415 protein-coding genes, 2 tRNA genes, 3 pseudogenes and 1 riboswitch (2 of these 421 running past the window's edge) are annotated in these 461,373 nt (G+C 54.2%); of the genes and pseudogenes, 184 read left to right on the top strand and 236 right to left on the bottom strand.

What is annotated here, in order from left to right; genetic code table 11:
* The 5 genes from ACFFLD_RS08615 to ACFFLD_RS08595 all read right to left on the bottom strand — a co-directional run.
* On the bottom strand, window positions 1-700 hold the 5' portion of the coding sequence (locus ACFFLD_RS08615; protein WP_386039155.1) for a quinone-dependent dihydroorotate dehydrogenase. 332 nt of this gene lie to the left of the window's left edge; 700 of the gene's 1,032 nt are visible here — the first part of the coding sequence; its start codon is at window positions 698-700; its stop codon lies beyond the left edge, outside the window.
* A 220-nt stretch (window positions 701-920) separates the two neighbouring features.
* Window positions 921-5,744 (bottom strand): NAD-glutamate dehydrogenase, encoded by a 4,824-nt coding sequence (locus ACFFLD_RS08610; RefSeq protein ID WP_386039153.1) that lies wholly within the window; start codon window positions 5,742-5,744, stop codon window positions 921-923.
* A gap of 165 nt (window positions 5,745-5,909) precedes the next feature.
* A complete protein-coding gene (gene trmA, locus ACFFLD_RS08605; protein ID WP_386039151.1) occupies window positions 5,910-7,043 on the bottom strand; it encodes a tRNA (uridine(54)-C5)-methyltransferase TrmA in 1,134 nt (377 codons plus the stop codon).
* Window positions 7,044-7,172: 129 nt separating this feature from the next.
* Entirely contained in the window at window positions 7,173-7,976 is an 804-nt protein-coding gene (gene murI / locus ACFFLD_RS08600) for a glutamate racemase (protein WP_386039149.1), read from the bottom strand.
* A gap of 164 nt (window positions 7,977-8,140) precedes the next feature.
* Window positions 8,141-8,686, bottom strand: a complete 546-nt coding sequence (locus tag ACFFLD_RS08595) for a hemerythrin domain-containing protein (RefSeq protein WP_386039147.1) — start codon at window positions 8,684-8,686, stop codon at window positions 8,141-8,143.
* Window positions 8,687-9,009: 323 nt separating this feature from the next.
* On the opposite strand from ACFFLD_RS08595, the gene ACFFLD_RS08590 reads away from it, so the two are divergent.
* Window positions 9,010-10,344, top strand: coding sequence for a replication-associated recombination protein A (locus ACFFLD_RS08590; protein WP_386039145.1), 1,335 nt, complete (start codon window positions 9,010-9,012; stop codon window positions 10,342-10,344).
* Between the two features lie 29 nt (window positions 10,345-10,373).
* On the opposite strand, the gene lolA is transcribed toward ACFFLD_RS08590, so the two are convergent.
* Together lolA and ACFFLD_RS08580 are read right to left on the bottom strand one after the other, a co-directional pair.
* Window positions 10,374-11,024, bottom strand: a complete 651-nt coding sequence (lolA, locus tag ACFFLD_RS08585) for an outer membrane lipoprotein chaperone LolA (protein ID WP_386039143.1) — start codon at window positions 11,022-11,024, stop codon at window positions 10,374-10,376.
* Window positions 11,025-11,198: 174 nt separating this feature from the next.
* Window positions 11,199-14,534, bottom strand: a complete 3,336-nt coding sequence (locus ACFFLD_RS08580) for a DNA translocase FtsK (protein ID WP_386039141.1) — start codon at window positions 14,532-14,534, stop codon at window positions 11,199-11,201.
* A 145-nt stretch (window positions 14,535-14,679) separates the two neighbouring features.
* Between ACFFLD_RS08580 and aat the strand changes: the two genes are divergently transcribed.
* The 3 genes from aat (at window position 14,680) to infA (ending at window position 16,547) form a co-directional block, all read left to right on the top strand.
* Window positions 14,680-15,429 carry a leucyl/phenylalanyl-tRNA--protein transferase gene (gene aat, locus ACFFLD_RS08575; protein ID WP_386039139.1) on the top strand — a complete coding sequence of 250 codons (750 nt, stop codon included), beginning with the start codon at window positions 14,680-14,682 and terminating at the stop codon, window positions 15,427-15,429.
* 33 nt (window positions 15,430-15,462) lie between these two features.
* Window positions 15,463-16,197, top strand: coding sequence for an arginyltransferase (locus tag ACFFLD_RS08570; RefSeq protein ID WP_386039137.1), 735 nt, complete (start codon window positions 15,463-15,465; stop codon window positions 16,195-16,197).
* A 131-nt stretch (window positions 16,198-16,328) separates the two neighbouring features.
* Window positions 16,329-16,547 (top strand): translation initiation factor IF-1, encoded by a 219-nt coding sequence (gene infA / locus ACFFLD_RS08565; RefSeq protein ID WP_007111068.1) that lies wholly within the window; start codon window positions 16,329-16,331, stop codon window positions 16,545-16,547.
* Between the two features lie 125 nt (window positions 16,548-16,672).
* On the opposite strand, the gene clpA is transcribed toward infA, so the two are convergent.
* The 3 genes from clpA to ACFFLD_RS08550 form a co-directional block, all read right to left on the bottom strand.
* On the bottom strand, window positions 16,673-18,946 hold the full coding sequence (clpA, locus tag ACFFLD_RS08560) for an ATP-dependent Clp protease ATP-binding subunit ClpA (RefSeq protein ID WP_386039132.1): 2,274 nt from the start codon (window positions 18,944-18,946) through the stop codon (window positions 16,673-16,675).
* 139 nt (window positions 18,947-19,085) lie between these two features.
* Complete coding sequence (gene clpS / locus ACFFLD_RS08555; RefSeq protein WP_386040415.1) at window positions 19,086-19,394, bottom strand: ATP-dependent Clp protease adapter ClpS; 309 nt, start codon at window positions 19,392-19,394, stop codon at window positions 19,086-19,088.
* Between the two features lie 270 nt (window positions 19,395-19,664).
* A complete protein-coding gene (locus ACFFLD_RS08550; protein ID WP_386039131.1) occupies window positions 19,665-21,899 on the bottom strand; it encodes an NADP-dependent isocitrate dehydrogenase in 2,235 nt (744 codons plus the stop codon).
* A gap of 220 nt (window positions 21,900-22,119) precedes the next feature.
* On the opposite strand from ACFFLD_RS08550, the gene ACFFLD_RS08545 reads away from it, so the two are divergent.
* From ACFFLD_RS08545 to ACFFLD_RS08510, 8 genes are all read left to right on the top strand, one after another.
* A complete protein-coding gene (locus tag ACFFLD_RS08545) occupies window positions 22,120-22,731 on the top strand; it encodes a pseudouridine synthase (RefSeq protein WP_386039129.1) in 612 nt (203 codons plus the stop codon).
* Entirely contained in the window at window positions 22,728-23,168 is a 441-nt protein-coding gene (locus ACFFLD_RS08540; RefSeq protein WP_386039127.1) for an NUDIX hydrolase, read from the top strand. Before ACFFLD_RS08545 ends, ACFFLD_RS08540 begins: the two co-directional genes overlap by 4 nt.
* Window positions 23,169-23,252: 84 nt before the next feature.
* Window positions 23,253-24,398: a tRNA 2-thiouridine(34) synthase MnmA gene (gene mnmA / locus ACFFLD_RS08535; protein ID WP_386039125.1), complete on the top strand. Its 1,146-nt coding sequence runs from the start codon at window positions 23,253-23,255 to the stop codon at window positions 24,396-24,398.
* Window positions 24,395-25,036, top strand: a complete 642-nt coding sequence (gene hflD / locus ACFFLD_RS08530; protein WP_386039123.1) for a high frequency lysogenization protein HflD — start codon at window positions 24,395-24,397, stop codon at window positions 25,034-25,036. Before mnmA ends, hflD begins: the two co-directional genes overlap by 4 nt.
* Window positions 25,037-25,115: 79 nt before the next feature.
* On the top strand, window positions 25,116-26,501 hold the full coding sequence (purB, locus tag ACFFLD_RS08525; RefSeq protein ID WP_386039121.1) for an adenylosuccinate lyase: 1,386 nt from the start codon (window positions 25,116-25,118) through the stop codon (window positions 26,499-26,501).
* A 50-nt stretch (window positions 26,502-26,551) separates the two neighbouring features.
* Entirely contained in the window at window positions 26,552-27,742 is a 1,191-nt protein-coding gene (locus tag ACFFLD_RS08520; RefSeq protein ID WP_386039119.1) for a JmjC domain-containing protein, read from the top strand.
* A 472-nt stretch (window positions 27,743-28,214) separates the two neighbouring features.
* Window positions 28,215-29,813 carry an isocitrate lyase gene (locus ACFFLD_RS08515; protein ID WP_386039117.1) on the top strand — a complete coding sequence of 533 codons (1,599 nt, stop codon included), beginning with the start codon at window positions 28,215-28,217 and terminating at the stop codon, window positions 29,811-29,813.
* Window positions 29,814-30,142: 329 nt separating this feature from the next.
* Window positions 30,143-30,613, top strand: coding sequence for a glycine zipper 2TM domain-containing protein (locus tag ACFFLD_RS08510; protein WP_386039115.1), 471 nt, complete (start codon window positions 30,143-30,145; stop codon window positions 30,611-30,613).
* 85 nt (window positions 30,614-30,698) lie between these two features.
* Here the strand turns inward: ACFFLD_RS08510 and ACFFLD_RS08505 are convergent, their stop codons facing one another.
* Window positions 30,699-30,980 carry a hypothetical protein gene (locus ACFFLD_RS08505; protein WP_386039113.1) on the bottom strand — a complete coding sequence of 94 codons (282 nt, stop codon included), beginning with the start codon at window positions 30,978-30,980 and terminating at the stop codon, window positions 30,699-30,701.
* 177 nt (window positions 30,981-31,157) lie between these two features.
* Here ACFFLD_RS08505 and ACFFLD_RS08500 point away from each other — a divergent pair, with 177 nt between their 5' ends.
* Window positions 31,158-31,640: an FKBP-type peptidyl-prolyl cis-trans isomerase gene (locus ACFFLD_RS08500; protein ID WP_071695751.1), complete on the top strand. Its 483-nt coding sequence runs from the start codon at window positions 31,158-31,160 to the stop codon at window positions 31,638-31,640.
* A gap of 69 nt (window positions 31,641-31,709) precedes the next feature.
* Here the strand turns inward: ACFFLD_RS08500 and nikR are convergent, their stop codons facing one another.
* Complete coding sequence (gene nikR, locus ACFFLD_RS08495) at window positions 31,710-32,120, bottom strand: nickel-responsive transcriptional regulator NikR (protein ID WP_386039111.1); 411 nt, start codon at window positions 32,118-32,120, stop codon at window positions 31,710-31,712.
* A gap of 111 nt (window positions 32,121-32,231) precedes the next feature.
* Here nikR and ACFFLD_RS08490 point away from each other — a divergent pair, with 111 nt between their 5' ends.
* From ACFFLD_RS08490 to ACFFLD_RS08470, 5 genes are read left to right on the top strand one after another with little or no spacing between them, the layout of a single operon-like run.
* Window positions 32,232-33,821, top strand: a complete 1,590-nt coding sequence (locus ACFFLD_RS08490) for an ABC transporter substrate-binding protein (RefSeq protein ID WP_386039109.1) — start codon at window positions 32,232-32,234, stop codon at window positions 33,819-33,821.
* Window positions 33,812-34,792, top strand: a complete 981-nt coding sequence (locus tag ACFFLD_RS08485; RefSeq protein ID WP_386039107.1) for an ABC transporter permease — start codon at window positions 33,812-33,814, stop codon at window positions 34,790-34,792. The genes ACFFLD_RS08490 and ACFFLD_RS08485 overlap by 10 nt, the downstream gene beginning before the upstream one ends.
* A complete protein-coding gene (locus ACFFLD_RS08480) occupies window positions 34,789-35,589 on the top strand; it encodes an ABC transporter permease (RefSeq protein ID WP_386039105.1) in 801 nt (266 codons plus the stop codon). Before ACFFLD_RS08485 ends, ACFFLD_RS08480 begins: the two co-directional genes overlap by 4 nt.
* A gap of 32 nt (window positions 35,590-35,621) precedes the next feature.
* A complete protein-coding gene (locus ACFFLD_RS08475; protein ID WP_386039103.1) occupies window positions 35,622-36,458 on the top strand; it encodes an ATP-binding cassette domain-containing protein in 837 nt (278 codons plus the stop codon).
* A complete protein-coding gene (locus ACFFLD_RS08470; RefSeq protein ID WP_386039101.1) occupies window positions 36,451-37,068 on the top strand; it encodes an ABC transporter ATP-binding protein in 618 nt (205 codons plus the stop codon). Before ACFFLD_RS08475 ends, ACFFLD_RS08470 begins: the two co-directional genes overlap by 8 nt.
* On the opposite strand, the gene ACFFLD_RS08465 is transcribed toward ACFFLD_RS08470, so the two are convergent.
* The 4 genes from ACFFLD_RS08465 to ACFFLD_RS08450 form a co-directional block, all read right to left on the bottom strand.
* Window positions 37,061-38,251 carry an MFS transporter gene (locus ACFFLD_RS08465; RefSeq protein WP_386039099.1) on the bottom strand — a complete coding sequence of 397 codons (1,191 nt, stop codon included), beginning with the start codon at window positions 38,249-38,251 and terminating at the stop codon, window positions 37,061-37,063. The genes ACFFLD_RS08470 and ACFFLD_RS08465 overlap by 8 nt on opposite strands.
* A gap of 46 nt (window positions 38,252-38,297) precedes the next feature.
* Window positions 38,298-38,927 (bottom strand): C40 family peptidase, encoded by a 630-nt coding sequence (locus tag ACFFLD_RS08460; protein WP_386039097.1) that lies wholly within the window; start codon window positions 38,925-38,927, stop codon window positions 38,298-38,300.
* Window positions 38,928-39,021: 94 nt separating this feature from the next.
* Window positions 39,022-41,487 (bottom strand): DUF1266 domain-containing protein, encoded by a 2,466-nt coding sequence (locus ACFFLD_RS08455; protein ID WP_386039095.1) that lies wholly within the window; start codon window positions 41,485-41,487, stop codon window positions 39,022-39,024.
* 186 nt (window positions 41,488-41,673) lie between these two features.
* A complete protein-coding gene (locus ACFFLD_RS08450; RefSeq protein WP_007111094.1) occupies window positions 41,674-41,916 on the bottom strand; it encodes a GlsB/YeaQ/YmgE family stress response membrane protein in 243 nt (80 codons plus the stop codon).
* A gap of 192 nt (window positions 41,917-42,108) precedes the next feature.
* On the opposite strand from ACFFLD_RS08450, the gene ACFFLD_RS08445 reads away from it, so the two are divergent.
* From ACFFLD_RS08445 to ACFFLD_RS08425, 5 genes are all read left to right on the top strand, one after another.
* Window positions 42,109-42,978, top strand: coding sequence for a D-hexose-6-phosphate mutarotase (locus ACFFLD_RS08445; RefSeq protein WP_386039093.1), 870 nt, complete (start codon window positions 42,109-42,111; stop codon window positions 42,976-42,978).
* Between the two features lie 59 nt (window positions 42,979-43,037).
* Window positions 43,038-43,229 (top strand): hypothetical protein, encoded by a 192-nt coding sequence (locus ACFFLD_RS08440; protein ID WP_386039091.1) that lies wholly within the window; start codon window positions 43,038-43,040, stop codon window positions 43,227-43,229.
* A gap of 75 nt (window positions 43,230-43,304) precedes the next feature.
* The gene (locus tag ACFFLD_RS08435; RefSeq protein ID WP_386039089.1) at window positions 43,305-44,693 is read left to right on the top strand and encodes a YcjX family protein; all 1,389 of its coding nucleotides are present in this window, start codon (window positions 43,305-43,307) and stop codon (window positions 44,691-44,693) included.
* Window positions 44,690-45,736: a YcjF family protein gene (locus ACFFLD_RS08430; protein ID WP_386039087.1), complete on the top strand. Its 1,047-nt coding sequence runs from the start codon at window positions 44,690-44,692 to the stop codon at window positions 45,734-45,736. The genes ACFFLD_RS08435 and ACFFLD_RS08430 overlap by 4 nt, the downstream gene beginning before the upstream one ends.
* Window positions 45,737-45,865: 129 nt before the next feature.
* Complete coding sequence (locus ACFFLD_RS08425; RefSeq protein WP_386039085.1) at window positions 45,866-47,506, top strand: BCCT family transporter; 1,641 nt, start codon at window positions 45,866-45,868, stop codon at window positions 47,504-47,506.
* A 65-nt stretch (window positions 47,507-47,571) separates the two neighbouring features.
* Here ACFFLD_RS08425 and ACFFLD_RS08420 read toward each other — a convergent pair whose 3' ends face one another.
* The 7 genes from ACFFLD_RS08420 to ACFFLD_RS08390 all read right to left on the bottom strand — a co-directional run bounded on the left by ACFFLD_RS08420 (window position 47,572) and on the right by ACFFLD_RS08390 (window position 55,189).
* Window positions 47,572-48,693, bottom strand: coding sequence for an ABC transporter ATP-binding protein (locus ACFFLD_RS08420; RefSeq protein WP_386039083.1), 1,122 nt, complete (start codon window positions 48,691-48,693; stop codon window positions 47,572-47,574).
* A gap of 19 nt (window positions 48,694-48,712) precedes the next feature.
* Entirely contained in the window at window positions 48,713-49,591 is an 879-nt protein-coding gene (locus ACFFLD_RS08415) for a carbohydrate ABC transporter permease (protein WP_386039081.1), read from the bottom strand.
* Window positions 49,584-50,510, bottom strand: a complete 927-nt coding sequence (locus ACFFLD_RS08410; protein WP_386039079.1) for a carbohydrate ABC transporter permease — start codon at window positions 50,508-50,510, stop codon at window positions 49,584-49,586. Before ACFFLD_RS08410 ends, ACFFLD_RS08415 begins: the two co-directional genes overlap by 8 nt.
* Window positions 50,511-50,658: 148 nt before the next feature.
* On the bottom strand, window positions 50,659-51,918 hold the full coding sequence (locus ACFFLD_RS08405) for an ABC transporter substrate-binding protein (RefSeq protein WP_386039077.1): 1,260 nt from the start codon (window positions 51,916-51,918) through the stop codon (window positions 50,659-50,661).
* Window positions 51,919-52,028: 110 nt separating this feature from the next.
* On the bottom strand, window positions 52,029-53,444 hold the full coding sequence (locus ACFFLD_RS08400) for an ATP-binding protein (RefSeq protein WP_386040413.1): 1,416 nt from the start codon (window positions 53,442-53,444) through the stop codon (window positions 52,029-52,031).
* Between the two features lie 106 nt (window positions 53,445-53,550).
* On the bottom strand, window positions 53,551-54,276 hold the full coding sequence (locus tag ACFFLD_RS08395) for a response regulator (protein WP_386039075.1): 726 nt from the start codon (window positions 54,274-54,276) through the stop codon (window positions 53,551-53,553).
* Between the two features lie 115 nt (window positions 54,277-54,391).
* Entirely contained in the window at window positions 54,392-55,189 is a 798-nt protein-coding gene (locus tag ACFFLD_RS08390; RefSeq protein WP_386039073.1) for an HAD family hydrolase, read from the bottom strand.
* A 161-nt stretch (window positions 55,190-55,350) separates the two neighbouring features.
* Here ACFFLD_RS08390 and ACFFLD_RS08385 point away from each other — a divergent pair, with 161 nt between their 5' ends.
* Entirely contained in the window at window positions 55,351-57,291 is a 1,941-nt protein-coding gene (locus tag ACFFLD_RS08385; RefSeq protein ID WP_386039071.1) for an exoribonuclease II, read from the top strand.
* Window positions 57,292-57,406: 115 nt separating this feature from the next.
* On the opposite strand, the gene ACFFLD_RS08380 is transcribed toward ACFFLD_RS08385, so the two are convergent.
* From ACFFLD_RS08380 to ACFFLD_RS08370, 3 genes are all read right to left on the bottom strand, one after another.
* Window positions 57,407-59,032 carry a methyl-accepting chemotaxis protein gene (locus ACFFLD_RS08380; RefSeq protein ID WP_386039069.1) on the bottom strand — a complete coding sequence of 542 codons (1,626 nt, stop codon included), beginning with the start codon at window positions 59,030-59,032 and terminating at the stop codon, window positions 57,407-57,409.
* A 188-nt stretch (window positions 59,033-59,220) separates the two neighbouring features.
* The gene (locus ACFFLD_RS08375) at window positions 59,221-60,441 is read right to left on the bottom strand and encodes an extracellular catalytic domain type 1 short-chain-length polyhydroxyalkanoate depolymerase (protein WP_386039067.1); all 1,221 of its coding nucleotides are present in this window, start codon (window positions 60,439-60,441) and stop codon (window positions 59,221-59,223) included.
* Between the two features lie 38 nt (window positions 60,442-60,479).
* Complete coding sequence (locus ACFFLD_RS08370; RefSeq protein ID WP_386039065.1) at window positions 60,480-60,896, bottom strand: CopG family transcriptional regulator; 417 nt, start codon at window positions 60,894-60,896, stop codon at window positions 60,480-60,482.
* A gap of 328 nt (window positions 60,897-61,224) precedes the next feature.
* Here ACFFLD_RS08370 and ACFFLD_RS08365 point away from each other — a divergent pair, with 328 nt between their 5' ends.
* Together ACFFLD_RS08365 and ACFFLD_RS08360 are read left to right on the top strand one after the other, a co-directional pair.
* Complete coding sequence (locus ACFFLD_RS08365; protein ID WP_386039063.1) at window positions 61,225-62,343, top strand: glycosyltransferase family 4 protein; 1,119 nt, start codon at window positions 61,225-61,227, stop codon at window positions 62,341-62,343.
* Complete coding sequence (locus ACFFLD_RS08360; protein ID WP_386039061.1) at window positions 62,321-63,346, top strand: lysylphosphatidylglycerol synthase transmembrane domain-containing protein; 1,026 nt, start codon at window positions 62,321-62,323, stop codon at window positions 63,344-63,346. Before ACFFLD_RS08365 ends, ACFFLD_RS08360 begins: the two co-directional genes overlap by 23 nt.
* 95 nt (window positions 63,347-63,441) lie before the next feature.
* On the opposite strand, the gene sucD is transcribed toward ACFFLD_RS08360, so the two are convergent.
* The 9 genes from sucD to sdhC form a co-directional block, all read right to left on the bottom strand.
* Window positions 63,442-64,314 (bottom strand): succinate--CoA ligase subunit alpha, encoded by an 873-nt coding sequence (sucD, locus tag ACFFLD_RS08355; protein ID WP_386039059.1) that lies wholly within the window; start codon window positions 64,312-64,314, stop codon window positions 63,442-63,444.
* Window positions 64,314-65,480 carry an ADP-forming succinate--CoA ligase subunit beta gene (sucC, locus tag ACFFLD_RS08350; RefSeq protein WP_386039057.1) on the bottom strand — a complete coding sequence of 389 codons (1,167 nt, stop codon included), beginning with the start codon at window positions 65,478-65,480 and terminating at the stop codon, window positions 64,314-64,316. The genes sucD and sucC overlap by 1 nt, the downstream gene beginning before the upstream one ends.
* A gap of 161 nt (window positions 65,481-65,641) precedes the next feature.
* Window positions 65,642-67,081: a dihydrolipoyl dehydrogenase gene (gene lpdA, locus ACFFLD_RS08345; protein WP_386039055.1), complete on the bottom strand. Its 1,440-nt coding sequence runs from the start codon at window positions 67,079-67,081 to the stop codon at window positions 65,642-65,644.
* Window positions 67,082-67,203: 122 nt separating this feature from the next.
* Window positions 67,204-68,808: a 2-oxoglutarate dehydrogenase complex dihydrolipoyllysine-residue succinyltransferase gene (gene odhB, locus ACFFLD_RS08340; RefSeq protein ID WP_386039053.1), complete on the bottom strand. Its 1,605-nt coding sequence runs from the start codon at window positions 68,806-68,808 to the stop codon at window positions 67,204-67,206.
* A gap of 38 nt (window positions 68,809-68,846) precedes the next feature.
* The gene (locus ACFFLD_RS08335) at window positions 68,847-71,681 is read right to left on the bottom strand and encodes a 2-oxoglutarate dehydrogenase E1 component (RefSeq protein ID WP_386040411.1); all 2,835 of its coding nucleotides are present in this window, start codon (window positions 71,679-71,681) and stop codon (window positions 68,847-68,849) included.
* Between the two features lie 396 nt (window positions 71,682-72,077).
* Window positions 72,078-72,788: a succinate dehydrogenase iron-sulfur subunit gene (locus ACFFLD_RS08330; protein WP_240716121.1), complete on the bottom strand. Its 711-nt coding sequence runs from the start codon at window positions 72,786-72,788 to the stop codon at window positions 72,078-72,080.
* A 27-nt stretch (window positions 72,789-72,815) separates the two neighbouring features.
* The gene (gene sdhA, locus ACFFLD_RS08325) at window positions 72,816-74,588 is read right to left on the bottom strand and encodes a succinate dehydrogenase flavoprotein subunit (RefSeq protein ID WP_386039051.1); all 1,773 of its coding nucleotides are present in this window, start codon (window positions 74,586-74,588) and stop codon (window positions 72,816-72,818) included.
* Window positions 74,589-74,592: 4 nt separating this feature from the next.
* Window positions 74,593-74,940, bottom strand: a complete 348-nt coding sequence (gene sdhD / locus ACFFLD_RS08320) for a succinate dehydrogenase, hydrophobic membrane anchor protein (RefSeq protein WP_386039049.1) — start codon at window positions 74,938-74,940, stop codon at window positions 74,593-74,595.
* Entirely contained in the window at window positions 74,934-75,311 is a 378-nt protein-coding gene (gene sdhC / locus ACFFLD_RS08315) for a succinate dehydrogenase, cytochrome b556 subunit (protein ID WP_386039047.1), read from the bottom strand. Before sdhC ends, sdhD begins: the two co-directional genes overlap by 7 nt.
* Before the next feature lie 516 nt (window positions 75,312-75,827).
* Here sdhC and gltA point away from each other — a divergent pair.
* On the top strand, window positions 75,828-77,114 hold the full coding sequence (gltA, locus tag ACFFLD_RS08310) for a citrate synthase (protein WP_386039045.1): 1,287 nt from the start codon (window positions 75,828-75,830) through the stop codon (window positions 77,112-77,114).
* An 863-nt stretch (window positions 77,115-77,977) separates the two neighbouring features.
* Here gltA and ACFFLD_RS08305 read toward each other — a convergent pair.
* From ACFFLD_RS08305 to gltX, 3 genes are all read right to left on the bottom strand, one after another.
* Window positions 77,978-78,053 (bottom strand) — tRNA-Glu (locus ACFFLD_RS08305).
* A gap of 67 nt (window positions 78,054-78,120) precedes the next feature.
* Window positions 78,121-78,196, bottom strand: a tRNA-Ala gene (locus ACFFLD_RS08300).
* Window positions 78,197-78,331: 135 nt separating this feature from the next.
* Complete coding sequence (gene gltX, locus ACFFLD_RS08295; protein ID WP_386039043.1) at window positions 78,332-79,813, bottom strand: glutamate--tRNA ligase; 1,482 nt, start codon at window positions 79,811-79,813, stop codon at window positions 78,332-78,334.
* Window positions 79,814-80,092: 279 nt separating this feature from the next.
* On the opposite strand from gltX, the gene ACFFLD_RS08290 reads away from it, so the two are divergent.
* Window positions 80,093-80,617, top strand: coding sequence for a helix-turn-helix domain-containing protein (locus tag ACFFLD_RS08290; RefSeq protein WP_386039041.1), 525 nt, complete (start codon window positions 80,093-80,095; stop codon window positions 80,615-80,617).
* On the opposite strand, the gene ACFFLD_RS08285 is transcribed toward ACFFLD_RS08290, so the two are convergent.
* On the bottom strand, window positions 80,614-81,225 hold the full coding sequence (locus tag ACFFLD_RS08285) for a hypothetical protein (RefSeq protein ID WP_386039040.1): 612 nt from the start codon (window positions 81,223-81,225) through the stop codon (window positions 80,614-80,616). The two genes, ACFFLD_RS08290 and ACFFLD_RS08285, sit on opposite strands and share 4 nt — an antisense overlap.
* Window positions 81,226-81,369: 144 nt before the next feature.
* Here ACFFLD_RS08285 and ACFFLD_RS08280 point away from each other — a divergent pair, with 144 nt between their 5' ends.
* From ACFFLD_RS08280 to ACFFLD_RS08270, 3 genes are all read left to right on the top strand, one after another.
* The gene (locus ACFFLD_RS08280; RefSeq protein ID WP_386039038.1) at window positions 81,370-82,176 is read left to right on the top strand and encodes a sulfite exporter TauE/SafE family protein; all 807 of its coding nucleotides are present in this window, start codon (window positions 81,370-81,372) and stop codon (window positions 82,174-82,176) included.
* A gap of 302 nt (window positions 82,177-82,478) precedes the next feature.
* Window positions 82,479-82,856 (top strand): hypothetical protein, encoded by a 378-nt coding sequence (locus tag ACFFLD_RS08275; RefSeq protein WP_386039036.1) that lies wholly within the window; start codon window positions 82,479-82,481, stop codon window positions 82,854-82,856.
* Window positions 82,853-83,053 (top strand): helix-turn-helix transcriptional regulator, encoded by a 201-nt coding sequence (locus ACFFLD_RS08270; protein WP_386039034.1) that lies wholly within the window; start codon window positions 82,853-82,855, stop codon window positions 83,051-83,053. Before ACFFLD_RS08275 ends, ACFFLD_RS08270 begins: the two co-directional genes overlap by 4 nt.
* Window positions 83,054-83,255: 202 nt before the next feature.
* Here the strand turns inward: ACFFLD_RS08270 and ACFFLD_RS08265 are convergent, their stop codons facing one another.
* Together ACFFLD_RS08265 and ACFFLD_RS08260 are read right to left on the bottom strand one after the other, a co-directional pair.
* A complete protein-coding gene (locus tag ACFFLD_RS08265; RefSeq protein ID WP_386039032.1) occupies window positions 83,256-83,525 on the bottom strand; it encodes a hypothetical protein in 270 nt (89 codons plus the stop codon).
* Between the two features lie 234 nt (window positions 83,526-83,759).
* Window positions 83,760-84,548 (bottom strand): hypothetical protein, encoded by a 789-nt coding sequence (locus tag ACFFLD_RS08260; protein WP_386039030.1) that lies wholly within the window; start codon window positions 84,546-84,548, stop codon window positions 83,760-83,762.
* Between the two features lie 388 nt (window positions 84,549-84,936).
* Between ACFFLD_RS08260 and ACFFLD_RS08255 the strand changes: the two genes are divergently transcribed.
* Together ACFFLD_RS08255 and ACFFLD_RS08250 are read left to right on the top strand one after the other, a co-directional pair.
* A complete protein-coding gene (locus ACFFLD_RS08255; protein ID WP_386039028.1) occupies window positions 84,937-85,161 on the top strand; it encodes a pyocin activator PrtN family protein in 225 nt (74 codons plus the stop codon).
* A gap of 143 nt (window positions 85,162-85,304) precedes the next feature.
* Window positions 85,305-86,135 carry a hypothetical protein gene (locus tag ACFFLD_RS08250; RefSeq protein WP_386039026.1) on the top strand — a complete coding sequence of 277 codons (831 nt, stop codon included), beginning with the start codon at window positions 85,305-85,307 and terminating at the stop codon, window positions 86,133-86,135.
* Window positions 86,136-86,327: 192 nt separating this feature from the next.
* Here ACFFLD_RS08250 and ACFFLD_RS08245 read toward each other — a convergent pair whose 3' ends face one another.
* Window positions 86,328-86,783, bottom strand: a complete 456-nt coding sequence (locus ACFFLD_RS08245; RefSeq protein ID WP_386039024.1) for a tyrosine-type recombinase/integrase — start codon at window positions 86,781-86,783, stop codon at window positions 86,328-86,330.
* 686 nt (window positions 86,784-87,469) lie between these two features.
* On the opposite strand from ACFFLD_RS08245, the gene dusA reads away from it, so the two are divergent.
* A complete protein-coding gene (dusA, locus tag ACFFLD_RS08240; protein ID WP_386039022.1) occupies window positions 87,470-88,483 on the top strand; it encodes a tRNA dihydrouridine(20/20a) synthase DusA in 1,014 nt (337 codons plus the stop codon).
* Between the two features lie 64 nt (window positions 88,484-88,547).
* On the opposite strand, the gene ACFFLD_RS08235 is transcribed toward dusA, so the two are convergent.
* Both ACFFLD_RS08235 and ACFFLD_RS08230 read right to left on the bottom strand, forming a co-directional pair.
* On the bottom strand, window positions 88,548-90,020 hold the full coding sequence (locus ACFFLD_RS08235; RefSeq protein WP_386039020.1) for a catalase: 1,473 nt from the start codon (window positions 90,018-90,020) through the stop codon (window positions 88,548-88,550).
* A gap of 206 nt (window positions 90,021-90,226) precedes the next feature.
* A complete protein-coding gene (locus ACFFLD_RS08230) occupies window positions 90,227-91,258 on the bottom strand; it encodes a succinylglutamate desuccinylase/aspartoacylase family protein (RefSeq protein WP_386039018.1) in 1,032 nt (343 codons plus the stop codon).
* Window positions 91,259-91,473: 215 nt separating this feature from the next.
* On the opposite strand from ACFFLD_RS08230, the gene ACFFLD_RS08225 reads away from it, so the two are divergent.
* Window positions 91,474-92,085 carry a TetR family transcriptional regulator gene (locus ACFFLD_RS08225; protein WP_386039016.1) on the top strand — a complete coding sequence of 204 codons (612 nt, stop codon included), beginning with the start codon at window positions 91,474-91,476 and terminating at the stop codon, window positions 92,083-92,085.
* A gap of 67 nt (window positions 92,086-92,152) precedes the next feature.
* Window positions 92,153-93,088 (top strand): alpha/beta fold hydrolase, encoded by a 936-nt coding sequence (locus tag ACFFLD_RS08220; protein ID WP_386039014.1) that lies wholly within the window; start codon window positions 92,153-92,155, stop codon window positions 93,086-93,088.
* Between the two features lie 64 nt (window positions 93,089-93,152).
* On the opposite strand, the gene ACFFLD_RS08215 is transcribed toward ACFFLD_RS08220, so the two are convergent.
* The 5 genes from ACFFLD_RS08215 to ACFFLD_RS08195 form a co-directional block, all read right to left on the bottom strand.
* The gene (locus tag ACFFLD_RS08215; protein WP_386039012.1) at window positions 93,153-93,839 is read right to left on the bottom strand and encodes a hypothetical protein; all 687 of its coding nucleotides are present in this window, start codon (window positions 93,837-93,839) and stop codon (window positions 93,153-93,155) included.
* A gap of 167 nt (window positions 93,840-94,006) precedes the next feature.
* Entirely contained in the window at window positions 94,007-97,195 is a 3,189-nt protein-coding gene (locus tag ACFFLD_RS08210) for an efflux RND transporter permease subunit (RefSeq protein ID WP_386039010.1), read from the bottom strand.
* A complete protein-coding gene (locus ACFFLD_RS08205) occupies window positions 97,195-98,463 on the bottom strand; it encodes an efflux RND transporter periplasmic adaptor subunit (protein WP_386039008.1) in 1,269 nt (422 codons plus the stop codon). The genes ACFFLD_RS08210 and ACFFLD_RS08205 overlap by 1 nt, the downstream gene beginning before the upstream one ends.
* A 49-nt stretch (window positions 98,464-98,512) precedes the next feature.
* Window positions 98,513-100,060 (bottom strand): TolC family outer membrane protein, encoded by a 1,548-nt coding sequence (locus tag ACFFLD_RS08200; RefSeq protein WP_386039006.1) that lies wholly within the window; start codon window positions 100,058-100,060, stop codon window positions 98,513-98,515.
* A 176-nt stretch (window positions 100,061-100,236) separates the two neighbouring features.
* Window positions 100,237-102,165, bottom strand: coding sequence for a sigma 54-interacting transcriptional regulator (locus ACFFLD_RS08195; RefSeq protein WP_386039004.1), 1,929 nt, complete (start codon window positions 102,163-102,165; stop codon window positions 100,237-100,239).
* A gap of 430 nt (window positions 102,166-102,595) precedes the next feature.
* On the opposite strand from ACFFLD_RS08195, the gene ACFFLD_RS08190 reads away from it, so the two are divergent.
* Window positions 102,596-103,408, top strand: a complete 813-nt coding sequence (locus tag ACFFLD_RS08190; protein WP_386039002.1) for a formate/nitrite transporter family protein — start codon at window positions 102,596-102,598, stop codon at window positions 103,406-103,408.
* Between the two features lie 58 nt (window positions 103,409-103,466).
* Entirely contained in the window at window positions 103,467-103,907 is a 441-nt protein-coding gene (cynS, locus tag ACFFLD_RS08185; protein ID WP_386039000.1) for a cyanase, read from the top strand.
* Window positions 103,908-103,911: 4 nt separating this feature from the next.
* Here cynS and ACFFLD_RS08180 read toward each other — a convergent pair whose 3' ends face one another.
* The 12 genes from ACFFLD_RS08180 to ACFFLD_RS08125 form a co-directional block, all read right to left on the bottom strand.
* The gene (locus ACFFLD_RS08180; protein ID WP_386038998.1) at window positions 103,912-104,754 is read right to left on the bottom strand and encodes a fructosamine kinase family protein; all 843 of its coding nucleotides are present in this window, start codon (window positions 104,752-104,754) and stop codon (window positions 103,912-103,914) included.
* Window positions 104,755-104,921: 167 nt separating this feature from the next.
* On the bottom strand, window positions 104,922-105,875 hold the full coding sequence (gene tal / locus ACFFLD_RS08175) for a transaldolase (RefSeq protein ID WP_386038996.1): 954 nt from the start codon (window positions 105,873-105,875) through the stop codon (window positions 104,922-104,924).
* A 51-nt stretch (window positions 105,876-105,926) separates the two neighbouring features.
* Window positions 105,927-107,414, bottom strand: coding sequence for a xylulokinase (gene xylB, locus ACFFLD_RS08170; protein WP_386038994.1), 1,488 nt, complete (start codon window positions 107,412-107,414; stop codon window positions 105,927-105,929).
* Window positions 107,414-108,901, bottom strand: a complete 1,488-nt coding sequence (locus tag ACFFLD_RS08165) for a mannitol dehydrogenase family protein (RefSeq protein WP_386038993.1) — start codon at window positions 108,899-108,901, stop codon at window positions 107,414-107,416. The genes xylB and ACFFLD_RS08165 overlap by 1 nt, the downstream gene beginning before the upstream one ends.
* A gap of 69 nt (window positions 108,902-108,970) precedes the next feature.
* On the bottom strand, window positions 108,971-109,591 hold the full coding sequence (locus tag ACFFLD_RS08160) for a nucleoside/nucleotide kinase family protein (protein ID WP_386038991.1): 621 nt from the start codon (window positions 109,589-109,591) through the stop codon (window positions 108,971-108,973).
* A gap of 7 nt (window positions 109,592-109,598) precedes the next feature.
* Window positions 109,599-110,384, bottom strand: coding sequence for an L-iditol 2-dehydrogenase (locus tag ACFFLD_RS08155; RefSeq protein WP_386038989.1), 786 nt, complete (start codon window positions 110,382-110,384; stop codon window positions 109,599-109,601).
* Window positions 110,385-110,499: 115 nt separating this feature from the next.
* Window positions 110,500-111,171: an HAD family hydrolase gene (locus tag ACFFLD_RS08150; protein ID WP_386038987.1), complete on the bottom strand. Its 672-nt coding sequence runs from the start codon at window positions 111,169-111,171 to the stop codon at window positions 110,500-110,502.
* Window positions 111,168-112,316 (bottom strand): ABC transporter ATP-binding protein, encoded by a 1,149-nt coding sequence (locus tag ACFFLD_RS08145; protein WP_386038985.1) that lies wholly within the window; start codon window positions 112,314-112,316, stop codon window positions 111,168-111,170. Before ACFFLD_RS08145 ends, ACFFLD_RS08150 begins: the two co-directional genes overlap by 4 nt.
* A 12-nt stretch (window positions 112,317-112,328) precedes the next feature.
* The gene (locus tag ACFFLD_RS08140; RefSeq protein ID WP_386038983.1) at window positions 112,329-113,195 is read right to left on the bottom strand and encodes a carbohydrate ABC transporter permease; all 867 of its coding nucleotides are present in this window, start codon (window positions 113,193-113,195) and stop codon (window positions 112,329-112,331) included.
* A gap of 29 nt (window positions 113,196-113,224) precedes the next feature.
* Entirely contained in the window at window positions 113,225-114,115 is an 891-nt protein-coding gene (locus tag ACFFLD_RS08135; protein WP_386038981.1) for a carbohydrate ABC transporter permease, read from the bottom strand.
* Window positions 114,116-114,207: 92 nt separating this feature from the next.
* The gene (locus ACFFLD_RS08130) at window positions 114,208-115,530 is read right to left on the bottom strand and encodes an ABC transporter substrate-binding protein (RefSeq protein ID WP_386038979.1); all 1,323 of its coding nucleotides are present in this window, start codon (window positions 115,528-115,530) and stop codon (window positions 114,208-114,210) included.
* Window positions 115,531-115,782: 252 nt separating this feature from the next.
* Entirely contained in the window at window positions 115,783-116,739 is a 957-nt protein-coding gene (locus ACFFLD_RS08125; protein WP_386038977.1) for a sugar-binding transcriptional regulator, read from the bottom strand.
* A 230-nt stretch (window positions 116,740-116,969) separates the two neighbouring features.
* On the opposite strand from ACFFLD_RS08125, the gene ACFFLD_RS08120 reads away from it, so the two are divergent.
* Window positions 116,970-117,281, top strand: a complete 312-nt coding sequence (locus tag ACFFLD_RS08120; RefSeq protein ID WP_386038975.1) for an NGG1p interacting factor NIF3 — start codon at window positions 116,970-116,972, stop codon at window positions 117,279-117,281.
* Between the two features lie 27 nt (window positions 117,282-117,308).
* On the opposite strand, the gene ACFFLD_RS08115 is transcribed toward ACFFLD_RS08120, so the two are convergent.
* Entirely contained in the window at window positions 117,309-117,866 is a 558-nt protein-coding gene (locus tag ACFFLD_RS08115; RefSeq protein ID WP_386038973.1) for an NUDIX hydrolase, read from the bottom strand.
* A 94-nt stretch (window positions 117,867-117,960) separates the two neighbouring features.
* Here ACFFLD_RS08115 and ACFFLD_RS08110 point away from each other — a divergent pair, with 94 nt between their 5' ends.
* From ACFFLD_RS08110 to ACFFLD_RS08100, 3 genes are all read left to right on the top strand, one after another.
* The gene (locus ACFFLD_RS08110; protein WP_386038971.1) at window positions 117,961-118,626 is read left to right on the top strand and encodes a CoA pyrophosphatase; all 666 of its coding nucleotides are present in this window, start codon (window positions 117,961-117,963) and stop codon (window positions 118,624-118,626) included.
* The gene (locus ACFFLD_RS08105) at window positions 118,623-119,291 is read left to right on the top strand and encodes a 2OG-Fe(II) oxygenase (protein ID WP_386038969.1); all 669 of its coding nucleotides are present in this window, start codon (window positions 118,623-118,625) and stop codon (window positions 119,289-119,291) included. The genes ACFFLD_RS08110 and ACFFLD_RS08105 overlap by 4 nt, the downstream gene beginning before the upstream one ends.
* A 421-nt stretch (window positions 119,292-119,712) precedes the next feature.
* Window positions 119,713-120,126: a PRC-barrel domain-containing protein gene (locus ACFFLD_RS08100; protein WP_386038967.1), complete on the top strand. Its 414-nt coding sequence runs from the start codon at window positions 119,713-119,715 to the stop codon at window positions 120,124-120,126.
* A gap of 238 nt (window positions 120,127-120,364) precedes the next feature.
* On the opposite strand, the gene ACFFLD_RS08095 is transcribed toward ACFFLD_RS08100, so the two are convergent.
* Complete coding sequence (locus tag ACFFLD_RS08095) at window positions 120,365-120,787, bottom strand: OsmC family protein (protein WP_386038965.1); 423 nt, start codon at window positions 120,785-120,787, stop codon at window positions 120,365-120,367.
* A gap of 202 nt (window positions 120,788-120,989) precedes the next feature.
* Here ACFFLD_RS08095 and ACFFLD_RS08090 point away from each other — a divergent pair, with 202 nt between their 5' ends.
* Window positions 120,990-121,895 carry a DMT family transporter gene (locus tag ACFFLD_RS08090; protein ID WP_386038963.1) on the top strand — a complete coding sequence of 302 codons (906 nt, stop codon included), beginning with the start codon at window positions 120,990-120,992 and terminating at the stop codon, window positions 121,893-121,895.
* Here ACFFLD_RS08090 and ACFFLD_RS08085 read toward each other — a convergent pair.
* From ACFFLD_RS08085 to ACFFLD_RS08060, 6 genes are all read right to left on the bottom strand, one after another.
* On the bottom strand, window positions 121,849-122,697 hold the full coding sequence (locus ACFFLD_RS08085; RefSeq protein ID WP_386038962.1) for an MOSC domain-containing protein: 849 nt from the start codon (window positions 122,695-122,697) through the stop codon (window positions 121,849-121,851). The genes ACFFLD_RS08090 and ACFFLD_RS08085 overlap by 47 nt on opposite strands.
* A 98-nt stretch (window positions 122,698-122,795) precedes the next feature.
* Entirely contained in the window at window positions 122,796-123,791 is a 996-nt protein-coding gene (gene gntR / locus ACFFLD_RS08080; protein WP_386038960.1) for a gluconate operon transcriptional repressor GntR, read from the bottom strand.
* Between the two features lie 85 nt (window positions 123,792-123,876).
* On the bottom strand, window positions 123,877-124,404 hold the full coding sequence (locus tag ACFFLD_RS08075) for a gluconokinase (protein ID WP_386038958.1): 528 nt from the start codon (window positions 124,402-124,404) through the stop codon (window positions 123,877-123,879).
* 29 nt (window positions 124,405-124,433) lie between these two features.
* Entirely contained in the window at window positions 124,434-125,714 is a 1,281-nt protein-coding gene (locus ACFFLD_RS08070) for a TRAP transporter large permease (RefSeq protein ID WP_386038956.1), read from the bottom strand.
* Window positions 125,715-125,716: 2 nt separating this feature from the next.
* A complete protein-coding gene (locus ACFFLD_RS08065) occupies window positions 125,717-126,271 on the bottom strand; it encodes a TRAP transporter small permease (RefSeq protein ID WP_386040410.1) in 555 nt (184 codons plus the stop codon).
* 126 nt (window positions 126,272-126,397) lie between these two features.
* Window positions 126,398-127,471 carry a TRAP transporter substrate-binding protein gene (locus ACFFLD_RS08060; RefSeq protein WP_386038954.1) on the bottom strand — a complete coding sequence of 358 codons (1,074 nt, stop codon included), beginning with the start codon at window positions 127,469-127,471 and terminating at the stop codon, window positions 126,398-126,400.
* Between the two features lie 206 nt (window positions 127,472-127,677).
* Here ACFFLD_RS08060 and ACFFLD_RS08055 point away from each other — a divergent pair, with 206 nt between their 5' ends.
* Together ACFFLD_RS08055 and ACFFLD_RS08050 are read left to right on the top strand one after the other, a co-directional pair.
* Window positions 127,678-128,121, top strand: coding sequence for a MarR family winged helix-turn-helix transcriptional regulator (locus tag ACFFLD_RS08055; protein ID WP_386038952.1), 444 nt, complete (start codon window positions 127,678-127,680; stop codon window positions 128,119-128,121).
* A 118-nt stretch (window positions 128,122-128,239) separates the two neighbouring features.
* Window positions 128,240-128,674 carry an organic hydroperoxide resistance protein gene (locus tag ACFFLD_RS08050; RefSeq protein ID WP_386038950.1) on the top strand — a complete coding sequence of 145 codons (435 nt, stop codon included), beginning with the start codon at window positions 128,240-128,242 and terminating at the stop codon, window positions 128,672-128,674.
* On the opposite strand, the gene ACFFLD_RS08045 is transcribed toward ACFFLD_RS08050, so the two are convergent.
* Window positions 128,655-129,374 (bottom strand): aspartate/glutamate racemase family protein, encoded by a 720-nt coding sequence (locus ACFFLD_RS08045; protein WP_386038948.1) that lies wholly within the window; start codon window positions 129,372-129,374, stop codon window positions 128,655-128,657. The two genes, ACFFLD_RS08050 and ACFFLD_RS08045, sit on opposite strands and share 20 nt — an antisense overlap.
* Before the next feature lie 158 nt (window positions 129,375-129,532).
* On the opposite strand from ACFFLD_RS08045, the gene yghU reads away from it, so the two are divergent.
* Window positions 129,533-130,405 carry a glutathione-dependent disulfide-bond oxidoreductase gene (gene yghU, locus ACFFLD_RS08040; protein ID WP_386038946.1) on the top strand — a complete coding sequence of 291 codons (873 nt, stop codon included), beginning with the start codon at window positions 129,533-129,535 and terminating at the stop codon, window positions 130,403-130,405.
* A gap of 130 nt (window positions 130,406-130,535) precedes the next feature.
* Here the strand turns inward: yghU and ACFFLD_RS08035 are convergent, their stop codons facing one another.
* From ACFFLD_RS08035 to ACFFLD_RS07975, 13 genes are all read right to left on the bottom strand, one after another.
* On the bottom strand, window positions 130,536-132,644 hold the full coding sequence (locus ACFFLD_RS08035) for a TonB-dependent siderophore receptor (RefSeq protein ID WP_386038944.1): 2,109 nt from the start codon (window positions 132,642-132,644) through the stop codon (window positions 130,536-130,538).
* 104 nt (window positions 132,645-132,748) lie between these two features.
* Complete coding sequence (locus ACFFLD_RS08030; RefSeq protein WP_386038942.1) at window positions 132,749-133,279, bottom strand: DUF421 domain-containing protein; 531 nt, start codon at window positions 133,277-133,279, stop codon at window positions 132,749-132,751.
* A gap of 97 nt (window positions 133,280-133,376) precedes the next feature.
* Window positions 133,377-133,697, bottom strand: coding sequence for a hypothetical protein (locus ACFFLD_RS08025; protein ID WP_386038940.1), 321 nt, complete (start codon window positions 133,695-133,697; stop codon window positions 133,377-133,379).
* A gap of 97 nt (window positions 133,698-133,794) precedes the next feature.
* Window positions 133,795-134,784 carry a lipid A deacylase LpxR family protein gene (locus ACFFLD_RS08020; RefSeq protein ID WP_386038938.1) on the bottom strand — a complete coding sequence of 330 codons (990 nt, stop codon included), beginning with the start codon at window positions 134,782-134,784 and terminating at the stop codon, window positions 133,795-133,797.
* A 211-nt stretch (window positions 134,785-134,995) separates the two neighbouring features.
* Window positions 134,996-135,535 carry a YaeQ family protein gene (locus ACFFLD_RS08015; protein WP_386038936.1) on the bottom strand — a complete coding sequence of 180 codons (540 nt, stop codon included), beginning with the start codon at window positions 135,533-135,535 and terminating at the stop codon, window positions 134,996-134,998.
* An 88-nt stretch (window positions 135,536-135,623) separates the two neighbouring features.
* The gene (locus ACFFLD_RS08010) at window positions 135,624-136,325 is read right to left on the bottom strand and encodes a glutathione S-transferase family protein (protein ID WP_386038934.1); all 702 of its coding nucleotides are present in this window, start codon (window positions 136,323-136,325) and stop codon (window positions 135,624-135,626) included.
* Between the two features lie 75 nt (window positions 136,326-136,400).
* The gene (locus ACFFLD_RS08005) at window positions 136,401-137,018 is read right to left on the bottom strand and encodes a LysE family translocator (protein ID WP_386038932.1); all 618 of its coding nucleotides are present in this window, start codon (window positions 137,016-137,018) and stop codon (window positions 136,401-136,403) included.
* 147 nt (window positions 137,019-137,165) lie between these two features.
* On the bottom strand, window positions 137,166-137,939 hold the full coding sequence (locus ACFFLD_RS08000) for an enoyl-CoA hydratase-related protein (protein ID WP_386038930.1): 774 nt from the start codon (window positions 137,937-137,939) through the stop codon (window positions 137,166-137,168).
* A gap of 118 nt (window positions 137,940-138,057) precedes the next feature.
* Window positions 138,058-138,906 (bottom strand): 3-hydroxybutyryl-CoA dehydrogenase, encoded by an 849-nt coding sequence (locus ACFFLD_RS07995; protein WP_386038928.1) that lies wholly within the window; start codon window positions 138,904-138,906, stop codon window positions 138,058-138,060.
* A gap of 33 nt (window positions 138,907-138,939) precedes the next feature.
* Window positions 138,940-140,568: an acyl-CoA synthetase gene (locus ACFFLD_RS07990; protein WP_386038926.1), complete on the bottom strand. Its 1,629-nt coding sequence runs from the start codon at window positions 140,566-140,568 to the stop codon at window positions 138,940-138,942.
* Window positions 140,569-140,682: 114 nt separating this feature from the next.
* A complete protein-coding gene (locus tag ACFFLD_RS07985; protein ID WP_386038924.1) occupies window positions 140,683-142,470 on the bottom strand; it encodes an acyl-CoA dehydrogenase in 1,788 nt (595 codons plus the stop codon).
* Window positions 142,471-142,596: 126 nt separating this feature from the next.
* Complete coding sequence (locus ACFFLD_RS07980) at window positions 142,597-143,970, bottom strand: MFS transporter (RefSeq protein WP_386038922.1); 1,374 nt, start codon at window positions 143,968-143,970, stop codon at window positions 142,597-142,599.
* Between the two features lie 217 nt (window positions 143,971-144,187).
* Window positions 144,188-144,832, bottom strand: coding sequence for a class I SAM-dependent methyltransferase (locus ACFFLD_RS07975; protein ID WP_386040408.1), 645 nt, complete (start codon window positions 144,830-144,832; stop codon window positions 144,188-144,190).
* Window positions 144,833-144,872: 40 nt separating this feature from the next.
* On the opposite strand from ACFFLD_RS07975, the gene ACFFLD_RS07970 reads away from it, so the two are divergent.
* The 4 genes from ACFFLD_RS07970 to ACFFLD_RS07955 all read left to right on the top strand — a co-directional run bounded on the left by ACFFLD_RS07970 (window position 144,873) and on the right by ACFFLD_RS07955 (window position 147,073).
* Window positions 144,873-145,256, top strand: a complete 384-nt coding sequence (locus tag ACFFLD_RS07970; RefSeq protein ID WP_386038920.1) for a VOC family protein — start codon at window positions 144,873-144,875, stop codon at window positions 145,254-145,256.
* Window positions 145,257-145,382: 126 nt separating this feature from the next.
* Entirely contained in the window at window positions 145,383-145,772 is a 390-nt protein-coding gene (locus ACFFLD_RS07965) for a DUF4870 family protein (RefSeq protein WP_386038919.1), read from the top strand.
* 2 nt (window positions 145,773-145,774) lie between these two features.
* A complete protein-coding gene (locus tag ACFFLD_RS07960; protein WP_386038917.1) occupies window positions 145,775-146,710 on the top strand; it encodes a lysophospholipid acyltransferase family protein in 936 nt (311 codons plus the stop codon).
* A 12-nt stretch (window positions 146,711-146,722) separates the two neighbouring features.
* Window positions 146,723-147,073: a DUF4870 family protein gene (locus ACFFLD_RS07955; protein ID WP_386038915.1), complete on the top strand. Its 351-nt coding sequence runs from the start codon at window positions 146,723-146,725 to the stop codon at window positions 147,071-147,073.
* 7 nt (window positions 147,074-147,080) lie between these two features.
* On the opposite strand, the gene ACFFLD_RS07950 is transcribed toward ACFFLD_RS07955, so the two are convergent.
* Both ACFFLD_RS07950 and ACFFLD_RS07945 read right to left on the bottom strand, forming a co-directional pair.
* The gene (locus ACFFLD_RS07950) at window positions 147,081-148,490 is read right to left on the bottom strand and encodes a mannose-1-phosphate guanylyltransferase/mannose-6-phosphate isomerase (protein WP_386038913.1); all 1,410 of its coding nucleotides are present in this window, start codon (window positions 148,488-148,490) and stop codon (window positions 147,081-147,083) included.
* A complete protein-coding gene (locus tag ACFFLD_RS07945; RefSeq protein ID WP_386038911.1) occupies window positions 148,487-150,115 on the bottom strand; it encodes an alkaline phosphatase in 1,629 nt (542 codons plus the stop codon). Before ACFFLD_RS07945 ends, ACFFLD_RS07950 begins: the two co-directional genes overlap by 4 nt.
* A 209-nt stretch (window positions 150,116-150,324) precedes the next feature.
* Between ACFFLD_RS07945 and ACFFLD_RS07940 the strand changes: the two genes are divergently transcribed.
* Genes ACFFLD_RS07940 through ACFFLD_RS07925 form a run of 4 tightly spaced genes read left to right on the top strand, consistent with a single transcriptional unit; the run spans window position 150,325 to window position 155,447 of the window.
* Complete coding sequence (locus ACFFLD_RS07940) at window positions 150,325-151,854, top strand: glucan biosynthesis protein (RefSeq protein WP_386038909.1); 1,530 nt, start codon at window positions 150,325-150,327, stop codon at window positions 151,852-151,854.
* Window positions 151,847-153,835, top strand: a complete 1,989-nt coding sequence (gene mdoH / locus ACFFLD_RS07935; protein ID WP_386038907.1) for a glucans biosynthesis glucosyltransferase MdoH — start codon at window positions 151,847-151,849, stop codon at window positions 153,833-153,835. Before ACFFLD_RS07940 ends, mdoH begins: the two co-directional genes overlap by 8 nt.
* Window positions 153,835-154,614 carry an FkbM family methyltransferase gene (locus ACFFLD_RS07930; RefSeq protein ID WP_386038905.1) on the top strand — a complete coding sequence of 260 codons (780 nt, stop codon included), beginning with the start codon at window positions 153,835-153,837 and terminating at the stop codon, window positions 154,612-154,614. Before mdoH ends, ACFFLD_RS07930 begins: the two co-directional genes overlap by 1 nt.
* A gap of 41 nt (window positions 154,615-154,655) precedes the next feature.
* Window positions 154,656-155,447, top strand: coding sequence for a creatininase family protein (locus ACFFLD_RS07925; protein WP_386038903.1), 792 nt, complete (start codon window positions 154,656-154,658; stop codon window positions 155,445-155,447).
* 6 nt (window positions 155,448-155,453) lie between these two features.
* Here ACFFLD_RS07925 and ribA read toward each other — a convergent pair whose 3' ends face one another.
* A complete protein-coding gene (ribA, locus tag ACFFLD_RS07920) occupies window positions 155,454-156,557 on the bottom strand; it encodes a GTP cyclohydrolase II RibA (protein ID WP_386038901.1) in 1,104 nt (367 codons plus the stop codon).
* A 97-nt stretch (window positions 156,558-156,654) separates the two neighbouring features.
* Here ribA and ACFFLD_RS07915 point away from each other — a divergent pair, with 97 nt between their 5' ends.
* The gene (locus tag ACFFLD_RS07915; protein ID WP_386040406.1) at window positions 156,655-157,524 is read left to right on the top strand and encodes a RibD family protein; all 870 of its coding nucleotides are present in this window, start codon (window positions 156,655-156,657) and stop codon (window positions 157,522-157,524) included.
* A 66-nt stretch (window positions 157,525-157,590) separates the two neighbouring features.
* Here ACFFLD_RS07915 and ACFFLD_RS07910 read toward each other — a convergent pair.
* The 4 genes and pseudogenes from ACFFLD_RS07910 to ACFFLD_RS07895 all read right to left on the bottom strand — a co-directional run.
* A pseudogene (locus tag ACFFLD_RS07910) lies at window positions 157,591-158,502 on the bottom strand (lysylphosphatidylglycerol synthase transmembrane domain-containing protein); the annotation flags it as partial.
* A 4-nt stretch (window positions 158,503-158,506) separates the two neighbouring features.
* On the bottom strand, window positions 158,507-160,456 hold the full coding sequence (locus ACFFLD_RS07905; protein WP_386038899.1) for a glycosyltransferase: 1,950 nt from the start codon (window positions 160,454-160,456) through the stop codon (window positions 158,507-158,509).
* Complete coding sequence (locus ACFFLD_RS07900) at window positions 160,453-160,851, bottom strand: 6-pyruvoyl trahydropterin synthase family protein (protein WP_386038897.1); 399 nt, start codon at window positions 160,849-160,851, stop codon at window positions 160,453-160,455. The genes ACFFLD_RS07905 and ACFFLD_RS07900 overlap by 4 nt, the downstream gene beginning before the upstream one ends.
* Before the next feature lie 32 nt (window positions 160,852-160,883).
* Window positions 160,884-161,867: a zinc-dependent alcohol dehydrogenase gene (locus ACFFLD_RS07895; RefSeq protein WP_386038895.1), complete on the bottom strand. Its 984-nt coding sequence runs from the start codon at window positions 161,865-161,867 to the stop codon at window positions 160,884-160,886.
* Window positions 161,868-162,204: 337 nt separating this feature from the next.
* Between ACFFLD_RS07895 and ACFFLD_RS07890 the strand changes: the two genes are divergently transcribed.
* From ACFFLD_RS07890 to modC, 5 genes are all read left to right on the top strand, one after another.
* Complete coding sequence (locus ACFFLD_RS07890; protein WP_386038893.1) at window positions 162,205-162,951, top strand: CDP-alcohol phosphatidyltransferase family protein; 747 nt, start codon at window positions 162,205-162,207, stop codon at window positions 162,949-162,951.
* Window positions 162,952-163,016: 65 nt separating this feature from the next.
* A complete protein-coding gene (locus ACFFLD_RS07885; protein ID WP_386038891.1) occupies window positions 163,017-163,388 on the top strand; it encodes a winged helix-turn-helix domain-containing protein in 372 nt (123 codons plus the stop codon).
* Window positions 163,389-163,587: 199 nt separating this feature from the next.
* A complete protein-coding gene (gene modA / locus ACFFLD_RS07880; RefSeq protein WP_386038889.1) occupies window positions 163,588-164,376 on the top strand; it encodes a molybdate ABC transporter substrate-binding protein in 789 nt (262 codons plus the stop codon).
* A complete protein-coding gene (gene modB / locus ACFFLD_RS07875) occupies window positions 164,373-165,071 on the top strand; it encodes a molybdate ABC transporter permease subunit (RefSeq protein ID WP_386038887.1) in 699 nt (232 codons plus the stop codon). Before modA ends, modB begins: the two co-directional genes overlap by 4 nt.
* Window positions 165,064-166,173, top strand: coding sequence for a molybdenum ABC transporter ATP-binding protein (gene modC, locus ACFFLD_RS07870; protein ID WP_386038885.1), 1,110 nt, complete (start codon window positions 165,064-165,066; stop codon window positions 166,171-166,173). The genes modB and modC overlap by 8 nt, the downstream gene beginning before the upstream one ends.
* Before the next feature lie 82 nt (window positions 166,174-166,255).
* Here the strand turns inward: modC and ACFFLD_RS07865 are convergent, their stop codons facing one another.
* Both ACFFLD_RS07865 and ACFFLD_RS07860 read right to left on the bottom strand, forming a co-directional pair.
* The gene (locus tag ACFFLD_RS07865; protein WP_386038883.1) at window positions 166,256-166,585 is read right to left on the bottom strand and encodes a four-helix bundle copper-binding protein; all 330 of its coding nucleotides are present in this window, start codon (window positions 166,583-166,585) and stop codon (window positions 166,256-166,258) included.
* 164 nt (window positions 166,586-166,749) lie between these two features.
* Window positions 166,750-167,220, bottom strand: coding sequence for a GFA family protein (locus ACFFLD_RS07860; protein ID WP_386038881.1), 471 nt, complete (start codon window positions 167,218-167,220; stop codon window positions 166,750-166,752).
* A gap of 704 nt (window positions 167,221-167,924) precedes the next feature.
* On the opposite strand from ACFFLD_RS07860, the gene ACFFLD_RS07855 reads away from it, so the two are divergent.
* A complete protein-coding gene (locus tag ACFFLD_RS07855; protein WP_386038879.1) occupies window positions 167,925-168,488 on the top strand; it encodes a manganese efflux pump MntP in 564 nt (187 codons plus the stop codon).
* Window positions 168,489-168,521: 33 nt separating this feature from the next.
* Here the strand turns inward: ACFFLD_RS07855 and ACFFLD_RS07850 are convergent, their stop codons facing one another.
* Together ACFFLD_RS07850 and ACFFLD_RS07845 are read right to left on the bottom strand one after the other, a co-directional pair.
* Entirely contained in the window at window positions 168,522-168,962 is a 441-nt protein-coding gene (locus tag ACFFLD_RS07850) for an acetyltransferase (protein WP_386038877.1), read from the bottom strand.
* Between the two features lie 130 nt (window positions 168,963-169,092).
* A complete protein-coding gene (locus ACFFLD_RS07845; protein WP_386038875.1) occupies window positions 169,093-170,052 on the bottom strand; it encodes a LysR family transcriptional regulator in 960 nt (319 codons plus the stop codon).
* A 120-nt stretch (window positions 170,053-170,172) separates the two neighbouring features.
* Here ACFFLD_RS07845 and ACFFLD_RS07840 point away from each other — a divergent pair, with 120 nt between their 5' ends.
* Together ACFFLD_RS07840 and ACFFLD_RS07835 are read left to right on the top strand one after the other, a co-directional pair.
* Entirely contained in the window at window positions 170,173-171,132 is a 960-nt protein-coding gene (locus tag ACFFLD_RS07840) for a sodium-dependent bicarbonate transport family permease (protein ID WP_386038873.1), read from the top strand.
* Window positions 171,133-171,270: 138 nt separating this feature from the next.
* The gene (locus ACFFLD_RS07835; RefSeq protein WP_386038871.1) at window positions 171,271-173,082 is read left to right on the top strand and encodes a DUF4153 domain-containing protein; all 1,812 of its coding nucleotides are present in this window, start codon (window positions 171,271-171,273) and stop codon (window positions 173,080-173,082) included.
* 117 nt (window positions 173,083-173,199) lie between these two features.
* Here ACFFLD_RS07835 and ACFFLD_RS07830 read toward each other — a convergent pair whose 3' ends face one another.
* Window positions 173,200-176,376 carry an efflux RND transporter permease subunit gene (locus tag ACFFLD_RS07830; protein ID WP_386038869.1) on the bottom strand — a complete coding sequence of 1,059 codons (3,177 nt, stop codon included), beginning with the start codon at window positions 176,374-176,376 and terminating at the stop codon, window positions 173,200-173,202.
* Between the two features lie 6 nt (window positions 176,377-176,382).
* Complete coding sequence (locus tag ACFFLD_RS07825; protein WP_386038867.1) at window positions 176,383-177,567, bottom strand: efflux RND transporter periplasmic adaptor subunit; 1,185 nt, start codon at window positions 177,565-177,567, stop codon at window positions 176,383-176,385.
* Between the two features lie 472 nt (window positions 177,568-178,039).
* Between ACFFLD_RS07825 and ACFFLD_RS07820 the strand changes: the two genes are divergently transcribed.
* The gene (locus ACFFLD_RS07820; protein WP_386038865.1) at window positions 178,040-178,999 is read left to right on the top strand and encodes an AraC family transcriptional regulator; all 960 of its coding nucleotides are present in this window, start codon (window positions 178,040-178,042) and stop codon (window positions 178,997-178,999) included.
* A 157-nt stretch (window positions 179,000-179,156) separates the two neighbouring features.
* Here the strand turns inward: ACFFLD_RS07820 and katG are convergent, their stop codons facing one another.
* Window positions 179,157-181,358 (bottom strand): catalase/peroxidase HPI, encoded by a 2,202-nt coding sequence (gene katG, locus ACFFLD_RS07815; RefSeq protein ID WP_386038863.1) that lies wholly within the window; start codon window positions 181,356-181,358, stop codon window positions 179,157-179,159.
* 725 nt (window positions 181,359-182,083) lie between these two features.
* Between katG and ACFFLD_RS07810 the strand changes: the two genes are divergently transcribed.
* Window positions 182,084-183,370 (top strand): MFS transporter, encoded by a 1,287-nt coding sequence (locus tag ACFFLD_RS07810; protein WP_386038861.1) that lies wholly within the window; start codon window positions 182,084-182,086, stop codon window positions 183,368-183,370.
* A gap of 82 nt (window positions 183,371-183,452) precedes the next feature.
* Here ACFFLD_RS07810 and ACFFLD_RS07805 read toward each other — a convergent pair whose 3' ends face one another.
* Both ACFFLD_RS07805 and ACFFLD_RS07800 read right to left on the bottom strand, forming a co-directional pair.
* A complete protein-coding gene (locus ACFFLD_RS07805; RefSeq protein WP_386038859.1) occupies window positions 183,453-183,878 on the bottom strand; it encodes a GNAT family N-acetyltransferase in 426 nt (141 codons plus the stop codon).
* Window positions 183,879-184,105: 227 nt separating this feature from the next.
* A complete protein-coding gene (locus tag ACFFLD_RS07800; RefSeq protein ID WP_386038857.1) occupies window positions 184,106-185,170 on the bottom strand; it encodes an alpha/beta fold hydrolase in 1,065 nt (354 codons plus the stop codon).
* A 208-nt stretch (window positions 185,171-185,378) separates the two neighbouring features.
* Between ACFFLD_RS07800 and ACFFLD_RS07795 the strand changes: the two genes are divergently transcribed.
* From ACFFLD_RS07795 to ACFFLD_RS07770, 6 genes are all read left to right on the top strand, one after another.
* On the top strand, window positions 185,379-185,867 hold the full coding sequence (locus tag ACFFLD_RS07795; RefSeq protein WP_386038855.1) for a TspO/MBR family protein: 489 nt from the start codon (window positions 185,379-185,381) through the stop codon (window positions 185,865-185,867).
* A gap of 148 nt (window positions 185,868-186,015) precedes the next feature.
* Window positions 186,016-187,251, top strand: coding sequence for a permease (locus tag ACFFLD_RS07790; RefSeq protein WP_386038853.1), 1,236 nt, complete (start codon window positions 186,016-186,018; stop codon window positions 187,249-187,251).
* Window positions 187,252-187,371: 120 nt separating this feature from the next.
* Window positions 187,372-188,193, top strand: coding sequence for an aldo/keto reductase (locus ACFFLD_RS07785; RefSeq protein WP_386038851.1), 822 nt, complete (start codon window positions 187,372-187,374; stop codon window positions 188,191-188,193).
* A 38-nt stretch (window positions 188,194-188,231) separates the two neighbouring features.
* A complete protein-coding gene (locus tag ACFFLD_RS07780) occupies window positions 188,232-188,645 on the top strand; it encodes a hypothetical protein (RefSeq protein ID WP_386038849.1) in 414 nt (137 codons plus the stop codon).
* Window positions 188,642-189,589 (top strand): aldo/keto reductase, encoded by a 948-nt coding sequence (locus ACFFLD_RS07775; protein ID WP_386038847.1) that lies wholly within the window; start codon window positions 188,642-188,644, stop codon window positions 189,587-189,589. Before ACFFLD_RS07780 ends, ACFFLD_RS07775 begins: the two co-directional genes overlap by 4 nt.
* Window positions 189,586-190,257, top strand: coding sequence for a DUF6064 family protein (locus ACFFLD_RS07770; protein ID WP_386038845.1), 672 nt, complete (start codon window positions 189,586-189,588; stop codon window positions 190,255-190,257). The genes ACFFLD_RS07775 and ACFFLD_RS07770 overlap by 4 nt, the downstream gene beginning before the upstream one ends.
* Before the next feature lie 83 nt (window positions 190,258-190,340).
* Here ACFFLD_RS07770 and ACFFLD_RS07765 read toward each other — a convergent pair whose 3' ends face one another.
* From ACFFLD_RS07765 to ACFFLD_RS07745, 5 genes and pseudogenes are all read right to left on the bottom strand, one after another.
* Window positions 190,341-190,916: an alpha/beta fold hydrolase gene (locus ACFFLD_RS07765; RefSeq protein WP_386038843.1), complete on the bottom strand. Its 576-nt coding sequence runs from the start codon at window positions 190,914-190,916 to the stop codon at window positions 190,341-190,343.
* A gap of 482 nt (window positions 190,917-191,398) precedes the next feature.
* Entirely contained in the window at window positions 191,399-191,926 is a 528-nt protein-coding gene (locus tag ACFFLD_RS07760; RefSeq protein ID WP_386038841.1) for a GNAT family N-acetyltransferase, read from the bottom strand.
* Between the two features lie 88 nt (window positions 191,927-192,014).
* Window positions 192,015-192,277, bottom strand: a pseudogene (locus tag ACFFLD_RS07755) (Txe/YoeB family addiction module toxin).
* Entirely contained in the window at window positions 192,274-192,516 is a 243-nt protein-coding gene (locus ACFFLD_RS07750; protein ID WP_386038839.1) for a type II toxin-antitoxin system Phd/YefM family antitoxin, read from the bottom strand. The pseudogene ACFFLD_RS07755 and the gene ACFFLD_RS07750 overlap by 4 nt, the downstream one beginning before the upstream one ends.
* Window positions 192,517-192,725: 209 nt before the next feature.
* On the bottom strand, window positions 192,726-193,331 hold the full coding sequence (locus ACFFLD_RS07745; RefSeq protein WP_386038838.1) for an outer membrane beta-barrel protein: 606 nt from the start codon (window positions 193,329-193,331) through the stop codon (window positions 192,726-192,728).
* Window positions 193,332-193,581: 250 nt separating this feature from the next.
* Here ACFFLD_RS07745 and ACFFLD_RS07740 point away from each other — a divergent pair, with 250 nt between their 5' ends.
* On the top strand, window positions 193,582-193,692 hold the full coding sequence (locus tag ACFFLD_RS07740) for a type II toxin-antitoxin system YoeB family toxin (protein WP_386038836.1): 111 nt from the start codon (window positions 193,582-193,584) through the stop codon (window positions 193,690-193,692).
* 93 nt (window positions 193,693-193,785) lie between these two features.
* On the opposite strand, the gene ACFFLD_RS07735 is transcribed toward ACFFLD_RS07740, so the two are convergent.
* The 6 genes from ACFFLD_RS07735 to ACFFLD_RS07710 form a co-directional block, all read right to left on the bottom strand.
* On the bottom strand, window positions 193,786-194,544 hold the full coding sequence (locus tag ACFFLD_RS07735) for a hypothetical protein (RefSeq protein WP_386038834.1): 759 nt from the start codon (window positions 194,542-194,544) through the stop codon (window positions 193,786-193,788).
* A gap of 161 nt (window positions 194,545-194,705) precedes the next feature.
* Window positions 194,706-195,098: a VOC family protein gene (locus ACFFLD_RS07730; protein WP_386038832.1), complete on the bottom strand. Its 393-nt coding sequence runs from the start codon at window positions 195,096-195,098 to the stop codon at window positions 194,706-194,708.
* Between the two features lie 307 nt (window positions 195,099-195,405).
* The gene (locus ACFFLD_RS07725; RefSeq protein WP_386038830.1) at window positions 195,406-195,804 is read right to left on the bottom strand and encodes a hypothetical protein; all 399 of its coding nucleotides are present in this window, start codon (window positions 195,802-195,804) and stop codon (window positions 195,406-195,408) included.
* 287 nt (window positions 195,805-196,091) lie between these two features.
* Entirely contained in the window at window positions 196,092-196,376 is a 285-nt protein-coding gene (locus ACFFLD_RS07720) for a hypothetical protein (protein WP_386038828.1), read from the bottom strand.
* A 237-nt stretch (window positions 196,377-196,613) separates the two neighbouring features.
* Window positions 196,614-197,279: a hypothetical protein gene (locus ACFFLD_RS07715; RefSeq protein WP_386038826.1), complete on the bottom strand. Its 666-nt coding sequence runs from the start codon at window positions 197,277-197,279 to the stop codon at window positions 196,614-196,616.
* Between the two features lie 119 nt (window positions 197,280-197,398).
* Complete coding sequence (locus ACFFLD_RS07710) at window positions 197,399-198,019, bottom strand: hypothetical protein (protein ID WP_386038824.1); 621 nt, start codon at window positions 198,017-198,019, stop codon at window positions 197,399-197,401.
* Window positions 198,020-198,249: 230 nt separating this feature from the next.
* Here ACFFLD_RS07710 and ACFFLD_RS07705 point away from each other — a divergent pair, with 230 nt between their 5' ends.
* Window positions 198,250-198,459 (top strand): phage integrase N-terminal SAM-like domain-containing protein, encoded by a 210-nt coding sequence (locus tag ACFFLD_RS07705; RefSeq protein WP_386038822.1) that lies wholly within the window; start codon window positions 198,250-198,252, stop codon window positions 198,457-198,459.
* On the opposite strand, the gene ACFFLD_RS07700 is transcribed toward ACFFLD_RS07705, so the two are convergent.
* Window positions 198,394-198,903: a hypothetical protein gene (locus tag ACFFLD_RS07700; RefSeq protein WP_386038820.1), complete on the bottom strand. Its 510-nt coding sequence runs from the start codon at window positions 198,901-198,903 to the stop codon at window positions 198,394-198,396. The two genes, ACFFLD_RS07705 and ACFFLD_RS07700, sit on opposite strands and share 66 nt — an antisense overlap.
* A 189-nt stretch (window positions 198,904-199,092) precedes the next feature.
* A riboswitch (TPP riboswitch) is annotated at window positions 199,093-199,248 on the top strand.
* Window positions 199,249-199,336: 88 nt separating this feature from the next.
* On the opposite strand from ACFFLD_RS07700, the gene tenA reads away from it, so the two are divergent.
* Window positions 199,337-200,020 (top strand): thiaminase II, encoded by a 684-nt coding sequence (gene tenA, locus ACFFLD_RS07695; protein ID WP_386038818.1) that lies wholly within the window; start codon window positions 199,337-199,339, stop codon window positions 200,018-200,020.
* A gap of 28 nt (window positions 200,021-200,048) precedes the next feature.
* Complete coding sequence (gene thiC / locus ACFFLD_RS07690; RefSeq protein ID WP_386038816.1) at window positions 200,049-201,974, top strand: phosphomethylpyrimidine synthase ThiC; 1,926 nt, start codon at window positions 200,049-200,051, stop codon at window positions 201,972-201,974.
* Between the two features lie 82 nt (window positions 201,975-202,056).
* Here the strand turns inward: thiC and ACFFLD_RS07685 are convergent, their stop codons facing one another.
* A complete protein-coding gene (locus tag ACFFLD_RS07685; protein ID WP_386038814.1) occupies window positions 202,057-202,239 on the bottom strand; it encodes a CsbD family protein in 183 nt (60 codons plus the stop codon).
* 429 nt (window positions 202,240-202,668) lie between these two features.
* Between ACFFLD_RS07685 and ACFFLD_RS07680 the strand changes: the two genes are divergently transcribed.
* Window positions 202,669-204,135, top strand: coding sequence for a DASS family sodium-coupled anion symporter (locus tag ACFFLD_RS07680; protein WP_386038812.1), 1,467 nt, complete (start codon window positions 202,669-202,671; stop codon window positions 204,133-204,135).
* Window positions 204,136-204,266: 131 nt separating this feature from the next.
* Here the strand turns inward: ACFFLD_RS07680 and ACFFLD_RS07675 are convergent, their stop codons facing one another.
* The 5 genes from ACFFLD_RS07675 to ACFFLD_RS07655 form a co-directional block, all read right to left on the bottom strand.
* Window positions 204,267-204,446 carry a CsbD family protein gene (locus tag ACFFLD_RS07675; protein WP_386038810.1) on the bottom strand — a complete coding sequence of 60 codons (180 nt, stop codon included), beginning with the start codon at window positions 204,444-204,446 and terminating at the stop codon, window positions 204,267-204,269.
* Between the two features lie 109 nt (window positions 204,447-204,555).
* Window positions 204,556-205,686: a DUF2955 domain-containing protein gene (locus ACFFLD_RS07670; protein WP_386038808.1), complete on the bottom strand. Its 1,131-nt coding sequence runs from the start codon at window positions 205,684-205,686 to the stop codon at window positions 204,556-204,558.
* Window positions 205,687-205,711: 25 nt separating this feature from the next.
* Window positions 205,712-206,773: an HlyD family secretion protein gene (locus ACFFLD_RS07665; RefSeq protein ID WP_386038806.1), complete on the bottom strand. Its 1,062-nt coding sequence runs from the start codon at window positions 206,771-206,773 to the stop codon at window positions 205,712-205,714.
* Between the two features lie 226 nt (window positions 206,774-206,999).
* Window positions 207,000-207,509, bottom strand: coding sequence for a porin family protein (locus tag ACFFLD_RS07660; protein WP_386038804.1), 510 nt, complete (start codon window positions 207,507-207,509; stop codon window positions 207,000-207,002).
* A 77-nt stretch (window positions 207,510-207,586) separates the two neighbouring features.
* On the bottom strand, window positions 207,587-208,507 hold the full coding sequence (locus ACFFLD_RS07655) for an EamA family transporter (protein WP_386038802.1): 921 nt from the start codon (window positions 208,505-208,507) through the stop codon (window positions 207,587-207,589).
* Window positions 208,508-208,786: 279 nt separating this feature from the next.
* Between ACFFLD_RS07655 and ACFFLD_RS07650 the strand changes: the two genes are divergently transcribed.
* Complete coding sequence (locus tag ACFFLD_RS07650) at window positions 208,787-209,968, top strand: acetate/propionate family kinase (protein WP_386038800.1); 1,182 nt, start codon at window positions 208,787-208,789, stop codon at window positions 209,966-209,968.
* Window positions 209,965-212,175 carry a phosphate acetyltransferase gene (gene pta, locus ACFFLD_RS07645; protein ID WP_386038798.1) on the top strand — a complete coding sequence of 737 codons (2,211 nt, stop codon included), beginning with the start codon at window positions 209,965-209,967 and terminating at the stop codon, window positions 212,173-212,175. Before ACFFLD_RS07650 ends, pta begins: the two co-directional genes overlap by 4 nt.
* Window positions 212,176-212,243: 68 nt before the next feature.
* Here pta and cyoE read toward each other — a convergent pair whose 3' ends face one another.
* From cyoE to ACFFLD_RS07615, 6 genes are all read right to left on the bottom strand, one after another.
* Window positions 212,244-213,167, bottom strand: coding sequence for a heme o synthase (gene cyoE / locus ACFFLD_RS07640; protein ID WP_386038796.1), 924 nt, complete (start codon window positions 213,165-213,167; stop codon window positions 212,244-212,246).
* Entirely contained in the window at window positions 213,125-213,445 is a 321-nt protein-coding gene (cyoD, locus tag ACFFLD_RS07635) for a cytochrome o ubiquinol oxidase subunit IV (RefSeq protein ID WP_386038794.1), read from the bottom strand. The genes cyoE and cyoD overlap by 43 nt, the downstream gene beginning before the upstream one ends.
* Window position 213,446: 1 nt before the next feature.
* Window positions 213,447-214,067, bottom strand: coding sequence for a cytochrome o ubiquinol oxidase subunit III (gene cyoC, locus ACFFLD_RS07630; protein WP_386038792.1), 621 nt, complete (start codon window positions 214,065-214,067; stop codon window positions 213,447-213,449).
* Window positions 214,067-216,043, bottom strand: coding sequence for a cytochrome o ubiquinol oxidase subunit I (gene cyoB, locus ACFFLD_RS07625; RefSeq protein ID WP_386038790.1), 1,977 nt, complete (start codon window positions 216,041-216,043; stop codon window positions 214,067-214,069). The genes cyoC and cyoB overlap by 1 nt, the downstream gene beginning before the upstream one ends.
* A 3-nt stretch (window positions 216,044-216,046) precedes the next feature.
* Complete coding sequence (gene cyoA, locus ACFFLD_RS07620; protein ID WP_386038788.1) at window positions 216,047-216,988, bottom strand: ubiquinol oxidase subunit II; 942 nt, start codon at window positions 216,986-216,988, stop codon at window positions 216,047-216,049.
* A 267-nt stretch (window positions 216,989-217,255) separates the two neighbouring features.
* Complete coding sequence (locus ACFFLD_RS07615; RefSeq protein ID WP_386040404.1) at window positions 217,256-218,023, bottom strand: DeoR/GlpR family DNA-binding transcription regulator; 768 nt, start codon at window positions 218,021-218,023, stop codon at window positions 217,256-217,258.
* A gap of 242 nt (window positions 218,024-218,265) precedes the next feature.
* Between ACFFLD_RS07615 and ACFFLD_RS07610 the strand changes: the two genes are divergently transcribed.
* The 8 genes from ACFFLD_RS07610 (at window position 218,266) to ACFFLD_RS07575 (ending at window position 226,384) form a co-directional block, all read left to right on the top strand.
* On the top strand, window positions 218,266-219,111 hold the full coding sequence (locus ACFFLD_RS07610) for an outer membrane protein OmpK (RefSeq protein ID WP_386038786.1): 846 nt from the start codon (window positions 218,266-218,268) through the stop codon (window positions 219,109-219,111).
* 36 nt (window positions 219,112-219,147) lie between these two features.
* Window positions 219,148-220,431 carry a NupC/NupG family nucleoside CNT transporter gene (locus tag ACFFLD_RS07605; RefSeq protein WP_386038784.1) on the top strand — a complete coding sequence of 428 codons (1,284 nt, stop codon included), beginning with the start codon at window positions 219,148-219,150 and terminating at the stop codon, window positions 220,429-220,431.
* 83 nt (window positions 220,432-220,514) lie between these two features.
* Window positions 220,515-221,309 carry a deoxyribose-phosphate aldolase gene (gene deoC, locus ACFFLD_RS07600; RefSeq protein ID WP_386038782.1) on the top strand — a complete coding sequence of 265 codons (795 nt, stop codon included), beginning with the start codon at window positions 220,515-220,517 and terminating at the stop codon, window positions 221,307-221,309.
* On the top strand, window positions 221,309-222,664 hold the full coding sequence (gene deoA / locus ACFFLD_RS07595; protein ID WP_386038780.1) for a thymidine phosphorylase: 1,356 nt from the start codon (window positions 221,309-221,311) through the stop codon (window positions 222,662-222,664). Before deoC ends, deoA begins: the two co-directional genes overlap by 1 nt.
* Entirely contained in the window at window positions 222,661-223,920 is a 1,260-nt protein-coding gene (locus ACFFLD_RS07590; RefSeq protein WP_386038778.1) for a phosphopentomutase, read from the top strand. The genes deoA and ACFFLD_RS07590 overlap by 4 nt, the downstream gene beginning before the upstream one ends.
* A 30-nt stretch (window positions 223,921-223,950) precedes the next feature.
* Entirely contained in the window at window positions 223,951-224,676 is a 726-nt protein-coding gene (gene deoD / locus ACFFLD_RS07585; RefSeq protein ID WP_386038776.1) for a purine-nucleoside phosphorylase, read from the top strand.
* Between the two features lie 41 nt (window positions 224,677-224,717).
* Window positions 224,718-225,125, top strand: a complete 408-nt coding sequence (gene cdd / locus ACFFLD_RS07580; protein WP_386038774.1) for a cytidine deaminase — start codon at window positions 224,718-224,720, stop codon at window positions 225,123-225,125.
* Between the two features lie 134 nt (window positions 225,126-225,259).
* Window positions 225,260-226,384 (top strand): aminotransferase class V-fold PLP-dependent enzyme, encoded by a 1,125-nt coding sequence (locus ACFFLD_RS07575; RefSeq protein ID WP_386038773.1) that lies wholly within the window; start codon window positions 225,260-225,262, stop codon window positions 226,382-226,384.
* Between the two features lie 58 nt (window positions 226,385-226,442).
* Here ACFFLD_RS07575 and ACFFLD_RS07570 read toward each other — a convergent pair whose 3' ends face one another.
* Together ACFFLD_RS07570 and ACFFLD_RS07565 are read right to left on the bottom strand one after the other, a co-directional pair.
* Window positions 226,443-227,132, bottom strand: coding sequence for a CBS domain-containing protein (locus tag ACFFLD_RS07570; protein ID WP_386038771.1), 690 nt, complete (start codon window positions 227,130-227,132; stop codon window positions 226,443-226,445).
* Between the two features lie 213 nt (window positions 227,133-227,345).
* Window positions 227,346-228,779 carry a hypothetical protein gene (locus ACFFLD_RS07565; protein WP_386038769.1) on the bottom strand — a complete coding sequence of 478 codons (1,434 nt, stop codon included), beginning with the start codon at window positions 228,777-228,779 and terminating at the stop codon, window positions 227,346-227,348.
* 115 nt (window positions 228,780-228,894) lie between these two features.
* Between ACFFLD_RS07565 and ACFFLD_RS07560 the strand changes: the two genes are divergently transcribed.
* Window positions 228,895-229,965 (top strand): J domain-containing protein, encoded by a 1,071-nt coding sequence (locus tag ACFFLD_RS07560; protein ID WP_386038767.1) that lies wholly within the window; start codon window positions 228,895-228,897, stop codon window positions 229,963-229,965.
* Between the two features lie 149 nt (window positions 229,966-230,114).
* Entirely contained in the window at window positions 230,115-230,546 is a 432-nt protein-coding gene (locus ACFFLD_RS07555; protein ID WP_386038765.1) for a hypothetical protein, read from the top strand.
* Here ACFFLD_RS07555 and ACFFLD_RS07550 read toward each other — a convergent pair.
* Window positions 230,463-232,967, bottom strand: coding sequence for a mechanosensitive ion channel domain-containing protein (locus tag ACFFLD_RS07550; RefSeq protein ID WP_386038763.1), 2,505 nt, complete (start codon window positions 232,965-232,967; stop codon window positions 230,463-230,465). The two genes, ACFFLD_RS07555 and ACFFLD_RS07550, sit on opposite strands and share 84 nt — an antisense overlap.
* A 124-nt stretch (window positions 232,968-233,091) precedes the next feature.
* Between ACFFLD_RS07550 and ACFFLD_RS07545 the strand changes: the two genes are divergently transcribed.
* The gene (locus tag ACFFLD_RS07545; RefSeq protein WP_386038761.1) at window positions 233,092-234,123 is read left to right on the top strand and encodes an amidoligase family protein; all 1,032 of its coding nucleotides are present in this window, start codon (window positions 233,092-233,094) and stop codon (window positions 234,121-234,123) included.
* A 40-nt stretch (window positions 234,124-234,163) separates the two neighbouring features.
* Complete coding sequence (locus tag ACFFLD_RS07540) at window positions 234,164-234,844, top strand: gamma-glutamyl-gamma-aminobutyrate hydrolase family protein (RefSeq protein WP_386038759.1); 681 nt, start codon at window positions 234,164-234,166, stop codon at window positions 234,842-234,844.
* A 7-nt stretch (window positions 234,845-234,851) separates the two neighbouring features.
* Here the strand turns inward: ACFFLD_RS07540 and tpx are convergent, their stop codons facing one another.
* On the bottom strand, window positions 234,852-235,352 hold the full coding sequence (gene tpx, locus ACFFLD_RS07535; RefSeq protein WP_386038757.1) for a thiol peroxidase: 501 nt from the start codon (window positions 235,350-235,352) through the stop codon (window positions 234,852-234,854).
* Window positions 235,353-235,597: 245 nt separating this feature from the next.
* Between tpx and ACFFLD_RS07530 the strand changes: the two genes are divergently transcribed.
* Window positions 235,598-236,314, top strand: a complete 717-nt coding sequence (locus tag ACFFLD_RS07530) for a glutamine amidotransferase (RefSeq protein WP_386038755.1) — start codon at window positions 235,598-235,600, stop codon at window positions 236,312-236,314.
* A gap of 33 nt (window positions 236,315-236,347) precedes the next feature.
* Here ACFFLD_RS07530 and nfi read toward each other — a convergent pair whose 3' ends face one another.
* The 3 genes from nfi to ACFFLD_RS07515 all read right to left on the bottom strand — a co-directional run bounded on the left by nfi (window position 236,348) and on the right by ACFFLD_RS07515 (window position 239,198).
* Window positions 236,348-237,034 (bottom strand): deoxyribonuclease V, encoded by a 687-nt coding sequence (nfi, locus tag ACFFLD_RS07525; protein ID WP_386038753.1) that lies wholly within the window; start codon window positions 237,032-237,034, stop codon window positions 236,348-236,350.
* 170 nt (window positions 237,035-237,204) lie between these two features.
* Entirely contained in the window at window positions 237,205-238,917 is a 1,713-nt protein-coding gene (locus ACFFLD_RS07520) for a DEAD/DEAH box helicase (protein ID WP_386038751.1), read from the bottom strand.
* A 92-nt stretch (window positions 238,918-239,009) separates the two neighbouring features.
* Window positions 239,010-239,198 (bottom strand): hypothetical protein, encoded by a 189-nt coding sequence (locus ACFFLD_RS07515; protein WP_386038749.1) that lies wholly within the window; start codon window positions 239,196-239,198, stop codon window positions 239,010-239,012.
* Window positions 239,199-239,450: 252 nt separating this feature from the next.
* On the opposite strand from ACFFLD_RS07515, the gene ACFFLD_RS07510 reads away from it, so the two are divergent.
* Together ACFFLD_RS07510 and ACFFLD_RS07505 are read left to right on the top strand one after the other, a co-directional pair.
* Entirely contained in the window at window positions 239,451-239,648 is a 198-nt protein-coding gene (locus ACFFLD_RS07510) for a CsbD family protein (protein WP_386038747.1), read from the top strand.
* Between the two features lie 199 nt (window positions 239,649-239,847).
* Complete coding sequence (locus ACFFLD_RS07505; RefSeq protein WP_386038745.1) at window positions 239,848-240,339, top strand: PRC-barrel domain-containing protein; 492 nt, start codon at window positions 239,848-239,850, stop codon at window positions 240,337-240,339.
* Between the two features lie 91 nt (window positions 240,340-240,430).
* Here ACFFLD_RS07505 and ACFFLD_RS07500 read toward each other — a convergent pair whose 3' ends face one another.
* Together ACFFLD_RS07500 and ACFFLD_RS07495 are read right to left on the bottom strand one after the other, a co-directional pair.
* A complete protein-coding gene (locus ACFFLD_RS07500; RefSeq protein WP_386038743.1) occupies window positions 240,431-241,423 on the bottom strand; it encodes a glutathione S-transferase family protein in 993 nt (330 codons plus the stop codon).
* A 90-nt stretch (window positions 241,424-241,513) separates the two neighbouring features.
* Entirely contained in the window at window positions 241,514-242,431 is a 918-nt protein-coding gene (locus ACFFLD_RS07495; RefSeq protein ID WP_386038741.1) for a LysR family transcriptional regulator, read from the bottom strand.
* 436 nt (window positions 242,432-242,867) lie between these two features.
* On the opposite strand from ACFFLD_RS07495, the gene ACFFLD_RS07490 reads away from it, so the two are divergent.
* On the top strand, window positions 242,868-244,595 hold the full coding sequence (locus tag ACFFLD_RS07490) for a peptidoglycan DD-metalloendopeptidase family protein (RefSeq protein WP_386038739.1): 1,728 nt from the start codon (window positions 242,868-242,870) through the stop codon (window positions 244,593-244,595).
* A 90-nt stretch (window positions 244,596-244,685) separates the two neighbouring features.
* On the opposite strand, the gene ACFFLD_RS07485 is transcribed toward ACFFLD_RS07490, so the two are convergent.
* A complete protein-coding gene (locus ACFFLD_RS07485; protein WP_386038737.1) occupies window positions 244,686-246,320 on the bottom strand; it encodes a L,D-transpeptidase family protein in 1,635 nt (544 codons plus the stop codon).
* Window positions 246,321-246,442: 122 nt separating this feature from the next.
* Here ACFFLD_RS07485 and ACFFLD_RS07480 point away from each other — a divergent pair, with 122 nt between their 5' ends.
* From ACFFLD_RS07480 to ACFFLD_RS07445, 8 genes are all read left to right on the top strand, one after another.
* Entirely contained in the window at window positions 246,443-247,165 is a 723-nt protein-coding gene (locus ACFFLD_RS07480; protein WP_386038735.1) for a murein L,D-transpeptidase catalytic domain family protein, read from the top strand.
* Window positions 247,166-247,336: 171 nt separating this feature from the next.
* Complete coding sequence (locus ACFFLD_RS07475) at window positions 247,337-248,464, top strand: CZB domain-containing protein (RefSeq protein WP_386038733.1); 1,128 nt, start codon at window positions 247,337-247,339, stop codon at window positions 248,462-248,464.
* Window positions 248,465-248,644: 180 nt separating this feature from the next.
* On the top strand, window positions 248,645-249,664 hold the full coding sequence (locus ACFFLD_RS07470; RefSeq protein ID WP_386038731.1) for a patatin-like phospholipase family protein: 1,020 nt from the start codon (window positions 248,645-248,647) through the stop codon (window positions 249,662-249,664).
* A gap of 354 nt (window positions 249,665-250,018) precedes the next feature.
* Window positions 250,019-251,371, top strand: coding sequence for an MFS transporter (locus tag ACFFLD_RS07465; protein WP_386038729.1), 1,353 nt, complete (start codon window positions 250,019-250,021; stop codon window positions 251,369-251,371).
* Window positions 251,372-251,509: 138 nt separating this feature from the next.
* Entirely contained in the window at window positions 251,510-252,793 is a 1,284-nt protein-coding gene (locus tag ACFFLD_RS07460; RefSeq protein WP_386038727.1) for a nitrate- and nitrite sensing domain-containing protein, read from the top strand.
* A 112-nt stretch (window positions 252,794-252,905) separates the two neighbouring features.
* Window positions 252,906-253,592 (top strand): SDR family oxidoreductase, encoded by a 687-nt coding sequence (locus ACFFLD_RS07455; RefSeq protein WP_386038725.1) that lies wholly within the window; start codon window positions 252,906-252,908, stop codon window positions 253,590-253,592.
* Between the two features lie 174 nt (window positions 253,593-253,766).
* Complete coding sequence (locus tag ACFFLD_RS07450) at window positions 253,767-254,759, top strand: LLM class flavin-dependent oxidoreductase (protein ID WP_386038723.1); 993 nt, start codon at window positions 253,767-253,769, stop codon at window positions 254,757-254,759.
* A 360-nt stretch (window positions 254,760-255,119) separates the two neighbouring features.
* Complete coding sequence (locus ACFFLD_RS07445) at window positions 255,120-256,775, top strand: sensor domain-containing diguanylate cyclase (protein WP_386038721.1); 1,656 nt, start codon at window positions 255,120-255,122, stop codon at window positions 256,773-256,775.
* On the opposite strand, the gene ACFFLD_RS07440 is transcribed toward ACFFLD_RS07445, so the two are convergent.
* Window positions 256,772-257,326, bottom strand: coding sequence for a DUF1415 domain-containing protein (locus ACFFLD_RS07440; protein WP_386038719.1), 555 nt, complete (start codon window positions 257,324-257,326; stop codon window positions 256,772-256,774). The genes ACFFLD_RS07445 and ACFFLD_RS07440 overlap by 4 nt on opposite strands.
* 98 nt (window positions 257,327-257,424) lie before the next feature.
* Complete coding sequence (locus tag ACFFLD_RS07435) at window positions 257,425-258,093, bottom strand: GntR family transcriptional regulator (protein ID WP_386038717.1); 669 nt, start codon at window positions 258,091-258,093, stop codon at window positions 257,425-257,427.
* Window positions 258,094-258,272: 179 nt separating this feature from the next.
* Between ACFFLD_RS07435 and ACFFLD_RS07430 the strand changes: the two genes are divergently transcribed.
* The 6 genes from ACFFLD_RS07430 to ACFFLD_RS07405 all read left to right on the top strand — a co-directional run bounded on the left by ACFFLD_RS07430 (window position 258,273) and on the right by ACFFLD_RS07405 (window position 266,119).
* Entirely contained in the window at window positions 258,273-258,842 is a 570-nt protein-coding gene (locus tag ACFFLD_RS07430) for a chromate transporter (protein WP_386038715.1), read from the top strand.
* Window positions 258,839-259,369, top strand: a complete 531-nt coding sequence (locus tag ACFFLD_RS07425; RefSeq protein ID WP_386038713.1) for a chromate transporter — start codon at window positions 258,839-258,841, stop codon at window positions 259,367-259,369. The genes ACFFLD_RS07430 and ACFFLD_RS07425 overlap by 4 nt, the downstream gene beginning before the upstream one ends.
* Window positions 259,370-259,393: 24 nt before the next feature.
* Complete coding sequence (locus ACFFLD_RS07420; RefSeq protein WP_386038711.1) at window positions 259,394-261,001, top strand: gamma-glutamyltransferase family protein; 1,608 nt, start codon at window positions 259,394-259,396, stop codon at window positions 260,999-261,001.
* Between the two features lie 107 nt (window positions 261,002-261,108).
* Window positions 261,109-262,962, top strand: coding sequence for an ABC transporter ATP-binding protein (locus tag ACFFLD_RS07415; RefSeq protein ID WP_386038709.1), 1,854 nt, complete (start codon window positions 261,109-261,111; stop codon window positions 262,960-262,962).
* Window positions 262,963-263,119: 157 nt separating this feature from the next.
* Window positions 263,120-264,799: a methyl-accepting chemotaxis protein gene (locus ACFFLD_RS07410; RefSeq protein ID WP_386038707.1), complete on the top strand. Its 1,680-nt coding sequence runs from the start codon at window positions 263,120-263,122 to the stop codon at window positions 264,797-264,799.
* Window positions 264,800-264,958: 159 nt separating this feature from the next.
* Window positions 264,959-266,119 (top strand): EAL domain-containing protein, encoded by a 1,161-nt coding sequence (locus tag ACFFLD_RS07405; protein ID WP_386038705.1) that lies wholly within the window; start codon window positions 264,959-264,961, stop codon window positions 266,117-266,119.
* A 19-nt stretch (window positions 266,120-266,138) separates the two neighbouring features.
* Here ACFFLD_RS07405 and ACFFLD_RS07400 read toward each other — a convergent pair whose 3' ends face one another.
* Window positions 266,139-268,418: an ATP-binding protein gene (locus tag ACFFLD_RS07400; RefSeq protein WP_386038703.1), complete on the bottom strand. Its 2,280-nt coding sequence runs from the start codon at window positions 268,416-268,418 to the stop codon at window positions 266,139-266,141.
* Complete coding sequence (locus ACFFLD_RS07395) at window positions 268,405-268,923, bottom strand: molybdopterin-dependent oxidoreductase (RefSeq protein ID WP_386038701.1); 519 nt, start codon at window positions 268,921-268,923, stop codon at window positions 268,405-268,407. Before ACFFLD_RS07395 ends, ACFFLD_RS07400 begins: the two co-directional genes overlap by 14 nt.
* Before the next feature lie 165 nt (window positions 268,924-269,088).
* On the opposite strand from ACFFLD_RS07395, the gene ACFFLD_RS07390 reads away from it, so the two are divergent.
* Together ACFFLD_RS07390 and ACFFLD_RS07385 are read left to right on the top strand one after the other, a co-directional pair.
* Window positions 269,089-269,802, top strand: a complete 714-nt coding sequence (locus ACFFLD_RS07390; RefSeq protein WP_386038699.1) for a response regulator transcription factor — start codon at window positions 269,089-269,091, stop codon at window positions 269,800-269,802.
* A 284-nt stretch (window positions 269,803-270,086) separates the two neighbouring features.
* Window positions 270,087-270,335, top strand: coding sequence for a hypothetical protein (locus ACFFLD_RS07385; RefSeq protein ID WP_386038697.1), 249 nt, complete (start codon window positions 270,087-270,089; stop codon window positions 270,333-270,335).
* A 106-nt stretch (window positions 270,336-270,441) separates the two neighbouring features.
* Here ACFFLD_RS07385 and arfA read toward each other — a convergent pair whose 3' ends face one another.
* Window positions 270,442-270,609, bottom strand: a complete 168-nt coding sequence (gene arfA, locus ACFFLD_RS07380; RefSeq protein ID WP_386038695.1) for an alternative ribosome rescue factor ArfA — start codon at window positions 270,607-270,609, stop codon at window positions 270,442-270,444.
* A gap of 141 nt (window positions 270,610-270,750) precedes the next feature.
* On the bottom strand, window positions 270,751-271,569 hold the full coding sequence (gene dkgB / locus ACFFLD_RS07375; RefSeq protein ID WP_386038693.1) for a 2,5-didehydrogluconate reductase DkgB: 819 nt from the start codon (window positions 271,567-271,569) through the stop codon (window positions 270,751-270,753).
* A 93-nt stretch (window positions 271,570-271,662) separates the two neighbouring features.
* Here dkgB and ACFFLD_RS07370 point away from each other — a divergent pair, with 93 nt between their 5' ends.
* Window positions 271,663-272,946 (top strand): MFS transporter, encoded by a 1,284-nt coding sequence (locus ACFFLD_RS07370; RefSeq protein WP_386038691.1) that lies wholly within the window; start codon window positions 271,663-271,665, stop codon window positions 272,944-272,946.
* Window positions 272,947-272,979: 33 nt separating this feature from the next.
* Here ACFFLD_RS07370 and ACFFLD_RS07365 read toward each other — a convergent pair whose 3' ends face one another.
* From ACFFLD_RS07365 to ACFFLD_RS07355, 3 genes are all read right to left on the bottom strand, one after another.
* Window positions 272,980-274,731 carry a protein kinase domain-containing protein gene (locus ACFFLD_RS07365; RefSeq protein WP_386038689.1) on the bottom strand — a complete coding sequence of 584 codons (1,752 nt, stop codon included), beginning with the start codon at window positions 274,729-274,731 and terminating at the stop codon, window positions 272,980-272,982.
* Window positions 274,732-274,792: 61 nt separating this feature from the next.
* Complete coding sequence (gene cobA / locus ACFFLD_RS07360; RefSeq protein WP_386038687.1) at window positions 274,793-275,677, bottom strand: uroporphyrinogen-III C-methyltransferase; 885 nt, start codon at window positions 275,675-275,677, stop codon at window positions 274,793-274,795.
* The gene (locus ACFFLD_RS07355) at window positions 275,637-278,357 is read right to left on the bottom strand and encodes a nitrate reductase (protein ID WP_386038685.1); all 2,721 of its coding nucleotides are present in this window, start codon (window positions 278,355-278,357) and stop codon (window positions 275,637-275,639) included. The genes cobA and ACFFLD_RS07355 overlap by 41 nt, the downstream gene beginning before the upstream one ends.
* Window positions 278,358-279,190: 833 nt before the next feature.
* On the opposite strand from ACFFLD_RS07355, the gene ACFFLD_RS07350 reads away from it, so the two are divergent.
* From ACFFLD_RS07350 to nirD, 3 genes are read left to right on the top strand one after another with little or no spacing between them, the layout of a single operon-like run.
* A complete protein-coding gene (locus tag ACFFLD_RS07350; RefSeq protein WP_386038684.1) occupies window positions 279,191-280,486 on the top strand; it encodes an NAD(P)/FAD-dependent oxidoreductase in 1,296 nt (431 codons plus the stop codon).
* A 2-nt stretch (window positions 280,487-280,488) separates the two neighbouring features.
* The gene (gene nirB / locus ACFFLD_RS07345; protein WP_386038682.1) at window positions 280,489-283,023 is read left to right on the top strand and encodes a nitrite reductase large subunit NirB; all 2,535 of its coding nucleotides are present in this window, start codon (window positions 280,489-280,491) and stop codon (window positions 283,021-283,023) included.
* Window positions 283,024-283,069: 46 nt separating this feature from the next.
* Window positions 283,070-283,474 carry a nitrite reductase small subunit NirD gene (gene nirD, locus ACFFLD_RS07340; protein WP_386038680.1) on the top strand — a complete coding sequence of 135 codons (405 nt, stop codon included), beginning with the start codon at window positions 283,070-283,072 and terminating at the stop codon, window positions 283,472-283,474.
* 127 nt (window positions 283,475-283,601) lie between these two features.
* Here nirD and ACFFLD_RS07335 read toward each other — a convergent pair whose 3' ends face one another.
* Complete coding sequence (locus ACFFLD_RS07335) at window positions 283,602-284,438, bottom strand: alpha/beta fold hydrolase (protein ID WP_386038678.1); 837 nt, start codon at window positions 284,436-284,438, stop codon at window positions 283,602-283,604.
* A 219-nt stretch (window positions 284,439-284,657) separates the two neighbouring features.
* Between ACFFLD_RS07335 and ACFFLD_RS07330 the strand changes: the two genes are divergently transcribed.
* The gene (locus ACFFLD_RS07330; RefSeq protein ID WP_386038676.1) at window positions 284,658-285,593 is read left to right on the top strand and encodes a cation diffusion facilitator family transporter; all 936 of its coding nucleotides are present in this window, start codon (window positions 284,658-284,660) and stop codon (window positions 285,591-285,593) included.
* A gap of 12 nt (window positions 285,594-285,605) precedes the next feature.
* On the opposite strand, the gene ACFFLD_RS07325 is transcribed toward ACFFLD_RS07330, so the two are convergent.
* Window positions 285,606-286,763, bottom strand: coding sequence for an MFS transporter (locus ACFFLD_RS07325; protein ID WP_386038674.1), 1,158 nt, complete (start codon window positions 286,761-286,763; stop codon window positions 285,606-285,608).
* A gap of 254 nt (window positions 286,764-287,017) precedes the next feature.
* Between ACFFLD_RS07325 and ACFFLD_RS07320 the strand changes: the two genes are divergently transcribed.
* On the top strand, window positions 287,018-288,406 hold the full coding sequence (locus ACFFLD_RS07320) for an aminotransferase-like domain-containing protein (RefSeq protein ID WP_386038672.1): 1,389 nt from the start codon (window positions 287,018-287,020) through the stop codon (window positions 288,404-288,406).
* A gap of 40 nt (window positions 288,407-288,446) precedes the next feature.
* On the opposite strand, the gene ACFFLD_RS07315 is transcribed toward ACFFLD_RS07320, so the two are convergent.
* The 12 genes from ACFFLD_RS07315 to kdgD (ACFFLD_RS07260) all read right to left on the bottom strand — a co-directional run bounded on the left by ACFFLD_RS07315 (window position 288,447) and on the right by kdgD (ACFFLD_RS07260) (window position 301,664).
* The gene (locus ACFFLD_RS07315) at window positions 288,447-289,952 is read right to left on the bottom strand and encodes an alanine/glycine:cation symporter family protein (RefSeq protein ID WP_386038670.1); all 1,506 of its coding nucleotides are present in this window, start codon (window positions 289,950-289,952) and stop codon (window positions 288,447-288,449) included.
* Between the two features lie 149 nt (window positions 289,953-290,101).
* On the bottom strand, window positions 290,102-291,049 hold the full coding sequence (locus ACFFLD_RS07310) for an AEC family transporter (RefSeq protein ID WP_386038668.1): 948 nt from the start codon (window positions 291,047-291,049) through the stop codon (window positions 290,102-290,104).
* A gap of 216 nt (window positions 291,050-291,265) precedes the next feature.
* On the bottom strand, window positions 291,266-292,285 hold the full coding sequence (locus ACFFLD_RS07305) for an Ldh family oxidoreductase (RefSeq protein ID WP_386038666.1): 1,020 nt from the start codon (window positions 292,283-292,285) through the stop codon (window positions 291,266-291,268).
* A 156-nt stretch (window positions 292,286-292,441) separates the two neighbouring features.
* On the bottom strand, window positions 292,442-294,019 hold the full coding sequence (locus tag ACFFLD_RS07300; RefSeq protein WP_386038664.1) for an aldehyde dehydrogenase (NADP(+)): 1,578 nt from the start codon (window positions 294,017-294,019) through the stop codon (window positions 292,442-292,444).
* 58 nt (window positions 294,020-294,077) lie between these two features.
* Complete coding sequence (locus ACFFLD_RS07295) at window positions 294,078-294,833, bottom strand: FadR/GntR family transcriptional regulator (RefSeq protein WP_386038662.1); 756 nt, start codon at window positions 294,831-294,833, stop codon at window positions 294,078-294,080.
* 65 nt (window positions 294,834-294,898) lie between these two features.
* A complete protein-coding gene (locus ACFFLD_RS07290) occupies window positions 294,899-295,699 on the bottom strand; it encodes an NAD-dependent epimerase/dehydratase family protein (protein WP_386038660.1) in 801 nt (266 codons plus the stop codon).
* Window positions 295,700-295,744: 45 nt separating this feature from the next.
* On the bottom strand, window positions 295,745-296,608 hold the full coding sequence (locus ACFFLD_RS07285; RefSeq protein ID WP_386040402.1) for an amidohydrolase family protein: 864 nt from the start codon (window positions 296,606-296,608) through the stop codon (window positions 295,745-295,747).
* Entirely contained in the window at window positions 296,608-297,744 is a 1,137-nt protein-coding gene (locus tag ACFFLD_RS07280; protein ID WP_386038658.1) for a mandelate racemase/muconate lactonizing enzyme family protein, read from the bottom strand. Before ACFFLD_RS07280 ends, ACFFLD_RS07285 begins: the two co-directional genes overlap by 1 nt.
* 39 nt (window positions 297,745-297,783) lie before the next feature.
* A complete protein-coding gene (locus ACFFLD_RS07275; protein WP_386038656.1) occupies window positions 297,784-299,064 on the bottom strand; it encodes a TRAP transporter large permease in 1,281 nt (426 codons plus the stop codon).
* Window positions 299,064-299,603 (bottom strand): TRAP transporter small permease, encoded by a 540-nt coding sequence (locus tag ACFFLD_RS07270; RefSeq protein WP_386038654.1) that lies wholly within the window; start codon window positions 299,601-299,603, stop codon window positions 299,064-299,066. The genes ACFFLD_RS07275 and ACFFLD_RS07270 overlap by 1 nt, the downstream gene beginning before the upstream one ends.
* A gap of 60 nt (window positions 299,604-299,663) precedes the next feature.
* Entirely contained in the window at window positions 299,664-300,653 is a 990-nt protein-coding gene (locus ACFFLD_RS07265; RefSeq protein ID WP_386040400.1) for a TRAP transporter substrate-binding protein, read from the bottom strand.
* Window positions 300,654-300,746: 93 nt separating this feature from the next.
* Window positions 300,747-301,664, bottom strand: a complete 918-nt coding sequence (gene kdgD, locus ACFFLD_RS07260) for a 5-dehydro-4-deoxyglucarate dehydratase (protein WP_386038652.1) — start codon at window positions 301,662-301,664, stop codon at window positions 300,747-300,749.
* A gap of 559 nt (window positions 301,665-302,223) precedes the next feature.
* Between kdgD (ACFFLD_RS07260) and ACFFLD_RS07255 the strand changes: the two genes are divergently transcribed.
* A complete protein-coding gene (locus tag ACFFLD_RS07255) occupies window positions 302,224-302,541 on the top strand; it encodes an NIPSNAP family protein (RefSeq protein ID WP_386038650.1) in 318 nt (105 codons plus the stop codon).
* 8 nt (window positions 302,542-302,549) lie between these two features.
* Here ACFFLD_RS07255 and ACFFLD_RS07250 read toward each other — a convergent pair whose 3' ends face one another.
* From ACFFLD_RS07250 to ACFFLD_RS07175, 16 genes are all read right to left on the bottom strand, one after another.
* Entirely contained in the window at window positions 302,550-304,232 is a 1,683-nt protein-coding gene (locus tag ACFFLD_RS07250; protein WP_386038648.1) for a thiamine pyrophosphate-binding protein, read from the bottom strand.
* An 86-nt stretch (window positions 304,233-304,318) separates the two neighbouring features.
* On the bottom strand, window positions 304,319-305,836 hold the full coding sequence (locus ACFFLD_RS07245; RefSeq protein ID WP_386038646.1) for a tripartite tricarboxylate transporter permease: 1,518 nt from the start codon (window positions 305,834-305,836) through the stop codon (window positions 304,319-304,321).
* The gene (locus ACFFLD_RS07240; protein ID WP_386038644.1) at window positions 305,836-306,306 is read right to left on the bottom strand and encodes a tripartite tricarboxylate transporter TctB family protein; all 471 of its coding nucleotides are present in this window, start codon (window positions 306,304-306,306) and stop codon (window positions 305,836-305,838) included. The genes ACFFLD_RS07245 and ACFFLD_RS07240 overlap by 1 nt, the downstream gene beginning before the upstream one ends.
* Before the next feature lie 69 nt (window positions 306,307-306,375).
* A complete protein-coding gene (locus ACFFLD_RS07235; protein ID WP_386038642.1) occupies window positions 306,376-307,359 on the bottom strand; it encodes a Bug family tripartite tricarboxylate transporter substrate binding protein in 984 nt (327 codons plus the stop codon).
* A 276-nt stretch (window positions 307,360-307,635) separates the two neighbouring features.
* Complete coding sequence (locus ACFFLD_RS07230) at window positions 307,636-308,961, bottom strand: enolase C-terminal domain-like protein (RefSeq protein ID WP_386038640.1); 1,326 nt, start codon at window positions 308,959-308,961, stop codon at window positions 307,636-307,638.
* A 38-nt stretch (window positions 308,962-308,999) separates the two neighbouring features.
* Complete coding sequence (gene garD, locus ACFFLD_RS07225; RefSeq protein ID WP_386038638.1) at window positions 309,000-310,568, bottom strand: galactarate dehydratase; 1,569 nt, start codon at window positions 310,566-310,568, stop codon at window positions 309,000-309,002.
* Complete coding sequence (locus tag ACFFLD_RS07220) at window positions 310,549-312,111, bottom strand: tripartite tricarboxylate transporter permease (RefSeq protein ID WP_386038636.1); 1,563 nt, start codon at window positions 312,109-312,111, stop codon at window positions 310,549-310,551. The genes garD and ACFFLD_RS07220 overlap by 20 nt, the downstream gene beginning before the upstream one ends.
* A 17-nt stretch (window positions 312,112-312,128) precedes the next feature.
* Entirely contained in the window at window positions 312,129-312,572 is a 444-nt protein-coding gene (locus ACFFLD_RS07215) for a tripartite tricarboxylate transporter TctB family protein (protein WP_386038634.1), read from the bottom strand.
* A gap of 106 nt (window positions 312,573-312,678) precedes the next feature.
* On the bottom strand, window positions 312,679-313,734 hold the full coding sequence (locus tag ACFFLD_RS07210; protein WP_386038633.1) for an ABC transporter substrate-binding protein: 1,056 nt from the start codon (window positions 313,732-313,734) through the stop codon (window positions 312,679-312,681).
* A gap of 72 nt (window positions 313,735-313,806) precedes the next feature.
* Window positions 313,807-314,721 (bottom strand): 5-dehydro-4-deoxyglucarate dehydratase, encoded by a 915-nt coding sequence (gene kdgD, locus ACFFLD_RS07205; RefSeq protein WP_386038631.1) that lies wholly within the window; start codon window positions 314,719-314,721, stop codon window positions 313,807-313,809.
* A 193-nt stretch (window positions 314,722-314,914) separates the two neighbouring features.
* A complete protein-coding gene (gene yiaK / locus ACFFLD_RS07200; RefSeq protein WP_386038629.1) occupies window positions 314,915-315,925 on the bottom strand; it encodes a 3-dehydro-L-gulonate 2-dehydrogenase in 1,011 nt (336 codons plus the stop codon).
* A 78-nt stretch (window positions 315,926-316,003) separates the two neighbouring features.
* Window positions 316,004-317,512 carry a tripartite tricarboxylate transporter permease gene (locus ACFFLD_RS07195; RefSeq protein ID WP_386038627.1) on the bottom strand — a complete coding sequence of 503 codons (1,509 nt, stop codon included), beginning with the start codon at window positions 317,510-317,512 and terminating at the stop codon, window positions 316,004-316,006.
* Between the two features lie 15 nt (window positions 317,513-317,527).
* Entirely contained in the window at window positions 317,528-318,043 is a 516-nt protein-coding gene (locus ACFFLD_RS07190) for a tripartite tricarboxylate transporter TctB family protein (RefSeq protein ID WP_386038625.1), read from the bottom strand.
* 19 nt (window positions 318,044-318,062) lie between these two features.
* Complete coding sequence (locus ACFFLD_RS07185; protein WP_386038623.1) at window positions 318,063-319,007, bottom strand: Bug family tripartite tricarboxylate transporter substrate binding protein; 945 nt, start codon at window positions 319,005-319,007, stop codon at window positions 318,063-318,065.
* Between the two features lie 36 nt (window positions 319,008-319,043).
* Window positions 319,044-320,384, bottom strand: coding sequence for an enolase C-terminal domain-like protein (locus ACFFLD_RS07180; protein ID WP_386038621.1), 1,341 nt, complete (start codon window positions 320,382-320,384; stop codon window positions 319,044-319,046).
* Between the two features lie 357 nt (window positions 320,385-320,741).
* Complete coding sequence (locus ACFFLD_RS07175; protein WP_386038619.1) at window positions 320,742-321,503, bottom strand: metallophosphoesterase; 762 nt, start codon at window positions 321,501-321,503, stop codon at window positions 320,742-320,744.
* Between the two features lie 249 nt (window positions 321,504-321,752).
* On the opposite strand from ACFFLD_RS07175, the gene ACFFLD_RS07170 reads away from it, so the two are divergent.
* Window positions 321,753-321,890 (top strand): hypothetical protein, encoded by a 138-nt coding sequence (locus ACFFLD_RS07170; protein WP_386038617.1) that lies wholly within the window; start codon window positions 321,753-321,755, stop codon window positions 321,888-321,890.
* A gap of 498 nt (window positions 321,891-322,388) precedes the next feature.
* Here ACFFLD_RS07170 and speG read toward each other — a convergent pair whose 3' ends face one another.
* Both speG and ACFFLD_RS07160 read right to left on the bottom strand, forming a co-directional pair.
* Window positions 322,389-322,940 carry a spermidine N1-acetyltransferase gene (speG, locus tag ACFFLD_RS07165; RefSeq protein ID WP_386038615.1) on the bottom strand — a complete coding sequence of 184 codons (552 nt, stop codon included), beginning with the start codon at window positions 322,938-322,940 and terminating at the stop codon, window positions 322,389-322,391.
* 107 nt (window positions 322,941-323,047) lie between these two features.
* A complete protein-coding gene (locus tag ACFFLD_RS07160) occupies window positions 323,048-324,268 on the bottom strand; it encodes an NAD(P)/FAD-dependent oxidoreductase (RefSeq protein ID WP_386038613.1) in 1,221 nt (406 codons plus the stop codon).
* A 116-nt stretch (window positions 324,269-324,384) separates the two neighbouring features.
* On the opposite strand from ACFFLD_RS07160, the gene ltaE reads away from it, so the two are divergent.
* Complete coding sequence (gene ltaE / locus ACFFLD_RS07155) at window positions 324,385-325,392, top strand: low-specificity L-threonine aldolase (protein WP_386038611.1); 1,008 nt, start codon at window positions 324,385-324,387, stop codon at window positions 325,390-325,392.
* Here the strand turns inward: ltaE and ACFFLD_RS07150 are convergent.
* Window positions 325,379-325,984, bottom strand: a complete 606-nt coding sequence (locus ACFFLD_RS07150) for a LysE/ArgO family amino acid transporter (RefSeq protein ID WP_386038609.1) — start codon at window positions 325,982-325,984, stop codon at window positions 325,379-325,381. The genes ltaE and ACFFLD_RS07150 overlap by 14 nt on opposite strands.
* A gap of 103 nt (window positions 325,985-326,087) precedes the next feature.
* Window positions 326,088-328,088, bottom strand: coding sequence for a Fe(3+)-hydroxamate ABC transporter permease FhuB (gene fhuB / locus ACFFLD_RS07145; RefSeq protein WP_386038607.1), 2,001 nt, complete (start codon window positions 328,086-328,088; stop codon window positions 326,088-326,090).
* Between the two features lie 174 nt (window positions 328,089-328,262).
* Here fhuB and ACFFLD_RS07140 point away from each other — a divergent pair, with 174 nt between their 5' ends.
* The 3 genes from ACFFLD_RS07140 to fhuF all read left to right on the top strand — a co-directional run bounded on the left by ACFFLD_RS07140 (window position 328,263) and on the right by fhuF (window position 331,081).
* The gene (locus ACFFLD_RS07140) at window positions 328,263-329,207 is read left to right on the top strand and encodes a siderophore-interacting protein (RefSeq protein ID WP_386038605.1); all 945 of its coding nucleotides are present in this window, start codon (window positions 328,263-328,265) and stop codon (window positions 329,205-329,207) included.
* Window positions 329,208-329,403: 196 nt separating this feature from the next.
* Complete coding sequence (locus ACFFLD_RS07135; RefSeq protein WP_386038603.1) at window positions 329,404-330,171, top strand: ABC transporter ATP-binding protein; 768 nt, start codon at window positions 329,404-329,406, stop codon at window positions 330,169-330,171.
* Between the two features lie 121 nt (window positions 330,172-330,292).
* Window positions 330,293-331,081, top strand: a complete 789-nt coding sequence (gene fhuF, locus ACFFLD_RS07130) for a siderophore-iron reductase FhuF (protein ID WP_386038601.1) — start codon at window positions 330,293-330,295, stop codon at window positions 331,079-331,081.
* 5 nt (window positions 331,082-331,086) lie between these two features.
* Here the strand turns inward: fhuF and ACFFLD_RS07125 are convergent, their stop codons facing one another.
* The 5 genes from ACFFLD_RS07125 to ACFFLD_RS07105 all read right to left on the bottom strand — a co-directional run bounded on the left by ACFFLD_RS07125 (window position 331,087) and on the right by ACFFLD_RS07105 (window position 337,937).
* Window positions 331,087-332,739: a multidrug ABC transporter permease/ATP-binding protein gene (locus tag ACFFLD_RS07125; RefSeq protein ID WP_386038599.1), complete on the bottom strand. Its 1,653-nt coding sequence runs from the start codon at window positions 332,737-332,739 to the stop codon at window positions 331,087-331,089.
* 139 nt (window positions 332,740-332,878) lie between these two features.
* Complete coding sequence (locus tag ACFFLD_RS07120) at window positions 332,879-333,967, bottom strand: DUF1513 domain-containing protein (protein WP_386038597.1); 1,089 nt, start codon at window positions 333,965-333,967, stop codon at window positions 332,879-332,881.
* A 3-nt stretch (window positions 333,968-333,970) separates the two neighbouring features.
* Entirely contained in the window at window positions 333,971-335,008 is a 1,038-nt protein-coding gene (locus ACFFLD_RS07115; RefSeq protein WP_386038595.1) for an imelysin family protein, read from the bottom strand.
* 101 nt (window positions 335,009-335,109) lie between these two features.
* Window positions 335,110-336,549 carry a di-heme oxidoreductase family protein gene (locus tag ACFFLD_RS07110; protein WP_386038593.1) on the bottom strand — a complete coding sequence of 480 codons (1,440 nt, stop codon included), beginning with the start codon at window positions 336,547-336,549 and terminating at the stop codon, window positions 335,110-335,112.
* 92 nt (window positions 336,550-336,641) lie between these two features.
* Window positions 336,642-337,937, bottom strand: coding sequence for an imelysin family protein (locus ACFFLD_RS07105; protein ID WP_386038591.1), 1,296 nt, complete (start codon window positions 337,935-337,937; stop codon window positions 336,642-336,644).
* A gap of 214 nt (window positions 337,938-338,151) precedes the next feature.
* Between ACFFLD_RS07105 and ACFFLD_RS07100 the strand changes: the two genes are divergently transcribed.
* On the top strand, window positions 338,152-339,042 hold the full coding sequence (locus ACFFLD_RS07100) for a LysR family transcriptional regulator ArgP (protein ID WP_386038589.1): 891 nt from the start codon (window positions 338,152-338,154) through the stop codon (window positions 339,040-339,042).
* A gap of 283 nt (window positions 339,043-339,325) precedes the next feature.
* Window positions 339,326-341,047: a diguanylate cyclase gene (locus tag ACFFLD_RS07095; protein ID WP_386038587.1), complete on the top strand. Its 1,722-nt coding sequence runs from the start codon at window positions 339,326-339,328 to the stop codon at window positions 341,045-341,047.
* Between the two features lie 2 nt (window positions 341,048-341,049).
* Here the strand turns inward: ACFFLD_RS07095 and ACFFLD_RS07090 are convergent, their stop codons facing one another.
* Together ACFFLD_RS07090 and ACFFLD_RS07085 are read right to left on the bottom strand one after the other, a co-directional pair.
* On the bottom strand, window positions 341,050-341,607 hold the full coding sequence (locus ACFFLD_RS07090; RefSeq protein WP_386038585.1) for a cytochrome b: 558 nt from the start codon (window positions 341,605-341,607) through the stop codon (window positions 341,050-341,052).
* A 232-nt stretch (window positions 341,608-341,839) separates the two neighbouring features.
* Window positions 341,840-342,712 carry a LysR substrate-binding domain-containing protein gene (locus ACFFLD_RS07085; RefSeq protein WP_386038583.1) on the bottom strand — a complete coding sequence of 291 codons (873 nt, stop codon included), beginning with the start codon at window positions 342,710-342,712 and terminating at the stop codon, window positions 341,840-341,842.
* Between the two features lie 101 nt (window positions 342,713-342,813).
* Between ACFFLD_RS07085 and ACFFLD_RS07080 the strand changes: the two genes are divergently transcribed.
* Entirely contained in the window at window positions 342,814-343,692 is an 879-nt protein-coding gene (locus ACFFLD_RS07080; RefSeq protein ID WP_386038581.1) for a DMT family transporter, read from the top strand.
* A gap of 93 nt (window positions 343,693-343,785) precedes the next feature.
* On the opposite strand, the gene ACFFLD_RS07075 is transcribed toward ACFFLD_RS07080, so the two are convergent.
* Window positions 343,786-345,228 carry a hypothetical protein gene (locus ACFFLD_RS07075; RefSeq protein ID WP_386038579.1) on the bottom strand — a complete coding sequence of 481 codons (1,443 nt, stop codon included), beginning with the start codon at window positions 345,226-345,228 and terminating at the stop codon, window positions 343,786-343,788.
* Between the two features lie 320 nt (window positions 345,229-345,548).
* Here ACFFLD_RS07075 and ACFFLD_RS07070 point away from each other — a divergent pair, with 320 nt between their 5' ends.
* From ACFFLD_RS07070 to ACFFLD_RS07060, 3 genes are all read left to right on the top strand, one after another.
* Window positions 345,549-345,944: a septal ring lytic transglycosylase RlpA family protein gene (locus tag ACFFLD_RS07070; RefSeq protein WP_386038577.1), complete on the top strand. Its 396-nt coding sequence runs from the start codon at window positions 345,549-345,551 to the stop codon at window positions 345,942-345,944.
* Window positions 345,945-346,193: 249 nt separating this feature from the next.
* Window positions 346,194-347,192 carry an NADP-dependent oxidoreductase gene (locus ACFFLD_RS07065; protein WP_386038575.1) on the top strand — a complete coding sequence of 333 codons (999 nt, stop codon included), beginning with the start codon at window positions 346,194-346,196 and terminating at the stop codon, window positions 347,190-347,192.
* 210 nt (window positions 347,193-347,402) lie between these two features.
* Complete coding sequence (locus ACFFLD_RS07060) at window positions 347,403-349,940, top strand: glucose/quinate/shikimate family membrane-bound PQQ-dependent dehydrogenase (protein ID WP_386038573.1); 2,538 nt, start codon at window positions 347,403-347,405, stop codon at window positions 349,938-349,940.
* 90 nt (window positions 349,941-350,030) lie between these two features.
* On the opposite strand, the gene ACFFLD_RS07055 is transcribed toward ACFFLD_RS07060, so the two are convergent.
* On the bottom strand, window positions 350,031-352,100 hold the full coding sequence (locus ACFFLD_RS07055) for a TonB-dependent receptor family protein (RefSeq protein WP_386038571.1): 2,070 nt from the start codon (window positions 352,098-352,100) through the stop codon (window positions 350,031-350,033).
* A 172-nt stretch (window positions 352,101-352,272) separates the two neighbouring features.
* On the opposite strand from ACFFLD_RS07055, the gene ACFFLD_RS07050 reads away from it, so the two are divergent.
* On the top strand, window positions 352,273-352,446 hold the full coding sequence (locus tag ACFFLD_RS07050; protein ID WP_035538925.1) for a YqaE/Pmp3 family membrane protein: 174 nt from the start codon (window positions 352,273-352,275) through the stop codon (window positions 352,444-352,446).
* A gap of 152 nt (window positions 352,447-352,598) precedes the next feature.
* On the opposite strand, the gene ACFFLD_RS07045 is transcribed toward ACFFLD_RS07050, so the two are convergent.
* The 3 genes from ACFFLD_RS07045 to ACFFLD_RS07035 all read right to left on the bottom strand — a co-directional run bounded on the left by ACFFLD_RS07045 (window position 352,599) and on the right by ACFFLD_RS07035 (window position 355,442).
* Window positions 352,599-353,075 carry a nucleoside deaminase gene (locus ACFFLD_RS07045; protein ID WP_386038569.1) on the bottom strand — a complete coding sequence of 159 codons (477 nt, stop codon included), beginning with the start codon at window positions 353,073-353,075 and terminating at the stop codon, window positions 352,599-352,601.
* A gap of 56 nt (window positions 353,076-353,131) precedes the next feature.
* Complete coding sequence (locus tag ACFFLD_RS07040) at window positions 353,132-354,397, bottom strand: dicarboxylate/amino acid:cation symporter (RefSeq protein ID WP_386038567.1); 1,266 nt, start codon at window positions 354,395-354,397, stop codon at window positions 353,132-353,134.
* A gap of 139 nt (window positions 354,398-354,536) precedes the next feature.
* Window positions 354,537-355,442 (bottom strand): NAD(P)/FAD-dependent oxidoreductase, encoded by a 906-nt coding sequence (locus ACFFLD_RS07035; RefSeq protein ID WP_386038565.1) that lies wholly within the window; start codon window positions 355,440-355,442, stop codon window positions 354,537-354,539.
* 640 nt (window positions 355,443-356,082) lie between these two features.
* Between ACFFLD_RS07035 and ACFFLD_RS07030 the strand changes: the two genes are divergently transcribed.
* Window positions 356,083-356,289, top strand: coding sequence for a cold-shock protein (locus ACFFLD_RS07030; RefSeq protein ID WP_007111402.1), 207 nt, complete (start codon window positions 356,083-356,085; stop codon window positions 356,287-356,289).
* A 107-nt stretch (window positions 356,290-356,396) separates the two neighbouring features.
* Here the strand turns inward: ACFFLD_RS07030 and ACFFLD_RS07025 are convergent, their stop codons facing one another.
* Together ACFFLD_RS07025 and ACFFLD_RS07020 are read right to left on the bottom strand one after the other, a co-directional pair.
* Window positions 356,397-357,260: a putative RNA methyltransferase gene (locus ACFFLD_RS07025; protein ID WP_386038562.1), complete on the bottom strand. Its 864-nt coding sequence runs from the start codon at window positions 357,258-357,260 to the stop codon at window positions 356,397-356,399.
* Window positions 357,261-357,300: 40 nt separating this feature from the next.
* Window positions 357,301-358,230 carry a DMT family transporter gene (locus ACFFLD_RS07020; protein WP_386038560.1) on the bottom strand — a complete coding sequence of 310 codons (930 nt, stop codon included), beginning with the start codon at window positions 358,228-358,230 and terminating at the stop codon, window positions 357,301-357,303.
* A 96-nt stretch (window positions 358,231-358,326) separates the two neighbouring features.
* Between ACFFLD_RS07020 and ACFFLD_RS07015 the strand changes: the two genes are divergently transcribed.
* Entirely contained in the window at window positions 358,327-359,262 is a 936-nt protein-coding gene (locus ACFFLD_RS07015; RefSeq protein WP_386038558.1) for a LysR substrate-binding domain-containing protein, read from the top strand.
* Between the two features lie 18 nt (window positions 359,263-359,280).
* On the opposite strand, the gene ACFFLD_RS07010 is transcribed toward ACFFLD_RS07015, so the two are convergent.
* A complete protein-coding gene (locus ACFFLD_RS07010) occupies window positions 359,281-360,018 on the bottom strand; it encodes a helix-turn-helix domain-containing protein (protein ID WP_386038556.1) in 738 nt (245 codons plus the stop codon).
* A gap of 137 nt (window positions 360,019-360,155) precedes the next feature.
* Between ACFFLD_RS07010 and ACFFLD_RS07005 the strand changes: the two genes are divergently transcribed.
* The gene (locus ACFFLD_RS07005; RefSeq protein ID WP_386038554.1) at window positions 360,156-363,617 is read left to right on the top strand and encodes an acyl-[ACP]--phospholipid O-acyltransferase; all 3,462 of its coding nucleotides are present in this window, start codon (window positions 360,156-360,158) and stop codon (window positions 363,615-363,617) included.
* A gap of 207 nt (window positions 363,618-363,824) precedes the next feature.
* Window positions 363,825-364,610: a glutamate racemase gene (locus ACFFLD_RS07000; RefSeq protein ID WP_386038553.1), complete on the top strand. Its 786-nt coding sequence runs from the start codon at window positions 363,825-363,827 to the stop codon at window positions 364,608-364,610.
* A gap of 34 nt (window positions 364,611-364,644) precedes the next feature.
* Here ACFFLD_RS07000 and ACFFLD_RS06995 read toward each other — a convergent pair whose 3' ends face one another.
* Window positions 364,645-366,447: a mechanosensitive ion channel family protein gene (locus ACFFLD_RS06995; protein ID WP_386038551.1), complete on the bottom strand. Its 1,803-nt coding sequence runs from the start codon at window positions 366,445-366,447 to the stop codon at window positions 364,645-364,647.
* A gap of 411 nt (window positions 366,448-366,858) precedes the next feature.
* On the opposite strand from ACFFLD_RS06995, the gene msrP reads away from it, so the two are divergent.
* The 3 genes from msrP (at window position 366,859) to ACFFLD_RS06980 (ending at window position 370,369) form a co-directional block, all read left to right on the top strand.
* Window positions 366,859-367,875 (top strand): protein-methionine-sulfoxide reductase catalytic subunit MsrP, encoded by a 1,017-nt coding sequence (gene msrP / locus ACFFLD_RS06990; RefSeq protein WP_386038549.1) that lies wholly within the window; start codon window positions 366,859-366,861, stop codon window positions 367,873-367,875.
* Window positions 367,875-368,492: a protein-methionine-sulfoxide reductase heme-binding subunit MsrQ gene (gene msrQ / locus ACFFLD_RS06985; RefSeq protein ID WP_386038547.1), complete on the top strand. Its 618-nt coding sequence runs from the start codon at window positions 367,875-367,877 to the stop codon at window positions 368,490-368,492. Before msrP ends, msrQ begins: the two co-directional genes overlap by 1 nt.
* A gap of 101 nt (window positions 368,493-368,593) precedes the next feature.
* Window positions 368,594-370,369: a S8/S53 family peptidase gene (locus ACFFLD_RS06980; protein WP_386038545.1), complete on the top strand. Its 1,776-nt coding sequence runs from the start codon at window positions 368,594-368,596 to the stop codon at window positions 370,367-370,369.
* A gap of 71 nt (window positions 370,370-370,440) precedes the next feature.
* Here the strand turns inward: ACFFLD_RS06980 and ACFFLD_RS06975 are convergent, their stop codons facing one another.
* On the bottom strand, window positions 370,441-371,019 hold the full coding sequence (locus tag ACFFLD_RS06975; RefSeq protein WP_386038543.1) for an NAD(P)H-dependent oxidoreductase: 579 nt from the start codon (window positions 371,017-371,019) through the stop codon (window positions 370,441-370,443).
* 214 nt (window positions 371,020-371,233) lie between these two features.
* Between ACFFLD_RS06975 and ACFFLD_RS06970 the strand changes: the two genes are divergently transcribed.
* Window positions 371,234-372,136 (top strand): LysR substrate-binding domain-containing protein, encoded by a 903-nt coding sequence (locus ACFFLD_RS06970; protein WP_386038541.1) that lies wholly within the window; start codon window positions 371,234-371,236, stop codon window positions 372,134-372,136.
* Window positions 372,137-372,228: 92 nt separating this feature from the next.
* On the opposite strand, the gene ACFFLD_RS06965 is transcribed toward ACFFLD_RS06970, so the two are convergent.
* A complete protein-coding gene (locus tag ACFFLD_RS06965) occupies window positions 372,229-373,068 on the bottom strand; it encodes a helix-turn-helix transcriptional regulator (RefSeq protein ID WP_386038539.1) in 840 nt (279 codons plus the stop codon).
* Window positions 373,069-373,209: 141 nt separating this feature from the next.
* On the opposite strand from ACFFLD_RS06965, the gene ACFFLD_RS06960 reads away from it, so the two are divergent.
* Window positions 373,210-374,376 carry an MFS transporter gene (locus tag ACFFLD_RS06960; protein WP_386038537.1) on the top strand — a complete coding sequence of 389 codons (1,167 nt, stop codon included), beginning with the start codon at window positions 373,210-373,212 and terminating at the stop codon, window positions 374,374-374,376.
* 56 nt (window positions 374,377-374,432) lie between these two features.
* Here ACFFLD_RS06960 and ACFFLD_RS06955 read toward each other — a convergent pair whose 3' ends face one another.
* Both ACFFLD_RS06955 and ACFFLD_RS06950 read right to left on the bottom strand, forming a co-directional pair.
* Window positions 374,433-375,338, bottom strand: a complete 906-nt coding sequence (locus ACFFLD_RS06955; RefSeq protein WP_386038535.1) for an NAD(P)/FAD-dependent oxidoreductase — start codon at window positions 375,336-375,338, stop codon at window positions 374,433-374,435.
* Between the two features lie 148 nt (window positions 375,339-375,486).
* Entirely contained in the window at window positions 375,487-375,936 is a 450-nt protein-coding gene (locus ACFFLD_RS06950) for an Rrf2 family transcriptional regulator (RefSeq protein WP_386038534.1), read from the bottom strand.
* Window positions 375,937-376,194: 258 nt separating this feature from the next.
* On the opposite strand from ACFFLD_RS06950, the gene ACFFLD_RS06945 reads away from it, so the two are divergent.
* The 3 genes from ACFFLD_RS06945 to ACFFLD_RS06935 are packed head-to-tail and all read left to right on the top strand — an operon-like array spanning window position 376,195 to window position 379,340.
* Window positions 376,195-376,413, top strand: a complete 219-nt coding sequence (locus ACFFLD_RS06945) for a DUF1656 domain-containing protein (RefSeq protein WP_386038532.1) — start codon at window positions 376,195-376,197, stop codon at window positions 376,411-376,413.
* The gene (locus tag ACFFLD_RS06940; RefSeq protein ID WP_386038530.1) at window positions 376,413-377,309 is read left to right on the top strand and encodes an efflux RND transporter periplasmic adaptor subunit; all 897 of its coding nucleotides are present in this window, start codon (window positions 376,413-376,415) and stop codon (window positions 377,307-377,309) included. Before ACFFLD_RS06945 ends, ACFFLD_RS06940 begins: the two co-directional genes overlap by 1 nt.
* 3 nt (window positions 377,310-377,312) lie before the next feature.
* Window positions 377,313-379,340, top strand: a complete 2,028-nt coding sequence (locus tag ACFFLD_RS06935; protein ID WP_386038528.1) for an FUSC family protein — start codon at window positions 377,313-377,315, stop codon at window positions 379,338-379,340.
* On the opposite strand, the gene ACFFLD_RS06930 is transcribed toward ACFFLD_RS06935, so the two are convergent.
* Window positions 379,321-380,241, bottom strand: coding sequence for a LysR family transcriptional regulator (locus ACFFLD_RS06930; protein ID WP_386038526.1), 921 nt, complete (start codon window positions 380,239-380,241; stop codon window positions 379,321-379,323). The genes ACFFLD_RS06935 and ACFFLD_RS06930 overlap by 20 nt on opposite strands.
* 141 nt (window positions 380,242-380,382) lie before the next feature.
* Between ACFFLD_RS06930 and ACFFLD_RS06925 the strand changes: the two genes are divergently transcribed.
* Entirely contained in the window at window positions 380,383-380,775 is a 393-nt protein-coding gene (locus ACFFLD_RS06925; protein WP_386038524.1) for a RidA family protein, read from the top strand.
* Window positions 380,776-380,833: 58 nt separating this feature from the next.
* Here the strand turns inward: ACFFLD_RS06925 and ACFFLD_RS06920 are convergent, their stop codons facing one another.
* Genes ACFFLD_RS06920 through ACFFLD_RS06910 form a run of 3 tightly spaced genes read right to left on the bottom strand, consistent with a single transcriptional unit; the run spans window position 380,834 to window position 385,623 of the window.
* Window positions 380,834-381,391 carry a sugar O-acetyltransferase gene (locus ACFFLD_RS06920; RefSeq protein ID WP_386038522.1) on the bottom strand — a complete coding sequence of 186 codons (558 nt, stop codon included), beginning with the start codon at window positions 381,389-381,391 and terminating at the stop codon, window positions 380,834-380,836.
* Between the two features lie 54 nt (window positions 381,392-381,445).
* On the bottom strand, window positions 381,446-384,505 hold the full coding sequence (locus ACFFLD_RS06915) for an efflux RND transporter permease subunit (RefSeq protein WP_386038520.1): 3,060 nt from the start codon (window positions 384,503-384,505) through the stop codon (window positions 381,446-381,448).
* Window positions 384,502-385,623, bottom strand: coding sequence for an efflux RND transporter periplasmic adaptor subunit (locus ACFFLD_RS06910; protein ID WP_386038518.1), 1,122 nt, complete (start codon window positions 385,621-385,623; stop codon window positions 384,502-384,504). The genes ACFFLD_RS06915 and ACFFLD_RS06910 overlap by 4 nt, the downstream gene beginning before the upstream one ends.
* Window positions 385,624-385,852: 229 nt before the next feature.
* Between ACFFLD_RS06910 and ACFFLD_RS06905 the strand changes: the two genes are divergently transcribed.
* From ACFFLD_RS06905 to ACFFLD_RS06865, 9 genes are all read left to right on the top strand, one after another.
* Window positions 385,853-386,668 (top strand): MipA/OmpV family protein, encoded by an 816-nt coding sequence (locus ACFFLD_RS06905; RefSeq protein ID WP_386038516.1) that lies wholly within the window; start codon window positions 385,853-385,855, stop codon window positions 386,666-386,668.
* Complete coding sequence (locus ACFFLD_RS06900) at window positions 386,668-387,354, top strand: response regulator transcription factor (RefSeq protein ID WP_386038514.1); 687 nt, start codon at window positions 386,668-386,670, stop codon at window positions 387,352-387,354. Before ACFFLD_RS06905 ends, ACFFLD_RS06900 begins: the two co-directional genes overlap by 1 nt.
* On the top strand, window positions 387,323-388,756 hold the full coding sequence (locus tag ACFFLD_RS06895; RefSeq protein WP_386038512.1) for an ATP-binding protein: 1,434 nt from the start codon (window positions 387,323-387,325) through the stop codon (window positions 388,754-388,756). Before ACFFLD_RS06900 ends, ACFFLD_RS06895 begins: the two co-directional genes overlap by 32 nt.
* 101 nt (window positions 388,757-388,857) lie before the next feature.
* Complete coding sequence (locus tag ACFFLD_RS06890; RefSeq protein WP_386038510.1) at window positions 388,858-389,283, top strand: Rid family hydrolase; 426 nt, start codon at window positions 388,858-388,860, stop codon at window positions 389,281-389,283.
* Between the two features lie 61 nt (window positions 389,284-389,344).
* A complete protein-coding gene (locus ACFFLD_RS06885) occupies window positions 389,345-389,872 on the top strand; it encodes a TetR/AcrR family transcriptional regulator (protein WP_386038508.1) in 528 nt (175 codons plus the stop codon).
* The gene (locus ACFFLD_RS06880) at window positions 389,869-391,008 is read left to right on the top strand and encodes an MFS transporter (RefSeq protein ID WP_386038506.1); all 1,140 of its coding nucleotides are present in this window, start codon (window positions 389,869-389,871) and stop codon (window positions 391,006-391,008) included. Before ACFFLD_RS06885 ends, ACFFLD_RS06880 begins: the two co-directional genes overlap by 4 nt.
* Before the next feature lie 266 nt (window positions 391,009-391,274).
* Complete coding sequence (locus ACFFLD_RS06875; protein ID WP_386038504.1) at window positions 391,275-391,703, top strand: DUF2231 domain-containing protein; 429 nt, start codon at window positions 391,275-391,277, stop codon at window positions 391,701-391,703.
* On the top strand, window positions 391,700-392,998 hold the full coding sequence (locus ACFFLD_RS06870) for a PQQ-dependent sugar dehydrogenase (protein WP_386038502.1): 1,299 nt from the start codon (window positions 391,700-391,702) through the stop codon (window positions 392,996-392,998). The genes ACFFLD_RS06875 and ACFFLD_RS06870 overlap by 4 nt, the downstream gene beginning before the upstream one ends.
* A gap of 70 nt (window positions 392,999-393,068) precedes the next feature.
* On the top strand, window positions 393,069-393,599 hold the full coding sequence (locus tag ACFFLD_RS06865; RefSeq protein ID WP_386038500.1) for a hypothetical protein: 531 nt from the start codon (window positions 393,069-393,071) through the stop codon (window positions 393,597-393,599).
* A 241-nt stretch (window positions 393,600-393,840) separates the two neighbouring features.
* On the opposite strand, the gene ACFFLD_RS06860 is transcribed toward ACFFLD_RS06865, so the two are convergent.
* On the bottom strand, window positions 393,841-395,967 hold the full coding sequence (locus ACFFLD_RS06860; RefSeq protein ID WP_386038498.1) for a TonB-dependent siderophore receptor: 2,127 nt from the start codon (window positions 395,965-395,967) through the stop codon (window positions 393,841-393,843).
* A 218-nt stretch (window positions 395,968-396,185) separates the two neighbouring features.
* Between ACFFLD_RS06860 and ACFFLD_RS06855 the strand changes: the two genes are divergently transcribed.
* Genes ACFFLD_RS06855 through ACFFLD_RS06840 form a run of 4 tightly spaced genes read left to right on the top strand, consistent with a single transcriptional unit; the run spans window position 396,186 to window position 400,105 of the window.
* Window positions 396,186-397,169 carry an iron-siderophore ABC transporter substrate-binding protein gene (locus ACFFLD_RS06855; protein WP_386038496.1) on the top strand — a complete coding sequence of 328 codons (984 nt, stop codon included), beginning with the start codon at window positions 396,186-396,188 and terminating at the stop codon, window positions 397,167-397,169.
* A complete protein-coding gene (locus ACFFLD_RS06850; protein ID WP_386038494.1) occupies window positions 397,126-398,202 on the top strand; it encodes a FecCD family ABC transporter permease in 1,077 nt (358 codons plus the stop codon). Before ACFFLD_RS06855 ends, ACFFLD_RS06850 begins: the two co-directional genes overlap by 44 nt.
* Window positions 398,199-399,239 (top strand): FecCD family ABC transporter permease, encoded by a 1,041-nt coding sequence (locus ACFFLD_RS06845; protein ID WP_386038492.1) that lies wholly within the window; start codon window positions 398,199-398,201, stop codon window positions 399,237-399,239. The genes ACFFLD_RS06850 and ACFFLD_RS06845 overlap by 4 nt, the downstream gene beginning before the upstream one ends.
* A complete protein-coding gene (locus ACFFLD_RS06840; protein WP_386038490.1) occupies window positions 399,236-400,105 on the top strand; it encodes an ABC transporter ATP-binding protein in 870 nt (289 codons plus the stop codon). The genes ACFFLD_RS06845 and ACFFLD_RS06840 overlap by 4 nt, the downstream gene beginning before the upstream one ends.
* A gap of 12 nt (window positions 400,106-400,117) precedes the next feature.
* Here the strand turns inward: ACFFLD_RS06840 and ACFFLD_RS06835 are convergent, their stop codons facing one another.
* On the bottom strand, window positions 400,118-401,317 hold the full coding sequence (locus ACFFLD_RS06835) for a Bcr/CflA family efflux MFS transporter (RefSeq protein WP_386038488.1): 1,200 nt from the start codon (window positions 401,315-401,317) through the stop codon (window positions 400,118-400,120).
* Between the two features lie 128 nt (window positions 401,318-401,445).
* Window positions 401,446-402,231, bottom strand: a complete 786-nt coding sequence (locus ACFFLD_RS06830) for a PhzF family phenazine biosynthesis protein (RefSeq protein ID WP_386038486.1) — start codon at window positions 402,229-402,231, stop codon at window positions 401,446-401,448.
* 177 nt (window positions 402,232-402,408) lie between these two features.
* Here ACFFLD_RS06830 and ACFFLD_RS06825 point away from each other — a divergent pair, with 177 nt between their 5' ends.
* Genes ACFFLD_RS06825 through ACFFLD_RS06810 form a run of 4 tightly spaced genes read left to right on the top strand, consistent with a single transcriptional unit; the run spans window position 402,409 to window position 404,608 of the window.
* On the top strand, window positions 402,409-402,921 hold the full coding sequence (locus ACFFLD_RS06825; RefSeq protein WP_386038484.1) for a cupin: 513 nt from the start codon (window positions 402,409-402,411) through the stop codon (window positions 402,919-402,921).
* 50 nt (window positions 402,922-402,971) lie between these two features.
* Window positions 402,972-403,616: a TetR/AcrR family transcriptional regulator gene (locus ACFFLD_RS06820; protein WP_386038482.1), complete on the top strand. Its 645-nt coding sequence runs from the start codon at window positions 402,972-402,974 to the stop codon at window positions 403,614-403,616.
* On the top strand, window positions 403,613-404,290 hold the full coding sequence (locus tag ACFFLD_RS06815; RefSeq protein WP_386038480.1) for a type 1 glutamine amidotransferase domain-containing protein: 678 nt from the start codon (window positions 403,613-403,615) through the stop codon (window positions 404,288-404,290). The genes ACFFLD_RS06820 and ACFFLD_RS06815 overlap by 4 nt, the downstream gene beginning before the upstream one ends.
* A gap of 21 nt (window positions 404,291-404,311) precedes the next feature.
* Window positions 404,312-404,608, top strand: a complete 297-nt coding sequence (locus ACFFLD_RS06810) for a DUF1330 domain-containing protein (protein WP_386038478.1) — start codon at window positions 404,312-404,314, stop codon at window positions 404,606-404,608.
* A gap of 39 nt (window positions 404,609-404,647) precedes the next feature.
* On the opposite strand, the gene ACFFLD_RS06805 is transcribed toward ACFFLD_RS06810, so the two are convergent.
* The 6 genes and pseudogenes from ACFFLD_RS06805 to ACFFLD_RS06780 form a co-directional block, all read right to left on the bottom strand.
* Window positions 404,648-404,806: a hypothetical protein gene (locus ACFFLD_RS06805; protein ID WP_386038477.1), complete on the bottom strand. Its 159-nt coding sequence runs from the start codon at window positions 404,804-404,806 to the stop codon at window positions 404,648-404,650.
* A complete protein-coding gene (locus tag ACFFLD_RS06800; protein ID WP_386038475.1) occupies window positions 404,755-404,865 on the bottom strand; it encodes a hypothetical protein in 111 nt (36 codons plus the stop codon). The genes ACFFLD_RS06805 and ACFFLD_RS06800 overlap by 52 nt, the downstream gene beginning before the upstream one ends.
* A gap of 188 nt (window positions 404,866-405,053) precedes the next feature.
* A pseudogene (locus ACFFLD_RS06795) lies at window positions 405,054-405,131 on the bottom strand (hypothetical protein); the annotation flags it as partial.
* 681 nt (window positions 405,132-405,812) lie between these two features.
* Complete coding sequence (locus tag ACFFLD_RS06790) at window positions 405,813-406,973, bottom strand: GGDEF domain-containing protein (RefSeq protein WP_386038473.1); 1,161 nt, start codon at window positions 406,971-406,973, stop codon at window positions 405,813-405,815.
* 263 nt (window positions 406,974-407,236) lie between these two features.
* On the bottom strand, window positions 407,237-408,397 hold the full coding sequence (locus ACFFLD_RS06785; RefSeq protein WP_386038471.1) for a GGDEF domain-containing protein: 1,161 nt from the start codon (window positions 408,395-408,397) through the stop codon (window positions 407,237-407,239).
* Window positions 408,398-408,862: 465 nt separating this feature from the next.
* Window positions 408,863-409,750, bottom strand: a complete 888-nt coding sequence (locus ACFFLD_RS06780; protein ID WP_386038469.1) for a LysR family transcriptional regulator — start codon at window positions 409,748-409,750, stop codon at window positions 408,863-408,865.
* A gap of 109 nt (window positions 409,751-409,859) precedes the next feature.
* Between ACFFLD_RS06780 and ACFFLD_RS06775 the strand changes: the two genes are divergently transcribed.
* Window positions 409,860-410,696, top strand: coding sequence for an SDR family oxidoreductase (locus tag ACFFLD_RS06775; protein WP_386038467.1), 837 nt, complete (start codon window positions 409,860-409,862; stop codon window positions 410,694-410,696).
* Between the two features lie 99 nt (window positions 410,697-410,795).
* Here ACFFLD_RS06775 and ACFFLD_RS06770 read toward each other — a convergent pair whose 3' ends face one another.
* From ACFFLD_RS06770 to ACFFLD_RS06730, 9 genes are all read right to left on the bottom strand, one after another.
* The gene (locus ACFFLD_RS06770) at window positions 410,796-412,919 is read right to left on the bottom strand and encodes a pyrroloquinoline quinone-dependent dehydrogenase (protein WP_386038465.1); all 2,124 of its coding nucleotides are present in this window, start codon (window positions 412,917-412,919) and stop codon (window positions 410,796-410,798) included.
* 11 nt (window positions 412,920-412,930) lie between these two features.
* Window positions 412,931-413,266: a glucose dehydrogenase gene (locus tag ACFFLD_RS06765; RefSeq protein WP_386038463.1), complete on the bottom strand. Its 336-nt coding sequence runs from the start codon at window positions 413,264-413,266 to the stop codon at window positions 412,931-412,933.
* A gap of 602 nt (window positions 413,267-413,868) precedes the next feature.
* A complete protein-coding gene (locus tag ACFFLD_RS06760) occupies window positions 413,869-414,819 on the bottom strand; it encodes a DUF808 domain-containing protein (protein ID WP_386038460.1) in 951 nt (316 codons plus the stop codon).
* A gap of 91 nt (window positions 414,820-414,910) precedes the next feature.
* Window positions 414,911-415,327: a type II toxin-antitoxin system VapC family toxin gene (locus tag ACFFLD_RS06755; RefSeq protein ID WP_386038457.1), complete on the bottom strand. Its 417-nt coding sequence runs from the start codon at window positions 415,325-415,327 to the stop codon at window positions 414,911-414,913.
* On the bottom strand, window positions 415,324-415,578 hold the full coding sequence (locus tag ACFFLD_RS06750) for a FitA-like ribbon-helix-helix domain-containing protein (RefSeq protein WP_386038454.1): 255 nt from the start codon (window positions 415,576-415,578) through the stop codon (window positions 415,324-415,326). The genes ACFFLD_RS06755 and ACFFLD_RS06750 overlap by 4 nt, the downstream gene beginning before the upstream one ends.
* Before the next feature lie 505 nt (window positions 415,579-416,083).
* A complete protein-coding gene (locus ACFFLD_RS06745; RefSeq protein ID WP_035563869.1) occupies window positions 416,084-416,266 on the bottom strand; it encodes a hypothetical protein in 183 nt (60 codons plus the stop codon).
* 181 nt (window positions 416,267-416,447) lie between these two features.
* On the bottom strand, window positions 416,448-417,383 hold the full coding sequence (locus ACFFLD_RS06740; protein WP_386038450.1) for a nucleotidyl transferase AbiEii/AbiGii toxin family protein: 936 nt from the start codon (window positions 417,381-417,383) through the stop codon (window positions 416,448-416,450).
* Window positions 417,367-418,197 carry a type IV toxin-antitoxin system AbiEi family antitoxin domain-containing protein gene (locus ACFFLD_RS06735; protein WP_386038447.1) on the bottom strand — a complete coding sequence of 277 codons (831 nt, stop codon included), beginning with the start codon at window positions 418,195-418,197 and terminating at the stop codon, window positions 417,367-417,369. The genes ACFFLD_RS06740 and ACFFLD_RS06735 overlap by 17 nt, the downstream gene beginning before the upstream one ends.
* A gap of 604 nt (window positions 418,198-418,801) precedes the next feature.
* On the bottom strand, window positions 418,802-420,022 hold the full coding sequence (locus ACFFLD_RS06730; RefSeq protein WP_386038444.1) for an MFS transporter: 1,221 nt from the start codon (window positions 420,020-420,022) through the stop codon (window positions 418,802-418,804).
* A 173-nt stretch (window positions 420,023-420,195) separates the two neighbouring features.
* On the opposite strand from ACFFLD_RS06730, the gene ACFFLD_RS06725 reads away from it, so the two are divergent.
* A complete protein-coding gene (locus ACFFLD_RS06725; protein WP_386038441.1) occupies window positions 420,196-420,825 on the top strand; it encodes a TetR/AcrR family transcriptional regulator in 630 nt (209 codons plus the stop codon).
* A 122-nt stretch (window positions 420,826-420,947) separates the two neighbouring features.
* Window positions 420,948-421,256: a hypothetical protein gene (locus tag ACFFLD_RS06720; protein ID WP_386038438.1), complete on the top strand. Its 309-nt coding sequence runs from the start codon at window positions 420,948-420,950 to the stop codon at window positions 421,254-421,256.
* Between the two features lie 516 nt (window positions 421,257-421,772).
* Here the strand turns inward: ACFFLD_RS06720 and ACFFLD_RS06715 are convergent.
* The 3 genes from ACFFLD_RS06715 to ACFFLD_RS06705 form a co-directional block, all read right to left on the bottom strand.
* Entirely contained in the window at window positions 421,773-422,558 is a 786-nt protein-coding gene (locus tag ACFFLD_RS06715) for a nucleotidyl transferase AbiEii/AbiGii toxin family protein (RefSeq protein ID WP_386038435.1), read from the bottom strand.
* Window positions 422,542-423,363, bottom strand: a complete 822-nt coding sequence (locus tag ACFFLD_RS06710; RefSeq protein ID WP_386040398.1) for a type IV toxin-antitoxin system AbiEi family antitoxin domain-containing protein — start codon at window positions 423,361-423,363, stop codon at window positions 422,542-422,544. The genes ACFFLD_RS06715 and ACFFLD_RS06710 overlap by 17 nt, the downstream gene beginning before the upstream one ends.
* Before the next feature lie 258 nt (window positions 423,364-423,621).
* On the bottom strand, window positions 423,622-424,356 hold the full coding sequence (locus ACFFLD_RS06705; RefSeq protein ID WP_386038432.1) for an SDR family oxidoreductase: 735 nt from the start codon (window positions 424,354-424,356) through the stop codon (window positions 423,622-423,624).
* Window positions 424,357-424,555: 199 nt separating this feature from the next.
* Here ACFFLD_RS06705 and ACFFLD_RS06700 point away from each other — a divergent pair, with 199 nt between their 5' ends.
* Window positions 424,556-425,458, top strand: a complete 903-nt coding sequence (locus tag ACFFLD_RS06700; protein ID WP_386038429.1) for an AraC family transcriptional regulator — start codon at window positions 424,556-424,558, stop codon at window positions 425,456-425,458.
* Window positions 425,459-425,531: 73 nt separating this feature from the next.
* Here ACFFLD_RS06700 and ACFFLD_RS06695 read toward each other — a convergent pair whose 3' ends face one another.
* On the bottom strand, window positions 425,532-426,440 hold the full coding sequence (locus ACFFLD_RS06695) for a LysR substrate-binding domain-containing protein (RefSeq protein ID WP_386038426.1): 909 nt from the start codon (window positions 426,438-426,440) through the stop codon (window positions 425,532-425,534).
* Window positions 426,441-426,533: 93 nt separating this feature from the next.
* On the opposite strand from ACFFLD_RS06695, the gene ACFFLD_RS06690 reads away from it, so the two are divergent.
* On the top strand, window positions 426,534-427,454 hold the full coding sequence (locus tag ACFFLD_RS06690) for a DMT family transporter (RefSeq protein WP_386038423.1): 921 nt from the start codon (window positions 426,534-426,536) through the stop codon (window positions 427,452-427,454).
* Between the two features lie 44 nt (window positions 427,455-427,498).
* On the opposite strand, the gene ACFFLD_RS06685 is transcribed toward ACFFLD_RS06690, so the two are convergent.
* On the bottom strand, window positions 427,499-427,714 hold the full coding sequence (locus ACFFLD_RS06685) for a DeoR family transcriptional regulator (protein ID WP_386072439.1): 216 nt from the start codon (window positions 427,712-427,714) through the stop codon (window positions 427,499-427,501).
* Between the two features lie 278 nt (window positions 427,715-427,992).
* On the opposite strand from ACFFLD_RS06685, the gene ACFFLD_RS06680 reads away from it, so the two are divergent.
* The 9 genes from ACFFLD_RS06680 (at window position 427,993) to ACFFLD_RS06640 (ending at window position 436,549) form a co-directional block, all read left to right on the top strand.
* A complete protein-coding gene (locus ACFFLD_RS06680; protein WP_386038417.1) occupies window positions 427,993-428,301 on the top strand; it encodes a hypothetical protein in 309 nt (102 codons plus the stop codon).
* Window positions 428,302-428,574: 273 nt separating this feature from the next.
* Window positions 428,575-428,832 carry a helix-turn-helix transcriptional regulator gene (locus ACFFLD_RS06675; protein WP_386038414.1) on the top strand — a complete coding sequence of 86 codons (258 nt, stop codon included), beginning with the start codon at window positions 428,575-428,577 and terminating at the stop codon, window positions 428,830-428,832.
* A complete protein-coding gene (locus ACFFLD_RS06670; protein ID WP_386038411.1) occupies window positions 428,822-428,971 on the top strand; it encodes a hypothetical protein in 150 nt (49 codons plus the stop codon). Before ACFFLD_RS06675 ends, ACFFLD_RS06670 begins: the two co-directional genes overlap by 11 nt.
* Window positions 428,972-429,013: 42 nt before the next feature.
* Entirely contained in the window at window positions 429,014-429,904 is an 891-nt protein-coding gene (locus tag ACFFLD_RS06665) for a pseudouridine synthase (protein WP_386072436.1), read from the top strand.
* Between the two features lie 102 nt (window positions 429,905-430,006).
* Complete coding sequence (locus ACFFLD_RS06660; protein WP_386038405.1) at window positions 430,007-430,261, top strand: HipA domain-containing protein; 255 nt, start codon at window positions 430,007-430,009, stop codon at window positions 430,259-430,261.
* 303 nt (window positions 430,262-430,564) lie between these two features.
* A complete protein-coding gene (locus ACFFLD_RS06655) occupies window positions 430,565-432,439 on the top strand; it encodes a KAP family P-loop NTPase fold protein (RefSeq protein WP_386038402.1) in 1,875 nt (624 codons plus the stop codon).
* Window positions 432,420-433,298, top strand: coding sequence for a Qat anti-phage system associated protein QatB (qatB, locus tag ACFFLD_RS06650; protein WP_386038399.1), 879 nt, complete (start codon window positions 432,420-432,422; stop codon window positions 433,296-433,298). Before ACFFLD_RS06655 ends, qatB begins: the two co-directional genes overlap by 20 nt.
* Window positions 433,299-433,327: 29 nt before the next feature.
* Window positions 433,328-434,563, top strand: a complete 1,236-nt coding sequence (gene qatC / locus ACFFLD_RS06645; RefSeq protein ID WP_386038396.1) for a Qat anti-phage system QueC-like protein QatC — start codon at window positions 433,328-433,330, stop codon at window positions 434,561-434,563.
* Window positions 434,564-434,830: 267 nt separating this feature from the next.
* Window positions 434,831-436,549, top strand: a complete 1,719-nt coding sequence (locus tag ACFFLD_RS06640) for a retron Ec67 family RNA-directed DNA polymerase/endonuclease (RefSeq protein ID WP_386038393.1) — start codon at window positions 434,831-434,833, stop codon at window positions 436,547-436,549.
* A 45-nt stretch (window positions 436,550-436,594) separates the two neighbouring features.
* Here ACFFLD_RS06640 and guaA read toward each other — a convergent pair whose 3' ends face one another.
* On the bottom strand, window positions 436,595-438,172 hold the full coding sequence (gene guaA, locus ACFFLD_RS06635; protein ID WP_386038391.1) for a glutamine-hydrolyzing GMP synthase: 1,578 nt from the start codon (window positions 438,170-438,172) through the stop codon (window positions 436,595-436,597).
* Window positions 438,173-438,268: 96 nt separating this feature from the next.
* On the bottom strand, window positions 438,269-439,738 hold the full coding sequence (gene guaB / locus ACFFLD_RS06630) for an IMP dehydrogenase (RefSeq protein WP_386038388.1): 1,470 nt from the start codon (window positions 439,736-439,738) through the stop codon (window positions 438,269-438,271).
* 171 nt (window positions 439,739-439,909) lie between these two features.
* Here guaB and ACFFLD_RS06625 point away from each other — a divergent pair, with 171 nt between their 5' ends.
* A complete protein-coding gene (locus ACFFLD_RS06625; RefSeq protein ID WP_386038385.1) occupies window positions 439,910-440,500 on the top strand; it encodes a DsbA family oxidoreductase in 591 nt (196 codons plus the stop codon).
* A gap of 61 nt (window positions 440,501-440,561) precedes the next feature.
* Here the strand turns inward: ACFFLD_RS06625 and ACFFLD_RS06620 are convergent, their stop codons facing one another.
* A complete protein-coding gene (locus ACFFLD_RS06620) occupies window positions 440,562-441,338 on the bottom strand; it encodes a DeoR/GlpR family DNA-binding transcription regulator (protein ID WP_386038382.1) in 777 nt (258 codons plus the stop codon).
* 110 nt (window positions 441,339-441,448) lie between these two features.
* Here ACFFLD_RS06620 and ACFFLD_RS06615 point away from each other — a divergent pair, with 110 nt between their 5' ends.
* The 6 genes from ACFFLD_RS06615 to xseA all read left to right on the top strand — a co-directional run bounded on the left by ACFFLD_RS06615 (window position 441,449) and on the right by xseA (window position 447,338).
* On the top strand, window positions 441,449-442,090 hold the full coding sequence (locus tag ACFFLD_RS06615; RefSeq protein WP_386038379.1) for a TIGR00725 family protein: 642 nt from the start codon (window positions 441,449-441,451) through the stop codon (window positions 442,088-442,090).
* 74 nt (window positions 442,091-442,164) lie between these two features.
* The gene (locus tag ACFFLD_RS06610) at window positions 442,165-442,956 is read left to right on the top strand and encodes an ABC transporter permease (RefSeq protein WP_386038376.1); all 792 of its coding nucleotides are present in this window, start codon (window positions 442,165-442,167) and stop codon (window positions 442,954-442,956) included.
* Window positions 442,953-443,981, top strand: coding sequence for an ABC transporter ATP-binding protein (locus ACFFLD_RS06605; protein ID WP_386038373.1), 1,029 nt, complete (start codon window positions 442,953-442,955; stop codon window positions 443,979-443,981). The genes ACFFLD_RS06610 and ACFFLD_RS06605 overlap by 4 nt, the downstream gene beginning before the upstream one ends.
* Before the next feature lie 9 nt (window positions 443,982-443,990).
* Window positions 443,991-445,055, top strand: a complete 1,065-nt coding sequence (locus ACFFLD_RS06600; protein ID WP_386038370.1) for an extracellular solute-binding protein — start codon at window positions 443,991-443,993, stop codon at window positions 445,053-445,055.
* A 9-nt stretch (window positions 445,056-445,064) separates the two neighbouring features.
* Entirely contained in the window at window positions 445,065-445,889 is an 825-nt protein-coding gene (locus tag ACFFLD_RS06595) for an ABC transporter permease (RefSeq protein WP_386038367.1), read from the top strand.
* 108 nt (window positions 445,890-445,997) lie between these two features.
* Window positions 445,998-447,338, top strand: coding sequence for an exodeoxyribonuclease VII large subunit (xseA, locus tag ACFFLD_RS06590; protein ID WP_386038364.1), 1,341 nt, complete (start codon window positions 445,998-446,000; stop codon window positions 447,336-447,338).
* 174 nt (window positions 447,339-447,512) lie between these two features.
* Here the strand turns inward: xseA and ACFFLD_RS06585 are convergent, their stop codons facing one another.
* Entirely contained in the window at window positions 447,513-448,079 is a 567-nt protein-coding gene (locus tag ACFFLD_RS06585; RefSeq protein WP_386038361.1) for a carboxymuconolactone decarboxylase family protein, read from the bottom strand.
* A 41-nt stretch (window positions 448,080-448,120) separates the two neighbouring features.
* Window positions 448,121-449,446 carry an aspartate aminotransferase family protein gene (locus ACFFLD_RS06580; RefSeq protein WP_386038358.1) on the bottom strand — a complete coding sequence of 442 codons (1,326 nt, stop codon included), beginning with the start codon at window positions 449,444-449,446 and terminating at the stop codon, window positions 448,121-448,123.
* A gap of 212 nt (window positions 449,447-449,658) precedes the next feature.
* On the opposite strand from ACFFLD_RS06580, the gene ACFFLD_RS06575 reads away from it, so the two are divergent.
* On the top strand, window positions 449,659-450,603 hold the full coding sequence (locus ACFFLD_RS06575; protein WP_386038355.1) for a MurR/RpiR family transcriptional regulator: 945 nt from the start codon (window positions 449,659-449,661) through the stop codon (window positions 450,601-450,603).
* 30 nt (window positions 450,604-450,633) lie between these two features.
* Here ACFFLD_RS06575 and ACFFLD_RS06570 read toward each other — a convergent pair whose 3' ends face one another.
* Window positions 450,634-451,275 (bottom strand): TetR/AcrR family transcriptional regulator, encoded by a 642-nt coding sequence (locus ACFFLD_RS06570; protein WP_386038352.1) that lies wholly within the window; start codon window positions 451,273-451,275, stop codon window positions 450,634-450,636.
* Window positions 451,276-451,365: 90 nt separating this feature from the next.
* Between ACFFLD_RS06570 and fabF the strand changes: the two genes are divergently transcribed.
* Window positions 451,366-452,637, top strand: coding sequence for a beta-ketoacyl-ACP synthase II (fabF, locus tag ACFFLD_RS06565; RefSeq protein ID WP_386038349.1), 1,272 nt, complete (start codon window positions 451,366-451,368; stop codon window positions 452,635-452,637).
* 170 nt (window positions 452,638-452,807) lie between these two features.
* On the top strand, window positions 452,808-453,827 hold the full coding sequence (locus ACFFLD_RS06560) for a hypothetical protein (RefSeq protein ID WP_386038346.1): 1,020 nt from the start codon (window positions 452,808-452,810) through the stop codon (window positions 453,825-453,827).
* 89 nt (window positions 453,828-453,916) lie between these two features.
* Here ACFFLD_RS06560 and ACFFLD_RS06555 read toward each other — a convergent pair whose 3' ends face one another.
* The 4 genes from ACFFLD_RS06555 to ACFFLD_RS06540 all read right to left on the bottom strand — a co-directional run bounded on the left by ACFFLD_RS06555 (window position 453,917) and on the right by ACFFLD_RS06540 (window position 456,746).
* Window positions 453,917-454,054 (bottom strand): hypothetical protein, encoded by a 138-nt coding sequence (locus ACFFLD_RS06555; RefSeq protein WP_386038343.1) that lies wholly within the window; start codon window positions 454,052-454,054, stop codon window positions 453,917-453,919.
* A 416-nt stretch (window positions 454,055-454,470) separates the two neighbouring features.
* Window positions 454,471-455,637: a DUF3618 domain-containing protein gene (locus tag ACFFLD_RS06550; protein WP_386038340.1), complete on the bottom strand. Its 1,167-nt coding sequence runs from the start codon at window positions 455,635-455,637 to the stop codon at window positions 454,471-454,473.
* A complete protein-coding gene (locus tag ACFFLD_RS06545) occupies window positions 455,634-456,071 on the bottom strand; it encodes a phage holin family protein (protein ID WP_386038337.1) in 438 nt (145 codons plus the stop codon). Before ACFFLD_RS06545 ends, ACFFLD_RS06550 begins: the two co-directional genes overlap by 4 nt.
* A 24-nt stretch (window positions 456,072-456,095) precedes the next feature.
* The gene (locus ACFFLD_RS06540) at window positions 456,096-456,746 is read right to left on the bottom strand and encodes a hypothetical protein (protein ID WP_386038334.1); all 651 of its coding nucleotides are present in this window, start codon (window positions 456,744-456,746) and stop codon (window positions 456,096-456,098) included.
* Between the two features lie 488 nt (window positions 456,747-457,234).
* Here ACFFLD_RS06540 and ACFFLD_RS06535 point away from each other — a divergent pair, with 488 nt between their 5' ends.
* Window positions 457,235-458,089 (top strand): SDR family oxidoreductase, encoded by an 855-nt coding sequence (locus ACFFLD_RS06535; protein WP_386038331.1) that lies wholly within the window; start codon window positions 457,235-457,237, stop codon window positions 458,087-458,089.
* Window positions 458,090-458,298: 209 nt separating this feature from the next.
* On the opposite strand, the gene argA is transcribed toward ACFFLD_RS06535, so the two are convergent.
* The 3 genes from argA to ACFFLD_RS06520 form a co-directional block, all read right to left on the bottom strand.
* The gene (gene argA / locus ACFFLD_RS06530; RefSeq protein WP_386040396.1) at window positions 458,299-459,615 is read right to left on the bottom strand and encodes an amino-acid N-acetyltransferase; all 1,317 of its coding nucleotides are present in this window, start codon (window positions 459,613-459,615) and stop codon (window positions 458,299-458,301) included.
* Between the two features lie 186 nt (window positions 459,616-459,801).
* On the bottom strand, window positions 459,802-461,067 hold the full coding sequence (locus ACFFLD_RS06525; protein ID WP_386038328.1) for an inorganic phosphate transporter: 1,266 nt from the start codon (window positions 461,065-461,067) through the stop codon (window positions 459,802-459,804).
* 10 nt (window positions 461,068-461,077) lie between these two features.
* Window positions 461,078-461,373, bottom strand: partial view of a TIGR00153 family protein gene (locus ACFFLD_RS06520; protein ID WP_386040394.1) — the final stretch only. It continues 385 nt past the right edge of the window; only the last 296 of its 681 coding nucleotides appear in the window; its start codon lies off the right edge, out of view; the stop codon is at window positions 461,078-461,080.

The raw sequence follows: 461,373 nt of genomic DNA, 5'->3' as shown, positions 1-461,373 counted from the left end.
GTTCAATACTGGCAGCCATCAACGCGACTTCCTCAGCGCTCATGTCCGGGGCAATTTTGATCAGCAGGGGGACATGACGATCGGCTATGTTCAACTCATTGGTACGCGCTCGAATGGGGCCCAGTAGCGCATCCAATTGCTCGCCAAACTGTAACGTGCGCAGCCCGGGCGTATTTGGCGAAGAGACATTGACCGTAATGTAATCAGCAACCGGATGTACCGCCTCTAAACAGAGCAGATAGTCATCCAGGGCATTCTCGACGGCGGTGGTCAGGTTTTTACCGATATTAATGCCGACGATACCGCGGTAATGACGCTTTTTAACCTGCTGAACCAGATGCTCAACCCCTTTGTTGTTAAACCCAAAACGATTAATGATCGCCTCGTGCTGGGCCAAACGAAAAAGCCGGGGCTTGGGATTTCCCGGCTGAGCGTTGGGCGTCACCGTGCCTACCTCAACAAACCCAAACCCAAGCGCCCCCAACGCATCCAGGTGGTCTGCGTTCTTGTCCAGCCCAGCGGCCAGGCCAACCCGGTTGGCGAACGTGAGCCCCATCAGCTCAATAGGGTCCTTGACCGGCTGGCCAAACAGCCGCGCCACCCCACCCACGCTATGCAATGTTTCCAGCGCGTTCAGCGCTATGCCATGCGAAACTTCTGGATCAACGCGAAAAAAAAGTGAGCGGGCGAGGTTGTACATGAGAAACGTCTCTCCAGGGCAACAAGGCAGGTGGCTTAGCGAGCGGCGCACAGTATAGCGCAAACCCTGCTTCAATCGCAGAGAGCAATCGCAGAGAGCAATCGCAGAGAGCAATCGCAGAGTGCACGCAGAGAGCATTGGCGCAGAACGCTTCGCCACAGACAAAAACACCGCGCCCCATGGGGCGCGGTGGTCGTTTACCGGATGGAAAGATCGACGGTTACGCTTCGCTATCGCTCTCAGCGAGGTCAACCAACTCGCGTACCGCGACGGCGAAGAGTGCAAAGCCCCCTTCACTTCCGCCCCGCACCTCTTCAATAAGACGGCACCAGCGGCGATGAAGATCGGCGTGCTGATCCAACCACTGCGCTACCCGCTCCTGGGTATCGCGACTCCCCGCCTCAAGCTTCAGCACGCTGGTGGTCAGGGCAAGCTGCTGGCGCTCAATGTCGTCGCGGAATGTTTCGCGCGCTTGCGCCTGCCAGGCGTCACGCACTTCGAGCTGCGTTACCTGTTGAATCATCCACGGTAGTTCCAGGCGACTGCCAATTTCGTATAGCACTTCCGCCACCCGCTGCGGTTTCTCGTTGGTCAAGCGTGCTGCCTGGATAATGCCTAGCCCCGCATAGAGGCTTGACGCCGCCGCTACGGTGGAGGCCAATGCGTCGGGAACGCCAGCCTCTAACAGCTCGTCACGACGGGCGCTCCAGGCGCTAAGCTCTTCTCCCCGGAGTAGCTCACCAATGCCTTCTTGCAACTGCGCTAGGCGCGGGGCGAAATACTCAACCGTATCCTGAGTCGAGAGGCCCAAGTGCTGGCGCAGGAACCAGCGTGAGGCACGCCGAATCAGGCGCATCAGATCGAGCATCATGGAGTACTGAATGCGGTTCGGCACTTGATTATCAAGGGCTTCAATCTGCGCCCATAGACCCGGCAGATCGAAGCTATCACGTGCCACGATATAAGCACGTGCAATATCGGCGCGCCCTGCCCCGGTTGAGTCCATCAAGCGGCGGACAAACACGATCCCCATGTGGTCTACCAGGTCGTTGGCAACCTGGGTAGCCACAATTTCACGTTTTAGCCGGTGCTCGTACATTTCGTTTTTGAAACGTTCCACCAACACGGAGGGGAATAGCCGCTCCAGGTGGCGGTGAATATACTGATCATCCGGGACGTCAGAGGTAATCAGGTCACCTTTCAGGGTACTCTTGGCGTAGGAGATCAGCACCGACAGTTCAGGCAGTCGCATTCCCTGTTCGTTGCTGGCACGCTCTTTAAGCGTCTCATCGGTGGGGAGGAACTCCAGCTCGCGATCGATCTGCCCCACAGCTTCCAGTTCGCTAATAAAGCGACGATAAGGCCCCATCGCCTGATCCGAGAGGATAGCCGATAGATCCAGCGCCTGGCTTTGACGATAGTTATCCAGAATAACCAGATCCGCTACTTCATCGGTCATTTCCGCTAACAGCTGGTTGCGCTGCTTATCGGTCATATCGCCGCGCTTGACCACTTCATCAATCAATATCTTGATATTGACCTCATGGTCAGAGCAGTTAACGCCGCCCGCATTGTCAATGAAGTCGGTATAAACGCGCACGCCTTTCGCAGCGGCTTCCATACGTCCGCGCTGGGTCAAACCGAGGTTGCCGCCCTCACCGACCACGCGACAGTTCAGGTCGTTGCCGTTGATGCGTAGCGTGTCGTTGGCTTTATCGCCCACATCGGTGTCGGTTTCGTCGGAGCCCTTCACATACGTACCGATACCGCCGTTCCAGATTAGATCGACCCTGGATTTCAGCATGGCGCGAATCAGCTCATTCGGCGACAGGCGATGCTCGGTAATGCCGAACACCTGCTGCATTTCCGGGGTAATCGTAATCGACTTGGCGCTGCGGCTGAAGATACCGCCACCGGCGGAGATCAATTCCTGACTGTAGTCTTCCCAGCTTGAGCGAGGCAGTGCAAACAGCCGGTGTCGCTCGGCAAACGAGGCTTCAGTGTCCGGATTGGGGTCGACAAAGATATGCAGGTGGTTAAATGCCCCTACCAACTGAATCTTGTCAGATAGCAGCATGCCATTACCGAAGACATCCCCCGCCATATCGCCGATCCCTACCACGCTGAACGGGTCGCGCTGGGTATCAAGGTCGAGATTTTTGAAGTGACGCTTGACCGACTCCCAGGCACCGCGTGCGGTAATGCCCATTTTCTTATGGTCATAGCCGTTAGCGCCGCCAGAGGCAAACGCATCGCCCAGCCAATGGCCGTATTCCAGCGATATCTGGTTGGCAATATCCGAGAAGGTAGCAGTGCCTTTATCGGCAGCCACCACCAGGTAAGCGTCGTCCTCATCGTGACGAACCACATTCTCTGGAGGTACCACGTCGCTACCCACCAGGTTATCGGTCACATCCAACAACGCGCGGATAAAGATTTGGTAGCAGGCGATACCCTCTTGCTGGGTGACTTCACGGCTGGCGTTTTCCGGCATGCGCTTGCAGACAAAACCGCCCTTGGCACCCACCGGGACGATAACAGCGTTCTTCACCTGCTGTGCTTTTACCAGCCCCAGCACTTCGGTACGGTAATCTTCAAACCGGTCCGACCAGCGCAAGCCACCGCGGGCGACTTTACCGCCGCGCAGGTGGACACCTTCGACCCTCGGCGAGCAGACAAAAATCTCATACAAAGGGCGCGGCTTGGGCATACCGGTCACTTTGGACGGTTCAAGCTTATAGGCAATATAGTCTTTAAAGCGGCCGCCCTCGGCAAGCTGGTAATAGTTGGTACGCAGCGTGGCGAGGATCAACTCCATGAAGCGACGGAGCAGCTGGTCATCATTAAGACTGGCCACGCCTTCCAGGCGCTCATTCAAGCGGGCGATGCACTCATCCGTCGCGTGGTTCTGCTGCTCGGGATCAAAGCGCAGCCGGAACAGCTCGACTAACTCGCGAGTAATCTCGGGGTAGTTGGCAAGCGTGGCGGCAATATAGTCCTGTGACATGCCAAAGCGGATCTGCTTCAGATAGCGGGCATAGCCACGCAGCATGGCCACTTCACGCCAATCCAACTGCGCACCAATAATCAGTCTATTGTAGGCGTCGTTTTCAGCTTCGCCGGACCAGATACGCTTAAAGGCTTCGGTAAACACGTCGCGCATATCGCCAAGGCTGACATCCGCCCCGCTATGCTCAAGCTCAAAATCGTGAATCCAGTAGCGCTGTTCAGGGGCATTGATATCGTAGGGACGCTCGCCAATCACCCGCAGGCCGAGGTTTTCCATCATCGGCAACACGTCGGAAAGCGGGATCTGTGATTCGCGGTGGAACAGTTTCAGATTAACGCCACCGCCCTGCTCTTCCAGCGGGCGATAGAGCGACAGTGATAAATCATCGCCATTATTAAGTGTTAGCAGATGCTGAACATCAAAGACCGCCGTGCGGGCGGAGAAGTCTTCCCGGTAGCTGGCGGAAAACGCCTCGCGGAATCGATCCATCTGGTGATTCGCTTGCTCTTCACCAAAGCCTTCAATCATGGCGCTGTGTAGTTCATCGCGCCAGCTGCGCGCCAGTTGCGCCACTTTGTTCTCAAGACGCTTGAGATCATAGTCGCTGGGGGAGTCGCCGTTAAAGCGCAGTATCAACTGAATACGCGCCAGCACCGACTCTGACAAATAGGTATTGAAGTCGCCAAAGTGAGCATCTAGATCGTCACACAACACGTTTTGAATGCGCTGACGAAGGTCCGTGGAGAATACGTCACGCGGCACGAACACCAGGCAGGAATAAAACTTACCGCTGATATCGGCACGAATAAACAGCCGAACCTGGCGACGCTCACGAATATTGAGAATGCCCAGCGATGTGCTGGCCAACGCCTCGGTTTCAATCTGGAAAAGATCATCCCGCGGGTAGACCTCCAGCACCTGCAATAGCTGCTTGCCGTTGTGCCCTTGCGGGTTAAAACCGGCAATATCCATCACGGCTTTCAGTTTACGACGCAGCAGCGGTATATTGCGCGGCGACTCGTTATAAACCGTCGAGGTAAACAACCCGAAGAAGCGGCGCTCGCCAATGACATTGCCGTCGTCATCGTAGCGATCAACGGTAATATAGTCGGGATAGGTGGGGCGATGAACCCGGGAGTGATGGGCGCTTTTGGCAAACGAGAGCAGTTGAGGTACCAATACGTAGTCGTTGTGCTCATCAACGCCTTCTTCGGTACGAATACGTTCGCAGTAGCGTGGTTGATCCAGCCGGAAAACACCCAGCACACTATCGCTATCGCGCTGTAACTCGCCGCTTTCCAGATGGTACTCATCGTAGCCCAGGAAGGTAAAGTTATCCTTGAGCAGCCACTCTAGAAACGCAATGGCCTCTTCGTGGTCGTCGGGATCAATTTGCGGTGGGCAGTTTTTTTCAAGCTCTTGAATCGAAGCGGTAATTTGCGAGCACATGGCATCGTAATCATTCACAGCCGTACGCACGTCTCGGAGTACTTCGTGCAGGTTGCGTTCGATTTTCTCAAGCATCGTCACGTCGGTATGACGGTCCACTTCAATGACGATCAGTGACTCGCGCGACTCGGGAGCATTCTCTTCCCGCGGCGAGGTCAGCGCTTGTAGTTGGTGGTTTTGATCGCGACCGACGGCCAGCACGGCATTTTGAATCGCGTGAACGGTCAGCCCATGACGGTTGAGTTCAATACGTACCGAATCGACCAGAAACGGCATATCTTCATGCAAAACAGCCACAAAGGTATGCGTCGACTGCCAGCCGTGCTCTTCAAAATCGGGGTTAAACACCCGTACCTTGGGGCTTTTCGGATCGTGGTGCTGTAAAAACTGCCAGATGGACAGCGTTGCGCCATACAGGTCGTCGAGACGACGATCCACTAGGTCCTCCACCGGCACGGTGGCATAAAAGTGTCGAGCAAAGGCGTCTACAGTGGCGGCACGAGCTGGCTCTAACCGCGCATATAACCGTTCCTGCAACTGCTTTAAAAGATCTTGCCGACTCTCTTCAATCGCAACGTAGTGCATCCATCACCTCGACTGCCTAGGCCATTAACAGGCCAAAAAACGAAGGACAATAGGCCTTTAGGCCAGTATAGCGTCTAGCTTACGCTACCTATTGTCGTGTCCCTAATCACCTAACGTGTTAATCATGACGCATACCGCTTTCGCATCACGCCTGTCGCAAAAACGCTAGCCATCGCGCCGCTTTAATAACACCCCACACTCACAGTGATCGGTAAACGGAAACTGGTCAAACAATGCAAAGCGCTCAATACGATGAGTCTGAGTCAGTATGGCCATGTTGTCAGCCAATGTGGCCGGATTGCATGAAATATAGACGATATGAGCGTATTCGCTTAGCTGATGACAACTTTCATCATCTAACCCTGCGCGGGGCGGGTCTACCAGCACGGTGGAGAAGGCATAGTTTTCCAGCGCCATTTCCGCTACCCGACGCCCCTGTTTCTCGCCCTTCAGCGCCTGCGCGAACTCTTCCGCTGACATGCGGGCAACATACGCGTTGGTGACACTATTAGCGTCCAGGTTGACGTTGGCACTAGCGACCGAGGTGCGTGAAATTTCCGTCGCCAGGACGCGGCGGAAGTTCTCGGCCAGCGCAATAGTGAAATTGCCGTTTCCGCAGTAAAGCTCGACCAGGTCCTCATTGCGGTCTTTAGGCAAGCCCTCTTGCTGACCGCTGCCCGTCACTTCCCGAGCCCAGGAGAGCATTGTCTGGCAAATATGCGCATTCGGCTGGGTAAAACTGTTTTCGACCTGCTGATAATGCAAGGTGCGGCCATCGACCTCAAGTCGCTCCCACACGTGGTCGCGGGTCAGCACATGACGCTGCTTACGCGAGCGGCCAATGATCATGATGCCGAGCTTGGCTTCCAGCTCTCGCGCCTCGCGCTCCCACTCATCGCCTAAGGGGCGATGATAAATCAGCGTCACTAACGCCTCACCGGATAAGGTCGTTAAGAACTCCACCTGGAACAGCCGCCGACGCAGCTCGTCAGATTGAAGACATGCCTCACGCAGCTGCGGCATTAACTGATTAATACGCTCGCTAGCCACGGCGTACTGATCGAGTCGAATGACACGCTTGTTTTTAGGATTTTCCGGATCCACTTCGAACATGGCGTAGTAAAGATCGTCATCTTCGTGCCATATACGAAACTCGCAACGCTGGCGGTAATAACCCGGCGGAGATTCATACACCTCTAACGCTGGCGGCTTAAACGAGGCAAAAGTACGCTCAAGATAGTCGCGTTTAACGCTCAATTGTTCGGCATAACGCTCGGGGTCTACAACGGGAATTGCCAAGGCGGCTCCTGTTAAATTCAATCAGTACACATTCAGTCAGTACAAATTTAGTCAGTACGAATTCACTCAGCACGAATCCAGTCAGTACAAGACAGCTCATTGCCAACATGAGTACGGCATCTAGCAACGCTAGACACCCACACGCAGCAGTTGGGGCGCGGCAAAGCCATAATGCGCAAAGCCAGCGATTAACCTGTCAGCAGGTGCGGTGGTAAAGCATCGCCCATCCCCCTGCCCACTGCCCACGTCAGCGGTTACCTGGGCCACACGGCGGGCAATGGCATCACCCGAATCGACCCACTGCAGGGGCGCTGGGGCAAGCTGCATCAGCCACGGCTTCAACAACGGAAAGTGGGTACAGCCCAACACCACGGTATCCAACGCCGGTACCGCTGACGTTGAGGGCATCACAGCGTGCCACAGCGGTGCGAGTGCAGCCTGCATGTGCTCACTATTGGGCGCACCGCCGGCCACATACGTTTCTGCTTCAATCACCAGGGCATCAGCAGCAACGGGGGTAATAACACAATCGCTGGCAAAACTATCAATCAAACGTTGCGTATAAGGCCGGCCTACCGTGGCTTTCGTGGCGAGCAAGCCGATATGGCGTGTCTGACTCATCAATGCCGCAGGCTTGATCGCGGGCACCGTGCCCACCACCGGCACCGTCAACTGCGCACGTAATAGCTCTAGTGCCAGCGTGCTTGCCGTGTTGCAAGCCACCACCAGTACACTGGGCTGGCAGGCCTCAACGGCAGCTCGACAGACCGCGACGATGCGACCAGCCAACACGGCGTCGTCGCGTAAGCCATAAGGTAACCAGGCATTATCACAGGCGTAGCACATGGCGGCATCAGGATAGTGCTGACGCAATGACTGCGCGACCGACAGGCCACCCACGCCGGAATCAAAAATCAATACGGGGCCTTTCATGACTCTTTCTGCATCACAGTCCTTGCTGTATCAATCAACCTCAGGATGAACGGTGCATAATCCGCTACCCATGGCCACACCCTAAAAAACGGGGCAGCCAGTTTAGCATGCCCCGCTTTGGTTTTAATTGATTGCCGTGCGTCTGGTAAGAGCGATCGAGCGTGCTATACAGCCGGCACGTCAGCCCCACGTAGCTCGGCATAGAGCTCAGGGTAGGCTTCCTGCAGACGCTCTAGCTCATCTTCAGCCCCCTCAGGTAAGGATTGGCGCAACTCCTCCATGTCTTGCTCGCTAAAGTGCTCATCAATCAGCGGGAAAAGACCCTCACGTTCATGGCGAAGATAGCTCCGGTGCGCCTCCAGGTACGCTTTCAAGTCTTCAGCAAAGCGATCCATCGGCATGACATTATCCATCAAAATCATATCGATATCGCTGGATAAGCGCTGAAGACGCGGCTTCAACTCACGATACTCAATTGCCATCTGTTCGGCCAGCGCCTTATGTTCGGGCGCCTGTGTCTGCAGTCGCTCCACACAAACACGTTCCAGGGGCGTCGCAAAACCGTCCATATAGGACAAAATGTAATCGACCACTTCACGCATCAGCTGGAAGTTGGGCCGCTCACCTTGAGCGAGGGTTTTCTGCTTTAGCTGTAGCACATGCAGTAATCTCGCCATGTTGGCATGATCTAGGCGCAGTTGGTTTAACATCGAACCGTCTCCTTTATTGGGTCATGCCTGCCATTGAGCCTATCGGTCAACGACATGCGATCATCAGCGCGTGGTAATCAACACATCGTGTCGCTAACGTCTATCTTAACCTGAAGGTAGCGACACTAACGGGGGTTATTATTCACGGTTATCAACAACGTTTATCATTACCTGCATGCAACAACAATGCCTCTTATGGCGCTATGCTAGCAAGCATACCTTTCTGATAGGTTACGCCCAAGGTAGTTCGCCAGGGCGTGATTTACCACTGTCTCTTGTGGCTACTTTGCTGCTCAACGTCCCGATTTACAACGGAAGTACACATGGATCTTTTTGATAGTGCCCAATCAGTTCCGGCTGATGACGCCCCATTAGCCTACCGTATGCGCCCTCGTCATTTAGACGATTATGTGGGCCAACAGGCGCTGGTAGGGCTGGAAAAACCGCTACGTCGCATGACGGAATCCGGCGTGGTGCGCTCGATGATTTTATGGGGGCCGCCAGGCGTTGGCAAAACCACCCTGGCAGAGCTTTTGGCCCGTGCCTCCGACGCTCACCTGGAGCACCTCAGTGCGGTGATGGCAGGAGTAAAGGAGATTCGTGCCGTCGTGGAGCGCGCCCAACAGATGTCATCAACGGTTATTCTCTTTTTAGATGAGATTCACCGTCTTAACAAGAGTCAGCAGGATGCGCTGTTACCCCATGTGGAATCGGGATTGCTGACGCTGATTGGGGCCACCACGGAAAACCCTTCGTTTGAAGTCAACTCGGCACTGCTTTCCCGGGCGCGCGTTTACGTACTCAAAGCCTTGAGCCAAGAGGAGTTGATGACCGTCATGCGTCAAGCGCTCAACGATGCTGAACGCGGCCTGGGCAAGCGTGACATTAGCGTTAATGATGACGTACTAAGCGCTCTGGCTCACGCCAGTGCAGGCGACGCTCGCCGGGCGCTGGGACTGTTGGAAACCGCCTGCGATTTTACCGTTCAGGAGGCAGACCGAGAGGTGTTGTCCAAGGACGTGCTTGCCGATGTAATCGGCCATCAAGCCAGCGCCTTTGATAAACAGGGTGATGCCTATTACGACCTGCTGTCGGCGATCCATAAATCGATACGCTCATCACGGCCCAATGCGGCGTTGCTTTATATGGCGCGCTTCATTCAGGGCGGGGGCGACCCACTGGACGTCGTGCGCAGATTAACCGCCATCGCCTCTGAGGATGTCGGTAACGCCGATCCTCGTGCGCTACCGCTGGTGATTGCCGCCTGGGACGCCTACCTGCGACTTGGCGACTACGAAGGCCAGCGAGCCATTGCTCATGCGGCGATTCATTTGGCAGTGGCACCCAAAAGTAACCGTATAGACCGCGCCTGGAGTGCAGCCAAGCAGTATGTCAGCAAGCAACCTCAGGTGGAGGTGCCGACCTACCTACGCAACGCGCCCACCAAGTTAATGGAGCAGTTGGGCCATGGTGAAGGTTATCGCTATGCACACAACGAACCCGACGGCTATCCCGCGGGGAGTGCCCACGACTGCTGGCCTGAAGAACTCCCTAAGGCCGACTTTTTCAAGCCAAGCGCTATCGGCCAGGAGAAACGCTTTGGGGAAATCATGGCGTGGCGGGAAAATCGTGACCAGGAAGCAGATCAGGCGCCCTAAGGCGCCTGATCATCTATGCTCTCGATGCTTTACAGCTCTTCGCGGATAACATCGGTTCCTTCGGGGATATCAAAGTCGAAGATGGTCGGGTCGATACGGCCATTACTGGTAATGTTACTGAACCTTATTGCCGTGCGCTGACCAGTGCTGTCCATCATCCACAGTTCCGTCAGTGTCTCCGCTTCGAATACCAAGCTTAACTCTTCAAACAGGGTGTCGGCAGAAATAGGCACCAGGGTAAACATATCGCCTGCGTCACTCTGCTCGTAGAAGACCTCATAGCTGCTGGCTAAATCGTCTACGCTGCCTGACAGCAACAGTGCTGGGGTATGGGTAACCCGGTCATCCATAGCTTGAACAGTAACCTGCTCAAGATCGGGGTCATACATATACACATCGTCGCCGTCGGAAACCACCGTTTGCGAATACGGCGCTTCCACTTCCCAACGCAACATCCCTGGGCGCGACAGCCACATTTCGCCACGCGCACTTTGCAGACGCTCGCCACTACCATCCAGAATCTGCTGCTGAAAGTCGGCTTGATAGTTTTCAAGCGGCTCCAGCCGTTCGGTCAAACGTTCCGCGGCGTCATCCGCCCATGCCGGGGCACCAAAGGTTAGCCCCAAGGCGCTTGCTGCAAATACCAGGGGTGAAGGTCGTTGGGTTTGCTTATCGCGCATGTGATCTCCCTAGGCAGCGTTGCCAGATAATAATGCTAAAGGTCGGCGTAACCGTCCATGTGATAATCAGACGTGAAAAACGCCGCGAGGTTTCACTCGCGGCGCGACTTTCACGCTTATTGCATATTTGTGTTTCTACGTCTTGGCGCGTGAAGCCAACGACCGGGTCGAGCGTTAGCTGCCCACCGGAGGCGGCGCCAGCACTTCACGTGCGCCGTTAGTGCCCATCGAGGTGACCACGCCCGCGCCCTCCATGGCTTCTACCAAGCGCGCGGCTCGGTTATAGCCAATTTTGAAGCGCCGCTGTACCGCAGAAATCGACGCCTTGCGCGTTTCGGTAACGAACTGAACGGCCTCGTCGTATAGCGCGTCCTGCTCGGCATCATCACCATCGCCCCCTTCCGCCTCAAGGCCGGTGAGCGCATCGGCGGACACCCCTCCAGACAGTATCTCTTCGATATATTCAGGCGTACCCCGGCGCTTCCAGTCGTCAACGACGCGGTGAACTTCGTCATCATCCACAAACGCACCATGAATACGGTTAGGCGGCCCCGACCCTGCAGGCAGGTAGAGCATATCACCGTGTCCCAGCAGGCTTTCAGCACCGCCTTGATCGAGAATGGTGCGCGAATCAATACGTGATGACACCTGAAACGCCATTCGCGACGGTATGTTGGCTTTAATCAAGCCGGTCACGACATCCACTGACGGGCGCTGGGTAGCCAGAATCAAATGGATACCGGCAGCACGGGCCTTTTGTGCCAGACGTGCAATGAGCTCTTCGACTTTCTTGCCGACGATCATAAACATATCGGCAAACTCATCGATGACCACGACGATATAGGGCAGTTTTTCCAACACCGGGTGCGGCTGGTGGATCTCCCACGGCTGCGGCTCCCAAAGCGGATCTGCCACCTGGGCACCGGCACGCTCAGCTTCATCCAGGCGACCGTTAAAGCCTGCAATATTGCGCACACCCATGGCAGCCATGAGCTTGTAGCGTCGTTCCATTTCAGCCACACACCAGCGCAGGCTGTTAGCGGCTTCTTTCATGTCCGTTACCACCGGCGCCAGAAGATGCGGAATACCGTCATATACCGACAGCTCCAACATTTTCGGGTCAACCATGATGAGTTTGAGCTCACTCGGCTTTGCTTTCAGCAGCATCGAGATCAACATGGCGTTGACCCCAACCGATTTGCCCGACCCGGTGGTACCGGCCACTAATAAGTGCGGCATTTTACCCAAGTTGGCCACCACGGGGCTGCCGCCGATATCCTGACCCAGCGCCATGGTGAGTGGCGACGTTTCCTGCTGGTAGCGGTCGGAGTCGATGACTTCACGTAGCCGGATCATGGCGCGATTAGGGTTGGGGATTTCAATCCCCACCGTGGGGCGCCCCGGTATCACTTCCACCACGCGCACACTCTTCACCATCAGTGAACGCGCCAGATCTTTGGCAAGGTTGCTAATTTTAGAAACCTTGACGCCGGCGGCAGGCTTGATCTCAAAACGGGTGATGACCGGGCCAGGCCAGGTATCCACCACTTCCGCTTTCACGCCGTACTCACGCAATCGCACTTCCAGCAACTCGGCCATATCGGCCAACTGCTCGTCGGTGTAGTTAGGCTGGTGCGGCTCCGCCGGGGTTAACAATTGCAGGCTCGGCACCTCGCCCTCAGGCTCGTCCAGGGTTTCAAACGCTGGACGCTGGCTCTGCAGGTGCTCGACGGTCCAAAGCGCGGGCCCTTCATCGCTCTCTGGTACGCTTTCTTGCGACGCAAACGTAGGCTCGTAACGCGCGGCAGGGGCTGGCGTCGGTTGCGCAGGAATGGAATGCGCTTCGTCGCTAGCCTCGTCGTCCATCTCCTCATCATCCCACACCGGCTCGGGGACGACCTCTGCTACACGCTCAGGCGCGCGGGGGGGCGTGTGTGCAGCGCCAGGCGCGGGGTCGCTGCCATCGTTGTGTTCAGGCCTATACGCCGTTGCGCCAGGCTCGCGGCTAACTGGCTCACTGACAGCCGGTTCGCTAACTGGCGTTTCGCTAATAGGCGTTTCAACGGCAGCCGGTTCATTGAACGCTGGTTCGCCAATAGGCGTTTTAGGCATTTCACTGGCAACCGGCTCACTGAACGCTGGTTCACTGACATCTGGTTCACGCAGCGTTGGCTCACGCTCACGGCCATATAACGCGGTGTCGTAGCTGCTGCTGGGCTCGGCGCTGAACGATGGTTCACGCCTGCTATTAGCAGATGCCTTCTCGACAGGCGGCACTTCTTGCGTCGCCTCGTCATTAATAAACATGCCAGCCGGTGCTGCTGGTTCATCTTGACGCGATGCGCGCAGCGGAAAGTCGCGAGCTGGCTCTGACTCTCCAGGTTGCTCCACAGGTGCCGTTTCGGCAGGCGGCTCGTCAGCGGTAACAAAAGCATTTTCACGCGGCGTTTTCTCGCTCGGCACGTGTTGCTGCGGCTCTTCTGCGGTATCAGTGACAGGTTGAGCCGTGGTGGTCGGCGTCCTTGTCGATGCAGGCGCTTCAAGCTGGGCGGTTGAGGAAGCGGCTTTGTCAGGCACGTGCTTATTGCTTGAAAACGCCGCGGCTTCCCACGGAATCGAAGTATCGCCAGCGTCACTCTCCGCCACAGAAAAGCCGGGCTCACGCCGCTCGCGGCCAGTACTGCTTTTCGCTACTGGCTCAGGGTTGCTCTCAACGCCAGTGTTTTGCTCGGGCTTAGCCGAAGGTGTCGCGGTCGGGGCTGGTTTTTTGGCGGCTTTCATCACCTTACGCTGCGCTGCGCGCTCACGGCGGGCTTGCCGGCGAGCCGAAAACCAGCCTCCCAAGCGACATGAGCGCTTACCCAGCTCATCCGCCACCTGCAGCCATGACATGCCGCTAAACAGCGGAAAACCGCTTAGTATCAAGGCAGCGGCGATCAACCCTACCCCACCACTGCTGACCAGTGGCCTAAGCGCGCCCACCAGACCTTCTCCCAAAATACCGCCAGAGGCGTAGGGCAGTATGCTGTCAGGATGATAAAAATGCAGTGCTCCCAACATAGTGGTGCCGAACATCAGCAGCACTAACCCACCGGCATGCACGGCAATAGCGATGGGATCGAGTTCAAAACGCACCTGACGCGAACGTATCAACCACCAGGCCGCGAAGCCAAACATGCCCGGCCACCATAACGCACTGGCGCCGAGTAATGAGTAAAGCACATCGGCTAACCAAGCACCTACTTGGCCCATCCAGTTACGCACCTCCGTTTCCGGCCCCTGATAGGACCAGCCAGGATCGGATGGGTGGTAACTAAATAGCGCTAGCAGTAAGAAAACACATAGCGCCAGCATTACCACCACTACGCCTTCCCGCACAGAACCTTGTAAACGCAGGCCAAAACGACGAGCCTTATCCTTCGCGGCGTTCACACGCGCTGAAGAAGCCGATGATGGTGTTTTACGCCCGCTATGCTGCGTTCGCTTGTTTACCGCTTTATTCACTTTCAAGCGACTCTCCCCTTGCACCTCAATGGCGTCTTTAAATCCACTTGCGAGTTTGTATGATACCGAGCATCCTTCCGTCGTCACAGAGCGGCTCATTAAGTGGCCTAGCACCATGTGTCGTACAAGAACGTCGTAACAGGAGCAAGTAATGCTACCTTGGCTTTCATCGCCACATCCTACTTTTCCACCAACTGCTACCGCCCTGGATCAGCCTAACGGACTACTGGCGGCAGGAGGCGAGCTCACCCCCGCCTGGCTGGTAAACGCCTACCGTCACGGGATATTCCCATGGTTCAGCGACGAAGACCCTATCTTGTGGTGGAGCCCTGACCCGCGCATGATACTCCTACCTGAGCAATTTAAGCAGCGTCGTAGTCTAACCAAACGCTTACGCCATGGTGGCTTTCATCTCACCGTGGATCAACACTTCGATCAGGTTATTCAGGCCTGTGCCGCTCCCCGTGACGAAGAGGCAGGCACCTGGATCACAGCCGAGATGCGTGATGCTTACAACCGCCTACATAGCCTGGGCATTGCCCATAGCATAGAAGTCCATCAACACGGCCAATTGGTTGGCGGTCTGTATGGCCTTGCCATGGGGCCGGTGTTTTTTGGCGAGTCGATGTTTTCACGCGCACCGGATGCCTCAAAAGTAGCACTAGCCCAATTAGCCAGAGCCATGCGCGAGCATGGCGGAAAGCTTATCGACTGTCAGATGCACACTCCACACCTGGCAAGTCTGGGCGCTATTACAGTCGCTCGCGAGTCATTCATCAACTATCTTAAACACTGGTTACCCGACAATCTGTTTTCGTGTCACTCATCCTCGGCTGAGGCACCAACGGTTCCAGCGTCGCGTTGGCTTAACGCCATTACCGACGAGGGAAGCGCATGGTGACGAAATGAGCCCATTTTATACAGGAGGCAAGCCTTGAGCAGTAATACGCCGCGTCGCCCGGTGCGGGATTTGCGCTTCTTCCTTACGGTGCCTCATGCGTGCAGCTACCTGCCCGGCAAAGAAGCAACGACGCTGTTTCTCGACCCTCAAGAATCCCCGGTGCCGGGTGTTTACGATTCGCTGGCGCTGCTAGGCTTTCGCCGCAGTGGGCGCCACCTTTATCGACCTCATTGTGAAGGATGTAATGCGTGCTGCTCGGTGCGCATTCCGGTTGAGCAATTTTCAGCCAACCGCACTCAGCGCAAAGTGTGGCGCCGTAATGCCGATATTAGCATTCGCGTCGTGCCGGCTCATTTTTCAGCGCAGCACTACTCGCTTTATGCTGATTATATTCGTCAACGTCATCCAGATGGCGATATGTTCCCACCCAGCCGCGAACAGTATCGTACGTTTCTTACCCTTGATGAACCCTACGCTCATCTAATGGAAATGTATCTTGAGGACGAGCTGGTGGGGGTGGCTGCTTTTGATCAGCTAGAACATGGCCTATCGGCCATTTATACCTTTTTTGCAGTTAACGAGAGCCTGGATAAGCGTTCACTGGGAACCTTTGCTATTCTACAGCTCATTGAGCTGAGCCGAAAAAAAGCGCTCCCGCATCTATATTTAGGGTATTGGATCGAAGAGTGCCGTAAAATGCGCTACAAGCAGGCTTTCACGCCGCTGGAAGTTCTCGACGGGCGTCACTGGCGGCCGTTAATTCGTTAAACATGTCAGCTTTTTTGCCTTGCTGGCAGGCTTACGGCACAATATAGCGCTGATTCTTGAGCGCCCACCTTGCGGCACTCAAAGTTTGACTGATAGATACATTACTAACTCATAAGTGAGGAAATGCCTATATGGCACGCGAAGATCATATTGAAATGGAGGGCGTTATCGTCGATACCCTTCCGAACACCATGTTTCGTGTTGAGCTGGAAAACGGTCATGTGGTTACCGCTCACATTTCTGGCAAGATGCGCAAAAACTACATTCGCATACTGACCGGTGACAAGGTAAAAGTAGAGCTGACGCCTTACGATCTTTCCAAAGGCCGTATCGTTTATCGTTCGCGCTAAAGACTAACGCTCGCGCTAAACGCAGTGCTCGCTAGAAACAACAACGCCCCGTCGATGACAGGGCGCTGATGTAGCGACTAACACCACCTGCAGCAGGTGGTTAAAAAGCGGTCTTAGCGCGCTTTTCAGGGCGCATCGGCCATTTCAGCCTCGGTAGAAAGATGCAGTTCGCCTTCTTCCAGGCTGACATGCACAATACCGCCGCCATCTGCCAACTCGCCAAACAGTATCATCTCGGCTAATGGCTTCTTCAGCTTCTCTTGAATGAGACGCGCCATCGGGCGTGCGCCCATATCAGGATCGTAGCCTTTATCAGCCAGCCAGTCCCTCGCCATATCGTCCACATCCAGCTGAACACGCTTCTCATCCAATTGTGCCTGTAGTTCGACCAGGAACTTGTCGACCACATTGCGCACCACCGAGACAGGCAGCGCGTGGAACTGAATGATGCCATCCAGGCGGTTACGGAACTCGGGCGAGAACGTCCGACGAATGACTTCCATCGCGTCGGTTGAATGATCCTGATGCTGGAAACCAATTGAGCGGCGCGATGCCTGCTCAGCCCCTGCGTTCGAGGTCATGATCACGATAACGTGGCGGAAGTCCGCCTCACGACCGTTGTTATCGGTCAGGCGACCGTGATCCATCACCTGCAGCAGCAGGTTGAAGACTTCAGGATGCGCTTTCTCGATTTCATCCAAGAGCAATACGCAGTGAGGCTGCTTGGTAACCGCTTCGGTCAATAAGCCGCCCTGGTCATAACCCACATAACCGGGGGGAGCACCGATCAAACGCGATACGGTGTGTCGCTCCATATACTCAGACATATCAAAGCGAACCAGCTCAATGCCCATGATATGCGCCAATTGCTTAGCAACCTCGGTTTTACCAACCCCTGTTGGACCTGCAAACAGGAAGCTACCAACCGGCTTGTCTGGCGACTTAAGCCCAGCACGAGACAGCTTGATGGCCGCAGACAGACCATCAATCGCTTCATCCTGGCCGAACACCAGCATCTTCAGGTCACGATCGAGCTTTTCAAGCAGCTTACGATCAGAGCTGGACACGCTCTTCGGCGGAATGCGCGCGATCGATGCCACCACGGCTTCCACTTGCTCAACATCGATGGTGGTTGCGCGCACTTCCGGCGGCAATAGACGCTGGTGGGCGCCTGCCTCATCAATGACGTCGATTGCCTTGTCGGGCAAGAAACGATCATTAATGTAGCGATCCGCCAACCGTGCTGCGCTTTCAAGCGCTCCGTCGGTATATTTCAACTCGTGGTGCTCTTCAAAGCGAGAACGCAGGCCTTTGAGTATCTTGATGGTGTCGTCAACAGAAGGCGCCATTACATCCACTTTCTGGAAGCGCCGCGCTAACGCACGATCTTTCTCGAAGATACCGCGGAATTCCTGGAACGTGGTAGACCCAATGCAGCGCAACTCACCCGAAGAGAGCAACGGCTTGAGCAGATTGGATGCATCCATCACGCCACCAGACGCGGCGCCGGCACCAATCACGGTGTGAATTTCATCAATGAACAACACCGCATTGGGCTGCTTACGAAGTTCACTCAGCAGGCCTTTGAGGCGCTTTTCAAAATCGCCGCGATATTTAGTGCCTGCCAGTAGCGCGCCCATGTCCAGCGAATAAACCACCGCATCGGCGATAACATCGGGTACGTCTTCTTCGACAATACGTTTTGCCAAGCCTTCGGCAACTGCGGTTTTACCCACGCCAGCCTCGCCGACTAACAACGGGTTATTTTTACGCCGACGCGCCAGTATCTGGACGACGCGCTCAAGCTCATGATCGCGCCCAATTAGCGGATCAATCTTGCCCAGCCGGGCCTGTTCATTCAGGTTGGTGGCATAACCGGTAAGCGGGTGAGCGCCACCTTCGCTACTGCCCTCTTCCACGTCTTCACTTTCTGAGGAGGGCGAAGGAGATGGGCCGTGGCCTGCCACTTTGGAAATACCGTGAGCGATATAGTTGACCGCGTCGACGCGCGCGACGTTTTGCTGCTTGAGGAAATATACCGCCTGGCTTTCCTGCTCAGAAAAGATCGCTACCAATACGTTGGCGCCGGAAACTTCACTTTTACCAGATGACTGTACGTGGAAAACCGCACGCTGTAACACACGTTGAAAACCGAGCGTGGGCTGTGTTTCTCGGTCTCCCTGACCTTCAGGGATCAGCGGAGTCGTCGAGTTAATAAAATCCTGCAAATCGGACCGCAGCTTGTCGAGGTTAGCCCCGCATGCTTTCAGTACGTCTACTGCTGAGGCATTATCCAGCAACGCTAGCAGCAGGTGCTCAACGGTCATAAACTCATGACGCTTGGAGCGCGCCACAGTAAAGGCCGTGTTCAGGGTCATTTCAAGTTCTTTGCTCAGCATGGCAGTCCCCTTTTCGCTACTACCTAGGGCGTATCGCCACCTAGGGCTTGCGTCGGATCAGTTTAATCGACCGGCACTCTCAACATCGGGTACAAATGGCACTGTTGCAAGCCTCACCACCAACTTTTTTATCAACGATTTAATCAGCGGCCTCAATATCACTTATCAACGGGTGCTCACATTCCCGGGCATACTCATTTACCTGATAGCTTTTTGTCTCGGCAATATCGCGCGTAAAAATGCCACAGGTGCCCTTTCCTTGGGTATGTACCGCAAGCATGACCTGTACGGCCTTCTCGCTTTCCATGTTGAAAAAACCTTGCAGTACTTCAATGACGAATTCCATTGGCGTGTAATCGTCGTTATGAAGTACCACCTTATAAAGTGGCGGCTGCGCCAGCGCTGGTTCCGCTGACTGCACCGCTAAATCACCATCATCATTGGGCATCGTTGGCTGCGTCATTCCCACTATCGTGGGCAAGGCAGTCACGTATGAACTCTCTAAGTTGGACATAAGCAGCACGGTTGGTTGTCTCAAGACTGACCGGTGGTGGCGTCAAGTGTCGCGATGACTAGTTAATTACTAGCTAAGACGCTGCCGATCAGCAAGGGTTCATGGAAAATCTAAAATATCACAAGGTATCGAGGCGGGTGCAATACAGAAATACCCCATCCGCTTCGCGGATGGGGGTTAATGGCCACGCATCACTAGGCGTGATTAGCCTTTGGCCACCATTGATAAAGCACTATTGAAGGTCTTGCTTGGACGCATCGCTTGGCTCGTTAGCGCATGGTCAGGGTGGAAGTAGCCTTTGATATCCACTGCCTGCCCTTGCACGCTATTCAGCTCGTCGACGATCGTCGCTTCCTGGTCTTTAAGCGTTTCGGCCAAACGACCAAATAGCGCTTTCATATCGGCATCTTCACCCTGTTCGGCCAAGGCCTCTGCCCAGTATAGCGCCAAATAGAAATGGCTACCGCGATTATCAAGCTCACCCACTTTGCGTGACGGCGACTTGTTGCTGTCGAGGAATTTGCCGTTGGCTTGATCAAGCGCCTTGGCCAGCATGGTTGCCCGAGCGTTATTGAAGGTGCTGCCCAGATGCTCAAGGGAGGCTGCCAGCGCCAGGAATTCACCCAGCGAATCCCAACGCAGGTGGTTCTCTTCAATTAACTGTTGAACGTGCTTGGGCGCAGAACCACCCGCTCCCGTTTCAAACAGGCCGCCGCCATTCATGAGCGGTACAATCGAGAGCATCTTGGCGCTGGTGCCCAGTTCCATAATGGGGAACAGGTCCGTCAGATAGTCACGCAGCACATTACCGGTAACGGAAATGGTATCTTCGCCCTTGCGGATACGCTCAAGCGAGAAGCGCATGGCGTCTTCCGGGGTCATGATACGAATATCCAGACCAGCGGTGTCGTGCTCTTGCAGATAGCGTTCTACTTTCTTGATCAGTTGAGCATCGTGGGCGCGCTGCGCATCCAGCCAGAAAATCGCGGGTGTGCCGCTGTCACGAGCACGATTGACCGCCAGCTTGACCCAATCACGCACCGGCGCATCCTTGGTCTGGCACATACGCCAGATGTCACCCTGTTCAACACTGTGCTCAAGCACCACGTTGCCATTGGCATCGGTGACGCGCACGGTACCGTCGCTCGGGATCTGGAACGTCTTGTCGTGAGAGCCATACTCTTCAGCTTTCTGCGCCATCAGGCCCACATTGGGCACGCTACCCATGGTAGTTGGGTCAAACGCACCGTGCTGTTTGCAGTCTTCGATCACCGTTTGATAGATACCGGCGTAGCAGCGATCGGGAATAACGGCCTTTACGTCGTGCAGTTGGTCATCGGCACCCCACATCTTGCCGGAGTCACGGATCATTGCAGGCATGGAGGCATCAATGATCACGTCGCTGGGCACGTGCAGGTTGGTGATGCCTTTATGAGAATTCACCATCGCCAGGCGCGGACGCTCGGCATAAAGTGCCTGGATCTCATCTTCGATCTGGGTTTGACGCTCTGCGGATAACGATTTAACCGCTGAGTAGAGATCACCAATGCCGTTATTGGGATCAAAGCCTGCCTGCTTCAGCTCATCGGCATGCTTGCTCAATACGTCCTGATAAAACTCGCTGACCACCATGCCGAACATGATCGGGTCGGAGACCTTCATCATGGTCGCTTTCAAGTGCAGCGAGAACAGCACATCCTTTGCTTTCGCGTCAGCAATTTCGTCAGCCACGAAACGACGCAGCGCGTTACGGCTCATCACCGCACCATCGACCACTTCGCCTTCCAGCACGGACGTTTTCTGCTTGAGCACGCGCGTGCTGCCGTCTTGAGCTACCAGCTCAATTTTAAGATCAGTAGCGCTTTCGATCAGCGCAGATTTCTCGCTGCCGTAAAAGTCACCTTCGCTCATGTGAGCTACGTGTGATTTGGAGTCGCTGCTCCACTCGCCCATGCGGTGCGGGTATTTACGGGCGTAATTCTTAACCGACAGCGGTGCACGACGATCAGAGTTGCCTTCACGCAGTACCGGGTTAACCGCACTGCCTTTGGTTTTATCGTAGCGCGCCTGAACATCCTTCTCTTCATCGCTCTGGGGCGATTCTGGGTAATCAGGCAGCTTGTAACCTTGCTGCTGCAGCTCTTTAATCACCGCCTTTAACTGGGGTAGCGAGGCGCTGATATTGGGTAACTTGATGATGTTGGCTTCGGGCGTCTTGGTGAGCTCACCAAGTTCCGCCAGGTGATCGCCGATCCGCTGCTCTTCGCTTAAATAGTCGGGAAACTGAGCGATAATCCGAGCGGCCAGAGAAATGTCGCGTGTCTCTACCTGAATACCCGCAGAATCGGTAAACGCATCGATAATCGGCAGCAGGGAGTGCGTCGCGAGCGCTGGCGCTTCGTCGGTGAGCGTATAGATGATCTTCGGCGTTTTGGTCATTTTTGCGTTAACCTCTCTCTTTTCGCTGCGATGGCAAGAAATCTTGAGCGGAGCGCTGACTCAACGATGGGCGCCCCATCAGGTAGGCAGGAGTATACCAGCGCTGCCCGCCGTGCGCATTGTCGACATGTTGAGCTCATTGCGCCCTTAGCAATAAAAGCCAGCCAGTAAAGACAGTAACGTCAGAACGTAACGTCAGTGACCAGAGTAACGAGATGCCATGAGCAACCTCTATCTACTGCATAAGCCTTTTCAGGTACTTAGTCAGTTCAGCGACCGAGAGGGGCGCCAAACGCTGGCGCACTATATTGACGTCAAGGACGTATACCCGGCGGGGAGGCTTGATTATGACTCGGAAGGCCTACTGCTGCTCAGCGATGACGGCGAGCTAATTCATCGCATTTCGCACCCGCGCCACAAACAGCCAAAAACCTATTGGGCTCAGGTCGAAGGGCAAATCAGCGACAGCGCACTAAAAGCGCTTCGCCAAGGCATTACGCTGAAAGACGGGGCGACCCAGCCAGCCAAGGCCCGCCGAATAGAGCCGCCGACCACCGCCCCCCGCCAGCCGGCCATCGACCCCAAGCGACATCCGTCCACCAGTTGGCTGGAACTAACGATCAGCGAAGGCCGCAACCGCCAGGTACGCCGTATGACCGCGCATGTGGGTTTTCCCACGCTGCGCTTGATTCGCACCGCCATTGGCCCCTGGCGGCTGGACGACCTGGCCCCCGGCGAGTGGCGCAAAGAGACCCTACACGCCCCCAAACCTTCAACCACGCCAACGCGTCGGCGCACGCGGCCCGGTGCACAGCGTAAGAAGCCTTTATGACTTCGATACACAGCACTGCAGCCTGCGTCATTAAGCGGGATGATCGCTATTTAATGGTCGAAGAGCAGCGAGGTGGACCGCACACGGTGTTCAATCAACCCGCTGGGCATGTCGAACCAGGCGAAGGGCCGGTCGCGGCCATCTTGCGGGAAGTCAAAGAAGAGACGGCTTGGCGCGTATCGCTAACCGGGTATCTAGGGCTCTATGTATTTCACACCGAGGCTGGGCAAACCTTTCATAGCCATGGTTTTATAGGCGAGCCTCTCGATCAGCTCGATCTCGCTCTCGACCCCGACATCATGGCAACGCACTGGCTCACGCTTGAGCAAATACGTGCCCTGGATCATGAGGGGCGCCTGCGCAGCCCGCTGGTGCTGAGGCGAATTGAGGATGCGCTTGGCGGTCCTTGTTACCCGCTGGCGGTGATTCGCGAGTGAAGTACTCAAAGCCATCCTCCATCGTGTATAATTGCCGCCCAATTGCATACCTTTATGCACACTCCTTTCTTACTGAGGATGCCTATGTCATTCAAAACCGGGTCATCCACTGCTGAACCCCTCGCTAGCGGCAAAGTCATCGTCGGTATGTCCGGCGGCGTCGACTCGTCTGTTTCTGCCCTTCTTCTCATGCAGCAAGGGTATGAAGTGGAAGGCCTGTTTATGAAAAACTGGGACGAAGACGACGGCACCGAGTACTGCACCGCTAAAGAGGATCTCGCTGACGCCGAGGCAGTGTGCGACAAGCTTGGCATTAAACTGCACACTGCCAATTTTGCGGCAGAGTACTGGGATAACGTGTTCGAGCATTTTTTAGCCGAATATAAAGCCGGACGCACGCCCAATCCTGACATCCTGTGCAATCGAGAAATTAAATTTAAAGTATTTCTTGAGTACGCGGAAATGCTGGGAGCCGAGAAAATCGCCACCGGCCACTATGTTCGTCAAGGGCTGCGTAACGGCCAACCGCGCTTATTAAAAGGCCTGGATGGCAATAAAGACCAAAGCTACTTCCTGCACGCGGTGCCGGAGGCTGCCATTGCTCGCACGCTGTTCCCGGTCGGCGAGCTGGAAAAACCGGCGGTACGTGCATTAGCTGAACAGCACGACTTGATCACTGCCAAGAAAAAAGACTCCACCGGGATCTGCTTTATCGGCGAGCGGCGCTTTCGCGACTTTCTGCAGCAGTATCTTCCTGCGCAACCCGGCAAAATCGAAACCCCAGAAGGCGATGTCATTGGTGACCATATGGGGCTGATGTACTACACCCTGGGCCAACGTCAGGGCTTGGGTATTGGTGGGCTTGCCAATTACTCGGAAGACCCCTGGTACGTGGCGGCTAAAGATCTTGATCGCAATGTACTGATCGCCGTGCAGGGTAAGCATCACCCCCTGCTTTACTCCGACACCCTGGCGACAGAAGCGATGGACTGGGTAGCTGGCGAGCCGCCGGTACAACAGGGACGGTTTACCGCCAAGACCCGTTACCGGCAAAGCGACTGCGGCTGTGAAGTGCGTGTACTGCCGGATGGTGGCGTCGAGGTCACCTTTGATGACCCTCAATGGGCGGTCACTCCCGGTCAATCGCTGGTGCTTTACGATGGTGACATTTGCCTGGGTGGCGGTGTTATTCGTGCTACCTGGAAGAAAGCCGCGGAGGCTGCTGCATGAATCCTACCACTCCGATTCATCGCGCCCCGGATTCTCCGGCCGCCCGGCAAGCGTTGGCCTTGGCTGGCGTGTTTCAAGCCGCAAGCTTGGTGGATGAACTTGCCCGCACCGGTCAGGTCGACCCGCGCGCCTGGGAAACGCTGATCGAGGCGACCGTGGATACCAACCCGGAAAGCTTTGAAGCCATTTATGGCGGCCACCCCAATAACCTTCGCCGCGGCCTGGATACGTTAGAAGCCTTGGTGGGCCGCAAGCAGGCCAACCCCGTGGTGCTGCGTTACGGCTTCTCACTGCTCCTGCTGATGAACAAGCTGCGCACCGATAACGCCATGATGGACTCTCTAGGGCAAAAGCTAACCCGCATCCAAGGCCAGGCTGAACACTTTGGCACTACCCATGAGAACGTGGTTTCAAGCCTGGGTGAAGCGTATCAGGAAACGATCTCCACCTTTAAAACACGCATCGTGGTGCAGGGTGATCCGTCGCTGTTACAAAGCCGCATGATGCCCGAACGTGTGCGCGCCTGCCTGATGGCGGGAATACGTTTTGGGCTACTCTGGCACCAACAGGGCGGACGTCGCTGGAAGCTGGTATTTCAACGAAAATCGCTGCGCCGGGCGCTCGACTCGCTTAGCTAATTAGCCTGGGTTTGACCACCCTATTCTGAATTAATCTGTTCCCGATCAATCTGTTCTCGAACCACCTGGAAACGATGCCATGCAACTCTCCGCTTTGACCGCTCTCTCTCCCGTTGACGGCCGCTACGCCTCAAAAGCCGCCGCCTTGCGTGAACATTTCAGTGAATTCGGCCTGATTCGCGCCCGCGTGATTGTGGAAGTTCGCTGGCTACAGCGCTTGGCTGGGCACACACAAATTGTCGAAGTTCCTCCCCTTTCCGCTGAGGCAACCGCGTTTCTTGTGCAGCTGATTCGTGACTTTTCAGTCACCGACGCTGAACGGATCAAAGAGATCGAGCGTACCACCAATCACGACGTCAAAGCGGTGGAGTACTTCCTTAAAGAGAAGATCGCCCCCCAAGCCGAACTTCACGCCGTCACCGAGTTCATTCACTTTGCCTGCACCTCTGAGGACATCAACAACCTCTCTTACGGCGTGATGCTCAGCGATGGCCTTAACGCCATGCTGCCCACCATGCATGAGGTGGCTGATGAGATTGCCAAACTGGCCATCGCCCATGCGGGCCAACCCATGCTGTCTCGCACCCATGGGCAAACCGCCACCCCGACTACCTTGGGCAAAGAGATGGCCAACGTGGCGTATCGGCTAAAGCGCCAGCTCAAACAGATTGAGGCGGTAGAGGTGCTAGGCAAGATCAATGGCGCCGTGGGCAACTATAACGCCCACCTGACGACCTATCCGGAAATCGATTGGGAAGCCAACGCGCGCACCTTTGTGGAAGGCCTGGGGTTAACGTTCAACCCCTACACTACCCAGATCGAACCCCACGATTATGTTGCTGAGCTGTTTGACGCTATTTGTCGCTTCAATACCATCCTGATCGACTTTGATCGCGACGTGTGGGGCTATATCTCGCTGGGCTACTTCAAGCAGCGGACGGTAGAGGGCGAAATCGGCTCCTCCACCATGCCGCACAAGGTCAATCCGATTGATTTTGAAAACTCCGAAGGCAACCTGGGCCTCGCCAATGCGGTGCTTGGCCACCTGGCCCAGAAACTACCGATTTCACGCTGGCAGCGCGACCTGACCGACTCCACGGTACTGCGTAACCTCGGCGTCGGCTTGGCGTATGGCCTGATCGCTTACCACGCCAGCCTGAAAGGCATCAGCAAGCTCGAGGCCAACCCCGAGCGCCTAGAGGCCGACCTGGACAATAGCTGGGAAGTACTCGCCGAGCCTATTCAAACGGTGATGCGCCGCTATGGCATCGAAAAACCCTACGAAAAGCTGAAACAGTTGACTCGTGGCAAGCGCATTGACCAAGCTGGTTTTGCCGCGTTTATTGATACTCTTGAACTGCCAAATGACGTAAAAACCGAGCTGAAGGCGCTCTCACCGGCCAACTATATCGGTAATGCTCACGCGCAAGCTAACGCGCTGACACAACGCCTGAACGCTCTATAACCCTATTAGCGGCGAGCCGCTTTGCTGTGCCTACAACATCAGGATACGCCATGAGCCATTACGATAAGCCGCTAACCCTGCTGGGCGACCTTACCGCCGCAGATTTTTTAGCCAATTATTGGCAGCAAAAGCCGCTGTTGATCCGTGGTGCGATGCCGGACTTCATCAGCCCGATTGAAGCGGATGAACTGGCAGGACTCGCCTGCGAGCCTGGTGTCGAAGCACGCCTGGTCGAGGAAGAGGGTCCAGAGGGCCCTTGGCAGGTTTCCCACGGCCCCTTCGATGAGGCGACCTTTGAGCGCCTGCCCGAGAAAAACTGGAGCCTGCTGGTTCAAGCGGTTGACCACTACGTTCCCTCGGTAGCCGCGCTTCTGGATGAGTTCGACTTCCTGCCGCGCTGGCGCCTCGACGACGTGATGATCAGCTACGCGCCTCCTGGCGGCAATGTCGGTGCCCATATTGATCAGTATGACGTATTTTTGCTTCAAGCCAGCGGCCATCGCCGCTGGCAGTTGGGCGGCAAACTGACCGATGAAGCGCCCATTATCCAAGGCATTGACCTGCGCATACTCAAGGAATTTAGCGTAGAGCCGGACTCCGACTGGGTGCTTGAACCAGGCGACATGCTCTATTTGCCACCGGGCTGGGCACACCACGGCGTTAGCCAGAGCGATAACTGCATGACCATATCGGTGGGTTTTCGCGCGCCGTCAGCCGACGAGGCTATCACCTCCTATGCCGACTACCTGGGCGAGCAGCTTCCTGCCTCGCAGCGTTATAGCGATGCCGGTATGGCGCCTGCCCAACAGACGGGTGAGCTGGACGATGCTGCGGTAGAACGCATGCGTCAATTGATCATTTCGACGCTGGATAATCCCACCCAGGTCGCTCAGTGGTTTGGCCGGGTAATGACTCAGCCAAAATATGTCGATCAAGTGGTGCCTCTTGAAACGCCGATGACAGAAACGGCGCTTGTAGCGCAACTACAAGATGATGAACCGCTGTATCACATGCCCGGCTCACGCTTCGCCTGGCGCAGCGATGCCCGCGGCACCACGCTGTTTGTCGATGGTGATGGTCACCCGTGTAATGCAGAATTAGCCAAACGCCTGGCGGACCCCACCCCGCTCTACGCAGAAGACCTGGAACTCGATGGCGCCGCGACTCTGTTCACGCTGCTGGTCAATACCGGCAGTCTGGGCTTTATGAGCGACGAAGGTGACGACGATGAGGAGTACTAAGCAATAGACTTATTCCAGCGTTCAACACGTCATAACGCCCCACAAGCACTGCCCCGGCAGTGCTTTTTTGTACCCTCCTGACGAAAAATGACTACATAAATCAGCCTTCTGGTTACCTCGCTGTCGTCGGGTTACAACGCCCTGTGCCCCCAAGTGTCAATTGTTGAATGCTCGCTGCTCATGGATAGTTATTGCATTGCAGCGTTACGGCTAGCGAGCCAATTTTCGCCTCCCGCCACGCTGTTCAAAGGGTCTCTAGCCCCCATGTTTCCAAGCACCCTACGTTTGATTGAGAGACCGTTGACTCAACGACGCCGGACTTAGAGACGATTGACTTAGAGACGATTGGCCTAGAGACGATTGGCCTAGAGACAAAACAGCGCCATTCAACAATGCTCAATTCAGCTTCGCAGGTGCAGCATAAGATAACGCTGATTTGCGAAACACCATGATGACCAAAGAGGGTAAGCTCATGTCAGGACTGCTTAACGATATCAAAGCCATGGCCCAGCTACGTGAAGCGCAAGGCGGCAAATGGGAAGCGATTAAACCTGAGTACGCCGCCCGGATGCGCGCGCAAAATCGCTTTCACACCGGCCTGGATATTGCCCGCTATACAGCCAAGATCATGCGTGAAGACATGGCCGCTTACGACGCTGATACCGCAAAGTACACTCAGTCACTAGGCTGCTGGCACGGCTTTATTGGCCAACAAAAGCTTATATCGATCAAAAAGCACTTTGGCACCACCAAGCGCAGCTACCTCTACCTGTCTGGCTGGATGGTCGCAGCGCTGCGCTCAGAGTTCGGCCCCCTGCCCGATCAGTCGATGCACGAAAAAACCTCCGTCGCCAACTTGATCGAAGAGCTCTACACCTTCTTGAAGCAAGCGGATGCCTGGGAGCTTAACCATCTATTCCGCGCGCTAGATGACGCCAAAGAAGCGGGCGATAGTGGCAAAGAGCAGGAATTAATCAGCAAAATCGACAACCATGAAACCCATGTTGTGCCTATCATTGCCGATATCGATGCAGGCTTTGGTAATGCAGAAGCCACCTACCTGCTAGCCAAGAAATTTATTCAGGCTGGCGCCTGCTGCATCCAGTTGGAAAATCAGGTATCTGACGAAAAGCAGTGCGGACACCAGGACGGTAAAGTAACCGTCCCGCATGAAGATTTTCTGGCTAAAATCAACGCCGTTCGCTATGCCTTCCTAGAACTGGGCATCGACGATGGCGTTATCGTGGCGCGTACCGACTCTCTTGGCGCCGGGTTGACGCAAAAAATCGCCGTTACCAACGAGCCAGGCGATTTAGGCGATCTGTACAACAGCTTCCTGGATGGCGATGTGATCGAGAACGCCGCCGATATCAATAACGGCGACGTGGTCATCAAGCAAAATGGTCAATTGGTTAAACCCAAGCGCTTAGCCTCGGGCCTGTACCAGTTCAAGCCAGGTACTGGTGAAGACCGCGTGATTCTTGACTGCATTACCAGCCTGCAAAACGGCGCCGACCTGCTGTGGATCGAAACGGAAAAACCCCATGTGGGCCAAATCGCCAGCATGGTTAACCGCATCCGTGACGTAGTGCCTGATGCCAAACTGGTCTACAACAACTCGCCATCGTTCAACTGGACGCTCAACTTCCGTCAGCAGGTATTCGATGCCTGGCAGGAAGAAGGCAAAGACGTGTCTGCCTACCAGCGCGATAAGTTGATGAGTTCTGAATACGACGAGACAGAGTTAGGCCAATTGGCCGATGAGTGGACGCGTAACTTCCAACGTGACTCGTCACGCGAAGCGGGTATCTTCCACCACCTGATCACCCTGCCGACTTACCATACTGCCGCGCTGTCTACCGACAATCTGGCAAAAGGCTACTTCGGCGACGAAGGAATGCTGGCATACGTCAAAGGCGTACAGCGTCAGGAGATTCGTCAGGGCATCGCCACGGTCAAGCACCAGGACATGGCCGGTTCCAATATCGGTGACGACCACAAGGAGTTTTTCCACGGCGATGCCGCCCTGAAAGCCGGCGGTAAAGATAACACCATGAACCAGTTTGGCTAACACTCACGCTGGCGTTAATTTTCTCTTCTTGAAGGAGGCCATTCGGCCTCCTTTTTTAATGGCTCAGTCTATCGTCTATTTGCACACTGTTTACCTAATACGCTGTTACACTCTCACATAACCTATTGTTAAGCTATCCTGCTGACTCGGACTGATCTTTTCAGACCACGCTAGCCAAAACAATGGGCATCAGGTATCTTTAACGAACACTGTTCTATTACTGTAAGCGATCCTTTGACTGTCCATGATCTACAAGTCCTGTGATCGACAGCTATACGGACAACCGTGATATAAATCGTTATATAAATAGACATGCTTTGGAGGTTGTAATGAAACGTCTTCTTGTACCCGTTGCCGCATTAAGCATTCTCACGTTGGCGGGTTGTGCCAATACGTCCGGTTACTCTGGCGATGTCTATCGTGGCAGCCAAGCACAAACGGGCCAGAGTGTTAGCTACGGCACTATCGTGGCGGTTCGTCCGGTACAGATTCAAGCTGAAAGCCGTGCTGGCGGCCTGTTGGGCAGTGGCGGCGGCGCCGTTATTGGTGGTCTTTTAGGTAGCCAAGTAGGTGGTGGCTCAGGCCGTCAGCTAGCCACCGTGGCGGGCGCCCTGGGTGGTGCGGTGGCAGGCACAGCAACAGAAGATGCCGCTAACCGCGTTAATGCGTTGGAAATGGAAATTCGCCGTGACGATGGTACTGACGTGGTGGTTGTACAACGTGCAGACCGTCAATTCCAGGCAGGCCAGCGTGTCCGCCTGATCGGAAACGGCGCCAACATGAGCGTTGCACCTTATTGATACGCCCGATTAACAGCTAACGCTACCGCGTTAACGCAAAAAGCCCGGCCATGTTTAACATGGCCGGGCTTTTATTTTACTGGTCTTAATGGGGCGTCTTGTTGCCTACCCAGTTGACCAGCGCCATCACCATCAAGCCAATGACCGCCAACAGCAGCACGACGAGCAGCATATCCACTGGGTTTACCAGCGCCGTGGCGCCCAATACGGCCAGCGCAATCACCCATAGATACCGGTTGTCACCATGGCTCTTTAAAAAACCGGGCAATATTTTGTCTAATTTCTGGCTAACGCCGTTATTCCAGCCTTGATGTACAAAAAAAGCAATCAGGCAAAACGCGATGAGCCAAATAATCAAGATCGTCATTGCATGCTCCAAACATAGTAGGGCAAAGGAAAAAGGGATGGCCGTAGGGTATCCCTGGTCACTCTACGGCGCAATACTGTCGAAACCCTTGAGAAGGAAAAAGCGCCTTTACCCCCTGACAAGCCACTCCACACGCGTTACCATAAGTAGAACATGCACTCACCGAAAGGTTATTCCATGCAAATTGCGCAAAACTCAGTTGTCGCATTTCACTACACTCTGACCAACGATGCAGGTGAAGTGCTCGACAGTTCAGAAGGCCGTGAGCCGCTTACTTATCTTCACGGCGCTGGCAACATCATTCCAGGCCTTGAGAAAGAGCTGGAAGGTCGTGCGGCGGGCGAAAAATTGAACGTTAGCGTCTCTCCTGAAGAGGGCTATGGCGAGCTGCAAGAGCAGCTGATGCAAGAAGTACCGCGTGATGCGTTCCAAGGCGTTGAAAGCATTGAGCCGGGCATGCAGTTCCAGGCCCAGACTCAAGGCGGCCCACTGATGGTGACCGTCAAGAAAGTCGAAGGCGATACCGTGGTCGTGGATGGCAACCATCCGCTGGCAGGTCAGCAGCTCAACTTTGATGTTGAAATTGCTGAAGTACGTGAAGCAAGTGCTGAAGAAGTAGAGCACGGCCACGTACACGGTGAAGGCGGCGTTGAGCACTAATAAGCTCGCTCGAGCTGTTTAGAAAGGTGGCCTACGGGCCACCTTTTTTGTGCCTGAACGCTACGTCACTTATGCATCGGGCGCATCGGGGATCAACACTAGCTGCCCATGGCGAACGCTACGCGAGGACGTTACCTCGTCAGCAAACTGTTTAAGCGCCCGCCCCTGGCCTTTCAGCAGCGCCACTTCCAGACAGCTGTCATGGTTAATATGCACATGCAGTGTCGACAGCGTAAGCTCATGATGCTCATGAGAGTGACGCGTCAAGCGCTTGGACAATTCGCGCGCGGCGTGATCGTAAACATACACCAAGGCTCCCATGCACGGCGCCTCCGGGGCGGCTTCTTCCCTTACCTGCTTTAATCCACTACGGGTCAAATCGCGAATCGCCTCTGAACGGTTTTGGTAGCCGCGTTCACGCATCAACGCGTCTACCTCGGCCAGCAGCTCCTCATCAAGCGTTACCGTTATACGCTGCATTCTCCCCCCCCTATATTGAACAACCTGCTGAGCAACTTCTCATGGCCAGCGTCTCGCGTTAGTATGATGTTATTGTAAAAACATCATACTAACAGCGTTAAGGATAAAGCGATGGCTAAACCAACTCATCCCATCTTACTGGGTATTGCGTTAAGTTGTTTAGCCATCTCCGGTACCGTTCAAGCGAAAGAGCAGCTAGTTCTGGCCATTGGCGGCGAACCCGAGCAAGGTTTCGATCCACTGCTTGGCTGGGGACAATATGGCGATCCGCTGTTTCAGTCGACGCTACTCTCACGCGGCAACGATTTTTCGCCCCAGCCAGCACTGGCAACCGCGTGGGAACTCTCTGACGACCGGCTTACCTGGAAACTGACGCTGCGCGAGGATGCCCGCTTTGCCGACGGCTCTCCGCTGACCGCCCAGGATGTGGCGTACACCTTCAATGCCGCTGCCCAGGCAGGCGGCCGTGCCGATCTTAGCGCCCTGGATAACGCGGTGGCGGTTGACGATGCCACCGTGACACTCCACCTTCACTCGCCACGTATCACCTTTATCAATCAACTGATGACCCTTGGCATTGTCCCCAACGCCGAGCGCGACAATGGCTATGGCCCAGGTTACGGCAGATACCCACTCGGCTCCGGCCCTTACCAGCTAGTGGAGTGGCAAGAGGGCGAACAACTGATCGTGGAACGTAACCCTTACTTCTACGGCCCAGTGCCCGAGTTTGAGCGGCTCGTCTTTCTATTCACCGGTGAAGACGCAACGCTAAGTGCCGCCCATGCTGGGCAAGTCGATGTGGCTTCTGTTCCGCCCGCCCTGGCGGAGCAGGTACCTGCGCACATGCAGCGGGTAGTGATGAAGAGTGTCGATAACCGGGGCATTCTTTTCCCGATGCAGCCCGCCAACGGTGACCATGCGGCCTCAGGCGCCCCAATCGGCAATGACGTCACGGCGGACCTTGCCATCCGCCAAGCGATTAATCTAGCCATTGATCGCGAAACGCTGGTCGATGTCGCGCTTAACGGGTTTGGTCGCCCCGCGTTTGGCCCGGCGGACGGGCTCCCCTGGAGCGATCCGGCAGAGCGAATAGAGGCGCCCAATCATGCCCAGGCAGCCGCTCTGCTCGATGCCGCTGGCTGGTTAATGCAAGATGATGGCGTGCGCTATAAACAAGGGCTGCCTGCCCACTTTCGAATCACCTACCCCGCGGGTGACACTACCCGACAGCTGCTCGCGGAAGTCAGTGCCGCCATGCTACGACCTCTGGGTATCGTGATGGAACCTACCGGACGCCATTGGGATGATATCCAGCGTCACGCGTTGCATCAGGACGCTATCATGTTTGGTTTTGGCAGCCACAGTCCTCAAGAGATTTTCTATCTCTACCACAGCCAGCATGCAGGCAACGGTTTCTACAACAGTGGCTTTTACGCCAACCCAGACGTGGACGCTCATCTTGATGAAGCCCAGGCTGCCTCGAGCCTTGAACAAGCCAACCACTTTTGGCAAGCAGCACAGTGGGATGGTAGCACCGGCTATGGCGTGCGCGGCGACAACAGCTGGGCCTGGCTGGTTAACCTGGAACATGTCTATTTTACTGATACCTGCCTAGACGTTGGCGAGTTGGGTGTCGCCCCCCATGGTCACGGCTGGCCCATTACTGCCAACCTGGCTGAGTGGCGCTGGACATGCGATTGATAGTGCGGACCGCCAAGCGACTGGCTCGCGTGCTGCTGGTCATGCTGTGCGTTGCGCTAGGATCGTTTGCGCTGATGATGATCTCCCCTGTCGATCCCATTGATGCCTACTTAGGCCCGCAGATGGCCCAGGTAAGTCCAGAGCAACGTGCATTGATTGCCCAGCGCTGGGGGTTTGATGCACCACCAATGGTGCAATTTACCCACTGGCTGCGTCATTTGGTCAGTGGCGATTTAGGCTGGAGCCATGTGTATAACCAGCCGGTCAGCGAGGTGATCAGCCAGCGCTTTCAGCGCTCCATAGGGCTATTAGCCGCCGCCTGGGTGCTTTCTACCTTGGTTGGGTTTAGCCTGGGTGTGTTGGCTGGTGCCAACGAGGGATCAATACTAGACAACACCGTCAGCACCTACGCCTACATCACCGCCTCAACGCCTGCCTTTTGGCTGGCGATACTCGCCGTTCTGCTATTTTCGGTCACCCTAGGCTGGACCCCCACCTGCTGTGCTGGCCCTGTCGGGGCCCTGAATCAGGACGTCTCTATCATCACGCGTCTGCACCATTTGCTGCTGCCGGTTGCTACCCTGACGCTACTGGGCATTGCCACGATCACGCTGCATACCCGTGACCGTATGCTGGTATTCATGCGCTCGGAGGTCGCCACTCACGCGTTTGCCCAGGGCGCCAGCCGAACTGACGTCGCTTGGCGGCATGGCCTTCGGCATGCCAGCTTACCGGCTATTACACTGGCCTTTGCTTCACTGGGAGAGCTGTTCGGCGGCGCGGTGATCATCGAACAGGTATTTGCTTACCCCGGCTTAGGCCAAGCGACGGTAGCGGCCGGTCTACGCAGCGATGTTCCATTGCTGCTGGGCATTGCGCTATTTACTGCGCTGTTTGTCAGCGTCGGCAATATGATTGCCGATACGCTCTATGGCGTTGTGGACCCCCGTATTAAGCCGAGTCGCTTATGAGCCCTAGCCAGCCGCGCCTGCGAGCCATGCTCAGTCTCGCCGCCATGGCAATACTCATCATCGCCCTTATTTCCAGTCCTTGGTTAATCGGCGATTTAGCTCAACAGATGCAGTTTGATGCCCGCCTGGCCCCACCAAGCCTTGACCACTGGTTCGGTACTGATGCCCTAGGACGCGACCTATCGGCGCGTACCATAGCGGGATTAGCACTAAGTTTTTGGGTAGGCTGCTTGGCCGCGCTATTAAGCACCTTGATCGCCCTGAGTCTGGCGGCGTTCGCCACGCTATCAGCGCGTCTGGATACGCTGGTGAGTTTGCTGATTGATACGCTGCTCAGCGTGCCGCATTTGATTTTACTGGTGCTGATTGCGTTTGCGCTGGGAGGTGGTACCCAGGCGGTGATTATTGCCGTCGCGGTGACCCACTGGCCCAACCTGGCACGCGTACTGCGCGCCGAGCTCTGGCAGCTGCGCCAAGCACCTTATGTGCGCATGTCGCGAGCACTGGGGAAGTCGCGCTGGTTTGTACTCCATGGTCACTTGCTGCCCCACTTGCTTCCCCAGTGCCTGATCGGCGCCCTACTGCTGTTCCCCCACGCCATATTGCACGAGGCGGCCTTGACCTTTTTAGGCTTTGGCTTAAGCCCAAGCCAGCCCGCCATTGGGGTGTTGTTGGCTGACGCTATGCGTTACCTAAGCGGCGGCTACTGGTGGTTGGGTGTTTTTCCCGGGTTAGCGTTATTGCTGATGGTGCTGGGATTTGAGCGTCTGTCCACTCAGTTACGCCGAGCGCTTTAGCGTGGTTAGGAAACAAACAATGAAGGCTTGCCATGTTAACCATTGAGCACTTATCACTACAGTTGCCTTACTACCTCACCTGGTGGAAACGTGAGTGGGCGACCTGCCTGGACAATCTAACACTACGCTTTCAGCCATGCGGCGTGCATGCGGTGGTGGGGGCGTCGGGCGCCGGCAAGAGCCTCCTGGCGTATGCCATCATGGGCCTGCTGCCTTCGTCCTCACGGTTAAGCGGCCAGCTTGGCTATCAAGGCAAACCGCTGGATGCGTCACGCCAACGCCTGCTCCGTGGCCAGGCGTTGGCGCTGATCCCGCAGTCGCTTAACGCGCTAGACCCGCTGATACGTACCCACCGACAGGTGACATGGGCGGCACAACGCGCCGGGCACACATCTGCCAACGCCGGTCACGCCGCCCAACACGCGTTGGATCATTACCAGTTGGACGCCCGTGCCCAACACGCCTTTGCCCATCAGCTTTCCGGCGGCATGGCTCGCCGAGTACTCACCGCGATGGCGCATGTTAGCCAAGCCCAACTGGTCATTGCAGATGAGCCCACCGTTGGCCTGGACCCGCAGCAGCGTCAGCGTGTGCTGAATGCGCTACGCGAACTGGCCGAACAAGGCAAAACGGTCATACTGATTACCCACGATTTGCGCCACGCCCTGCCGATTGCCGACCACGTCACGATTATGCGCGATGGCAAGCTGGTCGAAACCGCGCGCGCCTGCGCCTTTCAAGGGGCAGGCAGCGCGCTGACCCAGCCCTATTCGCAAGCTCTATGGCGGGCGCTGCCTGATAATGGCTTTAACGCTGCCCCCGCAGACTTACTCGCTTATCAAGAGGCAAAGGGGCGCTACATTGCTTGAAGCACGCCAGCTGAGCTTTCATTTTTCGCCCAGCGCCCCGCTCCTGCAGGATGTCTCACTAACGTTGAAGGCGGGCCAGTGGCTTGGGCTAAGCGGTGATTCGGGGTCAGGAAAATCGACACTGGGCAAACTGCTGGCAGGCTACTTAACGCCTCAAACGGGGAACGTTAGATTGGACGGCACGGCACTACCCGTACGCGGCGTGCACCCCGTGCAGTGGCTGCCGCAATCACCGGAGCTCGCGGTTAACCCGCGCTGGCGGGTCGGCAGGATCCTGAAAGAAGCCTGGACGCCCTCTGCCGCTCAGTGTCAAGCATTTGGTGTACAACCCCGCTGGCTGACGCGTTTTCCGCAATCGCTATCGGGAGGAGAGTTACAGCGGATATGCGTGCTGCGTGCGCTCGCGCCACCTGTTCGTTTTCTGATCGCCGATGAGATCTCGACGATGCTCGACCCCATCACACAGCTTGAGCTCTGGCAGGCGTTAAAGCAGGAGGCCCAAACGCGCCAGTTGGGCGTGCTGGTCATTAGCCACGACACCGCCCTACTGGAACAGCTATGCCCACAGCGCTATCACTTAAAGGATGGAAAATTGCTAACGGTTAGCTAATGACGTGGCGCCGTTCAAAACGCCATAGGTTAAAGGCAATTATCAGCGTCACACTGAGCACCAGCCATGATCCCACGGTGACGCCCGTCCAGCCTGACCATTGCCAGAACGGCTCCAGCCAAAAACCGCCCAGACTGGCACCGACATAATAAAACACCAAATAGAGCGCTGACGCACTACCCCTGGCCCCCTGGGCATAACGGCCGACCCAACTGGAGGCCAGCGAATGGGCCAGAAAAAAACCGAACGCATTAATGCTTAAACCAATGATAATCACCACCAGCGAATCGGCCAAGGTGATCGCCGTGCCCAACATCAAAATCATCACTCCTGCCATCATGCACGCGGCGGGAGAAAATCGCTCGGCCAAGCGCCCCGATATGGTTGAGCCGAAGGTACCGCCGAGATAGGTCAAGAAAATCAGCCCCAGCCCGCTGGCGGCCAACTGATACGGCGTCGCCGCCAAACGAAACGTGATATAGCTATATTGATTAATGAAAATTAAAAAATTGAGGCCGCCCAGACAGTAGGCGGCAAGCAATACCGGACGGCGCAAATGCCCCAGCAGATCAACGACGGCTTTGCGCAACCCGAAGGGTTGAGGAACAAAGGCACGGCTATTGGGCAATAAACGCCAGAACACCACGCAGCCGACCAGGGTCATAGCACCAACGGCTAAAAAAGCCGCCGTGGGCCCGCCCACTTCAGCAGCGGCGCCACCGACAATACGCCCGCTAATCCCCCCGAGCGAATTAGCGCCAATATAAAGCCCTACGGCACTCAGCAGCGCTTGTTTTTCAAACTCATCGCCCATCCAGGCGATCGCGACCGCCGGAAGCCCGCCCAATACAAACCCCTGCACCAGACGAAGTAACAGCAAGCTTTCAAAGGTAGGCGCGAAGGCCAGCGCGAGAGAACAGCCCCCTGCCAACAGCAAGGTGAAACGCATAATGGCTTCGCGCCCAATCGCATCCGAAAGAGGGCCGAATACCAGTAGTGCCAAGGCTAAAGAGAGGGTGGATACCGACATGAGCAGGCTGACGCTCAAGGTCGAGACCTGATAGGTTTCTTTTAAACTGGGTAACAGCGGCTGGGGCGCATACAGATTAATGAAAACCAGAAATGAGCCGAGGCAAAGCGCCAAGGTGGCGCGCCACCAGGCGCGCGTTTTGGCTTCAATCATGCCATTCCTATGGTTAAAACCTATCGGGTATACCTAACCGTGAGCATTAGTAGGCGTTAGCGCTTAGCTGAGCCATATGGGTCGGCTCCAGCGCACGCCGCGCCTGCCAGTAGTAACGCCGCCAGTAGCTATTATCCAGGCTAGAGATGATTACCCCTTTTGAGGTCGAGGCGTGTAGAAAATAGCCCTCTCCCACGTAGATCCCCACATGGTTATAGCGACCCGGCGGATCGAAGAACACCAGATCGCCCGCCTGAAGCTCTTGGCGGTCGATCGGGCGTCCCTCATGTACCTGACCACGGGTGGAACGCGGAAGATCTATATTAAAGGTGTCACGATAAACGTTTCGAACCAGGGCAGAGCAGTCAATGCCAATCTCTGATGTGCCCCCCAGTCGGTAAGGGGTGCCTGCCCATCGCTGGTGCTGTGCCATCAGCGCTTCGCGAACCACTGTTGGTGGCGGTGCTTGTAAATGACGTAACTGAGCATTGATGGGGTCAATCGGCGACATTAACGGGCTGTTGCCCATTCCCGGTAACGACATCGAGAAATAGTTATCGGGGGCCTGCATGTTGCTCTGTCGAGAAGAGCCTGCGCAGCCAGCAACCAAGGTAACCAATAAACAAACACTGACAACACGGACAGCGGTCGCAGCGGGGCGTGGCAACGCAACCATGCGATTAACCTCGTGATATTAAAAAGAGGGTGTAATGATCGAACCTATTTTTCCACGCACGACTATAAGCTAGTTATCATGTGTTTGGCGAGTCTCAATGTAACGTTCTCTGATCGCCCGGTAATGTATCAATATGTAAGGGTGCAAAGTGGCGTGGTTTATTACCCGGAAAGTCCAAACTAACCCACGGACCAGCCAGCACCGGCGCGCCACACACCCAGGCAACCAAGGCTTGGCGAAAGCCGGCTAAAAAGCTTTCACGCTCAGGGGTTTCGCCCATAAAAAACGAGAACCCTGCGTACATTCCCATGGCGTACTCCTGCCACCCGGCATAGTGATCCGCCGCTAGCTGATAGGCATTATCCAGCACGCCAGCAAAAGCAGTACTATCGAGCCAGCCCAACTGACGAGCAGCTATCGCCAGATCGACCAGTTGCGCAATGTCCCAGGCTGCCATATCCACGTCATTACAACCATCTTCATTATCTCGTACGCGGCGTAAACGCAGCAGATGGTGGCGCTCGTCTTCAGCACAGTCACCGGACTCGAGAATGGCAATTTCGGCGGCTAGTCGATCAGGATTTAGCGTATAGGGAGCATAGTTGATCTGGTACTCCTGGCGGTCTCCGGCGTCGAGCATATAGGTTAAAAACTCCTGCATATCCTCGGCACTGCTTAAATGGTAGTGGCTATCCACCCATTCGCGGATCTCACTGCACTCCCGCGCACTCTCAGGCTGGGGCTCGCTCCACACGGCACTGTTCAGCGGCCCGACCAGCGACATGGCGGTAAAGTGGTTCAAGGTGGGGCGACTGCCCGGCTCACGCCAGGCATCGTGGCGCCAATCAAGCCAATGAAAAAGGCTACCTGGATCCTCAATGTGCCAAATGATTTCATTGATCAGCGAGGCGTGCTCAGGTTCGGGCAAACAGCTTTCCCAAGCAAACCAGGCCTCTAACAGGCGCTTGGCATTAGGATAAAAACGACACAGACAGCTACGCAGCGCATTGGCATAGTCAAGGAGCGGCTCACGATCCAGCAATCCGCTGTCCAGTGACATATGCAAATAGAAGGCGAATTTTTCGGCCATGTGAATCGTCGCCGCATGACGACTGACGCCCTTTACCGCGTTGCGCTGTTTAAGCTCTTCCGGGGTTGGCTGGCCAAACCAGCTTTGCGACGGTGGTAAAACACCGTGTACCGCATCAGCGGCCAGTTGATTTAGATGATGGGCCTGGGCGGGCAACCAGTAGCGCGCTAACGCATGAGAGCCTTCGTCTGCATGCAGGCCCAGCGAGTCTTGCAAATACATCGCTGCGTCGGCGCGCTGGGCCTCCGACAAGGGAGTAGAAGGATCAATCTGGCGCAGCATTGCATCGGGTTCCCGAACACTAGCCAATGCCAGCAGCCAATGATGGGCGGTATTACGCCACTGCCGAATGCGTGCTTGGGAAGCCTGACGCGTTGGCTCATCCAATAACGCTCCAGGCGGGCATTTCCAAGGGCTATAAGCGCTATGAAGCAGTAGTTGATGGCGTTCACTGGGGGTTTTCCCCCGCCGATCAATGCCATCGAAAAGACTTTGTCCACGCCCATAGGCATTCAGAACAGCGTACCAGTCATGGTAGCGACGGCTGATTAAATCAGCGGCGTGCCCCGCCAAGTCGTCGGCCTCTTGCTGATTTAACCAACCGCAGCAGGCACCCGCCCAAGCAAGCTCGACCATACGCAGCCAATCCCAAGCCGCCCACTCCAGTGGTTCGCCTTGGGTAACAAACTTGTTGAGTACCGGCGCATAGGGGGAGTCTTGCACTACGCTTCGCTGCCACTCCATACGTTGCGCATTGTCCATACCCAGCAGCTCTCGGGCCTCGATATCCCAGCGCTGACGCTCGCCTTGGGCTCCCAGCCAGAGTATCGCCCCTAGTAGCGCATCGCGGTCATGCACATCCCATACATGGGCCAGCCAGTCGGTGGCCTCCGGCCAATCAGTGTGGTGAGCGGGATAGACAATCACCGGGCGAAACATCGCCCCTAGCCGCCAGCTTTGAGCCTGGGGGAGTTGCGGCCATAACGGCGCCGGGGTGGGAAGATCAGTCAGAACATTTTCGAGCGCGGTCCAGGTAATACCGTCGCCGTCACTTTCAAGGTCGGCTAGCGCTTGGCAGGCATCAATAAAGCGGTCGTCAGCGCCTACTTCCCAGCCACGGGCACCTAACGCTCGCCGCAAATCAGCCAGCCATGCGCGTAAATCACTGTAATCGGAAGCAATACGGCGAATCAGATGATGCGCCCATGTGCGTGCTTGATCGGCCTCTAACCAGCCAGCAGCGCCCGCTAGCGCCGCCCACTCCAACGCACCCAGCAAGCGATCCGCGCTACCTGCAGGCGCATCAAGCCCATGGAGCAGTTGGTCGGCCAGCTCTCCCCGGTTGGTAATCCCCAATTGCAATAGACGCTGTTCAGCGGCGCCTGCATCAACCGCCAACGGATGAGGAGTAAACGCCCAATCACACAGCACCAGCTGTTGGGCCCACCAGGCATTTAACGCGTCGATCAAGAGGCACCTCGAAAAAACACAATGTCATCACCAGCAAGCGCCGGAATAAAGCTGCCTAGTGTAACGGAAAGTGACGCGAACACCGATAGCCACCCTATTAACAAGCGTTAATACGTCGGTTAAAAACGACACCGCCCGGCTCAAGGCCGGGCGGTCATCATGCAGGTAACGGCGTACGCTACATGGCTATGCTTTTTTAACCTTACTAATGACCCACAAGAGCACCACAGCACCTACCGTTGCAGTGACCAGGGAGCCGATAAATCCACCGGACGTTAGCCCCAATAAACTAAACAAGAAGCCGCCAACGACCGCACCGACGATACCCACACCAATATTACCCAGGATACCGAAACCGCCGCCGCGCATGATGTTGCCAGCAATCCAACCAGCCAAACCACCAATGATTAACCATGCAATAAAGCCCATATAGTCTCCTTACTATTTTAGTTGCGGGTATCAGCTATACATATTCGCCAAGCTTGTTTATTCGCCAAGCCTATTGGCCAGCATGATATCAACGTGTTTTACCTTCAAGTCATGCTTGTTCTACCATAGCACACAGCATTACGGTTCGGCGCCTATTGATGCCGATGCGTGGACACTCTTAAAGGAAAATTCATGATCCCCGAGTCACTGAAACAATTACTTCAACACACCTCAGGTCAGCAAACGGCCCAGTGGGAGGGTCGCGAGGTAGTGCTTTTTAATATGCCTTGGGGTGAATTGGTGATCAGCCTGCAGGGCGCTCAAGTGCTCCATTTTTGCCCTCATGGAGACAGCAACTGGCTTTGGTTGACCCCCACACCGCAAACGTTGCCAGGCGCCATACGGGGCGGCATCCCCCTTTGCTGGCCGTGGTTTGCCGACGAGCGGTATGCTGATGAAAGCCCCAACCACGACGGCCCTTTTCACGGCCTCGCCCGCCATGCCTATTGGCGCCTGGAGGCGGTGGACGAGCATGCCGAAGGGATTGAACTACACCTCTCCCCTGAACACTCGCTGCATTCTCAGCTCACCGCCCGCGTGGTCGTGCAAGCCAACGCCCAGCGGCTCAACGTTGAGTTGATCAGTGAAAACATAGGTGAAACACCGGTTAAAATCAGCGCCGCCCTGCACACTTATCTCGCGGTGGCGGATATTCACCAGTGCCGCTTGGAAGGTCTTTCCGGCGCACGTTATCTCGACAAACTCCGCGACTTTGCCGAAAGCGAACAGCAAGGCACGCTGGCGGTAAGCGGCGCTGTCGACCGTATCTATCATACCAATGAAGCGGTACTGCTCAACGACGGCGAGCGCTTAATGCGCATCGGCAAGCAATCGAGCGATTCCACGGTGGTATGGCATCCTGATAATGTCCTTCCTAGCGACACCCCCGCTGAGGCAGCGCGCCACTTTATCTGTGTCGAAGCGGCCAATACGCGCCTGGACCCTGTATGGCTAGTGCCCGGCGCGCAGCACTTACTGGGCACCAACCTCAGCCGCGGTTAACCTTCGGTTCATTAACGCCCTGTTAATATGTGCCCTAACGTTGGCGCCTAGGAGACTCGATGAATCCACAGCTATGGCTTGAGGCAGCCACCCTGTCCTTTAATCTAATCGGTATGGTGGTGTGTTTAGCTGGCCTAACAATGGCGCAGAAAATGGCCCGACGCTGGCCAGGCTACGTGCTGGCGGGTGTTGGGTTTTTGATTGCCACGCTGCCGATGCTGTCACAATTGATATTACCGATGCTTGAGTAATGGGCACTCTGCCCGTCTTACGTTGTATAAACGTGGTTGCGTCACGAAGAGTAGAACCACAAAGGGATCGATAGGATGCGCCAACCGTTAAGCCGCGAATTGAGTAACCTGTTAGAGCGAGGGCGGGATCGCCAGTTGCGCTTAGCGGTCACTGGCCTCTCGCAGGCGGGTAAAACCGCTTTTTTGACCTCTTTGGTTAACCAGCTGCGCCATGCGGGCGTTGAAGCACAGCTCGATTTACTGCCTGCCGCCCGGGAAGGCCGTTTGCTAGGCGCCCAGCGGTTGAACCAACCGGACCTCGGCGTACCGCGCTTTCCCTATGACCCCGGCATGGCCGCGTTACGCGACACACCTCCGCGCTGGCCCGACCCTACGCGCGGTATCAGCGAGTTACGCTTGCAGCTGCGCTACCGCCCTGCCCAAAGTGGCTGGCTAAGGCCTGAAATCACCCACCTCACGCTGGATCTATTCGATTATCCAGGGGAGTGGCTGCTCGACTTACCGTTGTTGCAACATGATTTTTACAGCTGGAGCCAGGCACAGGCACTGCATGAAGGCGAGCAGCGTCGTAGCCTGTTTAGCGATTGGTTAGCGTCGGTAGAATCACTCGATCCCGCGAGCGAAGCGGATGAAGCAAAGCTCGCCGCCCTGGCCGAGGAGTATGCCCAAGGGTTACGAAGAGCCAAGCAGGCCGGTTTTTCCGATTTACAGCCAGGGCGCTTTTTACTGCCGGGCGAATTAGAGGGCGCGCCGGTCCTGCAGTTCTTTCCACTGCCAAACCTCGATGCGTCCCGAGAGACACTAGAGGCCTTGCCCGCTAATAGCCTTTACGCCACCCTGGCCGCACGCTTTCGTTATTATCAGCAGCAGGTGGTCAAGCCGTTCTACCGCGACCACTTCCGGCGCTTTGACCGCCAAATTGTGCTGGTGGATGTGCTCGGCGCGCTCAATGCCGGGCCCGAACGCTTTGAAGATCTCTCCAGCGCGCTGCGCCAGCTAATGAAGAGTTTCGACTATGGCAAACGCAGCCTGCTAACCCGTCTGTTCACGCCCAAAATTGATCGTCTGGCAATAGCGGCCACCAAGGCCGATCACGTTACCCCCGACCAGCACGGCCATGTAGTTCAACTGCTGGAAGCGCTGCTGGCAGAACCACTCAAGGACCTGCGCTTTGCCAATGTCCCCGTCAAAGCGCTTTCGCTAGCCTCGATTCGGGCCACTGAAGCGCGAGAGGTAACCCATGAAGGTAAGCGCTCACCTGCGCTACGCGGCACTACTTTAGAGGGCGAAGAGGTATTGGTTTACCCTGGCGATGTGCCTGCCCGCTTACCGGCTCAGAACTTTTGGCACCAGCAGGGCTTCGACTTCCCAGGCTTTCGTCCTATGCAAACGACCTCAGAAGCGCTGGACCATATCCGCATGGATGCTGCCATCGACTGGCTGATTGGAGATAAACTAACATGACCACCCCACAGCCACGCCGCCACTTTACGCTGGATGACGCACCGGAAGAGCTCGCTGATGAGGCCCCATCACTACGCCAACGCGAAGCCTTTACGGGCACCAGCGAGCATCACCCGCTAGCCCCGACCGCAGAAGAGAAAGCGCTGCCTGCAGCCAGCTTGGGCGCGCCCCGCAAGCGCCGGTGGGGGCTTTTATTTACCCTGGCAGGCGGCGCGGCGTTAGGCACGGCGGAGCTGGTTACCGGCATTCCGGACGCCCTGGGGGAGTCTCAATGGCTCACCATGGCCTGGCAACTGTTTGGCATCAGTCTGATTGGTTTAGGCGGCCTTTCGCTGCTCAAGGAGCTGGGCCGTTTGCGCCGGCTCAAGCGTCACGACAAACTACGCGGCAACCTTGCTGAACTGCCCTTGCGTTCGCCACGCCAGGCTCGCGCCATGGCCGATCAGCTGCGTCGCCAGCTCAAACTGGCGGACGATGATCCTCACTGGCTGGCGTTTCAACGCGCCAGCCAACCGCACCACAGCGGAGAAGAGATCCAAACACTGCTGCGTTATCACCTGCTGGCCCCTCGCGACCGCGAAGCCCAACGTTTGATTACCCGCATGTCGGGTGAAACCGCCATTATGGTCGCCGTCAGCCCGCTAACGCTGGTGGACATGGCGCTGGTGGCTTGGCGAAGCTTGGCCATGGTAGATCGGCTATGTCGGCTATACGGGCTTGAGCTGGGGTATGCCAGCCGCCTGCGTCTGTTTCGTAATGTGTTGCACAACATGGCCTTTGCCGGCGCCAGTGAACTGGCTACCGACGCCAGCATGGATATGCTCTCCCTTGATTTGGCCGGGCGCCTTTCTGCCCGAGCCGGACAAGGCCTCGCCACTGGTTTATTGAGCGCTCGCCTTGGCCTTCGCGCTCAGCGTCTGTGTCGTCCAGTGCCTTTCGCCATCGATGAACAGCCCAAAATGGCCGACCTGCGCCAAGATCTATGGCGACAGATCAAGCGACTCGATAAAGAAACGGTCTCCCAAGATCGCCACCAACGCTAATAAAACGTTTTACTGCCTCTCTTCAACACGTCAACGCCACGCTACTTTGTGCAAAGCGCTGGGATTAAACGTTAATGACCAGCATGATGGTCCATTGACATGGCAACCCTCTAACGAGAGAGGTAGTTTATGAGCTCCCCCAGCCAACCCGAGTCACCCTCCACGAGTGACGATATGCAGACCGACTACGTGGTCGGGCAAGACAACATCACAGGCAAGTTCGGCCCCTTTGGCTTTGATATCCACAACCGCGTGTTTGTGGTCTCCGCCTTGGCATCAGTCATCTTCATTATTTTCACGCTGGCGTTTCCTGAGCGGGCAGCCAGCGTGTTCCAGTCCATTGTGGCTTTCTCGACGGGTACACTGGACTGGTACTTCATGATACTGGTCGATTTCTTCATTGTGTTCTGTCTGGCCCTGGTGGTTCTACCCTACGGATCGGTTCGACTAGGCGGGCCTGATGCTCGCCCAGAGCATAGCTACCTGTCGTGGTTCGCGTTGCTGTTCACTGCCGGAATAGGCATTGGCTTACTGTTTTTCGGCGTGCTGGAGCCGGTCTATCACGCCAATGTTTCCCTTCCCCTGGGCGTCGCTTCACCGTTTGGCGCCGACGGCGAACTGAACCCCGAGGCGATCGCTGATGCGTCTGCCTTGGGCCTGGCGGGCACTTATCTCCACTGGGGTATTCATGGCTGGGCGGTTTATGTCGTGATGGCCTTGGCACTCAGTTTATTCACTTATAACAAAGGGCTGCCCTTCTCGATTCGTTCGGCTTTCTTCCCTATCCTGGGTGAGCGTGTGTGGGGCTGGTGGGGGCATGTGATCGATATTCTGGCGGTGTTTTCGACCCTGTTTGGGCTGGCAACCTCGCTCGGGCTTGGCGCGCAACAAGCCAACGCTGGCATGAACTTTGTCTTTGGCTTGGAGGTAAGCACGACCACCCAGGTCATCGTCATCGTGTTAGTGACCGCAGTGGCGTTAGTATCGGTCTGGCGCGGTCTTGAGGGCGGGGTGAAAAAGCTTTCTGAAATCAATATGGTGCTGGCTGTCCTGTTCTTCTTTTTCGTATTGTTCGCGGGCCCTACGCTGGTAGCCCTGACGGGATTTTGGAATGGTCTCTCGACCTATGTGACTGAGTTTATTCCCTTATCGGCCCCCTTTGGTCGTGAGGACGACGCCTATCGGCAAGACTGGACCATTTTCTACTGGGCGTGGTGGGTAAGCTGGGCACCGTTTGTCGGCATGTTTATCGCCAGGGTATCGCGGGGCCGCACGGTACGTGAATTCGTCATCTGCGTGCTGCTAGTACCCAGTATGTTTATCTTTATCTGGATGGGCGTATTTGGTTCAACGGCGCTTGACCAGCTCTACGCCGATCCTGCCGGCAGCCTGGTTAAAGAGTATGTCATCGACAATTACAGGCCCGAGCTATCGCTGTTTGGGATGCTAAACGAGTTACCGCTAACCGGCCTTATGTCGACCTTGGGCATCGTGCTGGCATTAATCTTCTTTGTCACCTCCTCGGACTCGGGGTCGCTGGTCATTGATACCATTACCGCCGGTGGCAAGATTGACGCGCCCCGCCCCCAACGCATGTTTTGGGCGATCGTAGAGGGCCTTATCGCCATTGTACTGCTCATTGGCGGCGGCCTAACCGCTTTGCAGGCGGGGGTAACGGCGACGGCGATTCCTTTCTCCATCGTAATGCTGCTGATGTGCTATTCGATTATCAAGGCGCTCAATGGTGAGCTTCGCCAATTGCGCTCCTGAAACGACAGGAGCCCCGCTGATACCAGCGGGGCTCCTTTTAGTTTTAACCTAGACGTCTGACGCGTTTAAGCGATGCGCTGTTCGGTCTTGGCATCAAACAGAATCGCCCGATCCATATCCACCCTTAGTGCGAGTCGATCCCCGGCCTTCACATTACATTTAGGGCCAACACGGGCGGTAATCTCATGTTCGCCCAGCGGTAAGCGCAGCAAGATATCAGCCCCGGTGGGCTCCACCACGGCCACGCTGGTGTTCAGCAATGTTCCCTCAGCCTGTGACGTCAAACGCTCATCTTCTTCGCTGAAATGCTCGGGTCTCAGGCCCAGAATCACGGGCTTACCGACCCGGCCAGCAAGCTCCTCTGCATAGCGCGATTCAGGCCAGGGTAGGAGCAAGTCGTCTTCGCCCTGGGTAGTAATGCGCAATTGATATCCCCCGTTCGGCTCTTCCAGGGTAGCGTCGATAAAATTCATCGACGGCGACCCCATAAAGCCCGCCACGAACATATCCACCGGGTTGTTGTAGACCTCGTCTGGCGAGCCTAACTGCAGAATTCGACCATCGCGCATCACCGCGATACAGTCTGCCAGGGTCATTGCCTCGACCTGATCATGGGTCACATAAACAATCGTGGTGCCCAGCCGCTGATGCAGCTTTTTGATCTCGGTCCGCATATCCACGCGCAGCTTGGCATCCAGGTTGGAAAGCGGCTCATCGAACAAATACACCTTGGGCTCACGAGCCAATGCCCGCCCCATGGCGACCCGCTGGCGTTGCCCACCCGAAAGCTGGGCTGGCTTACGCTCCAGCAGATGGGTAATTTGCAGCAAATCTGCTACCCGCTCCACCGCCTGTTCGCGCTCGGCTTTGGGTACTTTGCGCATTTCCAGACCAAAGCTGATGTTCTGGCGCACGGTCATGCTCGGGTAGAGTGCGTAAGATTGAAACACCATGGCGATATCGCGTTCCGCGGGAGTTCGCCAGGTGACATCTTCACCATCGATATAAATATTGCCAGAGGTAACCGGCTCAAGCCCCGCAATGGCGTTCATTAACGTGGACTTACCACAGCCCGATGGCCCCACCAATATCAGAAAATCGCCGGAATCGATCGAGATACTGACGTCTTTGAGTACCCGCTCGCTGCCGAACTCTTTAATCACGTTGTGAATTTCTAGCGCTGCCATTGTAAAAATCCTGTTGTTCTTAGCCTTTGACGGAACCGGCGGTCAGCCCGCGCACGAAATATTTGCCTGCCAGCACGTACACCACCAGCGTCGGTAGCGCGGCAATCATGGCCGCTGCCATATCAACGTTGTATTCGCGCACGCCGGTGGAGGTATTGACCAGATTGTTAAGCGCCACGGTAACCGGCTGGGTGTTATGAGCCGAAAACGCCACACCGAACAAGAAGTCGTTCCATATCTGGGTGAACTGCCAGATGACCGACACCACAATGATGGGGGCCGAAACAGGCAGCAAGATACGCCAGAAAATGCGAAAGAAGCCTGCCCCGTCCAGTTTCGCGGCTGACACAAGCTCATTAGGAATACCCACATAAAAGTTACGGAAAAATAGCGTGGTAAACGCAATACCGAACACCACATGCACCAGGATCAGACCGGCGCGGGAGCTGGAGATGCCCAACCAGCCCAGGGTTTGCGCCATTGGCAACAGCACCACCTGGAAAGGGATAAAGCAGCCAAACAGCATCAGCGCAAAGACTAATTCAGACCCTTTAAAACGCCATTTGGTCAGCGCGTAGCCGTTGAGGGCACCGATGCTGGTAGAGATCAGTACTGCTGGAATCACGATCGCAAAGGAGTTCCAGAAGTAGCCTCCCACCCCCTCGCAGCGCATCCCCGTGCAGGCTTCGCCCCACGCTTTTGTCCACGGTGCCAGGGTGGGGTTTTGCGGCAGCGACAACAACGTCCCTGCACTGATTTCGCTCAGCGGCTTTACCGATGTCATCAGCATCACCACCAGCGGCAAAATGTAAAACAGCGCGGCGAGTATCAGTACGCCATACAGCAGGCCGCGGCCCAGCCGCGCAGCGGGCGTTTGACGGCGAATCACATTAGCCATGCTTGCGGCTCCTTAATTCGGAATAGAGATAAGGAATCAAAATTGCCAATACGCCGCCCAGCATCAACATGGCACTGGCAGAGCCCAAACCAATCTGGGCGCGGGTAAAGGCGTGGGCATACATAAAGGTGGCAGGCAAATCGGTGGCGTATCCTGGCCCGCCGCCGGTCAGCGCCACGACCAGGTCAAAACTCTTGATGGCGATATGAGCCAAAATCATCACCGCGCTGAACACCACCGGGCGTAGGCACGGCATTACCACGCGCCAATAAATCCGCGGCAGGCTCGCACCATCCAACTGTGCGGCCTTGACGATACTGTCGTCGATGCCCCGCAACCCGGCTAAAAAGAGCGCCATGACAAACCCGGAGGCCTGCCAGACCGCCGCGATGACGAGGGTATAAATGGCCATATCGGGGTCAGTGATCCAATCAAAGCGAAAGGACTCAAATCCCCAGCTCTGCACCATTGCCTGAATACCTAGCTGAGGGTTCAGCAGCCACTTCCACACCACACCGGTCACGATGAACGACAGCGCCATGGGGTAAAGATAAATGGTTCGTAATGCGCCCTCTTGGCGAATCTTTTGATCCAATAAAATCGCTAACAGCGACCCGATCACCAGGCAGGTAACGACGAACAGCACGCCGAAAATCATCAAATTAGTAGAGGCAACCCACCAGCGCTCATTAGCCATCAGGCGCGCATATTGGCCAAAGCCCACAAAGTCGTAGCTGGGCAGCATGCGTGAGCTGGTGAGCGATAGAATAAAGGTCCACAACATGAAGCCGTAAACAAAGAACAGTGAAATGGCCACCGATGGCGCTAACACCAGACGCGGCAGCCACGCCTGTAAACCACCGGATGGCGTCGACCGCTTAGCAGCAGGCTCTAAGCGGGCCGCAGGGGTATTTTTCATGGGGACATATCTCTCATGAAGAAGGGTTCTTGCCAGGCGAGTAGGCGCCGCCGTTGCGGCGGCACCTGGGAACGTTGCCCTGGAAAACGTTAACCTAGGGACAACCTAGCTTGGAAAACGCAAGCGGGAAAACGTTAACGCTAAGCGCCTAAAACGAGGCTGTTTGGGCAGCACTCACCATACGCTCGGCCGCTTCTTCGGCGCTCATGTCGGCGTCGTTAAAGTAGTTCGTGACCACGTCGAAAATGGCGCCTTGAACATCGGCCCGAACCGCCATGCCGTGAGCCATACTCGGCACCAGACCGCCCTCTTCAGCGGTGCGCTGGAAATCAGCCAACGACTGCTGGGCACAGCTATCAAACTCACTCATGTCGAGGTCAGGACGCGCGGGAATGGAGCCTTTCGCCAAGTTAAACGCTTCTTGGAAAGTGGGTTCAAGCACCAAACGGGCCAACGCCTGTTGAGCTTCACGCTCGCCTTCGTCAGATACCCGGAACATGGCCAGACTATCAATGTTAAACGTGAAGGCATCTTGTGAGCCCGGCGCTGCAGCACACAGGTAATCTTCCCCAGCGGTCAGACCGGCAGCGGTGAACTCGCCTTTCGCCCAGTCCCCCATCATTTGCATACCTGCCTCACCCTCAATCACCATGGCCGTGGCGATGTTCCAGTCGCGCCCCGGCATGCCCTCGTCCATTAGCTCTCGGGTACGTTTGAAATCTTCAAGGGCATCAATCATCTGCTCGCCGCCCAAGGCTTCAGGATCTAGCTCTACCAATGCTTTCTGATAAAACTCGCTGCCCTGACCACCTAACAGTACGCTTTCGAAGACGGTCGCGTCCTGCCACGCTTGTCCACCATGGGCCAATGGCACGTAACCCGCGTCGCGAATAGCCTCGCCTGCTTCGAAAAACTCATCCAGTGTGGTAGGCATTTCAACCCCCGCGGCTTCCAGCACGTCCGGGTTGGCCCACAGCCAATTGACACGGTGTACGTTAACAGGCACCGCGACGTACTGGCCGTCATAGCGCATGATATTGGCTACTACCTCGGGCAGCAGTTCGTCCCAGCCCTCGGCCTCAGCAACGTCATTCAAGTCGCCCAGCAAGCCAAGCTCACCCCACTCCTGAATTTCGGGCCCTTTGATCTGGGCAGCCGATGGCGGGTTGCCGGACATGGCGCGGGATTTAAGCACCGTCATAGCGGTTTCACCGCCGCCGCCAGCGACCGCAAAGTCCTGCCAGCCGTAGCCTTCAGCTTCCATCAGCTCTTTAAGCACGTTAGCGGCGCGGGCTTCACCACCGGAGGTCCACCAGTGCAGCACTTCCACTTCGTTAGCCTGGGCGGTGGTTGCGAGCGTGGCGCCTGCCAAGGCAAGCGCAAGGGTGGTTTTTTTCAACGTCAACATGGAGTCACTCCTGATATTGTTATTGTCCTCTCGGACGTTTGCCACTAGGAGACTACTCCAAGGCAAGCCGTAACGGGAGTTACCGATTAATGCATAGTGTTAGAGCTTTATTACAAACCTGTAATAGTTTCCTGCCGAGGTAGCGTCAGCGTCACTATCAGCCCTTTTACCGCATGGTTGGAAAGCACGATATCGCCGCCATGAGCACGGGCAATATGTCGGGCGATGCCTAACCCAAGCCCGCTGCCACCGGTATATCGGCTGCGTGAAGGTTCAAGGCGCACGAAGGGTGAAAATACCCGCCCTAACTGATCCTCGGCGATGCCGGGGCCGTAATCACGAATACGTAGGATGACGACGTCTCGTTGGTCGAGTAGCTGAACCTCGGCCCGATGACCGTAGAAGATGGCGTTTTCAAGCAGATTAGCCAGACAGCGTTTCAGCGCTAACGGTTTGGCGATAAGCGGAGCAACCGGATGGCTGACGCTTTGTTCGATCTGGACGCTGCCGCCCTGCAGTCGAAGCGCTTCAGCCAGCTCCTCCAACAGCGCCAATAGGTCGATAGGCTCGGGTTCCTCATGTAAGTCCAGACCTTTTACCGAAGCCAGCGCGCCTTTTACCAAGCTGTCCAACTCATCCAAAGAGGCGCAAAACCGCTCACGCTGATAGTCGTCATCGAGCATCTCGGCGCGCAGGCGCATCCGCGTCAAGGGCGTTTTTAAATCATGGGAAATGGCGGAGAACAGCCGCTCGCGCTCCTCGATCTGCTCGCGGATGCGCCGCTGCATGCGGTTGAACGCAGCGGCAGTGGCGGCAACCTCCTTAGGGCCACTTTCTCTTAAAGGCGGCATATCCAGATCATCGCCGAGCTGATTGGCAGCCCTTGAAAGCCGCGCCAGGGGGCGGGTCACGCTGGTAATGCCCAACAGTGACAGCGCCAGCACGCTCAACAACACTAAGAACCCTACCAGCAGCCGCTCTTCGGATAGCCAGCGATAACCGCTGAAAATATCCGGCACCCCAAGCAGGGTGGCCACGTATAGCCAGGTATTGGGGGCAAGCTCCAGTTGAACAACTAAAATCGGTGGCGAGAGCGGTTCCATCAGCAGGCTATGCTGGCCCCAGCGAGGCGGCAGGTCGTAAAGAAGTACTTCGTTATTGAACACACGCAGGTCTTCCGGGCGAGAAAACTCGACAATCACATCGTCAATGTTGAGCTGCTGGGTAAGCACCGACCGTACATTGTTCACGACCACGTCTTTTTCCGGGCCCGAGCCGATGTCTTCAACACTCAACCTGCGCTCATTAACACTCACGAAAAAGCGCGTGCCCCCCATATTGCGCAACTGATCCAACACGATGTGGCGATAATCGACAGGTAGCGAGCGGAAAAACTTCATGGTGGAGGCGATGCTAAACGCCATATTGACCGACAGTTCGTCCAACTGCGCCAAGTGGCTGGAGCGAACCTGGGACGTCCAAATCGCATAGCTGGCACCCTGAGCAGCCAGCACTCCGGCGATCATGATGATGACGAAGCGACCACGCAGCGAGGCCGGCAGCCAACGAGCGAGGCGTTTGACTAAGCGGCGTCGTGTCGTTACCCACCTCTCCCTGTTCACGTGAGCGTATTCACGTCAGTGCATCTACCTGAGCGGTCAGCACGTAGCCTGCTCCGCGAACGGTGCGAATGAGTTGAGAATGCTGGGCATCTTCCCCCAGCCGCTGGCGCAGGCGGCACACATGAACATCGATGGAGCGATCCAGCGGCGGCGCATCCCGCCCACGGGTAAGAGTGTAGAGATCATCGCGGGTCAATATCGTTGCGGGATGGTCTAAGAATACCTGGAGCAACTGAAAGTCAGCGCCGGAAAGCGCGGCGCGCTCCCCTTTTAGGTCGATCAGTTCGCGAGTCATACGGTCAAGCTGCCAATTGCCGAAACTGACCCAACGCGCCTGCCCAGCGGGCAGCACGGGAGAAGTATGTCGGGTACGGCGCAGCACCGCTTTGATACGTGCCAGCAGTTCGCGGGGATTAAACGGTTTGCCTAAATAGTCATCAGCCCCCAACTCCAAACCAAGAATACGGTCGGTCTCATCGGCGCTGGCGGTCAGCATGATAATCGGTACTTCGCTATGCTTGCGAACATCGCGGCAGATGGTGAAGCCGTCGTCACCAGGCAGCATCAGATCGACAATCAATAGATCAGGGGTATGTTCAGCGCGCAGAGTGTGTAATGCCTGCGCACCGTCTGCCGTGAAAACCCGGTAGCCGTGCCGCCCCAGGTAGTCCGCAAGCAGTTCACAAATTTCCGGGTCATCATCGACCACAATCAAAGTAGCAGGGGGTATCGTCATCGCCGCGGGTTCAGCCCTACGCTGTTGTCGTTTTGGGCCTTGATGATGGTGGAGGTGCCAAGGAGTAGCAATACCGCTACGACCAAGGTTGCATTAGCACGATAACCTATCGTGCTTATAGCCCAAACCGCTCGCGCAACAGCACCGCGACGGCCGCTTCACCGTGATGACCGATCTGGCGTGCGGTCTTCAGATGCCCGGCCATTTCCGGATGCGAGTTCAGCATGAAGTGCGGCTCCCCCACCAGGCTCAGCATCTCGACATCGTTGAGGTTATCGCCAAAGGCCAGGCAGTCTTCAGGCGCAATCGAGAGTCGTTTGAGCAGCGCCGATAGCGCCACTCCCTTATTGACGCCCCCTGCCATGATCTCCAGTGAATCGCTGGTTGAGTAAGTCACGTGCAGCATGCCGTCGCTGATCTCGCGTATCGCTGTCTCGATCTTAAACAGCGCATCAGGAGGCCCGCCATAAAGAATCTTGCCGATTCCCTCGGTAGGCATCTTTGCAGGCGGCACGACCTGATAAGTAAAGCCTGTGGCAGCGTGCATGTTCAGATAGCTTGGCATCTCGGCATCGATATACCAGGCGTCATCCATATACAGGCTCAAGCGCACGCCGTCCGGACGTGGCAGTCGAATCAGTGCCGCGGCCTGGCGAGGGTCAACGTGGTTGGCATTCAGCAACTGATCGTCCGGGTCGTGGGTGTAGGCGCCGTTACTGCTGATCAGATGTATAGGCACGTCGAGCTGGTCCCTGAACACCCGCATGTCGGCGTAATGACGGCCCGAGGCGAGCACTAACTGGTGCCCGTGGCTCACCAGGGTTCTCAGCACCTCAATGGTGTCTGCGTGTAATCGATGATCGCTGCCCAGCAGCGTGCCATCCAGGTCAGAAACAATCAGGCGGGGTGTCATAGCGCGCTCCGTCGGCATGGGCATTTAGCTTAACCGATTCTTTTGAGCGCATGTAAGCCTTTGACGCGCCGTTACCAGCGTCAACTTAACATGGCGACAATTGGCGCGGCCTGCGGGAATCCGTATAGTGGCAGCCTAACTCTCGCCAACTGATTGAGCTCATGCTTCAGAATAACGCCATGCTTGCCCAGCTCAAGCAACAGATTCGTCAAACCACCCCCCGCGCTGAAGGGGTGATCAAAGCCACCGAAAAAGGGTTCGGGTTTCTCGAAACCGACGACGGTGAATCCTACTTCGTACCGCCGCCCGCCATGAAGCAAGTCCTTCACGGTGACCGCGTGGAAGCGGTGATCCACGAGAACGGTGACAAAAAATCCGTCGAACCCGAAAAGCTGATTGAAGCGGGGCTGGACCGGTTTGTGGCGCGCGTGCAAAAACGCGAAGGTCGCTTGGCCGTGGTGCCCGACCACCCGTCGATCAAGAATGTGCTCAAATCGCGTATCAAGCGCAGCCTGGATGAAGACACCATTGCGGATGGTGACTGGGTCGTTGCACGCCTGGTACGTCACCCGCTCAAAGCCGACGACCGGGCCTTCTTTGCCCAGATCGATGAATTGGTTGCCAAAAGTGACGACCCGGCAGTGCCGTGGCGCGTTACCCTGGCCCGCCATGCGTTAGAGCAGGAGTGCCCCGATGCAGGTAGCGATTGGCCGCTATTAGATGAAGGGCTTACCCGCGAAGATTTAACCGCGATGCCTTTCTTCACTATCGACGGTGAAAAGACCCGCGATATGGATGATGCCCTGCATGTCGCCACCCGCGCCGAAGGCGGCTGGCGGTTGAGCGTGGCGATTGCCGACCCCACCGCTTACGTGGAAGAGGGCCATGCGGCTGATCTAGAAGCACGCACACGTGCCTTTACCGTTTACCTACCGGGCCAGAATGTCACCATGCTGCCAGAGCAGTTGGCCGACGACCTCTGTTCGCTGTGGGAAAATCAGGAACGTCCGGCGCTAGCGTGTACGCTTGATATTAACGCTGATGGCAGCCAGGGCGAGTATCGTTTCTTTGCGGCGAACGTGAAATCCCATGCCAAGCTCGTTTATGACAACGTCTCCGACTGGATTGAAGGTCAAGGCGATTGGGCTCCCGCGGATGAGATTGCCGAGCAGCTCACCGCGCTGCGTGATTTAACCGAGGCACGTACCGCATGGCGTAACGAACATGCATTGGTATTTAAAGATCGCCCCGATTACGTGTTTGATCTGGACGCCGCCGGTAACGTGCTGGCGGTGCGCACCGAAGAGCGCCGCATTGCCAACCGCATGATCGAAGAGTCGATGATTGTGGCCAACGCCTGCTGTGCGGACTTCCTGGCAAGCCATATCGGTCACGGCATCTTTAATGTGCATCGCGCCTTTGAGCCCGAAAAAGCCGAGGCTGCCCAGGAGTTCCTGGCCGGTCAGGAGATTGTGGTCGAGCGTGAAGCGCTGACGGAACTTGCCCGCTACACCGAGCTTAAGCGTGCGCTGGAAAGCCGCGATGATGCGTGGCTGGACGCGCGCCTGCGCCGCTTCCAGGGCTTTACCATGATGTCGGCCCAACCCGGCCCGCACTTTGGCCTGGGCTTAGCAGCGTACGCGACCTGGACCTCGCCGATTCGTAAATATGGCGATATGGTCAACCACCGCCTGATCAAGCGCGTACTGAAAGGCGAGCAGGCGCCCGCCGAGGCTACCCAGCAGCTCACCGAGCAGTTGACCGAGCGTCGTCGCTTGAACCGTATGGCCGAGCGCGATGTGAAAGATTGGCTCTATGTGCGTTATCTAACGCCTGCGGCGCAAAATCAGGACACGTTTGAGGCCGAAGTTATGGCTATCAATCGTGGTGGTATGCGTGTGCGGTTAGTGGAAAATGGCGCGACGGCCTTTGTACCTGCCCCGTTGATGCACAGCGACCGCAGCAAGGTCGTGATTGACGACAAAGAGGGGCGTATACAGATCGAAGACGTAGAGCGTTACAAGCTGGGCGATTCGCTTCGTGTCGCATTGACCGAAGCGCGCGAAGAGACTCGTTCGCTAGTGGCAAAGCCCGTTGAGTAAAGCCCGTTGAGTAAAGCCTGCTGGTAAACTGAATCAGCCGGCGGCATCAATACCGCCTGTCGATCAACAACAACGGCGCCCTGGAGGCGCCGTTGTTGTATCTGTCAGTCGCTGATTAAAACGCCGCCTGTACGGCTCTCGAAGGTAAGGCCATGGCGGGCTTGTGTACCGCTAGCTGGTTTAGCTTCGCGTCATCAATTTGAAATGCCGCCACCAGCTCGCGAAGACGCCCAGCCTGCTCCTCGAGAGAAAATGCAGCCGTCGTCGATTGTTGAACCAACGCACTATTCTGCTGAGTCGTTGAGTCCATTTCAGTAATCGCGGTATTAATCTGCTCGATGCCACTGCTTTGCTCGCGAGTAGCTGAAGACACTTCGGCCATCAGCAGGGCGAGGCGCTGGATCATCGTTTCCGTTGCGCCGATCGTGGTTGCCCCCCGCTCCGCTTGATCAGAACACAGCTTTATTTTGCTGCGCGTATCATCCAGCATGTTGCGAATCTCGTTAGCTGACGTGGCACTGCGGCTTGCCAGCGAACGTACTTCAGTTGCCACCACCGCAAACCCACGGCCCTTCTCACCCGCACGCGCCGCTTCCACGGAGGCGTTCAGGGCCAGAATATTGGTCTGAAAAGCGATCGCATCGATGGCTTCAACAATCTTGTTCATACTGAGTGAGGCCGCCGTCACTTCACGCATCAAATCCACGCTTCGCGACACTTCTTCACCGCCACTGTGCATCTGCTGTGACGCATTATGGGCCAGCGTATCGGCCTCTTTGGTTGAGTCACTGTTCTGGCGGACCGTGGCCGTCATCTCCTCCATGCTGGAAGCCGTTTCCTGCAAGGCGGCTGCCTGCTGCTCAGTACGGGAAGCAAGCTCCTGTCCGCCCTGGGCAATCTCATTAGCACCGTGCAAGACATTTTCGCTTGAGTCACGTAGTGAGGCGACCAGCGTCGTCAGCTCCTGGCTCATATGCGCCATAGAGCTTAAGAGCTGTGCGGTTTCATCACGTCCGGTGAAGACAATATCGTGGCGTAAATCACCTTCTGCTACACGCTGGGCGACCTCAACGGCTCTGCGTAATGGCAGTACGATACTGCGGGTAATGGCAATGGCCAACGCCACCGCCATTAACAACGCCACCCCTGCAAAGATACACAGCTGCCAAAGGGTCGCTCTGTACTCCGCATTTATCGTCTCATTGGCGTTTTTAACACCCGCATCCGCCACTAGACTGATTTCGTCCGCCAAGTCTGCCAGCCGATAGATACTTTCTTTATAGTCACCAAGCGCCAGGTTGGCCTGGGAAGTATCGGTGATACTGCCACTCTCAATCTGACGGTAAACGGTCATGAAGCCATCAACGTAGCCTTGCAGAACTTCCTGGGCTTGTTGATACAAAGACGCCAGACTATTGCGTTCGGAAAGCTCTCCTCCCGCCTCAAAGGTCGTCTGGATTTCCTCGATAGTGGTAACCCAACGTTGCTGATAGTCCGCGACCCGCTCAGGACTATCGATATTAATGAAGATATCCTTTTCAAAGCGTCGCGCTTGCAGCGAAAGGCGTTGGATTTCCGCTGCATTGCTCGCTAACGCTACATCCGTGTCCAAGGTTCTCTGGGCGGTATTTTTAGTAACGGTGATGCCCACCACCCCTGCTATTAAGGTCCCGAGGAGAAATAGCGAAACCAAACCAAACGCCAACGCCAAGCGTGTGCCGATCTTGAACCGTGAAAGCATGGAAACGTCCTAAGAAGTAAGAGAGATAGGATTGTCGGCACAAAAAACGTAAACTTTAGTTCTATCTATATACAATTTATTACTAATATTTATGTTAAATCATTTGGTCAAATTTCACTGAAACTACCATGCAATGCCAAGTCTCACTGACAGTTCAATAGGCTTTCTGCTGAGTATATTGAGTGACGTTAAGACCCAGCCAAGCGGTGCTGTAAGAAAAAGCGCAGCATTTCCTGACTGGCATCGGGGCCTTTGGGGTCGGTATAGCTTCCCGCGGCGCTGCCGCCTGACCAAGCGTGCCCTGCCCCGTGGATACGCCACTGCTCCAGGCGTGGTTGGCCCTCAGCATTGTGATACGTGGTTCGCGTATAGCCATGACCATTAACCACCTTGCCTTGCTCCACCTTGACGCTTTCGTTCCCCGCTGATGGCGTTGCCGATGCCTTTGCTTGACCTGAAGCGACGTACTGAGCGGCAACACGCTCCGCATTGCTAGGGTGCACGGTGGTGTCGCGGTCCCCATGAAAGATAATCGCCGGCACATTCGATGCCCACGTGCCATTGGCGGCTTTGTTACCGTCACCCAGTGGTCCCGTGCCACCCTGCATGGCTCCCAGCGCATCGGGAAGGCTCTTCGCCACGCCGTGAGGCAGCCCGGAATGCACCCCCACTGCGGCAAAGAGGTCTGGATAGGTCATTGCCAGTGTAGTCGCCATGGCAGCGCCTGCCGATAGCCCCGCGACATAGACACGCGAAGCATCAAGCCCATGAGTGTTAATAATCTGGCGTGTCATGCCTGCCAGAATGGCGGGCTCACCGCTCTCGCGCTGTTGATCTGCCGCGTTAAACCAGTTCCAGCATTTTGAGTGGTTGGCACTCGCCGGCTGGGCTGGATAGAGTACGCAGCAGCGCTGCTCTTCGGCCAACCGATTCATGCTGGTTCCCGCGGCAAAGTCATCAGGGTTCTGTGTACAGCCATGCAGCATCACCAGTAGCGGCAATCCCTGACCCTGATAGCCACTGGGGATATACAGCTTGTAGTCACGTGTGCCGGCATGATTGCTGAAACGGCCGGTCGTGAAAGTACCGGCCCTTGCTTGGTGGTTACTGCCAGACGCATTAGCTCCTGGCGATGTCTTAGCCCTTGGCGATGCTTTAGGCCTTGGCGATTCATTAAATCTTGGCGATTCATTAGATCTTGGTACTGTCTCTTCGTCATTGACGGCCTGGCAGGTCCCTTCGAAGGTATCGCCGCCCTGATAAGCCTCTGGATAAACGTCATGAGACGTATGCGTCTCTTTTGCGCTGGGTGCGCCACCCTGGAGAAGCGCCATGGCTTCGTTAAGTTTGCCCGCGCGAGTAAGGCGTGTGGCTTCTTCCATTCGTTTCGACATTGTCGTGTCAATCATGGTCAACATCCCTATCAAGTGAACTAGTGTTAATCGTGTTAGTGGATTCGATCTTTCAAAGCGGATTTGACCGCTGCGCTAGCATGCAGGGCGCCTAGCACCGTTACCGATTCGATAGTCGCAAGGGCAAGCGCTGGCGTGACATCGTCGGCAATGCTGGCCATGCCCAGAACCTGAATCTGCAACATTTCACCTGCTGATTGCAGCGCTTCCAGGTCCTCGCGACGATAGTGTTCAAGTCCCAGCACAAAGGACTTGCGAGTAACGGTTTCCTTGACGACCTCGGCATGGATAGACAACTGGTTACGAATAGCCGTCCGAATCAGGTCGGTCCGGTTGGAATAAAATCCCTCTTGAACCAGCAGATCGATCTGGCCTAGATCCACCACCCCCAAATTAATGGTGATCTTCTCGCTTGTGTCGCCGCTCTTGCGGCGCAATTCATGCACGCTCATAGGTTTATTCCTTATCGCCCTGGGTAGCAAAACAGCCCAACTTCTTTATATCATCTCAATAACGTCGCCCCACCATCCATACAAACTCCATGAACCATCTCATAACCATCCATATGGATGGCTTAATCATAGCTGTCGCTCGAAAATAGTCCAGCTCAGTTATCGATAACGTATAAAAAAACTAAAACGCTGCATTACTGCTAGGCTGCCTAGGAGGGGGTCAGGGAGGGGAAAAACGCAGAGAATGAAAAGGCAGCTCACTGTCTCTGAACTGACTTATTTCTCCTTTATGGTGAAACGATGACAGTTTCGATAGTTGGAGGTTAGCTTGCACATCGCAGATGTGACGATGTTTTACGCGCCCGCCAGCGGTGGAGTGCGCACCTATCTTCATGCCAAACACCGTGTTTTCTCGCATCTGCCAGAGGTACGTACCAGCCTGCTGGTACCGGGAGCGGAGCGGGACAGTTTGGGCAATCACCACACCTTACCGGCGTTACGCTTACCGCTCGGTCAAGGCTACCGCTTTCCAATGCGTGGCGCGGCGTGGCGGGACACGTTGATCGACTTGAAGCCTGACTTGATAGAGGCTGGCGACCCGTATGTAACCGCGTGGTCAGCGCTTGAGGCAGGCCAGCGGCTCGGGGTACCGGTGGTGGGGTTTTATCATTCAGACCTTCCCCGCTTGATGGGCGACCGCTTTGGACGCTACGTGGAAAGACGCCTCAATCGCTATGTGGCAGATCTTTATAGCCAGTTTGATAGCGTGCTGGCGCCCTGTAATGCGATGGCTAATCGATTGCGAGGCTGGGGCGTTGACAATGTTCGCGTACAGCCGTTGGGGGTCGATTTAACCCAGTTTAACCCACAGCAGCGTGACCCTACTTTCCGCCTGAGCATGGGCATACCTGCCGATAAGAAACTGCTGATCTTCGTGGGTCGTAACTCGCGCGAGAAAAATATCGATATCCTGCTCGCGACCATGCGCCAACTAGGCAGTGATTATCACCTGCTGTTGATGGGCCCTGGCATGCCCCACCATGTACCCAGCAATGTCACCATCGTCGATCGCTGCTGTGGTGCCCATGAAGTTGCCAAGGCACTTGCCAGTAGCGATGCGCTTCTTCATGCGGGCACCCGCGAGACCTTTGGCCTGGTTGCCCAGGAAGCCATGGCGAGCGGCACGCCAATCGTGGCAGCACGCGCGGGGGCACTCGCCGAAAACGTGCCACTGGGGGCGGGAATTCTGTGTCGCCCGCTTGATCCTGTCGCCATGGCTGATGCTTGCGCAGCACTATTCAGTAACGATGTCGCTGCCAGCGGTCGCTATGCCCGTCGCTATGTGGAACGCCACTTTAACTGGGATGGCGTTATGCATTCACTTTTCGAACACTATCAGTCTTTGTGTCATAGCAGCCAACCGCATGCTGTCTCCCAACACCCATAACCGTCGACGGTTGTTACAGTGGCGTCCTGTTCATGGGGCGATGATAGTGTTGGCCCTCATGGCACCGCTAGTACTCACCGCCTGGCTGGGAGGGGCTGATGCGCTTCAGCGCGTCAAACACTTTCCGCTTGGTCTACTGCTCTTAATGTTGGTGATAACCGTTGTATGCTGGAACCTCAATGCGGCGCGGCTGCGTTTGATGCTGGGGGGGCGTGCGGGCAGGCTTGGCCAACGTGGCGCATTGGGCATTGAAATGGCGGCTAAATTTGCTCTATGCGCTACTCCGGGCGGGAGTGGCGGCCCTGCTACCCTGCTACTGCTATTGGCGCGTCGCGGATTCCCACCGGCCAAGGGCGCCGCGGTATTTCTCATCGATCAAGGCTGTGATTTATTATTCTTTCTTACCATGCTGAGTGGGCTGGTCATATTTTCCCTGCTAAGCGATACCCAATGGCCTCATCAATCATTAATAGAGTGGGCAATGCTCGGCTTAGCGTGCCTGGCGATGCTGGTGGGAGTGGTCATGTACCGCTTGCCCCGGCTACTTCGCACGCGGCGCTTTACCACGTCCTGGCCAAACGGCTACCAACGCCGTTGGCTGGCACGCCGCCTGTTACGTTGTCGCCATGCATTGAAAGTGACCCTCTCTCTGCCACCGTCCACGCTCGTGGCCATGATGTCGCTTACCGCCATTCATTGGCTGCTGCGCTATAGCTTGCTCTATTTAGCGGTGCTCGGCGTCGGCGGACAGGCCGATTGGATGTGGACATTTTTAACCCAAATGCTGGCAATGGCAGCCAGCCAACTGAGCTTCCTACCCGGTGGCGCGGGGGCTGCTGAAATCGGGGTGGGCAGTTTGCTACTGCCGCTAATGGAACGTGAACAAGCCGCGGCAGCAGTACTGGTGTGGCGACTAATTAGCTACCATCTCTATTTGGCGGCAGGCGCACCGCTGTTCATTCTTTATAGCTATCGGATACTACGCCGCTCTCCGACGCCATAAATGGTCTCAATAAAACGAACTCAACAGTTTTAAGGTAGCAAACAATAAGGGCGCCCCGAGGGGCGCCCTTAAACGTACAGCTAATCGTCAATAGCTTACCAGCCAGTGACTTCTTTCAGCGCGTCGCCGATTTCAGCCAGCGAGCGTACGGTTTTAACACCCGCATCTTCCAGGGCAGCAAACTTCTCATCAGCGGTACCTTTACCGCCAGAGATGATCGCGCCCGCGTGGCCCATACGCTTGCCAGGAGGAGCGGTAACACCGGCAATGTAAGACACCACAGGCTTGGAAATATTAGCTTTGATATAAGCCGCCGCTTCTTCTTCAGCCGTACCACCGATTTCACCGATCATGACGATGGCTTCGGTTTTCGGGTCTTTTTCGAACATCTCAAGGATGTCGATGAAGTTAGAACCAGGGATCGGATCGCCGCCGATGCCGACACAGGTAGACTGACCAAAACCGTGATCAGTCGTCTGCTTAACGGCTTCGTAGGTCAGTGTGCCTGAGCGCGATACGATACCAACACGGCCTGGCTGGTGAATGTGGCCCGGCATGATGCCGATTTTACATTCACCCGGCGTGATAACGCCTGGGCAGTTCGGGCCAATCAGGCGAACGCCTAGCTCGTCACACTTCACTTTCGCTTCGAGCATATCCAGTGTAGCGATACCTTCGGTAATGCACACAATCAGCTTGATACCGGCGAACGCCGCTTCAAGGATTGAGTCTTTACAGAAAGGTGCCGGTACGTAAATCACGCTGGCTTCCGCGCCAGTTTTCTCTACCGCTTCTTTAACAGTATTGAAAACGGGCAGGCCGAGGTGCTCCTGGCCGCCTTTACCCGGTGTAACACCACCGACCATTTGCGTACCGTAGGCAATCGCCTGTTCGGAGTGGAACGTGCCCTGGCCACCGGTGAAGCCCTGGCAGATGACCTTGGTGTTCTTATCGATCAGGATACTCATTACTTGCCCTCCGCCGCTTTAACGACCTGCTGAGCCGCGTCGGTCAGACTGGTTGCCGCGATGATGTTCAGACCGCTAGACGCTAATTTCTCAGTGCCCAGCTCGGCATTGTTACCTTCTAGACGTACGACTACCGGTACGTTGACGCCCACTTGCTCAACGGCACCGATAATGCCTTCAGCAATCATGTCGCAACGTACGATACCGCCGAAAATGTTAACCAATACGGCTTTAACATTGTCGTCAGAAAGGATGATTTTGAACGCTTCTGCCACGCGCTCCTTGGTGGCGCCGCCGCCCACATCCAAGAAGTTAGCAGGCTTGCCGCCGCTCAGATTGACGATGTCCATGGTACCCATGGCCAAACCGGCGCCATTCACCATGCAGCCGATGTTGCCATCAAGCGCTACATAGTTAAGTTCCCACTTCGCTGCATCGGCTTCACGCTGGTCTTCTTGAGACGGGTCGCGCATTGCCTGCAGGTCAGGGTGACGATAAAGCGCATTGCTATCCAGACCCAGCTTGGCGTCCAGGCAGTGCAGATTGCCTTCTTCAGTCACGACCAGCGGGTTGATTTCCAACAGTGCCAGGTCTTTGTCGTGGAACAATTGAGACAGGCCCAGGAAAATCTTGGTGAACTGCTTGATCTGGTCGCCTTTCAGGCCCAGAGCAAACGCCAGTTCACGCGCCTGGTAGGGCTGTGCGCCTACTAGCGGATCGATTTCGGCTTTCAGGATTTTTTCCGGCGTCTCTTCTGCTACCGTTTCAATCTCGACACCGCCTTCGGTAGAGGCCATGAAGACCACGCGACGGGTAGTACGGTCGACAACGGCACCGAGATACAGCTCATCGGCGATGTCGGTGCAGGTTTCTACCAGGATCTTGGCAACCGGCTGACCTTTTTCGTCAGTCTGGAAGGTCACCAGGTTCTTGCCTAGCCACTGCTCAGCAAAGGTCTTGGCCTCTGCCGGGTCTTTAATTAGCTTAACGCCACCCGCTTTACCACGGCCACCAGCGTGCACCTGGGCTTTTACCACCCACATGTTGCCGCCGATTTTTTTGCAAGCCTCTTCCGCTTCTTGGGGAGTGTCGACTGCAAAGCCTTTAGACACTGGTAAACCATAGTCGGCAAACAGCTGTTTACCTTGATACTCGTGAAGATTCATCGATTCATGCCATTGGTTGCATGTGACTCGAACGATGACCAGTGTGCTTATAAGAACGAGCTTACAAGAACTGGTCATCCCCGTTCTTTCGATCTTTGTGTGTTATGACAAAGCCGAAAGGATTGCGCCACCTAGTGGTGGCGCTTCGTTGTTTAACTAAATTATTTACGTTTTTTGCGGTTGGCCATATGAATCGCATGGCCTTCAACCGCAAGCGCCGCTTCGTGAACGGCTTCCGACATGGTCGGGTGTGCATAGCAGGACAATGCCAGGTCTTCGGCACTAGAGCCAAACTCCATGGCAATGACGCCCTGAGCGATCATTTCACCCGCGTGCTGACCGACGATGTGCATACCAAGGATACGATCAGTTTCCGCATCGGCAATGATCTTGGCGCTACCTTCGGTGGCATTGTTGGCCATTGCGCGACCGCTGGCCGCGAACGGGAAGGTACCGGTTTTGACTTCGATGCCTTTCGCCTTGGCGTCTTGCTCGGTCATGCCGACCCATGCCACTTCCGGATAGGTATAGATAACGCTGGGAATAGCATCGTAGTTCATTTCAGCTTTATGGCCAGCGATAATGTCCGCCACCATAATGCCTTCTTCAGAGGCTTTATGTGCCAACATCGGGCCACGGACGCAGTCACCGATCGCATAAACACCGGGCACATTGGTACGGCACTGGTCATCGACAAAGATGAAGCCGCGCTCGTCAAGCTCGATGCTGACACCGTCGGCAATGACACCTTTGGTGTACGGACGACGGCCAACACAAACGATGAGCTTGTCGAAGGTCATTTCCTGTTCGCCGTTGGCATCGGTGTACTTAACAACGACTTCATCGCCGTTGGTTTCCGAGCCGGTTACACGGGCGCCCAGCTTAATGTCCAAGCCTTGCTTCTTGAGCAATTTCTGGGTTTCTTTAGCGACAGTGGTATCCACCATCGGCAGAAAGGAGTCCATGGCTTCGAGGACGGTGACTTCAGAACCCAGGCGATTCCATACGCTGCCCAGTTCAAGACCGATGATACCCGCACCAATGACACCCAGACGCTTCGGCGTTTCGGTGAATTCCAACGCGCCGGTAGAATCAACCACCAGACCTTCGGTCAACGGCGTCGGCGGAATTTCAACCGGCACAGAACCCGCAGCGATGACGATGTTATCGGCATCATAGGTAGTGGTATTGCCGTCAGTATCGGTCACTTCCACTTGCTTGCCCGAGACAACTTTACCGGTACCTTCAATCGCCGTTACGCCGTTAGCCTTGAACAGGCCAGAGATGCCGCCGGTCAAGTTCTTAACGATCTTGTCCTTGCGTGCCATCATCTTGGTAACGTCCATGGAGACGTCGCCGGCCTGGATACCCATATCGTCGAAATCGTGCTTGGCTTCAACAAACTTATGCGACGCCTCAAGCAACGCTTTAGACGGGATACAGCCTACGTTCAAGCATGTGCCGCCGTGGACAACATTGCCTTCTTTACCAATCCATTTTTCAACACAGGCTGCTTTTAAGCCCATCTGTGCAGCACGAATAGCGGCAACGTAACCGCCAGGGCCCGCACCAATAACGATCACATCAAACTTATCAGCCATGTTGGCTCCTTTAGCTTGCTGGCCTCCCCCCATTTTAACGTAAACCGGGCAGGAGGCTGTGTGCGATTGCAGATAAATCCTGGTTAAGCAGTAGCGTACTTACTTAATATGACGCTTATGCTTTAGACGTCCAGCAGCAAACGTGCCGGGTCTTCCAGCAATTCTTTTAGGGTAACCAAGAATTGAACGGCGTCTTTGCCGTCGATCATACGGTGATCATAGGATAGCGCCAGATACATCATCGGACGAATCTCGACCTTGCCGTTAACTGCCATCGGACGGTCCTGGATTTTGTGCATACCCAGAATAGCGGTTTGTGGCGGATTGATAATGGGCGTCGACATCAACGAACCAAAGGTGCCGCCATTGGTGATGGTGAAGGTACCGCCAATCATGTCGTCCATGCCCAGCTTGCCATCACGACCACGCTTACCGAAGTCGACGATTTTGCGCTCTACATCGGCAATTTTCATGCTATCGGTATCGCGCAGTACCGGCACGACCAGACCACGGTCGGTTGATACCGCCACACCGATATCCTGGTAACCGTGATACACGATGTCGGTGCCATCGATGGAGGCGTTGACGTCCGGGAAGCGTTTCAGCGCTTCTGAAGCCGCTTTTACAAAGAAGCCCATAAAGCCCAATTTAATATCGTGAGCTTTCAAGAACGTTTCTTTATATTGCGCACGAAGAGCCATGATTTCAGTCATGTCCACTTCGTTGTAGGTCGTCAGCATTGCCGCGGTTTGCTGTGCCTGTACCAAACGCTTGGCGATGGTCTGGCGCAAACGGCTCATCGGGACGCGTTTTTCAACACGCTCGCCTTCTGCAACCGGAGTAGCAGCAGGTGCAGCGGCCGACTTAGATGCGGTAGAAGAGGACGCTTTTTTGGCAGAGCCATCTTTAACGGCTTTCTGCACGTCTTCTTTCAAGATACGGCCACCTTTGCCGGTGCCCTCGATCTTGGCAACATCCAGATCGTGCTCGGCCACCATCTTGCGTGCCGCAGGAGCAAGAATCTTGTCGCCGACTTTTTCGTCTGCGCCGTCGTCACCCGCGTCGTTGCTGCTACTAGAAGCGCCGCTTGAAGAAGGTGCGCTTGTCTGATCGCTACCACCGCCTTCAACGAAAGTCGCCAGTACCGCTTCAGACTCCACCTGGCTACCTTCTTCGGCCTGGATAGCTTCCAGAGCGCCGTCAGCCGGTGCAACCACTTCCAGCACTACTTTGTCAGTTTCGATGTCGGCCAGCACTTCATCACGCTTGACCGCTTCGCCTACTTTCTTGTGCCAAGTGGCTACGATGCCTTCCTGAATGGATTCAGGGAAGCTAGGGGCTTTCACCTCATGCTTCTTGCCACCACCGCTGGCTTTTTTCTCTTCTGGCTTGTCGTCAGCCTTCTCGGCTTTCTTGTCGTCAGCTGTCTCTTCAGACTTGCCAGCGCTGTCATCATCCGAAGATGACTGCTCTTTGCTGCCCGACGCGCTGCCTTCGCCAATCTTGCCTAACACTTGCTCTGACTCAACGACATCGCCTTCTTCGGCCATCACGTCAGTCAATGTACCCGCTTCCGGTGCGACGACTTCAAGCACCACTTTGTCGGTTTCAATCTCAACAATCAGCTCGTCACGCTCAACGCTGTCACCCGGTTTTTTATGCCACGCCGCCACTGTGCCTTCGGCAACGGATTCCGGAAAGGTTGGCGCTTTGATCTCAGTAGCCATGTCGTTTCCCTTATATGTTCTCTAAATCCGGTGGCCGCTTATAAATTAAAAGCGTCTTCCACCAGCTGGCGTTGCTGCTCAATATGGACGGACATATAGCCAGCTGCTGGAGCAGCAGAGGCCGGGCGTCCTGCAAATTTCAAATCACGTCCGAGGCCATCTTTCAGCATGTCGGCCACTGCGCGCATATTATGCTGACTGGAGTACCAGGCACCTTGGTTCAAGGGCTCTTCCTGACACCACACAATATCTTCAATATTGGTGTAGCTCTGCAGCGCTTCCAGAAGCTCTTCTTTCGGGAAGGGGTAAAGCTGCTCCATACGCACAATAGCGGTGTCATCGCGCTCATTTTCAGCACGCCAGCTAGCCAGATCGTAATAAACCTTGCCAGCACACAACACGACGCGCGTCACTTTCTCGGGCGCTTGATCTCCCTGATCAGCCAGTACCATATGGAACTTGCCATGGGCGAGATCTTCAAGGCTCGATACCGCTTCTTTATGACGTAACAGCGATTTTGGCGTCATCACCACTAAAGGCTTACGCAGCGGACGAATCACCTGACGACGCAGCAGATGATAAATTTGCCCAGGCGTCGTCGGTACGCAGACCTGCATATTGTGTTCAGCACACATTTGCAGGAAACGCTCCAGGCGCGCAGACGAGTGCTCAGGGCCTTGGCCTTCGTAACCATGGGGTAGCAGCATGGTTAAGCCGCACACACGCCCCCACTTCGACTCACCCGAGGAGATAAACTGATCCACCACCACCTGGGCACCGTTGAAGAAGTCACCAAACTGGGCTTCCCAAATGACCAGATCATTGGGTGCAGTGGTTGAATAACCATACTCAAACGCCAGCACGGCTTCTTCCGAGAGGATCGAGTCGTGAATAGTGAAGCGTGGCTGACCATCGGACATGTTCTGTAGCGGAACATAGGTGCTGCCATCTTTCTGGTTATGCACGACCGCATGACGGTGGGAGAACGTACCGCGTCCCACGTCTTGACCAGTGATCCTGATCGGATGCCCCTGATCCAGCAGCGTGGCGTAGGCCAGTGTTTCAGCAAAGCCCCAGTTAAGCGCCAATCCACCCGCCTGCATCTTGCGGCGATCTTCGTAGATCTTGGCTACCTGGCGCTGCACGTCGACGCCATCAGGCACTTCACACATGCGAGCAGCCAATTGCTGCAGACGCTTCATGTCAATCGTCGTGTCGGCATCGCCGGACCACTCGTGGCCAAGATAAGGCGTCCAGTCAACGAATAGAGACGTATTAGGCTCTTGCACCAAGGCGTTGGCGACGTGGTTACCCGCCACCAAGTCGTCGCGATAGGTTTCTACCATCGCCTTGGCGTCTTCTTCCGAGAGCACACCTTGCTCAACCAGACGCTGCGCATAAAGCGTACGCGCTGATGGATGATCTTTGATCTTGGCATACATCATCGGCTGCGTGCCTGACGGCTCGTCAGCTTCGTTGTGACCACGACGACGGTAGCAGACAAGATCGATCACCACGTCTTTCTTGAACTGATGGCGATAATCGAGCGCCACCTGGGTGGCGTGCAGTACCGCGTCCGGGTCATCGGCATTGACATGGAAGATAGGTGCTTGAACCATCTTGGCAATATCAGTGCAGTATTCGGTAGAGCGCGCGTCCTGCGGATGCGAGGTGGTAAAGCCCACTTGGTTGTTGATCACAATGTGGACCGTACCGCCGGTTTTATAAGCACGGGTCTGAGACATCTGGAATGTCTCCATCACCACGCCTTGACCGGCAAACGCAGCATCACCGTGGACGTTGATCGGCAATACTTTACTGCCATCTACGTCGTTACGGCGATCCTGGCGCGCACGCACCGAACCTTCCACTACCGGCGCAACGATTTCCAGGTGCGAAGGGTTAAACGACATCGCCAAGTGGACTTCGCCGCCAGGGGACATGACGTTAGAACTGAAGCCCTGGTGGTACTTCACATCGCCTGAGCCGCGCTCAATAACCTTCTTGCCATCGAACTCGTCGATCAAGTCAGCGGGGTTTTTACCCAGGATATTGACCAGCAGGTTCAAACGTCCACGGTGCGCCATGCCGATGATGACTTCCTTGGTGCCATACCCGCCGGCACGCTGGATCAGTTCATCCATCATGGGGACAAACGTTTCACCGCCTTCAAGACCAAAACGTTTGGTACCTGGATATTTCGAGGCCAGGTAATTTTCCAAACCTTCGGCGGCCGTCAAACGCTCCAGCACGTGCTTACGCACATCGGCACTAAAGTCCGGCGCGCTGCGTACCGACTCGAAACGCCGCTGCAACCAACGCTTCTCTTCCGTATCGACGATATGCATGATTTCGCAGCCGATGGAGCGGCAGTAAGTGCGCTCCAATGCATCCACGATGTCACGCAATGGCGCTTTATCGATACCTAGAAAGAAAGAACCGGTTTGAAACTCGGTGTCTAGATCAGCTTTTGAGAGCTGATGGAAAGACAGATCGAGGTCTGGGACGGGGGTGGGATTACGCAGTCCTAGCGGGTCAATATTGGCCTTCTGATGGCCACGAAAGCGATAAGCGTTAATCAGCTGCAGGACTTTCACCTGCTTCTTATTTTCACCGCTATCGGCAGCGGCGAGTACACGGCCCGGGCGACTTTCTCGCCCCAGCTGATAGAACTGATCACGAACTGGGCTTAGTGGAACATCGTGGGAGGCACTGCCCTCCGGACGCGGCAACTGGTCAAAATAGCTGCGCCATTCGTCAGGGACAGACTCAGGATCGGCGAGGTACTGCTCGTAAAGCGCTTCCACGTAGTGAACATTACCGCCACTAACGTGTGAGGAACGCCACATCAACTCCATTATGCCTTGTTGCATCTCTCGGTCACCCTGCACTGATGGGGTGGTATCGGTATCGTCGCAAACATGCGGCGACATCGCTATTGCCCTGCCGGCGGGGCGGGACATTTGCCGGCGGCGCCGGCCAACGGCCGGAAACCCTGTTCATTTAGCTGTTCACATCTAACGGTCATGCAATCTATCTAATTCGGTCTTTCTAATACAGCTTTTCTAAAGGTCATGCAGTCTTTCATTTTCAGTTCATGCTCGAAAGCCGGTACCCAAGGCACCGGCTTTCAAACCTGTCTGAGCCGTGGTGCGACGCGACGCCGCACCACGTGACAAACCCTATGATAACAAGCGAAGCGCCATGATTTAAGAGGCTTTATCAACCAACTTAAGCGGCCCGCACTTTTTTACTAATATCTCATAGGCTTAGGTTGCATCGGCAAGCAACATTTCACGAATTTTACCAATTGCCCGAGTGGGGTTAAGCCCTTTTGGACACACCGCGACGCAGTTCATGATGCCACGGCAGCGGAACACAGAGAACGGATCTTCCAGATCACTCAACCGCTCGCGAGTAGCGGTGTCACGAGAATCCGCCAGGAAGCGGTAAGACTGCAGAAGACCTGCAGGTCCTACAAATTTCTCTGGGTTCCACCAAAATGACGGGCAAGACGTTGAGCAACACGCGCACAAAATACACTCATACAAGCCATCCAGCTTGTCGCGCTCTTCCGGCGACTGCAGGCGCTCGATGGCGGGCGCTGGGGTATCGTTCTGCAGGTACGGCTGAATGCGCTCGTACTGCTTATAGAACAGCCCCATATCGACCACCATATCGCGGATGACCGGTAGGCCTGGCAGCGGGCGTAGTGTTAGCTTGTTGTTTTTCACAACGTCTGACAGCGGCGTGATACACGCCAAGCCGTTTTTGCCGTTCATGTTCATGCCGTCTGAACCGCAGACGCCTTCACGGCAGCTGCGGCGAAACGCCAAACCGCTGTCTTGTTCTTTCATCATATGAAGAACATCCAGCACCATCACATCGCGGCCTTTGGTATCGACCTGAAACTCCTGCATGTAAGGTGCGGAGTCGGTTTCCGGATTGTAGCGATATACGGATACCTGAAGATTGGACATGGTGACTCCCTCTCGTCAATGCGGAGTTTAGTAGGTACGAACCTTGGGTTCGAACGTATCAACGGTTTTCGGCTTGAAGTTAACGTCACGCTTCCTCAGCTCTTTAGTCGCCGGGAAGAACAGTGAGTGCTTAAGCCAGTTGACATCATCACGGTCTGGATAGTCATAGCGCGAGTGAGCGCCGCGACTCTCTTTACGTTCCAGGGCAGCGATCGCCGTCGCTTCTGCCACTTCCATCAAGTTATCAAGTTCCAGCGCTTCTACACGGGCAGTGTTGAAGGCGTTGGACTTGTCAGGCAGGTGGGCATTGTTGATACGCTCACGCAATTGCGCCAGCTGCTCTACCCCTTCCACCATATTTTTTTCTTCACGGAAGACGCCGAAGGAGTTCTGCATGATGTCCTGCAGCTCCGCTTTCAGTGCAGGGATGCTTTCGCCACCTTCGGACTCGTTCCAGCGCGTAATACGCTTCATGGCCGATTCGATATCAGACTCGGACGCATCCAGGTACTCGATACCTTCGTTAAGCGCGCCTTCGATAAACATGCCAGCGGCACGTCCAAAGACCACCAGATCAAGCAACGAGTTACCACCCAGGCGGTTTGCACCGTGAACGGAGACACACGCGGCTTCACCACAGGCAAACAGGCCATTGACGATATGATCGTTGCCGCTATCGTCCTGGGTGATTGCCTGACCATGAATATTGGTAGGAATACCGCCCATCATGTAATGGCAGGTTGGCACGACCGGAATCGGGTCTTTGGCGGGGTCAACGTGAGCGAACGTTTTGGACAGCTCAACAATCCCTGGCAAACGCTTGCCGAGGACTTCTTCACCCAAGTGATCAAGCTTCAAGAAAACGTGGTCACCCTTTTCGCCGCAACCGCGCCCTTCCAGAATCTCCATGACCATGGAGCGCGCGACAACGTCACGACCCGCCAAGTCTTTGGCGTTCGGCGCATAACGCTCCATGAAGCGCTCACCGTCTTTATTGATCAGGTAGCCACCTTCACCGCGGCAACCTTCAGTGACCAGCGTGCCCGCACCGTAAATGCCGGTTGGGTGGAACTGCCACATTTCCATATCCTGCATGGGGAAGCCAGCACGTAGCGCCATGCCGATACCGTCACCGGTATTGATCAGCGCGTTGGTGGTAGAGGCATAAATACGCCCTGCACCACCGGTAGCGAGAACCGTCGCCTTGGATTTAACGTGAACCACTTCGCCGGTTTCGATGCACATGGCGATACAGCCCACCACGTCACCACTGGCATTTTTGACCAAATCCACCGCGTACCACTCATTGAGGAACACGGTGTTGTTCTTCAGGTTGTTCTGGTAAAGCGTGTGCAGCAGTGCGTGACCGGTACGGTCAGCCGCCGCACAGGTACGTGCCGCCTGGCCACCTTCGCCAAAGTTCTTCGATTGACCACCAAAGGGACGCTGGTAAATACGGCCATTATCTAAACGCGAGAAAGGCAGGCCCATGTGCTCAAGCTCAAAGACCGCTTTAGGGCCTTCAGAACACATGTACTCGGCTGCATCCTGGTCAGCAATATAGTCGCCACCTTTAACGGTGTCGTACATATGCCAGCGCCAGTCATCATTCGGGTCATCAGAGGCAATCGCACAGGTAATACCACCCTGGGCCGAAACGGTATGCGAGCGAGTCGGGAAGACTTTCGATAACACGGCCGTTTTTTTACCAGACTGAGCCAGCTCTAAAGCGGCTCGCAGGCCAGAGCCACCGCCACCAATGATAATGGCGTCAAACGTCAGGCTACGCAGATTAGACATGTAATCAAGCTCCCCACAAAATTTGAATGCCCCACACCAAGTACACGAAAATGCCCAGGATGATGACAGCTTGGGCACCCACGCGCAGGCGAGTGGACTTGAGATAGTCAGTGGTGACAGTCCACAGACCGATCCAGGCGTGCGCCGCTATGGCAATGAAGGCCAATAGCGAGAAAATCCGCATCCACGTCTGGTTAAACAGGCCGCTCCACGCGTAGTAATCAAGGTTCGGATTAAATAGCAGGAAGGCAACAATAAATACCGTATAAAGGGCCAGAATAACCGCGGATACGCGCTGCATCAGCCAGTCAGAAAGCCCACTACGGCCAAAACTTGTAATATTGGTTACCATACCCAAACTCCTGCCAAAATAATCAGAACGGCACTGACCACCACAGTGATCTGCGCTTTTTTCACGCTACCTTCAAGGGTCACCCCAATATCGGCATCCATCAGCAGATGTTTAATACCTGCCACAAAATGGAATGCCAAAGCGGACAAAAGACCCCAAGCGATTAATTTAGCCAAAAAATTATGGGCTAACGCATCGCTAACGGCATCAAATCCAGCTGGTGATGACAAGGATTTACCCAGCGCCCAAAAAGCGAAAATCAGGCCAACGAACAGAATGACACCCGTGATGCGGTGTGTAATCGACGTTAGTGCCGGCAGTGGGAAATGTATCGTAGAAAGATCTAGGTTTACGGGTCGTTTGCTATTCACGGCTTTGTACACACTCTCTTGGCCCGCTCTGCGACAGGTCGGGCATGGCCCGAGCGGGCGGTGGTTGCTGGAAGGGGCTCGGCCGTTGCCAAGTCGGGCACGACCACCTACCTGCCGGTCGCGCGCCGTGGATTATAAGAACCTTCGCCCTCGCTTACAAACCGAACTCAGGTTTAACTCGACTATGGTGCAATAAAATTAGAGTCTTCAAGAGTCGATTTTGCGCTGCAGCATGGTTATAGTGACAGTAGTTCGGCAATTTGATAAGCCTGTTAACATAATATGGTAGCCTATCGCACGACTTTTGGCGCTATGCCATCACGCAACACAGACATTATATAGTCACTGAAAAATTATACAAAAACTATTCACAGTGATAATTTTTGCACAATAAAAGCTAGCGTTTAGGCTAATTGACAAAATGTCGCACGCTTCTATAGTAGGCAAGCCTTTTCGCCGGCGCGGTATGCGCAGCAACGACTTTACGTCCCAACCCGAATTCGAAAGGAGGCCAGCATGGCTGACAGGAAAGCAACATTGACGGTAGACGGTCTTGATAAACCGATCGAGCTACCCATGTATTCCGGCACACTCGGCCCCGACGTGATCGACGTCCGCGGCCTAGGTGCTGAAGGCCTGTTCACCTACGACCCCGGCTTTATGGCCACCTCTTCCTGCCAGTCTGCTATCACTTATATTGATGGCGGCAAGGGTGTATTGCTGCACCGCGGCTACCCCATTGATCAGCTGGCCAAAGAGTCAAACTTCGTTGAGGTGTGTTACACCCTGCTATTTGGCGAACTACCCAACGACGAGCAGTATGCGGATTTTGAAACGCGCATTCGTAACCACACCATGGTTCACGATCAAATCAATAACTTCTTCAAAGGGTTCCGTCGCGACGCGCACCCCATGTCTATCCTATGTGGTGTCGTGGGTGGCCTGGCGGCCTTCTACCATGACCACATGGATATTACCCAACAAGAAGATCGCGAGATCAGCGCCATTCGCCTGATTGCCAAAATGCCGACGCTTGCTGCCATGTCGCATAAGTACAATGTTGGCCAGCCATTCAACTATCCGCGCAACGACCTGAGCTATGCAGAGAACTTCCTCTACATGATGTTCAGCAACCCGTGCGAAGAGTACAAAATCAACCCGGTATACGCGAAAGCCATGGATCGCATCTTTATGCTGCATGCCGACCATGAGCAAAATGCCTCTACCTCGACCGTACGCCTGGCAGGCTCCACTGGCGCCAACCCCTTCGCTTGTATTAGCGCCGGTATCGCCGCACTTTGGGGCCCAGCACATGGTGGCGCCAACGAAGCTGTCCTGGCGATGCTCGATGAAATTGGCGAAGAGTCTGAAGAGAATATCCAGCGCTTTGTCGATAAGGCCAAGGACAAAGATGACCCGTTCAAGCTGATGGGCTTTGGTCACCGCGTTTATCGCAACTTTGATCCCCGCGCCAAAGTTATGAAAGAGACCTGCGATGAAGTTCTTGCAGAACTCGGCATGGCTGACGATCCGCAGCTCAAAATCGCTAAACGCCTGGAGCAGATCGCTCTCGAAGACGAGTACTTCATTGAGCGCAAGCTGTACCCGAACGTTGATTTCTACTCGGGCATCATCCTGAAAGCGATGGGCATTCCTACCAATATGTTTACCGTGATTTTCGCGGTTTCACGCACCATTGGCTGGATATCCCATTGGAACGAAATGCTCAGCGAAAGCTATAAAATCGGCCGTCCGCGTCAGCTTTATATTGGCCACGACCAGCGCGATTACCCGAAGAAATAATATCGAGCGTCATGCGCTTGATAGTAATGTTAAAGGCCACCTTAGGGTGGCCTTTAACGTATGCAGGAAGCACTATTCTTCAGGGCTATTGTTCAGGGCTACTGGTCAACGCTATTGACCAGCACTGTTGACCAACCCTGGTGACCAACTGTCCAACCCTGGTGACCAACAGGGCTGCCAGACACGCAGAGCTACCCTTCTTTACTTACCTTGCTATTTCCCCGCGCCGTTGGTGAGCGCCCTCTCTATTCTAACAAGCTATGCCAACACGCTATGCCACCATGCTATGCCAACCCTCTACTCAAGAAAACTTCCGCACAAGCCCTGCAAGCAGCTCCCGCCCAAGACTCCACCTTGCACACTCAACGACGACATACATTAGCCCAGGGACGCGTTGCGAGAGCTCAAGGCACCTTCCTTTGCCATGCAGCCGCGGTCTTACAACAACGTCATCAAAAAGCCTGAGAAATGCCTAATAGCGCTTGACTTTTTTGCTTCCCGGGCTGGATTAAGGTTTTCCACACTATCTGTGGATAACCCTGTTCACAACCACTTTAAAACGTCCCGCAATCGCCATGGGTAGTGGGTCAGCCTTAAATTGGTCATTTTTTAACCTAACGTAACTTGTTGTTTTTTATATATTTAATTTATGATCATGTTTTTTGTGGTAACAACAAGGGGTTGTGCACAACCTCAAAACCAGATTAGCAAAAGTGGACAAGTCAAGTATAAAATCGCCCTAAAAACGCCAAATGGACGCTTTTTTTGTGAGCGTTTGTTTAAACGACAGAGACGCAAAAAACTAGCAAATGAGCAGATCTCATTGCCAGAAAATTCACTATTAGGAAGGACTTTCGAAGCGGTGGCGTCCCATAGGGGGTTCGAACCCCTGTTACCGCCGTGAAAGGGCGGTGTCCTAGACCACTAGACGAATGGGACTTATCACATGAACTACGTATTCGCGAGCTGCTATCGCCAAATCAAGATTTTTCGAAGATCTGAAAATTGGTGGAGCCTAGCGGGATCGAACCGCTGACCTCAACACTGCCAGTGTTGCGCTCTCCCAGCTGAGCTAAGGCCCCACATGTCGCGAAGACGGAGCGTATAATACTGATTACACTTACCTTCGTCAATAGGGAAAGCGCCTATTTACCATGCCAAACACTCATAGTCACCATAGGCGCTCCCGCCAATGCCTTTACTACACCCTCTAGCTGTTAAGCGATGTCACGAAACTCTTTTTCAAAGCGCTTCGCCTGCTTTTTGGAAACGCCGCCCAGCACTTCTATCGCATTGCGCAACCGCGCCCGAGTAACGTCTGATCCTAGAATCGCCATGGCGTCCATCACCGAGGTACTGGACGTGCTGCCGGTTATCGCAATAAACACCGGCGCCAGGAATACCTTCATTTTTAAATCAAAGTGGTCAGCCAGCAGTTTTACTTCGTTCAATAGTGTTTCTTTATTCCAAGCGGGCACCCCCTCAAACCGCCAAACGAGGAATTGAAGCAGTTTTACCAGCTCCTCTTCTTCAAGCCGTACGCTTTCAAACGACGCTTTTGACAGCGCTGGCAAACCAGAGAAGAAGTGCCCCGCCAACGGCATGACCTGAGAAAGCGTCTCTACCCTGGGCCGAACCTGCGGGAGTATTTGCTTCACGTAAGCGTCGTTAAAGGCCCATTCACGTAAGGCGCTTAACAAGGCTTCATCATCCAGGTCTTCGCGGATATACACACCGTTTAGCCACGTCAGCTTTTCCAGATCAAATACCGGCCCACCTAGCGAGACGCGATGCACGTCAAATTCCGCCATCATTTCTGACAGGCTGAATTTTTCACGCTCATCGGGCATCGACCAGCCCATCCGACCCAAATAGTTAGTCACGGCCTGAGGCAAAAAGCCCATTCGACGATAATAGTTGATCGACGTCGGGTTCTTGCGTTTGGAAAGTTTGGATTTATCGGGGTTACGCAACAGCGGCATGTGACAAAGTTGCGGCATTTCCCAACCAAAATACTCATACAGCAACTGGTGCTTTGGTGCGGAATTAATCCACTCTTCCCCACGTAATACATGGGTAATCGCCATCAAATGATCGTCAACGACGTTGGCCAAGTGGTAGGTAGGCATGCCATCTGATTTTAGCAGGATCTGCGCATCCACCTGCGCCCACTCCACTTCAATCGTGCCGCGCAGCATGTCGTTAACACGACAGACACCTTCCACAGGCACATTCATGCGCACGACGTAAGACCAGCCCTCTTGCTCACGGCGGGCTTGCTCTTGCTCATCCAGCGCCAGATCAGCGGGCTTCAACGCCAAGTGTAGACCTGCAGCCTTGCGCGTTTCACGCAACTCGTCCAACTCTTCACTGGTGCGGTAACATTTAAAAGCATGCCCCACGTCCAGCAACTGCTGCACGTATTGAGCGTAAATATCGCCGCGCTCGCTTTGCCGGTAGGGACCGTGCGGGCCACCAACGTCCGGGCCTTCATCCCACTCAAGGCCAAGCCATTTTAGTGAATCCAAGATCATCTGTTCTGACTCAGGCGTGGAACGCACCTGGTCGGTGTCTTCAATACGTAAAATAAATTGACCGCCATGCTGGCGCGCAAAACAAAGGTTAAACAGCGCGATATAAGCCGTGCCAACGTGGGGGTCGCCGGTCGGAGAAGGGGCGATACGAGTACGTACGGTCATCAAAACGTCCTATTGGCAAAAATGCATGGCGATATTATACGCACCTTATGCGTAACCAACACCGCCGCGTAGGGAACAACGACAGTAAGAAAGCGTCAGAGAAATTAACTCAACGTTATTTGTCCACTAATGCGTGTTACAGCACAATCGCTTAGTATGGCACTGCAGCAATACCTTGGGTACATACCCCAAGCGCGAGATAAAAATGTATGTTCAAAGCGCCACTATCAATGTGGAATCATTCAACTAGCTTGTTTAGCTCAGCAACAGGAAAACGAAATGGAATCGTTAGGCTCACGGATTAAGCAACTGCGGCTTAGGGCCAAGCTCAACAAGGCTGCCCTTGCGCGTAAGGTTGGCGTCTCGGATGTCACCATTTCCTATTGGGAATCCGGCGCAATCAAACAAATCGGTCATGAGCGGCTTGTATCGCTCGCTGATGCGCTTGATTGCTCGTTGGCAACCTTACTGGAAGGTGAAAGCGCGCCCGAGCTGTTAACGTTGACTCATACTGGCCCCCTCCCCTGGGAGCAGGTACAGGCAACGACGCTAAAAGTGCCCAGTCATCTACCGCTTAACATCGACTGGAAAGCACCCTGTGTGATGGCAACGCCAAGTAAAGGGACAGATTTTTCGCCCGTTAAGGCTGGCGACTTAATGTTACTTGGGCCGACCCATGTGTTTCATAAAGCGGGCCACTACGTAGTGCAACGCGACGATAAATTCGTTCTTGAGCACTTCGCCAAAGCCCCCAGCGATATCGCTATTCACGCTGTACTCCTAGCCCATTGGCATCCTGCCTAAAGCGTCTGTATCCCCGGACTCTCTTGAACCTCCACCTGGTCACGCGTCTGTCTTGGCTCACTCCCCACCAAGAAGCGTTGTGAGTAGGTGGCGATTTGGCCCAGCCCATGGCGGGATTGGCTGACAAGCTTCCCCGCCAGGTGCTGGCCCTGGCTGCCAATCCGAGCCTGCACGGCTTCGGGTTGGACGCTGGCTTCATCCACTTCCACACGCACAATGTAGCCGCCATCTGGCAAACCGCTACCGGATCCATAGGGTCCAGCGGAAAAGTGCCCTTTTTCGATTTCGGTTCGTGCCTGCCAGCGCACTCGGCTTATCTCACGCTCGACAATCACTCTTATCTGCGTACGATCCGGCAAATTGCTCTCGCCTTCCACCATTAGGCGGCGATCACTGCGCAACGTCACATGCGTCGATATTTCCACGACCAGCGGCTCGACGTCTTGAGTCTCGGTTACCGCGCTCTCAGGCTCATTTTCAACGACCGACGCTTGATCAGATGAGGAAGCTGAAGCGGGGTCACTTGATGGCTCGTCCATATCGCTGCAGCCTGCCAGTAACGTAATGAATATCATCAACGTACCGACGTTTTTCATAACATTGTGCATATAAACTCCCAACTATTACTTATCCTGCAGCTTACCACTGCATCACCCCATCACAGTGGAATACTTTTTTGTCCCCGCTGCCTACCCAGCTTCCGGTACAATATTCTTAACGTGCTAACAAGACACTATTAAGGAGCAGCGGATTTGGACATTATCTGGTGGTTGGCCTATGTAGCGCTGGGCGGATTTGTGGGCCTGATGGCAGGACTATTAGGCATTGGCGGCGGCGGCATTATGGTGCCGATTTTAACGTCCCTTTTTGTCGCTCAAGGCGTGCCCCATGAACATCTTGCCCACTTGGCATTAGGCACTGCCATGGCGGCTATCGTTCCCGCCTCGACCGCCAGTCTGTTTTCGCACCATCGGCATGGAGCGGTTAATTGGGATATCGTACGCTTTATTACCCCCGGCATTTTAATCGGCACCTTTTTAACAACGTTTGTTGCCGCTCTCATCCCCACGCTGGGCCTGGCCATTTTCTTCGCCTGCTTCATGATTCTAATGTCGCTCCAAATGCTCGCCAATATTAAACCAAAGCCGAACCGTGGCTTGCCTGGCCCGCTTGGCATTAGTGGTGTCGGCCTGGGTATCGGCGGCATTTCAGCGCTGGTGGCGATAGGTGGCGGCTCGTTAACGGTGCCTTTTCTGACCTGGTGTAACGTCAAACTTCCCCGTGCCATTGGCACCTCGGCAGCCGTTGGCCTCCCTATCGCGATCGCTGGAGCCATTGGCTATGTGATTAACGGTTGGTCTATCCAAGGCTTGCCCAATGCAGCGCTAGGCTACGTTTACCTTCCCGCCCTACTGCTCATGGCGCCGTTCAGTATTCTTACCGCACCACTAGGCGCGAAACTCGCCCACAAATTACCCGTGAAACTGCTCAAACGGGTATTCGCTTTTATGTTGATGGGTCTGGCTCTGCAGATGGTCTACACGGTGGTAACGGCTTGAAGAATAGCGTAAACGCACTTTAAGCCCTTTGGAATTAGCGGCCGCCAATGACGTTGAAGAATTCAGGTGAGGTTGCTTAACTCAGCATCCAGCACTTGAGATACACCGAAGCACTCAAGAGCAAGGCTTTTGGCTGCTTCTCTTTCGAGCTATGTCCTTGGCGACCCCCACTTCGTGGGCGGTAAGGGCTTGATCATGATGCCCAGCCCAAAAATATCAAATTAGCCATCTTCAAATGTAAAGGGTGCTTGACATATTTTTTTAACCGTCTAATGTAAAGCTTCCTTTACACGGCTTAATAGATGATAAAAACGATGCGCTATCGATATTTGCTAGAATTAAGCGCGAGCTTAATGGCCTATCTTCTTGTTTTACTATATTCCTTAACGCTACTTAACAACCAAGTGGCATGGCCTATTTTTGTTTCTCTCATGCCTATGGTGCCAGCATTAGGTGTCTGCTGGGTTATTGTTCGAGGCGTCAGGAGAATGGATGAACTTCAGCGAAAAATACATTTTGAAGCGATGGTGATCGCATTTGCTGCGGTAGCATTGCTTACCTTCAGCTATGGATTTCTTGAGAATGTAGGTTTTCCAAAAATGACCATGTTTGTTGTCTGGCCATTGATGGCTACCTTCTGGGTCATTGGAACCATCATAGGCAGTCTGCGTTATCGATGAAAAATAAAGTAAAGATATTGCGCATAGCACGGGGCTGGTCTCAAGCCGAGTTAGCAAGCCGACTGGGAGTATCTCGCCAAACCGTTAACTCTATAGAAAATAACAAATACGACCCCAGCCTACCTCTTGCTTTTGTGATCGCGCGAGTGCTTGAGTCCAGCATAGAAAGTATTTTTGAAGAAGAACCGAAAGTTTAAGCCATTTAAACTACTTATTAGCATCACGCATATGGCGGTTTTGGCATTTTCAGGTGATGGTGGCGATACCTAACAGCGGGTACCTCACCGGAGCAAAACCTGTGTGCCTCATGGCCCAAACAAAATGCCCCGACCATATTTCATGGCCGGGGCATTTTTATCTCTCAAGCACTCGTGTTAAGCGCTGCTTGCGAGCAGTCGCTTATAGATGTTGATCAAGCCACTTCTTCACATCCAGCTGCTTGCGTGTATCACTTGGCAGCTCGTCGCGGATGAGCTCTTCGCCCTTGTGAAGCGCCGTAATAGGGGCTGAAGCGGACAGCACCATGTTCAGCATATAAAGCACTTCATAGCCTTGCTGGCGATTAAAAAGAGTGCTGTCCGGCTCACCGGTCACGCGTGGATCATCGCTAGGTGCTGCGTCCCAATCGTAATGATCCAGGCTCATGTTCGTTTGAGTAAAATTAGCCATTTAGCACCTCGTTCATCCAATGAAATTGCCTCTGAAACCTTAGAGGCCGTTGCCGCATCCTTCTGGCGAATCGTTGTCAGACCCGCATACTTTTAAGCGACACCCACCAGCGTAGCAAAGAATTTAATTTATGCTTACTTCAAGCGCGGCTACAAGGAAGCGGGCGTGATGCTGGTCGACCTCATCGGCGGGAAACGCCAAAAGCTAAGGTGCCATTGGTAAAATTGTATACGCTTAAACACCACGTAGACGCTCTTCCATTACAATTACTACACCGGGAAAAACCCTTCCGGTATAAACATTAAGGTTCTTAAAGCCATCTGCTGGAAAGTAGTAGGCATACTGAACAGACTTACCCCGCTGCCTTTGGAACGCTTCCACCTCTTCAAGCCAATCTTCAATCCTTGTTCTAACTTCCAGACCATCGACTGTGTCTAGTTCGTTATTCCAAACTTGTGAACAAGGAAAATGAGGTACGATGAAAGTGACTGCAAATCGTCGATCAGCTTCGTAGGAATGAAGGTAGCCAGCATCGTCCCAGGCCGCAGTCAATTGATCTTGAAAGCTCTTCCTGTCATTGCGGTGATTCCCCAGTCCTTGCCATGCCTGCTTGGCCTCTATCGCAAGAGATACTTTTCTATTACACAGATAAAGATCACATCGACCTATTCGATCGCCGCGTTCTTCGGACTCGACTGTATGGCCACGCTTGGTTGTACCAAATTCTTCTAAAGCTACCCATCCAGACTTCCATGCAGCGCCCGCCAATAAGCTGATTGATGCACGTTCATTATGCCACCAGCCGTTCTCAACCATTTCAAAACTAGAATGCAGTGCTGAATATTCATGCTGAGCCTCTATCCAAGCACGCATAAGCGCATGTAACTCATGATCACCCAGTGACTCTATTTTTTCGAGATTTTCTTCGTGAGAAAAAGACATAATGATTTCAGCTAGTTTATGAAAAATATTAGATTGTAAGCAGTGATTATTGCATGAATCCACAAGATGAAATGGTTTCATAAGATCGCCCGTCCAATCACCTGTGGCGGGGCATTAGCTCCAGCGACGTCACCCCATCTTCAGCAGCATGACTGTATAAAACCATTGCATTTAGCGCGCATGCGGGGGAATGGATGGCGCGCCGACATATACAAAGGCACTAAGCCGCAATGCATTGCCAAGATAAAGCGCTTCGTCTTTATCTAGATCTCCGCCCAGGGTATAAGCATCAGTTGAACGAAAGTCAAATGCACTACGGCATCGAAAACGCACGCCACTAGGTGTGTGCTGCCTGCAAAATCAACAACCGCGCCGAGCTGGATAGCAACCCAGCCGCGTGCGAAACGTTTCGCATGATCAGCAACCGCTTTAACCGCTGGCAGGCGCGTCAGAAGGGAGTTAACCAATAATGAAAACCGAGTTCATGCTGCTGGCGTGCTATGAAAAACCGCTGATACCGCTGGAAACCTTTTGTGCTGACATCATGGGCGTGTCACTGCAAACCGCCCGTAACCGGATAGCCCAAGGCACGTTTCCGGTACCGCTAACGCGTGCCGCCAGCCAGCCAATGGTGCATATTGCCGATGCTGCCAAGTATATTGATGGTCAGCGCGATCTGGCGGCAGGGGGATGATCAAGTGCAAATATTGCAAAACGCTACCAACTGAGGCTGCATGCATATATATCTTAGGGTATAAATATAAAGTTCCTATCAACAAGGGGCTTTAACAATAGATTTACACTTCATTTTACATTCAACTAAAAGCGGGAAGAAAAATGAGCGACAAAAAAGGGAATAAAGCAAAACCCCCCCTCCATCACAGATACATCATGGGTATTCTTGCAGGCGTAGTAGTTTTGCTACTTGCTATAAACTGGTCGCAAGTAAGCGGACTACCAGAAATGCTCAACATGGCTCTTGCTCTTTCCTCCCTAATACTAGCAGGATTAGCGATAGTTTATTCATTTCATACCAGCGGGTCTTTGAACAATACCCTAGATAAAATTGAAAGATCTTCATCATCAATTCAATCTGTTTCTGATGAGATAAAAAAATCGAATTACGAGTTAGCAGAAAAAATAGACAATATTCCAGATGACTTAACAGAGATAAAATATAAAGTAGACTCTTCTATCGAAACCCTAGTCGGTATACCAAGCTTGATAAACCAGCTATCTAGAACACTCCCCGAAGATTCACAAATATCAGATGAAGAAACTAATATTACTGGATTATTGTCGCGCAAGATGATTCACCAGGGTGGCTCTTATACGCTTATAGGGCTAATGATGTTAAAGATTGCATATGAAGAAAGGTGGGGGATAATTATAGAGGGCTCTAATCTAAATGAAAAAATCAGTGTGACGAGGACAACTTTATTTAGCTCACTTGAGTTAGCAATGGTTTTAGATCTAATTGATATAGACCTTCACGATAGCGAAGAAGAGCACAAACTAGTCGAAATAGTAGGCATAAACCAAGAAATATTAGATAATATTGAGAAAGCATTGATAGCATTATTTGAAAACAATGAAGAAAAAGCTAAAAATAGAAAAAACAAACTTAAGAGCGCATTAAAAAAAGAATACACAATGCCTTTAAAATAAAAACTTATTGACTCAAGTCTTTCCCGTTTAACAAAGTCAACGGGATTGAGGTTCGCATACCTCTTTCAGTCTCGGAGGCCAAATACGATTGGCATTTCCTGAATTTGCCCCCCTGCTTGAACAACCTGCTAATGCCTTCATGTCTCAAGTCGTGGAAGTAAAGGCTCTTGATCCCCTAAGTGAGCGCGTGGCCTAACGCGCCCTATCCCGCTTCGCAAGGTCACCAGGCTTGAGGTTGACGTAACGCTTCAAGCTCTTCCAATCTCGATGGCCTGATACCATCGCCACTTCCTGAATTTGATACCCCCGCTCGAAAAGCCTGCTAATACCCCCATGCCGAAAGTCGTGAAAAAGCAAATTCACGATACCCAGGTGGTCACAAATCCGCCTAAAGCCGTTGGATACAGATTCGTTGTGGAAAGGGAATATCTTTTCATTAGTGCGTGGCTGAGCGGCGATAATGGCTTGGCAATTACCCATTAACAGCACTACTTGATCTGTTTTTTGCGTGGGGTGCTTTCGTAGCCTGACAATGAAGGTGCCGTTTTTCGCGTCATAGTCCGACCAGCGAAGGTTACAAATCTCATCAAGCCGCATACACGATTCAATGGCAAACCGTATGACGTCGTTATATCGGATAGTTCTCAAAGCACGGTTATGCTATGTGTGCGTAAGTAGCAACTCGATCTCTGCGTCGGTTGGCCTGCGCTCACGATCTTCCGGCCTACCAATTAAGCCCCTGTGTTTTAGGCCAGAGAGCCAGCTGCTAACCTTCGCTTTATAGTCAGCATGCAAGCGGCCTTCAACCATGGCCGTAGTGATCGAGCCGGAAAGAAAAAGCACATCGAGTAAAGTGGTGGATGGCTTGACGCCATCAACTCTAATACGGGTTTCGCAATAAACCTGCAGCTTTAGATAATTAAGCTCAGTGATAAGTGTCTCTTTGCCCAAGCCCTTTTTCATATTATTGGTGGCGGTGAGGTTTTTACGGCCCCGGTCAGAAGTTTTATCTAAATGGGCTAGGTGCCAGCCAAATAAGTATTCTAAGGTGGGTATCGCCCCCTCGCCCCCGCTTCGATAAGATCCTCAACCTGTCGCGCCCACTTTTGCGCCCGCACTTTCTTGGTGAATGTTTTACTCTGTGAGGGATGAGCTTTCTTACGTACAATGGCGCGCATTCATACGTCACTTTTGAGAATTCCTCCACGGTGTACCCAGTTTTTTGAGCGATCAGCCAATCTCGCTGCTTGGTACACTGTGGGTATATCAAGTGCGTTAATTACGGTATTAAGAGGCAATTTGGCTGCATTCATTGCAGCCAACAGTGTTATTAAATGACTAATTTAATTAAAGAAAATAGTGCAGATCGGGGTCGGCTTTTCTCCGTTGCGCCCATGATGGACTGGACGACCCGCGATTACAGAGCGTTTGCGCGTACCTTAACCAAGCGGGCACTGCTGTACACCGAGATGGTCACCACCGGTGCTATTTTGCACGGAACGCCCCGTGAGCGCTTTTTAGGCTATAACGAGGTGGAGCATCCACTGGCGCTGCAGTTAGGCGGTAGCGATGCCGGTGAGCTTGCCGAGTGCGCCGCGATTGCCGAGGCGTGGGGTTATGATGAGGTGAACCTGAACGTGGGCTGCCCCAGCGATCGGGTACAGAACAATTTGATTGGCGCGTGCTTGATGGGCTATCCCGAAAAAGTCGCCGAGGCCGTGCGCGCCATGCAGGCAGCGGTGTCTATTCCGGTGACGGTGAAGTGCCGTATCGGTATTGATGATCAGGACGAGGACGCCGATCTTGAACGCTTTATCGCCATAGTGGCCGATGCTGGCTGCGAGGTGTTTACGGTTCACGCGCGCAAAGCGTGGCTACAAGGCTTGTCTCCTAAACAGAATCGCGATGTGCCGCCACTTAATTACCCTCGTGTTCATCGCTTGAAGCAGAGTCGTCCTGAACTGCATATCGGCATTAACGGCGGGATTAAAACGCTCGCAGAGTGCCAGGAACAGCTGACCCATGTGGATAGCGTGATGGTGGGGCGTGAAGCGTATCAAAACCCGTGGCTGCTGGCCGGTGTCGATGCTCAGCTGTTTGGAGAGCAAGGACCGGCTGTCAGTCGTATGGACGCCGCGACCGCGTTTCGGCCCTATATTCAGCAGCGTTTGGATGAAGGGGCGAAACTGAATCACATTACCCGTCATTTGCTAGGTCTGTTCCAAGGTTGCTCAGGCGGCAGGCGCTTTCGCCGCCATTTATCAGAACACGCCCATAAAGAAGGCGCAGGATTGCGCCTATTTGATGACGCGCTTAGCTTGGTGAACGAACCCGAGTGCGTTGTATAAGTGCGTCGCATAAAAAAACCCGCTACACGCAGTGTAGCGGGTTCGTTTTCTTAACAGCGCAAGCTTACTGAGCGTTTTCCCGGCGGTTCGCCATTACGCCCTGCTCGACACGTTCGCCGATGGTCTGGTCGACGTTTTTCCAATACTCAAATACCCGCGAAAGCACCGGCTCTTCAACACCGTCGGACACGTGGCCCACAATGTTGTTGACCAAGCGATCTCGTGCGGCATCATCCATTACCTTATTGACCAGGTCATTGGCCTGGTTAAAGTCGCCATCGCCTGGGCGCAAGGTGTAGGCGGCGCGAACCAGCTCACCGTCAGTCTCCCATACCGCATCCTCTGGGGCCCTTTCCGGGTTGGCGTGCGCGCCACCTTTGCTGTTAGGCGCATACACCGGGTCGGTGGAGTGGTTAATACGCATCCGACCGCCTTGGCTGTAGCTGTTAACCGGGGTCTTGGGCGCGTTAACGGGGATATGTTGGTAGTTCACCCCTAAACGCGCGCGGTGCGCATCGGCGTAGGAGATTACCCGCGCCAACAGCATTTTATCCGGCGAGAAGCCGGTACCCGGTACTGAGTTGCTGGGCTGAAACGCGGCCTGTTCGATTTGGCTGTGGAAATCGACAGGGTTGCGATCCAGCGTCATTTTACCTACTTCATGCAGCGGGTAGTCATCGTGCGGCCACACCTTGGTCAAATCGAAGGGGTTGATGTGGTAGGTCTTGGCGTCTTCAAACGGCATGATCTGAACTTTCAGTGTCCAGGTGGGATGATCGCCGCGTTTAATGGCATCGAACAGGTCACGGCGATGGTAGTCGGCATCCGCCCCCGCCATCTTATCGGCCTGTTCCTGGGTCATGCACTTGATGCCCTGGTCCGTCTTGAAGTGGTATTTCACCCAAAAGCGCTCGCCTTCAGCGTTAACCCACATGTACGTATGGCTTGAATAGCCGTTCATATGGCGCCAGCTGGCGGGGATACCACGATCGCCCATTAACCAGGTGACCTGGTGGGCAGATTGCGGAGAAAGCGTCCAGAAGTCCCATTGCATATCGTGATCACGCAACCCATTATCCGCTCGACGCTTTTGTGAGTGGATAAAGTGCTGGAACTTGAGCGGATCGCGAACGAAGAACACAGGGGTATTATTACCCACCATGTCGAAGTTGCCTTCTTCGGTGTAGAACTTCAGCGAGAAGCCACGGGGATCGCGCCAGGTGTCCGGGCTACCCGATTCACCGGCCACCGTCGAGAAACGAGCCAACATCTCGGTTTTCTTACCCGGCTGGAGAAAATCTGCCTTGGTGTACTGGCTGACGTCGTGAGTTACTTGGAAGTGACCAAAGGCGCCGCTCCCTTTTGCGTGGGGCTGACGATCCGGAATCATTTCCCGGTTAAAAGCCGCCATCTGCTCCATCAAGTAATGATCGTGCAGCACGATCGGCCCGTCTGGGCCTACCGAAAGTGAATGCTCATCACTATTGACCGGTATGCCTGCATCCGTTGTCGTATGCTTGGGGGTATCGCTCGTCATCGTTTTTCCTCCGTGTCACGGTAGACATGGCATTTTTAACGCCACTCGTTTGAGCACGATGAAAGCTTGCTATCTTTTTATTTTTTTTCATTTAGTTAGCTGCTAACAAAGCCCACCCATAGGTATAGCCAAATAGCCCTTAATTTTCCATTTATTAAGACTATCAATTGTCTATCAAGCTGATAGCTTGTCGTTATGAGCATTGATTAATAGAAAGAGTCAGGAGGCGGCACCAAACTTGAGTTAAAACTTTCAACCGCGGTTTCAGCCTCCTCGATTTCGTCAAAACGGGCAATGTGAAACAGCGCTTCGCCTTCGTTGGCTAGCGGCAAGCGGCTCATGCCAATCACAATTCCGTCTGCCACAGAGCGCACTTCGCCTTCATCATTGCCAAAGGGGTCGGCCACCTTGCCCAATACTTCGCCTTTTGCAACGCGTGCCCCCAGGCGAACCTTGGGACGCAAGATGCCGTCGATAGGCGCACGTGCCCAACTTGAACCATTGGCCAATTCGGCAGGCGCGGGTGTACGGCGTCGCTGCTCGCCAGACAACATATTTAAGCGCCGCATTACCCGCAGTATACCCCGTACTCCAGGGGCAATTGCCCACTCGTCAAAGCGCAAGGCTTCGCCTGCTTCATAGGTGAGTACCGGAATACCACGGCTCTGAGCATAGTGGCGTAAGCTGCCTTCCCGCAGTTCTGCATTAAGCACCACGGGGGCACCAAAGGCATCCGCCATGCGCTCAGTTTCACTGCCGGGGCGTAATTGGGCACGAATCTGCGGCAGGTTGGTGCGGTGAATAGCGCCGGTGTGCAGGTCAATAATATGTGTCGCGTAATCGACAATTTGCTCACGCAGCAGCGCCGCAACTCGCCCTCCTAATGAGCCTGACTCATTGCCTGGAAAGCAGCGATTAAGATCGCGCCGATCGGGCAAATAACGGGTTTGCTGTAAAAAACCAAACACGTTCACCACCGGCACAGCGATCAATGTACCCCGGATGCTGTTAATCGCTTTCGCGCGCAGCAAACGGCGAACAATCTCCACACCGTTGATTTCATCGCCGTGAATGCCACCACACACCAATAATACCGGCCCGTCCTTTCGGCCATGGACGACTTCGACAGGAATATGGAGCGGCGTATGGGTATATAAACGTGCGACCGGCACATCAATTTGTAAACGCTGACCGGGCATCACCGTATGCCCACTCAGTTGAAATGGAGCTCGTGCCATACTTTCTATCCTATTTTTTTCATTCTTTATGCTCACCACGTTAGTGCGTGGGCAAACTTATCTTTAACCCGTTTATACGCTTTCTATCACTAAATGACGAATTCCTTAACCCACGCTATTGAGCGCGTCATTTAACCATACAGTTTTGAATGTAAATGTGGTCAAGCTTAGGTTAAAATGTACGTATATTGTGTCGATAACGAGGTTCTGTCTCCATGGCTAGAAAGACCAAAGCTGAAGCTGCTGCTACTAGGGAAGCACTGCTTGAAGCCGCAGAAGAGGTGTTTTTTGCCAAAGGCGTGGCACGTACGTCGCTTGAGCAAATTGCTCGCCATGCTGGTCTTACCCGTGGTGCCGTTTATTGGCATTTCAAAAATAAAGGCGACCTGTTCATGGCGCTGGTTGAACGGGTGCGAATGCCGTTTCAATCATTAATGGACGAGGTCGATAAGGCCGACAAACAGCTATCACCGCTAGAGTCTATACGACTCGCCTGCCATGCTGGCTTGATACGCTTAGAACAACCCTCGTATCAACGCGTTCTCTCGATCTTATTACACCGCTGTGAGTTCTTTAGCGACATCAATCCGCTTGAAATGCAGGACAAGATTGGCACCGAGTGTTTTGAAGAAATGCTCGCCGTGTTTCAACTGGCTGAACAGCAGCAGTTACTGCGCGCAGATATCAGCCCTATCGTCGCGACACGATTGATGCAATCGATGCTGGGCGGACTCTTCCACGACTGGCTGCGCAATCCAGAAGCGTATTCAATACGCGAGCGTGGAGGTGAAATGATCAACCACATGATCTTGATGATGCACCGTTAGCCCGCATTTGCTGCAGTGCAATAAATCTAGTCTATACTGGCTCTATCGTTTAACCGTGTGAGCCTTTATGGATGCCCTAGAGTTTATTCGCGTACGTGAACTAGAGATTGCTGTACGCATCTGGAACCCAACTGCCCCTCGCACGCTGATAGCTTGGCATGGTCTTGCTCGTCACGGCGGCGACTTTAGCGCATTGGCGCGGGAGCTAGGCAGCGAATGGCGGATTTTGGCCCCGGACACCCCCGGTCGCGGGCTATCCAGTTGGTCGTTATATCCTGCCCATGACTATCTCTACAGCCATTACCTGACGATTGCCATCGCGCTGCTGGATCACTTTACACTCGAACGCGTGGACTGGTTAGGTACCTCAATGGGAGGGCTGCTAGGCATGTTAATCGCTGCAGACCCGCAGCACAGCAGGCGTATTTCTCGGCTAGTCTTAAATGATGTCGGTCCTGAACTAAACAAACAGGGGCTGATCGAGCTCGCAAGTTACTTTGGCGTTACCCACCATTTCGCTACTTTCAGTGAACTTCAGCAAGAACTCACCACGCACTACAAGAGTTTTGGCATTACCTCCGACGCCGCTTGGCGAGCGTTAGCGCTTAACAGTGCACGCAGGCTTCCAGACGGTCGCTGGACCTACCATTTTGATCCCCGCATTGGGGAGCAGTTTATTCATGATACCCCCAGGGATACATGGGCCGACTGGGCGAGCATCCGCTGCCCGGTGATGGTCATTCGCGGCGAGGATTCGACGCTACTAGATGCAGCGACCCTGCCCCGCATGGCAGACGCCCAGCCAACTCTTTTTACTCTCACCGTGCCACACTGCGGTCATGCCCCCATGCTGGATAAGCCGGAGCAAGTAGTCCCTATCCAGCAATTTTTAAACCTGCCTTCAGTCATGAAGGAAGCCCCAGGCACCCAGACACAGCGCAGCACTGGAAAACCCTCTTTTATCAAACAATTGATACGGCGATGGCGTCGATGGTGGCAATAAAAAGGCGGGACGGTTGCGGCCCGAACGGGCCGCAATCGTGAGTAGAGCAAGTGGGATTAGAATATCAATGAGCGCTGGAATAAGACGCGCTATGGTCGCCCTTTTGGCTTAGCCTTAGTTTATTAAGGTGCACACGCGTTTCCAGATACGTCTTCTCGGAGACGCTGCGATAGGCCCCCTCGTTGGCTAAATACTTCACCAATACACGGCGTTCGTTTTGTATCGGCAACGCCTCTTGTTTGCTTAACAGTTTCACGGTGCTATTGGGTTCATTCTCAATTTCTGCGAACGCCTGCTCTCCGTTACCCTGGCAATTTGTCACCACCACTGTTTGGCCCAGTAGGCAGCGGCGGGTAAACGGACGGTAGCGATGTAAGCCCCGATGCAATCGTTTGCAAATGACCGCCGCTACGGGAGACGCAATCGCGAGCGTCGCCCATAGCACCAGCACGCCTACCGGAATACGAATCAAGCCAAGCGGCAACCAACGTAGCACCAGCAATTCAATGGCTAACGTGAGCGTCGCCGCAATCGCCACAATAACCGTTAATGCCAGCGTCGCAGGCACGCCCGCGAACCCTAATGAGACCAAGGCACTGGCAAGATGGTCCTCTTTTAAGCTGTCTCGCTCAAACAGTTCTAACGGCATTAGGCGAATAGCGACCAATAGCCAGTAAAGCGCCAATAGCCCCAGCAGTAGCGTAAAAACAATACCCGGAAATTGTGTAGCGGCATGCATTAAATCATTCATGGCGTTTCCTCCCCCGATACTTAGTCGGCGATGTCTTATTGACTAAGCGTAGCTAAGGGTAGCGTTTCTACGCCACTTTTCCCTTGATCAAGATCATAGGGATAAAAAAACGGGCGCCACCCAAAGGTGGCACCCGTCTGTTTTCACTGACGATTATTCGCTAACGACTAGGACTTGTCATGCTCCAGCGCAGGCTGGGAATCGTCATGTTGCTTGCCCTTCATTTTACGTCCCAGCCAGTCAGACGCCGTGGCGATCATGGCGTAGAAGCTAGGAATAAACAGACTACCCAGCGTAGCTACCGAGAACATGCCCATCGCTACCGTGGTACCGATGTGATGACTGCTCACATCGCTGGCGCCGGTCGCCAAGGCAAGCGGCAGGGTACCGAAGATAAACGCCAGAGAAGTCATGACAATCGGACGAAAGCGCAATTCTGCGGCGGTAATAGCCGCTTCACGAATCGTCTTACCTTGCTCTTTACGCTGCAGTTCAGCGAATTCGACAATCAGGATAGCGTTTTTCGCTGCCAGCCCGACCACCACCAGCATACCGATTTGAACATAGACACTGGTGTCGAGCCCGCGCAGCACGATCCCGCCAATACCCCCCAAAAATGCAAAAGGCGTTGCGGTGAGAACCGCCAGCGGTAACGACCAGCTTTCATATTGAGCGGCCAGAATCAAGAAGACCATCAACAACCCGAACACGATAGCCAGTGTCGCGGCACTACCCATGTTGGCCTCTTGATACGCGGTACCGGTCCACCCCATGCCCCAGTTGGAGCCCAAGGTCTCCTGAACCACCTCTTCCATCGCTTCAATCGCCTGCGCTGAGCTATAGCCTTCAGCAGGATTACCCTGGAACTGGGCGCCTGCGTAAACACCGAAGCGCGATACGACCGATGCTCCCGTTTGACGCTCAAGCTCGACAAATTCCGACAGCGGTATCCGATTACCATTTCCCCCGCGGACATAAACACTGCTTAGATCTTCCGGTGTTTTACGGAATTCATCCTCGTTTTGCAGGTACACCTGGAAGTTTCGGTTTTGATAACTGAAGTAGTTCACAAAACCATTACCAAAGGTATTACCCAGGGCTGAATTGATATTATCCAGCTCCACCCCGTAGCTGAGCGCCTTCTGCTGGTCGATGTTGGCCCGGTAGGAGGGGACATTGACGTTGAAGGTGGTGAACACACGGTTCAACGCAGGGTGCTGATTGGCCTTCTGCATGATTTGCAGCGAGGCTTCATAGAGCTCGCGGGTCGAGGCGCCATCAAACGACTGCAGGTAACCGGTAAAGCCCCCGGTGGTTGAAAGCCCCATGATAGGCGGCACGTTAAAGGCCATCGCGGAGCCACCATCGATACTGGCCCCCAGCCCCATGATACGTCCCACTAACTCATCAGCGGTCAGCTCACGTTCAGCCCAGGGAAGCATGTTGACGAATATGATCCCCCGAGCGGTATTCACGGCACTCGACAGAATGTCATACCCCGCCACCGCCGAGGAGTACTCAACCCCCGGAATATCTTCAATGGCTGAGCTGAGCTCGTTCATATAGTCCTGGGTACGCGCAAGCGAGGCGGCATCCGGCAGCGAAACGCTCACCAGCACGATACCCTGGTCGGTTTCCGGCACCAGCGTTGAAGGCGTGGTGGAATACAGCCAGTAGGAGCCAGCACCTGTCGCGATCGTCAACGCCAGGGCCAGCAGCCAAAAACGCACCAGACCTTTTACCAGCCACATGTAAGCAGCGGTAATACCGGCAAAGAATCGGTCGAATAGACGCAGCGGGGTGTTCAGAGCGCGACTAACCTTGGACTGACCAGCGCCTGCCACCTTGTGCTTGATAAAGATCGCGGACAGCGCAGGTGTAAAGGTCAAGGCCATCAGCGCCGAGATCGCCACCGAGATCGCGACGGTGATCGCAAACTGCTGATAAATTTGCCCGGTAAAACCACCCAGGAAGGCCACAGGGATAAACACGGCCGCCATGATAAGCGACGTCGCGATGACTGGCCCTCCGACCTCTTTCATTGCCCGAATGGTCGCATCCCGAACGCTGATATCCTCTTCTTCACTCAGCACGCGCTCAACGTTTTCTACCACCAGAATCGCATCATCCACCACGATCCCGATCGATAACACCAGCGCAAATAGCGTCAAGAGGTTGATTGAAAAGCCAAGCGCATAGAACCCCGCAAAGGTACCCACCACCGCGACAGGCACGACGGACATGGCAATGACGGTGAACCGCCAGTTCTGAAGAAAGATAAACAGAATGACGATTACGATCAGAAAGGCTTCAATGAACGTATGAAGAACCGTTTCTACTGAGGCATCGATGAAGAGAGTGGTGTCATAAGGCGCAACATACTCTAGCCCCGGAGGGAAACGGCTGGAGAGCTCTTCCATCGTTTCCCGCACGCCATCAGCCGTTTGCAACGCGTTGGCGCCGGGCTGCTGATTGATAATAATGGGCGTCATGGTCGAGCCGTTTAGACGCGCGTTAACCCCGTAAAAGGATGCACCCAGTTCAATACGCGCCACATCTTCCAAACGTAACGATGAACCATCACTATTGGTACGCAGATAAATATTGCGGAAGTCGTCGACATTGTTCAGACGACCACCTGCGGTAATGGTATACGTATACGCACGCGGATCACTCTGCGGCGTCGATGCCAAACTACCCGCCGGCACTTCGGTATTTTGCGTTCTAATCGCGCTGGCTACTTCACTCGGCGTTAGATCGTATTCGGCTAACTTGTCCGGATCCATCCAGATGCGCATGGCGAACTCGCCACCGCCCAGTACTTCTGCATTACCCACCCCAGGCACCTGGCGCAGCTCATCCAGAATATTAAGCGTGGCGTAGTTCTGCATGTAGATATTGTTGTAGTCGCCATTGGGCGAGGTCAACGCAATAAACATCAAGATAGAGTCAGAGCGCAGCTCAACGGTAACGCCCTGCGACTGCACCGCTTCCGGTAGCTGAGACAGCGCCCCCTGAACACGGTTGTTAACGTTAATGGTATTGATATCGCCATCGGTGCCGATATTGAACGCCACGCTCAAACTCATGCTGCCGTTATCAGCGCTGTTTGAGGTCATGTAGAGCATGTCCTCAACGCCGTTAATGGCTTCAGCGATAGGGGCCGCCACCGTTTGCGCCACGGTTTCAGCATCCGCACCGGGGAACTGCGCCTGTACAGACACCGTTGGAGGCACGACGCTGGGATACTGTTCGATAGGCAGTATCCGCATCGACATTACGCCCACCAGCGTCACGATAATTGCCAATACCGTGGCAAAGATCGGACGGCTGATGAAGAAGTTAGAGAAATTCATTATTGCGCACCCTCTTCCCCTTCAGCGGACGGGCCTTCGGCCGCCCCTTCCAGCGATTGCGCCTGCTCAGCCTGCTCTTCGGCCTTTTCTTGCTCAATCCTGTTCATTATCGCCTCGGCATTACCGCTAAACGGCTGAGGGTCAATCGACCTACCCGCTTCTAACCCAGCAGGATCGCCGACCACTACCCGATCACCTGGCTCCAGGCCTTCTCGGATGATCAACCATGGGCCCGCTAATTCGCCCAACGAGACCGTACGCTCGCGCGCTTTATTCTCGTCATCCAGTACATACACTTGCGGTCCCATGAGACCTTGCGTCACGGCAATTTCAGGCACTGCCATCACGTCAAAGCGCTTCAAGCCTTCAATGCGCACACGTACGAACTGACCGGGCAGCACCGTCGCCTCCGGGTTTTCAAATGTCGCGGCGGCCTGAACAGTACTGGTGCCCCGGTCAATGCTTGACCCCAGATAATCCAAGTGCCCTTCCAGCTCAGAATCACTACCACCGCTGATGCCTGGAACACTTAGAAAGGCACGGATATCCGATGCCTCAATGCCTTGGCTCAGTTGGCGGCGCAGCTCAAAGGCATCCCGCTGGGGTAGTTGAAAACGCACTTCTAAAGGATCAAGCGGCGTGATCGTCGCCAGCTCCGTACCGGATGTAACAAAATTACCAACGTTGATTTCGCTCAAGCTGATCATGCCCGACACCGGCGCAGTCACTTGGGAGTAGCCTAAATCCAGGTTAGCGCTGGTCAGCGCTGCTTCTGCCTGAGCAACGTTCGCTTGAGCGACTCGCTGGTCAGCCAAGGCCTGGTCATACTGTTGACGACTGACCGAGTTTTGGCTGAGCAGCTGCTCAAAACGCTGAGCATCGCGCTGGGCGCGGGAAAGCTGAGCACGGGCGCTTTGCAGATCAGCTTCACGTTGATTAACGGTTGCCTGGTAAAGGTCAGGCTCAATGGTATAAAGGCGGTCGCCCTTTTCCACCATCTGACCTGGCTCGAAATGACGCGCTTCCAGTGCACCGCTGACGCGTGCCACCAAGGTGACTTCATCATCACTGCGCAGCAGTGAAGGGTACGACTTATCCAGCGGTATATTTTGACGCTCCATTTCGGCGACAGCGATTTCATGGGGTGGGCGCTCTTGCTGAGCGCCCTGCTGCGGTGATTCTGCCGACTCTTGGCCGCAGGCCGCCAATGCCAGCGCCGCGATCAGCGATACCAAGCTTGCGCGGCGTGAGCGCATCATCTTCTTCATACGTTGTGTTCCCTGAATCTTTTAAAAGTCGACTGTTGGCCGCGAGCTATTACATACCAGGTTGGGACATTCCGGGCTGAGTTAGACCAGGCTGAGATACACCAGGCTGGGACACACCAGGCTGAGACATACCTGGCTGAGGTGGTGCGCCAATATTGAGTACCGGCTCATAGCGATCAGCACTTATGCTCTCTGGCAAGGTAAAATTCACCTCAGTGCCGGTTAACCAGGCATTGACTTCTTCAATGGTGTCCACGTCCAGAAGCCCCGCCTGACGGTGAAGTGAGAGCAGATTTACCACATAGTCGTAGCGAGCCTCGGCATAATTCGCGATGGCGTTATATAGGTTCTGCTCGGCGTTAAGCACATCGACAATATTACGCGTACCCACCTCGTAACCGGCGCGAGTGGCTTCCAGAGCGCTGCGGTTGGAGACGATCGCCTGCTGCCGGGCTTCAACGGTTTCGACGTTGTTGCTGACCTGCGTGTAAAGCGAGCGCACCTGTTGAACCGTCGAACGACGCTGGGATTCAAACTGGTACTGGCTGCTTTCAAGCAAATAGGTACCTTGACGAATATTGGCACTGGTCCTGCCGCCGGTATAAATCGGCAGATTGGCACTTAGGCCCACTTGGCTTGAAGAGTCGTAGTCGGTGACCCCATCGACATCGCTATCAGCATATTGGTAATTACCAAACGCCTGTAGGGTGGGCAAATTCCCTGCACGAGCAATGGCCACGGCACTGCGTGACACCTCAATGCCTTCCTGTTGGGCCAAGACCTGAGGATTAAGCTCTATGGCTTTCTCGATCCAGTAATCGCGATTGCTGGGCTCGGGCAGATCAATCGGCATGCTATCGCCAAGCGCTTCAATGCTTTCATAACGACGGCCAGTCAGCTGTTCGAGCACTTCAAACGCCACCTGCAGGTTGCTTTCGGCGGCAAGGCGATCAGCCCGCGACTGATCAAATGTCGCTCGCGCTTCTTCTACCTCGGTAATCGCAATCAAGCCGACTTCAAACTGCTCGCCTGCTTGCTCAAGCTGACGCCCAATCGCCCGCTCTTGAGCCAGCCGGGCTTCCAGGACTTCGTAGGCACGCAAAATATCAAAATAGGCACTGGCCACATCAATTAACAGCTGCTGCTCGGTAGCCGCTAATAAATAGACCTGCTGATCAATCTGACGAGCAGCTTGAGTGACCTGGCGTCGGGTCAATGCATCGTAGAGAGCCTGAGTGGCTTCAAGCGACAGTGAGACGGTGTTGTAGCGGTCGTCTCCACCAGCACCAGCGGTCACATTACCAGCCCCAGCACCCGCCCCGATGCGTGAGGTTCCCTGGCTTTCATAGCGTTGGTTGTGCGCCACATTGCCCGATGCGCTGACCTGAGGCAACAACCCCGCCTGGACCACCTCTTTGTTAGCCTCTACTGCTAAATATTCAGCGCGTGCCGAGGAAAGTTCAGCGTTATTGTCCAGTGCATCACGGGTGATGGTGAGCAGGTCGGCAGCCTGTACAGGCAGTACAAAAGAAGCGGCGACCACCGCTGCCAGTAAGGGTCGTAAAGGGGCATTGACTGCCCAATGTGCCAGTCGCATGGAGTTGCCTCTAGGTATCAGCGTCAAAAAGATGAACGCACTATGCTGCTCAGAAAGAAGGGCATTATAGTTACATTCATGTATGTATGCTAGCCTTGAACAAACTAAAATTGTGTGTACAGACGATTGTCAAGTTGCTTACAGATTACCTTAGCCCAAAGAATAATACGTGACGATCAAAACATCTTTCGCTGTCGAAATTCACGCGGGTCGATGCGCCACTTCGCCAGCCTCGATGCAAGCGTCGTCGGCTTAATACCCAGCAGCTCAGCAGCGCCACCCGCCCCAGACACTTTACCGCCTGCCTGAGTCAAGGCAATGACAGCACTCTCACGCTGCTGCTGGCTGAGTGCCTGCTCGGTTAACAACGCGGCTTCAGGTGACGGCTGCTGAGAGTGGGGCAACGGATACAAGCGTTCAAGCGAACGCGGCGTTTCCCCCAACAGCAGATCATCGAACGTTACGCGTCTATCCTGAGTCACGATCACCTGTCGCTCGATGATGTTTTCCAGCTCACGAATATTGCCAGGCCAAGCATAGCGTTGCAGCAGCTCCACTTGGGCGGGTGGAATACGTACTCCCGGCTTATTGAATTTAAGGCAGGCACGCTGCAAAAAGTGACGCGCCAGTAGCGGCACATCCTCAGTGCGATAGCGCAACGGCACCGAACCAATAGGAAAGACATTTAGGCGAAAATAGAGATCTTCGCGAAAATGCCCAGCCTTGATCATCTCGCGCAGATCACGGTTGGTAGCGGCAATCACCCGGACATCGACGTTGAGTGTCCGGCTATCACCCACTCGTTCAAACTGCTGATCCTGTAAGACGCGCAGCAGTTTACTCTGCAGTTCCAGGGGAATTTCGCCGACTTCATCCAGAAAAAGCGTTCCCCCATGGGCCAGCTCAAAACGCCCCGGGCGATCCTGCACCGCGCCGGTGAACGCCCCTTTTACATGGCCGAAAAACTCGCTCTCAAACAGGTCGCGGGGAATAGCGGCGCAGTTAACGCGAATGAGAGGACGATCACTTCGCGTACCCCCTGCATGAATGGCTCTGGCGATCAGCTCTTTCCCGGTCCCCGACTCACCGCTAATCAGCACGTTGGCACTGGTCGGGGCCACCATTTCTATCTGCTCAACCAGTTTTGCCACCGCCGGGCTATGGCCCACAATGTCACGGTAATTTAGCTCTGCTTTTATTTCCTCTTGCAGATATTCATTTTCAAGCTCCAGACGCTGCTTGAGCGTCTCAACTTCGGCAAGCGCATCGCGTAATTGCTGCTCGGCGTGCTTGCGTTCGCGTATATCGCGAAACAGCACCACCGCTCCGACTAAACGGCCCATTTCAAAAATGGGCGTGCTGGTGTATTCGACCGGAATCGCTTCACCATTCTTGTGCCAGAACACTTCATTATCGACACGGTGTACCTGACCGTCGCTAAACGAGGCATGAATCGAACACTGCTGAACCGGAAAATGACTGCCATCGGCGTGAGTATGGTGAAACATGAGATGGGCGTCATGATTAACCATATCCTCGGTGCTCCAGCCTAAAATGCGTTCGGCGGCAGGGTTAACAAAGGTAGTTTTGCCTTCTGAATCCAAGCCATAAATACCCTCGCCCGCCGCGCCAAGAATCAGCTGGTTCTGTTTTTCAATACGATCAAACACCTGTTCCACTCGCTGCCAGCCCACCTCTCCCTGGCGATGCTGCCGTCCCAATTCCGCCTTGGCTCGCCGCTGCTCGGCAGCGTGGCGGTCAATCAGCGTCAATAATAGCTGCTCGGTACCTTCGATAGATTGCGCGTATACCTCTACTCGATAAGGTTGACGCTGCATATCGAGTATCACCAGGTCATCCGACCAAGCCGCCTTATTCTCCAGCGCTTCACCCGTAAAACTGATCCATAGCGCCAACGACGCACTCAGCCGATGACTAAAGGGAACTGCTAACAGCAACGACGCTTCAATGCCCAGCCATGTACAGGCTGCTGGATTAGCGGCCGTTAACTGGTCGGTAAAAGGGTTAACGACCATCATCGCGAGAGGGGAATGCTCGCTCATCAGGGCTGATGCAATATTGGACGCAGAGACTCGCTCATCCATTGGCTTACTACCTTATGGTTCGCAGGTGATCGTTCGAATTACCATTCAACTCCCACGCCACTTACGAATTTTCGTCAATAAAACAACGAAATATCGTTAATTACGATTTTTCGTTTGTTTATATCCCCCTATATTTGGACTAACAAAAAAGACGTTAAACGTTACAAATCAGACAGTTAAAAAACTAAACATAAAGTTGGCACACATATCGCACTACATATTGCCAAGTGCCGGTGCAAGGGCAAGGCCATGCCGACTAAGCATCCTTTTTGCACCAAGAAGACGCATGCAGTCGCTGGCTGCCCCATAAGGTCAGCGCCCATTCAAAACGAGCTAACCATTAGCCGAGCGGCTTGCGCTATTTAGAGCGAGAAACACTTACCTGCTTGAGAACAGGGTTAACTCACCACACTACCCAGGAGAGATAAGCATGTCGTACTTATTGCCTAGTGAATTTGTGACCAAGCTGGTGGACCAGGGTGAATCAAAAATCTACATGGGCACCCGAGACACCCTTATACGGGCCTTTATGGCAGGCGCCACCCTGGCGTTGGCCGTTATATTTGCCATCACTATCGCCACACAAACCGGCCATTTCCTGATTGGGGCACTGCTCTTTCCCGTGGGCTTTGTCATGCTTTATTTGATGGGCTATGACCTGTTAACCGGGGTGTTCATGCTGGTGCCTATTGCCTGGCTCGATAAAAGGCCCGGCGTTACCCTGCCCAGAATGCTCAAGTGTTGGGCCTTGGTGGGGCTGGGCAACCTTGGGGGCGCCCTGTTTATTGCCACCTTTGGCTATTTAAATTTCACCATGGGAGGCACGCAGGAAATCAACGCTGTCGGCCAAACCATGATGGCGGTGGGTGAAAGCCGAACGGTGGGCTACCAGGAGGCCGGGGTTGCTGGCTGGATCGTGCTTTTTCTGCGCGGCATGTTCTGTAACTGGATGGTCTCTATGGGCGTGGTGGGCGCTGCTATCTCCACCACGGTGTCCGGCAAGATCATGGCCATGTGGATGCCGATTATCGTCTTCTTCTACCTCGGTTTTGAGCATTCCGTGGTCAATATGTTCTTGTTCCCCATTGGCTTGATGATGGGCGCCGACTTCACTCTATATCAGTACATTATGTGGAACGAGATCCCTACCGTCTTAGGCAACCTGGTCGGTGGTCTGACGCTGGTCGGGCTGGTTCTTTACACCACCCACGTCCGTACCCAAGCCAAGAAAGTCTTATCTTGATCGCCACCTACCAACCGAAAAAGGGCGGCAACCGCCCTTCCTAATCAGGAGAACCCTCATGGATAAGCTTGAAATGCGCCACACCCTACTCGCCGCGAAAGCGCGCAAAAAAATGAGCTGGGACGATATTGGCAGCGCCATTGGCATGTCGCCAGTGTGGGTGGCCTCGGCCTGCTACGGCATGAATAGCGCCAGCAATGACATTGCCCATAAGCTTTGCGATACGCTTGGTGTGGAGAGCGATGTTGCCGATGCCCTGGTGGCTTTCCCCACCAAAGCCTGGGATGAAGCGATTCCCCAAGACCCGTTTATCTATCGCTTATATGAAGTGGTGGGCGTTTATGGCGAAACGCTGAAAGACGTGGTGCAGGAGAAGTTTGGTGACGGCATCATGAGCGCCATCGACTTCACCATGGAAGTGGACAAAGTCGAAGACCCCAAAGGTGACCGGGTACTGCTCACCTTGAACGGTAAATTTTTGCCCTATAAAGCCTGGTAAAAACTTACGTATACGCTTCTAGCCTGGCTACGCAGCGCTCGACAGCCCCGCGGTAACCGGCGCCGAACAGAAGCAGATGGTTCAACAACGGATAAAGCTGAAACAACGCTTCACGCCTCGGCCAATCGGTCGGGGCGTTGCCGTTCCAGTAGGCATCAAAAAAGGTATCACCCGGCGAACCAAACAGCGTCAGCATCGCCACATCTACCTCTGGGTAGTGACGATACACGGCAGGGTCGATGAGCGCTGGCCCCCGTGGTGTAGTGAGTACGTTGCCTGACCAACAATCACCATGCAGTAAGCTAGGCGGCACGTCGGGCAACCAGCGCTCCAGCTCATGAGCCTCGCGCTCGATACGCGTGCGCAGCTTTGTATCTAACAGACCCCGCTGAAAACACGCCTCGGCAAGTGGCAACAAGCGGCGTTCACGCTGAAAAACACGTCCATCGTCGAGCACTGCATTGGGCTGCGGCGTGTGGCCAGCGGCATTATCCTGATGCCAGCCGTGGGCATCGCCAGTAACGCTGTGCAGGGCGCGTAACCCTTCACCAAGCGCGCCCGCACTCTGCGGCCCGGCAGGCGCGGAGTCCAGCCACTCAATGATCAGCCAACCGTCCGCCACGCCCAGTACTTCCGGCACCACCAATTGTTCACAGGCGTTGCGCAAGGTGCGTAGCCCGTCGGCTTCGCCGTGCAGGCGCGCGGCATCGTCATGCTTGATCACTACCTGCCCATCGGGCGTTTTCAAGCGATACACGGCGGCAATATCACCGCCGCTCAGCGGTTCTAGATCGCCTACCGGCGTTACCGCGATGGACTCCAACAACTGGCTTAGGGTGGCATCCATGTCACTCTCCCCATGTCGAAATTCCTAAACCCGCCCCGCGCTAGTCGTCGTCAGGGTGCCGCGGGGCGCCGTAAACCCCTCCATAGGCGCTACTTTTTCCATCCCTGGAAAAAGACCTCCGCTTTACCCTAACCCCGAGGCGCTTAAGCTATAGGCTAGCTTATATTTCAGCCTAATCTTTTATCGATCAGGCTCTCTAACTCAAGCTGATCATCGTGGAAGCGGCGGATGCCTTCGGCCAGCTTGTCGTTAGCCATGGCGTCCTGGTTATGGCCCCAACGAAACGCTGGCTCGCTCATTGGCTCCGGCTTATTGCCACTGCCTTTCCCCGCACTGATCTGCGCGGCAACGCTGCCTTCAGTGGCCTCCAGCTCTTCCAGCAAGGCAGGTGAAATGGTCAACCGTGGGCAACCTGCCAAGGCCAGCACCTGCCCGGTGGTACGGAAACTCGCCCCCATCACCACGGTATCAAAACCACCCTGGTTGGCCCGCTCGCAAACGCCTCGCACAAATTGAACGCCCGGGTCATTTTCCGGCGTGTAGTCACTGCCCGTCTCTTTTTTGTACCAATCGGTGACGCGGCCGACAAACGGCGAGATCAAGAACACCCCGGCATCAAAGCATGCCTGGGCCTGGGCATCGCTGAACAGCAGTGTCAGGTTGCACTGGATGCCTTCGCGTTCGAGCACCTCGGCGGCGCGGATGCCTTCCCAGGTCGAGGCCAGTTTGATCAACACGCGGTCACGCGATACACCACGCGCGTCATATAACTCGATTAACTCATGGGCTTTGGCAATGCTTGCCTGGGTATCGAACGACAGCCGGGCAGCGACTTCGGTAGAGACTCGCCCTGGCACAACGGCGGAAATTTCGCTGCCCATCGCTACCGCAAGGCGGTCAACGGCATGGGTTATCTGTTCTTCACGGCTGCCGCCGGACGCTTTGACACTCTTCAGCTCTTCATCAATCAGCGCTTGATAACCGGACAAACTAAACGCCTTGAGCAGCAGTGACGGATTGGTCGTGGCATCGTGCGGCTGGTAACGGCGAATAGCGTCAAGATCACCGGTGTCAGCGACGACGAGCGAGTGTTGCTTCAACTGTTGCAGTTGGCTGGTCATATTCTCTCCTTAAAATTTGTCCAATCCTGGCGCTTCTATTCAATGCTTTATTTAAACGCCGCCATGACGTTGTTCAAGGGCGGCATAATAGCGTGCATATACCGGCTGGTAGGCTGCGACGCGATCCGGATGTGGGTCGGCTAGCGACTGTGCATCCAGATGAACCAACCGTTCACACAACGCTTCAAGCGTTACGCCGTGGGCGCGCTGGTCGCACCATGCCGCCTGTATTGCTGCGCCTAGTGCTGCTGCATCGGTAATCTCAGGGCAAATCACCTGAGTATTGGTAATATCCGCCACCATCTGCCGCCAGACGGGACTATTAGCGCCGCCACCGATCAGCCGAATCTGGCTGGCGCCAGCCGTGATATCACCGAGTAATTCCAACCCATAGCGTAGCCCGAACGTGGCTCCTTCCACCACGGCCCGACACATATTTGCCTGGGTGGTGTTCAGGCTGGTCAAGCCTAGAAAGTCCGCCGAAGCATCCGGCAACATGGGCACCCGTTCGCCATTAAAGAAAGGCAGTACGGTGATACCTTCAGCCCCTACCGGGGAGCTAGCCACTTTCTCGCCAAAGGCTGCCAGGTCCAAGCCAAACAGCTCTCTTACTCGCGTAGTGGCTGACGTGACGTTCATGGTACAGATCAGCGGCAGCCAGCCACCGGTACTTGAACAGAAATTGGCTACCATGGCGTTGTCGCATTCCACCGGGGTCGCTGAGTAAGCGCAGACGGTGCCGGACGTGCCCAAGCTTAGCGTAATCAGCCCCGGGGTAATGTTGCCGGTGCCAATAGCACCCAGCATATTATCGCCGCCCCCAGAGGAAACTACCACCTGATCGCCAAGCCCCAACTCGCGAGCCACCACCGAGCGTACAAAGCCTACCGGTTCGTGGGCGTCGAGCACGCGAGGCAACACTTTTTCAGGGACCAATTCAGGTGCTATCTGGTTAAACACTTCAAGCTGCCAGCAGCGCTTTCGCGTATCGAAGTAGCCGGTACCCGAGGCATCACCCGAATCGGTGACACGCTCGCCAGTTAGCCAGAAATTGAGGTAGTCATGGGGCAGCAGCAAGGTTTCGATACGCTGATACGCAGTCGGATGCTGCTCGCGCAGCCAAGCAACCTTGGAGGCGGTATAGCCGGTTTGAAGTACCAGCCCCAGCTTATCCAGGCAGCCCGCCTCACCACCCAAGCGAGCGACCAAATCAGCGTTCTGTGCGCTGGTTTCAGTGTCGCACCACAGCTTGGCGGGGTAGACCGGCACTCCATCCGCATCGAGCGCCACCATGCCGTGCTGCTGGCCCGACACTCCAATACCGCGTACCTGACTGGCTGACACGCCAGCGTTATCCAACGCGGCAAAAAAAGCGCCTTTCAAGGCCGCCAGCCACTCGGAGGGGGCCTGCTCACGACGGCCATGTTCACCTTCATCCAAACGATGAGGTCGGCTGGCCTCTGCCAGGATCATTCCTTTCTCAACGTCGACCACTACTACCTTGGTACTCTGGGTACCGCAATCTACCCCGATATACATCACAACGATCCTTTGGACGACACCAGGCCCTCTAGCGTAGCGCGAGCGCCATGGTCGTGCAGTGAATTGAGCGCCGTTAAGTAAGCCTCAACAAAGCGAGTGCTGTCGACTAAATCACCAAACAACTCACGATTTTCGATAAATGCGGTGGGCCGGGTACGATTCTCGGCCGCTATGGTCATGAGCGGCGCCTTTAATCGATCGACGATCTCAATAGGCTCACCTTGCTCGTCCACGCCTTCAGCGTAGCGCGCCCAACTGGCCACCACGGCAGCGCTGCGAACTATCTCGCCGCCCTGGGCTAACTGTTGACGAATCACCGGCACTAGCCATTTAGGAATACGGTCAGAGCTTTCAGCGCATAGTCTGGCCAGGGTATCTCTGATTTGCGGATTAGCGAAGCGCTCAATTAGCGTCAAGCGGTAGGTTTCAAGATCAACCCCCGGGACCGGCGCCAGCGTGGGTGTGCCCTCTTCGCGCATATAGCCGAGTAGAAAATCGACGAATAGCGGATCCTGACATACTTCGTGGGCGTAACGGTATCCTGCTAAATAGCCAAAATAGGTCAACGCCTGATGACTGGCATTCAACAGGCGCAGCTTCATTAGCTCGTAGGGTTCGACATCCTCCACGACCTGCACACCCACTTTTTCAAAGGCCGGGCGGCCAAGGGGGAAGTGGTCTTCCAGTACCCATTGGGTAAACGGCTCGCACACTACCGGCCACGCATCCTCTACCGTAAAGCGTTGGGCCAGTTCGTCAATATCGGTTGGCGACGTCACTGGCGTAATTCGATCCACCATCGCATTGGGAAACGCCACTTCCCGCATCAGCCAAGCGCCTAACTCGGCATCCCGCGCGGTCGCATAGGCACCGAACATGCGCTTGGCCACGTCACCATTACCTTGAATATTATCGCAGGACATCACGGTGAACGGCGCGGTGCCCCGAGCACGACGACGCGCCAATGCTTCCACCACCAGCCCAAAGCTGGTGGTGGGCTGAGTAGGATTGGCCAAGTCGGCATGCACCTGGGGATCCCCAAGATCGAATTCGCCACTGACTGGGTGAAAATTGTAGCCGCCTTCGGTTACCGTCAACGACACAATACGAATCGCCGGATCGGCCATCTGCTCAATCACCGCCTCGCGACTATCCGGGGCAAACAGGTAGTTCACCATGCTGCCAATCACTCTGGGTTCGTACTGACCATCGGGATGTTTGACCACCAGCGTATACAGGTAGTCCTGTGCTGCCAGCGCCTCTTGCATACGTTTGTCGCCAGGCATTACGCCTACGCCGACAATCCCCCAATCGAATGCTTCCCCCTGGTTCATCAGTGCATCCAGGTACATCGCCTGGTGGGCACGGTGAAAGCCGCCTACTCCGATATGTACGATGCCTGGGGTGAGCGCGCGACGGTCATAGCTCGGCGTGGCAACATCGGCGGTTAGATTGCCCAGGTTGTGATTGTTAAGTCGGGTCATGGGTACTCTCCAGCCAAGGCCTCTTGGCGCGATGTGGTAAATAAACGTGGCTAAGGCGGTCTAGAACGGTTAACGCCAACACTGGTCGGGAGGTAAACAACAGCGCTTAACCAACTGTGCATTGAGCATGTCTTTGTGATGAGTGCGTTCAATCGCCCCGGCGTGATCCTGGCCCATGTCTAACCATCGACGAACCAGCCGATCAACCAGCACGGCATCGTCAACCTCCAGAAACAGTGTCCAGTCAAACAGCGGGCGCAATTCTCGCCAGGGGGAGCGGTCCAGCAGTAGGTAATTGCCTTCCACAATCACGATGTGTTGCTCAAGGCTGATCAGTCGCCCGCCCGCTCGGGCTAAATCCAAGGGGCGGTCAAACACCGGCACGGCGACCGGTTGGTCGGCTTGGCGGATACGTTCAAGATCACAGCGCAGCCCCTGCACATCGAAGGTGTGTGGCGCGCCTTTTACCGGTATCTGCTGCTCGCCCAACACGGCGTTGTCAAAATGGTAGCCATCCATCGGCACTAACCCGGCGCGACCCGGCAAGCGTTCGTTAATGGCATCGCAGAGCCACTGGCCACGCACCGACTTACCCGCTCCCGGCGGCCCTGCCAGCGCGACCAAATAGCGCGAGGCACCTTCCGCGGCACGAATAATCTGGTCGGCTAACGCATCAAGATCCGGTGTCATAACGACCTCAGCTCATCCAGTTGCCGCCATCGACATTCAACGTCTGGGCAACCACATAGTCACTGTCGTGGCTGGCTAAAAATACCGCGGCACCGGTGTGGTCTTCGGGTAGCCCCATACGTCCAAACGGAACGGCTTCGCCCACCAAACGCTTCTTTTCACCTAGCGGACGCTTCTCATAACGGGCAAACAGCGCGTCGACCTCTGCCCACATCGGCGTATCGACCACACCCGGGGCGATGCCGTTAACGTTGATACCGTGCTTGATTAAATCAAGACCACTCGATTGAGTCAGGCTGATGACTGCTGCTTTGCTCGCGCAGTAAACGCTTACCAGGGCTTCACCGCGGCGCCCCGCTTGAGAGGCCATATTGATGATTTTTCCGCCTTGACCACGTTCGACCATGGAACGGGCAACGGCCTGTAGGGTAAAAAACATGCCCTTGGTATTGACCGCAAACTGCTTATCGAAGCTTTCCTCGGTCACTTCAAGCACCGGCGCCATATCGAAGACCGCGGCGTTATTGACCAAAATATCGATACCGCCAAAGCGCTGTGTCACCGCGTTCACCATGGCATCAATGGAGGCGTGGTCGCACACGTTCAGCGTCACCCCCATTACGTTTTCAGCCGCCGCTTGCTGCTCAAGCGTCGCCACCGCCGCATCGACGGCATGGGAGTCGATATCTGCCACCACCACGCTGGCCCCTTCCGTCAGGTAGCGTTGAGCAATGGCCAACCCAATGCCGCGTGCGCCGCCGGTGATCACTGCAATTTTGTGGCTTAGTTTCATGCTGTCTCTCTCGCTATCACGCTTACTATTTCGCTGAATATCAAGTGGGCCATGTCACTGATGACGACTATCGCTATGCCATCAGCCGTTAATGCGCAGAGCCGTTGCTTGAACACTAGGTGGCGCTGGCTTGCCACTCGTCCACCAGTGCTGCCAAGCCATGCATATGGTCGAGAATTCGCCACGCGCCGGCTTGGGTAAGGCGCGCCGATTGGCCGGCATCCACGTGGCTGGCGCCGACAAATCCAATCACGCACATGCCCGCCGCATGGGCCGCGGTGACGCCTGCTACGCTATCTTCGACGACGAGACAATCGCGAGGCACCTGGCCTAGCTGAGAGGCCGCCAAGCGATAGAGAGCGGGGTCGGGCTTGGGGTGTGCCACTTGATCGGCAGTAAAGATAGCCACGTCGCCAAAAGCGTCAGCCAGCTGCGTGCTCGCCAACGAGGCCAATACGCGACTGCGTCGACTGTTAGAGACGACCGCTTTTTCCAAGGCGATTCCACGAACGGCCTTCTCTGCTCCATCAATCGCTTTCAGTTCGCGCGCCAAGCGGGCCTCAATGGCACTATCGACCTGCTCGGTGGCATCAGGCGGCAGCGTATGCGCACTTAGCCGCTCCATATACGCCAGAATATCCGCCGTGGTCATGCCTAATGCCTGGCTAAGTCGCTCGGTGATATCCAGATCAGGCAGCCAACGCGTGAGATAGACCACCAGCGTATCTTCAGCAAGCGCCTCGCTATCGACCAGCACGCCATCACAGTCAAAGATTAGCGTCCTCATGCCGACTCCTCATCGGCACCCTGGGCACGGTTATCATGGCGAGTCAGTCCCGCCAGCGGATGCTGTTGCAAGCTCGTCAGCGCCAGTCCGTCGGCATCAAACAAGTGAGCGCGTTCGGGATCAAACCCAAAGCGCACGGTATCGTTGACCCGGTACGCGACGTCACCGTCGGCCATGATGGTGATGAGTTCATTGTCCATTTGGACGTAAAGCGAGGTTTGCCCACCCAGGCGTTCCAATACTTTGATCTGCCCGCGTAATGGCCCCTGCTCATCAAGCACCAGGTGTTCGGGGCGCACCCCTAGCTCAAGAGTGGCGTTACTTGCCAACGGCTGGCCGTCAACCGGCACGCTACGCTCACTGCCCCCGGGTAACCGTACTGCCACGCCTTCAGGCGACACGCCGGTCAACGTTACCGGCAGGAAATTCATTTTGGGTGAGCCAATAAAGCCCGCGACAAAGCGATTGCGGGGGTGATGATAAAGCGCCATGGGCGACCCCACCTGCTCCACCACGCCGTCGTGAAGTACGACGATCTTATCCGCCATCGTCATGGCTTCAATCTGGTCGTGGGTCACGTAGATCATGGTCGCGTCCAGCTCATCGTGCAGGCGCGCCAGCTCAATACGCATCTGCACGCGCAGGGCGGCATCCAGGTTGGAGAGCGGTTCGTCAAACAGGAAGATGCTTGGGTTACGCACGATCGCACGGCCAATCGCCACACGCTGGCGCTGGCCGCCTGAGAGCGCTTTGGGCTTACGATCCAACAGCGGTTCAAGCTGCAGGATTTTGGCTGCCTCCAACACCTTGGCGCGCCGCTGCTCTTTTGGAACACCGGCTAAACGCATGCTGAAGCCCATATTGCCTTCCACCGTCATGTGCGGGTAAAGCGCATAGCTTTGAAACACCATGGCGAGACCACGATCTGCCGGGGCGACATCATTGATACGCTGACCATCAATCACGATATCGCCGTCGGTGGCGCTTTCCAGCCCGGCAATCATGCGCATCAAGGTTGATTTACCGCAGCCGGAAGGACCCACGAAAACCACAAACTCGCGATCATTCACCTCCAGATCGATACCTTTGATCACCTCGGTGTCGCCGAAACGCTTGGTAATATTGTGTAGTTGTAGAGTTGCCATGAGGAATATCCTTTACTTGACGGCGCCAAAGGTCAGGCCACGTACCATTTGTTTTTGCGTCATCCAGCCGAGTATCAAAATAGGCGCAATCGCCATCGTGGAAGCAGCGGATAGCTTGGCCCAGAAGAGTCCCTCCGGGCTTGAGAAGGAGGCGATATAGGCGGTTAACGGCGCGGCTTTGGAGGTGGTCAGATTGAGACTCCAGAATGCCTCGTTCCAGCTCAGAATGACCGACAGCAGCCCGGTTGAGGCGATACCTGGCAGCGTTAGTGGCAGCAGTAGAAAGAACACTTCCTGTAAGGTCGAAGCACCGTCCATACGCCCCGCTTCTAGAATGTCTTTGGGCATGTCTTTAAAAAAGGTGTAGAGCATCCACACCACGATCGGCAGGTTCATCAACGTATAGATGATGATCAACCCCGTACGCGTGTCTAACAGCCCTGTATCGCGAAAAATCAGATAGATCGGCACCAACACCCCAACCGAGGGCAGCATTTTGGTCGAGAGCATCCACAGCAACGTGCCTTTGGTACGTTTGGTGGGTAAGAAAGCCATGGCATAGGCACAGGGAATGGCAATTAACAGGGCGAGAAACGTTGAGCCAAACGCCACTGCAACGCTATTTAGCGCAAAGCGTGTATAGCCCGAGCGCTCTTGTACCGCCTGATAGCTCTCCAGGGTGGGAGAGAAAATCAACGAGGGGTCGGCAATAGCCGCCGACTCGGTTTTAAACCCCGTCAGCATCATCCAGAAAATCGGAAAGAAAATAAGCAGCGCCACGGACCAGCCCACGAGCGTCAGCAAAACCTGTTTGGCTTGCGCCGACCGCCACCCCGAGACCGAGGCGGGCGCTGCATTTTTGGAACCTAATGTTGTCATCGAAGTGCTCCCAAGACACAAGTGCCGGACTAGTCAGCCAAATTTTTAGCTACCATCCTGACCAGGAAGATCGCCACAATATTGGCGAGGATGATCGCGATCACCCCACCGGCAGAGGCAATACCTACGTCAAAATCCAGCAGCGCACGGATGTAAATCAAGTAGGCCAAGTTAGTGGTCGCCAACCCGGGGCCGCCCGAGGTAGTCACAAAAATCTCGGCAAAAATGGTCAGCAGGAAGATCATTTCGATCATGATCACGACGCTGATAGCGCGCTTTAAGTGCGGCAGGGTAATAAAAAAGAAAATGGCGATTGGTCCTGCGCCATCCATCCGCGCGGCTTCTACCTGATCCTCGTCTAGCGACTGCATCGCGGTGAGCAAAATCAGCAGCGCAAACGGCAGCCATTGCCACGCGACAATAACCACAATCGACGTCAGCGGCAGTGATGAAAACCAATCCACCGCGGGCAGTCCGATAGACTCAGCCAACCATGCAAGCACCCCATTAGCCGGATGCATCATCATGTTCTTCCACACCAGTGCACTCACGGTGGGCATGACAAAAAATGGCGAAATCGCCAAGACCCGGGCGATCCCGCGCCCCACAAACTCTTGCTGGAACAACACCGCCAGCAACGTGCCACCCACCACGGTAATTGTCAGTACCCAGCCCACCAGCAGCAGGGTGTTGCCCATGGCCGCCCAAAGCGCTGGGTCGGTGAGTAGATATTGATAATTTTCCACCCCGGCGTAGCCGCTCATGCCGGGCATTAGCAAGTTGTAGTATTGAAAGGAGAACCATAGCGTCATGCCTAGCGGCACAATCATCCAGAGCAATAACAGCGTTACCGCAGGCGCTTGAAGCGAAAGCGTCCTTAGCCCGCCGACCGTCCGGCCAGAAGCACGTGTTTTATTCATGGAAATACCTGCGAAAAAAACTGAACTGGCAGCGATAAAACGCCTGCCTCAGTGGCTAATCACCAGCTGAAAAGGCAGGCGTTGGGTTTGGTTTATCGTTCGATGTAACCCGCACGCTGCATGGTGCGTTCGGTGGCACGTTGGGCACTGTCTAACGCTTGCTCGACGGTAGTGTCACCGGTTAATGCGGCAGCAATGGACTGGCCAACCTGGGTACCGATCGACTGGAACTCAGGAATACCGACAAACTGCACGCCCACATAGGGGTTAGGCTCCAGCGTAGAGTCGGTGGGGTCAGCGTCCTTAATAGCCTTTAGCACGAAGTCAGCAAAGGGGGCTGCTTCGGTATACTGCTCATTGGCGTAAGTCGACTCACGGGTGCCTGGCGGAACACTGGTCCAGCCTTCGGTTTCACCGACCAGCTCAATGTACTCTTGTGAGGTCGCCCAGGTAATAAACTCAAGCGCTGCGTCCTTTTTCTCGGAGGAAGCGGGAATTGCTAACGCCCAAGACCACAACCAGTGTGACCCCTTCGGTGTTTCTGCTACTGGCGCCGGGGCAAACCCTAGGCTGTCCGCCACATCAGACTCATTGCCATCGTATAGTTTGCCTGCTGCGGAAGTCGCATCGACCCACATGGCACAGTTGCCGCGGGAGAACAGCGCCAGATTTTCGTTAAAGCCATTGGAGCTTGCGCCTGGCGGGCCGTAGTCGTTAAGCAAGTCGACATAAAACTGGATAGCGTTCACCCACTCTTCAGAATTGAGTTCGGGGTTCCACTCTTCGTCAAACCAGCGACCGCCGTAGGTATTCACCAAGGTGGACACAAACGCCATGTTCTCGCCCCAGCCTGGCTTACCGCGCAGACAGATGCCAGCCAGACCCTCTTCGCTGCCGTGTAGCTTGCCCGCCCACTCACGCACCTCTTCCCAGGTGGGCTGCTCGCTCATCTCAATGCCCGCTTTATCAAACAAATCCTGGCGGTAGTACATCATTGAGCTTTCGGCATAAAACGGCAGCGCATGAAGCGTGCCATCATGGCTTAAGCCATCACGCACAGAGGCCAGCAGATCTTGTTCATTATACTCGCTGGGCAGCTCATCAAGAGGCGTCAACCAGCCGCGCTCAGCCCAAATAGGCACTTCGTAAGTACCAATGGTCATGACGTCAAACTGACCGCCACCCGTGGCAATATCGGTGGTCATGCGTTGACGCAGCACGTTCTCCTCAAGCACTACCCAGTCAAGAGTAATGTCGGGATGCGCTTCTTCGAAAGCCTCAGTGAGGCTCTGCATGATGACCATATCGTTGTTGTTAACCGTGGCGACGGTAATTTCGGTTTGTGCCTGAGCATGGCTCGATAAGGCAATGGCGGCCGCTAGTGTGGTGACGGGCAAGTGACGTGCGAGTCGCATAAAGCACTCCTATGGGCTTGTATTGGCATTGTTGTTGCCTTGATCTTATTGATCAACAGTCGAACAAATGATCGTACGTCAGCCAAAAAAAAGCAAAGCCCATAAGCTTAGACTTTAAGCTAACTTATTAATCCTCACGCATATTGCAGCGCAGCGTCCTTAGCATTTTTCAACAACCGTGTTTCAACAACCGTGACTCAACCACCATGGTTCATCAGCCATGAATCAAAAACGTGATTCAACAACCGTGGTTCAACAATTCAACGACTCAACAATCTGCCGGGCAGCTACTTCATCGGTAATCAACCCTTTGAGCCAGCGACCACGGAGCGCGGCATGAATGGCGGGCGCTTTTTCACGGCCGCCCGCAATGGCCACCATATGGTGTTTACCAAAGCGCTCCAGAGGGAGACTGGTGACCCGTCGCGTGATCGAACAGTCGATCACTTCGCCGTCGCTGTTTAACGGCCAGCCAAGCAACTCCCCTACCGCGGCCAAGCCTAGTAACTCATCCAGCTCACTTTCGCTGATAAAATGGTCTTGAAACAGGGTGGCCTGACGGTCAATACGCCCAACGCCAATAAACGCGGCTTCTGACTCTCTAGCCACATCCGCAATCGCCTTGAATAACCGCTGGGTCAGCATCGCTTCTTTTTCGGCCAGCGATTCCGCGACCACCGGAGCGGGCAGGAGAAAGCGCTCGCCTTCGGTTTTATCTGCCATCACCATCACGGCATCGTAGCGGTTGGCCGAGCCATCCCGGGCCACGTTACCCACCAGGGATACAAACCGGTGCTGAGGCCGCTCCACACGGCTAAGCGCCTCCACCGCCGCCCGCACTGAACGCCCCGTGCCTAACGAGAGCGTTAAGGGTTCGCTACGCTCTACCAATTGCGCAATCCGCTCGGCCGCCGCCACTGCCAGGTAGGAAGCGGCGCTGTCGGCTGCGTGGTTATCGGCTGGCACCACGTCGCAGTAGGTCAAGCCAAAATGATCGCGCAACGTACTCCCTAACGCCATGCAGTTAGAAATAGGGTGATCGATATGGACTTTCACCAACCCCTCCTGGCGCGCCAACGCCAATAAGCGTTGTACCCCAGGGCGCGATACGCCTAACTGGCTTGCGATCTCATCCTGGGTCATCCCGCCGACGTAGGACATCCAGGCGGCCCTAGCCGCCTGATCCAGCTTTACTTCAAATTTATCCATGTGGCGGCTCTTGTCCTGATCCTGAAAATGCGGTCATTAAACTTTTTCATAAACTCTGTTCATAAACTCTGTTCATAAACCCTGTTCATAAAAACGATCATAAAATCTGTTCATAAAACACGTCATAAAAATATCATCGTACAAAGCTAAGCCCGCGACCAGTCGTCGTCTATCCGCTAACCTAATTAGAGTAACGTGCACATTGTGAACCGACGGAAGGAAGGTTAAGCATGTATAAATTGGCTTTTTTTGTTCCTGTAGACGACGCCGATAGCGTCAAACAAGCGGTATTTGAGGCTGGCGCAGGGCGTATGGGCGCTTACGAAAACGTCTGCTTTCAAACGCGTGGCACTGGGCAGTTCCGCCCCATGGAAGGCGCCCACCCGCATATCGGTGCAGTGGGCAGCTTAGAAAAGGTCGACGAGCTGAAAGTGGAAATGATGTGTGACGAAGCACATATCCATGGCGCTATAGCAGCCCTAAAACTGGCCCACCCTTATGAAGAGGTCGCCTATGACGTATGGACACTGGCCGACCTGTAAATAATGAGCAGCAGGGTCGTTGATGGCTCAAGCGCTACCAAAATAGCGCTCGCGATCCTCAGGGGTCACCATGCTGGTATGCAAGGGAAACTCGTTAGTGGGACGGTCCGCGTAAAAGTGGCGTAGCGTTCGCTCGATGGTGGTAAATGCCAATTCATCCCAAGGTATTTCGTGCTCCTCAAATAGCGCGACTTCCAGGCTTTCAGGCCCAGCACTAAAGCCACCGACTAATTCAGCGCGAAAAATCATGTACACCTGATTGATATGCGGCAGGTCGATGAGCGTGTATAGATTGGCCAGTTCCACCTCGGCACACGCCTCTTCCCGGGTTTCCCTAGCGGCTGCCTGCTGGGTAGATTCGGCGTTTTCCATATAGCCAGCGGGCAATGTCCAATAGCCTTTGCGGGGAGAAATCGCACGTTTACAAAGCAGCACTTTACTGCCGCTCACTGGCAGCGTACCGGCTACAATGCGGGGGTTCTGATAATGGATGGTACCGCAGGCATCGCATAAATAGCGCGGCCGGTCATCGCCGTTCGGGACAGCAAAACGTACTTTAACGCCACACTGGCTGCAAAAATTCATCGCGTATTCTCAACGGCTAGTGAATAGAAGCCTCGACGCGCTTGACGTCAATGACCGCTGCTGGGTAAAAGAGAACAAAGTCATTAGGTGCCCCATGTTAGAGAAACTGCGTAAACGACTGCAACACCTGACGCCTCAACGCTTGGACCATATCATCATGCCCGAGGCCGCCGTGCTGTTGCCAATTGTTGACCATCCCGCGCCGACGTTACTGTTTACTCGACGCGCCAACCACCTTAGCACCCACAGTGGTCAGGTGGCGTTTCCAGGCGGCAAGCGCGAGACCTTTGACGCTGATCTATACGCCACGGCGCTGCGTGAAGCTGAGGAGGAGATTGCCCTAGACCCAGCCGTGGTGCAGCCGCTAGGAAGACTGTCTGATGTTATTTCGCTGCACGGTATTCGCGTAACCCCCTGGGTAGGCATTATTCCGCCTGGATTACCGTTGGTGGCGGACCCCGGCGAGCTGGATGCTATCTTTGAAGTGCCGTTGAGTCATTTTTTGGATGATCAGCGCACCCATACCGATGTAATCACCGTCGATGGCGTCGCCCACTATGTCCCCAGTTATCACGTTGACGGTCATGTCATCTGGGGCCTGTCAGCCATGATGCTGGTAGAATTGCTGGCCGAAGGTTTCGGTATGCCCATTGATATGTATCAGCGTCCTCAGGGCCCACTTCGCCATCATCCTGAACGCAAAAACAGGCTCGATGCCGCGCAGTCTTCATCTTCACCCTCGTTGAGATCCACCAAATGACGCCTACCACCATGACATCAGCGCCTGCTCTTTCGCCAACGACGCAAGTCGCCATTGTCGACGCGCTGGTTGAGCAAGGCTGGTACGTGGGGCGCGCGGCAATCGACCTTGGGCTGTGTGAATCGCTTAATAGCGAACTGATGCATCGAGCAAACTATAACGGGCTGGATGAGGCGGGAATTGGCCGCGGCCAACAACACTCGCTGCGTAAGGATATCCGTGGCGATGCCATTCACTGGCTGGACCGGGAGAGCGCCGCGCAACGGCAGTACCTGGATGCCATGGCTGAGCTACAGCAGGCACTGAATCAAGCGCTGTTTTTAGGCTTGTTTGAGTACGAGGCACACTTTGCTCACTACCCGCCGGGTGCCTTTTATCAACGTCACCTGGACAGTTTTCGTGGTCGCGCCAACCGGGTCATTTCCACCGTCGGCTATTTAACCCGCGACTGGCCAAACGACGGCGGCGGCGAAATGGTCATCTATCATCCCGATGAGCCCCATCAGGAAATTACCCGCGTGGTGCCGGAGGCAGGCACATTTGCCTGTTTTTTGTCAGAAACCATTCCCCACGAAGTACTGCCTACCCGCTATCCACGTACCAGCATCGCAGGCTGGTTCAGGCGCAATGCATCGCTGGGTGGTGTGCTGGACCCAGCGCGCTAACTGCCATACCTCGACGCGAATCTGCCTTCTCTTTCTGGCGCTAACGACGCCTATTACGTACTTGTTATTTAGTACTTACCACGCAGCTCAGCAGCGCCTAGCCAAGAGGCTCAATAGGCATAGCCTCAGCGCGCTGATGGTAAGCGTTCAAATACGCTACAAGAAAGGATACAAAGCATATCAAACGGCCCTGTTAGCCATAGGATGTAATGAAAAAGTTGTAATTTTGAATATAGCAACTAACCTAAGATAAGTCTTAGCGCATAGGTGCGCAGGATGGCGTTAATTACCAACATGTAATTAGCAATTTTAGGAGCAGTAGCACGAGTATTGCTATCGTTAAATTTAAACGAAGACACTACCGTCGCTAATGATTTATTCAGGTGGTTACGCCTTAATAAAATTGCAAGGAGCACGCAATATGAAAATGATCAAACCCGCTATTCTCGGTACGCTTATGGTTCCTGCCTTTATGTTCGCTGCAGGCGCCGCTAATGCCGAAGAGAACACTACCACCATGGAAGCGACTTATCTGACGTCAGCGCCAGAAGGCACATTCCATGCTGATGCCTTAACCGGCAACCAGGTTAGAAGCAGCGTCGAAGATGACGAAGATATTGGTACCATTACCGATTTGGTCATCGGTGAAGACGGCCAAATCCACGCGGTTGTGGTTGGCGTTGGCGGCTTCCTGGGCATGGGCGAAAAAAATGTCGCTATTGAATGGGACTCGCTTGAACTGACCAAAGACGAAGATGGCGAGGATTACGTCATTACCGTCAATGCATCAGAAGACGCTCTGCAATCAGCAGAAGAGTTTAAGCGCGAGCAATAATTAAGCTTGGCTTAATCAGTAACGATTAGTCAGTTATATAAAAGCCTTGGTGAAAGCCAAGGCTTTTTAGTGGGCGGCATTCACCGCCCCGACCTCTTCATCGCACCCATTATTGACTAGTGTTGGAATTAAACATCACTATTGATGACATAAAAAAAGTTCACGCATTAGCCATGCGTGAACCATTGAAACGTTAATTCTAATTCAGCTTACGTTAGATTTACCGTGGTAAACCTTATCAGCCTTTTAAAGTAGCCGTCATGGTGATCTCGGCGTTTAATACTTTAGACACCGGGCAGTTGGCTTTGGCTGTTTCTGCCGCTTCCTGAAAAGCTGCATCGTCAGCGCCGCTAATATCAGCCACAACGTCCAGGTGAATTTTTGAGATATCAAATCCAGCATCGCTTTGTGACAGCGTCACCTTCGCGCTGGTCTCGATAGAATCAGCAGTATAACCTTTATCACCCAAGATCATTGAAAGAGCCATTGAAAAGCAACTGGCATGTGCTGCACCAATCAGCTCTTCGGGGTTAGTGCCTTTTTCGTCCTCAAAGCGTTTTTTGAAGGAGTAATTGGCCTCTAACACGCCACTTTCGGTTGAAATGGTGCCTTTACCATCCTTGAGTCCACCTTCCCAACGTGCGCTAGCTTTACGATCCATGAACAACTCCTTGTGCGTAGTCGATATACAGAATGATGTTGCTAGACAGGGCCTAACGGCATTGACCGTATTGACCACCTTTCCAGCGTAGCTGATTTTTGCCGCTCTGCCGAGCCAATGCTGGATATGACTTTCTTCCTGGTCAGTTCAACCGTAAGCTAGTTAGCCTCCTAATCGCGTTATTAGATATGAAGGTTTCGCTATGTCATCGGCTGATGCGCTGCGTTTGATACTGCTCTCTTCACTATGGGGTCTGTCGTTTATCTTCATGCGCGTCGCCGCTCCCGAGTTTGGCGCGGTGCCATTAGTGCTGGTGAGAATGGGAGTTGGCGCGCTGCTGCTGTTGCCATTATTAATGAGCCTGCGCTATTTGCGGCTTATCTGGCAGCATAAAGGGGCCCTGTTACTATTGGGCCTGGTGAATCATGTCCTGCCGTTTTCACTGCTCGCCTTGGCAACTACTCGCCTTGAGGCGGGCTTTACCTCGCTGCTGAATGCCACCACGCCGATTTTCACCGCTCTGATTGGCGCGCTCTTTTTTGCCACGCCGATACAGCGCCAACAATATGTGGGCCTGGCACTGGCGCTGCTGGGGGTCTACGTCCTGTCAGCGGATCGACTCGATTTTGCGCTGGGAGGTGACGGCTGGTTTATTATCGCCGTAATGGGAGCCACCTTTTGCTACGGCATTGCGGGTAACTACTCCAAAACGCGCCTTGGCCATTTACCGACACGCGTGCTGGCAGCAGGCAGCTGCGCCATGTCGGCGCTGATGCTGCTGATTCCCGGACTCCTGTTATGGCCGAGCGAGCCGATCACGCCTCTGGCGTGGGGCAATGCGCTAGCCCTCGCGTCGCTCAGCACGACCGTCGCGTTCCTGCTTTACTTTGGTTTACTGGCCAGCGCAGGTGCTACCACTACTTCAACAGTGACTTTTTTGGTTCCGGTGAGCGCGCTGATCTGGGGCTACCTACTGCTTGGCGAAACGCTGAACCTGCAAATCATTGCGGGGATGGTGATAACGCTGGTGGGTACCGCCATCGCGACCAAGTTACTGCGGGTTAAACGTCGCGGAGCACTGCCTCCAGCGTATCCCCCACACGAATGACGCCACCGGCACCAGCAAGCAAGGTGGCGTTTTGGCCGAAATGCGCACCTTTCAAGGTAGGTTGGGTATTCAGCGCCAGCAACGTTTTAAGCGGCTCAGCGGGTGCAGGCATCGTCGCTGAAAGCTGGTCAATAGTGGTGATTTTGCATCGCTGGCAGGGTTTACGCAGCGCTAGTTGAAACGCCCCCTGTTGCTCTGACAGAGTGGCCCAGCGATCCTCCGCCCATGCTTCACTGCTCTCGACGACCATATTGGGCCGAAACCGGTTCATGGGCACAGGCGTGTTACCCGCTGCTACCAAGGCTTGATTTAAGGCATCCAGCGAGGCAGTGGTAGTAATCAAGAACGGATAGGCATCTGAAAAATAGGTATGTGCGGCCCCGCCATCAAGGAAATCTTGTTCAACGGCACGGGGAAAGTCAGTCGCAAACCGCACAAGGCTCAGCCCTTGCGCCTGCTCACCCAAGGCGTTCTCAAGCCACTGGGTCACCTCGCCACTTTCAGGCAATGCTTTACAGTCATCATTCCACACGCGGACTATTCTAAGATTTCCTGCAGGCTCGGCCAGCGGTATGTGCAGCGATTCAACACTCGGGTGAGAAAGCACCAAATATTTATCGGTTAATGCGACCTCAACCGTAGCAAGCGCCGGCAGTTGGCGTTGCGTCACAAAGCGCTGCTGGGCATCTACCAACATCCAACGCCGATCCCACGCAAGCCCATGCTCGTGCACTATGCTCTGGTCGACGTTGATGCCTTTTAGCGACTTAACGGGGTAGATGGTGAGTTGAGTAATCTGCACAGTGGCCTCGCGCTAGGTTAAAACGTCTACTTTAGCCACCCCTACTGCTCGCCGCTACTCAAAAGCGGCTGAATGCTTCAAAAAGGAAAGCCGCTCCATTACAGCGTCATACCGGTATCGATACGATAGCCCAAATCCACCACTTTCTGGGTCAGCGATTCACCCCGTATGCGTGCCAATAACTCACCCGCCGCCGCTTCGCCTATGGCTTGACGGGGAGTCACCACGCTCGCTAGTCTCGGCGTCATTACGTGACCCACATCATGGCCATGAAAACCGGCCAACGCCATACGCCCAGGCACCTCAATACCACGACGCTGACATTCAAAAAAGGCCCCCACCGCTACGTCATCATTGGTGCAAAACAGGCCATCAGCCGTGGGATAATCGCTAATCACCTGCTGCAGTAGCGCGGCCCCGACACTGTAAGACGAACGCTGAGTACTTTGCAGGGTAACCGGCGTTAACCCGTGCTCTTCCATGGCACATCGGTAGCCCCGCTCACGTTGCCGGGTACGTTCATCCAGCCTTACCGCCAGATAGATCACCTGACGCCGACCTCGGCAAATCATTTCGCTCACCATGTCATACGCGGCTTGAACATTGTCATAGCCAACGACTTGCTGCAGCGGTGGGCGATGCGTATCCATAATCTCCACAATCGGTATGCCGGCGGTCTCCAGCATGCGCAAGCTACGTGACGTGTGATCACGGTCAGATAGAATCACCCCATCGACGTTATACGATAGCAGCGAGGCTAAACTACGCTCTTCAAGCTCGGGACTATAACCATAGTGAGAAAGCATCAGATGGTAGTTCGCCGGCTCCGTAATCCGTTCAATACCCAGTATTACATCAGCAAACACCTGATTGGTAAGCGATGGCACCAATATTCCAATCGAATGGCTGGTGGCTCTGGAGAGTAAATCGGGGGCACGATTGGGGATGTAACCAAGCTTTTCGGCGACCGAAAAAATACGTTCACGCAGACCTTCCGACACCGTTTCAGGATCTCGTAGACAACGGCTCACCGTCATTTTGGTGGCCCCAACATGATCGGCAATATCCTGTAAGGTGGGTCGTTTTTTCTTCAAGAAATAACTGCCTTATGCAACGAGGAAGCAAGGGGGCTAAGCCTACCTAATGCGTAACCCCCTGCCTATTTCTTTAACTGTGTGATCAACTTAGTGATCGCGCTGACGCTGGCAGTGACTCCAAAAAACGTTTAACGATTTCTTCGGGCGACAACGCGATCGACACGTTAACGGCTTCGTCTTCACCTGGGGGTTCAAGGTCGGCCAACTGGCTGGCTAACATGGTATCGCCTTTAAAGAAGTGGCCAGCACGGGTCTCCAGGCGCGTTAGCAGAAGCGTCTGGGAACCTTCCAAGTAGAGAATATTCAGTGCTGGATCACCGTCTCGCAGACGATCACGGTAGCGTTTTTTTAGCCCTGAACAGGCAATCACCAACGAGGTATCCCGCGCTCGATAGTCGGCAAAAAGCGCTGCCAACGTATCCAGCCATTCGCGCCGATCATCATCATTAAGCGGCATGCCGCGAGTCATTTTGGCCACGTTGGAAGGCGTATGATGGTCATCGCCATCAATAAAGGTCGCTCCCAACGTGTGCGCCAACTGACGCCCAACATGCGACTTTCCCGAGCCGGACACACCCATCACCAAAATACGATGCGATAAGCTCTTCACAATGGCGCTCCCCTTCATTCCCAAGAACCTTAATTGCCGCGCACGGCGGTCAAGTCAGGCAGCCAGGTGACGACGCCCGGGAACGCAATCAAAATCACCAGTACCACTAACAGCGCTGCATAGTAAGGCAGCATGGCTTTAACGAGCGATTCCATGGAAACCTTACCGACCCCGCAGCCGACATAGAGACAGGTGCCTACCGGCGGCGTTAACAGGCCGATACCCAATACAAACGCCATCAGCACCCCAAAGTAAGCTGGATCAACGCCTACCGACGTGACAATCGGGGCCAGCATTGGCGCCATGATGACCATCGCCGGGGTTAAATCCATGACGAAGCCTACCAATAGCAACAAAAAGGCGACGATGAGCAGCAGTAAAAAGGGGTCTTGAGTGAGCGCTTTGACCTGGCTGACCAGTGTTTGTGGCACCATATTGATGGTCAAAAACCAAGCAATCACCGTTGCAAAGGCCAATAGCATCATCACCATGCCGGTCAATCGGGCAGTGCGAATCAGCATGCCGCCCAATTCTTTAAGCTTAAATTCACGGTAGACCAGCAACGAAATAGCCAACGCATAGAGCAGTGCTGCGACAGCGGCTTCAGTGGCGGTAAAAACACCACCGATAATACCGCCAATCACAATCACCGGTAACGCTAGCGCAAGCCAGGCGTCCTTGAATGCTTTCCAAAGGCGATCCCAGCGGAACTCACGCACACCACCGCCCTGTTTACCGGCGAGAATATAGGTGGTGACCATCAGAGCAAAGCCAATGATTAGACCCGGAACAATACCGGCAATAAACAGGCGACTAATCGAGGTTTCGGTGACAATACCGTACAAAATCAGCGGAATGGAAGGCGGAATAATAATGCCAATCACCGATGAGACGGTGTTGATCGCGGTGGCGTTGGCAGCGGTGTAGCCCTGCTCTTTCATTGAAGGGATCATCATCGCCCCAGTGGCCGCCGTGTCAGCCACCGCTGAACCGCTAATACCACCAAAGAACATCGAGCCAGTGATGGCTACCTGCCCTAGCCCTCCGCGCACAAAGCCCACTAACGCACCGGCCAGTTCCATCAAACGGCGAGCGATGCCACCATTGCTCATGACTTCGCCGACTAAAATAAAGAACGGGATCGCCAGTAGCGGGAAGCTGTTCACGCCACGAATCGACTGCTCAATCATGATCGACAGCGGAATATCCGAGAGTACCGCCATCACCAACGCGGCCACCCCCAAACCAAACGCAATCGGCAGCCCAATAACGATGGAGGCTAATAAAATAGCCAGAAATATCCATAGCATGATTAGCGCTCCCGCTCAGGATGACGAATAACGTTTAAGCTGACCCACATACGCCATAGCGATACCGCCGCAATGAAAATGACGCATAGCACTAGCGAAAGGCTGATGAAACTGAGGGGCACGTCTAAAATCGCCGATCGACCACTCGAGTGCACCAACACTTGATAGCCACCCCATATCATGACGCCCATTAAGCCGGTAATAATAAGGTGCTGTAACAGATAGAGCATATGCGCAGAACGTAACGACAAGCGTCGTACCAGAGCGTCAACGGCAATATGTTCATAGCGAGAAAATGCCGCTGCAGCACCGATAAAGACCAGCCAAATAAACAGCATGCGCGCCAACTCATCTGCCCACGGCAGTGAGTGATTAAAAAGCGCTCGCCCCACGACGTTGCATGAAACGGACACAATCAAGGCCACTAACAGTGCCCCAATCAAATACTCCATACCCAAGGTAAGCCAGCGGAACAGCACTGGCCCTTGGCGGGTATCGGTATCGATTTCCAATTGCTTGCGGTTGGGATCATCCAAATATACCGAAGGATCTTCCATCGGCTCCGGACTATTAGGGGGCGTGGATGAGCCAGAGGGTGTAGAGGAGAGTGACATAAGAACTCCAGGGGCACTGACACGTTGGGCAGGCGCGCGGCCTGCCCAATAGCGCACTACACGTGAGGATTAGGGATTGCTCTCTTCGACAATCTGTTGAATATCGGCGATCAGGTCTTCACCAATGCGCGGTGCCCACTCTTCATATACTGGCTGTACAGCCTCTTGGAAAGCGGCTAACTGCTCTTCATTCAGACGGGTAATCTGCATACCACGCTCGGCCAACTGTTCGCGAGACCAATCATCGTACTCGGCTGAGAGTTGAATTTCGTAGTCAGCCGCCTGACGCGCAGCCTCCAGCACCAGCTCTTGGTACTCGGGATCCATCCGGTCCCAGGTGCGTTCAGACAGCATCATGATAAAGGGAGTATAGACATGGCGTGTTTCAGTGCCGTAATCCTGCACTTCATAAAAGTTGGACGTCAGGATGGTACTCCAGGGATTTTCCTGTCCATCAACCACGCCCTGCTCCATCGCAGAGAACAGCTCGCCAAAGGCCATTGGTGTCGGGTTGGCGCCTAAGGCTTCCCAAATCGCCAGGTGTACCGGGTTTTCCATGGTCCGCACACTCAAGCCACGCACATCCATTCCCGCAACATCGTCGGGACTAGTGACGGGACGAGCGCTATTAGATAACTGGCGATAGCCATTTTCAGAGAAGGCGAGCGCTTTCAGGCCAGTGCCCTCAAAGGCGTCTAGCATTGACTGGGCCACATCACTTTGCATGACGGCCACTGCGGCTTCACGGCTAGGCAATAAAAACGGCAGGTCGAAAGCCGCGAGTTGCTCAACATAGCCGGTCGTCGCCGAGCTGGAGGGATAGGTCATATCCAGCGTGCCGGTTTGCAGCATTTCCAGCATCTGCACATCGTCGCCTAATTGGCTGTTAGGGAAAACGTTAACGGTGATACGGCCATCAGTGCGCTGTTCTAGAATTTCTCCAAAGTATTGGCTGGATAAATACTGCGGTGAACTTTCGGCAAGACCGATGCCCATGCGCAAGGTATGCGAGCCATGATCACCGACGACCTCCCCTTTAATCTCGGGCGGGTCTGAAAGTTCAGGGCTCTGCGCATGAGCCATTCCAAACGTTAACGTAGTCGCACCGACCAGGGTAAGCGTGCTGCGCCAAATAGCGGTCATTGGCTATCTCCAGAGAATCGTTATTGTTAATGGGAACTTAAAAGCCGGCAATTTGTTACCGGTAACATTTAATAAGCCAAGGCTAGCTATCTGCCTTCAGCGTGTCAAAACAAAACACCCCATTTGCGACCAACGTCTAGCCCTAGTCACTGGCGCGTCATCACGCTACATTAGTCATCATCATTTGTTTTGGAGCACCCATACTTGTGCAACCCTCTTGTAGAGAACTAGAACTCGACCATCAGCTCTGCTTTGCACTTCATTCAACGTCGTTAATGATGACCAAAGTATACAAACCGCTGCTTAAAAAGCTGGGGCTAACCTACCCTCAATACTTGGCCATGCTGGTGTTGTGGCAAGACGACGGTATTACCGTCGGTGCGATGAGCAAGCGTTTGCTAACAGACCCTGGCTCGCTTACGCCACTGTTAAAACGCCTTGAAGCAGATCAACTGCTGAATCGCCAACGCAGCCACAAGGATGAGCGCGTGGTAGAGCTTTATCTCACTGACAAAGGTAAAGCGCTCCGCGAAGAGGCGTACGATATTCCCAGCTGTGTGGTGCATGCGAGCGAGCAATCCGTTGAAGCATTGACCGCCCTGAAAGATGATTTGGTGCGATTGCGCAAAAGCTTGCAAAAGAACCTGTAGCGTCGAGCCTTTTAGCGAGAAGGCTGAATTATCATTCATCAATTATATTGCGCGCAAAATAAAATAGCGCTAAATTAAACGTGCATTAATAACTAATCACTCTGGCAGGAGAATGAAAATGACAGCAACTACTATCGAGCATGTTGTTTACCGCGCCCAGGCTACCGCAACCGGAGGCCGTGAAGGCCACGCTAAATCGTCGGATGACGCGTTGAACGTCAAACTCAGCACGCCAAAAGAGTTGGGCGGTGCGGGAGGAGACGGCACTAACCCCGAGCAGCTTTTTGCTGCTGGTTATTCGGCCTGTTTTATTGGGGCTTTAAAGCACGTGGCTAGCCAGGAAAAAGTGAAGCTTCCCGAGGACACCCAGGTCGAGGGGAACGTCGGCATTGGCGCTATCGAAACTGGCTTTGGTATTGAAGTAGAGCTCAAGATCAGCCTACCGGGCCTTGACCAAGAAGTGGCCCAGCAGCTGGTCGATAAAGCCCATGTCGTGTGCCCTTACTCCAACGCAACGCGTGGCAACATCAATGTCACGCTGACGCTGGTTTAACCTGCTCATCTGCTAGTGCCCACGCCACCGCTTTTTGCGCATGCAAAGCGGTGGTGTCGTATAGCGGTACTTGGGTATCGCGTTGGTTCACCAACATGGCAATTTCGGTACAGCCTAAAATGACCGCTTGGGCACCTTGGGCATACAGCGAATCGATAATGGCCAAATAGCGTTGGCGCGACGCCTCTTCGACACGCCCTTGGCAAAGCTCGTCAAAAATGACGCGATGAACGATGTCGCGATCGGCTGCCTCTGGCACACAGACCTCAATGCCGAACTGCTCTTGTAAACGGCCAGAGTAAAATGCCTGCTCCATGGTAAAACGGGTGCCCAGCAGCCCCACACGCGTAAGTCCATCGGCCTGTAGGCGTTCAGCGGTGGCATCAGCGATATGCAGCAGCGGAATAGTGATGGCTTGCTCAACAGCCGGAGCCACTTTATGCATAGTGTTGGTGGCAATCAGCAGGCACTCGGCCCCTGCACGTTCAATATCTTGGGCAGCGTTGGCTAAAAGCGCCCCGGCAGCAGCCCAGTCTCCCTGGCGTTGAAGGGCTTCGATGTCAGCAAAATCGACACTGACCATCACGATTCTGGCTGAATGAAGACCACCCAGTGCCGCTTTGACACCCTCATTTAACGCCCGGTAGTAGCCCTGGGTAGACTCCCAGCTCATGCCGCCCAATACACCGATAACACGCATTTCCAATCTCCTGATTAACGCAATATTTTATTAACACGCTAATGACAAGCTTACCCTTGCAGCCACTTAACCTCATCCCCATAACGAGGGTAAACGCACAAAGTATGAATGGCCTCTATGCTTGGGGTTACCAATCACCAATGAATAGCGAGGAAATGATGAGCGATAATACCTATACCCCACCCACGGTTTGGAAATGGGAACCCGGCAACGGCGGTAAATTTGCCAACATCAACCGCCCCATCGCAGGCCCCACCCACGACAAAACACTACCGGTGGGCAAGCATCCGCTCCAGCTTTATTCTTTGGCCACGCCCAACGGTGTGAAAGTCACCGTGATGCTTGAAGAACTGCTGGAAAAAGGCGTGACAGGCGCGGAATACGATGCGCACCTGATTGAGATTGGCGAAGGTGACCAGTTCAGCAGTGGTTTTGTCGAGGTCAACCCAAACTCCAAAATCCCCGCCCTGATGGATCATTCGACGCAGCCCCCACAGCGGGTATTCGAGTCGGGTGCTATTCTGCTTTATCTGGCTGAAAAATTTGACGCTTTCCTCCCCTCTGACCCAGCTAAACGCACTGAGTGTCTCTCATGGCTATTTTGGCAAATGGGCAGCGGACCGCTGCTAGGCGGCGGTTTTGGTCACTTTTACGCCTACGCACCAGAGAAATTACAGTACCCTATAGACCGCTATACCATGGAAGTAAAACGCCAGCTTGATGTGCTTGACCGGCATTTGGCAGACAACCGCTTTATGGCAGGCGATGAGTACACCATTGCCGATATGGCGATTCACCCATGGTACGGCGCCGTGGTTAAAAATCGCGTTTATGAGGCCGCTGAGTTCCTGGAAGCCCACACCTACAAGAACCTGTTGCGCTGGACCGAGGAGATCGACGAGCGTCCTGCCGTCAAACGTGGCCGCATGGTGAACCGTACTTGGGGTGAACCTAACGAGCAGTTGCATGAGCGTCACGACGCCAGCGACTTCGAGCTTCGTACCCAAGATAAACTGGCGGACAGCGAGTAAGTAGCCGGCCATTAAGCCGTTGATGCGTCAGCTACCACCATAAAAAAGGGCCTACGCTGGATAACCAAGCGTAGACCCTTTTGCGTATTATTGACTGAGCATCACTACAGCGTCATGTCATCATCAAAGCTCAAAACTGGTAGCGTATATTCGCTGTGATGTTACGGCGCTCACCGTAGCCGCAGTCGCCTCCATCGTAACGACACCAGGAAACGTACTCTTCATCGGTAATGTTTTTCACATCAAGCGATAAATCCCATTCGCCCATGGTGTAGCCGACCATGGCATCGTAAAGGGTACTGGAAGGCACCACAGGTGCGCCTCCCGAGCCCACGTTATCACCCACATAACGGACCCCGGCCCCGACCCTCCATTGGCTGCCTATATACAGTCGATTCCACCATGAGGCCTGCTCTTCAGCCACGAAAGGGAGTCTGACACCGGTGCTGTCATTGGTTGCGTTTAAATTAGTATAGGCAAGCTGTGTTTCAAACTGCTCCCAGCGCTTGTTTAACTGCAACTCCCACCCGTCAACCACCGCGCCGACCTGCTCTACCCCACCTGGGGTGGCACCGTCACTAATACGGTTTTGCTGGGTAATATCGAAGTAGGCAACGCTGACGGCTAACGACTGATCGGGTGACACATACTTGACGCCGACCTCTTCCTGATCCCCTGTGGTGGGCTTGAGAGGGCTTGGATTGGCAGTACCGTCATTGCCCAGGTTCATCGAGAAGGCTTCAGAGTAGCTGATATAAGGCGATACGCCGTTATCGAAGCGGTACATCAAGCCTAAGCGGCCCGTGGTCTCTTCTTGGTCACTGACCGTATCAGAACCTGAAAGCGCCAACGTACGATTTTCTGCCCAATCGTGACGCAGCCCTGCCGACACAACAACGGGGCCCAGTTCAATATGGTCACCCAGATACACACCGACTTGCTCAATTTCATTGTCGGGTCGGTCTGAGGGAGCAAGCGAATCTAGCTGCAGATTGCCATACTCGGGGTCGTAAACATCAAAGCGGCCTCCTCCACCGGACACTGACGAGTAGTTATCCTGGGACCAACGGGCGTCCTGACGATCAATACCGGCAATGAGTTGATGGCGAGTCTCGCCTAACTCAAACGCTCCCTCCAAGCGCGCATCGAGATTAAAAATTTTCGTTTCTGAATCCGACATGAAGATCGTTCGAGTGACCTCACCATCAGCATCAGGAACGCTAGGAATATCTATCCAGTGCTCGCGTGTTTCGGTGCTCGAGTCGGTATATCGGGCAGTGGCCGCCAAGGCCCAGTTATCGTTTAGCTGCTGATCAAAGAAAAGGGTGGTTTCGGTTTTTTCGCGATCATATCGGTCCCAACCTGGCTCACCAACAAAGCGTTCAGAGCCGATGAAACCCTGCGAACCCGGCTCAAGCGTGCCTACCTGGGGTAGAAACTGAGCGGACACCTGTCCTTTGTTTTCCTGCCGATTAATCAGCAAGGTGATACTGGTGTCATCGCTGGGTCGCCAAGTAAAGGAGGGTGCCAGCAGGTAGCCGTCATCTTCAACGTGATCTACCTGAGTGTCGCTGTCTCGCGCCAAACCGACCAGGCGATATAAAAACGTCGCGTCCTCATCCACTGCCCCGGTCACGTCGAACGCCAGCTGCTTACGGTCGTGAGAGCCATACTGAGCCCATACTTCACCACTGCTCTCTTCCTGGGGCAGCTTGGAAACGCCGTTAATGATGCCGCCTAGGTCAGCCTGACCATAGAGCATGGAGGACGGCCCTCGTAGCACTTCAACACTTTCCAACGCATACACATTGCTGCGTACCGTATTGTAGGAGCCGTACACTTGGCGTAAGCCATCCAGATAACGCCCCGCCTCCAGGCCACGAACCTTGGCGCTGTCAACGCGAGTATCAAAGCCGTAATTTCCCGCATAAACGCCAGGCGTGTATAACAGCGCGTCCTGAATACTTTTCGCGCCGCTATCCTCAATAAACGCTTCATCAATGACCGACATTGAAAAAGGCTGCTCACTGATGGGCACGTCCATTTTGCCAACACTCGGTGTCTCTTCGATGTCGCTATAGCCGAATTGACCGGCAGACTCTGCGGTGACCTCAACGGTATCCAGCCGAACGGCAGAAGATGTCGAATCGTTCTGGGCGGCAGCAGCAGAAGTACCCAATAGAGAAGCCAGCGCGATCGCACTTGGCAGCTTACGCAAGTGAAAGTGGTGAGTATGCATGTCAATCCCAGAGCAAATAAGCAAGTATTATTAATAGCAATATTAATGATATTGATTTTTATTTGCAGAATATAGGGATGTCAAAGCACGGTGTCAACCGCTTCCTAATTGTCTTGCTGTGGTTTCCGAACACCCTCCAAGCTTGAGCGAGCGCTGTCCGATTGACGCTTTACCACGCTTAACGTGCCATCTGTTTCCAGCACTACCGCCTCGACATCCGCGATGTCGCTTAGTCCATTACTGCGAATAGCGGTGCGAACTTCATCCTGGGTTACCCGCGCTCGCTTAAGCGAGGCTGACAAATACTGCCCCTGATAGAAAAGCATCAGCGGCTCGCCGGTGACTAATCGACGAACCCAGCCGACCCGCACGCTGGTCCAGGTAATCGCGAATTGAAGGGAGATCAGTAAGGCCAGGGCGGTTGCGCCATCAGCCAACGTCACACTTTTAGACAGGAGTACAGTAGCCAGCGTGGAACCCAGCGCCACCGTGACAATCAAGTCAAAGGCATTCATCTTTGAAAGCGTGCGATTGCCCGAGAGGCGCAAGAAAAGAATCAGTGTTGCATAGGCCAGCACGCCAATGACGACAATGCGTAGCAAACTTCCCCAACTATTAAAAAATACCATATCCATAGTGTCTTGCTCCTTTGATGCCAGGCGTTACGAAAACCACACTCCTCAGCCTCTAGGCTAGCAGCCATATCATGGTTATGTACGTTAAGGGAGATCGTTAGGACTGACTCTCCCACCACTTGGCGTAAGAGCTGTTATGCGGAGCAAGGCCTCCTTCATCGGGCGCATCATCGTCCCACCATACCGGGCCACGCTCGCCTAACGCCTCTTTAGCGGTTTGCACCGCATCACGAGCCTGGCGTAGCGCATCCTGGTCTTCTCGCTGTTGGGCCGTCCTAACGTCTCGCCGGGCTTTCATCAACGCTTTGATAGCGTTGCGCTTTTCATCTTCGTCTAAGCGAGGATCGGTACATCGCCAGAGTCGATTCTTGGCAACAAAATAGCGCCCATCAGGCGTTTGAGGATATTTGTTCGCCACGCTACATGCCCTTTTCCCGTCAAAAGCTCAACAACGTATCAATGTATCAACGTATCAATGTATCAACGTATCTCTTTATTCAGGTTAGAAACTCAGATTAGAAACGTTTGGAAAGCGTAAGCTCACCAAATTTATCCTGCGAATCCTGACCGTCGAATTCACGTGTACGCTGAACGGCCGAGTAGGTAACTTGCCAATCTTCCCAAGCAAGCGCCAACCCCGCGGAGACATCGCCTACCCACTCTTTACGGTCAACTGAGTGGCTATCTTTGAAAGTATTACCATCCAGCGTCAGGTTTTGGGCCATGTAATAACCGTCTACGCTTGCAAAAAGATACCACTGCCAACCTTGCTTGCCGGTCATGTGATGGCGGCTACCAGGATTGGGCGTTAAGGTAGGAATACCGGCGGCTTCATCACCCCAGCGCACACTATAGCCAGCGCTTGCATAGGTGTATAAGTTCCCCAATGCAGCGCTTACGCTAGGGCCGTGAGCAAATTGTTTACCAATCAAGGGAGAGCTATGCCACCACTGGCGACGCATCGCAACGTTCACGATGGGTTCATCACCTAACTGATTGTCCCACCCCCTAGGGCGGTCACTGCCGGTGATTCTGTGTACTTCGCGTTGAATACTATCGGCAAGTGACGACGGGCCAACTAAACCAATGTTGAGATGTAGATCGGTCGCCTGGCGCCAGTTGCCCATGGGCACATCTTCATAGAGCGAAACGCCGCCATAAACGATACCGGCATACGGCCGATCGTCTTCTATCAGTTCACGCTGTTCAATCTCATTCGGCGTATATATTTGATGCACAAGGCGATAAGCCGCCATATCAGCGCTGCCAATAAGGCTATCTGGCAACGCTGTCGCTAGCCGCTGGGTCCAGCTTTGCGCTTCAGGTTCAAACCCCCAATTAATCTCAAAACCGCTGGTGAAATGGCCATCATCACTGCTGGCCATGCCATCATTTGCATGCTTGATTGAAAGCACACTGTCGTTTGCGTGTGCCAGCGCTGGCAATAGGCTAATAGCAGTCAGCAACGGCAGAAGTGGCCATCGTGAAGAGGAAGGTAATTTCATGGCTCATTCCTTGAGGTGAAGAGTCGAAAGTGTATGGGTAAAAAAACAATCATCAACAAACATTGTTGATTGTATGTAATTGTGCAAAAAGATAGCAAGCATACTTTTTGTGGCCTGGTTAGAAAAGGCCAAGTACCACAAAAAGGCTTAAACAAGGGGGGCTTCCTAGATAACCTTTAGCATAAAAGGATAGACGAACGTCTGATAAATTCTAGCGATCACGTAATATCCACTGCGGCGTTATCTCATGCTGACCATTTTCATCGGTGATGAACAGCGATCCTTCACTGATCATAACGGCCCAATTAATCGCCCTAGGCAGACCGCTAGCAACGGTTCCCAACGCATCTTGCGGCAGGCACGCCACATGTACGTTCTTCAGCGACGATACGCTCGGCAGCACTTTAGTTTCCCACTGATCTGCCCGCCCATAGACAAGCAGTGATACCCGCTCAGCCCGACGTGAACACCACGTGATGCGTTCTGCATCCGGCAAGCCTACTTCGATCCAATGCAGAATTCGCCCGTCCAGGCTCTTCTCCCATAATGCAGGCTCGTCTACATCAGAAAGCCCACGCCCAAACGCGAGTGACTCGCTATACCACAGCACATAGGCCAGCAAGCGTGCGGTCATCCGCTCTTCGGTCTCTGAAGGGTGGCGGGCCACCGTAAAACGTAGTGTTTCGTAGACCCCGTGGTCCAGGTCGGTCAGGTTAATATCCACTTTGTAGGGCGTTGCACTAAGAGCCATTACGATGTCCAAACGAGTTTTGATTAAGCCCTAGTGTACCTGATACTGGTTGTCGACACAGGAGGTCGCCGCTGAATTGCCAACCAGGTCAAGGCGCACGGTGATCAATAATCAGCGTGCCATTTTTTAACGTATCTGCTTCGTGCATCGGCTCACGCCAAGGCTCTTCCAGCGCAGCCTGATACCACTCCTGCATAACAGGCAGCGCTAGCAAACGCTCCACATAGGCCAGGGAGTCTTCGCTGACCGGTAAGTTAAACGTCTGAACGCGAAACGCCACGGGAGCGTAAAACGCATCTACCGCTGAGAAATTTCTACCCGCTAAAAATGGGCCACCGAAGCGCCCTAGCCCTTGCTGCCATAATGCATCCAAGCGTGCCACATCAGCGTTGAGCTTGGACGATAGGCCATTCAGTTCCACCCGCACACCACAGTTCATCGGACACTCGTCGCGCAGCGTGCTGAAACCACTGTGCATCTCGGCTGTGGCAGAGCGTGCCCAGGCGCGGATAATCTTATCCTTAGGCCAAACCTTGGTGTGTTGCTCAGCCAGATACTCGACAATCGCCAGAGAGTCCCACACAGCCAGCCCACCCTCGACCGTCTTATCCACTAAACAAGGCACCAAGCCCGAAGGTGAAAAGCGAATAAAGGTGTCATGGCTTGCGCCAATCCCTCCCTCAAAAGGCATCACATGTTCGTTAAACGGAATCTCCAGCGCTTTCATCAGCACCCACGGGCGCAACGACCAGGATGAGTAATTCTTGTTGGCAATATAGAGTTCAAACATGCAGCGCTCCTTATATCGGAAAGTGGGCTTGTAAGTGGGCTTTTAAATGGGTTTGTAAAATATGCGCAAGTATTCTTAACGTGCCGCCTGAGCCAACGTATTACCGCCCAAGCCCATTAATACCCCGCCGCCAATGCGCTGAATGATTTGGGAGGAGCCGTGGGATTTTTGTAGCCACTTGCGCAGCGGGCTGGCCAGCAAAACCACCACCACATCCGCAGATGAAAAGAGCGCGTTGGTGGCAATACCTAGCCAGAGCAGTTGCCACGTTACCGGTATAGTGCTCTCAGGCCGAACAAACTGGGGCAGAAACGCGACAAAGAAAAGCGCGGTTTTCGGGTTGAGCACCTCCACCAAGAAACTGTCGCGAAGCACGCGTTTCGTGGTTGCCAACGCCACCTCATTGCCATGGGAACGAATGCCCTGCTGCCATAGCCGCAACCCCATCCAGAGCAGGTACAAGCCGCCGATGATTTTCATGGCGATATAGGCAAGCGGGATCGCTGCAAACAGCAGCGCCAAACCTAGTGCAGCGGCTACCACATGAACGTAGCAGCCCATGTGCACGCCCATCACCGCTAACCACCCTGCCCGTCGGCCTCGCGCCAGCGTTTGCGCTGCGGTATAGAGCATGGCAGGCCCAGGTAAATAGGCAAACCCAAGCGCGGCGATGATAAGCGCAGCCCATTGCATCGAGGCAACTCCGACGAGATTAGTAGTAGCAAGCCTTTGAGAATAAAACGGGGGTGACGCAAGCGCCACCCCCTGATCAACATTACCTAATCAACATTAGAACGACTAACGTAACGATTTAACGAGCAGGACGTTGAAAGCGTGCCTTTAAAAACTAGGCTTACGCTTTTCGACAAACGCTGCCATGCCTTCTTTCTGCTCGTCACCGGCAAAACATAAGGCGAACAGGCTAGTTTCCAGTGCTAATGCGCTATCAAGGTCCTGATCCAACCCGTCGTGTACCGCCTGCTTGGCACCACGCACCGATTGCGGGCCATTGCCCTTGAGCTGTTTGGTGACTTCTTCAACGTAGTTTTCCAGCTCCGCTTGCGGCATAACCCGGTTCACCAAGCCAATACGCAGCGCTTCCTGGGCATCTATTTTGCGCCCAGTCGTCACCAGATCAATCGCCATCGCGGGCCCAACGCGACGAGGCAGGCGTTGGGTACCGCCAAAGCCCGGGATCACACCTAACAGAACCTCCGGCTGACCGAAGACGGCGTTATCGCTGGCTACCGCCCAGTCGCAGGCCAGCGCCAATTCGCAGCCGCCGCCAAGGCAAAACCCGTTCACCAGCGCGACCACCGGCACGGGTAATGTCTCTAAGCGTTTAATGGTACGCAGCGCCTGCATGGCAAAGTCTCGCGCCTCTTCAGGTGTTTTATCGCGCATTTCGGTAATATCGGCGCCCGCCACGAAAGATTTCTCACCCGCGCCGGTAATAAATACGGCGCGTAACGTCGGATGGGCTTCAAGCTCCACCAAGTGCGCTTCAAGTGCTGCGAGCACATCGCTATTTAATGCATTGAGTGCCTTGGGGCGATTAATGGTCAGCCGCACCATTCCATCGTTATCGACCTTCTCGATTACTGCTTCGCTCATGGCGGACTCCTTATTTGATTTGTTATTAAACATGAAAGTAAATACCACTCAACCCTAGCGAACGCTTGGTTGAGTGGCAATGACTTCTTTATGCTCCCGCCCTTCTCGTCAGCGTACGTTAGTCGTAAGTGTAGAAACCGCGGCCACTCTTACGGCCTAGATAACCGGCGGCGACCATGCGCTTGAGCAGTGGGCATGGGCGATATTTGGGATCGCCAAAGCCCTCCTGAAGCACCTCCATAATCGCCAGGCAAACATCCAGGCCAATCAAATCCGCCAGCGCTAGCGGGCCCATAGGGTGAGCCGCGCCTAGTTTCATGGCGCTATCAATCGCTTCGGGTGTCGCCGTACCCTCTTGAACGATAAACGCCGCTTCGTTGATCATGGGTACCAGCAGGCGGTTTACCGCAAACCCTGGCGCGTCGCCAACAGGCACCGCCGTTTTACCCAGCGCCTTGGCGAGTTGTTCAATTTCTGCCACGGTTTCGTCCGCGGTCTGTTCGGCGCGAATGACTTCCACTAGCTTGAGCACCGGCACCGGGTTAAAGAAGTGCATGCCCACCACACGCTCAGGATATTCACACACCGCCGCCAAGCGGGTGAGCGACAGCGACGAGGTGTTGGAGGCCAGAATCGCATCACGGCTCAAGCGGCTTAGGTCACGAAACAAGTTCTCTTTAAGCTCAGGCTGCTCGGGGGCGGCTTCGATAATCACCGCGCAGTCGCTCAAAGCATCAAGCGTGGTGGTCGTGGATAGACGCGCTAGAGCAGCGCTTTTATCCGCCTCGCTAAGCTTGTCTTTAGCCACTAATTTGCTCAGACTCTTGTCGATATTCGCCTCGGCGCGGCTTAGCTGTTCGTCGGCCACATCGTAAAGACATACATCAAAGCCGCTGGCGGCCACTACCTGGGCGATCCCCTGCCCCATTGTCCCCGCACCTACCACGCCAATGCGCTTGTTGCTCATGCTCTCTCTCCCTGTCCGCTATTAATTCCGTTATCAGTGCTGTTTAGCTTCTTCACGCAGAACAAATTTTTGGATCTTGCCCGTTGAGGTTTTCGGCAGCTCGCTGAATATGACGGTTTTGGGCACTTTGTAGCCTGCCAAATGCTCACGACAGTGCTTGATAATATCGGCGTCGGTCACTTCTCCGTAGCCAAGCTTAAGCGTGACAAATGCACAAGGCGTTTCACCCCATTTTTCATCGGGTTTGGCCACCACCGCCGCTTCTTGAACGGCGGGATGGCCATAAATGACATCTTCTACTTCGATGGTCGAGATATTCTCGCCACCTGAAATAATAATGTCTTTGGAGCGATCCTTGATTTCGATATAGCCATCCGAGTGCCACACAGCTAAGTCGCCGGTATGATACCAACCGCCCTTTAGCGCCTGCTCAGTGGCCTCGGGGTTCTTTAAATAGCCTTTCATGACGTTGTTACCGCGCATCAATATCTCGCCCATGGTTCGACCATCCTTGGGCACGGGCTCCATGGTCAGCGGATCAGCGACGCACAGCGCTTCGAGCATGTGGTAACGCACGCCCTGACGTGCTTTGATTTTGGCGCGAGCATCAATAGGTAGTTCATCCCATGCATCGCGCCAAGCACATACGGTTACCGGCCCGTACACTTCGGTAAGCCCATAGACATGGGTGACTTCAATCCCTAGCTTTTCAACGCCCGAAATGACGGAAGCAGGCGGCGCGGCACCGGCAGTGGTTACTTTCACCGAGTGATCGAACTGGCGCTTATCCTCGTCGGCTAGATTGACGAGGCCATTAAGAATAATCGGCGCCCCGCTGAAGTGGGTGACCTTTTCATCATCAATCAACTGCATGATCTTTTGGGGATCGACGCGACGAAGACACACATTGACGCCAGCATTGGCAGCGATGGTCCAGGGAAAACACCAGCCATTGCAGTGGAACATGGGCAGTGTCCACAGGTAGATCGGATGATGGGGCATGGCCCACTCCATGCTATTGCTCACCGCATTGAGATAAGCACCGCGGTGATGGTACACCACGCCCTTGGGTTTACCGGTGGTGCCTGAGGTGTAATTAAGTGAGATAGCGTCCCACTCATCGGCAGGCAGTTGATAGGCGTAATCAGCATCGCCCTCTTCAAGCAGCGCTTCGTACTCAATCTCCCCGATGCCTTGTGCCTCGCCCAGAAACTCAACATCTGCCACATCAATAATCAGTGGTTTATCGTCAAGCTTGGCAACCGCCTGCTGAATGACCTCGGCAAATTCGGGGTCAACCAGAATGGCTTTAGCCTCACCATGGGCCAGCATATAACTGATCGCCTCGGCATCCAGGCGAATATTCAAGGTATTCAACACGCAACCAGCTAACGGTATGCCAAAGTGCGCTTCAAACATGGCGGGAATATTAGGCAGCATGGCCGCTACCGTCTGACCCGGCTGAATGCCTCGTTGCCTCAGGGCAGAAGCAAGCTGACGACAGCGCGACCAGGTATCGCCCCAAGTGCGCCGTGTGCTGCCATGGACAATTGCGGGGTAGTCGGGATAGATCGAAGCCGTTCGTTCGATAAACGTCAGCGGTGAAAGCGGTACGTGGTTGGCAACGGTTTTGGGCAAGCCTTGCTCAAAAATAGCGTTCATAGTCGGCTCCTAGTGTTGTTATTAATCAAAGCGCTCGTTTTAAATGTTTGTTTTGATCGTTTAGAAACAGCACCGCCGCCCTAAAAGGCGGCGGTGCTTGCAAACAGAGCAGCGTTAATGAACCTCGAATTCGCTTAAACACTGCATCCCCGCTTCAATCACCGCACGCTGGGCACGGCCTACCGGCAGCCATTGAGTGATGGCAAATTCTGCGCTGCGTAGTTTGGCAGTATAGAAAGGATCATCGCTGCCGTTATTGATGGCGGCCTGGGCGCTAAGCGCGGCCTGCCCCATCTGCCAGGCGCACAGTACGTGACCCGCCAGAGTGAGAAACGGCGTGGCATAGGCCTGCACCGCATCTGCGCCGTTTTCGGGGTCGCTGCCCTGTGCTAACACAGTGGCTTGAGCGGCGTTTAGATCCTCAAGGCCAGCGGCCAACCCGCTGCCCAACGCGGCTAATGCAGGGTCGGCATTAAGCTGCTCAACGGTAGTGGCAATGTCTTGAAGCAGTATGGTCAGCGTTTCGCCATTGTCGCGTTGAAGCTTACGCCCCGCTAAATCAAGCGCCTGAATGCCATTGGTGCCTTCGTAAATGGGCGCAATACGTACATCACGGAGCAGTTGGGCAGCGCCGGTCTCTTCGACATAGCCCATCCCGCCATGCACCTGAACCCCCATGGAGGCGATATCCACGGCCTGATCAGTGGAGAAGCTTTTAATCACGGGAATCAGTAGATCGGCGCGGGCCTGAGCGGCGTGGCGAGCGCCAGCGTCCTCTGCATGACGAGCGGTATCCAGTTCCGCGGCACAATAGAGCGCCAGCGCGCGCAGGGCATCGGTGCGCGCACGCATGGAAAGCAACATGCGGCGTACATCCAGGTGATCGCTGATGGAACATTCAGCGCCACCACGCGTTTTAGGTGCACGCCCCTGACGGCGTTCAAGCGCGTAGGCAAACGCATGCTGACAGGCGCGTTCAGCCACGCCGATTCCCTGGATACCCACTTTGTGGCGCGCCTCATTCATCATGGTGAACATGTGATTGAGCCCCCGGCCCTCTTCGCCAACCAAGTAGCCAATCGCGCCACCATTTTCGCCAAAGCTCAACGTGCAGGTGGGTGAACCATGAATGCCCAGCTTGTGCTCAATAGAAGCACAGGTCACGTCGTTACGCTCGCCTAGTGTGCCGTCTTCATTGACCAGGAACTTGGGCACCAAAAAGAGCGAAATGCCTTTGTTGCCTTCCGGCGCATCGGGCTTACGGGCAAGCACCAGATGGATAATATTATGGGCGGCGTCGTGTTCGCCCCAGGTGATGTAGATCTTCTGGCCGCTAAGGCGGTAGTGATCACCTTCAGGCACCGCGCGAGTGCGCACTTGGGAAAGGTCCGACCCGGCCTGGGGTTCGGTCAGGTTCATGGTGCCAGTCCAGGTGCCTTCGACCAGCTTGGGCAAATAGGTCGCTTTCAGCGCCTCACTGCCGTGATGAGCCAGCGCTTCAATGGCGCCTGCGGTCAGCATCGGGCATAGGCCGAGCGCCATATTGGCGCCGTGGAGCATCTCCTGCACGGCGCTGGCAACGACTTCAGGCAGGTTCTGGCCGCCCAGCGCCTCGGAGACACTGATACCGTTCCAGCCACCCTCAACATACGCTTGATACGCCGCTGCAAAGCCTTCCGGCGTGGTCACGCTGCCATCGGTGTGGCGTTTAGCCCCCTGGCGATCACCGCTTGCATTGAGCGGCCCCCAAACGTCGCCAGCGAGCTTGGCGGCCTCTTCAAGCACCGCCTCGACCACATCGGGCGTGGCCTCTTCAAAGCCCGGCAGGCTGAGTGAACGATGCGCAAGTAATTCTTCAAGAACAAAGCGCAGGTCGCGTATCGGCGCGGCGTAAACATTCATGGCAAACCTCGGGCTAGAATTAAACGATTGTTTGAAAGTGTCTCATGGCATGGATAGTAGTAACACTCCCTCGCCTACACCATTAGCCCAAGGTATCAGCCGCACCCCACCTCGTAGGGCTGACGCCTACTTACGCACCGACACTTGCTCCACATCATCATAGTAAGTGATATGGCTTTCATCCTCTGCGGGCGGCCCGACGACTGGTTCAACCGCGTCGACATCCCAGACCGCGTCAGACAAGTCTTCAAGGTGCTCGTGCTCCAAGGCCCCCTGCATCAACTCTTCGGTGACCACCAGTTCAGCACCAGCAGCAGTCATTGGTGTCGACGGGGTAAAGGGTGCCACGGGTAGCGGTGCCGGGCGCACATGTCGACGCCAGGAGAAAAACAGGACAAAGAACAGGCTGAGCGCACCGAAGGCCCAGAACAAGCCTGCATCGCCCATTACCGTCATGACCGGAGAAATCATCAATGGACTGATCGTGGCGCCAATCGAATTGATCAACAAAAGGCCCTGGCTCATGCGCACCAGCGCGCCGGCGGGAGCACGGTCAGCGGCATGACTGACAGCGACCGGATAGAGCGCAAACACTCCCCCACCGAGCAAGAAGAGCAACACTGCCAGCAACGGGGTCGAAAGCGGCAGCCACAGCATCGCCGCCGAGATCAGCACACAGAACACACTAATCCCGATCAGCACCATCTGCCGATCATGACGATCCGACCAACGACCAATCGGATACTGCAGCAGCATGGCGCCCAGAATGACCACCGCCATCATCTGGCCCACCTGAGCAACGCTCATCCCTATTCGCTGTAGATAAAGCGGCAGCAATGAATACGCCGCGGCCACCACCATGCCAGACCCCAGGCTGCCCATCACGCCTGTCGGGGTCAGGGTAATCAAACGGTGCGGCGGCAGTGGTTCGGCGTGTTCCATAATGGGTGATACGCGAGGAATCATGGCCATGGGCAGGACCGAGAGCGAAGCCAACATACCAATGACCATAAAGGGCGCGGTCACGCCCATGGCATCGGTCACGCCCAGCAACAGCTGACCCAGCACGCCAGCGGCATACAGCGAAATCATATACAGCGCCAGCAAGCGGCCACGCACTTTTTGATCACCTGACGTCAACAGCCAACTCTCGATGACCAAGTAAACCCCGACGGTGGCCCAGCCACCGACCAGACGCAGCACAAACCATGCCCAAGGATCGAAAAACAGGCCCTGTAGCAGTACCGTAACGGCTACCAACGAGGCAAAACTACCGTAGGCGCGAATGTGACCGATGCGCAGCAGCAGGCGGTCATTGACCATCGCGCCCAGTGCCAAGCCGATAAAGTAAGCCGACGAGACAATCCCGATCACCGTGGCCGACTCACCGGCGGCATCGAGTCGTATGGTAATCAAGGTCGCCAGAAAACCGTTACCGATCCCGAGAATGAAAAGCCCTAACAGGGGCGCTAGCGCCATGGCCAGCAGTTGCCGCGACATGAAAACCTCACCTTACCAACAGGAATAACCAACAGGCATAAAAAGGAGTGACAGCATTGGTTAACACCGAGCCAGCGTGGCAACCAATACAGTGTTTAAATATACCGGTATTTACCTGGCACAGCGAGTCAGGCAGGAGCGGTTCAGGCAGAAATAGCGGCGCGCAATTATTGCCTTCAAAAAGGCAAAGTCAATGCTTTTTCTAAGCTTACCACGGTCAGATGAACGGCTTATGGAGAATAACCGTGTCTGATCCAGGAAATTCTACGCTTAACTTATTCGTCCGGGCCCACCAGTGAAAGCTAGTCTCACTAAAAAAGCTGATATGGGTGGGGTCGCTAATATAGTGCCAGCGGGCAAACGCCTCTGCGTTGGTGACTCGCTTGGTCATTAGCCCAAGATAGCCCCCCGGCACGAGTAGAGCCGCCAGCTGCGTAAGTACGTCACCAGGCTGAGATAGGTGCTCAACGACTTCCGTGGCGGTGATAAAATCAAACGTCTGGCTGAGCACGGATGTATCAGGCGCATAAAAAGGATCGTAAATGGCCATCGGATAGCCTTGCTCTGCAAACATAACCGAGAGCGTAGGACCAGGCCCAGAGCCAAAATCAAGCCCGTAGGCATGGGTAGGGAGCTTAGCCAATAACGGGGTAAATAAACGCCCTAAAAAGCGTCGGTATCCCGTATCATGCGGCGAGTTTTGATGTTTGTCGTATTCAGCCTTTTCCGCGGCGGCGCTCAAATGCTGCTCCGGGGGGACAAAAACCAACGCGCACGTGGCACACTGGTAGTAATCGCGACGCTGATCTCGGTGGTAAAGCGCAGAGGTGGCCCCCTCGCATAGCGGACAGCGACGTATCATCATATTCTCTGATTTATCGTTACGTATTAAGGAAAGTGGCATGCTATCAGGTCTGGATCATCTTGTTGTAACTGTGACCGATATGGGTCGGGCCGTCGATTTTTATTCCCGTGTATTAGGCTTGGACGTTCGCTATCGCGATGCCCAACGGGTCGACTTAATGCTGGGTGATACGGCTCTGCGGCTGCATCAAACGGACACCGATATCGCTCCTATCTCCGCTACCCCTACCCCCGGTAGCCTGGATTTATGCTTGCGCTGCCAGCTGCCGCTGGATGAGTTCAAGCAGCACTTAGACGCGCTGGCCATTGATGTAGAGTTGGGGCCTGTCGATCGCCAAGGTGCCAGCGGGCCCATCGAATCGATTTACCTGCGCGACCCCGACGGTAACTTATTGGAAATTTGCCGCCCAGCGGTGCGTTAACACCCACTCAAATAGCGCAGGGCATCATGCGCTTGAGAAGTGCCTCACGAGTGAGAGGCCTAGCTCATCTCCGAAATACGTCTGTATCGTGCCACGCTTATGACCCGTTTATAGAAAGGAAACAGAATGCTTGAAAACGCCAATGATGCGCCGCTCGAAGGCGATATCGTCAATCAGGAACCACACCTGCAGCCTGACACCACGATGGCAATGGTGATCTATGCGCTCTACCTGGCTAGCTTCTTCCTCGGCTTTACGTCGCTTATTGGCGTCATTATCGCCTACGTCTATAAAGGTAAAGGACCAACGTGGCTAGACGAGCATTACCGTTACCAGATTAGAACGTTCTGGATAGGGCTGGTGTACGGCATTCTTTTTTCGCTATTGACGTTTGTGCTGATCGGCTTTCCGCTGCTGTTGGCACTGGCGGTCTGGCTGATCATCCGCTGCGTTAAAGGGTTTAAAGGCCTACAAGAGAAGCGCGCGCCCTCCAATGTAGACACCTGGTTGGTGTAGCGATGACGCTACCAACGAATGACACCAGCGGGCGTTTTACCAAAGCCAGTGCGATCAACGGGCTTTGGCGACAGTTGGCTCGCTGGCCGCTGTCGCGGTTGTGGCGAGTGGCATCAGCGCTGGGGCCGCTTATTTACCGTTTCAACAAGCGCGAGCGCCTGGTCACCGAACGCAACCTGGCCGTTGTTTATCCGACGCTTAGTCCCGCTGAGCGCAAAGCCTTAGCCCAACACAGTTTGCGCCACTCTTCGGCCACCATGCTAGAGCTTGGCCATGCCTGGATGGCGCAACCTCATAAGGTGGAGGCCAGCATTCTGGCAGTGCACGGCCGCGACAAGCTGGACAATGCCCGGGCGGAAGGCCGAGGCGTCATTGTACTGGCGCCGCACTTTGGCAACTGGGAAGTGCTGAATTTTTGGCTATCGAGCCATTTCCCCTTCACGGCCATGTACGAGCCACCCAAGATCTCGGCTCTTGATCCCATTATTCGTCATGGCCGCGAGCGCATGGGGGCAAGCCTGGTCCCCACCAATCCGCGTGGCGTAGCGGCCCTGCTTAAAGCGCTTAAACGCTGCGAGGCCATTGGCATCTTGCCCGACCAGGAGCCCGACTGGGGTAGCGGCGTGTTTGCGCCATTCTTTGATCGCGATGCCTACACCGCCACCCTATTACCCAAACTGGTCGCCCGCACGCAGGCGCGGGTCGTCACCGGGGTGGCACTGCGTATCCCCGGCAAGGGGTTTGAAATTCATTTTCTGGACGCCGATGAGCGTGTCTATAGCGATGATGACGTGCCCTCCGCCACCGGCGTCAATGCCAGCGTAGAGGCCGCAATTGGCTTGGCGCCTGCGCAGTATCAATGGGAGTACAAACGCTATCGCAAGGTGGTGCAAGAGCAGCAAAAACTGCCTAACTCCAAAGATTTCCGGCTTTATTGAAAAGAGTATCTAATGACACAAAACTACCTGCCTCGCGATGAAATACGCCCGCCACAGATTGTTTACGCGCTGTTTCTCGCCGGGATCGTGACGGCCAACATCACCCTGCTTATTGGCGTGGTGATTGCGTATGTCTACCGTAACGAGGCCGCCCCTTGGTTGCAGCAGCACTACCGATATCTGATCCGCACGTTTTGGATCGGCACGCTGTATGCCTGCATCGCCTTTTTGCTCAGTATTGTCATGATTGGCACGCTGCTCTGGCCACTGTTAGCCGTGTGGCTAGGCGTACGCTGTGTGCTTGGCTGGACGGACGTTCGCAAAGGCCGCCCTCCGGCAAGGCCGTCAAGCTGGCTTTGGTAATTAGGCGTCACTCATGGCTGTCACGGGCGTAGACATCATCCAGCCGCTCGATATCGTCCTCACCCAGGTAGCTTCCCGACTGCACTTCGATCAGTTCCAAGGGGATCTTACCGGTGTTTTCCAGCCGGTGTAGCGCGCCGATAGGGATATAGGTGGACTGGTTTTCACTGACCAGGAAGCTGCGTTCCTCAAGCGTCACCCTGGCCGTGCCACTGACCACTATCCAGTGTTCGGCGCGGTGATGGTGACGCTGCAGCGACAGTCGCCCACCTGGCTTAACGGTAATGTGCTTGACCTGATAGCGCTCACCACCATCCATCGATTGAAAGCTCCCCCAGGGGCGCTGAACCTGTGGAGCTGAACAAGGTTCGCTACGCCCCGCTTGTGAGAGAGCCGAGACCAGTTGTTTTACCTGCTGCGCCTGATCACGGTGGGCCACCAACACACTGTCTGAGGTCTCCACTACAATCAGGTTCTGCACTCCCAATGTGGCCACAAACCGGTGTTCGGCGAGTACGAGCGAATCTTGCGTGTCGTCCAGCCAAGTATCGCCTTTCGTGGCGTTGCCCGCCGCATCAACATCCCCCGTAGCCCAGAGTGCATCAAAGCTACCAATATCGCTCCATTGAGCGGCTAATGGCACCACCGCGGCGCAATCACAGTGTTCCATCACTGCGTAATCAATGGAGTCCGACGGGCAACGTCGAAACGCCTCTTCGTCCAAGCGTAAAAAATCCAGGTCACCGCGGGCCTGGGTAACGGCGTCGTCACAGGCTGAGAGCATGGCGGGCTGGAGCTTTTGCAACTGGTCTAGATAGGTTGAAGCACGCAGCAGAAACATGCCGCTGTTCCAAAGATAGCCACCGCTCTCCAACAGCGCCGCTGCCCGCATGGCATCGGGTTTCTCAATAAATGCAGCAATGCGGTTGCCACCCTCTAAAGGAGAACCGCAGGCAATATAGCCGTAGCCGGTTTCAGGCTGCGTGGGCACCACGCCAAAGGTAACCAGGTAGCCATCATTGGCTAACGGCACGGCTTGCGACACGCTGTGCTGGAAAGCCTTAATATCGCCAATCGCATGGTCAGCAGGCAATACCAGCAGTAGCGGATCATCGCCAGACTGGCGTGCCAACAACGCGGCACAAGCAATGGCCGGGGCCGTGTTACGCCCTTCGGGCTCAAGTACCAACGTCGCGGCCTGATCGATTTCACGCAGCTGCTCAGCCATTAAAAAACGGTGGCGATGATGCCCCATCACGATCGGCGCGCGGTCAGTTAATCCTGCAAGCCTGCCCAGCGTTTGTTGCAACAGGCTTTGCGACGAGGTTAAACGTAAAAACTGTTTGGGCATTTGCTCCCGAGAAAGCGGCCATAGTCGCGTCCCGCTGCCCCCACTTAAAATTACCGGCTGTATCATGGTTCCGTCCTTAACGTCGTCCTTATGTCCGAGCGAGCAGCGGTGTTTATGACTGGCTGCCCGAAATCCTCCTGCAGCCACTGCCTTAGTTGGCTCATTCGAGGTGCCGACCCGTCCTGCTCAAGCGCTGGCAGCGTTCCAGGCACAAAGCCATGGGCCTTGAACGGGGCCAAGAGTGATGCATCCGCACTAATGATATGCACGGGCACCGCTGCGCTGGCGTTATCACCGGTAATCAGCGGCGCTGGCTGATGATCGCCCAGCACAATCAGTAACGTGCGGTCATCAACAACACGTTCTGCCCAACGTCCGGTCACTTTGACAGCGTAGTCCACCGACAACGCATAGTGATCACGGATACGGTCGATATCCCGCCACAACACCTCGGGTGGGTCACCCGCGTCTTCCCAAGGCGCGAATATGCTTCCATCGCCAATTAACGACCAATCTTCAATGACCGGCAGAATCGGTGTCCAGGGAGCGTGACTGGAGATCAGCGCCAGTTGCGCAAAGACAGGCGAGTCACCCAACAAGTTTTTCTGGGTGTAATCAAGCGTGAACTGATCGGGCATCGCCACCCAGTTAAGCGCAGGGCCAGCGTAGTCGATATTGTTGGCGACCGCGATATCATCGAAACCATAGGCAACACCTTCTGGCCACGCCATGGAAATAGCCGGCATGACCCCCAGGGTGCGCTGCCCGGTGGCGCGAAAATCATCAATCAACGTGGAGTGACGACTGTCTAACATTAACCGATACCACAGCTGGTTATCGATCCAGCGCCCGCTAAGGGCGGTCGCATGAGCAAGCCAAGACTGCCCACCGCGAATGGGTGATTCCAGCATACCTGATACCACATGCAGGCCCTGCTCGCCGAGGCGGCGCTCCATGTCAGCAAGGGTAGGTAGCAACACATCAGAATAACGTGGGTCATCCAGCGCCGAAACGCCATAGGACTCAATAAACGTCAGCAGGACATTGCGTCCTTCGAGCCCAGGTAACGGCTGCATGGCTAACGGCTCGGCTTTCAACTGCGCCGTAAAGGCTAAACGTGCGGCGTGGGTGTCAGTCACTTGTTGCCATTGAAAGCGGGTAGCCTCCACCATCGGTAAACGCGCACTGTCCACTACCCGCACACCTTTGAGTTCCAGCGCCGCACCACCTGTTGCCATGATGAGCAGGAGTAAAGCGAAAGCACCCGGCAGCCGCTTTATGGAATACGAGACCGGCGGTAGCAATAGTTTCACCAATCCCACGGCGCTAACCACCAGCAAGCCTGCGCCTAACAGCATAGCGCCAACAGCCATCAGTTGGCCGACATTACCCACAAGCAAGTAATAAATTGAGCCTAGTAACGGCACATCTAGATAAACATTCAAAGGTCGAGCAAAAGCCATGTGAGTGGCGGTACTGCCCACGTTGATGGCGATGACCAGGATGACCCAACTGATGAATCCAACGCCCACCCAGCGGCGCGCTTTTCCGCTCGGAAGTAGCATCATGAGCGGCACGATAATCAGCGCCTCCCAGGCAATTAAATGAGCACTGATATCTTCAAAACGCCACCACAATGGTGCGACGAGTAAAAAATTGACTACTAATATCGTTAATAATATTCGACTCATCGCATTCTCATTGAAGCCCGATTTAGCTTACAGTGTGTGGGGCCCCCTATCAGTGCTCGCACTCGTCATAGCAAGGAATTAAGGCGGCCAAAAACGCAACAACTGTGTACTATGGCGGTCAACTGTATAGTTTTTGTGTAAATAAAACCATGCTTAACCTGGCCAACCGCCATACGTTTTGCAGGCCTTCACCCGAAAGGATTTCGCCCATGCTTTGCAATCTTGCTGGTAGGTGGATGGTAGTACTCGGCTGTGCGGTAGCGTCTACCGCCTTTGCCGAAGACGATAAACACTTCGATGCTGTCATTAAACGTGCTCAACAGCTTGCTGCAGAGGCTTATACTCCCCCAGAAGAGACACTACCGACGGTATTAAAAGAGCTTAACTACGATACTTATCGGCAAATTCGGTTTTCGCCCGAACACGCTTATTGGCAAGACGACAGCCCCTTTAGCCTTCAGTTATTTCATAGCGGCTTTCTCTTCCAGACCCCGATTGCGCTTAACATTATCGAAAACGACACGGTGACGCCGCTGCCTTTTTCAGCCGACGATTACGTCTATGAAGGCAATGCTGAAAAACTGACAGAGCACGACCTAAGCGGCAGCGGTCATGCCGGGTTTCGCCTCCACTACCCCCTCAACAACGATGACTATGCTGACGAGTTTGCCGTTTTTCTCGGCGCCAGCTACTTCCGCATCGTGGGCCGTGATCAAGCCTATGGGCTATCGACCCGAGGGCTGGCGATCGACACCGCCTCGCCCGATGGAGAAGAATTTCCAGCCTTTCGCGAATTCTGGCTGTATAAACCCGATGCCGATGCCGAGCAGGTTGAGCTATTGGCGTTAATGGACTCCCCTTCGCTCAGCGGTGCCTACCGCTTTATTATCCAGCCGGGTGAGCAAACCCAAGTAGAAGTCGAAGCGGCCCTGTTTGCCCGCGACGATATTGCCAAGCTAGGCGTAGCACCGCTGACCAGCATGTTCACTTACGGTGAGGCCAGTCGGGAGCGACCCGATGATTTTCGCCCTCAGGTTCATGATTCTGACGGTCTACTCGTGCATACCGGCAACCGCGAATGGATCTGGCGTCCGTTAAGCAACCCCGACCATGTACGCACCTCGGCATTTCTGGATGACTCGCCTCAGGGCTTTGGATTGATGCAGCGCGAGCGTGACTTTAACCGCTACCTGGATACCGAAGCCAACTACCACCGCCGCCCCAGCCAGTGGGTACAGCCGTTGGAGGAGTGGGGGCCGGGTCGGGTAGAGCTGGTCGAAATCCCCACTCCTGATGAAACCCACGATAATATTGTCGCGTACTGGGTAGAAGACGCCCCGTTACGGGCAGGCGACACCCGACGACTCCACTACCTCACCTATACCCTCAACAGCCAGCCAGATGCGCATCATCTAGCGCGTGCTATTCGCACCCGCCATGGCAGCGCGAAAGTACCCGGACAAACGGACGACGCCACGCAAGGCCAGCGCCAATTTATTGTCGATTTTCAAGGCGGCGCATTAGCGGATATCGGCGTGGATCAATCCATCGTACTGGCGATTAGCTCGCAACAGGGCGAGGTACTGCTACCTCAAGTAACCGCACTGCCTAACCATGGTTGGCGCGCTAGTTTTCGTCTTCCCCAGAGCGATCAGCCCAGTGACATTCGCCTAAAACTACTCCTAAACGGCGAGCCGGTAAGTGAAACCTGGAATTACGTGTGGTATCCCGATGCCTAATCACTCTCTTATAACGCCCTCTATCCCGTGGTTGAAAACACGCCGAGCCTGTTTAGCGATTGCCGTGTTAATGTCCAGCATCGCCGGCTGTATTGCCTTGAACCAGGTGGTAGGGAGTCTCTCGCTGGGCTGGCAGATCACCATGTTGGTGCTGTTTGCGCTCACCTTTACATGGATTGCACTGGCGTTTTGGGGCGCCATATGCGGCTTTACTGTTTGCCTACTGCGCCGCGACCCGCTCAGCCTGCGCAAGCTTGATAGAGAAGCGCCCAGCGCTCGCCAACTGGTGAGTCGTACCGCCATTGTCATGCCTATTTATGCCGAGCCGCCGATACCAACGTTTGCCGGCCTTGAAGCCACCTGTGATTCGCTGCTGAGCTATGCCATCGACTCCCATCAGCAAGGGGAAGCCGCACGTCCGCTAAGCGAGCATTTTGAGATATTTATTCTTAGCGACACCCAAGATGCCAACACGGCCGAGCTAGAAGCGGCACATGTGGCGGCGTTACAGCGCCGCTTCGCAGGCAAGCTTGCTATTCACTACCGGCGGCGGCCTAACAATGAGGGGCGCAAGGCGGGCAACATTGCCGACTTTTGCTGCCGCTGGGGGAGTGACTACGATTATATGGTGGTGCTGGACGCTGATAGTTTAATGAGTGGCGCCACCCTGCTTCGTATGGTTCAGCGCATGCAGCGCGAGCCCTCCTTAGGCCTCATTCAAACGGTACCGATTCCCGTCGGGCAGGTAACCCTTTTTGGTCGGTTTATACAGTTTGCGTCAGCACTTTATAGCCCCATGCTGGCGGCTGGACAAAGCTTCTGGCAAGGCGACACTGCCAACTATTGGGGACATAACGCCATTATCCGTACGCGGGCCTTTATGGACCACGCGGGCTTGCCGTTGCTTTCCGGCCAACCGCCGCTAGGTGGCGAGATACTCAGCCACGACTTTGTCGAGGCGGCCCTGCTCAAACGGGCGGGCTGGCAGGTAATACTGGATACCACCATCACCACCGCGGTGGCACGCCACGACCCTTACGCCAGCGCCTCTCATAACAGCTTTGAAACCATGCCGAGTAACTTACTCGACTTTGCCAAACGTGACCGACGCTGGCTCCAGGGTAATCTTCAACACCTGCGCCTGCTCAGCGGAGCCGGCTTGCATCCCCTCAGCCGCATGCACTTTTTCTACGGCGCATTTGCCTACTTGTCCTCATTGGTATGGCTAGGCTTATTAGTCTGTACCAGCGTGTTGGCCTCGTATCACGCACTGGGTAACGGCCCCGGCGAAACGTTGCCGGCACCGCTCTCACTGGGTTTGCTGTCGATAACGCTGGTGATGTTGCTAGCGCCTAAACTACTGGGCTTGCTGTTGGCGTGTTGGCAGACCCCTCATGCCTTTGGCGGCCGCCTACGTTTAGTAGCCAGCACCTTCCTGGAAATGGTATTTGCAGCGCTGATAGCCCCTTTGATGATGGCGTGGCACAGCTTATTTATTATCAATGTACTGCTGGGCCGCTCTATTGAATGGCAAACCCAGCCGCGTGGTGAACGCTCGTTAACCTGGCGTGAAACGTGGCTGCATACCGGCTGGATGACCCTTAGTGGTTTGACCTGGGCGGGTGTAATGGTGGCTTTTTCACCCTCGGCGTTTAGCTGGTTAACGCCTGCATGGCTTGGTTTGGTGATAGCCACTCCGCTGGTCAAATATTCCAGCAGCGGGACCTGGGGGGGAGTGGTGACGGGTCGCCTGGGGTTACTGAAAACCCCCAGCAGTTGCCTAAAACCGCCGCTACTGGAGGATTACGCTCGCCTTGTGAGTGACAGCAACCCTTACCCATGCGACCCAGCAACCCATGCGCCTTTTGCGCTTTCACCGCCCCCCGCTGAGCGTAGCGGAGAGATGCACAGCCAATCCTTTAAGCAGTTTGTTCGGCGTACGCTTGTATCGCCCCCAGCCGCCTCCAAGGAAATCACTTGATGCATTTAGCGCTACAGCGGCTAAAAAGTGCCGGTGGGCTAGCCCGTTCGCTGTTTATTTATTGGCGCCCTGGACGCCAGCGAGGGCTTCAGCGTCTTTACCGGCCATTCGTTCAGCCTGGCGCGCTGGCGTTTGATATCGGCGCCCACTTAGGTGATCGCAGCGCAGCCTTTCATGCCCTAGGTGCTCGGGTAGTCGCTTTAGAACCCCAGCCGACACTTGCCAAGTGGTTTAAACGCTTAGTCAATCAGCCGACTATTACGCTACTTCCCCTGGCGGCGGGGCCCACGGCGGGTTTCGCTGAAATAGCCATCAGTGCCAGCCACCCGACCCTTTCCACGCTGGCGAGTGAGTGGCGCGAGCAGATCGGCACACGTAATACTGGCTTTCGCCGGGTAAGCTGGGAGCAACGCCTACAGGTTCAGGTGACCACGCTGGATAAGTTAATTGATGAGTATGGCGACCCGAGCTTTATCAAGATTGACGTTGAAGGGTTTGAGGCCCAGGTACTGGCGGGGCTGAGTGTTCCAGTGGCGGCATTATCGGTGGAGTTTGTCGCCGGTGCCCTAGAGGTCAATCACGCCTGCATTGACCATTTAACCCGACTCGGCGAGTATCGTTATAACGTGGTGAGTGGCGAACAGCGTCACTTTCGTTGGACCCAATGGCAATCCCCACACGCTATTATAAAATGGCTCAGCGATGGCGCCGACGGATTAGCGTCGGGTGATCTTTACGCCTGCCGATCAGACCACTCACTGCTACAGAACAACGCCTAACTCGCTTTTTAGCTCCTTTAGATTTGATAGGGATATCAGCAATGATCCATCACTGGCAAACGCTTACCGCGCCTCAACTCGCAGAGGTCGCCCAACGTGATCCGGTGGCCATATTAGTATTGGGCGCGATTGAACAGCACGGCAGCCACCTGCCTCTTGCCACCGACCTCACGATTGGCGAAGGCCTTCAGACGGCCATGTTAGCGCTGCTCGAGCCCTCCCTGAACGTTATTTGCCTACCGCCCATTGCGGTGGGCGCCAGCGATGAACACGCCAGTTTTCCCGGCACGATAAGCCTGCCGGCAACACTTGCGATAAGCACGCTGGAAGCTTACGGCGACAGCCTGGCACGAGCAGGGGTTCGTCGTTTAGTGCTGCTCAATAGCCATGGGGGCAACAAGGCCGTCATGGATCTGGCAGGCCTTACTCTCAGGCGTCGGCACGGGATGCGCGTGGTAAAGGCCACTTACACGCGGCTGCCGCCTTTAGACGGTGCCATGGCCTTTGAGGAGCTTCGCTATGGGTTACATGGCGGTCTGCTGGAAACCGCGATGATGTGCTATTTAGCGCCCACCCTGGTACAGCTTGATGACTATCAAGCAGCGCCCAACGCCGCCCCCATCGATGATGCGCTCGTCAGCGCAGAAGGCGCCGCAGCGTTTGCCTGGCTGGCCGAAGACTTAAGTCCCCAAGGCGTCGCTGGCGATGCTCGCCAAGCTAGCGCCGCATTAGGCGAGCGCCTGGTGCGCCATTACGCCGGTCTATTGGCGACGGTAGTGGCGGAAACCGCCCTTCTACCGCCGTTGGCTAATAAGACACCGGCGCGTGAGTGATATTGATCAGCGCTGATTGCTCAGCACATCTTCCAGCAGATGCCCACCACGGGTGGCCTTGGCGTTCAGGTAGCGCTGATTGTGGTCGGTGACGCTGCCGTAAAGCGCCTGACGCGAGACAACGTCGATTCCCCCCGAGCGTAGCGCCTCTATCTTGAGCGGGTTGTTGGTGAGTAGCTGCACCTGGCTGATCTTGAGCGCATTAAGCATATCTACCGCGACGGCGTACTGGCGTTCATCATCTCCAAAGCCCAGTACCTGATCAGCATCGACGGTGTCCAGGCCACCGTCTTGCAGGGTGTAGGCACGTAGCTTGTTCGCCAGCCCGATACCGCGCCCTTCCTGGGCCAAATACAGCAGTACGCCGCCGCCCATGGCCTTAATATCGGCGACCGCGTTGCGTAGCTGTTCACCACAGTCACAGCGCAAGCTGCCGAAGAGATCGCCAGTTAAACAGGCTGAGTGCATGCGCAGCGGCACTGCGCCCTCCCACTTTTCGGGCCTGCCAATCACTACCGCGACGTGTTCACGCAGGCCATCAGGCTCGCGAAATAACACAAAACGGCTGTCGGCAGCATCTTCCAGGGGAATATCCGCTTCACTGACCCGTTTAAGCATACCGGGGGCACCTGCCAAGCACTGTTCAGCGTCCTTGGCGGCTACTTCCAACAGCTTGCCGGAAGATAGCTGTTCATCGATAGTGGCCGATGCCTCTTTGCTTACGAAGGCACATATTGCCGCCGGAATCAGCAAGGCGCGACGCATTAGCGTCACCGCGCCCAACTCGGCCGACCCTATCGGCATGATCTCGTCAAGCAGCTTATCAATCGATGGCTCGCGGGTTTGAGCCACCGCTAATCCATGCAGCTCATGAGTGCTGACATCAGCCGACAATGGCAACCTGGCAGCCTCCTCGGCTAGCGTCACTCCCATCGCCGCTAGACGGTGACGAGTCAGAATCAACGATGGCCATTCGCCCGCTAACTGAGCCAGCGTTTCGACCGATGCGCTGCCTTCCAGCGCCTGCACAAGCAAACGCTGTCCACCAGCGTTTATCACTACCGGCAATCCACGACGGATATCGAAAATAGCGCGTTCAACATGATACATGTAGGCCTCCTGGCTTCCTGGCGTGAGGGGTGTTATGCGCTTGCGCTGAGGTCATATGGGCCGCATGATAAAGCGGTTTTTTTAGCACGGAGGCGTCATGCCCGACTCCCTTCCCAACGCAGATGTTAATTACTGCGACGTTCACTCTACTGGCGACGCCATTACACTGGCCGATGCTTGGGACTGGCTGTTGGCCCTGCGTCATCAACGTCCGTCCAGCGTTGCGATAACGCTGTCGCCAAACGGCGAGTGGCAAGCGTCTCAGGCAGTCACGGCTGAGGTTCATGAGCTGCTCGACTGCCTGACGCCCTTGGCCAGCCGCCCTGCCTGGGTATTGGCTCAACTGGGGCAGAGCCTGGACGGGCGCATTGCCACGGAAAGCGGCCATTCTCATTACATTAACGGTCATGAAAGTTTGGTTCATTTACACCGCCTGCGTGCGTTGGTTGACGCCGTGGTAGTGGGCGCTGGCACTGCCAGCGCCGACAACCCCCAGCTGACGGTACGCCACGTTAGCGGTGACCACCCGACCCGCGTAATCCTCGACCCGCGGGGGCGCATACCTGACGATCTGACGCTGCTGCACTCCGCTATCGCACCCACGCTGCACATCGTGGGGCCGGAGGTGGCGCCGACCGACAGCCTGCCCCACGTTGAGCGCTGTGTGCTGGCCCTGAATGCACGTGGCCAGTTCAGCCCCAGCGATGTCATTAGCCTGTTGGCCAAGAAAGGCTTGCCCCGTGTACTGGTGGAAGGGGGCGGCATCACCGTTTCTCAATTTATCGAAGCGGGGGCGATTGACCGACTGCATCTGCTGGTCGCCCCTTTGCTGATCGGCTCCGGCAGGCCCGGGCTGCAAATGACGCCCATCGACACGCTCGACAGTGCGCTGCGTCTGCCGACGCGAACCTTCCGCTGTGGCGACGACACCCTGTTCGACATGCGACTGAGGCAGGCCACCACCTGATGGCTGGGCGTTTTTACGCCGGCTCAATGCTACCCACACGCCCGGCACACTCGCCAGCAGCACCAGTACGCCATAGGCCAACGACACCGCGACCCCTTGGGCAGCCGGCAAGCCAACCAGCGACCAAACGCCAGCGGCGGCGCCTTCACGCAGCCCCCAGCCAGCCACCGACAAAGGAACCAGCATCGCCAGCAGCAGCACCGGCGTTAAAGCAAGCACCTGTAGCGCCGGTAGCTCAACGCCAATCGCCCGCGCGGCGCAAACCATTACCAGGCCATAACTGACGACAATAGCTAACGACGAGACTAATTGCCGGGGCCAGGCGCGACGCCGCAATAAGCTCCGCTTCACATCGAACGCTAACGCCTGAAACCACTGCGGTCTTTGTGCTAACCAACGGGTGCTTCCCTGGTGCTTAGCAACACTACCGGCCGCCACCAACCCCGCTGCCACCGCAACACCGATAGCGACTAACCATGCCCCACCTAGCGCGCTATGCCACAACGGCGAACACAGCAAGGCAATTAAGGTAAGTATAGCCACCGCGATTTGGCCTGAAGCACGTTCTATAATGACCGCCCGCCATGCTCGGCCCCGCGACTGTGCCTGACTCGCATGGCGATGCGCTCGACCAGCATCACCCAGTACGCCACCGGGCAACAGCTGGTTAACCAGCAGAGCCAGATAATATTCGCGCAGCGCGTAACCAAATCGCAGCGGCACCCCGATCAGCCCAGCGGTAAATTGCCAACGCCAAGCACTCAGCATTATTTGTAGGGTACTAATGGCCAACGCCAGTACGACCCACCCGGCAGAAAATCCCTGTACTTCAGCAATAATCGACGCTGGGTTAACCCATAGCGCGACCGCTCCCAGCAGGAAGGCACTGATCACCAAACGCAACAGCCATGAGCGTTGCTTTCCAGAGCGCTGTAAACGCGTGCGTAGCCGAGTGAATAACCTCTGCGCGGCCCCCATAGGCTTATGCCTCTTTCCGCGGTGTCGCGAAGAGATCGCGGTGGCCAACCCAAATCCCCACCTCGCCGTCCATGACCGCCTGTTGACGATGCTGCAACCAAGCAGCGCTGCGCGTTGCAGCGTCTGGCGCTTGCTCGGTGACGGCTTCGGCCCAGCCTTTGAGTAACGCCATCATCAAGGGCTGAGAGTCACGGCTACCCGCCGTGAGCTGCCAGGGAGTATCGACTTGTTCCACGCGATAATTGGCGGCCTCAAGGGCGCTCACCAATGCCTCGTGCGCCTGTCCGCCCAACGCGTCACCCAGGCCTTTATCGCGCTGTTGGTGGGCGCTGAACATGGCCAGCATCCAGCGATCTTCGTCATCCAGCAGGGGTTCGCCCTGGTCATCGATAAAGTGCCATGCGCCAGTCACGCTCAAGGCAATCAGCAGCGCTTGTCGCTGCGAAGCACACCGCTCCACTAACGCGTCAATCCAGGGCTGCGACACCAAATCCAGCAGTGCCGAGGCGGTGACTAAATGCGCGCCGTCCAGCGGTACATCGGCTATTGGCTCAAGCGATACACAGTGTGTTTCCACCGACACGGAGAGCCCCTGTGTAGCGCTTAACTCGTTGGCTCGCTGGCGAGCTTGCTCCAACAAGCGCGAGTCGTGATCAATCAATGTCCAGTGCTGGGCTCCACCCAGGCGCGGCGCCAAAAAGCGCATATTGCTGCCTCGGCCGCAGCCAAGATCCGCGATCAGCGGTGACTCGGCGCACTCGCTCAGCCAGTCTGATACTGACTGAGCAAGACGTTCGCTTCTTGAGGCGACATCAGCAGTCTCACGCAGGGTTAGCCAGTCAGACTCAAACTGACTCCCCGCGTGTAAAGATGACCCGCCGTCCGGCGCAGATAACGTCGTAGATAGCGCCGCAGCAAAAGCGCTACCAGCCATGTTCCAGTCGTTGAGTTCATCGCGTGCCTGGGTGGCTCCCTGGCGCAGCTGACCCCGTAGCTCGGCATCGCCACAAAAACGCTGCAATGCGTTGTGAAGCGCCGCGCTATCACCGGGCGGAAAACTCAGCCCGGCACCCTTTGGAAGCGTATCGAGCAATGCCCCACCGGTAGAAGTAATCACCGGCAGGCCGTGGGCCAGGGCTTCGGTCACTACCATGCCGTAGCCTTCATACCACGAGGGCAGCACCAGCGCATGGGCTTGCCGGTAGGCCGCCTCCAGCGTCTCGCTATCGCACTCCCCATGCAGCTTTATTTTATCCTGCAAATGGTTATGTTCGATCAGCTGCTCAACGCGTTGGGTAAATTCAGGATCACGTGCCGCGCCGTAGCAGTCACACTGCCAGGGAGCATCCTTCAACCCCGCCAGCGCCTCGACAAGAATATCCTGGCCTTTGCGTGGCGTTAGCGTGGCCACACACAGCAGGCGTAGTGGTTCATCAGGCGCAGCGGCTGTACTCACGGGTGCTTGATCGACACCGGGTTCCACCACACTGATACTCGCCGTGATGGGCATCGCGTAGTGTTCTGCCAATGCAGGTAAACGCCGAGCGGTAAAATGACTGGTGACAATAATACGCGCCACGGACGCGAGAGCACTTAACTCACTGCGATGAAAGCGCTGCTGATCGGCATCAACAAGGCCCAGTTCATCGCCCAAGGGATGGTGCAGCAACGCCGTAATTTCCAGCCGCTTGGCGTGCTGGGCAACGATCTCCGGCAACGCGCCCATGGCAAGACCATCAATGACGACTGCCGTTTGATCGGGAAGCGACGCAAGCGCTTTGCCAAGCGCTTGCGTCGCTTCACTATCGGCATCGGGAAACGTCCCAGCTAGCCCTAGTACCTCGATCTGCCAGCCCTGCTCACGCAAGGCCGAGACGATATGCGCATCATAAAGATAGCCACCGGTACGCTGGGCAGGGTCACCGGCGACAATGAGAGTAAAACGCTGGCTCATAGCGCGCCTTCATAGCTAGCCCAGGCCACGTGGGATTCATGCAGTTTGATCTCCATGTGAGTGATCCCCTGAGCGGTGGTGCCCATTTTGCCCTCACCAATAGCCTTGGCGAGCTGGTCAAAAATCACCTTGGCCATAAACTCGGTAGTGGTGTTTTTACCCGCGAACTCAGGTACTTCATCCAGGTTGGTGAGATTGTAGTCGGCCAGCACCGCTTTCACGGTCTCGCTCGCCAGACCGATATCGATCACCAGGCCGTCCTCGTCCAATTCAGGGCGCTGAAAAACCACGTCGACCACGTAGGTGGCACCATGCATGCGTTGAGCGGGCCCAAAAATTTCGCCTTTAAAACTGTGAGCAATCATCACGTGGTCACGAACACATAAACGGAACATAGTCACTCCTGATTAATGGTTAAAACATGCGCTTATTTGGAATAGCTCAAGCGATGGCAAAGCTCAGTGCTGGTGCGATCAAATAGCTTGTTGGCAAGCGTCGGCAGCGCTGTAAAATCGCTTTCCCCACTGATCAGTACATCTAACCGGTCATCCACCAATAAGCTAAGTGCTAACCGGAGACGACGCTGATAGTCCCAGCGGGGGCGAAGCTTCGGAGGCAGTTGGCCTACCTGACTGGCCTTGAGGGTCAGTCGTTGGGAATGAAACGCCCCCCCCAGTGGAATTGAGACGTCGCCCTCGCCAAACCAGCTCATTTCGACAATACGCCCTTCATTACCGACCCACTCCAGCGCTTGGCGCAAACCGGCAGAATGACCACTGGCATGAATGACACAGTCCTGATCGTGAGGGGCCTGTTCCGGCGTCGCAAAACCAACGCCTAACTGCTCGGCTAACGAACGACGCGCTGGATTAATATCGACCAGATGAACCTCGGTACCCGGCACCTGGGCGCATAGATACGCCACTAATGCACCGACCACACCGGCGCCAATCACGCATATCCGCTCACCGAGCATCGGCTCGGCGTCCCACACACCGTTAATCGCGGTTTCCATATTGGCCGCCAGTACAGCGCGTTTAGCAGGCACATTGGCGGGTACTTCAAGCACCGCTGAAGCAGGCACCACATAGTGATCTTGATGGGGAAACAGGCAAAATACGGTCTTGTTTAACAGCGCATCAGGACCCTGCTCAATGCGCCCTACGCTACAGTAGCCGTACTTCACCGGGGCGGGGAACTCGCCTGTTTGAAAGGGGGCTCGCATGCGTGAATATTCGCTTTCGGGCACACGACCGTGGAACACCAACGACTCGGTGCCACGACTGATACCACTGTACAACGTGCGTACACGCACTTCATCGTGGGTGGGGGCAGGCAGCGTTTCACGCCGCAACTCACCGTTGACTGGGCTTTCCACCCAGAAAGCAGTGGCGTATTCAGGCACCGACATGGGCAATCCTTTTCGTTACAAGCTCACCTGCGTTGAGCTCTATTTCATTCCTTTGAACATAGCGTGACGCCATTACGTTGCAGGTTAAGCGTGAGAAGCATCTTGCAACTAACGCATGGTGAACGATTTCATGCTGAACAGTTTTCAATGGCTCACCTACTTCAGCTTAGCGGGTGTTAAGAAAATATTCGATGAACTATTTTAAACACTTGATACTTATCGCTGTATTGTATGTGTCATATAAGCAACCTTACCATCCTTGTACAATAATGGTACATATAAAAATAGTTGCATCATTTATTTAACTGCGGACATCGATGCCGCTTCGTGAGCCACCATGCCGCTGTTTTCCTCTCTTTCGTCTTGCGCCCTGTCTAAACGCCTTTACAGCGCAGTTGAGCTTCTAGTGGGAGGTATCTTCCTACTGGCATTGGGCAAGGCGTTGCCGCCATTGATGGCCTCGCCGGCTAACTGGAGCGTTGCCTGGGGTCTCTATGGTTTGATCGCCCTGCTCGTGCTCACGTTCTGGTCCCATGGCGTTCTGGGTTGGGCCAACCGGATCACGCTTGCACGCGCAGTATTGGTGACGCTGATGGCGGGAGCGCTTGTTGCCAATGCGTTCGTAGACGCCATATGGCAATGGCTGGCGATCGCCATTATTGCCCTGCTGCTGGACGGCGTTGACGGCTGGATTGCCAGGCGTACCCAAAGCCACTCACGGTTTGGCGCGCGGTTCGATATGGAGCTGGATGCACTACTGATCTTGCTGTTATGCGTGGGGTTGTGGCGGCTTGAGTCGCTGGGGCCATGGGTCGTGCTGATTGGTGGAATGCGCTATTTGTTTGTGGCCGCTAGCTGGCAGTTCTCATGGCTTTCAGCACCGCTTTATGCCAGCTTTCGCCGCAAAGCCGTATGCGTTTGGCAGGTCGTGGCGCTACTGCTGGCGTTAACGCCGCTTACCTCTCATCTAATGGCCAGCTTACTCGCCATAAGCGCTTTGCTCTCACTCATCTACTCGTTTGGCATGGACAGCTGGTGGCTGTACAAGCAGTTCCAGCGCGAGCCGGACAAGCGTCATGATTGAATAGACACCGCCTAAAGCGCCGTCACTGATACACTAAGCTCATCAGCTAGCGGCAGGACTCGACAATGACTCGTACCCTTCATTCTACGCCCACCTTTCAGTTGCGTCTGGCCCTGAATCGCGATGTCGTGATAGGGCCGGGTAAAGCAGATCTGCTTGATATGATCGACCAGGTTGGCTCTATTTCCGCCGCTGGGCGCTCACTGAAAATGAGCTACAAAAAAGCCTGGCAGCTCATTGAAACCATGAACAACCACTTCTCGTCTCCCCTTGTTGTTACCAGCGCTGGCGGAAATGAACGTGGCGGCGCGCATTTGACTGAACTCGGCAAGCAGGTGCTCAGTCATTATCGCGCGCTCGAAAAGCAGCTTTCGCCTGATCACAATATTGAAGCCCAAGCATTGCTCTCGCTGATGGCGACGCCCTCTTCTCATTGAGCTCTCTTCTTATCGAGCCTTCTTTTCATTGAAGAGGGGCACCCTCAAAACGTCTTTAATATTCCCAACGTGTTGCCTGTGGTTCGTTGGATCACGTTAACGAACCATGGGCATCACCGTCGCTCGATGTTTCATTTAGATTGAGAGCAGTGCTGCTCATGTGTAATATCCGCTATATCCAAACGGAAATAGCGGAGTCATGATGATAGCGCAATCGATTAATCGCACCCTACTAGTGGCCGCCCTGACATGGTTACTGCCAGCCTCTGCCCTGGCGATGGACCACCTGCACGTAGCGGCCGCCGCCTCTCTTACCGATGCGCTGAATGAAGCTATCTCCGTTTACGATGCCAAGCACGACGTGAAGGTGATACCTGTTTATGCCTCTTCTTCCACGCTTGCCCGGCAGATCGCGAACGGGAGCCCTGCGGATATTTATCTTTCTGCCAACGTTGCCTGGATGGACTGGCTGGAAGAACAAGGTGTTAACGTTCAGCAGCGCAGTGACTTGCTGCAAAACCGCTTGGCACTCGTGTCTGCCCGAGACGCGTTACCGGACCATTTCGTGCCCGATGGAAATCAGCAGATCGCCTCTTTATTAGCGGAAGGTGAACGTTTATCGGTCGGCGACCCGGATCATGTACCGGCGGGAATCTATACCAAGCAGGCGCTGCAAACGCTGGGGGAATGGGATGAGTTAACCACGCGGCTTGCCCGCGCGAATGATGTGCGCGCAGCGCTAATGCTGGTAGAGCGCGAGGAAACGCCGGTCGGGGTGGTTTACCAGACCGATGCCTATGCCAGCGACGCGGTACGCGTTCTGGGCTTGTTCCCGGCCAATAGCCATGAACCGATAACCTACCCCCTTGCGTTGATTGACGCCGAGCAGAACGAAGCGGCGGTGGCGTTCAGAGAATGGTTAGCCAGTGAAGAAGCATTAAGCATCTTTGCTGAATATGGCTTTGATACACAAAGCGCCACACCGTGACGCTCTCGTCGGCCGAATGGGAGGCCATCCGCCTAAGCCTATTGATCGGGCTGGCCGCCGTCGTTTGGATTCTGCCCTTGGGCATCGGTGTTGCCTGGCTACTCGCCCGGCATGAATTTCGTGGCAAGGCACTACTTGATGGCCTTATCCATTTACCGCTGGTGTTGCCGCCGGTGGTGGTGGGATATCTGCTGCTTCTATCGCTGGGCAGGCAGAGCATTATCGGCCAGTGGCTTTACACCACGTTTGGCGTTGCACTGCCTTTCACCTGGCAAGGCGCAACGGTGGCGTGCGGCGTCATGGCGTTTCCCTTGTTGGTTCGCGCGCTAAGGCTATCGCTTGAGGCAGTTGATCCCAAGCTTGAAACGGCCGCCAGCACACTGGGCTCCAGCCGATGGCGGGTATTTGCCACCATTACCTTGCCGCTGGCAATGCCTGGCCTGCTCACCGGCACGGTATTGGCCTTCGCCCGGGCGCTTTCAGAGTTTGGCGCCACCATCACGTTTGCCTCTAACATTCCCGGCGAGACGCGCACCCTGCCACTGTCGCTTTATAGCCTGATTCAATCACCGGGGCAGGAATCGGCTGCCGCCCGCCTATGCCTGATAGCCATTGCGATTGCCCTGGTCTCGCTGATGGCGTCTGAATGGCTTGCCCGTCGTACCCGACAACGCTTGCAGGAACGCGATGGCTAACATGACGATTCCCCCCATGGCGCCACCATTGACGCTGCAGGTGGAACAACAGCTAGGGAATTTCCAGCTTTCCGCCAGGCTGGATTTACCCGCCAGCGGGGTAACCGGCATATACGGTCATTCCGGTAGCGGTAAAACCAGCCTGCTGCGACTGATTGCCGGCCTTGAGCGCCCCCAGACGGGCTTGATCAAACTAGGCGAACACGTGATGCTAGATACCCAGCAAAACTTGTTTATGCCTTCTCACCAGCGACGCATAGGCATCGTGTTTCAAGAAGCCCGGCTGTTTCCTCATTACCGCGTACGCGGCAACTTACGTTATGGCATGCCCCGCCCGGCACCGCAGCGGTTTGCAGACATTGTCGAGCTGTTAGGCATTGAAGTATTGCTGGAGCGAATGCCGGGCACGCTCTCTGGCGGCGAGGCCCGTCGCGTGGCGATTGGCCGGGCGCTGCTTAGCGAGCCACAGCTGCTGTTAATGGACGAGCCGTTGACCGGGCTGGACGGGGCACGCAAAGAAGAGCTTTTACGCTATATCACGCGGCTTACACAACAGGTGGATATTCCAGTGGTATATGTGAGCCACGATGCTGACGAAATCACCACCATTGCCAATCATCTTGTCGTGATGAAAGCTGGCCGCGTGGAAGCAAGTGACGCCCTCAACCCGCTGCTGAACCGCTTTGAGCTGACCCGTGAGCTTGGCGGCTTTGATGCTGCCTCGCTGCTTGAAGGTAAGGTAGTGGCACATGACACCGTCTACGGGATGACGCATCTGGCGCTGGACGATGGCCAACAGCTAAGCGTCCCCGGCACTGCAGTACCCGTGGGCAGTCGGCTGCGCCTGCGCATTTGCGCTCGGGATATCGAGTTAGCCACCTCACCGCCCACGAATACCAGCTGCCGTAATCAGCTAAACGCCACGATTATGGATACCACCATTCTGCCCGATGCCCCTCACACCATAGAGCTGCGTTTGAATATCGGCGAACTGGCCGTACGCGCCCGAGTCACTCGTCAGTCATGGGATGAGCTAGCACTGGCAAGCGGCATGCAGGTCGTGGTGTTACTGCGGGCGCTAACGCCGTTAATGTCCCATTAAAATGCCCCCTTTTATCTAAAAACCCGCTGTCAGACATCTGAGAGCGGGTTCTATAAAGATTAATAAAGGGGGTAAACCTGGTTTAGGCTGCCATGGCGGCACATTCATCAGCACAGCGATGGCAGGCGTTGGCGCAGGCCTTGCAATGCTCCGCCTCATGTTTGGAACACTCATCACCACAGGCTTTGCAAAGGTCAGCGCACAAACGGCAGAGCTGCTTGGCGTATTCGCTTCCCTGAGCCATAAAGGAGGCTGCCAAACGACATATTTCTGCACATTGACGATCCAGACGAATGCACTCTGCCATCATTTTTACATCGTCTTCCTGCAGGCAGGCAGTGGCGCAAGAGTCACAATAAGCGGCACACACATTGCACGCTTCAATACACGACTTATATTTTTCAAATTCCATCTTTCTACTCTCCTTTTAGATAACGCCTCTTTAATAACGTTAATGCCTCAGTATGGGTTATGCCAGTGAATCGATTGCGCTGGTCAGGTAGCTGCCACCACTCACTTATAAAAGCGTAGATTAACCGTCCGACAGAGCAAGCCAAGCTTGCAACGTTAAGAGCATTAACGCTCCAAGCCTAGCCGCTGATGCCATTCCGCGAGGCTTTCATCAGGGTATTCATCAAAGCATTTATCTTGAAAACGGGCATCGATTTCGACCCAATCGGCCCGGCTTCCCAACATCATATGGACATTCTGGGGTGGCGAGGGCAAAGGGGTATCGATCGCCGAGGCGAACGGGTGTATAAGCTCGGGCCAGTCGGGATCGTAAACCCATAGCGATGTTGCACAATGCTTGCAGAAATGCCGTTCAGCGGTGCTCTGCTCTCCCTTGATGCGCGCACGATAAATCGTAATATGTTCCTCACCAATGCAGCTGAGTGTTTTGCTGTCTGCACTGAGATTAATGGCGTAGCCACCACCACCGGCTGTTTTGCGACAGATCGAGCAGTAACAACGATTAAAGGGGTAAGGATGAGGTGACTTCACACGAAACGTGACTGCCTGGCAATGGCATGATCCTTCGAGCAGCATAGATGCCTCCATTTGCAGCGGATACCAACAGTTGATATCGAGAAGCCGCATAAGCCGGGTACTTTCTAACGGGTACTCTTTAAGACAGGTACTCTCTAAGACAAGTACTTACTAACTATAGTCATAAAAACAATCAAAACAGCATCTTTCACCGCTTTTCAGTCCTACGATGCGCGTTTTTCAGTCGTACGGATTAGGCAAAAGCGGCTGCGCAGATCGAAGTAGGCCGTCCCCTTAACCTTAGCCCACAACGGCACTCGTTCTTTCAACGCTGCTATCACCGCCAGTGATGAGCGGCTGCCTCACCGTTTATGCCGGGGGAGCCGTTTCTTGAATGACGACTTGGTTAACGCGTGCTCATTGAGGTGCTGTTCCTACGCGCAGCTGACGCGTGAATCCTTGGACGACCTGGGAATAGCGATCGGCATAAGGGCGACGTCACCCATTCGCAGCGTTTGGTTTAATACATTTTAGTCTTCTTTATTCAAACTGATGGGTAACTCCTGACACTTTGTTACGCCTAACTATATCAATAACCCGCTACTTACATTGTTAGCCAAGGCTATGTTAATTAGTAATAATAAACTTTATTTTTAATGACTTAGCATGAAAATCTAAAAAATCGTGCTAGAGTTCAGCGCCTCTAAATTCGCCTTTTCTCTTTCATCAGGCACCGCTATTTTTCCTCAAGAGAATGCGCATCCATGACACCTTTTGCCTTAGTATTTCTTGCATTTTCCATGTCCGCCGATGCGTTTGCCGCCTCAATCAGTAAAGGCGCTGAACTCAGTCGACCACGATTTCGTCATGCAGTATGTATTGGCTTGGTATTTGGCGTGATCGAAGCGATCACGCCGCTCATTGGCTGGGCAGCAGGCGTAGCCTCTCAGCGTTTCGTACAGGCCTGGGATCACTGGGTGGCCTTTGCGTTACTAACGGCCATCGGAACGCACATGGTATACGCCGGGCTCAGGAAAGAGGAAACGATAGAGCACCGCAAGCAGACGCTTTGGCTGCTGGTGTTGACCGCGACGGCCACCAGCATTGATGCCATGGCCGTGGGCGCCAGCCTTGCGTTTATCGATGCTGATATCATCGCCACCAGCCTCGCCATCGGCCTTGCCACCACCGTGATGGCATCAATCGGCACGCTCTTGGGCCACAGGCTGGGCAAGTTCGTCGGCCACTGGGCCGAGCTGATTGGAGGTGTGGTGCTATTCAGCATTGGCTGCGCGGTACTGGCGCAGCATACGGGCTATTTTAGTTGATGCGTGTTTAAAGCTACTCCCTATAAGCAGCCGCTAGTCTTTTAATAAAGCCATATGCAGCAGCGGATAAGGCTTGTTTAGGCCGTCTACCGGCGAACGCCCTACCACCTGAAATCCTAGCCGTTGATAGAACCCTAGTGCCTGCTCGTTTTGCTCATTCACATCGACTTTGCTCACCGCTTGAGCCTGAAGCGCATGGTCAACAAGCGCGGTGCCGATACCCTCGCCTCGCGCGTTCGGCGCGATGAAAAGCATCTCGAGCTTGTCATCGCTCACGCCACTGAAACCGACGATTTCGCCGCTAGTCGAGCGTGCCACCCGCAGCTCTACGGCATCTAAAAACTGCTCAAAAATAAGTGGCTTGAGCATCAATAGATCCTCTTCAGCCAGAAAGTCGTGGGTAGCGCGCACGGAGGCTTCCCACAATGCTATCAATTCCGAGTAACTTGTTTTGTCCGCTTCTTCTATCGTCATCGTTGTCTCATTACATTACTAATCACTCAGGCTATGCGTGGCAGCCCTTGATAAACCAAACGGGATACATGTCCCGTATAGAAAAGCGCTTAATACATGGCTCGCTTATTAGCGCTTTTGCATCAATACGTTATCGTGCGTCCCTCAAGGCTTCAAGCAGCCCGGCGACCGCCAGCCCCCCTTCGGGTTCATCAAACGCTTGCGTTAATGAGCTTTCGACAAAGCTCAGAAACCGATAAGCGGCAGGCGGTAAGCGACGCTCCCGACGGACCACAAAGTGCCAGCGGCTTTTCAACGGAAATCCCGGCAGTGTCAGCTCCTGAACACCTTTGGGCGAGTCCGCGACTACGTGACGCGACAGCACCGCCAGGCCCATGCCGGATGCTACCGCAAGACGAATGGCCTCGTTACTGGCGATTTGCTGGGTCGAGCGTAGCTCGATACCGACACCGTGCAGCCAAGCCTCAAAGGTATGTCGCGTTGCTGAGCCGGGTTCCCGCAGCAGGAAACGCTCTTCCTTGAGGGCCTCCATCGTGAGGTTCTCCACGCCAGCCCAGCGGCAATCCGTGGGCCCCACCACCACCAGCGGATTGTTCAAAAAAGGCGCGGCCAGCACCGCCTCATCACCAGGGGGATGGCTAAAGATATAGATGTCATCCTCATGGCGTTCAAAACGATTCAGCATCTGCTGGCGGTTACCGATCTCCACCGTGACATCGACCTTAGGATTGGCTTGGCTGAAAGGGCCTAAAAGACGTGGCAGAACGTACTGCGCCGTGTTGACCAAGCCGATACTGAAGTGGCCACGCCCGCCACTGTTGTACTCATCCAGGTACTGGCTGAAAACATCGGCACGGCTCAATAAGTCCTGACTAAGCTGATAAAGCGCCTGGCCAACCTCGGTCGGTACGGTACGCCCTTCCTCCTGGCGCACAATGGGTTCACCGACAATTTCCTTCAGCCTTTTTAGCTGTTGAGACACGGTTGGCTGGGTCAGGTGAAGCCGCTGAGCAGTGGCGGTGATAGAGCCGGTCCTTACCACATCGGCATAGACCTGCAGTAGGCGGAACGTTAATTGTCGGATCTTCATAGGCACCGCCATAGATAATTAACTATGACTGTATAAAAATTATTTGTTTTCATCAATTTTATGAGATCGCTAAAGTAGCCACCTAACGTCCTTTCCTCCCCCCTTCATAGGAGCGCCAGCGTGCCGGATATCGTGGTCATGTTCTTTGTCTTAGGTGTCGTTGCTGGCGTCGTCCGCTCTGATCTAAGCATACCCAAAGCCGCTTACGACATTTTAAGCCTGCTATTGATGCTGACCATTGGCCTTAAAGGCGGCATGGCACTTCACGGCAGCTTGAGCACGTCACTGCTGATTGAGCTGGCTGGGGTGACGCTGCTGGGGATCTTGATACCGTTGGTGGTGTTTCCGATCGTTCGCTACGTCGTACGTCTTTCGCTTGCCGACAGCGCAAGCCTGGCCGCCCACTACGGCTCGGTAAGTGCCGGCACCTTTGCGGTAGCGCTGGCCTACACAGAAGCGCATAGCCTGATCACCGGCGGGCAGGTCACGCTTTATCTGGTCCTTCTGGAGCTACCGGCCATTATGCTGGGGCTGATGTTGTATCGGCGATTTAACCGTACCAGCACGACCACCAACACGGCTGAGAATGGCAAGGCATCGGGACTCTGGCACGAGACGCTCACCAATCGTGGCGTGATTCTGCTGGTAGGCGGCGTGCTTATTGGCTGGCTTTACGGCCCGGACGCTGGTGAATCGGTCACTGGCCTTTACACCAACGCCTTTCACGGTATCTTGGCGCTGTTCCTGTTGGAGATGGGCCTGGTGGCTGCCGACACATTGCGTAGCCTACGGTGGGGGCACAGCCGTTTGGTCATGTTCGCACTGACGGCGCCGGTCGTGCTCTCCTGCTTTGGCCTGTTAATGGCTTACTGGCTGGGGCTCCCCGCTGGCTCAGCGGTTATTTTGGCAAGTCTTACCGCCAGTGCCTCTTATATTGCTGCCCCTGTCGCCATTCGATCTGCCATTCCTGACGCCAATATTGGCCTTGCCATGCTGGCGTCTCTGGGGCTTACCTTTCCCTTCAACGTGCTAATCGGCATTCCGCTTTATCATCATTTTTGGACGTGGCTGGTGGGCTAAAGACGAGTAAAGTAGCTTGTAGCTGGGCCATTAGCATTGCCGTGATGGGTGACGGCGCTATTCGTTTTTCCAATGGCTCTTTCTACCGTCAGTTTTTAACTACTGACGACCTGCTTGCATCATCGACGAAGAGCCACCATGGATGATAACCGCCTCAACACGCTAAACAAGGCTACAAGTGTCGGCCTGATCATGCTTGCAATAATGCAGGGCTTGGCGCTGCTGGCACTTCATCTGGCGATTGATCACGAGCATTGGCTAGCCACCGACCAGCGCTGGCTCAAGGCGCTTTATACGGTAACACTCGCCCTGCCCGCGTTTTATCTGATCAGCATGGTGCGGCTGCGTGATCGGCTCAATTGGCTGCCGCTGCTGCTGGCCCCGCTGCTTTTCTGGATGGGCTGGCACCTTGGCTGGGTAGAACAAAACCCCGAGCAGCCGTGGGCGCGGCATCAGTTCACCTTTGCCTTTTGCGTGGCGCTCGGCGTGGCGCTGTTCATTTTGGCGCTGTTTTTTCGCAGCAGCGCCGCTAGCAGAGTCTGGCCTACCGCCTACTCCCCGCTGTTGAACTACTCCTGGGAATTTGCCCTGACGCTTGCCCAATTGGCGCTGTTTATTGGCGTGTTCTGGAGCCTGCTGTGGCTAGGGGCGTCGCTGTTTGACGCGATTGGCCTAGACATTTTTGAGACGCTTTTCAGCGACCCCGTGTTTATCTACCCCGTCACCTGGCTGGTGATTGGTTTAACGCTGGTGATGATTCGTAACCGCTTTCGCCTGATTCAAAGCGTGCGGCAGATGGGGGAGGCGCTCATCAAGGCATTGCTGCCGCTGGTGGCGCTTATCATTCTGCTGTTCTTTTCTGTACTGCCCTTCACCGGCCTGCAACCCGTGTGGGATACGGGCAGTGCTTCCTCCATACTGATGGCGCTGATGCTGACCCTGCTGCTGTTCTTCAACGTTGTCTTTCATCAGACGCACGGCCCTTCTCCCTACCCCATCTGGCTACGCCGGATCGTTCTGCTAGCCGTTATGCTGTTGCCCCTGGGGAGCTTACTGGCCGCCTGGGCACTGTGGCTGCGTATTGATCAATACGGTCTTAGTCTGGACCGGCTGTGGGCCGCCCTGCTGCAAGTGCTAACCGCGGCATTTACCGTCAGCTACAGCCTGCTTCTACTTTGGCGTCGCCGGAGTGCACTTCCTTATCTGCAGCGCGCCAACGTCAGTCTGGCCCTGCTGGTGGCGGTTGTGTTGATCGTGGTGAACACACCGCTGGCAGATATGCGTCAGTGGGTTGCCGAGCATCAGGTCAAGCGGCTACTGGATGGCCTCACTACGGTCGAGGCTTTTGATGTCGACTACCTGCGCTTTCAGCTCGGCCAGCCGGGCACCTTAGTTTTAAAGGCCCTGGCCGACAGCGAATTTGCTCAATCCCAGCCTGAGCTGGCACGGCGTATCGAGCTTTCGCTCAAGCAAACCGAGCGCTGGAGTCAGGAACCGTTGGTGGATACCCAAAACCTGAATGACGTCGCCCGGCAGTTCAAGGTAAGCCCTGATGGTGCTTCGCTACCCGAGCCCTTGCTAAGCCTGCTGGTTGAACAGAATTCCACCTGCTTGAGCCAGACGGAACCCTGCCAGGCGCTGCTGGTAAGCAGCGATGTTGCCTTCCAGTGGCTGATTTATGAACCCGATAGCGCGGTGGGCAATGCGTATGGTGAACGGGATGGCAACTGGCTATTGTTTGGCCATTTGCTGTTACTCGGCGCCGCCCAGCCGCAGGATGAACAAACCTGCCAAACAACCCAGACAGCGGATGAACTTGAACGCATTAGCGGGCCAGCTGATGTTTACCAACGCGGCGGCTGCCTGTATAGCTTGCAGCCCACGCTTGAAAGCGTCAGGCAACTGCTGTTTATTCAACCGGATGAAAGCAGACAAGCACAGCGGGAGTAGCCCGCTGTGCTTGTCTGTTCAGTTACCGAGCGAGCCTTTCGCCCTTTTCTCCTACGTTAGTTCACCCAAGCTCTATGCTGGCCCGCCCAAGCGCTACCCGGTCGTTCTTCCTGCTATTCAGGAATGGCTGGCTGGGTAAGCTGGGGCTTCTAACGTGTGGCTGTGATGGCTGACCAGAGGGCCGGACAGTTTACGCAGCACCACGTAGAACACTGGGGTCAGGAACAAGCCAAACAGCGTGACACCAATCATGCCTGCAAACACCGCGGTACCCAGCGCCGCCCGTACCTCGGCACCCGCACCAGTGGCGATCACCGAAGGCAACACCGCCGCCGTAAAGGCAATCGACGTCATGATGATAGGTCGCAGACGCAACCGGCAGGCTTCCAGGGCTGCCTCCACCACGCTCTTGCCCTGCAGCTCCAACTCCCGGGCGAATTCCACGATCAAGATGGCGTTTTTACACGCCAGGCCAATCAATACCACCAGCCCTACCTGTACGAAGATGTTGTTGTCACCACCGCCAAACCAGACGCCTATCAGCGCCGCCAGCATCGACATCGGCACGATCAGAATCACTGCCAATGGTAACGTCCAGCTTTCATAGAGTGCTGCCAATACCAAAAATACCAGCAGGATCGATAGCGGGAAGACCACCATGGCCGCATTGCCCTGGGTGGATTGCTGGTAGCTCAGATCGGTCCATTCCAATGCCATACCCGGGGGTAACACTTCTTCCGCCAGCGCGTTGATAACGTCCATCGCCTGGGCAGAAGAGAGCACCCGTGGGTCAATCTCTCCGGCGAGATCCGCCGCGGGATAACCGTTGTAACGCAGTACCGGGTCCGGACCGAAGGTTTGTTTGATATTCACCATCGTACCAATCGGCACCATCTCACCCTGGTCATTGCGGGTACGCAGTTTGGCGATATCTTCCACGCTTGCCCGATAAGGGGCGTCCGCCTGGGCGATGACCTGCCAGGTGCGACCAAAGCGGTTGAAGTCATTCACATAGGTCGAGCCAAGGTAGGTCTGCAAGGTGTCGAAGAGTTCAGTCAACGGCACGCCCTGGGCTTTGGCTCTCAACCGATCGACCTCTGCATCCAACTGAGGCACGTTAGACTGATAGCTGCTGATAGGAAACCCCAACCCGGGGGTTTGGGCAATCGCGCCCTGGAGTTGATTAACGGCCTCCTGCAAGGCTCCATAGCCAAGATTACCGCGATCTTCGATAAACAGCTGGAAACCAGAACCGTTGCCCAACCCCAGAATCGGCGGCGGCATGAAGGAGAACGCAAAACCCTCTTTCAAGCCGCCAATGCCCTGATTGATGCGAGCATTAATGTCAGCGGCGCCAAGGGTGCGCTCACCAAAGGCGCTGAGAGTAAGAAAAGCGACCCCGGTATTGGAGGTATTGGTGAACTGCAGCGCATTCAAGCCAGGAAAGGCTATGGCGTGCTCAACGCCTTCAGTCTCCATGGCGATATCCACCACGTCCTGAAGCATTTGATCGGTTCGCTCCAGAGACGCGCCTTCCGGCAGAATGACGCCTGCAATCAGGTAGAGTTTATCCTGCACCGGAATAAACCCTGGCGGTACCGCCTTGAACATCACGCCGGTGCCCACCAGCAACAGCGCGTAAACCACAAACACCGCGCCACGGTGCTTCAGGGAGCGAGCCACACCGCCCTGATACTTATTGGAACTAGCGTTGAAAAAGCGATTGAAGGGACGGAAAATCCAGCCAAACAGCTTATCGATGATGCGGGTGAGGCGATCCTTGGGGGCGTTATGGGGCTTGAGTAGCATCGCCGCCAACGCGGGCGATAGGGTCAGCGAGTTAATGGTGGAGATCACCGTGGAGATGGCAATCGTCACCGCGAACTGGCTATAGAATTGACCAGTCACCCCCGACAGAAACGCCATGGGAATAAACACCGCACACAGCACTAGCCCTACGGCGATAATCGGTCCGGAGACTTCCCGCATGGCCTGATGCGCGGCGGCCTGGGGTTTCAGGCCCTCCTCAATGTTCCGCTCGACGTTCTCCACCACTACGATGGCGTCGTCCACCACGATACCGATGGCCAGCACCAGGCCAAACAGGGTCAGCGTATTGATCGAGTAACCCAGCAGGTAGAGCGCCCCAAAGGTGCCAATGACTGAGACCGGTACCGCCAGCAACGGAATAATAGAGGCACGCCAGGTCTGCAGGAACAGCGTGACCACCAAGACCACCAGCAGCACGGCCTCCAGCAGGGTGGCGATCACTGATTTGATGGAGTCATTGACGAAGATGGTGGTGTCGTAGACCGCTTCATATTCCACGCCTTCCGGGAATTGCTCGGAAAGCTCGTCCATGGTGGCGATGACCTGCTCGCGAATCTCCAGCGCATTGGCACCCGGAGCCTGGAATATCCCCACACCCACCGCGCTATTGCTATCCAGCTGTGAGCGCAGCGTATAGTCCCCGGCGCCCATTTCCAGCCGCGCCACATCGGAGAGCCTGAGAATTTCGCCGCTGTCGCCACGCGTTAGTACGATGTCACCAAATTCCTCAACCGTTTCCAGTCGCCCACGGGCGTTGATCAACGTTAGGGAGTCACTCTCCTCAATGGGCTCGGCCCCTAGCTGCCCGGCGGAGACCTGCACGTTCTGTTCACGCATGGCCCCCACTACATCGCTGGCGGTCAGGCCGCGGGCGGCTATGCGGTCGGGGTCCAGCCACGCCCGCATGGCGTAATCCCCGCCGCCGAATATCTGCGCATCACCGATCCCCTCGATCCGTGCCAGGCGGTCACGCACATTCAGCCGCACATAGTTACGTAGATAGAGGGTGTCGTATTCCCCACTAGGGGAAGTCAGGTGAACGACCATCAGAAATGTCGGTGACTGCTTCTGGGTGGTAACGCCTTGGCGGCGCACAGCTTCCGGCAGCCGGGCTTCCGCCTGGCTGACGCGGTTCTGCACACGAACGGCGGCCTGCTCGGCATCGGTGCCTGGGCGGAAGGTGACGGTCATCTGCAGCACGCCATCGGAGCCCGCCACGGACTTGAGGTACATCATGTCCTCGACGCCGTTGATGGCCTCTTCTAAAGGCGTGGCGACCGTCTCGGCGATCTCCTTCGGGTTAGCGCCAGGGTAAACCGTGCGCACCACCACGGAGGGCGGCACCACGTCCGGGTATTCGCTAATCGGCAGGTTGGGAATGGAGATCAGCCCTACCGCCAGAATAATGATCGACAGCACCGCCGCAAAAATCGGTCGGTCCACGAAGAAACGTGAAAAGTTCATGGCGGTTTATTCTTCCCTGGCAGCAATGGAGGGTTGGGCATCAGCCGCCGGCGCAGTCGCTACGCTTTGCGGGCTCACTTCCATGCCGGGGAAGAACACTTTTTGTACACCGTTGACGATCACTCGGTCACCGGCGTTAAGCCCTTCGGTAATAACTGTTTGTTGCCCCACCTGGCGCCCAGTGGTTACCTGGCGCCGCTCTGCCAGGTTGTTTTCATCGAGGACATAGACGTAGCGGCGATCCTGATTGGTCAATACCGCCTTGCGGTCCACCAGTAACGCTTGCTCTAAACGCGCGACCGGCATGTCGACCCGTGCGAATTCCCCAGGGCGGATGCGGCCATCCGGGTTGGCTAACACCGCCCGGAATTGCAGGGTGCCCGTATTGGGGTTTAAGTGGTTATCGATAAAGTCCAGGGTGCCTGTGTACTGCCGCTGAGGGTCGCCGCCCAGCTCAATGCTCAGGCTGTTCGGCGCATCACCGACCAGCAGTGCCTGGCTGGCAAACGCGGCCTGTTCGTCAGCCTCAAAATAGACGTGGACTGGATCGATGCTCACCAGCGTGGTCAATAAGCTCTGATCGGCATTGGCCAGGTTGCCGCGGGTCACCATTGCCCGACCGGCGCGGCCACTGACCGGTGCCGTAATGCGGGTGTACTCAAGGTCAAGCTCGGCGATATCTAACGCCGCTTGCGCGGCATCCACCATGGCACGCGTATTATTCATGGCGGCTTGACGCTGGTCGTGCACCTCTTGAGAAATAGCCTTGCGACCCAGCAATACGCGGGCACGCTCGGCTTCACTGCCCGCCTGCGCCTGCTGGCTTCTGGCCTGGGCAAGATCTGCCTGAGCAGCGCTAACACGCGCCTGATAAGGGCGTTGATCAATCAGAAAGAGCAGATCCCCTTGGGCTACCAACTCGCCCTCTTCAAAAGCAACTTCCTGGATATAGCCGCTCACCCGCGCCCTTAACTCGACCGTTTCAGCGGCCTCTACGCGCCCGGTGAACGACTCACTCAACACCACTGGTTGAGCCACGATTTCTGCCACATCAACTTCCGGTGGCGGTGGTGCAGGCGCTGACACTTCTTCGCTCTTAGCCTCGCATCCTGACAGCAAGGCCGTTAGCAGCAGAGGCAGGATCACCGCCCGGCCGCCTGCAAGACGGGTTCTTTGTAAAAGGCTTCCCATGATTACTTGCTCCAATGGCCACCGGCTTCCGATAGCTAGATTGTTCATTACGTTTTTAATTACGTGCTTGTGTACGTTCTTGAATACGCCCGTAAACAGATTCGCACCGCGCTGGCTTTAACGCGTCGGTTAAGCTGCGAAAGAGCGACAGACGAGGGTGGTGGCATGAGGGGGCTGAACAGACAGGCATGCCCATCAAACGTCACTCACGATAGGCGAGGCGAGCGAATGTCAGGTAGCGCGTTCCTGCGGCATGATTGCCTGATTCTGTCGTGAGGCGTGAGTCGCTAAACAAGGTTGGAAGATCGTGAAAGCAGTGCGTTTTCGCCTCTATGCATTGTGTCTGTTTAATGACACACGGCGAGGGTTGCCGATTTCAACGCGGTGATTGCCTAATTCTGCAAAACCCAACGAAAAGCCTTCGGTTCCTGAAGCGTAGGCATATACTGCAATCTGTTAAGGAGGAAAGCCATTGACCGTTATCATGCCTGAGCAGATCACCCATTTGAGCGACAGCCTGCCACAGCAATTGAGCCACGTCGTGCGGCGCTGGTCGCCCCTGGAAGCACTGCAGGATACGGCAATTGCCGAGGTCCAACTGATACGCGCTGACGCCCCTACCAGTTTTCACTGTGCCGTTTATGAACCGTGCCTATGCTTTGTGGTTCAGGGCAGTAAGACCGTGCTATTGGGAGACAAGGAGTTCGTCTACAGCGGCCCAAGCTATATGGCGAGCGCCATTGATCTTCCTGTGATAGGTAGAATTGACCATGCCACGCCAGAGCAGCCCTACCTGGCGGTTAAAGTCTCGGTGGATCCTCAGGAAGTCGCCGGTTTGATACTCGAACTGGGCGACAGGGCACCTCCCACGGGGAGCGATGTCATCTGCTCCAAATTGGACTGCGGCTTAACGTCGGCTCCCATGGATGCCCGGATGCAGGGCGCGCTCTATCGATTATTAAGTCTGCTCGACACACCGGAAGATATAAAGGTACTCTCCCCTCTGGCTCGTCGAGAGTTAATCTATCGAGCCCTGATGGGCGACCTGGGGCCTCATATGCGCCGGTTTACCGCCTCGGACTCTCAGGCGAATCGGATTGCGCGGGTCATCTATGCGCTTAAAGAGCACTTTACCCAGCCCCTGAAGATCAGCGAACTGGCAGCGGCAGCCAATATGAGCGAGTCGACGCTTTACCACAGCTTTAGGCAAGTCACACGCATGTCGCCCCTGCAGTACCAGAAGAAGCTTCGCCTGCACGAAGCCCGTCGACTCATGCTGGCCGAGGGGCTGGAAGCGGCCACCGCCAGTTACCGGGTGGGATATGAAAGCCCTTCCCACTTTAGCCGCGAATATAGCCGCATGTTTGGCGCCCCACCACGTGCCGATGTTAGCCAGCTAAGAGGCATCGCGGCAGCCACCTCGACCGCCTAGCTAATTTAACGCGCTCCAGCTTTGCTCATCAAAACGCTCACTAAAACGTTCATCAACACGCTCACAAAAAACGAAACACCCCGAACGTTGGATGGCATCCAGCGTTCGGGGTGTAGATCCCCTATCAGGGTTCGCGCTTACCGCGCGGATCTGCCACTCAGCGGTGCAGATCGAACCTGTCGTTTTCCATTACCTTGACCCAACCGGCAACGAACTTGTCGATCATGTGGCGCTCGCCGCCATTGGCCGCAAACTCTTCCGCGATGGCACGCAGCTGCGAGTTGGAGCCGTAAACAAGATCTACCCGTGAGGCGGTCCACTTGGTGTCGCCGGACGAACGATTCCGGCCCACAAAACGCTCCTCGTTCTCGTCAACCGGCTCCCAGACAGTGCCCATATCGATGAGATTGACGAAGAAGTCGTTCGTTAGCTGGCCTGGACGGTTGGTGAGAATGCCGTCGGTGTTATCGTCGCCAGCGTTGGCACCGATAGCACGCATCCCCCCCACCAGCGCCGCCATCTGCGGTGCGCTAAGGTTCAGCATAAACGCCCGGTCCACCATTAAATGCTCGGCCGGAATGGACGTTGACTGCGCCTGCATATAGTTACGAAACGCATCATGGCGCGGTTCAAGGTAGGCGTGTGTGTCGACTTCGGTCATCTCTTGGGTAGCATCGGTGCGCCCCGGCGTAAAGGGCACGGTCAGCTCATACCCAGCGGCTTTCGCAGCCATCTCGACACCGACACTGCCGCCAAGAACGATCATGTCTGCCAATGAAACATTGGCATCAGAAGCGTTTTTGATGCTTTCCAACTGGTCAATGACTGCCGCCACCCCGCCGCGGACATTGATATCCCAATCAACTTGCGGATCGAGGCGAATACGTGCGCCGTTGGCGCCCCCGCGGTGGTCGGTCTGGCGATAAGTGCAGGCCGAAGCCCAAGCGGTACTCACCAACTGCTTGGCGGTTAGCCCAGTGTCAGCGATCTTCTGCTTCAAGGTGGCGATTTGCTCATCAGATACCAGCGGCCCTTCGTGCTCAGGCACCGGGTCCTGCCAAACAAGAACCTCATTGGGTACCTGCGGGCCGAGGTAGCGGGCGCGTGGGCCCATGTCGCGGTGCAACAGTTTGTACCAGGCGCGGGCGAACTCATCGGCCAGCACGTCCGGGTTCTCGCGGTACTCCTTGGATATCTTGAGGTAGTCCGGGTCGACAATCATCGCCATATCGGCGGCGTTCATGACCGGCGGGTTCTTTTTACCTTCAACGTGCGCATCGGGCACCCAGAACCCGTCCTTAACCTCTACTGGCTCCCACTGATTGGCGCCCGCGGGTGACTTTTTAACTTTCCACTCGTGGGAGAAAATCGTCTCCAAGTAGGTGTTATCCCACTTGGTCGGCGTAGGCGTCCAGGCACCCTCAAGGCCCGAGGTAATGGTGTACTCACCCAGGCCCGTTTCATGTTTATTGGCCCAGCCAACGCCCTGCTCGTGAAGCTTGGCCTCCTCCGGCGCGCCACCCACGGCGTCCGCCGGTCCGTTGCCGTGCATCTTGCCGAAGGTGTGACCGCCCACGGTCAGCGCGACAGTCTCACGGTCATTCATGCCCATACGGGCGAAGGTTTCACGTACGTCTTTTGCCGACTTCGCCGCATCCGGCACGCCGTTGGGGCCTTCTGGATTAACGTAAATAAGCCCCATCTGGACGGCCGCTAGCGGGTTATCAAGAACCCGGTTGTCCTCTTCAAAGCTACCGGTATAACGCTCATCTTGAGTCCCTAGCCACTCGGCCTCCGGGCCCCAATAGATATCATCTTCAGGCGCCCAGATATCAGAGCGGCCAAAGCCAAAACCGAAGGTCCTGAAGCCCATGGTTTCAAGCGCCCGGTTGCCCGCGAAGACCAACAAATCGGCCCAGGACAGCTGCTCTCCATATTTCTGCTTGATTGGCCACAACAGACGGCGCGCTTTATCCAGGTTGCCGTTATCGGGCCAGCTATTGAGCGGGGCAAAGCGCTGAGCGCCAGTTCCGCCGCCACCGCGACCATCCAGCGCCCGGTAGGTGCCCGCCGCGTGCCATGACATGCGAATGAAAAACGGGCCGTAGTGCCCCCAGTCGGCAGGCCACCACGCTTGGGAGTCGGTCATCAGCGCGTCGACATCGGCACTCAGTTCATCGACATCGAGCTGGGAAAAGGCGTCTCCATAGCGGAAGCCTTCACCGAAAGGGTTGGCGTCGGGGTGTTTCTGGTGCAGAACGTTAAGGTTGAGCTGGTCAGGCCACCAGTGCTCGTTGCCTTGCAGACGTGGGGTAGTGCGTGCGCCCCACTCTTGGCGTGTAGGCTTTTGATCAGACACGTTATTCTCCTCGGCTAAACGATGGGTTTAAAGCAGTCTAGTCGATAATTCTGGATCGTGTTAGGTAACAAAAACACTACCAATAACTATTAATACCATTTAAAAAACTAATCGTACCTTAACGCGTTAGTGCTGGATTCAATTCCGGAACAATTAATTAGAAGGCAGTATATTAGCCAAGCTCGTTAATAGTGAAAAAGGGTATTAAACAGGCTTAACAAACGAAAGCCTTAACACACGAGGAAGCGCCTGCAGACGGTGTTATCAGCATTAAGCTCGATATATCGCTAGGCGCAAGCAAAAATATACAAACCTTATTGCCGCTAATCGATATGTGGATGCCGCAATGACTGCCGGCTGGCTTAGTCTTACCATTAGACTGGTCATTATCGACGTTATTTTAAATAATGTTAATTCTGATAGGTTGAGAAGCTTATTTGAAACGCCATTTATATACACCGTCGCCAAGCTAATGCCACTACGCACATATGGCTGCTGTTTAGCTAATACTAACGAAGTTCAACCGCTGACTAACTTCAACGGGAAATAACGAAATTCTTGCCATACTGCGGCGATTTTTATCATTTATCGCGCGACTAACGCCTGCCTGATAGAAGCGGTGGATCGCGTACCTCTACAAACTGTGCCAGTGTGCTTAGCATGACAGGTCGGGGCTGTTACAACGCCAGATCGAAATTTCCAGCGGGGGGAGTGCCATGAGAACAATGTCGAGCACAAGTTTCGCGGCGTTTGGCGCAGCGCTAATTGCTATTAGTTACGGCCTTGCACGCTTCGCCTTTGGGCTGTTTGTGCCTCAAATACGCGACGAGTTAGCGCTTACAACGGCTGTAATCGGCATTATAGGTGCCCTACCTCTTATTAGTTTTTTACTAGCAACGTTAGTCGCTCCCTTGATGGCCCATACCTTAGGCGCCCGCTATACGGCGGCGATCTCAGGGCTTTTCGGTGTCGGTGGTTTGGCACTCATTAGCCAGGCATCGGATGCGATGATGCTTGGCATAGGGGTATTTTCCTGTGGTATTTGTACGGGTTTGATGATGCCAGCACTGACGGCCGGTATGCAGGCAATGGTCAAACGTTCACTTCACGCCCGCGTTAGTTCAGTAATGAATGCTGGTACCAGTATTGGTGTCATCGTGGCAGTGCCCACGGTGCTTTTTATGGCGGATGCCTGGCGGCTGGCTTATCTCTCCTTCACGGTGCTAACAGTGATTGGGGTGGGAGCCACCTGGTTTTTCTTGCCGTCAGTATCGCGCATCACCCCCGCTAACGCCGCCCCGCCACCGCCTATGAGCGACTTGCCCTGGTCGCGGCTGGTAAGGCTCGCGTTATTCGCCTACTTGATGGGCTTCGTCTCATCAGCCTATTGGATTTTCGCCCCCGATCTAGTGGTTACTCTCGGTGGCTTATCGCCAAGCGCTACCGGCTGGCTATGGTTCGCAGTGGGGCTTGCGGGCCTGGGCGGGGCCGTTGTGGCTGATTTGGCCGACCGTAATAATCCACCGATTACCCAAGCGCTAATGCTGATGATGCTCTCAGCAAGCCTGGTGCTGCTGGCCGCGAGCCCTGCGCAGACTATATTAGCGACATTCTCGGCGTTAATTTTCGGCCTTGCCTACATGAGTCTGACTGGGCTCTATTTGATGACGGGGATTCGCTTACTGCCCGGCCGGTTGTCGGTAGGGCCGGTGTTGCCTTTCATGGCGGTATCGCTAGGCCAAGCCACCGGCTCCCCCATCATTGGTGGGCTGATCGATACCTTTAGCTACGCTGATACGTTTTCGATGATTGCGGTACTGGGCATTCTGGTAGCCATTATGTCGCCTTTTTACCCAGGCCATATTCAGCAGGCAAGCGATGAAGAGACCGAAGAGGAAACGGGCCTGCAAGCCGCTTACGACCTCCAGCTTCAGAACGAAGAAGGCGAGCCATTGGAAGACCCTGAAAACGACCCTGCAAACGACCCGGACAGCGAAAAGCCAGTGCATTAGGCTTTTAACCGAACACGGATATAGGCGTGGCTGAAAATCAAAGGGTGAATACGAATGCCTAAGCAGACCCTCTAACAGGCATTTATGTATCTTTAGTAAATACCTTTTGCTCTTTGGCGAGGTTGTAGCCTGCCGAGGTATAGAAACGGTGAGCGTCGCTTCTTACCACGTTGGTACGTATACGGATGGTGCTGACCCGCTCACCCAGCCACGCTTGCGCATGCTGGAGCAATACGCGGCCCACGCCCTGCCCACGGTGGTCTGCCGACACCACTAAGCTCGCAATCTCGCCGGTTTTACCTTCCGCTAAGCGAAGGTCAACGACCGGGTTGATCAAGCCGACCACGGCACCGCTGGATATCGCTACAAATACCTCTCCTTGCCCACCACGCATGTCGGTGATTAATTGCGCCAACGGGGGTTCTTCCCATTCGTAACCCAACTGCGCTAGGAGTGAAATAAGGTCCGGCATATCACCGGAGTGGGCAGGACGACAATGGACGGACATAAGTGAAATTTCCTGGCAAACGCCTCCGTGCAGTTAGCACGGACGACATGAATTAAAAAGAAACGCCAGCGCAAGGCTAGCTAGTGCCGATAGAAACCAACGTATTTCCAGACTATCGCTGCACATTAACCTTCTGCTGGACAAAGGGCGTGATCACTATCCTTGTCCCCTTACCCAAACAGCCAAAAAGCGCGAACGGGTTCAAGCGCTCGCGCTTGGCCTAGCGGTTATGGGTGGGTCAAGCCGTTGAGCAACTCTTCATGAAAACGCTCAGGTTCCTGAATGTGTGGTGAGTGGCCAAGCTCGGGGAATTCGACGAGCGTTGCCTGTGGGATGGCGTCGCGGGCCTGTTCGCCCAGCACATCGTAATGACCGAGGGTTTCCTGTACCTCTTCGGAGGCGCGGCCTTTACCGATCGCGGTATTGTCCTGCTCGCCAATGAGTAACAAGGTGGGCACTTGTAGCTCATCGAACTCGTAAACCACCGGCTGAGTGAAGACCATATCCGAGGTCAGCGCCTGGTTCCAGGCCACTAACTCGCCGTCTTCACCGGCGTACATGCCCGCCAACATATTCACCCAACGGTCGTATTCAGGCTCCCAGTTACCCACGTAGTAAGTGCTTTGCTGATAGTCTCGGATACCCTCAGCCGTTTTATCAAGCTCTGACTGGTACCCTTCATCAATGCTTTGATAAGGCACGCCGAGCGCTTTCCAGTCTTCCAGACCAATCGGGTTGACCAGCACCAACTGCTCGGTCTGCTCCGGGTACATCAGCGCAAAGCGTGTGGCCAACATGCCGCCCATGGAGTGGCCCATGACGGTCGCCTCCTCGACCCCAATCTTGTCGAGCAGCGCTTGGGTGTTGCCCGCCAGTTGATGAAAGCTGAACTGGTAGTGCTCGGGCTTGGTGGATTTACAGAAGCCGATCTGATCCGGCGCGATAACGCGATAGCCTGCGTCCACCAGCGCCTCGATGGTGGCCTCCCAGGTGCCTGCGCAGAAGTTTTTGCCGTGCATCAGCACCACTGCTCTTCCGTTGGCGCTACCCTCTTCAGGCTGAACATCCAGATAGGCCATCTGCATATCCTGGCCCTGAGAGCTGAACTCGAACCGCTCCACCGGATAGGCGTATTCGAAACCAGACAGTTCACCGTCATACGTTGGTGTCTCGTTAGCGGCGGCGATGCCGGTAGACCCCACCGCGGCAAGGCTGCCAATACAACCAGCCAGCAGGGTCCGGGTAAACGGTGTCCAGGTAAACGGTATACAGGTAAATAAGGGGCGTACCATTGTGTCTCTCCTCTCGTCCATGGGCTAAGTGACCTAGAGAGTATGGCAGTATTTATAAGACAGGTTTAGCGCGTTAACGCCTTAAATATTAGGACGCGCTGATTTTACCGCTTTCATGCTTATCAATCACCGCCGTCTAACGTCATGGCCGAGTTTGCCACGCTGCATTACCATTGAAACAGGTTTCACAACTTTAGCAGGAACTAACATGCGTGCACTCTCCCGCAAGACACAGACGATGGGCCTGATCGGCTGGCTGGTACTGGCCTATATCGCCGCCGCCATCGGTGCCGTCGCCTCCATCGAGGCGGCCTCGTTCTATCAAAGCCTTCAACAGCCCAGTTGGGCGCCACCGGCATGGCTGTTCGGGCCGATGTGGACAACGCTTTATGGGCTGATGGGCATCGCCGCCTGGCTTGCCTGGCGCGAGCCAAAGGCGCGGCCAGCGTTGATAGTATTTGTAGTGCAACTGGCACTAAATGCGTTATGGAGTTGGCTGTTCTTCGTATGGCAAATGGGCGCTATTGCCTTTATCGGCACGGTGGCGCTGTGGGTCTTGATTCTGATCACCTTGGTGATGTTCTGGCGTCTTAAACCACTGGCCGGGGTACTGCTTTTGCCGTATCTGGCCTGGGTAAGTTTGGCCTGTGCGCTAACCTGGAGCGTTTGGCAGTTGAATCCACAGGTGCTGGGTTAAACCTACGTCAGTTCGACTGACGGCACAGGAGCCGGGATGAACGCTCGCCCGAAGAAAACGTTGCAAGCGGTAGGTACCTTTGTTGACTCCGCCAATCCCTGCTAGCTTTTACTGACAACAAGTTTGCGTTTAACGAACCGGAGCTAATATGGATTTTTTCAGCCTCTGGCACCAGGCAGCGCTTACCAGTGCTGGTTTTTTCTGGATGGCCCTTTGGGCATTCGTGCTGGGTTATATCATCAGCAGCCTGATACAAGTGCTAGTAACGAAGGAACGTATGCAAAAAGCCATGGGTAAAACCGGCCCGCGCAGTATGGCGTTAGGTACCTTCTTTGGTTTTATCTCGAGCTCTTGCAGCTTTGCCGCCTTGGCCACCACGCGCAGCCTGTTTCAGAAAGGGGCCGGGTTAGCGCCCTCCATTGCGTTTCTTCTCGCCTCCACCAATCTGGTGATTGAGCTGGGTATCGTCATTTCGATCTTCCTGGCTTGGCAGTTCGTGGTGGCTGAATATATTGGCGGTATTTTACTGATCCTTTTTGCCTGGCTTTTCATTCGAGTCACCAATCCCAAAAAGCTTATTCAACAGGCCAGAGAGCGGCTTGATAAGAATGAGGAAGATCATCAACACGGCGGTGAACAAAAGAGCTGGAAGTCCAAACTGACCAGCCGTGAGGGGTGGCAGCAGATCGGCATGACCTATGTCATGGAATGGCAGATGGTATGGAAGGATGTATTGATCGGTTTTACCGTTGCTGGCGTGATTGCCGCCTTCGTGCCTGAAAGCTTCTTCCATGGGCTTTTTCCCGGTGCAGGAACAGAAGGTACTCCAGGGTTTCTATCGCTGCTGGCTCAGACCTTAATCGGCCCTTTTGCCGCCTTTTTTACCTTTATTGGTTCCATGGGGAATATCCCCTTGGCTGCTGTGCTTTTCGGTAACGGCGTCAGCTTCGCGGGCGTCATGGCCTTTATTTTTTCGGATTTGGTGGTACTGCCGGTTCTGAGAATTAATGCGCAATATTATGGCTGGAAGATGTCGCTGTATATCCTAGCGTTGCTACTCAGTGGGCTGGTGTTTGTTTCGCTGATTATGCATTACGGCTTCGCAGCCTTCGGCATGCTGCCGGATGCAAGCACGGTGCAAACGGCCACGGAACGCGACCATTTCAAGGTGGACTACGGTTTCATACTCAACCTGATATTCCTGGCGATATCCGCGGTTCTGGTGTTTTTCTGGTATCGGGCCAAGCATGCTAATTCAGGCCATGAGCATCATCATGACCATGGCGGCGGTGCAGGGGCTGGTACTTGGGTACTGCGCGGTTTTGTCGTTATTGCTGCTGCATGGCTGGCCGGGGGCCTTCTTGTGGCGCCGCTAATGGCATGACCTAATCGCCCTGACTGACCTAGGTGCTGGTACTGGTCGGTATGGCTGTTGTTGGCAGCGAGCGAGGTTGCCTGCATTTAATGAACATGTATCGAAACAGCAACACAAATGGGAAGAGATATGCAGACGATTGAGCTAGGTGGCGACAGCGTACCTCGTATCGGCCAGGGCACCTGGCACATGGGCGAGAATGCCGGGCAGCGGCAGGCGGAGATCAGGGCACTGCGTGAAGGGCTGGACCTGGGCATGACGTTGATCGATACCGCCGAGATGTATGCCGAGGGCGGCGCTGAAGAGATCGTTGGCCAAGCGATCCGTGACCGGCGCGATGACGTGTATCTGGTCAGCAAGGTCTACCCACATAACGCCAGCACACAGGGTGTTCAAGCCGCCTGCGAGCGAAGCCTACGCCGATTGGGCACTGAGACTATCGATTTGTACCTGCTGCACTGGCGTGGACAGTACCCACTGAGCGAAACAGTAGAAGCGTTTGAGCGGCTGCGTGAACAGGGCAAGATCCTGCGCTGGGGCGTATCGAACTTTGACCTTGACGACTTGGAAGAGCTCGACGCGCCCGCTTGCGCTACCAATCAGGTGCTCTATAACCCTGAAGCGCGCGGCATTGAATACGACGTGCTGCCCTGGCAGGCACAACAACACATGCCGCTCATGGCTTATTGCCCCATAGGGCAAGGCGGCGCGCTACTGCATGACGCTGCCCTGCAACGTATCGCCGACAAACACAGCGCCACCACCGCGCAAGTCGCCCTCGCCTGGGCACTGCGTCACCCCGGCGTGATTGCTATTCCTAAAGCCGTGAACCTGGCGCATCTCAAACAGAATGCCGATGCTGATAAGCTCAGACTCGACGACGATGACCTGGCGCAAATCGACGCTGCCTATCCCCCGCCAACGCGCAAGCAGTCATTGCAAATGGTGTGACAGCGCGCCCATCAACGGCCCAGCATTGGAGCATTGCCATGTCACCGCCCGCCCCACGCCCCAATGCCTGGATCAGTTTTCTTGCCCACCTGCTGTTTATCCTCGCGTCGTGGACGCTGTTCATCAAATACCTGTTTCCCATTGGCTACGCGCTGGCATACGGCGAGCCCTGGACACGCTATATCTATTGGGATTTATGGCCACTGGCGCACGTCTGGCTAGGCTGGGCGCTGCTAAAGCAGCCTCGCTATACGCGGGCGTTGGCGGTGGGTATGTCCGTCATTGAAATCGTCATCATCGCCACCCTGTTCGTGCGTTTTCTCGCCGACCCTGAGTGGTCGATCTGGCGCACCAACTGGTTTGTGAACAAGGTATTTGTGCTGACATGCTTTGTGCTGGTGTTGGCCACCACGGTGCCGATTCAAAAAAAACGGCAGGAGCGACCGCTATGAACCATCTCATCAAGCATCACATCACGCGCCGACAAAGCCTTACGTTCATCGGCGCTACGCTTGCCGCCATGGCGTTCCCCACCGCATCACTTTTTGCCAACACGAATGGGATACGCCAGAAGACGTTTGCGGGCACTGACAAAACGCTGCCTGTGATTGGCATGGGCACATGGCGGACGTTCAATGTCGGCAACGACCCACAGTTACTTGATGCCCGCACTGAGGTGGTTAAGGCATTTTTCGAGCATGGCGGCGGCCTGATCGACTCATCGCCCATGTATGGTTCAGCGCCGGATGTGATGGGCTATGCCCTGCAACAGCTTGGCACGCCGGAAAGCCTGTTTGCCGCCGAGAAGGTCTGGAGCCCCGCCGGTGGTTCCGCACGCGAACAGGTGGCCGAGCTTAAAGACCGCTGGAAAGTGGAGCATTTTGATCTGGTGCAGGTACACAATCTGACCGACTGGCGTGAGCACCTGGCAGCGCTGCAAGAGATGAAAGCCGAAGGCATCATCCGCCATATTGGCATTACTACCTCGCACGGACGCCGCCACAGCGAGGTTGAGCAGATCATGACATCAGAAGATATCGACTTCGTTCAGCTCACCTACAACATCACCCACCGCGAGGCTGAAAACAGGCTACTGCCCTTGGCAGAAGAGCGGGGCATCGGCGTGATCGCCAATCGACCTTACGATGGCGGCAGCCTGATCAAGACCCTCAAGCGCCGTGACGCACCACTGCCCGAGTGGGCCAACGAGGAATGCGGTTGCAACACCTGGGCGGACTTTCTGCTGACGTTTATCGTCAGCCACCCAGCGATCACCTGCGCCATCCCCGCCACCACCCAGGTCGAACATATGCGCGAGAACATGCGCGCTGGCCACGCCCCCATGCCCTCGCCCGATGCACGACAGCGGATGGCCGAGTATATCGAGTCGCTATGAACGAGTGGACGAGCTACCAGCTGCAGGACTTTATTCCCTTCACGGCGGATGTTTACTTTCGCCTGCTGGAGCGAATGGGCGAAACCTTCTGGCCGCTGCACCTGCTGACCCTCGCAGTCGGCGCCGCCGCCCTGATGTTGGCGCTTAAACAACGCCCGCGACTCGCCTGCCTGCTCCCCGCCCCGCTGTGGGCCTTTGTTGCCGTCGCATTTTTCCTTCAACGCTATGCAGAACTCAACTGGGCCGGGGGCTATGTTGGCGATGCTTTTATCATCCAGGCCATGCTGCTGGTGTTGATGGCGCTAACCGGATGGGGAATAGATAACGCACCACGTGCAACACACCCACCGGTTGCCATAGGCATCGCCATCACCCTCTTCGGCCTCGTACTTATGCCATTAATAGCGCCGCTAAGCGGCGGCTCCTGGTATCAGTCAAAAGTGTTCGGCATTCATGCCGACCCCACAGCGGTGTCCACGCTGGGCCTGGTGCTTATCATGTTGCGGGGTTTCGCCCTGTGGATTGCCGCCATCATTCCAGCACTCTGGCTGGTTGCGTCAGGCCTAACGTTGCAAGCGCTTGATTCAACGAGTGCTGCTGTACTGTTCGCCGTATTGGCGATCGCGCTGGTTGGGGTGGTTTGGAAAAGCATCAGACCTAAACATTAAGGGCGCGTGGCCATTGATAAGAAGACAAAGGCACTGCGTGCCGAGTTTGCTCAGCCATCTGCGCCTTCGGTAAGGCTAGCCCGTTAGGTTATGGTCTGCTTGTACGCTATACATGTTTGGACAGCTCTGGCAAATCGAGCCGGACTCTCCGCCATCATTAGGTGCCCTGTATCCGCAATGTTGATTCGCATCGTGCATGTGCGAATCAACCAGTCGAGTACGTCCCAACTATCCGACGATCGAGAGCCAGCGATTAAACTGACAGCAAGGCCGGATTCTATAAGGCGAGAGAGTGTTCGTAGATACTCACTTGGCTTTGTTGCTTCGACTACTGCTTTAGCTTGTGCTTTTATGGTCGTCGCGGGCTGATTGGAAAGCCAGGAAGTAGCTAAAAGTGTCGTCCATTCCGTAATGGGTACACCAGCGCTAGCGAACCAATCAGACGGCGCGTGTCTATAACCGGCCACTATTTCTTCAACTTTCTCTATCGGCATAGCGGCCAATTCGGCAGACCAGAAAGCGTCATTAATAGTGAGATTTCCTTCTACACTGATTAAAGACGAAACTAGCTCTGGATAACGATCGGCCAACAGAACTGCAATTACGCCTCCTACCGAGTGACCTACGATATGGGCCTGTTCAATTCCAGCGTCTAACATTTACTTAGCAACATGTTCCGCTTAAGCGAATAAATCGATGTCTGCTGTTTCTTGCTGGGAATACGCACCGTAACCAAGCAAGTCAGGCGCATGCACGTCTGCTTGGTCGAACGCCATCAAAATTTTCGGATCATTCAAAGATCCAAACAAACCGTGGATAAGCACAACCGTTTTTTTTATACGCCACTTTACCTTCCTCGCTCAGTAAGTTTCATCGCCTAACAACACGCTCACGGCTTCTGCCTAGTGCGTCATCTTGAGCGGCAGAACATCCAGGTGCTTCTGACTGACTCTCCCCCTAGATTAGTACCATTGGCTCAATGAAGGTCTGCTTATTGACCATAACTCAGCGGAGGGACAGGTAATTGAGTAGGCTATGAGGGCGAACGTAACTTTAATCGTCTTGCAGTGTAAGCCCCCATCCCTTTTGTAGCACCGCATCTTGCGAAGCTGGAACAAGCTGATTTAAACGCTTGCCTCTATTAAATTCTGAACTGGTAACGGTAAACATCTCTGTATTCTCCGTCCAACTGCGGCGCTTGGTAAACGTTATCGGCTCTTTCAATAAATACGAATCCTGATTTAGCCAAAGCACGTTGGGCGGCAACGTTGTCAACGTCTGTGAAAGAGCTAATGCTTTTGGCCTGCCCAGTCTCGAGCAGATACTGTGCAGCAAGTGCCAATGCCTCTGCTCCATGCCCGTGGCCTCTGAACGGAACGCCGATACCAAAGTGAATTTCCATTGCCTCGTCACTTTCGACAATCGTTACAAGCCCTACAGCGCTACCGTCTTTCACTGTCTCTATCACCCAAATACACTTTCCAACTAGCGCTAGACTTTGTGGGCTTGAAAGCGTCTGCAGCATTCGTTCAGTTTGTTCGATGCTGAAGTGTGGCAGCCTCGCAAGATACCTTGCTGACCCAAGATCTCTCGTATAGTTTTCAAAGATTGAAGAGGTATCTTCGGGCCTGTGGTGTCGTAATATCAGCCTATCTGATGCAGTAATCATATTTTGGGGCTTAGCACTGAGCTTTTCGACAACGTCAGAGCCGTGAAGCGGTGGAAAAAATTGTCCGGCAACAACGGCTGGTTATGCATTATTCATAGTGGCTCCAGAGCCTGAGAACTTTCACCACATGCTCATCTTCGAGCACTTGGTACACCAAGCGGTGCTGAATATTGATGCGTCTTGAATAGGCGCCAGCAAGGTCACCAATGAGCGTCTCAAACGGAGGCGGCTTGCGGTATGGATCTTCAGCTATCAGTGCTAACAGCTCTTGGGCTTTAGGTTTAAGGCCGCTGGAGGCCAATTTTTTGCATCTTTCTGGGTCTGCTTGGTGTGAACCAACTTCCATGTCACCAGTTCAGCTCCTCATCGCATTCATCCACAGAGGATGCCATCCCATCACGAATGGATTCGCGCATACCCGGCACCGAAAGAAGGTAAAGCGTTTCCTGAATGGCAGACCAGTCTTCCTCGGACACCAACACCGCTTTATTCCGCTTACCCATGATGACAATTGGCTGGTGAGACTCGGCAGTTTCATCAATCAAGCGATAGAGATTGCTGCGCGCCTCAGTTGCTGTGATTCCGGTCATGACGCACCTATTGAATGTTTAACCTCTCTCCAAATGTACGCTTTTAATAACGTACATCAAGACGAACGCTTTGCATAAAGCCGAAGCACAGCGGCAACCTTGGGATGGCGGCGTACCGCCTGCAAGTATGTGAGCGTTGCGTAGGATAAAACGACAGCGCCGGGGCGAGCCCCGGCGCTGATATCGCATATGGCTAGACAAATTAAGGGTTAGAAGCGGAAACCGGCAGATGCGGTAAAGGAGTCGATCTGATAGTCGCTGTCGAAGTCGTAGCGCTCGTATTCGGCACGAACCAGGAAGGGGTCGAAGTTGAACTGCGCACCGACACCGTAGACCGGGTCGGTGCCGTCCTGATCTTCAAGATCAACGCTAGCCCCGCCAAGGTTACCGTCGATGTCGGTTTCCCACTTGGCCACACCGGCCTTGGCGAAGGCAGTAAACCAGGAAGTGATGGGCAATTGACCGACCAGACTCACCCCGTAGGCGCTGGATTCCAAATCGGTGTTGGCGTCACTGTTACCCCTCAGGCGCGTACGGCCAAGATCGGAATAGAAGATTTCGGTAGCGAAGTAAGGATTGAATTCGTAGCCGACGAAACCTTTATAGCCATTATCTTCGTCATCATCCAGATCAAAGTCTTCAGCGCCATCGGAGATGAAATTGCCGACTTCGTCATCGTCGTTCGCCAGCGAGCTGAAACCGGTACCAATGCCCAGATAGAGTCCATCAGCACTGGGGGCGGCAAATGCCGACGGTGCCGCGGCGAGCAGAGCGGTAGAGGCAAACGAGGCGGTAAGTAGGGTTCTGAGTTTCACGTGTATTCTCCTTGTGACGACTGGCTGTGAACGATTCTATGAATCGTCATGGTAGTGAAAGGCAATCCTGCCGTGATTCACGTAATGTGATAGTCGTTTGATTCACACGTATAACCATAGGCAAAACACTGTTCGACAACAAGGAGGATTCGGTTACGACAGGTAAGTTTATAGATTGTAAAAAAGCGCCTATTCCGGGAAGGTAGAGGCGCTTCGGCCATCGACGCGGTGCTGAAAACGGGTCACCAATATGGCGAGCATTGCCGGTTATTGGTCTCGGCAAATCGACGAAGAGCACCGAATGGAATACAAAGTCACGGATGACGCTTTGCTTATTGCCCAGCTCCGGTATCACTACTGATTTAACGCCTTATTAACAGGCAAAAAATTGTTGGCTAAAATTAGCGACGGAGGAGTAAAAGCCAACTGTTTTTTGTCCTTTTTTAACAGCTTGTTAGTTACGCATACTGTCGACCTTAAGTTTTTCTTTTTCCAAACGCTCTTTTTTGAAGTTTTCATTTTTTAACCTAAGAAACGCTTCTGGGTTAAGCTGGCAATGATAGTGATGATGATTTTTAGCCAACTCCTCTTTGTCTTTGGCTAATTCTTTTTCTGATTTTTTCTTATGTCCCCAAAGTTCTAATCCTTTACTAAATGCGACATACCAGCTGTATGCGAGCGCTAGTAATGAAACAATAGGATTAGACCAACCGAGAAATGCTATTAATGCAGGTATAACACAAACCCATAATGTTAAAATGAGTAACAGCAGCTTTCTGCCTTTAGCCTCTGTTTTCTGTTTGGCCACAATTTCTTCGTATGTGGAAAAATTTAACCCTGAGTAAATCTCAGCCAAGGTATCTTTTGAAAGATCTATATCAGGTACTTCACTTTCTGGGTACTTATCCCAATGTAAGATTATTTTTTCGAACTTTGGATGGCCAAGCAAAAAATTATGGCCTAATTTATCTTTCGTACGCCACTCTTCATCCGTTTTATTATCGATCATTAACATGATTGGCGTCGGGTATTTTAAAGCCCAATATTTTAACTCTGATTCTGCAATATTTTTGATCTTACTCGAGAGATTTGAGTCGTAAATATAGACCTTTACTATCGCAAATTCTTGATCGGTAAAGACAGGGCTATACGAGACGTAATATCCTTCTCTTTTTTCTTCAACATCGTCATACCTAACCCAAGGATTTATCATATAGCCTCAAATATCTCACTAGCAACTAGCGCCTGAATTAAGCCGAGCCGCGAAGCAGCTTCGGCTTCGGCTTCGGCTTCGGCTTCGGCTTGAATGAATTGTTAGGCATCAATTTGACGAGGATGGCCATAGCCCATGCCATATTTGATCTGGCCTTGATGTTACTTATCGCGAAAGATTGCGCAGAGCTTATTGCCATCAGGGTCACGCACATAGGCAAGATGCATTGCTCCCATGCTGCTATCGCGTAGCCCGGGCGGATCTTCGATCGACTCACCACCATGTGTAATCGCTGTATCGTGAAACACTTGAACTTGTTCGGGTGAGTTGCACTTGAAGGCAATAGTGCCTCCATTTGCAGGAGCCGCATCTTCACCGTTGATAGGCTCCGTGACGCAAAAGCTATTCCCATCGTGGCGGTAAAAAAGCCGGATATGGCCGGAGCCTGCCTTGTTGCGCAGTGGTTCGCCTACGCCAAGTGTTTCGAGAACGGCGTCGTAAAAGCGCTTCGAACGTTCAATGTCGTTTGAACCAACCATTACATGATTAAACATGATTCATTCCCATATCTGCTGTTTCGTATCGATTTTTCCCACTTGCAGTCACAGACTACCTTTTGATGCCTAACGTTTGGTTAAAGGGCGGGCTTTAGCCCGTCCCAGTGAGCGAAGCAAACGGTTTGAACCATTTGTTAGGGTGTGAGTGGATAACTTTCTCCGTCATCGTCTTGAACTCTTGCGCCGAGAACTTCAGAAATTTTTATGAATTTATAAATGGCATTTTCAGATGGGTTCTTGGTGTAAATTTCGCAAAGGTCGGGGTTGTACCGACGTCACCCATACTGTCAACTGCAGCCGCTTGTTAAGCAATACTTAGGGTTTTCTTTATTTTATGATACTGAAAGGTTCCGATTACGCCTTGGATGTAGAGCCACAAGAATACAAGAGCCATGATTATTCCGCTTGCATTTCCCTCTATAGCCATTAGCGCTTTATTTGCTGCAAACAATAAAAGCATAAGAACAGCACAAACACGGCTTTTCTTATAAATACCGAAGGTAAAAACCCCCATTAATGCCACATCAATAAAGGCAAAAGCGTTAAATCCAAGCACCTCTGTTGCGTACATTGAATAGAAAGTAAAAGCTATGGTTATAGCTATTGATACAACGCCTGCTATCCAAGCATTCTTGATTTTCTTAAGTGCTTCTAACTCAAACGCAGGATCGATTTCTTGATTATTACTTTCTGTTGCTTCCATTATAGAAACTCCTTATTAGGATTATGCTTAACGCTTCAATAATCGGCGCAGCTTTGCAGCGTCCGGCGCCGAAGGCGCGTAGTTAATTGACTTGATATAAGGCATTTAATATACGTCAAAAATTGACGCCGCCCCGTTCTTCTAATTCAAAGCTCTATGTTTGAATAAGCTTTGGGTTTTCACGAACGTACATTTTAAATCCTGTAGCTTTAATCGCTATTTCGCCTTCTTGACACCCAAAGCGAAAGGTATGAGACGTAAACTTACCATTTGGTGTTAACTCTGGTTTATCCATATGCAAGTCCGCCTACTTCGATGAGACCTTGCTGTGATTCAATATCAATTTTCACATCAAATGCATTTTCGAAAACCATTGTCACGGGAGAAACCCAATATTTTAAGTATATTTCATTCTCTTTTGGGTGGACCCATTTGAAGATGTAGTCTAGGTCGAGTAAGTATTCAAATTTCTCTGAATTGGAAACCATTGACCATATTGATGCGTCATGCCTCCCCATTACGTCAAAATCAGCCTCTGACCAAACTTCCTTTTCAAGATTGAATCCACTCATTCGCATGATGCCTTATAAACGCTGAAATAACCTGCAAAGCCTGGAGCGCCAAGCACGGAAGGGTTTGTCGGCTTAATTTCCTCGTTAGAACTCTCGAATAAACCCTTAGATAGATGCGAGTTCAAGATAACTCACCTTCAAAGGCCACGCCTTTCCACCTGAAAAAGATACTTTGCCTTAGCCACTTCTGACCCAATGGCTCAAGCGACCGAACAGGCTTGCCAGAGCCTTCTTCGATCAAAATGTTTCCATGCGCGAATTCAGCAAACCATTGGCAAATGCCCTGATCAAGAGTGCTTCAACAGTATTTATCATGTCTACGTGCGCTTCATACGCAGAGAAGTAGGAAGCCAGCCCTGATAGATGCATATGCAACCACTCAATTTTTCGCGGCGATTCGAATGCTGGGCGAAAGCCGGTTCCAGTAACTGGATGTGAAACTGACCGAATTTTTTGAGTCTGCCTGTCACGGTTGAACGCGATCTTCATCTCATTCCATAGACTCTGATCTTTAGCCTTTCCAACATACAAAGGCATACCTCTTGAATCATAGAAAACGTACACACCATTAGATTCTTTCAGGACACTTTTCAGTCCTTCCTGTCTTTTATTTCCGGTCACGTCAGCATCGAACAACTCCCAGAATGCACCCTGCTTTGACTCACTAAGATCGATGGGGTAATACTCAACAATCGGTCTCACTATAGACTGACGTGCCTCCACTGCTCCACGAGTCTTTGCTTTATCTACCAAATTAGACACTTGCTTCACGGTGAGTTGGTGCGAGATGCTGTGCCACTTGTTTATTGTTTCATACGAAACACCTAAATGCTCTGCCAGAAGACGATTGTTTGGTTCGCCATATCGCCGTCTAAGCTCGTCCACCAATTCCCTTGAATCCACACAACCTCCAAAAACACAGAAGAAAATACTGCCAACTAGTTACCAGTGGTCCTAATTTTTGGTTAAGAGGCGGGCTTTAGCCCGTCCCAGTGAGCGAAGCGAGCGACTTGAACCATTTGTTAGCGCTTACCTGGAGCAATTCTAAGGCGCTCTGAAATCTCAAATTCGATAAGTATTTTCTTTATTTCTTGTTCCCGTTTTCTTGGGTCTAGAACTTCTTGGATATGGCTTACAAATTCGCGCTGGCACATAACTAGCTCTGATTTTGCGTCGTATTCTTGGCCGGATTCCTTTAGTGCATCGTATGCGGCCACAACGCAATCTAAAACTGGCTGGCGTACCCCGCGGTATGCTGGCTCTTTGTGTGTGCCGTAGTCATCAGCCCATTGGTTTGGAAAGTACCAGCGGCCAGTGTCGATTAGGGTGCCTAACTTAATAAGTATTGGCCTTTTGTGCTCCCCGTTTAGCTCGGGGTGCTCTGAAATATGTGTAGCTTCAGAGATGGCAGCACATACTTCCTCGGCCCACATGCGCGCAGAGTTAAAATATTGATCTGTCCATTCGCGAAGTTTTAGGTCGTGCTCTTTTTCAAGAACTTTAGCACCGCATATGGCTTGGCGCGTGGCTTCTTTTTGTTGTTTCTCTGCCGCCTTTGAGGATTTTGCGGCTGCAATGGCTGATGCAATTGCAACTACGGTTGCTATCCATGTGGCGACATCTCCAAACTCAATGCTTGGCATTCTTACCTCTAGCGCTAACAGTGATTATATGCCCCGCTACATGACCTGAATAAACGCGCCGGCGCATTCATTCAGGTTATACAGCCACCTAGAACCAATCTACCCCATTGATTCCCTTGAAAGCAAAGCCAATTTTGGTTTCATATCCAAAATTCGCTTGATTACGCGATTTGCCATTCCCAATAATACTGTATATAAACGCATATAAAGTATTCAGGCGAGGGCAACCGATGAAGCTGATGGAGCGGGTGAAAGAGACCCTGAGAGTAAAATGCTATAGTCTTCGTACTGAGAAAAGCTATTGCTACTGGATTCGATTTTTCATTCGTTTCCACAGAATGAGGCCTCCTGCCACCATACTGAAAAACGCAAGGTCAAAACTCAACCAAATCAGGCCAATATGTATAAAAAACGTGAGAAGCCGTATTCTTTTTTTGTAAACAAACATGAACCATTTTTTCAAGTACATATTCGTTATATCTACTGTTATCACCAATCACATCGACAATATAAGAGTGGGCAATATCAAAATCTTCTGTGCCTAGCCCAGAGTTAATCAAGCGCTCTAAGCCAAGTAAAAGAACGCCCTTTAAATAGCTTTTACCAGAAAACTCAATCTCGCCACTTTGGTTATTATGGCCAAGAAAAATTACTAGCTCGATAATAGTATCCAACTTATTCTGTATTTCTGGAATCTGTTTATTTAGGTAGGCTTTAACAAACAAATTTATATTAGCATCAAAGTTTATTAATTCAATAACATCCTCATGATTGTGTTCTGACAGCCAAACTTGGAACTCAGCGAGATCTAAAGCTTTTTTCGCATTACGTCCGGATGAAAAAGCTGAAAGCAGCCCAACTATAGTAGCGAATTGATCAACCATGATCTTCCTTGAAGCATTTAACCGGTGCATTTTATGAGGTGACTTCAGAGAAATAATAAAACGGACGAACTAACTATATATTTTTCTTGTATATTTAACTTTACCTCAAATCGTATCGCCAAGAAAAGCCTAATTAGACATTTAAGCCCCCCTTGCATCACCCCCACCCGCCTCCTACACTTCGTTGGATACTGCTTGACGGGGTGCCGGTGATATCCGGCTGAGATGGCGCAGGGAGAGCATTTTTGCTGCCGAGCGTTGGTCCCGCTGAACCTGATCCGGCTAATGCGCTGCTTTATAAATTGCGGCGCGGGTACCGGCGTAGGGATCAAGCGATGGCCATGGCTAGCTCTCTTACGATCGCACGCCACCTTCCGCGCCATTTCCTCGATCTTTTTCGCCTTACCTCCGGATCATTACCACCGGAGGCATCATGGGCTACCGCTTTACTGATCTCACCACCGCTTGCCAGCAAGACTGGCGCGCCTATATTGAGCACGATTTCGTACGTCAGCTGGGCAACGCCACGCTGCCTGAGGCGTCGTTTCGCCATTACTTGAAGCAGGATTACCTGTTTTTGATTCACTTCGCCCGCGCCTATGCGCTGGCGGCCTATAAAAGCCCCACCCTCGCCGATTTACGCCAGGCCCATGAAGGCATGAAAGCCATCGTGGATGTGGAGCTTGACCTGCACGTGGGCTTTTGCCGTGAATGGGGCATCAGTGAAGTAGACCTGGCAAAGCTTCCCGAAGCCCGCGCGACAATGGCCTACACCCGCTACGTGCTGGATACCGGCAGCCGCGGCGACCTGCTCGATTTGCACGTGGCGCTGGCCCCCTGCCTTGTCGGCTACGGCGAAATCGCCAACTGGCTGAATGCTCAATCCTCGACTCTGCGCGGCGTGGATAGCCCTTATGACGCCTGGATCGCCATGTACGAAGGCGAAGAGTTTCAGGCCGCCATGCAGGCGGAGATTGAATGGCTCAATGCCCGCCTTGCCGATGTCACCCCTGCCCGTTTTAAAGAGCTTGCCAAGATATTTCGTGATGCCACTCGCCTGGAAATCGACTTCTGGCAGATGGGCCTAGACCTTACCGATGCAGAACTTTCTCGCTAACCCCAACAACAACCAAGGATGAACCGCCATGACCAAGACCGTTAAGAGTAAAACTGCCCACTTTCTCGCCGAATCCGCCCAGGTAGACGCTGCCGCCATTGCGCCATTGCCCGCGTCGCGCAAGGTATACGTTGAAGGCTCACGGCCTGATATTCGTGTACCGTTCCGGGAAATTACCCTGTCGCCCACCAAAACCAGCAGCATAGACGAAGAGAACCCGCCGCTGCTGGTGTACGACACCTCCGGCCCCTACACCGACCCCGACGCCCAGATTGACCTGCGCCAAGGCCTGCCAGCCCTGCGCCGGGCGTGGATTGAAGAGCGCAACGACACCGAGTTTTTAGCGGGGCACACCAGCGATTACGGCAAGCGCCGCGCCAACGACCCCACCCTTGCCCAGCTGCGCTTTGATTTAACCCGCACACCACGCCGTGCACTCTCTACAAAAGACGGGCGGCCTGGAAACGTGACCCAACTGTACTACGCCCGCCAAGGTATCGTGACGCCAGAAATGGAGTTTATTGCCCTGCGCGAAAACCAGCGCCGCCAAGCGCTGGGCACCGCTGAAGTCGAGCGCATCCTGGGCCACCAGCACCGCGGCCAGAACTTTGGCGCCAGCATTCCGGACGAGATTACGCCTGAGTTCGTGCGTGATGAAGTTGCCCGCGGCCGGGCGATCATTCCCAATAACATCAATCACCCGGAAAGTGAGCCGATGATTATTGGCCGTAACTTCCTGGTCAAGATCAACGGCAACCTGGGCAACTCGGCGGTCACCTCATCCATTGAAGAGGAAGTGGATAAGATGACCTGGGGCATCCGTTGGGGCGCGGACACCATCATGGATCTCTCCACGGGCCAGAATATCCACGAAACCCGCGAGTGGATCATTCGCAACTCGCCGGTGCCGATTGGCACAGTGCCAATCTATCAGGCGCTGGAGAAGGTTAACGGCGTGGCTGAGAATCTCACCTGGGAAGTCTTCCGCGACACCCTCATTGAGCAGGCCGAACAGGGCGTGGATTACTTCACCATTCATGCGGGGGTGCTACTGCGCTATGTGCCGCTGACCGCTAACCGTGTAACCGGCATTGTCAGCCGGGGCGGCTCGATTATGGCCAAGTGGTGTTTGTTCCACCATCAGGAGAGCTTTCTATATACCCACTTCGAGGAGATCTGCGAGATCTGCAAGCAGTACGATGTGGCGTTCTCCCTGGGTGACGGCCTGCGCCCCGGCTCGATTGCCGATGCCAACGACGAAGCGCAAATGGCGGAGCTGAAAACCCTGGGTGAGCTGACCCATATTGCCTGGAAGCACGATGTGCAGGTGATGATCGAAGGCCCCGGCCATGTGCCCATGCACCTGGTAAAAGAGAACATGGATAAGCAGCTGGAATACTGCGATGAAGCGCCTTTCTATACCCTCGGGCCGCTGGTCACGGATATCGCACCGGGCTACGACCACATTACCTCCGGCATAGGGGCTGCCATGATCGGCTGGTTTGGCTGCGCGATGCTTTGCTATGTAACGCCGAAAGAGCATCTCGGCCTACCCAACAAGGATGATGTAAAAACTGGCATTATCACCTACAAGATTGCTGCCCACGCAGCGGACTTGGCCAAGGGCCACCCGGCGTCTCAGCGGCGCGATAACGCGCTTTCCAAGGCGCGCTTTGAGTTTCGCTGGGAAGACCAGTTCAACCTGGGGCTGGACCCGGATACGGCGCGTGAATACCACGACGAAACCCTGCCCAAGGATTCCGCCAAGGTGGCGCACTTCTGCTCCATGTGCGGGCCAAAGTTCTGCTCAATGAAGATTAGCCAGGAGGTGCGTGATACCTACCGCGACCGTGCACCGGAAAGTGCTAGCGAGGCCGAAGCGGTGAAGCGCGGCATGGAAGAGCAGGCGGAGAAGTTTCGCCAGGAAGGCAGCAAGCTGTACCAGGAGGTGTAAAGCGCGGCGCTAAAAACGCACAACCGGTGCCATGGCACCGGTTGTCGTTATCGAACAATTTAGCGGTCGACGAATCAGGCCGTTATTTTTTCTTTGATTTCTCCTTGGCGTCGCCTTTGCCTTTTTGCACTTCGCCTTTCGCCTGTTGGGCCTTACCTTTGGCTTCTGTTTTGCTGCTGCCAGTGACTTTGCCAGCCGCTTCTTTCACTTTGCCCGCCGCTTTGTTCGTTGCCCCTTTAGATTTATCTTCTGAAGCTTTAGCCATGACAAACACCTCTAATCCGTTAGTAGGAAAAATGCCGTGTGTGAAGGTGCAAGTAGCACTGCAAATGCCACATCGACACTTCATCAGCGTAGTCTTTATTACAAAAGTTGCCTTATATTATTTTGGTAAGCGCGTAGGCTCCCACGGTTCAATAGGTAATGTAGGCAAGCCATGACGAGCAGAGTGAGCGTCAGGGCAAACAGCACCAGCATGGTCGCCATCTGCGCGAGCTTTTCCATCCCCCTGTCATCCCCCCGTACCAAGCGCTAACCCGTGCTGATCAGCCTTGCCTTTTCAAGCACTTGAAGCTTTTGCAATTGATGTGGAACAAAGAGCAGTGCATTGATCCGCTATAGACTTAAGTAGAAATTCCCGCGCTGCTCGATTGCCTCTCAGCGTACCGTCAATGCCTGCTCTATAGGTCCCCTTATGCAGACGCTGCCTTTCAAACCATGGCCAACCATGATTGCGGTGATCGTTACCCTGTTTATATGGCTGGTGATTCCCTTACCGGAAGGCCTTACCCCGGATGCCTGGCTGATGCTGGCCATTTTCGTGGGCACCATCGTTGCCATTATCGGCAAGGCAATGCCTATCGGGGCCATCTCCATCATTGCCATTGCGGTGGTAGCGGCCAGCGGGGTAACCAGCGACAACCCGGGCACCGCCATCAACGATGCGTTAGACAGCTATTCCAACTCACTGATCTGGTTAATCGCCATCTCCATCATGATTTCACGGGGGCTGATCAAGACGGGGCTGGGGGCCCGTATCGGTTACCATTTCATCTCGGTCTTCGGCAAGAAAACGCTGGGAATAGGCTATAGCCTGGCCTTTTCAGAACTCTCCATTGCTCCCGTTACGCCCAGCAATACCGCTCGCGGTGGCGGTATCATGCACCCCATCATGCGCTCTATTGCTAAAGGTTTTGATTCGCGCCCGGAAGCGGGTACTGAAGGTAAAATAGGCAAATACCTGGCGTTGGTGAACTATCATAGCAACCCCATTACCTCGGCGATGTTCGTGACCGCCACCGCGCCTAACCCGCTGACTGTAGAGCTGGTCGCTATCGCTACCGGGGCAGACATCCAGTTGAGCTGGTTAACCTGGGCGCTGGCCATGCTATTACCTGGCTTGGTCGCCATCCTGGCCATGCCCTATATGCTTTACCTGTTATATCCGCCAGCGGTCAAACAGACACCTCATGCCACCCAGATGGCCCGCGACAAACTGGCCGAAATGGGCAAACTCAGCCGCAACGAAGGCATCATGCTGTTTGTCTTCCTGGTGCTCTTGCTGCTTTGGGCGGACATCCCCGGCTTTTTACTGGGCGCGGCCTTCACTCTCAACACCACCACGTCTGCCTTTATCGGGCTGTCGATCCTGCTGTTGAGCGGCGTGTTGACCTGGGACGATGTGCTGCAAGAAAAAAATGCCTGGGATACCCTGCTCTGGTTCGGCGCCCTGATCATGATGGCAACCCAGCTCAACCAGACCGGCTTGATCGACTGGTTTTCGGCCAACATGCAGGATTGGATTACCATGATGGGTCTCGGCTGGATGGGTGCCTCCGCCCTGCTGGTACTCACCTTCCTCTATACCCATTACTTCTTTGCCAGCACGACCGCTCATATCACCGCCATGATGGCGGCTTTTCTGACCGTGGGTTTAACCCTTGGCGCGCCGCCCATGCCGTTTGTGCTGATCATGGCCGCGACGTCGTCCATCATGATGACGTTAACCCACTACGCAACGGGCACCTCGCCGGTTATCTTTGGCTCGGGCTACGTGACGCTGGGCGAATGGTGGAAAGCAGGCTTTATCATGAGTGTGGTGAATCTTGTTATCTGGGTAGTGGTCGGCGGCGTGTGGTGGAAGCTACTCGGCTACTACTGAGCCACTGGCTGTTGACCCACTGGAGAGACATCGTACTGAGCGGGGTTTCAAGACGATTTCAACCTCTCACAACCAACCACCCACAGGGGCCGAAGCCGCCTGCGGGTGGCCATGCCAGTCAAATGCTAGCGCTATTTCTTGTGGCTCTCCTTGACATCACCTTTGCCTTTTTGCACTTCGCCCTTGGCCTGCTGGGCCTTACCTTTAGCTTCAGTCTTGTTGTCTCCAGCCGCTTTGCCCGCTGCCTCTTTCGCTTTGCCTGTGGCTTTATCCGCGGTGCCTTTGGCTTTGTCTTCTTTACCTGAACTCATGGCTGTTACCTCTAATCCGTTAGGAGTAATGAAACCGCTTGCGGGCGCGATACGCGCCTTTTAACGTCACAGTATCAGCGTAGTCACTAACGACCGCCTTGTCTGTGTTTTATACCCGCGTGGCTTCCCACCAGTTAAGCAAGTAGTGCAGGCAGCCCATTACCATCAGCGTCAACGTCAGGGCATACGCCATGGAGGAAAAACGATAGAGCGCGCTATAGACAAGATCCTGATTGGGGCCTAATGACTGGCCGAATAAAATCCCGAGCGTTGTCATTCCCCCAAAGCCAACGCCCGAACCACCCGCTTCGCGGACATGTTCCCTGGCGAACAGCATCAAGCCTATCCAGTAGATCACGGTAACCAATAGAAAGTGATTGCTCTGGTTATACAGCATCATCTGCATCACTAACGCCATGGTGCAGCCCAGCAACGTGCCCACAATGCGCTTGATGGAAGAGACCTGCGCGCCAGCGTAGCCCATGGCGAACAGCACCAGCACGGTAGCCATTTGCGCCGAGAGCGAACCGCGCAGATCATAAATTTGAAACACCATAAAAGAGAGCGTCGCCGTCACCCCGCCAATGATCGTTTCATGACGTATGCGCGCGGGCGACTTCTCGACACGCGGCGGGGGCTGGCGCGGCGTTACGTCGGGGAATAGCGTATGCATCAGCATGGCAATGAACACCGCTAGAAAGCTCGCTACCACGGCGCAGGTCAGCAGATCGCTCAAATCGACCGTTGGATAGCTGGCAAAATGCAGCATGACACTCAGATTGACGATGCCATTAGCGGCGTATAAAAAGAGCGGCCCTTTCGACATCAAGTTAAAGCGAAAGAGAAAAATCCCCAGCACGACCAGCGTCATGATGACGGGCATATGCTTTAGCAAGCCGCTAATAAGGCTCACCTCAATGATATTCATCGACGCATTGGTGAGAAACTGACGGATGATGCTCTGATTCAGGATCGGCACCATACCCAGCAAAAACATCGGAAACACGGTAAAAAAGACGCCGTAGTTCCAGCCCATCAACTGGCTGATAAAAAAGCCTAAAGTGCCCCCGAAGGCCACGCGAAAGCATTGGTGTAGACCATTAATATCCAGCGGGGGATGGCCCCTGCCCGTCGGCAAGCCCGGCTGGCCACGCTTGCCACGAAACCCGAACCAGCCGCGCGCCTTCCTGTCCGCTGACGGTTGACTAGTGGATACGTCCGTAGACACGTCAGTAGACATGCTAGTAGACACGTTAGTAGACATGCTAGTAGACATAGTGCAGTCCGCTTACCAGGTGGGCTTGCAACCACGCAAACGGATTCGCCATGGGGTGCTCCCCCGGCAGCAACTGAACCGTCGCCCGGGCCCCACTGGAAGGCAGCGGGTCAAGCGGCTGTTCCAGCGCGATATGGATACGCAAGCGCTGTGCATCCCGCACCCAGCGGTCTGAGTTGGGGATATCCGCAAGCTGACCATTGGGAGCAATTTGCCCTTCGCGTACCCCGGCATCAAACGCCTCGACATGGCCTGGATAAATATGACCAGGCAGCGAGTCAAAGACCACCTTGGCCTCATCGCCAGGCGATACGTGGCGTAGACTCTTTTCTCGGAAATCGGCAATGATATCTACGCTCTGGGCCACCATGGCGATCACCGGCTGGCCGGCCTGAACATAATCGCCCTGCTGAAGCTGGAGATTGGCTACTTCGCCCGTTTCCGGCGCGCGCACCTCGGTACGCTGTACATCAAGACGCGCCTTCTGAAGCGCATTTTCCGCCTGGCGTAGCCGAAGATTGGCCTCACCCTCAGCGCCAAGCTGTACCTCCAGGCTGTCGATCTTTGCCTGGGCAGAGTCGACTGCCGATTGCGCGGTATGCTCAGCGGCTACCAACTGCTCGTACTGTTGGCGCGAGATTCCATTGCGGTCGAGCATGGCTGCCCCCCGGCGAAGCTCGCCCCCGCGCTCTTCGCCGGTCGCTTGGGCAGACGCCAACGCGGCACGGGCGGCGGCCAGATCTGCGCGCAGGCGGGCGTTATCCTGCTCGGCCTGTTCACGATTCAAGCGAGCGTCCGCCAGCGCAATATCAAAAGGCTCAGAGTCCAGACGAAAGAGTATCTCGCCTTTTGCCACTCGCTGATGGTCGTGTACCAGCACCTGCTCTACCGGTGCGCTAAGTTCAGGGGCAACTCGCACTACCGGGCGCATCACCCGCGCTTCTGGGGTCATGGGCATAAAGCTGTCGGCGATTAAGAAATAGATAAACAACAAGACAAAGGCGGCCAACGCCGCCTTTACCCAATAGTTAAATTTTTGATCAGGGGTCATGCAAAGCTCACTGGTTAACAACTAGACAGACGCTCTAGCCGACGCCGCCAAATGCAGACGTCGTGCATTTTATAAGAGACGTTAGTCTAACAATTAATTAGCGTGCTAACAATAAACTCATCAATAACGCTTAAAAAAGGCGAATCAAACGTGCACAAAAAACCCCACCGCATCGAGCGGTGGGGTTTTCTGCAAGTAATGCTTACGAGCGCTTAGAACCCAGTGCTTAGAAACGGTAGCGCAGGCCTACACTGGCGGCATCGAAGGTATAGTCGGATTTATCCAGGTAGCGCATATAATCCGCACCAACAGAAAGCTGGGGAGCAATATCTAATTCCGCTCCGCCACCGTAGGAGAAACCGCTTTCACGGTCGCTATCAAGCTCTACTTCGGTAAAACCTGCCAGGCCATAAAGCCGGACTTCCGGTGCTACCGGGAAAATACCTTTGGCATAAGCACCGGCCAGATAATCAAGCTTGGCACCGCCATCTGAACCGCCCGTGCCTAAGTGGCCTTCTACACCGAAATAATCATTGAACTGAGCGCCACCACGAAGGCGTAAACCGATGGAGTCACGAGACGAGCCCTGGTCGGGGTCCAGGTTCCAAAACATCGCATCGCCACCCACATACCCTTGCGGGTAATTAAATGATTGCTGCGCTTGAACAGAGGTGGCGAACGCGGCTGCGCTGACTAGAAGGGCGGCTGATGTGAGCGATAAAAAGGACATTTTCATAAACGTTACTTCAGTTAAAAAACACTGTTTCCTTACTCGCTCTCATTGTGACGCCAAGCCATGAAAAACGCAAATCGTTACCGCTGCCTGGATAAACTGAGCACCACAATACCGCCGACCACCACAGCGCCCCCTACCAGTTGACCAGGGCTGAGCATTTGACCGAGCACAAAATAGCCTAGAACCAAGGAAGCCACCGGCTCAATATTCATCACTGGCGCATTGCGCGCCATATCGAGCTTGGGCACAAAAATAAACAGCGTGGAAAACGCCGAGCCATATAGTAGCCCTAATAACGTAAGGCCCCACCAGCCTGCGCTATTATCCGGTAAGCTCATGCCGCCTGGCATCACCCCCGCGATACCGCCGATAATCATCATGATAAACACGGTTTGCATGGTCAGCAGGCTACGCAGCGTGCTCCCCACCCCTGCCAACCGATGTTCAGTGACCCACAGCGCACAGGCAAATGCCAACGCTGCGGTAAGCCCAAAAGCAATACCCGCAACCCAACCCGGCCCCATTCCTTCGGTACTGGCAAGCCAGGCAGGAATATCCAGCACTACCAACAAACCTATTAAAATAGTGCCCATGATCAAGCAACTGCGTAACGTTGGCCGCGAGCCACCAAGCGCCCAGCTTAATAGCGCTAGTTGAATGGGAAATGTATTCACCAGCAGCAGCGCAATCACCACCGGCAACCTAGCCACGGCTGAATATAGACAGACGCTTTGGATAGTGATCAGTAGCCCCACGGCGAGCTGCCATGGCCACGTGCCTGCGGGCAGCCATAGACGTTTTCTCTGGATGATGATCAGCGCTACCAAAATCAGGCAGGCAACACCTGAGCGGGTTAACACCGCCAATAGCAGGCCGGTGCCATTATCAAATGCCAGCCGCGCTGAGACATGGTTGGCGGCAAACATACTGGCCACCGTCATCAGCAGTAAAATAGCCACATGACGTGGTAATAGTGAGGGTAAAGAGGACACCGACATAGGCTGGAAGCAACTCATCAATGTAGTGGGTAAATAAAGTGGGTAGCTATCAGTAGCGATATAAACCGCTCTAACACGCGCATGCTTAACTATTGATAAACCCAAGACTCAGAATTTATAAACATAAGTAATCTGCATTTATAAACACAAGTAATCAGAATCGATAAAGGTCAGTAAGCAGTGTCGCCATGCGGCATAAGCCCGCTGATTCCCTGCGCTGCAGCATGGTAGACTAGAGTCTATCTATTTGCTCCCTAACCTCCTAGCAAAAAGGTTTTTATGAACGCACCGGTGCTGGTTATTAACTGCGGCTCTTCTTCTATTAAATACGCGTTAATTGACTCTGACCCTCAGGCAGCGCGCTTATCCGGCTTAGCCGAGCGCCTAGGCAGTAGCGAGGCTCGTTTAAAAGGCAAGAACAGCGACGGGGAGAGTTTTACCCAACCACTGCCCAACGCGGGTCACGCTGAAGCGCTGAATGCGATTCTTGAACATCTGGAAGGTCGAATACCTGGGGCCGTTGGTCACCGCATTGTACATGGCGGTGAGCACTTCACCCAGGCAGCGTTGATCGACGAAAACGTGATGGCGGCCATTCACTCCACCGCGGCGCTGGCTCCGCTGCATAACCCGGCCAACTTGGCAGGCATCAGCGCCACCCAACGGGTATTTCCAGACCTTCCCCAGGTAGCGGTGTTTGATACCGCCTTTCATCAAACGCTACCGCCCCGCGCCTACCGCTATGCCCTGCCTGAAGTGCTCTACACCGAACATGGCATTCGTCGCTATGGTTTCCACGGTACCAGCCATGCTTACGTTAGCCAGCGCGCTGGCGAGCTAAGCCTGCGTGGCGCAGGCGGTTGGTTAACCGCCCATTTGGGCAACGGCTGCTCCACTAGCGCTATCTGGAACAACCAAAGCCTGGATACCAGCATGGGGCTAACCCCGCTGGAAGGCTTGGTAATGGGCACCCGCAGCGGCGATGTCGACCCTGGCCTGCATGCGCACCTGCATCGTCAGCTGGGTTGGTCGTTGGATGAAATCGACAACGTGCTCAATAAACAAAGCGGCCTGCTGGGCCTTTCCGGCCTCACCAACGACATGCGCGAAGTGGAAGAGCAGGCCAGCGCCGGTCACGCAGGGGCTCAGCTGGCCTTGGAGGTATTCTGCTACCGAATTGCCAAATCCCTGGCGGCCCTTTCTTGTGCGTTGCCAACGATTGATGGCGTTATCTTCACCGGCGGCATTGGTGAGAACTCACCGATCGTGCGTCGTGACGTGCTGGCATTGATGCCCCACTTTGGATTCAACATCGACCAGACGACTAACGAAGCCATGGTTCGCGGTAAAGAAGGCAACATCAGTAGCACTGACAACGGCCCGGAAGTCTGGGTCATCCCCACCGATGAAGAAGGCCGCATTGCGATGGAAACCCGCCACTGCGTGGAGAGCGCTCAATGAATACCCCCTACGAACAGCCCCAAGTTATTTTACTGGTGCCTACCAGCATGGGGGCGGGCCTTACCTCGGCCTGTTTAGGTTTAATTCAAGCGCTGGACACGATTGGCCTGAAAGCCGGCTTTTTAAAACCCTTCATGCAAAATGAATTGAATGGTCCTGGGTTGGATCGTTCCACTGCCCTGGTGTCGCGGGCACTTAACCAGCGCCCACCCTCCCCCATTTCCCAGGCCCGGTTGGAGCGCCTGCTGCGCGACGACCATATTGATGAGCTGATGGAAAACGCCGTTGAGCTCTATGAGCAGGTTGTTCAGCAGGCCCAACGCGACGGCGGTGCGCTTGACCTGGTGGTAGTAGAAGGCGTGGTGCCTACCCAGCACACCACTTACGCGACACAGACCAACGCTCAGCTAGCCAACGCTCTTAATGCGCGCATTATTCTCGTCAGCACCGGAGACTTGAACGAGCCGCAGGCCCTTGCCGAGCAGCTTGATATGCATGCCCGTAGCTTCGGTGGCGTTAGCTCTACTCGCACGCTGGGGGGCATCTTGATGCGCATGAAAAATCTGCCTTATGGCCAGGAAGACGACCTTTCCGCGGCGCCGGGCACGATTAAACCGCAGCTGGAAGAGCCCGTTCTGAATGAACTACGTCGCTACTCCCCTGCGCTGGCGACCGACCGCTTTCATCTAATCGGCGTGGTGCCGCAAAGCAAAACACTCAGGGCTCCGCGCACCTTGGATGTCGCGCGTGCGCTTAACGCCACCATCCTCAATGAAGGTGATGCCGCCAGCCGCCGAGTACTTTCTACCAGCCTGTGCGCACGAAGCGCTGCCAATGCACTGCATATTTTCACCCCAGGTAGCTTGATAGTCGCCTCCGGAGATCGCGACGATGTCATGCTGGCCTCGGCATTGGCTACCATGAACGGTATCCAGCTGGCCGGCGTGCTACTGACCAATGGGTTTATGCCTAACGACAATATGATCGAGATGTGTCGTCCGGCGCTGAAAACAGGTTTACCGGTACTGACCGTGGACACCGATAGCCTGACCACGGCGCAAAACCTGAGTCAGATAAGCCTTGAGATACCCATGGACGATTTTGAGCGCGCCGAGCAGGTCGCTCGCTATGTCGCCGCCCATATGGATCTTGATTGGCTGAGAACTCACCTAAGCACTGGCTACACCCGTCGTTTGTCACCTTCTGCGTTCCGCCATCAGTTGGTCAAACTTGCCCAGCAGGCGAAAAAACGCGTGGTGCTCCCTGAAGGAGATGAGCCGCGCACCGTTGAAGCGGCGATTATCTGTCAGCGCCGCGGCATTGCCGATTGCGTGCTGCTGGGTAAGCGCGATGATATTGAAGCGGTCGCCCGCAACCGCGGCCTTACGCTGCCTTCAGAGTTAACGATTATTGATCCTGAAAGCAGCCGTGCCCACTATATCGAGGCCATGGTCGAGCGTCGCCGCGGTAAGCTCAATGCCTTGACCGCTGAAGCGCAACTTCAAGACAATGTGGTACTGGGCACCATGATGCTGCAGCTGGACGAGGTAGACGGCCTCGTGTCAGGGGCGGTTCACACCACCGCCAACACCGTCAGGCCCGCGTTCCAACTGATCAAAACGGCCCCTGAATACAGCCAGGTATCGTCGATCTTCTTTATGCTGCTTCCTGAACAGGTAGTGGTTTACGGCGACTGTGCCGTCAATCCCGATCCGGACGCTGAGACACTGGCCGAAATCGCGCTGCAAAGCGCCCGCTCTGCCGAAGCGTTTGGAATTGAGCCGAGGGTCGCCATGATTAGTTACTCCACCGGCGATTCCGGCACCGGCGCAGATGTAGACAAAGTGCGCGAAGCCACCAGGATTGCCAAACAGCGCGCACCGCACCTGGCGATCGACGGACCGCTTCAGTATGACGCCGCCGCCATTGAAAGCGTGGGCAAGCAGAAAGCCCCCGACTCGCCCGTGGCAGGTAAGGCCACGGTGTTTGTCTTCCCTGACCTGAATACCGGTAACACGACGTATAAAGCCGTTCAGCGTAGTGCTCGGGTGGTGAGTGTTGGCCCCATGCTGCAAGGCTTGAACAAGCCGGTGAACGATCTTTCCCGTGGGGCGCTGGTGGATGATATCGTCTATACCATTGCACTCACCGCCATTCAGGCCAGCCAGCGGGAAGACGCCAAGCAAGAGCAAGTTAATCCCGCATAAAAAACGCCCCGAGCAGAAGACTGCCCGGGGCGTTTTGTTAGCGCATTAAACCTGCATGTCGAACGACATTACACCAGCATCGGCACCATCGCTTCCAGCACCATGACGAGACTCATCGCGGTGATGGTGAGGATAGACACACCGAAGACTCGCTTGGCCCAGCGCACATCGTCGTCCAGACGATAGCCGCGCAGTGCCAGATAAAGCCAGTAGCCGCCCATGGCCAGTGCCACGCACAGATACCCGGCCCCGGCTTGGCTTGCCAACCCCAGCGCCAACGAAGCAGGAATAAACGCTACGATGTAGCCAAGGATATGGTGTTTCGCCATTTTGATACCGCGCACCACCGGCAGCACCGGAATGGAGGCGCGTTGGTAGTCAGCGTAGCGAAAAATCGCGATCGCGTACGAGTGAGGCATTTGCCACAGGCAGAAAATCACCAGCAACATGATGGCGCCACTGTCAAACTGACCAGTGACCGCACAGTAACCCACCACCGGCGGCATCGCGCCAGAAAGGCTGCCGACCAGAGTGCCGTACTCGGAGCGGCGTTTCATATAGAGGCTATAAAGCCCTACATAGACGCCCCAACCAATCACCGCCAACGCAACGGTCAACCCGTTCGTGCCTAGCGCAAGACATACCACGCCCGACACACCCAATAGCGCCGAAACGCCCAGGGCTTGAGTGATCGAGATACTGCCTCTGACCAGGGGGCGATGGCGCGTGCGCGCCATCAATGCATCGATATCGCGGTCGATGACGTTGTTACACGCGCATCCCGAAGCGATGATCAACGCAATCCCTACCATGACAGAGACAAAGCTGAGCCACTCAAACTGCCCTTGAGCCGCCAGAAAATAACCGCCCAGCGTAGCAATCAGGTTACCCCCGATAATGCCCGGCTTGGTTAACTCCAGCAGATCCTTCCCGCGGCTAGGTGCCGCGATCAGCCGATCATCATGTTGAGATGCAGATGCTGCATGATCCACAGCGAGCCTCCTACCACTAAGACGAGTATCGTCAGCGTGAAGACGAAGGACATCAAATTCCAGCCCTCGTCGGCTTTGGTATTCATATGCATGAACATGACCAGCTGAACCAATATCTGCAACACGGCGGTCACGGTGATCACTATCACGGTAGTGAGCATGCTGAAGGAGCCGGTCATTACCACCGCGAAGGGGATAACTGTCAGTATTAGCGACAATACCAGTCCTGTCACATACGATTTAACGCTGCCATGGGCGTCGGATGAACTAGAACTCATCTCACAGCACTCCCATCAGATAAACAAATGAGAAAACACAGATCCAGACGATATCGAGGAAGTGCCAGAAAAGGCTTAGGCACAGAATTCTCGGCCGGGTCATATCGTTCAACCCTTTCGTCGAAAGCTGAACCAACATCACCGCAATCCAGATCAAACCAAAGGTCACGTGCAGGCCGTGTGTGCCGACCAGCGTGAAGAAGGCTGACAGGAAGCCGCTACGGTCTGGCCCATAACCTTCATGGATCAAGTGGTTGAACTCATAGAGTTCCATGCAAATAAAGCTAAGGCCCAGCAGGAACGTGATGCCCAACCACATCTTTACCTGGCCAACGCGATTGGCATTCATCGCCAACACGCCCATGCCAAAGGTAAAACTACTGATCAGCAGCGCAAAGGTACTGACCAGAATAAGCGGCAGTTCAAAAATATCCGCGCCGGTCGGCCCACCCGCCGTGCCCCTCATGAGCACGGCGTAGGTGGCGAATAGTGACCCGAAGATCACCAAGTCGCTCATTAAGTAGACCCAGAAACCAAATACCTTGGTACCTGCGGCGTCGTGATGCTCTTCCTCGTGCTCCACAGGGTGGTGCGCGCTGTGATTTAACGTATCAGTCGACATTACGCTTGGGCCTCCACACGTTGTTGATGGGCACGTTCGATTCGCTCGACCTCAGCAGCCGGTACGTAGTAATCGATATCGTCGTTAAATACCCGCATCAGGAAGCTCACCAGCATGCCCACGGCACCAACGCCAGCCAGCCACCAGATGTGCCAGATCATGGCAAAACCGAAAATCATCGCAAAGACACTGATGACCGGACCGGCCACGGTGTTTCTCGGCATGTGAATATCGGTGTATGGCGCTTCGTTCAGCTGTTCGCTGCTACGCTGTTTTTGCGTCCAGAAGCTATCGATATCGCCCACTTCAGGCAGACGCGCAAAGTTGTAGAACGGCGCAGGAGAAGAGGTAGACCACTCAAGAGTACGGCCATCCCAGGGGTCGCCCGTGACATCGGCATTTTTGTGACGGTCACGAATACTCACGGCAAACTGAATCACCGTACAGGCGATACCCGCGGCAATAATGCACGCACCGATAAAGGCAATGATCATCCAGATTTGCCATTCAGGGTTCACGTAAGACTGCATGCGACGCACCGCACCGAAGAAGCTCAGTACGTAAAGCGGCATAAAGGCGACGTAGAAACCGATGAACCAGCACCAGAAAGAACGCTTGCCCCATTTCTCGTCCAGCGTGAAGCCGAAGGCTTTCGGGAACCAGTAGGTCAGACCCGCCAGCATACCGAATACCACACCACCGATGATGACGTTGTGGAAGTGAGCGATAACAAACAGGCTGTTATGCAGCACGAAGTTAGCCGCCGGCACTGCCAGCATTACCCCAGTCATACCGCCCAGAGTAAAGGTAATGATAAAGCCCAGCGTCCATAGGACCGGTGACGTCAGTTCTAGGCTTCCGCGGTAAATGGTGAACAGCCAGTTAAATACTTTCACCCCGGTAGGAATTGCGATGATCATCGTCATGATACCGAAGAAGGCGTTCACATTGGCGCCCGCGCCCATGGTGAAGAAGTGGTGCAGCCAGACAATAAAGGACAGTATGGTGATGGCAATCGTTGCCCATACCATCGTCATATAACCAAACAACCGTTTACGCGCAAACGTTGCAATGACTTCTGAGAACACCCCGAAAGCAGGCAGAATCAGAATGTAAACCTCAGGGTGACCCCACGCCCAAATGAGGTTGACGTACATCATCATGTTGCCGCCAAAATCATTGGTGAAGAAGTGCATACCGAAGTAACGGTCAAGCGTTAACAGCGCAATGGTCGCGGTCAAGATCGGGAAAGAAGCGATGATCAGTACGTTGGCGCACAGCGACGTCCAGGTAAAGATCGGCATGCGGAACATGGTCATGCCTTTGGTACGCATCTTCAGGATCGTTACGAAGAAGTTGATACCGGTAAGGGTGGTACCTACCCCGGATATCTGTAACGCCCATATCCAATAATCGACCCCGACCCCGGGACTGTACTCCAACCCCGATAACGGCGCGTAAGCGAGCCAGCCAGTAGCGGCGAATTCTCCTACGAACAGTGAGATATTGACCAGCAGCGCGGAAACCGCGAACAGCCAAAAGCTCAGGTTATTCAGGAACGGAAATGCAACGTCGCGAGCGCCAATTTGCAGCGGCACCACCAGGTTCATCAAACCGATGACCATAGGCATGGCAACGAAGAAGATCATAATAACGCCGTGGGCGGTAAAGACCTGATCATAGTGATGAGGTGGCAAGTAACCTGCCGACTCACCAACGGCTATCGCCTGTTGTGTACGCATCATGATGGCATCGGAGAAGCCACGCAGCAGCATGACCAACGCCACGATGAAGTACATAATACCGAGTTTTTTATGGTCTACAGAGGTAAACCATTCGTTCCACAGCCAGCTCCATTTACGGAAATAGGTGATAGCGCCGAGTAGCGCCAGCCCCCCCAGCATTACCGCGAGACCCACTACGACGAGAATGGGCTCGTGATAAGGAATTGCTTCTAAGGTTAATTTACCGAACACGGGTTACCCTCCCACCTCGTTGCTCATAGATTGATGAGCGTCGTGGCTGTCGATGGCCGGCGCACGATCTTCATCACTTGAATCGCTTGGGTTGCTACCTGTATGGAAGCTTGAAACGAGACGCTCGTATAACTCAGGCGAAACGTTTGAAAAGTACTCGACCGGATGATACTCAGTCGGCCTGGCCAGTTCAGCGTAACCTTCTGGGTACGTGAGCGTATCAGGCGAGCCTGCTACTTCAGCGACCCAGGTATCAAAGCCTTCGTCTGACATGACGTGCGCATCAAACACCATGCCGGAGAAACCTGCGCCGCTATAGTTGGTCGAACGACCATCGTAGACGCCGATTTCATCTGCGATAAGGTGAACGTCATTATCCATTCCAGCCATGGCATAGATCTGGCTGCCTAGCGTTGGAATAAAGAAGGAGTTCATTACCGAGTCGGAACTGACCCGAAAACGCACTGGGGTATCCACTGGGAAAGCCAGTTCGTTAACAGTCGCGATGCCTTGTTCGGGGTAGATAAACAGCCATTTCCAATCGAGCGCTACGGCTTGAATCTCAATCGGTGCCACATCGCTTTCAAGCGGTTTGTGCGGATCAAGGCTATGGGATGTTCTCCACGTCAACAGAGCGAGAACAGCGATAATCGCGCAGGGCACGATCCAGATCACCGCCTCAATCAGGTTGGAGTGCGCCCAGTCAGGTAGATAGTCATCTCCCTCGTTACTACGCCGATAGCGCCAGCCAAAAAACAGCGTCATGACAATAACAGGGATAACCACAATCAACATCAGGCCGAAAGCAGTTAAAATCAGAGTTCGCTGCTCAGCGCCAACCTGGCCTTTAGGGTCTAATAGCGCTGAACTACAGCCTGCTAAAAACAGGCACAACGCAAGTAGCACGAGTGTGCCTCCCCTGCGCCATAGTGAGCGTCGTTGCATGGTGTGATCTCGTCGGAGGTTCAATGTACACTAGCCGGCTTTGTAGCGGACTAACTATCTATCACCCCATACTCTTACCAAAGCATACTCTGATGGCGAGTATCGTCGCTCCGGGAAGAATATGCGCCGCCGAGTGGGGATTGGCGACGGGTCTTACTCGCTATACAACTAAGACAATAGTATTTTCTATTGATTGAGATCATGAAAGAAGTGACGCATTGCCGCACCCTAAGCATTGACTATGCTTAAGATTTTCTATAAACGACTTTACGCTAAAGAGACTTCTGGCAAACTATAGCCTTTATTTTCAAGTAGTTGCGGCGCTCCCTTTTCATCGGTAACGACCACGTCAAAATCGCCCAGTGCGGCAAAATAGGCAGGTCGCACCACACCAAACTTGCTGGCATCCACCACCAGTAAACGCTGCATGGCGGTCTCAAGCGCTGCCTGTTTAGGCGCTACTTCATGAAAGTGAAAACAGCTAATACCTCGTTCCAGATCCACGCCTGCGGCAGAGATAAACGCTTTATTGATCCCTAAGCGCTTAATCGAGGCGACCATATTATCGCTGCCAAATGATTGCGAGGCGGCATAAAACAGCCCACCTAGCAGTACCAGGCGTACATTGGGCAGCGTGGCAACCGCGTTGGCCACATTAAGTGCATAGGTCACCACCGTTAATTCATTAAAGTGGCTAAGCTGACTCAATAGCGGAATCAGGGTCGAGCCACAGTCAATGAACAGCGTATCGCCCTCTTCGATAAAGGAGAGCGCTCGTTGGCACAGCTGATACTTCGCCTGATGGTGGCTCGCCTGCTGCTCTGATAAATCATAAATAGGAGCTACGCCTGGATAGTTAGCCATTACCAAGCGACCGCCAAGGAGGCTGATCGCCGTGGCTTGGGTAGTGAGGTCACGGCGAATGGTCATTTCCGAGACCTCACAAAGCTCAGCCGCCTCGCGTAGATGAAGCATACCCCCGCTGGTCAGCGCTTCCTCAAGCTTGGCAAGACGTAAAGCGCTACGGCCATTCATGGTGGGCATTTCAGGCAACCCCGCTTGTTGTGATTATCGTAATGATTCGGCTTATCCAACCCGCTCGGCACCAAGACGAAAGACATATGACATTTAAATAACGTTGATGTGACAATACTTGCAAATTGCCGTTATAAAAATAACACTTAATGTTATAATTTTAACATTAACGCCAGCCCGCACGACCCTACCATCGGCTTGCCACTTAATGATGGCGCCAATACAACTCTGTTGAGGCTTTCATGACTGCTCAAACCCATTCTCGTTCACTGCCCATCGTCACCCTTAGTGCTGGCGTTCTGCTTGCAAGTACCGTGCTGGCAACACCAGCCTTCGCTGATGACCCTCAGCCTCATCCGCTTAATCGGCTGTGGTCATTTGCCAACGTCTCGGTGAACTACCTGGACTGGTCGAACGGCACCGAAGCACGCACTGCCTCTAATGCCGCCAAAAGCGACTTCATGTTTCTCGAAATTGAAGGCGGAGCTGGCTTCAGTTGGGGCGAGTTTTACGGCTTCTTTGATTTCGAGAACCCGACCAACGATCAATTCGATGAGTCCAGTGGCGGTAAAGACAACTTCCGCACCGCAGGTAAAGTTACCTCACATATTTACCTGGGTGACACGCCGCTGTCAGTTTACGCCCACCTTTACGACTTCCGTGACTACGGTTATGACAGCCGCGAGCAGGATCAGATCCTGGGCCTTGGCTACCGCACTACCTTTGATAACGGGCTATGGTTTAAACCCTTCATTGGTGCTGCACGGGTACAAAGCAATAGCTATACCGGCATGAACGGCTATATGGCAGGCTGGGTCGCGGGTTACGATTTCTCGGCCCTCAACCAGAACTTCAGTATTACTAACTGGCACGAGCAAACTTTTGATCGTGACGATGAATACCTAGAAGATAACTATGTGAACGGCACAGCAGGCAGTGTGGGCACCAACGGTGCACTGAGCCTATGGTGGCATCCTACTGACTTGATCACCACCGGTGTTCAGTACCGCTATTCTAATAACAAATTGGGCACCCCCAATGAGTACCAGAATGCGATGATCTACTCCGTCAAGCTCAACTTACTATAACCGCGTTTACTTCTCGCGAACTCGAAGGATCCCCATATGACACTCCTTATGAGCTTGGTGGGTATGATCACGCTGGTGATCATCGCTCTGATTTTCTCCTACGACAGAAAGTCTATCCGGCTTCGTACCGTGCTGGGCGCCTTTGCCATTCAAGCCGGTATCGGCGCTTTTGTTCTGTACGTTCCCTTTGGGCAAGCGGTACTTCAGGCGATCTCCTCTGGGGTTAGCCAAATTCTGGTCTATGCCAACGACGGGATCGGCTTTCTGTTTGGCGGCCTGGCGGATGTAGAGAACGTCGGCTTTGTGTTTGCCATTAAAGTGCTGCCGGTCATCATCTTCTTCTCGTCTTTAATCGCCGTGCTTTATCACATCGGCATTATGCAGTGGGTCATTCGTATCTTGGGTGGCGCACTGCAAAAAGCCTTGGGCACTTCGCGTACTGAATCGCTGTCCGCCACGGCCAATATCTTCGTCGGCCAAACCGAAGCACCGCTGGTGGTACGCCCGTTTATCGCCCGCATGACACCGTCACAGCTGTTTGCGGTGATGTGTGGTGGTCTGGCATCGGTAGCCGGTTCGGTACTGGCAGGCTACGCCGCGCTGGGTATTCCTATGGAATATCTGGTCGCGGCCTCCTTTATGGCGGCCCCCGGCGGGTTGTTATTCGCCAAGCTGATCATGCCCGAAACACAGGACGTTACCGATAGCGACAGTGTCTCCAAGGTGGAAGAAGATATTGAGGCGCTGGAAGATAAGCCTGCCAACGTACTGGACGCTGCAGCCTCGGGCGCCACATCAGGCTTGATGCTGGCAGCCAACGTGGGTGCTATGCTGCTTGCCTTCATCGCCTTGATTGCCCTGATTAACGGTATCCTCGGTGGCATTGGCGGCTGGGTAGGCTTTGAGTCACTCAGTTTGGAGCTTATCCTGGGTTGGCTGTTTGCCCCGCTGGCCTTTCTTCTCGGCGTACCGTGGGAAGAGGCTACGCTTGCAGGCTCGTTCATTGGCCAGAAACTGGTGGTTAACGAGTTTGTCGCCTTTATTAACCTGGCACCCTACATTGATGGGGAACAGGTGGTGGCTGCGACGGGTCAATTGATGACACCGCACACCATGGCGATTCTGTCCTTTGCGCTGTGTGGCTTTGCCAACCTCTCCTCCATCGCTATTTTGCTGGGGGGACTGGGCAGCATCGCTCCCACTCGTCGCAAAGAGATCGCTCGCTTTGGCGTTAAGGCTGTATTGGCAGGCACCTTATCCAACTTGATGTCAGCCTCTATTGCTGGCTTTTTCATCGCCCTCAGTAGCGCCACTGCGTAACACCGCAGGGACTATTGAAGGTGGCGGGCACTGCGGTTTTAGTCGCAGTGCCCGTTTTATCTTTTACTATTAGTGAGAATTACATGACCGCTTCTGCTTTTACTGATATCACCCGCGCGGCTCAACAGGCGCTAGGGCTGATGGATCTGACAAGCCTGAATGACAGTGACAGCGATGCCACTATCGAAGCTCTCTGTCAGCAGGTGAAAACGCCTTTTGGCACCCCTGCCGCGGTCTGCGTCTACCCGCAGTTTATTGTGACGGCCCAGCGCGCACTCACCGCGCATACCCTGAATGGTCAGGTGAAGATTGCCACAGTGACCAACTTCCCTGACGGCGGCAACGACATCATGGGCGCCGCTCGCGAGACCCGCGATGCGGTTGCGTCCGGGGCTCATGAAGTTGACGTGGTGTTTCCTTACCGCGCGCTGATGGCGGGCGACGAAGAGACCGGTCTTGAGTTGGTCGAGATGTGTAAAGCCGCCTGCGCCGGTCAAGCGCTGCTCAAAGTAATCATTGAGTCCGGCGAACTCAAGGAGCCTGCACTGATCAAACGCGCCAGCGAACTCGCCATTGAAGGCGGTGCCGACTTTATTAAAACGTCGACCGGTAAAGTGGCCGTTAACGCTACCCTGGAAGCCGCTGAAATCATGCTTACCGCGATTAAAGACAGTGGCAAAGACGTGGGTTTTAAAGCCGCTGGCGGCGTTAAAACCGCTGAAGACGCAGCTCAATACCTTACCCTGGCAAGCGACATTATGGGTCCGGGCTGGGTATCTCCCGAGCACTTCCGCTTCGGCGCGTCTAGCCTGCTAGGAAACCTACTTGCGACCTTGAGCGGCAATACCAACGCTGCCCCTACCGACGGAGGTTACTAATGTCGTCTAACGCTCCTCATCACGCGCTACTTCCTCAAGAGCTCATCCGCTTGAAGCGCGACGGTCAACCGCTGCCTGCCGAAGAGATCAAAGGCTTCGTTCAGGGCATCGCCGATGACCGCATCAGCGATGCCCAGATCGGCGCTTTTACCATGGCGGTATTTCTTAACGGCATGAGCCGCGAAGAAGTCGTGGCGCTGACCACCGCTACCCGTGACTCCGGCCATGTGATGCAGTGGCAAGACCTGAACCTACCCGGCCCGATTGTCGATAAGCACTCCACGGGTGGCGTGGGCGACTTGGTTTCGCTAGTGCTGGGCCCGTGGGTGGCCGCTTGCGGCGCCTTCGTCCCGATGATTTCAGGGCGCGGCCTGGGCCACACCGGCGGCACGTTGGATAAGCTTGAGTCGATCCCCGGCTACGACCCCTACCCCGCACCAGAGCGTTTTCGTGACGTGGTTAAATCCACCGGTGTTGCGATTATCGGCCAGACCGGTGATCTGGCTCCGGCCGATAAACGCATCTACGGCGTGCGCGATGTCACCGCCACGGTGGAATCGATCCCGTTGATTACCGCGTCTATTCTGGGCAAGAAGTTGGCCTCTGGCCTGGATGCGCTGGTCATGGATGTGAAGGTGGGCAGTGGCGCCTTTATGCCCACCCCTGAAAAATCCCGTGAGTTGGCCAAAAGCATCGCCAGCGTAGCCACCCAGGCTGGCACGCCGACCACCGCTCTGCTGACCGACATGAGCCAGCCGTTGGCATCGTGTGCCGGTAACGCGGTGGAAATCGTCGAAACGCTGGCGCTGCTGCGCGGCGACCGCCCGAATAGCCGCGTGATGCAGGTCACTCGCGAGCTGGCGGTGGAAATGCTGATCGCGGGCAAACTCGCAAGCTCGCGTGAAGACGCCCTGAGTCAGCTTGAGAAGGCGCTAACCTCCGGTGCGGCCGCCGAAGTATTTGCCCGTATGGTGCGCGAGCTTGGTGGCCCAAGCGACTTCATGGAGCGCTCGGAGCACTACCTGGCAAGCGCTGAAGTGATTAAGCCAGTATTTGCCGAACAGGCAGGTATCGTGCAGCGCATTGATACCCGAGCGGTCGGCATGAGCGTAGTCGAATTGGGCGGGGGCCGCCTGCGCAACGACGCCAGCGTTGATCATAGCGTTGGCTTCTCGGATATCGTCGAAATCGGCGAGCACGTGGACACCCAGCGCCCCCTCGCCATGGTTCACGCCCGTAGTGACGCTGCCGCCGACCGTGCCGCCGAACAGCTTCGCGCGGCGTTCACGATCAGCCAGGGCGCTGCCAGCGCCGACACGCTACTACAAGACACTTTCCGTGGAGAAGAGCTATGAGCCGCGCGATTGTATTGGTACTCGACTCTTTTGGTATTGGCGCCGCGCCTGACGCGGCAGCCTTTGGCGATGAAGGCGCTGACACGCTGGGCCATATCGCCGCCGCCTGCGCCCGTGGCGAGGCAAATACCGACCAGCGTTCAGGGCCGCTCAGCCTGCCCAACATGGCTAAATTGGGCCTGTTTCACGCCCATCGCGACAGCACCGGTAGCGTCGCTGAAGGCGTAGCGCTACCCGATAACGTGGAAGGCGCGTACGCCCACGCCCAAGAGATATCCAGTGGTAAAGACACGCCTTCCGGCCACTGGGAAATTGCCGGGGTGCCGGTACGTTTCGAGTGGGGCTACTTCCTCGATAAAACCGACAGTTTCCCGCTGGAACTGCTCGACGCCATCGTGCAGGAAGCCGACCTCACCGGAGTGATCGGCAATTGCCACGCCTCGGGTACCGAGATCATCGCCCGCCTGGGCGAAGAGCATGTCGCCACGGGCAAACCGATTGTGTACACCTCGGCAGATTCTGTTTTTCAGATTGCCGCCCACGAGGAGCACTTTGGTTTAGAGCGGCTTTACGCGCTATGCGAGATCGTCCGAGAACTGCTCGAGCCTTACAATATCGGCCGGGTGATCGCTCGTCCGTTTATCGGCGAAGACAGCACCACGTTCGCTCGCACCGGCAACCGTCGTGACTATAGCATCGAGCCACCCTCGCCCACGGTGCTGCAAAAGCTCGCCGATGCCGGCGGCAACGTGGTATCGATTGGCAAGATTGCCGATATCTACGCCCATTGCGGGATTACCCACAAGATCAAGGCCAGCGGCCACGACGCACTGATGGACGCCACGCTTAGTGAAATTGAGCGCACCCGCCAATCGGGGAATGAATCATCAAGCGTTGGCGACCGCACCATGATCATGACCAACTTCGTCGACTTTGACTCGGTCTATGGTCATCGCCGCGACATACCGGGCTATGCGGCCGCGCTGGAAGATTTCGATGCTAAATTGCCCACGTTGATCGCGCAGTTGAGTGACGACGATCTGTTGATTCTAACCTCGGATCATGGCTGCGACCCCAGCTGGCATGGCACCGAACACACCCGTGAGTATATTCCCATTCTGGTGCATGGCCCCGGCTTTACCCCCGGCACTCTCGGTCAACGCAGCACCTTTGCCGATATTGGCCAAACGCTGGCCGACTTTTTCCAGTTGCCGGCCATGGCCGATGGCAAAAGCTTTCTACCTAACGCTAAATAAAGGCTAGCGCCGCTTAAAAGGAGATTTTCGATGGCTACCCCTCATATTAACGCTGCCCCCGGCGATTTTGCTGATACCGTGCTGATGCCGGGTGACCCGCTGCGCGCCAAGTACATCGCCGATACCTACCTGGAGAACGTTCGCCAGGTGAACGATGTGCGCAATATGTTCGGCTATACCGGCACCTACCAGGGCCGCGAAATTTCCGTGATGGGCCACGGTATGGGTATTCCGTCGGTCTCCATCTACGCCAAAGAGCTAATCACCGACTACGGCGTTAAATCACTAATTCGTGTGGGCTCCTGCGGCGCAGTGCGCGACGACGTTAACGTGCGCGATGTGGTGATCGGCATGGGTGCCAGCACCGATTCCAAAGTGAACCGCATGCGCTTTAATGACCACGACTTCGCCGCGATTGCTGACTTCGAGCTGACCCAGCACGCTGTTGCAGCTGCCAAAGCCAAGAACGTGCCGGTAAAAGTGGGCAATATTTTTTCAGCGGACTTGTTCTATAACCCGCAAACCGAGATGGCTGAAATGCTGAAGCGTTACGGCATTGTGGGCGTCGAAATGGAAGCCGCAGGGCTTTATGGTGTTGCCGCCGAGTTTGGCGCCCGCGCCATGACTATCTGCACGGTGTCGGATCATATTTTGAAGGGCGAATCGCTCTCCAGCGCCGATCGTCAAACCACCTTCGACGACATGATGTTGATTGCACTGGATACCGTGCTTCGCGACGACGCTGCCCGCGCCTAGAACGTCGAAAAGAGGACGTTGAAGTGGCCAAAGGAGAAATGATGGACCAAGTATCAGAAGAGATCGTTCAGAAGTTATTCAGCGCGCGGGCTAACGCCTATGTGCCCTACTCCGCGCATCCGGTAGCGTCGGTCATGGTCAGTCCCGATGGTCAGCAGTTTGTAGGTACTAACGTGGAAGTGGCGCACTATAAAGGCTTATGTGCTGAGGCGTCGGCCATTTCCGCCATGGTAACCGCAGGACAGCGTCAGTTGACTACCGTTTATGTCATGGGGCCAGGCGATCATCTATGTACACCCTGCGGTGACTGCCGCCAGCGTATTCGTGAATTCGCGACACCCGACACCCAGATCAACGTACTGTCTGGTAGTGGCGAACTGCTAAAAACCTACACCATGGAAACGCTACTGCCCGATGCCTTCGGCCCCGAGCAATTGCCACCGCGTTAATCCCGCCTTCCTGACCGCCAAGACCAGCCCCTAGCGGGCTGGTCTTGTGCGTTTATAGCTCGTACTCTTAGCAACCAGCTCTATCACTTCTCAACGAGTGCTGACAAAAGCACACCACCTCCTTGGAGAACGCCATGGCCGGTTTACTGCCCAACGTCGACCCCGACGGCTTGCTTGAGTACTCAGTCGTCTATACCGACCGCTCACTGAATCACATGTCACAGCAATTTCAGACGGTGATGCGCGACATTTCCACCACGCTGAAAGAGGTGTACAACGCACACTCGGCGGTCATCGTGCCGGGCAGTGGCACCTTTGGCATGGAGGCCGTCGCGCGTCAGTTTGCCCTTAAACAGAACACCCTGGTCATTCGCAACGGCTGGTTTAGCTATCGCTGGACTCAGATCATCGAAATGGGCCATTTGACCGATCAGCATACGGTGCTCAAGGCGCGCCGAGTGGATGAAGGTGATCCCCAATCACCCTTTGTTCCCGTCCCCGCCGAGGAAGCAGCCGAGCGTATCCGCCAGGAAAAACCCGCGGTGGTGTTTGCTCCCCAAGTAGAAACCTCTGCCGGTTTATTGCTCCCCGATGATTATATTCGCAGCGTCGCAAAAGCCACACGCGACATTGGCGGCTTGTTTGTATTGGATGCCATTGCCGCGGGCACACTGTGGGTCGATATGCAGGACTTGGGCGTTGATGTAGTGGTCAGCGCACCGCAAAAGGGCTGGAGCGGGTCGCCCTGTTGCGCCATGGTCATGTTGTCCGAGCGTGCCACGCAGCGGTTGGGAGAGACCCAAAGCAACAGTTTTGCCTGCGATCTAGGCAAATGGCACGCCATCATGCAGGCTTACGAAAATGGCGGCCACGCGTACCATGCCACCATGCCCACGGACGCTCTGCGCCAGCTGCGCGACATCATGCAGGAAACACGCGAGTACGGCTTTGCCAAAGTGAAAGATGAGCAGCAGACCATTGGTCATGACGTACGCGCCATGCTGAAAAAGCACGGCTTTATCAGCGTGGCAGGCGAAGGTTATGAAGCACCGGGCGTGGTGGTGTGCTATACCGACGACGCCGGGCTGGTAGGCAAGCTTGCCCAGGCGGGCGTTCAAGTGGCGGGCGGCGTACCGCTAATGTGCGATGAAGGCGATCAGTTCCAGACGTTCCGTATTGGCCTGTTTGGACTCGATAAGCTGCACCACACTGAGCGCAGCGTGGAAAGCTTAGAGAAGGCAATTAATACGGTCACGTAAAACAACAAAGCCCGTTATTAAAAAATAACGGGCTTTACTAACTAATAGCGTAACAAGGCTACATATACCCTACGCCCCGCGGCATCATTCCCAAGTGATTTTCGACTCGGCTAACCCCTGGTACGTTTTCCGCGGCTACCGTCACTGCCTGCTTCTGTGCAAGCGACTCAACCAAGCCCCAAATTTCCACTGTTCCGCCATTCACAATCACACTAATGCCCTCTACCTGAACACCGGTATTGGTCTTCACCTCGGTGAGTATGGCCTCACGAGTGTGCCGGTCATCCGTGGGTGACTGAGTCGAGGCGACCGGCGCATTGGCAAGACCTTGCAGTAGATTAGCGCGACTAACGATACCCACCAACTTACCCTCACGCACCACAGGAACGCGTTTGATATGGTGCTTTTCCAACAGCCTCGCAATACTGTGAATGGGAGTATTTTCATCAACTGTCAGTGGGTTCGGGGTCATAGCTTCGTGTGCCTTACGACCATGAGATTTCACATAATCCGCGGCATCTTTGCCACCGGCAAACAGCGATAACCACCAGGAGTGAGCATGGTCACCGTTATCCTGTACCCGGCGCATCAAATCGCCTTCACTGACGATACCGATAACGCGCTGGTCCTCGTCGACCACAGGCACCGCGCTGATACGATGCGCCAGCAGTAGCTCTGCAATCTCACGTACGTCGGCGTTGCGGCCCACACTCACCACATTGGGAGTCATGATATCGATCGCTTGCATTGTCGTCTCCTTGCCGCCGACCCATTTGTCAGCCGCTCAAGACAGTCTTTTACGTCTGCGCTTAACAAGGCTGAAGCTAAAGACTGAATCGCAGAGGCAGGAAGCTCTGCTTGTTCCTTGAGCCTAGTCCGTTGCTTTCGATATGCCCATGCTGGCGGGTTATTTTTCATCCCGTGTTGCGGTTATCTTGATCCAACGCAGGTTTGTACCCATTTACGTTATGTCTTGTTTCGCGGCACTGCTCTCTTCCACTTTCTCAACGTCGACAATACCCGAGCGGCTGACGACGACTTTCCAACGTGCAAGGTAAGGTGTGTCTTCGCTGCCTGTCTCACGAACCACCAGGTTAAACAGGTGCCGCCGTTCGACACTTTCGCGGACCGCTTGGCCATCTTTAAGGCGGTAGATGTGATGCTTGCCTTTACTCATTAACCGCGTGAGCATCGAAATATCTATATTCAGCGTTTCGCGGGTGTGCTCGTAACCACTTAGAAAGCGTGTGGGCGACATGCGCGACCTCGAGCGATAGTGCAGCACCATCTCCTCGCGCTGGGCCACCGTGCGGCGGCGCATTTTTTGAATATCTTCGTCCAGCGATAAAAAGCGCTTGTAGTCAAACCACTCTAACTGGCGACCGACGGTCGCATGCTGCGTCGGGTCGAGATATTGACGACGCCATTTGGGGCGCCCTTTACGTAGCAGGCGCCACATGGTGTTGCGTAAATCATCCTTAAATACTTCGCGCATGGCGTAGAGCAACGCCATGGCTAATATAAACAGCGCGGAAATATCTCCCAGCGCGTTCCGTATCTCCAGCACCCCTAACGTCACAAACCCCATGACTACCGCGGTGGCCAGGGCTTTAACGGCCTTCTGCTCACCGTTTCCAAGCTCCAGAGACTGCTGCTTTAACGTAATGGGATGCTCAATCAAACGCCGCAACAAACGCATTTTATTCGACATGCGAGTGGGGTCGTTCATCACCCGCTCAGCGTTATACTGTTGTTCTCGCCGATACTCACTTTCACGGTGACAAACGCTGATAAAGCGTCGACGAACCTCGGTAAATTCCCCACCCCTGGGCATATGCGCCACCAGCGCCAATAGCTGCTGCTCGGTAAACCAGGAAAGGTAATTATCAATATTGGCAAAATACTTATAGAGACTGTCATCGCTGGGCTGATGGCGACGCAGGCGTTTCAAAATACCGTCGCTTAAGTCAATTGTTTCCTGCAATTGATCGCCTAAAGTAACCGCCTCTTGTTGGGTTGCATCGTTATCTGTTCGCTCTTCTTGACGGGCATGGCGCAGTTTATTGGCACTTAACAGCATCGTTTGGATAGTATGTTCCATCGCTTCCACGTACTGGTAAGCGTAGAGGCTTAAACTCAATCGATACGAGTCGCTACCGAGTCGGTTGCGGCTGGCCAGCCGACTATGCACCAGCGGCAGGATATACTCATCACTGTAGTAGGTACGCGAGACATGAATCGCCGAATGATAAAAAGCTTCTTCGGAAATAAGCTGGGTGCTTAGCCCTAATTCACCGGGGACAAAAAGATAGATGTCGAGAGTATGTGATGTCTCTTCCTTGAGCCGCCGGGTAAGGCGCAACTGAAAGCTATTTTTGCGCTTAACGTTGATCAACTCGCCAATCTCCTACTCCTTTGCCTAACGTGATGATATACCATGGTTAACATTATTATGATGCCGACCCTCAACCACTGCTCGGTGCTCACCTCTTCATCTGTGGAGCTAGGAAATGTCCATTGCCCGTTTTTCACCCTTTGAACTGCTGCTACTCAAGAGCCGCAGTCAAGTGGATACGGCAACACTGCTGCTATTAGCGTGGGTGCTGGTGCACCGACAACACGTTTCTGAAGGTCAGCGACGTCGGCGTCTGGCCCAGGTCACCGCGCAGTTTCGGCACGGACATGAGTTGGGCCCGGTCATGAGCATTGCCCATAGCCAGGACTTGCAGGCGATTCAGTTAGCGGCGGAAGTCGTTCGTAAAGAGTGCGGTAAAGAGCGCAGTCTGAGCGTTATCCATCAAGCGATAACAGTGGCCACCGATGACGGTGAACTGTCGCTGGCCAACCACTATATTCTGCGCTTTTTGGCAGACTTGCTGGCTATTCCTCCCACGACGTTGAATAGTTTATTTTTGGAGCTGACGGGCATTACGCTGACGCCCCCTGAAGACCCGAGTCGGGATAGCTACTGGCAAGTCCACGACCCAGAATACCATGCACGTAAAGCGCGCGAAGCGAAGGCGGCGGAAGAACATCAACAACAGGCCAATGCACGGGCAGAACAGCAGCAACGGCAAAAAGAACAGCGCCACCAACAGAAGCAGCAAAAGCAGCAGGAAAAGCAGCAACGTCAGGAAGAGGCGCGCCAAGCAAAAGAGCGAGAACAAAAGCGTCAGCAGGAACAAGCACAGCAGCGAAAGCGCGAGCAGACCGAGCGTGAACAGCAGCGCTCTCACCAGCAACATTCATCTCAACGAGGTTCCCAGCAGCAGGGTTCTGACCACCATCGTTCTCAGCAGCAAGACTCTCAACGACAGGGCTCTCAACGACAGGGCTCGCACCATGACCAGCGCCGTCAGCAGCGCCCGTCCTCACCTCCTGACCGCACGACAAGGGCATTGTCGGTATTAGGACTGACTCCCGGCGCTAGCCGTATCGAGGTTCGCCACGCCTATCGTCGTATGGCGCAACTACACCATCCAGACCGTTTCTATTCAGAAAGCGAACATCAAGTCGCGTTAGCCTCGGCGCGTTTTCAGCGTATAAAAAACGCCTATGATTATTTGATGCAAAGTTACTGAGGCTATGCAACGCTAATGGGTGTGCCTTTTAGCCAGGTCATCCCGCTCATGACCAACAAGAACAGGTCTTAAAAGAGCATTGTTTACAAGAACACTGCTTACAAAAACACTGTTTACAAGAACATGGCCTACGAGAAACGATTGCCCCTATGCGCGATTTGTACCAGCGCCTCGCGGTTTCCCCCGAGGCTAATGACCAAGATATCAACCAAGCTGTGGCGAACTGCCAGCATAGTGCACTACGCCAGGATGCCGAGGCCGTTTTTGCCGTTGCCGAGCGCCGCGAAGCCTACGATACGCTGCATGATACCGTGAGCGATATTGGTAGGCTGCGAGCACGCTTGGGGCTAAGCCACGGTGCACATTGGCAAGGTGATGTCGCCAACGACTTCTCTTTACCGCCTGATCACGCCATTTCGCGCCATGATGAGCTGGTTGATCGCGTTAGCCACGCGGTGTCACTGTATAACCGCTGGCGACGGTTGCGGGGCCCCTGGTTACTCATCGCCGTTTTCGCCGCTGGAGCGGGCATAGGTATCGGCCTTGGGCTTGCCTTGTGCCTTGGGCTTGTGGCGATGTGAGGCGGCTCGCTCGGAGATCGCCTCGCGTTTTTGCTCCTGCTCATCGCGACGGATTTCTGCCTTCGTAGGCCGCGGGGCGGGCTTAGGTGGCGCAGGCTTTTTATGGTGTTCATTCCCCTGTTGGTTATCGGCCTCTTCCTGCCCTGCCTCCTGATCCTGCTCTGGCGGCTCATTTTCAAGTGAGAATGACATGCCTGCCTCGCCCTCCATGCGATCCTCGGAGCGCGCCTCCATACTGACACTAAGGCGCGGTACGCCAAGGTCAATCTCTTGCTCTTCCATCCGCTGTTTGAGCAATAGGTTGAACGCACGCGATACATCCCACTGCATTTCCGGCGCGGTGCGAAAGCGCATGCGCAGGACGGGACAACCATCCTCAAAGCCTTGGACGCCCTGCATTTCCAGTGGCGACCAGATGTAATGTCGCATCATTGGATCACGGCGCAGTTCCTGGGCGGTCTCCTGCATGAGCGTAATCGCATCGTCGATCTTCATGTCGTAGGGAATACGGATCCGCATCAGCGCGATACCGAACTGGCGCGACATGTTATGAATCGACTCAATACGACTAAAAGTGATGATATGTACCACGCCATCCAGATCCCGCAAACGTACCGTACGCAGCGTAAGCCCTTCGACCGTGCCCATATGATTATTAATTTGCACAAAATCATCTACCGCTAGCGAGTCCTCAATCAAAATAAAGATGCCGGTGATTAAATCCTGAACCAGCGTCTGGGCACCAAAACCGATCGCCAAACCAATCACACCGGCACCGGCCAGCAGCGGCGTCACGTTGACCCCCAAGTTCGCCAACCCGGCGATAACGGCAATAATCAAAATGGTCACGAAGATGACGTTGCGAATCATCGGGGTAATGGTTTGTGCCCGGGCCTGATTGACCCGCCGCCCCCGCGAGCGCGCCGACGACATCAACGCACGCTGAATAGCGGTATCAGCGAAAATCCACACCAGCCACGCCAATAATACGGTGGCGCCCAGGCTCATCAGCGCTTGACCGATGCGCGCACTGGCCACGGCCTGCTGGCCCAGGCCAAAAAACGAACTGCCCCATACCTGCATCGAGAGTTCTGCAAATACCATCCAGGCACAAATATGGGCCAACACAAAACCAAATCGCTCCAGGCGCTTGCGGTACTGGCTAGAACGATGGCGATGGCGACGCTTGCCAATTCGCTCGGCCTGACGACGAAGCAGGCCGGTCACTACCAGCGTTAGCACCAGCAGACTCGCCGAAATAATCGAACGTGCCAGCGCGGTTCCAACATCCCCAACGGTGATAAAGATCGCTAGCAGCGAACCAAACACCAACAGCAGCGCCGGGATGTGCCAAAGCCCCCCCAGTGAACGGATCATCTCCACCGCAGTGCTTGCATCACGCCGCTGCTTGAACGGTCGGTTGCAAATCAAATGGCGCACGGGACGCTTGAATTTAATAATAAACCGCGCTGCCAGCACCGCTGCCAGCATATTGGAGAGCACCGACACCAGGCTCGACAGTTCGCTGCCCAACATCTCGACTAAACGAGTTGAATTCACCGCATCGCCGAGAGCGATCAACGCACCAATCACAAACAACCCTCGCAGGGCGCGCTGCTGGAGCAGTTGCACAGCGGTAAAACGGTGACCACGACTAAAGAACGCGATGACGGTTTCAAACACCACCGACAACGCCCGCCCGCACAGGCAGATATAAGCCACCACCAGCACCAAGGTTCGACCTGGGCTTGGCGGCAGTACTTGGCCAATTCCCAAGGTGATAGCAAATGCCAACGCCCAAGGCAGCATGCGGCGTAAAAAGTGCGCAGCGAGTAGCCAGGCTTTGGGGTCTCGAGGAAGATCAAGCGGCCAATTTCGCTGGGTCGCCACCATGCGTCCAAAGGCGATCATTGCCACCAACAGCACGATCCAGATCATCGCTAATATGGTCCCCTCGACCACGGCACGAACGGCCTCTCCCTGCTGAGCATCGTCATTTAGGGCGCGCAGATCCTCAATCCCCTGCACCAGCTGTCGAGACCACTCGTCCACCGGCGAGTCACCCGCCTGGGCCTGATCCCCAAGATCACTTAACGTGTCAGCAAGAGCCCCCAGCAGCCCTTGGCGCACCACGCCTTCATCTTCACTGGCTGCATCCGCGGTCACCTGCAACTCACGCAGCGATGCAAGTAGCTCGTTACGGCGCTCCTCGTTTTCAAGCATGGTGATGACATCCGTCAACGACGCCTGAAATTCGTCGCCGCTAATCTGGGCAGCTTCTTCCTCACCGCCTCCGCCCAGGCTGGGTAACGACACCGTTTGTGCGTATGCCTGGGTGAGCGTCATGCTCGGCAGTATTAGGCTCGCCAATACAAAGAGGACGGCACCTATTACCGTATTGATTAACCTGTGCTGTCGCACGCCTTACTCCTAAATTTGGTCTAGATGGCGCTCTGCATATTGCTTCTCACCTGACGAATACACTTAGTCTCAGCGCTGATTATGATAGGCTGAACACTCAAACGTTCACCTCCAGGATGCCGAGATGACGCTACAAGCTCCACCGAACCGCGAAAACAGTCGTGGGAACATTCGGCAAGTCGGCGTCGAAATTGAATTTGCTGGCCTGCCGCCCCGCGATACTGCGCTGATTGTGCGTGAGCTGTTTGGCGGGGAGCTTAACGTGGTAAGCCCTCACCGGCTACTGGTAGAAAATACCCGCTGGGGAGTATTTGGCATTGAGCTTGATACTCAGTATGCACACCCCGACAAAGCGCTGCTTGAAGAGCCGGTGGGTCAAGACAGCGAATGGTCACGTCACCAACACCAGAAGCGGCTCGAATTTCATCAAAAAACACGCGAACTCATTGGCGATATGGTCACTGGCCTGGTGCCTACCGAAATCGTTTGTCCGCCGGTTCCATGGAATGAGCTGGAAGCGCTGGACACTCTATTCGAAGCACTGCGCGAACATGGCGCCAAGGGAACCGATGCCAGTTTGATGTATGGCTTTGGGTTACACCTCAACCCCGAAGTAGAACGCTTTGAGGCCGACTATATACTCGCCATGCTGCGCGCCTATTTACTGCTCGCCAGTTGGCTGCGTGACGAAATCAAGGTCGATATTACGCGTGAAATGCTACCTCACGCGAACCCGTTTCATAAAGCTTATGCGCTTAAAGTGCTCGACACCCGCTATTCTCCCGATTTGGACACCTTGATCGACGATTACCTGCACTACAATCCTACCCGTAATCGCGAGCTGGATATGCTGCCGCTATTTGCCTATTTACGCCCTAACCATGGCCATGAGTTGCTGCATGCTCAACTCACCAAACCACGGCCAACCTTTCACTACCGCTTGCCCAATGCCCAACTTTCACAACCGGGGTGGGGTTCGACAATAGAGTGGAACCGCTGGGTGGAAGTGGAAAAACTGGCTGCCGATCGTGAGAAGTTGCAGGCCCGTTGTGATGAGTACATTGCTGACCATAGTCGCCCAATGGTGACACGGATAAAAGAGAAACTAACCCGGTCTACCAAGAAACTAGGCCACTGGCTAAGTCGTCAGCACTAGCGTTTGTCGTTCATTTTTTTAACAGTGAGTAACTGCCTGCATGTCTCGCCCGCTTATCGGAATTACCACGTCTGATCAGAAAAGCCACTTAGCGTGGTGTTTTGATTGGTTTGCCGTCTGGAGACATGGTGGTAAACCGGTGCGTTTGTCGCCTTCTCGCCCACAGCCCGGTCATCTGGACGGGTTAATCATTGGCGGCGGCGATGATATACAAGCCCACCTTTACGGTGGCGAAGTACAGTTAGACGTGCGTCTAGATCCCGCTCGGGATGAGCTCGAGCTAGCGCTGCTGGAGCGTTTTATTCCGCAACATACCCCCGTATTAGGCATTTGCCGGGGCGCACAATTAATCAATGTGCACTTAGGCGGCACACTTGATCCCGACATCTATACGACGCATGAAGGACTCAAGCGACGACGTACAGTGCTACCCCGCAAAACAGTTGATATTGTCGGCGCCAGCAAGCTACATCGTTTACTCGGGGTAACGTGGTGTCGCGTTAACAGCTTGCATCATCAGGCTGTTTACAAAACCGGGCGGGATATTGAAATCGTCGCCCGGGATCGGGATGGATTAGTGCAGGGTATTGAGTCTCGCCAACACGATTTCTTGATTGGCGTACAATGGCACCCGGAATGGCTGGTGTTTAACCGCCCCCAGCAGCGTTTGATTCGTGCGCTGGTGACGGCATCAAAACGTCATGCTAAACGAGTCGGCTAACAAGACGCTATTTTAGCACCGCCAAGGCGGCATCGTAGTCGGGTTCATTTTTTAATTCGCTGACCAGCTCACTATGAATCACGCGGTTATCGGCATCCAATACCACGACTGCCCGTGCACATAACCCTTCCATGGGGTTATTGCACAACGCCACTCCCCAGGCTTCACGGAACTCGGGATGACGGAAGGTCGATAGTGTTTCAACATTATCCAACCCTTCCGCGCCACAAAAGCGCTTGGCGGCAAACGGCAAGTCGGCAGACACTACCAATACCACCGTATCCGACAGCGTCGACGCCAATTCGTTAAATTGGCGCGTCGACATCGCACAGGTGGGCGTTTCCACGCTGGGAATAATATTGAGCACCTTACGCTGACCGGCATAGGTATCAAGCGTTACATCCAGCATATCGGTATTGGTCAGCGTCAAGCTAGGGGCTGACTGACCTACTTGAGGAATGGACCCAGCGACATCCACCGGTTCGCCTGCGCGGGTAACTTGTTGCATGGCATACTCCTAATGTTATTCAGCATCGACACGTTGTTAAGCATCGACATGTGGTTAAACATTGACGGTAACGCTGATCAAGCGCTGCTTTCAAATGCTCGCAAGAAAGCACCCATGGTAGGCTATTTTGCTCTTCTTGCAGATACACCATGTTCCAGACACACCATGCTCCAGACACACCATGTTGCAGGCACACCCTGCAAGACGCGTTCAATGTTTGCGCTTCATCTCGCGAAGGGAATGATATGACCTGTGTATTGATCGTTAAAACCGGCGACGCTTTTCCGGAAGTAGTTGACCAGCACGGTGATTTTGAAACGCTATTTATGCAGCAGCTTAGCACGGCGTTGCCTGCGCATAGAGAGCTAAAGGTATGGGACGCCCGACAGGGCTCAGCAGCGCCTGCTGTTAATACACTGGCAGGTATTATTATTACCGGCTCGCACAGCATGGTTAGCGACGCCGAGCCTTGGAGTGAAGCGCTAAAGCCTTGGTTGCAAGAGGCGCTCGCAAACGGCACGCCAATGCTTGGAGTATGTTATGGCCACCAATTGATGGCGGCCGCGTTCGGCGGCATAAGCGATTACCATCCGGCAGGCCGCGAAACCGGCACGCACACCGTGCGCCTTACCGGTGCAGGGCGAGAAGATCCATTGTTTAGTCAATTACCAGAACGTTTTGCGGCGCAGTTAACCCACGCGCAATCGGTAATGCAGGCACCACCAGGAAGCACCGTATTGGCGCACAATAAGCACGACGCCCATCAAGCATTGCGCTACGGAGCCAAGCAGTGGAGCGTTCAGTTTCACCCTGAGTTCACGGCCCCCGTCATGCGAGCCTATCTCGAGCGTCAGCGGGATACACTGCTCGACCAGGGCACTGCACCAGACGCTCTACTGGAAAGCGTCGAAGAGTGCCACGCAGCCTCCAGTCTGTTGCGGCGTTTTTTGGAGTTTGTATAGCCTTAGCACTCACGTTAGCAGTAGCACAGTAAGCTACTTTCGCTCATCGCGTCGTGAAGCCAGCCTATCCGCCAACCGGGTGGGTTCAGGCAGCTTGGTACGCCCTAAGCAGCTCATCACCCAGGCAAGTGACGTTTCCAGCGTAATACGGTGTCCTGGTGAGATAAACACCGGCTTAACCTTAGCGCGGGAACGTAAAACGGCACCAATCGTCTCCTTGCCTGCATAAAGCGGCGTCCAGTCGCCGCGCTGCTCGCCCACTTCGCTATATCTGCCGTATAAGCGCGACTTGGCAACGCCAATGGTCGGTAAATCCAGCCACAAGCCCAGGTGCGCCGCCACGCCTAGCCGGCGTGGATGGGCAATTCCCTGACCATCGACCATGACCAGCTCGGGCTTAACCGTCAGTTTTTCGAAGGCACCTAGCGCGGCAGGTATTTCACGAAACGAGAGCAGACCAGGAATATAAGGCATGCGAGTGGGCTCACGGTGAACTACCTGCTCCACTACGCTTAGATCAGGTGCGCTGGAAGCGTCCCATTTCAGCACCACCACCGCGGCCCGTGTGGTATTACCCCTATCTTCAAAGCCAATATCGACGCCGGCAATATGCGAGACAGGCGCCATGCGGTCCGAACTCTCAAGTTTTTTTGCTAACTGCGATTGTAGCGCCCTTGCGTCTTTCGGCGCTAAATCCCACTCATGTAGCGTTGTGGTCATTTCACCTCCCTGTCAATTGACCAATGCTCTTGAACGAACACTACCTGTTACCAAGGCAACAAAAAAATAGGGTAGCAAACAATAAGGTAGCAAAAAAATGCCCCCGCACCAGCAAAGGCACGGGGGCATTGAGAGCGTCTTAGCGGCCGGTAGACGGCCGCTGGTATCGCTTAGGCGCGTTCGCGACGACGAACCGGCGCATCGCCTTCATCACGACGGCGGCGTGGTGCGCGTTCAGCAGGCGCACTGTCTTCGCTGATTTCCAACGGACGACCGGCGACACGAGCACGTGCCATTTTAGCCAGAATCGTCGATGGTAGGCCGCTCGGCAGTTCTACCACAGAGAAAGCGTTACGAATGTCGATACGACCGATACGTGCGCCTTCAATACCGCCTTCATTGGCGAGGGCACCGACCAGTTGACCCGGCTTGACGCCATCTTTATGACCGACGGAGACACGGTAACGGGTCATACCTTCGGTCGGGCCACTTGTCCGTTCGCGACGGGCACTTGGCTTACCGGGGGCGCCATCACGTGAAGGCTTCTCTTTACGCGGAGCTTGTAAACGGCCAATCGGCGCTTCGTCAGCCCGGGCCATCGCAGCAAATGCACAGGTCAAATCGATCGGGTCGTGGCCCTCTTCGATCAACCGCTCGATCAGCGCACGCTGTTCTTCGGCACCTTTGGTCAAGGAGGCGATAACGCGCTGATGGAAAACTTCATCACGATGAGCGCGGATAGCGGCTTCGTCAGGCAGTGGCATTTCTGACATTTTCTGGCCAGTTGCCTGCTCCATCCAGCCCACTTTGCGACCTTCACGGAAACCGGCAAAGGTAATCGCAATACCGCTGCGTCCCGCACGACCGGTACGGCCGATACGGTGCGTGTAGGCTTCGGCATCCTGCGGCAGGTCGTAGTTAATGACGTGGGTAATACGCGGTACGTCAAGACCACGCGCCGCGACATCGGTCGCGATCAACACGTCGACCTTGCTACGCTTCAAACGCGTAATAGTACGCTCACGCAGGCTTTGGTCGAGATCGCCCGACAGACCCGCGGCGTTGACGCCACGTGCCGTTAACTGCTCTACCAATGTGGTACACGCAGCACGAGTGCGCACGAATACGATCGCGGCATCTACTGGCTCAACTTCCAGAATACGTGCCAGTGCTTCAAGCTTGGCGCCACCATCAACGCGGACAATGCGCTGCTCGATGTTTTCACCGGTGGTGGTACGCGACTCGATAGCGACTTTGACCGGATCAACCAGATAACGGTTAACAATGCGCTCAATTTCAGCGGGCAGTGTGGCCGAGAAGAAGACGCGCTGAGCATTTTTCGGGGTATCGGCAACCACGCGTTTAACGTCGTCGATAAAGCCCATACGCAGCATTTCATCAGCTTCATCCAGCACCAGGGCTGACAAGCCATCAAGCTTCAAGCTGCCGCGGTCCAGGTGGTCGATAATCCGACCTGGCGTGCCGACAACTACTTGCGCGCCACGCTTAAGGGCGCCCAACTGCTCACGGTACTCTTGGCCGCCACACAGAGTAGCGACTTCGAGTCCTTTTAAATTCTGACCATATTTACTAAACGATGCTGCTACTTGCTGGGCCAGCTCACGGGTTGGCGCCATGACCAACACCTGGGGTTCGCGGCGCTGAAGTTCCAGACGCGAAAGTAATGGCAGTGCAAAGGCAGCGGTTTTACCCGTACCTGTCTGGGCTTGGCCCAACATATCACGACCTTCCAGTAACGCAGGGATGGTTTGCGCCTGGATAGGAGAAGGGATTACATAGCCCTGTGCTTCAACAGCAGACAGAACGGCAGGCAATAGAGCCAGATCGCCGAAGCTCGGCGAGGCGACAGAAGTCGAGGTCATTAATCACACCTTGGTAGGCCGGCAAGTACCGGCAAAAAACATCAGAAGCGTCTCTGACTCTGATATCGCATAACGGTTTAACAATGAAATCGTTATCGACAACAGGCACCGCCGTAGCGGTCATAGCCATCAATGGAGTCGGAGACGCCGGTCGCACCTAGCATCCGGTTGGCAAACACCGCATTTGCGGGCCAACCGCTGTGGCGACCTTCTGCGCCGATTTCACCCGTGTGGCGAAATACTGGAGGCGCGCCATCTTCACAGCAATGAACATCTAGCAACTGGCGAGATGTTCCCGCAAGCGATTCGGCAAATAACTATTAACAACTACCTATTAATAACTATAACGCTAAACGCTTATCGTCGTGATGGAGGGGTCAACACATGCGAGGAGGGCGCATCCTAACACTGCATTTAGCGTCTTACCAGTAATTTTAACTTGCACCATACTGGATCAACGACTTGCACTCATGCATATTTGGTCTAACCTAAGTAATGCCTAATCAAGTTCACTATTCTCAAGGAGCGATGCTATGAACTGGGATCAAATTGAAGGCAAATGGAAAGAGATGAGAGGCAAGGCCCGCTCAAGCTGGGGCGATCTTACCGACGATGAACTGGATGAAATCGGCGGCAAGAAAGATCAACTGGTTGGTAAGCTGCAGCAACGATATGGGCTTGAACGCGAAGAAGCCGAGCGGCAAGCCGACGACTGGGCTGACAAGCAGTAAGCTGCTTATAAGACTCATTTCATAGCTACAGATGATCTGCTATAGATGATCGGTAGCTGTAACAGCAGTATCCGCTACGTTTATTCCTATTATAAGTTGGCCGCTAAAAAGTGATCGTATCGCTACTTGTATCATTACTGGTAGAGCTACTCGAAACACCAACGGCCATCCTTCTTTCGTAGCGACAAGGAGAGATGCTATGCGTAAGACAATCCTCACTACCGCAATCAGCGCCACGCTACTGGGTACCTTTGCGATGGGCGCTCATGCTCAAAACGAGCCCCAGGGCATGTATTCTGCCGACGACATCCTTGATGCAGAAGTCTATTTTGCTGGTGGTTCCGGCGAAGAGATTGGTGATGTTGATGACATTCTGTTCGATGAAGAGATGCGTATTACCGCCATTGTTATCGAAAGTGGCTCAGTATTGGGCTTAGGCGGTCGTGAAATTGTTGTTGATACGGACTACTTCACTCTCGAAACCGAGACGGAAGCCGATGGAGACACAGAGCACCGCATCATGGTCGAAGCCAGCCAGGAAGAAGTAGAAGCCTTCCCTGCTTACAATAACGAGTGGTGGGAACAAACCAAAATGAATGCTCGTGATGCTTGGCAGTCAACCCAAGAAGGCGCCGTAAGCGCTTGGCAGAGTACCCGCGAAGCATTAGATATTGACGATAATAGTCAATAATGGTCAACGCCATTTAGCAGTAGCGTCACGTTAGCAAAAGGGCCGCCCATAGGGGCGGCCCTTTGCGTTTAGCGAGTGGTCAAACGCCGCATCAATGGCGACGAATTCCTTTCCCCGGTAAACGCTCCCGGTCGTGGGGACGTTGAAAATCAAGCAGCGGCCCCGCTGGCACAATACGCGTCGGGTTAATGGTATCGTGGCTATAATAGTAGTGGCGTTTAATATGATCCATATTGACCGTATCGGCGACTCCCGGCCACTGGTAGAGCTCTCTGAGATAGTTGGAAAGATTAGGATAGTCGTCAATGCGCTTCAAATTGCATTTAAAATGACCATAATAAACCGCATCAAACCTAATCAGGGTGGTAAACAGGCGAATATCCGCTTCGGTTAACCACTCTCCTGCCAGATAGCGCTGTTCGCTTAAGCGCGCCTCCATTCGATCTAGTGCTTCGAAAAGCGCCTTTACGTGTTTCTCGTATACGTCCTGTTCCGTCGCAAATCCCGTTTTATAGACGCCGTTATTAATATGATCGTAAACGTCGGCGTTAACATCATCGATCACATCATGCAGATCGTCGGGATAAAAATCCAAATCGTTGCCGGTAAGGTCATCAAACGCATGGTTAAATATTCGCAGGAGGTCAGCAGATTCATTATTAATGATGGCATTCCGCTGCTTGTCCCACAGCACCGGCACGGTGACACGTCCGGTATAGTGAGGGTCAGTCATCGTATAGAGCTGGTGATGAAAGTCGACGCCATTAATGGGATCACCGCTAGCCCCTTCGTCCTGCCGATAGGTCCATCCCTGCCCCAGCATTAACGGACTCACATGGGAGGTGCCGATAAGCGGTTCCAGCCCCTTCAGCTTGCGCATAATCAGAGCGCGGTGAGCCCAAGGACAAGCGAGTGAAACGTATAAGTGATAGCGCTCTTTCTCGGCAGGGTAACAGGTGCCCTCTGCTGCAGGGTTATCGCCCACCCAATCGCGTAATTGCGCTGACTCACGGACGAATTCCCCGCCATGCTTTTTAGTGTCGTACCACTGATCTTTCCACTCTCCATTTACAAGCAGTCCCATCGAGACATCTCCTGAACGTTGATTTGAAATTGTTAGCTGATCTTTTCAGCATACGCCCAGTTAAAGGAGGCTCAAGCGGATGTTTTACGGTTATTCGTTCGAGTGAATCGAATCATGCAGTGAGCATTCACTAATCACCGCTTGTTTTAGCGCGTCGGCAATCGCATGCGCCGCTGGCCCAGCACGGTCCCGATCACGAAAGATCATTTGCACCGGCACCTCACGGATACCTCCAGCAGTTAGCGGCAGCGGCTTTAATTGGCCATTTTTTAACTCTTCGCCAATACGGGTTTCCGGCATCCAGGCAAAACCTAAGCCTCGACGCAGCATATCAAGCGACGTATTCAAGTGGGCTACCGTCCAGCGCTGCTCGGCTTTCAACCATCCAGAGTTTGTCGCTTGTCGCAACGCCGAGTCTCGCACCACTAATTGCCTGTACTGAGCCAGATCGCGAAGATCTAATGACCGACCGAGCTGATGAAGAGGATGCTGCGGATGCGCCACTGCGACAAAGCGAACCGACACTAACGGTTCTCCCAAAAAGCCCTGCGCCTCAATGCCTGAAACGACTAGATCGGCACGGCCGTCGTAGAGCATTTCAATACCGCCATTCAAAACGCTTTCATGCAACTGGACGCGAACCTGAGGGTACGCTTCTGAGAAACGTTCTAACGCTTTGGCTTGGGCGGCAGCAGGAAAAATCTGGTCGATGGCCACCACCACCTCGGCTTCTAACCCCTCGGCTAACCGAGTGGCGACGTCTTCAAGTGACGCAGCGCTCTCAATTAATTGGCGCGCACGACGAAGCAGCAGCTCACCGGCTTCGGTTAACCGCACTTGCCGCCCCACTGGCTCTAGTACCTGCACCCCTAACTGCTCTTCTAATTTATGGACTGCATGATTCAGCGTGGAGGGGCTTTTATGGACGGCCTCTGCCGCACGAGCAAAACCACCATGGTCAACCACGGCGGCCAACATTTGCCATTGTGAAAGTGTTACCCGGGACATTTCGATTTCCTCAACGCAATACAGCGGATTATGCGCTTAATGTTCGAAAAAACATGGCTAGAATGCCAGGAAATGAGCCACACTTCCGCCCATGTCGTTTAAAAGCGACAAATAAAAGCGGGTAGCTGCTCATAAAAGGCACTATCTGCAGGAAATTAGCGGCTAAATATTCGACATTAGTTGTATAAGCAGTTTCATAAATTAAATTTTAGTATATGATCCAACTAACTATTTAATTAGCCTGCTTAATCAGTTACATTTGTTAGCAAACAGTGTTTAAAAATTAAGTTTACTGCTTATTAACTGCTTTTTTGTCTTTAATTACGTTTTGTGTATGGATATACAGTCTATGCACCCCGTACGTCATGGGGTATGGTTTCCGGGTTTATACTATCTATAGTTATTTTTAATCACGAACTCGGCGGTCTATTTACCCATGTTGCGAATCCTCCATTCGCTGCCTCGCACGCATAAATTATTGTTGTTACCCGTGGCCACCATGGTCACTGTGCTAGGCACACAGAAGTTATTGACGACATACCAAGATTTAAATCAACCCTATACACCGCTAGAAAGCGTGCTGGTTCCGCTTCCTAGCGATTCTACTCCGGGTGTTCCGTCTCTGCGTCAAGAACGCACCCCGGTGGCAGAAGCGATCGACCGCGCCTCTCGCGCCATCGACGCCACCCGCGAAAACATTCCTCTTAGTGAACTTACCGCAACAGAAATCATTGATCTTGATGTCAACGTCATTGCGACGGCTGAAGCTGACATGACAGGCCAACCTGCATCAGATCAAACTGTGACGCTGCCTGATGTGGCATCCATCGATGATTCCGCCTTTGATGTAGAGGCACTGGGCGGCAGCCTGATAGACGACGGCGCGCTGCACATGGCAATTGTGCTGGGCACTATCACCAGCGGCATGCTGGATTTCAACGACGCTTCCTCACCTCATATTGCCGATGCCACTTCTTATGAAGATTACGGTACCGAGCTATTTGATGACATCTCGTTTTTAGAAATAGAGTTGGCGGCGGAAGAGCCGTTTGTGCCCAGTTGGGAAACCCATATTGTCGAATCGGGCGAAACGTTTGCGGTACTGGCGCAAAACGAACTAGGTCTTGGTTACAGCGAAGTAATGGCCCTGCTGGAGGACTTACCCGATCAACGCATGCTGACCAACTGGCGCGCTGGGCATAGTTTCGAATACCAATTGGATGAAGCGGGTCGCTTGCTGTCGCTACGGATGATGAAAAACACCCGCGATGGCATTTTACTGGAGCGTGATTCAGACCATTTCGCTATCACCACCATTGAACGCCAGGGTGAGCCTGTCCAGCGTCTTTATGCGGGTAGCGTCAGCGGTAGTTTTGCACGCTCTGCACAGGCGACGGGCTTAAACAGTGGATCGGTCACGGAACTCACCAAACTGCTTGAAAAGAAACTTGATTTTCGTCGTGATAGCCGCCGCGGAGACCGCTTTCAGGTACTGGTGGAATCAGACATGATCGACGGTGAAACGCTGGATTCTCGCGTATTGGCGGTTCGGTACGAAGGCGAGCGCATGGACCTCACCGTCGTGCGCAATGCTACCGACGAGCGTTTCTATACCCCCGAAGGCGGAAGCCTGGACCCGGCGTTTGCTCGCTATCCGTTTGAGGGCAGCTACCGCTTAAGTTCTGGCTACAACCCGCGCCGTAAGCACCCGGTTACTGGACGTATCAGCCCCCATAACGGCACCGACTTTGCCATGCCGATTGGTACGGCGGTAGTGGCACCTGCCAACGGTGTTGTTGAGCGCGTCACTCACCACTATGCCGCAGGCAACTATATTATTGTTCGCCACGACAACGGCTATCGGACCCGCTATCTGCACCTTTCCCGTCCGCTGGTTAAACAGGGCGACCGGGTAACGATGGGTGAACGTATTGCGCTCTCAGGCAATACAGGACGCAGCACAGGTCCTCACCTGCACTACGAGGTCATCGTTAACAACTCCCCGGTGAACGCAATGAAGGTGCCGTTGCCCGAAAACACCAGCTTGAGCGGCGATACGTTGATTGCTTTCCAAAATCAGGCAGCGCCTATCTTGGCCACCCTGGAAAGCGGTGAAACAGGACCGGTTAGTGTGGCGACTTATCAGCAGGATAGCGACGACTAACGATCCACTATCATGGCTTTTAAACCTACAAAACACCGCCGACATTGGGCGGTGTTTTGCTATCAGGACACCCGCTAACCCTGTAGGCTTTTAAACAGAGCGCTGTAACGCAGCCAGCAGCGTCGCATCCCGCCGATAGATATCAGGTCTGAATTCAACTTCCCCTTGCGCATTCGGCCATACGGTCAAATAGTGCAGCGCAATAGGAATGCGTTGATCCAGGTTCACGTTGCGGTCGCTCCCTCCTTTTAACAACGTATCCATTTGATAATGGCTACCGGAATCTTGCAGTAACAATTGCGCCAGCTCAGCAACGCCTTCCACCCGAATACAGCCCGAGCTTAGCGCACGCTGGTCTCGGTTGAAGAGACCTCTGGCAGGCGTATCGTGCAAGTAAATCATGTCATCATTGGGAAATCTGATCACCACGCGGCCCAGCGGGTTACCCGACCCAGCCACTTGACGCAACATCACACCGCCTGGGCGTTGCCAATCGATATCTTCTGCCATCAGCGGCTCACCGGAGAGACTAATGACCTGGATGTTTTGACGTGCCAAGTACTCGTTATCAGCCCGCACTCGCGGCAGCACGTCCTCACGCATGATGGTCGGAGGAATCGTCCACGAAGGATTAATCGTTAAATGACTAATGGCAGAGTGAATAATGGGCGTTTCTCGACGCGGAGCACCGACCACCACTCGAGCATCCCAGTGCTGCCCATTAGGACGCACATAGTGCATTCGATATCCTGCGATATCGACCCAAACCCGTGGTTCTTCAGCCTGCATTGGGCGAATCCAGCGTGCCCGCTCCAAGTTCACCCGCAGTTGATCGATGCGGGATGCCACCGACATATTTAGCGCTAAACGGGTTTGCTCACCCACCACGCCATCTTCCTGCAGCAAATGTCGCCGTTGGAAACGCCTCACGGCAGCTTCTAGCGGGGCATCGAACGTACGACGGTTAGACGCCGTTTTTACGTCTACCTGCGGGTAGGCGCTGCTATCGGCCACTAGCACACCCGCGTCGCCCCATAACGCCAACCGTTGACGCAATATGGCAACATCGTCGGCCTCATCACCAGGACGAAGCGATTCATCCCGCCTGAGTAACGTCGGTACGCTGCCTACGTTGGCTAATTGATAATGCTCCTTTAAAGCATCACGCAGCTGACGGTACTCAACTGAGGAAGGCCTTGCTAGTGCAATCGCCCTGTCCAAGTCGCGATCCTCGACAGCATGCACCAAGCGCAGCAGCGAGTATCGTCGCTCGGGGCGTGGGGCAGTCCAGTTGGGTTCAATGTCGCGTGGGTTTACCTTACCGCGCTCTAAGTGATCCAGCGCCAGCAGCAGCGATTGAGTAGCGTTAATATCAAATAACGCCTGAGTGGTTTCACCACCTGCCTGGCTCTGTTGGAACTCATTGAGCAACGAATCGGCATGATAATCGTTAGGCACCAACCCATCGTTAGCCAGGCCATTTAGCGCCGCCACCAATGCCTCAACGGCTTCCACGGCCTGCCAGGCAGGCTCACCATCACGCAAGTGATAAAACTCGGCGATAGGCAAGCGGTGCGCTTCAAAGGCGGTTAACTGCTGGGTTAATGCCTGCTGTAAAGGCGCTGAAGCCGCATACGCGTTATGGCTACCTATAGGGCTATGGCTAAGGATGAGACATAGAGCGACCCCTACCGCCCCTCGTCTTAATAATTGTCTCTCGTTCATCGCCCTCTCCTTGCGTTACTATCGTCTTCGGCACGCATTGTCCTTATGCTGACAGACAGCGTCATTGTCTTAGTCGGCTACTCTTTTTATCATGACTGATATCGCTTGCGGGATCGATTTATATGGCTTTTCGCTTACATATTGCTACATTGCTACTCTCCCTGCCGTTAGCTTTGTTTACCTCCCCATTACATGCCGCTAGTTTTTTTTCTCAGGTTGCTTCTGCGCCCCCTTCTGGCGTATTACCTCTACATCACCAATTGCTCCAGCTCGCCCCACAGGCCACCCCCAGCGCGCTGCGTTTAGCGGCCCAGGCCCTACAGTGTGCCGACCCCTCGGCTAAACGCCTTGCGGTGATTGATTACTCGCTGCCGTCTAGCGAACCTCGGCTATGGGTATTTGATTTGCAGCATCATAAGCTGCTCTTTGAAGAGCTGGTCTCGCACGGACAAGGCTCCGGCGATGCCCAAGCGGAGACCTTTTCTAATATTCCCGATAGCCACCAGTCCAGCATTGGTCTTTTTCGCACCATGAATAGCTATTACGGCCGCAACGGCTATTCGTTGCGTCTAGAAGGGCTTGAACCTGACGTCAACGACATGGCCTTTGAACGCGCGATTGTGATTCATGGTGCGGACTATGTCAGCGATGCCTTTATTACTAAAACGGGCAGGTTGGGCCGAAGCCATGGCTGTCCGGCAGTGCGTGAAGACGTTACTTATCCCTTAATCAACAGCCTAAAAGAGAACCAGTATGTGTTCGCTTACTATCCTGACGCTGAGTGGCTTGCCACCTCTGCGTTTCTGGATTGCAAAACAGGCGCGACACAGCTTGCACAACGTTAATATTGGTCTATTACTTCATAAAGGGATGCACTAGCAATCTCAGTCTTAGGAGCATAGCGCGGCTGGTTTTTTTCATCATTAACCGCTAAAGCAGGCACGTCAGGACTTCCTCTGTAATAATTTGTGACAAATCAACACAAATTATTACCCTACGCCTCAGGTGTCGCTGTCATGTTCACCTTTATGCACCCTTATCAGAAAATTCGCCGCCTGGAACAGGAAGTCGCTGACCTACGCGCTCAGCTAAAAGACGCGCCCCCCACATCAAGCTGCCGCCTGTTAAGCCTGATGAAGCCAACGCACTCCATCGGCATATTACAATCTCGAGGAGCAGACATGCTGGCCTCGATGAATAGCAGCTTGCAGGAGTATGCCGACCAGCTTGCTGGCGAGCGTGCGACGTTGACAGAGACATCGTCACTTATTAACGCCGCTGAACAGGCGGTCAGTCGCCTTTATCAACGTTGCCATGTGTCAGCGGATGCCAACATCACCCCACCGCCGTTATCAGCCGATACGCTAAAAGCCATGGGCCAGTTTCAGGCGACGCTCGCTCAGCATGCCAACCATGCTCATGCATTAGCTATCAATACCGCACAGGAAGCAGCCTGCCAACAAGGGCTGCAGGAAAGCGCCGACCATGCCCACCATGAAGACCCAGCGAGGATAGAAAGTATCGCTGATGACGCCCATCTTTTAGCACTTAACATGCACCAGATGAGCCATCAGATGAACGTGCTCATGGAGCAGGTTAATAGTCAGGTGAGGGAGCACTCGCAGGCCATGAAGCAAAAACATCAGGCCGACGAGGAGATGGCTCAGGCGGCATACGCTGCCAAGCGAGCACTGGAACAACTAACGGATCAAACGCAGCACATGCACAAAGTGATACATCACAGTGCCACAGCTGCCTTTCTTCACTCTGCCAAGTTAGATCATGCCGTGTGGAAGTATCGGCTTTATAAGCACCTATTGTCCGCCAACATGGATATTAGGCTGGAGAACCATCAGCAATGCCGTTTAGGGCGCTGGCACCAACTGGGCGAAGACTATCACCGCTACGCCCATAGCGATGCTTACCGAGCATTGATTGCACCGCATCGACGCATGCATGAAAGTGGCGCGGAGGCGCTCAATTTTGCTCGCCTGGGTGACCACCCTGGTCTTTTGGCTTCTTTAGGCATCATGGAAGAAGCCAGCCATCAGCTTGCCTTACAGTTGGACAAGCTGATGGAGCACGCCTTGTACGACGCACCTTTCACCGCCAGCCAATTCCCCCCTTTAACGGGCAGATCTTAACAAAGACTCCTAACCCCCTATCGGCGCAGGCTCATAGGGGTGTCTCGCTTACCCGTTATGCCTTTATTGCTAGCCAACACTGAGGTTTAACCTGAATCCCCTTGCGCCTTTCCTAGCGGTCTATGCCATGCTGACATCACTGCAATCACTCTCTTCACCGGTCGCAATGGAAAAAAGCACATGACACAGGTCAAAAAGCTAGATCTCGCATTACAAGGCGGTGGCGCTCACGGCGCGTACACATGGGGTGTTATTGATCGGCTCCTGGCGGATGAGCGCATTGATATTGAAGGTATTAGCGGCACCAGCGCCGGCGCGATGAATGGCGTGGTCATGGCCGATGCGCTGACCCGCGGCAATAAAGAGACAGCCCGCCAAGCGCTACGTGACTTTTGGCAAGCGGTCAGCCGTGCTGGCATGGCCAGTCCCATCCGCCGTTCGCCCTTGGATATATTGACCGGCAACTGGAGCCTCGATCATTCGCCCGGGTTTATTGCGATGGACTTATTAAGCCGGGTGGCCTCGCCTTATCAGCTCAACCCACTCAATATCAATCCGCTGCGCGACATAGTCGCGAACCATATCGATTTCGAACGCGTGCGCCAATGCGAGCAACTGAAACTGTTTGTGGCAGCCACCAACGTGCGCACAGGCAAGCAGCGCGTATTTCGACGTGAAGAGATGAGTGTTGATGCAGTAATGGCCTCTGCCTGCTTACCGTTTATGTTTCAAGCCGTCGAGATTGACGGTGAAGCGTACTGGGACGGTGGCTATATGGGCAACCCGGCGCTTTTTCAACTCATGGAGGAGTGTAGCTCAAGGGATATCCTATTGATTCAAATAAACCCTATTAGTCGTCACGACGTACCCACATCGGCGTCGGCGATTATGAACCGCCTCAACGAAATCACCTTTAATTCGGCCCTGATTAAAGAGATCCGTATGATTGCACTGCTTAAACATGCCCTCGATGAACAGGGTATTGAAAATTGTTATCAACAGGCACTTTTTCACCGCATCAGCGGCGAGATGGCACTTGAAGAGCTGTCAGTTTCCAGCAAGTCGAATTCAGAATGGCCTTTTCTATGCCATTTATGTGAGCAAGGACAGGCAGCCGCTGAACGCTGGTTGAGTGAACATTTTGATGCCATCGGCGAATACTCGACGCTGGATATCGACACGGTCTATCTGAATGAATAATAACGACGCACCTACCGCGTTTCACCTCCCCTCTCTATAAGTACCCTCTATAGCACCAGGATGCTGCAAAACGTGGGTTGCCTGCCCACTCATGCAGCAATCTGCTGGCCTCGCAATGCTCGAGCTCTGTATAAAAATAAATTAAAATTCTGATTTTTTAAAAGAATTATTTAACTGGCAAGCTAACTGCATAGTTTACCGCAATGGTGGTAGGCGTGGACCAGGCCCTACGGGTACGAGTGCGTCGAACCTGACCTTCAACGATGAAGGCATGTTTCGTCAATTTCTTGCGCGACGCACCAACTAAGGCGTGGCGTAGTGATCAACTCGGTTTATGCACCAGTGAGGCTACCCATGGATATTCGTAACAAAGCCAACCGCATACGGCTCTTGAATTTCTCCACTCCCCAGATGCGCGCATTTCACTTTTCATGGTTCGCGTTTCATATCTGCTTTTTCGGCTGGTTTGGCATTGCTCCTCTCATGGCGATTGTGCGCGAAGACCTGTCGCTGACCCAAACGCAAATTGGCAATACCATTATTGCCTCGGTGGCGATCACCGTGATCGTACGCCTGGCTATTGGTGTGCTATGCGACCGCATTGGGCCGCGCAAGACCTATACCGGCCTGCTGCTGTTAGGCGCCCTGCCGGTGATGGGGATTGGCCTGGCCGATAGCTTTGAGACATTCCTGCTCGCACGCTTGGCGATTGGTGCCATCGGCGCTTCGTTTGTGATCACTCAGTACCATACCTCCATGATGTTTGCCCCTAATGTGGTCGGCACCGCTAATGCCACCAGCGCGGGCTGGGGCAACCTGGGGGGCGGCACGACACAAATCCTTATGCCGCTAATTTTCTCGGGCATGCTGATGCTGGGCATTAATGAAGCCTTCGGCTGGCGCCTGGCCATGATGGTGCCAGGTGTCGTGATGCTCTTTACCGGCATTGGCTACTGGTTATTTACGCAAGATGCGCCGAATGGCAATTTCAGTGAGCTACGTGCCCGCGGCGAGCTACCGGAAGCCAGTGGAGAGAATGGTGCAAAACACTGTTTTCTCGCCGCCGCCAAGGATATCCGAGTATGGGCACTATTTGTTGTCTATGGCCTCTGTTTCGGGGTGGAACTTACGATCAACAATATTGCTGCCATCTACTTTTTTGACAAATTTGACCTCACCCTTGCCACGGCGGGACTGATCGCCGGCTTATTTGGCCTTATGAATATTTTTGCTCGTACGCTGGGAGGCGTCTTTTCTGACCTTTTCGCTAAACAAGGAGGCCTGAAAGGACGCGTACGGTGGCTATTTATAGCGCTCATTTGTGAGGGGATTGCCCTGGTGGCGTTCTCTCAGATGCATGTGCTGAGTCTCGCGATTGGCATCATGCTCGTGTTTAGCTTATTCGTGCAAATGGCCGAAGGGGCAACGTTTGGGGTGGTTCCGTTTATCAATAAAAAAGCCCTGGGTGCCGTCGCGGGGATTGTCGGTGCTGGAGGTAATGTCGGCGCGGTGAGTGCGGCTTTTCTGTTTCGCAGCGAAAGTTTGAGCTATCAACAGGGGCTATTCTATTTAGGCCTCACGGTGCTTGCTCTGGCATCTTGTGTGCTGCTGGTTCGCTTTAGCGACGCCACCGAAGCCGAAGAGGCCACTGCTTATCGTGATGCGGTCGGTGATGAGGCAGGGGCAGGCGCGCTGTCGTTACGTTAAGCGCTAGCCCATACGTCCCCACTATCTCCTACGCCCAATAACCGTCGCAGATAGAGGGGACGTTCACGGCGGCAAGCTATTAAGGAAATAGCTATTTAATAAATAGTTATCAATGAAATAATTATTAAGGAAATAGTTATGTCTTCAGCGCAGCAGTTGCTGCTAACCGCTATTCGTTGCGATATCGACAACCTTACCCATCTTGCCATCACGGCTGACATTGTCGGCGATATCAGTCATTTTATTCATATGCTCCAGCGTGAACGGGGCGCATCCACTATTTATCTTGCCTCACAGGGACAACGTTTCAACACTCGCCGCAATACGTATCGCCAGCATAGTCAGCAGGCCGAAACGTTAATGCGTCAGCGGCTGGAAGCACTTAGTCAGGAAGCTCGCCCCCAGGCGGCTGCTCGTTTACTGCGCCGCATCGCGGCTGTTTGGTATGCGCTCGACGAACTGGGTAGCTTACGCCATGCCATTGATACGTTTGCGATATCTCCCGATGCCGCGACTCAGGCATTCAACCAGTTGACCAGCGGCTTGTTAGCGATCGTTTTTGAAGCTGCTGACACGTCTATCGATCCGGATATTACCCGCACCCTGGTGGCGATTTTTCATTTGATGCAAGGTAAGGAACTGGCTGGTCAGGAGCGCGCCTGTGGCGCGTTTGGTTTTACCCACGGTCATTTCGATAACGCCCACCGCGACTTGTTGAATCAGTTGGTAAGGGATCAGCAGCGCTGCTTTGATACCTTTGTCGAATTTGCTACCCCCGAAGGCCAACAGGTGTGGCAGAAGGAACTCTCACCCCGAACGTTGTCAGGAATTGCCCATTTACGCGACATCGCCTGCCAGCGCACGTCAACGACGTCTCCAACCGTCGAAGAGATACCGGATACGCTGAGTGAGACCTGGTACGAACTCACTACCCTGCGTATCGATTCAATGAAGCGCGTTGAAGAGGCACTCATTTCACAACTTAGCCTGGTTTGCCATCGCAAAATCACCCAGGCAAAAGATACCTTGGCCGATGCCAAAGCCCAGCCATGCCAGACGCCTACCGCTCCCTGCGAACAGTTGCTGGCATTAAATGATACACAACCATTAGGTGAGCTGACCGTTAATGCCCTAACTTCGCCATTAGGACGCTCACTCATTGAACTGACCCAAGCACAGGCTGGCCGGTTACAGGGACTTAGCGATGAGCTTGAAAATACCCGCAAAGCGCTTCGTGAACGCAAACTAATCGAGCGCGCCAAGGGGCTTATTATGGCCCACCAGGAGATGAGCGAAGAAGAGGCCTACCGCTTTTTACGTAAAACCTCCATGGATCAAAGCAAAAGCATGGCCGCCATGGCACAAACGATTCTGGATCTCTCGACAATGCTAAAACGCAAAGAAGAAAAGCGCTCGCATTAACGATACACAAGCAACTAAGCCGACCCCTGGAGGCAACGCCTCGATTTGCAGGATTCTTTTACCTTGACCATGCTAAAGACTTACCTGACTAGCAAAGCAAGGAGAATAATCCATGCAACATAGCGTGCTATTGATTACCGGCGCCTCTAGCGGCATCGGGGCAGCCACCGCCCGAGCAGCCTCACGCGAAGGCTATAAGCTGGTGTTGGCCGCTCGATCTGGCGACAAACTCACCGCGTTAGCTCAAGAGCTGGGGCCTGAAAATGTACTGACCTGTGAGCTGGATGTTACCAACCAAGAACAGCAGCAGGCGATGGTCGATCAGACGCTTGAAACGTTTGGCCGTCTTGACGCGGTTTTTGCCAACGCGGGTCGCGGCGGTTCCCCCGGCGGTTTTAGCAGCGCTGACCACGATGCTTGGCGCAATATGATCCTCACTAATATTTATGGCGTCGGGCTTACGATTCAGACCTGCTTACCAGCGCTTAAGCGCAGTAAAGGCCATGTATTATTGACCGGCTCAGCGGCGGGCCGCACCACCATTCCAGGCTCAATGTATAGCGCCACCAAATGGGCAGTCACCGGAATCGGCTATAACCTGCGTGAAGAATTACGCGGCACCGGCATGCGTGTCACACTGATCGAGCCTGGAATGGTCGACACCGCCTTTTTCGATGAACCGCCGGAGAACGCTTTGGAAGACCGTGACATCGCCAATGCAGTGATCTATGCCCTTTCCCAGCCTGCCCACGTAGACGTTAATGAGATCCTGATTCGCCCTACACCTGCGCAGGAATGAGGCAACCTCATTGAGCGAGAGCGCGTTAACAAACGGCTTAGTACGACAGCGGATAGAGTTCGGTCGCCATGCGCACCTTGTAATTCACCAGTAGTGACCGCATTACGTGTTATTAGCAAGCGCGCTAAGTAATTTATCACGCAATGCGCCCACGTATTAATTTGCAGGTGACCCATGAGCCAACTCGCTTCCACCGCACTCTCCGTTCTGGATCTGGCCCCTATCCGTCAGAATGGTAGCGCCGCCGAGACCTTCCGTGACAGTGTCTCATTAGCACAGTTAACCGAGCGTCTCGGCTACACCCGTTACTGGCTAGCGGAACACCACAACATTGCCGGCATCGCGAGCGCAGCAACCGCCGTGTTGATCGGCCATATCGCCGGACAAACGTCGTCTATCCGCGTGGGTAGTGGCGGCATCATGCTACCCAATCATCCGCCGCTAGTGATTGCCGAACAGTTCGGTACACTTGAAACCCTCTATCCAGATCGGATTGATTTGGGCTTAGGCCGTGCGCCGGGGTCGGATGGCGCCACCATGCAAGCCATGCGCCGCAATGCCCACGCGGGAGTGGATGACTTTCCTCAACTGCTCAATGAGCTACGTAGTTACCTGGGCGAGGCCGCTCCCCAGCAGCGTGTAAAAGCGGTGCCAGGACAAGACACCCATGTGCCAATATGGTTGCTGGGATCAAGCGGTTATAGCGCTCAGTTGGCGGCTAAATTAGGATTACCCTTTGCGTTCGCCGCCCAGTTTGCGCCAGGTTACTTATTTGAGGCCTTACGCTTATACCGTGACAATTTCCGCCCTTCTGAACACCTGGATAAGCCCCACGCGATGGTCGGCCTGCCGGTAATGGCTGCCGAAAATGATGCGATGGCCCACTATTTGGCGACCACGGCGCAGCAAAAATTCCTCAATCTCATTCGTGGCAAGCCAACGCAATCGATGCCACCGGTAGAAAGCATGGATTGGTCGCCAGTAGAGCAGGCCCAGGTCAGCCAGTTCCTGGGCGCAGCGATTATCGGTGGTCCCGAAACCGTTAAAGCGGGGCTGGAAGAGTTCCAGGAACGCACGGGAGCTGACGAATTGATGATAAACAGCGATTTTTACAATCACTCGGATCGCTTGCGCAGCTACGAGATTGTTGCTGAAGTCGCTCGCTGAGTGCTTTATTGCCCCACAAGAGATTAGCGACGTTAGGTGTTATCGGGCGCTCTCCCCCTGAGCGCCCGATAACATTGCCGAGCTGATAATGGTTGATAGCCCAACATACCTCGGAACAAACCAACACTACGCAAGCCGTATGGCCCGCTCAGCCTTGTGCCGCCTTCCATCAGCGCAACAATGCCAGCCATTGTGTCACCGCACATGAGCTCCCCGCCATCGATACAAACGTCGAGCAAACTCACCACTTTTCCGGTAAGGTTGAGGTCTTAACATAGCGTTAGGCGCTTGGCAGCCACTCCTTAACTAGGGGAGGATCCGCCTTTTGAGCACATCACTTCCACGGGAAAGCAATTGGTAATGTCGATTATTTCCTCGCTAATAGCACGCTTCTCTCTGCGCTCACGCTTTATAGCCTTGATTGCCACGCTGGTATTTGCCACCACGCTACTACTGGGCTGGGTAGCCTCCAGCGAATCGGCCGAGCAAATGGAAGCCCATATCGGCGATGCCGCGTCTGAAGCCGTCTATCAAATGGTGGATAAGCTCGACCGTAGCATGGATGCGCGGATTAAAGAGGTGAAACTACTGTTAGGCATGCAAGCGCTTACTAATGCCACCAATACGGATGTGCTGCGAGAACAGCTGGAGCGCCTGCAGGAAAATCACAACGTTGTGTCATGGATCGGTTTTACCGACCCCGAAGGCACGGTACAGGCCGCTACGGGAGGCATTTTAGAAGGCGTCTCCATTGCTCAGCGCCCAGTCTTTATCGAAGGCCAACAGCAGCTTTGGATCGGCGATGTTCATGAGGCCGTGTTATTGGCTCAATTACTACCCAATCCCAGCGGTGAAGCGCTCAAATTTGTCGATATCGCCACGCCTGTTTATGATCGCAATGGTGATTTTCATGGTGTACTCGCTGTCCATTTAAGCTGGCAGTGGGCTGAATATATCCAGCACACCATGCTCTCTCCGGCCGCCCAGCAGCACGACTTAGATATGCTGCTGCTCTCGGCCGATGGCACTGTTTTGTTGGGGCCACCTGAGCTGCTGGGTCAATCCCTTAATACGTTGGAACATGTTCCCAGCCCAGGCGATACGTTGCCTCAGTGGGCCATTGAAACGTGGCCCAACGGCGAGCGCTATGTGACGGGTTACGCCCGTAGCAGCGGCTTTGAAGACTTTTCCGGGCTCGGCTGGATAGCGGTTAGTCGGCAATCGGTTGATACCGCGTTTGCCCCTGTCGACAAGCTTCAGGCAGCGATTATGGGCATAGGTTTATTGCTGGCGCTGCTATTTGCGTTGATCGGCTGGGGAATTGCATCGCGGATGGTGGCTCCACTGACGCGATTAGCGATTGCCGCTGATCAGATACAGGATAGCGAAAACGCCGAGTGTATTCCGCTGGAACGCGGCTCGCCTGAGCTTAAACGGCTATCGTTTTCGATGCGCAACATGGTCGGCCGCCTGCTGGATCAACGCAGAAAAATTAACCGTTTAGAGGATTTAGCCAACACCGACCCGCTAACTGGCTTGCCAAATCGCGCGTTTCTAAACCAGTACCTTCAGCTCGCCATGCCCGAAGCAGAACGCAATCAACTAAGCATGATCGTCATTTTCATCGACCTTGATGGCTTTAAGCAGGTCAATGACGAACTTGGCCACCACGCGGGTGACCTTTTACTGATCGAGATTACTCAGCGGCTAAAAAACGCGCTGCGCAGTGGCGATGTAGTGGCACGCCTGGGTGGCGATGAGTTTGTCATGGTGCTTAAAACGAAACAGGAATATCTTGAAAAGCTCACCAATGAGATTAGCCATCGCATTCTAAACTCCGTCGACCACCCTGTTTTACTCCCTAACGACGAACAGGCCCAGGTAGGTTGTAGCCTAGGTGCTGCGTGGTGGCCTCACCATGGACTCAACATCAATACGGTCATGCAGCTTGCGGATGAGGCGCTCTATGCTGCCAAAAACAAAGGCAAGCATCAGCTAGTCATACATCAACATTAGCTATTCAGCTCAAAACAGTGCTGAAGCTGTGCTTCAACTGCCTTACTCCCCATGGCGGTTAACTTGGCAATGTTTTGCTCAGGAATGGTGTCGGTATCGCCGTAAAACTCGATCGCTTTTTCAACACTCTCTTCGCGCAACAGATGCACCATGGCGTAGGGCGAACGGTTAGTATAGTTCGATGCGTCGTCGGGCTCAGTGCCCTCAAAGCAGTAGTCAGGATGGAACGTCGCTAGCTGATAAATGCCTTCATACCCCTGGTCGACCAAGATGCTTTCAGCCAACTCCACGAAATCCAGATAGTGGTCAAAGCTTTTAAACAAGGTGGGAAATACCAGCAGTGTGGTTTCCGTTTCAGGGTGATCATCAAGCCACTGCACCTCGACCATAAGCTCTTCTAGTGCCACTTCGATTTTTTTAGAGCGCACCACCTCAACGCGGATACTGTCACGTTCAAGTTCGCGGCGGGCAAAGGGGCAAATATCCTGGGCAACAATAAAGCTGCTCACCCACTTAAGGGTTTGCGCGACTACCTGGGTATCTGCGTACATAAAAATCTCATTATCATTAGCAAAGCGATGATCGCCATGCGGGTTTACTTTTTTACCACTTTAGATGGTAAACAGATGGTGAGGCGCCGCTTCTTCTCTTAAACGTGCTCTTGATAGCGCTTTAGAGCCACTTCATAAGACTTGCGGATATGGTCGTCCATTAATTCACGCGCGACTTTTGCATCGCGCTGCAACGCGAGCTCAACAAGCTGATGATGCTGTTCATCCAGTTCTTGCCGAATCGTCGGCATTTTCGGCCCTAGACGTCGGTAGCGATCAAATTGATCATGTAACTGCTCAATGAAGCGCAATAACCAGACCGAGCCGCACGGCGCCACCAGGGTACGGTGGAACTGGGTATGTAGATGCTCCCACTCATCGACATTATCCACATTGATAGTGATGCGTTTTAGACGGTGGGCCGCTGCCAATAAATCGGCTTCCCAGAGCGAGTCACCATGCTCAATGGCTCGTTCAAGCGCCATTCCCTCCATTTCCAGACGCATTTGGGTAATATCATCCAACTCATCTCGCGAAAGCCTGGGCACGCGAAAACCACGTTGGTTTTCCTGGATCAATAATCCATAGGCGGCCAGCTTATTGAGCGCCTCGCGAAGTGGGCTTAAACCGACCTGATACTGCTCTTTCAGCGCATTAATAGCGAGCTTCTCACCCGCCACAAACCGACCGCCAACCAAATCCTTACGTAAATGATCGAACACTCGGCTTGATGCCGTACCCACGGGGGTGGGCAATGAATTATTCATGGCCATATCCTTTGTTCGCCTCCGCCCAAGCGGTCTATTCTCGTTTTCAGTATTGACGACGCATTGGGCACTACCTATATTCTATCTTAGACAAGATAATCGATTTTTTAGCATACAAACGATAAATAAAGGTTGCTTGTGCACTCTATCTTATTATGCGCTTCGCGAGATCTCTATTAATGACAACAACATCGAACACGTGGCAGCTGTTTTGGGCCTTCTTTCGCGTGGGAATTTTTGGATTCGGCGGAGGGCCGTCCATGATTCCCTTGGTACATGCCGAGGTTGTCGCCCGCCACCAATGGCTTACCGATGAAGAATTCGCCGACGTATTAGCCATTGGCAACACACTACCCGGCCCGATTGCCACGAAAATGCCGGGCTATATTGGTTACCGTGTAGGTGGTGTGCTTGGCTGCATCGCCTCTGTGATCGCGGTAATTTTCCCCATGATTGTGGCAATGATTGTCATGTTAGGCATTTTTAGCCGCTACCGCGATGTCGCCTGGATCCGCGGCATGGGCCAAGCCGTGGTACCTGTCGTCATGATCATGATGGCGCAGCTCACCTGGGACTTCTTTGATAAATCCAAGGCCGCCCTTGGCTGGCTAGTCACTCTTGCCATGGCCATTATTGCGGCTGGTCTCATCTATTGGCTGGGCCTTCACCCTGGCTGGATTATTGGGGCCATTCTACTGGCGGCCCTGTTACGACCCACAGGGTCTAAAAAAGCGGAGGAGACAGCGTGATTTATTGGGAGCTCTTCCTGGCTTTTTTTGTCCCTAATATTCTCGGCTACGGTGGCGGCCCTGCCATTATCCCACTGATTGAGGCTGAAGTCGTTGGGCGTTACGGCTGGATGACAGCACAAACGTTTGCCGAAACATTAGCCCTAGGCAACGCCTTGCCTAGTCCTATCGCTACGAAAATGGCTGGTTACGTTGGCTATGAGGTCGCGGGTATCGGCGGCGCCTTTGTCGCGGTTAGCGCGACCGTTATCCCTTCGCTACTCTTAATGTTGGGCGCCTTGGGCCTTTTGTATCGTCACCGTGATTCCCCACGCGTTAAGCGTATGAGCCAGTGGGTGCGTCCTGTCATCGCCATGATGATGGCATGGTTAACGCTGGGCTTCCTACTCGAAAGCGTTAACTCCAGCGGCCCCATTCACACAATCATTATCGGGTTGGTCGCGGCTATTGCGCTGATCCGCTTTAAAACGCACCCCGCCTTTGTGGTCATGGCGGCCTTGGTTTATGGAGGGGTTATTCTCGGTTAGTCGTTCCGCTTACAAGGACTTGGTATGCAACAAGATGCACTCTATTACCCTAGCGCCTCACGCCGTATGGCTACGTTCGGCAAACGTGGCATGGTGGCCACTTCTCAGCCTCTCGCCGCTCAGGTGGGCATTAGTATTTTGCAGCAAGGTGGTAATGCTATCGATGCAGCGATTGCCACCGCTGCTGCCTTAACGGTGGTCGAACCGACCTCCAACGGGATCGGCAGCGACGCCTTTGCCATTGTGTGGATCGACGGCAAACTGCATGGCCTTAACGCCAGTGGCCCTGCCCCACAAGCGGCGACGATTGATGCAATGAAGACGCTCGGCCATGACACGGTTCCCAACCATGGCATGCTGCCGGTCACGGTGCCGGGCGCCCCCGCCGCCTGGGCAGCGCTCTCTGAACGTTTCGGTAAACTGCCGTTTGCCGATCTATTAGCCCCGGCCATTGCACTCGCTGAAGAAGGTTTCCCCGTCTCGCCCGTTATCCATCAAATGTGGAAAGAGGCCTTTACCAACTACTCGGCTTACAGCGACGCTTCGTTCACCCCTTGGTTTGATACGTTCGCCCCTGAAGGACGAGCACCGGAAGCAGGTGAACTGTGGCGTTCAGAAGGCCATGCAAAAAGCTTAAAAGCGATTGCTAATACTCACGCCAAGGCGTTTTATGAAGGCGAATTAGCCGAAGCCATCGACGCTTTTTCACGTGAACATGGTGGTCTGTTACGTAAAGAAGATCTCGCCGCTTATCAGCCAGAATGGGTTGACCCCATCAGCGTTCGTTACAAAGGCCATGATATTTGGGAAATTCCTCCCAACGGCAGCGGTATGATCGTGCTTCAGGCCCTTGGAATGCTAGAACGTTTAGGCGAGCAAGGAGGCGACCCGGTCGAAACGCTGCACCGTCGTATTGAGGCCACCAAACTCGCGTACGTTGATGGTTTCGCGCATGTTACCGACCTAGACGCTATGCAGCCGACTATTGAGCAGATGCTCGATGATGAGTATTTGAAGACACGTGCCGGATTAATTGGTGAAAAGGCTCTTGATCCCGTACACGGCAATCCGATCAAGGGCGGTACGGTCTACCTGGCCACCGCTGACGACGAAGGCAATATGGTCTCGTTAATCCAAAGCAACTTTAAGGGCTTTGGCTCCGGCATGGTTGTTCCCGGTACCGGGATAAGTCTACAAAACCGTGGCTGGTCGTTCTCACTCGACCCGCAGCATCCTAATGCACTAGCGCCGGGTAAACGCACCTATCACACCATCATTCCTGGTTTTATCACGAAAGATAACCAAGCCGTTGGGCCATTTGGGGTGATGGGCGGCTATATGCAGCCCCAAGGCCATGTGCAGGTGGTGACGGCAATGCTGGAAGACCAACTAAACCCCCAGGCAGCGCTCGATATGCCGCGTTGGAAGTGGACCAAAGGTAAAACCATCGAAGTCGAAGCTGACTTTCCCAATCACTTAGCCCTAGCGTTGGCTCGTCGTGGACACGATATTGTTAAAGTCGTTGATTCCATTAGCTTCGGCCGTGGACAAATCATTCTGCGCGACCCTGAAACGGGCGTACTGCAAGGCGGCACCGAACCGCGCACCGATGGGGCCGTATTGCCTCTGTAGCCCCTTGAGCCAGCTTATTGCCGAGCTACCAACACGGCAATAAGCTGGCTATCAACGCCTTAGCACCGCATCATAGTAGCCCCTGTTATAAGCGATGTTGTTGATCGATGCCCCCTACTTCTGCCTCTTCTACTTCTGTACTTACCCGCTTCAGCGGTTTCTTTGGCGTTTTTCGCTATAGTCGCCGTGCCCTTAGCCTGGTATGGGATACGTCTCGCTGGATGATGCTTGGGTTAGCACTATGCACGCTGGTCGCAGGTGTTTTGCCTGCCGTGGCAGCCTGGGTCGGTCAATTAATCGTGGATGGCGTGGTAAGCGCCATGGAGACTCATCAATCAGTCCCTGATTCCAACCTGCTGGACGCTATCACGCCAGTACTGCAACTGGTGGGTGTAGAAGCGCTCATTATTGGCATCATCGCGCTGGCACAACGCGGCCTTTCTGCCCAGCAGGCATTACTGCGTGCCCTGCTGGGTCAGAAAGTAAATGTGATGATTCTGGAAAAGGCGGGCCAACTGTCGCTGAGCCAGTTTGAGGACTCTGAGCTTTATGATCAGCTCACACGTGCACGCCGCGAAGCGTCTACACGCCCGCTTGCGCTGGTTAACAAGACTTTTGGATTGCTGCAAAACGCTATTTCACTGGGCAGTTTCGGTGTACTACTGGTGCAGTTTTCCCCCTGGGCACCGCTGATTTTAGTAGCAGGTGCTTTTCCGGTGTTTATCTCAGAAGCTAAATTCTCAGGTGATGCCTTTCGCCTGTTTCGCTGGCGTTCACCACAAACCCGGATGCAGATTTACTTAGAGACAGTGCTTGCACGTGAAGACAGTATCAAAGAGGTTAAGCTGTTTGGTCTTGAAGGACTATTTCTTAAGCGCTATCGCGATATTTTTACCCAGCTATTTGCTGAAGATCGTCGTCTCACGCTACGTCGCGAAAGCTGGGGATTTGTGTTTGGGTTACTCGGCACCCTAACGTTTTATATTGCCTACGGCTGGGTGGTGATTGAAACGATTGCCGGGTCGCTGACGCTGGGGCAAATGACGATGTACTTAATGGTCTTTAAGCAGGGCCAGGCTGCTCTCTCCGCCAGTCTCACCGCCATCAGTGGCATGTATGAAGATAACCTCTACCTCTCCAACCTGTATGAGTATTTAGAACAACCGATCGCCAGCGATAACGGCACGCTCACTCAGGGCGCTCTGCCAGGCGACGGACTGCGCTTTGAGCAGGTTAGCTTTTCATACCCTGGCGGTACCCATGTGCTTCACGATATCTCTCTGCATTTGACACCAGGGCAAAGCCTGGCCTTGGTGGGTGAAAATGGTTCAGGTAAAACGACCCTTATTAAGCTATTAACACGGCTTTATCATCCTACTGAGGGGCGCATTTTATTGGATGGCAGCGACCTGCGTGATTGGAGTACGCAGGCGCTTCGCGAACGTACGGGAGTGATTTTTCAAGACTTTGTACGCTACCAGCTTCAGGTAGGAGAAAACCTTGGCGTCGGTGACACCCATGCCTTTAACGATGAAGAGCGCTGGCAGCAGGCAGCACGTCATGGCATGGCCGACGACTTTATTACCCGCATGGCCAGCGGTTACCAAACTCAATTAGGCCGCTGGTTTAAAAATGGCCAGGAACTCTCCGGTGGCCAGTGGCAAAAAATCGCCCTGTCACGGGCGTATATGCGCGAAAATGCTGACATTTTAGTGCTGGACGAGCCAACCGCCGCCATGGACGCCGCTGCAGAAGCCGATGTTTTTGCTCGTTTTCGCGAACACAGCCGCGACAAAATGGCGATACTGATTTCCCACCGATTCTCAACAGTACGCAGCGCCGATCTCATTCTGGTGATTGATCAGGGGCAGATTATTGAACGCGGCACCCACGAAGAACTGCTTGCCGCAGAAGGTCGCTATGCCAAGCTATTTCACCTACAGGCTGCAGGTTATCAATGACCTGAAACATGAATCATTCTTATTATAAGATTACTTGTTATACCGCTAACTAAAACGACAACGTGAACAAACGTGACAAGTATCACAATGCTATCGACTAAGCTAACACTTTAAAGGTAATGTGCGCTCATCGTTTACCACTACAGGAGTGGCACATATGAACCGCTTTCATCAAATAAGAGTTAAATACGCTCTCGCCTTTATTAGTGTTGCACTAGCACTACTCGCTATTGTCGCGGCAGATGCACTGCTAGTTAATATGGTAAAAAAACGGCTAGATACCTTTATTACTAATTATATTCCTGCCACTTCAGCCACCTTAAACGGTGACCGTGACCTTTACCAAGCGCGAGTAGCGGAGATCGAGTATTTATTATCTACCCCAAATAGCCAGCGGGCATCAGCACTCATCGCCGAGTTTGAAGAAAACGCTCAGCAAGCTTTAGACCGTATGAACAAGTATGCCGAATTGATGGCGGACTATCCTGAATTAACGGCTCAATTAGCTAATTTTGAAGTATTTTATAGCGATTGGAAACAAGAAGCAGAGCGGGTCTTTACACTCCATCAAAACGGCGAGACAGCCGATGCCTTAAGCATCCTATCGGGCTCTTCGTTAGAACGTTTCAATGAACTTCGCGACATCTACGATGTTGCAGGGATAAATATCGAAACCGCCACTAAAAATGCTGAAGCCGCCGTCGTTGATAGAATTCAAATACAGCAAACCTCCACGATTGTTTTTGCCCTTATCGTGTTTGTTATTGCCACGCTCATTGCCTTGCTGGGCCCTCTCATGATGTCTCGTGCCATTCGCCAGATCAGTGCCCGAATCAAAGAGATTACCGAAGGTGATGGCGACTTAACCTCTCGTATTGACAGCCATCGTCGCGATGAAATTGGCGAACTCGCTCAGCAGTTTGATGGGTTTATTAAGCGCATTGACGATACGCTACAGTCAGTGAGCAGTAGTACGGTTAGCCTGCAGCATGCCTCTACGGAGATTGCCAAAGGTAGCCAGGAACTAGCAGCACGTACCGAGCAAGCCGCCGCGAATCTACAGCAAACGTCTGCGTCTATGGAAGAGATCGCCGCGGTCGTTAGCAATGCCTCAGAATCAGCGCAGCAGGCTGATCAGTTGGCGCTGTCGACGCGTGACTTGGCTCAACAGGGCTTGCACGCCATGAACAGTGTTGAGAAGACCATGGATACTATTAACGATTCATCGTCTGAAATCAGTAACATCGTCAGTTTAATTGACAGTATTGCTTTTCAAACCAATATTCTGGCGCTCAACGCCTCTGTTGAGGCAGCTCGGGCAGGTGAGCATGGCCGAGGGTTCGCGGTCGTGGCACAAGAGGTTCGTATCTTAGCCAGCCGTTCAAGCGAGGCCTCGAAGAGCATTGCCACCTTAATCAACACGTCATTAAGTCGCACCAAATCGGGAGTCGATCAAGTCAAGCAAACGGGCGCTACCATGCAGGAAATGGTTAACAGTATTGCGCGCGTGGCCGACGTGATTGCAGAAATAAGTGCCGGGGCGAAAGAACAAAGTGTGGGTATCGGCCAAGTCAACGACGCGGTTAATGAGCTCGACAGTATGACCCAGCACAATGCCTCTATGGTAGAAGAGTCGAGCGCCGCCGCCGCCGAGCTAAGTGCCCAAGCAGACCGTCTTAGCATGCTAGTGGGAGCCTTTAAACTCAGCAATACCCAGTCCGAAAAGGTAGCCACTAGCCACGTCATACGCACGGCAGTTCAACCGCCTTCCGCTAGTACGCCGGCCCCACGCCGTTTGGCTAGCGCGCCTGCGCAGCCCGAGTGGGAGTCTTTTTAACCGGACTTTTAATCCCCTTTGCCTCCTTGGATTTTTTGGATCTCCAAGGAGGTTTAACGGTTTCTTGCTAAGCGTATTTCTCGTCTACTTCGTCTGTTGTATCAAAATAGCGACCACGTAACCTAATTAGTTTTGATAGTAGTTATTAAAGGAATAGCGATGCCATCGAATGCGTTAATTATTGATGATGATTATGATGTCCAACTGCTAGGCAAAATGCTTTTAAATCAGCATGGCTATAGTGCTGTAACCGCTGGAAGCCTTGGAGAGCTGGCGAGAGAACCCTCATTATTGAATGCTGAATTAATTTTGCTTGATTTCGGTTTAGGAGACTTTACCGGCCTGGATATTATTGATTATCTCTATGATTTGCGCTTAAACGCGTCAATACTGTTGCTCAGCAGTTGCTCTAAAGAAACGGCTGACCATACGATCGAAGTAGGCAAAGCAAAAGGTTTACGAATGCTGGGTTTCCTGCCTAAATCCCGGCTACTGACCGATCTTAAAGCCTTTTTAGAACCACTAAAAAAAATACCTAAAGCGCCTAACAGTACCGAACTTTCCACCGCCATTCGTGAAAAACAGCTCTTCTTGGTTTATCAACCCAAACAAAATCTTCAGCAAGGCATTATTACTGGAGTGGAAGCCTTGGTGCGCTGGCAGGATCCGGAGCGAGGCATCCTTTATCCCGACGCGTTTATTCCCTTGGCAGAGCAAAGCGATCTGATTGTCCCGCTCACATGGTACGTTATTGAACATGCACTAGCGCAGCAAGCCGAATGGCAGTCTCAAGGCTTGCATTTAAATATAGCGATCAATGTACCGGCGGCCTTTGTTAAAGCCGAAGGGGTGTTGGAGGCATTTGACCAACTCATCCAGCAGAGCGGGGTTTCATTGACCACGATCACCCTGGAGCTAACAGAAACAATGGGAATAGAGTGCTTGAGCTATGCAAGCTACGTGCTCAACGCATTACGCCAGCACGGCTGTCAACTGGCATTAGATGATTTCGGTACCGGTTACTCTTCCTTGGTCCAGCTACAGCGACTTCCTTTCAGCGAGATAAAAATTGACCGCGGGTTCGTTTCGCTGATGGATCAGGACAGCGTGGCACTGGCGATCGCGCTGTCGATTATTGACTTGGGTAAACGGTTGGGGATGAAGGTAGTCGCCGAGGGCATTGAAACCGAGGCGCAATACACGTTACTTGCTGATGCCGGTTGTGCAATGGGCCAAGGATATTTTATCGCTCGCCCCTTGAGCGTCACTGCATTAGACGCCTATCTAAGTGAACACTCACACTCACGATTAACAGCATAGTCGTTGCAAAACCGTCAGCCTAGACGGTCAACATTCTCTCTTGCAGCAAGGCCTGATGAGTATCTACCTGGAGGACAGATAAACGCTCCAGGTAAGTAGCCAACTCGCAATAAGGCGCTTCAAACGCCCTCTGATCCAATTGACTCGCTAGTTCAGCAATCGCGGAACAGCCCAGAGAGGAAGCGGCGCCCTTTAGCGAGTGTGCCTCTTTTTTCAGAGCATCACGATCTTCTATCTGCCAGCAAGCGCTAAGGCGTACATTGCGCTCACCCAGCCGCGTCAAGAAGGTGGTTAACAGTGCTGTCAGCGCCACTGGCTCAAAGGCATCTTTCAATTCCTCACATATCCGTGCGTCCAGCAAGGGTAACGAGTCGTCGACGGTTTCTAGACGCGCAGATGATTCAGCCCCGGTGTGCTCAGCAATGTGTGAAACGAGCTCAACGCTTTTATCGGTCGACAGATTACGCAACATGATTTGGTAGAGCTCATCGCGCGTAAAAGGCTTGTGGATCATATCGTCCATACCGCTTTGCAAGCACCGTTCACGGTGTTCTGGCATTACATTAGCGGTCATCGCGACAATAGGTAGACGGGGAAGCCCATGCAGTGCTTCAAAAGCGCGCCAACGCCTGGTTGTTTCTGTACCGTCCAAGATGGGCATTTGCATGTCCATGAAGACTAACGCGAACTTGGTACGCGCTGCTTCAAGTAGATCAAGCGCCTTCTGACCATTGTCGGCAATGGTGACCTGCTGGCCAAGGCGCTCCAGCATCACTTGTGCCACCGTCTGGTTAAGCGGATTATCCTCTACCACGAGAATATGTTGATCTGCAGTAACGGCATCGCAGCCATCACTGTGATGATAAACAGCCAACGGTTCACTGGTGGGCAATATGACATTGAACCAAAACTGGCTGCCTTGGCCCTGCTGGCTAATGACGCCTATTTCCCCCTGCATTGCCTCGACTAACCGCTTGCAGATGGCAAGCCCTAACCCGGTTCCTTCGTGGCGGCGAGCCATGGACGTATCCACTTGAGAGAATGCCGAAAATAGCTGTGCTTGATCAACCTCAGAAATACCACAGCCGCTATCGTGTACCTCCACGCGAATCGTGTCTTTTTCAGGCGCCGTTATATAACACTTCACGAAGCCTTCTTGGGTAAACTTCAATGCATTGTTGATCAAGTTCATCATGACCTGGCGCAACCGGGCGATGTCGCCCAGAACATATTGCGGTAAAGCAGGATCGAGGTAGTAGCTGAAGATGACCTTCGCCTTGGGTTCTTGAAGGGTATAGCTTTCACATAGCTGGTCGATGCACTGGCGCAGGTTAAACGGTTGATAATCAAGGTCGAGATGGCCGGATTCAATTTTGGTGTAATCGAGAATATCGTTAATTACCGCGCGTAAACTCTCGGCACTACGCTTGAGGGCCGCAAGAAACATCGTTGCCTTCGTTGTTTGTACCTCTTCACTTAACAGATCAGCCATGCCCACCACGCCGTTTAAGGGGGTGCGAATTTCATGACTCATCACCGCCATAAACTCAGATTTAGCCTGGCTTGCTTTTTCTGCTCGCTTGGCAGCTTCATTCAACTCTAAGCTCTTGGCTTCTAACGCTTGTGCTTTCCGGCTGCTTGAACGGCCTTCCAGAATCAGTGCGCGTACCAACAACCCGCCTGACAGCATCAAGAGCGTAATAAGTAACAGCACCAGTCCGTATAGCTTCGTCAACACCTGGCGCTCTTGATTGCGTATACGCGACACATGGGCATTGGTTTCGATCAAAATGGTGCCCGTGAGCTGTTGAAGAGTCATCGCCTGGTTGATCAGTGTGGCTATTAATTCGCTGGTTAACTCGGCAGGGTTACCCCATAACGGATCAAGCAGGGAGTCCATACCTGACACCAGCCTATCCGCTTGACGAATACCCTCTTCAACACCTTCAAGCTGGGCTACAATTTTTCCGATATCCCCTTGGTAAAACAGCTTGTTCCGACTAAAAAGAATCTCATACCGTAGCAGTGTATCTTCCGCATGAGCGTTACCGGCACTGGCTTCGAGCAGCACTAGACGAAATTCGCGGACTTCGCGATCGTATTGATACCCGGCCCATAACAGGTTTTCGAGTAGCCTATTTTCGAGCGCATGCTGTCGGCTATAAATGACGCCGCCGGTGGTTAACGCTGATAGAAAAAAGAGGATCGCCGAGAAAGTAGCGATGCGAGTACGACGAGTAAAGTAAAATGTAAGCGCTGACCACATGGCGGCTGCGTAGCGGTGATTAATGAACGTCAATACGCTTCACCTGCCATACAGAGCGAGAAAGGACTTCTTCATTTAACAGTTCAGGGTGCTGGTCAAAAGGGTAAATTACAAACAGCGGCCCCTGATCTCGAATTCGCAACGCCTTACCGTTGGCCCGCATGGCCAATATCACATCATGGTTCGCAAAATCACTGACGGGAATGGTGGCCGCATAATCATTCAGCGCGACTACACGCAGGCTTTCTCCATCGGCACCGGCGGCTTCCAGTATGTCGCGTCCTAATGGGCCCGAAAAACGCACCGCATCATCGTACCAAGGTGTATGCGTTATCGTTTCGTGTTGGCTTAAGGCCTCGAGCATCGCTTTATCAAAATGGGCTTCATTGCCCACATTAGTATGCGCAAGCTTACCGCTTACGACTAAGATCACCGGGCCTGTTGGAATATCCAAGGCACTCACGTGTGTACTCAGTGTGGCAAGCACGGCCGCAACGAGTAGCCCTCTGACGTTAACCACCAAAGAACGACAAAGCATTTTGCACCTCGGACTAACGAAAAAAGTGCATTCAGTATATATCGGCCATTTGAAGGTTAACTGTGAACCTTTGTGTCAACGCATCAACATCTACTAAACTTAATGTATGAGCTCCCCTAATCACCGGCATGCTATGTTTATAAGCCCGCAGTAAGGTAAATCACTATGCATATTGGCGTACTTGAAGATGACCTAGACCAACAAGCTTTTATCGAGCTTTGCCTTACATCAGCAGGCCATCGTGTTGCCCTATTCACACGTGCTAGTGAGCTTCGTCGTGCCACTCAGCAGCATATGTTTGATTTTTTTATTATTGATTGGCGCCTGCCTGATAGCTGCGGCATGGACGTTGTCTCTCATTTACGCCAAAACGATGGTTGGCAAGGTCCTATTCTGTTTATCACTGCAAGCCAAGGGGAGGATGACGTTGTCACCGCGCTGGAACAGGGCGCCGACGATTTCCTTGCCAAACCCCTGCGTCCTAAAGAACTCATTGCCAGGGTAAGCGCGCTAGGGAGGCGATCAGGCTATGACATAGCACGCCCTGCCCAGTCATGCCCTGACCTATTTACCCTACATACCGAAGAGCATTACATCAGCGTCGCGGGCAAGGCTGTTGACCTAACAGAGCGCGAATACCAGTTAGCCGCACTGTTTCTCTCGAAAATTGGCGAATTGATTACCCGAGCCCACCTACTGGAGCTTGTGTGGGGAATCAAAGGGGATGTGTCCACACGGACTGTCGATACTCACGTCAGCCGTCTACGGCGTAAACTGGAGCTAGATGGCCGCCATGGCCTGCGCCTGCGTAGTGTTTACCAAGCAGGCTATCGCATGGAAATAGCTCACCTTAGTCCAGTAGAGCAAATCGCTAAATAGGTTGACGCTTATATAAGCATCGGTTAAAAGATAAGAGCTGCCCTTTAAACGGCAGCTTTTCTTTTATTAACGAGACCTTCTCATGCGCTGGCAAATCCGCGTTACACGATCAAATAACCTGCATCGCATTAATAATAATGCGATGTCAGTTTACGATCGTCGCGTGCCAGAAATGTAGTGAGAAAATTGGCCGCGTCACGTGTCGCGGCCATATATTTTATCGGTACCTTTGATATTTTTTGATCGCCACGTTGCTCGGCCTCCTAACCCAGGAGACCTATCCCATGGCAGTGGCAATGATTACCCGCAAGCTACTCAAGGCGCTCAAGTATTCTCGCGTTCAACGCCGTCTGTATGAAGACCCGCGCCTGCATGACTCACACCTATTAAACGATATCGGCTTACGCTGGGAGCAAGGCCAACTGGTATCCATACAGGGTGTAGAGGAGCCAGGTCAGCGCCACCAACGCCATCAGGCTGAAACGCGTGATGCTTATGAAACCTGTCCACATTGCGGGAGCAGACTGACATAGCAAACGCCCCGGTCACAGGACGTGACCGGGGCGTTATACGTGAAGGCCAATTCAGGTAAAGAATCACTTCAGAGATATAGCCAATTCGCCTGAGGTCATGCTTACATCAAGCGGCTTGGCTATATCCCTGCTTTAGCTTTACCGTGGGAGTCATTTTTTGTCCCTTACGCGAGTAGCTACCTTTGCCCTTTTTAGGCACTTGCTGCTGCATTTTAAACTGCGGCGTTCGCAGCTGCGCTTTTAACGCATTATGTTTAATCTTGCGCTGTTTCATCATCTTCTCCATTTTTTAAAGATGCCTGCCTGAGCAGGCATCCATTACGACACACACTATTCATTGAAGCTCGTCTGCTAGTGCTTCAAGCGATAGTACTTCAAACGTTAGCGCTTCAAACATTAGTACCTCAAACCCAACTTATTCATCCCACGCGGGTGCAAAGTCGGGGTTAGCAATACGCTCTTGGCGATCCAGCATGGCAATGTCCGCCATTTCACTATCACTTAGCACTAACTCAAACGCGGCAATGTTACTTTGAATATTCCGCGTCTTAGTGGAGGACGGGATAGTAATCATATTGCGCTGTTTTACCCAGGCCAAGGCAATTTGCGCAGGCGTGACATTATGGGCGTCAGCAATTTTCTGAAGCGTCGGATCGTCCATTACCTTGCCTACCGCCAGCGGCATAAAGGCGGTGACTTGAATACCTTGCTGCTCGCAGTGCTCAACCAGTCTACGATTCTGAAGGAACGGGTGAACCTCAATCTGATTGGTCAGAATTTCACCTTTACCCAGAATACCAATCGCCTCGTCTACCTGCGCGCAGTTAAAATTGGAAATACCAATATGGTGCGCCTTGCCTTCCTCTTTGACTTCTTTCAAGGCCGTCAAATAATCCGCCATGGGTATTTCATCATTCGGCGATGGCCAGTGAATCAATAGCAAATCAACATAACCTGTACCCAGTTTATCGAGGCTTTCGTCTACGCTGGCTTTCAGCCTAGCGGGCTCCAGGTTGTCAAACCACACCTTGGTGGTGAGGAAGATGTCGCTGCGGTGCACGTCGCTTTCACGAATCGCCTCACCGACATCCGCTTCATTGCCATAAAATTGTGCCGTGTCGATATGGCGATACCCCGCCTCAAGCGCTGCATGAATGCTTTGCTTGAGCGTATCGCCTTCCAGGCGAAAGGTACCGAAACCGGGGTTAGGCATCACATTTTGCATCATTAACATCCTTTTCTATTGATAGCGTGTTAACTAACATGGGGTGGTTACCGATCCATTTCAACCCCAGGGCTTTTATACGCCGCCGACCATGAAGAAACCATGACCTCCCCACTTAGTGCAAAAGAGAGTGAACAAGCGAATAAACAAGAGAGTGCCAAAGAGTCTTTACTGCCCCTCCATCGACAAGCGGGCTTTTTAAGCTTTCTGTTTTCTCGTTTAGCCGCCGTATTTGCCATGCAAATTCAAGCCATCGTCGTGGCATGGCAGGTATACGACATTACCCGGGACCCGATGGCCTTGGCGTATGTGGGGTTAGCCCAGTTTTTACCCATGGTGCTGCTTCTACTACCCGCGGGGGATGTCGTTGACCGTTTTTCACGTAAACGAATTTTGCAGCTTAGTTGGATGGTACAAGGCGTGTGTAGTGCCCTGCTACTGGCCCTTTCATGGCAAGACAGCCAGCAAGTGGGCGCCTTTTACGCGGTACTGGCCCTGTTTGGAGCCGCACGTGCGTTTACCGGGCCTACCTTGCAAAGCCTATTGCCCAATATTGTGCCGCGCGCCCAACTCGCCTCTGCGATTGCCTTGAATAGCTCAATTATGAAAGTCGCGGTGATTGGTGGGCCGCTGTTAGGCGGTATTCTGTATGGACTAGGCGGCGGTGGCCTCGCCTACGCCGCCTGTCTAGGATGTTTTATAGCGGGCTTATTGCTGCTGTTACCGGTACCGATTCACTATGCCGAGCCGGTAAAAACACTTGAAAGCACCGCCGTTAAACGCTTTACCGCAGGCATTCGTTATATCCGCTATCAGCCTATTATCCTGGGCGTCATTTCGCTCGACCTGTTTGCAGTGCTATTAGGCGGCGTGGTGGCGCTACTACCCATTTATGCCCAGGAAGTGCTTTATGTCGGGCCGGAAGGATTAGGCGCGCTACGCAGCGCTATTGCTGTCGGTGCGCTTTTGATGGGGCTTTATCTAGGGATCAAGGGCATCAAGCGTCATGCCGGCTTGATCATGTTTTTAGCGGTCGCGACATTTGGTATCGCTAATTTGGTATTCGCCTTTTCGACGATATTCTGGCTTTCACTGGTGGCCATGCTGGTCGCGGGAGCAGCCGATATGATTAGTGTTTACGTGCGGATGACGCTCATTCAGCTCGCCACCCCTGATGAAATGCGCGGACGCGTGAACGCCGTCAATATGCTGTTTATCGGTTCCAGCAATGAGCTGGGTGAATTTCGCGCGGGCAGTATGGCGGCGTGGCTGGGTGCTGTGCCCGCCGCTATTATTGGCGGTGTCGGGACACTGGCGGTGGTCTGCGCCTGGATGAAACTCTTCCCACCCTTGCGCCGTGTTGACCGTTTTGATGATGCACGTTGATAACATCCAAGCGATGCTAAACAAACGAGTGGATTAACGTATCAGCAGCACGATCACCACGATAGCCAGCATTATCGACACGCTTTTCCAGAATAGTACAGGATCGCGTTCAAGTAACGGTAGTTGGGCGCGTTTGAGCACTCCGGCACTTGGCATGCGCAGTTCAAAAATAAACTCTGATAGCGCGGGATAGCGATGCTGAGGATTGGGATGCAGTGCCTTTTTAAGCACTTCGTCCACCCAGGCTGGCAATGCCCGTTTTTCACTAATTGCTGGCTGATAGGCAAGCTTACGCTGCGCCGCCCGGGTACGGGTTTTGGCTACGTCGGCGCCATACGGTAACGAGCCGGTTAGCATTTGATAAGTGATCACCGCCAGGGAGTATTGATCCGCCTGGGGTGTGCCGCCCTCGCCCAGGAAATACTCCGGCGCGGTATATTGAGCGGTGCCCAAAATATCCCCGCTAGCACGCTCGTCACTATCCGCGTCGTCACTGTCTGCATCGACCATGTCCGCTTCGTCGATACCCGCCACTTTGACGGCACCAAAATCGATTAGCGTCACCGTGCCGTGGGAGTCGATCATCACATTGTCAGGGCGTAAATCCTGATGCAACATCTCCAGGCGATGAAATGCGCGCAGCCCCTTGGCAATCTGCTCGACGATAGGACGTACGCTCGCTAAGTCAGCATCAGGATGGTCGCGCATCCATTGGGTAAGGGTTTGCCCTTCGATATAGGCAAGCACGGTGTAGAGGTAGTGACGCGCGCGCGTCTGAACCGGTGCCTTGAGCACATGCTGATTGTCGATACGCCGCGCAATCCACTCTTCGCGCACAAACCGCTCGATACTTGCTGGATCCTGGCTTAGCTCTGTTGATAGCGTTTTAAACGCTACTTTCTCGCCACTGGCGATATCTTCCGCCAGAAAAACATGACTGCGGCTACTGGCATGCAATTGACGCACAATGCGGTAGCCATCCAATTCGCTGCCCGCGCGCAGTTCTGGAGGCTGAGGTAGCACGCTCATGGCTGCATAAAGTTCATCGGCGTGATGCTTGGGCAGCGTATCAATGCGCACAATCTGCACCGTCAGGTTATCATCGCTGCCGTTCTCAAGGGCAGCCTCGGCCAGCGCTTTAGCGGCCACATCAAGATCGCTCCAATGGGCATGAATCAGCGCGGCCATTTCAGTGGCGGTCAACCACTCATGAACACCATCGGTAGTGAGCACGAACACATCGCCCGCACTAAGCGATACAGTGCGGTAATCCAGCTCAAGGTGTTGGCTTGCGCCCATGGCACGGCTTAAATGGCTGATCTCTTGCGAGGCCCAGAAACGATGATCCTCGGTCAGCGGCGCCAGCACGTTTCCCGTGAGTTGGTAGATACGGCTATCGCCGACATGAAACAGATGCGCGGTAGTGGATTTAATCACCATGGCGCTCAGGGTGCATACATAACCGCGATCGAGGTGATAACGGTACTGGCTTTGCCGAGTTTGCGCATAAAGCCACGCATTAGTAGCCTGCAGTACTCTTTGCGCTGAGGTTTTAACCGTCCAGGTAGCAGGCGTTGCGTAGTAGTCCGTCAAAAAACCGCCTACCGCCGCCTCGCTTGCCTCGCGACTGACTTCACTGCTGCTAATACCATCCGCTAACGCGATCGCAATGCCTTTGGCAGCACGCTGAGAGGCATCGGGCAAATAGGCTCCATAAAAATCCTGATTGCTCGGTTTGCGCCCCTGCTCCGAGTACTGGCCAAGCGAGATAGTGAGCGCTGCCATGTCGGTTTCCTATAAAAGCCCTTGCGGCATAAAAGGCGTGCTTAACGCGCATGCTTAAGTATCAATACACCGTACAAAGGCTTGCGCGTGCGGCAGGCGACGAGGCCGTTCGTTGCACCACGCTGCCCACCACAATCAAACAGGGCGATGGCAAAGGATGGGCAGCCAGCTTGTCTGGCATATCGACAAGCGACCCCACCAACGACTGCTGATCGGGGTGGCTGGCGTTGGCCACCAGCATCATCGGCCAGTCATCGGGCAGGCCAGCCTGACGCAATCCATGGCAAATCGCACTGACTTTAGAAAGGCCCATATAAAACACCAGGGTCTCATCCTTACGAGCCAGCGAGGCCCAATCCGGGGCCCCTTCTTCTCGGCATAGCTGGGCGGTCACAAAGCGTAGCTGCTGGGCATGGCCTCGATCAGTAAGCGGAATTCCCATACAGGCTGACGCGGCAGACGCCGCGGTAATCCCTGGCACAATGGCAGCAGCTACCTGGGCGGCGGCCAACGCGTCAAGTTCTTCCCCCATACGTGCAAACACTGCCGGGTCACCGCCTTTCAGACGCACGACCGATTTTCCCTGGCGGGCAAGCTTCACCAACAGCGCTCCGATCTCGGCCTGAGGTACGCTATGATGGCCGCGCGCCTTGCCAACGTAATAACGCTCGCTACCTTTCGGAATCATGGCCAATACGTCGTCACCGACCAGACGGTCGTATACCACAGCGTCTGCCTGCATCAGTAATCGAGCCGCCTTGAGCGTTAACAACTCAGCATCACCACTGCCAGCCCCCACCAAATAGACCTGCCCGGCACGACACTCCCCTCGCAGAGGCACATGTAAGTCAGCCGAGCGTTGTGTCCAGGGCGACAGCGCACGGTGAGCAAAACGCATCAAGGCGTTAAACCACTTCAGTCGTAAAGGGTTGCTTAGTGCGGGCATTGGGCCGCTCCTCTTCAAGCAATGATTTCAATTCAGGAATACAGCTACCGCACTGAGTGCCGCAGGCAAGCCTGGCTCCCAAGGCTTCAACGCTCGTGTCACCTGCGCGGATAGCCTGGGTAATCGTGGTTTGGCCCACCTGATGGCAACTACATACCATTGGGCCAGCATCGGCGGCGCCGTCGTCACCACCGGCGAGCAGACGACGACGATGGGCATCGCTCAGTGTTTCATCGCTAAAGCGAGCCTCCAGCCACGCCAGCCCCGGCAACTCATTAGGCGGCCCCACCATCAGCCACCAACGCAGTTTGCCACTATCTACACCGGCCGCGCGCAAACGTCCGTGAGCTACGTCCTGGCTTAATACTGAGACGGTTATGCCGGGTAGCCAGGCGTTAAGCCGAGCCAACCAATCGTTCATTGGCTGAGTATCGGCCAACTGCCATCGCTGGCAACCGCGCATAGGAATACGCGTCCAGTAAGCACTGTTGCACCAGGGGGTCGCGGATATCCCGTCGTCAGCAACCAACAAGGTTGCCTGCCACTCGGTGTCCAAAGGCGTTAGCGTTACCGCCCCATGCTTTGCTTCCGGCTGACCCGAGAGCGGATCGGTAATGCTGCCAATCAGCGCACTGCTTCTGGCCTGTTTAGAGAAGCAGTCAGTCCAGTGAATAGGCACAAACACCTCGCCACGACGTTGCGCATTGGAGACCCGTACACGTGCGCAAAATGCTCCTTTCTCAGCCGTTAACGTTGCCAATCCTTGATCCATCACCCCCGCGGCGCAGGCATCATCGGGATGCACATCCATAAAAGGCTCCGCGCGGTGATTCATTAAGCGCGGTGCGCGAGCGGTGCGTGTCATGGTATGCCATTGGTCACGAATCCGCCCAGTGTTTAAGCGCAGTGGATAGGCCGAACTGAGCGTCTGTTTAGGCCCCTGTGGGTAAATCGCCAACAGCTTGGCGCGGCCATTGGCGGTGGCAAATTCACCCGTTTCAAACAACCGGGCAGTGCCGTGGGGAGCTCTTGCGGTGACCGGCCACTGTATGGGCGACAGCGCATCGTAACCTTCACGCCCCAGCCCCACCAGGCCCGAAATATCAAACAGGCGCGCGGGGCTATCTGGCCCAGCACCGTTTTCAAAGCCTGAAAGCCGGGCGTGTTCGTCAAAAATTTCCCAGGGGTGCGTATAGTTAAACGCCTCGCCAGCGCCTAGCCGTTTAGCCACTTCACACATAATCCACCAGTCGTGGCGCGCCTCTCCCGGCGGCGGCAACATGCCCCGCTGACGGGATATGCGCCGCTCGGAATTGGTCACTGTGCCGTCTTTTTCAGACCAGCCCGACGCAGGCAGCACGATATCCGCATAGGGCAATAAATCGGTATGAGCAGCGCATTCAGACACGATCACCAGCGGACATTTTTCCAACGCCGCCCGTACTCGAGCCGCATCAGGCAAGCTGATAGCCGGGTTGGTTGCCATGACCCAGAGCGCTTTGACGTCACCACGCTCAATGGCCTCGAACAGCTCCACGGCTTTATACCCTGGCGCCTCTGGCAGGATTGGCGTCAATGTCTTTGTCGACCAGAAGCGGCTGACCAGATTGCGCGCACCCGGTGTATGATAATCCATATGGGCGGCTAACTGGTTGGCCAGCCCGCCTACTTCGCGTCCCCCCATGGCGTTCGGCTGCCCGGTGATCGAAAACGGCCCCGCCCCCGGCAAGCCAATTTTTCCGCCCGCCAAGTGGCAGTTAATAATGGCATTACACTTATCGGTCCCACTGGAGGATTGATTAATGCCTTGGGAATAAAGAGTGACCACGTGTAACTGACTGGCAAACCAGTAATAGAAAGTTTCCAGCCGCTCCGGGTCGACATCGCAGAGAGCAGCCACATCGGCCACCGAGGCAGCGGATTGTTGAGCCGCCGCCAACGCTTCATCTAATCCCTCGGTATGGCGGTCAAGATAAAGCGTATCGAGTTTGTGTCGCTGCGCCATCCATGTCAGCAATCCATTAAACAAGTAAGCATCGCTCCCCGGCTTAATTCCCAGATAAAGATCGGCAATGTCGCAGCTGTCGGTGACTCTCGGGTCGATGACCACCAAACGCATCAATGGATTGCGCTCTTTCGCCACTTTGATGCGCTGGTAAAGTACCGGGTGATTCCAGGCTAGATTGGAACCCACCAACACGACCAGCTCAGCCTCTTCCAAGTCCTCGTAGTTACATGGCACCGCATCGGCGCCGAAAGCGCGTTTGTAGCCAGCAACCGCCGAGGCCATGCAGAGCCGAGAGTTGGTATCTAAATGGGGGGTGCCTAGAAAGCCTTTAAACAGTTTATTAGCGACATAGTAATCCTCGGTCAGAAGCTGGCCTGACAGGTACGCTGCCACGGTGTGGTGACCATGTGCCAAGCGCAGCGCACTTAGGCGCTCAGCCGTGGCGCTCAGCGCCGCCTCCCAAGTGACCTCAACGCCATCCAGGCGAGGCTTGAGTAGTCGGCCATGTTCGCCGAGGGTTTCGTGTAGCGCAGCCCCTTTGACGCACAACCGCCCGAAGTTAGCCGGATGCTCACGGTCGCCCTCGACGGCGCACAGCGTACCCGCGTCAACGGTCGCCGTTACGCCACAGCCAACACCGCAGTAGGGACATGTCGTTTTGGCCTGGGTCATAGCTACTCCTAGGGTTACTCATTAGCTCCACGCATAAAAAAACGCCCAGTCCCTTTTTCTACTGCGCTCTATCAACGCAGTTAAGAAAAAAGGGCTGGACGTCGTTGCCACAGCACACCATCTTCGTTCGGTGCAGTACTTATTTTTAACGGTTACACATTTCCGAAAACACACTCATCTTCTTGAAATTACACATTAACTATCGACTACTTATTTTTTTTACGGCTTTGAAATTATTTGCTGCCATCGCCTAGCAATGCGCACTTGTTCCCTAGTCTCTAAGTTTATTGCCTGCTTGTTACCAGAAAAAATGCAATAGTTAAGCCGGAAACCAATTAATTAAAAAATACCATTTATAAACAAACGCTTAAAAATAACCCAATTTTTATCCCTTGCTCATTTCAGGCTTCAATAAAGGCCCAATGGGGCCAGAGAGTGCACGACAGGTTGCTTTTTGCACTATCACCGTGCAACCGCGCTTATTGCCGGTTACCTTCACACTTTTCTCTCTTAACCTAACCTTCTGAACAAATTAGACAAAGTAAGGATAAAGGCGAGTTGGCCGACTCCTTGCTTGATGCATAGCACGTTTAATCGACGGGCAGCCAATGGCGGTTGCCATGCGTTTTGAAACGACATGTTTTGAGACTGCACCTTTAAAAACGCTATTGGGCAACGACGCCCCTGTCAGGCTCTCTTTTTGCATTTGCAACCAGAGCGCCTCACAGGGGCGTTTTTTGTTTGCTGCTTACCAAGCGGTGACGCCCAAACGACGCCAATCAGTATCAACCCGTTCAGAGCCAATCCGTTCTGAACAAACAGAGGAGCTACCCATGGAAACCACTTCCCGGTGCTCACCCAACGATCATCTCGTCATCATCGGCAACGGTATGGCCAGTCATCGCCTGATCGAGGCGCTGGTTAAACAGCCAACGCGGCCTCAGCGCATTACGGTGATTAGCGCCGAGCCGACACCGGCCTATAACCGGATTTTGCTTTCACCGCTACTTGCCGGTGAGATACAGCAGGATGCCCTCACCCTTCGCGATGCCGACTGGTACGCCGAACAGGGAGTGACACTGATCCTCGGCGAAAAGGTCGAACACCTGAACCGCGACAACCAAACCGTAACCACCCATACGGGGCGCACGCTGAACTACCACCGTCTGGTTCTCGCTACCGGCTCACGGCCCGCAGTACCCGATGTGCCGGGTTGTACGCTTGAGGGTGTGCACGGTTTTCGTGATTTGCAGGATGCCGCCACGCTTGAAGCAATCGCTAAACGTGGCGGTCATACGCTCGTTATTGGAGGCGGCCTGCTGGGCCTAGAAGCGGCCGAAGGGCTACGTAAGCGCGGCAATAACCTTACTGTCAGCGTGCTTCAGCGCAGCGAGTATTTAATGAACCGCCAGCTGGATGCCACCGCCTCACAGCTACTTGAAAACGAACTTGCTCAACGCGGACTGACACTGATTACCGGCGCTCAGTTAGCGCGCTTTGAGGGCGACACTAATGGGCATGTGGCTAAGGTACATCTTGCTAATGGCCGCCAGTTGGAAGCCACTAGCGTCATTATTGCTGCCGGTATTATCCCTAATAAAGCGCTTGCCCACCGCGCAGGTCTCGCCACCGGGCGCGGGATTGTAGTAGATCACCTCCTCACTACCAGTGATCCGTCGATTTCAGCACTCGGCGAGTGCTGCCAGTTCAACGACACCACCTATGGGCTGGTAGAACCGATCTGGCGTCAAGTCGATGTGCTTGTTGCGACGTTGTGCGGCGCGCCCACCCCCGGTTATGCCGATGCCCCCAGCGCAACCAAGCTAAAAATCAGCGGTGTGGCGCTTTATGCCTTTGGCCCCACCGAGGCCAGCGCCGAGCATGATGTGCTTAGCTACCACGACCTTGAGCATGGCGACTACCGCCGCCTGCTGCTACGAGACGGCCAAATAGAAGGCGCCGTGCTCTTCGGCGACACCAGCCAAGGCCCCTGGTACTTCGAACAAGCGCTGGCAGGTACGGATATAAACCCCTATCGCCACGTCCTGCTATTTGGCGCGGCCGATGTCGATGTGCTCAAAGAGCAGCACAACGACACCTCCCCTACCACGACCTTAGAGGCGGCATAACGATGTCAACTAAGCCTATGTCTACCCCAAACACGACCGCTGAACAGCTCATCATTATCGGCAACGGCATGGTCGGTCATCATCTCGTCGAGCAGTTGGTCGATAACGGTGCGCTTGAGCGCTATCAAATCACAGTATTTGGCGAAGAACGCCATCGCGCCTATGACCGGGTACATCTTTCTGAATATTTCAGCGGCCGTGATGCTGATTCATTAGCGCTATGCGACGCCGATTACTACACCACTAGCGGCGTAGAACTGCGCAGTAGTGAAGCTGTCATCAAGATTGACCGAAGCACACAAACAGTGATCACCGACCAAGGTCACTACGCCTATGACCGCTTGGTGCTGGCCACTGGCTCCTATCCCTTTGTGCCACCAATCCCCGGTAACGACCGTGACGGATGCCTGGTATATCGTACCCTCGATGATCTAGACGCCATCAGGGCCGCTGCCGAACATGCCACGACCGGGGTGGTGGTAGGCGGCGGTTTGTTAGGTTTGGAAGCCGCCAACGCCCTGCGTGGCCTCAACCTGGATACTGCTGTTGTGGAGTTTGCCTCGCGCCTGATGCCCATGCAGGTCGATAACGAAGGCGGCGAACTACTGCGTGAGAAAATCGAGGCGCTAGGGGTGCAGGCACTCACCGAGCGCGCAACGCAACGTATTGAGGATGGCGAAGCAAGTCGCCACCGTATGGTCTTCCAGGACGATAAAGTACTGGAGACCGATTTAATTGTGTTCTCGGCGGGTATTCGCCCCCGCGACCAGCTAGCCCGCGACTGCGGCTTAGACATTGGTGAGCGCGGAGGTGTGGTCATTGATGATCAGTGCCAAACCAGCGACCCGTCGATTCTGGCGATTGGCGAGGTCGCGCTATGGAGCCAAAGTATTTTCGGTCTGGTCGCTCCCGGCTATCAGATGGCCAAAACCGCCCTATCGACGCTGACCGATGGTGATGTTCGCTTTGGTGGCGCCGATATGAGCACCAAGCTCAAGCTGCTGGGCGTCGATGTGGGCTCGATTGGTGATGCCCACGGCAACCAGAACCCCGGCGCGCGAATGTTTCGCTACTTGGATCCCATCAAGCAGGAGTATCGCAAGCTGGTCGTCTCCAGCGATGGTAAAAAACTGCTCGGCGCCATGCTGGTAGGCAATAACGACGTTTACGATACCCTGCTTCAGTACTACGCCAACGGCATTGAGCTGCCCGACGAACCCGCTTCGTTGATCCTGCCGCAAAGCAGTGGCGCTGCCCCCACGCTCGGCCCTGGGGCGTTACCTGAAACCGCGACGATCTGCTCCTGCCATAACGTTACCAAGGGAGATATTTGCGCGAGCATCGACGGTGGCGCGGTAGATCTTTCGGGTGTCAAAGGGACCACCAAAGCCAGCACCGGCTGTGGCGGCTGCACCGCGCTGCTTAAAAGCGTGGTGGACCACGAGCTGGAAGCACGCGGCGTGGAGGTGGATAAATCGATTTGTGAGCACTTCGCCCATACGCGCCAGGGGCTTTACGATATCGTTCGAGTGGAGGGTATCAAAACCTTCACTGATCTGATCGAAAAACATGGCAACCATGACACCCACCGCCTGGGGTGCGATATCTGCAAACCGGCGGTCGCCTCGATTCTAGCCTCATGCTTTAACGAACCGATCACCGACGCCGCGCATATCCCTTTGCAGGATACTAACGATACCTTCATGGCCAACATGCAGAAGAACGGCACCTACTCGGTAGTGCCGCGCGTCGCGGGCGGTGAAATCACCCCAGATAAACTGATCGCGCTGGGCGAAGTAGCCAAAAAATACAGTCTCTATTCCAAAGTCACCGGCGGTCAACGGATCGACCTGTTCGGTGCTCGCCTGGAAGACCTGCCGGATATCTGGGGCGAGCTGATTGCCGCCGGTTTCGAGACAGGCCACGCCTACGGTAAATCACTACGCACGGTGAAATCGTGTGTCGGCAGCACCTGGTGTCGCTATGGCGTGCAGGATAGCGTCGGCATGGCCATTCAACTGGAGAACCGTTACAAGGGCCTGCGCTCGCCTCACAAGATAAAATTCGGCGTTTCCGGCTGTACCCGTGAATGCGCCGAAGCGCAAAGCAAGGATATTGGCATCATTGCCACCGAGAATGGCTGGAACCTTTACGTCTGTGGTAACGGCGGGATGCGCCCGCGTCACGCCGAACTTTTCGCCACCGATCTGGACGATGAGCAGCTTTACCGCACCATTGACCGCTTCTTGATGTTCTATGTGCGCACCGCCGATCGGCTCCAGCGCACATCTGTATGGCGTGAAAATCTCGACGGTGGCCTTGAGTACCTCAAAGAGGTGATTCTGGAAGACAGCCTGGGTATCAACGCCGAGCTAGAACACCAAATGCAAGCCGTGGTGGATACCTACCGTTGCGAATGGGCCGACGCTATTAGCGACCCGGAGAAACTTAAACGCTTTAGAAGCTTCGTCAATGACGAGCGTCCGGATCCATCGATCATTATGACCTCCGAGCGCGGTCAGCTAAGGCCTGCCTAAGCGACCCTGCCCCCTGTACTGAGACTGAATAAAAACGAGGCATCCCATGACCGCAACAGCATTGAAAAACGAGATGGATACCATGTCGCTTCAAAAGACAAAGGCGTGGCAGAAAGTTTGCACCAAGACCGACCTGGTGGCGTTCTCTGGCGTCGCCGCATGGCTTGAAACCGCCGAAGGTGCGGCCCAGGTGGCCATCTTCTATTTACCTGGGCTAGGGCAAGGCAAGAGCGATACCCTCTATGCCCTTGATCACTTTGACCCGTTCTCCCACGCTAATGTCATCGCACGGGGCATTGTGGGTGATTTAAAAGGCGACGCGGTCGTCGCCTCGCCCATCTACAAACAGCACTTCCGTCTTGAAGATGGTCAGTGCCTGGAGGATGACAGCGTCAGGTTACGCACATGGAATATCATGTTTAAGGGTAACGACGTGTGGGTCGAGGGATAACGACCCATTGATGGTTAACGACGCATTGATGAATAACATAGCAATGAAGACGCCGCCGACTTGAGTTGACCCATCAGTCAGGCGGCGTTCTTCACTAACCTGTTAATCACCTTTACAAGGCATGCCGTTAGCTATCTAAAAACGCGATCAATGCCTGATTAAACTCGTGGGGGTGAGTCGCATTGAGGCCATGCGGGCCACCTTTAATCATGCTCGTTTGTGCATTCGGCAGCATTTCTTGTGTCCGCTTGCCGCTTACCTCAAACGGCACGATGCCATCTGAGTCGCCGTGTATCACAAGCGTCGGAATATCGATCTTGGGCAGATCATCCCGGAAGTCTGTATAGCTAAACGCCTTGATGCACTCAAACGTCGCCTGTGAAGAAGCAAACGCGGCAATATCGCGATGGTACTGGCGATTGGGCTCGCTGATTAAATCGCTACGCTCTCCGGCGGTGAAAAAGTTCTTGGTAAACTCTTCAAGGAACGCCAGCCGGTCACCTTTTACCCCCTCCAAGAACTGATTGATCGTGGCATCGTCCAGGCCACCGTCCGGGTTATCATCAGTTTTATATAAGTAAGGGGGCACTGCCGCGGCAAACACAGCTTTTTTGACCCGCTCCGTACCGTAACTGGAAAGATAGCGTGCTACCTCGCCTCCTCCCATCGAAAAGCCCACAAGGGTGACCTCATTAAGGTCCAGCGTATCGATCAGTTTTTTAAGATCGGCTGCTAGCGTATCGTAATCGTAGCCCCCATCCGTTTGTGTCGAGCGGCCAAAACCCCGGCGGTCGTAGGTCACTACCTTATAGCCTGCCTCAACCAACGCTGGCACCTGTTGTTCCCATGAGCGGCCACTCAACGGCCAGCCGTGAATGAGTACGACTGGTTTGCCTGCACCGCGCACTTCATAATATAGCTCTACCAGCGTACCTTGCTCCGTCCCTGCGCTCAGCATTGGCATCGTCTAACTCTCCTGTTTGGCGTAAACGTGAAACAAACAAACGTCCCCTAAGATTAGTAGAACTTATGGCGCTGTCCAAAAAGGGAGCTTTGCCAAGGCCATGTTTATCAGGACGAGCGCTATCACCGACAATACAGAGCACGCGTTCGATACGGTGCTAACAAAGTTGCTATGCTTAGCGGCTTTTATCTATCAGCATGGTATGGAGCAGACAACGGCGTGAAAACAGAATCGAGTACCTTAGCATTTTCCGCCTTTATGGCGCTGCTGATTGGCTGTGCCGGTATTGCGGCCACCCTGGCATCTAATTCGCAGGCTATTTTGCTGGATGGATTATTTAACCTGATCTATTTTGGCATCGCCTTGGTGACGATCAAAGTCAGCAAATTAGCCAGTCGACCCGATAGCGAATCCTACCCCTTCGGCTACAGCTATTTTGAGTCGCTGGTAAATCTATGCAAAGGGCTTTTGATCCTGGGCGTTTCTATTTTTGCCTTAGTCGATGCCATTGCTGCCCTGCTCACCGGTGGCCGCGACATCGCAGCGGGCGTCGCAGTGCTTTATGCCCTGTTTGCCACCTTTGCCTGTTCACTGACCGCCTGGGCGATGCATCGAAGCCAGCGTCATGTGAGCAGTCCCCTGATCGCGGCGGACAAACTCAACTGGATAGTGAACAGCATTATTTCTGCCTCTGTTTTATCCGCCTTCTGTTTGGTGATGCTGTTTGAGCGCTTAGGTTGGCTGACCGTTTTACCCTATGTTGATGCGGTGTTGGTCATTGCAGTGGTGGTGCTGTGTTTAGGCGTACCGGTGAGAATGGCTTCCCAGGCGTTAAAGGAGTTGCTCAATAAAACCCCTGAAGAGGCGATGGCAGAACCCGTTCGCCAAGCGGTGGCGAATGCCCTGGCGGACACCGCCGCCCAAGAGGTACGTGTGCGCATGGTGCGCCCAGGTCGCCTGTTATATGTGATGGTGCATGTGGTGTTGTCCGAGAACGCCTCGCTTTCGGTTATTGAGCAAGACGCACTACGAGCCAACGTGGATGACGAGGTTCGCCGCTGCTATTCGCCGGTGGTGTGTGATGTGGTGTTTACGGCGGATACCCGCTGGGCGGCGCCCACTTGCGGGCTGTTGGTAAAGAAGCACTCGTGCTAATAAGCGAATGGACTAGGGCACCTTGCGCAACAGAGCTAGCGTGATAATCACGCCACACAGTAGCGTGAGGCCAAACAGATTGAATGCAAGCGTGTGCCCGACGGCATCAATAAGTACCCCGGTGGTGATCACGGGAATACTGAAGCCCAGGTAAGCCATCAAAAAATAACCCGCACTCGCTTGGTTGGCTCGTTGGCTAACCGAGGCATCCGCAAGCGCTAATACCCCGCTTAATCCACCCAGGTAAATAAACCCATAACAGGCGCTGCTGGCGGCCAGCGTGCCCAGCAGCACCGCTGCAAGATAGCCTTGAACGGCGCCCCAGGCGATCAGTGCATAGCCAATCGGCAGAATCACCAGCCCCCATTGCGTCGCTCTTTTCGGCGCAAGCCTCCTGGCCCAGGCCTGAAACAGCACCCCGCCACTACAGATAGCAAAGGTAGTGAAGCCACTCCAGGCGGATAAACCGTGCTGGCTTAATGCGGAAGGTAAAATCGCAATCACTAATCCGACCGTGGCCCAGGCGAGTAAAATTGCCAGCCCATAAGCGAGCGACCCTTTGGGGTAGCTAGGCAGGCGTAGCATAGCGCTTTTAGTAGGGTTCGGTGCGCTGTCCTTAAGCGTAGCGACCACCGCTAGCGCCAGTAACGCAACCAAAAGATAAAGCCACAGGCTAGCCGGCGATACGCTAGGGGTGTGCATGATAAATAGACTAGTCACGGCGGCCCCTAACCCAAATCCAAGCGCGGTGCTGGCCGTCACGTAGGTGGTCGCCACACGACTATCTCGCCCTCCCAACAGCATCTGCATATAAGCAGGCGCCACCGCTGACGTGAGCCCCGTACTGATACCCAGCAGAAAACGGGCCAACCCTAGCGCTACCAAGCCGGGCATCATGAGAGTGATCGCGGTCGCTAAACAACAAAATAGCAATGCAGTCACGATTAAAGGCTTACGTCCTACCCGGTCTACCAAGCCATTTAACCCCAGTAGTACCGGCACAATGCCCACCACATAGCAGGCAAAGGCGATGGTCGTGGCACCAACACCCAGGCCATCGCGCGCCGCCAGCGCATCGTACAGCGGGGCCTGCAAATTGACCGCGGTAGTAATCGTGCATAGTGCAAAGGCCAGGCAGGCAGCGCTTCTGTTATTGATAGCTAAAGTCATAGGGGTGTCTCAATCATCACAAGTGCGAGGACAGCGTGACGCGAGGGGCTTTCGATAGGACGTCAAAAGTAGCGCTCACGGATGGGTTTACCGCGCCCTAGCAAAAACCTGGTCTTAGCAGGCAGATACCAACGGCGATGGTGCTGACTCGCTACCCTCCCACACCTACCATTTAGCGGTAAGGTACACTTAACCATCATTATCAAGACACTGTTCCTCGTTTCTCACGAACAGTTGAACATCATGGGGAATGCATGAAACTAGACATTAACCGCCACGCCACCACCCCCATCGCGCAGCAGCTCGAAGCCGGCATTCGCGCGTGGATTACAGCGCACGGAGCAGGTGGTGGCCGTCGGCTACCCTCCATTCGCCGCTTAGCGACCACCCATCACGTCAGCCGGAACGCGGTCATTGAAGCTTACGAGCGATTGGTGGCGGCTGGGTTGGTACGTTCACGACCAGGCTCGGGCTTTTACGTTGCAGATAATGCGGCAGGACTAGCGACGCAATCGGTCACCACGAACGGTTTGGAAGAGGTCACCAACGGCCTTTGGGGGCTGTTCAATGCGAATGAGCACACGCTAAAACTAGGCTGCGGCTGGCTGCCCAGCGATTGGCGCGAAGGTGATGATCTGACCCACGCTATCCGTCAGGTGGCTCGCAATAGCCGCTCGGGGATTTTTGAGTACAGTACTCCCCAGGGGCCGCTGGAGCTGCGGAGCTTAATTCAAGAACGCTTGCGCCCACTGGCGATCACAGCAGATGCCCAGCAGATTGTGATGACCGGAGGCGGCAGCCATTCGCTGGATCTATTGGTACGCATGCTGCTGGAACCCGGCGATGTGGTGTTTGTGGAATCACCCGGCTATTACAATCTATTCGGCTTGCTGCACTTACAGCGAGTCCGCGTGATTGGCGTGCCGCGACTGGCCGATGGGCCTGACATTGAGCGCCTGGAAGCCTTGTTAACCCAGCATCGTCCTAAGCTATTTTACATCAATAGCGTGTTTCAGAACCCTACCGGCAGCACCCTCACGCCGGCCGTAGCGCACCGGGTATTGCAGCTCGCCGAACAGTACAATTTTAAAATTATCGAAGATGATATCTACGCGGATTTTCAGCACACCCCCACCACGCGTCTGGCCGCGTTAGATGGTTTGAGCCGAGTGTTTTACCTGGGCAGCTTTTCAAAGAGCCTTTCCTCTTCGCTGCGGGTAGGTTTTATTGCCGCGCCGTCCTGTTGGGTTCAGCGCTTGGTAGATATCAAGATGCTGACCAGCATCTCCGCGTCTCGCTTTGCGGAACATGTCGTGACGACCATGCTTCAAAACGGCAGCTATCGAAAGTTGACCGAGCGAGTGCGCACCAAGCTTTCCAATCAAATGGCCATGGCGCTGACGCTGCTAAAAGATGCTGATTGGGAGATCTATACTGAACCGGCAGGAGGGATGTTTGTATGGGCAAGGCCGCCGCTAGACGTAAGCCCCGACAGACTAAGCGAACTCGCTCACCAATGGGACGTTTCACTCTCTCCCGGGAAGCTATTCTTTGCCGATCATCAGCCCACGCCCTGGCTGCGCCTTAACGTCGCTTATATGCAGGATCCGAGGGCGAAATCCTTTATTGAGGCGGTACGCTAGCGGCGGCACTACCTAGGCCGCCGCTAGCGCTGCTTCACTTTTAGGATTCTTGTTTAACGCTGTTTTTGGCCTCTTTCACTGGCCATACATCCTTATCAACTAGCTCTGGCCGCTTCAGGATCACAGGATCGAACATGGGCTCTTCAATACCATCGCGGCGCTGGCGTTCATAATCCTTTAGCACCGTAATGGCGATAGGCGCCATGACCAGAATAGCCAACAGGTTAGTCGTGGCCATTAATCCCATCGCCAAGTCGGCAAAGTCCCAAACCACGCTGAGCTCCGCCACCGAACCAAGCAGTACCATCGCTAAAATAATCACTTTGAATACGCTGACCGCTTTTTTAGCATGGCGACGGAACAGGAATTCAATATTCACTGATGAAAATGAGAAGTTAGCCAAGATGGAGGTAAACGCAAAAAACAGGATCGCCAGCGCAATGAATATTTCCCCGAAACCGCCAAGGTGGTCCACCATGGCATCCTGAGTTAGCTGAATACCTTCAATGCTGTCGCCTGGCGACTCGGACAACAGACGTTCATAGACGCCGGAGAGCAGGATCACCACCGCCGTGCAGCTACAAATGACGATGGTATCCACGAACACCCCGAATGACTGCACCAGCCCCTGGGCCGCCGGATGTTTGACTGTCGCCTGTGCAGCGGCATTGGGCGTCGACCCCATGCCCGCTTCGTTGGAGAACAGACCACGCTTGATGCCATTTTCCATAGCCGCTTTAATCGCGTAGCCCGCCGCCCCCCCTACCGCGGGGCCAAGCCCAAACGCACTCATCACAATCAGCGAGAGCATGTCGGGCACGGCGGTAATATTGGCTAACAGAATCCACAGCGCTACCAGTAAATACGCCACCGCCATGACCGGCACAATTTTCTCGGCGGTTCGCGCCACGGACTTAAGGCCGCCATAGATCACAAACCCAGCCAAAATGGCAATCACTACACCCGTCACCCAGTTGGGAATACCAAAAGCACCGTTCATGCCCTGAGCAATGGTATTCGATTGCGCGGCATTAAACGCCAAGCCATAGGCAATGATCAGAAACACCGCAAACAGACTGCCTAGCCAGCGCCATCCCAGGCAACGTTCAATATAAAAAGCAGGGCCGCCGCGGAACACGCCATCCTCGTTACGATGCTTATAGACCTGCGCCAAGGTCGATTCAATAAAGGCGGTAGCAAAACCGAGCAACGCCGTCACCCACATCCAGAAAATCGCCCCGGGGCCGCCAATCCATAGAGCCAGGGCCACCCCCGCTAAATTACCGGTACCGACCCGGGCGGCCATCGATGTGGCAAAGGCCTGAAAGCCGCTGACGCCATCTCCCGCTCCCCTGGCCGTAAACGTCACGCGCGCCATATGTCTGAACAGACGAAACTGCATACCTCGTGTCATGATGGTAAACAGCAGGCCTGCACCTAACAGCAAATAAACAAGTATATAGCTCCAGATAAAGTTGCTTACGGGCATCATGACGGCATAGAGCCCATCTCGCAGCGGGGCAATGATTAGTTCAAGGGTCTCCATGGGCATTGTCTCCAATTGATGTCTTGTTTACACGTGAGTATGTGCCCTGACCCGACGTGCTATGTTGGCCCGCTTAGCAAGCGAAGCATGACATTAGTCTAGACAGTTTTTCAGCCTGCCCACAAAGAAGAGGTATGAAAAAGCGAGGATTATGAGAGCAAGCCGAGATAGGTTATCAGTCCAATCACCACACTGAACGTCACAAACGATGCCAGTGTGGCGGCCATTAAGGCCCCCGCGGCAACCTCGGCCATACCATAACGCTGGCCCAGTAGAGGATAGATACTCGCCATTGGCGCTGCGGCGAAGAGAATCGCACCGACAAGCAGTAACGGGTCTGTCGTAGGTAAGATGAAGAAAGCCAACGCAATGGCTAACGGGTGAATAATAAGCTTGCCCACCACGATTTGACTGACATCCAGTACCACGCCACGTACGTGAAGGCCATAGATCGCACCTCCTATGACAAATAGCGCCGTGGGCCCCGCCGCGTTAGCCACCATATCGATCGCCTTGGTCACCGGCCCCGGTAGGTCAATCTCGACTATAGCGATGGCTACGCCGATGGAAATGGCCATCAAAATAGGGTTTTTTACCAAACGGGTCGCCGTTTGCTTAACAGTACGAACCAGGCCACCGCCTGATTGCTGCCCCATTTCCGCCAGTATCAAGGCAGCCGGTATTATCAGCAGATTTTCAATAATCATGCTCAAGGCAAGAAAGGTGACTGCGGGTGGTCCTAACACCATGGCGGCAACGGGATAGCCAGTGAAGGCGCTATTGGAAGCCGACATCCCCAAGGCAAATATGGCACCGGTTTGCAGCGATTTTTTCTGTATGAACACGGCGAGACATAAAGCCAGGGAGAACACCATGACTGACCCAACTCCATAGGCCAGTAAATACTCAAAATTAAACACGTCCTCGAGTGGGTTTTGTGTGAGCGCTCGGATTACCAGAGCGGGTAACGCAAAGTACATTACAAAGTTACCGATCCCCTGCATTTGCTCCCGGTTAACGATACCCAGAAGCATCGCTATATATCCCATGCCAATAATTAAAAAGATCGGCGTGGTGATGGCTAATATTTCAAGCATAGGTGGCTTCCTTTCACCGCTATAATACGCCGTAGAATCCCCCCTCTTATGGCCAAGGCATCCACGCTCTCAGTAGCGTTCATCGCATCAGTATTAATAATATCGGTTTAAAAAGGGCTGTGACTGTCATACACGCCTAACCAAACATCAACTAATTAAGCAATAACCACTATAAGAAACAACTACTATAAGCAATATCTCATCTTCTGGGTGTCACTATGCCTGAGCGGCAAGCGCTCTGAGCTCGTCATACAGCGCCTTAGGGAAAGTGATGCCGTTAGCCCGACTTCTTTCGCGTGCCTCAAACCGTCGCTGTGACGGCAACCGAGCGCCTTGGCCCACAATTTCTTCAAAAAGCGTTTCAGCGTGCTTTAGGTGCCCTTCGGTATCCTTGCCTAAAAAAGCCTCAGGCGATATGGCGATGATCAGCTCGCCATGAAAGGGCTTGCCGGTTTTCTCCGCATTCGCTGCCTGGGTTTCATGGCCCAGCAGGTCACCAATCATAGGGCCCGCCAATAACTCCACCATGGTGGAAAGCGCGGAGCCTTTATAGTTACCAAAGGGCAACATAGCCCCAGCGAGAGCCGCCACTGGATCCGTCGTCGTGTTCCCATCGCTATCTATCGCCCACCCTTCGGGGATAGTTTTACCCGCACGCCGATGCAGCTCTATCTCACCACGGGCGACCACGCTGGTGGCAAAATCAAACGTATAGGGTGTATTGCCTGGGCGTGGCCAGGAAAAAGCAATAGGGTTGGTACCCAACAGAGGCGAAGTACCGCCCGCAGGGGCAACAAAAGCATGACTCGGGGTCATCGCTAGCGCCACCAGTCCTTGTGCTGAAAGTGCTTCAACTTCAGGCCACAGCGCAGAGAAGTGGAAGCTGTTATTAATCGCAAGTGCTGCTATGCCACTGCGCTTAGCTTTCTCGATCAGGTGGGGCTTACCACGTTCAAATGACAACAGTGAGCAGCCTCTGTTTGCGTTAACCCTCACAACACTCGCAGCCTGGTCCGTGATGGTGGGTTCAGCGCGGGGATCGACGCCACCATTCAAGGCTGTTTGAACGCAACCGATGAGACGGTATAAGCCATGGGAGTGACACTCGTCGCGCTGTACAGCCAGCACGTTACACGTAATGGCTTCTGCATGTGCTTGGCTATAACCATTGTGCTGAAGTACGGCCAAGCTCAAGGATTCAGCGTCCTGCAGGGATATCGTAATTTCTTCACTCATTATCAACTCCCGCTAATTGTTGTTTATTGGATGCACACGTATTAAAAAAGCAGGTAATCGCTTACCTGCTTTGGGTCTTAATTAATTAAGGCCTCACGTGCGACTAACCGCTAATAACCCGGGCTATTTAGCTTTTAGCATGCCGTGAGCTCGGCTTTATTTTTCCCGTTTACCGTCTACCAGTCGACTGACCTTCAACGGATTAGCTTCGTGAAGAGCCTCGGGCAGCAATGCTTCAGGTAGCGATTGGTAGCATACCGGGCGCAAAAAGCGCTTGATGGCGGCAGTACCGACCGATGTGGTGCGGCTATCGGAAGTAGAAGGATAAGGCCCACCATGAACCATGGCATGGCACACTTCAACGCCTGTTGGCCAACCATTGGCCAGGATACGACCTGCTTTGCGCTCTAGCGTAGGAATAAGCCCCTTCGCCGCTTCTACATCTGCGTCGTCCATATGTAACGTGGCCGTTAGCTGCCCTTCCAACTGCTCGGCAACTTTTTTAACTTCGGCCATATCCTGGCATTCGATGATCAACGAGCTTGCGCCAAAGACTTCTTCTTGAAGCACTTTGGAGGCAAGGAAGTCGCTGGCATCAGTGGTAAATAGCCCCGTTTGACACTGGTAGCTGCCGCTACCGGTTTGCCCACGGGCCACTTCACGCACGTTTGCTTCACTACTCAGCGCTGATATGCCCTTTTCATAAGCACTATGAATGCCTGGTGTCAGCATGGTTTGCGCGCCGCTGGCTTCCACGGCTTTTTGTGCTGACTGAATAAATGAATCAAGATCCGAGCCTTTTACCGCAATCACCAGGCCTGGGCTTGTACAGAACTGGCCAGCACCCATATTAAGTGAGCCGACAAAAGCTTCACCTAACGCCTGGCTGTTTGCTTTCAGTGCTTCTGGCAGCAGGAAGACGGGATTAATACTACTCATCTCGGCATATACCGGGATCGGCTGAGGCCGAGCCTGAGCGGACTGCATTAACGCATTACCGCCGCTGCGCGACCCTGTAAAGCCGACCGCCTGAATGCGCGGATCAGTCACAAGCGCCTGGCCAATTTCATTGCCCGCCCCAAAGAGAAGCGAGAAAACACCTTCAGGCAGATTGCAGGCTTTCACCGCTTTTTGAATCGCACGGCCTACCAGTTCTGAGGTGCCGGGGTGGGCGGAGTGGCCTTTCACCACTACCGGACAGCCGGCTGCCAGGGCTGAAGCGGTATCACCACCCGCCACTGAAAATGCCAGCGGGAAGTTGCTGGCGCCGAACACTGCAACAGGGCCTAAAGCGATATGACGTTGACGCAAATCGGCACGCGGCAGCGGCTGGCGCTCCGGCATGGCGGGGTCGATACGTACATCCAACCATTCTCCAGCACGTACTACCGACGCGAATAACCGCAGCTGACCACAGGTTCTACCGCGCTCGCCTTCAAGGCGTGCCTGCGGTAGCCCTGACTCCGCCATGGCGCGCTCAATGAGTTCACTGCCAATGGCTTCGATTTCAGTGGCAATGGTTTCAAGAAACGTTGCCCGCTCTTCAAGCGAGGTTTCGCGATAGCTATCGAACGCTTCCCAGGCAAGCGAACTTGCCTTTTCCACGTGACTCCGGTCACCGCCTACATAGACCGGCTCAAGTAATTCGCCAGTGGCAGGATTGGTTGCCTGGATATTGGCTTGATTACCGGTCACTGCTTGTTGACCGATCAGCATTTCGCCTCGAATTGTCATACATTGCTCCTTATATGGGTCAGTGATAACACTGGTCGCGATATTGCTCGTCGCAGTACTACTGTTCGAGATACAGGGCGTACGTGTTGCGTGCCCGATTAAGGTGCTGAAACATGGTTTCACGGGCAGCTTGTGCATCACGAGAAAGAATAGCTTCAAGAATATAGGTGTGTTCTTCCTGAACGCGCTCTAAATAGCGTTCAGACGAAATCGGATTAATATCGATACTCAACAGCTTGGCGCGAGGAATAACGCTCTGGCTCCACTGCTGGTAAAAAGATTGAAAAAAGGGATTTTTAGTTGCCGTGGCGATCGCAAAATGGAATAGATAATCTTCTTCGCGGGCTTGTGATTTGGCAGCGTAGGTTTTACTAAACGCAGCGTGCTGCGCTTCTAGCCGCTGACGATCTTCATCATCGTAACGGAAGGCTGCCAATTCAGCCGCGGCGGGCTCTAGCGTTAAGCGTAGTTCCAGCAAATGTAAGATATCTTCGACGGTGGTCGGATTAATACGCTCAGCGGGCCGCGCTTCGACGGTCGATGAGCGCAACACTGATGTACCGACCCCCCTTCGAGTCTCCACCAACCCCAGCGATTTAAGGTGAGTAATTGCCTCACGGATTACCGTACGGCTAACGCCAAAGGAGTCACACAAGCTGTTCTCGGTAGGTAGTTTGTCCCCCACTGCGACCTTGCCCTGCGTGATCAACGCTTCCAGTTGGTCAGCCACGTGCACGGACAAGCTTCCCTGCTTCGTCACTTTACTTACTTGAAACGGTTTTAGGGCAGATGCCGTTACGCTAGGTTTGGCCATGAAAGCGATCCTTAATCAAAAGCTAGGTTGTATTATATCGTACAACCTAGGTAGTGGGAGTGCCACTAAACGTCGTCAGGGTGACCTGATTTAGTGAATTTCCCTCCCTGATAGCGCACCGCCAGATCATTCCCATCAATATCATGATCGAGCCGCTCGGTCTCTTCGCGCCAGGGTTCGGAGCTGTCTTTAGGCGTCCAGCCTAAGAAGCCAGCATGGGAATTGTCCCACCACTTTTCAGCATTATCCGAGGCACCGTAAACCACGGTATACCCTAAACGCGGCGTAACAAAAGCACGCTGCAATAAACTAACAAAATCCGCCAGGCTCAGCCAAGTCGCCATCATCCTAGTATCGGTTGGCTTATCGAAGCAAGAACCAATTCGAACGCTTAGCGTTTCCACCCCAAACTTATCGTGGTAAAGGCTAGCCAGGTTTTCGCCAAAGCATTTTGAAACCCCATAGAGAGAATCAGGCTTTTGCACTACCTGGGTATCAATACGCTGATGGCGTTCGTAAAAGCCAATCGTGTGATTAGAACTGGCAAACACAATCCGCGGTTTGCCCTGTTGCCGTGCCGCCTCGTAAAGATGGTAGGTACCCATGATATTGGCCTGTAAAATGGCCTCCCACGGGCTTTCTACCGACATACCGCCTAAGTGAACGATACCGTCGCAATCTTTCACTAAATCGGCAACGGCCTGCATATCGCTTAGGTCGGCCTGAACTAACTCTTCGCACTCACCTGCGGTGCCTAAATCCGCGATATCGGAGAGCCTTACATGCTTGGCGAGTTTGGAGAGATGAGGCCGCAGGCTTTTGCCCAGACCACCCGCCGCACCGGTAACAAGAATACGGTTTAACATACTTACTCCTTACTATTTTGTGAAAACCATAAGTGACGCGGTGTTTTAGAAGCCATAGAGCACGGCGGGGTTATCCACCAGAATCTTTTGGCGAATGCCCTCATCGGCCCAATGCAGCAATACGTCGAGCTGTTCGGCATCGTCTGGGTAGTGCTCTCGCGGTACTCCTACGTGTGGCCAATTTGTTCCCCAGATAACGCGCTCGGGGGCATGTTGAATCAGCCTCTTGGCGACAGGGCTCACGTCAATATATTCAGGCCCGCCGCTTAGGCTGGTTTCATAACCACCGCAAATTTTTATCCATGCATTACCGCGATCCAACAAGCTCAGTATTTGATCAACGCGTGAATCGTCAGCGTCTACAGGTGGCATAAACTTGCCGATATGGTCGATGATATAGTCGGTTTCAATCGCTTTTAGCGTTGTCATATAGTCGTCTATTTCACGACCATTAAACTGCACCATTAAATGCCAGCCGAAGGCACGTATACGCTCCTCTACCTCAGCCAGCTTATCAATGCCCACGGCGCCACCGGGTAGCTGCATAATCCTGGCGCCTCGGGCTCCTTGAGCGTGTAGCTCTTCAACCTGAGCGTCGGTGGCATCCGGCGCCACCGCGACAATCGCCCGAGCATGCTCCTGACCAATTTCAGCCACACCTTGCAAAATCGCGCGATTATCAAACTGATAGGCATTGGGCTGGGTCACCACCACACGCTCCAGCGAAAGCCATTTTTGCAGGGCTTGATAATCAGCAACCGTTGCCAGTTCAGGAATCTTGGGGCCTCCAGGCTGTGCCTCATAACCAGGAAGGTATAAGTGAACATGGCAATCTGTTGCCCCTGCCGGCGCTTTTAAGCGTGGCGGTGTACCTGTTAACGGACGTGTATTGGCGGGGATAGACAAGATTATTGCTCCCTAAGTGCGTAGGTGGATAGCGCATCACGGTTAATTTCAATACCTAATCCTGGCCCGTCGGGAATCGTCATGACGCCCTGCTGATGCTCTAAAGGGGTGTGCACGACGGCCTGTCGGAAAGGATTTTCAGTACGATCAAATTCCATGATGGGTTCAATAGGTTGTCGACGTGGCGGGTTCGGCGGCAAAGCAGCCATAAATTGCAGGCTGGCGGCCAAACACACCGCCGTACCCCATACGTGAGGTACTAAACGCACCCCATGCATAGCCGCCATATCAGCGACTCGTCGCATTTCGCTGAACCCGCCTACGCCACAAATATCCGGTTGCACGATATCCACTGCGCGACGGGCTAGCGGCTCATGCATGGCATAGCGTCCGTGCCAGTTTTCACCACTAGCAACGGGAATCGGCTGGCCAGCCCGAACAGCTTCATAGGTGGAAATTTGCTCGGGCAACACGGGCTCTTCAAACCAATCGATACCGTATTGCGCTGCGCGCTGCCCGACTTCTATAGCTTCCAGATAGTCGTAGCCGTGATTGGCATCGATCATCAAACGCATATCGGGGCCGATGACATCACGAACAGCGGCAATTACCGCCAGATCTTCCTCGACATCGAAGCCGATCTTGATCTTGACTGCATGAAAGCCATCTCGGCGATAGCCTGCCACTTCGGCGGCGATATCAGTTACCCGATCAACGCCCGCTCGGCGAAATGAACCGGTGGCGTAGGCACGTACACTCTCGCGAAAGCGTCCGCCCAGCAAGGTCGAAACCGCTACGCCAAAATGCTTGCCTTTGATATCCCATAGCGCAATGTCGATGCCGCTCAAGGCAGTCATGGTCAAGCCGCGCTGCCCTTGGTCGCGCAGGCGGTTATAGAGGGTTAGCCATACTTTTTCTGTTTGCAGCGGGTCTTCGCCGATCAGCGATTGGGCATAGACCTCTACAATCGCTGCGTTAGGTTTAGCTGGCCCTAAGCACTCTCCCCAGCCGATAGTGCCATCATCGCAGATGATTTCGACCAGACAGTGCTGGCGGCGCGAAAAGTGCATTGAGGCACTTTCAAACGCCGTTTCTAGCTGATAATCGAGTATATGGGTCTTTATGGCGACGACTTTCATAAATGATCAGTCCCTTTAGCAGCTTCGCTGAATTCAGCTTTATTGGAAAAAGCCGGGTAGCGTTAATGAGATAGCAGGTACGTAAGTCACCAGCATCAAGGCTACAAACAGTGCTAAGAAGAACGGCCAAATAGTGCGTACCGCTTCCTCGATTTTAATTTTGCCGATTACACAACCGACAAACAGACATGCCCCTACCGGAGGCGTACACAACCCCAACCCTAAGTTCATCATCAAAATAATGCCGAATTGAATAGGATCCATGCCGAACTGCATGGCCACCGGCAGAAAAATCGGCGTGCAGATCAAGATCAGCGCGGCCATATCCATGATCATGCCCAGTATCAGCAGAATCAGGTTGAGCATCAGAAAGATGACGAAGGGCCTGTCGGAAATAGCCATCAGCCCGGTAGTCAGCATTTCGGGCACGTTATAAAGCGCGAGCAGATAGGAAAACGCCGAGGCGCAGCCGACCAGAATCATCACTAGCGAGGTCGTTTTTACTGCCTGAATAACCGCTGCCTTGAAGGACCCCCAGGTTAATTCCCGATAAACCAGGCCGGTGACCAAAATAGCGTAAATAGCTCCGAATGCGCCGGACTCAGTAACCGTTAAAATACCCGAAAGCACCCCCCCTACAATAATCACAGCGGTCATTAGGCCGGGCAGAGAAGCCACAAAGCTGATCATCAACGCATACCAACCCGGAAATGCTTCGCCCTTATAGCCACGCTTTACCGCCACAATATAAGCGGCTACCGCCAAGCTAAGACACATCAAGATGCCTGGTACAATACCGGCGATAAACAGCTGGGTAACGGAAATGCCACCGCCAGCGGCTACCGCATAAAGAATCATGTTATGGCTTGGTGGAATGACGACGCCTGCAATCGATGACGTTACGGTAACGTTGACGGCATAGTCAGCGTCGTAGCCCTTCTCTTTCATCACTGGAATCAAGATAGAGCCTAATGCCGACGTATCTGCTACTGCCGAGCCAGAGATTCCCCCGAACAACATGGAAGAACTAATGTTGACCATTCCCAGCCCACCACGCACCTTTCCCACCATCGCTGAGGCTAAACGCACAAGACGTGTAGAGATACCGCCATGCATCATTAACTCACCAGCAAAGATAAAGAAGGGAATAGCAAGAAGAGAAAAAACGGAAATACCCGAAAGTATGCGCTGGAACGCTACAAACAACGGCAGTCCCTCATAAAGAAAGGTAACAACCGCCGCTAAGCCAACAGCAAACGCAACCGGCGCACCGACTAAAAGGCCTAGAAAAAAGATCCCGAAAAGAATAATAAGCCCCATTATTTAAACCCTCTAACTTTTCGAGTCATTAAGCGCTGCGCTATATCAGAGGCTGCAAAAAGCATGATTAACACACCACATATTACTAGGGGAGCTGCGCGCCAACTTTCTGATAACCCAATCATTGGAATAGCTCGATTCAGGTTTGACATGACAAGTGTCCAACCCTGAAAGGCCATAAATCCGCCAAAGGAAAGAATAAAAAGGTCAGCAAGGTGATGCATTAAGCTACGTAAAGGACCGCTAAAACTCTCGCGTATAAAATCGATATTGAGATGGCTATGATGCCTGACACCTGCCGCTGCGCCTAAACAGGTGATATACACAACCAACACTAACGAGGCCTGCTCAACCCACGTAGGAGTATTGTTAAGTACATACCGGCCAAAGACTAACCATCCAAAGATAGCAATCAAGGCAACTAACAAAACACCCGCCACCAGGATGCATAAACTGGCAAGGCTGTCTAACATTCGATTCAGCGAGCCGCTTTTTTCCGCGTCTTCTTTATCGACCGACGATTCAAGTTCGATACTCACGGCACATTTCCTTTTCAGCTTCCGACAGCCACTAACTGTCGGAAGCGTATGGATGTAAAATTACTTGGCGGCGCGAATTTCCTCGATTAGCTCGCCAGTGCCGGGGTTATTGGCAATAAACTCTTCATACATCGGCTCCATTAGTGCTTGGAACGCTGCTTTATCGGCTACTTCGTTAATCTCAACACCGTGATCAAGAACGATTTGACGGCTCTCTTGTGAGCTTTCTACCCATAATTCACGCTGACGCTTTGAGGCTTCTTCAGCGACATCACGGATAATGTCGTGGTCTTCTTCTGAAAGAGCTTCCCAGCTAGATTTAGCCACACACAAACACTCAGGAATAATCAGGTGTTCCGTTAGAGAGTAATAGTCAGTTGTTTCATAGTGGTTGCTTGATTCGAAAGACGGGTAGTTATTTTCAGCCCCATCAAGCACACCGGTCGTCAAGCTTTGATAAACCTCTCCATACGACATCGGTGTAGCGTTTCCACCCATCGCCTCAATCATGTCAACATAAAGATCGTTATTCATTACTCGGATCTTTAAGCCTGCAACGTCTTCTGGGGTATTGATAGGACGCTTGGTGTTATAAATACTGCGTGCGCCTGAATCAAACCACGAAAGCACCACTAAACCTTTATCTTCTAGCGCATCGGCAAAGCGCTCACCAATTTCACCATCCATGACGGTGTGCATGTGCTCAACGTTATTGAACAGGAAAGGGAGCGAGAAAACGTTAGTTTCTTGGACGATAGGCCCCATGGGCCCCATATTGAAATTAGCAAAGTCCAGAGCACCATTACGAGTCTGCTCTATGGCGTCCGATTGATCACCCAATACAGCATTATTATAGACGCGCGGATTAACTCGCCCGTCTGTTTGCTCCGCTACGGCGTCAGCAAATTCTTCTAATGCCACGGTATTGGGATAACCATCAGGATGGATATTCCATCCGCGCCAATCTTCCGCCTGAGCAGGCAGCGCCAAGGCTATTAACGCCATAACACTAACGGTGGGGACCAGGATCTTAATAGAGCTGGTTTTCATAATGTTGGCATTCATGCTGTTGTTGTGTGTATGCATGTCTAAACATCCTTTTATTATTGGCAAGTATTGCTGTATGGGTAAAACTCAGTTAAATCAGTACTTTTTTGCTACATCGACAAGTTGCTCTAGTTGTTGATACTCCTCTCTTGTTGGCATTGTCAGTGGAGCGCGAACATTACCAGCCGGCCGACCTACTATGTCAGCACCTGCTTTGATCAGGCTAACGGCATAGCCCGCTTTTCGGTCCCTGAGATCCACAAAAGGAATAAAAAAGTCGTTGGTAATCTGTTTCACAACGTCTTTATTACCTTTGCGTAACTCTTTATAGAACTTCACCGCCATTTGCGGCACGAAGTTGAAAACGGCCGATGAGTAGGTATTCACACCAATGGAGACATAGGCCTCGGCGAAAATTTCAGCCGTAGGCACACCGCCGATATACACCAAACGGTCACCCACGGTTTTAATGATTTTGTTTAACGCCTGAATATCGCCTTTACCATCTTTTAGCCCCACCAAATTAGCGCAGTGGTCGGCGAGTTGCTGAACCGAAGAGGCGTTCAAAACACCGTTACCGCGGTTGTAATAAATCACGTTGATGGCGCTGGCATCACAAATCTGGCGAGCATACTCGACCAAACCGTCTTGTGGGCACTCAGTGAGGTAGGGAGGCATTAAAAGGATGCCGTCGGCACCCGCCTCTTCCGCTGCTTTTGCAAAGACTTTGCCTGTCTCTACGCTTAACCCTGCACTGGCGATTACTGGCAAACGCCCGTCGATTACCTCAACGGCGACCCGGACAATCTCGCGATACTCATCAAGCGTAAGACTAAAAAACTCTCCCGTTCCCCCTGCAACGAACACCGCCGATATCTCGTGGCTGATGAACCATTCAAGCCGCTTACGATAGCTCGCCTCATCAAAACGACCTTGACTATCAAAGTCCGTGATAGGGAACGATAGCAAACCATCGCCGATAGCATTTATTACCGCTTCTCTTGAAAACGTCACTTTGCGTCCTCGTTATAATTGTTTAGGCCTTGGGCTGACAGACACTGTCAAATGGACCAAATATTATGTAATACATCATACAAGAAGAAAGGTAGGTCTAGGTGTCATGCAAAGCAAGCAGAACTAGCCAAAACTAAACCAAAGTTGCAGTAACAAATTGCAGTAAAAAACAGATGAGCACATTAGGCGTCAATATGAAACGTTGATATTGTCAGGAAACTCAGAACCTTGACCACGAGGAAAATTGGGCATATTTTTAGTTAATCAATTGTATGATGTAGTACAACATGTAATATATGAATAAACGCGGGAAGCGATGAGGCTACAACGAAATATAATGCCCCTCATGTTAGCGAAATAGCAGAAGGTTATCGGCCTGCATGGTGCTGCGCTATATCGGCAGGCAAAACTCTATTGAGCCCCTTTCCAATGGCTCTTACTGGCCTTGTATCAATGCTTTCGCTCGAAAACAATGTTCGTTAGCACATTCGCTGCTCTCAACCGTTTTGTCGACACCCTCGCCTTTGATTAAGGCTTCTAATCATCAAGGAGTATCACCATGCTCTATGACCACCGTACTTATACCTGCACGCCCGGCACGTTGAAGAAACAGATGGCCCTTTACGAAGAGCATGGCTGGGCCATCCAAAAACGTCATCTTGGCGAGCCGCTACTGTACGGCCCGGTCGAAACCGGCAACGTAAACTCTTACGTCCATATCTGGGTTTTCAAGGATGCTGCTGACCGCAACCAACGGCGCGCCGCCATGCAGAGCGACCCGGACTGGGCCGCCTACCTTAAGAAAAGTGCCGAGGCAGGTTATCTTATCAGTCAGGAGAACAAGATTATCGTCCCCGCCCCCTTCTTTAAAGATTGACCTCTTTATTAACTGGCTTTCGCGGCACGCAGCGCCGAAACGGTAGCGCGTGTCGAAATTCGCTCGGGGTCAGTCACGAGTTCGATCACAGCAGGACGCCCCGAGGCCATAGCCCGCTCCAGAGCGGGCTTGAAGCTGCCGGTGTCACTGACTCGCTCAAAATGCGCACCAAGCCCTTCTGACACCTGGCCAAAATCAGGATTTACCAGGTCGGTTCCCGAGACACGGCTTGGATGCTCGCGCTCCTGGTGCATGCGAATCGTACCGTAAGTGCTGTTATTGAATAGCAACACGATGGGCCTCCCACCATGTTGGACAGCGGTCGCGATCTCGACACCGCTCATCATGAAACCGCCATCACCGACAAACGCCAGCACACACTTGTCAGGTTCACGCAGCGAAGCTGCCACGGCGGCAGGTACCGAATACCCCATTGCACCACAGGTTGAACCAACGATTCGGCCAGGTCGCTGATAGGCCAGAAAGCGCTGCGCCCAGCCGGTATGATTGCCTGCATCCAGAGTGACAATACAGTCTTTTGGCAAGCTATCGCGGACTTCATGCATCGCGGCGCCCATATCGAGCGGATAGTCATGCTGCGGGGGTAGCGTATCGGCGAGATATTCGTCGCGCAGCGTCCTGCACCACTGACTCCAACGGCTGCGCTGCCCCCAATCGCAGGTTGATAACGCTGCGGCTAGCTTATCAGGGGCCGAAACAACACCTAGTGCAGGGCTATACACACGACCTATTTCATCCGGGTCGATATGTACGTGTATCAACGTCTGGGAAGGGGTCGGAGAGCTCAGCGTGGTATAGGTTTTGGTCGTCATCTCGCCTAGCCGGGCGCCGACTACCAACAGAAGGTCAGCCTCTTTAAGGCGTTTAATTAAAGAGGGCACCACAGCGGTACCAAAATCACCGACATAACAGTGTGAGGCATTGTCCACGATATCCTGGCGGCGAAATGAGCAGGCCACTGGAATACCGTTTGTTTCCGCAAAGGTGCGTATCTGCGCACAGGCATCATCCGTCCAGCCCGACCCACCTACCAGCATCAAGGGTCGCTCGGCACGCGACACTAACGAGGCGATTTTCTCGATTTCTTCTAGCGCAGCGCTCGGCCGCGATGATGTATAGGGCGGGGCATCTTCCACTTCGACCACATCGGTCAGCATATCCTCAGGCAACGCCAGCACCACCGGGCCTGGACGACCTGACATCGCCACCCTGAAGGCACGCGCCATGTATTCGGGAATTCGGCGAGCATCTTCAATCTGTGCGACCCATTTGGCAACGCTCCCGAACATCAACCGGTAGTCGATTTCCTGAAACGCCTCGCGATCCATAGAGCCACGATCGACCTGCCCAACCAAAACAATCATGGGTGTTGAGTCTTGCTGGGCGATATGCACGCCAATAGCGGCATGGCAGGCGCCTGGGCCGCGTGTTACCAAGCAAATACCAGGGCGCCCTGTCAGCTTGCCATAGGCCTCAGCCATGTTCGCCGCCCCCGCCTCATGGCGTGCGTTGTAGAGCGTAAAATGCTCGCGCTGATCATAAAGAGCATCAAGCACTTCCAGATAGCTTTCCCCGGGTACGCAGTAACCACTATCAGCGCCGTGTATGAGAAGTTGGTCAACCAGCACTTTTCCCCCAGTACGCGGTAAGGGACGTGTTCTTGTTGTCATGTTGGCATCCTAATGATTGAACTAGGGCGCCTCCCGCAAAGGGAGGCGTTTAACTACTAACAGACACTCGCCTTTTTACTTACACACTAGGGAGTGACTGCCTTTTTAGGCTTGTTACGAAGAATCAGATAGGCAAAAACGACCGTCAACGCCAGGAAAGCCAGGCTGTCTAGACTGGTCAGAAAGACAATCGGGTTACCGTCATTAAACGATAAGGAGCGGCGCAAATACTGTTCCAGATCAGGCCCTAGAATAAAGCCCAGCAGCATGGCCACTACCGAGTAGTTATGCTTGCGCAAGAAGAAAGCCAGCACGCCGAATATCAGTGCCAGAAACATCTGGAAGATGGAATAAGTGGCGACATAACTGCCGACAAGCGCCACCACGGCAATAGCGCTGTATAACAGGCCACGCGAGATCGAGACGATCTTGATGAAATACGGTCCAAGTAGATACAACGTTAACGGTATAAGAATCAAGGCGCTGACAAGCAACGAGGCAAACATGGGCGCTATTAGATCCGCCTGCTGTTCGATAAGACGTGGGCCAGGCTGTAAACCGTTGATCACCAAAACACCAAGAACAATAGCGGTAGTTGGATCGCCCGGAATCCCGAACATCAGCATTGGTACAAAGGCACCACCACACATGGAGTTATTAGCCGATTCAGCCGCCGCAATACCTTCTCGGCTGCCATTGCCATACTCCTCGGGCTTCTTCGAACTGCGCTTGGCATCAGCATAAGCCACGAAAGCGGCCATCGAACCACCCGCGCCGGGCAGAATGCCAATGGCATAGCCAATGAAAGCACTCTTGATATAAGTAAAGAAGCCTACCTCACGAATCTCGGACCATGGAGGAATAAAATCGCGCCGCCGAATCTTTAAGCCCTTGGCCCGCTTCAACGTGCCTTCCAGAGAGAGGTTCCAATTCTGCGCTTGAACCAGGAGTTCACTGACCGCAAACGCACCGATCACCACCGGCATCAAGCCGATTCCTTCGACCAATAACTCAGTGCCAAACTCAAAGCGTGGAATTGGCTGAAGCACATCGATTCCTACCGTGGCCAGCATGATACCCAGCGTCGTGGCCACAATGCCTTTAGCAATGGCCCCTTTATCGACAAGGATGATCACCACCAGCGCGAAGAGCACAAGCGAGAACTTACCCGGCGTGCGGATCAATAGCGCCAGTTCACCGGCAATCGGCATGAACGCCATCAGCAATAATGCGCCGACTGAGCCACCAATCATTGAGCCAAGCGCCGCATGGCCTAGCGCATTGGCACCGTGCCCTTTTAACATCAAGGCGTTACCTTCCACGGCGGTCATCATGGAGGATGGCGCACCGGGGATATTGATGGTCGTGGCAGTGATACTGCCAGAGTACATCCCCGCCATGAAAATCGAGGCGCACATAACCAGTGCGGGTACCACATCAATCGTATACGTAATGGGCAATAAGAGAGCGATCGCCAGCACGGAGGTAAGACCAGGCATCGCACCAAAAAAGGTACCAATCAAGAACCCGGCAATCATGAAGCCAAGTACTTCCCAGCTTAGCAACGCTTCAAAACCACCCAGAAAACTAACAAAGGTCTCCATTAGAAGCCTCCTAACACGGGAGGCAGGCGCACTCCGAAAATACCGGCAAACAACCCATAAAAGAGAGCCGTGACCGCGATCACATAAAATACAAAGAAGGCGGGTCGATGTTTTTCGAAGTCAAAGATAAGAAAGAGTGCCACGACGAAACCCAACGTGGCGGGCACATATCCCAAGGGACGAAATACGCCGATATAGATGGCTGTCGCGACGACAATCAGCAATGGCCTTAGCAAAGAGCCGCCAGCATCCGCCTCTGCTTCTTTTCGCCATTCACCCACTATCACCACTACCAGCGCCGCATACATGATGAATGCCATCAGGATAGGCATAAAGCGCGGTCCCACGAAGGTGTCGCCACCAAACTGTGAGCGTATACTCAAGGCTTCCGCCAGGTAGATCGTGGTCAATATCAGCAAGAAGGCCGGAAAAAGCACGGCCGACCTTCTGAATCGTTCGACGTTATTCATGAACTCAACATCCTCTAATTGAGCTAGACGTGGCGCCAGTAACTGACGCCACGCTCTTTGAGCTGCGAATTACTTGGACATTACGCCTGATTCAACCAGTGCATCCATTTCGCTGAACAACGATTCGGCCGTTTCATCAGCCCAGGCAGTCACCTCATCAGTGCCGAGCCAGTTAGGCGTCACCCCTACGTTAGTCACCCACTGCTGAAACTCTTCGCTGTCATACGCCGTTTTGTAAGCGTTTTCTAATGCGGCAATAGCGTCTTCAGGGGTATCTGCGGGTGCGGCGAACACAATAAAGCTGCCAATCTGAAGGTCGATTCCCTCGTCAGCCGTAGTAGGTACATCTGGATAGGTAGGATTCTGAGTATCCGAGAACTCAACAAGACCTCTTACGGTGCCATCTTCCAGAAGATTGGAAAAATCGCCCAGGCTAGTGAGTGCCACATCGACCTCATCGGACAGAATGGCCTCTTTCTGCGGGGCCGCTCCGCCAGGATAAGAAACGATTCTGAATTCCGCGCCGGTCAACTCTTGAAGCTGCAGAATGGCTAGATGGATACGCCCGCCCAGGTTCTGAATGGCCACACGAATTTCACCGGGGTTTTCCTTGGCGGCGTCGATAAGGTCATGAATCGTTTGGTAGTCAGAATCGGCGTCAACGACGATGGCATCAGGTTCACTTGTGACCCGCGCAATCAACTTCAACTTATCAATCTTGTAACTAGGCAGCATGGCTTGCCAGGGCACTGTGACCAAACTGTCGTAGGTCAATGCGCCGATGGTATAGCCATCCGGACGAGCGCTCATGAGTTGGCCGATACCCGTGGCACTAACGCCCCCTTCGATGTTTTCTGCATACATGGACACATCGAAGCTATCTTCCGCAATCGTGGTCAGTTTACGAACGATACCGTCGGTACCACCCCCGGCGCCCCACGGCACAATGACGCGGATGTCGCGTTCAGGGTAGTCCGCAAGCACCGCTCCCGATAGGGAGGATAGCGTGACAGCAGCGGCCAGGGTCAGTAAGGTTTTGTTGTTTTTGTACATAGTTCAACTCCTCGTTAAATACGTCTTGTTATGCGTCTTTGGGCAATGTTTTCTTGTGCATCAAGTGCGGCAAGTCTCTAACAAACCAGTTCACGCTAAAGGTTTCACAACTCCTATCATCAATGTAATACATCATACAACTTGAAACTTAGTGGGTTGTTGTAAGGACTGCAATAGAGAGATGTAAAGAATAGACCAAAGTCGGTCACTCACTTCCTTGGCCTCATCTCCCTATGGCACTACCTATCACTTACCCACCATTTTAAAAAATCAGTACTAACGAGCGAGCGCCGGTCGCTTGGGGTCAAACTCCCATCCAGGAATCAGAAACTGCATGGCCATGGCGTCATTTCGCTGGGTGGTATCAAGCGACTTATAAAGGTTGTGCGCCTCCATCAGCTTCTCTTCGTCGAGCTCAACGCCCAGCCCTGGCGTAGTGGGAACCTTCAGCTTGCCATCACGAATGAGTAAAGGATTTTTCGTAATACGTTGGCCGTCTTGCCAGATCCAATGAGTATCAATGGCGGTAATCTTGCCCGGGCAAGCAGCGGCAACATGCGTCATCATGGCAAGCGAGATATCGAAATGGTTATTACTGTGAGAGCCCCAGGTCATGCCCCATTCGTTGCAAAGCTCGCCAACCATTACCGCTCCCTGCATGGTCCAGAAGTGGCAGTCAGCCAGCGGGATATCTACCGAGTTAAGCTGCACGGCATACTGCAATTGCTTGAAGTCGGTGGCGATCATGTTGGTCGCGGTGGGCAGGCCGGTGCGCTTTTTGAACTCAGCCATGGTTTCACGTCCGGAGTAGCTCTCTTCCTGGCCGCAGGGATCTTCAGCATAGCTGAGCAGATGCTTGATCGGGTCGAGCACGCGTACCGCTTCGTCGAGCTTCCAGGCCCCGTTGGGGTCAAGCGTCAACCGCGCTTCGGGGAAAGCTTCGTGGAGCGCGCGGATGCAGTCGGCTTCTTCCTCGCCGCGCAGCACGCCGCCTTTGAGCTTGAAGTCCTTGAAGCCATAGCGTTCATAGGCAGCTTTGGCCAAATTTGCGACTGCCTCCGGGGTAAGCGCCTCTTTATAGCGCACTTCATCCCAGGCATCTTTCGGGTTCTCGGCCTTGGGATAAGGCAGGTCGGTCTTAGCCGGATCACCGAGCAAGAACAGATACCCAAGGGCCTCGACTTCATCACGCTGACGGCCATACTGCCCCAGCAGATCAGCCACCGGCATGCCCAACGCTTGACCGAACAGATCAAACAGCGCCGACTCGATAGCAGTGATCACGTGAACCGCCACACGCAGATCGAAGGTCTGGCGACCGCGCTCTTCACGCCCGTTACGAGCCAGAACCTGACGTGCCTGATTCAGCGTCTGCTTGACGTTATTGACGTGCGAGCCTTCGATAAGCGACCGGCACTGCTCCAAGCCATTGAGGATACCGTTGCTTGAAGGAATTTCGCCGACCCCTTGGTTTCCGGCGTCATCTTCGAGAATCAACACACAGCGGATAAACCAGGGTGCATGGCCACCGCTCAGATTAAGCAAAAAACCATCATAGCCGGCGACCGGCACAACACGCATGGATTTGATCTTGGGAAACATATCGCTCTTGCCTCTTAAATAATCAGCCCATTGAGGGGTTATGTCACGGGTGCCGGATTAAACAACACCAAATCATTATGAATACCTAGCCGGTCGGCGGCAGCCTGTTGACGGCCACTTGCCACGTCAAGAATGAGGTGAAAAAGCTCCCAGCCCACCGTTTCGATGCTAGCCTCGCCAGTGGCGATGCGTCCCGCATCAAGATCGATAAGATCGTGCCAACGTTTTCCTAGCGCCGAGTTGGTGGACACCTTTAGCACCGGCACCATGGCCAGGCCATACGGTGTGCCACGACCGGTGGTGAACACCTGCAAGTTCATCCCTGCGGCCAACTGAAGCGTGCCACAGATGAAGTCGCTGGCGGGGGTAGCAGCAAACGTCAGCCCCTTGCGGCGCAGCCGTTCGCCGGGGCCAATAACATCAACAATCGGCGAATTACCAGACTTGATCACCGAACCCAGCGCCTTCTCGACGATATTGGAAAGCCCCCCCTTCTTGTTACCCGGTGAGGTGTTGGCACTACGATCTGCCTGGCCTTGAGCGAGGTAGTTGTCGTACCACGCCATCTGCTCAATCAACGCCCTGCCCACGTCTTCGTCAACAGCACGCGGGGTTAACAGGTGAATGGCATCGCGCACCTCAGTCACCTCTGAGAACATCACGCTACCGCCAGCCCGCACAATCAAGTCGGTGGCAAAGCCCACCGCAGGATTGGCCGTGACTCCAGAAAAGGCATCGCTGCCGCCACACTGCATGCCGACCACCAGCTCTGAAGCCGGGCAGGTTTCGCGTTGGCGGCGATTGAGTCGTTCAAGGTGGCGTTCGGCCATGGCCAGAATACCCTCGACCATCTCGCCGAAGCCCTGGAAGGAGTCATCCTGCAGGCTCAGCACGTTGGCTTCAGGGTCGGCCGCCTCGGTATTTTCGTAAATTTTCACCGGGCGGTCTTCAAGCAGCGTCGACGGCTGTAGCTTTTCACACCCCAAGCCAATCACCATTATTTCGTTGCCGAAATTAGGGTTGAGCGAGATGTTTTGAAGCGTTCGAATCGGCACGATGGCCGCCGGGGCATTAATCGCGACCCCGCAGCCATAGGAGTGATTGAGCCCCACCACATCATCCACGTTGGGAAATCGCGGCAACAGCTCGCGCTTGATCCGCTGCACGACAAAGTCAACGGTGCCCGCCACACACTGCACACTGGTGGTAATACCCAGCACGTTCTTGGTGCCTACGCTGCCATCCGGATTGCGGAAGCCTTCAAAGGTGTACCCTTCAAGCGGCTCGGCCTCTGGGGCGGGCCGGGTCGCCAGTGGCAGATCCGCAAGCGGAGGCGGTGTCGGCATGTGCAAGTTGGTCTCGCTAACGTGACCGCCCCGCGGAATAGGCGTGGCCGCTGTTCCAATAACCTCGCCGTAGCGGATAATTCGCGTACCTTCCGCCAGATCCACAAGGGCCACCTTATGACCCTGAGGAACAGCCATTGTGGTGGTGATACCTCCCTCAATGGCGGCGCCTTCAGCGAGGCCGCCCTGCTCGACCACGATAGCCACGTTGTCGTCGGGGTGTACTTGTATCACGCGCCTACTAGTCGTTGTTTGTGTCATGTCCTTTCCCTGAGGCTGAATGTGTACTGCCCGTTACCTGAGTCAGCTCCATTTTTTGTCTAGCGCGGGACTTGAAGCCCATGACGATTGCAAACATCAGCGAGGCAGCGATTAATCCCCACAACACCATGGCGATAGGGCTCTTGGTGAAAAAGATCGAATAGGTGCCGAACGATTCCAGACTCTTGACGAAGTAGATTTCTGCCTGACTGCCCAAGATAAAACCAATGATGAGCGGGGCGACCTCCAGGCCGAACTTCTGCACCAGGTAGCCTAAAATGCCGAAAATAAGCAGTGTCCAGACATCAAACATGATCCCGTAGTTGATGGCATAGGCACCGACCACACACATCATCACGATGATGGGAAAGAGAAGATGTTTGGGCACCATCACCACTTTGGCGATGTACTTAATGGCATAGAACATCAAGAAGAACATCACGATATTGGCGAACACCAGCGCCGTCATCATGACGTACCAGGTGTCGGTATTCTCGGGAATAAAGAGCGGCCCGACCTGAATCCCCTGAAGCGTGAACGCGCCAATCAGAACAGCGGTGGTTGAGTCACCGGGGATACCCAACGATAGCAGCGGAATTAACGCACCACCGGTCAACGCATTGTTGGCGGACTCCGAGGCAATAAGTCCCTGGGGCGCCCCCTTGCCCATTTGCGATGCATCCCGCGTCAGGTTTTTTTCCTGGGTATACGCCAACACGGAAGCGGCGCTGCCCCCGACGCCTGGCAGCATGCCAACAAACGTACCGATAAAGGACGAACGCACCAGGTTCGTCAGGCGCCCGTTAAAGATCGAGAGTGAAAAGCTGCCCCCCTTGCTTAGCTTGATGCGTTCGTTGACCAGCCCACTCTTGGCCCCCTTTTCCGCCTCAAGCAGAATGGTAGAAATACCAAACACACCGATTAACACCGGTAGTAATGAAAACCCTTCAAATAAGTAGGGCTCCATAAAATCGAACATCAATCGGGTTTTGCCATTACCGCCATCAGAGATGCTGTAGTCACCAATCAGACTCAGCCAGATACCAATAACACCACTAAAGATACCAATCAGCATGCTGCTGGAAAGCGACGCGATGACACTTAACGCCAGCAAGATAATCAGAAACTTCTCCACGTAGGAGAACTTGATCGAGAAATCGGCCAGCACAGGTGCAAAAAAGAACAGTATAGCGGCACTGATAAGACCGCCGACAACGGAGGCAACAACGCAAATCTTCAGCGCTTTCTCACCCTGGCCCTTTTGAGCCATGGGGTAGCCATCAAAGGTGGTCGTGATGGAAGACGGCGTACCAGGAATGTTGAGCAGAACCGCTGGCACCATGCCACCCGATATCCCCCCCACGTACAGCCCTAGAAGTAGCGCCAAGCCGTGGTTAAGACCCAATGCATACGTCAAAGGCAGACACACTGCCACCGCCATCGTGGCAGTCATGCCGGGGATAGCACCGAAAATGATGCCGACCAGAGCACCCAGGCCAGCGAGAAGAAAGAACGTTATGTCAAGAAATGACAGGAATTCCATAGGGACACTCACTTCGGTCACGGCAGGGTGATTTGGAACAGCTTGGCCAGAATGAACCAAGCCAGGCTAGGCGCAACAATGGCGGTAATCACAGCGGTGACCAACGCCTTCTTTGTCCACTCATGCATGTACATTAATGCCATGAGTAAAACGAATCCCATCGAGACGAACAGGAAGCCGTACCCCGTGTAAGGGAACATATTGCCCACGACCGCCATGAGATAGAAGTACGCCACCAGCAAGGCAAGCGTACCGAAGAAACGCAAGCCATCCATGGACTCACCGAAAATCGGCAAGGTGCGCTCGCCCCGTTTCACAGCGGCTAAAAAAGGAACCGTTTTGGTTACCAGAACAGCAATAAACAGTATTACCAGTAACCAACTGATGATCGTCGGGAAGAACAAGTGGGAGGTCTCAAAATCTATTGAGACACTGAGTAGACTTGACAGACCTGATTCCATAATGGCTCCGGGCATAAGCAGCAGGGTGTCCTGCTTACCATAGTTCTTTCTATAGCGGCTCACGCATAAGTGGAGCACCCGCCACACACAGCGGGCGCCCTACTTTTTACTTGATGTTGTTAATGATTTCTTCGTAGCGCGCCATTTTATCAGCGAGATACTCAGAGGCTTCATCGGAGGGTTTGAAGTTGGGAATAAAGAAAGCGTTCTTCTGAATTTCCTGGATTTCACCTTCCTCGTAGATTTCCGCTAATGCTTCATCGATTTGCTCGACAATCGCCGGATCCATATCTTTGTTGTAGAGGAAGAAAAACTCTTTATCGAACGCGAAGCTTTCGTCATCGCCCATGGTGACGTGCACGTTAGGCTCTACATACTCCAGCAACTGCTCGCGAGAGGTCTGCCCTAGCCCCTCTTCCGGAGCCTGCTCAATGGTATCTTCGCGCGCCGTTAACCACACAAAACGCATCGCTTTCTGATCATCTTCAGGCAAACGGGTGTACTGCTCGTTCGCCTGCACGGTGCCGTTGATCACGTCAGCCTGGCCATCAAAAAGCTGCTGATTTTTATCGGATTGAGAGCCGGTGTTAACAGCGACCAGATTATCTTCCTGACCAGGATGCTCAATGGAAATGGCATTCTTTAACGCACTGAAACCAATCTCCGAGACGCCACCCGGCTGGATCGCGACACGCACGGTTTCACCATTACCGACGGCAGCGATGATGTCGTCAAGCGTTTGATAAGGTGAATCTTTCGGCACCAGGTAAGCATTGCCTGGATTGATGGCGACAGTCGGTCCAACGGTATATTTTTCAAAAATATCGTCGTAACCTTCTACCCCATACAGATGACCAAGATAGGCTTGATCGTGAAAGATCATTAGCGTGTTGCCACGAGAATCGCGGTCAAGGGTGCGAAAAGCCGAGCTGGCGCCGACGGCATCCACTTTCATGTTGAGGTCCAGCTTTTCAGCTAGCTGGTCCACCACAATAGTAGAGTTTTGATACGTATCACCACCAGTGGACGTTGAGCCGATGACCACGCGGATATTACCGCGCAATGGACCATCTTGTGCCATGGCAACACCAGAGCTGACGCTCAAGGCTGCCATCAGCGCTGCTGAACCAACGTTTGTGATTAGTTTATTGGAAACGATCATGCTTACACCTCTTTAGCTTTTTATTTAATTGTTATGGCTTAGTGGTTTAATAAGTTAATGGGGTTTTAATGTTTATTGCTTAACACTATCAATTAGCTTTTTAAGCTCCTGAGTCTCCTCCTGGGTTGGCATCGTGAGTGGCGCACGGACGCTGCCGGCGGGACGTCCAATAATGTCAGCACCTGCTTTAATCAGGCTAACGGCATAGCCCGCTTTCCGATCGCGGAGGTCCACGAAAGGAATAAAAAAGTCGTTGGTAATCTGTTTCACAACGTCTTTATTACCCTTGCGTAACGCCTTGTAGAACTCCACCGCCATTTCCGGCACAAAATTGAACACGGCCGAAGAGTAGGTGTTCACGCCAATAGAAACATAGGCCTCAGCAAAAATTTCTGCTGTGGGCACACCACCGATATAAACCAAACGATCACCGACGGTTTTAACGATTTTGTTTAATGCCTGAATATCGCCTTTGCCATCTTTCAGACCCACCAAATTTGGGCACTGATCGGCGAGTTGTTGAACAGAATGAGCATTCAAAATGCCATTACCGCGGTTGTAATAAATCACATTGATGGCGGTGGCATCGCAAATCTGGCGGGCATACTCGACCAGGCCATCCTGAGGACACTCGGTGAGGTATGGAGGCATCAGTAGAATACCATCAGCCCCCGCTTCTTCAGCTGCTTTTGCAAAGGCCTTGCCCGACTCAACGCTTAAGCCCGCGCTTGCAATGACCGGCAAACGCCCGTCAATCACTTCAACGGCAACGCGGACAATCTCGCGATACTCTTCAAGTGATAGGCTAAAAAATTCTCCCGTGCCACCCGCGACGAATACCGCCGAGATCTCGTGGCTGATGAACCACTCAAGCCGCTTGCGGTAGCTCGCCTCATCGAAACGACCCTGGCTATCAAAGTCAGTGATGGGGAACGATAGCAGGCCATCACCAATGGCATTTGTTACAGCTTCTCTTGAAAACGTCACGTTGCGCCCTCTTTAAAAAATGTGTTGGCCACTGAGTGAGCAGATATCATTCGTTAGCCAACTACCATATGTCATACATCATACAACCTAGAAGATAAGTACCTAGCTGGTCGCGTGCAAGCAGAACTATCGAAATTTAAACCAAAGTAGCAGCCATGTCCTGAACACCTGTTAAGGGTGAAAGCACCTTTAGCTAGTTACCGGCGAGTTCACAAATAGAACGCCACAGCATGTCGTCGACAACAATCGGGCCCTCCTCGTATCGATGCTCAGCGGTCGACTCACCCGGCCAGCGCACTGTGCGCCCCGGCTCGGCCGGCGTGGTGGCGGCCAGATGAGACTGAATGCCTTCGACGATGCTATCGCAAGCATCACGGCCGCCGAGTTGTTCAGGGTCAAACACCATAAACACTTGGCAGCAACCGCCGCCGCTGCCACGCTGAACTTTATCAATGGCATGGCTAGGGCGCCCCTGGGCGAGTAGCGCGGCTAACGCATCCAAGAGAATCGCCAATCCCGATCCTTTCCAATAACCTGTTGGCAACAAGCGGCGCGTCGCAGCGATCGCCGCAGGGTCACGGCTCAACTCGCCGCGCTCATCAAAACCGCCGTCGACGGGCAAATGCTCGCCCTTTAATTGAGTCGTCTGCAGCTTTCCGTAGGAGAATTGCGACATCGCCATATCGAGCACAAGCGGCCCAGTATCATGCGGCACGGCCATTACTAACGGGTTATTGCCAATCGACTGGGAAGCCCCGCCCCAGGCGGGCATGCAGGACTCGGTATTGGTCCACATAATCGTCGCAAACCCTTGCTCCACCGCATGCCAACCATAGCTCCCTCCCCGCATCCAGTGGGTCGTGTCACGCAATGCGACCAACCCCAACCCGTGCTCACGCGCCAACGCGATAGCCCTATCGGTCGCGTGAAGGGCGTTGATCACCCCTATTCCCAAGCCTCCATCTAGCACTTCAATCGCACCTAGTCGTTGGACAAGGCTTGGCTTAGCGTTGATATCGACCCAGCCGCGTCCAACGTACTCAATGAAACGCGGAATCCGTCCAATACCATGCGAATGAACACCATCACGGGTGCTTTCGGCATGAATTCTCGCACAGGTCTGCGCATCAGCAGGCGTTAACCCAGCCTTCAATAGTGACTTTTCAATCGTGCTTCGCAGCGTCTCAAAATCGATGTTAGCCATCACTTACTCTCCATATAAAAAACCCACTCTTGCGAGTGGGCTTCAATCCCCTAGCGTCCTAATGGCGACACATTAGCTTCAGGTAGCGCCAGAGCCCGACTCTTGTTGGCGAGAACGATAGTTCTGCCACAGTGTGAGCGCCAATAATCCCGCGGCTATCACTAAAAAGGTTATGCTGATGGGACGTGTGAAGAATGGCGTCCAATCACCGCCAAAGGTCTGCAATCCCCGTCTCAGGTTAGATTCCGCTATAGGCCCCAGAATTAAACCTAATATAACCGGAGCGGTTCCAAAGCCATATCGGTTGAGAAAATAGCCAAGCAACCCAAACGCCAGCATTAAGTAGAGGTTGAATACATCTCCATCAACGCCATAAACACCGATAAAGCAGAAAACAATGATAGCCGATATCAACTGCTTTCTTGGTACTTGCAGTACACGAACAAATAGCTTGATGCCTAAACACATAATGATAAGCATGAAGAAGTTAGCGACTAAGTACGCAAGAAATATCCCGTAAATGATCCCGCCCTGGCTTTCAAATAGCATCGGTCCAGGCGTCACGCCTTGAATCATTAAACCACCCAGAAGAACAGCGGTCGCTGCCTCCCCAGGGATACCCAGCGCAAGCGTAGGGATTAGCGCCCCACCTAACAATGCATTGTTCGCGCTCTCAACTGAAACGATGCCAGCACTATGCCCCTTGCCAAACTTTTCAGGTGTTTTAGAAAAACGACGTGCTTGGTCATAGGCTACCAGCGAGGCAATACTGCCTCCCGCGCCAGGCACTGGGCCCACGACAGAGCCAGACACGATACCAACGAGAAGAGCACGCCAATCTCGTAGAGTTTCAATAAACCGCGGACGCGCAATATCGACCTTATGAGTGCTGCTCTGAAGCTTGCTTGAAGGATCATATTCAAACGCATCCTTGAGCACTTGCGATACCGCAAATAACCCGATTAGCGCCGGCAGAAGGTTTACGCCAGTCAATAAAGAAAGTTGTCCAAACGTAAAACGGTCGACCCCCGCAATAGGGTCTGTACCGATGGTAGAACAAAAGAAACCTATCAGGCCTGCAATCAAACCTTTAAGGAGAGACTTGCCCGCAACAGAAGCAATAATCACCAGCCCAAAAATACTCAGCGAAAAATACTCGGCAGCACCAAATCGCAATGCAAACTCCGCAATGGGTGGTGCGAGAAGACTTAACACCACCATGCTAGCGACACCGCCAAAAAAAGAGGCAACAATGGCTAACCCCAGGGCTCTCCCCGCCTCACCCTTTTGAGCCATTGGAAAACCATCGAACGTCGTCGCAACTGAGGATGGCGTGCCTGGAATATTCAACAATATGGCGGGTATAGAGCCACTGGCACCGGCACCACACAGGGTACCAAGCAGCATACCAATACCCATCACTGGCGGCATTCCAAAGGTTACCGGCAACAATAAGGCTATCGCCATGGCCGATGTCAGGCCAGGCAATACCCCCATGATAATACCCAGGAAAGTACCACCCGCAATCGCCAATAATGTGCCAAACTGGAAGACCAGTCCCAAACCATCAATATAACCCGTTAGCATCGCACTTCTCCTTCTTCAATCCGGTAGCGGGATATTGAATAGTTGGGTAAAGACATAATAGATAACCAATGATAAAGCCAACGCGAAAACGGTATACCCTGCCAAGTTTCGCAGTTTTCGGCCATTGCTTAATTTTTGAAATTCACCACTAGTCACGACAAGACAAACGACATTTAAAAAGCAAAATATCGCTGTGCTTGCGATATATCCAAACCGCTCGAACAAGTTTATGTAAACAACAATCAACGCCACAATGATCAGCCACTGCAGTACGCCTTTCTTCGAAGGAGTGGCATTAAGGGCGGCGTCCTCTTCCCGCACTCGCCTTGCCGCTAGCCATTCGTAAGAATCACGTATCAAGCAGGGCACGGCGCATACAAAGATCAAGCCAGAAATCAACTTTGGAAAAGAAGCGGGGGAAAGCCCCCCCGCCATGCTGACTGCTGGCAGCGTAGTGGCCATATAAAACCCAATTGCCGATGCCACCACAAGAAACAGATCAAAGATCGGTTTACCTATATCCTTTGCCATCAGTCACTAACTCCTTATTTTATTCCGCCGCTAAGTCGCCAGCGCTTTCTTTCATCACTTTTGCAGAGTCAGCGATAAATGCTTCTAGCTCATCCCCATACAGCGGAACAATATCCAAGCCCAGGTTTGAGGCAGTCTCTTCGAAAGATCCTTCTTCTACTATTTCTTTAATGGCGTTAACCCACGCTTCCTTAGCCTCTTCCGGCAGGCCATCAGGACCCGCGATGCCGCGCCATACGGTCAGAGACAGATCGTAGCCTTCCTCTTGGAAAGTAGGCACATCGGGCAGCGACTCGCTACGCTCTCCGTAGGACATACCCAGCGCTTTTAGACGACCTGACTCTAGCGCCGAGCGAAGTTCTGCCCCACCTAGCACCACGGCATCAATATGCCCTCCCATAGCAGCGGAGATAGTCTCAGAACCGCCGGGGTAGGGAATAAAGTTGAAATCGACTCCCGCGGTATCAGCAAAGGCCACCGCCGCGATATGAGCCGATGACCCTACCCCCGAAACCCCCACCTGCACCGAGGTGCCTTCTTTTGCAGCCTCGACCATGGCGTCCAGATCGGTGTATTCGCTGTCTTCACCGACGGCGATGACGTAAGGCTCTTCAAGTATCTTGGCGACAAAATCAAAATCTTCGTAGGTAAAATCAACATTACCCAACGCTTCCAAGGTCAGTAATGCATTACTGGCGGCAGCCAAGGTATAGCCATCTGCTTCTGATGCCTGAGCGCGCGTTAGCCCCACGGCTCCGCCACCGCCCGAGATATTGCGAATGACCAAATTGGTATCGAGTTTTTCTTCCAGAAGCGGCTGAAGGGCGCGGACGAAGGTGTCGTTACCACCACCGGCTGAGAAAGGCACGATCATATCGATGTTTTTCTCAGGGTATTCAGCAAATGCGCCAGCACTGGCCATCATTGCTGTTGCTACGGATAAGTTTAGCGCTAACTTTTTCATTGTAATGTCCTTCTTGGTCACGTTTAGGATCTTCACTCAGCGCACTAACGCTGGCCTTTTCGGATCAAACTTCCAGTCATCTATCAAATACTGCATTGCCATCGCATCATTCCGAGCACCAGCAGGCAGTGAACGATAGAGCTTATTAGCCTCCTCTATAGCCTTCATGTCGATCTCTACACCCAGCCCCGGCGCATCGGTGACGGCTACTTTGCCACCCACGATCTCCGGTGGATTTCGAGTCAAACGCGCATCACCCTCCTGCCAGATCCAGTGAGTATCGAGCGCGGTGGTGCGGCCCACGGCGGCGGCGCCCACCTGGGCGAACATAGCGAGAGAAATATCGAAGTGGTTGTTGGAGTGTGAGCCCCAGGTCATACCATGATCCTGGCAGAGCTGAGAGACACGTACGGCACCGGAGAGCGTCCAGAAATGCGGATCAGCCAAGGGAATATCGACCGAACGCAGCATTAATGCGTGGGCCATTTCTCGCCAGTTGGTGGCCACCATGTTGGTAGCGACGGGCAAGCCGGTAGCGTGGCGAAATTCAGCTAAAATCTCACGCCCCGAGAAGCCTTGTTCCGCACCACAAGGATCCTCGGCGTAGGCGATCACACCGTGAAGGTCCTTGCACAGCCGGATCGCCTCTTCGAGCGACCAGGCACCATTAGGATCAATGGTCGTGCGCGCCTCTGGAAATGCATTGTGCAGCGCCGTGACGGCCTCGATTTCTTGCTCGCCAGCCAGGGCCCCACCTTTTAACTTAAAGTCTTTAAAACCGTACCGGTCATGGGCCGCTTGCGCGAGTTCTACAACGTGTTGTGGCGTCATGGCTGCTTCGTCACGCAGACGGTACCAGTCATGATCCAGGCCCTCGGTACCCCGGCGAAAATCCAACGGCGTCGCGTGCCCATCACCGATAAAGAATAGATATCCCAGCACGTCAACGCTGTCACGCAGCTTACCGTTGCCGAGCAGCTCTGCCACCGGCACGCCTAGAAACTTACCCATCAGATCAAGTAACGCAGCCTCGAGGGCGGCAACCGCATTGATGCGTAGCTCGAATGTCCACGAGCCTTTACCAAAATCTTCAAAATCAGCACTCCGCCCCGCATTGTGTAACGAAGCAATCATGGAGCGCATTTTTCCGATCGACTGTCCAATCACCAGCTCTCGCGATTGCTCAAGAGAGGTTTGAATCGTCTCGCCACCGGGTGCTTCACCAACCCCCACGTTACCGTGGCTATCTTTAAGAATAACCAAGTTGCGCGTAAAAAACGGCGAGTGTGCCCCACCGATATTGAGCAACATACTATCGCGTCCTGCGACAGGAATGACCTGCATCTCGGTTATCGTGGGCGTATCGTGGCTCGACATAAATCATTCTCCATTAGGCTGTTATAGCGCGCAGATTCGCATCCAGCTCATGGCCACATAAATATAACCACGGTGGACAAAGCAGCCCTTATTGTTCACTTAAAGACTTTAAAAACGTGGAATATCAAACCACTGTAAAATAGGTGCGTCACTTGGAGCACAAACGCACGATTGCTGTTTCTGCTAGCGGAATCTATTACTTGGCTAACTATGTAATACATCATACAACCTTGAAGATAAGTACCTCCCCAGTATGGTGCAAGCAGAACTATCGGAATTTAAACCAAAGTAGCAGTACCCATAACGCAGCTCGTGCGTCACGTGCAGTGCATCAAAAATGATAACCACCTGATTCGTTTACACCTCAACCACGCAATCTGGTCGAAACAGTGCTGGCGTAAACTCATAAGGGTATCCACCGGGGTTAGCGATGATACGCGTACCATTGCGCAGAATATCCACCGGCTCGTGTACATGCCCATGCACCCAAACGCCCATCTTGCCCATCATATGAGGCAAATGTGAAGCAAACGCAGGAGAAAGCGCATCGCCTACATATTGTTCGGGGATACAGTCGCGCAGCGGAGCGTGGTGACTAACTACAACCTTGGGCCCGTCAAACGGTCGGTCCAGCTCACGCTCAAGCCATGCTAACGCTTCTGCATGCAACTGCTGGCTCGCCTGAGGTGTGAATGTAACCCCTGGCGAGGTCTGGACGATGGCAAAATCAGGCATGTAACGCAGCGCCTTGGATTCAGTCTCGGCGGCGTTTTGGGCCGGATCATCGGCGTAAAGCGCAAAGTCAGTCCATAGCGTCGTGCCATAAAAACGCACACCATCAAGTGTGACGGCCCGATTGTCCAGAAGCTCAATGTCGAGCCGCTCGGCTTCGAGCGCTAGCTCGTCACGCAGCAGTGGCATGCAGGTACCGTAGAACTCATGATTACCTGGCACATAGATAATCCGTGTATCTGGAAAACGGCGACGCGCCCAGGCCAATCCTTCGCTTTTGTGATGAATATCCCCGGCCAATATCACCACGTCAGCTCCTATCTCAGGCAGCTCGCGGTTCCCTTCAAAAAATTCCAAGTGCAGATCAGATAGAATACGCAGGCGCATAGGGTTCCTCGTGGCAACGTCTAATTCAGACTATCTTATATAAATGTTCTGCTATCGCTCTCTTTTATAAATCTTTTTTATAACGCTTTTTTGATTTTCTTTTCAAACCGAACGCTCCTGTCGCCTAGAGCGTGATTGCCGATAGCGCTGTGCATTGTGGGCCGTTCTACCTCCCCTCACTACAATTATGCTGCATCGCAACATAAAAGCGCTATACTGAAAGTGTTGTCCCACTAGGAGGGCCACGCAATGACCTATCACACCAGCTTACCGGCACGCGATCCGGCACGAGATCCAGCACGAGATAGCGACGTTCTGGAGTTCTGGCGCTTAACCGCCCAGTGGCATCGAGCCGCGACAGAAGCGCAGAAAGCCTATCTAGGCTAAGCCACCGATTGATACCCCTTAAGACCAAAAGATAATCACCGAAGCCGGAATGTTTTCCGGCTTTTTTATAGCTATGAAAACCTTTTCCATTCAGTAACCTGCTGTAGCCATCCGCTAGATGTAAGCAAAAACTTACAAAAAATGGCAAATAACCTACTTCTTTTGGGCTACACCTAGGCATCAAAAGCGCTTATGATCTCAGGCGACAGTTAAAAATGCTGCTTTGCACAACACTCGGTTGTCGTCATTAGAAGCAGTCAATAACACTATTATTCTCGTGTATCCCTGTCTTTTCGTATCCCGTTAAAAGGAGTGGTCGCTATGCAATGCTCAGTCACCCAAGGTAAGTCGTTGGAAGTTGATGTAATGGAAGTGTGGGCAACTCGCGCGCAACAGCAACGCGCAGCGTTTGACGCCATCAAGGCCTATCTGCGTTAAGCAAGTAAGTAGAGCGCCTATCCCGCCAACGCCTCGTCTTGACGAGGCGTTTTTGCCTTATTACAACCAATTTGTTTCGGGAGCTTCAATAGTATCAAGCTGCTCAAGGTAGGTGTTTTGCAATATATACATTCGTTTTACATCGCGGTACTTGCCGTTAATAAAGAATTCTTGAATCAAGTGGCCCTCTTCAATAAAGCCGCTCTCTTCATAAAGATGGATCGCCTTAACGTTTTCCACCGCCACGATAAGATAAACTTTGTGCAGGTTTAAAATGGTGAAGGAATAATGCAACGCCTGACGAATGAGCGACCGAGCAAATCCCTTACCCTGATGGTCAGGCGCAATGATGATTTGAAACTCGGCACTGCGGTGTATGTAATCGATCTCAATCAGCTCGACCAGGCCAATGGCCGTGCCCTGGTTGTCTTCAGCCACGAAGCGCCGTTCAGCGTTGTCGTGGATGTGCTTGTTATAAAGCTCTTCAAGCTCGTCAAACGATTCATAGGGTTCTTCAAACCAGTACGACATGATGCTCTGGTTATTATTTAACTCATGAACAAAGCGCAGGTCGTTGCGCTCCAGTGCACGTAAAAAAAGGGTATGACTCATCGTTCTTTACCTTTAAGAATATTCCTCAAGAATACTCGCTTTCAAGTAACTCGCCGCTGGTTTTCAAGCAGTAGTTTTAAAGACAGCAATAAAGACCAGACAATCGATCATGTCATTCTAGCCAGGCGCTGGAACGAAAACAGCTCGGCCAAGGGATGTTCCTTTCCTTCTATAAGCGCCCGCAGTAATTTCGCACCAATCATGCTATAGCTGATGCCGTTACCGCCATACGCCATGGCAAAATGTATGCGTGGGCCATGCGTCTCGTGAGGGCCGAAAAAGGGTAAACCATCGTCAGTCTCTGCAAACGTCCCGCCCCAGGAAAAGGTCGGATTAATATCGAGTGTCGGCCAAAGCTCCTCTACTTTACGCGTCAACCCTCTGGCTTTTTCCTCGACCCGCGCATCACGACGGGAAGGAATATCTTCATCGTCGTCATCTCCCCCCACCAATAACCGGCCATCGCAGGTAGTGCGCATATAAAGATAGGGGCGGGCCGACTCCCACACCATGGTATGGCGCAGTTTGCCCAAGGTGTCTGACGGCAGTGGATCAGTAATGAAGGCGTAGCTACTGCGATTGGAAGCAACCGGGTTAGGCAACCAGGCTTGTGACTCATACCCGGCGGCCATCACCACATACTGGCAACGCAACGTAGCGCCATTGGCTAGCGTCAACGTGACGCCCTGCTCGTCTGATGTCATCGCCTCCATTTTGGTGCGGTCATAGACTTCACCACCCCGCTCCACTACCTTGGCAAACAGCTGGTAAGCCATTCGATACGGATCAATACTGGCGGCTAAGTGAGTGAGAATGGCGCCTGGTGCTTTAAAACCGTACTGGGCACTAATAGCCTCATGATCAAGCCACTCGGCGTCAAAGCCATGCTTTTGCCGCAGGGCCAACTCTTCTTTGAGCTCTGCCACATGCTCATCGTTACTGGCGTAATAAAGACTTTGCTGGCGCTCAAAATCGACATAGCCCATCCCTGCGGCTAATGTTTCAAGTTCACCGATAGCATCTGCACATGCGCGATAAGCAAGCACTGCCTCCGCTTCTCCGTAGCGCTTGGTCAAATCGGTCATGTGGGTATCAATTTCGTACTGCAACAAGGCCGTGCTGGCGGCTGAACTCCCCCACCCCACATCACGCCGTTCAAGTACCACAACATGATGACCGTGGCGGCTCAGCTCATCGGCGATCAGCGCGCCGGTAATGCCACCGCCCACTACTACAACGTCACTCTGGTGATCATGGGAAAGCTGCGGAAAGGCTGTCAGCAGCCCGTTTCTTACCGCCCAGAAGGGGTAGCCACTTTTTAAATCCATTGGGTTGCCTATGCTAGGTTGACTTGCAGTATGCTGTTAACCATAGATGATTACTGGCAATTTGCTTGATTAAACCATCCTAAGTGACTGCCCTGACAGATAAAAAGGAGATCGTAATGATAGATTTGCGCAGCGATACGGTAACTCGCCCGACCCCTGCCATGCAGGACGCCATGATGGCAGCGCCGGTAGGCGACGATGTATGGGGTGATGACCCCACGGTCAATGCATTTCAAGCCAACCTGGCCGAACAGGCAGGTAAAGAGGCAGCCCTGCTTTTCCCCAGCGGTACGCAAAGTAATCTGGTCGCGCTAATGGCGCACTGCGAACGCGGTGATGAGTATATTGTGGGTCAGAACGCCCATACCTATCGCTATGAAGGAGGCGGTGCGGCTGTATTGGGCAGCATCCAGCCGCAGCCAGTTGAGAATGGCGCTGACGGCAGCCTGCCCTTAGAGAAAATAAAGGCCGCGATTAAAGCTGACGACTTTCACTTTGCGCGCACTAAACTGTTAGCCTTGGAAAACACCATTGGTGGCAAGGTGCTACCCGCTGAGTATGTGCTAAAGGCGACTGAGCTAGCGCGAGAACACGGACTTGCCACCCACTTGGATGGCGCTCGGCTATTTAATGCTGCTATTGCCACCGACACCTCGCTCAAACAGCTGTGCCTGCCGTTCGACAGTGTTTCGTTATGTTTTTCGAAAGGGTTGGGAGCGCCAATAGGCTCAGCGCTAGTGGGTTCACACGCATTGATTGAGCGGGCAAGGCGCTGGCGTAAAGTGGTCGGCGGCGGTATGCGCCAATCAGGCATTATTGCCGCCGCCTGCCAGCATGCGTTGGATCACCATGTTGCTGATCTAGCGGAAGATCATCGCCGAGCGGCACGCTTAGCACAAAGCTTGGAGCAACTCCCGGGCGTCGAGATCACCTCACAAGCAACCAATATGGTCTTTGTCCGCTTTCCCGACGCTCATGTGCAGCCACTTGCCGCCTGGCTAAAAGAGCAAGGTATTTTAGTTGAGCTGCTTTATGCGACGCGTTTTGTGGTTCATCGCGATATCAACGACGCGGACATTGATAAGGTAATCGCCGTAATGAAGACCTACTTCAGCCGCCATTAAGGGCAAGATGCACGGCGATACCTGCCATCATCAAACCGATAAGGCCATCAATAGTGCGCCACGCGACAGGCTTTGAAAGCCAGGGTGACAGCGCGGCGCCACCCCATGCCAGTAGGCTAAACCACATAATGGAAGCCGTGGAAGCCCCCGCTACAAACACGCCCGCGCTCTCCTGCTGGGCACCAATGGCAGGAATCAGCAACAGAGTATCGAGATACACCTGGGGGTTGAGGACGGTCACGGCAAGGGTTGCCAACAGCACACTGGCTAAACTACGCTTTTTGCCTGTTTTGGCGCTTAGCCCTTGCCGCCCGCTAAAGGCTCTATACAGCGCTTGCGCCGCTAGCCAGCTCAAAAACACAACGCCAACCCAGCGCATAACCTCCAGAGCACTGGGCATTGTCAGCAGAAATGCGCTAACGCCAAACATGCCCGCCGTGAGCAGAATAATATCTGCACTCATGCACAGCCCCGCCGACCACCAGTGGTATTCCCGGCGAATCGCCAGCCCCAAAATGTAGGCATTTTGTGCGCCAATCGCCATGATAATGCCACCACATACCACCAACCCCGTTAGATAGCTTTCCCACATGCTCTAGCCTTACGCGTTAACAAAACAGTGAGCTAAGATAACGGGGAGCGACAATGACTAAAAATCATCCTGCTAATGGGGTATTAGTTTTTTTAATGTTCGTCTATAGCCGCCGCAGCCCCCACATAAAATAGGCACCGCCAATCAAGGAAGCGACCAGGCCCGCGGGTATCTCATAAGGGAAAATAATCTGGCGCCCCACCCAGTCCGCCAGCACCATCAGCAACATACCGATCAGCGCGGCCCCTACCAGATGTTGCCTTGCCCGGGAGAAGCCCACCAACCGAGCCATATGCGGCGCCAGCAGGCCAATAAACGAAAGCGGCCCCACTACGAGAGTCGCGCAAGCAGTCAGCAGGGCCACTAGCAGCAAGAGCGCTAGACGAGCCCGGTTAAGTGTCACTCCCAATGCCTTTGCGGTTGGCGCCCCTAAGGGCAGGATATCCAGCCAGCGGGTAAACGGCAGCGTAACAAGCGCTAATGCAGCGGCAATTCCTCCTACCACCACCGCGTTGGTGATATCCACGTAATACGTAGAGCCCGCCAACCAGGCAATCACCTGCTGGCCGCGTGGGTCGCCACCCGCCAGCATCACGCTGCGCACCGCATCAAACAGCGCACTAATAGCGACCCCGGTAAGTAACAAACGCTCAGGGAGAAAGCCGCTTTTACGGTTGATACCAATCAATATCAGCAGCGTCGCGAACGCCCCTAGCGTGCCCACACCAATCAGCATCACGTTGGTGGGGGCGGGCAGCAGGAAAATTCCTAAAATCAACGCAATCGCACAGCCACCGCTGATACCCAGTACTTCGGGGCTAGCCATGGGATTGGCGGAAAGGCGCTGGAGTATTGTCCCGGCAATTGCCAGCATCAACCCACTGGCGGCGGCCGCCATCACCCTGGGCATGCGCCACTGCATCACGTTCCAGTTATCCGGCGACAGCAGGTACCATCCATCAACACCTTGACCAACAAGCAGTCCCAGCAGAATGGCGACCAGTAACCCAAGGAGTAAACCAGTGGCCAAACGAGACGGCGCGGGGTGCCGATGGGCGAAAACACCCGCCCCTTTCGGCGGCCGGTCGCCCTGTAATTTCAAACGTGGAATTAGCCACATCAATAGCGGCGCCCCCAGCGCACCGGTAATCGCTCCGGTAGGAATAAACGCCGCCGCCATACCCGAAAACTGCTGCAACAATAAATCCGTGGTTGCCAGCAGTACGGCCCCCAGCAGCGTTGACCAGAGTAGCCGTGGCCCTAACCGCCGGGCACCGGCCATACGCACAATATTGGGGGCTGCCAAACCGATAAAACCAATAATACCCACCACGCTGACAATGCTGCCGGTAATAAACACCGCCAAGCCCATGCCTGCAAAACGTAGATAAGTGAGCGACACCCCCAAACTTTTGGCGCTAGCATCATCCAATTCCAGCACCGCTAAGGGGCGTAATAAAAACCAAGCGGCCACACAGCTAATCGCCAGCCGAGGCCAGAGCACCGCAACACCGTCCCAGCCGTTTTGCGCCAGCGAACCGGCTCCCCAAATCAGCAGCCCCGAGAGGGCTTCATGGTTAAACAGCAGTAGTGCGGTGGAAAGTGCGCCTAAGTACAGATTAACCACCAGGCCCGCCAGTACCACGACAATGGGCGCCAATCCGCGCCGCCAGGAGAGCAGAAAAACCAGCCCCACCGCCAGCGCGCCGCCCAATAAGGCGACCCATTCACGCCCAGCAACCAGCAAGCCTGGTGCCAACAAGGTGGCAGTCATCAGTGCCAGATTAGCGCCCGATGCCACCCCGAGTGTGGTGGGCGAGGCCAGCGGGTTGCGCAGCACCTGCTGCATCAGCACGCCCGCCAAACCCAGGCCGCCTCCGGCGAGCAAGGCGATAGAGAGACGAGGCCACCAAGCGTAATAAAGCAGCAGCTCATCAACGTTCTCAAAAGAGGGCGCCACAAGGGCCTGAAGACCCAGCCCAAAACCGCCTTGGCCCTGCAACCCCACCCAAAACAGCACCACCATCGGCAGGCTAAGCAACAGGCAGGCTTTCGCTGGGGACATCCCCCCCATTCGCTGGGCAAATCGAGCAGCACCTAACATAGCGAGCAATCCCCTTTACTAAACGAGGAACTTGCCGCAGAGGCGGCGATAGGCAGCAGCATCATTTTTAGCCTTAATCGTGTCTGGAAGTTAGTCATTGAATAATAAGTATCGATTCTAAATGATAACTATTAGCACTACAATTGACTCCTTATATATAAAGGAGACACCACTATGGCAGCCAAACCGAACTACCAGCTCTTTGATATCACCCTCGCCCGACGCACCCAAGTCAGCGCTTCATTGGTTCGGTTTACGTTCAGCGGCCCTGCCGTTAGCCAGATGACGACCTACGCACCGGATCAGCGCGTCAAGTTATTCTTTCCTGAAGGCGGTGGTAGTCTCGACCCACTGTTTGAGATCGCCAAGCTGGAAGAATATGACTGGTACGGCGCCTACCGCGCACTGCCTGATGCCCAGCGTCCCTCGGCACGCACTTATACTATTCGAGCCCTGCGCCCTGAGCAGGCTGAAGTGGACGTAGAATTCGTGCTTCATGGTGACAATGGACCCGCCTCGCGCTGGGCAATGCAGGCCCGCCCCGGCGACCGTTTGGCCATGACGGCTCCTATCGCCAATGCAGATGGCCCAAAGCTGGGTTACGAGTGGAAGCCTCCCCAAGGCGTGCGCCGTATTTTGATCATAGCCGATGAAACCGCCCTCCCCGCCGCCGCCGGCATTCTGGAAACCCTCGATGACCTGCCGCTCAAACCCAAGGTCGAAGCGCTGTTCGAAGTGCCTCGCCACGATGATGTTCAGCCGCTACCCCAGGCCGCCAAACTGCGCTGGCTGGCGCGTGATGCAGAACCTGGCAGTCACCATGGTGAACTGCTAATGCGGGCGCTGCGTGATATCGATTTATATAACGAAATTCAAGCGCTAGGCGGCACACCTGCTAACACAACGACCAGCGCCACTCCCAACGACAAAAGCGACGATGAGGAAGGCCCGCTCTGGGAATCTGCCACTTTAGATGACAGTGCGCCCTTCTACGCCTGGATCGCCGCTGAAACCAAGGTCGCCATGCAACTGCGCCGCTATTTGGTTAACGAGTGCGGGCTCCCCAAACAGTACGTCACCAGCATGGGTTACTGGCGCTTGGGCAAGGCCAATGGTTAATAAACCAATGGAGGACTGCCTGTACATAGTGAGAGCTGAAGAATAAATAAAACATCCAAACCCAGCTTTACAGAAAAAGCTGCTCTACAAGACACAAGCTTTCAGCGAAAAATCTTTTATAGATTTCTGTTAAAAATGAGAACCATTAGCACTACAATAGAAGCATTAATGCTTATCCTTCCGCCAGGAGTCATTCATGTTTGAGGTCAAAGGCGCCACCTTTGAAATCAATGGTAAACCGATTTTAAATCCCATTGATCAAAGCTTTCATGAGGGCAAGGTTTACGGTCTGATTGGCCATAATGGCTCGGGCAAGTCGACACTGATCAAGTTGATGGCCCAACAGCAGCCGGTAAGCCAGGGTGCGATTCACTTCGATCAGCGCCCGTTGAGTGAATGGGGAAACCGCGAGTTTGCCCGTCAGGTGGCTTATCTGCCCCAGCATTTACCCAGCGCAGAGAGTCTTACCGGACGTGAGTTAGTCGCCTTTGGCCGCTACCCATGGCATGGGTTATTGGGTCGTCATACGCAAAAAGATAAAGACGCTGTGGAGCGCGCTATTGCCCTCACCCATACCGAAGCCTTTGCCGACCGCCTGGTCGATACGCTCTCCGGGGGTGAACGTCAACGAGTGTGGTTGGCGATGCTCATTGCTCAGGGCAGCCGCTTCCTTCTTCTCGATGAGCCACTGGCGGCACTGGATATCGCTCACCAAATGGAAGTGCTGGCGCTGATCCGTAAGCTTTGCGATGAGTTGAATCTGTGCGTGATCATCGTGCTGCACGACATTAACATGGCGTCACGCTACTGCGACGAGCTAATGGCGCTGCACAGCGGCCGCTTATTGGCCCATGGCAGCCCCGGTGATTTGATGTGCTGCAGTACCCTAGAGGCGATTTATGGCCTGCCGATGCAGGTGATGAAGCATCCCAATGGCGAGCACAATATCGCCGTAGCGCAATGACGTTAACGCTTACGCCATTATTTAAAACGTATTCATTCTCAACAAACTCCTTTAATTGATAGTCATTACCGTTTAATCTAAGGCACTGTTTATTTACCAGCCCCAGTGTTGGAGTTCGGTTATGCCCCTTGCCCTTCGTCAGCCGCCACTGTTCAAGCCTTCGCTGGCCGCCTGTTATACCGGGCCGCTGGCGAACTTTACGCCGCCTCTAATAGGCGGCATCGCACCGCTGGAAGCGTTCAAAACAGCCCGCTGGCGGGATGCCGATTGGCTCAAACAGGATCTAGCCCGCTTTTCGTCTCAATATCCAAACGGTGATACGCGGGCAGTGGTATCGCTATGGTCAAAGTGGCATTTCAGTGTAGTGACGATTCCCACCCTGACGGCTAACCTGCTACTGGATAAAGACTTGCCGATAGGGCTCGACGATACGCAGGTCATTTTCAATGAAAAGGGAGCGACTGAAAGGCTGTGGTTGCCCAATGAAGGTGTCGTCCTCACCACTGACGACCCTTTTGAGCGTTTTTCCACCTTGATTGACCAGCACTGGGCACCGCTGATCGAGCAGCTAGGGGTTATCTCAAAGGCGGCACAGCGAGTATTCTGGAGCAACGCCGGTGGCTACTTTGACTACTACGTCAATGCACTGGGCGAGCACCCTCTGGCCAATCAACAGGCTGTCGATTCCGCCAAAGCACTGCTGGAAGCACGTAGCTTGCCTAACGGCAAACGCAACCCGCTCTTTCAGCCGGTACGGTACTTCACGCCCACCGGCAATGAGGACGTGAAGCGGGTACGCAAGCTCTGCTGTCTGCGCTATTTACTGGATGAATTTGATACTTGTGGTACCTGTCCGCTAGATGGCTGCGACCTACAAGCACGCAAGCGCGCCAAACAGGTCGCCAATTAAGCCCTTTACGAATTGATTTGCGCGACTGCATCCTGGCTGGCCAGCACGCGCTGCTCGCCTTTCAGCTCGGCTAACTGACCCTTCGACATTTCCAGCAATCGATCAGCGTGGACGAAGTAGCTGTCGTCATGGCTGATAGCAAATACGGTTTTGCCCATCGCTTTTAAGTGCGGTAACAGCTCGCGGTAGAATAGCCGCCGGAACTGCGGATCTTGATCCGCCGCCCACTCGTCAAGGAGCAGGATATCGCGCTTTTCGGCAATCGCTAGCAAAAGTGCCAGACGCTTGCGCTGCCCTTGAGAAAGCTGGGTATTGATGACACGGTCACCCTCCCACTGCAATTTTTGCTGCATTTGCAGTCGCTCAAGCCAGGTATCAACGACCTGCGGGTCAGCAGGCAGCCCTTCAGGCCCCATGGTTTGATCGAATTGATGGAAGTCGGTAAACACGCTGGCAAAGCGGGCGCGAAAAGCATCCCACTGATCAGCGTTGATCACTTCACCATCGACTTTAATGACACCGCTTTGCGGGCGGTATAGCCCAGAAAGCAGGCGTGCCAGGGTCGACTTGCCGCTACCGTTGCCGCCGATTAGAAACACCTGCTCACCACGCTCAAGGGACATACTGAGCGGCCCCACCTGGAAGCCCTCGCCCTGAGCAGTCGCTGGGTAATGATAGGTGACCGCTTCTAGTTCAAGGCGCTGCCAATCGGCCAGCGTATCGTCGACCGCAAAACTTGGCTGGTAGTCGGCTAATTCCAAACTGCTCAATTTATCAAAAGCTACTTGGGCACTAATCAAGGTTGGCCAAGCGCCTACTGCTTGAATCAGGGGCGTGCGCAGAAATAAAAGCGTCAGCGCAAAGGTGGAAGCCACCGTAGTATTGGCCCAGCCCAACCCATTAGAAAGAAAAAACACCACACCGATAGCGCCCAACATCATGATATTGGACCAGTTATTAGCACTCAGGTGATAGGTATCGGCACGGATGATATGGTAACGGTAGTCCCGAGCATTGATGGTGTAACGTTCGTCAAAAAAGCGTCGGGCGCGGTCGCGGTTGAGCGCCAATTCCTTGCGACCTTCGATCGCCGATTGGTAATCCTTATAAAGGCGGTCTTCGCTCTCCCGCACTAGGTGAAAGTGACGATACACCTTGGAGACCAGCCACCAACCCACCCCCATCGTGAAGGCGATCCATAACACCGTGATGACCACCAACTGGGGCGAGAGCCACGCCAAATAGGCGACCGACGCAAGCGTCAGCACAACCCCTTGAACCAGTTCCGGCAGGCGCACAAAACCAATGGTGATGTTGCGCACATCGCTAGACAAGCTAGCCAGCAAGGTGGAATTACCCAACTGCTCCAAGCGCTCTATATCCGTATCGAGGATGCGTTTCACCAAGCGTGAGCGTAGATCGAACACAAAGTAATGGCCCAGCAACGTAAGTGCCAACTGCGTCCCCAGCGTTACCGCCAGCAAAACTGCTAACAGGCCTATAAACTGCGGCAATGCCGCCAAACTGCCGACCTCGATTAAGCGCTGGTTGATGAAGGCAATCACCCCAACTCCTAAGCCAGCACTCAATAGGCTCAGCGCTATGGCGCCCAAAAAAGGCCAGCGATAGTGACGAAATACTAAGTGAAGCAGTTCCATGGGGCTCCTTGCCTTCCTGAAAAGAGCGCTGAAGTTTAACAGCAGCGCCGCTCACCAAGAAGATGTCATTCTCGTCGGCAGCTTATGCGCCAACCTGGTCACTAGCGAGGAATACTCTCCCACGCAGCCTTTCTGAAGCTCATGTCAAATGGTTATCCCAGCGAAGTTCCAGGTTGGTAAGAAGCTCGGGGGTTGCCGTGCCAGGCGTTACTCGGTAGAGCCCGCCCTGCCCGGAGGAGACCCAAAAGCCGCCATTACCATCACACCGGGCACCGGCCGCATCAGGCAGTGTAAAACTGGCCACTAACCGACCCTGCAAGGCATCCAGCAAGAGCACCCGATTGGCGCGTGGCGCCGTCACCAACACGCTGTTAGCCTCACGGCTAAAGGCTACGCTGGCGGTGTAATGCTTCAACGTAACGGTCACTTCCTCGGGCAACGCCAACTCAGAAAAGCGCCCCTGAGCATCAAGCCGGCAGATTAGCGGATGGGTCTCCCACTCGGGCCCCTCAAACTGATAACCCGCAATGACCGTGCCGTCCGCCGCCACATCCAGATGGCGGCAACTGAGCTGATGGTGCGAAGGTTCATGGCGGGCCAATATCTCGCCGCTGTGACGATCCATCAGCATCAGCGCCGGCGCCATCGAATCCAAGTTAAGCTTTACCCGACCATAATCAGGGTGGGTCTGAATGCCCCCCAAGCCAATCACCAGCGTATCGCCATCCGGCATCAGTTTGAGTTCATGGGGCCCAATACCGCCTAACGGCATGTCGTGCATATGAACATAGCCGTTATCAGCGTCATATACCCGCACCAGCCCAGCGCTGTCTTCCAGGCGATTGGCGGTCACATATAAATAGCGGCCTGCAGTGTCAAACACCCCGTGCCCATAAAAATGATAGCCCTCCCCGGCGGCAATACTATGAAAGAGCTGGCGACTGTCGCCATCGAGCACATGCATCCGCGTACCGGGACGGCGAGCAAATAGTACCGCCTGCTGCGAAGCAGGTCGTAAACAGCCACCATGACAGCGCTCAGGCACCTCGATCATAAAGCGGGCCAGACCATCCAACGCCACCCCGGCAATGTAGTGTCCGCCACTTGGATCATCCACTGCACTGTATAGCCAAGCGGCCTCTTCACGGGCGGGAAGCGCCCAACTTAGCGGCGTCATCGCCAGAGCCATACTTCCCAGCCCCGCTTTGAGTAGTTGCCGTCGCTGCATGATCTAATCCCCGTCGCTGGCGTTAAAGCCACGCACCAGGCCGAGTTCAGCAGCGATCTCATTACCCAACAGGTGGCGCAATTGACTGATATTCAGATAAAGCGACTGCAACCCTCGAAACGCCTCTTCATCGTCCAGCGACGCCACCAGATCCGATGGCAGCTCAGTGGCTTGAAGCAACGTTTTATCGAGCTGATCGCGAAATTCGTCAGCAAGTGCCACCGCATCGGCCTGACGTAGCAGTGCGGTGAGGCCGGGCAAAAACCCGCTGCGCAAGCCTTCCAGGCTGCTTTCTACCAAACGCACCGAATGCCCGCTACGCCATGCTTCGGCTAAATAACCATTGGCAGGCGCACCTTTCAGCCCCATAGGCTCCCCGAGGCGCTTATCTTCGAGGAGTTCGAGGGCCTGAATGGCGCTCGCCAGCGTGGTCGCCGTGTAGTCAGGCGTCTCAAGATAGTGCTCGCCAAAGGCTTGCCAGTCACGATGCAGCGCACTCGTTGTGTCTGCCAAATAGGTCGTGATGGCCTGCAACAAGGCGCAGGTTTGGGGATCGCTGAGTTCTTTTCCCTCCATGCCAGCGTCATAAAGCAAATATTCAAGCGCCGGAAAACCCTGAATCGCCACACTATCGCCAGCAATATCTTCAGCATCCGGCACCTCAGCGGCGTCTAGCCATGCGCCCACTTTACGGCCCACCAGGTTTTTTCGATCAGGCCAGAACTGCAGCTGCCAGCCACGACTATTCTGCTCAATTGGCCCAAACTGGATAAAGCGCACCGCCTGCCAGGCTTGATAGGCACTTAGCCAGTTGTCTTCCAGGCGCTGCCTGAGGTCAGGGTTCTCCCCCTGACAAACGCGTGCGGCGCTGACTTCCAGCCGCTCAGCCGCAGCGCTCAATTCGGCATACTGTTGCTCCACCGCGCCATACCAGCTTTCGCGCGGAGAGTTGGCATCTGTACTCGCATAGAGTGTCGAAGCGAGAGGCGCGGCCAGTAGCGCAACAGTCACCACCCCTAGACGGCGAAGATAGGTGATCACATAGACTCCTTATTGGAATTCCTGATGCTCGGAATTCAAGTCAGCTTCAGGCGTTCAAGACAGTTTCAGGCGCTCAATACAGGTTCAGGGACTAAAGACAGCTACAGGGATTCAAGAAAGCGCAACAGCTCAGCTCGCTGGTCAGCGGGCAGGTCTCGATAGTGCTGAGTAGCCGCTTCAGCCTCACCGCCGTGCCAGAGAATCGCCTCCTCTAGCGTACGAGCGCGGCCATCGTGAAGAAACCCTGCGCGTGGGTTTACCGTTTGCGCCAGCCCAATCCCCCATAAAGGCGGGGTTCGCCATTCGCGACCATCGGCTTTGAATTCGCTACGATGATCCGCCAAGGCGTCGCCCAGATCATGCAGCAATAAATCACTGTAGGGCCATATTTCCTGACCTGCTAACGCCGCACGCGGGGTATCAGCGGCTGTCCGATGGCGCGGCGTATGACATCCGGCACAGCCCAGTGAGTTAAACCTTTCAGCCCCCTGCTTGACTGCAGGATCATCCATATGGCGGCGCATCGGTACTGCCAGGCTAGAGGCGTAGAAGGTAACGAAATCAGCTAAATCGTCGCTCACCTCCGGTGTGCCGCCCGCAGGGAAGCTCTCGCAGCCCTGGCTCTCCATGCAGTCAGTGCGGGGCACCAAGCTAGAGGTAAGGCCCATGTCCCCAGCAAACGCGTGCAGCCCCTGCTGCTCAATGCTGGGCTCACCGGCTTTCCAACCGAAACGCCCCATGACCGTGGACCCACTGCGTGCGTCCCAGACATGATTGATACGTCCGGAAATTCCGTCGCCATCGGCATCGTCAGGGTCGGCGGCAGCGATTAAATCGGCCTCTGGAATCGCTGCCAGCAGGCCCAGGCCAATCATCGGCGGGGCCAGTCGCGGCGAGGTCTGCAGATCCGCGGGCAGTTCGCCGTAAGCAGGCTCGGCAATCGAGTAAAGCGGCTCCTGCAGGGTAACGTTAGCGCCATCGGCGAAACTCACCTCGCGTGGGCGATACTCGATGATCAGCTTGCCCTCTGGCTGGGCACCAGGGATGGCCGCGGTTTGAAGCTGCAGACCATAGTTTGGTACCGGAAGCGCGCCCCGCTGCTCCAACGTGGCTGAATCCGCTTGGCTAGCGGGGAGCGAGAGGCGCAAAAAAAGCGCGATGGGCACTTCATCCCCGCTGGGAGGATGCCCACGCCCGTCTTTAAGGTGACACCCCTGGCAACTGTTGGTATTGAAGAGCGGTCCCAAGCCGTCTCGTGCCTCAGTGCTGGCAGGGGCAGCGACCCAGGGATTACGGAAAAAACTGTTACCAACGCTAAAATCAAGCCGCTTGGTCATGGACATATTACCCAGCGGCAACGAATAAGCGTTATGGTCAAACTGCTCCACTGACCCCGCCCCGCCACTCATTAGTGTGGTTTGAAGAGGGATCGACTCACTCGCGCTAATAGAGGAGACCGGAAGCAACGCTATCAGCAAGGCTTGGTAAAACCGCTGAAAAAACAACCGGCCCAGAGCAAAACAACGGTGGGAGGGGGGCATGATCATCCCTTGGAACACGTGACGTTGGTTACGAAACACTAATGCCACCGACAGCAAGACTATCGGTGGCTAGACGAGGTCACTCGGTTGGTCTAGAAGCGGTGACCGGCGTCATCGGGCTGAAGCGAGGTAACCCCCAGCTCGCCAGCGGCTGCTTCAATCGACCCCGTTTGCGCTACCAAGGCGAGGATCGCTTCGTTGATCAGCTCGCTACCCTGCTCGTTGCCGGGGGCGATCATCATGTCGAACGCCATGGGCGAATGCTCATCCTCAGCCGCTTGCTTGATGGCGTTAAGCCGCGCCATGCTGGCGCCAAGCTGCTGCTCCAGGGTATCGGCAAGTTCACCATTCTGTGCAGCCAACAGCGCCTCAAGCGAAGGGCCTTCTACCACACTGCCATCAAGGCGATGGTAAGTGCCGGTATAGACATTCTGAATACCCTGGCCGTTGTAGTAGTGCGAGTTATGAGTATTGTCACTGAAGCAATCATGCTCATCTTCATAAGAGTTCGCCTCAAGGGCGACCTTTAAGCGCTCTCCCGCCAGCTCACCCAACGATAGCGAGCCCATTCCGAACAGCATCCGGCGTAGACCTTCCTGATGGCTCTCGGCCAGCAGCGATTGGCGATAGTTGTCTTCAACGTCCGGTGCCCATTGGGCTACCATCCATTCAAGGTCAGCAACGAGCAAATCGGACACTGCATCCAAATAGTCGCGACGGCGATCACAGTGGTCATGAGTGCACGCATCTCCCGTTAGGAAATCGCTTACCGGCCGCTCCCCACTGCCTGCCTCAAAGCCATTGAGATCCTGTCCCCAAAGAAGAAACTCAATGGCATGATAGCCGCTGGCAACATTGGCTTCTGAGCCGCCCACTTCGTTAAGATCAGCCAGCAGTTGCGGAGTGATCGCGCTGACGTCCAATGTTTCGCCCCCTACCTTGATCTGCTCGCTTGCGATGATATTAGCGGTGGCGCCTTCGTTACCCAACTCATACTGGTAGTCATCACCTTTGACGTAATCAATCATGCCTTCGTCAAGCGGCCAAGCGTTTAACTGCCCTTCCCAATCATCGACCACCGCATTGCCGAAACGAAATACTTCGCTCTGCTGATAAGGAACTCGCGCTTGCAGCCAGGCTTGCTTGGCTGCATCCAGCGTTTCGGCAGTGGGATTGTCGAGCAATTCGTCGATGCGCTTATTTAATGCTTGTGCGGCGTTGAGTGCATCGGCGTAATTGGCATGAGCAAGATCGGCATAGTGATTAACCACGGCGTCTGCGCTGACCGTATCGTTGGCAGCGGTGTCGGCTGCCACTGAGGCAAAAGGCACCAGCGCGCTAAGCGCAACGATGCCGGCAAGAGGGCGACGGAGCATGATGGCGGGCATTACAGTATCCTTAAGCGAAGAAATGACACAGGAGTAAAAACTCCTAAGCAAGATGTGGCGGCACGCTCACACCTGGAATGTATTCCATTATCTTATGAGATTCAATCCTATTTAAAGCAAATAAAGACGCCTATTGGTATAGTGAGCACATTTTAATTAACGTCTCTACGTCGCTTTAGCAACCATCACCACACGACTACCATGGAACACCGCCATGCTTGACTACAAACTTCTTCATGCCTTGGCGACCGTAGTGGAATGCGAGGGCTTTGACCGCGCAGGCGATGTACTTGGGCTGTCGCAGTCGGCGGTATCCCAGCGCATCAAGGCGCTTGAAATACGTCTTGGCCAGCCGGTACTGGTGCGTCATCCCAAGCTAACTCCCACCGCCGCAGGCCAGCGGTTGTTAACGCACTATCAGCAAGTTCAGTTATTAGAGCGTGACCTGCGAGGATCTCTGCCCACCCTGGATGATCCCTCGCCCCGCCTGCGGATCGCGATCAATGCCGATAGTCTCGTCACGTGGTGGGCGGATGCCGTCGCGGCCATTTGTCAGCAAGAAGGGGTATTACTGGACCTGGTCATTGAGGACCAGGATGTCGGGCTCAAACGTTTACGCGAGGGCGATGTGGCGGCTTGCTTATGCGCGACGCCGCAGCCTATTGCCGGGGCGCGCTGCGTTGCGCTGGGGGAAATGCGTTATCACCCGATTGCTACGCCCGGCTATATTCAGCGCTATTTTCCTGAAGGCCCTACGACAGAGAGCTTTCAGCGCGCACCGGCCATCGTCTTCGGTCCTCATGACCAGTTGCAGCAACGCTTTCTTGCTCAGTTCGGTTTTCAAGGGCCTTTTCCTTACCACCTATGTCCCTCGTCAGAAGGATTTGTGCGCTTAGCGTTAGCGGGCATCGGCTACGGCATGGTGCCGCAACGTCAAGTCAGCGACCTAATGGTCAATGGCCATTTAGCCAGTGTCGCTCCAGGGTATGTGTTGTCAGTGCCTTTGTACTGGCACTTCTGGCGCCATAGCGGCCAACTCATTCAGAGGCTTACCCATTTATTAATGACATCATTTATTAAGGATGAGGAGTTTCAGCATAGGTGACTTTAAAAGCCGACTACACTGACAGTGACTATCGTGAACAAACGAGCAAGCGATGCTCATGCTATTCAGTAGGCGCTTCTATCCAGATAACAAACTACCGCGCCTAAGCATTTGTTTGACGAGAAGCGGCCCCCGGCATGGGAAGGGAACCCAGGAAGCACATTACGGGGTCACAAAACTAAAATAGCGATGCCCTATGCATGCACAACGTATAACGGTGAGTGTTCTCACCCGTTTATTACTGCTGCTTGCGGTTTGTTTTATGCCATGTTCTCAGGCAAGCATGCCGTTATCCGCATCGCCAAATCAATCTAGCTACTCCCTGGTTCCTTATAGTGAATTCTGGAGTACTGACGATCCACCTCAAACCCTCCACCGACTGCTCTCTGAACCACGAGACTTTGAACCGTCACGCCACTCCGACGATTTAAACTTTGGTTATACCCAGCAAGCTGTATGGCTGCGTACCCAGGTGCACAATGATTCACCGGGCCCCCAGCGCTGGATAATCCAGTTTGAGTATCCGTTCCTGGATAACGTGACACTTTATACATTACGCGAACAGTTCACTGGCGTTCAGCGCAGCGGTAGCGCCGTGCCCGTTGGGCAACGAGTGCTCGCCCATCGCCAGGCGGTTTTTCCACTTTCCTTGGATCCCAACGAAACCGTTACGCTGTATACCCATGTGGCCGCTTATGGCAGCAAGATGCTGAGCTATAATTTAATGACGCCAGATGCATTTTACGCTCAAAACGAACGACAAAATTTCTGGTTAGCGACTTACTTTGGCATGCTATTAGCGCTGGGATTATATAATGCACTGTTATATTTAGGGTTTAGAGAGCGTGTCTTTTTGCACTATTCACTATTTGTAGGCGGTTTTGGACTGGCTATCCTGGCCTTTAACGGCCTTGGCACACTGATGTTCTGGAGCTTTTTAGCCGAAAACACCGCGCGTTTAGTGGCACTAAGCTTCACTTTCGCCTCCACCATGGCGACACTGTTTGCGCAAAGCTTTTTAAATACCGCTACTTATAGCCCCCGCTGGCACCAAATAGTCACCACGTTTAGAAGCTACTGCTGGCTGGCGGTCATCGCCACGCTGTTACTACCCATTCCTGTAGCGTTGCACCTTATGGATGTCACGGGCTTTATGACCTCGTTACTACTGATGGTATGCGGCAGCTATTGCACCCTACGTGGGGTTCCCAGCGCTAAATTATTTGTCCTGGCATGGTCACTTTTTTTGCTAGGCACCGGCGTATTTACGCTGCGCAATTTAGGCGTCTTGCCCACTAACTTTATCACCCTGCATGGGCTTCAAATTGGTTCAGCATTAGAAATGCTGCTGCTTTCGTTTGCACTGGTCTCCCATTTCAATCAACTTAAACGCCAAAAGGAGTTAGCCCAATCCGCGATGGTAGCGGCGCTTAAAAAACAAGAAAGTATTCTGGAGCAAAAAGTGGCGGCCCGTACCAAAGCGTTAGAACATCAAGCCAACTGCGACGTACTCACCGGCTTGTTGAATCGTTATGGACTATGCCGCGATGCCGACGCCGCGCTGCATCGAAATCGCCAGCATAATCATCGGCTGGCCTTATTGATGCTTGATCTTGACCGCTTTAAACCTATTAATGACGTTTATGGTCATGAAGCAGGCGACTTTGTTCTCCAGCAAATTGCTAAACGGATTGCCCACTCAGCTCGTGACGGCGACCACTGCGCACGACTTGGCGGTGACGAATTCGTCATCATCATGGAGAATATCGAGTCAGGTGAACCGCTAGAAAGTATTCAAGCACGGATTGATTACGCTATTCGCTCACCGATCAAGCTTCCCTGTGGGGAGCGAATAAACGTCGGAGTGAGTATCGGAGTAAGCACTTGCTATGGCGACGATGGGGCCACGCTTGAGAGTTTGCTGCGTGAAGCGGATAGCCATATGTATACGGCCAAATCGTCCCACGCAGCGACTGATTATCATTATGTGCCAGCGAATTTGTAGCTTTAATCCAACAGACTCATACGCTTCATCACGTTATCGCGCTTGATTTTCCAATGGAAAATAGCGCCCGCAATATGCAGTACTATTAAGCCCAAAATAAGCCAGCCCACTCGCTCATGCCACATAAACAACTGTTCGGAGAGCGCTTCATGTTCACCAATAAAGCCTGGCAAATGCCAGATGAAAAACTCAACGGGAAAGCCCCCACTCGCCGTGGCTGCCCAACCCAATAAAGGCATAACAATCAACGCCCCATAGAGCAAATGATGAACGCTGGTGCTGACTAACCGCTCAAACGTATTCAAGGGCGGTTCATGGTCAGGTACGACAAACGCCAAACGGGTAATAATCCGCAGCGTCATGAGCAGTAATATCAATACGCCCAGGGTCTTATGGCTGGTATAAAGCACATTGGTGAGGGTATTGCCAAGCAAATTAACAGTGCTTTCATAACCAAGAAAGCCTAGCGTTAACCCAATGGTCAACGCGAGTAACGCCGCGACAGCTACCAGCCAGTGCAGCATCCGATGTGGGTAGATATAGCGATCCAGTTCGTGCATGTCATGCTCCTAACAGCCATTTATTTGCTTTTTAGTTTAGCCAGTAACGTTTATGTCCGCTGATTAAAGCACTCGCTTCTTATCAACGTTAAGTATTACCCAGGCGGTGACCGCTATTCCCCTCTAGTCGCATAGCGGCACCCACAGCTTCAGTTCTTCAGTGCTAGTGCCCGAAGCACACTAGACCCGAAGCACACTAGACCAAAGCACCGACCAATAGCCACGGCGGGTATTATAGCGCTTGTTCGGGCGCGGCCAGCTGTTCGCGAATTAACTCTCCCAACCGTCGGGCAGGCTCCGAAGGACGGTGAGGGGCGCGATGCAGCGCCAGCTCGATCATTGGCAGCACAGGTAAACCGCTGCTCTCATCCAGAGGCCTAAGCGCGGGGGTTAACATGCTACGAGTGACGACCACGATCGCGAGACCAGCGGTCACAATGGGCGCTAACCCCGCCATGGATTGACTGGTATAGGCCACCCGCCAACTACGTCCGGCTGACTGCAACGCCTGCTCAGCTACCTCGCGAAATACATCAGCCCCTGGTGAATACAACGCCAATGGCAGCGGGTCGCTCAGCAGCGGCTGCTGATTAACCCCCACCGCCCATACTAACGGTTCACGCCGGATGACATCGCCACCCGGCGAGTTACGTTGGCGCGTCACCAGCGCTAAATCAAGCTCTTTGGCTTTTACCTGCTCCACCAGCAGCGCGCTAGTGCCACAGATAACCTTCAGTCCGACCGCGGGGTAAAGCTGATGAAAATAGGCAAACACAGAGGGCAACAGGGAGGCGTAATCTTCCGGGATGCCAAGCGTGAGATCGCCCGTTATCTGGCGCGCCTGCATATCACTCCACGCTTCGTCGTTGAGCGATAAGAGCCGACGCGCATGGCTCAATAACCGCTCGCCTTCGGTGGTGAAGCGTATCCGGCGCCCTTCTCGCTCATGCAATGTGAGCGATAACTGCGCCTCTAGCCGTTGTAACTGCATACTCACCGTGGACTGAGTGTAATCCAAACGTTTCGCGGCGGCGGTCACACTGCCGGTGTCAGCAATCGCTACAAAAGTACGTAGCAGCGTTAGGTCCAGTGTAGGTGCCCGCATATATCACCAACCTTGATATAACCAATCATAAATGATCGATATTGTGATGCGTTGATGCTGAGTATGCTTGCCAGCACACGCTTTAATCAAGGAGAACCCTCATGCATCGCGTTCACTCCCCAGCCCTATTTCCTCGTTGGTACAGCGTAGGTGCTGCCCTTGTGGCCGTGATGCTTTGGAGCGTGGCACCGTTACTGGCAGAACTTGCCAACGCGACACCGCCTTTACAGCTAACCGCGGTGACGCTTTTAGCGGGAGCACTAGCAACACTCCCGCTAAGCCGTCGGGTTAATGTCGCCGCCTGCGGGGCAGGCTGGTGGTTAAGCGTATGGATAGGCGTTCCGCTACTCATCTTTGGCGCCGTCAGCACTTACTTTATCGGCATGCGGTTAGCGCCTGCCGCGGAAGCCGCACTTATTACCTACACCTGGCCGGTATTGTTCGTGCTCCTCAGTCAATGGAGCCGTTTTGGTCGCCTGCGTATCGCCGGTGTAATAGGGGCATTAATCGCCTTTTCAGGCGCAGCGCTGCTACTGGTTCCTCAAGCGATCAATGGGGGTCTGGGGGGCGCCACCACCGGCTACGCACTGGCGTTACTGGCCGCCTTCTGCTGGGCAATCTATTCCTGGCTAAGCCAGACGGCCCCGCTGCCATTGGCACCCTTGCTGCCCAGGATATTACTGATCGCCTGCACGATCTCCTTCGCAGCTAGCTGGGTACTGGAAGGCAACCTCGCGCTGCCCGACAGTGATGCCTTAATGGCAGGAATTGCCTTGGGATTAGGCCCTTATGGTATTGCCATGGTGGCATGGGACAAGGCATTGCGCTGGGGACACGCTAGCCTTATCGGTAGCCTTGCTTATGGCGTACCGATCCTGGCCGCCCTGTTGCTGGTTTTGGCAGGCATGAGCGTGCTCGACTGGCGCCTGCCCGCGGCGGCTGTGCTGGTGGTGGTGGGTTGTCTCAAAGCAAGTCGCTAAACACGCAGCCGACCGTTACTATCTTTCATAACTGAAAATGCCCTTGCCACATAACGCGGCAAGGGCATCTTTATTTATCCATCACTGAGCTACTTATAGCGCTGGCTCAATCGTGGTTGGCTCCATATCAGCGGTTAATTCAAACAACCCACTACCGTTAACGCTAAAACCACGGGCACTGACGGTATAGGTACCAGGCAGCAATGACTCCTGCAGCCTGGAATCAGTCCCACCAGCGCCATCATCGTCACTCAATGCAACGCCTTGGCCACTTAGTTCAATAAATGTATCAAAATCGTTAGAGCGCATTTCCAGTGTTACTAACGAGCTCTCTGTTACCTCCAACTGATACTGCAAGGGCTCACCGCTATACCAACCATTTAACGTCTCGCCAGGCGTGAGAACCCCTTCATTACGCAAGGTGACATCAGGCATATCGCGGGACTGAACGAAAAGCGTAAATATGCCGCTGCCTTCGCCGTAGGCCGTGCGAGCAGTGAGTTCATAAACACCGGGAGCAAGAAAATCGGCGATACGTGCGTCTAAGTCGCCCGCGCTGTCATCATCTTCACGGTAATAGCCGTTAGGCCCTTCAAGCACCAGATAAGCGTCAATATCACTGGCGGTCATTTCAATCTGGTACATACCCGCTTCTTCAATATTCACTTGATAGCTAAGCGCCTGGCCCGTGTACCAGCCGTTAAGTGACTCATTAGCCGTGAGCGTACCTTCATTACGCAGCTCGCCATCGCCAGGCAATACTTGGGGTTCTACTGACAGGGTATAAACGCCAACACCCTCTCCATAGGCGCTGCGTGCGGTTAACGTGTAGTCGCCAGGCTCAAGAAAATCAGTAATACGGGCATCGAGATTACCGGCGCTGTCGTCATCTTCTCGAGCATAGCCATTTGGTCCTGCTAATTCTAAATAAGCATCGAAATCATCAGACCGCATTTCCAACTGATAAAGGCCCGCCTCTGCGATATTGATGGTTATTTGGCGCGTATCGCCTTGCAGCCAACTATCAATTGGCTCACCTACCGCCATGGAGTCAGCGTTCGAGAGTTCTACCGTACGACTCGCGAGGCTAAAGGGACCGTAGCTATGAGCATCCGCTCCACTAACCACGACCACATAGTCACCACTCTCCTCAATACGGTGGCGTACGATAGGCGCGTTATCGAGTAATTGTAGCTCGTCATCATACAGTGACACCACGCCCTGCAGCGCACCCTGCAGAGAAAACTCAACGATATCATCTTCTTCCAGTGAGATCGCATAACGCTTAAAACGACTACCATCGTTACCATTAAGTTCGCTGGTCGAGGTTATTTCACCCCGCATACGCTCATCAACATTTAGCTTTGCTAAGCCTTTTATCGCATCAGCCGTCGTGGGTTGATCAGCCAGTTCCACGCGGTCACCGGTCGTTTCATCGATGCTTGCAGGGAGCGGAACCACCTGAGCAACGAGAAAACCGACGGCGGCACCGCCAACGGCTACCAACATATAACCTAGCGAAGAAGATTTAGCCATGAGCATGCCCTTGTTGAGTCATAATACAAATATTAATTAATCGTCGGATATTATAAGGGGATTAGTTATTTTTTGGGGATCATTTCATTAAAAAATACTGTTTTAAATAAATACCTTCTGGAAACACTTCGTACCTATATTGTTAAACGACTGAAACACAAGAATACATAGGCAAAGAATAAAAAAGCACGAAATTGAACCTAACTGCGCCGATCGTCTCAAAGCTTGCTGACTCGGCACGACAAGGGTAGTATCGACCAGCCGAGTAGGCACCTCATCAAGAGTGCGGGATTCGTTAGACGCAAAACTGAGGTACTCCTATGGGAGCTCAAAAAAGACTGATCCAAACACTATGTTTGGCAGCGATACTAGTAGGCAGCGCTGCCAATAATGCTTTTGCACAAGACCTAGCAGTACAAGATTTAGCAACACAGGAAGGCGTCGCCTCGTTTTACAGTGACCGCTTTCAAGGGGCTACCACTGCCAGTGGAGAGCCCTTTGACCAGCAGGCACTGACTGCCGCCCACCCCAGTTTGCCGTTTGGCAGCAAGGTGTTGGTGACACGCCCGGACACCGGGCAAGAAGTAGAGGTACTTATCAATGATCGCGGCCCCTTTACCAAAGGACGCATTATTGATTTATCTAAACGCGCGGCAGCGAAGCTTGGCATGATCCGCCGCGGTACGGCTCCAGTGATGGTAACGCTGTTGGATTAACGGATAACACATCCTTGATTGTTGTGTGATACCCCTTAGCCTAATCAAAGTGACAGCACACGAAGCATCGCAATCCCCGCGAGTAGATAAACAGGGCGACTTTTTATAGGTCGCCCTGTTTTTTTATGCCTGTATGGGTCACTGCCACGCCTTCTTGATGATGTTTATCGCTGCCACGAACTTGCAAGCATGCTAATGGTCTCTATGCTGCAAGGAGTCAGACTCGTTATGTCATTACAGGAGGTATTTATGCAATCGCAGTTCTATACACTTACCGATTACCCACAAGGGCTACCAGAGCGCGACCTGTTCTCGCTAGAAACGCAAACACTTCCTGAGCTCGCCGAGGGCGAAGTGCGTATTCGTAACCACTGGCTATCCGTCGACCCTTATATGCGTGGTCGGATGAGCGGCATGCGTACCTATGTAGAGCCATTTGAACTAGGCAAGCCGATGGAAGGCGGCGCCATTGGCGAGATTATCGAATCAAATGATTCACGCTTAAAGGTAGGTGACAAAGTAAGCCATATGGGCGGCTGGCGCGATATTGCTCAACTCCCCGCTGAAGGCGTCACTCCGCTACCCGATAGCGATATTCCTGAGCAGGCATATCTGGGCGTTTTAGGCATGCCCGGCATGACCGCCTGGACAGGTCTCAATACGATTGCCGAATGCAAGCCAGGTGATAACGTTCTGGTCAGTGCTGCCAGCGGCGCGGTGGGCTCGTTAGTGGTTCAACTGGCCAAAGCCAAAGGCTGCCATGTGGTGGGTATTGCAGGCGCAGCCCACAAACTGGCGTGGCTGGAATCTCTCGGCGTTGAGCCGGTTACGTATCAGGATAGAGATGCCCATGAGCTTAGTGATGCCATTAAACTCGCCAGCCCCAATGGTATTGATGTGTATTACGAAAACGTTGGCGGCATTTGCCTTGAAGCAGCGCTTAGCCAGCTAAATGAGGGCGCTCGCATCGCTGTATGCGGCATGATCGGAAGCTATAACGCTGAAAAACCAACTCCTGGCCCGAGCAATCTCTCACAGTTGGTGATTCGCAAAGCCAAAATGCAGGGCTTTATCGTTGCCGACCACTGGGAAAGCTATCCCTACTTCCTGAACGAAGTGTCGCCACAGGTAGCCCAAGGCAAGCTGAGTTATAAAGAGACGGTGAAAGAAGGCCTGGAAAGCACGCCTGATGCTTTTCTCGCTCTGTTCGAGGGTGGCAACACAGGTAAGATGTTGGTCAAACTCTAACTCTCTGCTTTTAAACCACCCTCCTTTTAAACCACCCTACCGCACCATCAGATTGGTGACGGTAGGGTGCCCCGCTTAGAAAATTATCAAATCGTTAGACCAATGGCGAATTGATAATTAGAATTATCCTTAAGAATCGTGTGTTTTAACCCATCGGCGCTGTCGATGGGTTAAAACGCGTTGTCGGTAGGTTGTTACAAAGGATATCTCATGGAAGAAAGCACGCGTGATCATAGTAAATGGCCAGCGATTACCGTTGGCCTGCTACTACTTATTGTCGGCTTGGTGCTAGCGATTGGCGGCAGCAAGCTTGTCAATCTTGGCGGCAGCGCCTATTACTTAATCGCGGGAGTTAGCATTATTGCCTGCGGCGTTTTATTTGCCCTGCGCCGAGGCGCTGCTCTCTGGCTCTACGCGCTAATTCTTTTTGCCACACTAGCGTGGGCACTATGGGAAGTCGGCTTGGACTGGTGGCAGTTGGTGCCCCGTGTCGCCATTCTCTGCTTAATCGGTATTCTGTTGCTCCTGCCGTGGTGGCGTAAACCGCTGCAATCAAAAGGCGGTAGCTTGGCGCTGGTTGGCAGCATTACCGCCGCGGTTATCGTGGCCATTGCCAGCCAATTCAGTGACCCAGGCGCTATTGAGGGGACACTGGCAAATAATAGTCAAACAGCTGGTGATAGCGTTAACCCGGCGCAAGTAGCGGGCGACGACTGGCCTGCCTATGGCGGCACTAATGCCGGCACTCACTACTCTTCGCTCGAACAGATTACTCCAGACAACATTAGTGAACTGGAAGAAGTATGGCGCATTCAAACCGGTGACGCCGCGGGACCTGACGCCCCACCTGAAATTACCAATCAGAATACGCCCCTCAAAGTAAACGACAGCCTGTATATCTGTACGTCGCATAGTCGTGCCATGGCCCTGTCCCCGGAAACGGGCGAAACAGTGTGGGAATTTGACCCTGAGGTTAGCACGATGGGGGCCGACGACTTCTCACTTTGGGCCCACATGACCTGCCGGGGCCTCGCCTACTACGATGCCGCTAACTACTCCACGGCTCCTGATGCTACCGAAGCAACCGCCACCACCAATGCTCCGTCAGAGAGTGGCCCACTACTCCCTGTTGAGCGCTTCGATAACAATGATAGTGACACTCTGGATCTCGCCTTTTTGTCATTACTGTTGGGTACTGAAGAACAGGGCAACACGCCGCCCATGCTCAGTGATACTGACGTCATGTGCCCACGCAGGCTTTATCTGCCCACAGCAGATGCGCGTTTAATTGCGCTGAATGCCGACACCGGTGAGCGGTGCACGACATTTGGCGAGAATGGTGAAGTTGACTTGACGAATAATATTGGCGGCTTCGACCCTGGCGGTTACTACTCTACATCTCCTGCTACGGTAACAGAGAACCTGGTTATTCTGGGCGGGCACGTTACCGATAACAGCTCTATCGATGAGCCTTCCGGCGTCATTCGTGCCTTCGATGTGCATTCCGGTGAATTGGTATGGAACTGGGATAGCGGCAATCCTGACAACACCGAGCCGTTACCCGAAGGCGAGATTTATACCCGCAACTCCCCTAACGTATGGGCCCCGATCAGTGTCGATGAGACGCTGGGGATGGTTTACCTGCCGATGGGTAACGCCACCCCTGACCAATTCGGTGCTAATCGTAGTGAAAACGATGAAACTTATAGTGCCGGCCTGGTCGCGCTTAACCTGGAAGATGGGCAGGTGGAATGGGTCTATCAGTTCGTTCACCACGACCTATGGGACATGGACATGCCGGCACAGCCGGTACTGATTGACCTAGCCACCAATGAAGGCACCCAACCCGCGGTCATTCAGCCGACCAAGCAGGGTAGCCTTTACGTGCTGAACCGGGAAACCGGCGAACCGATCGTGCCGATCGAGGAGATCCCCGTTCCGCAAGGCGCAGTGGAAGGCGACTGGACGGCTGAAACCCAGCCGCGCTCTGCGCTGAACTTGCTGCCACCGCCGCTCACCGAGCGCGATATGTGGGGAGCTTCTCCCTTCGATCAGATGATGTGTCGTATTCAATTCCAGTCATTACGCTACGAAGGTCAATACACACCGCCTTCACTGGAAGGCAGCATTGTTTATCCGGGTAATGTTGGCGTGATGAACTGGGGCGGCGTGGCCGTTGATCCCGAACGCCAGGCGCTATTCACCGGCGCGAAATACCTTGCGTTTGTTTCCACACTGGTACCTCGTGAAGAAGTAGAGGACGGGCAGGGCTCAGCCAGCGAACAGGGCCTGCAACCCAATGCAGGCGCCCCCTATGCCGTCGAGCTTGGTCCGCTACTTTCCGTGCTCGGCCTGCCTTGCCAAGCGCCTTCCTGGGGCGATGTCGCCGGTATCGACCTGCAGAACGCCGACGTCGTGTGGAAACACCGTAATGGCACAACACGCGACAGCATGCCGTTTGATCTACCGATCGGTTTGAAAGTAGGTGTTCCGGCGCTAGGCGGCCCGCTGACCACCGCCGGGGGTGTTACCTTCATGAGCGGCACGTTGGATCAATACCTGCGCGGTTACGACATTACTACCGGCGAAGAGCTGTATAAAGCTCGGCTGCCCGCTGGAGGCCAAGCGACGCCGATGACTTATACCGGCGCCGACGGCCGCCAGTACATCGTGGTGACCGCCGGTGGCCACGGCACATTCGGGACTAAAATGGGTGACTATGTGATCGGTTACGCCTTACCCGAATAAAGGGTAAAGAGTAAGGGCTACCACCCCATACAGCCACCCAAAACGTAAATGGGCAGCCTACAAGGCTGCCCATTTTTATCTCCCCAAGACTTAAAAACTCACCTCTACCCCACCATACACGCTGCGCCCTGGGGCGGGTTCATAGTAGCGCCCATAGGTGCCGTTCAAGCGCACATTGGCGTAGTGATCTTCATCAAGCAGGTTACGGATACCCAGGAACGCATTCAGACGCGTATCGCCCCCTAGCTGCCAACCATCACCGACGCGCAAGTTCACAAGCCAGTAGCTATCGATGTCGGTCTCATTAGCATTGTCGGCCACCATATCGCCCACATACTGCGTTTCCAAGGTAGCAAAACGGTCATTCAGGTTTTCCCAGGTCAGTTGGTTGACCCAGGTTTGCTCGGGCAGGCCAGGAAGTCGGTTTCCCCCGAAACGCTCAGTAGGCGTGGCAAACCGGTCAAACTCATAGTTCGCTAACGTCAACGCACTGTTTAACCGCCACTGATCGGCTAGTTGCCAGCCCAGCGCCAACTCGACCCCATCTCGGTTGGTGTCGCCCGCGTTTTGATAAAAGGTGCGCCCTCCATTTTCCTCTTCATAAGGCACCAACTCATCGCGAACGCGAACTGAAAACAGCGTCACATCATAATCCAACGCCAACGGCTCGATATAGCCGCGCGCGCCGACTTCACGATTCCAGGCTTTTTGTGGTTCTACCGATGGATTAAAACCACCGCCCGAGGGATTAGCAAACTCGGAAAACGTCGGCGTTTCAAACGCCGTACCGGTATTGACGTAAACCTGATGCTCGGGGCGATAACGGTAGCTCAGCCCGGCAGAACCGCTCCATTCGTCAAAGGTTTGCTCGCCGCTCTGATCACCGTTATCTAAAAAGTGATCATCTACTTCTAGCTCCACCCGATCAAAGCGGGCACCAAGCGAGAACGTCACCTGCTCCGTCAACGCCAAATCACCTTGGGCAAATACCCCGGCGGAGGTCGCTTTTTGCGTCTCGTCGGCCGTCTTCTCGCCGACAACGCCTTGCGCGTTGACATCATTACGAAACCGCTCATCGTCCTGGTGCGCAACATCGACACCCGTGATATAGCGCAATGGCAGGCCACCCAAAGTGATCTCATGATGGTACTCGGCACTCGCACCCAGATAATCTCGCTGGTAACCAATCCAGCTATCGCCCACATAGGGCAACTGCTGCTCAAAGTCACGTTGGGAAATAAAGCCCTTTAGGTAGAGTTCCCCAGTACCCGCCGATAAGTCTTCGTACTGTAACGCGACCAGCTGTTGATCCACGCTCTGCCTGGCATCCAGTGCCAGTGAATTGGGGGCCGCCTGAGCACGGTCAATAGCCACTTCACGGGCGTTCAGCGCACCGGGGTCTTCCGAGCGAGGGTTATCGAGCAGGTTAATAATGGCGGTTAATGCGCGATCGCTGCCTAATTCGCGGCGCAGCTTGGCATTCAGCAGATACTTTTCCGTCGAGCTTTGCTCACGATACCCATCCACATTTAGCGCAGAAAGGCTGACATGATGCGACCAGTCTCCCTGGGCGCCGCCTGTTTGTAGCGCAGCCTTCCGATAACCATCACTACCCGCCTCGGTACGTAGACTCGTGCCCGGGTTATCACGGCCATTGGCGGTGGTCACATCAATGACCCCGCCCGCCGCGTTGCCATACAATACCGAAGAAGGCCCGCGAATGACTTCAATACGCTGGGCGCTGTCCAGGTCAATGGCATCGAGCTGCGCCTGCCCATCGGGTAGCGTGTAAGGAATTCCATCGACCATCACCGTAATGCCGCGTACGCCAAACGGTGCCCGGGCACCAAAGCCACGAATAGAGATTCGCTGGCCCTGGGCAAAGTTATCGCGGTTTTGCAGAAACATTCCTGGCACTCGTACTAACGATTCATCCAGCCGGGTGCGCTGCTGACCTTGCGCGATGGCATCACGGTCAATGGTTGAAACCGCCGCTGGGGTGGCATAAAGCTCCCGCTCCAGCCTGGGAGCCGTAACCTGCAGCGTGTCCAGCTCGGCGCCATTGGCATCCGATGGTGTCTGAGCCCAGCTATGCGCCGAGACCAAACAACTTAACAGGCACACAGAGGTGGTGGTGACTTTCATCGTTACTTTAGGCATGGGGTCCCTCCCGAATAGTGGTGGCGCTAATGGCGGCAGAAATACAATGGTTCAACGGAACGATTCTATCGTTGATCAATCAAACGTCTTTAACGAGGCCTGGATAGCCTGGATAAAGTTATGAAAGTATCTACACTTGTACAAATTCCACCCTGTAAGCAATGGAGGCTTCATGGCATTTACTGCAACTGATCCGATCAAGATGATTTTCGCGGTTATTCTTCCCCCACTTGGGGTATTTTTCGAGGTCGGCTTTAAAGGGCATTTCTGGCTGAACATTATCCTCACGCTATTTGGCTTCATTCCCGGCATCATCCATGCGTTCTATGTGATATTGAAGCATTAACGCATCTTGAACCGAACGTCTCGGGCGTGATGAAGAGAGGGGAAAGCCTCTTTTCCAGGACATGCTTTGAAGACATGCGATAGTTACGCGGGACACCTATGCAGCCGCCTTATTAAAGGCGGCTTTTTGATGGCGTTAACCTAACCAGCATTCTAGCCAACATGCCTGCGCCTATGTAGGGCGTGGACGCTTTCGGCCAATTCCATGACCGGCCCTTCAACGTTGAGGTTAGGCACTATCTGCTGAATAGGCAACGTAGCAACCGGTGGCGGTGCCACCCCCAGCTCCTTAAGCCAGCCACGCAATTGCTCAGATGAACTAGCGTACACAATACGACCCAATCCTACCCAACCATGGGCCGCTGCACACATAGGGCAGTGCTCGCCTGAGGTATAAACAGTCGCCTGCGCGCGAGCCATGGGCGTCATATGTTGAGCCGCCCAACGCGCCAGAGCAAATTCAGGGTGCTGGGTAGCGTCTCCACAGGCAATGCGATTACGATCTTCCGCCAGCACATCTCCCTCTTCGCTTACCAGCACACTTCCAAAGGGCTCGTCTCCCGCGTTAAGTGCCTCCTCGGCGAGTTCCACCGCACGAGCCAAATAGGCAAGCTCTCGTTCCTCCATCATGAGTCCTCCTAACTGCCTAGCAAAAAGGCATTTTTGTTTGCCATGCCTTTTATTCGCTATGCCTTTGCTGCTGCGGTAGACGCTTCCTCTATGGGTACGTCGCTAAGCTGCTCACCTTCACTTCGAGCAATGACAGAGGTGCCTACTAAATCACCCGTTACGTTTAGTGCCGTACAGCCCATGCCTACTAGCGCGTCGATGGCCGTGAGCAACGCAACCGTTTCAATCGGCAGGCCCACTTGGGTAAACACTGTCGCGATCATGATGATTCCAGCACCCGGCACACCCGCCGTGCCTATCGACACCAGCGTGCCAATCAACACTACTTGTACCATGCTAATGAAATCCAGCGGCGCGCCAATCACGTTAGCAGCAAATACCGCCGAAATGGCGATACGAATCGCCGCTCCATCCATATTGAGCGTAGCGCCTAACGGCAGACTGAACCCATAAATGCTTTTGGGAATACCTAAACGATGAGCAGCATTCATCGTCAGCGGCAACGTGCCCGAGCTGCTTTGGGTAGCAAATGCCGTAGCCATTGGCGTGCGAGCTTCACGAAAGAAGTTTCGTAACTTCACACCGAACAGCCGCATGATGCCGCAATAAATCAGCAGATGGATGGCCAGCGCGATGTACAGCACCATTACCATATCGCCCAGTGACAACAGCGTTTCAATGCCTTGCTGGCTGACTGTCTCGGCGACAATGGCAAACACGCCGATAGGCACATAGTGCAACACGCCCGACATCACTTTTAAAGTGACTTCGTTCAGGGCTTTAATGACCTCATAAAGCCGCTCACCGAGAGCATGTTGCCGTTCCGACTGGCGTATTTTCAGCAGTGCGATGCCAAATACCAGCGCGGTAAAAATAATCCCCAGCATGTTGAGTTCGGAGAACGCACCGATAATATTAGTGGGAACGATATTGAGCAGCGTAGAGACCACGCCAGGGTTGTCAGGCACCGTAAAGCTAGCCTCTGTCGCTAGCGTCATTCCCGTTCCTGGACTAAACAGCGTGGCAACGGCTAACCCCACCATGATCGCTAATGCTGAAGAAACCAGATAATAGATGAACACTTTACCGCCCACCCGTCCGGCACTGCCCTCCCGCGACTGATTCACGCCCACCATCAGCGTAAACAGCACGATAGGAACGATTAGAAAAGTTAACAGCCGGAGCAGCAAATCACCCAGTGGGGCTAGCCAAACCGCTACCGTATCGCCTCCCACTAACCCCACCACCACGCCCAGTACCAGCGCGATGGTGACGCGTAAAATTAATGACGCCTGGAAATAGGCCTTCCAAATACGTGTCATTTACTTCCCTACAAGTTTGAGTTGATGGGTAGACTGAGTTAAGAAACGTTGATCGCCCACTACTTAAAGGCGGGGGCTGATGCCATTTTCACCGCGGGCATCGCTTAAAGTCGATGATTGAAATCGCATGAGCCCTGCTTTAATGGTCAAAGATCAACGAGTGATGCGCGGCTTGGCCGGCTAACATACCATCACTGACCGCCAACGACACGTTGCCCACGAGGCGAGCGATATCGCCACATGCGTACACTCCCGGTACCGACGTTTTCTTGGCCGCATTAATTCTTACCACGCGTCCCAACGGCGTCACTTCAAACTCACAACCTAATAGTATTGCTAATTGGCTGGGAGCGGTCTGGGTAACAATAAAGAGGCCAACCAGGGGACATATTCGCCCCCCTGCCAGTACGACGCCCACCCCCGTAGCGTCATCAACCAACTGTTCAACGATGCCTCGCTCAATATGGGTGCCACGCTCATTGAGCTTTTCTAGCTGGTTTCTGTCAGGCTCGAAAGCATCATTTAAAAAGAGAGTCGTTGCGCCCCACTCAGGCAGTAGCAATGCCAAGTGCATCGACAAGTCAGAGGTTGCCAGTACACCAATTCTCCCATCATCCAAGTCAAAACCATGGCAGTAAGGGCAATGAAAAACATAGGTTCCCCATCGTTCGGCGAGTCCTGGCAAATCGGGAAGTTGATCGTCGACACCTGCGGCGAGAATGACACGCCTTGCGTAGATACGCTCGCCTCCCCCCTGCTGACCCGCTAGCACCAGTGTAAAATCATCCTTTTGACCGATAACTGTCTCTACATTGCCGCTGTACCACTCAACCGTGGGGTATGCGATCAGCTCTTCGTACCCTGCTGCGGCTATTTTACTGGGGGGCTTGCCATCCTGGGTTAAAAACCCCCGCGACCGAGAAGCAAAACGATTACGCGGCTGCCCCGCATCAATCAGCGCCACTTTCCGTCGTGCCTGCGCTAACTGAAGCCCAGCCGCCATACCCGCGTAGCTTCCGCCCACTATTGCAACGTCATACGTCATTGTTTGCCCTCGATCCTTGAGTGCATAGCGTTCATATCGACCCAGTACGATTTCTAGGCATGAGTTCTGGATATAAGTACTAGAGGTAAGTTTCCATGATGAAAAGTGTAGATCAGCCCCTAGGCGATGCCGCACTGTCTTAGAAACACGACGCCCAAATAGAACATAAGTTGTCCGAACTTCGGACAAAGCCTCGATACCTAGGCTTTGTCTGAAAAGTCGGCGAGCGAAGATCAGACAAGGCAAAAATTGGCGAAAAGACGGAGTTTACGGGTTGTAAATGAGTACTTTGAGCCGATTTTTAACGCCGTATGATCGAGCACAGCCAGTTTTCAGACAGAGCCTAATATCGCCAAGGCGTCGTTGATGCCTCTATATCTGAATAAAGTAGCGTTTAAGAAAGGGTCGTTGACGCGGATCTGAGGAAACAAGCAAGAAAGGCATTGACGAAAGCTACAATTCATGACACTGTAGCAACAGTTGGTTAGCAAGCAAGCATGGTTTCAGAAGTGTACGAAAAAGATTTAGCAGCAAACGAAATCTTTCGGCAAGCCTGTAATTGTATTCCTTGTTTTATCCGCTATTAATCTGGGTGATACCAGGAACTTTACAAAGCGCATTGCGCGAAAGGATTTTTACTATGTCTACTGGCACAGTTAAGTGGTTCAACGATACTAAAGGCTTCGGTTTTATTGCTCCTTCTGACGGCGGCGATGACCTGTTTGCCCATTTCTCTGAAATTCAAGCAGACGGCTTCAAAACCCTGCAAGAAGGCGCTAACGTTTCTTTTGACGTTACCCAGGGTAAGAAAGGCCTTCAAGCTTCAAACATCAAGCAAATCTCCTAAGCCCTAGCGCTTTAGAGTTTGCTCGAACCTTTCAAGGTTCGAATAACAAGGCCCGCTTATGCGGGCCTTGTTACGTTTGGGCAATGACATAGTGTAGTTAAGCCAGGTTAAATACGAAGCCACTGCACAACCTCAACATCTACCGTGACTGACAGCCTATCAAGTGCTGCTGCACGAGCGCGCCCTTCAGCGCTGGCGCGGTAAAGATGCGGCGTCATAGCTAATAAATCGGCAATGCTCTCAGCCCCAGCCAGCGTTATCGAATAGCTCACCTGCTCGCTGCGGTGATGAGTAAAACCTTCCGGCACGACTAGCTCGCCTGAACGCGATGGCTTTAGGGTCGGATAAATGATTTCCCGCAACTCGCGCAGATGGTTTGGGCCCGCCTCCAACTGTAACAGCACTCCACCGGTTTTCAGCACCCGAGCAAACTCGCTGATGACAGGAAAGCCAAACATGCACAGCACGCTATTCAGCGCTGCTGACTGAACCGGAAGGTGAGCATTGCTGCCGACCACCCAGCGACTGAACGGTGCCTGCTTATTATCTTGCTTTGCCGCCGCCAACACCGCCCATTTAGAAATATCCAGTCCCATCAGCGACAGTGATAGAGAGGCTGGGGCAGCGTGGGCTAACTGACGCAGGTAATAGCCTTCACCACTGCCTGCATCTAAACAACTAAACGTTTCGCCCTCTGCCCTCTCATTAGCATGATTCACAATAGCAGTACTGACCGCTTCCGAAATGGGCTGGTAATGGCCAGCGTTCAGAAAGCGTTGCCGAGCAGCAACCATCGCATTGCTGTCACCAGGGTCTTGAGAACGCTTTTGCTGCACTGGCAACAGGTTAACGTACCCCTGCTTGGCAATATCAAAGCTGTGCCCGGACGCACAGCGCCAAGAATGGCCCGCAAGATGTAACGGCTCGCCATCCAGCGGGCAAGCCAGTGCTTGAAAAGGGGTGATGCTCATATCGGTATCTTCGCAGAGGGTAGATGGGTATGTGCGTTTTTTAGCGCGTCACCAGGATGATGCCAACTAACATAACGCCGCCACCGATTATAAAATTAAGGCTCAGCGGCTCATTGAGCAGCAGTGTACCAAACAGAATCCCGAAAAGCGGTGCCAAGAAAGAGAACAAACCTAACTGCGAAGCGCGGTAGCGACGTAACAACGTGAACCATAGCAGCAGCGCGGCGAACGAAATAATCAGCGCCTGAAAGCCAAGACTAGCAATGGCCATGGTTGAAAAATGAGCACGCATCAGCTGCCCCGATAGCGCCGCGATGGGCAGTAGCAACATCGCTGTCACGCTAAGTTGGTAGCTTAAAGTAAGCTCCGCAGGTGCCTCAGAAAGCGAGGTCTTACGGATCACCACGGTCGTGGCCGCCCATGAGAGCCCTGCGAGCAAACCAAACGCATCACCGATTAGAATATCAATGTCATAGACACCACCCGGCGCTATGGCGATCACCATGCCCACAAAGGCCAAGCCAACGCCCCACCACTGGCGAATAGAAAGCTGCTCACCGGGCACCCAAAGGTGTAGCCCCAAGGCAGCGAAAATAGGCGCAGTATAAAGGAACACCGACATATGCGACGCTAGCGTGTAGGTTAGCCCCCAGGCGACAAAGCTGAACTCGGCAGCAAACCCGAGGCCAACCACTAGTCCCGGTACCCAGTGGTGCCCAACATCCATCCAGCGAATGCCACGCCAATACGCCAGCAAGCCAACAAGACTCCACGCCATGGCAGAACGCAGGGCGATCTGCACCAAGGGCGAGATATCCTCAGCCACACCTTTAATGGCCACCTGCTGAAAACCTAACACCAAACAAAACAAAAGCATTAACGATGCTGCCGTCGTATCCACTGATTGACGCTGGAAACTCCCCGACATAGGCTTGGTAGCATTGGTTTTGGCGATACTTTGGTTATTCATCATGAGCTCCTATGGCATTTAGAGCTCATTGCAGCAGGTAGCGAAATCCCGTACAAACGATTACTTATCGGGGCTAGGCTTAGGAAAACTCACGCCATGAGAATTGAGAGATTACCCCTCAATGCGCTACGCGCTTTCGCCGAGGCTGTGCGAGAAAATAGCTTCAAAGCCGCCGCTGCGCGTCTCGGGGTTACCCCGAGTGCCGTCAGTCGGCAGGTCAAACAGCTGGAAGGACACTTAGGCGTCGTCCTCTTTGAACGCCATGCCAATGGCGTTTGTGTCACGGAAGCCGGCCGGATGCTTGCTGACGATGTGCAAGCAGGCCTTTTGCGCATTGCCAGTGGTATACAGAACATCACTGAGCGTTCAGAAGAGGCCTTTCGATTGCTGCTGAGTGCACCGCCCTCGTTCCTACAACTCTGGCTACTGCCCCGCTTGCCGCGTTTTGAAGCTAATGAGCGCCAAATAGAAATCTCCCTGGATGCCGAGGCAAACTTGATAGCACCGCTATGGTTGCCCAATCGGGCACGCTTGTCTCTGCGCTACGGTCAGGGGCCTTGGCCCGGTGTCACTAGCCTGCGTCTTTTTGAAGACACGCTATTTCCCGTTTGCTCCCCTTCGCTGTTAGCACAGGAAAATATACAAACGCCCGTCGACTTGCTGACACAGACTCTACTCACCGTGGATTGGTGTAGCCACCCTGGTCAGCGTATCCCAGGCTGGAACGATTGGTTTAAAAGCGCCGGAGTAGTGCTAAACAAGATGCCCAACCAGCGACAATACTCGCTCTACAGTTTGGCCCTCGATCAGGCTATCGCCGGGCAGGGCGTAGTGCTGGCCAGCCACCCGCTAGTGGCAGACCGGCTGGCTAGCGGTGTTTTGGTACGCCCCTTTGAAGAGAAGTATCCGCTCGCCTCCCCCTTTGCCTACGAACTTATTTTGCCCAATGATGGAGAAGTGCCACCAGCGGTGGCCCGCTTTTCAGAGTGGCTTGAGCAGGAAGCTGCCAGTTTCCGTGACACATCGCTGTAATTCAGGACTTGGACTTGCTTAGCTTTCGCGCTTGTAGTCCTGAAAAAGCCCATACTGCCACTGGCGCACGGCCAGTACCGAGGTGGTGCCAAACCGTTGGCGGATAGGCAACCCACCCTCTCGCTCACATAGCGCATGAAATTCCTTTGCCAGGCGCTGTATCGTCTGCTGCCATTCCACATTGCCCGCCTGAGACAGCAAGCCGTTGAGTACCACAAGCTTTTCATTGTCGTTATCGAAATGCGATTGGAAGAACTCGGTGGCAATATACTGCTGAAAAAAGCGCTGAATAGGGCCACCCGGGCGCCAGCGAAAATTGGCGGCAATACGCCGCCGAATACGATTGCCTGGCAGTAGATCAATCAGCTTTAAGCGCTCAAGCGCCAGCAACTGTTGGACACATTGCGCCTCGCTCAGCTGGTACTGATGATAAATGTCCTCAAAGCTGTAACCGTTGATGACACACACCGCCACCAAAAACAGCTCTTGATCGTCGACTATGCTCTGCTCTTGCGCGTGGGAAAGCTCCTGCAAACGCTGTTCATCTTCCTGCATGGCCTGCACCAGTTCGGAAAATTCCAGATTGAGCTGGTCGCAAATACACTCTAATCGCTCTAAGGTAAGGTGTTGCTCTGCAAATAAGCGCTTTACCGACGCTTCGCTTAGCCCAAGCCATATCGCTACATCCGCGTAGGTTTTACCTTGAGCACGCAACTGACGTTTCAGCGTAGCAATTAATGTTTTTGTCTGAGACACACAGCCTCCAGGCCTAAAAAGTAGTGTATAACGATACCCCAAAGCCCGGATAACACAACGTCAGCTATTAGAGTTGCACCCGTTACTCCTTTTACCGAGAGTACGCTTACTTCATTTTGATTAAGGCGAAAAACAACATGCAACCCTTGCTGCGTATAGCGGGCGCCTGGCCCTATTTGATTGCGATTTTTCTTAATGCCTTTGTGGATCTAGGCCATAAAATCGTTATTCAAAATACGGTGTTTAAAAGTTACGACGGCGAAACACAGGTAGTACTCACTGCCCTGGTCAACGGGCTTATCCTGTTGCCGTTTATTTTACTGTTCAGCCCAGCGGGCCATGTGGCCGATAGCTATTCCAAAGTGCGCATTTTGCGTGTTTCTGCCTGGGCTGCCGTCGCCGTGTCGCTGGGTATCACCCTTGCCTACTACCAGGGCTGGTTTTGGCTGGCGTTTGCGATGACGCTGATGTTGGCTATTCAGTCGGCCTTTTACTCCCCGGCTAAATACGGCCTGGTGAAAGGACTATTTGGTAAGCCACGCCTTGCCGAAGCAAACGGGCTTATCCAAGCCGTCACGATAGGCGCAATTTTAACCGGCACCGTCGCGTTTACCGCGCTGTTTGAAACCTGGATATCCGCTGGTGACCACACGCCTGCGCAGCTGTTACGCCAAATTGCGCCACTCGGTTGGCTGCTGGTACTCAATAGCGCAATCCAGGCAGCCACTCTTTACCGGTTGCCGGTGGACACCATCACTCCCCCCGATAAACCGTTGACATGGAAGCGCTATCGCCAGGGTGCCGCCTTTAAAGATAACCTGCGTTTTATCACGCGCCAGCCGGTATTAAGGCTCGCTATTATCGGTCTGGCGACCTTTTGGTCAGTGGGCCAAGTGCTGCTGGCCGCGTTTCCTGCCTACGCCAAGCAGGCCCTAAGCATCGATAATACGCTGGTGCTGCAGGGCATTCTTGCGGCTAGTGGGGTGGGGATTGCGCTAGGTTCCATGCTTGCCAGCAAACTATCGTATAACCGCATTGAAACCGGTTTGATTCCGGTAGGCGCGATAGGCGTGGCCGTTGGTTTGTGGTGCCTGCCGCTGTTGACTTCGCCGACCGGCCAAGCGCTCAATTTTGTGTTTATCGGCGTCATGGGTGGTTTATTTATCGTCCCGCTCAATGCGTTGATCCAGTTCCATGCTGCCGATAACGAGCTAGGCACCGTGCTGGCAGCCAATAATTTAATTCAAAACATCGCCATGCTGGGCTTTTTAATGCTCACGGCGCTGTTTGCTTTAGCGGGTGTGGATAGCCACTACCTGCTGCTATTGATCGCCACCGTGGCCATGGTGGGCGGCGGCTATACGATCTTCAAACTGCCGCAAAGCCTGGTACGATTTCTGCTAAGCTTCTTGCTGACGCGGCGCTACCGCGTTGCCGTACATGGTTTGCAGAACCTGCCCGCCCAAGGCGGCGTATTGCTGCTAGGCAATCATATCAGCTGGGTGGATTGGGCCATGGTACAGATCGCCAGCCCGCGCCCCGTTCGCTTCGTCATGCTTAAAAGCGTCTACCAGCGCTGGTATTTGAGATGGTTCTTAAAAGCGCTGGGCTGTATTCCTATTGAGCGGGGCAGCGGTGCGGAACAAGCGCTGGCTGATGTCGCCGAACAGCTCAATGCCGGAGAAGTGGTGTGTCTGTTTCCAGAAGGCGCGATCAGCCGTAATGGCCAGTTGGGAGAGTTTCGCCGCGGCTACCAGCGGGCCTGCAACATGGCCAATGCTGACGTTGTCATTGTGCCGTTTTATCTGCGCGGCCTATGGGGTAGTCAGTTTTCGCGCTCGTCGAGTAAATTAAAAGAGTTACGCAACGCCCCTTTGCATCGTTCGATCGTTGTTGCGTTTGGCAAGCCGCTCGCCAAAGACACCCCTGCCGATGTACTTAAACAACGTATCTTTGAACAGGCCACCCGTTCCTGGCAGCGGGCCATGGGTGAGCTACCGACGTTACCCAATGCCTGGATTCAAAGCGTCAAACGCCGTCCTGGTGACGTCGCTCTCGTCGATACCGAAGGGGCTGAGTTCACCGCCAGCCAAGCATTGACCGTCAGTCTATTGTTGGCAAAGCGGTTTCGCAAACTCACGCCTGACCGCTATCTTGGCCTACTGCTGCCCACCAGCAGTGGCGCGGTGCTTGCCAATATGGCAACGCTACTCGCCGGTAAGGCCGTAGTGAATCTCAACTACACCGCCCATCAGGCGGCGCTAGCCTCGGCCCTTACCCAAGCCGAGATAACCACGGTGGTTACCTCGCGCCGCTTTGTGGAAATACTGCAAAAACGTGGGCTAAAGGTTGACCAATTATTGGCCAATACGCACACGGTGTACCTGGAAGACCTGCACGCCACCATGGGCCGTGCCGAACGCCTACGTACTTGGCTTGCTGTGCGCTTATTACCGAGCTGGCTAATTCAACGCCTTTACTGTCGCGCCCACGATGCTGATGCCACCGCGGCCCTGCTGTTCTCAAGCGGTAGCGAGGGCGACCCCAAAGGGGTGCTGTTGAGCCACCGCAACGTGATGGCCAACATCAAGCAAACCTCTGACGTGCTTAACACCCAGAACAACGATGTGGTGATGGGCTCGTTGCCTCTCTTTCACGCCTTTGGGCTAACGGTGACACAGTGGTTACCGTTGATTGAGGGGCTACCGCTGGTATGTCACGCGGACCCGACGGATGCCCCCGGCATTGCTGTTGCAGTGGCTAAACATAAAGCCACGATCATGTTCAGTACCTCCAGCTTTCTGCGCCTGTTGGTCAGCAGCAAGAAGGTACATCCCTTGATGCTGGACAGCTTACGCATCGTCATCGCCGGAGCGGAGAAGCTTGATGAAAACGTACGCACCCGTTTTACCCTAAAATTCCACAAGCCGGTGTATGAAGGTTATGGGGCGACTGAAACGGCCCCGGTCGCTTCGGTGAACCTGCCCGACACCATGGGTGCTTACTATCAGCAGGTGCAGCGAGGCAGTAAACCGGGCAGCGTGGGCATGCCATTACCGGGCACAAGCTTCAAAATTGTTGATCCGGAAAGTTTTAAAGAATTACCCACCGGTGAGGCCGGAATGATTTTAATCAGTGGCCCTCAGGTAATGCAGAGCTATCTACATGACGCCAAGCGAACCGACCAAGCCATTTATGAGGATGAAGATCACCGCTGGTATATAACGGGCGATAAAGGATTTATCGATGAAGACGGTTTTTTGACCCTTATTGATCGCTACGCACGCTTTGCCAAACTGGGCGGTGAAATGATCAGCCTCAGCGCCGTGGAAGCAGCGGTAACCGCAACGCTTGACGATCCGGATGCCGCGGTGATGGCGGTCACCATCCCCGATAGCCGCAAAGGTGAAAGGATCGTACTGCTGTCGGAAACCCCCTTGGATGAAAGCGCTGTCAAAGCGGCCATGCGCGCCAGCGGTGCCCAAGCCACCATGATTCCCAGCCACTGGCTAACGGTGAAAGCGATCCCTCGCCTAGGCTCTGGTAAAGCAGATTTTGCCGGCGCCAAGCGTTTAGCACAGACGCAACTGCAAGCATGAAAGGTTTGGCAATCGTAACGGGTCGGCAAAACTCTCGGTAACGCCAGGAGCAGTCGCTTGATGTTGTCGGGCGTTATCTCTGTGCGCCCTTTGCCAGCTACCCGCCACGTTGTTTAAGCAAGGGCTGGCATGGAAATTATAAACAGTGTTTTCATAATATTAGAATTTTATGGATCATTAGGCTTAGTTTACATCAAGGATATTGCTATGCATCAGCCGATCGCTGTCTTCGACGCTGGCATTGGAAGCTACGCCATTGTCGCCGAGATACACAAGCGCCTCCCCCAACAGGATATTGTGTATTTCGCTGACCGGGCGAGTTTTCCTTATGGCAGCAAAGGACGAGAAGAGTTACTCGCTGTCATGCAGCGTACGCTACGCTTTCTTGAGGGCTACCACCCATCGGCCATCGTCATCGCCTCGAACGCCCCTTCTATCATGGTGTTGGATGACCTTCGCCAGAATACGTTGGTGCCTCTGTTCGGTGTTTATCCCCCTATCGAGGAAGCGCTCGCCACGTCGAACAGCGGCAAGGTTGGCATCATGGGGGTGCAATCGCTTATCGAAAGTTCGCTGCTAAAACAGTTCATCACCCACCACGCTCCCCAGCCGGGCAACGTCAGTCTGATCAATGCTTCTTCCATGGTGGAACTGGTCGAGAATGGCGCCTTTCTATTCGATCCTGAGGCGACGCAGAAGGCGGTCTCTTCTTTTATGGACGACGTCGTCAGTCAGTATCCCGATATCGACACACTGACCCTTTCAAGTACCCATTTACCATGGCTGCGCTCCTTCTTCGAAGCAGCACAGCCCGGTTGTCGCTTACTCGACCCGGCCGAATCGATTGTCTCCAATCTAGGCGATGGCACCCAAGGCACAGGCCAGATCCAAGGCCTGGTGACAGAAAGCGAGGTCTATAATGTCGAGACATTCCGGCGCATGTTGCAGCAGTTCGGCATCGATATACCGCTAGAGGTAGTCTCAGTGCCCTAAGGCATTGATAGGCCTAACATGCGCCGCTTCTGCGTTATTCCGATGATTTGGCTTCATCGCTATCTGATCTATCTGCATCCGAATTCGCTGATGGTGTTGCTTCATCGCTATCTGCCTCTTCATCAGCGTCTGTTACAGCAGTATCCGCCGAGCGCTTGCCTTGATTGCCACGGGCGACATCATTATGGCTGATCACCATAACCTCGCGCGGCCACCACTCGGGGTGATTATCACGAATAAACGTCATTAACTGTTCGCGAATATTCATTTCCGCTGCCCAGCCTGAAAGCGGATCAGAGGTCATCAGATAGCAGGTAATCGTCTGGGCTGTTGCGGTTTGCCCCGTGACATAGCAAAGCAGCTTGTGATGCTCCACCACGCAGTCTTCCTCCTTGGCATACTCCAAGAATTTTTCTCTGATCAAGGGTATATCAGCGCTTAGGTGAAGCGTCAATTCAAGGCTTCGATACATCTTGGCGCTTTTAACCGACAAGTTTTCAAAAGGTTTGGAGGTAAAGTACGTGACCGGCACGATCAAACGGCGCTCGTCCCACACTCTCAAGCGGATAAACGTATAAAAAATGCCCTCGACATAGCACCACTGCCCTTCAAATATCACCAGATCCCCAATCCGGATGGGCTTGGCCAGCGACAGCTGAAACGAGGCCAGAATATTCCCCAGCACGGCTTGCCCTGCCACGCCGACTAGCACTGCCAATACACTGGCAGAAGCCAGGATGGATAACCCCAGGGATTCAAACAACTCAATCTGTCCCAGGATGTAGATAGACACACCGGTAACCGCGACCAGAATGATGATGCGCCGCAGGGCATAGAGAGAGGTCAGCAGTCGGCGTTCGTCCTGGGGTTTCGTATCATCTATTTCACCCACTAACCGACGCGTCATACGCAACATGATCGTGTCGACTAAACGCAACGCGATCGTCCCGGCGCCCCACGCCAAAATGCTGATTAACAGCACGCGGAAGGTCGTTGTCGCCACCGCCGAAAAGGACACAACGTAATCCAGTAGCATCTGAGTGACTATCGACATGGCAATGAGCGCTGTCGGCATGCCTATTTGGCTTACAAAAATAGTCGACGCCCCAGAAGGCAGCCATGACGTCATCAGTCGCACCAGATGATGGACGCCCCACCCCACCATCCCCACCACAATCACAAAGAGCGGTATGGCAATCCACTCCCAAATCCTCAGCATGCCAAACGACGCTTGAAGACGTTTCGGAATATACTCTTCCAGCATCGACGGGCCGTACTGCTCGTACAGGACAGGAATATACGACACGCTAACCGGCATGATCAGCCAGACGGGCTCCTGGTCCTCCACCCGGTACCGGCCCAACCGAATATCATAGGTTTCCCCGTTGGCTTTTAACGATGACAATTCGATATTGCGACGCGGCTCTCCGGCGCGCGGGTTTTGCCCAGAGGGATTCTCGATCACAGCATCTTCCCGCCCAGGCAGATCAGAAACGCTTAGCCATTCACCACGCTGAAGGATTTCGGCCATTTGCCGAGCGAGTTCCGGACCTTGTTCGCGCTGCTCCTGTTCAGAAAATTCAGACAGGTTGAGCACATGCGACGCGGCCTCGTACTTTTCCTGATTGGTCAGATCCAAAAAGCTTCTAATCGCTTCTCGCGGCGTCACCCGGTTCGCTTCTTTGGGTGGATCACCAAGCCCCGTGTTTAACGAATCAACGCTAAACCATCGGTTAGTTTCGCTCTCTCCTCCTTGAGTTTGTGCCGCGCAAAGGCTGGACAATGTCAGTGCCAACACTAACAACACCCATGCGAGCCACGAGCTGTTTACTTTCATACGTACCTTTATTGGTTAAAGTGGGTAAATGTATTGGTCAAAGTGGATAAATGGTCCTATTACCGACAGGCTAGTGGGCTACCAGCCAGCCCAGGGCGCCACCCCAGGGCCATCCTTGTCAGTGAAAGAACGAATTACAGCCTACCTTTCTTAATGGTGCAAGCGTGATGATGCAAGCCACCGTGGCGTCATGATGGGTTAGATACCATTGACCAACGTTATGCCCTTTACATGACAACTCATGGAGTGGCTCTGGCCCACCATAGAGACCGTTGGCCTCCTCTCAAGCATTAAGCACAGCGGCAGGTGGCATTATACAGTTGTTAGCACTAACGAACTTAATGTACCAATGAACGTCGAACTTGCGTTCGTCGGCCGTATCAGTTGGCATTTTTCACGTGGAGTCATCCTATGCTCATCAAGATCGCCAAACCGAGTGATTTGCACGAATCCGAGGTAACGCCTGAATCCATTTACCTTTCACGGCGACGCTTTATGGGCGGCATGGCGGGCTTGGGGGCAGGACTTGCCCTTTCCGGCCATGCGCAAGCCAGCGCCGACTACGCCGATGTGCCCGACGGCAATGCGCCTGCGTGGTTAAAGGAAAAAATCAGCGCGACCGAATGGCGAGCCGTTACCCCTGATGATCCTGACAAAGACAAGATCGCCCCCTTTGACGATGCCAGTGGTTACAATAATTTCTACGAATTCGGATCGAGCAAAACCGATCCAGCCCGCCATGCAGACAGCCTGGAAACCCAGCCCTGGAGCGTGGTGGTGGATGGCGAAGTAAATAACGGCGGGCGCTTTGCTCTAGAGGACTTCGCCAAGCCGACACAGTTTGAAGAGCGCATCTACCGCCTACGCTGCGTAGAAGCGTGGTCGATGGTGATTCCTTGGCTGGGCATCCCCCTGGCTGAGATAATCAAACGCGCCGACCCCACCAGCAAAGCCAAGTACGTGCGCTTTGAAACGCTGGTCGACCCCGAACAGATGCCAGGGCAACGCTCCTCGTTCTCGCTGATTGACTGGCCCTACGTGGAAGGTCTGCGTCTGGACGAAGCCATGAACCCACTAACGTTACTCGCCATGGGGATGTATGGCCGTGAACTGCCCAATCAAAATGGCGCGCCGTTGCGATTAGTGGTGCCCTGGAAATATGGCTTCAAAAGCATCAAATCGATTGTGCGTATTTCTCTGGTGGAAGAACAACCGGTCAATTCCTGGCAGCTTATCGCCCCTGATGAGTATGGTTTCTACGCCAACGTCAATCCAGAGGTGGATCACCCCCGCTGGAGTCAGGCTACCGAGCGTCGCTTGCCCAATAGCCTGTTTAGCCCCAATACCATTGAAACCCGTATGTTTAACGGCTACGCCGACGAAGTCGCCGAGCTGTATGCGGGGTTGGATTTAAGGAAAAACTATTGATGGCAACCCCACGCGGATGGCTAGTGTGGCGCGTGGGCGTGTTCCTAGCGGCGCTCGCCCCGCTGATATTTTGGAGTTGGCAGGTGGCGAATAATGCCGCCGGCCCCGAGCCAGGTCGTTACCTGCTGTTGAACATTGGCATCGGCGCGCTGTGGTTACTGCTGCTTACTCTGAGCCTTACCCCACTTACCAAGCTCACCCGCTGGAAAGGCTTTGCGCTGATTCGCAGACAGCTTGGTCTTTGGACGCTCGCCTACGCCACTCTGCATATGCTTAGTTACGCGCTATTTATTCTGGGGCTTAACTGGGCCCTGCTGGGCAGCGAGCTGGTCAAACGTCCCTACATTGTAGTCGGCATGATCGCGCTCATCGGCCTGGCCGTGCTGGGCGCCACCTCCAACCGCTGGGCGATGAAACGCTTGGGCAAACGCTGGAAGCCACTCCACAAATTTTCCTACGCCATTTTAGGCCTGGTACTGCTGCACTTTTTCTGGGTAGTGCGCGCCGACATGCAAGAGTGGGCAATGTACGCCGCCATTGCAGCGCTCATTATGGCGACCCGCCTGCCTCCTGTGGCTCGCTCGCTACCTAAACTGCGACACAGGGTGAGCCGTTAACAGCTAAGCCAATGCTCGTTGGAGCAAGACTAATTCATGTTCTGTTCAGTAAATGCGTTTATGCTGCGTGCCGTTAACTAAATACCGCTTGGAGTAGTCGCATGGCAGTAACCTATGGGCGCGGTGGACGCCTGGCAACAGCGCTGGCGTTGATGTGGATGACGACAGTCGCAGCGGCTGAGCAACCGCCTTTACGAGTCGAACAACTGCAGCGCTGTGGTGACCTCTTACAGATGGATGTTCAGGAGTTCTGCCTGCAGGTCAGCGGCCTTGATAACAGCGATGTTCAAGTGACGCTGAACGGTACACCCCTGCCAATGGAAGCGCTCGACCGCCAGGGATACCGAGTACGTTTACGTATCAATAGCACCGAAGCGCAAAGCGGCCCGCTGTGGTTCAAGCAGCATGAACAGTCCAGCAACCCGGTCTGGGTCAGCCTCAAGGGTAGCAATGTCATAGCGGCCACCGATGAAGAGGTGGCGAAGAACATGGACGGCATCACCACCTACGTCGACCTTATCAGCGTAATTATTGAAGAGAGCCATGACGGGGCAGAAGAAGCGCAGCACCTGGCAGAAAAGTACGGGGCCGAAGTCGTCGGCATGATCCCGCCGCTCAATACCTATCAGTTGCGCTTACCTGTCAGCAATCTGGATGAACGCGATGCAATGGTGCTCAGGCTGGGTAACGAAGTCAGCGTGGATGCCGTGGTAACCGAAGAGTCAGGCGCTGAAGAAAGTATTGAGCGGGAGATAACCTCACCCCCTGCTGCGGAGGATGACCAGGAGTGGGCATCCAACCGTTTCCTGGATGCCGTCAATTACTACCAGCGGCGCCTATCCCACCAGGGTGGGGATATCGACACGCACCCAATCCGTGTTGGCGTTATCGAGCGAGAGGTCGATTTCGACGCGCCCGACTTTGCCGATTACTTGGGTGAATGCCGTGCCGACGCCCATAGAACCTGCGTTTATGCCCGCGATGCCGCCAAGCCCGACGGCCATGGCACGACGGTGGCGGGCGTATTTGCCGCGGCCTGGAATGAGGGAGGCAATAGCGGCTTTCTGCGTGGGCTGGATTCGGTAGGCCCAGGCTTCGACGTGATCGTGGACCGCAATTCGGATGCAGGCATTACTGCCAATGTCGCCGCCTCGGTGAATTTGGTAGAAGACGGTGTACGTGTACTTAACTGGAGCTGGGGCATTCACCGCGTCGGGGCCGTCGACATTAATGGGGAGGAGATCGATTCGCTGGTACGTTCCGGCATCGCCATGAGCGGTTACGAAGAGCTGCTTGAAGAGTTCTTCCTATGGCTGCGCCGTGAACACCCCAACGTGGTAGTGGTAAATTCAGCAGGCAACGCCTCGTCGTTTTCTGGCAATGACGATTATCGCCTGCCCTCCTCTTTTGTGACCGACCAGTTGTTCGTGGTCGGTGGGCATGAGCGCAGTGATCAGGACGTGGCCGTTGATGATCCCCGTTACGCGGTCAAACGTCGTGCGTCCAATATTGATATGCGTGTGGATATAACGGCAGCGGCCTGTGTCCGAGGCTCCTCCCTGATAGCAGATGAGCAAGGCGAGGCCCATTGCGGCACCTCCTACGCGACCCCTCTGGTCGCTGGCCTATTGGCAGCCATGATGTCGATTGACCCCGAATTGTCGCCAGCGCAATTACGCATGCTGCTACGCCGTAGCGCCATGACCATCGGTGAAGAGTTTGATTTCGAGCCGACCGATGCCGATGACCTGACCGCCCCGATATTACCGTCGGAGCGTGCCAATGAGCTGAATCACCCGGATATCGGCCTTTCCGCCCGGCTGGATATGTACAAGGCGCTGGACCTGACGGTACAGAGTCTGGATCGGGATCGCTAGATTAGATAAAAGGCCAACACGCCCACCTCGCAGGGTGGGCGTTTCCTAAACAAGTACTTCAACCCAGTACTTTAACCAAGCACTTTGCGCAGGTGGCTACGATAAGCGGCCTTATCACGTTCGACATCCGGCAACTTCATCACATCGTTGGCGATAAAGGTGGGTAGCGCCGTCAGCCCAATAAATTCCTGAGACTTATGGAACGGGAAATACACACCATCCACGCCGCGCCCTTCAAAGAAGTTGTCAGGTTCATCGAACGCTTCCAAGGGAGCGTTCCAGGTCAGCGATAACAGATAGTTCCGCCCCTGCAGCAAGCCCCCACTGCCGTACTGCTTCGTTGGGTCTTGGCGGCTGCGGCCATCGCTTGCGTAGAGTAAACCATGGCCTTCTGTGAACACCTCATCAATATAGCGCTTGACGGTCCAAGGCGTGCCCATCCACCAGCCCGGCATCTGGTAAACAATGGTGTCTGCCCAAAGGTAGTTTTGAACCTCGGTAGCCAGATCGTAACCTTGATCAATAATCGTCTCGCGTACCTCGTACCCCATCTCGTTCAAGGTATCCATGGCTACACTATGCAATGTATTGTTGAGCTCGCCACCAGAGTGCGCAAACGCCTTTCCGCCGTTAATCAATAAAATCTTCATTTACTAAATGTCCCGTTAATGAGCAGCGCCAAGCCTATAGCCCTATGACCCAGCAGTAATGGCGGATATTGTGGAATGAAGAGGAGCGGAAAAGAAGCTACGTGGCAGCAAGATACTTTTGATTTAAAATCAACAACACTACACATTTACCCTTAAGGTGCCCGCTCACTTTATGAACAGCCCACTATGACAAGCACGCCATGAAAAGCCCATTATGAAAAGTACTCTTGAAGAACAGCAGGCGTTTGTGACCGTGGTCGACAGTGGCTCAATCACCGGTGCTGCCGAACGACTTGGCATTACCGTTTCGGGTGTGAGCCGTGCGCTTAACCGACTGGAGCAAAAACTTGGCGCCACGCTACTGCGCCGAACCACGCGCCGCCTAGAGCTTACCGAAGAGGGCGAAACCTTTCTAAATCACTGCCGCCGTATTCTAACCGCGGTGGATGAAGCCGAAGAGGCAATGCAGGATCGCCACAACCAGCCTAAAGGTAGGTTAAGAATCAATGCCGCCCCCAGCTTTATGCAGTTCGTTATCGTGCCGGTAATTAGCGAGTTTCGTGTACGCTACCCGGGTATTACGCTGGAGCTTGATACCCACGACCGTTTTGTTGACCTGTTGGAACAGCGTGTTGATTTAGCCATTCGTATTGGCAAGCTGGAGGACTCCTCTCTACATGCACGTCTACTTGGCTATAGCCCTGTGCGTCTACTGGCCAGCCCCCTCTATCTTGAACGCCGCGGCACACCGCAAAACATCGAAGCCCTTCAACAGCACAGTCTGCTGGGGTTTAGTCAACTGGACCACCTTAATCACTGGCCCATCACCTGTGCTGACGGCAAGCGCTTACACATTACCCCAACGTTGGCGGCTTCCAGCGGCAGCACACTAATAGAGCTAGCCATGGCAGGAGAAGGCATTGTTTGTCTGGCTGACTTCATGACCATCACTCCCCGCGAGAATGGCGCGCTGGTTGAGGTATTGCCCGACCATATCGAACTACAAACCCAAGTCGTCAACGCCGTGTATTACCGCCAGGCCACCCTTTCTCAACGCACACGGCTATTTATGGAGTTCCTGGCTGAACAGCTCCCGGGGAAGTATCTGCAGGGATGAAGAACGAGCTACCCGGCGCATTAGCCAGAGCGCCCCACCACCAAACAATACCAATACCAAAGACATATGGTGTCGCTGCCATCCAACATACATTAACCCGCTACCCACTCATTAAACGCCCGCGCCTCGGCGTCATTCCCCTTATGTGCATAATAAACCAGCCGTAGGTGGCGTTCTTCATCGACGGTTAGCGTGGTGTGATCAAGCGCGACAGCGCCTATCTCTTCTAGATAAAGATGCCGCACTCCCTGGCAAGGGGCGTTTACTTCCTGGGTTTTCCACCACTGCTTGAACTCAGGCGACACCTTGGTTAACTCGTCGACCAAGGCATCAATGGCGGGGTCTTGTGCGGCACGAGCAAAGTCGCGCCGAAAACTGGCTAGCATCTGGCAGGCCTGTTCTTCCCAGGGGGCAAACAGCTCACGCATCGCAGGATCCGCAAATAATAGCCACAACATATTGCGGCGCTCAGGCTTATGAGACGAGAAGTTAAAGAGTTTATCGGCGGCATTGTTCCATGCCAGCACATCCCATCGCAGGTTCAGAATATAGGCAGGCCGTGCAGGCAGATCATCCATCAGCTGTTGAACCAACGGCGGCACGCTGCACCACGTTTTGCCCAGCTCAGAAGGCAAGCGCTGATGCGCAAGCAAGAATAGATGGCGCCGCTCAGCCGCATCGAGCTTGAGCACTTTGGATAAGTTATCTAAAAACGTAGCCGATACACTAATATCGCGTCCTTGCTCCAACCACGTATACCACGTCAATCCTACGCCCGCTAAGGCGGCGACTTCTTCTCGCCGTAACCCCGGGGTACGCCTTCGGCGGCCACGCGGCAGCCCTACATCTTCCGGCGCTATTTTCTCCCGATGCTTACGTAGAAATTCAGCCAGATCTTCTCGCGTACGTGTCAGCGTTCTAACGGGAGTCATGTGTTCACCATCGGCTAGCACCTCTAGTAATAGTATAAATAGCTAAATTGTACCCCTTTAAAACCCTCTCCAGAATAGCGACTCCTTGGCTAACGCCAATCATTTTGCCTATTGAGCTTTCGCTTTTATCTGGAGGACGTAATGACTGATCAATCTCGGCTATCGGTATATCTTGTCGCGCTGGGAGCGTTTGCGCTTGGAATGGCCTCTTATGTGACAGCGGGGCTTATTCCGCTTATCGGCGATGCTTTCGCGGTCTCGGCTGCCACTGCAGCTCAGCTTGTCACAGCGTTCACGCTAGCCTATGGCTTGGGCTCGCCTATCGTTGTTGCCCTTCTACCCGGCAAACATCAACGCCTGGGCTTACTCGTGGCACTGGCGGTTTTTATTCTCGCCAATATCGCAAGCGCCCTGGCCGAAAGCTTTATCACTCTCGCCATATGGAGAGCTATCGCAGGCATGGGCGCCGGGGTTTACCTTGCCATGGGCATTGCCGCCTCAGCTGCCATAACGCATGAGGATCATCGCGGCAAAGCGATTGCCATCATTATGGGCGGCATGGCGAGTGGCACGGTACTGGGGGTGCCTATCAGCCTGTTGCTGGCCGAACGCTTAGGCTGGCAGTCAGCCCTGTGGCTAATTTCTGCGCTAGGATTAGTCGCCTATGCAGGGCTTCACGCCAAACTACCGGCGCTGCCAGCCGCACCAGCGCTTTCACTCGTCCGCAAACTCGCCATTTTGAAAAACCCTAACGCCATGGCCATTCTGGCGGTTTCCCTATTAGGCGCTATTGCCAGCTTGGGCATGTATACCTTTATTGCCCCGTTTATGGCGGCCCCTGAGTCAGGCGCTGTTCAATCGATTACCGGCTATTTGTGGGTGTGGGGAATTGGCGGCGTCGCGGGCAGCTTTCTGATCGGCCCGCTGGTGGACAAATTTGTCGGCCCTGTGGTTACCCTAGCGATTATGCTGCTGCTTTCTTTAGCGCTCATTGCCTTGCCGTTTATGGCGTCGGTTCATCCACTGATGGCGTTGTTGCCTATTGCGCTTTGGGGCGCAGTGGGCTGGGCGCTGCAAGTGCCCCAGAAAAACGAGCTGGTGCGTACTCGTCAACCTCATGGCGATGGCAACCTGGCGGTCGCACTCAATGAATCAGCGCTTTATCTAGGCAGTGCCATTGGCGCCGCAAGTGGTGGACTCATGCTGGCCCTCAACCTGCCTGTTTCGTCGTTAGCGCTGGGCGCGGGAGTTATCGCCTTAGCAGGGGCAGCAACACAATTGATGATCGTCATACGCACAAATCGCTAGCACTATAGGCGCACGCCAAGAGGCATTTCACATGCCGCTTGGCGGTTCTGCATAAATCAGCCTCTTACTTCACATCCAAACATCAGCGTTCGGTGTGTAGAGCCCCCCGCCATGGCACCATCGGCAACAGCAAACGTGACCGAGCCTGCAGCGCGAGCTACATCACCACAAGCAAAAATGCCTGGAATCGATGAAGCCTGCATCTCATCGGTTTTGACGACTTTTCCCATGGGAGACTCCTCAAGCTCACAGCCCAACTGCGCCACCAGCGGGTCAAGGTGAATGCGCGGGGCTACGAATAACCCACTTAACGGAAACACACGACCATCCTGCATTACTAGCTCAATACCTTTTGTCTGCTCATTGAGATGTGATGCCGCGCCATACTCTACCTGTGTCCCACGTGCTTTAAGCTGTGCCAGCTGTTCGGCATTGGGATCAAAGGCATCGTTAAGAAACAGCGTCGTTGTCCCCCAATCAGGCAGCATCAAACCTTGGTGCATAGCGAGTTCTGACGATGCCAACACACCGATGCCCTCTTTGCCCAACTCATAACCGTGACAGTACGGGCAGTGGAAAACGTGCTTTCCCCACTGGTCGGCAAGTCCTGTTAAATTGGGTAGCTCATCGGTAACGCCAGCAGCCAGAATAATGCGTCGTGCCTGGTAGGTACTGCCATCGGCCAGCGCCACCAAGAAATCATCCGCCTCCCCCGTTATCGCTTCCACCCGCCCCGTGCGCCACTCAACCGTTGGATACTCCATCAGTTGGCTACGGGCCTCAGCTGCTATCTCTGCAGGAGGGGACCCATCGTGGGTTAAAAAACCATGGGAATGTGAAGCAAAACGATTACGGGCTTGTCCCGCATCTATCAGTAATATTTTTCGCCTTGCTCGGGCTAACTGTAATCCTGCCGACATGCCTGCGTAGCTGCCACCAATAATCACTGCATCAAAACTCATTGCTCTTCCTCCATTCACGCTCAGCGTTTGAAAGCCGATTTTAATCAGCCGACATCATGTATCTTTTATTGATACATTAAAAAGCGCACAAAGGTCAATCACAATGTTGTGACGTCTGGTTAACGTTCATCAGATAGCTAGTGAAAGATTAAAGCGCTGGCAGTTGATAGCCCTTGCGCGCTGCAATATCGTCAAACTGAGTGGCCAGTTCCGCCAACGTAACCGCTCCCAAGCGGTCGATCAATAGCGCTTCCGCTTCACGCATGGCATCAAAAAGCGCCGCATTAACCACCTGCTCTACCGCGCAGTCCGGGTTATCACGGTCAGTACCAATGGCAAAAATGCGGGGCCCACCCACGGCGGTGTGTATATCGAGCAACGTTACGCTGTGCAAATCGCAGGCGATGCGCCAGCCACCGTTGTGTCCTTTTTCAGACTTTACATAACCTGCTTTACGCAGGCCCGCCATAGTGCGTCGCACGACAGCTGCATTGGTGCCCAACATGGCGCCAATCTGCTCGGAGGTAATCGGTTGTGATTCCCGCGCGATGTGCAGCAAAACATGCAGCATGCGAGAGAGGCGGCTATCGGTTCTCACGGGCAACCATCAACTATTCAGCGATGAACAAAGAAAAATCAACGAAACGGCATTTTAACACAGCGCAACGGGGCTAAGCATGACCGTCGTTGATGGCACTAGCAACCTGACGGCACCTCGATAGTCTTTAAAGGTATTTATGTTTATTCGCACTATACTACAGGCTGATTTATTCTTGACCGGGATACAATTTCAGCACGCCTTAAGCTCCCGTTATTAACTTCCACCTTGTTTACTTCTAGCCATTTCAAGGATGTTATGGGTCTTCAAGAAATCGCCGTTGGCGGCATTTATCTCAGCCCACTGCTGATCTACGCTCTCATGGGGTTTATTGCCACGTTAGTGGTTCGCACGCTGCTTCACTGGGTCGTCGGCGAGTACGCGCTCTGGTACGAGGCATGGTTCGACATCTCGCTTTTTGTCATTTTCACAGCGGCTGCCACGTTTATTTTTACCCTTTTGCTTGAGAGCCCTTAATGCGCCCATCGCTTCGTATTTTGCTCACTTTAATTATTGTCGCCATTGCCATTGCCGCAGGTGCCTGGCTCTGGCGTTATTACCTTTTTACCCCCTGGACCCGCGACGCTCGTGTTCATGCCGAGGTCGTCACTATTGCCCCGGATGTGTCTGGGTGGGTAAGCACGCTCAGCGTGGCGGACACCGACCATGTTGAACAGGGCGAGACACTGTTTGAAATCAACGACACACGTTATCAAGCGGCAGTCGACAGCGCCCAGGCGACGGTTGATCACCGCCAGGCGACGCTTGAGCTCAACCTCGCCGAAGAGAGTCGGCGGAACCAGTTGAGCAACAGTCGGGCGATTAGCGCCGAAAACCAGCAGATTGCTCAAATAAACTCACGCATTGCGGAAGCCGATTTACAGCAAGCCCAGGCGTCGCTGGACAGTGCCCAGCTTGACTTGGCCCGCACTCAAATAACGGCCCCGGTCAGCGGCCATATCCTCAACGTGCAGCTTTCTGAGGGCACTTACGTCAACCGTGGATCGCCTGTCATGGCGTTGATCGCCGATAACTCTTTTTATGTGGTGGGCTACTTCGAGGAAACCAAAATGACCTCGATTGACGTAGGCGATCCGGTCGAGATTATTTTGATGAATGGCGATACCCACTTGAACGGCCGAGTCGCGGGTATTGGTCGCGGCATTGCCAATAGCAACATGTCGCTTAATCAGCAATTGTTACCACAGGTAGAGCCGACCTTTAGTTGGGTGCGCTTGGCGCAGCGCATTCCAGTGCGTATCTCATTAGACAGCGTCCCCGACAACACCCTGCTGAGTGTCGGCATGACCGCGACGGTGCGCGTTCATCCTGCCGAACACACCAACGACCGCCCAGCCGACCAGCCCGAGTGACCTATGTCACCGTTTCTTAACACTTATTTAATGCCCAACGCCACGGCGGTCAAGTTTGCGATCAAGACGACCCTGGCGATGATGCTCGCGCTCTACGTTGCGCTCGCATTTAACCTGGAACGCCCCTACTGGGCATTGATTTCCGCAGCGTTTCTACAGATACGGCCGATGAGCGGAATGGTGATCGAGAAAGGCATCTGCCAGTTAGGCGGCACCTTTATCGGCGCCGTGGCGGGAATCATCATCATGGCGCTGTTCGCCCAGGCCCGCATTCCGGCACTGATGACACTGACGCTCTGGATTATGCTGTGCACTTACGTAGGGTCGCTATGGCGCAATAACTATACCTACGGGTGCCTGATGGCAGCGGTTACTGCGATGTTGATTGTAGTGATCTCCAGCAACAGCACGCCAGCCGGCATCTTTGAGATTGCTGCGGCAAGGCTTTCAGAGTTGGGGCTTGGCGCGATCTGCGCGATGCTGGTCAGCTCTCTGCTTTGGCCGTCGCACGTGGGAACTCACTTAGCCACTCAGGCCGACAACGTCATCAACGAAGCGTTTAAACATGCCGCCCTTCGCTTAGAGGCCAGCGACGATATTCCCGCAATGCAAGCGGCGTTGCGCGGCAGCCTAACCCCGTTAACGCTGCTTGAAACCGACAGCCAAGCTGCCCGTTTTGAAGGCCCACTCGGCCCTGGCCGAGTACGCGCCACCCATGTATTAACGCGACGGACGCTGCGTTTTTTTGCCAATCTTCAGGCGCTTCATCAATTGATGCACGACCATGCCGATCGATTAGATCCGCAAAGCATTGTGCTCGCCGGCGAGGTTGCCCAAAGCTTTCGAGATGCAGAAAACGTCAAAGGAGTAACGGCGTCAAGAAAAGCACTTAAAGCATTACGCCACCAGGTTCATGAACACGACGACGAAGACGGCTTAGCGCCACTCGACCGGCGCTTGCTGTTGGGGCTACGTGAAGCCATCGGCCACGCCATGGTCATGCTGGATGCCCGCGAGGCCATTGCTTCACCGGCAAGCCACCAACTGCGTTCATCACCGCTGGCCTGGCACCGCGATCGTTTAGCGGCCAGTATCAATGCCCTGCGCTCCGGGCTGGTGTTCTCCCTGCTTGCCACCTTATGGATTGTCACGGCGTGGCAAAGCGCCATGGTGGCGATGATGCTAGGCACCCTGTTTTCAGCTTTCTTTGCCAGCCGTGACAACCCCATCGCCATCACCATGATGTTTTATAAGGGAATGCTGGTCGCCATCCCCAGTGCGTTTCTGTTTGGGCATGTGCTGCTTTCTCAGGCGCATGGTTTTCCGATGCTGGCGATGATTTTTGGTACGCCGTTGTTTTTAGGCCTATTAGGTGCCACCAACCCGGCTACCATGGGCTATTGCCTATCCTTTACCATTTTCAACATTCTGCTGACCATGCCCAGCAATGGGATGGATTTCTCATTCGACAGCTTCGCCAATCGGGTAGTGGCTGCGGTGATCGGGCTTAGCTGTGTGGTCATGGGGTTTCGCCTGCTGCCTGGGCTGGGGGCCAAGCTTCGACGTCGGCGTTTGATCAAGGCAATTTCCACCGATATTCACAAGCTTCAGCGGCGCTCAATTCGTGGTGCCGAAACCCGTTTCAGCGGCCACATGGCGGATCGGCTGCTGCAATTGGCCCAACACGATGACATGTTGCCCGAAGAGCAACGTCACCTGTTTATTCTCGGTCTGACCGGGCTTGATCTTGGCACCGCCACGCTGCGCCTGCGTGACCGACTCGATGATGCACCGAACCCCCATATCCGCCGCGCGCATCAGCATTTGCTGCGTGCCCTGGCCAATGGGTTTGAGCAAAGCGCCAATGGAAAGCCTCCCGAGGGCATTCGCGAGGCAGGCAAACAACTGGATGAGGCGATTGTCGCCTACGGCGATGTCCCGGCCGATCGGCGCGTACTGCTGGAAGGACTCATTGAACGGCTAGAGCTAGCGCTGGAGCGCCTTGCGCGCATTATGTCAGAACACCCTTAGCCGCATGCTGAGCCATCAATTCCACGACCCAATCGATAAACACGCGTAGCTTGGCGCTGACGTGCCGATTGGGTGGATAGGCTATGTACATCGGCATCGAGTCGAGATGCCACTCATCAAACAAGCGAACCAGTTCGCCTCGGGAGACGTGCTCCATGGCCATGTAATCAGGCAGCCGAATGGCGCCGAGACCCGCTAGGCCCGCTGCCAGACCGGCATTACCGTCGTCGACCGAGATCACATAGCGACCTTGAACGTTGATACTCTCATCGTTGCGGTGGATGGCGTAAGAAGAAGCCAAGCCAGCACGTACCCACCTGAACCCGATAATGTAGTGAGGAGGGAACGACAGCTCTTTTGGATGGGAAGGCACACCCGCCCTCTCCAGATAGCTTGGTGCAGCGTAAACACCGAGGCTCAGGTCGCCCACGCGACGCGCCATCAAAGATAAGTCGGTAAGTTCCCCACCGCGGATCACACAGTCAACGCTTTCCCCGATCAAATCCACCATGCGATCACTCACCCCCAAATCAAGCTGAATATCAGGATAGCGAGCGTGGAAGGCAGGCAAAGCGGGAATCAGGATCATGCGAGCAAAAGGGCTAGGGACGTCAACTCTTAGTCGGCCGCGAGGCAACATCGAGGCATTAGAGAGGCTAGTTTCAGCATCATCTAGATCGTCCAGAAGCTTTATAGCGCGTTCGTAGTAGGCAGCCCCGTCAGCCGTAACGTTAACTTTGCGTGTGGTGCGGTTGAGCAGCTTTACACGCAGCCGCGCCTCTAATTGCTGCACCAGTTGCGTCACACTGGTCTTACTCATGTGAAGTGTTTCCGCCGCCTTGGTAAAGCTGCCCGTCTCCACGACCCGAGCAAAGGCCTGCATTGCATTAAAACGATCCATGACGTTGCCAAACACCTCGTGATTGTTTGAGATATACAAACAATGTTGAACAGAATTCGCCGTTTATCCACCCCTAATGTCAGCTTAAAGTGACTTCATCGTAAACAACGGGTCGGCTTCGACCTACTGAAGGAGATTCACATGGCTAAGCGTGACGTCGTTTTTCCCCAGGGCCGTCAGGCGCTTTATGAGCAGAACAGCTATTCCGCCGCCGTCCGCTCAGGCGACTTGCTGTTTGTGTCGGGCCAGGTCGGCAGCCGTGAAGATGGCTCACCCGAGCCGGACTTCGCCGCTCAGGTGGAGCTTGCCTTCGACAACCTACAGAATGTCCTGGAAGCAGCGGGGGCAAGCTTCGACGATATCGTCGATGTGACGAGCTTCCATACCGACCCGGAAGCCCAATTCCCTATCTGGCTGGAAGCCAAGGCGCGTGCGTTTCCGGAAAAACCTTACCCTAACTGGACGGCGGTCGGCGTGACGTGGCTGGCGGGATTCGACTTTGAAATCAAGGTCATTGCAAGAGTGCCCGCGTAATCAGCCAAGCGGCTTATGTGTTTATTCGGTGCGGCGTCTTTAAAAGCCGCCCTCCCCACTAAATGTCGATGTTTTTAATAACTTTCGCCGGATTACCGCCGACAACGACATTGTCCGGCACATCTTTGGTAACCACGGCGCCCGAGGCAATAACAACATTGTGGCCGACCGTTATGCCGGGGTTGATGATGGCCCCGCCGCCAATCCAGACATTATTTCCAAACGTAATGGGCTTTGCATATTCTTTACCGGCATTACGTTCAACGGGATGAAGAGGATGGGTAGCCGTATAGATTTGAACGTTCGGCCCCAGCATACAATTATCGCCAAAGCGTATTTCACAAACATCCAGCATCGTGCAGTCGAAGTTGGCGTAAAAATTTTCCCCCACATGGATGTTATAGCCGTAATCCAGGCGGATATTGGGTTCTATATAGAGATGCTCCCCCGTCGAGCCGAGCAACTCTTTTAACGCTTTCAAGCGCTGGGCGTCGGTGTCTAACCCATGGTTATAGCGCCTGACTTTTCGCCTCACCTCTTCACGGTCTTTAAAGAGTTCCAAATCAGTTGGGTCGTATAACCTGCCCGCTAACATCTTGTCTTTTTCTGTTTGCATCGATCCCCCTCGCTCACCTCGTATATTGAATTCAGCCACCGCGTAAAAGCATCATCATAGAGGCTTAAACCCTAAAGATGCTGGACGCTTAAAATAACGTTTCACCCAACCAACAAAATCATCGATACAACTATAGACAACGGGAATCACCAGCAGGCTCAAAAGCGTCGACGTGATCAACCCGCCGATCACGACGAAGGCCATGGGGGCCCGGAAGCTGGGATCACCCGCCCATCCTAGGGCGATCGGCATCATGCCCGCCCCCATGGCAATGGTGGTCATCACGATGGGCCGGACACGTTTTTTGCAGGCATCAAGAATGGCGTCTGCGCGTTCCATTCCATGCGTCTGACGAGCGATGATGATGTAGTCGACCAACAGGATCGAGTTCTTGGTGGCAATCCCCATTAGCATGATCAATCCGATCATGGCTGGCAGCGACACGGGGGTCTGGGTGAGGAACAACGCCAGGAAAGCCCCGGGGATGGAGAGCACCAGCGCCACCAGAATAGTGACCGGCTGCGTGAAATCCTTGAGCAGCAGCACCAGCACCATATAGATACACAGCACGCCGGTCAGCATAGCAATCCCGAAGCTTGAGACAAGCTCCGCCATTTCCTCGGCATCGCCTTCTGCTGCCTGAAACACGCCGCGCGGCAACTGACGTAAACTGGGCAGTGCCTGCACGGCCTGTTCGATTTCTCCCAAAGGCAGCCCTTGCAGGCTCACCTCGAAATTGACGTTGCGCAGACGATCATGCCGGGTGATTTCCGAAGGACCGCTGCTCCACTCAAAGGTAGCCACGCTCTCCAGCGGCACTGGTCCGTTCGCACCAGGCACGGGTAGCCGTTTAAGGGTCGCCATATCCTCCCGCGCGGTATCCGCCAGTCGGACCATCACCGGCACCTGACGCGAGCTGAAGCTCAACTTAGGAAGGTCCTCAGCGTTGTCGCCCACAGTCGCGATGCGCAGCGTATCGGCGATGGCCTGAGCCGAGACCCCAAGGTCGGCGGCGCGGGCAACATCAGGGCGTACAATGAGTTCAGGCCTGACCAGGCTGGCCGTCGAACTCACCGCGCCGATGCCGGGAATGGCGCGCATCTCCCGCTCGACTTGGCGAGCATGCAGTTCCAGCACCCGGCTATCCTCACCGGCGAGCACCAACTCATAGCCATCCCCCTCGTCGCCTACGCGAGTTCGCACGCCGGGAAGCGTGGCGAGTGCAACGCGTAACTGCTGCTCTATGTCTTGCTGCGTAATGCCCGCGCGGGTTGCGCGATCCGCCAAACCAACGGTCAGTTCCACTGAGGTCACATCAGAGCCACTGCTTCCGGAGCCCCCACCGACAGCCGCGAAGACGCTAAGGACATGCCGTTGCGTCACTAGTCGTGAGCGTGCCTGCTCGGCAAGCGCCACCGCTTCAGAAAAGGTGCTACCGGGCGGCAGGGTGAGCGTCGCCTGGGTATGGGAGTTATCATCGGGGGGTATGAAGGTACCCGGCAGGGTCGAAGCCAGCCAGATACCTCCTGCAAAGCAGGCCACCGCCGCGAGGAGCGTCGTCTTACGGTGGCGCAGGCACCAACGGGCGACGACCAAATAGACGCTAATCCACGCTGGATCGTGCGAGGAATGTTGGGGTTTGCGCAGCAGATACGCAGCCAGCATGGGCGTGAGCAGGCGCGCCACCAGCAGCGAAAACAGCACCGCTACCGAGGCCGTCCAACCGAACTGAACGAAGAATTGCCCGACGGTGCCGCTCATAAAGGCCGTGGGCAGAAAAACGGCAATCAACGTAAAGGTGGTGGCGACGACGGCCAGGCCAATTTCCGCCGCCGCATCCATGGCAGCCTGGCGCGGGGGCTTGCCCATTAGCAGGTGCCGTTCGATATTCTCAATCTCAACAATGGCATCATCCACCAGCACACCGATCACCAGCGACAGCGCCAGCAACGTCACCACATTGAGCGTGAAGCCCATCAGATGCATGAAAGCGAAGGTGGGGATGATCGACAGCGGCAGCGTAACCGCCGCAATCAGTGTGGCACGCCAATTGCGCAGAAAGCAGAACACCACCAGCACCGCCAGCGCCATGCCCTCGAATAGCATGTGCAAGGAGCCCTGGTAGTTCTCCAGCACCGGCCCGACGAAATTAAAGGCTTCTTCGACCTCTATATGAGGATATTGCGCCTGCAATTCTGCGAGCGCAGACTGCACGCCCTCGGCCACATCCACCTCACCGTACCCCTCGGAACGCGTCATCTCGAAGCCAACAACGGGTACGCCATCAAGCAATGCCATCGAGCGCCGCTCGGCCACGGTATCGGTGACCGTCGCCACTTCATCAAGGCGAATACGCCGGCCATCGCTGAGTGCCAACTCCATCGTCGCAAGCTCGGCTGCGGATTCAGCGTTGGCGATGATACGCACGGCCTGTTCGGCGCCGCCGACATCCACACGCCCACCGGGCGCCTCCAACTGTACCTGGCGCAGCTGGCGTGAGATATCCAGCGCCGTGGTGTTCAGCGCCAGCAGGCGATCCGGATCCAATGCCACGCGGACTTCGCGATCGACCCCGCCGATACGCCGAACCGAACCAACGCCTGGCACCGACAAGACGGCCTTGGTCATTTTGTCATCGACGAACCAGGAGAGTGCCTCATCGTCTAGTTCGGAGGAGGTCACCGCGTAGCGCAAAATCGGCTCACTGGAAAACTCACCCTTGCGAATCACTGGATCACGCAGGTCGGCGGGTAGCTCCGAGCGGATGCGGGCAACCGCGTCGCGCACGTCCTCAAGAGCCTCTTGCAACGACTTTTCCAGCCGGAATTCGATAGCAATGTCGGCATTGCCATCCGTCAGCGTTGTAGAGATATTTTTGACGCCAGAGATGGTAGCGAGGGAGTCCTCGATCTTGCGGGCAACCTCGTTCTCGATTAAGGCGGGGGCCGCCCCCGGCAACGAGGCGGAGACCTCTACGAGGGGCAGCTGCACATCCGGCAAGTCCTGAATAAACAAGCCCCGGAAGGAGATGAGCCCCCAGAAAGTCAATAGGATGAAGAGCAGAACAACCGGAATAGGATTGCGAATCGCCCAGAATGAGGTATTAAGCGTCATACCCCCTCCTCGGCGACGATCTCAACCACCCGCACCTGATCACCGTTGCCAAGAAAAGCACCGCCCGAGGCGACCACCAAGGCGCCAGGTTCAAGGCCGGAGAGAATTTCAATGCGATCCCCCGTGTGCTGGCCCAAGACAACTTTTTGCTCCGTTATCTGGCCAGCATCGCTGACGCGGTGGACATAGCCAAAGCCATCGCGAAGCTGCACCGCAGAGCGTGGTAGCGTCAACACTTGACGGGAACCCAGCTCGAATTCCCCCCGTGCAAACATTCCCGCTCGGGCAACGTCGCTTATTGGTAGGTCGACATAAACCAAACCATTGCGTGTAGCGGTGTCCACGAGCGGCGCGATGGTGCGCAATCGCCCTTCGAGGTCGTAGCCGCCTGACAGGGTGATCGTGGCAGGCTGGCCAGATCGCAGCTTATTCAGATCAGGCGCAGCGACCTCTGCCCTCCACTCCAGCCGACCGTGGCGCGTCAGTCTGAACAGCTCCTGATCAGTGCCGGTAACAGCGCCAATCGTAGCCGTACGGGAGGTAATCAAACCGTCGTCCGGGGCGACCACCTGCGTCTGAGCCAAGCGTAGCGCTTGGGCCTCATTCTGTGCTTGCGCAACGCCTAGACGCGCCCTGGCGGTGAGCTCGGCGGTTTCGTATTGCTGAATCTGCTGCTCTGAAAGCGATCCCGTGGTTTTCAAACCTCGGGCACGCTGGGCATTGGCATTCGCTTCCGCAAGCGTTGCCTCGGCTTCAGCCACGGCAGCGCGACTTCTAGCCAGCTCCGCGCGCACCGTCGTGTCGTTATAAACGGCCAGTACCTGCCCTTCCGTGACCTCATCCCCCACGTCTGCTTTAACGTCTACCAGCCGCAGGCCCCCGATTTCGGTACCGATAATGATCTCCTGCCACGCAGCGATATCACCATTGGCCGCAATCGTCGTCGGAAGCGTCTGAAGTTCTAATGTCGTCACGTTGACGGATAGTGAGGGCTGCGCCATCGGTTCGGCGACGGCGTCGCTTTCCGACGACACCGCCTGCATACACGCCAGCGCGGCAGCGCTAGCGATCACGGCAATCGTCATGCCGAGATACATTTTTCCGTTTGCAGGTGACATGATTCAGGCCTGTTTCAAATTGTTCAGTTCGTTGATGAAAAACGACATCAAGCTTTTCTGTTGAACCACTATCGGCCTGCCTTCCTTTCTCGTTTCTTACTGAGGTAACGTTTTAAATAAATCCGGCACCAGTAAGAAACGCGTAAGATAGCGCTCCTGATGATGGCATTTTCATATCAATCTCACTTGCACACTACCCTCACTTTCAAACCATGCCAGGAGTACAACTATGGGTCCTCATCAATCGCTATTACTGAACGGCCGCCTCACCACTATGAGATTGGTGACAGCCGCATTCATCGGTGGTCTTGTTATTGCCTCTCCATTGGCGTTCGCTGACGAAGAAAATTCAGACAAAACCACTTGGGGATTGGGCGTAGGCGCAATAAGCGAACAGGATCCCTATGCCGGTATGGATAGGGAAAACACTCCATTTCCCTTGCTCCTGGTCGAGAACCGGTACATTAGTGTTTTCGGTCCGGAAATCGAATTTAAACTGCCGAGCCTTGTCATCAGCGACTCACAACAGCTCAATGTCGGTATCGTCGCCCAGTACGATGGCAGCGGTTACGAGCAAGGCGACGCCTCGATTCTCAACGGCATGAGCGAGCGCGAGGGCGGCTTCTGGGCAGGCGCCAAGGTGGAGTGGAATACCCACCTCGTTGATGTCGGCGCCGAATGGCTCACCGACGTCTCCGGCAACAGCGACGGTCAGCGCTTCAATTTCGGCCTCGAGAGAACCTGGCAGTTCGGCGAGCATGTGCTGTTAACGCCACGCGTGGGGGCGTCCTGGCAGGATGACAAGGACGTCGATTACTACTTCGGCGTCCGCGATAGCGAAGTCCGTTTTGATCGCCCTGCCTACACAGGAGAATCGGCTGTCAATATCGAGGCGGGGGTGCGCGGCGTGTACCAGTTCGATCAACATCACTCTGTGCTGATAGGGGTTGAGGTCACGAGCTTGGCAGACGAAATCAAAGATAGCCCGCTGGTGGATCGTTCGACCCAAAACGCCGTGTTAGTTGGCTATCTTTACACCTTCTGATGAGCCGAGTACTGCTGATCGAGGATCATGAGAGGCTAGCCCATCTGATGTGTAAAGGGCTGGAGACCGCTGGCATCGCCGTTGATGTGGTGGATCGCATCGATTCGGCATGGGCTGCCGTTCAGCAGATCCCTTACCAGGCACTGGTACTCGATCGCGGCTTGCCGGATGGCGATGGGCTGCTATTGCTCAAGAAGTTGCGCAACGCGGGCCTTAGCGTGCCCTGCCTGGTGTTAACGGCCCGCGATGCGCTGCATGACAGGCTAGAAGGCCTTGAAGCCGGTGCCGACGACTACCTTCCCAAACCGTTTGCCATGGATGAGATGGTGGCGCGTGTGCGTGCCTTGCTACGCCGCCCTACGGAATTCCATTCAATCGACCCCCTTCACGGCGACCTGAGACTGCATACGGAAAGCGGCGTTCTGTTTAGCGGCGACAAGAGCATTACCCTCGCCCCCGCGGAACTGCACATCATGCAGTTGCTGTTATACAAGCACGATGAGGTAGTTCGCCGCAGCGCGCTGGAAGCAGCAGCCTGGGGGCTAAGTGAGGCGGTGACACCGAATGCCCTGGATGTCGCCCTGCACCGTTTACGCCGCAAGCTGCTTGCCATCGGTTCGCGCCAGCGGATCGCCAACGTCAGAGGGATGGGATATGCGCTTCGTCAAGCGGATGACGCTCAATAGCCTGAGGCTGAAGGTATTGCTGGCCTATGTGGTGGGTATGGTGCTGAGTATCGCACTGCTGGTCATTGCCGCAGCAGCGTTGCTTCAGAGCGACCTACTGGCTCGTATGGACATGGCCGACGCGGCCGAGGGGCTGGTGGACAATATCGAGTTTGACCGTCGTGGCCAACCCGTCGGTTTCGACGCCAGCATGAACGACCGCGCTTGGCTATACGAAGGCCCACAACGCGAGACGGCGTACCGGATTATGGATGATGCCGGGAACGTGGCGGTGGCCTCGAGTGCCGGAGAAGCTTTCTGGCCAGCCGACGGCGAGGTTCTACGTTTAGCGCGTGTCACCTTTTCCTTTGAGTATGATGACAGAACTTTCTACGGCGCCACGGAGCCCTTTGAGCATGGTGGAAGAACGTGGTACATGCAGTTCGTCGCCAGCTCAAGATTCGTTGATGTTCTCTATCTTGTAGCCTTTCCACTGGTGGTGGCGGGTGTACTGGTGTTTGGCTTTGTCATGTTCGCAGCCTTCGGTCTATGCGCCTACATTACCTTGCGCTTCACCCTCAAGCCGCTGCGCGAAGTTTCCAAATCGGCGGCGGCTATCTCGCCGCGCTCTATAGACGCCCGGCTCGATACGGACGCAGTACCTGTGGAAATTGCCCCGCTGATAGATAGTTTCAATCATGCCCTGGCGCGCCTTGAGCGGGGTTATCGCCTGCAGCAGGAGTTTCTCGGCCACGCGGCCCACGAGTTAAAAACGCCCCTGGCGTTGATTCGTGCACAGATTGAATTAATCGCGAATGGTAAGAATGACCGCGAGGCGCTATTGAGCGATGTCGAGTACATGACACGGCAGGTGCAGCAATTGCTACTTCTGGCCGAAGCGAGCGAGGCGCACAACTACCAGTTTAGCGTTGTTCGAATGCACGACATTGCCCACGAAGCTTCCACCTACTTACAACGCATGGCGGAGTCCGCCGATGTGCATTTAACGGTACTCGCCGTCGACGATAAGGTGACATGGGAGGCTGATCGCGGGGCATGCTTCACCCTGCTCAAGAACTTGCTGGAGAACGCCATACAGCATGCCCCCGAGCAGACGCTCGTCAGCATGGAGATCCAGGAAAATATAATAACTGTGCGTGACCGTGGCCCAGGCGTCGAGCCAGAACAGCTGTCGATGCTGTTCTCTCGTTTCTGGCGAGGTGCGCATCGTCGCGATCATGGCGCTGGTTTGGGGCTGGCCATCTGCCAGGAAATCGCCATGGCACACGGCTGGGCGCTTTCGGCCCAAAACGCCCATCCCGGGTTGATCATGACGCTTTGCAAAGAAAACGATATCGGTGAAAGCGACATCTGTGAAAACAATGCTCGTGAAACTAATGCTCGTGAAAATAATGCCTTTTAAAACAATGACGTTACAACAGCAGCATTAAAAACACCCAACCGTACATCACACCGAATTGATCAAGAAATCATTGCAATCAGTAAATTACCAACGAGGTGATCATGCAAATCTTAAGGCGCAAGCCCCTGAACCTTTCTCACTTACCGGACACCCTGGCCGAAGGCCATAGCCAAGCCGTATTAGTGCAGGGAGGTTCCCGGGTATTAATGTCTAGTCAGGTTGGGATAGACACCGAAGGCCATTTGGCTGGCCCTGAGCTTGCTGAACAAACTGAAGCGGCATTTCACAATATCGAACGGCTCCTATTAAGCCTCGATGGCGATCTCTCACGGGTGGTCATGTTGCGAATCTACCTAGCTGAATCCGCGCGATACGATCAGCAAGTGGTCGTAGAGGCACTGAAGCATCGCTTCCCTATCGCCCCGCCAGCGGCCACATGGTTGATGGTGCACGGCCTTGCCGAACCGGAGTGGCTAATCGCTATCGAGGCCGAGGCGGTGCTACCGGGATACGTTTCAGATAGCTAAGTGGACGCCAAGCAAGGTAGCCACCATTGACGGTGTAAAGTGATCGTTTTACACTCTACGCATGGATACCAAGACAAAGCTTATTTTTGCAGCAGAAACCCTATTTGACCGACACGGCTTTACTGCCACCGGTATGGATCGGTTAACCCAAGCCGCCGGTATGTCGAGCCGCACACTCTACAAACATGCAGGCAGCAAAACGGCACTGATAGCAGCCGTACTCAAAGAGCGTCATCGACGATTTCAGCAACGTTTAGACGTCGACAACATGGAGGCGCTCTTCAACGAGCTTGAAGAATGGGTGCATACCGAGGGTGCTCGAGGATGTCTTTTTCTGCGTGCCCACGGCGAAACCGGCGGCGATACAGCGGAAATCACCGATGTCGTCTTGGCGCACAAGGCGACGCTATACGAAAAGATCCAGGAAATTGTTTTCATCGAGACAGGTAGCAAGCGTCATTCGGAACTGTCGGAACAGATACTGGTTCTGTACGAAGGCGCGACGGCGGCAGCTGTCTACCGAGGCGCTGAGGCTATAGCGTCGGCACGTGCCGCTGCGTCTGCGCTGATCCAGCAGGCACGCTCGTGAGCCCACGTTTATACCTCGGCGCCACGGGCTTTGGTCTTATCGCCGTCTGCTATGGCTTTGCCCGTTTCTCCTTTGGACTATTCCTGCCCCAGATTGATGCCGACCTTTCCCTCTCATCTACATTGAGTGGATTCATTTCGGGAGGGTCTTTCCTGGGTTACTGCATTGCTATCGTGCTATCTGCCTACCTGACCGAACGAACCGGTGCCCGCGCCGTTGCCATTGCCGCGGCAGTGGTGGCGGCAGTGGGTATGCTGGGCATCGCAATAGCGTCGTCCCCTTTGTTGCTTGCTAGTGCGGTCATGTTGGCAGGCTCAAGCACCGGCCTTGCCTCCCCTCCCATGGCGGCAGCGGTAGCCGCTGCTGTCCGGCCTGACCGGCAAAGCGCTACCAATACCATTATCAATGCCGGCACCAGCGCAGGCGTGGCGCTTTCAGGACCAGTCGCCTTAATGATGGGAGGGCAATGGCGGTTAGCATTCGCAGGCTTTGCAGCGGCCGCATTTGTGATGGCATTAGCTGCCGCGTTGAACGTACCCAGCCAAACCAAGGCAGCGTCAACAGTGGCTGGCGGCCTACCGCCCCTTAACGGGGCGATTCTGCGTCTGATTGCCGCCGCTTTCCTGATGGGCGCCTCCAGCACTGCCCTTTGGTCTTTCGGTGGTCAACTCGTCACGATCCAGCTCGGCTGGGGAAGTACCGGTGCTGGGCTGCTTTGGATTGCCATTGGGGTTGCCGGTATCGTGGGCGCGGGTGCAGGCGCGCTAGTGACGCGCTACGGAATTGATCTAATACACTGGCTTTTCTTGGCTGCACTGGCAACAGGCATTGTATTGGTGGGTACCAGTATCACGACCCCTCTATTAGCACTTTGCGGAGGCATGCTTTTCGGCGCGGCCTATATTACGGTTACCGGGGTTTATCTGGTATGGGGCGTATCAGCACTACCCGACCGACCTGCGACAGGCCTAATGATTGGCTTTTTGACCATCGCCATCGGTCAGACCGCTGGCGCCCCCCTATTTGGCCTAATAATGGACCAGCTGTCACCTGACTACGCCGTGATTGTGTTCGCTTGCCTTGCCTTTACCGCGGGGTTGGCGAGAGCAGGAAAAGGGCAACTTACGCTTGCTTAAGCGTTGTCCCGCCTATTTATCCTCATTAATGCTGATCCTTACTGTTGTAGACACCTTCATGCTACTACTGGCTATGGTAAAGGTGGTTATGGTGAATGCAGCTATTGTATGAACCTGTCGCTGCAACCCGCCTCACTTTGGGCAAGTACCGGATCGTGAACTACACTGCTCCTAGCGACCAAAGATGTTGTCGGTCGAGAAGGTTTGACGTAGGGCGTCAGCCAGTCTGAATAATTCATTTGCTTGATCTGCATAAGGAGTTTGCCGTGACAGCCGCTCATGACCGCACGTATCGAAGCGGGTTAAATCCCCTTCATGCCACCTTTCTAGCAGGAACCGTCCCTCTCTTTTTAGGCGCCACGCTGTGTGATTACGCCTACTCGACGAGCTACCACATTCAGTGGGCGACATTTGCCTCCTGGTTAAATGCGGGTGGGCTGGTGTTCGCGGGGTTTGCGTTTCTCTGCGCGATTATCAGTTTCTTTCGATCCCATAACCGTAGCATGGTGTTTATGATTTACCCCGCGCTGTTGCTGCTGACCTGGATACTGGGCTTTGTTAATTCACTCGTTCATGCCAAAGACGCCTGGGGCATGATGCCCACTGGTTTCGCCCTTTCGATCGTGGTGACACTACTGGCTGGCACGGCGACCTGGGTTGGTCTTTCCCGCCTTGGTAATGGAGGTAGATCATGAAGTTTTCCAGCCTCTATTTCATTGGCACTTTTTCTCTTTTATTAGGCGCCAGCGGGCAGAGCTTTGCTGTCCCGGAAGCGCAGTATGGCCCTAACCCTGAACTTCCCGAGCCCCAGCGCGGGCTATTGCCCGATATGACGGTGCCCGAGCCTGCGGAATGGGGTGACCAGCTCCCCACCGTACCCGAGGGTTACACCATTACTGCCATTGCGACTGATCTTCAGATCCCACGGCAAACGCTGCTGCTGCCCAACGGCGATATCCTGGTGGCCGAAGGCAGCGGCGGCAACGCTCCGCAGCTGAAGCCAAAGGACTATATTGCTGGGTACATAAAAAGCCAGGGCAGCACCAGCGTAAAGAGCGGTAACCGTCTATCGCTTCTGCGCGACGAAAATGGCGATGGCAATTACGAGCAATCGGTATTTGCCGAAGATCTCAATGCACCATACGGGTTGGCCCTGATTGATAACGACCTTTATGTCGCCAATCAGGATGCGGTCGTACGTTTTGATTACGAGGAAGGCCAAACGGAAGCCAGCGGGCCGCCGGAGCTAGTCACCCCGCTACCGGCTGAAATCAATCACCACTGGACCAAAGCGATGACCGCCAGCGCGGACGGTCGCTTTCTTTTCGTGGGTATCGGCTCCAATAGCAATATCACCGAACGCGGCATGGCAGCCGAGGTTAACCGCGCCGAAGTGTGGCAGATTGACCCTGAGTCTGGCGCGCACCGCCCTTACGCCACTGGGCTGCGCAACCCGACTGACTTTGCAATTCACCCCGACACTGAAGAGCTATGGGCGGTGGTCAATGAGCGCGATGAACTAGGCCCTAACCTGGTTCCCGACTACCTCACCTCGGTGAGCCAAGGCAGCTTCTATGGTTGGCCCTATAGCTATTGGGGGCAGCATGTCGATCCGCGCGTCCGCCCGCAAAAGCCTGAAAAAGTGGAATCGGCCGTGGTACCCGATTACAGCTTAGGTTCGCACGTGGCACCGCTGGGCGTTGCTTTCTCGACGCCCGCCATGGGCGAGAACTTCGGCGAAGGGGTATTTATCGGTGAGCATGGCAGCTGGAACCGCAGTGACCCTGTCGGCTATAAAGTAGTGTTTGTTCCATTTAGCGACGGCGAACCTGACGGTGATCCGATTGATTTCGTGACCGGTTTTCTCGATGACGAGGACAGTACCCGTGGTCGTCCAGTGGGTGTTACCGTCGATCCTGACGGCGCCTTGATCATCGCCGATGACATGACGAATGCCATCTGGCGAGTGACCTATGACAGCAATGAGTAAATCACTGCTCTAACCATGCGAAAGAAAGCGGCAGCCAGAATGGCTGCCGCTTCGTTAATGAGGGATTTATATGATCGAATCGTTAGAAGAACTCGAAGAGATTAAAAAAAAGTGCCAGTCGATGGTAACTAAGAGCTCAACGCTCTCGGCAGGCACCGCAGTCATCCCCGTCCCAGGCTTGGATATTGGTTCAGACGTGGCCATATTGATGAGGTTGATTCCCAAAATTAATGAACAATTTGGTTTATCACCTGAGCAAATCGACAGTATGGATACCGAGTCAAAGCTATTTGTGATGACCGCTATTTCCAACACCGGCAGCAAAATGGCGGGCAAGTACATCACCCGAAAACTGATCGTGATGCTGCTAAACAAGATGGGCGCTAAAGTGGCGGCCAAAAGCGTGACGAAATACGTGCCTTTCATCGGTAGCGCCGTGGCTGGCGGCATCAGCTTTACCGCCATGAAGTACATGGGAAACAGCCATATCGATGATTGTTACGAGATTGCCTTGGCAGCACTGGAAAATGAACGGCGGGCCCACGAAGTCGTGATCGAGGTAGAACCAGACTTCGTAGACGAAAGACCTTTCCCGAAATAGCCGCTAGTCCCCGTCAACATGCTCAATATCATCACGCGTAATTAACAAAACGCCCCGACCAACGTCGGGGCGTTTGCGATGCATAACTCGATTGCCAGCACCTTACTCTGGTCGCTTACACAGAGCGCTCACTGACAAGTAGTACGTACTTATATTAAGTACCTTTCTTAAGTCCTTCGGTTAAGTACTTTGCTTAAGTTCTTCTATTACGTACTTCTGTTACGCACGTTGGCAAAACACTCTACCATTGGTAACTCACTTTAGCCGTGACTGCGCGCCCCGGATTGTAGTAGTTAGCCGTGCCGGTCCCGACCACATGCTGCTCATCAAACACGTTACTGACATTGACGGTTAGATCGGTGTTTTCGACAACCTGATAGCTTAAGGCTGCATCAAACAAAGTGGCCGAATCGCTTTCAGACGTATTGGCAGCATCATAGTAGTAGGAGTCCGTATAGCGGGCACCTAGACCAACACTCATAGGAATATCTGTCAGCGAATAGTAACCCCAGACTGAGGCCGTATGTGTCGGCGCAACGGCGAATTCATTCCCTTCACGGGCGGCATTGTCGTCTCGCACCACTTCCGAATCCATGTAGGAATAACCGCCCGTCACACTCAGGTTATCGGTCAACTCAGCTTTGACTTCAAGATCAAGGCCTCGTACGCGTGATTCGCCAATGGTTTCCCGTTCAATAACGCCATTATCCTGCACGACCGCGATGGTCACATCTTTCTTGGAAAGGTCATACACGGCTGCCGAGAAGAGCGCGTTCATACCGAAAGGCGCATACTTTACGCCAATTTCATACTGCTCACCGCGTTCCGGTTTAACACCAATTGACGGTGGCGCGACCGACTCCACCTGACTGATATAGGTAGAAATTTCGTCGGTGATTCTATACGTCAATGCGCCACGGTAAGAAGTCTCCGAGAAATCATCAGAATCGGTGACGCCAGCCATGTTGGTACTAGAAACATCCAGAGAGTCGTTGCGCACGCCCGCAGTGACGATGAAACGGTCATAGAACGACAAATTCTGAGTCACGAAGACTGACTTAGTCGTGTAGTCCTGGTCGTTGCTGGTATAAACGTTCAGGCTAGAGGGAGCACCGCTGTAAACAGGATTGGCAATGTCGATGGGAGAGGTATCGCCGTAGAAAGAGCTATCGTCAGTGGAGGCATCGCGATATTCGACGCCCACCAGCGTACTGCTATCAATCCGATCAAAACGAGCATCGTATTGCAGGATAGCGTTGCCGATCAGCTCCTGGGCTTCGCTGTTAGAGCCGAAATAATCACGATCCACCACGGTTCCTGCACGCGAGGCTGAATCAGTGAGATAAACGTAACCGAAGTCGTCCTTCAAGTCGCTGTAACGCAGGTTACCCCGAAGCGTCAGGCCGTTGTTGAAATCGTGCGTGAGCTGACCCGTGATGCTACTACGCTCGACATCGTGATAGTTAAAGCCAGGCTCACCAAAGAAGTTGTCGCGATCGTATTCTTGGTCGAGCGGATAACCACCACTGTTGGGGGTATCATCACGCTTCAAATAATCGAAAATCACACTCGCGGAGGTGTACTCAGTTGGCTCCCAAGCCAAGCCGCCCATCAAGAAACCGTTGTTATCTTTGGAATGATCGTATTCACGATCGCTGTCCCGGATAGTCCCGGTAAAACGGTAGGCCACGGTACCATCAGCGTTTAATGTATCCCCTACATCCACACCGGCTTCTTTGTGATCAAACGAGCCATAGGACAGGTAGCCCTCTCCAAACCTCTCAAATTTAGGCCGCTTGCTCACAAAGTTGACAGAGCCACCAGGGTCAGCTGGACCGAACAAGGTGGAATTAGCCCCACGCAGTACTTCAACGCGTTCATAAGCGAAGGGTTCCTCGCGAACACCACGCATTGAACCTAGCGTAAGGCCATCACGGTAAGTGGTCGCCTGAAAACCGCGGATTTTGAAATAGTCATTACGGTCATCGGTGCCGTAGTAATCGGTAATGACGCCGGGCGTATATTGCAAAACTTCCTCTGTGGTCGAGGCGTTTCGCTGCTCAATTTCCTTCTCTGTAATGACAGAGACAGAGGCGGGGGTATCAAGAATGCTGGTGCCAACTTTACCACCTACCCATAGCTCTTGGGCAACTGTCGAGTTTGCATCATCATCTGCGTAGGACTGGGCGTTGACGATAATGGGTGAAAGTCGATAAGCCCCCTCTTCATCATTACCACTGTTGGCCTCCTGCGCGTGCACAATCATCGGTAACGTTACCAGTGTAGTGCCGCATAACAGCGCGTTAGTCGTCCGCTGCCACCGTAACCGATTTGCGTTACGCCGAGCAGAGTTCTTGCTATCAATCATGTTAAAGATCCCCAAAAAAAGAATAAACCTTGCTTTGAACCTTATGATTTTCTTTTGTAAGCCCGACGAGTATCCGAAGGTAGCATCACGTAGTCAATAGTGATAATGTCAATCATAATCATTTATTTTAAATAGTTTATCATGCTGCCAGTGTGCTCCTACCTTTCGGCAGGGCCTTTGGTTATTAATGACTTACTCTTCTGGAGGAGGCTAAAACAGTGTTTTTTAAATATCTGGGCGTTTGCGCTGCGCTACTGACGTCGGTCAGCGTGGGAACAGCAAGTGCGCAACAGTATCCTCTTGAAATTGACCATGCCCTGGGCACCACCGTGCTCACCGAAAAACCCGAGCGGATTGCGACTGTCTCCTGGGCGAACCATGAAGTGCCGTTGGCACTTGGCGTGGTGCCGGTCGGCTTTGCCGCCGCCAATTTTGGCGATGAAGACGGTAATGGCTTACTGCCCTGGGTAAAGACACGTCTTGAAGAGCTGAATGCCTCGGTCCCTGCCCTCTATGACGAAGGCGACGGTATTGATTTTGAGGCCGTGGCCGAAAGCCAGCCCGATGTGATTCTGGCCGCCTACTCAGGACTTAGCCAAGCCGATTACGCCACCCTAAGCCAGATTGCCCCAGTGGTGGCCTACCCTGAAGGCCCATGGGCGACCGATTGGCGCGACATGATCAGGCTGAACAGCAAGGGGATGGGCATGGCGGAGGAAGGCCAGGCGCTGGTGACCCAACTCGACGCACAGATTGCCGAGACGGCCGCGGATCACCCCGAGCTTGCAGGTAAAACGGCCATGTTCGTTACTCACCTTGACCCCACTAACCTGGGCCGCATTTCGTTCTATACCGATAACGACGCTCGGGTGCGGTTTTTCCACGATCTTGGGCTAGTCTCACCCGACGTGGTCAAGCAGAACTCCACGCCCGGTAAGTTCGCCGGCGACATCAGCTCTGAATTGATCGACGAGCTGAATGATGTAGACATACTAGTGACGTACGGGGGCCAGGCGCTGATTGATCAACTCAATGCCCATCCACTAACGTCGCGTCTACCCGCGGTAGAGCATGGGGCCATTGTGTTGCTGGGCAACAGCCCGCTAGGTACAGCGGCTAACCCTACGCCGATGTCGATTTCCTGGTTGTTGGACGATTATGCAGACCTACTCTCAGAAGCCGCACGTAAGTCACACGAGTAACCGTAACGCCTCGGGTAATAGCACGTTTCGTATCCATAAAGCCGCCTCCCGGCACTTCGCGGGTGGCGTAGCACTGTTAGCGCTATTAGGTATCGCCGCGATACTGTCCGTGGCGTTGGGTGCCCGCGCTGTTGGCTGGCCTGAAATCGTCGCAGCGCTCAGTGGCCACGTTGAGACCGTCGGTGATGCCGCGGTGGCAAGCCGCCTGCCGCGCACGCTATTGGCGATGCTCGCCGGGGCGGCGCTCGGCGTCTCGGGCGGAGTCATGCAGGGGCTGACGCGTAATCCGTTAGCTGATCCGGGGCTTCTCGGCGTTAATGCCGGAGCCGCGCTGGCCGTCGTGGTCGGGATTGCCTGGTTCGCGATTGATGAAACGACCACCTACATCTGGACAGCTATTCTAGGCGCGGGCTTCGCTGCCATCGCGGTTTACACGATAGCAAGTTTAGGCCCAGGCGGTGCCACACCACTGCGGCTTGCGTTGGCTGGCGCGGCGGTTACCGCTGCGCTTAGCTCGTTGGTCACTGCGGTTATATTGCCACGTGGCGATATTGCCGGGCTGGTGCAATCCTGGCTCGTGGGGGGCGTGGGGGGCGCCACTTTCGATCAGCTCATTCCGGTACTCCCCTTTCTGTTAACAGGGTTTGTGATTAGCTTATTGGCCGCGCGCAAGCTCAATATGTTGGCGCTTGGCGATGATACCGCCGCGGGGCTGGGTGAAAAGGTGGCGGTGGCGCGGGCGATGTCCGCCGTTGGCGCGGTGCTGTTATGTGGCCCGATTACCGCCGTGTGCGGCCCGATCGGGTTCGTTGGACTAGTGGTACCCCACGCCTGTCGCCTGCTGGTCGGTGGCGATTACCGCTGGCTGCTGCCGTTTTCCGCGCTAGCGGGCGCGGTTCTACTGACACTTTCAGATGTGGCTGGCCGGCTGGTGGCTCACCCTTCAGAGCTGGATGTTGGCATTGTCACGGCTTTTATCGGCGCGCCGGTGTTTATCTGGATTGTGCGCAACCGCAAGATAGGTGCGCTATGACGACATCCTCACCCCACACAGCAGCCTTTAGCCAAATTCGCCGAGCAAACGCTAAACGCCGGGCATGCATGATGGCCCTACTGGCGGCCTGCTTACTGGCGGGGGTCGCGTTAACCCTGATGCTGGGGCAGTCTTATACCTCGTTAATCAACGTCGTGCGCATTCTCGGCGGCGCTGACATACCGGGCGTCAGCTTTACCGTACGCGAGCTACGCCTGCCCCGCGCGGTGGTCTCGGTGCTGGTGGGCGCCTGTTTCGGGCTGGGCGGTATCGCCTTTCAAACCATGCTGCGCAACCCGCTGGCAAGTCCAGATATCATCGGCATCAGCACGGGAGCGAGCACCGGGGCGGTATTTGCCATCGTCGTGCTCTCACTGAGCGGCCCGGCAGTGTCGATTATCGCGATTGCGGCAGGGCTTGGCGTGGCGCTTTTGATCTACACGCTGTCGTGGCGCCAGGGAGTGACCGGCGGGCGGCTAATACTGATCGGTATTGGTCTAGCGGCGATGCTGCAAAGTATTACGGCTTACCTGTTGATGCGCGCGCCGAGCTGGTCGCTGCAGGAGGCACTGCGCTGGATCACCGGCAGTGTGAACGGCGCTCAGCTTAACCAGGCACTGCCGCTATTGATCGCTTTATTGCTGTTTGGCGGGCTATTGCTAAGCCGACGACGCGACCTCGAAACCCTGCGTATGGGGGATGACTTGGCCGCCGGGCTAGGCGTGCGCCTGGCCGCCACGCGTATTATCGTGGTGATTACCGCCGTGGCGCTGGTCGCCTTTGCCACCGCCGTATCGGGGCCGGTGGCGTTCGTGGCGTTTCTATCAGGCCCCATTGCGGCGCGCTTGATGGGCCGCAACGACTCGCTACTCGTGCCCGCCGCACTGGTGGGCGCACTGCTGGTGCTGGTAGGTGATTACGCCGGGCAATTTTTGCTCCCCGCCCGCTATCCGGTGGGCATCGTGACCGGGGTACTCGGCGCGCCTTATCTGGTGTATCTAATTATTCGCGACAACAAGACCCGAGGCACCCTATGAGCGCTTCCTCACTCCACGCCCAGCGCCTGGTGGCTGGCTATGGCGAACGCACCATTCTCAATGACGTTAATCTGAGCGTGCCCGGCGGCCATACCACCGCGATTGTGGGCGCCAATGCGTGTGGAAAATCGACCCTGTTGCGCGTGCTTTCACGCTTACTCCTCCCCACTCAGGGCAGCGTAATGCTGGACGGTGATGCCATTCATCAACTGCCGACCCGCCGCTTGGCGCAACAACTGGGATTTCTACCGCAATCGCCCATCGCCCCGGAAGGCATCAGCGTGCTGGAACTGGTCAGCCGGGGTCGCCACCCCCACCAAGGGCTTTTCAAGCGCTGGAGCACAGCGGACGAAGCGGCCGTGGCCGACGCCCTGGCCGCTACCCACATGAGCGAGCTGGCCGAGTGTCACGTGGACGAGCTTTCAGGCGGGCAGCGCCAACGGGTGTGGATCGCCATGGCACTGGCCCAGCAAACCAAGGTACTGCTACTCGATGAGCCGACAACCTTCCTGGATATCAACCACCAAGTTGAAGTGCTCGACCTGCTTACCGACCTCAACCGAGAGCGCGGCACCACTATCGTGATGGTACTCCACGAACTCAACCTTGCCGCCCGCTACGCCGATCAACTGGTCGCCATGGCTAACGGCAAGGTGTATTCGGTAGGCCCGCCAGAGGAGATTCTGACCGAACAGATGGTTCGAGACGTGTTCGGCCTGGAAAGCCGAGTGATAGAGGATCCGGTGACCGGCAAGCCAATGATGATACCGCTGGGACGACATGGCGGGCGTTATCCCGCCAAAGACATCAAATCACCTAAAGCAAACGCCCCGAACGTGGGAAAACACAGGGCTTTTGACAGGTGACGGCGGTCTGTTTCAGTGCGCCTCGATAGCGGCACGCCCTTTGATGACTGAGCGAATGAGCATTAAAAGCGCTACCGAACCACAGGCGGCCATGGCCAGGATGACGGCTACAAGCGTATGCGGGAGCATGACGGACAAGGCGCTCAGAAGCCCGGCGATCCCAAACTGGGCGGCCCCCAGAAGCGCTGCCGCCGTGCCGCTGCTGGTGGGGAAGAACTCCAAAAAGCAGGCCTGAATATTCGGTGAGATCGCGCCTACCGCGCCGATAGTTAGCATCATGGCGGGCAGGAAGGCGTACAGCGGCCACTCCATGAAAGCCGCCATCACCAGCAATACGATGCCAACGGCCTGACAGCCCGTCGCCAACTGGAGAATACGCAGCGACGGCAGTCTGGATAGCAGGATTCGATTGAAAATATTGAATAGCAACATCGCGACGATGTTAGCCGCAAACAACATTGAGAAGGACGAGGGAGATTGACCAAAATGCCCCTGATAGATAAAGGAGGCATAGGTAATGAACATCATCAGCGTTGAAAAAGAGGCGGCCTGCCAAACAATGAATGGCAGGGCTGGCTTTGTTGAAAGCACCAGCTTGTAACGCGCCAGCAGGCTCATTTTAGGGCTTTTCGTGCGGGAGACCTTGCCTTTTCCGGTAAACAGCACCCGCACCAGCAATGGCACTAGCAGCAGCGCGTACGCGGCCAGGGCAAAAAAGATAGTGTGCCAGGAGCCCATCGACAGAATGGCGCTGCCTACGCTTGGAGCAATGCCAGGCGCCAGCACCATGATAAAGCCCATCATTGAAAACAGTTTCGCGGCGTCGCGACCCGCTACACGGTCGCGCACCAGTGCGGGCACCGAGACCAGGGTAAAGCCGGCGCCAAGGGCCTGGACCGCTCGCCCAGCGAGTAGGGCATTCAAGGAGTCCGCCATGCCAATGGCAATACTTGAAAGCGCAAAAATCGCCAGTCCGCCCATCAGAACCCGTTGTCGACCGAAGCGGTCAGACAGCGCCCCGCCGATTAACTGACCAAACGCCATCGCTAATACATAAACCGATACGCTCAGCGATACCGCCTGCTGGGAAATACCCAGCGATTCCCCAATAACCGGAAAGGCGGGTAGATACGTATCCATGGAAAATGGGCCCAGCATCATGGTCAATGCCAGGCTCAGCACCACAATGAAGGGCGTTTTAGATGGGTTCATAGAAGCTCACGGTAAATGGCGTAATGGCAGACGGCACCAAGACTATGATACCGCTTGGGAGCGTGAGGGCAATCGAACAGAACGTTACGTTGTTTGGTCATCATCGACAATGCGACCGCCCTCTGCTCTCAAGGCAGCACAATTTCTCCCTGCAAATAAGGCGCTACACTGCCCTTCAACACCACGCGTTCGCCTTTTACCTCGCACGTCAGTTCGCCTTTACGGGCACCGCCCTGGCGTGCGGTTAGTAGCGGCTTACCCAGCCGATTAGCCCAATAAGGCGCCAGCGAGGTGTGGGCGGAGCCTGTGACCGGGTCTTCCTCGACCCCCACCTTGGGGCCAAACCAGCGTGAGACAATATCTACATCGTGGCCTTTGGCCGTCACGGCCACTCCCCGACCAGGAAGTAATTTGAGCTTTTGCATGTCAGGTGTCAGCGTCTCGATAAGCTGGGCGTCGTCTATCACTACCACAATATCGTCCGATATCAGCACTTCCTCAATCGCCTGAACGCCCAGCGCATCCGCGATTTCGGCCTTCATCGCCAGCGGCTCTAATTGTTTGGCAGGAAAATCCATCGCCAGCTGGTCGCCCTCCCGTTTCACCACCAGCTCGCCGCTACGGGTTGCAAAATAGAGCGTGTCGGCACGCTCACCCAGGCGGTTAAAAATAACCCAAGCGGCGGCAAGCGTGGCATGACCGCAAAGATCCACCTCAACCGACGGCGTAAACCAGCGCAGTTGAACCTGCTGGCCCTCACGTACAAAAAAGGCCGTTTCCGACAGGTTGTTTTCAGTGGCAATGGCCTGCAGCAGCGTATCTTCCAGCCACTCGTTTAACGGACACACAGCCGCCGGGTTGCCCTCGAAAGGCCGTGAAGCAAACGCATCTACCTGGTAGAGATCGAGTTTCATGGGCATGCTCATCAATAAGTAAAATCGTATATAGATGAGCATTTTTCCATATCAACGTCTTTCATTACCACAACGATGATTTAAAGGGCGCCCCCTTGAAGCAGAAGATGGGGATGCCATCTACTATTGAAGAAGCGCGTGACTTAATCCAATCAATCAACTCAGTCTTAGGAGGCCATGGTGAGTAACCCGCAGCCCGAAACACTCCATCTAAACAGCGATGAAGCGAACGGCTACCCCAACTCTCCACTGCCGGTGCTGATTTACCGTCAGGTTCTCGACGTAAGCGATGCCGAGAAGCGGGCCGATACCTTTGAAAGCATGTTCAAGCAACATGGCTGGCAGCCAGCATGGCGCTACCACCTGTATGACTTTGACCATTTTCACTCCACCGCTCACGAAGCGCTGGGAATCTTCCGGGGGCAAGCCCGGGCAAGGCTCGGTGGGCCTGATGGCCAAGAGGTAATGCTTTACCCAGGCGATGTGTTGGTGCTTCCCGCCGGGGTTGGGCATGCAAGTCTGGAGGCGGATGACGATTTCTGTATGGTAGGCGCTTATCCACCGGGGCAAGACCCAGAGATCGAGCGTGGCGACCCGGCACAGCTTGCAGAAACACAGGCGCGAGTGGCAGCGGTGGCCACGCCAAGCACCACTCCAGTCGGTGGACCTCTGACACCGCTGTGGAAATAGAGCTGACAACACCACTAGACGACTGGTCTATTCAAGCGTAAGCTGTAGGTATGAACACGACACCAGTTACCGGCGATGTCCGGCAGCGCATTCTCCACACCGGCCAGATTATTATCAGTGGCAGAGGGTTTTCGTCGGTGGGCCTTAACGAGATTCTCAAGGCCGCCAGCGTGCCCAAGGGCTCCTTTTATCACTATTTCGGCTCTAAGGAGGCCTTTGGCGAAGCGCTGCTGGACGATTACTTCACCGGTTACCTGGTGCAGCTTGAAGAGCGCTTGAGCCAGCCGGGGATTTCCAACGCCGAGCGGCTGATAGGCTATTGGACACACTGGCGGGACACCCAGCACCACGGCGACTCAAGCGGCAAATGCCTAGTGGTCAAGCTGGCCGCGGAAGTCAGCGATCTTTCTGAACGCATGCGCCAAGTACTACAACGCGGTACTGAGCAAATTATCGCCCGTCTGGCTCTGGCGATTGACGCAGCGATTGCCGATGGCTCTCTGCCCAGCCTTGCCAGTACGCAGGGTAACGCGACCGAGCTTGCCACCACGCTTTATCAGCTGTGGTTGGGTGCTAGCCTGCGCGCCAAGATTACCCGCGACCAGGTGCCGCTGGATGCTGCCCTAAAGGCTACCTACGCCCTGTTAAACCTTTCTCCCAACCTCACTGCTACCCAGAAAAGGAATGAACCATGAAAATTCTCGTCGTCGTTACCTCACACGATAAACTTGGCGATACCGGCAACAAAACCGGTTTCTGGCTCGAAGAGCTGGCCGCTCCCTACTACACCTTCATGGACGCGGGTGCCGAACTAACCCTGGCCTCCCCGGCTGGTGGCCAGCCACCGCTCGACCCAAGCAGCAACGCACCGGAAGCCCACACCGAGGCCACCAACCGATTCCAGGCAGATCTAGACGCGCAGTCAGCGCTGGCCAATACCCATAAGCTTGATGATATTGATATCGCCGAGTTCGACGCGGTGTTCTATCCAGGCGGCCACGGCCCCCTATGGGACCTAGCCGAGAGCGCCACTTCCGTGCGCCTGATTGAGAGCGCTCTGGCAGCCAACAAGCCAGTGGCCACGGTATGCCACGCTCCGGGTGTACTGCGCCATGTGAAAGGCAGCGACGGTAAGCCTTTAGTGGCTGGCCGCAACGTTACCGGTTTCAGCAACAGCGAAGAAGAGGCTGTTGGCCTAACCAACGTAGTACCGTTTTTGGTCGAAGATATGCTTAAAGAGCAAGGCGGTCAGTACTCCAAAGGTGATGACTGGGGTTCTTACGTACTCGTCGATGGCCTGCTGATTACCGGGCAGAATCCTGGTTCATCTGAAGCCACCGCCCAGGCGCTTTTGAAGAAGCTTTCCTAAGCTCACTATAAGGAGAAAAGTATGCCCGCTTATGTCGTACTGACGCGTGAGCACACGCACGACGCCAAGGAAATGGAGCAATACGCCTCCAAGGCCCAAGCCGCCCGCGAAGGCCATGATCCACAGCCGCTCGCCTTCTACGGTGATTTTGAAGTATTGGAAGGCAGCAACATGGAAGGCGCGGTCATTCTGCGCTTCCCCGATATGGCCGCCGCCCGCGCGTGGTATCAAAGCGACGCCTATCAGGAAGCGCGCAAGCATCGCTTCCAGGGCGCTGACTACCGCGTGTTTATTGTGGAAGGGATGGAAGAAGCGTAATCAACCAAGTCCCCGCTTTCAACGGCGGGGAGTTAACAGCTAGCGCAGTAAAATGAAGTGCTCAATCAGCCGAATCATCAGCGTTTTCTGACCGGGTAGGCTTTCCGCTACTAACAGCGCTAATGCTACCAGCGTATTGGCGTTAATCAGTTGCTCAACGGGCCGTGCCAGCAGGGCTGCGTTGCGGCGTAAGACCATAGAAACAGAAACGATCCACAGCGTTTATTTCCGTCAGCCAGCGGATGATTCTTGAGCATAAAATAAAGCAGATGAGCCGCCCGAGTAGCCACATTGGGGTAAAACAGCTCATCACGCGAGCAACCACTTCGCCTTCTGTAGACACCAGGCCTTGATTAGTCAAAGTTCGGCTGAGCAGACTCACCGCCTGCTCAAACTCTATACCACGCTCGGTTAGGCGGCGTTGGTTTAAGGTGTAACCTTTTACTAAATGACCTTTTAATACTTGAGTTGCCCACTTGCGAAATTGCACACTACGCTTCGAGCACGGCGACCAGCCGTCCATCGTTCAGATATAGCACCCACTGTCTTGATCATTTTTTCTGGTGGTTAGTTTTTTATGGTTATAACAGTTCGATCTAATAGAGGGTTGATCATAAAATTGTCATCTATTATTGTGAATATGTCGGCGGCAGGAAGCCGCTTTTGAAATGGAATTCCCGCTCAGGATGAGCGGCTACGACCAGGAAGGTACAAGTCTAAAGCGCCCCCTCGCGGGGCGCTTTTTTGTGTACGCGGTAAGCCAGCTCATACAAACAAGGTTTAGCGCCTCTGAATGAACACTACGGTATCGAGTAGGTGAGGTGCGTGGGGAGCGATTGGGAATCGTGCTGTGGTCACGGTTTCCATTCCTTGAGCAGGAAGTGAAGCGCCTCGTTTCCGAACGTCGGCCCTCTATCTTTGTGACTCTGGATATACCCGGCATAGGCCCCGTACGCTATGTCGGTACTCACTAAGTCCCACCGGGGTTGCAAGATCGCATCACTCATAATGATGAAACCACTTCGCTATGACGACGACGCTGACTGCGGCGAGAAAGGATCAAGCGAAGCCGGAGGCGTCTGGAGGAACGCCAAACGGCTCAGGAGCTAGTCGAGGAAGGTACTGAAGATGCTAGCGAACATGATGTCAGCGATTAAAAAAGACAAACCTTTAGCGCTGATTCACTGGGTTAGTCTGTAAAGACTCACTGCCCGGCACTGGCCCCAGCGCTCGGGTACGGCAGGAAAACCACCTGATTACGGCCATATCCTTTTGCTTGATACAGCGCCTGATCAGCGCATTTTAACAGGCTATCCACATCGGAACGGCTCACGTCCGGGCTGAAATGATCGACGCCTGACACCCCCACGCTGATGGTAACGCACGCTGAGGTATTGGACGCGGCGTGGGGAATATTCAAGCGCTCTACTGCTTCGCGCAACCGCTCCCCCAAATGGCGCCCGCCCGCTACATCAGTACCGGGTAACACTAACGCAAACTCTTCCCCACCATAGCGCACCAGCAGATCAGAAGGCCGGAAAAGTACACTCTTAAGGGTCGCCGCAATCTGCTGTAGGCAACGATCACCTCTATCATGTCCATAACAGTCATTGAACAATTTGAAATGGTCCACATCGCACATAATGACGCACAGCGCCCCTGGCTGGCGCGCCAGCCGAGCCCACTCCTGGGCAAGCGTGTCGTCCAACACTCGACGATTGGCCAACCCCGTTAACGGATCGGTCGTGCTCAATGTCTCCAGATACTGGTTATTGAGCATCAGCTCATCCTCTGCCTGATCAATCTGTTTTCGGAAGAGATAGAGAAAAATACTCAATAACGTCAACGCGCCTAGCACACTGCCTGCATACATGATGTCAATCCACGGCGAAGGCACCGGCGCGACCACGAAGCTTCGAGAAAACACGAAATGGGCGATGATATAAAGCATGCCGAACGTCGCCATGATGGCGATATATGTCAGTACATGTAGCGACTGAAAAAGGAACACCAATATCGAAGCAAGGGTAAAATAGAAAAGATGTACCCCGGCCCCGGCACTGATAAAAAACGACACCAGGAACACTTGGCTACAAGCATTGACCAGCAACATGTTTCTAGCAACGCTGTACCGTCGTTGATGGTTCAACAGTAGTACCAACAGGTAAACGGTCATGAAAACCAGGTTAGCCAGAAACACGTCGCGATAAAGGGCAAAATCATAGAAAAAATAAAAAATCTGGTAAGGAATCGTCGCCACGGTTCCGAACAGGGCTACCTGATTACAAAGCTCGATCTGCCGACGCAGTCTGACAGGATTACCCACCACACCAGCACTCCAGAGTCTCTTTATTGCTTCCAGCATCACTGCGCCTTCTGTAACATCGAAGAAGAATAAACGCCCTGTTACCCGCTTCAGCACTTATTCATTACCAGCTTAGCGTAGTCAGGCTGCCGCATTAGCTTTTAGTTGAGTGGCCGTACGCACTTATTTATCTGCTTTAGCGACTTCTTGGATGCTGGGCATTCAAGCGCACGATGGGTCGGCGCTTACCGAGTGAACGAAAGCGCTTCAGTGATCATAAAGCTGCAACCTGTTACCGCTGCCCTGGCGCTATAGTGTCCCTATCAATCGATAGTGGGCAGGCTATACGGCAGAAAAACCACCTGATTACGGCCAGTATCCTTTGCTTGATACAGCGCCTGATCAGCACATTTCAGCAAGCTAACGCTCCCTTGCTGGATAAAGTCTACGTTACTGGCGACGTGTTCAATGCTCGACACACCCACGCTAATGGTCACGTATGCACTGGTGGTAGACGCGTCGTTGGGTATCTTCAGATCTTCTACTGCCTGGAATAGTTTATTGCCTATATGCCGCGCCCCCGCAGCATCGGTGCTAGGCAAAATGACCGCAAACTCCTCCCCGCCATAGCGGGCTATCATATCGGTAGGACGACCGAGTACGCTCTTCAGCGCCTTTGCCACCTGCTGCAGGCAGTCGTCACCCCCATCATGACCATACAAATCATTGAATAACTTGAAATGGTCCACGTCACACATGATGACGGACAACGACGCGGGTCGCCGTGACAGCCTGGACCACTCCAGCTCAAGGTATTTATCAAGTGCTCGCCGATTCGCAAGTCCCGTTAACGCATCGGTATGACTGAGTGTTTTTAAGTATTCATTTTTCTTATTTAACTCTGTCTCTGCCTGATCAATTTGATTTCGAAAGAACAGTAAAAAGACACCTAATAACCCCAACACAGCAGCCACACTGAGGGAGTACATGATCTCGACCCAAGGCGACGGAATCGGCGTACGTGCAGTATCAGGAGCAAACAGAAAATGGCTAATGCTAAACAGCGTTCCAAACGTTGCGAGGATGCCGAAATACACCACGGTTCGAAGCTTTTGATAAAGAAAAAGCACTATGCCTGCCAGGGTAAAATAGTAAAGGTGCACTCCAGAACCCGCGCTAATATAAAAATTCATAATCAATATATGGCAGCAAGTATTGACCAATAACACTTTTTTCGCAGTGGCGTATCGACGCTGATGATTCAGCACTATCACCGTTAAATAAATTGCGATGAAGACTAGGTTGGCAAGAAAAATACTCTGATAAAGAGCAAGATCGTACATGATAAAAAAAAGCTGATAGGGAACCATGGTAGCCATGACAAACATTAGCGCTATCTGATTAGACAGCTGTATCTGTCGCCGCGCCTTGCCCGACTTATTTTCAACACCGAACGACCAGAGTTGCTTTATTGCTTGTAACATCGGCTACGCCTTGTGACCGCATTGGAAAAGAGCATGATCTGCACATCTAGCCGTTAGTTATTCTATATATCAGACAATAATAACCATTTGCAGCGTTTACCGCAGATAGCGTTCATTCAACTCAACGTGCCAATGACACCGTTTTAGACACAAAAGCCGATGACACCATGCTTACACTCATGAGTTCACTCAGCGCTCCTCGCGACGCAATACAATAGCCCTGATTAAAAGCAAAAACTTGTCAACAAATGTGACATCGACGAGATCGATTATTAAAGGACTGTTGTTCTACTCACAGTCGATAAGGGGAGTTGATCGGATAGGCACTTCGAGCTTCGATAATGGGCGTTTCACTTATTACTTCCGTCTGGGGTAGTTTTCGTTTCATTAGCCCACTTATAGCGGCCGCTAGCATATTTTTTTGTGGAGCCAGACATTGGATAATAAGCGTTCTTTCTTCACCACTCACGCTGAGCGCAGTAGCTCAATGAACGCACGCAGGCTGGGCGGTACATGCCGATTGTTCGGGTAGTACAAACAAAGACCTGGAAAAGGCGGGCACCACGCTTCGAGCACAGCGACCAGCCGCCCATCGTCGAGATAGGCTTGTGCGTATAGCTCAGGCACATAGGCAATGCCTAGGCCGTCTGCAGCGGCCTCCACCATTAGTTGGCTACTATCCAGTGTCAGCGCGCCGGGCACATTGACCGCCACATCATGGCCATTGTGCTGAAACTCCCACCGGTAAAGCTTACCACTCGGTAGCCTTTGCCTGATGCACTGATGGGAAGCCAAGTCCTCGGGCGCCTTGGGTACGCCATAGCGGTGTAGATAGTCAGGTGAGGCAACGGCAAGAAACCGCATAGCGTTGCCCACCGGAATGGCCACCATATCCTGAGGCACCGCCTCGCGTAGCCTTACGCCGGCATCAAACCCCTGCCCGACAATATCGACCAGCTTCCCTTCCGCGACAAGATCCAGTTCGACGCCATCATAGCGAGCGAGAAAAGTCGGCACGACGGTTTGTAACAACACTCGCACCGCTCCTTCGCTACCATTAATCCGCAGTTTACCGGTGATTTTTCCTTCAGCGCTTGAGGCTTCTTCAAGGATTGACTCCAGGTCACTCAATAGCGGACCCAGCCTCAGAAGCAGCCGCTCGCCACTCTCGGTCAGAGAGACACTCCGGGTAGTACGGTGCAAAAGCCTTGCCCCCAGCCGTTGTTCTAGAGCGCGCAGCGTGTGGCTGAGTGAAGAGCGGCTAACGCCTAATAAATCGGCTGCCCGGCGAAAGCTGCGGTGCTCTGCAACGGCCTGAAAGGCCCTAAGATCGTTAAGCGTTGGCTTGCCCATTGTTGATTTTTCATCACCTCTGCATGCTATTTGTTGAGTATTCTCTAATCAGTAATACTGCCCTAGCCTGTGCCATGCAACTTTCGATGAATGATTTAGGAGATGTTTCATGGCTAAAACCTGGCTTATTACGGGTACCTCCACTGGCCTTGGCCGCTTGCTTACCCAAAGGCTTCTCGAACGCGGCGACCGCGTGGTGGCCACGCTAAGACAAAAGGGTTCGCTGGATGACTTGCAAGCCCTGCATGATGATCGCTTACATCAGCTAATCTTCGATGTCACCGATACACCGACAATGCGAGCTGCTGTCGCGCGGGCATTCAGCGTATTCGAACGAATCGATGTGGTCGTCAGCAATGCAGGGTATGGTCTTTTTGGCGCGGCCGAAGAAGCCAGTGACGAACAGATCGAGCGGCAAGTGGCTACCAACCTCACCGGCTCCATTCAGTTTATTCGTGCGGTGCTCCCGCACCTACGCGAACAAGGAGGCGGTCGTATCGTTCAGGTATCATCCGAAGGCGGGCAGATCGCCTATCCATGCTTCAGCCTTTATCACGCCACCAAGTGGGGTATCGAAGGATTTGTCGAATCAGTGGCACAGGAAGTCGCTCCTTTTAATATCGACTTTATTATCGCCGAGCCGGGCCCCACGGCCACCCACTTTGGCGAGGGGCTAGATTTAACCCCCACAACCTCCATCTATGAAAACACCCCCGCCGGAGAGCTGCGTAAAGCGCTTACCAACGGCGCTTTTACCATTAAAGGCGATGCGGGCAACACCGTTGATGCCATCATTAAAACCGCAGATATGACAAACCCGCCATTGCGTTTACCACTAGGCAGTGCGGCCTATGAGTCGATTCGCCAAGCGTTAAACGACAGAAGTGCGTCACTGGAGTCCTATAAGGAGGTGGCGCTGTCTGCCGATATGACGGATGCAATCTAAAGTGCGCCGCGCTGAGGCCCTATCTTCGGTCACTGCACAACAAGCAGCAAAGCCGCCCTGGAAAGCCAGTCGAGTACTGGCTCAGCCAAGGCCGCAGTCTTAGTTCTCGTCTTCCGGTAGCGCGTAAGCGATTACATAATCGCCTATCGGGGTTTCCATGAAGTGGTGCCCGCCGGCTCCGATGACTACGTATTGGCGGCCATTCACCTCATAGGTTATGGGGTTGGCCTGCCCACCGGCCGGCAGCACATCGTTCCAAAGCACCTCACCGGTTTTCGTGTCGATGGCGCGAATAAGATCGTCGGTAGCGGCTGCGATGAATATCAGTCCGCTGGCCGTGACCAATGAACCGCCATTGTTGGGGGTGCCGATCTTGAACGGCATATGCGACGGTATGCCGAAGGGGCCATTCTTGCGTGCCGTGCCCAATGGCTCGTCCCAGAGCGTTTCACCGCTCGCGAGATCGATGGCGCGAATGCCACCATAAGGAGGCGCGGTACAGGGCATGCCGGTAATCGGCGCTCGCCAGCCAGCATTGACGTCGATCGCATAAGGCGCACCTACTTGTGGATCACCGGCCCCTTCGGCGGGCCCATCCGACTCGCTATCGGTGTTGTCACCGCCTGCATAGATGGGTTGAAGATTACGTTCCTCGGCCTCTTCACGGGGGATTAGACGGTTAAAGTTGGGAATGTTGTTGTAATTGGCAATGATGATGCCACGCTCGGCGTCCACCGCTGCACTGCCCCAGTCGTTACCGCCATTATATCCGGGATACTGAATGAAGCGCTGACCCACGGTCGGCGGCGTGTACATGCCTTTATAGGAGGCTCGGCGGAATTGAATACGACACCACAACTGGTCGATGGGCGTCATCCCCCACATGTCCTTCTCTTCCAGGTTCGGGAAAGCGAGGGAGTGATAGCCTGAACGAGGCTGTGTGGGCGAGAGGTTATCTGGCTCAGCACCGCCAGTGGGCGCCTCAACCTCTTCCACGGGAAATAGCGATTCGCCGGTTTCACGGTTGAGAACGTAAATGTCGCCCTGTTTGGAAGGCAGAATGATCGCCGGCACCGTGCTGCCGTCATCTAGAGGGAAATCGACCAGGTTAGGTTGCGACCCGAGATCATAGTCCCAGACATCGTAATGGACGGTCTGGAAGTGCCAGACCAGTTCACCGGTGTTGACGTCGATGGCGACGAGCGAGGTCGAGAATTCGTTTTCTTCCTCGCTGCGATTCCCGCCCCAGTAGTCGACCGATGAGTTACCCAGCGGCAGGTAGACGTAACCCAGCTGTTCGTCGGAGGAAGCAGTGGTCCACATGTTTGGCGTGCCCCGAGTATAGGTCTCGCCCTCGGGTGGCAGCCCGTCCAGATTGGGCTTGCCCATATCCCAGGCCCACTCAAGTTCACCGGTCACGGCATCGTAACCGCGAATCACGCCGGAGGGTGCGTCCTCCGCTTGCCCATCCTTGACCTGGGCACCGGTCACCAGGACGCCCTGGACGACGACTGGTGGCGCGGTGACGGCGTACCAACCGGGAACCCTCTCGCCGATGCCTGCCCATAGATCTACCGTACCGCCGTCACCAAACGACTGGCACAGCTCGCCCGTTTGCGCATCGACGGCAATCAATCGGGCGTCTAACGTCCCCTCGATGATGCGGGTTGCGCAGAGCTGGTCATCGGCGGCATCCGGCACTTCGTAATAGGTCACGCCGCGGCAGCTGGCGCTATAGGGAATGGCACCTGAATCGACCTGAGGATCATGGCGCCACAGCTCCTCGCCGGTCTGTGCATCAAGGGAGACCATTACGTTCATGGCCGAGCAGAGATATAGATTGTCGCCAACCTTGAGCGGTGTCGTTTCGGGCGCGTATTTGCCCTGCCCTTCTTCTTTTGGCATATCGCCAGTGCGATAGGTCCAGGCAACCTCCAACTGACTGACATTGTCGGGCGTGATTTCACCCAGCGGCGAATGACGTGAGGCTGCGCTATCTCGTCCCCAGGCGGCCCAATCGCCGGGCGCTGGGTCATCGCTTGGCTGCGACGTCGCCGAGAAGGTCGGTGTCTGGACCGCCTGACTATCACCGGCATCAACCTGGGCCTCGCTTGTAGTGGGCCCTCCCGGGACTTCGGTTTCACCCTCGGCATCCTGGGCAACGGCATGCGTCGCCAGTGACAGGCTGACGACATAAGTCAGCACTCGCAGTGATGTGATCATGGCAGCGCTCCTCATATAGTGGCTTGGCGGCGTTTGAGAGTGGGCAGGAGCGCCAAGACGATGACACCCAGGACGATGTAACCGAATACCCGGGGCAGCAGCTCCCATGGCGACAAGCCAACCTCCCATAAGGCCCAAATCAGCGTGCCTAACAGGACCAGGAAATAGATCCAGACGCCCGTGAGCGAATCCCTGGCCATTAAGCCACCCGAAATGATCAGCCCCAGACCGGCAATGAGGTAATACCAGGAGCCTCCCAGCGTCACCAGCCAGAGCCCGCCAGCTGCAAGAATCAGGCCGAGGATGGCCAGAATGATGGCGAACACGAGCAGAGACCAACCGCCCACACCCCGAGATGCTTTATCGGTAGCCAAACCAGATACCTCCGTAGATCGTGGTTTATTGTTTTTAAGAGCGCTTGGCAAACCCACTAGCGATGTCTTTACAAAATGCCTTTATAAAAAGAAGCGCCGTCTTTCTTAATCAAAGTAGACATTCTCGACCCTGTAAAGCATCACTTGATTAACTTATGTGTTGAATCCTGACATTCTCATTCGGCAGAAATCACCAACAAGAGCGCTGCCAACAGTGATTGATGACAGCGTCGTCGGAGCATTCTCGAACGCATTCAAAAACATCGGGCATGCAAATATTAGCTATTCTGCCCTCCACTGCTGCTGTTCTTGCCTCATTTCTGGCTGGCTCCAGAGGCTTTTTCAGGGTCGTTTGGTGATCCCGCGAGGCGCGAAAAAGCGGCTTCTGGCCGGTTAGTTCTCGTCATGGAGGGTATTGGCAGGAGTGGATGCTGCTTCGGGTTTTCTGCTGCAACCGCGTTTGCGTAACTGACACCCAAAGCACTATCTAAAAAGCTTGGTTTTTATTCGCATCATATTGTGAGCCGAATAGCATATATATTCGGCTCACAACGGGGTTTTCGGCTACGACACACCTATTCAGCATGTTCCTTCTTGGTGGGCATAAGGTGCAGCACGCCCACTATTACCGAGCCCACCACAAAGCCAATCACCGCAGAGCACAGCGTATTGAAACTCCAGCCCAGCGCGCCGCCCAAGGCACCGGTTGCCTCGCTAATGCCATGCTCGACATGGTGCACCCATTCATAGGGCGCGTTGAACCAACCCGTTCCATCGGCACCCAGATTAGCCATCAGGATATGCCCACCCACCCAGAGCATGGCAACGGTGCCCACGACCGCGATGGTCGCTAGCACCTTGGGCATGGCCGTCACCAGACCACGGCCCAGAGACTGCATTCCCGAACTATCCTTCTGGGCAAGTTTTAGCCCAATATCATCCATCCTGACCAGCAGCGCCACCACGCCATACACCAGAATGGTGATGAAAAACGCAACCACCACCAGGCTCACCATCTGCGACCAGAACCCCTGATGGGAAACGGTTGAAAGCGCGATCACCATGATTTCAGCAGACAAAATCAGGTCGGTTCGAACGGCCCCACTCACGATCTTTTTCTCGGCCTCCGGCCCCTTCTCTACCGACGGTTTGTCGTCTACATGCCCACCGGAAAGTTTGTGCCAGACCTTCTCCGCGCCTTCAAAGGCCAGATAGGTGCCACCCACCATCAGGATGATCGGCAATAGCATGGGCAAAAAGTGATTCAGCAGCAGCGCTATCGGCAGGATAAAAATCAGCTTGTTGCGGATCGACCCTAGCGCGATCTGCTTCACAATCGCCAGTTCACGCTCCGCTGCCACCCCCTGCAAATATTGTGGCGTCACCGCGGTATCATCCACTACCACCCCGGCCGCCTTCGCCGTTGCACGCCCAGCGGCGGCACTCACATCGTCCAATGATGCTGCGGACAACTTCGCCAATGCGGCAATGTCATCCAGTAATCCAATCAAGCCGCCTATGGCCATGGGTACTTCCTTAGTTATATAGGGACGGTAACACGCGTATTCCAGCTTTAGAGTGCTCGTACGATAGTGGCCTCAAGTTCGCCCGCACCAGTTAGGCTTCAAAAGGGTTGATGACGTCCACATTGGCCGCCTCAAACGGAGCCATATCTCGGGAGGCGACTTGATAGCCTTGTGATACGGCAATAGCAGCAACGTAGCCATCCGGCACAGGAAAACCACGCCCGGCGGTTCTGGCTTTCACGGCTAGCTCTGCATACTTACGAGCAGCGTCAATATCAAAAGGCAAAATCCTCCCTCTGAACAGCTCCACAAGACCATCCAAGGTCTCGCTTAACATATCCTTGCGCTTCCCATTGGGCAGCGCCGCAATACCAAATAACAGCTCTGCAAGTGTGACACTAGACAGGTATAACGTTTCAGCCGACTGCTCATTAAGCCAAGCTCTGACGGCCGGATCAGGTTCGGGTTTCATCGCCTCGGAAACGACATTGGTATCCAGAACGATCATTCAAACCTCATCGGTTCAGCTGGCGTCTTGTCGCGCACCTTTTCAAATACCGCCACGTCTTCATTGCTCAACCCGACCTTGCGCCCCAAATCAGCCAGGGCATCGCCCATTTTGAGACGACTTTCTGGTCGTGTGGCTTCTTCCAGGATGGCCCGCACCTCAGCCTCGGCGCTGCGATGATTTTGCTTGGCGCGCGCTTTCAGTGCGTTGTGTACTTCGTCAGGAATGCTTCTAATAGTCATCATGCCCATAGCTCGACCTCCTATCGCATTTAGTAAGCGCGGCGGCGCCCTGGCTGCATTCAAAATATCATATCGAATGCATAAAGCAAGCATATGGACGACGCTTGCATCAAAGAGCTAGTTCGCTGAGAAGATCGTAGTAGACCAACCTTTTGCAAGGGTCATGATGGTGCTATCCCAGCACTACACGAGCCGATTGCACCGATGATTAAGATCATATTGTGAGCCGATTAAAATTTATATTCGGCTCATGGGCTAGTAAAGGGGGTTCTTATAATAGGGCTCAGCCACGTAAAACATCTAAATTGAGCGCATCGGTAGTTGCTGCAAATACAAGTGGCACTACCGCTCCGCGCCAAAACAGCTATTCACTACTGAATATGAACCATTGCATCAGGTTCTTTTATGGCATGGAGAATGTCTACCATTCTCAGCAGCCAAATACAGAAAGGGCGGTCACTTGGACTACCCTTTCGTTTTATGTGGGAAGCGGAAATGCGTAAATGAAAGCAAGTCAGCGCTGACCTTCAGTGCGCAGCTTAGCCACTTCATCTAACGCCAAGCCTGTCGCTTCAGCAATCTGCTCATCACTCAGTACCCCCAGCTTGAGCAGATTACGGGCCGTTTTCTCAATGCCAAGCTTTTCGCCTTCCTGGCGTTCTTGCTGTGCCCAGTTTTCCAAATTTTCTGCCAACATGTCTTTATCCTCCACCAAACTGTTGAGCTGATTGAGGTCGACCTCAGCCCCTAGCCGCTGCAAGTGGCGTTTAAGCCAGCGGGTAATACTTTTGCAATACCAGATACTGACCTCTAAGTGAAGTGGATCAGCGACTGAGAGCGCTGTACTAATACTATTAAAATAAAGACTCTCAATGTGATTACTTAGGCCAAAGCCGCGACAACGCTTGTTCTAATTGAAGCCTATCTGCCCGACGCTTATCCCCTGAACGGCGAGCCAAATTCTGCAACTTGCGTTTAACGCCGGGCAGTTCGTGGGCCTGGGGCAGGCCAATCAGATCAAAGTCCGGCTGCTCATCTTCAACAGAAAGCAGAAATTCTCGCGAAGGCTCATCTATCCACTCAGCAAGACGTACCAATAGCCGTTCCCGATACCTCAGTAGCTCATGCGCTGTGGCGGACTCCGCCGTCATGCCCCTGAAATGAGCCTGAAAAATGTCTTCAAAGTTCTTAGGCATTTGTGGCTCAAGAATTTCCCAGGCGGGTTTTGGACTACAGGTCAGATAGACCAGAAAAGTGTACCAAAGCGCCCTATCAGTTCGCTTGTCATCCAGTAATAGTCCTACATCGAACAAATCGCGTGGGTGCTGACGCGATAATGCTGCTGCCAATTTTCCTGCATACAAATCGGCAAAACTCAGCACCTGTGCGGAAGCGAATCCAAACGCTTCCTCCACCATCGGCCGAACATCCATCTCACGCACTGGATGCACCGTGCCACGCATAACTGGCGTGGTCTCAATCTGCACCAGCGCCCTACCGCGACTAACAATGAGTCTCGTAACACCTTGGCTGCCTTGGCTCGCCGACAATTGCACATGCAATGATCTTGATCGAGCGCATAATCCATCTGCTAGCGTCGTCAGCGCTTGATCAATCGCAGCAGCGTCCTCGGCGAAACTGTGGGTCGGCAACCAGGTAAGATCAATATCCACCGATAATCTAGGGAGATCATGCTCAAATAGATTGATCGCCGTTCCGCCTTTTAATGCAAAACGCGGCTCCCGTGACAACACAGGGAGAATATCGACCAGCAGCTGTACACGGTCGGTGTAGCGTTTATCCCAAGTGCTCATCCAAGTCCCTCGGTAACGTGATCTGATAAATCGGATGCAAACATCCACCGGGCACCAGAACGCGCTTACCACTGCCGAGTTCTACCTCATCCAACGATAGGTGGCGTAACCACGCATGCTGATAACGATCCGCCAGGGCAAGAAACAGTCGCTTGGCTTTGATGCTGTTGCAATGGCGTAGCAATGCCGTCACGCGCCTTGGGCTCAGTGTGGCCAAGCTCTGCATAAGCGTATCAGCTTCGTAAACCAGCGCTGCGCTAGGGGAGCCATCACACAATTCCAATATCGCACGCTCAGGTGTAGAACAAACGATGCTTCCCACCCCAGAAAGCACCTCTTGCCGCTTAAGGCCCTGCTCAAGCAACTGATTTTTCTGCATATCCGCAGTGAAATCAGGTACCGGCCAGTCAAACGGGGGCTTGCCGCAGAACTCAAATCGATCAGACATATCCAACTGGCTAAGCCAACCAGGCGGCCGAGTAAACCCGTAAAGCGTTACCGTGGCAGCTTCGCCGAGCCGCAGGTAGTGTTCATGCCCTTGCATTGCCAACGCGAAGCGCCCACCGACGTATAACGCCAAGCCCTCACGCTCTTGCAGGCTTCGTAATACGCCCTGCCACTGCAGCCGCCCGCCCTTTCTCAGATAGACGCCACGTGCCGGAGACACCAGCCAGCCACTAGCGACATAGCGCGCCACAAGGCTTCTCGAATAGCCATGCGCCTGCAACCAGCGGCTGGAGACTAAATCAGAGTCTCCCAGGCTAGCCAACAAGCGGTTTAATTTTGATACTTTTTGCTCACTCATAGTGAACATAATACGGCTTTCAAAAACTCTGTCCAGAGAATGCGAGGTTTACCTAAAAGGTTTTTTGATCACTATGGGTGAGCCTTCTGGCTATATCCTGAACTCGCCCTCAAGCGTTGCTTACCCACTGGGTTAAGTGGCTACCGTTTAGGCCAAAAGGAAATCAGGTTGCCACTAGCTTGTTTGCTAAGCGCGCACTGCTGATTCACGTTAAACAGCCATTCACTACTGAATATGAACCATTGCATCAGGTTCTTTCATGGCATGGGGATGCCTGCCATCCTCAGCAGCCAAATACAGAAAGGGCAGTCACTTGGACTGCCCTTTCGTTTTATGTATGAAGCGGGAATACGGGAACTAAAGCAGATCAGCGCTTACTCTCCATGCGCAGCTTCACCACTTCATCTAGCGCCAAACCTGTCACCTCAGCAATCTGCCCATCACTAAGCCCCTTAGCTTGAGCAGATTACGGATATTATCTCAGCCCAGATCTTCCTCCAATTCCTTGCTGGTGCGTGACAGTGGCAATTACCCAATTTTCAGTTTCTCTACCGCACGGGCGATGTGGAGTTCTTCAGCGATGGCAAGCATTCATCGACCGAGCAACCTTGGCTCAATGCGCAGCAACCTGGGTGTCTCCATGTCGGCGGCCTGGTTTGAAAGCATGTGAACGCGCCCCCCATGCGACGATGAAACCGATAATCAGCAAGACCACCAGAGCCCAGGGGAAGGCGCTGACGCCCCATGCATTAAGGAGCATACCGCCAGCGACGCCACCGCCCGCAATCGCGCCATTCCAGGCCACTACATTCATGGAAAGCGCCACATCCGCGCCACTTCCGGCCGTATCGGCCAGCGCCGTTTGCAGCAATGTGGAAGCACCGCCGAAGGTAACCCCCCACACCACAATACCGATAAAGACGACAACGGAGCTTTGCGTGTTGACACCAAAGATGAATGCGGTGATCGCGAACGCAGCCAGGCTTACCAGTACCGTGATTCGCAAATGGCTGTCCACCAGCTTGCCGGCCATCCAGATGCCACCCAGCGATGCAACGCCAAAGGTCAATAGCGCCAGATCAACCCGTTCGCCGAGGCCCGTTGTCGCCACAAACGGTGCAATGTAGGTGTAGAGAATATTGTGGGCCAGCATCCATGCCATGACTACGGCAAGCACGGGCCGAACGCCCGGGGTCGTAAAGACTTTTCGCAATGGCATACGCTCGCCTTTCGGCTGGCCGGGATAGTCGGGAACCTTGGCCATTACCCATACTGCCAGCACCAGTGTCAAAGCAGACATCACCCAGAAAGCGGTACGCCAACCGGCGACAGAGCCCATGTATGTCCCAAGAGGCACCCCTAGAGAAAGCGCAATGGGGATTCCTACCATCGCTACGGCCATTGCACGCCCTTGTTGATGCGGAGCGACCATACGCCGAGCATAACCAGCGAGAAGACTCCAAGCCAATCCGGCTGCAACACCCGCAAAGAAGCGGGCAACTAACGTTAGGCCATAGGTACTGGATAGCGCCGTGACCGAGTTAAAAACGAAGAACCCGATAATGGTGAGCAGCAAGACATTACGTCGTCGCCAACCACGCGTCGCAATCGTCAAAGGAATCGCCGCTAACAACGACCCCAGCGCATAAGCCGTCACCATTTGACCTGTCAAAGCCTGGCTGATCCCGAGGCCTTCACTGATTTGAGGTAACAAGCCCGCAGGCAGTGTTTCTGTCACGATGCAGATAAAGCCCGTCATGGCCAAGGCCAGCAGTGCAGACATGGGAAGCTTATCGGCCGCCGCCGATTCAGCCTGAATAGATGAGGAGTCCACAAAAAATACCTTTTCGAAAATGAAGTTTAGCGCTAGGCAGCAAGCACCCAGAGCATTCCACGAAACTTATGTATCGATCGGTATAAATATGCGCACTAGCCAGATTATTGTCAATAAGTTTTGTATCGAGTAGTCTATAACTCACATATCTTAGTGACGTACTGGAGTTATCAATGGCACAGATGGGGCGTCCCAGAGCGTTTGATCGGCAGCAAGCCATCGAGCAAGCGATGCACCTTTTCTGGGAGCAGGGTTACGAGACAACGTCTTTGAGCCAGCTCAAAGCTCAGATCGGTGGCGGCATCTCTGCGCCAAGCTTTTATGCCGCTTTCGGATCTAAGGAGGCCTTATTCAAAGAGGCTGTGCAGTGCTACCTGGAGAGCTATGCCCGCGTGACAGACGGCCTATGGGACGATGAAATAGCTCCCCGAGAAGCGGTCGAACTTACGCTACGTCGTTCAACGAAAATGCAGTGCGAATCGGGACATCCAAAAGGCTGCATGGTGGCCTTGGGAACCATGAGTGCGCCAAAACATGAGCATGCTCATGTCACAAAGCCGCTGGCCGTCTCTCGTGCGCGTACTCATGCCGGGTTTGTACGATGCGTTGAGCGCGGCATTGCTATGGGCGAGCTTTCGGAAGGTACCGATGCCCAGGCCATGGGTGCGGCGTTCAGTAGCTTTCTGCTGGGTGTGTCGATATCAGCGAGAGACGGCGTCAAGATATCGGTCTTCAATGCCTCTATTACCGAGCTCATGAAGCTGTGGGACGCCGCAAGCAATGGTTCGCAGGCCCTTATGTAAACCAAGTATTCGCCAGCCAATGAAATGGGATGGTTAAAAAATTATTCTCCCGCTAAATAATGTTTCTGCCGCTAATTTTTCTGCTGCAGCATGCACGCTTATATCCTTTAACTGGACACTCAATGCATAACCTATGGATTCCCGTCGTCGCCATTTTCATCGTTGCTGGCCTGGTATTCGGTAGCCAGGCCTATTCCGAGGCACAGCGTGATGCCCACATCGCCGCGACTATATCTGAAAGCCTCGACAGCCAGACACCCGCTGAGATTTCCAACTTGAAGCGAGTCAACAAGGGCTATGGAGTATGCGGCGACTATGCGCTCTCACGCGCGGAGCCCGGTCACTTCTACTACAACAGCGCCACCAAGCACCTAGTGTTGGGCACCGATGCCCCGCTGTATCACGACAACTGCGAGGGCATCTCTGAATGACCCCTTAGCGACTGTTCACGATCTTTTAAGCAGTAACGTAATTGCGCCCAACCCCTTTGAGCCGCCTCACGGAGCACTTTTTATGCCTCTGCCGATTACCCCCAGCTAGCTGCCAGATCGTAGGCGAACCGCACAGCTACCAGGGGCGCTATTTCTGCCCGACCTGCGGCTCATCAGTCTTTTCGGTAAGCGAGGACGAAATCGAAATACCCCTGGGCGCCTTTGATTAACCCAATCAACTGAAGCTGACGTATGAGCTTTGGAATATTCGACGTGAGCATTGCTTGCCACCCTTCACTACTGTGGAGCGATATGACTGGGATCGCCTAACTCCTCTATTAAAATAAAGGCTCTCTCTCATTCTAATTACTCCAAGCAAAGCCCCGTCAACGCTTGTTCTAATTGAAGTCTATCTGCCCGACGCTTGTCCTCAGAACGACGCCCCAAATTCTGCAATTTGCGTTTAACGCCGGGCAGTTCGCGGGCCTGGGGCAGGCCAATCAGCTCAAAGTCCGGCTACTCATCTTCAACAGAAAGCAGAAATTCTTGCGAAGGCTCATCTATCCACTCAGCAAGACGAACTAATAGCCGTTCCCGATATTTCAGTAGCTCATGCGCAGTAACAGGCTCCGACGTCATGCCCTTAAAATGTGCCTGAAAAATATCTTTAAAATCCTTAGGCATCTGCGGCTCAAGAATTTCCCAGGCGGGTTTTGGACTACAGGTCAAATAGACCAGGAAAGTATACCAAAGCGCCCTATCAGCTCGTTTGTCATCCAGTAATAGTCCTACATCGAACAAGTCGCGTGGGTGCTGACGTGATAATGCTGCTGCCAGTTTTCCTGCATACAAATCGGCAAAACTCAGCACCTGTGCAGAAGCGAACCCAAACGCCTCCTCCACTACCGGCCGAACATCCATCTCACGAGCTGGATGCACCGTGCCTCGCATGACTGGCGTAGTTTCAATCTGCACAAGTGCCCTGCCGCGACTGACAATCAACCGCGTGATACCTTGACTGCCTTGACTCGCCGACGGCTGCACACGCATTGTTTTTGATTGGGCCCGTAATGCATCAGCCAGCATGTTCAGCGCATTATCAATCGCGGCGGCGTCTTCAGCGAAACCGTGGGTCGGCCGCCATGTAAGATCGATATACACTGATAATCGAGGGAGGTCGTGCTCGAAAAGATTGATCGCCGTTCCGCCCTTCAATGCAAAGCGAGGCTCCAATGACAACACCGGGAGAATATCTACCAGCAACTGTACGCGGTCGGTGTAGCGTTTATCCCAAGTGCTCATCCAAGTCCCTCGGTAGCGTGATCTGATAAGTCGGGTGTAGACGACCACCGGGCACCAGCACGCGTTTACCGCTGCCGAGGCCTACCCCATCTAACGAGATTCGTTTTAGCCATGCATGCTGATACCGATCCGCCAAGGCGAGAAACAGTCGCGTTGCCTTAATGCTGCTGCAATGGCGTAGCAACGCCGTCACGCGCCGTGGACTCAGTGTTGCCAAACTCTGCATAAGCGTATCAGCTTCGTAGACAAGCGCTGCGCTGGGGGGGCCATCGCACAATTCCAACATCGCACGTTCAGGTGTAGAACAAACGATAGTTCCCGCACCAGAAAGCACTTCTTCCCGCTTAAGACCCTGCTCAAGTAACGGATCCTTCTGCGTATCCGCAGTAAAATCAGGCCCAGGCCAGTCAAACGGGGGCTTGCCACAGAACTCAAATCGATCAGGCATAGCCAACTGGCTAAGCCAACCAGGTGGCCGAGTAGACCCGTAAAGCGTTACCGTGGCAGCTTCACCGAGCCGCAGGTAGTGTTCATGCCCTTGCATTGCCAACGCGAAGCGCCCGCCGACGTATAACGCCAAGTTCTCCCGCTCTTGCAGGCTTCGCACGACGCCCTGCCACTGCAGCTGCCCTCCCTTTCTCAGATAGACACCCCGCGCCGGAGACACCAGCCAACCGCTAGTGACATAGCGCGCCACAAGGCTTCTCGAATAGCCATGCGTCTGCAACCAGCGGCTGGAGACTAAATCAGAGTCTCCCAGGCTGGCTAGCAAGTGGTTTAATTTTGATCTTTTTAGCTCACTCATAGTGAACATAATAGGGCTTTCAAAAACTCTGTCCAGTGAATACAAGGTTTACCCAAAAGCTTTTTTAATCACTATGGGTGAGCCTATTGGCTATATCCTGAACACCCCCCAAGAGTAGCTTACCCACGAGATGCAGCGACTGCCGTTTAGGCCCAAAGGCAATCAGGTTGCGGCCACACCAGCTTGTTTGCTAAGCGGGCACTATCCCATGCCCCGCCTCACGGAGCGCTTTTTATGCCACTGCGTTAGTGGCCCTTTTTAGCCCCCAAAACTGCCACCATATTCTTTCGGAACGAGATCCACCTCTTCGTCCCCCGTCTTGATTAGGTCGACGATCATTTGCGCGACCAATGAGGGTGGGTGAGCTATCGAAGCAGCTCCCACCGCTTGCTCCTGTGCGGTGTTCAGGCCTGCTTTCACCGAGCCATAGAACTCGGTTTCTGTCATGAAAGGGTGTATCAACGATACAGCGATGCCGGCATCTGCCAGCTCAAGCCGTGCGACTTTCGAGATCATGTTGAGTGCCGACTTTGAACTCATATAAGCAGCCACACCGGGGTAAGTCGCTAAGGTCGCGCCCGAGCTAACATTGACGATGCATCCAGCTCCTTGTTGGCGCATAAGGGGGATCACCGCTTGCATCATCATCAGTGGTGCCACTGTGTTTAGATTTAGCAGTTCCCGAAACTCTTCAATGCCGATGTCTTCAATGGTGGCATATAGCCCCTGTCCCGCATTGTTGATCAAAACATCGATTCGACCATATCTCTCCTGCGCGATCTGGATCGCCTTTTGAACCTCAGCTGGTCTGGTGACATCGCAGGGTAAGGCAAGCGCATCATTTCCCAGCTCACGCGCCAAATCGTCGAGCCGGTCTTGGCGTCTCGCCAACAACACAGCACGCGCACCCGCTTTAACGACCGCGCGTGCTGTCGCTTCACCAATGCCTGATGAAGCCCCCGTCACGAGGACGACTGAATTTTTAAGCTCCATAGCGTATTCCCTTTCTGAAAGACGTTAAGTTGTGAAAATGAACAGAACTGTCACGCGAGAGCGTCCATTAAAAGTCCAACTGAACCGTCAATAGTTATAACAGGGCACCTAAACTATGGCGTGTGAGTTCCAGCCTATAACTTGCACATTCCTGCTTAATGAATGGATGCGCAATTCAAGCTATGCTAGAACGAACGTCATGAATAATTCGATTGAAAAACTAAAAAACCTTGTCGAAAAACGTGCGAAATCGGTGCTTACCCAAACTCACATCCCACGTTTGGATATTCTCCGTGTTTGCGAACCGACCGAGCTTTTTCCCGAGGTCTATCAGCCTCTGATTAGCCTGATCCTGCAGGGGAGCAAGCGGATTGTCATCGGCGATGACGTCGTCAACTATCGGGCAGGCCAAAGCTTTATTACATCAGTCGAGCTGCCAGTGGTTGGAGAAGTCGTAGAAGCAAGTCCGGCCACCCCCTATCTGGCGTTGCGCCTAGCTCTCGACCGAACGCTAGTCACAGAGATTTTGTGCAAGGTGGATAGTCCGTTGAGCATGCCTGCGACGAGAGGTTTCTGCATTGACCGGGTGAGTGACGATCTTGCTGATGCTTGGTACAGGATGGTTCGCCTTTCAGATCATCCGGATGATATCGCCTTAATCGCGCCTCTCATCGAACGTGAGATTCTTTATCGCATGCTTCGCGGCCCACAAGGTGAGGTGCTGAGACAAATAGCAGGCATCGATGATCGTTTTTACCAAATCAGGCATGCTATCACCTGGATTCGCCAAAACTACGCAACGGCATTCCGAATTGAGGAGCTTGCAGCGACAGTGAATATGAGTCCGTCTGCTTTTCATCGACGTTTCAAAGCAACGGTGAGATTGTCGCCTCTGCAGTATCAAAAACAGATCAGGCTATATGAAGCACGTAGAATGCTCTTCACTGAACCGGGGGGTGTTGCCGCCGTCGCTTTATCGGTGGGCTATGAGAGCCTGTCACAATTCAGTCGAGAATATTCCCGGCTGTTTGGCGCGCCCCCGGCGCGCGATATAAGAACGCTTCGCCAAGATGCACAAGGGGCAGCCAACAGAGTTCAATGATCCCGTCACTTTCAACGCTCTGAGCCGTTATAAAGCACTACCGGAAACACCGACGGTAAGCCCTGGCCTCGCGTCACTCATTACTCAATACCTCACACAGCCAACCAAGTAACGCTTCGCTGCCTGAACGTTGAGGCGCGCCCTGGCGTGTGTATAGGGCGATAGCATCGTGCTGGGGCAAGCTCTCTGCCACCGGGCGAATCAGTTCGCCATTTTCAATTAAGCGCTGCGTTGTGCGCCGCCATCCCAAGGCAATACCGTGCCCCGCGACCGCCGCTTGCAGTAGTAGTGGATAGCTATCGAAAACAGCACCCTCCGCTGCTGCGATATCAAAGTGCCCCATGGCACGAAACCAGCCATCCCACTCCAGCCAAGCCGCCGGGTCAGCGTGGTGGTGCAGTAGCCGCTGGTTAAGTAACGCATTGAGACTCAGCGGCGTGGAGACACCGTTCAGGTAGGCAGGGCTGCAGACCGGAAATATCTCGTCCTCGGCGGTAAACACCAACCGATGGCTACCGCTAGGCCGTCCGTTGGTTTGCAGCGCAATGTCGAAGCTGCCACTAAATTCGGTAATCGGCCGTGTCGACGTTGCCAGCTGTATCTCAATCTCAGGATAGCGACGATTAAAGTCAGCTAGTTTAGGCATCAGCCAATAGAATGCTTCGCATAGCTGGCAGAACAACACGACGCGCTTATCATTTGGGTCGCCGCGCAGCGCCTGAGCCCCCGTGGCGATACTTTCCAGCGCCTGGGAGACTGTACGGCCAAACTCGCGCCCCTCGCGGGTAAGAAACACACGGCGATGACGGCGCTCAAAGAGCATCACGCCAAGGTCTTCCTCCAGGGAACGGATCTGTCGGCTGATAGCCGCCTGGGTCAGATGGAGCTCATCGGCCGCACGCGAAAAGCTTTCAAGCCTGGCAGCAGCCTCAAAGGGTCGCAGCGTTGCCAGCGGTGGAAGAGACTTGATGAAGTTATCCATAATCTGAGCTCATGCATGGTGACGCAGAAGTCGTTTGAAGCACTGCTAGAGGCAGCGGCATTCTAGAGCGGAACTCATACCTGGAACGCTGCAATGAAGGCCACCGCTGAACCACAAGATAATATCCTACAGGGCATAAGCCTTATCGTGGGAGCTGTCTTTCTGCTGGCGTTGACCGACGCCCTGGTTAAGTATCTAAGTGCCAGTATGTCGCTATGGCAACTCTATGTCATCGCCTCAACACTATCGCTGCCGATACTCTTAGGGTTGATCATTGGCCATTCAGGCCCCCGCCCCAAGGTAAAATCACGCCGCTGGGTGGCGATAAGAAGCCTGCTTCTGTTGCTGATGTGGATAGCCTACTACGCAGCACTGCCGCTGATTCCGCTCTCGGTGGCAGCAGTCGCCATTTACACCACGCCGCTGTTTATTGCCGTGCTGGCTTCTTTTGGGGCGGGCGAGCATCTTTCACGCCAGGCCTGGCTGGGCATCCTCTGCGGTTTCCTGGGTGTGGTGATGGTGTTGCGCCCTGGAGGCGACACCTTCACTCCTGCCACACTGCTACCCGTGCTTGCCGCCCTCTTTTATGCGCTAGCAATGCTGACCACTCGGCACCACTGTCAAAACGAACACCCTTTACTGCTGACCCTGGGATTGAATCTAGCCTTCCTGACAGCAGGCACTCTCTTCAGCGTGTTGGTCGCAATCAACAGCACGGCAACACTTTCTGAGCGCGCGCCATTCCTGTTCGCCGGTTGGCAACCGCTAGACGCCACAGCGTTATTGATCGTGGGCGCCTACGCCCTACTGTTGATCATTGTGAATACCGGGGTGGCAAGGGCCTATCAAATAGCCCCTTCAGCGTTGATCGGCACCTTTGATTACGCCTACCTCATCTTTGCCAGCCTTTGGGGCTACCTGCTATTCAGCGAAGTGCCCGATGCCATGACTTGGCTGGGTATGGGCATGATATTAATCGCGGGGGTGATGGTGTTACGGCAACGGCGGGGGTAACACCTATATTCTCAATGAACTACCGAGACGTCCTCAGTAGTTAGTTAACCAAGCAATACAGAATAACGCGTGCTGCGCCCACCACCGGGTAGCTTGGAAAGGCAGCCTTTTTCCAGCAGCTCTGCCAAATCCCGCGCGGCGGTGGCTTTACTCACTTTGGCCAACGATTGGTAATTACGAGCATTGATGCCCTGCTCAAATTCCTCCCCCGCTGTATCTAATAAACGGTTCAGCACCTTGATTTGCCGTTCGTTCAGCACGGTGGTGGCAGGGCGCTGCCAGTAGCGTTTAAGCCCGTGGGAGAAAATGAGCCGATTAAGGTGGTTAGTTAGCGCATGGGCGATGGGAGGCCTGCATCAGTGAACCAATACATACAGCCATTTGGTGTCGTAAGGTTCGCGCAGTGCCTTGTCTAAACCAAGTACTCGCCAACCAATGAAATTGGATGGGTAAAAAGTTATTATCCAGCTAAATAATTTTTCTGCCGCTAACTTTTCGGCCGCATCATGCGCTTTTATATTTCCTCACTGGACACTCAATGCATAACCTATGGATTCCCGTCGTCGCCATTTTCGTCGTTGCTGGCTTGGTATTCGGTAACCAGGCCTATTCCGAGGCCCAGCGTGATGCCCAAATCGCCGCAACTATATCCGAACGCCTCGACAGCCAAGTGCAGGCCGATATCTCCCACCTGACGCGAGTCAACAAGGGCTATGGAGTGTGCGGCGACTACGCGCTTTCACATGCTGAGTCCGGTCGTTTCTACTACAACAGCGCCACCAAGCGCCTGGCGTTAGGCACCGATGCCCCGCAGTATCACGACAACTGTGAGGGCGTCTCTAACTGACCCCTTGGAAGCTGTTCACGATCTTTTAAGCAGTAACGTGATTGCGTCCGGGCCCGTGATTCTTTATTAGCCAGCCTATGCCGCGCCGCGCATAGCGTGTAAATCCAAGCCTCGGAAGGCTTGATTGACCTCTGCCTACACGTTGGTGGGGTGCTGATTTGGCTGCTCGCCAGAAATGATAAAACTTTCCTAATGTCCGGTCGGTAATTTAAAAACAATCTCGACCCTTTATAACCAGAAAGTTACCGAACGGTAATCAAAAGCAGGTTCCCTATGCCAACCGATAATGCCCCTTCCCCCACGACCATTCGCCAAAGCGAAGAGCTCGGCCAACTGGTCCGCAAACTCCGCACTGAACAAGGCTTATTGCAGATCGATCTAGCCGGCCTTGCGGGCACCGGCAACCGCTTTATCGTCGACCTGGAACGGGGCAAACCCACTCTTCAGTTACAAAAGGTGCTGGATGTATTGGATTTGATGGGGCTTGAGGTAGTCGTGAAACGCAAAGGGAATAATCGCCATGGCGAGTGACGCCATGCTGGCGGTGAGCCTCTCGCCTTCCCTACCGCTCTCGCAGCCGGTTCACGAAGGCGATAGCGCCAACCGGACAACCAGGCTGACAGAGGAGGCATGTCTCGCCCGACACGAATACCTCTCTCGGTTACACTAGCGCGACCGCCTCCCAGCCCCTTCCCGACCGGTGATGCATCTCATGTCCATTTCCAAACGCCCTTCGAAGCTGAGCCTGCCTCAGGTCAATCCCGGTGTGTCGACGGTGCTTGAGTATCTGCTGCTCAAGTTTCCGGCCATCAATGATGCGACATGGCGTGAGCGCATGGCCACCGGCAAGGTACATCGAGATGACGGCACCTGGATTACGCCGGCCTCGCCCTTCAAGCCCCAGCTTCGCGTGTTCTATTATCGCGAAGTAGCAAGCGAGCCGAGCATTCCCTTCGCAGAGCATACTGTCTATCAAGATGAGCACATTCTGGTGGCCTACAAACCGCACTTTCTGCCCGTCACGCCCGGCGGGCGCTACGTCAATGAGTGTCTGCAACAGCGTCTGCGTAAAAGCACGGGGATCGAGACGCTGCAGCCGGTGCATCGTCTGGATCGAGTGACGGCAGGACTGGTGCTTTGCTCCCTCAATCCCGAGACCCGCGCGCTGTATCACCAGCTGTTCAAGTCACGACAGATTCACAAGACCTATCAGGCCATCGCCGAGGTAGACGGCAATAAGTCATGGGTGGGTCAGCAGTGGGGCGTAAAGAATCGCATCGAGCAAAACGAGCAGCGCTTTCGCATGCGGGTCACCGAAGGCGACGCCAACAGCCACTCGGTGATCCGCTGCGTGCAGCAAACCGACACGCAGGCGCTGTTCGAATTACACCCCGTCAGCGGGCGCCGCCACCAGCTGCGCCTGCACATGCAGGCACTCGGCTGGCCGATTTTGAATGACCGCTACTACCCGGTGCTGCAGCCGCTCTCGCCGGATGACGTCACGCGCCCCTTGCAGTTGCTCTCCAAGGGCTTCGAGTTCACTGATCCCGTGACCAATGAGCCCAAGTGCATTGAATACGATGGCGACCTGACGCTTAACTAGCGCGGCGCCGTCACTTCCCTATCCGTTACTACCCGAAGCGTGCCTCGAGCCGCACCACCGTTTTCATCCCGGCTATTGCATGCAGAGCTGAACGACACCGGAATGTTCGCACCGGCATGCCTGAAGGGTCGGCCCCTTCAAGCCATATTCTCAAGCCTGGTATTCAAGGCTTTGGAAGGTGTTTGGGCGAGCGCGCTCAATAAAACCTTCTACATGAAGTTGGTCGCTGAGCTCGGGCTAGAGGTTGCAAAGGCGAGTTACCAGCCCGACACCCGCGCCTGCCTGGTGCGCCGGTATGACCGCAGGGCCGATGCACAGGACATCTTGCAGCGCCTGCACCAAATCGATTTCCGCTAGCTGGCCGGCAGGCCTTCTTTAATCAAATACGAAAGCGACGGCGACCCCGGTCTGGTTCGCTGCCGCGATCTCTTGAAGCAATAGGGCGCACCGTATCGCGACTCACCAAGAAAAGCTGGCCCGTAGCTTTTAGGCGATGGTATGCGTAACTTAATACGTTGATGCCTACGAACCGACTCTTCGTTCAATGTAGTAGCACCTCATGCTGCCAAAAGAGTAGATAATCAGTGGTCAATATCTGTACCGACTCCGTTACTATGTATACTTTGTTAAATCTTCATAGTGGCAGCGGCCAAGGAGAGCATGGTGTGGGTCGATAACGAAACAGATACTGACTTCCTCAATTTTTCCGGGGTTGCCGACACCGTTGCAGAGATCGTTTACCAAGCCAATGGACGTCCCATTTCCATCGGTGTTTCTGGCGCTTGGGGGGCCGGCAAGTCCTCAATGATCAAGCTCATTCAAGCGTCGCTGCGCAATCCTCCAGAGTCGGGGCAAAAGCCTGAAAAAGACTTCGTCTTCGTCGAGTTCAATGCTTGGCTGTACCAAGGGTATGACGATGCCCGCGCGGCGTTGATGGATGTAATAGCGTCCCGTCTACAGGAAGAGGCTGAGTCGCGTCAAACCGCTCTAGATAAGGTTTACGAGCTGGGTGAACGTGTGAATTGGCTGCGTGTGGCTAAGATTATGGGAGTGTCGGCAGCTTCTGTCGCAGCCGGTGTACCGATGCCTGGCCTGATAGGTGATGCATGGGGTTTGACCAAGCAATTGTGGTCTGGCGACGTCAATGAGGCGACGATTGACGCCACCCATGAAAAAGCGGGGAAGGCAGCGGATGAGGCCAAACAGCTCATCAAAGCCAAACCCCAGATGCCTTCGCCGCCCAAGGAAATCCAGGCACTACGAGATAATTTCGAAGCTGTGTTGGATGAACTAGGCGTCACGCTCGTTGTGCTGATTGACGATCTGGACCGCTGCCTGCCCGAAACGACTATCTCAACCCTTGAGGCTTTCAGGCTGTTCTTATTCCTGCGTAATACGGCTTTCGTCATCGCGGCAGACAACGAGATGATCAAGCATGCGGTGCGCCGTCACTTCAACGGTGTCCCGGATGACGTGCTGGTCACCAGCTACTTCGACAAGCTGATCCAGGTTCCAATTCGGGTACCACCTCTGGGGACGCAAGAAGTTCGGGCGTACATGATGATGCTCTTCACCGAGAACAGTGGATTGCCCAAAAAGGAGGTCGAGTCCATTCGCGTCAAAGTTCGCGATCAGCTTAGGACAACATGGCAAGGTGGTCGTGTTGACCGGGCCTTTATGCAGTCCCTGTCCAAGAACTACCCTGCGGAGCTGATCGGGAAATTCGATACCGCAGAGCGTCTCGCGGCGGTGATGACCTCGGCGTCAGGTATTCACGGCAACCCCCGGCTCATCAAACGTTTTCTTAACGCACTGGCGATCCGGATGAGCATTTCACGTGCCCATGGCGTAGGTGTCGATGAAGCGACGCTGGTCAAGCTGATGTTGTTTGAGCGCAGCGGCAATCCGAAGGCCTTTGAAGAACTAATGAAAGCAGTTGCGACGGATAAGCACGGCAAGCCGGAAATGCTCGCTGGTTGGGAGGCCGATGTGAAACAAGGCAAGGACTTCTCTTTGAGTCAGCCTTGGGATCACCCGTTTGTGAAGGAGTGGCTAGCCTTGCCACCTGCGCTGGCGGACAAAGATTTGCGAGGTGCCATTTACGTCAGCCGCGAGCATGCACCGATCATCACGGACGAAGATCGCCTTTCTTCGAACGCTGCCGAGCTACTAACCGCGCTGCTCGATTCGCCTGATATGGCACCTCAACTCAGGGGGGCTCTTGGGCAGATTGCTCCCGTCGAGATCAGTGTCATCATGGATCGAATGCTCGACAACGCGGGTAACGAGCAGGAATGGGGCGTACCGCCCGTTCTGGATGCGATGCTGGTCATCGCTGGCATCGATGGATTGCAGGGCCCGCGCCTCGCTGCCTTTTTGAAAGAGCGCCCACCCGCACAGATCCAGGCTGGGATCGTGCCAAAACTCAAAGATGAGAGTTGGGCGAAGTCCGTATTCGATTACTGGCAAAGCCTTGATGTCAGCCCTCCTGTAAAGGCCGCGATAAGGAAAATGAATGGGAACGTCACAAAATAGCGATGGGCCAGGCAAGGGAGTGCCAATGGTGCCTCCGTGGACGCCTCCATTGCCACCGGCTCCGCCAGCCCCTGAGCCGCCAGATCCTGAAGAGGATCAGGTTGATCAGGATGGGCAGTCTGATGACCCCCCTGAGGGGGATAACGAGCCCAAGACTGCACCGCAGTCGCCACCTCCATTAGCGCCGCCAGGCCGCTTTGGGGGCGCGCGCAAGGGAATAGGTGACTACGCCAAAAACGGTGATCGCAGCGGCCTCCAACGCAGCCTGAAGCACTACGTTAAACATGGGTACGGCGGTGCCAAGACCACTACGGCTCGATTTGGTGGTACAGCGGCAGTTGCCGCGATTCTGGGCGGTACCCTTCAGTCGGTGGCAGAAGGAACCAGTCAGACCTATGCGAACCTCATTGACCCCGTCCTGCTGAAAGGTCGATCTGCCTCGGAAGTCATGGACGCGCTGGTCGAGGCCGTTCGGCCTGTCGATGGGACTCAAGATGCAGAGGCAGAGCGGGCCTCAATTCGGGGGTCGCTGTCCGATGTTCTCGTGAAGTACCCTAACGCCGATCTGCTGAACTTGGCCCCTGAAGAGCGGGTCTACGCGATTGAACGCTTCACCGCAATGGATGTGTTCCACCGGTACGAGCTTGATCTGGGGAAAACCGTCCAAGAGAAAGCCTCATCGGCTTTAGTTGCGGTGCGTAGATTGAAAGAGATCAAGGAATACATTAAAGAATGCGTCTCGGCCTCCTTTCGCTCCATTGCAGCCACTGGAGTACGGTTGACAACCGGACGTATTTCCCAAGTCGTAACCCAAGCGCTACAGGAAACCTTTGAGGTATTCGAGGGGTATACCGAATGAAGTTTGTTTGTGGCCCCGCAAGATTTCAGATGCGAGCTGTCGATCCGGCAATGCCGGTGGTGATCTATGGCCAAGCCGAAAAGGGGCAAGTCAGTGTTGGGAGGCACACGCGTCATCTACTTGACAAGGCGCATCTGGAAATCTGCCCTCAAGCATGGGATTTTCTGAGTATTGCCCTATCCATAGTTGCGGCAGATTTTACCGATCTGCGCGCCAATAGCGCGGACGGCTGGACGCGTACACTCGAACTTCATATCGCAGTTCAGGATCCTATATTCTGGAATACCCAAGCACGAGCATTGGAAGATGCGTTGCGCTTTTTAACGACGGACATGTGGACGTTCGTCTTTCATTCCGGTGGGTATGGACCACCTGCTCAGTTGCAAGCATTTCATCCTCGGGAAGATTCGGTCGCCTTGCTTTCTGGCGGGATGGATAGCCTGATCGGCACCATCGACTTGGTCAGCCAAGGGCGTAATCCTTATGCCGTCAGCCAGATTGTCCGCGGTGATGGGAAGAAACAAGGCGATTTCGCTCAGAGTCTTGGATTGTCTAGGATTGGGCTCAATCACGTTGCCAAGTCTCCAGGATCTCAAGAGCCTTCCCAGCGGGCACGATCCATCGTTTTTCTGGCATTTGGATTGGCCGTTGCTACTTCACTTGATCGCTACCATCAGGGTAATCGCGTGCCTCTTTACATCTGCGAGAATGGCTTCATCGCGATCAACCCTCCATTGACTGTGACTAGGCTCGGTAGCTTGAGTACCCGCACCGCGCATCCAGAATACTTAGGTCGACTGCAACAGATCTTCGATGCTGCTGGCATCAATGTTCAAATTCAGAACCCTTACGCGCTAAAGACCAAAGGTGAGATGATGGCAGGATGTCTTAACCAGGATTTACTCAAACAGCATGCAGTGACATCCACCAGCTGCGGGCGTTTTCAGCGTTTTGGTTATAAGCATTGCGGGCGATGTGTTCCGTGTCAGGTCAGAAGAGCCTCCTTCATGCGATGGGACGAGCTGCAAGACAGCACAAAATACGTTTACGACAACCTTAGTATCAATACTCCCCAGTATGGGCGCTTTGAAGACGTTCGTTCTGTAGGGATGGCGGTGGCGAGCGTTGCACAGGACGGTTTCGATCAGTGGTTAGGTCATAGCCTTTTTTCACCGTTTATTATTGACAGGGCTGGGTATAGTCGAATGCTTGTCCAAGGTCTAGACGAGCTAGCGAAGTTGCACTCGTTCTATGGGCTTAAATGAATAATGTAATGACTCCCAGATTTCTTCTGCATACCCTACGCTGCTAATGCTGGACGTGCAGAAACCTGACGTCATTACACAGCTATTTAACCCTTGACGTAGCACCATTAAAAAATATATTTTGGAATTGCTTGCAGACAGATTTTTTTGTCATGCTTCGTGACAGGTGAAATCAATGTTAGGGGGTTTGCCCTTTAGTATTCCTTTACGGTAGCGATGCTACCTGAATACGCATAAGAGTGTCTGCAAGCATTTTTAAGGACTAAAATGTCTACTTTAAAAAAATTGAAGTCAGCATCCGACATACATGACCTAGCTTATCTTTTAAACTTTAAAGCTTCAAACATAGCTTATATAATTTATAAACTAAAAGAAGAAGAAAAATACCACAACTTTGAAATACCAAAATCAACTGGCGGCCTAAGAAATATTAGCGCACCAGAATCCAGACTCAAGAACTTGCAGTCTAACTTAGCAAACTTACTACAAGAGTGCGTAACAGAGATCGATAAAACATTACAAATAAAAAATACAGCATCTCAAGCTTTCCAGCCAAAAAAATCAATAATCACAAATGCTTCTTATCACAGAAAAAAAAGATTTCTATTTAATATTGATATTGAAGATTACTTTGGGGCTATTAACTTTGGCAGAGTGCGCGGCTTTTTTATCAAAAATAAAAACTTCGAGCTCGACCCAAAAATTGCAACTTTAATAGCTCAAATAGCATGTTATCGTAATAAGCTACCGCAAGGCTCTCCCGCATCTCCTATAATTTCAAACTTAATCAGCCACATCCTAGATATGCGCTTAATTGAATTATCAGCAAAAAACAAATGCTTTTATACAAGGTATGCAGATGATATAACTTTCTCAACAAACTTAGCGGAATTTCCTCAAGAAATAGCCTTTGAAAGCGAAGAAAAGATATGGTCACCTTCTAAAAAAATAATAAAACTAATATCAAAAAATGGTTTTAATATAAATTACCAGAAAGTTCGTATGCAGCTTGAATTTTCACGACAGGAAGTTACAGGGCTTACTACAAACAAGATTATTAACACACCTATTGAGTACAGAAAAAATGCTCGTGCAATGGTTAGATCACTAATAATGAAAGGCAGCTTTCATATGCCTAAAGAAGAAAAAGAAGCCTCACTTGAACAGCTGCACGGCATCCTATCTTTCATTGATCATGTTAAATTAGTTACAAAACATGGTCACAGGAATGATCTTCACTCTCAACCAGAAGCTAAAGAAAAAAAATCATCATTTGAAAAAGATTTTTCATACTTTTTATTTTACAAATATTGTTATGCTCCAACCAAGCCACTTGTTATATGTGAAGGCAAAACTGACAATATATATCTAAAATGCGCTATCAAATCATTAATTTTAAAGTACCCTAAATTAATTCATCAGAGCAACGAGAAAAATTTGAAAATAGACTTTTTCAAATATTCTCGTAGCCAAGGTGGAGATAGCCAAAAAGGAAGGCTTCTTGAGCTAAGAGGAGGGGAAGGTAATTTAAAAAACTTTATTTCGACTTATGAAAAAAATTGCGAGAAAATACGCGCACCAGGAAAACTACACCCTGTAATCATATTAATTGATAATGATGAAGGCGGAAAAAAAATACTTTCATTAATAAAAAAATTAAAAAAGACAGCAACCCAAGTAACAGGAAACCAAGATTATTATTTCATAAACAACAACCTGTATGTAGTAGCAATACCAGACATAATGGGCAACCAGAGCACTAGCATCGAGGACTTTTTTTATAAAAAAACGCTTAACAAAAAGTTAAATGGAAGAGTTTTCAATAGAAAAAACGATCACTCTGGACAAAAATTCTATGGGAAATATGAGTTTGCCCAAAAGATAGTCCAAAAGGACTTTAACAATATCAACTTTAGGAAGTTCACTAAGATTTTAGATAGAATTGAACTTGTGATAAATGATTACAAAATGAGGCCACACAAATAAAGCCCCGCCAAGATAGCAGGGCCGATTGTTAAAATTAAGTAAGTATCACTCCCACTCAATAGTAGCCGGCGGCTTACTGCTCACATCATAAGTCACCCGCGACACCCCTTCCAACTCATTGATGATCCGGTTGGAAACCTTCTCCAGCAGCTCGTAGGGCAGGTGCGCCCAGCGGGCGGTCATAAAGTCGATGGTTTCTACCGCACGTAGTGCGATGACCCATTCGTAGCGGCGGCCGTCGCCGACGACGCCTACCGATTTCACCGGCAGGAACACGGCAAACGCTTGGCTGGTTTTTTCGTACCAGCCGGAGGCGCGTAGCTCTTCGATGAAGATGGCATCGGCGTCGCGAAGGATGTCGGCGTACTCTTTCTTCACTTCGCCCAGAATACGCACTCCCAGGCCCGGCCCCGGGAACGGGTGGCGGTAGACCATGTCGTAGGGCAAGCCGAGTTCGAGGCCGAGTTTGCGCACTTCGTCTTTAAACAGTTCGCGCAGCGGCTCGACCAGCTTGAGCTTCATGGTTTCCGGCAGGCCACCCACGTTGTGGTGGGATTTAATCACGTGCGCTTTGCCGGTCTTGGAGGCGGCTGATTCGATCACGTCCGGGTAGATGGTGCCCTGGGCGAGGAAATCGACGCCGTCGATCTTGCTGGCTTCTTCATCGAACACGTCGATGAAGGTATTACCGATGATCTTGCGCTTGGCTTCGGGGTCTTTCTCGCCCTTTAGCTTGCCAAGGAACAGGTCTTCGGCGTCTACGCGGATGACTTTCACGCCCATGTGCTTGGCGAAGGTTTCCATGACCTGGTCACCTTCCGCTTTACGCAGCAGGCCGTTATCCACGAATACACAGGTCAGCTGGGTGCCAATCGCTTTGTGCAGCAGCGCGGCAACCACAGAAGAATCCACACCACCCGAAAGGCCGAGCAGTACGTGGCGGTCGCCCACTTGCTCGCGTACGCGCTGTACCTGGTCTTCGATGATTTGCGCAGGCGTCCACAGCTTCTCGGCTTTACAGATACCCAGCACGAAGTGCTCAAGAATCCGCTGGCCTTGCAGAGTGTGGGTCACTTCCGGGTGAAACTGTACGCCGTAGAACTGTTTCTCTTCCCAGGCCATGGCGGCAATCGGGCAGCTGGGTGTAGAGGCAGTCACGGTGAACTCGGCGGGCGCTTGGGCCACCTTGTCGCCGTGGCTCATCCATACGTCCAGCAGGCCTTTGCCGCTTTGGGTATCGACGTGATCCTTGATGCCGTTAAACAGGGCGTTGTCGGCGTCAATGCTGATCTGGGCGTAGCCAAACTCACGCTGAATGGAGCCTTCTACCTTACCGCCCAGCTGCTCGGCCATGGTCTGCATGCCGTAGCAGATACCAAACACCGGAAGATTCAGCTCGAACACGCACTGCGGCGCACGCGGGGAGTCCAGCTCGGTTACAGATTCCGGCCCACCGGCGAGGATAATGCCGTTGGGGTTATATTCACGAATCTCTTCTTCGGTGATATCAAACGCGCGAACTTCGGAGAACACACCGATCTCGCGAACGCGGCGGGCGATCAATTGGGTGTACTGCGAGCCGAAGTCGAGAATCAGGATTTTATGGGCGTGAATGTCACTCATGGCGGGGTCTCGGTTAAGCGGTGTGGGTGCCGCTGGTCAGGCCAAAAAGCAAGCGGCGGGGCAATGCCCGCCGCGCCATAGTACTAATCTTTGTGGTTAGCTCACCCGGTAGTTGGGCGCTTCTTTGGTGATCTGCACGTTGTGAACGTGGGATTCGTTGAAGCCAGCGCCGGTAATTTGTACAAACTCCGGCTTGGTGCGCATTTCCTGAATATCGCGGCAACCGGTATAGCCCATGGAAGCGCGCAGGCCGCCCATTAGCTGATGCACGATAGCGCCCATCACGCCTTTATAGGGTACGCGGCCTTCAATGCCTTCCGGCACCAGCTTCTCGGCACCTTCGCTCTTATCCTGGAAGTAGCGGTCGGCGCTGCCCTGGTTTTGCGACATGGCACCCATGGAGCCCATGCCACGGTAGGCTTTATAGGTACGACCCTGATAAAGCTCGACTTCACCGGGCGCTTCTTCGGTACCGGCCAGCAAACCACCAACCATCACGGCACTGGCGCCCGCGGCAATCGCCTTGGCCAAGTCGCCGGAGTAGCGGATACCGCCATCGGCGATCAGTGGAATGTCGAACTCTTTCAGCGCTTCGGCGACGTTGGAAACCGCGGTAATTTGCGGTACGCCCACCCCTGCCACAATACGTGTGGTGCAGATAGAACCAGGGCCGATGCCGACTTTGACAGCATCCGCACCGGCTTCGGCCAGCGCCTTGGCGGCTGCGCCGGTGGCGATATTGCCACCAATGACCTGGATTTCCGGGAAGTTCTGCTTGATCCAGCGTACACGGTCAAGAACGCCTTGAGAGTGACCGTGGGCGGTATCGACAATGATCACATCGACACCGGCTTCGGCAAGCGCCGCAACGCGATCAGGCGTTTCCGGGCCGGTACCAACCGCGGCGCCGACCAACAAGCGGCCATCGCTGTCTTTGGCGGCCATCGGGTAGGTGCGGGCTTTTTCGATATCCTGAAAGGTGACCAGGCCGCGCAGGTGGAACTCGTCATCGACGATCAGCATTTTCTCGATGCGGTGTTCGCGCATTTTGGCTTTGCTGGTTTCGAGATCGGTGCCTTCCTTGACGGTAATCAGCCGCTCGCGAGGCGTCATGATGTCCGCCACGCTGTCGCCCACATTGGGCTGGAAGCGCATGTCACGCTCGGTCACGATACCGACCAGCGTTTCGCCTTCCACGACCGGGAAACCGGAGAAGCCGTTTTCACGTGCCATGGCGAGCAGGTCTTCTAGCTTGGCTTTCGGGCTAACGGTGACCGGGTCTTTTACAATGACGCTTTCGTGCTTTTTGACCTTGCGTACCTCGGCGGCTTGCTGGGTCATGGTCATGCTTTTATGGATAATGCCAATGCCGCCTTCCTGAGCCATCGCAATCGCTAGACGCGCTTCGGTAACGGTGTCCATCGCGGCAGAAAGTAATGGAATATTGAGCGAGAGATTGCGGGTCAGGCGGGTTTTGAGGCTGACATCCTTGGGGAGGACATCGGAGAAGCCGGGAACGAGGAGTACGTCATCGAACGTTAGTGCTTCTTGGGCCATACGTAGCATAGCGGCAACACCCTGATTGAGAGGAAGTGGGGCGTGAAAGGTTAATCGCCTATTATAGCGTTTTGAGGGGTGTCCCAGCAATGCAGCTAGGCTCTTAACCTTATACTAAACGCTAATGACGTTTGCTGTTAGGCTGATGGTTGGCGTTTATTTATGTATAAAGGGGGCTTTTTGTCTCAGCAGATTATTGTCTACACCGATTACGTTTGCCCTTTCTGCCTGCTGGCGGAAGGCGCCATTGCCCAGGCGACCGAAGGGTTAGACGTGGAAATCCGCTGGCGGCCGTTTGAGCTGCGCCCTGCCCCGGTGCCCACCTTGAAGGTGGAAGATCCCTACCTGCCAACGGTATGGCGCGAGTCGGTGTATCCCATGGCGGAAAAATTGGGCGTGCCCATTAAGTTGCCCAATATATCCCCGCAGCCGCGTACCGATAAAGCCTTTGAGGTGTTCGCCATGGCTGAAGAGCAGGGGTTGGGCCATGCCTATTCCATGGCAGCATTAAAGGCGTTCTTCCAACAGGAGCGCGATATTGGCGACCCGGAGGTGCTGGCGGATATCGGTGAGTCGGTGGGCCTGGAGCGCCAGGCGGTGCTCGATGCACTAGCCAAGGGCAGCTACCGCGAGCAGCACCAGGCAGCTCAGCGGCATGCAGTGGAAGAGGCGCGGATTCAGTCAGTGCCCACCTTGGTCATTGATGGCGAAGTGATCCAGGGCGTGCCTGATCCTGAGGCTTTAAAACGCTTTTTGTTAGAGCGGGCGTAACGCTATGGCGTCCCTACGGTTTAGGTATTCATTCTAGCGATATTATGCCCGAGGCCCTCGTCTATAAAGCTACTTGCCAGCGTTCGGGATAGGTCATGAGCGTTTTGATGTCTTCGGGAGCAGGTACATCACAGATAACGTTATCAAACCCATCAAGATGAGCGACACGCTGAATGCCACGCTGGCATAATTTAGCTGACCCTAGAAGCAGCATTTTGCGGCCAGCGTGGCGCATCATGGTTTGTTTTACTTCTATTTTTTCACTGTCGAAATCGAGCAGATAGCCCTCGGCATCGATGCCCGAGACTGAAATCATCGCCACATCCAGCCGATAGCTGGCCAGCTCCTTGATGGTACGCGATCCCGTCAGCGCCCCATCGCGGCCCGCTAACTTGCCCCCCACTACATGAATATCAAACAACTGATGCTGGGCAGCCAGTGTCAGTGCAGCCGTTAAATTATGAGTAACCACGTGAAGCCTTTCACGGTAGCTCAACAGCTCGCGGGCAACGTGGTCACAGGTTGTGCCAGTATCCAAAAATAACGCCTCGCCTTCCTGCAACTGCGATACCGCCAGGGTCGCCATACGCCCCTTTTCTACCTGCTGCGAATCCTGTTTGGTGGCGTAGCCAAGCCTCACCTGTGGTTTTTCGATCCGAGCCCCGCCCCGAAAACGCTGCAGTACGTTGGCGTCACACAGTTTACGAATGTCGCGCCGCACCGTTTGTGCGGAACAGTTGAGCCGCTGGGCAAGAAATTCGATCGAGGCATGCCCATGCAATTCAACCAAGGCAATTAGCTCGCGATGGCGTGGATTTAAATGCGCTAGGTCTGTCATCGGTAACAATACATCCTCTGAAGAAAAGTCCGGCCATACACCTGCATGTCATCAAAATGACACAGCCCAGCGTGATCATAACGATCAAATTATTACATTTTGATCAAAACATGACTAATACATTGCAAATCTACCTTGATGAATACCAGCGTATCACGACCCAAGCAGGTGAAACGCTATTGCCTAAAATGCGTCCGCTTGGCGAAGCTGGTTGGCCTACGGTACTGCAGAATCCCTGCCCACCCCGCGATGCATTGATTGCTCTAAAGCTTAGTAACACACCAATGCAGCGACCTCCGGTAGGCGTTATTGGGCCTCGCGAAGCCACTCAGCGCCAGCTTGAAATAGCTTATGCCCTAGGCGCAGGGTTGGCCGAATTGGGTATTCCGCTGTTATGTGGTGGCAGGGGCGGCGTTATGGAAGCGGCCAGCAAGGGGGCCGCTCTCAAGGGAGGCGTGGTCATCGGCCTGCTTCCCGACACCCATTCCGAGGCCGCCAACCCCTGGGTCACTCTGCCAATTGCCAGCGGTTTGGGCGAGGCGCGCAATGTGCTTATCGCCCGGGCCAGCGTGATGCTCATTGCCGTTGGCGGAAGCCTGGGCACCCATACCGAAGTATCCTTTGGCCGCCATTTCAATAAGCCTGTACTCACCTTCCCAGACGCTCCAAATGCTGAAGGAGTGACGCCTGTCTCCAGCGTTGAAGAAGCTTTAACGCTAACGGCCGCTCATTTATGGGGGGTCGAACAATGATCATGAAATTATCAACAAATGATCACAATTCAACATTATGGTTATTTATATCCATAAACGCCTAGGAGCCAGGCATGCGACTGATTACCTATGGTTACTTACTTTACCTATTAGCCCCCATCGCACTCCTGCTTGTAGGTGCCTTCGGCGATCAGTGGAGTAACACTCTATTGCCCGAGGGGTTAACTTGGCGTTGGTTTATCGCTGTCTGGCAAGATACCACCTATCGAAACGCCATGGTAACGACACTCCAACTGGCCTTAACCACCTGCCTGATCAATATATTATTAGTCGTCCCCCTGGTATACGGCGTCACGCTTAAATTCCCCTCGGTAGCACAGAGCGTCACGCGCCTTCTCGTTATGCTGCCTGTAGCGGTTCCCCAGTTGGTCATTGGCTTTGCCTTTATCCTGGCTTTTAGTACTGCGGTACTGCCCTGGCTAGGTAGCCCATGGCTGCTAGTGGCCGGTCATGTGGTGGTTACTTTCCCCTACCTTTTCTACACCGTATATGCCGATATCGAAGCCTCCCCACTCAAGGCGTATGAACGCATGGCTCAGTCTCTGGGAGCGGCCGAGTGGCAACGTTTTGTGCATCTCTATTTGCCATTGGTATATCGCTCCGTGTTTACCGGTAGTTTAACGGTTGCGGCGCTATCGATTGGCGAGTTTGAACTGAGCAATCTGATTTCAGGCTTTATGACACAACCCTATCCGGTGGTACTGATCCAAGCGTTTTACCGCACGACGGGCTTCGCCTGCGCCGCAACGCTTTTCCTGCTCTCACTCGCCCTGCTGTTTTCGTTGTTTTCCACTCTGGTGCAGTGGCGGCTGGGCCGATCCTCTTCTCAGGAGTTGCCGCAATGATTGCGCTTGAAAATATCCAGTTCCGCTACCCCCGTAGCAGCGTCGGTGTTCACGACATCAACCTGAGGGTAGAAACCGGCGAATTTCTGGTGGTGGTGGGCGCCAGTGGCTCGGGCAAGAGTACGCTTTTACAGCTTATTGCAGGCTTCCTCACCCCGCTCCATGGGCGAGTACTGTTTGATAATCAAGATGTGACAAAACTCTCTTGCGGCGAACGAGCGCTGGGCATCGTGCTACAGGATTATGTGCTCTTTAACCATATGACAGTGCTCGGCAACGTGGCCTACCCGCTTAAGGTCAAGGGCATTCGTCAAGACGAACGCCATCGTCGCGCCCGTAAAATACTCCACGATGTAGGCCTTGAGGCGCTGGAACACCTCTACCCTCAACAACTTTCCGGCGGCCAGCAGCAGCGAGTGGCTATTGCTCGCGCCTTGGTTTTTGAGCCCCGTGCCCTTCTGCTTGATGAGCCGTTTTCAGCGCTCGACGCCTCCCGCCGGGAGTCGATGCGCCAGGAGCTCAAGCATATACAGCGGCAGTTCGGCGTCACCACACTGATGATCACTCACGATCAGGAAGAGGCGCTGATGCTGGGCGATCACGTCGCCGTGCTTGAGCAGGGCGAGCTTCTTCAGCACAGCGCGCCTCACCAGCTTTATACACAACCCGTGAGTGAAGCCGTGGCACGTTTCATTGGCCGTACTAACTTTATTGACGCTCAGGTGCTGGACACACAAAGGATTGAAACCGCCGACCTTGGCATTTTGGAAGTGATGCCACACACCTTTGCGGCAGGACAGACCGTTCGCGCCATGATTCGTCCTGAAGCCGTTCTCGCCAACCCGGCTAGCGATATCACCAACCAAATGCCTACCACGCTAATTGAGCGCCAGTTCCTGGGCGCCCAGCAACGCCTACACCTTCTCTGCGGCACTACCACGTTGTCGCTTGAGTCGGCTTCACCGCCGGATCACATCACTCACGTGGCACTTCCTCCTACCCACATTCATCTCTTCAACCGCTGAGGTATCATCATGCAACGCTCTTTTGCTTATTGCCTATTGTCGGCCATCAGCCTGCTGCCGTTATCGGCGTATGCCGCTAACACGCCAGATGCGGAGTTTTACGACGGCGAACAGGACCTGTACGAAGCCGCTCAGGAAGAGGGGCTGGTCGTGTCGTTTGACACCGGCCCCACCTGGGCCAACTGGCAAAGCCAATTCAATCGCTTCGAAGAGCGCTACCCCGGCGTTCAGATTGTCTTTAACGACCTGGGCTCTGGCGCCACGGTGGTTGCCCTGGAGCAGGCACGCAACCGCCCCCAGGCCGATACCGCCTACTACTACGCCTCTTCTGCTATTAACGCCTATGAAAAAGAACTGTTAAGCCCTTTTACTCCTATCAATTTCGATAGCATTCCCGATGTCTTCAAAGCCGAAGGTGGCGAGTGGTTTACCATTCACTCACTCAACGTCGCTTTTATCGTAAATACCGAGCTGGTCGATGAAGTACCGCAAAGCTGGGAAGACCTGCTGGATGAGCAATATCGCAACAGCATCGTCTACCTTGACCCGCGCTCGACCGGTCAAGGGCAAGTCCTCACCCTGGCAGCCAATTATGGTATGGGAGGCGATCTCGATGATTTATCACCGGGTATCGATTACCTCGCTGAATTAAGCAGCGCCGGTAATGTTGCCCGTGTGGTCGGTACCACGCCCTACGCGCAATTCGTGCGCGGTGAAATTCCTATCTGGATCGGTTATGAAAACGACGGCCTAAAAGCCAGCATTACCGATGGTATGGGCGACAACGTCGCGGTAGTGATTCCCGAAGAAGCCTCAGTAGCAGCACCGTATGCTATTTCGCTGGTCAAGAACGGGCCAAACCCGAATGCTGGCCGCCTTTGGCTCAACTATGTAATGTCAGACGAAGGCCAACGTACCTTCGCAGAAGGATTTGTTCGCCCAGTTAACGGGGACATCGAACTGCCCGACACACTGGTCGAGGCACCACAGATTCGCCCCTTGGATGTACAAAAAGCATCGAGCATTAGCGCTGACCTAAGCCATCGGTGGACCCAGAAAGTGCTTAACCAATAAGGCCAAGCCATGCCTCGTCTGCGTTTTTTCAGTTTTTTGCCGCTGGTGCTACCCAGCGGCATTATTTACACGCTGTTTTTCATGGTGCCGCTGGCGCTGCTGATCATCGCAGCGCTTGAGTCACCGTGGGAAACGGGTGCCCGTCTTCTTAACGAGGGGCTAGTGTTTAAAAGCTTGATAACGAGCGTTGCTTTAGCAATTAGCACCGCACTGTTGTCGGTCATCGTCGGTGTCGTGATTGCCGAATTTCTTTATCACCAACCGGAGAGGCGGCGGTTTTTTCTTCTCTGGCTGATCTCTCTTCCGTTGATTTTCAGCGGCTTAATTGTAGCGTATGGCTTTATTCTCTTATTGGGGAGGGCGGGCTTTATTACGCTGACCCTGGCATCGCTAGGAGTAGACCCTGCGTGGTTTGGCCGCTTTGTCTATACCCCGCAGGGGTTGGTGTTGGTGTATGCCTACTTCTTGGTTCCTCGCGTGGTTTTACTGATGCTGCCAGTGGTGCAAGGTCTTAATCGTCGCCAGTTGGTAATGGCCGAAAGCTTTGGTGCCTCTAGCTGGCAGCAGATCCGCGATGTTTATTTGCCACCCTTACTGCCAGCGCTAATTTCTTCCTGGAGCCTGTGCGCTGCGGTTGCTTTTGGCGCCTACGGTACGGCTCTTGCGCTTACCGGTTCACAGATCAACCTGCTGCCGCTTTTGCTTTATAGCAATATTTCCGACGCAGGGTCTGATATGGCGTCTGTTGCTTTTCTGGCGCTGCTAATGATGTGTTGCTGCTTGTTATTAACCCTTCCCGGTGAGTGGGTACGCCGACGTGCCCAGAATCGCTAGCGCCATGCCTCGCTGGTGCTAGGTCGGGCTGCGCATTTGCCCCGTTCTATCCACTAGTGGTTATTATTTAATGCTAGGATTAATGCTTCTCTCGACCTGAAGCCCGTTATGACCTCAACAACACCTCAGCCCCTTTCCGTCAGTCAGCTCAACCAACGCGCCAAGCAAACCCTTGAGCGCGATGTGGGCGAGGTGTGGGTGGAAGGCGAGCTTTCCAATGTCTCGCGCCCGGCCTCGGGGCATGTGTATTTCACGTTGAAGGATGATCGTGCGCAGATCCGCTGTGCGCTGTTTCGCCAGCGGGCGCGGTTTGTGTCGGCACCCATGCGCGATGGTGATCAGGTCAAGCTGCGGGGTCGGGTGTCGCTGTTTGAGCCACGCGGCGACTATCAGCTAATTGCCGACGCCGTCCAGGCCGCGGGCCTCGGTGAACTGTTGGCGGCCTTTGAGCGCTTAAAAGCCCAGCTGGACGCCGAAGGCGTGTTTGCCAACGCACGTCCCTTGCCCTTCCCTCCCCGCAAGCTGCTGATTTTAAGCTCCGCGACCGGGGCGGCGATTCGCGATGTGCTCGCGGTGCTGGAAGCCCGCTGGCCGTTGGCCGACGTAACGCTGATTCCAGTGCCGGTACAGGGCGCGGAAGCAGCACCGGCCATGATATCAGCGCTGGCATTACTCAACCGCCAGGCACGCCTGGACCCTGAGCGTGATGCGATTCTGATTACCCGCGGGGGCGGCAGCCTGGAAGACTTGTGGGCATTCAATAACGAGCACTTGGCGCGGGCGATTTTTCATTCGCGCCTGCCGGTCATGTCGGCGGTGGGCCATGAGGTGGACGTAACGCTTGCCGATTTTGCAGCGGATATGCGCGCACCTACCCCTTCAGCCGCCGCCGAGCGGTTAGTGCCGGATCAAAACACCCTTAAGCGCCAGCTGGAGCATCAACACAGCCGTTTGCAGCGGGCCATGCAGGCACGCTTAGAGCGCGACAGCCAGCGCCTGGATACCCTGCGCGCCAAACTGCGCCACCCCGGTGAACAGCTCAACCGTCAGCGCCAGCACATTACCACCCTTCACCAGCGCCTTGAGCGCGCCATGCAGCAAACGCTCACTCACCAGAAAGCGCACGTGGCGCAGTTGAACCGGCGGCTGGCAAGCCAAGACATGGCGCGGCTGCATCGCCTGGAAAGTGAACGGGTAAACCAGCTAAATCGCCGTTTGGGTAGCGCCATTCAGCGCCAGCTGGAAAGCCAGCAAGCGCGCTTGAAAGCCGCCGCGCGCGAGCTGAATGCGGTCAGCCCGCTGGCGGTGTTGGGCCGGGGCTACGCCATTGCGCAGGATGAGCAGGGCCAGGTCATCCGGCGGGCAGACGATACCCAGCCAGGCCAGAAGCTCAGGTTGCGCCTCGGTGAAGGCAGGCTCAGCGTAGAGGTAAAGCGGCGCTTTAAATAGCCTTTTGGATGGCTGACGACGTCAATATCTACCGTTGGAACGGTCTCAAATAACCCTACTCGGGGGCGCTGTGAACCCATCCTTGGGCGCTACTTTCGCCATCCATGGCGAAAGACCCCCTCTCCGGGTTATTCGAGACCTCACTTAACTCCAGCATCTAACATTCAATCATTATCAGGGCGGCGTTATTGAAAACAGCGCCGGGTTTTCCTGGGCTTCTTGCTGGATAGCGTCATCAATCGGTGTTTCGTAAGTCTTGAGTAAATAACCCAGTACCGAATAGAACCCCACCATCGCGATCAGATCGATCACGGCGGTGCGGCCAATCGCTTGCGCCAGCTCTGCTTCCTGCCCTTTGCTCAACTTATGCTCGTCTAATAACGCATCAACCGCTCGAACGATCATGCCATCGACGCCCTCGCTGATCGCTGGCACACCGCGAATGGCGTTGATCCGCGCGTCGTAAAACCCCAGCGCCAGCGAGCGGCTAACGTGATGTGCCCACTCGTAGGCGGAACCCAGACGAAACCCGGCGCGCAGTATCACCACTTCGGTAAGCGCCGGGCCTAGCGCGTTCTCCTTCACCACGTGCTGGCGCAACGGCGCCCACGCGGTCAGCAGCGCGGGGTGATGCGCCATGGTGCGATAAACGTTAAGGGCACCGGCAAATCCCTCACGCAGCTCCGCGATGTCATCGGGCCAATCAGCGTCGGCAACCGGCAAGCAGGGTGACTGTGTCATCGGAGAGGTTCCTTTTCTGATTATTGGGCTATCGCGGCGCTTTATTCAGCTATCGCGGCGTCTATCGCCTGGGTAATGCGTTCAATGAGTAGATCAATCTCGCCCGCGTTAATGGTATACGGCGGAGCCAGCAATATATGGTCGCCATAAACACCGTCAATGGTGCCCCCCATTGGGTAGCTGATCAGCCCTCTTGCCATGGCTTGACGCTTGACCTTGGCGTGGATTTTTCGAGTGGGGTCAAACGGCGTCTTGTGCTCTCGATCGGCGACCAGCTCAATGCCGCGAAACAGCCCCCTGCCACGAATATCGCCCACGTAGGGGGACGCACCCAACGCCGCTTCAAGGCCTTGTTGTAATCGCTCGCCCATGGCATTCACGTTGGCCATCGTGTCTGGCCGGGCAATGATCTCTACTACTTTATTAGCGGCAGCGGCCGCAACCGGGTGGCCCAAATACGTGTGGCCGTGTTGAAAAAGGCCGGAGCCGTTGGCGAAGCTGTCATAAATAGCCGATGACAACATCACCGCGCCAATCGGCTGATAGCCGCCGCCCAGGCCTTTGGCAATAGTGACAATATCGGGCGATATACCTTCCTGCTCGCAGGCGAACATCGTGCCTGTGCGCCCCATGCCACACATCACTTCATCGAGAATCAGCAGCACGCCATGGTGGTCGCAAATCTTGCGAATGCGCTTGAAGTAATCCGCCTCGGCGGCCACTGCGCCCAGGGTAGCGCCAACCACCGGCTCGGCCACAAACGCCATCACGCACTCAGGGCCCAGCTCACGTATCTTGGCCTCAAGTTCGTCCGCCAGCCGAGCGGCGTACGCTTCAGGTGTCTCGTCGTTGCCTTTATCACGGTAGGCGTAGCAGGGTGAGACGTGATGGGTCTCGGGCAGCAGCGGCTGAAACTGCTGGCGCCGCATGGCATTGCCGCCCGTCGCTAATGCGCCAATCGTGTTGCCGTGATAGCTCTGGCGCCGGGCAATGATGTGGCGGCGCTTAGGGTGCCCCACTTCCACAAAGTACTGGCGCGCCATTTTTAAAGCGGCCTCGACTGCTTCTGAGCCACCGGATACCAGGTAGACATGGTTTAACGGCTCAGGCGCCAAATTCACTAATTTCTCGGCGAGTTCTTCGGCGGCATCGGTGGTGAAAAAACCGGTGTGCGCGTAGCAGAGGTTGTCGATTTGGGCGCGCATGACCGCCAGCACTTCTGGGTGAGCGTGCCCCACACTCGTCACCGCCGCCCCTCCCGAGCCATCCAGATACTGGCGCCCTTCGGTGTCAGTGATATACACGCCCTGCGCAGAGGCTGCGTGCGGCAACGCCTGCCCAATACTGCGATGAAGAAGTCGCGTCATGGAGCCTTCCCTTTAAAATGCCTGGAACCCGATCATCTCGACTTACGACGATGTTTACGTACGATGATCTTTACGTACGTTTGTAACGGCATAAGAGTGGCACGACCTGACGCGCCAACGCAACAAACAAATCATTTTACCTGATATTAAAACAAATGAATCATTGCTATGATTCAGCTTAATCCAGGCCCCGCGCCGAGAGGCACCGCATTATGTCTAAAAGCCCTAAGTCCAAAAAATCTACGTCACAAAGCCCTATGCCAAAAAACGCTATGCCGCCGAGCGACCCGCTAAGAGAGCAGATTATTGCGCAGTTCGATACGTTGTCTGGGCAGCTTCAACAGGCCGCACGTTATCTACTTGAGCACCCGGAAGAAGTAGCGTTGGTATCCATGCGTGAAGTCGCGCGCCATGCAGCGGTGCAGCCGGCGACCATGACGCGACTGGCCAAAGTGCTGGGCTTTAAAAGCTACATTGATATGCGCGCCTGCTATGCGGATACCTTGCGCGGAAGAAGCGACGGTTTCGCGGCTAAGGTGCGTCAGCAGACGCCTGCTACTGGTACAGCGGAAAGTGATATCGCCCAACAGATGCTGCAGGGGTTAAGCGCTCAGATAACAACGCTGTGTGCGCCAGAAACACTACAACGCTTGACCGCCATGGCCGATACGCTAGCGGCGGCTAACACCGTGTATGTGCTCGGGTTACGCTCCAGCCATGTGGTGGCCTGGCATTTTCATTACGTCATGTCATTGCTGGGCGAACGCACGGTTCACCTTGATGGTCCCGCGGGCACCGGGGGCGATGCGCTAATGCGCGCCAAGCAAGGTGACGTGGTGCTTATCGTCTCCATCCAGCCGTATACCGTGGATTCGCTAACGTTGGCGCAATTGGCACATGCTAAAGGTCTGGCGATTTTGTCGATCACCGATAGTGAAGTCTCGCCGCTTGCCAGCATTTCCGAGCAGGCGATTTATTGTCCTACCCAGAGCCATAGCTTCTTTCATACGCTGGCCCCCGCCTTAGCCATTTCGGAAGTACTTTGCGCGTTACTTGCTGAACGCGACCGGCCTGCCGCCCTGGAGGCCTTGCAGCACGCCGATGAGCATCACTTACAACTTAAAACCTACTCGCATGCGCTACCGCGGCGGGAGTGATTGCCAACGTAATGATGGCAGTCATCTGGGTTAGCTGACCTGCAGCATTTGCTCGGCGTCGGTCTCGCTAACGCCGAGCATCAGCAATATCTGGCGTTGGGTCGCGATTAACACCTGCTTGCGCTCGACCTCCCCCGGTAGGCTTTTGGCAATCGCCACGGCACCGATCAAAGACGCGAGAATGACTCGGGATTTATCGGCAATGACCTGTCGATCATCAGCAAATGGCAGTTTCTTCAGCTTACCCAGCGCTCGCAGGCGTGTTTCCAGCATTTTCTTCATGCGCAGATAAGAGGCCTCGAATAGTGTCCGAATCTCGGCCTTTTCGCTGCCAATTTCGTTGAACAGCACGGCCTCTGGTCCTGGCCGCTGCTTGGCTTCCAGCTCTTGAAGATTGCAGTAGTTGTCGACCAGTTCGGTTAAGTGCTGCATCGACAGCGGCCCTTTTACCAACCGAGCGGTGCGGGTGTTATCTAACGTGAGGCGCACCGAGGCGTGATAGAGAGCTTCCTTGGAGGAAAAGTGCGCGTAAAAGGCGCCATGGGTCATTTTAGCCAGCTTCATGATCTGACCAATAGAGACCTTATTGAAGCCATTCCGGCTGAATAGCTCGGTGGCTGACGCCAGGATCCGCTCTTTGGTTTTGGACTTACGGCTATTGGGATTCGGCATCGCTACCTCTATAGATCCATCCGCTAAATATTATCTTGATCATATAATGCCCGCTGATAGGGTGATGACATCAATTACTCAGGAACGGCTATGCAATCACCCATTGTTATTACCGGTATGGGAATGGTCAGCCCACTAGGCAACGGCGTCAATATCAATTGGCAACGTTTGCTGGCTGGCCGTTCAGGCATCAACACCATCGAACGCTTCGATACCCGCGATATCCCGATCAAAATAGCGGGCTGTGTGCCTCGCCACGACGAGGATAGCGAAGGCGGTATCGACCTGAACGCGATTGCCGACGCCAAGGAGCAGCGCAAGCTCGACCTGTTTAGTCTCTACGCCATGGCCGCCGCCGATGAAGCGCTTACTCAGGCCAACTGGCAGCCCAGTGAAGCAGCGCAGAAACGCCGCACGGCTACCGTGGTCGGCTCCGGCATTGGTGGTTTTCCCACCATTACCCAGGCGCAAAAAACCTTGACTGAGCGCGGTTATCGGCGCGTATCGCCTTTTACCGTACCGGCCTTTTTAGCCAACCTGGCCGCGGGCAACTTGTCGATTCGCTACGGCTTCCAAGGCCCGCTGGGCTGCCCGGTGACCGCTTGCGCGGCGGGGCTTCAGGCGATTGGCGACGGCATGCGTCTGATTCGTAGCGGCGAAGCCGATGTGGCTCTGGTGGGCGGCGCTGAAGCGTGTATTGACCCGCTTTCACTGGCGAGTTTCAACGCCTTAAAAGCGCTCTCCACCGAGGCAGACGCCCCCGCCAGCGCTTCGCGGCCGTTTGATAAAGCACGCAACGGCTTTGTAATGGGCGAAGGCGCCGGACTGATGGTGATTGAAACGCTCGACCACGCGCTCGCCCGCGGCGCCACGCCGCTTGCCGTGCTGAACGGCTACGGCACCAGCGCGGATGCCCACCATATCACCGCGGGCCCGGAAGATGGCGCAGGCGCCGCCCTGGCCATTGAGGCAGCGCTCGGCATGGCAGGGCTCAATCGTGATGCCATTAGCCATATCAATGCTCACGCCACCTCAACGCCGGTGGGTGACCGAGCCGAGCTGGCCTCGCTGCGTCGCGTATTTGGTGAACGGCTAGCGTCTATTCCCGTGTCGGCCACTAAAGCCTCGACCGGCCATTTGCTGGGCGCGGCGGGCGGCATTGAAAGCATTTATTCAGTGCTTGCAGCACGTACTCAGCAACTGCCCCCCACCCTGAACTACACCCAGGGCGATGACGATATGCAGGGGCTGGATGTAGTAACCACTCAGCCGCGAGACCACGACGTGCAGCATGTGCTGTGCAACGGCTTCGGCTTTGGCGGCGTCAACGCCGCGCTGATTGTTAGCCGTTACGCTGGGTAATAAGGGAAAAGGAGCAAGGAAAAAGGGGAAACAGGCATAAGAAAACACCCAGCCGAGCCGAAAGCTCACGTGGCGGCTGGGTGATGCCAGACTCGCGTGAAGGTTAAGCAACCCCTAAAGTTCTGAACTCGGTGGCCGATAACTAATAACAATTAGGAGAGGAAGCCACCATGAAGATAGGATTTTCCACCCTGACCCTTATGGGCCACCGCCAAGACAAGCCGCAGCAGTTAGCCTCTGCTCGCGTTGCTCAACAAAGCAACGAACGCGCTGCTGCTGCGAGCGAAGACGACCCCTTTACCAAGCGCCTCAAGAAGCAGCGGGAAGCGCTGGAGAGTTTGGCGTCTCTGCCCAGCCCCAAGGAAGCTTCTCAACAGCGTGCGACCGAAAAAGCGGGCTTCTTGCGCCAGCGCCTTGAAATGCTCAAAGCCATGATGGCTTTTGCCTCGCCTGAACAGCTTAAAAACATGGCCAAGGAGTTGAAGAGTATCGCCCGCGAGCTTGCCGGTGCTGCCCGTTTATTGAGCAATGCCGGTGGCGGCAGTGCTAACCTCCCCGCTACCCCTTCGGTGTCAGTGACAGTAGCACCAAGCGCAGACACCACCGCATCACCACAGAGTAGCGACGCCGTTACCGACGCTAAAGCTAGCGCCACCGCTGACGAGCAGGTTGCCCGCACCGCAAGCGAGGCCAACCAAGCCGAAGATAGTGTTGAAAAAAGTGCCCAAGAAAGCGCTGAAGAAGCGAAAGAAGACGCCAAGCAAACATCGGGCTTGTCTGAAAGTCAGCCTGAAAGAAAGTCTGAAAATGATGCTGACGATGATGAAGCCGGCCCGCTCGGTTTATTGGTAAGCGTAGTCAGCCCCTTGCATGCAGAAAAAAGCCGCACCAATGGCCCTAGTGCCAGCGAAAACGGCTTGCGTAACGCACTGTCTGACGCCAAAAAGACATTAGAAGAAGTGGTCAGCGCGCTCAAAATAAAGCTTACCGAAGCAGATAAAGAAGCGCGTCGTGAATTGATAAAAGCTGAAAAGGACATCGACAAGCTCGACCGGGCGCTTGCTGTCTCAACGTCCGACGCACTTTACTCATCGCTTGGGCAGTTATTGCCGTCGTCTTCCAGCGGCGTGATGGGGCTGCAAGGGACTATTCAAAGCACCAGCCTGAGCACTATCAATGTAGAAGTTTAGGCAATGCTCTACTTATCAGAAAGCAAAACGGCGCTATCGAGATAGCGCCGCTTTCAACACGTGCAACATCGGGGCGTTACACCACTTGTCTACTGCTTATCTTTGCCATTCTTATCATCAGATGAATCAGGGTTCACATGATGGGTATCCGGCATCGGGTTGGCATCGTCGTGATGGTCGTCACGGTCTTTCGGGGCTTTTTTATCGTTCTCGGAGGCTTGAGTCATCGCTTCTTCCTTTCCATGGTGGTTAGCAGAATGTCGTAAACCCCTTGGCATCATGGCCAATAGGGCTGTCTATTCATTTACTTATCAATCACTTATCAAACAGGTATCAAATAGCTATCAAGTAGTTATCGCCTAGGTAATGTAGCCCGTCTGCGCACTCGCTTTCAATTCACCCTTACTGCACCAACAGGCAATAAAATCTCAACAAAATAACTAAAAAACAAATACTTAAAACAACAAAACCACCTAATCCAAGGTGTATCAGCAATAACAATGCAGTCAATAAGCTACCGCTATCAGCTACGCTTAACTGCCCATTATCACCTGCCTGACAATAAACAAGTGGCCGCACATTGGCGGCCACTCACTACTGCTTTTAACGCTAGGTTCAATAACTTACGTACGTACAGTGGGGATCAAGGCGTCTTGTTCGTGCCTGAGCCTTGGGTATTGCCGGACGGCGTGCTCGAGCCTGCCAGACCAGTGCTATGTCTATCAGCGTCTGAACTATCAGAGGTAGGCGTCGTTGAGCCGCTGTCTTGACGCTTATCCTGAGACGAGTTCACATTGGAGCCTTGGCCCTGATGTGATTTTTCTTTCGCTTCCTCGGCTTTTTCATGCACCGTCTGCTGAGCTTTATCGGCCTGTTCGTGAACCGCTTGCTGAGCTCTATCCGCTTGCTCATGCCCCGCTTCACTCGCCTTGTGCATCGCTCGGTCACGATACTCACCCATGACCTCATCTTCTTTTTTAGTCGCCGGGAACATACCGCCCAATGCTGCACCCAACGCAAATCCAAGTGCGCCTACCACTAGCGGGTGCTCTTGAACAAAGTCAGAGGCTTGGCTTCCTGTTTGGCGTGCACGATCTCCCATCGCGTGGGCGTTATCATGTACACCATGGTTAAGATGGGACGTAGTATCTCGCATGTGGCCTCCCATATGGTTTGCCTTATCTTTCCACTGCTGCGCGGTATGCTTGGCTTTATTACCTAGGCTTTGGGCTCTGCCCTTGGCGCCTTCTTTCATGTTACCAGCGCCCTCTTTCATGCTGCTGGCACTGTCTTTCACCTGGCTCATACGCCCTTTACCACCACTATGGCTTGAGGAGCCTTCAGCGACGCCAGAAGACCCAGTGCTGTAGCCAGTGGGCGCTCCATCATTCGGATGTGTGCCTTCGTGAACGGGAATACCTGGCGAGCCATTCGAGCTATAAGAGCCATTCGAACTATTAGAGCTATGCGAGTGCGATGAATGCCGCTCGCCGGTGTAGAACTCCTCGTCAATAGCCGACGAGTAGTGCTGACTGTGCCCTGCATTCGGATTGCGTTGAGCCAAAATCATCCAGCCAATACCAGCGCTGGTAAGCAGAAACGGCACCGGATTTTGCTTGATCGTGTTGCCTAAATTGGCCACAAACTCGTTGGCACCACCGTGGCGAATATACTCGTAAGAGCTATTCAATAACTGCTGAGGAGAGAAGCGCTCTTCGAGTTCATGCAGCGTAGAGTCGAGACGTTCGCGGGATTGATGAATATCCTTTTCAATCTCTTCAGAATTTCGCTGGTTGTCATGATCCGTCATTTCAACTCCTCCTTGACGTTCTGCTGATGCTCTTTCGCAAACGACTTGTCATTGTGCAGACTATTCATCGTGCGATTCGGCATCAGGTTACGCGCCTGCAGTTTCTTCTGGCCCGCTTTGAGCATGAGAATACCAATGACGGTCATCACAATGCCCACAATCGCAGCACCAAGCCAAGGTGTGGTGTCCGGCGGAAGCACCTCATTGAGCAAAAATACCACCGCTGCCAACAGCGTTAAAAAGCCGCCGAGCAAAACCGCGCCAGCGATTGCGATTGACGCAATGCCACCCATGGCCTCGTGGGTTTTTTCAGACATTTCTGTCTTGGCAAGCTCAATCTCGTTACGCACAAGCGAGGTAATTTCGTGCATCACATTTGATAGCAGCGATCCCACCGAGGATGTTTGCGATGTAGATTTATTATCCGAATCCATACTGTGCCTCCCTGGCCCGTGTTATTAGGGCGTTCTATTTCCTTGACCCGCCTGACCCGCTGCTCCATTACCTGGATAGGAACCACCGGCAATACCGGATGACTGGCTTTGCGGAGTAGTCGGCGTAGTTGACGTAGTTGACGTAGTATTCGTTAACGGCGAGCCCGCTGTACTCGCAGTAGCAGTATTGGAATAGCTGCTATGCATATCAGGGCTATGTCTATCAGCACCATGGCTATCAGCGCCATGCGAGTGCTGATTAGAACTACGTAGGAAACGGGAAACTAAAAAGCCTGCCGCCATCAAGCCACCAATAAATAAAGCGGGCTCACGACGACTAAAGCGTTGCGCATCATCACATACGCTGCGTAGATCTTTATCACGCAAGCTAGATGAAAAACGCTCGGTTACATTGGCAAACTTTCTCGTTTGTTGAGAAAGATAAGGTTGCTGTTGGTTATCGAACTCATCCGCCATTTTCTGAAGAACACCCGTTATCTTCTGGGATTGTTCCGCGGCATTATCACGCTGTTGGTTAAAATAGCCTTCGGCTTGGTGCTGGGCGGCCTCACTAACTTCATGCGCAGTATCCCGTCCTTGCTGCTTGAGCGACTCCGTGGAGCGGTTAGATTGGCCTGGCGCGCCTGATTCAGCCTTATTTCCTTGATCTATCATCTGTCACTTCCTCCATGTCGTCTCATCTTGTCAACATCCGTGGTGAAAAAAAATCAGCATCACTGCGAATCTATTTAGCGCCCTTAACCAACGTAATTAGGCACTTAAAGAAGACAATCATTTATACTTAGCCAAACTACTTAGCTAATTAAATTTCTTTAACAGATAAGCTACTTTTAAAACATAGCGGTCATTTTTTTATTGTCAATTTAATGCGCACGACAAAGCCACTATAGGCGCTTTTACTTAACATATATTAATACCCGAAAGTAGATAACTAATTACTTAGCATTTAGTCGTTAGCACGCCCAATAAGCGCTATATAAAACGCCAAAAAATAGTTCCATTCGACTGGCATTTGCGTCTCTTCAACCCATTGGTCTACGTTGAAGTGGGGTGCGCCGCTAAGGACGATGCGCGCGCCTTCTAATCGACACCTATGCGCCACCTATACCAACCCATCTGTGCTAACGAAGGAGTGACCGCACATGAGTGATCAAAAACAGCCCTCTCAGCATCAAGATGAACAACCAGGCGACGAATATGCGATGCGGCCTGAGCCCGAGTTTATTCGTGACAGCTATCGTGGCACCGACAAGCTGCTGGATAAAGTCGCCATTATCACCGGTGGTGACAGCGGTATTGGTCGTGCGGTAGCGGTTCATTATGCCCGCGAAGGGGCGGATTGCACGATTGTGCATCTAGAAGAGGATACTGATGCTGAAGAAACGAAGCGGCTGGTGGAAGCAGAAGGTCGCCGTTGCTTGGTGTTAAAAGGCGATGTAGCCGACCCGGCTTTTTGCCGTGATATTGTTAAACAAACGCTGGATCATTTTGGCAAACTCAATATTGTCATTAACAATGCGGCAGAGCAGTACGACTGGGACGATATCACCGATATCCCTGACGACCAGCTAATGCGCACCTTCCAGACCAATATTTTCAGTCACTTTTATCTTACCAAATCAGCCCTCCCGCATCTCAATAAGGGCGACACCATTATCGCCACTTCATCGATCAACGCCTTTAAGGGCAATGCGACGCTGATTGATTATACCGCCACTAAAGGCGCTATTCAGGGGTTGGTGCGTTCGCTTGCCATGTCGCTGATGGATCGAGGTATTCGCGTTAATGCGGTGGCGCCGGGTCCGGTGTGGACGCCGCTGATTCCGGCTAGCTTTGAAGATGACAAGGTGGCTTCATTCGGCGGCCAGGTTCCCATGAACCGTGCAGGGCAACCTAGCGAGATGGGGCCTGCGTATGTTTATTTGGCCTCAGAGGAGTCCTCTTATATGAGCGGCCAAACACTTCATTTAAATGGTGGTGTTATTTTAAATACCTAACAAGCACTACTTAATTAACAAGTTTTACTTAATTTAAAAGATCGGCGTAACCAATAGGGACAGCTTCGCTGCCCCTATTTTCTTCAACCGGTTTAACTCACTCTATTTAACTCACCTATTAATCTCTTCGACTATAACTCCCCTTAGTAGATGGCTTGCTGCGCTCGCGCCCGAAGGCTATAGCGCCCATCAGTGGCTGACCACAGCAACTACCCCGCCAGCGTTTTCACCAGCACTTTCGATTTACGCGCGTGATTATAGGTTTCGCGTTTAAGCGTGGGTAAGGCTTCAAGGCTAGCGGCACGGAAGCCACGCTCAACAAACCAGTGTGCCGTGTGGGTGGTTAGCACAAACATGTCAGTTAAGCCGCGCTGGCGCGCGCGACGCTCCAGCGCTTCTACCAAGCGCTCGCCCCGTTCTCCACCACGATAGCTATCGTGAACGGCAACACAGGCCAGTTCGGCAATGCCGGTATCAGCGAAAACATGCAGCGCGGCGCAACCAATCACCATGCCATCGCGCTCGATCACCATGTAGTCATCGATTTCATGCTCCAGACGCTCACGCGAACGCGCCACCAGCATGCCGCGTCGCTCTAACGGCTCCAGCAGTTCCAACAGCCCAGCCACATCATTTAACGTTGCGGGTCGCAGCTGCTCGTAGCGGTGCTGAGTAATCATGGTGCCAACACCGTCGCGGGTGAACAGTTCACCCAGCAAGGCATCGTGATTACGCCAGGAGAGCAAGTGCGTGCGCGCCACGCCTTCTCGTGCCGCGGTGCAGGCCGCCTGTAAGTGGCGCGCTAATTCACTTCCAGGCAATGCCGCATTTAAGCGTGGCTCGGCTTCCGCTGGCGAAAGCTGGCGTAGCAGCGCGCCGTGCTCATCTTCCAACCCTTCCGATTCACCCAGCAAAATCAACTTATCGGCTTTTAGTGCGACGGCGGCGTGTTGGGCAACCTCAGAGGCATCCAGGTCAAACACCTCACCGGTACTGGAGAATCCCAGTGGCGGCAACAGCACCAACGAGCCTTTTTCCAGCAAGCCTTGAATAGCGCCTGCCCGCACACGGCGCACTTCGCCGCTATGGTCAAAGTCCACCCCTTCACGCACACCAAGAGGTTTGGCGGTGACAAGGTTGCCCGAGATGACACTTAGCTCGACACCGTGCAACGGCGTGCTGGGCAAGCCCAGCGATAGCCGAGCCTCCAGCCATAGCCGCTGATGGGCAGCCACCTGTTCAACGTGAGTCATCACCGCACGGTCGGCGACCCAACGGCCATCGACTCGCGTTGGCTCAACGCCAGCATTGGTCAACGCGACATGCACCTGAGGACGAATGCCGAACACCACGACTAAGCGAACGCCTAGCGTATGCAGCAGCGCCAAATCCTGAATGAGCTGCTCCCCTCGGCCAGACGCCATGGCTTCGCCTTCAATTAAGATGACAAAGGTTCGCCCCCGGTGAGCATTAATATAGGGGGAAGCGTTACGAAACCAATCAACAAAGGGGAAGCGCGTATCCAAGGGCCGCTCTCCGGCAGCAGGTGAAAGAAACATACCGTGATTACATTTAACCGAGTTACTTTACCAGAGCACGAAAAACAGCGGCACCTTCCAATGCAAATCTGCCCACTCTTATGCAGAAAAACATGAAAAATGCCGCTGTCGTTGGATGCACAGGGAATTTAGCTCCCAGGCTTAGGGCGGTGGTTACCCGAACATACCTTTAAACATAAAGAAGAACAGAATTGCCAAGCCCGCGCCCGCTGGCAATGTAATCAGCCAGGACGCCGCAATCGTGCCGATAACCCTCAGGTTGATGGCCGCCATACCGCGTGCCAAGCCAACCCCTAAAATGGCGCCGACCAGCGTGTGGGTGGTGGAAATGGGTAGCCCGGTTCCCGACGCTAATACCACCGTGGTTGCCGCCGCCAGCGTAGCCGCAAAGCCACGGCTAGGGGTTAGCTCGGTAATCCCGGTTCCCACGGTCGCAATCACTTTATGGCCGTAGGTCACCAAACCCACCACAATGCCGCCGCCGCCAAGGACCAGCACCCACCAGGGCACCAGCGCAGAGCTGCCAATTTCGCCGCCAGTTTGCACCACGCTAATGACCGCCGCCAGCGGGCCTACCGCATTCGCCACGTCATTGGAGCCATGGGCAAAAGCCATCGCGCAGGCGGTGAAAATCATCAGCACGCCGAACACACGCTCCACATTGGCATACCCAAAATGGTCGTTCTCGTTGTGCTCGAACTTGATGCGCCGCTGCATTGCCATGCCGATGACCGTAATCACCAGCCCCAGCAATATCGACAGCAGCAGGCTTTGACCAAAGGTTAAATCAAGCCCTACATGAGACAACCCTTTGGTCAGTGTCACCATGGAGACGATAAAGCCGACTAGAAACACATAACCCGGGAAGTAGCGTTTGGCCGCGGTGAACGGATTGGCATCTTCAAAGATCAAAAGATGTACCGATTTAAACAGCACAAAGCCAATCGTACCGGCCAGCAAGGGGGAAACCACCCAACTGGCGGCAATCGTTCCCACCGCTCCCCAGTCAACGGTTGAGGCACCCAGCCCTGCCACCGCAAAACCTACAATGGCACCGACAATTGAGTGGGTAGTGGAGACAGGCCAGCCTTTCATGGAGGCAATCAGCAACCACGTTCCTGCTGCCAGCAACGCCGCCAGCATGCCGTACACCAGTAGCTGTGGATCATCCTGCAAGAGAGAGGGATCGATAATCCCTTTACGAATGGTGTTGGTCACCTCGCCACCGGCCAACCAGGCACCGAGAAATTCAAACACCACCGCGATCAGAATAGCCTGCTTAATGGTGATCGCTTTCGACCCCACCGAGGTTCCCATGGCATTGGCTACGTCGTTGGCACCCACGCCCCAGGCCATAAAGAAGCCAAACAAGCAGGCCAGAATAATAAAGATGTCACCGTGCTGGACAATAATCTGCATGAAAGTCCCCTTAGCGGGCAGTCAGGATCTGCAGTCGGCTACCCACACGCTCGGCGCGATCGGATAATTCGCCAACCCATTCAATAATCTTGTAAAGAAAGATCACATCGACCGGCGGCAGCTGACTTTCAAGCGCAAACAACTGACGACGAATAGTTATTTGCTGGTGATCGGCTTGATGTTCCAGGGTATGCAGCTCACGAATCATATTCTGCATGACGTCGGAGACATTTTTTCCAAAGCCGGATTCCAGCAGATCTTTGAGCTCTTCTAATGCTTGGCGCGCTTGAGCCACGCAGGCCACAC

Origin of the sequence: Vreelandella sulfidaeris (assembly GCF_042429665.1) — a bacterium.
Classification (GTDB): domain Bacteria; phylum Pseudomonadota; class Gammaproteobacteria; order Pseudomonadales; family Halomonadaceae; genus Vreelandella.
This window is presented reverse-complemented; position numbering and strand designations above follow the sequence as displayed.

Coding starts and splice junctions, on each gene's coding strand:
- clpS (WP_386040415.1), bottom strand. CDS start 19,394: ATGCCCAATGATGATGGTGATTTAGCGGTGCAGTCAGCGGAACCAGCG.
- ACFFLD_RS07280 (WP_386038658.1), bottom strand. CDS start 297,744: ATGAAAGTCGTCGCCATAAAGACCCATATACTCGATTATCAGCTAGAA.
- ACFFLD_RS08150 (WP_386038987.1), bottom strand. CDS start 111,171: ATGAGGACGCTAATCTTTGACTGTGATGGCGTGCTGGTCGATAGCGAG.
- yiaK (WP_386038629.1), bottom strand. CDS start 315,925: ATGGCTAACATCGATTTTGAGACGCTGCGAAGCACGATTGAAAAGTCA.
- ACFFLD_RS06980 (WP_386038545.1), top strand. CDS start 368,594: ATGGCAGTAACCTATGGGCGCGGTGGACGCCTGGCAACAGCGCTGGCG.
- ACFFLD_RS07410 (WP_386038707.1), top strand. CDS start 263,120: ATGAACCGCTTTCATCAAATAAGAGTTAAATACGCTCTCGCCTTTATT.
- ACFFLD_RS08090 (WP_386038963.1), top strand. CDS start 120,990: ATGTCATCGGCTGATGCGCTGCGTTTGATACTGCTCTCTTCACTATGG.
- ACFFLD_RS07450 (WP_386038723.1), top strand. CDS start 253,767: ATGAGCCAACTCGCTTCCACCGCACTCTCCGTTCTGGATCTGGCCCCT.
- ACFFLD_RS07190 (WP_386038625.1), bottom strand. CDS start 318,043: ATGGCAAAGGATATAGGTAAACCGATCTTTGATCTGTTTCTTGTGGTG.
- ACFFLD_RS08005 (WP_386038932.1), bottom strand. CDS start 137,018: ATGCAATGGGCTGCGCTTATCATCGCCGCGCTTGGGTTTGCCTATTTA.
- ACFFLD_RS06760 (WP_386038460.1), bottom strand. CDS start 414,819: ATGGCCATAGGCGGCTTGATTGGATTACTGGATGACATTGCCGCATTG.
- ACFFLD_RS08165 (WP_386038993.1), bottom strand. CDS start 108,901: ATGACCCGACTTAACAATCACAACCTGGGCAATCTAACCGCCGATGTT.
- ACFFLD_RS08515 (WP_386039117.1), top strand. CDS start 28,215: ATGTCAGGACTGCTTAACGATATCAAAGCCATGGCCCAGCTACGTGAA.
- ACFFLD_RS08230 (WP_386039018.1), bottom strand. CDS start 91,258: ATGGCACGAGCTCCATTTCAACTGAGTGGGCATACGGTGATGCCCGGT.
- guaA (WP_386038391.1), bottom strand. CDS start 438,172: ATGAGTGACATTCACGCCCATAAAATCCTGATTCTCGACTTCGGCTCG.
- ACFFLD_RS08100 (WP_386038967.1), top strand. CDS start 119,713: ATGAAAATGATCAAACCCGCTATTCTCGGTACGCTTATGGTTCCTGCC.
- ACFFLD_RS08065 (WP_386040410.1), bottom strand. CDS start 126,271: ATGGAAGATCCTTCGGTATATTTGGATGATCCCAACCGCAAGCAATTG.
- ACFFLD_RS06770 (WP_386038465.1), bottom strand. CDS start 412,919: ATGATCACATCACTGCGAGTGCTGACTTATGTCGTCAGCCTGTCACTG.
- ACFFLD_RS08335 (WP_386040411.1), bottom strand. CDS start 71,681: ATGCAACAAGGCATAATGGAGTTGATGTGGCGTTCCTCACACGTTAGT.
- ACFFLD_RS06955 (WP_386038535.1), bottom strand. CDS start 375,338: ATGAGTTTTGATGCAGTGATTATTGGTGGCAGCTACGCAGGCATGTCG.
- ACFFLD_RS08420 (WP_386039083.1), bottom strand. CDS start 48,693: ATGGCAGCGCTAGAAATTCACAACGTGATTAAAGAGTTCGGCAGCGAG.
- ACFFLD_RS07140 (WP_386038605.1), top strand. CDS start 328,263: ATGGCAGCCAAACCGAACTACCAGCTCTTTGATATCACCCTCGCCCGA.
- ACFFLD_RS08180 (WP_386038998.1), bottom strand. CDS start 104,754: ATGGATGCCACCCTAAGCCAGTTGTTGGAGTCCATCGCGGTAACGCCG.
- arfA (WP_386038695.1), bottom strand. CDS start 270,609: ATGAAACAGCGCAAGATTAAACATAATGCGTTAAAAGCGCAGCTGCGA.
- ACFFLD_RS07885 (WP_386038891.1), top strand. CDS start 163,017: ATGACTCGTACCCTTCATTCTACGCCCACCTTTCAGTTGCGTCTGGCC.
- ACFFLD_RS08330 (WP_240716121.1), bottom strand. CDS start 72,788: ATGTCCAATCTTCAGGTATCCGTATATCGCTACAATCCGGAAACCGAC.
- ACFFLD_RS07395 (WP_386038701.1), bottom strand. CDS start 268,923: ATGCTTTGTCGTTCTTTGGTGGTTAACGTCAGAGGGCTACTCGTTGCG.
- ACFFLD_RS07750 (WP_386038839.1), bottom strand. CDS start 192,516: ATGACCGGAATCACAGCAACTGAGGCGCGCAGCAATCTCTATCGCTTG.
- ACFFLD_RS08485 (WP_386039107.1), top strand. CDS start 33,812: ATGCGATTGATAGTGCGGACCGCCAAGCGACTGGCTCGCGTGCTGCTG.
- ACFFLD_RS06735 (WP_386038447.1), bottom strand. CDS start 418,197: ATGTTCACTATGAGTGAGCAAAAAGTATCAAAATTAAACCGCTTGTTG.
- purB (WP_386039121.1), top strand. CDS start 25,116: ATGCAACTCTCCGCTTTGACCGCTCTCTCTCCCGTTGACGGCCGCTAC.
- ACFFLD_RS07035 (WP_386038565.1), bottom strand. CDS start 355,442: ATGACGTATGACGTTGCAATAGTGGGCGGAAGCTACGCGGGTATGGCG.
- ACFFLD_RS07975 (WP_386040408.1), bottom strand. CDS start 144,832: ATGATACGTCGCTGTCCGCTATGCGAGGGGGCCACCTCTGCGCTTTAC.
- ACFFLD_RS07470 (WP_386038731.1), top strand. CDS start 248,645: ATGACACAGGTCAAAAAGCTAGATCTCGCATTACAAGGCGGTGGCGCT.
- garD (WP_386038638.1), bottom strand. CDS start 310,568: ATGACACAAACAACGACTAGTAGGCGCGTGATACAAGTACACCCCGAC.
- ACFFLD_RS07435 (WP_386038717.1), bottom strand. CDS start 258,093: ATGAATAATTCATTGCCCACCCCCGTGGGTACGGCATCAAGCCGAGTG.
- ACFFLD_RS08520 (WP_386039119.1), top strand. CDS start 26,552: ATGAGCCATTACGATAAGCCGCTAACCCTGCTGGGCGACCTTACCGCC.
- ACFFLD_RS07060 (WP_386038573.1), top strand. CDS start 347,403: ATGGAAGAAAGCACGCGTGATCATAGTAAATGGCCAGCGATTACCGTT.
- ACFFLD_RS06715 (WP_386038435.1), bottom strand. CDS start 422,558: ATGAGCACTTGGGATAAACGCTACACCGACCGCGTACAGTTGCTGGTA.
- xylB (WP_386038994.1), bottom strand. CDS start 107,414: ATGTATATCGGGGTAGATTGCGGTACCCAGAGTACCAAGGTAGTAGTG.
- ACFFLD_RS07080 (WP_386038581.1), top strand. CDS start 342,814: ATGCATCGCGTTCACTCCCCAGCCCTATTTCCTCGTTGGTACAGCGTA.
- ACFFLD_RS07390 (WP_386038699.1), top strand. CDS start 269,089: ATGCATATTGGCGTACTTGAAGATGACCTAGACCAACAAGCTTTTATC.
- clpA (WP_386039132.1), bottom strand. CDS start 18,946: ATGCTGAGCAAAGAACTTGAAATGACCCTGAACACGGCCTTTACTGTG.
- ACFFLD_RS07950 (WP_386038913.1), bottom strand. CDS start 148,490: ATGATACAGCCGGTAATTTTAAGTGGGGGCAGCGGGACGCGACTATGG.
- ACFFLD_RS08030 (WP_386038942.1), bottom strand. CDS start 133,279: ATGGATATGGTATTTTTTAATAGTTGGGGAAGTTTGCTACGCATTGTC.
- ACFFLD_RS08125 (WP_386038977.1), bottom strand. CDS start 116,739: ATGGATAAATTTGAAGTAAAGCTGGATCAGGCGGCTAGGGCCGCCTGG.
- ACFFLD_RS08395 (WP_386039075.1), bottom strand. CDS start 54,276: ATGACGATACCCCCTGCTACTTTGATTGTGGTCGATGATGACCCGGAA.
- xseA (WP_386038364.1), top strand. CDS start 445,998: ATGACCTCAACAACACCTCAGCCCCTTTCCGTCAGTCAGCTCAACCAA.
- ACFFLD_RS06965 (WP_386038539.1), bottom strand. CDS start 373,068: ATGACTCCCGTTAGAACGCTGACACGTACGCGAGAAGATCTGGCTGAA.
- ACFFLD_RS06890 (WP_386038510.1), top strand. CDS start 388,858: ATGCAAATCTTAAGGCGCAAGCCCCTGAACCTTTCTCACTTACCGGAC.
- aat (WP_386039139.1), top strand. CDS start 14,680: ATGCTACCTTGGCTTTCATCGCCACATCCTACTTTTCCACCAACTGCT.
- ACFFLD_RS07855 (WP_386038879.1), top strand. CDS start 167,925: ATGACACCTTTTGCCTTAGTATTTCTTGCATTTTCCATGTCCGCCGAT.
- ACFFLD_RS07445 (WP_386038721.1), top strand. CDS start 255,120: ATGTCGATTATTTCCTCGCTAATAGCACGCTTCTCTCTGCGCTCACGC.
- ACFFLD_RS07335 (WP_386038678.1), bottom strand. CDS start 284,438: ATGCCAATGCTGAGCGCAGGGACGGAGCAAGGTACGCTGGTAGAGCTA.
- ACFFLD_RS06960 (WP_386038537.1), top strand. CDS start 373,210: ATGACTGATCAATCTCGGCTATCGGTATATCTTGTCGCGCTGGGAGCG.
- ACFFLD_RS08505 (WP_386039113.1), bottom strand. CDS start 30,980: ATGACGATCTTGATTATTTGGCTCATCGCGTTTTGCCTGATTGCTTTT.
- ACFFLD_RS07915 (WP_386040406.1), top strand. CDS start 156,655: ATGCCCGACTCCCTTCCCAACGCAGATGTTAATTACTGCGACGTTCAC.
- ACFFLD_RS07480 (WP_386038735.1), top strand. CDS start 246,443: ATGGCTTTTCGCTTACATATTGCTACATTGCTACTCTCCCTGCCGTTA.
- ACFFLD_RS07660 (WP_386038804.1), bottom strand. CDS start 207,509: ATGAAAATGTCCTTTTTATCGCTCACATCAGCCGCCCTTCTAGTCAGC.
- ACFFLD_RS08145 (WP_386038985.1), bottom strand. CDS start 112,316: ATGGCAACTCTACAACTACACAATATTACCAAGCGTTTCGGCGACACC.
- ACFFLD_RS07185 (WP_386038623.1), bottom strand. CDS start 319,007: ATGAAAAAGTTAGCGCTAAACTTATCCGTAGCAACAGCAATGATGGCC.
- ACFFLD_RS08440 (WP_386039091.1), top strand. CDS start 43,038: ATGAATCCACAGCTATGGCTTGAGGCAGCCACCCTGTCCTTTAATCTA.
- ACFFLD_RS07505 (WP_386038745.1), top strand. CDS start 239,848: ATGCGTAAGACAATCCTCACTACCGCAATCAGCGCCACGCTACTGGGT.
- cyoC (WP_386038792.1), bottom strand. CDS start 214,067: ATGTCGACTGATACGTTAAATCACAGCGCGCACCACCCTGTGGAGCAC.
- ACFFLD_RS06580 (WP_386038358.1), bottom strand. CDS start 449,446: ATGACGCGACTTCTTCATCGCAGTATTGGGCAGGCGTTGCCGCACGCA.
- ACFFLD_RS07440 (WP_386038719.1), bottom strand. CDS start 257,326: ATGTACGCAGATACCCAGGTAGTCGCGCAAACCCTTAAGTGGGTGAGC.
- ACFFLD_RS08235 (WP_386039020.1), bottom strand. CDS start 90,020: ATGACGAGCGATACCCCCAAGCATACGACAACGGATGCAGGCATACCG.
- ACFFLD_RS08130 (WP_386038979.1), bottom strand. CDS start 115,530: ATGCGACTCGCACGTCACTTGCCCGTCACCACACTAGCGGCCGCCATT.
- ACFFLD_RS07455 (WP_386038725.1), top strand. CDS start 252,906: ATGCAACATAGCGTGCTATTGATTACCGGCGCCTCTAGCGGCATCGGG.
- ACFFLD_RS08465 (WP_386039099.1), bottom strand. CDS start 38,251: ATGATTGAAGCCAAAACGCGCGCCTGGTGGCGCGCCACCTTGGCGCTT.
- murI (WP_386039149.1), bottom strand. CDS start 7,976: ATGAAAGGCCCCGTATTGATTTTTGATTCCGGCGTGGGTGGCCTGTCG.
- ACFFLD_RS06780 (WP_386038469.1), bottom strand. CDS start 409,750: ATGGGCAAGCCAACGCTTAACGATCTTAGGGCCTTTCAGGCCGTTGCA.
- ACFFLD_RS08070 (WP_386038956.1), bottom strand. CDS start 125,714: ATGCTATGGATATTTCTGGCTATTTTATTAGCCTCCATCGTTATTGGG.
- ACFFLD_RS06915 (WP_386038520.1), bottom strand. CDS start 384,505: ATGACGCTTAATACCTCATTCTGGGCGATTCGCAATCCTATTCCGGTT.
- ACFFLD_RS07845 (WP_386038875.1), bottom strand. CDS start 170,052: ATGAAGATCCGACAATTAACGTTCCGCCTACTGCAGGTCTATGCCGAT.
- ACFFLD_RS07195 (WP_386038627.1), bottom strand. CDS start 317,512: ATGCTAACGGGTTATATTGATGGTTTGGGACTGGTCTTCCAGTTTGGC.
- ACFFLD_RS07490 (WP_386038739.1), top strand. CDS start 242,868: ATGTTGCGAATCCTCCATTCGCTGCCTCGCACGCATAAATTATTGTTG.
- ACFFLD_RS07160 (WP_386038613.1), bottom strand. CDS start 324,268: ATGGATTTAAAAAGTGGCTACCCCTTCTGGGCGGTAAGAAACGGGCTG.
- ACFFLD_RS08220 (WP_386039014.1), top strand. CDS start 92,153: ATGGATGCCCTAGAGTTTATTCGCGTACGTGAACTAGAGATTGCTGTA.
- ACFFLD_RS07560 (WP_386038767.1), top strand. CDS start 228,895: ATGTCCATTGCCCGTTTTTCACCCTTTGAACTGCTGCTACTCAAGAGC.
- ltaE (WP_386038611.1), top strand. CDS start 324,385: ATGATAGATTTGCGCAGCGATACGGTAACTCGCCCGACCCCTGCCATG.
- cyoD (WP_386038794.1), bottom strand. CDS start 213,445: ATGAGTTCTAGTTCATCCGACGCCCATGGCAGCGTTAAATCGTATGTG.
- ACFFLD_RS07510 (WP_386038747.1), top strand. CDS start 239,451: ATGAACTGGGATCAAATTGAAGGCAAATGGAAAGAGATGAGAGGCAAG.
- cobA (WP_386038687.1), bottom strand. CDS start 275,677: ATGCCCGCACTAAGCAACCCTTTACGACTGAAGTGGTTTAACGCCTTG.
- ACFFLD_RS06700 (WP_386038429.1), top strand. CDS start 424,556: ATGAATAATTCGATTGAAAAACTAAAAAACCTTGTCGAAAAACGTGCG.
- ACFFLD_RS07365 (WP_386038689.1), bottom strand. CDS start 274,731: ATGGCAGCGCTCACTATCTCGCTTGGCCAGTACTCGGAGCAGGGGCGC.
- ACFFLD_RS07125 (WP_386038599.1), bottom strand. CDS start 332,739: ATGGAACTGCTTCACTTAGTATTTCGTCACTATCGCTGGCCTTTTTTG.
- ACFFLD_RS07420 (WP_386038711.1), top strand. CDS start 259,394: ATGCAACAAGATGCACTCTATTACCCTAGCGCCTCACGCCGTATGGCT.
- fabF (WP_386038349.1), top strand. CDS start 451,366: ATGCAATCACCCATTGTTATTACCGGTATGGGAATGGTCAGCCCACTA.
- ACFFLD_RS06850 (WP_386038494.1), top strand. CDS start 397,126: ATGCAGACCTACTCTCAGAAGCCGCACGTAAGTCACACGAGTAACCGT.
- ACFFLD_RS07305 (WP_386038666.1), bottom strand. CDS start 292,285: ATGAGTGAAGAAATTACGATATCCCTGCAGGACGCTGAATCCTTGAGC.
- nfi (WP_386038753.1), bottom strand. CDS start 237,034: ATGACCACAACGCTACATGAGTGGGATTTAGCGCCGAAAGACGCAAGG.
- modA (WP_386038889.1), top strand. CDS start 163,588: ATGATGATAGCGCAATCGATTAATCGCACCCTACTAGTGGCCGCCCTG.
- deoA (WP_386038780.1), top strand. CDS start 221,309: ATGTCGTCTAACGCTCCTCATCACGCGCTACTTCCTCAAGAGCTCATC.
- ACFFLD_RS08545 (WP_386039129.1), top strand. CDS start 22,120: ATGAGCAACCTCTATCTACTGCATAAGCCTTTTCAGGTACTTAGTCAG.
- ACFFLD_RS08460 (WP_386039097.1), bottom strand. CDS start 38,927: ATGGTTGCGTTGCCACGCCCCGCTGCGACCGCTGTCCGTGTTGTCAGT.
- sucC (WP_386039057.1), bottom strand. CDS start 65,480: ATGAATCTTCACGAGTATCAAGGTAAACAGCTGTTTGCCGACTATGGT.
- ACFFLD_RS08410 (WP_386039079.1), bottom strand. CDS start 50,510: ATGAAAAATACCCCTGCGGCCCGCTTAGAGCCTGCTGCTAAGCGGTCG.
- ACFFLD_RS06535 (WP_386038331.1), top strand. CDS start 457,235: ATGAGTGATCAAAAACAGCCCTCTCAGCATCAAGATGAACAACCAGGC.
- ACFFLD_RS08435 (WP_386039089.1), top strand. CDS start 43,305: ATGCGCCAACCGTTAAGCCGCGAATTGAGTAACCTGTTAGAGCGAGGG.
- ACFFLD_RS08275 (WP_386039036.1), top strand. CDS start 82,479: ATGATAAAAACGATGCGCTATCGATATTTGCTAGAATTAAGCGCGAGC.
- ACFFLD_RS08200 (WP_386039006.1), bottom strand. CDS start 100,060: ATGCGACTGGCACATTGGGCAGTCAATGCCCCTTTACGACCCTTACTG.
- ACFFLD_RS08385 (WP_386039071.1), top strand. CDS start 55,351: ATGCTTCAGAATAACGCCATGCTTGCCCAGCTCAAGCAACAGATTCGT.
- ACFFLD_RS06600 (WP_386038370.1), top strand. CDS start 443,991: ATGCAACGCTCTTTTGCTTATTGCCTATTGTCGGCCATCAGCCTGCTG.
- ACFFLD_RS08115 (WP_386038973.1), bottom strand. CDS start 117,866: ATGAATTTTTGCAGCCAGTGTGGCGTTAAAGTACGTTTTGCTGTCCCG.
- ACFFLD_RS06825 (WP_386038484.1), top strand. CDS start 402,409: ATGGTGAGTAACCCGCAGCCCGAAACACTCCATCTAAACAGCGATGAA.
- ACFFLD_RS08050 (WP_386038950.1), top strand. CDS start 128,240: ATGACAGCAACTACTATCGAGCATGTTGTTTACCGCGCCCAGGCTACC.
- ACFFLD_RS07605 (WP_386038784.1), top strand. CDS start 219,148: ATGACACTCCTTATGAGCTTGGTGGGTATGATCACGCTGGTGATCATC.
- nikR (WP_386039111.1), bottom strand. CDS start 32,120: ATGCAGCGTATAACGGTAACGCTTGATGAGGAGCTGCTGGCCGAGGTA.
- ACFFLD_RS07055 (WP_386038571.1), bottom strand. CDS start 352,100: ATGCCTAAAGTAACGATGAAAGTCACCACCACCTCTGTGTGCCTGTTA.
- ACFFLD_RS07265 (WP_386040400.1), bottom strand. CDS start 300,653: ATGAAAACCAGCTCTATTAAGATCCTGGTCCCCACCGTTAGTGTTATG.
- ACFFLD_RS08045 (WP_386038948.1), bottom strand. CDS start 129,374: ATGCGTGTTATCGGTGTATTGGGCGGCATGAGCTGGGAGTCTACCCAG.
- ACFFLD_RS08415 (WP_386039081.1), bottom strand. CDS start 49,591: ATGGCTAATGTGATTCGCCGTCAAACGCCCGCTGCGCGGCTGGGCCGC.
- ACFFLD_RS06995 (WP_386038551.1), bottom strand. CDS start 366,447: ATGAAAGTAAACAGCTCGTGGCTCGCATGGGTGTTGTTAGTGTTGGCA.
- ACFFLD_RS06660 (WP_386038405.1), top strand. CDS start 430,007: ATGTTCGCACCGGCATGCCTGAAGGGTCGGCCCCTTCAAGCCATATTC.
- ACFFLD_RS07460 (WP_386038727.1), top strand. CDS start 251,510: ATGTCTTCAGCGCAGCAGTTGCTGCTAACCGCTATTCGTTGCGATATC.
- ACFFLD_RS08015 (WP_386038936.1), bottom strand. CDS start 135,535: ATGGCTCTTAGTGCAACGCCCTACAAAGTGGATATTAACCTGACCGAC.
- ACFFLD_RS07070 (WP_386038577.1), top strand. CDS start 345,549: ATGGGAGCTCAAAAAAGACTGATCCAAACACTATGTTTGGCAGCGATA.
- ACFFLD_RS07370 (WP_386038691.1), top strand. CDS start 271,663: ATGACCTCCCCACTTAGTGCAAAAGAGAGTGAACAAGCGAATAAACAA.
- ACFFLD_RS06975 (WP_386038543.1), bottom strand. CDS start 371,019: ATGAAGATTTTATTGATTAACGGCGGAAAGGCGTTTGCGCACTCTGGT.
- ACFFLD_RS06790 (WP_386038473.1), bottom strand. CDS start 406,973: ATGCTGGAAGCAATAAAGAGACTCTGGAGTGCTGGTGTGGTGGGTAAT.
- ACFFLD_RS07415 (WP_386038709.1), top strand. CDS start 261,109: ATGCCCCCTACTTCTGCCTCTTCTACTTCTGTACTTACCCGCTTCAGC.
- tenA (WP_386038818.1), top strand. CDS start 199,337: ATGGGCTACCGCTTTACTGATCTCACCACCGCTTGCCAGCAAGACTGG.
- ACFFLD_RS08595 (WP_386039147.1), bottom strand. CDS start 8,686: ATGTTAAACCAACTGCGCCTAGATCATGCCAACATGGCGAGATTACTG.
- tpx (WP_386038757.1), bottom strand. CDS start 235,352: ATGCAACAAGTTACCCGCGCAGGCGAACCGGTGGATGTCGCTGGGTCC.
- ACFFLD_RS07835 (WP_386038871.1), top strand. CDS start 171,271: ATGGATGATAACCGCCTCAACACGCTAAACAAGGCTACAAGTGTCGGC.
- ACFFLD_RS08390 (WP_386039073.1), bottom strand. CDS start 55,189: ATGACACCCCGCCTGATTGTTTCTGACCTGGATGGCACGCTGCTGGGC.
- ACFFLD_RS08120 (WP_386038975.1), top strand. CDS start 116,970: ATGTATAAATTGGCTTTTTTTGTTCCTGTAGACGACGCCGATAGCGTC.
- ACFFLD_RS07030 (WP_007111402.1), top strand. CDS start 356,083: ATGTCTACTGGCACAGTTAAGTGGTTCAACGATACTAAAGGCTTCGGT.
- ACFFLD_RS08210 (WP_386039010.1), bottom strand. CDS start 97,195: ATGAATTTCTCTAACTTCTTCATCAGCCGTCCGATCTTTGCCACGGTA.
- ACFFLD_RS07105 (WP_386038591.1), bottom strand. CDS start 337,937: ATGCCCGCCATCATGCTCCGTCGCCCTCTTGCCGGCATCGTTGCGCTT.
- ACFFLD_RS08380 (WP_386039069.1), bottom strand. CDS start 59,032: ATGCTTTCACGGTTCAAGATCGGCACACGCTTGGCGTTGGCGTTTGGT.
- qatB (WP_386038399.1), top strand. CDS start 432,420: ATGGGAACGTCACAAAATAGCGATGGGCCAGGCAAGGGAGTGCCAATG.
- ACFFLD_RS06615 (WP_386038379.1), top strand. CDS start 441,449: ATGACTAATACATTGCAAATCTACCTTGATGAATACCAGCGTATCACG.
- ACFFLD_RS07675 (WP_386038810.1), bottom strand. CDS start 204,446: ATGAGTTCAGGTAAAGAAGACAAAGCCAAAGGCACCGCGGATAAAGCC.
- ACFFLD_RS06550 (WP_386038340.1), bottom strand. CDS start 455,637: ATGACGGATCATGACAACCAGCGAAATTCTGAAGAGATTGAAAAGGAT.
- ACFFLD_RS06690 (WP_386038423.1), top strand. CDS start 426,534: ATGAAGGCCACCGCTGAACCACAAGATAATATCCTACAGGGCATAAGC.
- ACFFLD_RS07295 (WP_386038662.1), bottom strand. CDS start 294,833: ATGGCCAAACCTAGCGTAACGGCATCTGCCCTAAAACCGTTTCAAGTA.
- ACFFLD_RS07980 (WP_386038922.1), bottom strand. CDS start 143,970: ATGTCGCGGCAACTGCTGGCCATGGCGCTAGCGCCCCTGTTAGGGCTT.
- ACFFLD_RS06865 (WP_386038500.1), top strand. CDS start 393,069: ATGATCGAATCGTTAGAAGAACTCGAAGAGATTAAAAAAAAGTGCCAG.
- guaB (WP_386038388.1), bottom strand. CDS start 439,738: ATGCTACGTATGGCCCAAGAAGCACTAACGTTCGATGACGTACTCCTC.
- ACFFLD_RS08370 (WP_386039065.1), bottom strand. CDS start 60,896: ATGAGCGTGCATGAATTGCGCCGCAAGAGCGGCGACACAAGCGAGAAG.
- ACFFLD_RS07025 (WP_386038562.1), bottom strand. CDS start 357,260: ATGAGCATCACCCCTTTTCAAGCACTGGCTTGCCCGCTGGATGGCGAG.
- ACFFLD_RS07020 (WP_386038560.1), bottom strand. CDS start 358,230: ATGAATAACCAAAGTATCGCCAAAACCAATGCTACCAAGCCTATGTCG.
- ACFFLD_RS07485 (WP_386038737.1), bottom strand. CDS start 246,320: ATGAACGAGAGACAATTATTAAGACGAGGGGCGGTAGGGGTCGCTCTA.
- ACFFLD_RS07925 (WP_386038903.1), top strand. CDS start 154,656: ATGATCCATCACTGGCAAACGCTTACCGCGCCTCAACTCGCAGAGGTC.
- ACFFLD_RS08255 (WP_386039028.1), top strand. CDS start 84,937: ATGAAAACCGAGTTCATGCTGCTGGCGTGCTATGAAAAACCGCTGATA.
- ACFFLD_RS07895 (WP_386038895.1), bottom strand. CDS start 161,867: ATGTCGGTGCCTGAATACGCCACTGCTTTCTGGGTGGAAAGCCCAGTC.
- ACFFLD_RS07405 (WP_386038705.1), top strand. CDS start 264,959: ATGCCATCGAATGCGTTAATTATTGATGATGATTATGATGTCCAACTG.
- ACFFLD_RS08105 (WP_386038969.1), top strand. CDS start 118,623: ATGACGCCTACCACCATGACATCAGCGCCTGCTCTTTCGCCAACGACG.
- ACFFLD_RS06830 (WP_386038486.1), bottom strand. CDS start 402,231: ATGAAACTCGATCTCTACCAGGTAGATGCGTTTGCTTCACGGCCTTTC.
- ACFFLD_RS07005 (WP_386038554.1), top strand. CDS start 360,156: ATGCAACCCTTGCTGCGTATAGCGGGCGCCTGGCCCTATTTGATTGCG.
- ACFFLD_RS07670 (WP_386038808.1), bottom strand. CDS start 205,686: ATGTCTACTGACGTGTCTACGGACGTATCCACTAGTCAACCGTCAGCG.
- ACFFLD_RS07135 (WP_386038603.1), top strand. CDS start 329,404: ATGTTTGAGGTCAAAGGCGCCACCTTTGAAATCAATGGTAAACCGATT.
- ACFFLD_RS07830 (WP_386038869.1), bottom strand. CDS start 176,376: ATGAACTTTTCACGTTTCTTCGTGGACCGACCGATTTTTGCGGCGGTG.
- ACFFLD_RS07085 (WP_386038583.1), bottom strand. CDS start 342,712: ATGCGGGCACCTACACTGGACCTAACGCTGCTACGTACTTTTGTAGCG.
- ACFFLD_RS07230 (WP_386038640.1), bottom strand. CDS start 308,961: ATGTTTCCCAAGATCAAATCCATGCGTGTTGTGCCGGTCGCCGGCTAT.
- ACFFLD_RS08270 (WP_386039034.1), top strand. CDS start 82,853: ATGAAAAATAAAGTAAAGATATTGCGCATAGCACGGGGCTGGTCTCAA.
- ACFFLD_RS08445 (WP_386039093.1), top strand. CDS start 42,109: ATGATCCCCGAGTCACTGAAACAATTACTTCAACACACCTCAGGTCAG.
- ACFFLD_RS07570 (WP_386038771.1), bottom strand. CDS start 227,132: ATGCAAGCGATCGATATCATGACTCCCAATGTGGTGAGTGTGGGCCGC.
- nirB (WP_386038682.1), top strand. CDS start 280,489: ATGTCAACTAAGCCTATGTCTACCCCAAACACGACCGCTGAACAGCTC.
- ACFFLD_RS07760 (WP_386038841.1), bottom strand. CDS start 191,926: ATGATTACTGCATCAGATAGGCTGATATTACGACACCACAGGCCCGAA.
- ACFFLD_RS06755 (WP_386038457.1), bottom strand. CDS start 415,327: ATGATCGTTCTGGATACCAATGTCGTTTCCGAGGCGATGAAACCCGAA.
- ACFFLD_RS07100 (WP_386038589.1), top strand. CDS start 338,152: ATGCTTGACTACAAACTTCTTCATGCCTTGGCGACCGTAGTGGAATGC.
- fhuF (WP_386038601.1), top strand. CDS start 330,293: ATGCCCCTTGCCCTTCGTCAGCCGCCACTGTTCAAGCCTTCGCTGGCC.
- ACFFLD_RS08010 (WP_386038934.1), bottom strand. CDS start 136,325: ATGTTTGAACTCTATATTGCCAACAAGAATTACTCATCCTGGTCGTTG.
- ACFFLD_RS07890 (WP_386038893.1), top strand. CDS start 162,205: ATGCCGCTGTTTTCCTCTCTTTCGTCTTGCGCCCTGTCTAAACGCCTT.
- ACFFLD_RS07120 (WP_386038597.1), bottom strand. CDS start 333,967: ATGCAGCGACGGCAACTACTCAAAGCGGGGCTGGGAAGTATGGCTCTG.
- ACFFLD_RS07110 (WP_386038593.1), bottom strand. CDS start 336,549: ATGCCCCCCTCCCACCGTTGTTTTGCTCTGGGCCGGTTGTTTTTTCAG.
- ACFFLD_RS07785 (WP_386038851.1), top strand. CDS start 187,372: ATGCAGACGATTGAGCTAGGTGGCGACAGCGTACCTCGTATCGGCCAG.
- ACFFLD_RS06705 (WP_386038432.1), bottom strand. CDS start 424,356: ATGGAGCTTAAAAATTCAGTCGTCCTCGTGACGGGGGCTTCATCAGGC.
- ACFFLD_RS07955 (WP_386038915.1), top strand. CDS start 146,723: ATGACACAAAACTACCTGCCTCGCGATGAAATACGCCCGCCACAGATT.
- ACFFLD_RS07705 (WP_386038822.1), top strand. CDS start 198,250: ATGAAGCTGATGGAGCGGGTGAAAGAGACCCTGAGAGTAAAATGCTAT.
- ACFFLD_RS08190 (WP_386039002.1), top strand. CDS start 102,596: ATGTCGTACTTATTGCCTAGTGAATTTGTGACCAAGCTGGTGGACCAG.
- speG (WP_386038615.1), bottom strand. CDS start 322,940: ATGAGTCATACCCTTTTTTTACGTGCACTGGAGCGCAACGACCTGCGC.
- sdhA (WP_386039051.1), bottom strand. CDS start 74,588: ATGTCTAATCTGCGTAGCCTGACGTTTGACGCCATTATCATTGGTGGC.
- mdoH (WP_386038907.1), top strand. CDS start 151,847: ATGCCTAATCACTCTCTTATAACGCCCTCTATCCCGTGGTTGAAAACA.
- ACFFLD_RS07965 (WP_386038919.1), top strand. CDS start 145,383: ATGCTTGAAAACGCCAATGATGCGCCGCTCGAAGGCGATATCGTCAAT.
- ACFFLD_RS07475 (WP_386038733.1), top strand. CDS start 247,337: ATGTTCACCTTTATGCACCCTTATCAGAAAATTCGCCGCCTGGAACAG.
- ACFFLD_RS07540 (WP_386038759.1), top strand. CDS start 234,164: ATGTCTCGCCCGCTTATCGGAATTACCACGTCTGATCAGAAAAGCCAC.
- ACFFLD_RS06665 (WP_386072436.1), top strand. CDS start 429,014: ATGTCCATTTCCAAACGCCCTTCGAAGCTGAGCCTGCCTCAGGTCAAT.
- ACFFLD_RS07075 (WP_386038579.1), bottom strand. CDS start 345,228: ATGGCTAAATCTTCTTCGCTAGGTTATATGTTGGTAGCCGTTGGCGGT.
- thiC (WP_386038816.1), top strand. CDS start 200,049: ATGACCAAGACCGTTAAGAGTAAAACTGCCCACTTTCTCGCCGAATCC.
- ACFFLD_RS07945 (WP_386038911.1), bottom strand. CDS start 150,115: ATGAGTCGAATATTATTAACGATATTAGTAGTCAATTTTTTACTCGTC.
- ACFFLD_RS07090 (WP_386038585.1), bottom strand. CDS start 341,607: ATGCACGAACTGGATCGCTATATCTACCCACATCGGATGCTGCACTGG.
- ACFFLD_RS07850 (WP_386038877.1), bottom strand. CDS start 168,962: ATGACGATAGAAGAAGCGGACAAAACAAGTTACTCGGAATTGATAGCA.
- pta (WP_386038798.1), top strand. CDS start 209,965: ATGAATACCCCCTACGAACAGCCCCAAGTTATTTTACTGGTGCCTACC.
- ACFFLD_RS07990 (WP_386038926.1), bottom strand. CDS start 140,568: ATGAACGCTATTTTTGAGCAAGGCTTGCCCAAAACCGTTGCCAACCAC.
- ACFFLD_RS06620 (WP_386038382.1), bottom strand. CDS start 441,338: ATGACAGACCTAGCGCATTTAAATCCACGCCATCGCGAGCTAATTGCC.
- ACFFLD_RS07610 (WP_386038786.1), top strand. CDS start 218,266: ATGACTGCTCAAACCCATTCTCGTTCACTGCCCATCGTCACCCTTAGT.
- ACFFLD_RS08500 (WP_071695751.1), top strand. CDS start 31,158: ATGCAAATTGCGCAAAACTCAGTTGTCGCATTTCACTACACTCTGACC.
- ACFFLD_RS07970 (WP_386038920.1), top strand. CDS start 144,873: ATGCTATCAGGTCTGGATCATCTTGTTGTAACTGTGACCGATATGGGT.
- ACFFLD_RS07430 (WP_386038715.1), top strand. CDS start 258,273: ATGACAACAACATCGAACACGTGGCAGCTGTTTTGGGCCTTCTTTCGC.
- qatC (WP_386038396.1), top strand. CDS start 433,328: ATGCGAGCTGTCGATCCGGCAATGCCGGTGGTGATCTATGGCCAAGCC.
- ACFFLD_RS07765 (WP_386038843.1), bottom strand. CDS start 190,916: ATGTTAGACGCTGGAATTGAACAGGCCCATATCGTAGGTCACTCGGTA.
- ACFFLD_RS07800 (WP_386038857.1), bottom strand. CDS start 185,170: ATGGTACGCCCCTTATTTACCTGTATACCGTTTACCTGGACACCGTTT.
- ACFFLD_RS07315 (WP_386038670.1), bottom strand. CDS start 289,952: ATGGAGACCCTTGAACTAATCATTGCCCCGCTGCGAGATGGGCTCTAT.
- ACFFLD_RS08215 (WP_386039012.1), bottom strand. CDS start 93,839: ATGAATGATTTAATGCATGCCGCTACACAATTTCCGGGTATTGTTTTT.
- ACFFLD_RS07650 (WP_386038800.1), top strand. CDS start 208,787: ATGAACGCACCGGTGCTGGTTATTAACTGCGGCTCTTCTTCTATTAAA.
- ACFFLD_RS06680 (WP_386038417.1), top strand. CDS start 427,993: ATGCATAACCTATGGATTCCCGTCGTCGCCATTTTCGTCGTTGCTGGC.
- ACFFLD_RS06695 (WP_386038426.1), bottom strand. CDS start 426,440: ATGGATAACTTCATCAAGTCTCTTCCACCGCTGGCAACGCTGCGACCC.
- ACFFLD_RS06835 (WP_386038488.1), bottom strand. CDS start 401,317: ATGAACCCATCTAAAACGCCCTTCATTGTGGTGCTGAGCCTGGCATTG.
- ACFFLD_RS08405 (WP_386039077.1), bottom strand. CDS start 51,918: ATGTTGACGTTGAAAAAAACCACCCTTGCGCTTGCCTTGGCAGGCGCC.
- ACFFLD_RS06655 (WP_386038402.1), top strand. CDS start 430,565: ATGGTGTGGGTCGATAACGAAACAGATACTGACTTCCTCAATTTTTCC.
- ACFFLD_RS06870 (WP_386038502.1), top strand. CDS start 391,700: ATGAAGTTTTCCAGCCTCTATTTCATTGGCACTTTTTCTCTTTTATTA.
- ACFFLD_RS07300 (WP_386038664.1), bottom strand. CDS start 294,019: ATGACAATTCGAGGCGAAATGCTGATCGGTCAACAAGCAGTGACCGGT.
- ACFFLD_RS06845 (WP_386038492.1), top strand. CDS start 398,199: ATGACGACATCCTCACCCCACACAGCAGCCTTTAGCCAAATTCGCCGA.
- ACFFLD_RS07900 (WP_386038897.1), bottom strand. CDS start 160,851: ATGTTCCGTTTATGTGTTCGTGACCACGTGATGATTGCTCACAGTTTT.
- ACFFLD_RS07685 (WP_386038814.1), bottom strand. CDS start 202,239: ATGGCTAAAGCTTCAGAAGATAAATCTAAAGGGGCAACGAACAAAGCG.
- ACFFLD_RS06810 (WP_386038478.1), top strand. CDS start 404,312: ATGCCCGCTTATGTCGTACTGACGCGTGAGCACACGCACGACGCCAAG.
- ACFFLD_RS08510 (WP_386039115.1), top strand. CDS start 30,143: ATGAAACGTCTTCTTGTACCCGTTGCCGCATTAAGCATTCTCACGTTG.
- ACFFLD_RS07780 (WP_386038849.1), top strand. CDS start 188,232: ATGTCACCGCCCGCCCCACGCCCCAATGCCTGGATCAGTTTTCTTGCC.
- ACFFLD_RS06610 (WP_386038376.1), top strand. CDS start 442,165: ATGCGACTGATTACCTATGGTTACTTACTTTACCTATTAGCCCCCATC.
- ACFFLD_RS06595 (WP_386038367.1), top strand. CDS start 445,065: ATGCCTCGTCTGCGTTTTTTCAGTTTTTTGCCGCTGGTGCTACCCAGC.
- ACFFLD_RS06970 (WP_386038541.1), top strand. CDS start 371,234: ATGAAAAGTACTCTTGAAGAACAGCAGGCGTTTGTGACCGTGGTCGAC.
- ACFFLD_RS08480 (WP_386039105.1), top strand. CDS start 34,789: ATGAGCCCTAGCCAGCCGCGCCTGCGAGCCATGCTCAGTCTCGCCGCC.
- ACFFLD_RS07045 (WP_386038569.1), bottom strand. CDS start 353,075: ATGATGGAGGAACGAGAGCTTGCCTATTTGGCTCGTGCGGTGGAACTC.
- ACFFLD_RS06640 (WP_386038393.1), top strand. CDS start 434,831: ATGTCTACTTTAAAAAAATTGAAGTCAGCATCCGACATACATGACCTA.
- ACFFLD_RS08000 (WP_386038930.1), bottom strand. CDS start 137,939: ATGAGCGAAGCAGTAATCGAGAAGGTCGATAACGATGGAATGGTGCGG.
- ACFFLD_RS08400 (WP_386040413.1), bottom strand. CDS start 53,444: ATGATCGCCGGAGTGCTGGCTGCTCAGGGTGCCAGCTATGCGATTTGG.
- ACFFLD_RS06745 (WP_035563869.1), bottom strand. CDS start 416,266: ATGTTGGCAGAAAATTTGGAAAACTGGGCACAGCAAGAACGCCAGGAA.
- ACFFLD_RS07215 (WP_386038634.1), bottom strand. CDS start 312,572: ATGGAATCAGGTCTGTCAAGTCTACTCAGTGTCTCAATAGATTTTGAG.
- ACFFLD_RS08375 (WP_386039067.1), bottom strand. CDS start 60,441: ATGATTGACACGACAATGTCGAAACGAATGGAAGAAGCCACACGCCTT.
- ACFFLD_RS06860 (WP_386038498.1), bottom strand. CDS start 395,967: ATGATTGATAGCAAGAACTCTGCTCGGCGTAACGCAAATCGGTTACGG.
- ACFFLD_RS08205 (WP_386039008.1), bottom strand. CDS start 98,463: ATGAAGAAGATGATGCGCTCACGCCGCGCAAGCTTGGTATCGCTGATC.
- ACFFLD_RS06585 (WP_386038361.1), bottom strand. CDS start 448,079: ATGACACAGTCACCCTGCTTGCCGGTTGCCGACGCTGATTGGCCCGAT.
- deoC (WP_386038782.1), top strand. CDS start 220,515: ATGACCGCTTCTGCTTTTACTGATATCACCCGCGCGGCTCAACAGGCG.
- infA (WP_007111068.1), top strand. CDS start 16,329: ATGGCACGCGAAGATCATATTGAAATGGAGGGCGTTATCGTCGATACC.
- ACFFLD_RS07795 (WP_386038855.1), top strand. CDS start 185,379: ATGCGTGCACTCTCCCGCAAGACACAGACGATGGGCCTGATCGGCTGG.
- ACFFLD_RS08360 (WP_386039061.1), top strand. CDS start 62,321: ATGCTGTCTCCCAACACCCATAACCGTCGACGGTTGTTACAGTGGCGT.
- ACFFLD_RS06815 (WP_386038480.1), top strand. CDS start 403,613: ATGAAAATTCTCGTCGTCGTTACCTCACACGATAAACTTGGCGATACC.
- ACFFLD_RS06725 (WP_386038441.1), top strand. CDS start 420,196: ATGGCACAGATGGGGCGTCCCAGAGCGTTTGATCGGCAGCAAGCCATC.
- ACFFLD_RS07555 (WP_386038765.1), top strand. CDS start 230,115: ATGCGCGATTTGTACCAGCGCCTCGCGGTTTCCCCCGAGGCTAATGAC.
- ACFFLD_RS06525 (WP_386038328.1), bottom strand. CDS start 461,067: ATGCAGATTATTGTCCAGCACGGTGACATCTTTATTATTCTGGCCTGC.
- ACFFLD_RS07665 (WP_386038806.1), bottom strand. CDS start 206,773: ATGACCCCTGATCAAAAATTTAACTATTGGGTAAAGGCGGCGTTGGCC.
- ACFFLD_RS07775 (WP_386038847.1), top strand. CDS start 188,642: ATGAACCATCTCATCAAGCATCACATCACGCGCCGACAAAGCCTTACG.
- msrP (WP_386038549.1), top strand. CDS start 366,859: ATGCTCATCAAGATCGCCAAACCGAGTGATTTGCACGAATCCGAGGTA.
- ACFFLD_RS07700 (WP_386038820.1), bottom strand. CDS start 198,903: ATGGTTGATCAATTCGCTACTATAGTTGGGCTGCTTTCAGCTTTTTCA.
- ACFFLD_RS07495 (WP_386038741.1), bottom strand. CDS start 242,431: ATGTCCCGGGTAACACTTTCACAATGGCAAATGTTGGCCGCCGTGGTT.
- ACFFLD_RS08195 (WP_386039004.1), bottom strand. CDS start 102,165: ATGGATGAGCGAGTCTCTGCGTCCAATATTGCATCAGCCCTGATGAGC.
- ACFFLD_RS07000 (WP_386038553.1), top strand. CDS start 363,825: ATGCATCAGCCGATCGCTGTCTTCGACGCTGGCATTGGAAGCTACGCC.
- ACFFLD_RS07720 (WP_386038828.1), bottom strand. CDS start 196,376: ATGAGTGGATTCAATCTTGAAAAGGAAGTTTGGTCAGAGGCTGATTTT.
- ACFFLD_RS07355 (WP_386038685.1), bottom strand. CDS start 278,357: ATGACCCAGGCCAAAACGACATGTCCCTACTGCGGTGTTGGCTGTGGC.
- ACFFLD_RS06740 (WP_386038450.1), bottom strand. CDS start 417,383: ATGAGCACTTGGGATAAACGCTACACCGACCGTGTACAGCTGCTGGTC.
- ACFFLD_RS08430 (WP_386039087.1), top strand. CDS start 44,690: ATGACCACCCCACAGCCACGCCGCCACTTTACGCTGGATGACGCACCG.
- deoD (WP_386038776.1), top strand. CDS start 223,951: ATGGCTACCCCTCATATTAACGCTGCCCCCGGCGATTTTGCTGATACC.
- ACFFLD_RS06940 (WP_386038530.1), top strand. CDS start 376,413: ATGCGCCCATCGCTTCGTATTTTGCTCACTTTAATTATTGTCGCCATT.
- ACFFLD_RS08140 (WP_386038983.1), bottom strand. CDS start 113,195: ATGACAACATTAGGTTCCAAAAATGCAGCGCCCGCCTCGGTCTCGGGG.
- gltA (WP_386039045.1), top strand. CDS start 75,828: ATGGCTGACAGGAAAGCAACATTGACGGTAGACGGTCTTGATAAACCG.
- ACFFLD_RS07810 (WP_386038861.1), top strand. CDS start 182,084: ATGTCGAGCACAAGTTTCGCGGCGTTTGGCGCAGCGCTAATTGCTATT.
- ACFFLD_RS07590 (WP_386038778.1), top strand. CDS start 222,661: ATGAGCCGCGCGATTGTATTGGTACTCGACTCTTTTGGTATTGGCGCC.
- ACFFLD_RS08425 (WP_386039085.1), top strand. CDS start 45,866: ATGAGCTCCCCCAGCCAACCCGAGTCACCCTCCACGAGTGACGATATG.
- ACFFLD_RS07825 (WP_386038867.1), bottom strand. CDS start 177,567: ATGGGAAGCCTTTTACAAAGAACCCGTCTTGCAGGCGGCCGGGCGGTG.
- ACFFLD_RS06670 (WP_386038411.1), top strand. CDS start 428,822: ATGGCGAGTGACGCCATGCTGGCGGTGAGCCTCTCGCCTTCCCTACCG.
- ACFFLD_RS07545 (WP_386038761.1), top strand. CDS start 233,092: ATGACGCTACAAGCTCCACCGAACCGCGAAAACAGTCGTGGGAACATT.
- ACFFLD_RS07790 (WP_386038853.1), top strand. CDS start 186,016: ATGGATTTTTTCAGCCTCTGGCACCAGGCAGCGCTTACCAGTGCTGGT.
- fhuB (WP_386038607.1), bottom strand. CDS start 328,088: ATGTTAGGTGCTGCTCGATTTGCCCAGCGAATGGGGGGGATGTCCCCA.
- dkgB (WP_386038693.1), bottom strand. CDS start 271,569: ATGTTAATGATGCAAAATGTGATGCCTAACCCCGGTTTCGGTACCTTT.
- ACFFLD_RS07255 (WP_386038650.1), top strand. CDS start 302,224: ATGCTCTATGACCACCGTACTTATACCTGCACGCCCGGCACGTTGAAG.
- msrQ (WP_386038547.1), top strand. CDS start 367,875: ATGGCAACCCCACGCGGATGGCTAGTGTGGCGCGTGGGCGTGTTCCTA.
- nirD (WP_386038680.1), top strand. CDS start 283,070: ATGACCGCAACAGCATTGAAAAACGAGATGGATACCATGTCGCTTCAA.
- ACFFLD_RS08590 (WP_386039145.1), top strand. CDS start 9,010: ATGGATCTTTTTGATAGTGCCCAATCAGTTCCGGCTGATGACGCCCCA.
- ACFFLD_RS07240 (WP_386038644.1), bottom strand. CDS start 306,306: ATGAATAACGTCGAACGATTCAGAAGGTCGGCCGTGCTTTTTCCGGCC.
- ACFFLD_RS07235 (WP_386038642.1), bottom strand. CDS start 307,359: ATGTACAAAAACAACAAAACCTTACTGACCCTGGCCGCTGCTGTCACG.
- ACFFLD_RS08265 (WP_386039032.1), bottom strand. CDS start 83,525: ATGGCTAATTTTACTCAAACGAACATGAGCCTGGATCATTACGATTGG.
- ACFFLD_RS06840 (WP_386038490.1), top strand. CDS start 399,236: ATGAGCGCTTCCTCACTCCACGCCCAGCGCCTGGTGGCTGGCTATGGC.
- lpdA (WP_386039055.1), bottom strand. CDS start 67,081: ATGGCTGATAAGTTTGATGTGATCGTTATTGGTGCGGGCCCTGGCGGT.
- ACFFLD_RS07520 (WP_386038751.1), bottom strand. CDS start 238,917: ATGACCTCGACTTCTGTCGCCTCGCCGAGCTTCGGCGATCTGGCTCTA.
- ACFFLD_RS06910 (WP_386038518.1), bottom strand. CDS start 385,623: ATGTCACCTGCAAACGGAAAAATGTATCTCGGCATGACGATTGCCGTG.
- lolA (WP_386039143.1), bottom strand. CDS start 11,024: ATGCGCGATAAGCAAACCCAACGACCTTCACCCCTGGTATTTGCAGCA.
- ACFFLD_RS08540 (WP_386039127.1), top strand. CDS start 22,728: ATGACTTCGATACACAGCACTGCAGCCTGCGTCATTAAGCGGGATGAT.
- ACFFLD_RS07655 (WP_386038802.1), bottom strand. CDS start 208,507: ATGTCGGTGTCCTCTTTACCCTCACTATTACCACGTCATGTGGCTATT.
- ACFFLD_RS07290 (WP_386038660.1), bottom strand. CDS start 295,699: ATGTTAAACCGTATTCTTGTTACCGGTGCGGCGGGTGGTCTGGGCAAA.
- ACFFLD_RS07245 (WP_386038646.1), bottom strand. CDS start 305,836: ATGGAGACCTTTGTTAGTTTTCTGGGTGGTTTTGAAGCGTTGCTAAGC.
- ACFFLD_RS06570 (WP_386038352.1), bottom strand. CDS start 451,275: ATGCCGAATCCCAATAGCCGTAAGTCCAAAACCAAAGAGCGGATCCTG.
- ACFFLD_RS08450 (WP_007111094.1), bottom strand. CDS start 41,916: ATGGGCTTTATTGCATGGTTAATCATTGGTGGTTTGGCTGGTTGGATT.
- ACFFLD_RS06885 (WP_386038508.1), top strand. CDS start 389,345: ATGGATACCAAGACAAAGCTTATTTTTGCAGCAGAAACCCTATTTGAC.
- ACFFLD_RS07385 (WP_386038697.1), top strand. CDS start 270,087: ATGGCAGTGGCAATGATTACCCGCAAGCTACTCAAGGCGCTCAAGTAT.
- ACFFLD_RS06935 (WP_386038528.1), top strand. CDS start 377,313: ATGTCACCGTTTCTTAACACTTATTTAATGCCCAACGCCACGGCGGTC.
- ACFFLD_RS07465 (WP_386038729.1), top strand. CDS start 250,019: ATGGATATTCGTAACAAAGCCAACCGCATACGGCTCTTGAATTTCTCC.
- ACFFLD_RS06785 (WP_386038471.1), bottom strand. CDS start 408,397: ATGTTACAAGCAATAAAGCAACTCTGGTCGTTCGGTGTTGAAAATAAG.
- hflD (WP_386039123.1), top strand. CDS start 24,395: ATGAATCCTACCACTCCGATTCATCGCGCCCCGGATTCTCCGGCCGCC.
- ACFFLD_RS07710 (WP_386038824.1), bottom strand. CDS start 198,019: ATGCCAAGCATTGAGTTTGGAGATGTCGCCACATGGATAGCAACCGTA.
- ACFFLD_RS08610 (WP_386039153.1), bottom strand. CDS start 5,744: ATGCACTACGTTGCGATTGAAGAGAGTCGGCAAGATCTTTTAAAGCAG.
- ACFFLD_RS08285 (WP_386039040.1), bottom strand. CDS start 81,225: ATGCACAATGTTATGAAAAACGTCGGTACGTTGATGATATTCATTACG.
- ACFFLD_RS07065 (WP_386038575.1), top strand. CDS start 346,194: ATGCAATCGCAGTTCTATACACTTACCGATTACCCACAAGGGCTACCA.
- dusA (WP_386039022.1), top strand. CDS start 87,470: ATGACTAATTTAATTAAAGAAAATAGTGCAGATCGGGGTCGGCTTTTC.
- ACFFLD_RS08250 (WP_386039026.1), top strand. CDS start 85,305: ATGAGCGACAAAAAAGGGAATAAAGCAAAACCCCCCCTCCATCACAGA.
- ACFFLD_RS07905 (WP_386038899.1), bottom strand. CDS start 160,456: ATGAGCCAGCGTTTTACTCTCATTGTCGCCGGTGACCCTGCCCAGCGT.
- ACFFLD_RS07170 (WP_386038617.1), top strand. CDS start 321,753: ATGACCTATCACACCAGCTTACCGGCACGCGATCCGGCACGAGATCCA.
- ACFFLD_RS07940 (WP_386038909.1), top strand. CDS start 150,325: ATGCTTTGCAATCTTGCTGGTAGGTGGATGGTAGTACTCGGCTGTGCG.
- mnmA (WP_386039125.1), top strand. CDS start 23,253: ATGTCATTCAAAACCGGGTCATCCACTGCTGAACCCCTCGCTAGCGGC.
- ACFFLD_RS07050 (WP_035538925.1), top strand. CDS start 352,273: ATGGCATTTACTGCAACTGATCCGATCAAGATGATTTTCGCGGTTATT.
- ACFFLD_RS07250 (WP_386038648.1), bottom strand. CDS start 304,232: ATGACAACAAGAACACGTCCCTTACCGCGTACTGGGGGAAAAGTGCTG.
- cyoA (WP_386038788.1), bottom strand. CDS start 216,988: ATGCAACGACGCTCACTATGGCGCAGGGGAGGCACACTCGTGCTACTT.
- ACFFLD_RS08290 (WP_386039041.1), top strand. CDS start 80,093: ATGGAATCGTTAGGCTCACGGATTAAGCAACTGCGGCTTAGGGCCAAG.
- ACFFLD_RS08475 (WP_386039103.1), top strand. CDS start 35,622: ATGTTAACCATTGAGCACTTATCACTACAGTTGCCTTACTACCTCACC.
- ACFFLD_RS07325 (WP_386038674.1), bottom strand. CDS start 286,763: ATGACTTTAGCTATCAATAACAGAAGCGCTGCCTGCCTGGCCTTTGCA.
- ACFFLD_RS07985 (WP_386038924.1), bottom strand. CDS start 142,470: ATGAATGTTTACGCCGCGCCGATACGCGACCTGCGCTTTGTTCTTGAA.
- ACFFLD_RS08260 (WP_386039030.1), bottom strand. CDS start 84,548: ATGAAACCATTTCATCTTGTGGATTCATGCAATAATCACTGCTTACAA.
- ACFFLD_RS07275 (WP_386038656.1), bottom strand. CDS start 299,064: ATGGGGCTTATTATTCTTTTCGGGATCTTTTTTCTAGGCCTTTTAGTC.
- odhB (WP_386039053.1), bottom strand. CDS start 68,808: ATGGCTACTGAGATCAAAGCGCCAACCTTTCCGGAATCCGTTGCCGAA.
- ACFFLD_RS06560 (WP_386038346.1), top strand. CDS start 452,808: ATGAAGATAGGATTTTCCACCCTGACCCTTATGGGCCACCGCCAAGAC.
- ACFFLD_RS07320 (WP_386038672.1), top strand. CDS start 287,018: ATGAAACTAGACATTAACCGCCACGCCACCACCCCCATCGCGCAGCAG.
- ACFFLD_RS06710 (WP_386040398.1), bottom strand. CDS start 423,363: ATGAGTGAGCTAAAAAGATCAAAATTAAACCACTTGCTAGCCAGCCTG.
- modC (WP_386038885.1), top strand. CDS start 165,064: ATGGCTAACATGACGATTCCCCCCATGGCGCCACCATTGACGCTGCAG.
- ACFFLD_RS08135 (WP_386038981.1), bottom strand. CDS start 114,115: ATGAATAAAACACGTGCTTCTGGCCGGACGGTCGGCGGGCTAAGGACG.
- ACFFLD_RS07930 (WP_386038905.1), top strand. CDS start 153,835: ATGCATTTAGCGCTACAGCGGCTAAAAAGTGCCGGTGGGCTAGCCCGT.
- ACFFLD_RS06820 (WP_386038482.1), top strand. CDS start 402,972: ATGAACACGACACCAGTTACCGGCGATGTCCGGCAGCGCATTCTCCAC.
- ACFFLD_RS07615 (WP_386040404.1), bottom strand. CDS start 218,023: ATGAATGGCCGTAGCGCTTTACGTCTTGCCAAGCTTGAGGAAGCGCTG.
- ribA (WP_386038901.1), bottom strand. CDS start 156,557: ATGTATCATGTTGAACGCGCTATTTTCGATATCCGTCGTGGATTGCCG.
- ACFFLD_RS07770 (WP_386038845.1), top strand. CDS start 189,586: ATGAACGAGTGGACGAGCTACCAGCTGCAGGACTTTATTCCCTTCACG.
- ACFFLD_RS06930 (WP_386038526.1), bottom strand. CDS start 380,241: ATGGATCGTTTTAATGCAATGCAGGCCTTTGCTCGGGTCGTGGAGACG.
- ACFFLD_RS06925 (WP_386038524.1), top strand. CDS start 380,383: ATGGCTAAGCGTGACGTCGTTTTTCCCCAGGGCCGTCAGGCGCTTTAT.
- ACFFLD_RS08095 (WP_386038965.1), bottom strand. CDS start 120,787: ATGGATCGTAAAGCTAGCGCACGTTGGGAAGGTGGACTCAAGGATGGT.
- ACFFLD_RS06805 (WP_386038477.1), bottom strand. CDS start 404,806: ATGGTCTTACGCCGCAACGCAGCCCTGCTGGCACGGCCCGTTGAGCAA.
- ACFFLD_RS06675 (WP_386038414.1), top strand. CDS start 428,575: ATGCCAACCGATAATGCCCCTTCCCCCACGACCATTCGCCAAAGCGAA.
- ACFFLD_RS06920 (WP_386038522.1), bottom strand. CDS start 381,391: ATGCAAACAGAAAAAGACAAGATGTTAGCGGGCAGGTTATACGACCCA.
- cynS (WP_386039000.1), top strand. CDS start 103,467: ATGGATAAGCTTGAAATGCGCCACACCCTACTCGCCGCGAAAGCGCGC.
- ACFFLD_RS08060 (WP_386038954.1), bottom strand. CDS start 127,471: ATGACCGCTATTTGGCGCAGCACGCTTACCCTGGTCGGTGCGACTACG.
- ACFFLD_RS08160 (WP_386038991.1), bottom strand. CDS start 109,591: ATGACACCGGATCTTGATGCGTTAGCCGACCAGATTATTCGTGCCGCG.
- ACFFLD_RS07575 (WP_386038773.1), top strand. CDS start 225,260: ATGGCCGGTTTACTGCCCAACGTCGACCCCGACGGCTTGCTTGAGTAC.
- ACFFLD_RS07500 (WP_386038743.1), bottom strand. CDS start 241,423: ATGGGACTGCTTGTAAATGGAGAGTGGAAAGATCAGTGGTACGACACT.
- ACFFLD_RS07960 (WP_386038917.1), top strand. CDS start 145,775: ATGACGCTACCAACGAATGACACCAGCGGGCGTTTTACCAAAGCCAGT.
- ACFFLD_RS07865 (WP_386038883.1), bottom strand. CDS start 166,585: ATGGAATTTGAAAAATATAAGTCGTGTATTGAAGCGTGCAATGTGTGT.
- ACFFLD_RS06800 (WP_386038475.1), bottom strand. CDS start 404,865: ATGCTCAAGAATCATCCGCTGGCTGACGGAAATAAACGCTGTGGATCG.
- ACFFLD_RS06575 (WP_386038355.1), top strand. CDS start 449,659: ATGTCTAAAAGCCCTAAGTCCAAAAAATCTACGTCACAAAGCCCTATG.
- ACFFLD_RS07350 (WP_386038684.1), top strand. CDS start 279,191: ATGGAAACCACTTCCCGGTGCTCACCCAACGATCATCTCGTCATCATC.
- ACFFLD_RS07220 (WP_386038636.1), bottom strand. CDS start 312,111: ATGGAATTCCTGTCATTTCTTGACATAACGTTCTTTCTTCTCGCTGGC.
- ACFFLD_RS07040 (WP_386038567.1), bottom strand. CDS start 354,397: ATGACACGTATTTGGAAGGCCTATTTCCAGGCGTCATTAATTTTACGC.
- ACFFLD_RS06545 (WP_386038337.1), bottom strand. CDS start 456,071: ATGGATTCGGATAATAAATCTACATCGCAAACATCCTCGGTGGGATCG.
- ACFFLD_RS07180 (WP_386038621.1), bottom strand. CDS start 320,384: ATGTCGAGCCACGATACGCCCACGATAACCGAGATGCAGGTCATTCCT.
- ACFFLD_RS07805 (WP_386038859.1), bottom strand. CDS start 183,878: ATGTCCGTCCATTGTCGTCCTGCCCACTCCGGTGATATGCCGGACCTT.
- ACFFLD_RS08110 (WP_386038971.1), top strand. CDS start 117,961: ATGTTAGAGAAACTGCGTAAACGACTGCAACACCTGACGCCTCAACGC.
- ACFFLD_RS08550 (WP_386039131.1), bottom strand. CDS start 21,899: ATGACCAAAACGCCGAAGATCATCTATACGCTCACCGACGAAGCGCCA.
- ACFFLD_RS08035 (WP_386038944.1), bottom strand. CDS start 132,644: ATGCATACTCACCACTTTCACTTGCGTAAGCTGCCAAGTGCGATCGCG.
- tal (WP_386038996.1), bottom strand. CDS start 105,875: ATGACCAGCCAACTGCAACAGTTGAAGCAACACTCGCTCGTCGTCGCT.
- ACFFLD_RS06905 (WP_386038516.1), top strand. CDS start 385,853: ATGGGTCCTCATCAATCGCTATTACTGAACGGCCGCCTCACCACTATG.
- ACFFLD_RS07740 (WP_386038836.1), top strand. CDS start 193,582: ATGGCGAGCATTGCCGGTTATTGGTCTCGGCAAATCGACGAAGAGCAC.
- ACFFLD_RS07680 (WP_386038812.1), top strand. CDS start 202,669: ATGCAGACGCTGCCTTTCAAACCATGGCCAACCATGATTGCGGTGATC.
- ACFFLD_RS06605 (WP_386038373.1), top strand. CDS start 442,953: ATGATTGCGCTTGAAAATATCCAGTTCCGCTACCCCCGTAGCAGCGTC.
- ACFFLD_RS07310 (WP_386038668.1), bottom strand. CDS start 291,049: ATGCTTGAAATATTAGCCATCACCACGCCGATCTTTTTAATTATTGGC.
- cdd (WP_386038774.1), top strand. CDS start 224,718: ATGGACCAAGTATCAGAAGAGATCGTTCAGAAGTTATTCAGCGCGCGG.
- ACFFLD_RS07095 (WP_386038587.1), top strand. CDS start 339,326: ATGCCGTTATCCGCATCGCCAAATCAATCTAGCTACTCCCTGGTTCCT.
- ACFFLD_RS06895 (WP_386038512.1), top strand. CDS start 387,323: ATGCGCTTCGTCAAGCGGATGACGCTCAATAGCCTGAGGCTGAAGGTA.
- sucD (WP_386039059.1), bottom strand. CDS start 64,314: ATGAGTATCCTGATCGATAAGAACACCAAGGTCATCTGCCAGGGCTTC.
- ACFFLD_RS06555 (WP_386038343.1), bottom strand. CDS start 454,054: ATGACTCAAGCCTCCGAGAACGATAAAAAAGCCCCGAAAGACCGTGAC.
- sdhD (WP_386039049.1), bottom strand. CDS start 74,940: ATGGTAACCAATATTACAAGTTTTGGCCGTAGTGGGCTTTCTGACTGG.
- ACFFLD_RS07210 (WP_386038633.1), bottom strand. CDS start 313,734: ATGATCGTTTCCAATAAACTAATCACAAACGTTGGTTCAGCAGCGCTG.
- ACFFLD_RS08225 (WP_386039016.1), top strand. CDS start 91,474: ATGGCTAGAAAGACCAAAGCTGAAGCTGCTGCTACTAGGGAAGCACTG.
- ACFFLD_RS06775 (WP_386038467.1), top strand. CDS start 409,860: ATGGCTAAAACCTGGCTTATTACGGGTACCTCCACTGGCCTTGGCCGC.
- ACFFLD_RS08490 (WP_386039109.1), top strand. CDS start 32,232: ATGGCTAAACCAACTCATCCCATCTTACTGGGTATTGCGTTAAGTTGT.
- ACFFLD_RS07150 (WP_386038609.1), bottom strand. CDS start 325,984: ATGTGGGAAAGCTATCTAACGGGGTTGGTGGTATGTGGTGGCATTATC.
- yghU (WP_386038946.1), top strand. CDS start 129,533: ATGAGCGATAATACCTATACCCCACCCACGGTTTGGAAATGGGAACCC.
- ACFFLD_RS06900 (WP_386038514.1), top strand. CDS start 386,668: ATGAGCCGAGTACTGCTGATCGAGGATCATGAGAGGCTAGCCCATCTG.
- ACFFLD_RS07995 (WP_386038928.1), bottom strand. CDS start 138,906: ATGAGCAACAAGCGCATTGGCGTGGTAGGTGCGGGGACAATGGGGCAG.
- ACFFLD_RS07175 (WP_386038619.1), bottom strand. CDS start 321,503: ATGCGCCTGCGTATTCTATCTGATCTGCACTTGGAATTTTTTGAAGGG.
- ACFFLD_RS06540 (WP_386038334.1), bottom strand. CDS start 456,746: ATGATAGATCAAGGAAATAAGGCTGAATCAGGCGCGCCAGGCCAATCT.
- gltX (WP_386039043.1), bottom strand. CDS start 79,813: ATGACCGTACGTACTCGTATCGCCCCTTCTCCGACCGGCGACCCCCAC.
- ACFFLD_RS07730 (WP_386038832.1), bottom strand. CDS start 195,098: ATGTTTAATCATGTAATGGTTGGTTCAAACGACATTGAACGTTCGAAG.
- ACFFLD_RS08020 (WP_386038938.1), bottom strand. CDS start 134,784: ATGAAATTACCTTCCTCTTCACGATGGCCACTTCTGCCGTTGCTGACT.
- ACFFLD_RS06945 (WP_386038532.1), top strand. CDS start 376,195: ATGGGTCTTCAAGAAATCGCCGTTGGCGGCATTTATCTCAGCCCACTG.
- ACFFLD_RS06750 (WP_386038454.1), bottom strand. CDS start 415,578: ATGGGCATGATGACTATTAGAAGCATTCCTGACGAAGTACACAACGCA.
- ACFFLD_RS07530 (WP_386038755.1), top strand. CDS start 235,598: ATGACCTGTGTATTGATCGTTAAAACCGGCGACGCTTTTCCGGAAGTA.
- ACFFLD_RS08155 (WP_386038989.1), bottom strand. CDS start 110,384: ATGAAACTAAGCCACAAAATTGCAGTGATCACCGGCGGCGCACGCGGC.
- ACFFLD_RS07015 (WP_386038558.1), top strand. CDS start 358,327: ATGAGAATTGAGAGATTACCCCTCAATGCGCTACGCGCTTTCGCCGAG.
- ACFFLD_RS07860 (WP_386038881.1), bottom strand. CDS start 167,220: ATGCTGCTCGAAGGATCATGCCATTGCCAGGCAGTCACGTTTCGTGTG.
- ACFFLD_RS07735 (WP_386038834.1), bottom strand. CDS start 194,544: ATGATAAATCCTTGGGTTAGGTATGACGATGTTGAAGAAAAAAGAGAA.
- ACFFLD_RS07725 (WP_386038830.1), bottom strand. CDS start 195,804: ATGGAAGCAACAGAAAGTAATAATCAAGAAATCGATCCTGCGTTTGAG.
- ACFFLD_RS06720 (WP_386038438.1), top strand. CDS start 420,948: ATGCATAACCTATGGATTCCCGTCGTCGCCATTTTCATCGTTGCTGGC.